This is a genomic window from Fusobacterium mortiferum ATCC 9817, assembly GCF_000158195.2.
GTDB lineage: Bacteria > Fusobacteriota > Fusobacteriia > Fusobacteriales > Fusobacteriaceae > Fusobacterium_A > Fusobacterium_A mortiferum.
On sequence record NZ_GL987994.1, the window covers coordinates 235,685 to 697,057 of the forward strand.

421 protein-coding genes, 3 tRNA genes, 1 other RNA gene, 8 pseudogenes, 1 CRISPR repeat array and 7 riboswitches (2 of these 441 only partly in view) are annotated in these 461,373 nt (G+C 29.6%); of the genes and pseudogenes, 335 read left to right on the forward strand and 98 right to left on the reverse strand.

Annotated elements, in window-relative coordinates:
- From FMAG_RS10830 to FMAG_RS10850, 5 genes are all read left to right on the forward strand, one after another.
- Positions 1–127, forward strand: partial view of a pseudouridine synthase gene (locus FMAG_RS10830; protein WP_005886628.1) — the 3' end only. It extends 584 nt beyond the left edge of the window; 127 of the gene's 711 nt are visible here — the last part of the coding sequence; its start codon lies beyond the left edge, outside the window; it ends in the stop codon at positions 125–127.
- Between the two features lie 298 nt (positions 128–425).
- Positions 426–716 carry an Asp-tRNA(Asn)/Glu-tRNA(Gln) amidotransferase subunit GatC gene (gatC, locus tag FMAG_RS10835; RefSeq protein WP_005886631.1) on the forward strand — a complete coding sequence of 97 codons (291 nt, stop codon included), beginning with the start codon at positions 426–428 and terminating at the stop codon, positions 714–716.
- Positions 717–744: 28 nt separating this feature from the next.
- Entirely contained in the window at positions 745–2,202 is a 1,458-nt protein-coding gene (gene gatA / locus FMAG_RS10840; protein ID WP_005886633.1) for an Asp-tRNA(Asn)/Glu-tRNA(Gln) amidotransferase subunit GatA, read from the forward strand.
- Positions 2,203–2,220: 18 nt separating this feature from the next.
- Positions 2,221–3,663 carry an Asp-tRNA(Asn)/Glu-tRNA(Gln) amidotransferase subunit GatB gene (gatB, locus tag FMAG_RS10845; protein WP_005886634.1) on the forward strand — a complete coding sequence of 481 codons (1,443 nt, stop codon included), beginning with the start codon at positions 2,221–2,223 and terminating at the stop codon, positions 3,661–3,663.
- 101 nt (positions 3,664–3,764) lie between these two features.
- Entirely contained in the window at positions 3,765–3,968 is a 204-nt protein-coding gene (locus tag FMAG_RS10850) for a YMGG-like glycine zipper-containing protein (protein WP_005886636.1), read from the forward strand.
- A 281-nt stretch (positions 3,969–4,249) separates the two neighbouring features.
- Here FMAG_RS10850 and FMAG_RS10855 read toward each other — a convergent pair whose 3' ends face one another.
- Positions 4,250–4,627, reverse strand: coding sequence for a hypothetical protein (locus tag FMAG_RS10855; protein ID WP_005886638.1), 378 nt, complete (start codon positions 4,625–4,627; stop codon positions 4,250–4,252).
- Between the two features lie 343 nt (positions 4,628–4,970).
- On the opposite strand from FMAG_RS10855, the gene fomA reads away from it, so the two are divergent.
- Both fomA and FMAG_RS10865 read left to right on the forward strand, forming a co-directional pair.
- Positions 4,971–6,074, forward strand: a complete 1,104-nt coding sequence (fomA, locus tag FMAG_RS10860; protein ID WP_005886640.1) for a major outer membrane protein FomA — start codon at positions 4,971–4,973, stop codon at positions 6,072–6,074.
- Positions 6,075–6,296: 222 nt separating this feature from the next.
- A complete protein-coding gene (locus FMAG_RS10865) occupies positions 6,297–6,614 on the forward strand; it encodes a hypothetical protein (protein WP_005886641.1) in 318 nt (105 codons plus the stop codon).
- Between the two features lie 70 nt (positions 6,615–6,684).
- On the opposite strand, the gene FMAG_RS10870 is transcribed toward FMAG_RS10865, so the two are convergent.
- Positions 6,685–7,422 (reverse strand): potassium channel family protein, encoded by a 738-nt coding sequence (locus FMAG_RS10870; RefSeq protein WP_005886642.1) that lies wholly within the window; start codon positions 7,420–7,422, stop codon positions 6,685–6,687.
- A 195-nt stretch (positions 7,423–7,617) separates the two neighbouring features.
- Here FMAG_RS10870 and FMAG_RS10875 point away from each other — a divergent pair, with 195 nt between their 5' ends.
- From FMAG_RS10875 to FMAG_RS10920, 10 genes are all read left to right on the forward strand, one after another.
- Positions 7,618–8,274 carry a response regulator transcription factor gene (locus tag FMAG_RS10875; protein ID WP_005886643.1) on the forward strand — a complete coding sequence of 219 codons (657 nt, stop codon included), beginning with the start codon at positions 7,618–7,620 and terminating at the stop codon, positions 8,272–8,274.
- A 13-nt stretch (positions 8,275–8,287) separates the two neighbouring features.
- Positions 8,288–9,685 (forward strand): ATP-binding protein, encoded by a 1,398-nt coding sequence (locus tag FMAG_RS10880; RefSeq protein ID WP_005886644.1) that lies wholly within the window; start codon positions 8,288–8,290, stop codon positions 9,683–9,685.
- Positions 9,686–9,761: 76 nt separating this feature from the next.
- A complete protein-coding gene (locus tag FMAG_RS10885; protein ID WP_005886645.1) occupies positions 9,762–10,382 on the forward strand; it encodes a TetR/AcrR family transcriptional regulator in 621 nt (206 codons plus the stop codon).
- A 10-nt stretch (positions 10,383–10,392) separates the two neighbouring features.
- A complete protein-coding gene (locus FMAG_RS10890; RefSeq protein WP_005886647.1) occupies positions 10,393–11,694 on the forward strand; it encodes a TolC family protein in 1,302 nt (433 codons plus the stop codon).
- A gap of 30 nt (positions 11,695–11,724) precedes the next feature.
- Positions 11,725–12,798 carry an efflux RND transporter periplasmic adaptor subunit gene (locus FMAG_RS10895; RefSeq protein WP_005886649.1) on the forward strand — a complete coding sequence of 358 codons (1,074 nt, stop codon included), beginning with the start codon at positions 11,725–11,727 and terminating at the stop codon, positions 12,796–12,798.
- Positions 12,799–12,829: 31 nt separating this feature from the next.
- Entirely contained in the window at positions 12,830–15,883 is a 3,054-nt protein-coding gene (locus FMAG_RS10900; protein ID WP_005886651.1) for an efflux RND transporter permease subunit, read from the forward strand.
- Positions 15,884–15,899: 16 nt separating this feature from the next.
- Positions 15,900–16,286 (forward strand): PG0541 family transporter-associated protein, encoded by a 387-nt coding sequence (locus tag FMAG_RS10905; protein WP_005886653.1) that lies wholly within the window; start codon positions 15,900–15,902, stop codon positions 16,284–16,286.
- 255 nt (positions 16,287–16,541) lie between these two features.
- Positions 16,542–17,606, forward strand: coding sequence for an efflux RND transporter periplasmic adaptor subunit (locus FMAG_RS10910; RefSeq protein WP_005886655.1), 1,065 nt, complete (start codon positions 16,542–16,544; stop codon positions 17,604–17,606).
- A 1-nt stretch (position 17,607) separates the two neighbouring features.
- Entirely contained in the window at positions 17,608–20,646 is a 3,039-nt protein-coding gene (locus tag FMAG_RS10915; RefSeq protein WP_005886658.1) for an efflux RND transporter permease subunit, read from the forward strand.
- A 1-nt stretch (position 20,647) separates the two neighbouring features.
- The gene (locus tag FMAG_RS10920; RefSeq protein ID WP_261660867.1) at positions 20,648–21,481 is read left to right on the forward strand and encodes a MerR family transcriptional regulator; all 834 of its coding nucleotides are present in this window, start codon (positions 20,648–20,650) and stop codon (positions 21,479–21,481) included.
- Between the two features lie 402 nt (positions 21,482–21,883).
- Here FMAG_RS10920 and rpoN read toward each other — a convergent pair whose 3' ends face one another.
- Entirely contained in the window at positions 21,884–23,125 is a 1,242-nt protein-coding gene (gene rpoN, locus FMAG_RS10925; RefSeq protein ID WP_005886662.1) for an RNA polymerase factor sigma-54, read from the reverse strand.
- Positions 23,126–23,435: 310 nt separating this feature from the next.
- The gene (gene pssA / locus FMAG_RS10930) at positions 23,436–24,212 is read right to left on the reverse strand and encodes a CDP-diacylglycerol--serine O-phosphatidyltransferase (RefSeq protein WP_005886663.1); all 777 of its coding nucleotides are present in this window, start codon (positions 24,210–24,212) and stop codon (positions 23,436–23,438) included.
- Positions 24,213–24,365: 153 nt separating this feature from the next.
- Here pssA and FMAG_RS10935 point away from each other — a divergent pair, with 153 nt between their 5' ends.
- From FMAG_RS10935 to FMAG_RS11115, 38 genes are all read left to right on the forward strand, one after another.
- A complete protein-coding gene (locus tag FMAG_RS10935; RefSeq protein WP_005886664.1) occupies positions 24,366–25,139 on the forward strand; it encodes a YlmH family RNA-binding protein in 774 nt (257 codons plus the stop codon).
- Positions 25,140–25,156: 17 nt separating this feature from the next.
- Positions 25,157–26,851, forward strand: coding sequence for a hypothetical protein (locus FMAG_RS10940; RefSeq protein ID WP_005886665.1), 1,695 nt, complete (start codon positions 25,157–25,159; stop codon positions 26,849–26,851).
- A 55-nt stretch (positions 26,852–26,906) separates the two neighbouring features.
- Positions 26,907–27,005, forward strand: an RNA gene (gene ffs, locus FMAG_RS13625) — signal recognition particle sRNA small type.
- A gap of 35 nt (positions 27,006–27,040) precedes the next feature.
- Positions 27,041–28,267, forward strand: a complete 1,227-nt coding sequence (locus FMAG_RS10945; protein ID WP_005886666.1) for a GNAT family N-acetyltransferase — start codon at positions 27,041–27,043, stop codon at positions 28,265–28,267.
- Between the two features lie 104 nt (positions 28,268–28,371).
- Entirely contained in the window at positions 28,372–30,552 is a 2,181-nt protein-coding gene (locus FMAG_RS10950) for an ATP-dependent helicase (protein ID WP_005886667.1), read from the forward strand.
- A 265-nt stretch (positions 30,553–30,817) separates the two neighbouring features.
- The gene (gene lpxC / locus FMAG_RS10955; RefSeq protein WP_005886668.1) at positions 30,818–31,642 is read left to right on the forward strand and encodes a UDP-3-O-acyl-N-acetylglucosamine deacetylase; all 825 of its coding nucleotides are present in this window, start codon (positions 30,818–30,820) and stop codon (positions 31,640–31,642) included.
- A 33-nt stretch (positions 31,643–31,675) separates the two neighbouring features.
- Entirely contained in the window at positions 31,676–32,101 is a 426-nt protein-coding gene (fabZ, locus tag FMAG_RS10960; protein WP_005886669.1) for a 3-hydroxyacyl-ACP dehydratase FabZ, read from the forward strand.
- Positions 32,102–32,117: 16 nt separating this feature from the next.
- Positions 32,118–32,891 (forward strand): acyl-ACP--UDP-N-acetylglucosamine O-acyltransferase, encoded by a 774-nt coding sequence (gene lpxA, locus FMAG_RS10965; protein ID WP_005886670.1) that lies wholly within the window; start codon positions 32,118–32,120, stop codon positions 32,889–32,891.
- On the forward strand, positions 32,891–33,694 hold the full coding sequence (locus FMAG_RS10970; RefSeq protein ID WP_005886671.1) for an LpxI family protein: 804 nt from the start codon (positions 32,891–32,893) through the stop codon (positions 33,692–33,694). Before lpxA ends, FMAG_RS10970 begins: the two co-directional genes overlap by 1 nt.
- A 12-nt stretch (positions 33,695–33,706) precedes the next feature.
- Complete coding sequence (gene lpxB, locus FMAG_RS10975; RefSeq protein ID WP_005886672.1) at positions 33,707–34,780, forward strand: lipid-A-disaccharide synthase; 1,074 nt, start codon at positions 33,707–33,709, stop codon at positions 34,778–34,780.
- Positions 34,777–36,552 carry an ABC transporter ATP-binding protein gene (locus FMAG_RS10980; protein WP_005886674.1) on the forward strand — a complete coding sequence of 592 codons (1,776 nt, stop codon included), beginning with the start codon at positions 34,777–34,779 and terminating at the stop codon, positions 36,550–36,552. Before lpxB ends, FMAG_RS10980 begins: the two co-directional genes overlap by 4 nt.
- 8 nt (positions 36,553–36,560) lie before the next feature.
- Positions 36,561–37,328 (forward strand): ribonuclease PH, encoded by a 768-nt coding sequence (rph, locus tag FMAG_RS10985; RefSeq protein WP_005886675.1) that lies wholly within the window; start codon positions 36,561–36,563, stop codon positions 37,326–37,328.
- A gap of 11 nt (positions 37,329–37,339) precedes the next feature.
- A complete protein-coding gene (locus tag FMAG_RS10990; RefSeq protein WP_005886677.1) occupies positions 37,340–37,930 on the forward strand; it encodes an XTP/dITP diphosphatase in 591 nt (196 codons plus the stop codon).
- Between the two features lie 87 nt (positions 37,931–38,017).
- Positions 38,018–38,893 (forward strand): hypothetical protein, encoded by an 876-nt coding sequence (locus FMAG_RS10995; protein ID WP_005886679.1) that lies wholly within the window; start codon positions 38,018–38,020, stop codon positions 38,891–38,893.
- A 150-nt stretch (positions 38,894–39,043) separates the two neighbouring features.
- A complete protein-coding gene (locus tag FMAG_RS11000; RefSeq protein WP_005886681.1) occupies positions 39,044–40,687 on the forward strand; it encodes an AAA family ATPase in 1,644 nt (547 codons plus the stop codon).
- A 121-nt stretch (positions 40,688–40,808) separates the two neighbouring features.
- Positions 40,809–41,882: a helix-turn-helix domain-containing protein gene (locus FMAG_RS13435; RefSeq protein ID WP_005886683.1), complete on the forward strand. Its 1,074-nt coding sequence runs from the start codon at positions 40,809–40,811 to the stop codon at positions 41,880–41,882.
- Between the two features lie 19 nt (positions 41,883–41,901).
- Positions 41,902–42,708: an ATP-binding protein gene (locus FMAG_RS11010; RefSeq protein WP_005886685.1), complete on the forward strand. Its 807-nt coding sequence runs from the start codon at positions 41,902–41,904 to the stop codon at positions 42,706–42,708.
- Between the two features lie 127 nt (positions 42,709–42,835).
- On the forward strand, positions 42,836–43,135 hold the full coding sequence (locus tag FMAG_RS11015; protein ID WP_005885833.1) for a hypothetical protein: 300 nt from the start codon (positions 42,836–42,838) through the stop codon (positions 43,133–43,135).
- 258 nt (positions 43,136–43,393) lie between these two features.
- The gene (locus FMAG_RS11020) at positions 43,394–43,768 is read left to right on the forward strand and encodes a M15 family metallopeptidase domain-containing protein (RefSeq protein ID WP_005886358.1); all 375 of its coding nucleotides are present in this window, start codon (positions 43,394–43,396) and stop codon (positions 43,766–43,768) included.
- A 353-nt stretch (positions 43,769–44,121) separates the two neighbouring features.
- Entirely contained in the window at positions 44,122–44,304 is a 183-nt protein-coding gene (locus tag FMAG_RS11025; protein ID WP_005886687.1) for a hypothetical protein, read from the forward strand.
- Positions 44,305–44,411: 107 nt separating this feature from the next.
- On the forward strand, positions 44,412–44,630 hold the full coding sequence (locus tag FMAG_RS11030; protein ID WP_005886689.1) for a hypothetical protein: 219 nt from the start codon (positions 44,412–44,414) through the stop codon (positions 44,628–44,630).
- A gap of 77 nt (positions 44,631–44,707) precedes the next feature.
- Positions 44,708–44,989 (forward strand): hypothetical protein, encoded by a 282-nt coding sequence (locus FMAG_RS11035; protein ID WP_005886691.1) that lies wholly within the window; start codon positions 44,708–44,710, stop codon positions 44,987–44,989.
- A 280-nt stretch (positions 44,990–45,269) separates the two neighbouring features.
- The gene (locus FMAG_RS11040) at positions 45,270–46,370 is read left to right on the forward strand and encodes a hypothetical protein (protein WP_005886693.1); all 1,101 of its coding nucleotides are present in this window, start codon (positions 45,270–45,272) and stop codon (positions 46,368–46,370) included.
- Between the two features lie 182 nt (positions 46,371–46,552).
- Positions 46,553–47,917, forward strand: a complete 1,365-nt coding sequence (locus FMAG_RS11045; RefSeq protein ID WP_005886695.1) for a sugar transferase — start codon at positions 46,553–46,555, stop codon at positions 47,915–47,917.
- Positions 47,917–48,729 carry a glycosyltransferase gene (locus FMAG_RS11050; RefSeq protein WP_005886697.1) on the forward strand — a complete coding sequence of 271 codons (813 nt, stop codon included), beginning with the start codon at positions 47,917–47,919 and terminating at the stop codon, positions 48,727–48,729. Before FMAG_RS11045 ends, FMAG_RS11050 begins: the two co-directional genes overlap by 1 nt.
- 5 nt (positions 48,730–48,734) lie before the next feature.
- Positions 48,735–49,841, forward strand: a complete 1,107-nt coding sequence (locus tag FMAG_RS11055; protein WP_005886700.1) for a CDP-glycerol glycerophosphotransferase family protein — start codon at positions 48,735–48,737, stop codon at positions 49,839–49,841.
- On the forward strand, positions 49,838–50,560 hold the full coding sequence (locus tag FMAG_RS11060; RefSeq protein WP_005886702.1) for an IspD/TarI family cytidylyltransferase: 723 nt from the start codon (positions 49,838–49,840) through the stop codon (positions 50,558–50,560). Before FMAG_RS11055 ends, FMAG_RS11060 begins: the two co-directional genes overlap by 4 nt.
- On the forward strand, positions 50,553–51,566 hold the full coding sequence (locus FMAG_RS11065; protein WP_005886704.1) for an alcohol dehydrogenase catalytic domain-containing protein: 1,014 nt from the start codon (positions 50,553–50,555) through the stop codon (positions 51,564–51,566). Before FMAG_RS11060 ends, FMAG_RS11065 begins: the two co-directional genes overlap by 8 nt.
- 2 nt (positions 51,567–51,568) lie before the next feature.
- Positions 51,569–52,564: a glycosyltransferase gene (locus FMAG_RS11070; RefSeq protein ID WP_005886706.1), complete on the forward strand. Its 996-nt coding sequence runs from the start codon at positions 51,569–51,571 to the stop codon at positions 52,562–52,564.
- Positions 52,551–53,627 carry a hypothetical protein gene (locus FMAG_RS11075; protein WP_005886707.1) on the forward strand — a complete coding sequence of 359 codons (1,077 nt, stop codon included), beginning with the start codon at positions 52,551–52,553 and terminating at the stop codon, positions 53,625–53,627. Before FMAG_RS11070 ends, FMAG_RS11075 begins: the two co-directional genes overlap by 14 nt.
- The gene (locus FMAG_RS11080) at positions 53,593–54,612 is read left to right on the forward strand and encodes a glycosyltransferase family 2 protein (RefSeq protein ID WP_005886709.1); all 1,020 of its coding nucleotides are present in this window, start codon (positions 53,593–53,595) and stop codon (positions 54,610–54,612) included. Before FMAG_RS11075 ends, FMAG_RS11080 begins: the two co-directional genes overlap by 35 nt.
- 6 nt (positions 54,613–54,618) lie before the next feature.
- Positions 54,619–55,656, forward strand: coding sequence for a polysaccharide pyruvyl transferase family protein (locus FMAG_RS11085; protein WP_005886712.1), 1,038 nt, complete (start codon positions 54,619–54,621; stop codon positions 55,654–55,656).
- A 16-nt stretch (positions 55,657–55,672) separates the two neighbouring features.
- Complete coding sequence (locus FMAG_RS11090; protein WP_005886714.1) at positions 55,673–57,082, forward strand: lipopolysaccharide biosynthesis protein; 1,410 nt, start codon at positions 55,673–55,675, stop codon at positions 57,080–57,082.
- 3 nt (positions 57,083–57,085) lie between these two features.
- The gene (gene galU / locus FMAG_RS11095; protein WP_005886716.1) at positions 57,086–57,949 is read left to right on the forward strand and encodes a UTP--glucose-1-phosphate uridylyltransferase GalU; all 864 of its coding nucleotides are present in this window, start codon (positions 57,086–57,088) and stop codon (positions 57,947–57,949) included.
- A 9-nt stretch (positions 57,950–57,958) separates the two neighbouring features.
- Positions 57,959–59,197 (forward strand): O-antigen ligase family protein, encoded by a 1,239-nt coding sequence (locus FMAG_RS11100; protein WP_005886718.1) that lies wholly within the window; start codon positions 57,959–57,961, stop codon positions 59,195–59,197.
- Between the two features lie 78 nt (positions 59,198–59,275).
- Entirely contained in the window at positions 59,276–60,961 is a 1,686-nt protein-coding gene (locus FMAG_RS11105) for an AAA family ATPase (protein WP_005886720.1), read from the forward strand.
- Between the two features lie 78 nt (positions 60,962–61,039).
- Positions 61,040–62,719 carry an AAA family ATPase gene (locus FMAG_RS11110; RefSeq protein ID WP_005886722.1) on the forward strand — a complete coding sequence of 560 codons (1,680 nt, stop codon included), beginning with the start codon at positions 61,040–61,042 and terminating at the stop codon, positions 62,717–62,719.
- A 78-nt stretch (positions 62,720–62,797) separates the two neighbouring features.
- Entirely contained in the window at positions 62,798–64,456 is a 1,659-nt protein-coding gene (locus FMAG_RS11115) for an AAA family ATPase (RefSeq protein WP_005886724.1), read from the forward strand.
- Positions 64,457–64,795: 339 nt separating this feature from the next.
- Here the strand turns inward: FMAG_RS11115 and FMAG_RS11120 are convergent, their stop codons facing one another.
- On the reverse strand, positions 64,796–65,632 hold the full coding sequence (locus tag FMAG_RS11120; protein ID WP_455583686.1) for a DMT family transporter: 837 nt from the start codon (positions 65,630–65,632) through the stop codon (positions 64,796–64,798).
- Between the two features lie 248 nt (positions 65,633–65,880).
- Here FMAG_RS11120 and dusB point away from each other — a divergent pair, with 248 nt between their 5' ends.
- From dusB to FMAG_RS11235, 23 genes and pseudogenes are all read left to right on the forward strand, one after another.
- Positions 65,881–66,837 carry a tRNA dihydrouridine synthase DusB gene (dusB, locus tag FMAG_RS11125; protein WP_005886727.1) on the forward strand — a complete coding sequence of 319 codons (957 nt, stop codon included), beginning with the start codon at positions 65,881–65,883 and terminating at the stop codon, positions 66,835–66,837.
- A pseudogene (mutS, locus tag FMAG_RS11130) lies at positions 66,837–69,448 on the forward strand (DNA mismatch repair protein MutS). Before dusB ends, mutS begins: the two are co-directional and overlap by 1 nt.
- A gap of 3 nt (positions 69,449–69,451) precedes the next feature.
- The gene (locus tag FMAG_RS11135) at positions 69,452–72,136 is read left to right on the forward strand and encodes an LPS-assembly protein LptD (RefSeq protein WP_005886729.1); all 2,685 of its coding nucleotides are present in this window, start codon (positions 69,452–69,454) and stop codon (positions 72,134–72,136) included.
- An 11-nt stretch (positions 72,137–72,147) separates the two neighbouring features.
- Entirely contained in the window at positions 72,148–72,873 is a 726-nt protein-coding gene (gene lptB / locus FMAG_RS11140) for an LPS export ABC transporter ATP-binding protein (RefSeq protein WP_005886731.1), read from the forward strand.
- Positions 72,874–73,101: 228 nt separating this feature from the next.
- Positions 73,102–75,702, forward strand: a complete 2,601-nt coding sequence (gene alaS, locus FMAG_RS11145; RefSeq protein WP_005886733.1) for an alanine--tRNA ligase — start codon at positions 73,102–73,104, stop codon at positions 75,700–75,702.
- Between the two features lie 9 nt (positions 75,703–75,711).
- Complete coding sequence (gene ruvX, locus FMAG_RS11150; protein ID WP_005886734.1) at positions 75,712–76,131, forward strand: Holliday junction resolvase RuvX; 420 nt, start codon at positions 75,712–75,714, stop codon at positions 76,129–76,131.
- A 14-nt stretch (positions 76,132–76,145) separates the two neighbouring features.
- A complete protein-coding gene (gene secD / locus FMAG_RS11155) occupies positions 76,146–77,378 on the forward strand; it encodes a protein translocase subunit SecD (RefSeq protein ID WP_005886737.1) in 1,233 nt (410 codons plus the stop codon).
- Positions 77,369–78,319, forward strand: a complete 951-nt coding sequence (gene secF, locus FMAG_RS11160; RefSeq protein ID WP_005886739.1) for a protein translocase subunit SecF — start codon at positions 77,369–77,371, stop codon at positions 78,317–78,319. The genes secD and secF overlap by 10 nt, the downstream gene beginning before the upstream one ends.
- A gap of 278 nt (positions 78,320–78,597) precedes the next feature.
- Positions 78,598–79,695 carry an alanine racemase gene (gene alr / locus FMAG_RS11165; RefSeq protein WP_005886740.1) on the forward strand — a complete coding sequence of 366 codons (1,098 nt, stop codon included), beginning with the start codon at positions 78,598–78,600 and terminating at the stop codon, positions 79,693–79,695.
- Positions 79,696–79,704: 9 nt separating this feature from the next.
- Complete coding sequence (locus tag FMAG_RS11170; protein ID WP_005886742.1) at positions 79,705–80,886, forward strand: class I SAM-dependent rRNA methyltransferase; 1,182 nt, start codon at positions 79,705–79,707, stop codon at positions 80,884–80,886.
- Between the two features lie 12 nt (positions 80,887–80,898).
- Positions 80,899–81,432 carry a CvpA family protein gene (locus tag FMAG_RS11175; protein ID WP_005886744.1) on the forward strand — a complete coding sequence of 178 codons (534 nt, stop codon included), beginning with the start codon at positions 80,899–80,901 and terminating at the stop codon, positions 81,430–81,432.
- Between the two features lie 9 nt (positions 81,433–81,441).
- Positions 81,442–82,518: an LptF/LptG family permease gene (locus FMAG_RS11180; protein ID WP_005886746.1), complete on the forward strand. Its 1,077-nt coding sequence runs from the start codon at positions 81,442–81,444 to the stop codon at positions 82,516–82,518.
- A complete protein-coding gene (locus FMAG_RS11185; protein WP_005886748.1) occupies positions 82,518–83,600 on the forward strand; it encodes an LptF/LptG family permease in 1,083 nt (360 codons plus the stop codon). The genes FMAG_RS11180 and FMAG_RS11185 overlap by 1 nt, the downstream gene beginning before the upstream one ends.
- Positions 83,601–83,623: 23 nt before the next feature.
- Positions 83,624–84,847: a M16 family metallopeptidase gene (locus FMAG_RS11190; RefSeq protein ID WP_005886750.1), complete on the forward strand. Its 1,224-nt coding sequence runs from the start codon at positions 83,624–83,626 to the stop codon at positions 84,845–84,847.
- Between the two features lie 12 nt (positions 84,848–84,859).
- The gene (gene dut, locus FMAG_RS11195) at positions 84,860–85,300 is read left to right on the forward strand and encodes a dUTP diphosphatase (protein WP_005886754.1); all 441 of its coding nucleotides are present in this window, start codon (positions 84,860–84,862) and stop codon (positions 85,298–85,300) included.
- Positions 85,301–85,310: 10 nt separating this feature from the next.
- Positions 85,311–86,417, forward strand: a complete 1,107-nt coding sequence (gene rodA, locus FMAG_RS11200; protein ID WP_005886756.1) for a rod shape-determining protein RodA — start codon at positions 85,311–85,313, stop codon at positions 86,415–86,417.
- 11 nt (positions 86,418–86,428) lie between these two features.
- Positions 86,429–87,307: an RluA family pseudouridine synthase gene (locus FMAG_RS11205; RefSeq protein WP_005886757.1), complete on the forward strand. Its 879-nt coding sequence runs from the start codon at positions 86,429–86,431 to the stop codon at positions 87,305–87,307.
- A gap of 20 nt (positions 87,308–87,327) precedes the next feature.
- The gene (locus tag FMAG_RS11210) at positions 87,328–88,629 is read left to right on the forward strand and encodes an NCS2 family permease (RefSeq protein ID WP_005886759.1); all 1,302 of its coding nucleotides are present in this window, start codon (positions 87,328–87,330) and stop codon (positions 88,627–88,629) included.
- A gap of 366 nt (positions 88,630–88,995) precedes the next feature.
- A complete protein-coding gene (locus tag FMAG_RS11215) occupies positions 88,996–90,531 on the forward strand; it encodes a glutathione ABC transporter substrate-binding protein (RefSeq protein ID WP_005886761.1) in 1,536 nt (511 codons plus the stop codon).
- A gap of 109 nt (positions 90,532–90,640) precedes the next feature.
- Positions 90,641–91,567, forward strand: coding sequence for a nickel ABC transporter permease (gene nikB, locus FMAG_RS11220; protein ID WP_040494217.1), 927 nt, complete (start codon positions 90,641–90,643; stop codon positions 91,565–91,567).
- Between the two features lie 15 nt (positions 91,568–91,582).
- Entirely contained in the window at positions 91,583–92,458 is an 876-nt protein-coding gene (gene nikC / locus FMAG_RS11225) for a nickel transporter permease (RefSeq protein ID WP_005886766.1), read from the forward strand.
- 15 nt (positions 92,459–92,473) lie between these two features.
- The gene (locus tag FMAG_RS11230) at positions 92,474–93,469 is read left to right on the forward strand and encodes an ABC transporter ATP-binding protein (RefSeq protein WP_106991865.1); all 996 of its coding nucleotides are present in this window, start codon (positions 92,474–92,476) and stop codon (positions 93,467–93,469) included.
- Positions 93,470–93,471: 2 nt separating this feature from the next.
- Positions 93,472–94,446: an ABC transporter ATP-binding protein gene (locus FMAG_RS11235; RefSeq protein WP_005886770.1), complete on the forward strand. Its 975-nt coding sequence runs from the start codon at positions 93,472–93,474 to the stop codon at positions 94,444–94,446.
- A 111-nt stretch (positions 94,447–94,557) separates the two neighbouring features.
- Here FMAG_RS11235 and FMAG_RS11240 read toward each other — a convergent pair whose 3' ends face one another.
- Complete coding sequence (locus FMAG_RS11240; RefSeq protein WP_005886771.1) at positions 94,558–95,982, reverse strand: cation:dicarboxylate symporter family transporter; 1,425 nt, start codon at positions 95,980–95,982, stop codon at positions 94,558–94,560.
- Positions 95,983–96,018: 36 nt separating this feature from the next.
- A complete protein-coding gene (locus FMAG_RS11245; protein ID WP_005886773.1) occupies positions 96,019–97,362 on the reverse strand; it encodes a CoA-disulfide reductase in 1,344 nt (447 codons plus the stop codon).
- 177 nt (positions 97,363–97,539) lie between these two features.
- Between FMAG_RS11245 and FMAG_RS11250 the strand changes: the two genes are divergently transcribed.
- Positions 97,540–99,003: a uridine kinase family protein gene (locus FMAG_RS11250; protein ID WP_005886775.1), complete on the forward strand. Its 1,464-nt coding sequence runs from the start codon at positions 97,540–97,542 to the stop codon at positions 99,001–99,003.
- A gap of 100 nt (positions 99,004–99,103) precedes the next feature.
- On the opposite strand, the gene FMAG_RS11255 is transcribed toward FMAG_RS11250, so the two are convergent.
- The 5 genes from FMAG_RS11255 to FMAG_RS11275 form a co-directional block, all read right to left on the reverse strand.
- Positions 99,104–100,039 carry a TAXI family TRAP transporter solute-binding subunit gene (locus FMAG_RS11255; RefSeq protein ID WP_005886777.1) on the reverse strand — a complete coding sequence of 312 codons (936 nt, stop codon included), beginning with the start codon at positions 100,037–100,039 and terminating at the stop codon, positions 99,104–99,106.
- A gap of 12 nt (positions 100,040–100,051) precedes the next feature.
- A complete protein-coding gene (locus FMAG_RS11260) occupies positions 100,052–102,001 on the reverse strand; it encodes a TRAP transporter permease (RefSeq protein ID WP_005886779.1) in 1,950 nt (649 codons plus the stop codon).
- A 28-nt stretch (positions 102,002–102,029) separates the two neighbouring features.
- Positions 102,030–102,497 (reverse strand): DUF1850 domain-containing protein, encoded by a 468-nt coding sequence (locus FMAG_RS13440; RefSeq protein WP_005886781.1) that lies wholly within the window; start codon positions 102,495–102,497, stop codon positions 102,030–102,032.
- A 355-nt stretch (positions 102,498–102,852) separates the two neighbouring features.
- Positions 102,853–105,414 (reverse strand): single-stranded-DNA-specific exonuclease RecJ, encoded by a 2,562-nt coding sequence (gene recJ / locus FMAG_RS11270; protein WP_005886783.1) that lies wholly within the window; start codon positions 105,412–105,414, stop codon positions 102,853–102,855.
- Positions 105,415–105,425: 11 nt separating this feature from the next.
- Complete coding sequence (locus tag FMAG_RS11275; RefSeq protein WP_005886785.1) at positions 105,426–107,273, reverse strand: transglycosylase SLT domain-containing protein; 1,848 nt, start codon at positions 107,271–107,273, stop codon at positions 105,426–105,428.
- A 151-nt stretch (positions 107,274–107,424) separates the two neighbouring features.
- Between FMAG_RS11275 and mutL the strand changes: the two genes are divergently transcribed.
- The 8 genes from mutL (at position 107,425) to FMAG_RS11315 (ending at position 114,793) form a co-directional block, all read left to right on the forward strand.
- Positions 107,425–109,335, forward strand: a complete 1,911-nt coding sequence (gene mutL / locus FMAG_RS11280; RefSeq protein ID WP_005886787.1) for a DNA mismatch repair endonuclease MutL — start codon at positions 107,425–107,427, stop codon at positions 109,333–109,335.
- Between the two features lie 10 nt (positions 109,336–109,345).
- Positions 109,346–109,813, forward strand: a complete 468-nt coding sequence (gene rlmH, locus FMAG_RS11285; RefSeq protein ID WP_005886789.1) for a 23S rRNA (pseudouridine(1915)-N(3))-methyltransferase RlmH — start codon at positions 109,346–109,348, stop codon at positions 109,811–109,813.
- Between the two features lie 33 nt (positions 109,814–109,846).
- Positions 109,847–110,188: a hypothetical protein gene (locus FMAG_RS11290; RefSeq protein ID WP_005886791.1), complete on the forward strand. Its 342-nt coding sequence runs from the start codon at positions 109,847–109,849 to the stop codon at positions 110,186–110,188.
- Positions 110,188–110,559 (forward strand): DUF1934 family protein, encoded by a 372-nt coding sequence (locus FMAG_RS11295; RefSeq protein ID WP_005886793.1) that lies wholly within the window; start codon positions 110,188–110,190, stop codon positions 110,557–110,559. Before FMAG_RS11290 ends, FMAG_RS11295 begins: the two co-directional genes overlap by 1 nt.
- Before the next feature lie 10 nt (positions 110,560–110,569).
- A complete protein-coding gene (locus FMAG_RS11300; protein ID WP_005886795.1) occupies positions 110,570–112,048 on the forward strand; it encodes a tetratricopeptide repeat protein in 1,479 nt (492 codons plus the stop codon).
- 38 nt (positions 112,049–112,086) lie between these two features.
- Positions 112,087–113,568, forward strand: coding sequence for a lysine--tRNA ligase (gene lysS / locus FMAG_RS11305; protein ID WP_005886798.1), 1,482 nt, complete (start codon positions 112,087–112,089; stop codon positions 113,566–113,568).
- Between the two features lie 188 nt (positions 113,569–113,756).
- Positions 113,757–114,104 (forward strand): CidA/LrgA family protein, encoded by a 348-nt coding sequence (locus FMAG_RS11310; RefSeq protein ID WP_005886800.1) that lies wholly within the window; start codon positions 113,757–113,759, stop codon positions 114,102–114,104.
- Positions 114,101–114,793, forward strand: coding sequence for an LrgB family protein (locus FMAG_RS11315; RefSeq protein ID WP_040494106.1), 693 nt, complete (start codon positions 114,101–114,103; stop codon positions 114,791–114,793). Before FMAG_RS11310 ends, FMAG_RS11315 begins: the two co-directional genes overlap by 4 nt.
- A 41-nt stretch (positions 114,794–114,834) precedes the next feature.
- Here FMAG_RS11315 and FMAG_RS11320 read toward each other — a convergent pair whose 3' ends face one another.
- The 3 genes from FMAG_RS11320 to FMAG_RS11330 form a co-directional block, all read right to left on the reverse strand.
- Positions 114,835–115,524, reverse strand: a complete 690-nt coding sequence (locus FMAG_RS11320; RefSeq protein ID WP_005886805.1) for a Crp/Fnr family transcriptional regulator — start codon at positions 115,522–115,524, stop codon at positions 114,835–114,837.
- A 153-nt stretch (positions 115,525–115,677) separates the two neighbouring features.
- On the reverse strand, positions 115,678–116,715 hold the full coding sequence (locus FMAG_RS11325) for a sugar kinase (protein ID WP_005886807.1): 1,038 nt from the start codon (positions 116,713–116,715) through the stop codon (positions 115,678–115,680).
- Between the two features lie 17 nt (positions 116,716–116,732).
- Positions 116,733–117,368, reverse strand: coding sequence for a bifunctional 2-keto-4-hydroxyglutarate aldolase/2-keto-3-deoxy-6-phosphogluconate aldolase (locus FMAG_RS11330; protein WP_005886809.1), 636 nt, complete (start codon positions 117,366–117,368; stop codon positions 116,733–116,735).
- A 270-nt stretch (positions 117,369–117,638) separates the two neighbouring features.
- On the opposite strand from FMAG_RS11330, the gene FMAG_RS11335 reads away from it, so the two are divergent.
- The gene (locus FMAG_RS11335; protein ID WP_005886811.1) at positions 117,639–118,532 is read left to right on the forward strand and encodes an AEC family transporter; all 894 of its coding nucleotides are present in this window, start codon (positions 117,639–117,641) and stop codon (positions 118,530–118,532) included.
- A 209-nt stretch (positions 118,533–118,741) separates the two neighbouring features.
- Here the strand turns inward: FMAG_RS11335 and FMAG_RS11340 are convergent, their stop codons facing one another.
- The 7 genes from FMAG_RS11340 to FMAG_RS11370 form a co-directional block, all read right to left on the reverse strand.
- Positions 118,742–119,704, reverse strand: a complete 963-nt coding sequence (locus tag FMAG_RS11340) for a hypothetical protein (protein WP_005886814.1) — start codon at positions 119,702–119,704, stop codon at positions 118,742–118,744.
- A gap of 21 nt (positions 119,705–119,725) precedes the next feature.
- Entirely contained in the window at positions 119,726–120,865 is a 1,140-nt protein-coding gene (locus tag FMAG_RS11345) for a dienelactone hydrolase family protein (protein WP_005886816.1), read from the reverse strand.
- Positions 120,866–120,975: 110 nt separating this feature from the next.
- Positions 120,976–122,097: an ABC transporter ATP-binding protein gene (locus tag FMAG_RS11350; RefSeq protein WP_005886818.1), complete on the reverse strand. Its 1,122-nt coding sequence runs from the start codon at positions 122,095–122,097 to the stop codon at positions 120,976–120,978.
- A gap of 37 nt (positions 122,098–122,134) precedes the next feature.
- Positions 122,135–122,974, reverse strand: a complete 840-nt coding sequence (locus tag FMAG_RS11355) for a sugar phosphate isomerase/epimerase family protein (protein WP_005886820.1) — start codon at positions 122,972–122,974, stop codon at positions 122,135–122,137.
- Positions 122,971–124,698 (reverse strand): exopolygalacturonate lyase, encoded by a 1,728-nt coding sequence (locus FMAG_RS11360; protein WP_005886822.1) that lies wholly within the window; start codon positions 124,696–124,698, stop codon positions 122,971–122,973. Before FMAG_RS11360 ends, FMAG_RS11355 begins: the two co-directional genes overlap by 4 nt.
- 11 nt (positions 124,699–124,709) lie before the next feature.
- Positions 124,710–126,002 carry an ABC transporter substrate-binding protein gene (locus FMAG_RS11365; protein WP_005886824.1) on the reverse strand — a complete coding sequence of 431 codons (1,293 nt, stop codon included), beginning with the start codon at positions 126,000–126,002 and terminating at the stop codon, positions 124,710–124,712.
- 34 nt (positions 126,003–126,036) lie between these two features.
- Positions 126,037–127,314 carry an ABC transporter substrate-binding protein gene (locus FMAG_RS11370; RefSeq protein WP_005886826.1) on the reverse strand — a complete coding sequence of 426 codons (1,278 nt, stop codon included), beginning with the start codon at positions 127,312–127,314 and terminating at the stop codon, positions 126,037–126,039.
- 245 nt (positions 127,315–127,559) lie between these two features.
- Here FMAG_RS11370 and FMAG_RS11375 point away from each other — a divergent pair, with 245 nt between their 5' ends.
- On the forward strand, positions 127,560–128,888 hold the full coding sequence (locus FMAG_RS11375; RefSeq protein ID WP_005886828.1) for an MATE family efflux transporter: 1,329 nt from the start codon (positions 127,560–127,562) through the stop codon (positions 128,886–128,888).
- Between the two features lie 36 nt (positions 128,889–128,924).
- Here FMAG_RS11375 and FMAG_RS11380 read toward each other — a convergent pair whose 3' ends face one another.
- Positions 128,925–129,614 (reverse strand): GntR family transcriptional regulator, encoded by a 690-nt coding sequence (locus tag FMAG_RS11380; protein WP_005886830.1) that lies wholly within the window; start codon positions 129,612–129,614, stop codon positions 128,925–128,927.
- A 183-nt stretch (positions 129,615–129,797) separates the two neighbouring features.
- Here FMAG_RS11380 and FMAG_RS11385 point away from each other — a divergent pair, with 183 nt between their 5' ends.
- The 17 genes from FMAG_RS11385 (at position 129,798) to FMAG_RS11465 (ending at position 149,414) form a co-directional block, all read left to right on the forward strand.
- A complete protein-coding gene (locus tag FMAG_RS11385) occupies positions 129,798–130,937 on the forward strand; it encodes a glycoside hydrolase family 88/105 protein (protein ID WP_005886831.1) in 1,140 nt (379 codons plus the stop codon).
- Positions 130,927–131,805: a carbohydrate ABC transporter permease gene (locus tag FMAG_RS11390; RefSeq protein WP_005886833.1), complete on the forward strand. Its 879-nt coding sequence runs from the start codon at positions 130,927–130,929 to the stop codon at positions 131,803–131,805. Before FMAG_RS11385 ends, FMAG_RS11390 begins: the two co-directional genes overlap by 11 nt.
- 4 nt (positions 131,806–131,809) lie before the next feature.
- Entirely contained in the window at positions 131,810–132,739 is a 930-nt protein-coding gene (locus FMAG_RS11395) for a carbohydrate ABC transporter permease (protein WP_005886836.1), read from the forward strand.
- Between the two features lie 24 nt (positions 132,740–132,763).
- Complete coding sequence (locus FMAG_RS11400; RefSeq protein ID WP_005886838.1) at positions 132,764–134,302, forward strand: glycoside hydrolase family 28 protein; 1,539 nt, start codon at positions 132,764–132,766, stop codon at positions 134,300–134,302.
- 1 nt (position 134,303) lies between these two features.
- The gene (kduI, locus tag FMAG_RS11405) at positions 134,304–135,140 is read left to right on the forward strand and encodes a 5-dehydro-4-deoxy-D-glucuronate isomerase (protein WP_005886840.1); all 837 of its coding nucleotides are present in this window, start codon (positions 134,304–134,306) and stop codon (positions 135,138–135,140) included.
- Positions 135,141–135,174: 34 nt separating this feature from the next.
- Positions 135,175–135,948 carry a 2-dehydro-3-deoxy-D-gluconate 5-dehydrogenase KduD gene (gene kduD / locus FMAG_RS11410; RefSeq protein WP_005886842.1) on the forward strand — a complete coding sequence of 258 codons (774 nt, stop codon included), beginning with the start codon at positions 135,175–135,177 and terminating at the stop codon, positions 135,946–135,948.
- A gap of 19 nt (positions 135,949–135,967) precedes the next feature.
- Positions 135,968–136,933: a pectinesterase family protein gene (locus FMAG_RS11415; protein WP_005886844.1), complete on the forward strand. Its 966-nt coding sequence runs from the start codon at positions 135,968–135,970 to the stop codon at positions 136,931–136,933.
- Positions 136,934–136,945: 12 nt separating this feature from the next.
- Positions 136,946–137,890, forward strand: a complete 945-nt coding sequence (locus FMAG_RS11420; protein ID WP_005886846.1) for an alpha/beta hydrolase — start codon at positions 136,946–136,948, stop codon at positions 137,888–137,890.
- Between the two features lie 27 nt (positions 137,891–137,917).
- On the forward strand, positions 137,918–139,354 hold the full coding sequence (locus FMAG_RS11425; protein ID WP_005886848.1) for a tagaturonate reductase: 1,437 nt from the start codon (positions 137,918–137,920) through the stop codon (positions 139,352–139,354).
- The gene (locus tag FMAG_RS11430; protein WP_005886850.1) at positions 139,354–140,844 is read left to right on the forward strand and encodes a UxaA family hydrolase; all 1,491 of its coding nucleotides are present in this window, start codon (positions 139,354–139,356) and stop codon (positions 140,842–140,844) included. The genes FMAG_RS11425 and FMAG_RS11430 overlap by 1 nt, the downstream gene beginning before the upstream one ends.
- A 16-nt stretch (positions 140,845–140,860) precedes the next feature.
- A complete protein-coding gene (uxaC, locus tag FMAG_RS11435; protein ID WP_005886852.1) occupies positions 140,861–142,261 on the forward strand; it encodes a glucuronate isomerase in 1,401 nt (466 codons plus the stop codon).
- Positions 142,262–142,475: 214 nt separating this feature from the next.
- Entirely contained in the window at positions 142,476–143,882 is a 1,407-nt protein-coding gene (uxaC, locus tag FMAG_RS11440; protein WP_005886854.1) for a glucuronate isomerase, read from the forward strand.
- 34 nt (positions 143,883–143,916) lie between these two features.
- Complete coding sequence (gene uxuA, locus FMAG_RS11445; protein WP_005886856.1) at positions 143,917–144,966, forward strand: mannonate dehydratase; 1,050 nt, start codon at positions 143,917–143,919, stop codon at positions 144,964–144,966.
- A gap of 30 nt (positions 144,967–144,996) precedes the next feature.
- Positions 144,997–146,601, forward strand: a complete 1,605-nt coding sequence (locus FMAG_RS11450) for a mannitol dehydrogenase family protein (protein ID WP_005886859.1) — start codon at positions 144,997–144,999, stop codon at positions 146,599–146,601.
- 10 nt (positions 146,602–146,611) lie between these two features.
- Positions 146,612–147,628 carry a TRAP transporter substrate-binding protein gene (locus tag FMAG_RS11455; RefSeq protein ID WP_005886861.1) on the forward strand — a complete coding sequence of 339 codons (1,017 nt, stop codon included), beginning with the start codon at positions 146,612–146,614 and terminating at the stop codon, positions 147,626–147,628.
- Positions 147,628–148,107 (forward strand): TRAP transporter small permease, encoded by a 480-nt coding sequence (locus FMAG_RS11460; protein WP_005886863.1) that lies wholly within the window; start codon positions 147,628–147,630, stop codon positions 148,105–148,107. Before FMAG_RS11455 ends, FMAG_RS11460 begins: the two co-directional genes overlap by 1 nt.
- Positions 148,108–148,109: 2 nt before the next feature.
- Positions 148,110–149,414: a TRAP transporter large permease gene (locus FMAG_RS11465; RefSeq protein ID WP_005886865.1), complete on the forward strand. Its 1,305-nt coding sequence runs from the start codon at positions 148,110–148,112 to the stop codon at positions 149,412–149,414.
- Between the two features lie 48 nt (positions 149,415–149,462).
- Here the strand turns inward: FMAG_RS11465 and FMAG_RS11470 are convergent.
- The 3 genes and pseudogenes from FMAG_RS11470 to FMAG_RS11480 all read right to left on the reverse strand — a co-directional run bounded on the left by FMAG_RS11470 (position 149,463) and on the right by FMAG_RS11480 (position 152,358).
- Positions 149,463–150,765 (reverse strand): annotated as a pseudogene (locus FMAG_RS11470) (IS3 family transposase).
- Between the two features lie 127 nt (positions 150,766–150,892).
- Positions 150,893–151,582: a GntR family transcriptional regulator gene (locus FMAG_RS11475; RefSeq protein ID WP_005886869.1), complete on the reverse strand. Its 690-nt coding sequence runs from the start codon at positions 151,580–151,582 to the stop codon at positions 150,893–150,895.
- A 17-nt stretch (positions 151,583–151,599) separates the two neighbouring features.
- Positions 151,600–152,358, reverse strand: coding sequence for an IclR family transcriptional regulator (locus FMAG_RS11480; RefSeq protein ID WP_005886871.1), 759 nt, complete (start codon positions 152,356–152,358; stop codon positions 151,600–151,602).
- A 359-nt stretch (positions 152,359–152,717) separates the two neighbouring features.
- Between FMAG_RS11480 and FMAG_RS11485 the strand changes: the two genes are divergently transcribed.
- From FMAG_RS11485 to FMAG_RS11495, 3 genes are all read left to right on the forward strand, one after another.
- Entirely contained in the window at positions 152,718–153,911 is a 1,194-nt protein-coding gene (locus tag FMAG_RS11485) for a M20 family metallopeptidase (protein ID WP_005886873.1), read from the forward strand.
- A gap of 67 nt (positions 153,912–153,978) precedes the next feature.
- Positions 153,979–154,155: riboswitch (Lysine riboswitch) on the forward strand.
- A gap of 114 nt (positions 154,156–154,269) precedes the next feature.
- Entirely contained in the window at positions 154,270–155,667 is a 1,398-nt protein-coding gene (locus FMAG_RS11490; RefSeq protein WP_005886875.1) for a YfcC family protein, read from the forward strand.
- Between the two features lie 252 nt (positions 155,668–155,919).
- Positions 155,920–156,759, forward strand: coding sequence for a 5'-nucleotidase, lipoprotein e(P4) family (locus tag FMAG_RS11495; RefSeq protein WP_005886877.1), 840 nt, complete (start codon positions 155,920–155,922; stop codon positions 156,757–156,759).
- Between the two features lie 323 nt (positions 156,760–157,082).
- Here FMAG_RS11495 and FMAG_RS11500 read toward each other — a convergent pair whose 3' ends face one another.
- Positions 157,083–157,916 carry a hypothetical protein gene (locus FMAG_RS11500; RefSeq protein WP_005886880.1) on the reverse strand — a complete coding sequence of 278 codons (834 nt, stop codon included), beginning with the start codon at positions 157,914–157,916 and terminating at the stop codon, positions 157,083–157,085.
- A 140-nt stretch (positions 157,917–158,056) separates the two neighbouring features.
- Here FMAG_RS11500 and cas1 point away from each other — a divergent pair, with 140 nt between their 5' ends.
- From cas1 to FMAG_RS11570, 14 genes are all read left to right on the forward strand, one after another.
- Positions 158,057–159,040, forward strand: a complete 984-nt coding sequence (gene cas1, locus FMAG_RS11505) for a CRISPR-associated endonuclease Cas1 (protein ID WP_005886883.1) — start codon at positions 158,057–158,059, stop codon at positions 159,038–159,040.
- The gene (gene cas2, locus FMAG_RS11510; RefSeq protein WP_005886886.1) at positions 159,018–159,308 is read left to right on the forward strand and encodes a CRISPR-associated endonuclease Cas2; all 291 of its coding nucleotides are present in this window, start codon (positions 159,018–159,020) and stop codon (positions 159,306–159,308) included. The genes cas1 and cas2 (FMAG_RS11510) overlap by 23 nt, the downstream gene beginning before the upstream one ends.
- A gap of 6 nt (positions 159,309–159,314) precedes the next feature.
- Positions 159,315–159,599: a CRISPR-associated endonuclease Cas2 gene (gene cas2 / locus FMAG_RS11515; RefSeq protein WP_005886888.1), complete on the forward strand. Its 285-nt coding sequence runs from the start codon at positions 159,315–159,317 to the stop codon at positions 159,597–159,599.
- A 232-nt stretch (positions 159,600–159,831) separates the two neighbouring features.
- Positions 159,832–160,345: a CRISPR direct-repeat array (repeat unit 37 nt; unit sequence GTTAAAAGATAGGACCAGTAACAATAAGGATTGAAAC).
- A 120-nt stretch (positions 160,346–160,465) separates the two neighbouring features.
- The gene (locus FMAG_RS11520) at positions 160,466–162,181 is read left to right on the forward strand and encodes a hypothetical protein (RefSeq protein ID WP_005886890.1); all 1,716 of its coding nucleotides are present in this window, start codon (positions 160,466–160,468) and stop codon (positions 162,179–162,181) included.
- Positions 162,182–162,189: 8 nt separating this feature from the next.
- Positions 162,190–162,834 carry a CRISPR-associated endonuclease Cas6 gene (locus tag FMAG_RS11525; RefSeq protein WP_005886892.1) on the forward strand — a complete coding sequence of 215 codons (645 nt, stop codon included), beginning with the start codon at positions 162,190–162,192 and terminating at the stop codon, positions 162,832–162,834.
- Positions 162,835–165,228, forward strand: a complete 2,394-nt coding sequence (cas10, locus tag FMAG_RS11530) for a type III-A CRISPR-associated protein Cas10/Csm1 (RefSeq protein ID WP_005886894.1) — start codon at positions 162,835–162,837, stop codon at positions 165,226–165,228.
- Positions 165,221–165,688 carry a type III-A CRISPR-associated protein Csm2 gene (csm2, locus tag FMAG_RS11535; protein WP_005886896.1) on the forward strand — a complete coding sequence of 156 codons (468 nt, stop codon included), beginning with the start codon at positions 165,221–165,223 and terminating at the stop codon, positions 165,686–165,688. The genes cas10 and csm2 overlap by 8 nt, the downstream gene beginning before the upstream one ends.
- Positions 165,689–165,701: 13 nt before the next feature.
- Positions 165,702–166,397 carry a type III-A CRISPR-associated RAMP protein Csm3 gene (gene csm3, locus FMAG_RS11540; RefSeq protein ID WP_005886898.1) on the forward strand — a complete coding sequence of 232 codons (696 nt, stop codon included), beginning with the start codon at positions 165,702–165,704 and terminating at the stop codon, positions 166,395–166,397.
- An 8-nt stretch (positions 166,398–166,405) separates the two neighbouring features.
- Positions 166,406–167,350, forward strand: coding sequence for a type III-A CRISPR-associated RAMP protein Csm4 (gene csm4 / locus FMAG_RS11545; protein ID WP_005886900.1), 945 nt, complete (start codon positions 166,406–166,408; stop codon positions 167,348–167,350).
- Entirely contained in the window at positions 167,347–168,498 is a 1,152-nt protein-coding gene (gene csm5 / locus FMAG_RS11550; protein ID WP_005886902.1) for a type III-A CRISPR-associated RAMP protein Csm5, read from the forward strand. The genes csm4 and csm5 overlap by 4 nt, the downstream gene beginning before the upstream one ends.
- A 2-nt stretch (positions 168,499–168,500) precedes the next feature.
- A complete protein-coding gene (gene cas6 / locus FMAG_RS11555; RefSeq protein WP_005886904.1) occupies positions 168,501–169,229 on the forward strand; it encodes a CRISPR system precrRNA processing endoribonuclease RAMP protein Cas6 in 729 nt (242 codons plus the stop codon).
- A gap of 605 nt (positions 169,230–169,834) precedes the next feature.
- Positions 169,835–170,650, forward strand: a complete 816-nt coding sequence (locus tag FMAG_RS11560; RefSeq protein WP_005886906.1) for an EFR1 family ferrodoxin — start codon at positions 169,835–169,837, stop codon at positions 170,648–170,650.
- 144 nt (positions 170,651–170,794) lie between these two features.
- Positions 170,795–171,142: a rhodanese-like domain-containing protein gene (locus FMAG_RS11565; RefSeq protein WP_005886908.1), complete on the forward strand. Its 348-nt coding sequence runs from the start codon at positions 170,795–170,797 to the stop codon at positions 171,140–171,142.
- Positions 171,143–171,236: 94 nt separating this feature from the next.
- Entirely contained in the window at positions 171,237–171,569 is a 333-nt protein-coding gene (locus FMAG_RS11570) for a lipoprotein (RefSeq protein WP_005886910.1), read from the forward strand.
- Positions 171,570–171,586: 17 nt separating this feature from the next.
- Here the strand turns inward: FMAG_RS11570 and FMAG_RS11575 are convergent, their stop codons facing one another.
- The 3 genes from FMAG_RS11575 to htpX are packed head-to-tail and all read right to left on the reverse strand — an operon-like array spanning position 171,587 to position 174,153.
- Entirely contained in the window at positions 171,587–172,831 is a 1,245-nt protein-coding gene (locus FMAG_RS11575; RefSeq protein ID WP_005886912.1) for a YihY/virulence factor BrkB family protein, read from the reverse strand.
- A gap of 15 nt (positions 172,832–172,846) precedes the next feature.
- Complete coding sequence (locus tag FMAG_RS11580; protein ID WP_005886914.1) at positions 172,847–173,302, reverse strand: hypothetical protein; 456 nt, start codon at positions 173,300–173,302, stop codon at positions 172,847–172,849.
- Positions 173,303–173,310: 8 nt separating this feature from the next.
- Positions 173,311–174,153, reverse strand: coding sequence for a zinc metalloprotease HtpX (gene htpX / locus FMAG_RS11585; RefSeq protein WP_005886916.1), 843 nt, complete (start codon positions 174,151–174,153; stop codon positions 173,311–173,313).
- A 255-nt stretch (positions 174,154–174,408) separates the two neighbouring features.
- Between htpX and aroB the strand changes: the two genes are divergently transcribed.
- The 14 genes and pseudogenes from aroB to FMAG_RS11650 all read left to right on the forward strand — a co-directional run bounded on the left by aroB (position 174,409) and on the right by FMAG_RS11650 (position 189,985).
- Positions 174,409–176,388 (forward strand): 3-dehydroquinate synthase, encoded by a 1,980-nt coding sequence (aroB, locus tag FMAG_RS11590; RefSeq protein WP_005886918.1) that lies wholly within the window; start codon positions 174,409–174,411, stop codon positions 176,386–176,388.
- 80 nt (positions 176,389–176,468) lie between these two features.
- On the forward strand, positions 176,469–176,729 hold the full coding sequence (locus FMAG_RS11595; protein WP_005886920.1) for a hypothetical protein: 261 nt from the start codon (positions 176,469–176,471) through the stop codon (positions 176,727–176,729).
- 75 nt (positions 176,730–176,804) lie between these two features.
- Positions 176,805–177,782 carry a selenide, water dikinase SelD gene (gene selD, locus FMAG_RS11600; RefSeq protein ID WP_050795456.1) on the forward strand — a complete coding sequence of 326 codons (978 nt, stop codon included), beginning with the start codon at positions 176,805–176,807 and terminating at the stop codon, positions 177,780–177,782.
- 45 nt (positions 177,783–177,827) lie between these two features.
- Positions 177,828–179,146 (forward strand): annotated as a pseudogene (gene selA / locus FMAG_RS11605) (L-seryl-tRNA(Sec) selenium transferase).
- Positions 179,147–179,179: 33 nt separating this feature from the next.
- Complete coding sequence (gene selB / locus FMAG_RS11610) at positions 179,180–181,039, forward strand: selenocysteine-specific translation elongation factor (RefSeq protein WP_005886921.1); 1,860 nt, start codon at positions 179,180–179,182, stop codon at positions 181,037–181,039.
- Positions 181,040–181,048: 9 nt separating this feature from the next.
- On the forward strand, positions 181,049–181,624 hold the full coding sequence (yedF, locus tag FMAG_RS11615) for a sulfurtransferase-like selenium metabolism protein YedF (RefSeq protein WP_005886923.1): 576 nt from the start codon (positions 181,049–181,051) through the stop codon (positions 181,622–181,624).
- A complete protein-coding gene (locus FMAG_RS11620; protein WP_005886925.1) occupies positions 181,624–181,884 on the forward strand; it encodes a DUF3343 domain-containing protein in 261 nt (86 codons plus the stop codon). The genes yedF and FMAG_RS11620 overlap by 1 nt, the downstream gene beginning before the upstream one ends.
- A gap of 1 nt (position 181,885) precedes the next feature.
- Positions 181,886–181,977, forward strand: a tRNA-Sec gene (locus FMAG_RS11625).
- 156 nt (positions 181,978–182,133) lie between these two features.
- The gene (locus FMAG_RS11630; RefSeq protein ID WP_005886927.1) at positions 182,134–182,928 is read left to right on the forward strand and encodes a tRNA lysidine(34) synthetase; all 795 of its coding nucleotides are present in this window, start codon (positions 182,134–182,136) and stop codon (positions 182,926–182,928) included.
- Complete coding sequence (locus FMAG_RS11635) at positions 182,928–183,683, forward strand: tRNA lysidine(34) synthetase (protein ID WP_005886929.1); 756 nt, start codon at positions 182,928–182,930, stop codon at positions 183,681–183,683. Before FMAG_RS11630 ends, FMAG_RS11635 begins: the two co-directional genes overlap by 1 nt.
- A gap of 123 nt (positions 183,684–183,806) precedes the next feature.
- The gene (locus tag FMAG_RS11640) at positions 183,807–184,481 is read left to right on the forward strand and encodes a response regulator transcription factor (protein WP_005886931.1); all 675 of its coding nucleotides are present in this window, start codon (positions 183,807–183,809) and stop codon (positions 184,479–184,481) included.
- 48 nt (positions 184,482–184,529) lie between these two features.
- Positions 184,530–184,676 (forward strand): hypothetical protein, encoded by a 147-nt coding sequence (locus FMAG_RS13880; protein ID WP_005886933.1) that lies wholly within the window; start codon positions 184,530–184,532, stop codon positions 184,674–184,676.
- 12 nt (positions 184,677–184,688) lie between these two features.
- A complete protein-coding gene (locus tag FMAG_RS11645) occupies positions 184,689–187,178 on the forward strand; it encodes an AMP-binding protein (RefSeq protein ID WP_005886935.1) in 2,490 nt (829 codons plus the stop codon).
- A gap of 338 nt (positions 187,179–187,516) precedes the next feature.
- Entirely contained in the window at positions 187,517–189,985 is a 2,469-nt protein-coding gene (locus FMAG_RS11650; protein ID WP_005886937.1) for an AMP-binding protein, read from the forward strand.
- Positions 189,986–190,111: 126 nt separating this feature from the next.
- Here the strand turns inward: FMAG_RS11650 and FMAG_RS11655 are convergent, their stop codons facing one another.
- The gene (locus FMAG_RS11655) at positions 190,112–192,298 is read right to left on the reverse strand and encodes a TonB-dependent receptor (RefSeq protein WP_005886939.1); all 2,187 of its coding nucleotides are present in this window, start codon (positions 192,296–192,298) and stop codon (positions 190,112–190,114) included.
- Positions 192,299–192,431: 133 nt separating this feature from the next.
- Between FMAG_RS11655 and FMAG_RS11660 the strand changes: the two genes are divergently transcribed.
- The gene (locus tag FMAG_RS11660) at positions 192,432–192,872 is read left to right on the forward strand and encodes a globin domain-containing protein (protein ID WP_005886941.1); all 441 of its coding nucleotides are present in this window, start codon (positions 192,432–192,434) and stop codon (positions 192,870–192,872) included.
- Positions 192,873–192,905: 33 nt separating this feature from the next.
- Here the strand turns inward: FMAG_RS11660 and FMAG_RS11665 are convergent, their stop codons facing one another.
- From FMAG_RS11665 to FMAG_RS11700, 8 genes are all read right to left on the reverse strand, one after another.
- The gene (locus tag FMAG_RS11665) at positions 192,906–194,543 is read right to left on the reverse strand and encodes a DEAD/DEAH box helicase (protein ID WP_005886944.1); all 1,638 of its coding nucleotides are present in this window, start codon (positions 194,541–194,543) and stop codon (positions 192,906–192,908) included.
- A 285-nt stretch (positions 194,544–194,828) separates the two neighbouring features.
- Complete coding sequence (yfcE, locus tag FMAG_RS11670; RefSeq protein ID WP_005886946.1) at positions 194,829–195,371, reverse strand: phosphodiesterase; 543 nt, start codon at positions 195,369–195,371, stop codon at positions 194,829–194,831.
- 186 nt (positions 195,372–195,557) lie between these two features.
- Positions 195,558–196,124, reverse strand: coding sequence for a nicotinate-nucleotide adenylyltransferase (gene nadD / locus FMAG_RS11675; RefSeq protein WP_005886948.1), 567 nt, complete (start codon positions 196,122–196,124; stop codon positions 195,558–195,560).
- Positions 196,121–196,570, reverse strand: a complete 450-nt coding sequence (locus FMAG_RS11680; RefSeq protein ID WP_005886950.1) for a PTS sugar transporter subunit IIA — start codon at positions 196,568–196,570, stop codon at positions 196,121–196,123. Before FMAG_RS11680 ends, nadD begins: the two co-directional genes overlap by 4 nt.
- A 9-nt stretch (positions 196,571–196,579) precedes the next feature.
- On the reverse strand, positions 196,580–197,374 hold the full coding sequence (locus tag FMAG_RS11685; RefSeq protein ID WP_005886953.1) for a hypothetical protein: 795 nt from the start codon (positions 197,372–197,374) through the stop codon (positions 196,580–196,582).
- Positions 197,364–198,386 (reverse strand): tetraacyldisaccharide 4'-kinase, encoded by a 1,023-nt coding sequence (gene lpxK / locus FMAG_RS11690; protein WP_005886955.1) that lies wholly within the window; start codon positions 198,384–198,386, stop codon positions 197,364–197,366. Before lpxK ends, FMAG_RS11685 begins: the two co-directional genes overlap by 11 nt.
- Positions 198,387–198,487: 101 nt before the next feature.
- The gene (gene smc / locus FMAG_RS11695) at positions 198,488–202,006 is read right to left on the reverse strand and encodes a chromosome segregation protein SMC (protein ID WP_005886957.1); all 3,519 of its coding nucleotides are present in this window, start codon (positions 202,004–202,006) and stop codon (positions 198,488–198,490) included.
- 44 nt (positions 202,007–202,050) lie between these two features.
- Positions 202,051–202,374 (reverse strand): hypothetical protein, encoded by a 324-nt coding sequence (locus FMAG_RS11700; protein ID WP_005886959.1) that lies wholly within the window; start codon positions 202,372–202,374, stop codon positions 202,051–202,053.
- Positions 202,375–202,544: 170 nt separating this feature from the next.
- Between FMAG_RS11700 and cobU the strand changes: the two genes are divergently transcribed.
- The 8 genes from cobU to FMAG_RS11740 all read left to right on the forward strand — a co-directional run bounded on the left by cobU (position 202,545) and on the right by FMAG_RS11740 (position 208,444).
- A complete protein-coding gene (gene cobU, locus FMAG_RS11705) occupies positions 202,545–203,108 on the forward strand; it encodes a bifunctional adenosylcobinamide kinase/adenosylcobinamide-phosphate guanylyltransferase (RefSeq protein WP_005886961.1) in 564 nt (187 codons plus the stop codon).
- 16 nt (positions 203,109–203,124) lie between these two features.
- Positions 203,125–203,898, forward strand: a complete 774-nt coding sequence (cobS, locus tag FMAG_RS11710; RefSeq protein ID WP_005886963.1) for an adenosylcobinamide-GDP ribazoletransferase — start codon at positions 203,125–203,127, stop codon at positions 203,896–203,898.
- 8 nt (positions 203,899–203,906) lie between these two features.
- The gene (locus FMAG_RS11715) at positions 203,907–204,488 is read left to right on the forward strand and encodes a histidine phosphatase family protein (RefSeq protein ID WP_005886965.1); all 582 of its coding nucleotides are present in this window, start codon (positions 203,907–203,909) and stop codon (positions 204,486–204,488) included.
- A 14-nt stretch (positions 204,489–204,502) separates the two neighbouring features.
- On the forward strand, positions 204,503–205,546 hold the full coding sequence (gene cobT / locus FMAG_RS11720; RefSeq protein ID WP_370514152.1) for a nicotinate-nucleotide--dimethylbenzimidazole phosphoribosyltransferase: 1,044 nt from the start codon (positions 204,503–204,505) through the stop codon (positions 205,544–205,546).
- Positions 205,547–205,570: 24 nt separating this feature from the next.
- Positions 205,571–206,248, forward strand: a complete 678-nt coding sequence (gene radC / locus FMAG_RS11725; protein WP_005886972.1) for a RadC family protein — start codon at positions 205,571–205,573, stop codon at positions 206,246–206,248.
- A gap of 77 nt (positions 206,249–206,325) precedes the next feature.
- Positions 206,326–207,258 carry a PSP1 domain-containing protein gene (locus FMAG_RS11730; RefSeq protein ID WP_370514147.1) on the forward strand — a complete coding sequence of 311 codons (933 nt, stop codon included), beginning with the start codon at positions 206,326–206,328 and terminating at the stop codon, positions 207,256–207,258.
- Positions 207,259–207,260: 2 nt separating this feature from the next.
- Entirely contained in the window at positions 207,261–207,941 is a 681-nt protein-coding gene (locus tag FMAG_RS11735; RefSeq protein ID WP_005886976.1) for a tRNA1(Val) (adenine(37)-N6)-methyltransferase, read from the forward strand.
- Positions 207,942–208,015: 74 nt separating this feature from the next.
- Positions 208,016–208,444: an ankyrin repeat domain-containing protein gene (locus tag FMAG_RS11740; RefSeq protein ID WP_005886978.1), complete on the forward strand. Its 429-nt coding sequence runs from the start codon at positions 208,016–208,018 to the stop codon at positions 208,442–208,444.
- A 22-nt stretch (positions 208,445–208,466) separates the two neighbouring features.
- Here FMAG_RS11740 and FMAG_RS11745 read toward each other — a convergent pair whose 3' ends face one another.
- Positions 208,467–208,982: a GNAT family N-acetyltransferase gene (locus FMAG_RS11745; protein WP_005886981.1), complete on the reverse strand. Its 516-nt coding sequence runs from the start codon at positions 208,980–208,982 to the stop codon at positions 208,467–208,469.
- Between the two features lie 155 nt (positions 208,983–209,137).
- On the opposite strand from FMAG_RS11745, the gene FMAG_RS11750 reads away from it, so the two are divergent.
- The 25 genes and pseudogenes from FMAG_RS11750 to nifJ all read left to right on the forward strand — a co-directional run bounded on the left by FMAG_RS11750 (position 209,138) and on the right by nifJ (position 241,102).
- Positions 209,138–210,124, forward strand: a complete 987-nt coding sequence (locus FMAG_RS11750; RefSeq protein WP_005886982.1) for a Ppx/GppA phosphatase family protein — start codon at positions 209,138–209,140, stop codon at positions 210,122–210,124.
- Positions 210,105–212,177, forward strand: a complete 2,073-nt coding sequence (ppk1, locus tag FMAG_RS11755; protein ID WP_187073673.1) for a polyphosphate kinase 1 — start codon at positions 210,105–210,107, stop codon at positions 212,175–212,177. Before FMAG_RS11750 ends, ppk1 begins: the two co-directional genes overlap by 20 nt.
- A gap of 132 nt (positions 212,178–212,309) precedes the next feature.
- A complete protein-coding gene (locus FMAG_RS11760) occupies positions 212,310–213,125 on the forward strand; it encodes a histidinol-phosphatase HisJ family protein (protein ID WP_005886986.1) in 816 nt (271 codons plus the stop codon).
- A 9-nt stretch (positions 213,126–213,134) separates the two neighbouring features.
- A complete protein-coding gene (locus FMAG_RS11765) occupies positions 213,135–214,223 on the forward strand; it encodes an ABC transporter substrate-binding protein (RefSeq protein ID WP_005886987.1) in 1,089 nt (362 codons plus the stop codon).
- An 11-nt stretch (positions 214,224–214,234) separates the two neighbouring features.
- Entirely contained in the window at positions 214,235–215,008 is a 774-nt protein-coding gene (locus FMAG_RS11770) for an alkaline phosphatase family protein (protein ID WP_005886988.1), read from the forward strand.
- A gap of 14 nt (positions 215,009–215,022) precedes the next feature.
- Positions 215,023–215,859: an ABC transporter permease gene (locus FMAG_RS11775; protein WP_005886989.1), complete on the forward strand. Its 837-nt coding sequence runs from the start codon at positions 215,023–215,025 to the stop codon at positions 215,857–215,859.
- 13 nt (positions 215,860–215,872) lie between these two features.
- Positions 215,873–216,664 (forward strand): ABC transporter permease, encoded by a 792-nt coding sequence (locus FMAG_RS11780; RefSeq protein WP_005886990.1) that lies wholly within the window; start codon positions 215,873–215,875, stop codon positions 216,662–216,664.
- Between the two features lie 3 nt (positions 216,665–216,667).
- The gene (locus FMAG_RS11785; protein WP_005886991.1) at positions 216,668–217,672 is read left to right on the forward strand and encodes an ABC transporter ATP-binding protein; all 1,005 of its coding nucleotides are present in this window, start codon (positions 216,668–216,670) and stop codon (positions 217,670–217,672) included.
- Between the two features lie 94 nt (positions 217,673–217,766).
- The gene (locus FMAG_RS11790) at positions 217,767–219,146 is read left to right on the forward strand and encodes an alkaline phosphatase (protein ID WP_005886992.1); all 1,380 of its coding nucleotides are present in this window, start codon (positions 217,767–217,769) and stop codon (positions 219,144–219,146) included.
- A 19-nt stretch (positions 219,147–219,165) separates the two neighbouring features.
- A complete protein-coding gene (locus FMAG_RS11795; protein ID WP_005886993.1) occupies positions 219,166–220,317 on the forward strand; it encodes a YibE/F family protein in 1,152 nt (383 codons plus the stop codon).
- A gap of 168 nt (positions 220,318–220,485) precedes the next feature.
- Complete coding sequence (gene uvrB, locus FMAG_RS11800) at positions 220,486–222,468, forward strand: excinuclease ABC subunit UvrB (RefSeq protein WP_040494238.1); 1,983 nt, start codon at positions 220,486–220,488, stop codon at positions 222,466–222,468.
- Between the two features lie 12 nt (positions 222,469–222,480).
- Positions 222,481–223,683: an exodeoxyribonuclease VII large subunit gene (gene xseA, locus FMAG_RS11805; RefSeq protein ID WP_005886995.1), complete on the forward strand. Its 1,203-nt coding sequence runs from the start codon at positions 222,481–222,483 to the stop codon at positions 223,681–223,683.
- Between the two features lie 48 nt (positions 223,684–223,731).
- A complete protein-coding gene (locus FMAG_RS11810; protein WP_005886996.1) occupies positions 223,732–224,430 on the forward strand; it encodes a tetratricopeptide repeat protein in 699 nt (232 codons plus the stop codon).
- Between the two features lie 22 nt (positions 224,431–224,452).
- Positions 224,453–225,514 carry a DNA-processing protein DprA gene (dprA, locus tag FMAG_RS11815; protein ID WP_005886997.1) on the forward strand — a complete coding sequence of 354 codons (1,062 nt, stop codon included), beginning with the start codon at positions 224,453–224,455 and terminating at the stop codon, positions 225,512–225,514.
- A gap of 61 nt (positions 225,515–225,575) precedes the next feature.
- Positions 225,576–227,856, forward strand: a pseudogene (topA, locus tag FMAG_RS11820) (type I DNA topoisomerase).
- 10 nt (positions 227,857–227,866) lie between these two features.
- Positions 227,867–229,180, forward strand: a complete 1,314-nt coding sequence (trmFO, locus tag FMAG_RS11825) for a methylenetetrahydrofolate--tRNA-(uracil(54)-C(5))-methyltransferase (FADH(2)-oxidizing) TrmFO (protein ID WP_005886998.1) — start codon at positions 227,867–227,869, stop codon at positions 229,178–229,180.
- 61 nt (positions 229,181–229,241) lie between these two features.
- Positions 229,242–230,120 (forward strand): tyrosine-type recombinase/integrase, encoded by an 879-nt coding sequence (locus FMAG_RS11830; RefSeq protein WP_005887000.1) that lies wholly within the window; start codon positions 229,242–229,244, stop codon positions 230,118–230,120.
- 19 nt (positions 230,121–230,139) lie between these two features.
- Positions 230,140–230,673, forward strand: a complete 534-nt coding sequence (hslV, locus tag FMAG_RS11835) for an ATP-dependent protease subunit HslV (protein ID WP_005887001.1) — start codon at positions 230,140–230,142, stop codon at positions 230,671–230,673.
- Positions 230,674–230,688: 15 nt separating this feature from the next.
- On the forward strand, positions 230,689–231,804 hold the full coding sequence (gene yqeH / locus FMAG_RS11840) for a ribosome biogenesis GTPase YqeH (protein WP_005887002.1): 1,116 nt from the start codon (positions 230,689–230,691) through the stop codon (positions 231,802–231,804).
- Between the two features lie 9 nt (positions 231,805–231,813).
- A complete protein-coding gene (locus FMAG_RS11845) occupies positions 231,814–232,299 on the forward strand; it encodes a hypothetical protein (protein WP_050795474.1) in 486 nt (161 codons plus the stop codon).
- 30 nt (positions 232,300–232,329) lie between these two features.
- Positions 232,330–233,718, forward strand: a complete 1,389-nt coding sequence (locus FMAG_RS11850) for an NAD(P)/FAD-dependent oxidoreductase (protein WP_005887004.1) — start codon at positions 232,330–232,332, stop codon at positions 233,716–233,718.
- A 123-nt stretch (positions 233,719–233,841) separates the two neighbouring features.
- Complete coding sequence (gene ftsY, locus FMAG_RS11855) at positions 233,842–235,029, forward strand: signal recognition particle-docking protein FtsY (RefSeq protein ID WP_005887005.1); 1,188 nt, start codon at positions 233,842–233,844, stop codon at positions 235,027–235,029.
- 148 nt (positions 235,030–235,177) lie between these two features.
- On the forward strand, positions 235,178–236,176 hold the full coding sequence (gene pta / locus FMAG_RS11860; protein WP_005887006.1) for a phosphate acetyltransferase: 999 nt from the start codon (positions 235,178–235,180) through the stop codon (positions 236,174–236,176).
- Positions 236,177–236,203: 27 nt separating this feature from the next.
- Positions 236,204–237,406, forward strand: a complete 1,203-nt coding sequence (locus FMAG_RS11865) for an acetate/propionate family kinase (protein WP_005887008.1) — start codon at positions 236,204–236,206, stop codon at positions 237,404–237,406.
- A gap of 120 nt (positions 237,407–237,526) precedes the next feature.
- Complete coding sequence (gene nifJ, locus FMAG_RS11870) at positions 237,527–241,102, forward strand: pyruvate:ferredoxin (flavodoxin) oxidoreductase (RefSeq protein ID WP_005887010.1); 3,576 nt, start codon at positions 237,527–237,529, stop codon at positions 241,100–241,102.
- 198 nt (positions 241,103–241,300) lie between these two features.
- Here the strand turns inward: nifJ and FMAG_RS11875 are convergent, their stop codons facing one another.
- Complete coding sequence (locus FMAG_RS11875) at positions 241,301–242,191, reverse strand: radical SAM protein (RefSeq protein WP_005887011.1); 891 nt, start codon at positions 242,189–242,191, stop codon at positions 241,301–241,303.
- Between the two features lie 147 nt (positions 242,192–242,338).
- Between FMAG_RS11875 and FMAG_RS11880 the strand changes: the two genes are divergently transcribed.
- Positions 242,339–243,223, forward strand: a complete 885-nt coding sequence (locus tag FMAG_RS11880) for a pyridoxamine kinase (RefSeq protein WP_005887012.1) — start codon at positions 242,339–242,341, stop codon at positions 243,221–243,223.
- A 10-nt stretch (positions 243,224–243,233) separates the two neighbouring features.
- On the forward strand, positions 243,234–244,007 hold the full coding sequence (zupT, locus tag FMAG_RS11885; RefSeq protein WP_005887013.1) for a zinc transporter ZupT: 774 nt from the start codon (positions 243,234–243,236) through the stop codon (positions 244,005–244,007).
- Between the two features lie 56 nt (positions 244,008–244,063).
- On the opposite strand, the gene FMAG_RS11890 is transcribed toward zupT, so the two are convergent.
- Positions 244,064–244,276 carry a DUF6485 family protein gene (locus FMAG_RS11890; RefSeq protein WP_005887014.1) on the reverse strand — a complete coding sequence of 71 codons (213 nt, stop codon included), beginning with the start codon at positions 244,274–244,276 and terminating at the stop codon, positions 244,064–244,066.
- Between the two features lie 199 nt (positions 244,277–244,475).
- Here FMAG_RS11890 and rapZ point away from each other — a divergent pair, with 199 nt between their 5' ends.
- The 7 genes from rapZ (at position 244,476) to sfsA (ending at position 251,821) form a co-directional block, all read left to right on the forward strand.
- On the forward strand, positions 244,476–245,333 hold the full coding sequence (rapZ, locus tag FMAG_RS11895; protein WP_005887015.1) for an RNase adapter RapZ: 858 nt from the start codon (positions 244,476–244,478) through the stop codon (positions 245,331–245,333).
- Positions 245,327–247,123: an excinuclease ABC subunit UvrC gene (uvrC, locus tag FMAG_RS11900; RefSeq protein ID WP_005887016.1), complete on the forward strand. Its 1,797-nt coding sequence runs from the start codon at positions 245,327–245,329 to the stop codon at positions 247,121–247,123. Before rapZ ends, uvrC begins: the two co-directional genes overlap by 7 nt.
- 16 nt (positions 247,124–247,139) lie before the next feature.
- Complete coding sequence (locus FMAG_RS11905) at positions 247,140–248,138, forward strand: hypothetical protein (RefSeq protein ID WP_005887018.1); 999 nt, start codon at positions 247,140–247,142, stop codon at positions 248,136–248,138.
- Positions 248,138–249,649: a SpoIIE family protein phosphatase gene (locus tag FMAG_RS11910; protein WP_005887020.1), complete on the forward strand. Its 1,512-nt coding sequence runs from the start codon at positions 248,138–248,140 to the stop codon at positions 249,647–249,649. Before FMAG_RS11905 ends, FMAG_RS11910 begins: the two co-directional genes overlap by 1 nt.
- Before the next feature lie 14 nt (positions 249,650–249,663).
- Positions 249,664–250,572 (forward strand): DUF1385 domain-containing protein, encoded by a 909-nt coding sequence (locus FMAG_RS11915; protein WP_005887022.1) that lies wholly within the window; start codon positions 249,664–249,666, stop codon positions 250,570–250,572.
- A 64-nt stretch (positions 250,573–250,636) separates the two neighbouring features.
- Positions 250,637–251,068, forward strand: a complete 432-nt coding sequence (locus FMAG_RS11920) for an RrF2 family transcriptional regulator (RefSeq protein WP_005887023.1) — start codon at positions 250,637–250,639, stop codon at positions 251,066–251,068.
- 48 nt (positions 251,069–251,116) lie between these two features.
- Positions 251,117–251,821, forward strand: a complete 705-nt coding sequence (gene sfsA, locus FMAG_RS11925; RefSeq protein ID WP_005887027.1) for a DNA/RNA nuclease SfsA — start codon at positions 251,117–251,119, stop codon at positions 251,819–251,821.
- A 371-nt stretch (positions 251,822–252,192) separates the two neighbouring features.
- Here sfsA and FMAG_RS11930 read toward each other — a convergent pair whose 3' ends face one another.
- The 8 genes from FMAG_RS11930 to FMAG_RS11960 form a co-directional block, all read right to left on the reverse strand.
- The gene (locus FMAG_RS11930; RefSeq protein WP_005887029.1) at positions 252,193–253,533 is read right to left on the reverse strand and encodes a hemolysin family protein; all 1,341 of its coding nucleotides are present in this window, start codon (positions 253,531–253,533) and stop codon (positions 252,193–252,195) included.
- Positions 253,534–253,559: 26 nt separating this feature from the next.
- A complete protein-coding gene (locus tag FMAG_RS11935; RefSeq protein ID WP_005887030.1) occupies positions 253,560–254,681 on the reverse strand; it encodes a betaine/proline/choline family ABC transporter ATP-binding protein in 1,122 nt (373 codons plus the stop codon).
- 26 nt (positions 254,682–254,707) lie between these two features.
- Positions 254,708–255,481: a glycine betaine ABC transporter substrate-binding protein gene (locus FMAG_RS14160; RefSeq protein ID WP_261660870.1), complete on the reverse strand. Its 774-nt coding sequence runs from the start codon at positions 255,479–255,481 to the stop codon at positions 254,708–254,710.
- A 131-nt stretch (positions 255,482–255,612) separates the two neighbouring features.
- Positions 255,613–256,287 carry an ABC transporter permease gene (locus tag FMAG_RS14165; RefSeq protein WP_261660871.1) on the reverse strand — a complete coding sequence of 225 codons (675 nt, stop codon included), beginning with the start codon at positions 256,285–256,287 and terminating at the stop codon, positions 255,613–255,615.
- 91 nt (positions 256,288–256,378) lie between these two features.
- A riboswitch (cyclic di-AMP (ydaO/yuaA leader) is annotated at positions 256,379–256,519 on the reverse strand.
- Between the two features lie 52 nt (positions 256,520–256,571).
- Positions 256,572–257,348: a type III pantothenate kinase gene (locus FMAG_RS11945; RefSeq protein ID WP_005887032.1), complete on the reverse strand. Its 777-nt coding sequence runs from the start codon at positions 257,346–257,348 to the stop codon at positions 256,572–256,574.
- A gap of 16 nt (positions 257,349–257,364) precedes the next feature.
- Positions 257,365–258,480, reverse strand: a complete 1,116-nt coding sequence (locus FMAG_RS11950; protein ID WP_005887035.1) for an aminopeptidase — start codon at positions 258,478–258,480, stop codon at positions 257,365–257,367.
- Between the two features lie 197 nt (positions 258,481–258,677).
- Positions 258,678–258,752 (reverse strand) — tRNA-Gln (locus FMAG_RS11955).
- Between the two features lie 8 nt (positions 258,753–258,760).
- Positions 258,761–258,837 (reverse strand) — tRNA-Pro (locus FMAG_RS11960).
- Positions 258,838–258,963: 126 nt separating this feature from the next.
- Between FMAG_RS11960 and FMAG_RS11965 the strand changes: the two genes are divergently transcribed.
- Positions 258,964–259,761 carry a Cof-type HAD-IIB family hydrolase gene (locus FMAG_RS11965; RefSeq protein ID WP_005887037.1) on the forward strand — a complete coding sequence of 266 codons (798 nt, stop codon included), beginning with the start codon at positions 258,964–258,966 and terminating at the stop codon, positions 259,759–259,761.
- Between the two features lie 24 nt (positions 259,762–259,785).
- Positions 259,786–261,012 carry an FtsW/RodA/SpoVE family cell cycle protein gene (locus FMAG_RS11970; RefSeq protein ID WP_005887038.1) on the forward strand — a complete coding sequence of 409 codons (1,227 nt, stop codon included), beginning with the start codon at positions 259,786–259,788 and terminating at the stop codon, positions 261,010–261,012.
- Between the two features lie 21 nt (positions 261,013–261,033).
- On the opposite strand, the gene FMAG_RS11975 is transcribed toward FMAG_RS11970, so the two are convergent.
- Positions 261,034–261,612 carry an LA_2272 family surface repeat-containing protein gene (locus FMAG_RS11975; protein ID WP_005887039.1) on the reverse strand — a complete coding sequence of 193 codons (579 nt, stop codon included), beginning with the start codon at positions 261,610–261,612 and terminating at the stop codon, positions 261,034–261,036.
- A gap of 160 nt (positions 261,613–261,772) precedes the next feature.
- Between FMAG_RS11975 and aroC the strand changes: the two genes are divergently transcribed.
- From aroC to FMAG_RS12235, 53 genes are all read left to right on the forward strand, one after another.
- A complete protein-coding gene (aroC, locus tag FMAG_RS11980; RefSeq protein WP_005887040.1) occupies positions 261,773–262,867 on the forward strand; it encodes a chorismate synthase in 1,095 nt (364 codons plus the stop codon).
- Positions 262,860–263,681 carry a shikimate dehydrogenase gene (gene aroE, locus FMAG_RS11985; protein ID WP_005887041.1) on the forward strand — a complete coding sequence of 274 codons (822 nt, stop codon included), beginning with the start codon at positions 262,860–262,862 and terminating at the stop codon, positions 263,679–263,681. Before aroC ends, aroE begins: the two co-directional genes overlap by 8 nt.
- Entirely contained in the window at positions 263,681–264,118 is a 438-nt protein-coding gene (gene aroQ / locus FMAG_RS11990; protein WP_005887042.1) for a type II 3-dehydroquinate dehydratase, read from the forward strand. The genes aroE and aroQ overlap by 1 nt, the downstream gene beginning before the upstream one ends.
- Before the next feature lie 102 nt (positions 264,119–264,220).
- A riboswitch (purine riboswitch) is annotated at positions 264,221–264,320 on the forward strand.
- A gap of 221 nt (positions 264,321–264,541) precedes the next feature.
- Positions 264,542–266,206 (forward strand): formate--tetrahydrofolate ligase, encoded by a 1,665-nt coding sequence (locus FMAG_RS11995; RefSeq protein WP_005887043.1) that lies wholly within the window; start codon positions 264,542–264,544, stop codon positions 266,204–266,206.
- Between the two features lie 36 nt (positions 266,207–266,242).
- Positions 266,243–269,971, forward strand: a complete 3,729-nt coding sequence (locus tag FMAG_RS12000; protein WP_005887044.1) for a phosphoribosylformylglycinamidine synthase — start codon at positions 266,243–266,245, stop codon at positions 269,969–269,971.
- 13 nt (positions 269,972–269,984) lie between these two features.
- Positions 269,985–270,464: a 5-(carboxyamino)imidazole ribonucleotide mutase gene (gene purE, locus FMAG_RS12005; protein ID WP_005887045.1), complete on the forward strand. Its 480-nt coding sequence runs from the start codon at positions 269,985–269,987 to the stop codon at positions 270,462–270,464.
- 330 nt (positions 270,465–270,794) lie between these two features.
- Positions 270,795–271,508 carry a phosphoribosylaminoimidazolesuccinocarboxamide synthase gene (gene purC, locus FMAG_RS12010; RefSeq protein WP_005887046.1) on the forward strand — a complete coding sequence of 238 codons (714 nt, stop codon included), beginning with the start codon at positions 270,795–270,797 and terminating at the stop codon, positions 271,506–271,508.
- Between the two features lie 2 nt (positions 271,509–271,510).
- A complete protein-coding gene (gene purF / locus FMAG_RS12015; RefSeq protein ID WP_005887048.1) occupies positions 271,511–272,908 on the forward strand; it encodes an amidophosphoribosyltransferase in 1,398 nt (465 codons plus the stop codon).
- A 27-nt stretch (positions 272,909–272,935) separates the two neighbouring features.
- Entirely contained in the window at positions 272,936–273,937 is a 1,002-nt protein-coding gene (gene purM / locus FMAG_RS12020) for a phosphoribosylformylglycinamidine cyclo-ligase (RefSeq protein WP_005887049.1), read from the forward strand.
- Entirely contained in the window at positions 273,925–274,503 is a 579-nt protein-coding gene (purN, locus tag FMAG_RS12025) for a phosphoribosylglycinamide formyltransferase (RefSeq protein ID WP_005887050.1), read from the forward strand. Before purM ends, purN begins: the two co-directional genes overlap by 13 nt.
- A gap of 11 nt (positions 274,504–274,514) precedes the next feature.
- On the forward strand, positions 274,515–276,020 hold the full coding sequence (gene purH / locus FMAG_RS12030; protein ID WP_040494135.1) for a bifunctional phosphoribosylaminoimidazolecarboxamide formyltransferase/IMP cyclohydrolase: 1,506 nt from the start codon (positions 274,515–274,517) through the stop codon (positions 276,018–276,020).
- 252 nt (positions 276,021–276,272) lie between these two features.
- On the forward strand, positions 276,273–277,526 hold the full coding sequence (purD, locus tag FMAG_RS12035; RefSeq protein ID WP_005887052.1) for a phosphoribosylamine--glycine ligase: 1,254 nt from the start codon (positions 276,273–276,275) through the stop codon (positions 277,524–277,526).
- A gap of 267 nt (positions 277,527–277,793) precedes the next feature.
- Entirely contained in the window at positions 277,794–278,537 is a 744-nt protein-coding gene (locus FMAG_RS12040) for a LytTR family transcriptional regulator (protein WP_261660874.1), read from the forward strand.
- A gap of 168 nt (positions 278,538–278,705) precedes the next feature.
- Complete coding sequence (locus FMAG_RS12045; protein ID WP_005887054.1) at positions 278,706–279,419, forward strand: hypothetical protein; 714 nt, start codon at positions 278,706–278,708, stop codon at positions 279,417–279,419.
- A 43-nt stretch (positions 279,420–279,462) separates the two neighbouring features.
- Complete coding sequence (locus FMAG_RS12050; RefSeq protein WP_005887055.1) at positions 279,463–280,047, forward strand: hypothetical protein; 585 nt, start codon at positions 279,463–279,465, stop codon at positions 280,045–280,047.
- Between the two features lie 67 nt (positions 280,048–280,114).
- Positions 280,115–280,783 carry a COG1470 family protein gene (locus tag FMAG_RS12055; RefSeq protein ID WP_005887056.1) on the forward strand — a complete coding sequence of 223 codons (669 nt, stop codon included), beginning with the start codon at positions 280,115–280,117 and terminating at the stop codon, positions 280,781–280,783.
- On the forward strand, positions 280,780–283,428 hold the full coding sequence (locus FMAG_RS12060; protein ID WP_005887057.1) for a hypothetical protein: 2,649 nt from the start codon (positions 280,780–280,782) through the stop codon (positions 283,426–283,428). Before FMAG_RS12055 ends, FMAG_RS12060 begins: the two co-directional genes overlap by 4 nt.
- On the forward strand, positions 283,421–283,957 hold the full coding sequence (locus FMAG_RS12065) for a hypothetical protein (RefSeq protein ID WP_005887059.1): 537 nt from the start codon (positions 283,421–283,423) through the stop codon (positions 283,955–283,957). The genes FMAG_RS12060 and FMAG_RS12065 overlap by 8 nt, the downstream gene beginning before the upstream one ends.
- A gap of 2 nt (positions 283,958–283,959) precedes the next feature.
- Positions 283,960–284,154: a hypothetical protein gene (locus tag FMAG_RS12070; RefSeq protein WP_040494140.1), complete on the forward strand. Its 195-nt coding sequence runs from the start codon at positions 283,960–283,962 to the stop codon at positions 284,152–284,154.
- Between the two features lie 22 nt (positions 284,155–284,176).
- Positions 284,177–284,395, forward strand: coding sequence for a hypothetical protein (locus FMAG_RS12075; protein ID WP_040494142.1), 219 nt, complete (start codon positions 284,177–284,179; stop codon positions 284,393–284,395).
- A gap of 9 nt (positions 284,396–284,404) precedes the next feature.
- Complete coding sequence (locus FMAG_RS12080; RefSeq protein ID WP_005887061.1) at positions 284,405–284,875, forward strand: LysM peptidoglycan-binding domain-containing protein; 471 nt, start codon at positions 284,405–284,407, stop codon at positions 284,873–284,875.
- A 15-nt stretch (positions 284,876–284,890) separates the two neighbouring features.
- Positions 284,891–288,985 (forward strand): hypothetical protein, encoded by a 4,095-nt coding sequence (locus FMAG_RS12085; protein WP_005887063.1) that lies wholly within the window; start codon positions 284,891–284,893, stop codon positions 288,983–288,985.
- A 2-nt stretch (positions 288,986–288,987) separates the two neighbouring features.
- Complete coding sequence (locus FMAG_RS12090; protein WP_005887065.1) at positions 288,988–290,214, forward strand: WG repeat-containing protein; 1,227 nt, start codon at positions 288,988–288,990, stop codon at positions 290,212–290,214.
- A gap of 22 nt (positions 290,215–290,236) precedes the next feature.
- Positions 290,237–291,040, forward strand: coding sequence for a helix-turn-helix domain-containing protein (locus tag FMAG_RS12095; protein WP_005887066.1), 804 nt, complete (start codon positions 290,237–290,239; stop codon positions 291,038–291,040).
- The gene (locus FMAG_RS12100) at positions 291,028–291,867 is read left to right on the forward strand and encodes a hypothetical protein (protein ID WP_005887067.1); all 840 of its coding nucleotides are present in this window, start codon (positions 291,028–291,030) and stop codon (positions 291,865–291,867) included. The genes FMAG_RS12095 and FMAG_RS12100 overlap by 13 nt, the downstream gene beginning before the upstream one ends.
- A gap of 3 nt (positions 291,868–291,870) precedes the next feature.
- The gene (locus FMAG_RS14170; protein WP_005887068.1) at positions 291,871–291,996 is read left to right on the forward strand and encodes a hypothetical protein; all 126 of its coding nucleotides are present in this window, start codon (positions 291,871–291,873) and stop codon (positions 291,994–291,996) included.
- Positions 291,997–292,413: 417 nt separating this feature from the next.
- Positions 292,414–293,037: a PHP domain-containing protein gene (locus FMAG_RS12105; RefSeq protein WP_005887070.1), complete on the forward strand. Its 624-nt coding sequence runs from the start codon at positions 292,414–292,416 to the stop codon at positions 293,035–293,037.
- 29 nt (positions 293,038–293,066) lie between these two features.
- Positions 293,067–294,053, forward strand: coding sequence for an ABC transporter substrate-binding protein (locus FMAG_RS12110; protein ID WP_005887071.1), 987 nt, complete (start codon positions 293,067–293,069; stop codon positions 294,051–294,053).
- Positions 294,016–295,659, forward strand: a complete 1,644-nt coding sequence (locus tag FMAG_RS12115) for an ABC transporter permease (RefSeq protein WP_005887073.1) — start codon at positions 294,016–294,018, stop codon at positions 295,657–295,659. Before FMAG_RS12110 ends, FMAG_RS12115 begins: the two co-directional genes overlap by 38 nt.
- Positions 295,659–296,576: an ABC transporter ATP-binding protein gene (locus tag FMAG_RS12120; RefSeq protein WP_005887075.1), complete on the forward strand. Its 918-nt coding sequence runs from the start codon at positions 295,659–295,661 to the stop codon at positions 296,574–296,576. Before FMAG_RS12115 ends, FMAG_RS12120 begins: the two co-directional genes overlap by 1 nt.
- Positions 296,577–296,853: 277 nt before the next feature.
- Complete coding sequence (locus FMAG_RS12125; protein WP_005887077.1) at positions 296,854–297,594, forward strand: transporter substrate-binding domain-containing protein; 741 nt, start codon at positions 296,854–296,856, stop codon at positions 297,592–297,594.
- Positions 297,595–297,619: 25 nt separating this feature from the next.
- On the forward strand, positions 297,620–298,390 hold the full coding sequence (locus FMAG_RS12130) for a dimethylarginine dimethylaminohydrolase family protein (protein ID WP_005887078.1): 771 nt from the start codon (positions 297,620–297,622) through the stop codon (positions 298,388–298,390).
- A 417-nt stretch (positions 298,391–298,807) separates the two neighbouring features.
- Positions 298,808–299,104, forward strand: a complete 297-nt coding sequence (locus FMAG_RS12135) for a hypothetical protein (RefSeq protein ID WP_005887080.1) — start codon at positions 298,808–298,810, stop codon at positions 299,102–299,104.
- A gap of 219 nt (positions 299,105–299,323) precedes the next feature.
- Entirely contained in the window at positions 299,324–299,464 is a 141-nt protein-coding gene (locus FMAG_RS13950; RefSeq protein ID WP_005887081.1) for a hypothetical protein, read from the forward strand.
- Positions 299,461–301,260: a hypothetical protein gene (locus FMAG_RS12145; RefSeq protein ID WP_005887083.1), complete on the forward strand. Its 1,800-nt coding sequence runs from the start codon at positions 299,461–299,463 to the stop codon at positions 301,258–301,260. Before FMAG_RS13950 ends, FMAG_RS12145 begins: the two co-directional genes overlap by 4 nt.
- A gap of 3 nt (positions 301,261–301,263) precedes the next feature.
- A complete protein-coding gene (locus tag FMAG_RS13445) occupies positions 301,264–301,989 on the forward strand; it encodes a hypothetical protein (RefSeq protein ID WP_005887085.1) in 726 nt (241 codons plus the stop codon).
- Between the two features lie 275 nt (positions 301,990–302,264).
- Positions 302,265–303,245 carry a Gfo/Idh/MocA family protein gene (locus tag FMAG_RS12155; RefSeq protein ID WP_005887087.1) on the forward strand — a complete coding sequence of 327 codons (981 nt, stop codon included), beginning with the start codon at positions 302,265–302,267 and terminating at the stop codon, positions 303,243–303,245.
- A 197-nt stretch (positions 303,246–303,442) separates the two neighbouring features.
- Positions 303,443–304,666: a metallophosphoesterase family protein gene (locus FMAG_RS12160; RefSeq protein WP_005887088.1), complete on the forward strand. Its 1,224-nt coding sequence runs from the start codon at positions 303,443–303,445 to the stop codon at positions 304,664–304,666.
- Entirely contained in the window at positions 304,663–307,713 is a 3,051-nt protein-coding gene (locus FMAG_RS12165; protein WP_005887090.1) for an AAA family ATPase, read from the forward strand. Before FMAG_RS12160 ends, FMAG_RS12165 begins: the two co-directional genes overlap by 4 nt.
- A 201-nt stretch (positions 307,714–307,914) precedes the next feature.
- Positions 307,915–309,936, forward strand: coding sequence for a BglG family transcription antiterminator (locus tag FMAG_RS12170; protein ID WP_005887092.1), 2,022 nt, complete (start codon positions 307,915–307,917; stop codon positions 309,934–309,936).
- A gap of 104 nt (positions 309,937–310,040) precedes the next feature.
- A complete protein-coding gene (locus FMAG_RS12175) occupies positions 310,041–310,466 on the forward strand; it encodes a PTS sugar transporter subunit IIA (RefSeq protein ID WP_005887093.1) in 426 nt (141 codons plus the stop codon).
- A gap of 20 nt (positions 310,467–310,486) precedes the next feature.
- A complete protein-coding gene (locus FMAG_RS12180) occupies positions 310,487–310,762 on the forward strand; it encodes a PTS sugar transporter subunit IIB (protein WP_005887095.1) in 276 nt (91 codons plus the stop codon).
- Positions 310,763–310,797: 35 nt separating this feature from the next.
- Complete coding sequence (locus FMAG_RS12185; protein ID WP_005887096.1) at positions 310,798–312,168, forward strand: PTS ascorbate transporter subunit IIC; 1,371 nt, start codon at positions 310,798–310,800, stop codon at positions 312,166–312,168.
- A gap of 24 nt (positions 312,169–312,192) precedes the next feature.
- Positions 312,193–313,089 carry a carbohydrate kinase family protein gene (locus tag FMAG_RS12190; protein WP_005887098.1) on the forward strand — a complete coding sequence of 299 codons (897 nt, stop codon included), beginning with the start codon at positions 312,193–312,195 and terminating at the stop codon, positions 313,087–313,089.
- A gap of 3 nt (positions 313,090–313,092) precedes the next feature.
- On the forward strand, positions 313,093–314,052 hold the full coding sequence (locus tag FMAG_RS12195; RefSeq protein ID WP_005887101.1) for a ketose-bisphosphate aldolase: 960 nt from the start codon (positions 313,093–313,095) through the stop codon (positions 314,050–314,052).
- 53 nt (positions 314,053–314,105) lie between these two features.
- A complete protein-coding gene (locus FMAG_RS12200; RefSeq protein WP_005887102.1) occupies positions 314,106–314,909 on the forward strand; it encodes a Cof-type HAD-IIB family hydrolase in 804 nt (267 codons plus the stop codon).
- A gap of 95 nt (positions 314,910–315,004) precedes the next feature.
- Positions 315,005–315,091, forward strand: a riboswitch (SAM riboswitch).
- Between the two features lie 76 nt (positions 315,092–315,167).
- Entirely contained in the window at positions 315,168–316,448 is a 1,281-nt protein-coding gene (locus FMAG_RS12205) for an O-acetylhomoserine aminocarboxypropyltransferase/cysteine synthase family protein (protein WP_005887104.1), read from the forward strand.
- 173 nt (positions 316,449–316,621) lie between these two features.
- Positions 316,622–317,638, forward strand: a complete 1,017-nt coding sequence (locus tag FMAG_RS12210; RefSeq protein ID WP_005887107.1) for an ABC transporter substrate-binding protein — start codon at positions 316,622–316,624, stop codon at positions 317,636–317,638.
- An 82-nt stretch (positions 317,639–317,720) separates the two neighbouring features.
- Positions 317,721–318,851: an ABC transporter ATP-binding protein gene (locus FMAG_RS12215; protein ID WP_005887109.1), complete on the forward strand. Its 1,131-nt coding sequence runs from the start codon at positions 317,721–317,723 to the stop codon at positions 318,849–318,851.
- The gene (locus FMAG_RS12220; RefSeq protein WP_005887111.1) at positions 318,841–320,496 is read left to right on the forward strand and encodes an ABC transporter permease; all 1,656 of its coding nucleotides are present in this window, start codon (positions 318,841–318,843) and stop codon (positions 320,494–320,496) included. Before FMAG_RS12215 ends, FMAG_RS12220 begins: the two co-directional genes overlap by 11 nt.
- Positions 320,497–320,552: 56 nt before the next feature.
- Complete coding sequence (locus FMAG_RS12225; RefSeq protein WP_005887113.1) at positions 320,553–322,283, forward strand: sensor histidine kinase; 1,731 nt, start codon at positions 320,553–320,555, stop codon at positions 322,281–322,283.
- A complete protein-coding gene (locus tag FMAG_RS12230; RefSeq protein WP_005887115.1) occupies positions 322,255–323,064 on the forward strand; it encodes a response regulator transcription factor in 810 nt (269 codons plus the stop codon). Before FMAG_RS12225 ends, FMAG_RS12230 begins: the two co-directional genes overlap by 29 nt.
- Positions 323,065–323,072: 8 nt before the next feature.
- The gene (locus FMAG_RS12235) at positions 323,073–323,669 is read left to right on the forward strand and encodes an HAD family hydrolase (protein WP_005887116.1); all 597 of its coding nucleotides are present in this window, start codon (positions 323,073–323,075) and stop codon (positions 323,667–323,669) included.
- Positions 323,670–323,971: 302 nt separating this feature from the next.
- Here FMAG_RS12235 and FMAG_RS12240 read toward each other — a convergent pair whose 3' ends face one another.
- A complete protein-coding gene (locus FMAG_RS12240; protein ID WP_005887118.1) occupies positions 323,972–324,604 on the reverse strand; it encodes a LysE family translocator in 633 nt (210 codons plus the stop codon).
- A 550-nt stretch (positions 324,605–325,154) separates the two neighbouring features.
- On the opposite strand from FMAG_RS12240, the gene ilvD reads away from it, so the two are divergent.
- Genes ilvD through ilvC form a run of 4 tightly spaced genes read left to right on the forward strand, consistent with a single transcriptional unit; the run spans position 325,155 to position 329,834 of the window.
- Positions 325,155–326,819, forward strand: coding sequence for a dihydroxy-acid dehydratase (gene ilvD, locus FMAG_RS12245; RefSeq protein WP_005887122.1), 1,665 nt, complete (start codon positions 325,155–325,157; stop codon positions 326,817–326,819).
- A 10-nt stretch (positions 326,820–326,829) separates the two neighbouring features.
- Positions 326,830–328,545: a biosynthetic-type acetolactate synthase large subunit gene (gene ilvB / locus FMAG_RS12250; RefSeq protein WP_005887125.1), complete on the forward strand. Its 1,716-nt coding sequence runs from the start codon at positions 326,830–326,832 to the stop codon at positions 328,543–328,545.
- Entirely contained in the window at positions 328,538–328,774 is a 237-nt protein-coding gene (locus FMAG_RS12255) for an ACT domain-containing protein (protein WP_005887128.1), read from the forward strand. Before ilvB ends, FMAG_RS12255 begins: the two co-directional genes overlap by 8 nt.
- 52 nt (positions 328,775–328,826) lie before the next feature.
- Positions 328,827–329,834, forward strand: a complete 1,008-nt coding sequence (gene ilvC, locus FMAG_RS12260; RefSeq protein ID WP_005887131.1) for a ketol-acid reductoisomerase — start codon at positions 328,827–328,829, stop codon at positions 329,832–329,834.
- Between the two features lie 490 nt (positions 329,835–330,324).
- Here the strand turns inward: ilvC and FMAG_RS12265 are convergent, their stop codons facing one another.
- The 8 genes from FMAG_RS12265 to FMAG_RS12300 all read right to left on the reverse strand — a co-directional run bounded on the left by FMAG_RS12265 (position 330,325) and on the right by FMAG_RS12300 (position 337,637).
- Positions 330,325–330,594 (reverse strand): hypothetical protein, encoded by a 270-nt coding sequence (locus FMAG_RS12265; protein WP_005887133.1) that lies wholly within the window; start codon positions 330,592–330,594, stop codon positions 330,325–330,327.
- A 60-nt stretch (positions 330,595–330,654) separates the two neighbouring features.
- Positions 330,655–331,161, reverse strand: coding sequence for a tetratricopeptide repeat protein (locus FMAG_RS12270; RefSeq protein ID WP_005887135.1), 507 nt, complete (start codon positions 331,159–331,161; stop codon positions 330,655–330,657).
- Positions 331,162–331,298: 137 nt separating this feature from the next.
- Entirely contained in the window at positions 331,299–332,450 is a 1,152-nt protein-coding gene (locus FMAG_RS12275) for a 2-methylaconitate cis-trans isomerase PrpF family protein (protein WP_005887137.1), read from the reverse strand.
- A 16-nt stretch (positions 332,451–332,466) separates the two neighbouring features.
- On the reverse strand, positions 332,467–332,958 hold the full coding sequence (locus FMAG_RS12280; RefSeq protein WP_005887140.1) for a LeuD/DmdB family oxidoreductase small subunit: 492 nt from the start codon (positions 332,956–332,958) through the stop codon (positions 332,467–332,469).
- A 1-nt stretch (position 332,959) separates the two neighbouring features.
- Entirely contained in the window at positions 332,960–334,234 is a 1,275-nt protein-coding gene (locus FMAG_RS12285) for a 3-isopropylmalate dehydratase large subunit (protein WP_005887141.1), read from the reverse strand.
- A 10-nt stretch (positions 334,235–334,244) separates the two neighbouring features.
- On the reverse strand, positions 334,245–335,513 hold the full coding sequence (locus FMAG_RS12290) for an SLC13 family permease (protein ID WP_005887142.1): 1,269 nt from the start codon (positions 335,511–335,513) through the stop codon (positions 334,245–334,247).
- A gap of 18 nt (positions 335,514–335,531) precedes the next feature.
- The gene (locus tag FMAG_RS12295; RefSeq protein ID WP_005887144.1) at positions 335,532–336,440 is read right to left on the reverse strand and encodes a hydroxymethylglutaryl-CoA lyase; all 909 of its coding nucleotides are present in this window, start codon (positions 336,438–336,440) and stop codon (positions 335,532–335,534) included.
- 12 nt (positions 336,441–336,452) lie between these two features.
- A complete protein-coding gene (locus tag FMAG_RS12300; RefSeq protein ID WP_005887146.1) occupies positions 336,453–337,637 on the reverse strand; it encodes a CaiB/BaiF CoA transferase family protein in 1,185 nt (394 codons plus the stop codon).
- Between the two features lie 217 nt (positions 337,638–337,854).
- On the opposite strand from FMAG_RS12300, the gene FMAG_RS12305 reads away from it, so the two are divergent.
- Positions 337,855–338,589 carry a GntR family transcriptional regulator gene (locus tag FMAG_RS12305; protein WP_005887148.1) on the forward strand — a complete coding sequence of 245 codons (735 nt, stop codon included), beginning with the start codon at positions 337,855–337,857 and terminating at the stop codon, positions 338,587–338,589.
- Positions 338,590–338,624: 35 nt separating this feature from the next.
- On the opposite strand, the gene FMAG_RS12310 is transcribed toward FMAG_RS12305, so the two are convergent.
- The 4 genes from FMAG_RS12310 to FMAG_RS12325 form a co-directional block, all read right to left on the reverse strand.
- Positions 338,625–340,343: a carbon starvation CstA family protein gene (locus tag FMAG_RS12310; protein ID WP_005887150.1), complete on the reverse strand. Its 1,719-nt coding sequence runs from the start codon at positions 340,341–340,343 to the stop codon at positions 338,625–338,627.
- Between the two features lie 249 nt (positions 340,344–340,592).
- The gene (locus FMAG_RS12315; RefSeq protein ID WP_005887152.1) at positions 340,593–341,114 is read right to left on the reverse strand and encodes a hypothetical protein; all 522 of its coding nucleotides are present in this window, start codon (positions 341,112–341,114) and stop codon (positions 340,593–340,595) included.
- Between the two features lie 18 nt (positions 341,115–341,132).
- Entirely contained in the window at positions 341,133–342,194 is a 1,062-nt protein-coding gene (locus FMAG_RS12320; RefSeq protein ID WP_005887154.1) for a branched-chain amino acid aminotransferase, read from the reverse strand.
- A gap of 385 nt (positions 342,195–342,579) precedes the next feature.
- Positions 342,580–344,217, reverse strand: coding sequence for an AAA family ATPase (locus tag FMAG_RS12325; RefSeq protein ID WP_005887156.1), 1,638 nt, complete (start codon positions 344,215–344,217; stop codon positions 342,580–342,582).
- Positions 344,218–344,426: 209 nt separating this feature from the next.
- Between FMAG_RS12325 and FMAG_RS13450 the strand changes: the two genes are divergently transcribed.
- The 5 genes and pseudogenes from FMAG_RS13450 to FMAG_RS12335 all read left to right on the forward strand — a co-directional run bounded on the left by FMAG_RS13450 (position 344,427) and on the right by FMAG_RS12335 (position 348,080).
- Entirely contained in the window at positions 344,427–344,795 is a 369-nt protein-coding gene (locus FMAG_RS13450) for a phospholipase D-like domain-containing protein (RefSeq protein ID WP_050795457.1), read from the forward strand.
- Between the two features lie 4 nt (positions 344,796–344,799).
- Positions 344,800–345,261 (forward strand): DEAD/DEAH box helicase family protein, encoded by a 462-nt coding sequence (locus tag FMAG_RS13455; RefSeq protein ID WP_050795458.1) that lies wholly within the window; start codon positions 344,800–344,802, stop codon positions 345,259–345,261.
- A 23-nt stretch (positions 345,262–345,284) separates the two neighbouring features.
- Positions 345,285–345,389 (forward strand): annotated as a pseudogene (locus tag FMAG_RS14175) (DEAD/DEAH box helicase family protein); the annotation flags it as partial.
- A complete protein-coding gene (locus tag FMAG_RS13460) occupies positions 345,372–346,364 on the forward strand; it encodes a DEAD/DEAH box helicase (protein WP_050795459.1) in 993 nt (330 codons plus the stop codon). The pseudogene FMAG_RS14175 and the gene FMAG_RS13460, both read left to right, overlap by 18 nt.
- A gap of 93 nt (positions 346,365–346,457) precedes the next feature.
- On the forward strand, positions 346,458–348,080 hold the full coding sequence (locus FMAG_RS12335) for an AAA family ATPase (protein ID WP_005887158.1): 1,623 nt from the start codon (positions 346,458–346,460) through the stop codon (positions 348,078–348,080).
- Between the two features lie 55 nt (positions 348,081–348,135).
- On the opposite strand, the gene FMAG_RS12340 is transcribed toward FMAG_RS12335, so the two are convergent.
- Together FMAG_RS12340 and FMAG_RS12345 are read right to left on the reverse strand one after the other, a co-directional pair.
- Positions 348,136–348,417 (reverse strand): putative HNHc nuclease, encoded by a 282-nt coding sequence (locus FMAG_RS12340; protein ID WP_005887160.1) that lies wholly within the window; start codon positions 348,415–348,417, stop codon positions 348,136–348,138.
- A gap of 9 nt (positions 348,418–348,426) precedes the next feature.
- Entirely contained in the window at positions 348,427–348,729 is a 303-nt protein-coding gene (locus tag FMAG_RS12345; RefSeq protein WP_005887162.1) for a hypothetical protein, read from the reverse strand.
- A 196-nt stretch (positions 348,730–348,925) separates the two neighbouring features.
- Between FMAG_RS12345 and FMAG_RS12350 the strand changes: the two genes are divergently transcribed.
- The 11 genes from FMAG_RS12350 to FMAG_RS12400 all read left to right on the forward strand — a co-directional run bounded on the left by FMAG_RS12350 (position 348,926) and on the right by FMAG_RS12400 (position 356,013).
- Complete coding sequence (locus FMAG_RS12350) at positions 348,926–349,375, forward strand: helix-turn-helix domain-containing protein (RefSeq protein WP_005887165.1); 450 nt, start codon at positions 348,926–348,928, stop codon at positions 349,373–349,375.
- A 255-nt stretch (positions 349,376–349,630) separates the two neighbouring features.
- Complete coding sequence (locus FMAG_RS12355) at positions 349,631–349,843, forward strand: hypothetical protein (protein ID WP_005887167.1); 213 nt, start codon at positions 349,631–349,633, stop codon at positions 349,841–349,843.
- A 246-nt stretch (positions 349,844–350,089) separates the two neighbouring features.
- On the forward strand, positions 350,090–351,070 hold the full coding sequence (locus FMAG_RS13465) for a hypothetical protein (protein WP_005887171.1): 981 nt from the start codon (positions 350,090–350,092) through the stop codon (positions 351,068–351,070).
- Between the two features lie 11 nt (positions 351,071–351,081).
- Positions 351,082–351,789 carry an antA/AntB antirepressor family protein gene (locus FMAG_RS12365; protein WP_005887172.1) on the forward strand — a complete coding sequence of 236 codons (708 nt, stop codon included), beginning with the start codon at positions 351,082–351,084 and terminating at the stop codon, positions 351,787–351,789.
- 12 nt (positions 351,790–351,801) lie between these two features.
- The gene (locus FMAG_RS12370; RefSeq protein ID WP_005887174.1) at positions 351,802–352,044 is read left to right on the forward strand and encodes a helix-turn-helix domain-containing protein; all 243 of its coding nucleotides are present in this window, start codon (positions 351,802–351,804) and stop codon (positions 352,042–352,044) included.
- 352 nt (positions 352,045–352,396) lie between these two features.
- Entirely contained in the window at positions 352,397–352,693 is a 297-nt protein-coding gene (locus FMAG_RS12375) for a hypothetical protein (RefSeq protein WP_005887176.1), read from the forward strand.
- 23 nt (positions 352,694–352,716) lie between these two features.
- Positions 352,717–353,010, forward strand: coding sequence for a hypothetical protein (locus FMAG_RS12380; protein WP_005887178.1), 294 nt, complete (start codon positions 352,717–352,719; stop codon positions 353,008–353,010).
- 189 nt (positions 353,011–353,199) lie between these two features.
- Entirely contained in the window at positions 353,200–353,574 is a 375-nt protein-coding gene (locus tag FMAG_RS12385; RefSeq protein ID WP_005887180.1) for a M15 family metallopeptidase domain-containing protein, read from the forward strand.
- Positions 353,575–354,006: 432 nt separating this feature from the next.
- The gene (locus FMAG_RS12390; RefSeq protein ID WP_005887182.1) at positions 354,007–354,195 is read left to right on the forward strand and encodes a hypothetical protein; all 189 of its coding nucleotides are present in this window, start codon (positions 354,007–354,009) and stop codon (positions 354,193–354,195) included.
- A gap of 306 nt (positions 354,196–354,501) precedes the next feature.
- Entirely contained in the window at positions 354,502–354,759 is a 258-nt protein-coding gene (locus tag FMAG_RS12395) for a hypothetical protein (RefSeq protein ID WP_005887184.1), read from the forward strand.
- A gap of 153 nt (positions 354,760–354,912) precedes the next feature.
- The gene (locus FMAG_RS12400; protein ID WP_005887186.1) at positions 354,913–356,013 is read left to right on the forward strand and encodes a DNA adenine methylase; all 1,101 of its coding nucleotides are present in this window, start codon (positions 354,913–354,915) and stop codon (positions 356,011–356,013) included.
- Between the two features lie 492 nt (positions 356,014–356,505).
- On the opposite strand, the gene FMAG_RS12405 is transcribed toward FMAG_RS12400, so the two are convergent.
- On the reverse strand, positions 356,506–358,425 hold the full coding sequence (locus FMAG_RS12405) for an alpha/beta hydrolase-fold protein (protein ID WP_005887189.1): 1,920 nt from the start codon (positions 358,423–358,425) through the stop codon (positions 356,506–356,508).
- A 201-nt stretch (positions 358,426–358,626) separates the two neighbouring features.
- On the opposite strand from FMAG_RS12405, the gene FMAG_RS12410 reads away from it, so the two are divergent.
- The 6 genes from FMAG_RS12410 to FMAG_RS12435 all read left to right on the forward strand — a co-directional run bounded on the left by FMAG_RS12410 (position 358,627) and on the right by FMAG_RS12435 (position 365,075).
- Positions 358,627–360,651, forward strand: coding sequence for a TonB-dependent receptor (locus FMAG_RS12410; RefSeq protein ID WP_005887192.1), 2,025 nt, complete (start codon positions 358,627–358,629; stop codon positions 360,649–360,651).
- A 28-nt stretch (positions 360,652–360,679) separates the two neighbouring features.
- On the forward strand, positions 360,680–361,633 hold the full coding sequence (locus FMAG_RS12415) for an ABC transporter permease (protein ID WP_005887194.1): 954 nt from the start codon (positions 360,680–360,682) through the stop codon (positions 361,631–361,633).
- Positions 361,623–362,591, forward strand: a complete 969-nt coding sequence (locus FMAG_RS12420; RefSeq protein ID WP_005887196.1) for an iron chelate uptake ABC transporter family permease subunit — start codon at positions 361,623–361,625, stop codon at positions 362,589–362,591. Before FMAG_RS12415 ends, FMAG_RS12420 begins: the two co-directional genes overlap by 11 nt.
- A complete protein-coding gene (locus tag FMAG_RS12425; protein ID WP_005887197.1) occupies positions 362,588–363,343 on the forward strand; it encodes an iron ABC transporter ATP-binding protein in 756 nt (251 codons plus the stop codon). The genes FMAG_RS12420 and FMAG_RS12425 overlap by 4 nt, the downstream gene beginning before the upstream one ends.
- 9 nt (positions 363,344–363,352) lie before the next feature.
- Positions 363,353–364,282, forward strand: a complete 930-nt coding sequence (locus FMAG_RS12430) for a siderophore ABC transporter substrate-binding protein (RefSeq protein WP_005887200.1) — start codon at positions 363,353–363,355, stop codon at positions 364,280–364,282.
- Positions 364,283–364,661: 379 nt separating this feature from the next.
- A complete protein-coding gene (locus FMAG_RS12435; RefSeq protein ID WP_005887202.1) occupies positions 364,662–365,075 on the forward strand; it encodes an EamA family transporter in 414 nt (137 codons plus the stop codon).
- Between the two features lie 692 nt (positions 365,076–365,767).
- On the opposite strand, the gene FMAG_RS12440 is transcribed toward FMAG_RS12435, so the two are convergent.
- Complete coding sequence (locus tag FMAG_RS12440; RefSeq protein ID WP_040494150.1) at positions 365,768–366,121, reverse strand: winged helix-turn-helix transcriptional regulator; 354 nt, start codon at positions 366,119–366,121, stop codon at positions 365,768–365,770.
- 134 nt (positions 366,122–366,255) lie between these two features.
- Between FMAG_RS12440 and FMAG_RS12445 the strand changes: the two are divergent.
- From FMAG_RS12445 to FMAG_RS12455, 3 genes and pseudogenes are all read left to right on the forward strand, one after another.
- A pseudogene (locus FMAG_RS12445) lies at positions 366,256–368,687 on the forward strand (FAD-dependent oxidoreductase).
- 18 nt (positions 368,688–368,705) lie between these two features.
- The gene (locus FMAG_RS12450; protein ID WP_005887204.1) at positions 368,706–368,996 is read left to right on the forward strand and encodes a hypothetical protein; all 291 of its coding nucleotides are present in this window, start codon (positions 368,706–368,708) and stop codon (positions 368,994–368,996) included.
- Positions 368,993–369,532, forward strand: coding sequence for a permease (locus FMAG_RS12455; RefSeq protein ID WP_005887206.1), 540 nt, complete (start codon positions 368,993–368,995; stop codon positions 369,530–369,532). The genes FMAG_RS12450 and FMAG_RS12455 overlap by 4 nt, the downstream gene beginning before the upstream one ends.
- Before the next feature lie 280 nt (positions 369,533–369,812).
- Here the strand turns inward: FMAG_RS12455 and FMAG_RS12460 are convergent, their stop codons facing one another.
- The 18 genes from FMAG_RS12460 to FMAG_RS12545 all read right to left on the reverse strand — a co-directional run bounded on the left by FMAG_RS12460 (position 369,813) and on the right by FMAG_RS12545 (position 386,079).
- Complete coding sequence (locus FMAG_RS12460; protein WP_005887207.1) at positions 369,813–370,286, reverse strand: HD domain-containing protein; 474 nt, start codon at positions 370,284–370,286, stop codon at positions 369,813–369,815.
- Positions 370,279–370,545, reverse strand: coding sequence for a TIGR04076 family protein (locus FMAG_RS12465; protein ID WP_005887209.1), 267 nt, complete (start codon positions 370,543–370,545; stop codon positions 370,279–370,281). Before FMAG_RS12465 ends, FMAG_RS12460 begins: the two co-directional genes overlap by 8 nt.
- Before the next feature lie 14 nt (positions 370,546–370,559).
- Entirely contained in the window at positions 370,560–371,042 is a 483-nt protein-coding gene (gene mobB / locus FMAG_RS12470; protein WP_005887211.1) for a molybdopterin-guanine dinucleotide biosynthesis protein B, read from the reverse strand.
- Complete coding sequence (locus FMAG_RS12475; RefSeq protein WP_005887213.1) at positions 371,030–372,220, reverse strand: molybdopterin molybdotransferase MoeA; 1,191 nt, start codon at positions 372,218–372,220, stop codon at positions 371,030–371,032. The genes mobB and FMAG_RS12475 overlap by 13 nt, the downstream gene beginning before the upstream one ends.
- A 7-nt stretch (positions 372,221–372,227) precedes the next feature.
- Positions 372,228–372,791, reverse strand: coding sequence for a molybdenum cofactor guanylyltransferase (gene mobA / locus FMAG_RS12480; RefSeq protein ID WP_040494152.1), 564 nt, complete (start codon positions 372,789–372,791; stop codon positions 372,228–372,230).
- 2 nt (positions 372,792–372,793) lie between these two features.
- Positions 372,794–373,717 carry a TDT family transporter gene (locus FMAG_RS12485; RefSeq protein WP_005887217.1) on the reverse strand — a complete coding sequence of 308 codons (924 nt, stop codon included), beginning with the start codon at positions 373,715–373,717 and terminating at the stop codon, positions 372,794–372,796.
- A gap of 3 nt (positions 373,718–373,720) precedes the next feature.
- Positions 373,721–374,956, reverse strand: coding sequence for an NAD(P)/FAD-dependent oxidoreductase (locus FMAG_RS12490; protein WP_005887219.1), 1,236 nt, complete (start codon positions 374,954–374,956; stop codon positions 373,721–373,723).
- Positions 374,956–375,372 (reverse strand): 4Fe-4S dicluster domain-containing protein, encoded by a 417-nt coding sequence (locus tag FMAG_RS12495; protein ID WP_005887220.1) that lies wholly within the window; start codon positions 375,370–375,372, stop codon positions 374,956–374,958. Before FMAG_RS12495 ends, FMAG_RS12490 begins: the two co-directional genes overlap by 1 nt.
- A 6-nt stretch (positions 375,373–375,378) precedes the next feature.
- Positions 375,379–377,457: a molybdopterin oxidoreductase family protein gene (locus FMAG_RS12500; protein ID WP_005887222.1), complete on the reverse strand. Its 2,079-nt coding sequence runs from the start codon at positions 377,455–377,457 to the stop codon at positions 375,379–375,381.
- Between the two features lie 214 nt (positions 377,458–377,671).
- Positions 377,672–378,640 carry a sulfite reductase subunit C gene (gene asrC / locus FMAG_RS12505; RefSeq protein WP_217702352.1) on the reverse strand — a complete coding sequence of 323 codons (969 nt, stop codon included), beginning with the start codon at positions 378,638–378,640 and terminating at the stop codon, positions 377,672–377,674.
- Positions 378,641–378,648: 8 nt separating this feature from the next.
- On the reverse strand, positions 378,649–379,443 hold the full coding sequence (asrB, locus tag FMAG_RS12510; RefSeq protein WP_005887226.1) for an anaerobic sulfite reductase subunit AsrB: 795 nt from the start codon (positions 379,441–379,443) through the stop codon (positions 378,649–378,651).
- Positions 379,436–380,455 (reverse strand): anaerobic sulfite reductase subunit AsrA, encoded by a 1,020-nt coding sequence (gene asrA / locus FMAG_RS12515; RefSeq protein ID WP_005887228.1) that lies wholly within the window; start codon positions 380,453–380,455, stop codon positions 379,436–379,438. The genes asrB and asrA overlap by 8 nt, the downstream gene beginning before the upstream one ends.
- A 77-nt stretch (positions 380,456–380,532) precedes the next feature.
- A complete protein-coding gene (locus tag FMAG_RS12520) occupies positions 380,533–381,210 on the reverse strand; it encodes a Crp/Fnr family transcriptional regulator (protein ID WP_005887230.1) in 678 nt (225 codons plus the stop codon).
- Between the two features lie 300 nt (positions 381,211–381,510).
- Complete coding sequence (locus tag FMAG_RS12525) at positions 381,511–383,133, reverse strand: Rqc2 family fibronectin-binding protein (protein ID WP_005887231.1); 1,623 nt, start codon at positions 383,131–383,133, stop codon at positions 381,511–381,513.
- A 12-nt stretch (positions 383,134–383,145) separates the two neighbouring features.
- Entirely contained in the window at positions 383,146–383,820 is a 675-nt protein-coding gene (locus FMAG_RS12530) for a MarR family winged helix-turn-helix transcriptional regulator (RefSeq protein WP_040494265.1), read from the reverse strand.
- Positions 383,821–383,833: 13 nt separating this feature from the next.
- Entirely contained in the window at positions 383,834–384,472 is a 639-nt protein-coding gene (gene rpe / locus FMAG_RS12535; RefSeq protein ID WP_005887235.1) for a ribulose-phosphate 3-epimerase, read from the reverse strand.
- A complete protein-coding gene (gene rsgA / locus FMAG_RS12540; RefSeq protein WP_081462377.1) occupies positions 384,465–385,331 on the reverse strand; it encodes a ribosome small subunit-dependent GTPase A in 867 nt (288 codons plus the stop codon). Before rsgA ends, rpe begins: the two co-directional genes overlap by 8 nt.
- A 37-nt stretch (positions 385,332–385,368) precedes the next feature.
- Positions 385,369–386,079, reverse strand: coding sequence for a PASTA domain-containing protein (locus FMAG_RS12545; protein ID WP_005887238.1), 711 nt, complete (start codon positions 386,077–386,079; stop codon positions 385,369–385,371).
- Positions 386,080–386,243: 164 nt separating this feature from the next.
- Between FMAG_RS12545 and hpt the strand changes: the two genes are divergently transcribed.
- From hpt to FMAG_RS12615, 14 genes are all read left to right on the forward strand, one after another.
- The gene (gene hpt / locus FMAG_RS12550; protein WP_005887240.1) at positions 386,244–386,765 is read left to right on the forward strand and encodes a hypoxanthine phosphoribosyltransferase; all 522 of its coding nucleotides are present in this window, start codon (positions 386,244–386,246) and stop codon (positions 386,763–386,765) included.
- A 12-nt stretch (positions 386,766–386,777) separates the two neighbouring features.
- Entirely contained in the window at positions 386,778–387,572 is a 795-nt protein-coding gene (gene rsmA, locus FMAG_RS12555) for a 16S rRNA (adenine(1518)-N(6)/adenine(1519)-N(6))-dimethyltransferase RsmA (protein ID WP_005887242.1), read from the forward strand.
- A 65-nt stretch (positions 387,573–387,637) separates the two neighbouring features.
- The gene (locus FMAG_RS12560) at positions 387,638–387,898 is read left to right on the forward strand and encodes a DUF4911 domain-containing protein (protein ID WP_005887244.1); all 261 of its coding nucleotides are present in this window, start codon (positions 387,638–387,640) and stop codon (positions 387,896–387,898) included.
- A gap of 12 nt (positions 387,899–387,910) precedes the next feature.
- Positions 387,911–388,150 (forward strand): KH domain-containing protein, encoded by a 240-nt coding sequence (locus FMAG_RS12565; protein ID WP_005887246.1) that lies wholly within the window; start codon positions 387,911–387,913, stop codon positions 388,148–388,150.
- An 8-nt stretch (positions 388,151–388,158) separates the two neighbouring features.
- Positions 388,159–388,710: a ribosome maturation factor RimM gene (gene rimM / locus FMAG_RS12570; protein ID WP_005887248.1), complete on the forward strand. Its 552-nt coding sequence runs from the start codon at positions 388,159–388,161 to the stop codon at positions 388,708–388,710.
- Position 388,711: 1 nt separating this feature from the next.
- A complete protein-coding gene (gene trmD, locus FMAG_RS12575; RefSeq protein WP_005887250.1) occupies positions 388,712–389,446 on the forward strand; it encodes a tRNA (guanosine(37)-N1)-methyltransferase TrmD in 735 nt (244 codons plus the stop codon).
- Positions 389,436–389,954 (forward strand): gamma carbonic anhydrase family protein, encoded by a 519-nt coding sequence (locus FMAG_RS12580; protein WP_005887251.1) that lies wholly within the window; start codon positions 389,436–389,438, stop codon positions 389,952–389,954. Before trmD ends, FMAG_RS12580 begins: the two co-directional genes overlap by 11 nt.
- 24 nt (positions 389,955–389,978) lie before the next feature.
- Positions 389,979–390,542 carry an RNA methyltransferase gene (locus FMAG_RS12585; protein ID WP_005887253.1) on the forward strand — a complete coding sequence of 188 codons (564 nt, stop codon included), beginning with the start codon at positions 389,979–389,981 and terminating at the stop codon, positions 390,540–390,542.
- A gap of 18 nt (positions 390,543–390,560) precedes the next feature.
- Entirely contained in the window at positions 390,561–394,913 is a 4,353-nt protein-coding gene (locus FMAG_RS12590) for a PolC-type DNA polymerase III (RefSeq protein ID WP_005887256.1), read from the forward strand.
- A gap of 100 nt (positions 394,914–395,013) precedes the next feature.
- The gene (locus FMAG_RS12595) at positions 395,014–395,292 is read left to right on the forward strand and encodes an HU family DNA-binding protein (protein ID WP_005887258.1); all 279 of its coding nucleotides are present in this window, start codon (positions 395,014–395,016) and stop codon (positions 395,290–395,292) included.
- Positions 395,293–395,412: 120 nt separating this feature from the next.
- Complete coding sequence (locus tag FMAG_RS12600) at positions 395,413–396,693, forward strand: alpha/beta fold hydrolase family protein (RefSeq protein WP_005887260.1); 1,281 nt, start codon at positions 395,413–395,415, stop codon at positions 396,691–396,693.
- Positions 396,680–397,405 (forward strand): MlaA family lipoprotein, encoded by a 726-nt coding sequence (locus tag FMAG_RS12605; RefSeq protein WP_005887262.1) that lies wholly within the window; start codon positions 396,680–396,682, stop codon positions 397,403–397,405. Before FMAG_RS12600 ends, FMAG_RS12605 begins: the two co-directional genes overlap by 14 nt.
- 28 nt (positions 397,406–397,433) lie before the next feature.
- Positions 397,434–398,816, forward strand: coding sequence for a dipeptidase PepV (gene pepV, locus FMAG_RS12610; RefSeq protein WP_005887263.1), 1,383 nt, complete (start codon positions 397,434–397,436; stop codon positions 398,814–398,816).
- Positions 398,817–399,137: 321 nt separating this feature from the next.
- Positions 399,138–400,778 (forward strand): AAA family ATPase, encoded by a 1,641-nt coding sequence (locus FMAG_RS12615; protein ID WP_005887266.1) that lies wholly within the window; start codon positions 399,138–399,140, stop codon positions 400,776–400,778.
- Between the two features lie 351 nt (positions 400,779–401,129).
- Here FMAG_RS12615 and FMAG_RS12620 read toward each other — a convergent pair whose 3' ends face one another.
- Positions 401,130–401,414 carry a cysteine-rich small domain-containing protein gene (locus tag FMAG_RS12620; RefSeq protein WP_005887269.1) on the reverse strand — a complete coding sequence of 95 codons (285 nt, stop codon included), beginning with the start codon at positions 401,412–401,414 and terminating at the stop codon, positions 401,130–401,132.
- 152 nt (positions 401,415–401,566) lie between these two features.
- Between FMAG_RS12620 and hflX the strand changes: the two genes are divergently transcribed.
- Positions 401,567–403,357, forward strand: a complete 1,791-nt coding sequence (gene hflX, locus FMAG_RS12625) for a GTPase HflX (protein ID WP_005887272.1) — start codon at positions 401,567–401,569, stop codon at positions 403,355–403,357.
- Between the two features lie 4 nt (positions 403,358–403,361).
- A complete protein-coding gene (locus FMAG_RS12630; protein WP_005887275.1) occupies positions 403,362–404,708 on the forward strand; it encodes an MATE family efflux transporter in 1,347 nt (448 codons plus the stop codon).
- Here FMAG_RS12630 and FMAG_RS12635 read toward each other — a convergent pair.
- A complete protein-coding gene (locus tag FMAG_RS12635) occupies positions 404,705–405,340 on the reverse strand; it encodes a hypothetical protein (RefSeq protein ID WP_005887278.1) in 636 nt (211 codons plus the stop codon). The two genes, FMAG_RS12630 and FMAG_RS12635, sit on opposite strands and share 4 nt — an antisense overlap.
- A 14-nt stretch (positions 405,341–405,354) precedes the next feature.
- Positions 405,355–405,756, reverse strand: coding sequence for a GrdX family protein (locus FMAG_RS12640; RefSeq protein ID WP_005887281.1), 402 nt, complete (start codon positions 405,754–405,756; stop codon positions 405,355–405,357).
- Between the two features lie 233 nt (positions 405,757–405,989).
- Between FMAG_RS12640 and FMAG_RS14185 the strand changes: the two genes are divergently transcribed.
- Genes FMAG_RS14185 through carB form a run of 3 tightly spaced genes read left to right on the forward strand, consistent with a single transcriptional unit; the run spans position 405,990 to position 410,494 of the window.
- Positions 405,990–406,124, forward strand: coding sequence for a hypothetical protein (locus FMAG_RS14185; RefSeq protein ID WP_005887284.1), 135 nt, complete (start codon positions 405,990–405,992; stop codon positions 406,122–406,124).
- A 55-nt stretch (positions 406,125–406,179) separates the two neighbouring features.
- Positions 406,180–407,235, forward strand: coding sequence for a carbamoyl phosphate synthase small subunit (locus FMAG_RS12645; protein ID WP_005887286.1), 1,056 nt, complete (start codon positions 406,180–406,182; stop codon positions 407,233–407,235).
- 52 nt (positions 407,236–407,287) lie between these two features.
- On the forward strand, positions 407,288–410,494 hold the full coding sequence (gene carB, locus FMAG_RS12650; protein ID WP_005887288.1) for a carbamoyl-phosphate synthase large subunit: 3,207 nt from the start codon (positions 407,288–407,290) through the stop codon (positions 410,492–410,494).
- A 352-nt stretch (positions 410,495–410,846) separates the two neighbouring features.
- Here carB and FMAG_RS12655 read toward each other — a convergent pair whose 3' ends face one another.
- The 8 genes from FMAG_RS12655 to FMAG_RS12690 all read right to left on the reverse strand — a co-directional run bounded on the left by FMAG_RS12655 (position 410,847) and on the right by FMAG_RS12690 (position 421,421).
- Positions 410,847–411,770 (reverse strand): carbon-nitrogen hydrolase family protein, encoded by a 924-nt coding sequence (locus FMAG_RS12655; RefSeq protein WP_005887290.1) that lies wholly within the window; start codon positions 411,768–411,770, stop codon positions 410,847–410,849.
- A gap of 26 nt (positions 411,771–411,796) precedes the next feature.
- Positions 411,797–412,633, reverse strand: a complete 837-nt coding sequence (locus FMAG_RS12660) for a WYL domain-containing protein (protein WP_005887292.1) — start codon at positions 412,631–412,633, stop codon at positions 411,797–411,799.
- A gap of 84 nt (positions 412,634–412,717) precedes the next feature.
- Positions 412,718–413,896: a M20 family metallopeptidase gene (locus FMAG_RS12665; RefSeq protein WP_005887294.1), complete on the reverse strand. Its 1,179-nt coding sequence runs from the start codon at positions 413,894–413,896 to the stop codon at positions 412,718–412,720.
- Between the two features lie 34 nt (positions 413,897–413,930).
- Positions 413,931–414,743 (reverse strand): MetQ/NlpA family ABC transporter substrate-binding protein, encoded by an 813-nt coding sequence (locus tag FMAG_RS12670; RefSeq protein ID WP_005887296.1) that lies wholly within the window; start codon positions 414,741–414,743, stop codon positions 413,931–413,933.
- Positions 414,744–414,763: 20 nt separating this feature from the next.
- Positions 414,764–415,444: a methionine ABC transporter permease gene (locus FMAG_RS12675; RefSeq protein WP_005887298.1), complete on the reverse strand. Its 681-nt coding sequence runs from the start codon at positions 415,442–415,444 to the stop codon at positions 414,764–414,766.
- A complete protein-coding gene (locus tag FMAG_RS12680; protein WP_005887300.1) occupies positions 415,425–416,459 on the reverse strand; it encodes a methionine ABC transporter ATP-binding protein in 1,035 nt (344 codons plus the stop codon). Before FMAG_RS12680 ends, FMAG_RS12675 begins: the two co-directional genes overlap by 20 nt.
- Positions 416,460–416,535: 76 nt before the next feature.
- Positions 416,536–416,623: riboswitch (SAM riboswitch) on the reverse strand.
- Positions 416,624–416,679: 56 nt separating this feature from the next.
- Positions 416,680–419,421, reverse strand: coding sequence for a magnesium-translocating P-type ATPase (mgtA, locus tag FMAG_RS12685; RefSeq protein WP_005887303.1), 2,742 nt, complete (start codon positions 419,419–419,421; stop codon positions 416,680–416,682).
- A 252-nt stretch (positions 419,422–419,673) separates the two neighbouring features.
- Positions 419,674–419,835, reverse strand: a riboswitch (M-box (ykoK) riboswitch).
- 47 nt (positions 419,836–419,882) lie between these two features.
- The gene (locus FMAG_RS12690) at positions 419,883–421,421 is read right to left on the reverse strand and encodes an FGGY-family carbohydrate kinase (RefSeq protein WP_005887305.1); all 1,539 of its coding nucleotides are present in this window, start codon (positions 421,419–421,421) and stop codon (positions 419,883–419,885) included.
- Positions 421,422–421,524: 103 nt separating this feature from the next.
- Positions 421,525–421,649, reverse strand: a riboswitch (FMN riboswitch).
- Between the two features lie 185 nt (positions 421,650–421,834).
- On the opposite strand from FMAG_RS12690, the gene FMAG_RS13470 reads away from it, so the two are divergent.
- The 51 genes and pseudogenes from FMAG_RS13470 (at position 421,835) to FMAG_RS12940 (ending at position 460,879) form a co-directional block, all read left to right on the forward strand.
- Positions 421,835–422,326 carry a helix-turn-helix domain-containing protein gene (locus FMAG_RS13470; RefSeq protein ID WP_005887307.1) on the forward strand — a complete coding sequence of 164 codons (492 nt, stop codon included), beginning with the start codon at positions 421,835–421,837 and terminating at the stop codon, positions 422,324–422,326.
- 12 nt (positions 422,327–422,338) lie between these two features.
- A complete protein-coding gene (locus tag FMAG_RS12700; RefSeq protein ID WP_005887309.1) occupies positions 422,339–422,812 on the forward strand; it encodes a hypothetical protein in 474 nt (157 codons plus the stop codon).
- 28 nt (positions 422,813–422,840) lie between these two features.
- Entirely contained in the window at positions 422,841–423,818 is a 978-nt protein-coding gene (locus FMAG_RS12705) for a toxin-antitoxin system YwqK family antitoxin (protein WP_005887311.1), read from the forward strand.
- 54 nt (positions 423,819–423,872) lie between these two features.
- On the forward strand, positions 423,873–424,562 hold the full coding sequence (locus FMAG_RS12710) for a hypothetical protein (protein WP_005887313.1): 690 nt from the start codon (positions 423,873–423,875) through the stop codon (positions 424,560–424,562).
- Positions 424,563–424,677: 115 nt separating this feature from the next.
- Positions 424,678–425,976, forward strand: coding sequence for a cell envelope integrity protein CreD (gene creD, locus FMAG_RS12715; RefSeq protein WP_005887315.1), 1,299 nt, complete (start codon positions 424,678–424,680; stop codon positions 425,974–425,976).
- 9 nt (positions 425,977–425,985) lie between these two features.
- A complete protein-coding gene (locus tag FMAG_RS12720; protein ID WP_005887317.1) occupies positions 425,986–426,258 on the forward strand; it encodes an immunity 17 family protein in 273 nt (90 codons plus the stop codon).
- Between the two features lie 102 nt (positions 426,259–426,360).
- Positions 426,361–427,110 (forward strand): GNAT family N-acetyltransferase, encoded by a 750-nt coding sequence (locus tag FMAG_RS12725; protein WP_040494271.1) that lies wholly within the window; start codon positions 426,361–426,363, stop codon positions 427,108–427,110.
- A gap of 59 nt (positions 427,111–427,169) precedes the next feature.
- Positions 427,170–428,273: a hypothetical protein gene (locus FMAG_RS12730; protein ID WP_005887322.1), complete on the forward strand. Its 1,104-nt coding sequence runs from the start codon at positions 427,170–427,172 to the stop codon at positions 428,271–428,273.
- 19 nt (positions 428,274–428,292) lie between these two features.
- On the forward strand, positions 428,293–428,475 hold the full coding sequence (locus FMAG_RS12735) for a hypothetical protein (protein ID WP_040494166.1): 183 nt from the start codon (positions 428,293–428,295) through the stop codon (positions 428,473–428,475).
- A gap of 17 nt (positions 428,476–428,492) precedes the next feature.
- A complete protein-coding gene (locus FMAG_RS12740) occupies positions 428,493–429,047 on the forward strand; it encodes a hypothetical protein (RefSeq protein WP_005887324.1) in 555 nt (184 codons plus the stop codon).
- Positions 429,048–429,299 (forward strand): hypothetical protein, encoded by a 252-nt coding sequence (locus FMAG_RS12745; protein WP_005887327.1) that lies wholly within the window; start codon positions 429,048–429,050, stop codon positions 429,297–429,299. It begins immediately after the preceding gene.
- Between the two features lie 117 nt (positions 429,300–429,416).
- A complete protein-coding gene (locus FMAG_RS12750; protein WP_040494168.1) occupies positions 429,417–430,307 on the forward strand; it encodes a YwqG family protein in 891 nt (296 codons plus the stop codon).
- Between the two features lie 30 nt (positions 430,308–430,337).
- Positions 430,338–431,258 carry a DUF4299 family protein gene (locus FMAG_RS12755; protein WP_005887332.1) on the forward strand — a complete coding sequence of 307 codons (921 nt, stop codon included), beginning with the start codon at positions 430,338–430,340 and terminating at the stop codon, positions 431,256–431,258.
- Between the two features lie 77 nt (positions 431,259–431,335).
- Positions 431,336–431,914, forward strand: a complete 579-nt coding sequence (locus tag FMAG_RS12760) for a DUF4274 domain-containing protein (RefSeq protein WP_005887334.1) — start codon at positions 431,336–431,338, stop codon at positions 431,912–431,914.
- Position 431,915: 1 nt separating this feature from the next.
- Positions 431,916–432,509 (forward strand): hypothetical protein, encoded by a 594-nt coding sequence (locus tag FMAG_RS13475; protein WP_005887335.1) that lies wholly within the window; start codon positions 431,916–431,918, stop codon positions 432,507–432,509.
- A 12-nt stretch (positions 432,510–432,521) separates the two neighbouring features.
- Positions 432,522–432,854 carry a DUF5713 family protein gene (locus tag FMAG_RS12770; RefSeq protein WP_005887337.1) on the forward strand — a complete coding sequence of 111 codons (333 nt, stop codon included), beginning with the start codon at positions 432,522–432,524 and terminating at the stop codon, positions 432,852–432,854.
- 102 nt (positions 432,855–432,956) lie between these two features.
- Positions 432,957–433,655 carry a hypothetical protein gene (locus FMAG_RS12775; protein WP_005887339.1) on the forward strand — a complete coding sequence of 233 codons (699 nt, stop codon included), beginning with the start codon at positions 432,957–432,959 and terminating at the stop codon, positions 433,653–433,655.
- 15 nt (positions 433,656–433,670) lie between these two features.
- Positions 433,671–435,734, forward strand: coding sequence for a DUF4241 domain-containing protein (locus tag FMAG_RS14190; RefSeq protein WP_005887341.1), 2,064 nt, complete (start codon positions 433,671–433,673; stop codon positions 435,732–435,734).
- Position 435,735: 1 nt separating this feature from the next.
- On the forward strand, positions 435,736–436,164 hold the full coding sequence (locus FMAG_RS12785) for a macro domain-containing protein (RefSeq protein ID WP_005887344.1): 429 nt from the start codon (positions 435,736–435,738) through the stop codon (positions 436,162–436,164).
- 14 nt (positions 436,165–436,178) lie between these two features.
- Positions 436,179–436,526 (forward strand): immunity 51 family protein, encoded by a 348-nt coding sequence (locus FMAG_RS12790; RefSeq protein WP_040494169.1) that lies wholly within the window; start codon positions 436,179–436,181, stop codon positions 436,524–436,526.
- A gap of 14 nt (positions 436,527–436,540) precedes the next feature.
- Positions 436,541–437,089: a hypothetical protein gene (locus FMAG_RS13480; RefSeq protein WP_005887348.1), complete on the forward strand. Its 549-nt coding sequence runs from the start codon at positions 436,541–436,543 to the stop codon at positions 437,087–437,089.
- A gap of 15 nt (positions 437,090–437,104) precedes the next feature.
- A complete protein-coding gene (locus FMAG_RS12795) occupies positions 437,105–437,869 on the forward strand; it encodes a DUF4253 domain-containing protein (RefSeq protein WP_005887349.1) in 765 nt (254 codons plus the stop codon).
- A 10-nt stretch (positions 437,870–437,879) separates the two neighbouring features.
- Positions 437,880–438,734: pseudogene (locus tag FMAG_RS14195) on the forward strand (YwqG family protein).
- A gap of 15 nt (positions 438,735–438,749) precedes the next feature.
- A complete protein-coding gene (locus tag FMAG_RS12805) occupies positions 438,750–439,316 on the forward strand; it encodes a hypothetical protein (protein ID WP_005887351.1) in 567 nt (188 codons plus the stop codon).
- Positions 439,317–439,331: 15 nt separating this feature from the next.
- Positions 439,332–439,544 (forward strand): hypothetical protein, encoded by a 213-nt coding sequence (locus tag FMAG_RS12810; RefSeq protein WP_005887352.1) that lies wholly within the window; start codon positions 439,332–439,334, stop codon positions 439,542–439,544.
- Positions 439,545–439,554: 10 nt separating this feature from the next.
- A complete protein-coding gene (locus FMAG_RS12815) occupies positions 439,555–440,079 on the forward strand; it encodes a hypothetical protein (RefSeq protein ID WP_005887353.1) in 525 nt (174 codons plus the stop codon).
- 9 nt (positions 440,080–440,088) lie between these two features.
- Positions 440,089–440,628, forward strand: a complete 540-nt coding sequence (locus FMAG_RS12820) for a DUF2262 domain-containing protein (protein WP_005887354.1) — start codon at positions 440,089–440,091, stop codon at positions 440,626–440,628.
- A 10-nt stretch (positions 440,629–440,638) separates the two neighbouring features.
- Complete coding sequence (locus FMAG_RS12825) at positions 440,639–441,124, forward strand: DUF4259 domain-containing protein (RefSeq protein ID WP_005887355.1); 486 nt, start codon at positions 440,639–440,641, stop codon at positions 441,122–441,124.
- A 114-nt stretch (positions 441,125–441,238) separates the two neighbouring features.
- Complete coding sequence (locus tag FMAG_RS12830) at positions 441,239–442,015, forward strand: hypothetical protein (protein ID WP_005887356.1); 777 nt, start codon at positions 441,239–441,241, stop codon at positions 442,013–442,015.
- Positions 442,016–442,055: 40 nt separating this feature from the next.
- Positions 442,056–442,595 carry an SUKH-3 domain-containing protein gene (locus FMAG_RS12835; protein ID WP_005887357.1) on the forward strand — a complete coding sequence of 180 codons (540 nt, stop codon included), beginning with the start codon at positions 442,056–442,058 and terminating at the stop codon, positions 442,593–442,595.
- 26 nt (positions 442,596–442,621) lie between these two features.
- Positions 442,622–443,161 (forward strand): CbrC family protein, encoded by a 540-nt coding sequence (locus tag FMAG_RS12840; protein WP_005887358.1) that lies wholly within the window; start codon positions 442,622–442,624, stop codon positions 443,159–443,161.
- A 12-nt stretch (positions 443,162–443,173) separates the two neighbouring features.
- The gene (locus FMAG_RS14320) at positions 443,174–444,361 is read left to right on the forward strand and encodes a GNAT family N-acetyltransferase (protein WP_005887359.1); all 1,188 of its coding nucleotides are present in this window, start codon (positions 443,174–443,176) and stop codon (positions 444,359–444,361) included.
- A gap of 39 nt (positions 444,362–444,400) precedes the next feature.
- Complete coding sequence (locus FMAG_RS12850) at positions 444,401–444,895, forward strand: toxin-antitoxin system YwqK family antitoxin (RefSeq protein ID WP_005887360.1); 495 nt, start codon at positions 444,401–444,403, stop codon at positions 444,893–444,895.
- A 9-nt stretch (positions 444,896–444,904) separates the two neighbouring features.
- The gene (locus tag FMAG_RS12855) at positions 444,905–445,987 is read left to right on the forward strand and encodes an ankyrin repeat domain-containing protein (RefSeq protein WP_005887361.1); all 1,083 of its coding nucleotides are present in this window, start codon (positions 444,905–444,907) and stop codon (positions 445,985–445,987) included.
- Positions 445,988–446,001: 14 nt separating this feature from the next.
- The gene (locus tag FMAG_RS12860) at positions 446,002–447,321 is read left to right on the forward strand and encodes a hypothetical protein (protein ID WP_005887362.1); all 1,320 of its coding nucleotides are present in this window, start codon (positions 446,002–446,004) and stop codon (positions 447,319–447,321) included.
- Complete coding sequence (locus tag FMAG_RS12865; RefSeq protein WP_005887363.1) at positions 447,293–447,751, forward strand: DIP1984 family protein; 459 nt, start codon at positions 447,293–447,295, stop codon at positions 447,749–447,751. The genes FMAG_RS12860 and FMAG_RS12865 overlap by 29 nt, the downstream gene beginning before the upstream one ends.
- A 226-nt stretch (positions 447,752–447,977) precedes the next feature.
- On the forward strand, positions 447,978–448,316 hold the full coding sequence (locus tag FMAG_RS12870) for a hypothetical protein (RefSeq protein ID WP_005887364.1): 339 nt from the start codon (positions 447,978–447,980) through the stop codon (positions 448,314–448,316).
- Positions 448,317–448,707: 391 nt separating this feature from the next.
- Positions 448,708–449,832, forward strand: a complete 1,125-nt coding sequence (locus FMAG_RS12880; RefSeq protein WP_005887366.1) for a suppressor of fused domain protein — start codon at positions 448,708–448,710, stop codon at positions 449,830–449,832.
- 9 nt (positions 449,833–449,841) lie between these two features.
- Positions 449,842–450,321, forward strand: a complete 480-nt coding sequence (locus FMAG_RS12885) for a hypothetical protein (protein WP_005887367.1) — start codon at positions 449,842–449,844, stop codon at positions 450,319–450,321.
- A 15-nt stretch (positions 450,322–450,336) separates the two neighbouring features.
- Positions 450,337–450,798, forward strand: a complete 462-nt coding sequence (locus FMAG_RS12890) for a GNAT family N-acetyltransferase (protein ID WP_005887368.1) — start codon at positions 450,337–450,339, stop codon at positions 450,796–450,798.
- Positions 450,795–451,352, forward strand: coding sequence for an RNA 2'-phosphotransferase (locus FMAG_RS12895; RefSeq protein WP_005887369.1), 558 nt, complete (start codon positions 450,795–450,797; stop codon positions 451,350–451,352). The genes FMAG_RS12890 and FMAG_RS12895 overlap by 4 nt, the downstream gene beginning before the upstream one ends.
- 25 nt (positions 451,353–451,377) lie before the next feature.
- The gene (locus FMAG_RS12900) at positions 451,378–452,559 is read left to right on the forward strand and encodes an RNA-splicing ligase RtcB (RefSeq protein WP_005887370.1); all 1,182 of its coding nucleotides are present in this window, start codon (positions 451,378–451,380) and stop codon (positions 452,557–452,559) included.
- Between the two features lie 22 nt (positions 452,560–452,581).
- Positions 452,582–453,193, forward strand: a pseudogene (locus FMAG_RS14200) (tetratricopeptide repeat protein); the annotation flags it as partial.
- 138 nt (positions 453,194–453,331) lie between these two features.
- Complete coding sequence (locus FMAG_RS12905; RefSeq protein WP_261660876.1) at positions 453,332–455,224, forward strand: tetratricopeptide repeat protein; 1,893 nt, start codon at positions 453,332–453,334, stop codon at positions 455,222–455,224.
- A gap of 417 nt (positions 455,225–455,641) precedes the next feature.
- Positions 455,642–456,118, forward strand: a complete 477-nt coding sequence (locus FMAG_RS12910; protein WP_005887373.1) for a DUF2004 domain-containing protein — start codon at positions 455,642–455,644, stop codon at positions 456,116–456,118.
- A 9-nt stretch (positions 456,119–456,127) separates the two neighbouring features.
- Positions 456,128–456,877, forward strand: coding sequence for a DUF4261 domain-containing protein (locus FMAG_RS12915; protein WP_005887374.1), 750 nt, complete (start codon positions 456,128–456,130; stop codon positions 456,875–456,877).
- A gap of 16 nt (positions 456,878–456,893) precedes the next feature.
- Positions 456,894–457,325, forward strand: a complete 432-nt coding sequence (locus tag FMAG_RS12920) for a DMP19 family protein (RefSeq protein WP_005887375.1) — start codon at positions 456,894–456,896, stop codon at positions 457,323–457,325.
- A 124-nt stretch (positions 457,326–457,449) separates the two neighbouring features.
- Positions 457,450–458,787, forward strand: coding sequence for an MATE family efflux transporter (locus FMAG_RS12925; protein ID WP_005887376.1), 1,338 nt, complete (start codon positions 457,450–457,452; stop codon positions 458,785–458,787).
- Positions 458,788–458,790: 3 nt separating this feature from the next.
- Entirely contained in the window at positions 458,791–459,405 is a 615-nt protein-coding gene (locus FMAG_RS12930; protein ID WP_005887377.1) for an NUDIX hydrolase N-terminal domain-containing protein, read from the forward strand.
- 93 nt (positions 459,406–459,498) lie between these two features.
- Complete coding sequence (locus FMAG_RS12935; RefSeq protein WP_005887379.1) at positions 459,499–459,909, forward strand: NfeD family protein; 411 nt, start codon at positions 459,499–459,501, stop codon at positions 459,907–459,909.
- Between the two features lie 79 nt (positions 459,910–459,988).
- Positions 459,989–460,879 carry an SPFH domain-containing protein gene (locus tag FMAG_RS12940; protein ID WP_005887381.1) on the forward strand — a complete coding sequence of 297 codons (891 nt, stop codon included), beginning with the start codon at positions 459,989–459,991 and terminating at the stop codon, positions 460,877–460,879.
- 241 nt (positions 460,880–461,120) lie between these two features.
- Here FMAG_RS12940 and FMAG_RS12945 read toward each other — a convergent pair whose 3' ends face one another.
- A protein-coding gene (locus FMAG_RS12945; protein WP_005887382.1) for a sirohydrochlorin cobaltochelatase crosses the window boundary here: on the reverse strand, positions 461,121–461,373 show its 3' end. It continues 686 nt past the right edge of the window; 253 of the gene's 939 nt are visible here — the last part of the coding sequence; its start codon lies off the right edge, out of view — the gene reads right to left on this strand; the stop codon is at positions 461,121–461,123.

Consider the following 461,373-nt stretch of genomic DNA (forward strand, 5'->3'; position numbering starts at 1 on the left):
AGCTGTAAATACTCCTGTACTTGTATTAAGACGTGAGAGAATAGGAAAATTATCTTTAGGAAAATTAAAGGTAGGAGAGTATAGAGAGCTTACAGAGAGTGAAGTAAAATATTTATACTCATTATAAAATTATTAGCAAATTTATAAAAGTATGGTATAATTAAATGAAATATTTAAGGATAATTCAGAATAACGAAGATTCACTTTTTAACTAAGAAAATTCTAAGAATTGTGAAATTTATGGAGAGGAGTTAGATTAACTCAGCGAAATCGAACGCTAAAAAATGCAATAAGTCAAAGACTTAACCCTTGCATTTTTAGTGAGATAAGCCATAGTTAATCAACTTCTTGGAATATGGAGCAATTCTTAATTTTCTTTTATAAAGAAAGTTATTCTTGAATAGAGAATTAAAGGGAGGAAAAAGATGGCACTAACAAGAGAAGAGGTTTTAAAAATAGCAAAGCTTGCTAGATTAAAATTTCAACCTGAAGAGATTGAAAAATTCCAAGTGGAATTAAATGATATTCTTGGGTATATTGATATGTTAAATGAAGTAGAAACTGAAGAGGTATCAGCACTATCACAGGTAAACTCTCACGTAAATAACTTAAGAGATGACAGTGTAAGAGAATCACTTACTGTGGAAGAGGCACTAAAAAATGCTCCAGATGGAGAAGATGGTGCTATTATAGTTCCAAAAGTTGTAGGAGAGTAGAGAAAATATTAAGGAGGAATTTTTCTATATGAAAAACTTATATAAATTAACTGCCTCTGAGATAAGAGAAAAAATCTTAAATAAAGAGGTTAAAGTAGAAGAGTTAGTAAAAGAAACTTTTGAAAGAATAGAAAAAGTAGAGGGAAAAGTAGGAAGTTTTGTACATTTAAGAAAAGAAAAAGCTCTTGAAGAAGCTAGAATATTAGATGAGAAAATAGCTAGAGGAGAAAAAGTAGGAGCATTGGCTGGAGTACCTGTGGCTATAAAAGATAATATGGTATCAAAGGGAGATATCACTACTGCTTGTTCAAAAATATTGGGAAACTATGAAGGAATCTATGATGCAACTGCTGTAAAAAAACTAAAAGAGGCAGATGCTATAATAATTGGAATTACTAATATGGATGAGTTTGCTATGGGAAGTACAACAAAGACATCTTTCCACCATTTAACTAAAAATCCTTGGGATGCTACAAGAGTTCCTGGAGGAAGTAGTGGAGGAGCAGCAGCTTCAATAGCCGCTCAAGAGGTATACATATCTTTAGGTTCAGATACAGGAGGAAGTATTAGACAACCAGCTTCATTCTGTGGAGTAGTAGGAATGAAACCTACATATGGAAGAGTATCAAGATATGGACTTATTGCCTTTGCTTCATCTCTTGATCAAATAGGACCTATGGCTAAATCAGTAGAAGATATTGCTCTAACTATGAATGTAATAGCTGGGGCAGATGACTATGATGCTACTGTTGTAAATTGTGAAGTACCTGATTATACAAAATTTTTAAATCAAGATATAAGAGGAATGAAAATAGGAGTACCTAAGGAGTACTTTATAGATGGAATAAATCCAGAAGTAAGACAAATAATGGAAGATGCAATAGAGAAATTTATCACTTTGGGAGCTGAGATAGTAGAGATATCTCTACCACATACAAAATATGCTGTACCTACTTACTATGTAATAGCTCCAGCAGAAGCAAGTTCTAACCTTGCTAGATTTGATGGTGTAAGATATGGATATAGAAGTAAAAATATCCAAAACATCAATGACCTATACGTAAACTCAAGAAGCGAAGGATTTGGAGATGAAGTAAAAAGAAGAATAATGATAGGAACTTATGTTTTAAGTGCTGGTTTCTATGATGCATACTTTAAGAAAGCTCAAAAGGTAAGAGCTAAAATAAAAGAGGATTTTGATAGAGCATTTGAAAATGTAGATGTAATATTTACTCCAGTATCTCCAAGTACAGCTTTTAGATTAGATGATAAAAAGACTCCAATAGAGTTATATTTAGAAGATATTTTTACAATCTCTGCTAACCTTGCTGGTATACCTGGAATCTCTATTCCAGCTGGAAAAGCACAAGGATTACCAGTAGGTATTCAACTACTAGGAAAACCTTTTGGAGAGGGAGATTTAATTAAAGCTGGTTCAGCTTTTGAAAAAGTAAGAGGAGAATGGGAGCTTCCTGAATTAGACTAGGAGAAAAGGAGAAAAGATATGAGAGAATGGGAATCAGTAATCGGGCTTGAGGTCCACCTACAATTAAAAACTGGAACAAAGGTTTGGTGTGGTTGTAGTGCTGACTATGACAATGCTGAAGCAAATACACATACTTGTCCTATCTGTTTAGGACACCCAGGGGCATTGCCAAAACTAAATAAAAAAGTAGTAGAGTATGCAGTAAAAGCTGGACTTGCTCTTAATTGTAAAATAAATAATGAGAGTAGTTTTGATAGAAAAAACTATTTCTATCCAGATACTCCAAAGAACTATCAAATTACTCAATTTGATAACTCTTATGCTGGAAAAGGATATCTAGAGTTTAAATTAAATTCTGGAAGAATGGTAAAAGTAGGAATTACAAAATTACAAATAGAGGAAGATGCTGCAAAATCTATACATGCTGAGCATGAGTCACTAATAAATTTCAATAGAGCATCTATACCATTAATAGAGATAATATCAGAGCCAGATATGAGAAGTTCTGAAGAGGCTTATGAGTATCTTAATACTTTAAAGAGTGTAATAAAATATACTGGTATCAGTGATGTATCAATGGAATTAGGTTCACTTAGATGTGATGCTAATATATCTGTAATGGAAAAAGGATCAAAAGTTTTTGGAACAAGAGTAGAGGTAAAAAATCTAAACTCATTTAAAGCTGTTGCTAGAGCTATTGATTATGAAATAAGTAGACAGATAGAAACTATTGAGAATGGTGGAAAAATAGACCAAGAAACAAGACTTTGGGACGAAGAAACTCAAACTACAAAGGTAATGAGAAGTAAAGAGGAGGCTATGGACTACAGATATTTCCCAGAGCCAGACTTATTAAAACTTGTTATCACAGATGAAGAGATAGAAGCTATTAGACAAACTATGCCAGAATCTAAAGTTGAAAAGTTAGCTAGATTTATAAATGACTATGGATTACCTGAATATGATGCTAATATTCTATGTGAAGATATAGAGTTAGCTGATTATTTTGAGAAAGTTGCTAAAACTTCTGGAAATGGAAAACTAAGTGCTAACTGGATAATGACAGATGTTATGAGAATATTAAAAGAGAAAAATATAGATATAGAAAAATTCTCTATATCTGCTGAGCATCTAGGAGAGATAATAGCTCTTATAGAGAAAGGAACTATCTCTACTAAGATAGCTAAGGAGTTATTTGAGATAAAACTTACTGATGAGAGAGCTCCTGAAGTAATTGTAAAAGAAAAAGGAATGGTGCAAGTAGCAGATACTGGTGCTATTGAAGCTATGGTAGATGAGGTAATAGCTAATAATCCTAAGATGGTAGAGGATTATAAAAACTCTGACGAAGGAAGAAAGCCAAGAGTAATTAAAGGGCTAATAGGGCAAGTAATGAAACTTTCTAAAGGAAAGGCAAATCCTACTTTAGTTACAGAGATAATGACTAAAAAATTATCTTAAGAATATTAATAGTTTTGAGTTATTAAGTGGAGACTATTTACTTTCTAGGAATATATTGTATAATATATTAAGAAATAAAACTAGAGAAGGAGGTAGTTTCTATGAAGAAGACATTAATAGTTTTGGGAATTTTAGTAGCATTGTTAGGAATAACTGCATGTACACGTACTGAGAAAAATGTAGCAACAGGAGCAGCTGTTGGAGCTGTTGCTGGACATGTTATTGGTGGCAGTGGTACAAGTACTGTAATTGGAGCTGGTTTAGGAGCTGGAGTTGGGGCTATAATGTCTGAAAAAGATAAATAGCTACCCTATATAATATAACAAATAAAAAGAACTACACTTTTTATCTAGATTAAGATAAAAGGTGTAGTTTTTATATTGTTTTAAAAAAATCTTGGGAAATGATGAAAATGTAATCTGTGTAAAAATGGTAGTGGAATATGGAAAAAATGTTCTACTAAATAAAGTATTATTATGATAATTAGTATAATCCAAAGGATGTTACTATTTGAGGTGGAATTTTCACATGAACATTTTTTTCTAAAAAGAATAAAGAATAATAATATGATAATAAGTAAAAGCATTTATTTTTCCTCCTTTTCTGAATAAGAGCTAATAAGTTCATTTATATTTTTATTTAATTCTAAAGCTTTTTCTGTATAACGTTTTGGATATTTAATTATATTTATATTAAGGTTTTTCACTAATTTTTCTTTTTCTCTTATTGCTTCATTCAATTTAGTTTCTAAATTTTGTTTTTCTTTTTCATTTTTAGAATCATTAATTTTCTGCTCTAAACTAGTGATAGTAAAATCCAAATCCTTCATAAGATTATTAAAAATATCTTGTTGTTCCTCTTTTAAAAATGTTTTTAAATATTTATAATTTGGAGTATCTAAGTAATCTCCAAATGATAAAATAGAATTAATAGATAAAATAGTAATTAAAAATAATTTTTTCATGTTTTTTCCCTTCTGTATTTATTATAAGAAAAGGATACTATTTTATTGTGTCCTAAGTATGTCAGAAAAAATATAGAAATTTTATTATGAAAAAGATGATGAAATTATGAAATTAAAAAGTTGGAAAAAACAAAAAAATACAAGTTAATTACATAAAAATATCAATACTAGGGTATATACTACAATCATAGAAAAAGGTTATAAGTGTGCTAATCCTTATAATAATTATCTTAACCAAAATCCACAAGATGATAATCTATATTCTCCCAAAATTAAGGTTATCATCTTCAATGTCAATAACTGTTTAGCAGTTTATTATAAATAAATACTAGGGGGTATTTTTATGAAAAAATCAATGTTATTAGTAGGTGCATTTTTAGCAGTTGCAGCTATGGCACAAGCAAAAGAAGTTGTACCAGCTCCAGTAGTAGTAGAAGAAGCTCCAGTACAAATTGTAGAAAAAGAAGTTATTGTCTATAGAGACAAAGAAGAAGGATTCAGACCTAATGGTTATGTAGATTTACAATACAGATACTATGGAGATACTGAAGGAAACGAAAGAACAGCTCCAACTACAGATGCTTGGAATAAAAATAATAAATATTCAAGAATTCAATTCCAAGGTAATATCAATATGACTGAAAAACAAAATTTAGAATGGAGAATTAGAGGATATAATACGCTAGATGAAAATAAGGAAGAAGGAGATACTAAATATCAAAATAATACTGAAACAAGATTAAGATATTTCTATGATCATGGATATTTAGGAGATTCTAAAGTTGATTTAACATCAAGAGTACACTATCAAAATAATGCTGATGATACTAATCAAAATGTAGAGTATCAAGCAAGATTTGATTTTGCTGATTATATGTTTAACAATGATATGTTCAAAACTGATTACTTTGTAGTAGCTCCAAAAGTAGGATATACTTGGTCTGATGATAACAGTTCTGACTATTCAAATCAAGTAGGATTTGATGTATATACTTGGCATACATTACCATGGGGATTCTCAACAGAGTTTAACTTATACTTTACTCAAAACTTCTATGGACAAGATCAAGCTTTTAATAATGGAAATGATATGGAGGATAAAAACTTTACAATAGATATGGAATTCTATATCTATAATACAACTAATCTTTATACAAATGGAAACTTCTCTCTAGACTTTGGATTTGAAGGAGGTTATGATCCTTATACTTGGTCTCAAGAGAAAAAATTTGGATCAGCTGATGGAGATAATTTAGGAACAGATGATAGTAAATATTCTCTATATGCATTACCATATCTTCAAGCTAACTATGCTGTAACAGAAAATATGACTGTATATGCAGCAGCTGGAGCAGAGTATAGAGACTGGACAGTTGATAATGGACACTCAGCATCTAACTGGAGATGGCAACCAACTGCTTGGGCAGGATTCAAAACAACATTTTAATAATTGGTAGTAAGAATGATTAATTTATAAAACTTATCTTTAAAAAGAGTCCTAACAATTTTGTTAGGGCTCTTTTTCTATATATTTTCAATTTAAAAATATGTTATTTATGTGGTGGATAATATTAAATAATTAGAATAAAAAGACAGAATTACTTCATAAAAATAATAATATTTTGGGATAGAATTAAAACATATAGAATAGATATAGGAGGTAATTTTTATGAAAAAGAGTATATTATTAGTAGGAGTACTATTATCAGCTATGGCATATGCAAGCAGTGATACAATAGTTCCAATAGAGGTAGAAAGAAATATAAATAAATTCTATCAAGATTCTGATTTTTCACAAAGAAATCAATATGCAAATATGCAAAGAAAGGCTTATATAGAGATGGTGGATTATATAAATAACTCTGATATTCCAACAGAGGAGAAAGAGGGAATATTAAGAAATGTAGAAAGTATGTATCCAAATAACTATGTAATGCAAAAGGTAGAGGCTAAAAGTAGAGTAGATCATGTTAAAAGTTTAATGTAAGAGTAAAAAAATTAAACTAAAAGAGCACTTATCTTTATGAGAAGTGCTCTTTTTATATGTATATAAAAAATTATCTATTTTTAAAGTAAAAAATACCAGAGCCTATGACTAATCCAAGGATAACATTAGTTAAAATCATTCCAGTAATAACTTCTATCATAACAAGAAATTGTCCAATGGTAGTAAGAGGATATATATCTCCATAGCCAATAGTTGTAATAGTAATAAAGCTAAAGTATATGTGTCTAAAGTAAAATTCAAACTCTTCTAATGTTTTAGGAATATTATTAAAAGCTATATCATCACTGAAAAAACTTATAATGGTGTAAACTAAACCAAAACTTATAGCAAGAGTAATATACGTAGTGATAATGATAGTAATATCATTGGGAACAATCTGCCTTTTTCTTTTAAAAAAGTCAGTAAAAACATATTTTAGTAACATTATATGTGAAGTTATTAAAAGTAATACGTTTATAAAAGATAGAAAGTAAAAAAAATATTTTAACTCTTTGTCTATTTCAGAAAGTTCTAAAAAAATATCTACAATAGGTACAATAAGGAGATAATATAGGATAAGGCAACTAGATTTTAAAGGACCATCTTTAAACAGAAAGTTTTTTTGCTTTAAAAATATAATAGGTAAAATTCCTAAAAATACCTTTATACTACTTGAAAATAGTATAGAGATAGTTATTTTTATATCATTGAACCAAAGTGCTAATATGGAAAAAAGAATAGATAATAAAAAAGCATGTGTAGATATTTTAAAAAAATAGTTTAATTGAACTTGTTTGTATAGCTTCATAATAAATTCCCCTTTTATTTTTTATATAATTTATTATAACATATGAAGGGAAAAAAGAATAAAAAATGTTGAAAGACTGGACAAGTTAAGTGTAATAAAATATAATATTCATATCAATAGTTATTCATATTTTGTTCACATTCATCATATATACTAAGTCGTGAATAAAGAAATTAAGGTTTGGAGGGGTTTTATATGAAGAGAATACTAATTGTTGATGATGAAGAGCAGATAAGAAACATTTTGAGAATGTATCTAGTAAAAGAGGGATATGAAGTAAGTGAAGCAGAGGATGGAGAAAAGGGATTAAAACTTTTTTATGAAAAACCTTTTGACTTGGTAATACTAGATGTAATGTTACCTAAAAAAGATGGATGGAGTATTTTAAGAGAGATAAAAAAATATACAGAGACACCAGTTATTATGTTGACAGCTAGAGATGATAGTGAAGATGAAGTATTTGGGTTTGAAATGGGAGCTGATGACTACATTACTAAGCCATTTAATAATAAGGTATTATTAGCTAGAGTAAAGTCTTTATTAAGAAAGACTAATAATATGGTGGAATCTATAATAGAGATAGGAGATTTAGTAATAAATGATACTTCACATAGTGTTAGTAATTCAAAAGGTGAAATAGAACTAGCACCAAAAGAGTATGATTTATTAGTATATCTTATAAAAAATAATAAGATAGCATTGAGTAGAGAAAAACTTTTAAATGAAGTGTGGGGATATGATTTCCTTGGAGATGATAGGACAATAGATACTCATATAAAAAATCTTAGAAAAAAAATTGGAAAAAATGCTATAAAAACAATTAGAGGAATAGGATATAAATTAGATTTATAGTGAGGTTATATTGATGAGAAAAATATTTTATAAGATATTTCTTTACTTTTGTTTAGCAGCTTACTTACCTTTAGCCTTAATATATGCTTTTAATTTTTTTTATGTAGATAAATATATTGTTGAAGAAAAAAGAAGTGCCTTGATCCAAGTTGCTGAAAATATAGATATTACAGAATTAAAAAAAATTGGTAAGCAGGATATAAAATATGGTGAAAGTAAGTTAGATGTACACTTAAGATATATAAATTTAAATGAAAAAAGTGGAAGTTCAGACTTTTTTAAGTTTTTTAGTAGAACAGAGATGAAAATTGATATTAGAAAAATGGAGTTAAATGAATATAGTATAAAAACTGTAAAATTATCCTCTTTAACAAACCATTTCTTTTTAATTAAGAAAATTTCAGACCATGAAATAGTAGCAGTCATTGGAGAGAGTATAGTCCCAAAAGTAGTTACTGGAATAATGATAGGAATTTATAAACAGTATACTCTTTTTATTATTCCACTTCTCTTAATAGGCTCATATATTATTTCTAAAAATTTTTCTAAACCAATAGAAATATTAGAAAAAGTTTCTGCCCAAATATCTAATTCTGATTTTACAGAGGTAGTAGATATAAAATCTAAAAATGAGTTGGAAAGTTTAGGAAATAATATCAACAAGATGGCATCTAAATTAAAACAAAATATTGAAGAGTTAAATGGCTTAAATGATAAACTAAAAATCGAGTTGAAGGAAAAAGAAAAGCTCTTAGAAACAGAGAAGACTTTTATGAGAGCAATAGGGCATGAATTAAAGACACCAGTAGCAATAATAAATGGATATATAGAAGCTCTACAAGATGGAATTATAGAAGAAACTGAAAAAGAAAAAATATATGAAATTATTTATAACGAGGCTATGTCTATTGATAAACTTGTAAAAGATATAAATAGTTATTTAAAATCTGAATTTAAAGATTTAAAACCTACATTTGAAAAAATAAATATGAAAAAAGTTATAGAATTTGGATTAAAAAAATACTCTTTAGATATAGAGCAGAAAAAAGTAGATTTAAAATTGGAGCTAGAAGATTTGGAAATAAAAACAGATGTAAAGATATTTAATATAATTTTAAATAACTTACTAACCAATGCTTTAACTTATATGAATGATGAGAAAAAGCTAGGAATATATCTAAGAGATAATAGTTTGGTAATAGAAAATAGTGCTGATACTATATCAGATGAGGTTATAGAAAAAATATTTAATCCTTTCTATAAAATAGATAGCTCTCGGAATAGAAAGTATGGTGGAACAGGATTGGGATTATCAATTGTAAAAAATTTATTGGAAGCTTTAAACTTAAAATATAGTTTTACATATGACAAAGACAGAAAATTTGCGAAATTTACAATAATTTTTTTATAAAAAATATTGACTCTCAAGTCACTTTATGGTTTATAATATTTAAGTTAAGATAGATTGTAATATGGAGATGAGAGAGGTGGGAAAAAAGGAATTAATAGTATCCTCAGCTAAAAAAGTTATTTTAGAAAAGGGATATAAGAATATATCTGTAGAAGATATTACTAATGAAGCTGGGATAGCTAAGGGAAGTTTTTATACATATTTTAAAAGTAAAAATTTAGTAATTGATTATATTCTTGAAGAGGTAATAGCAAAAAGAAAAAATGAGTTTAAATTAGATAAGAGAAAGTCTTTAGAAAATACTATAAAAAGTTTAGTAAGAACTAGAATAAAATTAGATGATGAAAAGTTGAAAGAGAATTTAGTGTTAGTTAATCTTTTTAGAAATGTAGCTTCTTTAGATGAAAAGACTTTGATGTTACTAAAGGAATTGGAAAAAGTTATAATAGAAAGGATGGAGAGTATAATATTAGCCTATCCAAAAGAGATAAAAATAGAGAGAAAGGATATAAAGTTTTACTCTAAAATGTTAAATAATATTATCTCTAATTATAAAACTTTTACTCTTTTTTTCTCAGAAAAAAGTAATCAATTTATTACTGATATAGAAGAGGTAAAGAAAAAATATCAAACAGAAGATTTTGAAAGAAATATAGAAATAATTTCAAAAAGTATTTTAAAAATTTTAACATATTAGGAGGTAAGTTATGAAAAAAACTTTAGGATTACTTTTACTTTTAAGTAGTTCAGTTTTTGCAAGAGAGCTAACTCTTGACCAAGCCATTCAAATGGCATTAGATAACAGTAAAGAGATGCAAATATCTCAAAGAGATGTAGAAACAGCTAAATTAAATGTGGGGATAGCATTTAAAAATGCACTACCAAGTGTTGTGTATACTGGTTCATATACTAGAAGTGAGTATGATAGAAAAATAACTGCAGAAGAGAGACCAAATCACAGATTAGAAAAAAATGGTTCTAGAGAAGTGGAAGCTAAAGGTGGATATACTCAAAAGATAACTATTTCTCAGCCAATCTTTCAAGGGGGAGCTATTTTAGGTGGTATTCAATATGCAAAAGCATATAAAAGCGTTGCTAACCTTATGTATTTAAGTTCTCAGAGAGATGTAAGACTTGAAACTATTCAAATATACTCTGATATAGTGAAGAGTGAAAAAGATTTAGAAGCTCTTATGTCATCTAAAGAGGAGTTAAAAGCTACTTATGATAAACAAAAAGCTCAATTAGATTTAAGACTTATTACTAAAGCTGATCTATTAAAAACTGAGTACTCTATGTTAGAGGTAGACTCTCAAATTATAGGAACTCAAAATCAAATTACAGTTCAAAAGGAAAATTTAAAATTAAAATTGGGATTACCTAAGACTGAAGATTTAACAGTAGTAGAGTTTGATGTTCCTATGTACTTAAGTAGAAATATTGATTTCCAAGCTGATTTGAATCAAGCTCTTACAGAGAGTATAGATGCTATGGTAGCTAATAAGTATGTAGATATGGCTGATGCTCAAAGAAAAGTTGCTAGAGCAGATATGTTACCTCAAGTTAGCGCTTTTGCTAGTTATGGTGTAGATTCTGATAGAAGAAAATATAATGCTACAATGGATGATGCTGAGTGGAGAGGTGGAGTTCAAGTAACGTGGAATGTATTTGAATTTGGAAAAAACTACGATACATATAAAACTGCAGCAATAGCTAAAGAACAAGAAGAGTTAAGAGAAAAAATATCAAAAGATACTATTGATATAAATGTAACTGATGCGTATTTAGAGCTAGTTAGAATGGAAAAAGATAGAGATTCTAAGGGAAGAGCTTTAGAAGCTGCTATGGAAAACTATAAGATAGATAAGGAAAAATATACTGCTGGTTTAATCTCTACTATAGATTTCTTAGCTTCAGAAACACAATTAAGAGAAGCTAAAGTAGCATACAATCAAGTAGTTATTGATTATCTATATGCTTTTGAAAAATATAGAAGTATGTTAATTTAAAAAATGAAATAGACTATCAGGAGGAAAAAGATGAAAAAAGCTAAATATTTAGTATTTGTATTGATGCTAATACTAGTAGGTTGTGGAAAAGAGGAAGAAACAAAAGTAATAGAAAAACCTGCTAAATATGTTGTAACTGAGGGAGTAAAAACAAGAACAATGAATCAAATCTTTAGAAGTGATGCTGTTCTTGAACCTAAAGATAAGATTAACCATCAAACTGAAAAAGGTGGAACAATAGTAAAAATATTAAAGAAAAATGGGGATAAAGTAAAAAAAGGTGAATTAGTAATGGTACTATCTGATAGTGCTACTGAGTCAGCTTATTTCACATCAAAGGCTGATTATGCAGCTTCTAAAGCTTCTATGGAAATAGCTAAAAATAACTATGAAAAATTTAAAAAACTATATGATGAACAATTAGTTTCATACCTTGAGTATGTAAATTATGAAAATAACTACATCAGCGCAAGAGGAGCTTATGAGTCAGCAAAAGCTAACTATGAATCAGCTAAATCTGATTATGATAAACTATATAGAAAAGCTGAGATAAGTGGAACAATAGGAAACTTATTTGATAAAGTTGGTAAAAAAGTTGCCGCTACAGATACAGTATTTACAGTGATAGATGATACTTCAATGGAAGCTTATGTAGGATTCCCAGCAGAGTGGTTAGATGAAATTAATTTAGGATTAGAAGTTCAAGTACAAGTACCAGCTATAGATAAAACTTTAACAGGAAAAATTGTGGAGATTAACCCAATAGCTGAAAATGATACTAAGAAATTTAAAATAAAAGTAGCTGTTGATAATAAAGATAAAGTAGTAAAAGATGGAATGTATTCATTTGTAACTGTACCAGCAGGAAAAACAGAGGCATTATCAGTAAATGATGAAGCTATATTTGTAAGAAACTTACTTTCATATGTATACAAAGTAGAAGATGGAAAAGCTACTAGAATAGAGGTAAAAACAGGAGCTACTAACTTACCTTATACACAAATATCTTCTAACGAGATAAAAGAGGGAGATAGAATAGTAGTAAAAGGAGTATTTGGTCTTGAAGAGGGAGATAAAGTAGAAGAAAATACTCAAGCAAAATAAAATTAACGAGAATTAACGAGGTGAAATATAGATGACACTAGCAGGTTTGTCAATACGTAGACCAGTAGCAACAACAATGGTAATGATTTCCATTATGTTTATTGGGCTTATGGCAATGTTTACAATGAAATCTGAGCTACTTCCAAATATGGATATTCCAGTTGTTACAGTAACTACAACTTGGAATGGAGCAGTAGCTGAAGATGTAGAAACACAGATTACTAAAAAAATAGAGGAGATACTTCCTAACGTTGAGGGAATAGATAAAATTTCATCAACATCTTCTTTTGAGCAATCACAAATAGTTATAGAATTTAACTTTGGAATAGATGCTGATGATAAAACAACAGAGATTCAAAGAGAGTTATCAAAAATAACTAATGATTTACCAGATGATGCTGATACTCCAGTAGCTAGAAAGGTAGAGGCTGGAGCAGGAAACTTAACAATGGTAATGATGTTCTCAGCACCAAATAGAGGAGAATTAAGTACATTTATAGATGAGTATTTAAAACCTAAATTTGAAAGCTTAACAGGGATAGGACAAGTAAATGTATTTGGTAACCCAGATAAACAGTTACAAATACAATTTGATAGTGATAAGTTAGCAGCATATAACTTATCTCCAGTAGAGCTATATAATCTGATCTCGATGTCTAGTAAAAATTTACCATTAGGAACTGTAAAAACAGGTAATAAAAATATAATTGCTAGATTTATGGGAGAGTTAAACTATATAGATGAATATGAAAATATGATTATTCAAAGTAATGGTAATACATTAAAATTAAAGGATGTAGCTGATATAGTTTTAACAACAGAGGATTTTACAGATAAAGGGTTCTTATCAGGAAAGGAATCAATAGTTGTTGCTGTTGAGAAATCTGCAGATGGAAGTACTATAGAGTTAAATAAAGCAGCAATAAAAGCTCTAGATAGTTTAAAATCAGTAATGCCTCCTGGAACAGAGTATAAGACACTACTAGATACATCAGAAGATATAGAGCAATCTATTTCAAGTGTTTCTAGTAATGCTGTGCAAGGACTTGTGTTAGCTACAATAGTATTACTAGTATTCTTAAAAAATATCAGAGCAACATTTTTAGTTTCTGCAGCTCTACCAGTTGCAATAATATTTACATTTGCTTTCTTGGCATTAGCAGGAACATCTCTTAACCTAATCTCACTTATGGGGTTATCAATAGGGGTAGGAATGCTTACAGACAACTCCGTTGTTGTTGTGGATAATATATATCGTCATATGACAGAGTTACACTCTCCAGTAATGGAAGCATCAGAAAATGGAGCTACAGAAGTAACACTATCAGTTATAGCATCAGCATTAACAACAATGGTAGTATTTATACCTATACTATTTATACCAGGTATTGCAAGAGAGATATTTAGAGATCTATCATACTCTATTATATTCTCAAACGTAGCTGCATTACTAGTTTCTTTAACATTAATTCCAATGTTAGCAAGTAGATTTTTAACTAGTAAAATAGATATTACAGCTGAAGGAAAAATATTTACAAAGGTAAAAAGTACATATTTAAAAATTATAAATTGGGCTTTAGTAAATAGATTAAAAACTTTAGGTATTACAATTATTGTATTTATTTTAACTGTTATTGTAGGTGGAGGAATGCTTAAAGTAGAATTTATGCCTAAGCAAGACCAAGGAAGATACTCCATTGTTGCTGAACTTGGAAAAGGATTGGATTTAGATAAATCTGAATATATAGCTAGACAGATTGAAGAAATTGTAAAAAATGAACCTAATACAAAATTCTATTTTACAGTAGTAACTAATGATTTACTTTCAGTAAACGTAGACATTGGAAAGAAAGATATAAGAGATATTTCAGCATTTGAAATTATTGATAAAATTAGACCAATTGTTGAAAAAATTCCAGATACAAGAATAAGTGTATCAGAAGATTTTGCTATGAGAAGTCCATCAAGAGATGTGGAGTTTGATATAGTTGGAGCTAACTTAGAAGAATTAAAAACAGTTGGAAAAGCTGTATTAGATAAGATGAAATCATATCCAGGAGCAGTTGACGTAAAATCAACTCTTGATCCAGGTAACGTAGAGGCTAGAATTATTTTAGATAGAGATAAGATTAGAAGTTATGGAATAGACCCTGTAACAGTTGGACAAATAATGAGTTACTCTATACTTGGAGGAAATAGAGGAGATACTGTAACAGTAAAAACTGGTTCTGAAGAGATAGATGTTATGGTAAGACTTCCTAAAGATAAGAGAAAAGATATTAATGATATCCAAAATATTAATATCAAAATAGGAGATGGAAAATTTGTTAAGGTTTCTGATATATCTAATGTAATTTATGCTGAAGGTTCTTCTGAGATCAATAAGACAGATAGAATTTATAGTGTAACTGTTTCTGCTAATGATGGTGGAGTTGGTATTAGAGGATTACAAGAGCAAATGGTAAAAGCATTTAACGAAGCTAATCCACCTGCTTCAGTTTCATATAGATGGGGAGGAGATTCAGAAAACTTACAAGATTCTACTCAACAACTAGGAATGGCACTAGGAATTTCTATTTTCTTAATTTATGCACTACTAGCTGCACAGTTTGAAAACTTCCTATTACCATTTATTATATTAGGTTCTGTACCATTATCACTTATTGGAATAATAATAGGATTAGTTGTATTTGGACAACCAGTGGATGTAATGGTAATGGTTGGACTTATCCTACTAGCTGGAGTCGTTGTTAATAACGCTATTGTACTTATTGACTTTATTCAGTTGACTATTGAAAGAGGTAGTGGTAGAATAGAAGCAGTAGTAGAGTCTTGTAGAACAAGACTTAGACCAATACTAATGACAACAATGACAACAGTATTAGGAATGTTACCACTATCTTTAGGAATTGGAGAAGGTTCTGAGATTTATAGAGGAATGGCTATAACAGTAATGTTTGGATTAAGTTTCTCAACTATACTAACTCTAGTAATTATCCCAATACTATTTACATTAGTAGAGGACTTTATAGAGAAGTTAGGAAAAGTATTGAAAAAGCTTTTTAATAGAAAATCTGCTGAATAGTAAGGGGGATTAGCATATGAATAAATTTGACAACTATAAATTGATAATGATTTACATCAATGAATCTCATAAAACTATGCTTGAAGATTTCTTTGATGATATACATTTTCATATGTATACAGTGCAAAGGAAGGCTGAAAGTGTATGGAGTGAGAAGTTAAAACATAAGAATAATCAAATATGGCCAGGAACAGATTGTATATTTTTATTATCATTGCCAGGAGATAAAGTAGACAATATGTTAAAGATGTTAAAGACTTTTAGAGCTTCATTACCATATGAGATAGTGATGGCAATAGGAGTAATTCCTATGGAGAGAACTATTCCAGATATATCTAGAGAAGATAGTGTAGGAATAGATGAGGCACTACTTGAAAGGTTAAAAAACAAAAAGAAAAAATAATATTTTCTAATTGAATCTCTTGGATGAAAATTAATTAGATAAAAGAAAAAGGAGAGAGTTTTGCTGTAATAAGTAAAATATATCTCCTTTTTTATTATTCAAAAGATATTGTGATATTTAATGAAAATTATAAATTTTATAATCAATATATTATGGATAATAAAATAGATTAATAATATATTACACTTGAAATCTTTCATTTACATTGTGAATAAATTGTGTTAAGATTATAACAGAAAATACTTGGAGGGGATTATGGTGAAAAAGGTAGTAATATTATTAATTTTAGCTACTATTATTGGGTGTAGTGGAGAGAAAAAACAAAATACTACAACTCAAAAAGAGAATATAAAAATAGTAAAAAGTATAAAGTTGGAAGAAAAAACTATAGCTAATATAAAAAATTATAATGGGGAGTTAAAACCTCAACAGGAGATGAAAATAGTAACTACTACTGGTGGGGATATTGAAGAGATATATTTTAAAAATGGAGATAGAGTAAAAAAAGGGGAAGTAATAGCAAAAATATCTAATGCAGATGTAGAAGCAAGTTTTTTTGAGGCACAGGGGCAACTTTTAAAGGCAAAATCTACATACTCAACTGAGAAGATTAGTTTTGAGAAATATAAAAAGCTCTATGAAAAAGAGATAATATCTGAAAATGATTATTTAGCTATAAAAAATAGATATGAAACTGCTCAAGGAGATTTAAAAATAGCAGAAGGGAAATTTTTAAAAGCTAAAGATGACTATGATAGATTGAGAGTTATATCTAAAATAGATGGAGTAATTACAGATCTATTTGTAAAAAAATATGAGAGAGTAGAGAATGGAAAAGAGATAGTAACTATTGTAGATAGTTCTAAGATGGAAGTGGATATAGCAGTATCTGGAAATGATATAAAATATAGTAAGCTAGGAAATAAAGCTAAAATATATATAGAGGAACTTGGAATAAGTAGAGATGGAGTAATAAGTGAGATAAATCTAAGCTCTGATAGTAATAGTAAAAAATACTCTTTAAGATTATTAGTGGATAATGGAGATAATAAAATTTTAAAGGGAATGTATGCAAAAGTAAATCTAGAACAGGGAGAGGTAAGTGGTATCTTTGTTCCTACTAAAGCTGTTATGATAAAGGATTTATACTCATATATAGCTATAGTGAGAGATGAAAAAGCTACAATATATAGAGTAACACCTAAAGAAACTATTGGAGATATGCAACTAATAGAGTTTGAAGATTACAAAGCTGGAGATAGAGTAGTAGTAGAGGGACAATATCTATTAAATAATAATGACAAGGTAAAGGAGAATTAGTATGAAGTCGATACCAGAATTTTCAATAAGAAAGCCAGCTACTACAATAATGTTTCTAATCTCTATGATATTTTTTGGTTATCTAGGACTAAAAAAGATGCCAGTGGAGATGATGCCAAATATAAATAGACCTACTGTAAGAATAAGGGTAAAGTGGGATGGAGCAACTCCGTCTGATATGGATAAGATGATAACTAGAAAAATAGAAGAGATACTACCTAATGTTGAGGGAATAACAGAGTACAGCTCTGAATCAACAGCTGAAACCTCAATGATATATGTAAAATTTAAATATGGTACTGATGTAGAAACAAAAATAACTTTGATACAAAATGAGATAAATCAAATAAGAAAAAAATTCCCAGAGGATATGGATGAGCCAATAATAAGAAAAAGTTCATCTTCTGATGTTCCAGCTCTTACTTTTTCTATGGCTGGTGGGGATTTAGTAGAGATGAGAAGTTATGTGGAAAGCACTCTTAAACCTATGCTAGAGAGAATAGAGGGAGTATCAGAGATAGAGGTATTTGGAGGAAGAGAGCAAGAGGTAGCAGTAGTAGTAGACCCAGATAAATTAGAAAACTACAATCTAGGTATTATGGATGTATATAACAAGATGGCTAGTGCCAGTGTAAATATTCCAGGAGGGATACTTAGAGAGGGAGAGAAAGAGTACTTAATCAAAGTAGAAGCTGAGATAGAGAGAGCTGATGAGATTAAAGAGATAGTACTTTTAAATAGAGATGGTCATATTTTAAAATTAAAGGATATAGCAGATATAAAAATCTCCCCTAAAGATAGAAGCTCTGTAAGTAGAAAAAATGGAAAGGAGAATATAGTTGTAATAGTTTCTAAAACAGATGAAGGAAATGCAGTTGGAATAGTAAAAAATGTAAAAAAAGTAATGGAGCAAGCTAAGGGCTCATTTCCTATCAATACAGTTATGAATTATGAGTTTGATTCATCTATAACTATAATGAACTCTATAAAAAATGTTCAGTCTAGTGGAATAATGGGACTTTTACTAGCTTCTGGAATACTTTTTGTATTTTTAAAAAGTATATCAGCTACACTTATTATAGCTACTGCAATTCCAATATCTGTAATATTTACATTTTTCCTATTAAATGCTCAAGGGATAACTTTAAATCTGATGTCTTTAATGGGATTATCTCTAGGAATAGGAATGCTAGTAGATAACTCGGTTGTTGTTGTAGATAATATATTTAGACATATATCAGAGTTAGGGAAAAATAGAGTAGCAGCAGCTAGAGATGGAGCAGAGGAGATGGCTTTACCTGTACTTGCTTCTACACTGACTACTGTTGCAGCTTTTCTACCTTTGGTATTCCAAGAGGGGCTTGCTAAAGAGCAGTTCAATAATCTGTGTTATGCTATCTCATACTCATTGTTAGCTTCTCTAGTAATATCACTTACCTTTGTACCTATGATATCTAGTAAGATAATGAATGAGAATAAAAATCTTAATTCGGAAGGTAAATTCTTAAAATCTTTAAGAAAATGGTATGTGGTACTGCTTAAGTGGGCAGTGAGAAGAAGAGGAATAGTTGTGGTAATAATGATAGTACTTTTCTTAGGTTCGTTATATGTAGGAAGCAAATTAGGAGGAAGATTTATACCTACTGTGGATGAGGGAAGATTTGCTGTAGTGGCAAAGTTACCATCTGGAGCTGATGTAAATAAGGGAGATAGAATAGCTAAGATTTTAGAGGAGAGAGTTACAAGTTTTGATTTTGTAAAAGATTTTACTGTTTCTGGAAGTGGAGCTAGAGCTATTTTAAATATCAATGGAGGATTGAAAACTACTAGAGATAAATCTATGAGTGATATACTAAGAGAGCTGAGAAAAGTCTATGTAGATATACCAGATGTGGAGATAACTGTAACTCCAGGATATAAATTTGGAGTGAGGGGAATATATGATTTGGAGTTTGAGCTATATTCAGATAATGAGATACAACTTCAAGCTATAATTTCAGAATTAAAAGATAGAGTATCTAAAATAGATGGAATAAAAGATGTAACTACCTCTTTTGAAGGCGGAAAACCAGAGGGGAAATTCTATATAGATAGAGAGAAAGCTGAATACTATGGATTGAAAATCAGTGATATAGCTCGTATGATACAGGTACAGATACAAGGTGGAGTTCCAATAAAAATAAACAGTGATAATGATGAGATAGATGTAACATTAAAACTTCAACAAATATATAGAGAGTCTACTCAATATATTTTAGATTCTAGAATAACTTTACCTAATGGAAAAAATATAAAGATTTCAGATATAGCTACTTTTAAAGTAGAAGAGGGACCATCTAAGTTAGAGAAAAAAGATAAGAGAAAGAAAATAGTATTATATGCTAACCTTGATGATAACCTAGATTTAAAAACAGCACAAAATATGATAGTGGAAACTTTAGAAGAGATGGGAAAACCAGATAGTGTAACCTATGGATATGGTGGTAAGAGTGCTGATATGGCAGAGATGAGTGAGCAATTAATCTATACTTTTGGAATAGCAATATTCCTGATCTATTTTATCTTAGTATGGCAATTTGAGTCATTTATTATGCCATTTATAATAATACTCTCTATTCCACTTTCTACTACAGGAGCTTTCTATGCTCTCTATGGAGCTGGGCTAAGTATAGATGCTATGGTGTCAGTAGGATTTGTAATGCTAGCTGGTATAGTTGTAAATAATGCTATTGTGTTGATAGATTTTATCAATCTTAGAAGAGAGGCAGGAGATAGTAAAAATAAAGCTATAATAACTTCTGGAAGAACAAGACTTCGTCCAATACTTATGACAACACTTACTACTGTACTTGGAATGCTACCACTTATGTTTAGTAATGGGGAGGGTTCAGAGATGTATAAGGGAATGTCATTTGTAGTGGTATTTGGACTCTCTACTGCAACACTGTTAACATTAATAGTTATTCCTGTATTTTATTATTTAATTGATGACTTTACAGGAGCTATAAAAAGAGTTAAAATATTGAGTAGAAAAAAATAGAATGAAAGGGGCAGAGATGAAAGATTATTTAACAATAGGAGAGGTATCAAAAATTACTAGCTTACCAATTTCAACTTTGAGATACTATGATAGTGAGGGAATAATATCTCCAAATTATAAAGATGAAAAAACCAATTATAGATATTATAGATTTTTTCAGATTCCTATTATTAAGATGATAGTTCATCTAAAAAAGTTAGGTTTTAGTAATGCTAAAATAAAAAGTCACTTAGAAAATGTAAGTTACTCTCATACTTTAGAGCTGATGAATAAGATGATAGAGCAAACTCAATCGGAGATAGCAAGACTCCAAAATTTAGAAAAAGAGTTGAAAGAGAATGCTATTCAGATGAAATATCTCATAACTTTAGAAAATAATATAGATAAATTTTTTATTGAAGAAGAGGAGATAAAGGGAGTGTATGCAGAGATTGATGATAGTGAAGGGTATGACGGAATATCTAAAGCATTTAAAGAGATAGATAATTTTTTAATTGCTACTAATCAAACTTTGGTTCCTGTCGGTATGTTTGCATTTACAATAAAAAAAGATGAGATAGAGAAAAAAACTTACAATTATAATAGATTGATACTTTTAAAAAATTATGAAGATTATGAAAAGAGATGCCACTATCCAAAACAAAAGTATGCTTGTATGATATGTCAGAGTAAATTTGATGATATTGGACAGAGTGTAGAAAAAGTTGTGGAGTGGATGAAAAAAGAGGGAAGAGAGATAGGAGAGGATACTATTGTCCATATTCTTTCTGGTCCAGCTTTTGAAAAGGATCCCTCTGATGTAATGTATATTTTAAGAGTACCTATAAAAAGATAAGAATGTTGCCATCTCTTAAATTGAAATCAAAAAAATAAAATAATTTAATAATACAAAAGGAAAAAAGTTTACTTCCAATCGCTGGTGCTGACGCAATGCTCATTACAGTAAATTTTTTTCCTTTTCCTTTACTCTTTCTCTATCCTGATTTCAATTTAAGAAATATACTAGAGATATAAAAATCAAGAGTGACAAAGAGTGATTAATTATATATCTTTACTAAAGAAAACTCAAAGAATTGTGTAATTTATGAAGAGAAGTTAGATTAACTTAGCGAAGAGGGACGCTAAAAAACACAATTGTTTGAGTGAAACGAGTTTTGTGTTTTTAGTCCAACAAGCTCTAGTTAATCAACTTCTTGGAATATGGAACAATTCTTAGTTTTCTTAAATTGTAGCAATTTTATTTTTTTCTTTCTCTAGTAGAACCAAAACCTAGTTCCTCTCTATATTTAGCCACAGTTCTTCTAGCTACAGAGTACCCTTTTTCCTTTAAAAGTAGTGATAATTTCTCATCAGAAAATGGATTTTTTTTATTTTCTTCAGTGATAAACTCCTCAATTAACTTTTTAATTATAATAGTGCTACTGTCAATTACAAATAGAGATTTCATAGATATAATCCCCTGAGGAGTGTCTAGGTATTTATCTTTGATAGCCCTTGAGATAGTGGATTCGTGTAGATTAAGTTCATTGGCTATATCTTTTAGAATAAGCGAGTGTAGAAAATTTTCTCCCTTAAAGAAAAAGTCCTTTTGTTTAATAATAAGTAACTCCAATATACCATTAAGAGTTTGATATCTTTTTTCTAGACATTTCATTATATTGATAGCATTGGCAATGGAGTTTTTATTAGCTGAGGGATTATCAGAATAGGAGCTATTTATATTTATCTTTGGAATAAGCTCCTCATTTATTTTAAAGGTTAGTTTATTGTCTTTTATCTCTATTTTAGCTTCTGGAACTATGTAGTTATTACTAGTGCTGACTACATATCCTCTAGCTGGAATAGGGGAAAGAGTTCTGATTAAATCTAAATAATCTAAGATATCCTCTTTAGTAATATTTAACTCTTCCTCTATTAGAGAGAAATTTTGACTGGCTATCTCCTCAAGATAGTTATCAATAAGAGAGAAGAGAGTCTCATCAATAATATTTTTACTTCTAAGTTGTATTTTTAGACAATCTTTTAAATTTTCTGCACCTACTCCTATTGGGTCTAAGGTATAGATAATTTCAAAAGCTTCTTTTAACTGTTGGTTATTTATATTTAAAAGTTTTTTTATCTCTAATTTTGGTGTAGCAAGATAACCTCTAGCATCAAGGTTGTTGACAATAAATAGGCAGATATTTTTTATTTTGGATGAAATTTTTAGATAGCCAAGCTGTTCTTCTAAATAGTCAAAAAGAGTTTCCTCCTCACTTACAAGGTCTAGTGGAGAAAAATTATCCTCTGATGATGAAGGATTATAACTTTTATATGTATAGTTATTGTATGTTATCTCAATGGCTGGATTAGTAACAGCCTCTTTTTCTAGGTACTCTTTTAGTTGAGATGAGGACATCTGTAAAATATTCATAGATGTTTTCATCTCTTGAGTCAATATTAATTTTGTTTCCTGTTTAAGCTTTAAAGAAAAATCCAAATAAACTCCCCCTTATATTTAACTTTATACTTCAAGAATGATTTAAAAAGAAAACTAAGAATTGTTTTATATTTCAAGAAGTTGATTAACTACGAGCTTATCTCATTAAAAATGCAAGGGTTAAGTCTTCGACTTATTGTATTTTTTAGCATTCGATTTCGCTGAGTTAATCTAACTTCTCTTCATAAATTACACAATTCTTTAAGTTTTTTAAATTAATTTACTAATTGAATAGTTACTTTTTATTTTAGTTAAAAATAGGCTATTACAAATTCTGTAATAGCCTAAGTACAATTATTTCTGTATATTTTTATTTCTTTTCTTTTTCTTCCTCTTCACTTTCCTCTTCAATAACATCAACTAACTCTTTATCATTATCATCATTAGAGCTATCAAAGATTTTTGTAGCAAAGTTCATAAGGTTTATAATTACATAGAAGAATGAAACCACAAATAAACTATATTTTAATGTTACGATAACCACTAAAATAAATAAACCAGCAAACTTTTTAGGAATAAATGAGAAAGCTTTATCAGGAGTTTTAAATTTTATTGTACTAACCATTAATATAGCAGCTATAATTGTTATAGCCATAAAGATATCTAAGTTAAAAAGATTAATATCAAAATTCTTTTGTAGGTAGTAACATACTAAATAGTAAGAACAAACCATAGCAGCAGCGTTAGGGATAGGCATACCACTGAAGTCTCCCTTCTCATTAGAAGCCACTGTAATAATATTAAATTTTACAAGTCTCATTACTCCACAAAGAGCATATATAAATGAAACTGGAACTATGAAAGCACTAGCAGAAGCATATTGCATAAGGATAGAATATACTAAGATACTTGGTGCCAATCCAAATGATATAGCATCACAAAATGAGTCGAACTCTTTTCCAAACTCACTGAAAGCATCTAGTTTTCTAGCTGTTTTTCCATCTAGTCCATCACAAACCATAGCCAGTATAATAAACCAAATAGCTTGAATAAAATTTCCTTTAATAGAAGCTGTAATACTAAGGTATCCTAGGAACATATTAGCAGCTGTAATTGCATTAGGTGCAATATATTTTCTTTTAACCATTTTAATTCATCTCCCTTAATAACCATTATCTTTAGATTTTAGCACAAAAATATGTTTTTTTCAATATCTCAAAAATAATAACTAAAAAATAGTTTGCTATTTTGATGAAAATTGTATAAAATCAGAGTATAATATATATGAGAGGAGAGTAAGTTGGACAGAAAAAAATTTCAGAATATGTTTGTAGAGATAGATGAATTTTTAATAGGGGCTATCTGTGATGATATAGAGCTATGTGAAGAGATAGAGTACCCTGTATATAGTAAATACTTTTATCCACCACAGGTGTGTAAAAAACTTTCTCAGATGAATATAGGAAGTATAGATTTTTCTCTATGTGGAATCAGTGAAGGTTGTGAAAAAAATATGATAGCTGTAAAACCTAAGAATTTTCCACAAGAGGAGCTATACTTTCCAGTGAAATATTTTAAGGTAACTAACAGATCAAAATTTAAGGAGCTAGAGCATAAACACTACCTTGGTACAATAATGTCCCTTGGAATAAAAAGGGAGTTGATGGGAGATTTGATAGTAGAAGATGACTCTTGCTATGGAATAGTTAGTGAGGAGATTTTTGATTTCTTAGTGGACAATCTAAAAGAGGTAGGAAGAAATCCTGTAACAGTAGAAGAGGTAAATAGAAGTCAAGTTCCCAGTCTGAAATTTGAAGAGTTAATAGACAGTGTAAGCTCTGTAAGATTAGACAATATTGTTTCTGTGATGATTAATAACTCAAGGAGCAAAGGGCTAGAGTTGATAGAAACTGGAGAGGTATCTGTAAACTATGTGGTAGATAAGGAGAAAAATAGTCCCTTAAAAGAGGGGGATATAGTTACCATAAGAAAAAAAGGGAAGTTCATATTTGAAAAGATATTGGGGGAGAATAAAAAAGGAAAAATAAGAGTACTGATAAAGAGATTTATCTAGAAGATGAGGTGATGTTTATGAAGAAAAAGATAGGAATAGCAGTTGGGATACTTGTAGTTCTATTGGGAGGAGTATATTTTTCTAAAGACTATATAATAAAGAAGGTATTAGAAAATAAATTAACAGAGATAAATAAAGGTAAGGTAGATATAGGAAGTGTAGACTTCTCTCCATTTAGTAAAAAGATAGTGATAGAGGATATAGATATTACAAGTAGAAAAGATGGAATGAAAAACTTTATATCAATAGGAAAATTTGAAACAGATTATGATATCTATTTTAAAGATAAAAAGGTTTTAGTAAGTAGAGCTGACTTCAGTGATGTAAAATTTATGACTCCTAGAGATAGTGATGGTAGTACAGGATATGTAGTAGAGGAAAAAAATGATGTAGTCATAGACAAAACAGGAGTAGAAGAGAAGAAAAATGATGGGGTACAAGATTTAGAAGAGCTTATAAGAGCTAGAGCTATGGTAAACAAGATGACTCTTCAAAATATGTTACAACTTCAATATGAGGAGATAGAGGGAAAACTAAAAGAGAAGAGAGAGTATTGGAATGGTAAAATAGAGGAATTAGAAAAAACTCCTGAGTATATGATACTTAAACAAAACTATGAAAAGATATCTCAAGAGAAAAATCCATTGAAGATAATCAGAATGGAGAAAGAGATAAAAAATATGGTGGCAGCTTTTAAAACTTTGAGCAAAGAGTTTTTAAGTGATAGAAAAGCTATGAAAGAGGATTTTAAAAGTGTTCTAAGTGTCAATGATATGGATAAAAAACTTGAAACTACTGTAAATGAGTTAGTAGGAAGAGGGGAGTTTGTAATCAATGACTTAGACTCTATTATCAATTATTACCTAAATGAAATCTATGGAGAAAAGATAAAGGATATGGTAGTAAAATATAGAAATGTTATGAGAGAGGTGGAGCTAAGAAAAGATGAAGATGCAAAACTTCAAGATAAGTGGGAAGTATTTGCTGAGGAGATTACAGTAAACTCTAAAATCTATGGAATAGAGTTAAAGGGTGGAATAAAAAATATCTCAAGTAGACTCTCAAGAAACAAGACAAATATAGGAATCTATTTGACAGCTGACTCAGATATAAGCCACGGAGAAGCCTATGGATATATTGATTTAAATAAGATTCAAGGAAAGATAAATGTAAAAATTCCTAATTTTAACTTTAAAGATTTAGAAGATATGGAGGCTTTACATAAATATGTAGAGGAAGGAGAAGCGTCTTTAGATAAAGAGGTACTTCTTAGCAGAGATAATATAGATATCATTGGAGATGTGGAGATACAGGATATGTCTTTAAATAGTGATGAGATAACAGGAAAATTAAATATAGATAGTCCTCTTTTAAAGGCTATGATAAATCCTCTATTAAAAGATTTGAGAAGTGGAAATGTAAAATATAGCTATAATTCATTAGATGAGAAATTAGTAGTAGAGAGTGATTTATCTCAAGAGATAATGAATATATTAAATGATAAGGATGGAAGTGTAAAGAAAAAAATAGTAGAGGATATGATAAAAGAGGGTAAAGAGGAGATAAAAAACTATAGAGATACTTTGGATAAGGATAATCAAAATAGTTTAGAAGAGCTAGAAGAGAAATTAAATGAAAAATCAAAGTACTTGGATAAGGTGCAAGAAATTTTAGATAAATTCAATATTGGAGGAATATTGGATAATATTTAGAAAAAATTATTGACGTAATCTAAATTTATTGATATAATGAATTGTCATGGAAATCAGAGAGGAATCTTATGGCGTAATAGTATCGAACCGTGTCAGGTCTGGAAGGAAGCAGCACTAAGGTATTTATTATGGGTATAGGATCTACTTTTTTGGTTTTCATGGCTTTTTTTATAAATAGGGGGATTTTCTATGTATAAAATATACACTTTAGAAGAATTAGAAGAGAATTTTGGTAAAATGAAGGATATAGATGAGGACTTTATAGAGGATAAAGATGGAGAGTACTTTGTTATAAAAGTTCAAGATAGCTTGGTAGGATATATCTTAGTAGATGAGGATGAGAGATGCTATCTTATTAGAAGGATTTTTGTAAGAGCTGGAATGAGATATAAGTCTTATGGAATGAAGCTTATAAAATTTTTGGTAAATCATGGGATAGAACAGAAAAAAGAGAAGATAATATGTATAGATTTTTCTAAGCAGGATTTTTTTAAGAAAAATGGATTTAAAGAAAATGATGGAGTTTTGGAGATAGATAATATTCAAAGGGAAACTTTGAGAATGAAAGAGGGAAAAAAAGTTGTAATCTCTTCAATACTTCAAAATATCTTTCTTGCAGTTATAAAAATTCTAGGGGGAATATATGGAAATTCTAGAGCTTTAGTATCAGATGGAATAAACTCTCTATCAGATGTGGGAAGCTCTTTTGGAATTTTATTAGGAATATATTTTAGTAACAAGCCAGCAGATGAGGAACATCCATATGGACATGAAAAAATTGAGAGTATAATAGGAAACATGTTAGGGGTATTTTTACTTCTTACAGCTTTTGAATTGGGAAAGGGAAGTGTGGAACTACTTATCAGTGGAGAGTACACTAACACTCCAGCTTATACTACAATTATCTGGGCTGGAATCTCTATGGTAGTGAAATTTTTTATGTATAGATATAAGCTAAAAGTGGGAATGGCAACAGATAACAGTGCACTGATAGCTGATGCTAAGGATAGTAAAAGTGATGTCTACTCATCTGGAGGAGTAATATTTGGAATACTTCTATCTATATGGGTATCTCCAATATTTGACATCATACTAAGTTTGATAGTGGCTCTTTTAATATTTAAAGAGGGTATCTCTATAATATTTGAAACTTCTGACTTGATACTAGATAAACAAGATGAGGAGTTTATAGGAGAGATAGAGAGATATCTAAATGAAAACGAAAATATAAAAAATGTACATGATATCTTTATGAGAAAATCTGGAGATAAGGTATTTCTATCTATGCATATAAGAGTACCTAAGGAGATGACTGTCTATGAGGCTCACAATATGATAGATAGTATCAGAGAGGGAATAGTTTTAGATTTTGAAAATGTAAAAGATGTAATGATACATGTGGATTATTTACACTAAAATTGTAAAGATAATTACTTTAAAATTTTTTCAAAACTTATTAAAAATAGACATAATAACAGTTGTTATGGTATAATTATTAATTAGAAGGAGTTGAAAAATTAATGAGTATATTAGATAAATTAAATGATAAGCAGAGGGAGGCTGCTGCTAAGATAGAGGGAGCTCTTCTTATATTAGCAGGGGCAGGTTCTGGAAAGACTAGAACTATTACCTATAGGATAGCTCATATGATAGATGAGATAGGGATATCTCCTTATAAAATCCTAGCTGTAACATTTACTAATAAGGCAGCTAAGGAGATGAAGGAGAGAGTGGAATCTCTAGTGGGAGAGGACGCTAAAAGAGTTATGATATCTACATTCCACTCATTTGGACTTAGACTGCTAAGAGTGTATGGAGATAGATTAGGATACAATGCTAACTTTACTATCTATGATACAGATGACCAAAAGAGAGTAGCTAAAAATATAATGAAAGATTTGGTAGTAAAGGATAAAAGTTTAAAAGAGGGATTGGTAGCCTCTATTATCTCAAAATTAAAAGAGGACGGAATATCTCCTGATGAGTATGAGACAACTGAAAAGTATAATGACAATGGAAAGATAGTAGCAGAGGTATATAGAAGATATAACTCTGTACTTAAAAATAATAATGCAATGGACTTTTCAGATATCCTAGTAAATACAGATAGGTTATTAGATATTCCAGATGTACTAGATAAGGTACAGGAGAAATTTAGATATATAATGGTAGATGAGTACCAAGATACAAATAATATTCAGTATAAGATAGTGAATAAGATAGCTAAAAAATATGGGAATATCTGTGTAGTAGGAGATGAAAACCAAAGTATCTATGGATTTAGAGGGGCAAATATCCAAAATATCCTAGATTTTGAAAAGGATTATCCAAATGCAACAGTGGTAAAGCTAGAAGAGAACTATCGCTCTACCTCTGTAATACTAGATGCTGCTAACTCTGTAATCAGAAACAACTCAAGTGCTAGAGATAAAAAGCTATGGACTAAGAAGACAGTGGGAGAAAAAATCACTGTGGAAGGTTGTTATGATGGAAGAGAGGAAGCTGGATTTGTAGTTGGAGAGATAATCAAAGGAAAGGCTAAGGGAGCTAAGTACAAAGATTTTACAATCCTATATAGAACCAATGCTCAATCGAGAATGTTTGAGGAAAAACTACTTCGTGAAAATATCCCTTATAAGATTTTTGGTGGAATGCAATTCTATCAAAGAGCAGAGATAAAAGATATTGTAGCTTATCTAGCTGTAATCAATAATACTACTGATAATCTAAACCTAGCAAGAATCTTAAATGTACCAAAAAGAAAGATAGGAGATAAGACAGTAGAGAAGATAGAGGATTTTGCTAAAGAACAAAATCTTTCACTATTCAGTGCACTGGGAAGAGCTAATGAGATAGCTGGACTAAGTGCTAATCTTAAGATAACTCTTTTAGATTTTTACAATATGATGAGGGAGTTTATTGAGCTAAGTGAAGGGATAAATGTTTCTGAGCTATTTGATACAATAGTTAGAGAGATAAAATACAGTGATTATCTAATAGCTAACTATGAGGACTATGAAGCTAGAAAAGAGAATATAGAGGAGTTGAAAAACTCAATAGTGGAGTTGGAAAAGGTAGTAGAAAATCTTACTTTGAGAGAGTATCTTGAGAATATCTCACTAGTCAGTGCAACAGATAACCTTGAAGATGAAAAAGATTATGTAAAACTTATGACTATACATAACTCTAAGGGATTGGAGTTTCCTACTGTATTTGTAGTTGGAGTAGAGGAAGGACTGTTCCCTGGAAGTAGAGCAGACTTTGATAGCAATGAGCTAGAGGAAGAGAGAAGACTTTGTTATGTAGCTATCACTAGAGCAGAGGATAAACTCTATATGACATATGCTAAGAGTAGAATGATGTATGGAAATGAAGATTGGGGCAGAGAGCCATCAAGATTTTTAGATGAGATACCTAAGGAGCTAATAGAGAGAGCAACTCCAGCAGTTACTGAGTATGTACCTAAAACTGAGAAGGGAAGCTTTATTACAGAGAGAGCTTTCAAAAAGATGATAACTATTGAAGATTTAAACAAAACAGCTAAAAACTTCCCATACTCTGTGGGAGAGAAGGTTATGCATAAAAAATTTGGTCTAGGAGTAGTTAAAGCTGTAAATGATAAAAAAGTTGAGATAAACTTTGTAGATGGAAAAAGAGAGATTGCTATGGCAGTAGCTGAAAAATTCTTAACTAAGTGTTAAGGTAAATTGGAGAAAACTAAAAGAATTGTGTTATTTAAGAGAGTTAAAATCGTAGAATAACGAAGATTGAAAAGAATAATTAGAGTAGCTTAGCGAGAACGAACGCTAAAAAACGCAACTGTTTGAACGAAGTGAGTTTTGCGTTTTTAGTGAGTACAGCTCTAGCTAATCTTTATTCTTTGAACGAGAGTTATTCACGATTTTAAATCAAAACAGTTTAACAATTCTTAGTTTTCTCAGAGATTAGGTAAGTGAGGAGGGAGCAATGAAAAGAAAAACAATAGCTAAAGAGATAGAATATATTGGTATTGGACTCCACAAAGGAGAGAATATAAAGATGAGATTACTTCCAAGTGAAAATGGAATAATCTTTAAAAGAGTGGATTTAGAAGAGGGAAAAAATGAGATAACTTTAGATATAGCTAATACCTTTGATTTAACTCGTGGAACAAATCTACAAAATGAATATGGAGCAAAAGTACATACAATAGAGCATTTTCTATCAGCTCTTTATGCATTAGATATTACAGACTTAGTGGTGGAATTAGATGGAAATGAGCTACCTATCTGTGATGGAAGTGCAAGAGTATTTATAGAGATATTTGAAGAGGCAGGACTAAAGGAGTTAGACTCAGAAGTAGAACCATTAGTAGTAAAAGAGCCTATCTATTTGACAGTTGGGGATAAAAATGTAATAGCTCTACCATATGATGGGTATAAGCTAACTTATGCTATTAGATTTGAGCACACATTTTTAAAATCTCAATTGGCAGAGTTTGAAGTAAACTTAGAAAACTATAAAAAAGAGATAGCTCCAGCTAGAACTTTTGGTTTTGATTATGAGATAGAGTATCTAAAGAAAAATAATCTAGCACTAGGTGGAACATTGGATAATGCCATTGTTATAAAAAAAGATGGGGTATTAAATCCAAGTGGACTTAGATTTGAAGATGAGTTTGTAAGACATAAGATGTTGGATATTATTGGAGATTTAAAAATATTGAATAGACCAATAAGAGCACATATCATAGCTATAAAAGCTGGACACGCTTTAGATATAGAGTTTGCAAAATTACTAAAAAACATGTAAAATATAAATAAGACAATTTGAGGAGGAAAAAATATGTTAAATACTTTAGAAATAATGGAAAGAATCCCACACAGATATCCATTCCTATTAGTGGATAGAATCATTGATGTAAACAAAGAGGAGCAAAAAATAAGAGGACTTAAAAATGTAACTATCAATGAGGAGTTCTTCAATGGACACTTTCCAGGACATCCTATTATGCCAGGAGTACTAATAGTAGAGGGAATGGCTCAATGTTTAGGAGTACTTGTAATGGAAGGAGTAGAGGGAAAAGTTCCTTACTTCGTAGGTGTAGAGAGTGCAAAATTCAAAAATCCAATCAGACCTGGAGACCAAATTATATATGAAGTAGAAGTAGAAAAAATCAAAAGAAACTTCGTAAAAGCTCACGGAAAAGCTTTAGTAGATGGAAATGTTGCTTGTGAAGCAAGCTTTACTTTCTGTATAGCAGATAAATAATAGACGGGAGGCAATTATGATAGATATTCATAATACTGCTATAATTGAAGAGGGTGCTATAATAGAAGATGGAGTAAAGATAGGACCATATTGTATAATCGGTAAAGATGTAAAAATTGGTAAAAATACTACAATCCAATCTCATGTTGTAATAGAAGGGATAACAGAGATAGGAGAAAATAATACTATCTACTCTTTTGTTTCTATAGGAAAAGCATCTCAAGACTTAAAATATAAAGGGGAACCTACTAAAACTATAATTGGAAACAATAATACTATCAGAGAGTTTGTAACTATTCATAGAGGAACAGATGACAGATGGGAAACTAGAATAGGAAATGGAAATCTTATTATGGCATATGTCCATGTGGCACATGATGTTATTATAGGAGATGGTTGTATATTCTCTAACAATGCTACACTAGCAGGGCATGTGGTAGTAGATAGCTATGCAATAGTAGGAGGACTTACACCAATACACCAATTTTGTAGAATAGGTTCTTACTCTATGACAGGGGGAGCTAGTGCTGTAAACCAAGATATATGTCCATTTATATTAGCCGAGGGTAACAAAGCTATACCTAGAGGGCTAAATAGTGTAGGACTTAGAAGAAGAGGATTTACAGATGAGGAGATAAGCAGACTTAAAAAAGCTTATAAGATAGTGTTCAGAAGTGGACTTCCTCTAAAAGATGCTCTTGCTCAAATAGAGGCAGAGATAGAACAAGATAAAAATATAACATACTTTGTGGATTTTATAAAAAATAGTAATAGAGGTATAGCTAGATAATGAAAAAAGTAGGAATAATAGTAGGTAATGGGAAATTACCCCTCTATTTTCTTGAAGAGGCTGAAAAACAGAATATTGATGTTTTTCCCCTAGGGCTATTTGATACCATAGATGATAGGATAAAGGCTCATAAAAATTTTGTGTCTTTTAATATTGGAGAGGTGGGAAGTATTGTAAAGTACTTCCTGCTAAATGGTATTGATGAGATAGTTATGTTGGGAAAAGTTGAAAAAGATATAATATTTAAAGATATGAAATTAGATAGATTTGGAGAGGAACTTCTGAAGAGATTGCCAGATAGAAAAGATGAAACTCTCCTTTTTGCAGTTATAGGATTTTTTAGATTAAATGGAATAAAGGTGTTACCTCAAAATCATCTTTTGAAAGACTTTATGTTTAGAGATGAGTGTTATACTAAGATAGTACCTAGTGATGAGGATAGAAAAACTATAAAGATAGGAATAGAGGCAGCTAAGGCTCTAAGTGAGGTAGATGCTGGACAGACTGTGGTGTGTAAAGATTCATCAGTAGTGGCACTAGAGGGGATAGAGGGAACAGATAAAACAATAAAAAGAGCTGGAGAGCTAGCTGGTAGTGGGTGTATTGTTGTGAAGATGTCAAGACCTCAACAGGATATGAGGGTAGATATACCAGCTGTAGGAATAGAGACAATAAAAAGGGCTGTAGAGATAGGAGCTAGAGGAATTGTTGGAGAAGCAGGGAGAATGCTTTTTTTAAATAGAGATGAGGCTATAAGATTAGCAGAGGAAAACTCTCTATTTATCCTCGGAATAAAAGTTTGATAGGAGATAGTTATGAAATTTTTTGTATCAACTGGGGAAGTTTCTGGGGACTTACATCTTTCATATTTAGTGGAAGCTATCAAGAAAAAATATAGAGATGTAGAGTTTTATGGAGTTGCAGGTAGACATAGTAGAAATGTTGGAGTAGAGGTTATCCAAGATATAGATGAGCTTGCAATAATGGGATTTACTGAGGTGTTGAAAAAATATAGCTTTTTGAAGAGAAAAGCTAATGAGTATATAGATTTTATAAAAAAAGAGAATATAAAAAAGGTTATCCTAGTAGATTACGGAGGATTTAACCTAAAATTTTTGGAGCTATTAAAGCAGGAGATAGAGGATATAGAGGTGTACTACTATATTCCACCAAAGCTTTGGATATGGGGAGAGAAGAGAATAAAAAAACTTATAAAAGCTGACCATATTATGGTAATCTTTCCTTGGGAGGTAGATTTCTATAAAAAGCACGGGGTAGATGCTATATATTATGGAAATCCTTTTGTAGATAAATACATAGTGGAAAAAAGAAGTGAGGAGTATATCCTTCTTTTACCAGGAAGTAGAAAGCAGGAGATAAAGACTCTTTTACCTACTATGTTGGAGATAGTAAAAAGAGATGAAAATAGAAAATTTTTACTAAAGCTTTCAAGTAGAGAGCATCTAAAATGGATAGATGAGGATTTGACAAAATATCCTAATCTTACTCTTGAGTTTGAGAAAAAACTTCCAGAGTGTGTAAAAAAATCTAAGGTAGCTATAGCTGCTTCTGGAACTGTAACTTTAGAACTTGCTCTTATGGGATTACCTACAATAGTGGTGTATAAGACAGGATTTATCAATGCATTTATAGCTAGACATATTTTAAAAATTGGTTTTGTTTCTCTACCAAATCTCACTTTGGATAGAGAGGTATTTCCAGAACTTCTACAAGAGAGATGCAGTGTGGAAGAGATAGAAAAATATCTAAAAAAGATAGAAGATAATAGAGAGAAAATCCAAAAGGATATAGAAGAGGTAAGGGAAAGACTTTCAGGAAAAAATGTAGTGGAAAGTTATGGAGACTTTCTAGTGAAAGGAGAGAAATGAAACTAAATTTATTTCAAAATAAATCATTAAACACATTCTTAAGATACAGTTTTAAATATAAGTGGGCTATGGTAGCTGTAATACTTATGTCTGTACTCACTTCATCAATGGGAGCTGTGCCAGCGTGGCTTAGTAAATATTTGATAGATGATGTACTAGTAAAAAAAGACCCTAAGATGATGGTACTTGTAATATCAGCAATTTTTATATCTACAGTTATAAAGGTAGTATCTGCTTACTATGCTAGTATCTCATCTAACTATGTAACTGAAACTATTAAAAGGGATATAAAAATAGATGTTTTTAATCATTTGCAAAAACTTCCTATCTCTTACTTTAGAAAAAATAAGTTAGGAGATATAATGGCAAGACTTTCTGGAGATTCATCTACTTTAGGAAGAATTGGATTTATGCTTTTTGATATGTTAAAGGAGTTTATAACAGTTGTAGCCTTAGTATTTAGAATGTTTCAAGTGGATTGGATATTGGCTTTGGTATCACTTACAGTTATGCCATTTATTATTTCTACTGTAAAAAAATATACTAAGAAGATTAGAAAATCTGGAAGAATTAGACAGGATACCTCAGGAGCTGTTGCAGCTTTTATTCAAGAGAGCTTATCTGGAATATTTGTAATCAAAGCTTTTAATAATAGTGATATGATTATTGATAGATTTAAAGAGATAAGTATGGACGAGTTCCAAAAATCATATAAGAGTACTAAGATAAAGGCAAAAGTATCTCCAATAAATGAGGTAATAACTACTCTTATGGTTGTATTAGTAGCTGCCTATGGAGGATATCAGATAGTTGTTACTAAAACTATGTCCCCAGGGGATTTAATATCTTTCGTTACAGCTATGGGACTTATGAGCCAACCTCTAAAGAGATTAATCTCTAAAAATAATGATGTACAAGAAGCTATTCCATCAGCTGACAGGGTAATAGAGATATTGGATATACCTATTGAAACAGATTACTATGGAGAAGAGGCAGAGTTAAAAGGAAAGATAGAGGAGATAAAATTTGAAAATGTATCTTTTGCTTATGATGATGCTAAGAGTAATGCTCTAAAAAATATAGATCTGGAGATAAAAGCTGGAGATGTTGTAGCCTTTGTAGGTAAGAGTGGAAGTGGAAAGACTACAATAGTAAATCTTATCCCTAGATTTTTTGAAACTACTGAAGGAAGACTTCTTATCAATGGACATGATATAAAAAATATCTCTTTGAAAAAATATAGAGATTTAATAGGTATAGTTCCTCAAGAGAGTTTTCTATTCTCTGGAACAATATCTGAAAATATCTCCTTTGGTAAGGAAAATGTATCTCAAGAGGAGATAGTAAAAGCAGCTAAGATGGCAAATGCTTATGAATTTATAAAAGAGTTGCCTGAAGGGCTTGAGACTGAAGTAGGAGAGAGGGGAGTAATGCTATCTGGAGGACAAAAACAGAGAATAGCAATAGCTAGAGCCCTAATTCAAAATCCAGAGATACTTATACTAGATGAGGCAACATCTGCCCTAGATACTGAGTCTGAAAGACTTGTACAAGATGCCCTAGATAGACTTATGGTAAATAGAACAACATTTGTAATAGCTCATAGACTTTCTACTATTATCAATGCTGATAAGATAGTGGTAATGGAAAATGGTAGAATAAAAGAGGTTGGAAGACACCAAGATTTATTAGATAAAAATGGACTTTATAAACATTTTTATGATATACAGTTTGGAAAAGAAGTAAAACAAAGAGATGAGATGAAGATATAGGAGATAGAATGAATATGATAAAAGAGATGATAATTGAAGCTGATATGAGAACAAAAAAACTTAGAGAAGATGGAAGAGATGTAGATGAGCTAAGAGTATTAAAGGCTACTAAGGATTTTAACCTATATGCTGAAGGGTCTGTACTTATGGAGTGTGGAAATACAAAGGTAATATGTACAGCTACTGTAAGTGATAAGGTACCACCATTTTTAAAAAATCAAGGGAAAGGTTGGCTTACAGCTGAGTACTCTATGATACCTAGAGCTACTGGAGAGAGAAACCAAAGAGAATCAGCTAAGGGAAAATTAACAGGTAGAACTATGGAGATACAAAGACTTATAGGTAGAGCTCTTAGAACTGCTGTGGATTTAGAAAAGTTAGGAGAGAGAACTATAACTATCGACTGTGATGTAATACAAGCTGATGGGGGAACAAGAACTACTTCTATAACTGGTGGATATATAGCTCTAGCCCTTGCTATGAAAAAACTTGTAGCTGAGGGAGTGTTAGCAGAAAATCCAATCATCTCTAATGTGGCAGCTATCAGTGTGGGTATTGTAAATGGAACACCTGTACTAGACCTTAAATATACTGAAGATTCAGCAGCAGAGGTAGATATGAATGTTGTTATGAATGGAGAGGGAAAATTTGTAGAGGTACAAGGTACTGGAGAAGAGGCTACTTATACAAGAAAAGAGCTAAATGAGATGTTAGATTTAGCTGAAAAGGGATTAAAGGAGATAATGGAGCTACAAAATAGAATAATTGGAGAATAGGAGAGGAAAATATGAAAATATTTTTAGCTACTGGAAATAAACATAAAATAGATGAGATAAAAGCAATATTTGCCAATGTAAAAGATGTAGAGATACTATCTATAAAAGATGGTATAGAGATACCTGAAGTAGTAGAAGATGGGGATACTTTTGAAGCAAATTCTGCAAAAAAAGCTTTGGAGATAGCAAAGTTTACAGGAATGATAACTATTGCTGATGATTCTGGACTTTGTGTAGATGCACTAGGGGGAGCACCTGGAGTGTACTCAGCTAGATATTCTGGCGAGAATGCTACTGATGAATCAAATAATGCTAAGCTTATGGAAGTAATGAAAGATGAAAAAAATAGAAAGTGCCACTTTGTAAGTGTAATAACTCTTGGAAAACCTGATGGAAGAGCTTACTCTTTTAGAGGGGAGATAGAGGGAGAGTTACTATGTGAACCAAAGGGAAAAGATGGATTTGGATATGACCCTTACTTCTATGTAGCTGAGTATGGAAAATCTTTAGCTGAGATGCCAGAGATAAAAAACAGGATTAGTCATAGAGCCAATGCTTTGAAAAAATTGGAAAAAGAGTTAGATAGAGTATTAGCTGATTAATTATCAACAAAATTTGTAAGTAACTTTACTTATTTTGAAAAATATATTATAATATACTATGTATTATATTTTGTAAGGAGAGATTAAATGAAAAAGATATTGTTACTTTCATTATTAGTAGCAGCTACTGTTTTTGCAGAAACACCTAAAAAGCCAGAGTTAGAGTATAGTGCTCAACCAAAACTTGGAATTATAAAAGGAGATTACTACAAAAATGAAAAAAGATTCCGTCAAGGACATCTAGGAACATTAGAAGTAGTAAAAGATAATGGGAAAATTGTACTAGTAGAGTTTAATGAATTGACTAGACCTAACTACTACAATCGTTATTTCCAAAATGTATCTAAACGTTACTCTTCATATAACTTCAAAATGTTTGAAGGAAAGGGAGCAGCTTGGATTCAAGGAGTTTTAAAGGCTGAAAAACAAATGTTAGATGAGCAGAGATTAACAGGGGAGTTTGACCTTGTAGCTGGAGCGTCAAATAGTATAGAACAGTCAATGTTACCATTAGCAGCAGAGTTAGAACCTGCAACTCACAACTCATCTTCTCAAAAATACTACAGCATAGCTGAGGTATTAGGAAATGGTGTAACAGGAAGATTAAAAGTGATAGTAGAAGATGGAAAGATAATCTCATGTAGATATGATGAGATATTTGCAGATTCTCCTAAGGATATCAAACCAGGAAAATTTAAAAAATATTTTAAACAATCTAAATATGAGAGTGTAGATTATGATGAACCATCACGTATAGGATTTAATATACAGATGGATGCTTTAAATGAGAAAGTTGTAAAAACTCAGGATATGTTTGATTTAACAGGACTTCCTGCTACTGAAGATAGTGGAGATTATAAAAAATCTGGATATACAACTAGAAATACTGCTTGGGATAATTATTTAAAATTAGCAGAAAAACTACATGCTGAGATGTTAAAAGATAAAGTTATAGCAAAATAGAGTTTATAAAATAGTGAGGATAAGTTCTTCACTATTTTTTATTTGGGGTATTTTTAATGATAGTTAAGATTAGAATGAAATAAAATAGAGATTTAACAGGGAATATGTTATAATATTAATAATTAGATTATTGAATAGAGAGGTGAGAGCATGTTAAAAGGAATACCAATAGGAAGAGAAGATTTTAGAGATATAAGAGAAAATAATTTATACTACATAGATAAAACTAAATTTATAGAAGATATTCTATTAGATGGAACACAAGTAAAATTATTTTGCCGTCCAAGAAGATTTGGAAAAACTCTTAACATGTCTACTCTTAAATACTTCTTTGATATAAAAGATAAGGAGAAAAATAGAAAATTATTTGATGGATTGTATATAGAAAACTCTCCTTTAATAAAGGAACAAGGGAAATATCCTGTTATATTTATTAGTATGAAAGGAATAACAGGACTAAGCTGGAAAGAGAGTTTCAGTGAAATTAAACTTAAAGTAAAAGAATTATTTAGAGATTATAGTAGTTTGGTAGATAAATTTGATAAATATGATAAAGGAGATTTTGAAAAGTATATATTAGACATAGAGAATATTGGAGAAGCTGAGTTAAAAAAATCCTTACATATGCTAACAAAATTATTATATAAATACTATGATCAAAAGGTAGTAGTATTAATAGATGAATATGATTCTCCAATAATGACAGCTTATGAAAAAGGTTACTATACAGAGATGATAAATTTTTTTAAAGCATTTTATGGAGATGTACTTAAAACTAATGAGTATCTACATATAGGGGTACTTACAGGAATAGTTAGAGTGGCACAAGCAGGGATATTTTCTGATTTAAATAACTTTATAAGCTATACAGTTTTGGATGATAATTATAACCAAGCATTTGGATTAGTAGAGAAAGAGGTTAAAGATATTTTAGAATATTATCAAATTGGATATGAGATGCCAGAAGTAAAAGAGTGGTACGATGGTTATAACTTTGGAAATGTAGATATCTATAATCCTTGGAGTATATTAAATTTTGTAAAAAATAAAAAGGTAAAATCATACTGGGTAAATTCCTCAGGAAATGCAGTGATACTAAATATGTTATTATTATCAGATGGAGCAGTATTTAGTAGTTTAGAAGATTTGATAAAAGATAGAGATGTAATAATATATATTAATGAAAGTATAAGGATGGGGGATAATCTCTCTCCTAATAATATATGGGAATTGATGCTGTTTTCAGGATATTTAACAGTAAAAGAGGAACTAGATAGTACTACATATATAGTGAAGATACCTAATATGGAAGTTAGAAAACTGTTTAAAGCACTATTTGTAGATTCAGTATTTAGAGGACAAAATAATATAGGAAATATGATACAAGCTCTTCTAAGTAAAGATGCAAATCAGGTGGTTAATATTTTTGAAGAGGTAGTTATAAATGCAATGAGTTACTATGATGCAAGTAAAAAGTATGAAAATCCTTATCAAACATTGCTAGGAGGATTTTTGTATGGACTTGATAATTACTATATTATGTATCCCAATATAGAAAGTGGGTATGGAAGAGCAGATATAGTGTTGAATCCAAGAAATAAAAATTGGGTAGGATATATATTGGAATTAAAAAGAGGAATTAGTAGTGATGATAAAAAAGAAGCTGACAGAGCTCTAAATCAAATAGCTGAAAATAAATATGAAACTATATTAAAACGAGATGGAGTAAAAGAAATAATTAAAATAGGATTAGTATTTGATGGAAAAAAGATAATAAGTAGTTATATAAAATAGTGAGGATAAGTTCTTCACTATTTTTTATTTTTTGTATTAGAACAGATAGGAACCTGTTACATTTATTTCCTCTAAATAAGATGCTACAATATAATTAAATCTAAAAAGAGGAGGAGATAGTATGGAAAAATTAAATTATTTTGCAATAATGCCAGCGAAGGTGAGATATGATGAAAATTTAAAACCTATGGAGAAGCTTATCTATTCTGAGATAACTGTTTTAACAAATTTTAAAGGTTATTGTTATGCTACTAACTCTTACTTTGCAAAATTATATGGGGTACATAAAAACTCTATCTGTGCTTGGATAAGTAATCTTGTCAAATATGGATATCTAAAAGTGGAATATGTGTTGAAGGAGATAGATGGAGAGAAAAAACAGGAGAGAAGAATATATATTGTAGATATAAAGGAGATAAATCAAGCTAAGAAAGAAGTAGTGGAAAAAATCTTAGAGAGAAAAGTAAAAGAGAGTAAAAAGGAAGAAGAGAGAGAAGTAATAGAAAAAGATGTAGAGGTAGAAGAGAAAGTAGGGACAAAAAAAGAGATAGAGGATACAAATTTTTGTGAGGGGGTATCACAAAAAACTGTGATGGTCACAGAAAATACTGAGGGACCCTCACAAAAAAATGTGAGGGGGTATCAATCAAATTTGGGAGACCCTCTTAATGAAAAGACGGAGGAGAATAATACAAGTAGAATAATAAAAGAGAATAATTATTATATATATACATATAGGGGAGAGGAAAATCTTCCTGTTGTAAGAGAGATTTTGAAAAAGTATAGTGAGCTAGGATTACCACCATATGAATATCCACCAGAGAAGAATCTAGTGATGAAAGCCTATGGAGAATTAGGAGCAAAGGGAGTATTCAAAGCTTTAGAGATAATGTCAAAATCTAATTTTGTTATGGAGAAGATGTGTGTAGATACAATTTTAAAAGTGGAGAATCTAAAGAAAGCTCTCAATGGGAACTTTAAAGCTGATGTAGAGGAAAAAAGTGTTGAGCTAGTAGGTAAAAAGAGAGAAAGCATTAAGAAATCAGGAGATGAGAAAAAATTTGAAGAGAGTGAAGAGGGTAAGCAGTGGAAAGAGGAGCAGAAGAGAAAGATATCTGAACTTTTAGAAAAAGATGTGGAAGAGGAAGATACACCAGAGTTGTTTAGTGTAGAGGAGTTATTTGGAAAGAGATAGAGAGTGGGAGGAGTAACATATGAAGTGTCAATATTGTGGGAAGGAGTATGTAAAAAATGAAGCTGAAGGATTAGAATACTTACCAGAATTTATTAGACAACATATAGAGTATATTCCAGCTTGTGATTGTTTGGAAAAGAAAAGACTAGAGGAGATGGAAGAGGAAAAGAGAAGACAGGAAGCAGAGTCCATACGAAATAGGGTAAAAAGATATAGGGATATATCTGTAATGGATAGTAGATTTTTAAAGAGCAATTTTGAGGGAGCAGATATGAGTGGAGAGTATATGAAATTAGCTCTTCGTTATGCTAAAAGTTTTATGAAAAAGAGGATGGATATAGGGATAATATTTTATGGGGGAGTAGGTACAGAGAAGACATTTGCTAGTGGCTGTATAGCTAATTACCTAATGAGTAGAGGAAAGAGTGTACTTGTGATAAATCTAGGATTATATCTACTAAAAATCACTAAGGAGTGGGGAGAAGCAGAGAGTGAGGTTTTAAAGGTTGTAGAAAGTTGTGATTTACTCATAATAGATGACTTTGGAATGGAAAAATCCCTTGAGGATAAAAATAGTGCTTGGAGAGGAGAGAAGATATATAATCTCATAGATAGTAGGTATAGATGTGAAAAACCTCTGATTATTACTACAAATTTGGAGTTTAGCAAAGATGAGAGTAGATGTGAGATAGCTAAGAAATTCTCTATGGGAGGAAAAAATAGGATAAGGGATAGGATAGTGGAGATGTGTTATCCTGTGGAAGTAAAGGGAAAGAGTAGAAGAGAGATAGATGAGAAGAGATTTTTTAAGCTACTGGAGATATAAAAAAAATAGAGAAAATTATAGCCAACCTATGCTAACACTAGTGTTATTTTATAATAAAAAATGGTACTCTATATACATAGGGAATCGCGATTATCTAACAAATCTAAAAATAAAGGGAGGAATAGAAATGTCAGTAGTAACAACAGTTCAAAAGGAGATTGAGAGTTTAAAAAATTCTATAAAAAGAGAGAAAGCAATAGAGTCAAATATATTTGATATGACAGCAGTGATAGAACATATAGCAGAGTTGAAAGAAGCCTCAGAACCTATGGCAGAGGAAAGTCCATACGAATCATATGAGGAGTGGCAAGCAGCAGCAGAAAAAGAACTAAAAGGATATCAAAGCTCATTGGCAACAATAGCAGAGAACAAGGAGATATTAGTAGCATTGGAGACTTATATATCTGAGCATCCAGAAGGGGTGTAGAAGTTATAAGAGTTATTTCATATGTAAAGAACTTGATTAACTATGGCTTACTTCACTAAAAATGCAAAACTCGTTTCACTCAAACAGTTGCATTTTTGGTCGTTCAGTTTCGCTGAGTTAATCTAAATTCTTTTCATAATTTTCATAACTCTTAATAAATTTCTGTATTAATTTTAGGTAAGGAAGGGAGAAATTACTTGAAGTGTAGAGCAAAACTCACTTAGGAAATTTCTCCCTTTTGTTATGTAGGAGGGGTATATGAATAAGGCAAGTGTAAGGAGTAAGAAAAAATTAGAGGGAGTAGATAGTAGGTTAGTACTGTTGGTAGGATATGCTTTGGCAATATCTCCAGTGGATTTTTTTGTAAATGAGGGGGTAAGAAGTGAGAAAAAACAAAAGGAGTACTATAAGCAGGGAAAAAGTAAATGTGATGGGGTAGTAAATAGAAGTAAACATCAAGATGGAAAGGCAATAGATGTGTATTATGTGGGATGGGAGAGTGATGATAGTTTAACAGATGACAGATGGTATATTTTAATAGAGAGTTTTAAAAAGGCTGGTAAGATGTTGGGATTGAAGTTAGAGTTTGGATATGATTGGGGCTGGGATAATCCCCATATAGAGTTAAGGTAGCACAAAAAATAAAAAGACCCCGAAGGGTTCGAGGAACACTATCTGTTCTTATACCACCACCAAACAATGATAAGTAGAACAATGAAAGTTCCACCTTCAATAGAATTGATGTTGATTGTGATGTACATATAGTGTACCTCCTTTGAAATATGCTCGACTATTTATAAGGCTCGTTACACCTTATAAATATGAAATAAGCCTCCACCGAAGTGAAAGCTTAATTCATAACGAATTTTTGCATATTTCAAAGTCCCCAACAGAGTGTCAATCAAAGATTGACTTATGTAGCTCTATTAAGTAACTAGATTATAGCATAAAAATGACAAAAAGTCAAAAAGGAGAGGAGGGAGAGAATGGGAAAAGTATTGGGTATGGTAATCAAATTTGTAAAGTATTTTATCTGTAAATGGTTTGCAACAAGAGTGATAGAAAAGATAGTGATACTATTACTAGAGGAGCTAGTAAAAAGAACAGATAGTAAATTAGATGATAAAATCTATCAAGCAGTATTTGAAGAAGTAGAAAATAGAGCATAGGGTAAGAAGATGACAAAGGGAATAGAAAAGGGGGGCTAAATGAAAAAGCATAGCTATATAAAGTATATGATGTGGATAGGGAGAAGGGCAAATGAGTGGGGGTAAGCATGGAGTATATAAAAATAATTAGTGGAGTTTTAGCAATATTTATAGGGTATCACAAATTTATACTCTCTCTACTAGATAGAAAGATAGACAAAGAGATCTGGGAAAGAGAGAAAAAACTTTTAGAGAGATTAGAGGAGGAGAATAGAAGGAATATGGTAGATGGAATAAAGAGAATAGAGGAGAGGATGGTGAGGATAGAGGAAAAATTAATGAGATAAAATTTGAAAAAGTACAAAAAATATAGTATATATTGATTAAGGCATATTTTATTATAAAATTAAAAGGGGGCTATTCTATGGTAAATATACAAAATCCAACTGAACTTTATATTTTAAAAAGATTAAAGGAACTTTCTGAAGAAGACCAATTATTGGCAGAAGAGATGGTAAGAAGTTTAGGTGAGTGGTGTAGAGTAGAGGAAGTAGCTAGCTATCTAAAGAAAAGTACTAGGTCCATATACCAAAGGATAGCTAATGATGAGATAATAAGTAGGCATTATGGAAATAGTGTAATTATTTTTACTAGAAGTTTAATCTTTATTTTGGAAAAAAGAGAAAATTGGAAGCGATCTAAATAAAAAAATTAAATCACTTCCGTAGATAAAGGATAGATTATGTAAAATTTGAAAGGTGCATAATCTATCTTTTTTTATTTTTTGTAAAAGTACATATTTTACTGAAAAAGCGTACTTTAAGTATATGTAATCAATTTATTTTACCCTTTTTTCTATTTTATGTCAATAGCCTTAACCTAAATAAGTAGAACTTTTTTTAAAAAATTATAATTTTTAAAACAAATTTTTAATACGTAAATTCGCTTTTTCAGTATAAAAAGAACTCAAAAAAGGAGGAGTTTTTTTGGCTAACTATATAGTTCAATTTCCTTTGAAAGTAGAGAAGTATCAAGAGGATGTCCTTGAAAAAAGATTTAGGATAGGTAGGGATATATACAACTCTCTTTTGAGAAAGATGATGAAAAAATATGATGAGATGAGAAAGCAAAGAGTATATAGGGAGCTACTCCATGAGATAGCTAATACTGAGAAGAAAAAACCACTGTATAAAAAGCTAGAAACAATTAGAAAAGAGAGTGGATTTACAGAGTATGCTTTTCATAAAGAGGTAAAGGATATGCAGAAATTTTTTAAGCAGAATATAGATTCCTTTACAGCTCAAAAGATAGCTTCACAGGTGTGGAGAGCTTTTGAAAAGATGATGTATGGAAGCGGTCAGAGGGTACATTTTAAACAGGAAGATGATTTCAAATCTCTTGAGGGAAAATCCAATGGAACAGGGATTAGATATATAGATGGATATATAGATTGGAAAGGACTTAGATTAAAAGTTCTAATTGATGAGGAAAACCACTATGAGAAAGAGGCTCTTAAAAGTGAGATAGCCTATTGTAGACTTATTAGAAAAAATATTCGTGGAAAACTCAAGTACTATACACAGATAGTTTTTAAAGGTATGCCACCTAGAGAGATAGATAAGAAAACTGGAGAGTATAGAAAAAGAGTAGGTAGTGGAGAGGTAAAGGTAAAGATAGGTAAGGAGTACCTTGTCTATGAAAAAGATGGGGAGTCTAAAGAGATAGAGCTAGCTGATAAAATTTACTCACTAGAGGTAAGAAGAAGAGAGCTCATCGAGAAGATAAATAGAAGAAAAAGAGAGGGGCTATCAACACTCAGTGTAAGACATAGAAAACTAGTAGAGGAGTTAAAAGAGGTATATAGAAAACAAAGTGATGTGAGAAAGTACCAACATGAGTGCTTGAGTAATGAGATACTAAGCCTTGGAGATAGGGTAGAGATAGAGGAACTAGAGAGTGTACAAGAGGAGATTTACTCTAAGGGAAAAGAGAGAAGAGTGAAGATAACTAGAAGTGGTAAGAGAGGAAATAGGGCTCCTAGAATGCTTGTGGAGATAATTGAAAGAAAACTAGATTATAAAGAGTAAATTATTAGGTTTTGACATGAACCTAACTAGTAATAGTGAAAACTTCAAATGAAAAAGATTGGGCTATCACTCTTTAGAGAGGGATAGAAAGTCTTGAGTAGTGAGGAGTAAGAAGTGTCAGTACTTTTCATTTGTTTAAAAAAATATTTAACAGATAAATTGGGAATTGGAGAGAATTTTTTATGAAAAGACAGGTAGCAAAAGTTGTAATGATAATAATGCAGTTTATTTTCTATTTTGTAGTGAATGAACTGTTTGATGTGCCAGATAGGATAATGTATAATACATTTTTTATTTATCTGGCTTTAAATTTAACCAAAAATATGTATTCTTTTAAAACTATTCTAATATGGGAAGAATTGAGAAAACTCCTATTAGTTCATGCTGAGTATCTAATAATTATGCTTATTAATGACTTGGCTTTCTGGGGTATGAAATTTATTCCTGTACACCTTTTTGTAGGACTTACTTTTACATTCTTTAATATTTTCATAATTAGGTTTATAAGAACAGTATTTAGAAAAAATCTTGAGAAGAGCTTATTGATAATAGGGATAGGAAATACTGCTAATCAGATAACAAGGATAATAAGAGATAATAATACCTTTACTATGTATAAACTACTTGGATATATCTCAGCTAATAGTATAGAGGGGGTAAATCAAGAGGTACATGTAGAAAAAGATAGAGTGATAGGTACTTATGAGGATTTGGATAAAATCCTAGATGAAAATAAGGTGAATGAGGTACTGATAGCTTTACCACTAGCAGATAATGAACAGATGGAAGAGATAATTAATAAGTTAGATGGTAGAGTGGATAAAATTAAGTTTATTCCAAGATTAAATGGCACATATACACTTAACTCAACAGTAGAGGACTATGATGGAATGATGGTGTTATCTACTTACAATGGAATGAATAAGAAAAGATATAAGATACTGAAAAGATGCTTTGATATCTTTGCTGGTAGTGTAGGTTGTGTAGTATTAGGACTACTTTATTTAATCTTTGCTCCTAAGATAAAAAAAGATGGTGGAAAAGCAATATTTACTCAAAATAGAATTGGTAAAGATGTAAAACCATTTAAGATGTATAAGTTTAGAAGTATGTATGTAGATGCAGAAGAAAGATTACAAGAGTTATTAGAAAAAGATGAGAAGAAAAGAGAGGAATTCTATAGAACTTTCAAACTGAAAGATGACCCAAGAATAACTAAGGTAGGGGAGTTTTTAAGAAAAACTTCATTAGATGAGTTTCCACAGTTCTTGAATGTGATAAAGGGAGAGATGTCCTTTGTAGGACCTAGACCAGTGGTACAAAAAGAAGTAGATATGTACTATGGAAAAGAGAACGCAAGAAAGATATTTATGGTAAAACCAGGAATAACTGGAATGTGGCAAGCTAATGGAAGGTCAGATGTAGAGGATTATGATTCAAGAATAGCTTTAGACTTATACTACATACGTAACTGGTCATTGTGGCTAGATGTGATAATAACAGTTAAGACAATAAAGAATGTTATATATAGGAAGGGTGCATATTGATGAAAGAAAAAGTTTCAGTCTTGATGTCAATATATTTTAAGGAAAAGCCAGAATATTTTAGGGAGAGTTTAGAAAGTATAAAAAATCAAACATATGAAATAGATGAATTGGTTTTAGTAAAAGATGGTGCTTTAACAGATGGACTAGAAGAAGTAATAAAAAAGTATAAGGATGTATTAAATATAAAAGAAGTCCCTCTAGAAAAAAATGTAGGATTAGGATTAGCTTTAAGAGAAGGAATATTACATTGTTCTAATGAAATAGTAATTAGAATGGATAGCGATGATATTATGGATAATTCTAAAATAGAAGAGCAGATAAAAATATTTAAAGAAAATCCAGATTATATTTTAGTTGGAACAAATGCATATGATTTTAATAAAAATATAAAGGATATTTTATCAGAAAGAATTCTCCCAGAAAAAAATGATGAAATACTAAAATTTTCTAAAAGAAGATGTCCTTTTATACATGCAGGAATAGGATTTAAAAAAAGTTATGTATTAAAAGCTGGAAATTATGAAGATTGTTATTGGTTTGAAGATTATGATTTATTCCTAAGAATGTTAAAGTTGGGTAAAAGTTACAATATTCAAAAAAATCTTTTATATATTAGAAGTAATTTAGATGTTTATAAAAGACGAGGCGGTTTAATTTATATAAAAAGAGAAATTAAAGCACTAACTAAATTTTATAAACGAGGGGATATTAATTTTTATTATTATATAACAAATATGATAATAAGAATTGGAATTAGAGTTTGTGGAAATAAATTGAGAAGTTTGATATATAAGAAATTATTAAGGAGATAAATATAATGAAAATAATAGGAAAGATACTTTTAATCTTAATATTTAAAATATTTAATCTGTTTCCTATTAATAGGAAAAAAGTTATATTAGGGGAGTGTCCTGGAATAGGATTTGATGGAAATGTAAAGAGGGTATATGAAGAATTAAAAAAAAATAAAGATTTACAATTTATTTGTATTTCTTTAAAGAAACAAAAATTTGAATTTTGTGTAAAAGAAAAATTGAAACAATACTCTGTATTGGAAATAAAAGGAATTTGGCATTTAGCAACCTCTGGATTTTGGTTTTCAGACTCTGTATTTTTTTCTTTTTTCCCACTAAAAAAAGAACAAAACAACATACAACTTTGGCATGGAGCAGGTGCTTTTAAAAAATTTGGAAGAGATGTTAGTAGTGGGCTTAAGTATTACATTACTTTTTTGAGCGTTAGTTCAAATGAAGTAATTGATATTTATGCAAATGCTTTTAGAATTTCAAAAGAAAAAGTGAGAAATTTAGGTATACCAAGAGCAGACATCTTTTTTAGAGAAGAAGAAAAACAAAGGATAAGGGAAGAATTTTATAAGAATTATCCAGAATTAAAAAACAAAAAGATAATTCTATATGCACCAACTTTTAGAGATAATGAAAAAAATAAATTTAATTTAAAATTGGATATAGAATTAATGAAAGAAAATTTAGAAGGATTAAATTATATATTGTTATTAAAACTACATCCAGGAATAAAAAGTAAAGATATTCAAGTTGATAATAAATTTTCATATAATTTTTCTGATTATTCTAATACAGCAAATTTGTTAATCATTTCAGATATTTTGATAAGTGATTATTCATCGATAATATTTGAATTTTCAATAATGAAGAAACCAATATTATTCTATGCGTATGATGTAGAAGAATATATAAGTGATAGAGGATTTTATTATAATTATTATGATTTTATTCCTAATAAAATAAGTTATACAACAGAAGAAATAATAAAAGCAATTATAAATCAAGAGTGGGATTTAGAAAGAATAGAAAAATTTGCAAGATATTTCTTTAATCCTTTTGATGGGAACTCAACTGAGAGAGTTCTTAAAGAAGTTGGTTTATGGGAGGAAAATAAATGATATTTGGAGCAATTTTAGCAGGTGGAACTGGAAGTAGAATGGGTTTAACTAATATGCCTAAGCAATTTTTAGAATTAGGAGATAAGCCTATTATTATTCATACATTACAAAAATTTTTATTAAATCTAAAGTTTGATGTTATATATTTAGGAGTTCATGAAAATTGGACTGGGTATATGGAGGATTTAATAGAAAAATATATAGTAGATGAAGAAAATAAAAATAGAATAAAAATTATAAGTGGTGGAGCTGATAGAAACTCTACAATTATGAATATAGTAGAAGATATAGAAAAAAATTATATTTTGACTAATGAAGACATAATAGTAACACATGATGCAGTAAGACCATTTATCACATCAAGAATACTAGAAGAAAATATAGAAATATCGTTGAAATATGGAGCATGTGATACAGTAATTCCAGCAATAGATACAATAGTAGTTTCAGAAAATAATGAGATAATAAAAGAAATACCTAACAGACAATATATGTACCAAGGACAAACACCACAAAGTTTCAAGATATTAGAATTAAAAAATTTATATAATGAACTTTCTAAAGAGGAAAAAGAAATTTTAACAGATGCATGTAAAATTTTTGTGATAAAAGGTAAGGAGGTTCATTTAGTAAGAGGAGAAATTTCTAATTTGAAGATCACTACTCAAGAAGATTATAAAATAGCTCAAGCAATGATAGGAGTGAAATTAAATGATTAATTATGTATATCAATTAATATCTCCTAGGGTAATTTCTATAAAATATGAGAATTTAAATTTAGATGATAAAGTAATAGTAAAACCTTTATATATGGCTATATGTCATGCTGACCAAAGATATTATACAGGTAATAGAGATAAAAAAGTATTAAGTAAAAAATTACCAATGGCTCTTATACATGAATGTTGTGGAGAGGTAGTAATTGATAGAAGTGGGAAATTTAAAAAAGGACAGAAAGTAGTCTTAATTCCAAATGTACCAGGACAATATAATAATGAAATATATGAAAATTATGGAGAGGGAGCTAAATTTTTATCGAGTGGTTATGATGGATTTATGAGAGAATATATAGATTTATCTAGTGATAGAATAGTTCCTTTTGATAATATTCCATTAGAAATAGCAACTATAACAGAGTTTGTAAGTGTAAGTGTTCATGCAACAGAAAGGTTTAAAAATATTTCTCACTCTAACAAAGAAGGGATAGGAATTTGGGGAGATGGAAGTTTAGCTTTTGTAACAGCGAATGTATTAAAAAAAGAATTTCCTAATTCTAAGATAATAGTATTTGGAAAAAATAGGGATAAGCTTTCTTTATTTTCTTTTGTAGATAAGACAATATTAATTGATGAAATTCCAGTTGATTTAAAAATAAATCATGCTTTTGAATGTGTTGGAGGAGAAGGAAGTTTTTATGCTATTGATGATATCATAAAATATATAAAACCTCAAGGAACAGTTATGTTAATGGGGGTAAGTGAGAATAAGGTTGGAATAAATACAAGAGATATTTTAGAAAAAGGTTTAACTTTTGTAGGAAGTAGTCGTTCTGGATATCAAGATTTTGTAAGAGCTATAGAGATATTACAAGATGAAAAAGTTCAAAAAAGATTAAAACTTATAATAGAAAATTATGGAGTAATAAAAAAGATTGAAGATATACACAAAGTATTTAATTTTGATTTAAATACTCCATTCAAAACTGTATTTAGATGGGAGATATAGAAGTGCAAGAGATAAAAGTAAGTGTAATAGTGCCAATATATAATACAGAAAAATTTTTAAAAAAATGTATAGATAGTATAGTAAATCAAACTTTAGAAGAAATAGAAATAATACTAATAAATGATGGCTCAACAGATAATAGTCATAATATTTGTGAAGAGTATAGCAAAAAATATCCTCAAAAAATAAGATATATAAATAATAAAAATATAGGATGTAGTGCTAGTAGAAATTTAGGAATGAGTTTAGCTCAAGGAGAATATATAGCTTTTGTAGATAGTGATGATTATATTGATAAAGAAATGTATCAAGAAATGTATGAAAAAGCTAAGAAAGAAAATTTAGATATAGTTGTTTGTGGAATAACTTATGTAAATCAAGAAACTAAAAAAAGAATATCATCTATTCCAAGTAATATAAGTAAAAAAAGTGACTATTTAATTTATAAAAATAGGATGGCTAATCCTGTAAATAAATTATATAGAAAAAACATAATAAAAAATATATTATTTCCAATAGATACTCATTCAGGAGAAGATATAGTATTTTGTTATAAAAGTATATTGAAAGCTAAAAAGATAAATCATATAGAGAAATCATATTATTATTATATTTATCATGGAAATAATTCAATCTTTAATTTAGAAAAAAGATTAGGTATTTTTATTGCTTTCAAGGAGCTTTATATTTATCTAAAAGATAATGATTATCTAAAAAATAAGGAGATAATAAAAAAGTTTTATGAGAATTTTAATTTTTATGCAATAAGAGGAGCATTTTTTATGTTATTAAATCCTAAATTAGTATCGAATGAAGAATATGAAAAGTATGACAAGTTATTTTATAAAGAATTAAAAAAGATAAAGTTTCTTCCATTTAAATCAAAAGTATTAGTATATTATTATAGAAATATTATTTGGGGAATTAGAAAATTTAATTTATATGATATTTTAAAAAAAATTAAAAATAAAGTTGGAGAATTTTATGAAAGAAACTAAATTTTTATTTATAGGTATCCTATTTTTTATTTTTTTAGGATATTATAGTTCAAATAGATATAATGTAACATATATAAAAGAAGGAAGTATACTTTTTATATTAGGTTTAACATTAATTTATGGGCTGATAAATTATAAAAAATTATCTAAAAAAGATTTTAAGTTAATTATTGGTATATTTTTTAATTTAATTTTTATTTTAAAATATTATTTAAGTTTTTATTTAATTATAATTTCGAAAGGTATAAAACGAAAAAAAAGAATTTTTTATTTTTTATTAATAAGTATATTTTTTTATTTATTAACATTTTTATTAGATAGAATGAATTTAATTTCTAATAAAGAATTTTATAGAAAAACATTAGAAGGAATTATAAATAGAAATGATTTAGGATTTGGGCATCCAAATACAGCTATGATGTCATTATTACCAATTTTCTTTTCAATATATTATTTATGGTATGAAAAAAATAAAATAAAAGTAATAGGAGTAATCCTAATTTTATCTCAACTAACATATAAAGTAACTAATTCTAGGACTGGATATATTTTGATATTTATTTTCTTAATTTTAATTCTAATAAAAGATAAATTTTTATATAAATTGAGATATTTTATATATGGAGAATTTTTTTTCTTACTATATTTTAGTATAGTATTACCTTCAAAATTAAAAGCAACTGTTTATAATAAATTATTAAGTGGAAGATTTTGGTTATTTGATTATTATTTAAATAATCAAGAAATAACATTATTAGGAAAAAGAGAGATAGAAAAACTATATAAAATTTTACCTTTAGATAATACTTATATTAGAGTTTTATTTGAACACGGAATAATAGGTCTGATTATTTCTATATGTTTAATTTTATATGTATTTAAATTATTATATAGATATAAAGATTATAAAGCTATAAGAATTTTTATAGTTGTTTTAATTTTTGGAATAATGGAGGGACAAGCACTTTATTATCACTTTAATATTATTTATTTAATAATTTATGAATATTTAATAAAAAAGGAGAAAAATGAAAAAAATAAGCATATTAATTCCAGTATATAATACAAGTAAATATTTAGAAAGATGTTTGAATAGTATTATTAATCAAAATTTAAAAGAAATAGAAATAATTTGTATAAATGATGGTTCAACAGATAATAGTTTAGAGATTTTAAATAGTTTTGTTCAAAAGGATAGTAGGATAAAAATTATAAATAAAAATAATGGTGGATTAACTACAGCAAGAAATGTAGGAATAAAAAATGCTACTGGAGAGTATTGTTTAAATATAGATAGTGATGATTGGATAGAGCAGGGATACTTAGAGGAAATATATAAAAAGGCTAAAAAAGAAAATTTGGATATGGTTATTTCAGATATTATTTTTGATTATGAGTATAAGAAAGAGGAAATTATAAAAAAAGATTTAAATATAGAAGAAAATAAAATTTTAACTGGTAAGGAGTATTTAAAAATTTTTTTAAGTAAAAATTTTTATGGTTATACTTGGAATAAACTAATAAAAAAAGAAATTTATGAGAAATTTGGAATAGAATATGATGAAGAAATTTTTTTATATGAAGATGTTGAAGTTATAGCTAAATTAGCACTTCATATGAAAAGAATAGGGAAGATAAATAAAGCATACTATCATTATATTCAAGGAGAAAATAATGGAAGTAGAGTTATTAAATTTAAAAATTATTTAGATATGGAAAGATGTTTTAATGAAATAAAAAAATATTATTTAAAAAGTAATATTGAGAAAGAAGTAATGAACTTTTTAGAATTTCGTGAAGAGTATAGCTTGTTTAAAAATTTACTATTTTCATCTTATAAAAAAAATAATGATTATTATGAAAGGGTAAATAAAGTTTTATTCAAAATAGAAATAATGAAAAAGTATAATGATTTGTTGGAAGAGAAAAGTGTTATATTATTTTTTAAATTAGAAAAAAAAGTGAGAACATTAAAAAATAAAGTAATAATTTTTGAAATTATTAAAAAACTAATTTGGGTTAAACAAAAATTAAAGAGGAGTAAGTAAAATTTTATGAGTATAAAATCAATAGTTGGATTAAATTTAAGAAAAATATTAGAAAAAAATGAAATAAGTAAGTTAATAAAAAATTATCAAAATATAGAAAAAATTATATATTTTTCAACACCAGAGCACAATAATTTAGGAGACCAAGCAATAGCGATAGCAATAGAAAAAATACTAAAAGATAAATATAAAGATAAATTAATTTTAGAATTTTCATACAATAAATATAATAGAAATAAAAAAATGATAAGAAAGTTATTAAATGAAAATGATATTATAGTAACAATTGGTGGAGGAAATTTTGGAAATTTATATTTATATGAGGAAGAACAAAGAAGGGATATAGTAGAAAGATTTCCAAATAATAAAATTATAGTTATGCCCCAAAGTATATCTTTCACAAATGACGAAATTGGAAAAAAAGAAATAGAAAAAAGTAATAGTATTTATTCAAAGCATAAAAATTTTAATATAATAACAAGAGATAGAAAAAGTTATAAATATGGAAAAGAGTATTTTCCAAATAATAATGTGTATTTAACTCCAGATAGTGTGTTATATTTAGAAGATTGGTATAGAAATGATGCTGATAGGAAAGATGTTATTTTGACGTTAAGAAGTGATAAAGAAAAAGCATTAGATAATGAAAAAGTAGATAGAATAATAAAGCATTTGGAGTCAAAAAAAATAAATTTTAGAAGAGATGATACTATTCAAAAATATTCTGTGAATAAAGAAACTAGAGAGTATGAAGTAAAAAATATGTTAAGAAAAATTTCATCAGCTAAATTAAATATAACTGATAGATTTCATGGGGTAATTTTTTCTGTAATTACAAATACACCAGTAATTGTTTTTAAATCATTAGATCATAAAATAGAAGAGGGAGTAAAATGGTTTAAACATTTAGATTGGGTTCACTATGTTACAACAGTAGAAGAGGCAGAAAAGTTGATAGATAAATACATGAATTCTGAATATAAAGTAGAAAAAGAAAAATATGAGTTAAAAGAGAAATTAAAAGAAGTATTTTTTAATATTTAAGATTTTTGGAGAATAAATGAATAAATATAAAAAATTAGGATATAATACATTATTTATATTAATAGGAAATATTGGTTCAAAGTTAGTAAGTTTTTTATTATTACCATTTTATACAGCTTATTTATCTCCAGAGCTTTATGGAGAGTTAAATATGATAACAATGGCAATAACTTTTTTAACTCCATTATTAACTTTACAATTTGCTACTACTGTTTTTAGATTTGCTAATCATCAACCAGAAGAAAAGCAAAATATGATAACTTTTATAGCGTTATCAAGCGTAATTCCTATAATATTAATAGTAAGTATATTTTCAAAAAATATTATAGAATATTTTAGGATAGATTATATAACTAGATATTATAAATATATTTTAATAATTTTTATATTTTCATATTTAAATAGTGTATTGAAAGAAAAAATTAGAACAAATTCAAGAGTAAAATTATATTCTGTTATTGGAATAATAGAAACATTTATAACAGTTAGTCTAAATGTTTATTTAGTTCCAAAATATCTGGTATTAGGAATGATAATGTCTATGACCTATTCAGCAATTATAATTTCTATAATTTTAGCTTATTTTTCAAGATTAGATAAAATTATAAGAATAAAATATTGGAATAAAGATGTTTTTAAAGAAATGTTAAGGTATTCGATTCCTTTGATTCCTAATGCTATTATATGGAGTATATTAGCCTTAGCTGATAGAATATTTTTAAAATATTATTATGGATTGGAAGAAGTAGGTTTATATTCAGTAGCAAGTAAAATTCCTATGATATTAACAGTAATTTTTAATATTTTTTATAATTCTTTGCAAATTTCTATGTTAGATGAGTATAAAAAAGAGGGATTTGATAAATTTTTTCATAATATTTTTTATAATATTAGTTTAATCCAAATGTTTGGTGCAATAGGAATAACAATTTTAATAAAACCAATGATTAGATTTATTGTAGCAGATACTTATATTGAAATTTGGAAATATATTCCATTATTTTTATTAACTATTCTATTCAATAATTATTCAGCAATATTAGGAATAAAGTATTTGTTAAAAAAAGATACAAAAAATTTATTAAAAAGTTCATTTATAGCAAGTATAGCTAATATAGGTTTTAATTATTTATTAGTTCCGAGATATGGAATTTTTGGAGCTATAATAGCTACAGTGATATCATATATAGTATTATTTTATATGAGAAAAAAAGATACAGAAGATATGATAAATATTGAAAAGTCTTTCTATCTAGGAAATATAATTATTTTATTACTAAGTTTATTACCTATATTTGAGAGCCTAGAAAATTATAGATTATATATAAGTTTCGTTTTAATTTTTTTATTTATAATAATACAAAAAAATTATTTATTATCTCTATATGATTTTGTTTTAAAAAGATTTAATAGAAGGAGAGTATAATTTATGAAAGTAACAAAAGCAGTCATACCAGCAGCAGGACTTGGTACTAGGGTATTGCCTGCAACTAAGGCACAGCCTAAAGAGATGTTAGTAATAGTAGATAAACCGTCATTACAATATATCATAGAAGAACTTGTAGAGTCTGGAATAAAAGATATAATCATAATTACTGGTAGAAATAAGAATAGTATTGAAGACCATTTTGATTACTCTTATGAATTAGAAGATACTCTTAAAAAAGATGGAAAAGATAAGTTACTAGGAAAAGTAGAGAGTATATCATCTATGGCTAATATCTGTTATGTTAGACAAAATCATCCAAAGGGATTAGGACATGCTATATTAAAAGCTAAATCTTTTGTAGGAGATGAGCCATTTGTAATAGCTCTAGGAGATGATATAGTGTACAATGATAAACCAGTAGCTAAGCAGCTAATAGAAAACTATTCTAAATATCAATCTAGTATAGTAGGTTGTCAAGAGGTAAAGGAATCTGATGTTTCTAAGTATGGAATAGTAAAACCATCTAAATCATTAGATGAAAAAACTGTAGAGATGGTAGATTTTATAGAAAAACCTAGTATAGAGGAAGTTCCATCAAGACTTGCCTGTCTTGGAAGATATCTACTTACTCCAAAAATATTTGAATACTTAGAAAAAACAGAACCAGGAAAAGGTGGAGAGATACAGCTTACAGATGCCATAGTAGCTATGATGAAAGATGGAGAAAAGGTATTAGCTTATAACTTTGATGGAAAAAGATATGATATAGGTAATAAGTTTGGATTACTTAAAGCAAATATAGAGTTTGGACTAAGAAATGAGGAGACAAGAGAGGAATTATTAGAATATCTTAAAAATATCTAGGAGCAACTTATGTTTAAAATCAACCAAAGCATATACAACCAAATAGGAGAGTTAGGTGTATATATCTACACCCTCTCTCTTTTTATATCCAAGTCAGGTGTAAATATAGGGTTAGGATTTTTAGCTCTAGCCTTTTTACTCTATCTTTGGGATAGGAGAAAAATTAAATTGACAACAGAGGAAAAATATATATTGGTTATCCTTATTCTACTACCAATATTTAGCTTTTTCTCAGCAGGTGGAATACACTCTTTTCAAAGAGCTTTAGAAAAATCATACAGATATATTGGACTCTTTTTTATGCCTTACTTTCTTTATAAGGATAGAGTTGTAAAAATAGTACTATCACTTTTTTCCCTTAGTATAATAATATCTTTTATCAATGGTATTCTATACTACAAAAAACTTAAATGGAATTTTAATGTAAGATTTCTCAGTTTCTCAAGTAATACCTTAGATGAGGCACACATATTAGCTATGGGGAGTATGCTGATTTTAGTAGCCATTATCTACTATATCAAAGGAGGAAAATATATAACCTTACTATATACATTTACCCTTATCTTAGCAGTAGCAGCCTTAGTGATGACACAGGGAAGGGGAGCATGGTTAGGTTTTGGAGCTAGTCTATTTGTAGTTTCTTTCTTTCTCTTTAGAAGTAAAAAAATCTTTATAGCTATAACTATTCTTACTCTGCTTTTAGGTTATGGGGGTATCAATAGTAAGGCTTTAGAAAATAATAAATATATCAAGAGAATAGAGAGTATAACTAATACAGAAGCAACGTCTCCAAAGGTAAGGCTTCTTCTATGGGAAAGCTCAATAGATATGTTTAAAAATAACCTTCCCTTTGGAGTGGGAAGAGATAATGCTAGTAAGTATGCTTTAGAGTATATGGAGAAGAACCATAAATATGATGAGATGAAGTATAAATGGGCAAAGGCTCATCTTAAAGAGATAGCTGGCTCTGGTAATCTTCACAGTATGTACTTCACAAGTCTTGCTGAGGAAGGGATACTAGCTTTTCCTTTTATAGGGATGTTTCTATTTATCCTATACAGACAATTTAGATACTGTATAGCTAGAGAAAGAGATTTGAATTTCTATCTAGTAGTAGGTACAATGGGTATGCTTGTAGCCTTTTTAGTAGGTGGGCTTACTGAGAATGTATGGAGAGAGATATGGAAATCCAATATGTTGGTATTCTCTTTAGGGCTATATCTATCCAGAGTAAAGAGTGAGAATTAGAGAGTTTAGGCTCTCTATTTTTTTTACACATATTATGGTATAATATATGAGAGATAAGGGAAAAAGAGAGGTGTGGATATGTTAAAGGGATTACCAATAGGAGTAGAAGATTTTAAGAAAATAAGGGAAACAGACTGTTACTATATAGATAAAACTAAATTAATAGAAGATTTACTAATAGATAAGACAGAGGTAAAGCTTTTTTGTCGTCCAAGAAGATTTGGAAAGACTTTGAGTATGTCAACACTAAGATATTTCTTTGATATAAAGAATGGAGAGGAGAATAGGAAACTCTTTGATGGGCTATATATATCTAACTCTCCACTGATGTCAGAACAGGGAAAATACCCAGTAATATTTATCAGTATGAAAGGAATTACAGGTCATACTTGGAAATCAAGTTTTAGTGATATTAAATTAAAAATTAAAGAGTTATTTAAAGATTATAGCTACTTAGTAGATAGTTTTGATAAATATGATAAGCTAGATTTTGAAAAATATATTTTAGATATTGAAAGTTTGGAAGAGGCAGATTTAAAAAAATCATTACATATACTGACAAAGTTATTATGTAAATACTACAACCAAAAAGTAATTCTTTTAATAGATGAATATGATTCTCCAATTCTTTCAGCTGTAGAAAAAGGTTACTATACAGAGATGAAGGATTTCTTGAGAGCTTTCTATGGAGATGCACTAAAAACTAATGAGTACTTACAGATGGGGGTACTAACTGGAATAATTAGAGTAACACAGGCAGGAATATTTTCAGACTTAAATAATATAGAGAACTACACAATATTAAAAAAATCTTACTCTCAATATTTTGGACTATTAGAAGCTGAGGTAGAGGAAGCCTTAAGATATTATGGAATAGAGTATAAGCTAGATGAGGTAAGAGCTTGGTATGATGGGTATAATTTTGCAGGAACAGAGGTATATAATCCATTGAGTATCTTAAAGTATATTAAGGAAAAAGAGTTAGAATCATACTGGATAAATACTTCAGGAAATGCACTAATTATGGAGATAATAGCCAATAGTGATGATAGAGTAATCAAGGATTTAGAGAAGCTATTTGAAGAGAAAGAGTTAGAAACAACAGTAGATCTAGAGCTAGATATGGGAAAAAGTTTGTTAGAGAGTGATATATGGAGCTTGATGCTGTCATCTGGATATCTGACAATAAAAGAGAAGATAGATAGAAAAAATTATATAATCAAAATACCTAATAAGGAGATAAGAACATTCTTTAAGGATGCTTTTATCAAAATGGTATTTAAAGGAACAAGATATGTAGAGGATGTAAAAAGAGCACTACTAACTAAAGATTTAGAATCCTTTGAGATAGCTTTTCAAAATATGGTGTTAGAAAGTATAAGTTTCCACAACACTACTCTGAATATGAAAAAAGAGGAAGGAAAAGAGATAGATGAACTTGCCTACTCAGAGGTACCATACCAAATGTTTATGTTGGGCTTTTTAACATCAATGCAGGATAAATTTTTTGTAACACCAGAACAGGAGAGTGGCTTAGGCAGGGCAGATATCTTGCTAGAACCAAAGAATAAAAATGGAGTAGGATATATATTAGAGATAAAGGCAACTAGAAAGAATAATAGAATAAGTAACTTAGCTAAGAGAGCTCATAAGCAGATAGATAGCAAGATATATGAGACAGAGCTAAGAAAAAGAGGAGTAGTAGACATAGTAAAAATAGGGATAGCCTTTAGAGGAAAAGAGGTAGAGTTTCATTATGAATAGAGAGTTTAGGCTCTCTATTTTTTTTACATATATTATGGTATAATATATGAAAGATAAGAGAAGAAGAGAGGTGTAGATATGTTAAAGGGATTACCAATAGGAAGAGAAGATTTTAAAGAGATAAGAGAAAATAGTTTTTATTATGTAGATAAGACAAAATATATAGAGGAGTTATTACTAGATGGAACACAGGTAAAATTATTTTGTCGTCCAAGAAGATTTGGAAAGACTTTGAGTATGTCTACCTTAAGATATTTCTTTGATATAAAGAATGGAGAGGAGAATAGGAAACTCTTTGATGGGCTATATATATCTAACTCTCCAATGATGTCAGAACAGGGAAAATACCCAGTAATATTTATAACTATGAAGGGGATTATTGGAAGAGATTTAGAAGAAGTAATAAAAGATATAGAAGTAAAAATCTATGAACTATACAATAGATATTTTTTTATAGAAGAGAGATTAAATCCAAATGCTAGAGAGGTTTTTAATAGATTAGCAAGAAAAGAGGGAAGTATTGCTGAGATAAAAAGCTCTTTGAGATTTTTAACACAGTTCCTATATGAGTACTATAACCAAAAAGTAGTTCTTTTAATAGATGAGTATGATTCTCCCCTACTTAATGCCGTTGAAAAAGGTTACTATACAGAGATGAAGGATTTCTTGAGAGCTTTTTATGGAGATGCCCTAAAGACAAATGAGTACTTACAGATGGGAGTACTTACAGGAATAATTAGAGTAACACAGGCAGGAATATTTTCAGACTTAAATAATATAGAGAACTATACAATATTAAAAAAATCTTACTCTCAATATTTTGGACTATTAGAAGCTGAGGTAGAGGAAGCCTTAAGATACTATGGAATAGAGTATAAGCTAGATGAGGTAAGAGCTTGGTATGATGGGTATAACTTTGCAGGAACTGAAGTCTACAATCCACTAAGTATCTTAAAATATATCAAAGAAAAAGAGTTAGAGTCATACTGGATAAATACCTCAGGAAATGCACTAATTATGGAGATAATAGCCAATAGTGATGATAGAGTAATCAAAGATTTAGAAAAGCTATTTGAAGAGAAAGAGTTAGAGACAGCAGTGGACTTAGAGCTAGATATGGGAAAAAGTTTGTTAGAGAGTGATATATGGAGTTTGATGCTGTCATCTGGATATCTGACAATAAAAGAGAAGATAGATAGAAAAAATTACATAATCAAAATACCTAATAAGGAGATAAGAACATTCTTTAAGGATGCTTTTATCAAAATGGTATTCAAAGGAACAAGATATGTAGAGGATGTAAAGAGAGCACTACTGACTAAAGATTTAGAATCCTTTGAGATAGCTTTTCAAAATATGGTGCTAGAGAGCATAAGTTTCCACAATACTACTCTGAATATGAAAAAAGAGGAAGGAAAAGAGATAGATGAACTTGCCTACTCAGAGGTACCATACCAAATGTTTATGTTGGGCTTTTTAACATCAATGCAGGATAAATTTTTTGTAACACCAGAACAGGAGAGTGGCTTAGGAAGGGCAGATATCTTACTAGAGCCAAAGAACAAAAATGGAGTGGGATATATATTAGAGATAAAGGCAACTAGAAAGAATAATAGAATAAGTAACTTAGCTAAGAGAGCTCATAAGCAGATAGATAGTAAGATATATGAGACAGAGCTAAGAAAAAGAGGAGTAGTAGACATAGTAAAAATAGGGATAGCCTTTAGAGGAAAAGAGGTAGAATTTCATTATGAATAGAGAGTTTAGGCTCTCTATTTTTTTTACACATATTATGGTATAATATATGAAAGATAAGAGAAGAAGAGAGGTGTGGATATGAGACCAATAGCAATAGGAGTATCAGATTTTAGAAATATTATAGCAAACAATTGTTTTTATGTGGACAAAACAAAATTTATAGAAGAGCTAGTAAATGATATGACAGCTGTTCATCTGATAACAAGACCAAGAAGATTTGGAAAGACACTAAACCTATCTATGCTCAAATATTTCTATGATATAGAAGGAAATACTGAAAATAGAAAACTCTTTGATGGACTATATATATCTAACTCTCTAGCAATGTCAGAACAGGGGAAGTATCCAGTAATATTTTTATCATTTAAAGATGTAAAGGCTGATAGCAGTCTGGAGATGATGGAAAATATAGCAATACTTATGAAAAACCTATATGATAAATTTGAATATATTAGAGAGAAGTTAAATCAGAGCAACTTAATGGAGTTTGATGAGATTTGGTTAAAGAAAGACAATGCAAATTTAAGAGGTGCTCTTTTAAATCTATGTAGTTACTTAAAAGAGTATTACAATCAAGATGTAATCTTACTAATAGATGAGTATGACACACCAATGGTATCAGCTTATGAGCATGGATATTATGATGAGATAAAGATGTTTTTTACTACCCTATATGGAAGTGCCTTAAAGGAAAACCCAGCTTTGAAAAAAGCAGTACTTACAGGGATAATGAGGATATCTAAGGAAAATATCTTCTCTGGGCTAAATAATGTAAAGGTAAACTCAATATTAGAAGATGATTTTGCTGAGTATTTTGGAATAACAGAGAAAGAGGTGGAGAAATCTCTAATAGAGTATGGATTAGAAGAGAGATTACCAGAGGTACAGAAGTGGTATAATGGATATATCTTTGGTGGGGTGAGAGTCTATAATCCATTTAGTATAACAAATTTCTTAGATAGAAAAAAAATCATGCCATACTGGGTAAATACTTCAAGCAATACACTAATTAATAAGGTGTTAAAGGAAGCAAGTAGCTCAATATTTGAAGAGCTATCTAAATTATTTCAAAGAGAAACAATAAATAAAACAATAGATGTATATTCAAATTTTAATGAGCTAAAAAATACAGAGCAAATTTGGTATCTACTAACAAATGCTGGATATCTAACACCAGTAGAGGAGATAGATTTTGGAAAGTACAGTATAAGGATACCAAATGAAGAGGTGCACTATTTCTTTGAAAGAGATTTTATTCGTAATTTTTTAGGAAGCGTAGATAATTTCGATAGAACATTGAGCTATCTATTAGAGGGAGATTTTGATAACTTTACCTATGAATTAGAAAACATTATGTTAAATAGTGTAAGTTGTTTTGATTTTAATTCTAACTCAAAGGAGAGCCACTACCATGTATTTATCTTAGGAATGCTGTTAGGACTTAGAAGAAGATACTACATACACTCTAATAGAGAGGGTGGAAGAGGAAGGTATGACTTAGTAGTAGAGCCAATGGATAAGAGCAAAAATGGACTGGTGATAGAGTTTAAGGTGGCAAAAGAAAAAGAGGAGCTAGAGAAAGCAAGTGAGGAAGCCTTAGCTCAGATAGAGGAGAAGAGATACTATGAGGGGCTAAGAGATAGAGGAGTAGAGAGGATAATCTTAGTGGGAATATCTTTTTACCAGAGGGATTTTAAGTTACAAGGAAAGATTATAAAGGGAGTTGTTGCAATTTAAGAAATTAAAGTTATTATAAATAATTCAAGAATGACTTTCGTTCGAAGAATAAAGAGCAAGTAGGCTTATCTCACTAAAAACACAAAACTCGTTTCACTCAAACAGTTGTGTTTTTTAGTGTTCGATTTCGCTGACTTGCTCTACTTATTCTCCTCAATCTTCGTCATTCTTGAATTTTATTCTCTCTCCTAGTAAATTTCTTAAATTGAAATCAGGGGAAAAGAAGAGTAAAGGAAAAGGGAAAAAATTTACTGTAATGAGCATTGCGTAAGCACTAGCGATTGGAAGTAAACTTTTTTCCTTTTATATTGTTAAATATTTTTATTTTTTGATTTCAATTTAAGAATTTGCAACAGCCTCTTTCAAACTAAGTATAGCTAAAGCAATTAAAGTAATAACTAATCCAACTAAAGATAAAATAGTGGGAATCTCATTATAGAATATAAGGCCAAATACAGTAGCAGCTATAGGTTCACAAGAGCAAAGTATAGATGCCTTACCAGTGTCCATATATTTCAAAGAGATAGTGTAAAGAGCATATGGAAATATACAGGTACAAAGGGAGTGTGCCAACATAAAAATTGACATCTCCAAAGGGCTACTACTGATTATCTCCCCTACAAATCTCCAATCATTCATAGGAAAAAGAACTATGGTAATAGCCACAGTACTATATAGTGTTATAGTAAGAGCATCATATTTTTTCTCCATAGCAATTTTAGAAAAAATACTATATAAAGAGTAGAAAATAGCAGCAAAAAGTCCTACCACTATCCCTTTAAATGACCAATGCATAGTAGAGGCACTTTCAAAAACACCACTAGCCAAGGCACAACCTAAGATAGCTAAAAGCATACAAAATACTTTTGTACCTGTAATCTTCTCTTTAAATAGAAAAAATGAGAATATTACAACAAATATAGGTGCTAGGCTTAAAAGTACAGCTGATAGTGAAAGAGATAGCTCTGTGATAGAGTAGTTATAGCTGAGATTTAATCCCAAAGTACCAAGGACACCAGCTCCAAAAAATACCCAAATATCTTTAAGCTTTATGTAGAAAAGTTTTTTATCAGCTACAAAGAGCCAAAAGATAAGTATAGGTAGAGCTAGAAAGACTCTTAAAAATACAACAGAGTAGCTATCTATTCCCAATTCAATCAATCTTCTTATAAATATTCACCCTGAACCAAAAAATATTCCAGATAAGATAGGAAAGATAGAGATAAAATTATTAGTTTTTTTAATCATAATGATGTTTCTCCCCTTGTTATTAAAATATATACCTTTGATATTATAGTATTACTTTTTACAAATATCAAGTTTTTCTCTTCTAATCTCCAATGCTATATTGAAAAAATGTCATAAATATGGTAAAATTTTTAGATTGAGATATCTTTTCAATAAGAGATGGAGGAATAAAATTTATGACGAAAATATATATAGCTCCAATAGCTGGAGTTACAGATTATACGTATAGAGGAATATTGAAAGAGTTTAATCCAGATATGCTATTTACAGAGATGGTAAGTATCAATGCTATGGAGTGTGCTTCTGAAAAAACTCTAAAGGTTATTCTAAGACTTAGAGAGGGAGATTCTGTACAGCTGTTTGGTAAGGATATTCCAAAGATGGTAGAGAGTGCAAAGTTTGTAGAGAGATTAGGAGTTAAGCATATAGATATCAACTCTGGATGTCCTATGAAAAAAATTACAAGTAATGGGTATGGTTCAGCACTTATGGCAAATCCAGAGCATATAAAGGCTATGTTATCAGAGTTAAGAAGTGCTTTAAATGATGATACAGGATTATCTATAAAGATAAGAGCTGGATATAAGGAGTTTAAAAACCCTGTGGAGATAGCAAAAATTGCTGAAGAGGTAGGATGTAAACATATCACTGTCCACGGAAGAACTAGAGAGCAGATGTATACTGGTAAAGCTGACTGGAGTATAATCAAAGCTGTAAAGGAGAGTGTAGGTATTCCTGTAATAGGAAATGGAGATATATTTACAGCAGAGGATGCCAAAGAGAGAATAGATTATTCTGGAGTAGATGGAATAATGTTAGCTAGAGGAATATTTGGAAATCCTTGGTTAATAAGAGATATTAGAGAGTATTTAGAGTATGGGAAAATTTTAAATCCTGTAACTCCATTAGATAGAATAAATATGGCAATAGAGCATACTAGAAGAACTCAGATAGAGCATCCAGAGAGAGATTTTATATTTGAGCTTAGAAAACATATTTGTTGGTATTTAAAAGGTATAAGAAACTCAAATCCAATCAAGGATAAGATAAATCATACAGATAAGTATGAAGAGGTATTGGAGTTACTGAATATATTAAAAGTGGGAATTGAGCAAGAGGGAGTTGAAGAGTAATGGCAGAAACGCCACTTATGAGTCAGTACAGAGAGATAAAATCTCAATACACTGACAGTATACTATTTTTTAGGCTTGGGGATTTTTATGAGATGTTTTTTGAGGATGCAGTTACAGCATCAAAGGAGCTAGGACTTACTCTTACTAGTAGAAATAGAGAAAAGGGAATAGATGTGCCACTAGCAGGGATACCCTATCACTCTGTGGCTTCATATATAGCAAAGTTAGTAAATAAAGGATACAAGGTAGCTATATGTGACCAAGTAGAAGACCCAAAGGCAGCTAAAGGAATAGTAAAAAGAGAGGTAACAAGGGTAATAACTCCAGGAACTATAATTGATACAGATTTTCTTGACGAGAAGAGTAATAACTACCTAATGGGAATAAAGATAACAGATGAGGTAGGAGCCATAGCTTATATAGATATTACTACTGGAGAGTTTAAGGCTAGTGAGATAGTTGGAGAGGATATTTTGTTTAGACTTCTAGGGGAGATAAACAAGATAGCTCCTAAGGAGATACTACTAGATGAAAAAACTTATGACAGCTATATAGATGAGTTTAAAAAACACAACTCTCTCAGTGATATAAAATTTACTAAAACTGTAGAGAGAAGAAAGGCTGAAGATTATCTAAAGGATTATTTTAAGGTAATATCTTTAGAGAGCTTTGGAATGAAGGATAAAAAATCAGCTATTACAGTATCTACAATGGTATTAGAGTATGTTGTAGACTTACAAAAGGGAAAAGAACTACCTATTACCAATATAAGCTATGTAAATAGTGAAAATGTAATGGAGCTAAATATAACTACTCAAAGAAATCTGGATATAATAGATAATCAGAGAGAGAAAAATAGTGCAGGAACTCTACTTTGGGTAATGGATAACTGTATGACCTCTATGGGAAGTAGACTGCTTAAGAAATTTATAAAAAATCCTCTTTTAGATGTAGAGAAGATAAAAGAGAGACAAAAAGATGTGGGATTTTTTATAGAAAATGTACTTCTTAGAGAGGAGATAAGAGAAAAATTAAAGGATATCTATGATATAGAGAGAATAATAGGAAAGCTTATCTTAGAGACAGAAAATGGAAGGGATTTAATAGCACTTAAGACTTCGATAAAAAACTCTTTGGAGATTTATAAGCTTTTAAAAGGAAATCCTCTTTTTGAGATAGAGGTAAAAACTCTTATAGAGATTTATAATATGATAGAGAAGGCTATTGTAGATGAGCCACCATTTTCTATAAGAGAGGGAGGAGTAATAAAATCTGGGTATAACTCTGATTTAGATGAGTTACACAATATCTCTAAAGATGGAAAAGATTATATCTTAGAGATAGAGAAAGAACAGGAATAAAGGGGCTAAAGATAAAATATAACAAGGTATTTGGATATTTTATTGAGGTAACTAAGGCAAATACATCTCTAGTACCAGAGGACTATATCAGAAAACAGACTCTAGCCAATGCAGAGAGATACATAGTTGCAGATCTAAAAGAGTATGAGGAAAAAGTACTGAATGCCAAGGAGAGAATAGAGTCTTTAGAGTACTATCTATTTAAAAAGTTGACAACAGAGATAAAAAAATATAGAGAGGAATTACAAAATCTAGCCTATAAGGTAGCTTATCTAGATGTAATTACAGATTTTGCTCATATAGCTGTAAAAAACTCCTATGTACAACCAGAGGTAAATGATGGGGAGGATATAGAGATAATAGCAGGAAGACATCCAGTAGTAGAAAAGCTTATACCAGCTGGGGAGTTTGTAAAAAATAATATAGTCTTTGATGATAAGAGAGAGATAATAATCCTCACTGGTCCAAATATGTCTGGTAAATCTACCTATATGAAGCAGACAGCTCTTATAATAATAATGGCACATATAGGTTCATATGTTCCAGCTAACTATGCAAAAATTGGACTTGTGGATAAAATATTTACAAGGGTAGGAGCTAGTGACGATCTGCTTACTGGACAATCTACATTTATGTTGGAGATGAGTGAGGTAGCTAATATAGTAAATAGTGCTACAAAAAAATCTTTTATTATCTTAGATGAGATAGGAAGAGGGACATCTACCTTTGATGGTATCTCAATAGCCACTGCTATCACTGAGTATATCCACGAAAAAATTGGAGCTAAGACAATATTTGCTACACACTACCACGAACTTACTCAACTAGAAGAGAAGCTTGAAAAAGCTGAAAACTTTAGGATAGAGGTAAAGGAAGATGAGAATGAGATAATTTTCCTAAGAGAGATAGTAAAAGGTGGAGCAGATAAGTCTTATGGAATAGAGGTAGCAAGACTTGCAGGACTACCTAAGGAGATACTAGATAGGTCAAAGGCTATTTTAAAAAGATTAGAGGAGAGAAAGGAGATAGTTGAAAAAAATCTAGGTGGAGAACAGCTACTTCTTTTTGGAAATATGGCTCCTAAAGAGGGAGAGTGTCAATGTAAAAAGGAATCTCTAAAAGGGAAGGAGCTAACAAAAGAGCAAAAAATAGTGATGAGGGTACTAGATGAGATAGAACCAGAGAGATTAACACCATTAGAAGCATTGTTAAAACTGAATGAGTTGAAAAAAATATTGAATGGGAGTTAAAATATGAATAAGAAAAAGATAGTTTATGGAATTATTTTTATTGTAGTAATTGTGTTGGGATATCTTAACTATTTTGGAGATGAGGGAGAGCTAGGAAAGACAGAGCAAGTAATAGAGACTAGCAATGTAACCTATAAAAATGAAGACTATGTGGTGGAAGCTCAGCTACAAAAGGATTATATAAAAGAGAATGAAACAGGATTTGAAAAAGCAAAAGCTAAGGTAAATGATATGCTTATCAGTGGAGATAATGTCTTTATTGATAAGGTAAGAAACTTAGCTTTAAAAAACAATATCCTTGGAATAAGTCCTAATGGGTGGAGCTTTAAGGCAGAGAGTGTAGATTATAATAAGTTAAAAGATGAGATAAAATCTACTACTGGAGTAACTGCTATCAATGAGGAGCAGGGAATAAAAATCTCTGGGCAAAACTTTACTACTGACTCAAAGATGAGCTATATAGAGTTGACTCAAGATGTAGTACTAGAAAATGAAAGTATAGCTCTAAAGGGGGATAAGGGTGAGTATGATGATTTGACTAAGATAGTAGTACTTTCTAATAATATCACTCTTGAGGGTAGAGGAGAAAATGTAGGTTTAGTAGATGGACACTTTAAAACTTTAAGATATAATTCAGATAGTAGAATATTAGAAGCTTGGGAACCTTTTGATACAACTTACAAAGAGGTAAAGTTATCAGCAGAATCTCTATATTTCAAAGAGGATACAGAGGCATTAAAAGTTTCTAAAAATGTTGTAATAGAGGCAAATGGATTTAAAATCTATGTGGATAGAGTGGACAAAGCTGGAAATAGTAATATATTAAAAATTGCTGGTAAGATAAAAGGTAGTGATGGAACTTATTCCTTTGAGGGAGATAAGGGAGAGTACAATACTGAGAGTAAAGTCTTGACTATCTTAGGAAATATAAAGGGAAGCTCTACTAAGGGAGAGAAAATAGCAGGAGATAGATTGGTATATGATACTAACAGCAAGCTTATGACTCTCTCTGGAGATAAAAATGTAAAATACTCGTCAGCAGATGGAGAGCTAATTACAAAAGTTTTCAACTATAATAGTGAAACAAAAGAGATGAGTACAAGTGGAGCTTACACTTTCTCTGGAACTAAGTATGAAAGTAAGGGAAAAAATCTTTATTACAACGGAGAGAGTAAAGATGTAAAGATAACTGAGGGTTATCTGTTAGATAAAGAGAAAAAGCAAAGACTTAGTGGAGATAAGATAGCCTATAATACAGATACACAGGATAGCTCTGTAATAGGAAAAGCCTTTATGGAAGATGAAAAATATTCTCTTTCAAGTGAGAGTATCATCTATACAGGAGCAGATAAAAATGCTAAAATAAATGGTAACTATATAGTAAAAGCTCAAGATAGTGGAATGAAATTTCAAGGAAAAGATGCTACTTATAACCAAGAGAGTGGAGAGTTTTTAAGTGCTGGTAGTGTAAAATTACAAAATGAAAACTATATAGCTAATGGAACTGATCTTACTTATAATACAAAAACTGGATTGGGAAAATTGGGAAGTAGTATAGAGATAGTAAATCCTAAAGACAATATAAGAATAACTGGGGATACTTTCTCTTTCAAAAATGGGGAGTATTTAGAGATAGCTGGAAATCTTCATATGGAAGGGGAAGATGTCATTGTAGATTCTGAGAGAGCTAGATATAGTTTAAAAGATAAAAATATCTATATTCCAGAAAAAATAGATTTTAAGTCAAAAGATGGCAAAACTTATGGTATAATGAGTAAAGGAGTTTATTATACAGAGAGTTCAAAATTTGTTGGAGATAATTTCAATGGTAAGAGTAATACAGCTACTCTTACAAGTAGAAAGATGACATATTTCTCTCAAGGAGAAAAAGCTCTATTCCAAGGTAAAGTGGTCATGAAGGACACTGACTCTACATTTAGAGGAGAGAGTGTGGAATATTATCCTAAAACAGAAACAGTAAAATCTTTAGAGAAGTATACTATTAATTATAAAGATTTTACATTTAAAGGGGATAATGGAGTTTTCAATAATAAAAGTGGAATATTAGATGGAAATAGATCTGATATTACAACTGCAAATGGAGATAGATTTATCTCTGATAAAGTTCATGGAAACTTAAATGAGATGATAATGGATTTTACTGGTAATGTAAATGGACATGTAAATGACAATGGAGTTATCACTACATTTAGTGGAGAATTTTCAAGAGTATACTTCAAAAATAGTGGAAAATATGAGATACTAAGAAGTGAAGTAAGAGAGAATGCTGTCTTTATTCAAGGGGATAAAAAGCTTAAATCTGACTATATAGAGATAGATTCTAATAGAAGATTAGTTTTCTCTAAAGAGAATACAGAGCTTACATTAGTTGATGCAGTCAATGGAGAGACAGTTATAAAATCGGCAGTTGCTGAGGTAGACATAGATAAGGATATGGCTACACTTATAGGAAATGTACAGATTAAAAATAATAACTCTGAATATGGACTAACTAATGTAACTGCAGATAGAGGAATAATTAGACAAAAAGCTGGAACTGTGGAGTTAATAGGTCATGTGGAGATTGAAAATAATGAGTCAATAGTTCAAGCAGACAGAGGAATATATGATATGAACAGTAAGAAGATAAAAGCCTCTGGAAATGTCTATGTAGACTACAAAAAATAAGGAGATAAAGTATGATAAATTTATCAGCTCAAAACCTATGTAAAAGTTATAAGAAGAGAAAAGTTGTAGATAATGTAAGTCTAGAAGTAAAAAAAGGAGAGATAGTGGGACTACTAGGACCAAATGGTGCTGGAAAGACAACTACTTTCTATATGATTACAGGAATAGTAAAACCTGAAAGTGGAAAAGTATTTTGTGACAATATGGAAGTTACAGACTATCCAATGTATAAAAGAGCTAATATGGGTATAGGATATCTTGCCCAAGAGCCATCAATTTTTAGAAATTTGACAGTTGAAGAAAATATCGCTGCTGTACTTGAGATGAAGGGAATAAGTAAAATTGAGCAAAAAGAGACAATAGATAAACTTCTTGAGGAGTTTAAGCTAACTCATGTTCAAAAATCTTTAGGATTCTCTCTTTCTGGTGGAGAGAGAAGAAGGGTAGAGATAGCTAGAACAATAGCTAATAATCCTAGCTTTATCTTACTAGATGAGCCTTTTGCTGGAGTTGACCCAATAGCAGTAGAGGATATACAACAGATAATAAGATATTTAAAAAATAGAGGGTTGGGAATACTGATTACTGACCACAGCGTAAGAGAGACACTTAGAATTACTGAAAAAGCTTATATAATGGCTCAAGGAAAAGTACTTATAAGTGGAACTCCTGAAGAGATAGCAGAGAATGAAACTGCTAGAAAAATCTATCTAGGAGAGAAATTTAAATTAGATTAGATCATTAAATTTTAAAAATTGTTCCAAGTTCAAGAAAGTTGATTAATTAGGCTTATCTCACTAAAAACACAAAACTCGTTTCACTCAAACAGTTGTGTTTTTTAGCATTCGATTTCGCTGTATTAATCTAACTTTCTCTCACTACTTCCACAATTTTTGAAAATTAATTATATTTAAGATAACAGAGGAAAAAATTTAATTTGAAAATAGAAACAAACTGGAGGAACTATGTTAACAGGAAATCAAATCAGAAAAGAGTTCATAGAATTCTTTAAAAAGAAAAATCACAAACATTTTGAAAGTGCATCTCTAATTCCAGATGACCCAACACTTTTATTAACAGTTGCAGGAATGGTACCTTTTAAACCATATTTCTTAGGGCAAAAGGAAGCTCCATATCCAAGAGTAACTACTTATCAAAAATCAATTAGAACTAACGATTTAGAAAATGTTGGAAGAACAGCTAGACACCATACTTTCTTTGAAATGTTAGGAAACTTCTCATTTGGAGATTATTTCAAAGAGGAAGCAATAGTTTGGTCTTGGGAATTCGTAACAGAAGTATTAGGATTAGATAAGGACAAATTATGGGTATCTGTATTTACAACAGATGATGAAGCTGAAAAAATTTGGATAGAGAAGTGTAACTTTCCTAAAGAGAGAATAGTAAGACTTGGAGAAGATGAGAACTGGTGGGCAGCTGGACCAACAGGTTCTTGTGGACCTTGTTCAGAAATCCACGTGGACTTAGGACCAGCTTATGGTGGTGATGAGAACTCTAAGCTTGGAGATGAGGGAACAGATAACCGTTTCATAGAGATTTGGAACCTAGTATTTACAGAGTGGAATAGAATGGAAGATGGATCATTAGAGCCACTACCTAAGAAAAATATAGATACTGGAGCTGGACTAGAGAGAGTTACAGCTATGGTACAAGGTAAGTCTAACAACTTTGAAACAGACTTATTATTCCCATTAGTAGAAGAGGCTGGAAGATTAACTAATACTAAATATGGAGAGGACAAAGAAAAAGACTTTTCTTTAAAAGTTATAACTGACCACTCAAGAGCAGTTACTTTCTTAATAAATGATGGAGTAATCCCATCTAATGAAGGAAGAGGATATGTATTAAGAAGAATCTTAAGAAGAGCTGTAAGACACGGAAGATTATTAGGACAATCAGAACTATTCCTATATAAGATGGTAGATAAAGTTGTAGAGATGATGAATGAAGCTTATCCAGATTTAAATGACAACTTAGAGCACATCAAAAAAGTAGTTAAGATAGAGGAAGAGAAATTCTCTCGTACTCTTGACCAAGGAATACAACTTGTAAACCAAGAGATAGAAAAAGTAAAATCAGAAGGTGGAAAGAAACTTTCTGGAGATATAACTTTTAGATTATATGACACTTATGGATTCCCATATGAATTAACTGAAGAGATATGTGAAGAGAAAGGTGTAGAGGTTTCAAGAGAAGAGTTTGAAGCTAAGATGGAAGAGCAAAAAGAGAAAGCAAGAGCAGCTAGAGAAGTTGTAATGGAAAAAGGACAAGATAGCTTTATTGAAGAGTTCTATGATAAATATGGAGCTACTAACTTTGTAGGATATGAAACTTTAAAAGAGACAGCTAAATTATTAAGTATCAGAGAGGGAAAAGATGGAAAAACTCTTATGATATTTGATACAACTCCTTTCTATGGAGAGTCTGGAGGACAAACTGCTGATATAGGAGTTATCTCTGGAAATGGATTTGAAGGAAAAGTAGTAGATGTTCAAAAACAAAAAGGAATATTTACTCATACAGTTGAAATAGTAAAAGGAGAAGCTAAAGAGGGAGAGGAGTATCTATTAGAAGTAGATGAGATGAATAGACTTGCTACTGCTAAAAACCATACAGCTACTCACTTACTACACAAGGCTTTAAGAGAGGTACTTGGAACTCATGTACAACAAGCTGGTTCATTAGTAAATGGACAAAGATTAAGATTTGACTTCAACCACTATGAAGCTATGACTTCTGAAGAGATTGAAAAAGTAGAGAATTTAGTAAATGAAAAAATAGCTGAATCTCTATGTGTAACAGTAAGAAATATGAGTATGGACGAAGCTAAAAAAGAGGGAGCTATGGCTCTATTTGGAGATAAATATGGAGATGTAGTAAGAGTTGTAAAAGTAGACGACTTCTCTATTGAGCTTTGTGGAGGAACTCATATAGATAATATAGCTAAGATAGGATTATTCAAAATAGAGTCTGAAAGTGGAATAGCTGCTGGAGTAAGAAGAATAGAGGCAGTTACAGGACTTGGAGCTTATGAATTAGTTAAGAAAATGGAGAGAACTCTTAAAGAGATAGCTAAGACAGTAAAATCTGATGAGGCTAATGTAGTTGAAAGAGTTGAGAAGATGACTGAAACTTTAAGAGAGAACTCTAAAGAGATAGAGACATTAAAAGCTAAGATAACTAACTATGAAGCTGGCTCATTAAATGCTGCTGCTGAAGAGATAAATGGAGTAAAAGTTGTAATAAAAACTTTCAAAGATAAAACAGCTGAAGAGTTAAGACAAATGGTTGACTCTTTAAAAGATAAACTAGGAAGTTGTGTAGTTGTACTTGCTTCTGGAGAGGATAAAGCTGTATTTGCTGTAGGAGTAACTAAGGACTTAATAGGAAAGGTTAAAGCTGGAAACTTAGTAAAAGAAGCTGCTCAAATAGCTGGAGGAAATGGTGGAGGAAGACCTGACTTTGCTCAAGCTGGAGGAAAAGATGCTTCTAAGATAGAGGAAGCTGTAGCTAAAGTTAGAGAAACTCTAAAAACTTTATTATAAGGGGTAAAAATGTTTAAAAAATATGTTGCCTTAGATGTTGGTGATGTGAGAATAGGTGTGGCTAAATCTGATATAATGGGGATATTAGCCACTCCCCTTGAAGTTATTGACAGAAGAAAAGTAAAGGCAGTAAAAAGAATAGAGGAGATACTTATTCAGGAGAATACAAAATCTCTTGTAATAGGGATACCAAAAAGCTTAGATGGAACAGAAAAAAGACAAGCTGAGAAGGTAAGAGAATTCATAGAAAAGCTCAATAAGAGTATTGAGGGATTGGAAATCTTTGAAGTAGATGAAAGACTTACTACTGTTTCTGCTGACAGACTTCTAAATGAAACTAATAAAAAGGGAGCATTAGAAAAGAGAAAAGTAGTAGATAAAGTAGCAGCTGCTATAATACTTCAAACTTTCTTAGACAGAAAAAAATAGCACTGGAGGAAAAAATGAGTTCAAAATTAATGATGAGATTACTCCTTGTGATAATGGTAGTCTGTGGAGCTGTATGGTTGAGTTTTGCAAAACCTACTAAACTTGGGCTAGATTTAAAGGGTGGAGTATATGTGGTATTAGAAGCAGTACCAGAAGAGGGAGTTACCATAGATTCTGAAGCTATGGATAGACTTATTGAGGTACTAGATAGAAGAATAAATGGATTGGGAGTAGCTGAATCAGTAGTACAAAAAGCTGGAGATAACAGAGTAATTATAGAGTTACCAGGGGTAAGTAATACAGAGGACGCTATAAAAATGATAGGGAAAACAGCACTTTTAGAGTTTAGAATTATGAATGAAGATGGAACTTTAGGAGAGACTCTACTTACAGGAGGAGCTCTTAAAAAAGCAGATGTTTCATATGACAACTTAGGTAGACCTCAAATCCAATTTGAGATGAACCAAGAGGGAGCTATAAAGTTTGCTGAAATAACTAGAAATAATATAGGTAGACAATTAGCTATAACTCTTGATGGAACTGTGCAAACAGCACCTATGATAAACTCTGAAATTCCAAGTGGAAATGGAGTAATTACAGGAAACTATACAGTAGAAGAAGCGAAAGCTACTGCCACACTATTAAATGCTGGAGCATTACCAGTGAAAGCTGAAATAGTAGAAACAAGAACAGTAGGAGCTTCTCTAGGAGACGAATCAATAGCACAAAGTAAAAATGCAGCAATATTTGCTATGGCTTTAATTGGTATTTTTATGATAGTATTCTATAGATTACCAGGAATAGTAGCAGATATAGCATTAGTTATATTTGGACTTATTACTTTTGGAGCTTTAAATTTTATAGATGCTACTCTTACTTTACCAGGAATAGCAGGACTTATTCTTTCAGCAGGGATGGCTGTTGACGCCAATGTAATTATCTTTGAAAGAATAAAAGAGGAGTTAAGATTAGGAAATAGTATCATCAATAGTATAGGGGTAGGATTTAACAAAGGATTTGTGGCAATATTTGACTCAAACATCACTACTCTTATAATTACAACAATCTTATTTACATTTGGAACAGGACCAGTAAAAGGATTTGCTGTAACTTTAACAATAGGTACATTAGCTTCTATGTTTACAGCTATTACAATAACAAAGATACTACTACTAGTATTTGTAAAAACATTTAAATTCGAAAGACCAGAGTTATTTGGAGTAAAGGAGGTAAACATATGCAAATAGGAATAGTAAAAAATACTAAGAAATTTCTAGGGCTATCTGTTGTATTAGTTGTACTTTCCCTTGCAGTAATTTTAACTAGAGGATTAAATTATGGAATAGATTTCTCTGGAGGAAGTTTAACACAGATAAAATTTGAAAAAGTTGTTTCGCTAGCAGAGATAAACAGTGTTTTAGATAATGTAGCAAAAAACATTCCTCAACTTAGTGGAAATAGTAGAAAAGTACAGGTATCAGAAGGAAATACTGTAATTATAAGAACTCAAGAGTTAACAGAGGCCCAAAAAGATGCACTACTAGAGAGCTTAAATACAGTAGGGAAATATGATATAGATAAAGTAGAAAAAGTTGGAGCAAGTATAGGTAAGGAGTTAAAAACTTCAGCTGTATATTCTCTATTAATAGGTGCCGTATTAATAGTAGCCTATATAACAGTTAGATTTGAATTTATATTCTCATTGGGAGCTATAATAGCTTTAATACATGACTTAATTATAGCTATTGGAGTAATATCACTTTTAGGTTATGAAGTAGATACTCCATTTATAGCTGCTGTACTAACAATATTGGGATACTCTATCAACGATACAATAGTTGTATTCGATAGAATTAGAGAGAATATAAAGCGTAAAACAAAACAAAAACTTACTTTTGAAGAGCTTTTAGATAAGAGTATAAATCAAGTTATGATAAGATCAATAAATACATCAGTTACTACACTTTTTGCTATAATAGCAATATTAATCTTTGGTGGAGATTCACTTAGAACTTTTATAGTGACACTTTTAGTGGGAATATTAGCTGGAACATATAGTTCTGTGTTTATAGCAACTCCAATCGTTTATCTATTAGATAAGAAGAAAAGAGATGGAGGAAACTCTGGTATAGAGAAAAAGCTTCAAAAGAAAGAAACTCAAGAAACAAAAGAAAAAATACTAGTTTAAAGAATATTTTTAGCTACTCAGCTATTTTTAAAAGAAAATTAAGAATTGTTCCATATTCCAAGAAGTTGATTAACTACGAGTTCATCTCGCTAAAAATGCAAGGGTTAAGTCTTCGATTTATTGCATTTTTTAGCGTTCGATTTCGCTGTGTTAATCTAACTTCTCTTCATAAATTACACAATTCTTTGAGTTTTCTTTGAGTTATTAGCTGAGTAGTTACAATATCTTTCAAATAAATTTATAGCTAAAGTAAGATTATTGCAGAGAGAGGGAAAAAAATGAGAGCATGGTTAGAAATAGAGATGGACAATTTAATTTTTAACATAAATAAAATAAGAGAAAAAGTTAATAATAGGGAGATAATGGCAGTAGTCAAAGCTAATAGCTATGGATTTGGAGCAAAAGAAACGGTGAGGTATCTATCAGAGCATGGAGTAAAATCTTTTGCTGTAGCTTGTCTTGATGAAGGGTTAGAATTAAGAGAGGCTGGAATAAAAGATGAAATATTAGTGTTGGGAATAGTATTTCCTGAAGAGATGGATATAGCTGATAAAAACAGTATTCAAATAACAGTTGGAAATTGGGAACAAATAGAGTATATTAAAAAAAATAATTTAAAAGTAGGTATACATATAAAGATAGATACAGGTATGGGAAGGTTAGGATTTTTACCAGAAGAGGGAGAGAGAGTAGTAGATTACTGTCTTGAAAATGGTATAAATATTATGGGTATCTATTCACATCTTTCTGATGCAGATGGATTTAATAGAGAATCAGATGATTATACAGAAACTCAAATTAAAAAATTTCAAATTTTTGAAAAATATAAAGATAAGGTAAAATATCTTCATATTTTAAATAGTGGAGGTATTTTGAGATTTAATGAAGAGATTAGTGGAAATATTGTAAGAGCTGGAATATGCATGTATGGTATGATAGCTAATTATAGAGTAGAAGATTTAAAGAGAGTATTTTGTGTAAAAACAAAGATTTTATCAATAAGAACAGTAGAAGATGATTCTTTTATCTCATATGGAAGAAAATATGTACTTCATAAAGGGGAAACATTTGCTACTATTGGAATGGGATATGCAGATGGAATAAAGAAAGAGTTTTCAAATAAAAGCTATGTTATTATTGAAGGGGAAAAATGTCCAATAATTGGAGAGATATGTATGGATATGTGTATGGTAAAAATACCAGAGTCCATAAAGGATAAAATATCTCTTGGTACAGAGGTAATTGTAGTGAGAGATGATATCATAGAGGAGATAAATATAGAACATAAGTGTTCTTGGGATATACTTACAGGGATAGGTAGAAGAGTATATAGGGTATATAAAGAGAATGGAAAACCATATTTAATAGCGAGATAAGGAGTGAAGATGGCTAAGATAATTTTACAAAAGGGAAAAGAGAAAAAGATTCAAAACTTTTATCCCAATGTATTTAAAGATGAAGTAAAAAGTATAATAGGAAAGATAGAAAATGGAGATGTAGTAGATGTTTGCACTGAGGATATGACATTTGTAGGAAGAGGATATGTAACTGACTCTACATCTGCTTATGTGAGAGTACTTACTACAAAAGATGAAAAGATAGATAAAGATTTTATCTTAAATAAAATAAGAAGTGCTTATAAAAAGAGAGAGCACCTATATAATGAAACAAACTGTATAAGAGCATTTTTCTCAGAGGGAGATGGGATTCCAGGACTTATAATAGATAAGTTTGATAAATATGTAGCAGTACAATTTAGAAATTCTGGAGTAGAAAGATTTAGACAAGAGATAATAAATGCTATTAAAAAAGTTATGAAACCAAAGGGAATCTATGAAAGAAGTGACGTAGAAAATAGAACTCATGAGGGAGTAGAGCAAAAGACAGGAATTATCTTTGGAGAGATTCCAGAAAGAGTTATTATGGAGGATAATGGACTTAAGTATGGAATAGATATTATAGATGGACAAAAGACAGGATTTTTCTTAGATCAAAGAGATTCTAGAAAATTTATTAGAAAGTATTTAAATAAAGACACTAGATTCTTAGATGTATTTTCTAGTAGTGGTGGATTTTCTATGGCTGCTTTAAAAGAGAATTGTAAAAAGGTCGTAGCCATAGACAAAGAGCCTCATGCTCTTGAGCTATGTAGAGAAAATTATGAGTTAAATGGGTTTGAAGGAAATTATACAACTATGGAAGGAGATGCTTTTTTACTTCTTAAAACTCTTGTAGGAAGAGGAGAAAAGTATGATGTAATTACATTAGACCCACCATCTTTAATTAAGAGAAAGGCTGATATTCATAAGGGAAGAGATTTTTTCTTTGACCTATGTGATGATAGCTTTAAGCTTTTAGAAGATGGAGGAATATTAGGGGTAATTACTTGTGCTTATCATATATCTCTTCAAGATTTAATAGAGGTAACAAGAATGGCAGCTTCTAAAAATGGAAAACTTTTACAAGTGATAGGAATAAACTATCAGCCAGAAGACCACCCATGGATATTACATGTTCCAGAAACTTTATACTTAAAGGCATTATGGGTGAAAATAATTAATAATTAAAAAGGGGTAACTATGTATTTAGATATTATTATATTAGTGGTATTGATTTTAGCAATTTTAGATGGATTAAAAAATGGTTTATTTGTAGAGTTTTTATCAGTATTTGGTTTAGTAATCAATTTTATAGCAGCTAGATATTTTACTCCAATACTAATACAATTTTTAAATCTTAAATCAAATGATACTAATTATTTTATAGTTTATATAGTTATGTTTTGGGCTGTATATATTGTGATAGGATTAATATTACATTTCCTAAAAAATATTATGGAAGGATTGACAAAGGGGTTTGTATTGAGAATCTTAGGTGGGATAATAGGAGCAGCAAAAGGAGCTGTCCTAGCTCTAGTAGTAATTTTTATATTTAACTTTACAAGTGATTTACTTCCAGAGATAAAAAAATATGGAAATAATAGTAGAGCAGCAGAGACAATGTTAAAAGTGGCACCACTTATAGAGGAGTATATTCCAAAGGTATTTAAAGAGAAATTAGATGCTGTAAAAAATGAAAAATTAATAGATAAGTATATGAATAAGATTTTTTAGGAGAGATATATGAAACTTATAGATAAATATATTTTAAATGAGATAAAAATACCTGTTATCTTTGGAGTTTCTCTATTTACTTTTATATTTTTAATAGATATCATAGTAGCTATGATGGAAAATATAATAGTAAAGGGAATATCTATCATAGATGTAATGAGAATTTTATCTTTCTATCTACCTCCTATACTTTCACAAACTATACCAATGGGAATGTTTCTAGGGATAATGTTAACTTTTTCAAAATTTACTAGAACAAGTGAGGCTACTGCTATGAGTGCTGTTGGTATGTCATTAAGAGATATAGTGAAACCTATATTTGTAGCAGCTTGCTGTGTTACTCTTTTTATATTTTTCTTACAAGAGAGTATTATTCCAAGATCTGTAGCAAAATTACAATTCTTAACAGCTAAGATAGCCTATGAAAATCCTGTATTCCAACTTAAAGAGAAAACGTTTATAGATGAGGTTGATGAGTACAATCTATATATAGATAGAATGGAAGGAAAGGAGAAAAAGGCAAAAGGAATTTTAATATTCCAAAAAGCTGAAGATAAACCATTTCCTACTGTGATAGTTGGAGAGGAAGCATATTGGAAAGACTCAGCTATGGTACTTATAAATTCAAAGTTTTATAACTTCAATGATAAGGGAAAAGAGGTTTTAAGAGGAGAATTTGATGAAAAAAGAATACCGCTAGCTGCATATTTTAGTGAGATAGAGGTAAAAGTAAAAGATATAGAGGCTATGGGAATAGGAACTCTTCTAAAAGAGATGAAAGATAAAACTCCTGCAGAGAAGATTCCTTATAAGGTAGAGATAAATAAAAAATTAGCAGTTCCATTTTCTACTATGATGTTGTCATTGCTAGGAGTATTCTTATCAATAGGGCATCACAGAAGTGGAAAGGGAGCTAATTTTGCTTTGAGTTTAATAGTAATATTTTCTTATATCACTTGTTTAAATGTTGGAATGGTAATGGCAACAAAAGGTATTATTCCTGCTTTTATAGGAGTATGGATACCAAATGTGATACTTTTCTTATTGACACTATTTATGTATAAGAAAAAGGCAGAGGTGATATAGTGAAGATTATTGATAAATATATTAGTAAAAATTTTATAAAATCCTTTATGTTGAGTTTGATGGCTTTTATGGGAATATTTATAGTAAGTCAGTTATTTAGAGTGGTAAAATATCTAAGTGATGGTAGATTTACTCCAGGAGATGCTGTTTACTACATAATTACACTTCTTCCTAGAACTTTTATAGATGTAGCACCATTAGCGGTACTATTAGGAAGTATGATGACTATAAGTAGTATGGCTTCAAATTTAGAGATTATCTCTCTAAAAACTTCTGGAATAAAATTTAGAAGGATAGTATTATTCCCTATTATAATATCAGCTATAATATCTGGAGTAGTGTTTTTTGTAAATGATACTCTCTACCCAATCTCTTTGAAAATAAATAGAGATTTGAGAAGTGGTGAGGTACAAAAAAGAGTAGCTCCATTAGAAAAAAGAAATGCCTTTTTAAGAGGAGAGGATTCTAACTATATATATCTTATGCAAAAGGTAAATAGAGAGACAGGATTTGCTGAAAATATAGAGATAGTAGATTTAAATAAAAGTTTTGATAAAATAGAGAGAATAATAACAGCCCCAGAGGGAAGATATAATTTTGGCAAAAAAGTATGGATGTTAAAAGATGTAAATATCTACTATGGAGATGATAATAAAAAGCCAGAAACAAAGGAATTTTTCTCAGATAGCAAATATGGAGATAATCCAGAGCATTTTATAACTCTTACTGTTGAGCCAAGAACTCTTACTATAAAAGATTTAAAAAAGACTATTAGAGAGATGAAGAGTATTGGTGGAGATACTAGAGAGCTTTTAGTGGAGTTAGGAAATAGATACTCTTTCCCATTTGCAAGTTTTGTAATATCATTTTTAGGGCTTGCACTAGGAGGAAGATATGTAAGAGGAACTTCAGCAGTGAGTTTAGGAATATGTGTACTGCTAGGATACGGATATTATGTTGTACAAGCTTCTTTTGAAGCTCTTAGTGCCAATGGATTTTTAAATCCATTTGTAGGAGGATGGATTCCTAATATAATGTTTTTGGTAGTAGGAATATATCTGTTAAATAAAGCAGAGTATTAAATAATATAGAATGGAGTGAATTGATGAGTATAGAGGTAAGAAAACTTAGTAATGGAATACCTGTACTTATGGATAATATAGATAGTATAAATACTATAAGTCTAGGAATATTTGTAAAGACAGGTTCAAGAGATGAATATCCAGAGGAGAGTGGAGTATCTCACTATATAGAGCATATGATGTTTAAAGGAACAACTAACAGAACTGCTAAAGATATTTCTGAAGAGGTAGATAATGAGGGGGGAATGATAAATGCCTACACAAGTAGAGATACAACTTGTTATTATATTCAAATGTTATCTAACAAGATAGAAAAGGGAGTAGAGATACTTTCAGATATGTTTGCCAACTCTACTTTTACAGAGGAAAATCTTGAAAAAGAGAGAAATGTAATAATAGAAGAGATAAGAATGTATGAGGATATTCCAGAGGAAATTATCCACGATGAGAATATAAAATTTGCTGTAACAGGAACTCAATCAAATAGTGTATTAGGAACAATAGAGAGTTTAAATGGAATAGATAGAGATAGATTTGTAAAATATTTTAAAGATCAATATAGAGCTTCTAATTTAGTTATCTCAGTAGCTGGGAAGATGGATTGTGATAAGTTATTTGAGATGCTAGAAAAAGGATTTGGAAAGTTAGAAGATTATCCTGTAGAGAGAAATATAGATAATAATTACACTATTAACAGTGGAGAAAATAAAATAGTTAGAGATACTAACCAAGTTCATCTATGTTTTAATACTAAAGGTGTAAGCCTTGTAGATGAGATGAAATATCCAGCAGCTATTATCTCTAGTGTATTAGGTGGAAATATGAGTTCAAGACTTTTCCAAAAGATTAGAGAGGAGAGAGGGCTAGCTTACTCTGTTTATACATATTCAAGTGCTTTCTTAGAGGGTGGAGTTTTTACTGTGTATGCAGGAACTACTCATGAAAGTTATCGTGATGTAATAGATATAATAAGAGATGAGTTTGAAGATATAAGAGAGAATGGAATAACAGCTTACGAGCTTCAAAAATCTAAAAATCAATTCTTAAGTATGCTTACATTTAGCTTAGAGGGAAGTAAAGGAAGAATGAATAGAATGGCAAACTCTTATCTATTATATGGAGAGGTAATAGATATAGATAAGATAATCAATTCCATAGAGAAAATAACTTTAGATGATATTAAAGAAACAGCTAAGGTTATTTTTGATGAAAAATATTATTCATGGACAATTTTAGGGAATGTATAAGGAGAAATAGAGATGGAAAAAGTTAAAGTACAAGTTTTAATATCTGAGGGAGTTACTCTTCCAAAATATGAAACATCTGGTTCAGCTGGAATGGATGTTAGAGCAAATATTTCTGAGCCAATAGTTTTAGGATCATTAGAGAGAGTATTAGTTCCAACAGGGATAAAAATGGCAATACCAGAGGGATATGAAGTACAAGTAAGACCAAGAAGTGGACTTGCATTAAAGCACGGTATCAGTATGGCTAATACACCTGGAACAATAGATAGTGATTATAGAGGAGAGATTGGAGTTATTCTTATTAATCTTAGTAAAGAGGAATATATAATTCAACCTCAAGAGAGAATAGGACAGCTTGTATTAAATAAAGTGGCACAGATGGATTTTGAAGTTGTAGAAAGCTTAGATGAAACTGAAAGAGGTGCTGGAGGATTTGGGCACACTGGAAAATAAGAGGTAGCAGATGAAAAATAGTAGAGATATAAAACTTCTTTTTAAAAGATTGAAAAAGATGAATAACTTTCTTGTTTTAAATGCACTTTTGATAGTTTGTATAAGTATCTCTACAATATATAGTGCAACTATTTCAAGAACATCATCATTTTATATAAAAGAGAGCATTTGGACAGTAATAGGTCTAATAGCATATTTAGTAGTAACAATGATAGATTATAAAAAATATTTAAAATACTATAAAGTGTTATATTTATTAAATATTTTAATGTTACTTTCAGTTTTTGCCCTGGGGGTAAGTAGGCTAGGAGCTCAAAGATGGATAGATTTAGGACCAGTGAGTATACAGCCCTCAGAGGTTGGAAAAGTTTTAGTAGTTATAACTCTATCTGCTTTCCTATCTATACATTTTAAAGATAGATTAGTAGGAATAAAAAGTGTAATAATAGCAGTAGCACATATAGCACCAGTTTTATTACTTATTTTAAAACAGCCAGATTTAGGAACAACCCTTATAATACTTATGACTTTTAGTGTTATAATTTTTATGTATGAATTGGATTGGAAAACTATTATAATATTAGGGCTTAGTGGAGTGGCTTTTGTTCCTTTTGCTTATTTTTTTCTTTTAAAAGATTATCAGAGACAGAGAGTACTTACCTTTTTAAATCCAGAGGCAGATTTGCTAGGAAGTGGTTGGAATGTAACTCAATCTATGATAGCTATTGGTTCTGGAGAGCTTTATGGAAAAGGATTTTTGAATAGTAGTCAGAGTAAGTTGAGATTTCTTCCAGAAGCTCATACTGACTTTATAGTTTCAGTATTCTTAGAAGAGAGAGGTTTTTTAGGAGGGGTTTTGCTTTTTGGACTTTATTTTCTTCTAATTATGCAGATAGTGTATATAGCAGAAACTACTAGTGATAGATTTGGAAGGCTTGTTTGTTATGGAATAGCAGGGATTTTCTTTTTTCACTTTGTAATCAATGTGGGAATGACGATGGGAATAATGCCAGTAACAGGAAAACCGTTATTGCTTATGAGTTATGGGGGGACTTCATTACTTATTAGTTTTATAATGCTTGGAATAGTTCAGAGTGTGAGGATATATAGAGATTAAATAGGAGAGATATGGAATATCTAATAGATAAAGAGTATGAAGATGTAAGGTTAGACAAATTTTTAAGAAAAAAGTTACCAGATATGGCATTAACTGAGATTTTTAAATGTATTAGAGTAGGAAAAATAAAAGTTAATGGAAAAAAATCTAAAGAAAACTATAGACTTCAGTTAAATGATGTGGTAAAATTATTCTTTGTGGTAGAAAGTAAGGAATGTGACAAAAATAACAATATAAATAAAATAAATAGTGAAAAGTTTGAAAAAATAAAAAAATATATTGTTTATGAAGATGATAGAGTTTTGATACTAAATAAAAAAGCTAATATGGTTATGCATAAAGGGAGCGGACATGAATATGGAGTTTCTGAAATATTAAAAGAGTATCTAAATAATCCTAACTTTAACTTTGTAAATAGAATTGATAAAGCTACTTCAGGTCTTGTTGTAGGAGCTAAAAGTTTAGTTGTAACAAGAGAATTATCAGAGGAGATTAGAGAGAGAAAAGTAGATAAAAAATACTATATCTTAGTTGAAGGAAAAGTTAAGAGAAGAGAGTTTCAAATAAAGAGTTATTTGAAAAAACTAGAAGATAAAGTTGTAGAGTTAGAACAATACGAAGAGGGAGCTAAAGAGAGTTTAAGCTTTTTTAAAGTTGTAGAGTATGGAAAAAATTGTACATTACTAGAAGGGACATTAGGAAGTGGAAGAACTCATCAGCTAAGAGTTCAATTAGCTTCTATGGGAAATCCTATAATAGGGGATAGTAAATATGGAAAAGGTAAAGAAAAGATGATGTATCTATTCTCTCATTATTTAAAAATAGAGAAATATGGTATAGAGATAGATTTACCTATTCCTAAAGAGTATATTCAAAGGTTATCTAAATAAAATTTATATAGGAGGAAAAAATGGAAAACACAGGAATGTTAGAAAGGCTGTATAAGATTTCTGAAAGAGGAAGTACAGTAAAACAAGAGGTAATAGGAGGACTTACTACGTTTTTAGCTATGTCTTACATCATCTTTGTTAACCCTTCAATTTTAGGAATGACAGGAATGGACAAGGGAGCTTTAATTACAGTTACTTGTTTAACATCAGCACTAGCAACTATTATTTCTGGAGTTTGGGCAAATGCACCATTTGCTTTAGCACCAGGTATGGGACTAAATGCTTTCTTTACATTTACACTTGTATTAGGAAGAGGTCTATCTTGGGAAACTTCATTAGGTATTGTATTTATGTCAGGAGTATTTTTCTTTATACTATCTTTAGGTGGAATTAGAGAGAAGATAGCTTATGCTATTCCTATGCCATTGAAGATAGCAGTAGGTGGAGGAATAGGACTGTTTATTACATTTATAGGATTAATTAATATGGGATTAGTTGCAGCTAATCCAGCTACAATAGTAGGACTTGGAGAGATGAAAATTACTACAATTTTAGGAATAATAGGTCTTGTTGTAGCAATTGTTTTAGAGATAAAGCAAGTTAAAGGTGGTATGTTAATAGGAATAGTTATCACTACAATATTAGGATTTATAACAGGAAATATAGCACTTCCAGAAAAAGTGGTATCTCTTCCACCAAGTATAGCACCAATAGCAGGAAAATTAGATATAGTTGGTGCTTTTAAACTATCACTAATAGGACCTATATTTTCGTTCATGTTTGTTGATCTATTTGATACATTAGGAACATTAATCTCTTGTTCAAGACAGGCAGGAATTATTGATAAGGATGGAAAAATTCAAGGCTTTGGAAGAATGCTTTACACAGATGTTTTCTCTACAATTATTGGTTCAGTTTTAGGTACAAGTACAGTAACAACTTATGTTGAATCTGCGGCAGGAGTAGCAGTAGGGGCTAAGACAGGATTAGCTTCAGTTGTAACAGGGTTACTATTTTTATTTGCACTATTATTTTCTCCATTAGTAGCTGTAGTACCAGGATATGCTACTGCATCTGCTCTTGTAATAGTAGGAGTGTATATGTTTAAGCAAGTAAAAGACTTAGATTTTGGAGATTTAAAAACTCTATTCCCTTGTTTTATAATAATTGTAATGATGCCACTTACTTACAGTATTAGTACAGGATTAAGCTTAGGATTTTTAAGTTATATTCTAATACACTTAATTACAGGAGATTTTAAAAAATTAAATATTACTTTAATTTTTATAGGAGCACTTTGCTTAGTAAATCTTTTAGTATAATATAATTATGATAATTGAGTTCAAAAACTTTTTGAACTCAATTTTTTTATAAAAAAATAATCTTAAAAAAATAGTATAATATTATAGAAACATCAACTAAAATAAGTATTTATTCATTGTATTAATTTTTTTTATACAAACAATAAATATCATTAATTTGACAAATTGTGGATATTGTAGTAAATTTTTATGTATGAGAGAGAAATATTTCATATTTTGAAAGAAATAGTACAGAATAATGAAAAGAGTATTATAAAAGTACAAATCTTTGTTAATACTCTAAAAAAATATGTATATTGAAAAAATTTTTTCAAAAAAATGGAATTTAAAAAGGTAGAGAAAGTAGAAAGTAGGAGGAAGTTTAGTATGAGAAGGAAATTTTATTTACTTGTAGCAGCACTGCTGTCAATTTTCTTATTTGTTTCTTGTGGTGGAAGTAAGGAAGAAACAGCTAAAAAAGGTGGAGTAAAAGATACATTAGTAGTAGCAAATGGAGCTGATGCGAAATCATTAGACCCACATGCAACTAATGACGCACCAAGTTCAAGAGTAACAGTACAAATCTATGATAGACTTGTAGAGCAGGATGATAATATGAATATAGTACCAAGCCTTGCTGAGTCTTGGGAGCAACCAGATGGAATGACTACTATATTTCATTTAAAAAAGGGAATTAAATTTCATAATGGAGATGAGTTAAAAGCTTCAGATGTAAAATTTTCTTTAGATAGAATGAAGGCATCACCTCAAGTATCTCATATCATAGGAACTGTGGATAAAATAGAAGTAATAGATGATTATACAGTAAAAATAATAACAAGTGAGCCTTTTGGAGCTCTATTAAACCACTTAACTCACCCAACAGCAGCTATAATGAGTGAGAAAGCTGTAAAAGCAGCAGGAGATTCTTATGGACAACATCCAGTAGGAACAGGACCTTATAAGTTTGTATCTTGGCAATCAGGAGATAAAATTACTCTAGAAGCTAATCCTGATTACTTCTTAGGAGTAACTCCTATAAAAAATGTAGTATTCAGACCAGTTACCGAAGCATCTAATAGAACTATTGGAATAGAAACTGGAGAATTAGATTTAGCTTATGATATAGAAGGGTTAGATAGAGAAAAATTAAGAAATGATGATTCAATCGTATTCTTAGAAGAACCATCTTTTGGAATTGACTACATTGGATTCAATACAAGAAAAGCACCATTTGATAATGTAAAAGTAAGACAAGCAATAGCTACTGCTATCAATGCGGATGATTTTATAACAGCTGTATACAAAGGTTCAGGAGAGAAAGCAAACTCACTAATTGGACCAAAAGTATTTGGGTATACTACTGAGGCTAAGGCTTGGGAGTATAATGTAGAAAAGGCTAAACAACTATTAGCAGAAGCTGGATATCCAAATGGATTTAAAGCAAAAATCTGGATAAATGAAAATGTTGAAAGAAGAGATATAGCTATAATACTTCAAGCTCAATTAAAAGAGATTGGAATAGACCTAGCTGTTGAAACTCTTGAGTGGGGAGCATATTTAGACGGTACAGCTAGAGGAGACCATGAGTTATTTATGTTAGGTTGGGTAACTGTAACTGGAGATGCTGACTATGGATTATATCCATTACTTCACTCATCAAGCTTTGGTGGAGCTGGAAATAGAGCATTTTATCACAATCCAAAAGTGGATGAACTATTATCAAAAGCTAGAGTATCTATAAACCAAGAGGAAAGAAAAGAGTTATATAAAGAGGTTCAAATTATAGCTCAAGAAGAGGTTCCATACTATGTAACTGCATATAAATCACAAAACGCAGCACTGCAAAAAAATATAGAAAACTTCAAACTTAAACCAGCGGGACATCACAGACTTTATGGAGTAAAATTTAAAACAAATTAATCTAAAAAGTTATTAATAGGCTGTGTCTTAATTGATACAGCCTTTTTATGTAAATTAAAATTTAAAAGGAAAGGAGAGGACACCTAAAATGTAGAGTGTCAAAATGAATATGCACAAGTATGTATTAAAAAGAATTTTACTACTTATTCCTGTATTATTAGGAGTATCATTATTAGTTTTCGCTATAATGTCGTTAACACCTGGAGATCCAGCACAGTTAATATTAGGGGAAAATGCACCAAAAGAAGCTGTATTAAAATTAAGAGAAGAGATGGGATTAAATGATCCATTCTTTATGCAGTATTTTAGATTTGTTAAAAATGCAATTATGGGAGATTTTGGAAGATCATATACTACTGGAAGAGAAGTATTTGGAGAGATATTTGTTAGATTCCCAAATACTCTTATATTAGCAGTAATTGGTATCATAATATCTGTATGTATTGGTATACCAATAGGTATAATTTCAGCTACTAGACAATACTCTTTCTTAGATAGCTTTAGTATGGTAATAGCTCTTTTAGGAGTTTCTATGCCAGTATTCTGGTTAGGACTTATGTTAATCTTAACTTTCTCTGTAAAATTAGGATGGCTACCATCTGGAGGATTTGATGGCTTGAAGAGTATTATTCTACCAGCAGTAACCTTAGGAGTTGGTTCAGCAGCTATTATTACAAGAATGACTCGTTCATCTATGCTAGAGGTAATAAGACAAGACTATATCAGAACAGCTAGAGCTAAAGGGGTAGCAGAAAAAGTTGTTATCAATAAACATGCTCTTAAAAATGCTCTTATTCCTATCATTACAGTTGTAGGATTACAATTTGGACATCTATTAGGAGGAGCTGTACTTACTGAGTCAGTATACTCTTGGCCAGGTGTAGGAAGATTGATGGTAGATGCAATTAGACAAAAAGATACACCTACTGTATTAGCAGCTGTTGTTTTCTTAGCTGCAGCATTCAGTGTTGTAAACTTATTGGTAGATATATTATATGCTTATGTTGACCCTAGAATTAAATCTCAATATAAGTAATAAGGGGGAAAAATAATGTCGAATACAAATACTTCAAATAAAAAGAGAAGTCAGTGGGTAGAGGTATGGAGAAGATTAAAAAGAAATAAGATGGCTGTTTTAGGACTAATTATTTTAATTATTCTTGTCTTACTTGCTGTATTTGCTGATGTTATAGCCAATTATGATAATGTAGTTATAAAACAAAATCTAGCTCATAGATTACAAGGACCAAGTGCAGCACACTGGCTTGGAACAGATGAGTTTGGTAGAGATATATTTGCAAGACTTGTACATGGAACAAGAGTATCATTACAAGTAGGTATTGTGGCTGTTGGAATATCAATAGTTATTGGAGGAATTTTAGGAGCAGTAGCTGGATATTATGGTGGAAAATTAGATAATACTATAATGAGAATTATGGATATTTTCCTAGCAGTACCAAGTATCTTACTTGCAATAGCAATAGTTTCAGCTTTAGGACCAAGTATTATCAACCTTATGTTAGCTATTAGTATTTCAAGTGTACCTAGTTATGCTAGAATAGTTAGAGCTTCAGTACTTTCTATTAGAGACCAAGAGTTTATAGAAGCAGCTAAAGCTATTGGAGCAAGTAATACAAGAATAATTTTTAGACATATAATTCCTAACTCTTTAGCTCCTGTTATTGTACAAGCTACATTAGGAGTAGCAAGTGCAATCTTATCAACAGCGGGACTAAGCTTTATCGGACTAGGAATTCAACCACCAGCACCTGAGTGGGGTTCTATGCTATCTGGAGGTAGACAATACCTAAGATATGCTTGGTGGGTAACAACATTCCCAGGAGTAGCTATAATGATAACAATTCTTTCTCTTAACCTATTAGGAGATGGATTGAGAGATGCCTTAGACCCAAGATTGAAACAGTAGTTAATTTAGGAGGAAGTGTCAATGAGTAATTTATTAGAGATAAAAGATTTAACTATACAGTATGTTACTGAAGATGAAGTAGTATCTGCTGTAAATGGATTAGAAATAGAGTTAGCAGAAGGAGAAACAATAGGACTAGTTGGAGAGACTGGAGCAGGAAAAACTACAACTGCTCTAGGGATAATGGGGTTAGTTCCTAACCCACCTGGAAAAATATTAAGTGGGAAAATAACTTTTGAAGGTAAAGATTTACTTTCATTACATGAAGAAGAGATGAGAAAAATCAGAGGAAATAAAATCTCTATGATTTTCCAAGACCCTATGACATCGTTAAACCCAGTTATGACAGTAGGAGAGCAAATTGCTGAGGTTATAGAGATACATGAGCAATTAGGAAAAGAAAAATCTTTTGAAAAAGCAAAAGAGATGTTAGAGTTAGTTGGAATACCTGGTGCAAGAGCTAATGACTTTCCACATCAATTCTCTGGAGGAATGAAACAAAGGGTTGTTATAGCTATTGCCTTGGCTTGTAACCCAAAACTTTTAATAGCTGACGAGCCGACAACTGCTCTAGATGTTACTATTCAAGCTCAAGTACTAGATCTTATGAATGATTTAAAAGAGAAATTTAAAACTGCTATGATACTTATAACACATGACCTTGGAGTAGTTGCTCAAGTATGTGATAAGGTAGCTATTATGTATGCTGGAGAGATTGTAGAAGCAGGTAGCTTAGTAGATGTATTTGAAAATCCTAAACACCCATATACTCATGGATTATTTGGTTCTATTCCTAGCCTTGATGAAGAGTGCGATAGATTAAAACCAATACAAGGACTTATGCCAGACCCTACTAACTTACCATCAGGATGTAAATTCCACCCTAGATGTCCACATGCTACAGAACTTTGCTCAAAAGAGCAACCAAAAGTTACTGAAATAGAGAAAGGACATAAAGTAAGATGCCTTATTTGTGAAGGAAAAGTAAAAGAGATAGGGGAGGAAAAATAATAATGGAAAACAAAGTATTATTAGAAGTAAAAAATCTAAAGAAATATTTTAATACTCCTAAAGGACTTTTACATGCAGTAGATGATATCAACTTTACTATTTGTGAAGGAAAAACTCTAGGAGTAGTTGGAGAGTCTGGTTGTGGAAAATCTACAACAGGAAGAGTTATCTTAAGACTTCTTGAGGCAACAGATGGAGAGATACTATTTGAAGGAGAAAACATCAGAAACTACTCAAAAGAGCAAATGAGAGAGATGAGAAAAAAGATGCAAATTATTTTCCAAGACCCATTTGCTTCTCTTAACCCAAGAATGACAGTAAGTGAGATAATTGCTGAGCCATTAATTATACATAAAATGTGTAAATCAAAAGAAGAATTAGAAGCTAGAGTAAAAGAGCTTATGGATACAGTTGGGCTTAGTGAAAGACTTATGAATACTTATCCGCATGAGCTAGATGGAGGAAGAAGACAAAGAATAGGTATAGCTAGAGCATTAGCATTAAAACCTAAATTTATAGTTTGTGATGAGCCAGTATCAGCTCTTGACGTATCAATTCAAGCTCAAGTTCTAAACCTAATGAAAGATCTACAAGAAGAGTTTGGACTTACATATATGTTCATAACACATGACTTATCAGTTGTAAAACACTTCTCTGATGATATAGCTGTAATGTATCTTGGACAATTAGTTGAAAAAGCACCATCTAAGATGCTTTTCAAAAACCCAATTCACCCATATACAAAAGCACTTTTATCGGCTATACCAGTACCAAGTGTAAAGAAAAAAATGGAGAGAATAAAACTTCAAGGGGAGATTACTTCTCCAATTAATCCAGATAAAGGATGTAGATTTGCAAAAAGATGTGTTTATGCAAAAGATATTTGTAGACAGCAAGAGCCTGCTTTAAGAGAGGTAGGAGAAGGTCACTTCTATGCTTGCCATCTAGCTGAAGAGTTAGGATTTGTAGAGAAATAAAATCTTATAAGGGGTTTAAATTTAAGATATAAAATAGTGTAATTAAAAAACCTCAAGAATAACAGAGATTAATAAGTTATTCTTGAGGTTTTTTATATTATAATAAAATTATTATTCCATCTCAGAAGATGTAGATTCATTTCCTGCTAAAGGATTTGAATAAGTATTTAAATCTATTTGTCCTAAGCTCTTATCAACTATTAAAGCATTAGTAACAGAACCGATAACATTTAACATAGTTCTAGGCATATCTATAATAGGGTCGATAGCTAGTATAGGATTAATCATAGGGAATAGAGCAGCAAGTCCTGTTCCAGATAATCCAACTGAAGCAGCCATTGTAGCAGTACCAGGAATTCCTGCAATACCTAGAGAACTAATAGCTACAACAATTACAGCCATTGCAAATAGAGTCATATCAACACTGTTTCCACTCATATGAGTAACGAAAACTATAGTTAAAGCTGGGAAAACACCAGCACAACCTTGCATTCCAGCAGTTGTACCAAAACTTCCTACAAAACTTGCAGTTGATTCAGTAACTCCAAGTTTATTAGTTAATGTAGATATAGTAACAGGTAGACAACCAACACTTGATCTTGATGTAAAAGCAAGAATTAATAATGAAGTTGATTTTTTTACATAAGTAAATGGATTTAATCCAAATAGAGAAACAGCTATCATTTGGATAATAAACATAATAGCTACAGCTAAGTATAATACAACTATGAATTTTCCAACTTCAGCTATTGCATGAACTCCTTTTTGAGCTATTGTATTAGCAAGTAGAGGAACAACTGCAGCTGGCATCCATTTGATGATACTCATAGCCATAGATACGATGATTTTTTGTAAAGCATTTATTAAATCGAAGAAAGGCTTTACTATATCCATATATTTTTTAGACATTCTCTTAGCAGCTACTCCAACTATTGAAGAGAAAATTACTAATCCAACGATATTTAAGTTAACCATTGCTTCTACTGGGTTAGAAGGAATTAGAGCCTTTAATGTATCTACGATATTTTTTACCTCTCTAATTTGTTTTCCACCTTGAGCTACTACAGTATTTACAGTATCAACTTTTCCAACTTTGAAGATAATTCCAAGAGCTAGTCCAACAGCAACAGCAACAGCAACCATAACTAAAGAGACAACAAGAGTTCTCTTAACTAAAGAACCAAGATTTGCATCTTCTTTCATATTGATGATAACGTGGATAATAGATACCATAACTAATGGAATAACAAGCATTCTAACTAAAGATATAAATCCACTACCTAATAAACTATACCAAAGAGTTGTTTCTCTTACAAATGTAAGTTCCATAGGATCATTAGGGAATCCAGCAACAAATTGTATAACTAGTCCTAAAATTAAACCTATAACAGTAGCAGTCATTACTTTAGCAGAAAAGTTAAATTTTTGTTTAGGTAATCTATTGATAACCATAATAATAGCAATTAAAGCTATTAAGAAAATAATAGTTTTTACATCACTAATCATTAAAAATTGTTGAAAAAATACATTGTTCATGTTAAAGATATCTCTCCTTTATTTTATATATTAAATTTATTTAGCAACATTTCCAGCAACGTTCATAACGTCCCAAGTTCTAGCAAATGGTGGAGCATAACAGAAATCCATCATTCCAATTTCATCAACGGTAAGCTCTGAATAGATAGCAGTAGCTAAAGAGTCAACTCTTAAAACTGCTCCTTTTTTACCAGCTATTTGCGCTCCTAATAAAACTCTTGTATCAGCATTATATATTAATTTAACAAAAATATCCTCTCTTCCTGGATAGTAATTTGTTTGGTTTTTATCTTTTACAAATACAGTTTTGTAATTGATTCCCATTTTGATAGCTTCATTTTCAGTAATTCCTGTTCTACCAGCTTCTACATCTAAAACTTTTATAGCAGCAGAACCAAGAGTTCCAGCAAATGGAGTATTTTTACCAGCAAGGTTTTCTCCTACAATTCTACCGATTTTATTAGCAGTAGTAGCAAGAGGAATATATACATTTTCCTTTCTTACTCTATGGTAAACAGTTGCACAATCTCCAGCTGAATAGATAGAGTCTATACTTGTTTTTCCAAATTCATCTATAACAAGAGCACCATTTGGTAACATCTCAATGCCAGTTTCTTTTAAGAAAGCTGTATTAGGTCTAACTCCAGTAGAGATAACAACTAAATCAGCTTTGTATTCTCCTTTGTTAGTTTTGATACCAACAACTTTTCCATCTTTTTCTATTATCTCTTGAACTGCCTCTTCAAGATGTAACTCTACACCTTCATGAGCTCTGATTTCTTCTTCCATAACATCAGTAATCTCTTTATCAAAACTTTCAAGAAGAACTCTTTCTCCTAATTGTATAAGTCTAACGCTTCTTTTTCCTAAGTGTTTAGCTGCTTCTACAACTTCAATACCAATATACCCAGCTCCAACAACTATAATATCTTGGATTTCCTCTTTCATCATCTCTTCTTTTAAAATTATACCATCAGTATAATCCTTTAGAGTATAAACTCCCTTTGCAGAAAGATTTTTTATTGGAGGCATAATAGCATGAGCTCCTGTTGCCACCATAAGTTTGTCATAGTTATCTTTAAAAATTTCCCCAGTTACTAAGTTTTTAATAGTAATCTCTTTTTTCTCAATATCAATACCAATAACTTCATGCTTGATTTTGATATTCATTCCTGCTTCAATAAATTTTTCAACAGGTCTAGCAATCATGTTGTTTGGATCTTCATAGAAGTTTCCAACATAATAAGGAAGTCCACAAGCTCCCCATGAAACGATTTCAGTTTTTTCATAGATAACAATTTCAGCATTCTTATCTATTCTACTAGCTTTAGCTGCAGCTGACATTCCAGCAGCAACACCACCAATAATAATGATTTTCATAATACCCTCCTATATTTCATATAGTCTTCAAAAAGACATTACGATAGATAGTATAGCATAAAATCTAAAATAAGACTAGTGGTGTCTATTAATTTTTTTTGAAATGTAGTATAATATTGATAGAATAATTAGGATTAAAAATAAAAATTAGACTAAAAGTAGATTGAGGTGGAAAAGATGGTAAAGATTAAAACAAAAAAATATTCAACAACATTAAAATTAATACTTTTAAAAGCAGTAAATGATCTATTTCCAAATAGAAAGGTAATCATAGATAACTCCTTAAATAATGGTGTATATGGTTATATAGAAAAGTTTTCTCTAACTGAAGAAGATGTAGAAAAAATTTCTAATAAGATGAAAGAGATAATAGAAAAAAATTATCCAATAGAATTAATTAGTAATAATAATGAAGAATTAAAAGCTAGAAGCAGCGAGATAGAAAGAGAAGATGTAAGAAAACTTTTGGATAATAGTGGTTGGACAAGTATAATGGAATATGCAATAGATGGATATCATGACTATGTTTATGAAAGACCATATAAATTTACTGGAGATGTAGATTTATTTGAACTAACAAAATATAATAATGGATTTATTTTAAAATATCCACTTACAGAGGAAAAAGTATTACCACCTAAAATAGATACTCCTAAGTTAGCAAAAGTATTTGATGATGCAGGAAGATGGAATCAAATACTGGGAGTAGATACTTTAGGAAGTCTAAATGAAAAAGTTTTACATAAGGAGATAGGGGAATTAATAAGAGTAAACGAAGCTCTACATCATAAAGAAATAGCTAAAATAGCAGAGCAAATATCTAAAAATGATAAGATAAAATTGGTTACGATAGCAGGACCATCGTCATCTGGTAAAACAACATTCAGTAAAAGGCTATATATTCATTTAAGGGCTAATGGGATAAATCCAATAGTAATATCACTGGATAACTATTATATAGGAAGAGCTAACGTTCCTTTAGATGAAAATGGACAAAAGGATTTTGAAACAATAGAAGCTCTTGATTTAAAACTTTTAAACCAAAATTTAAAAGAGTTGATAGATGGAAAAGAGGTAGAGATACCTGAATATAACTTTATTACAGGTGAAAGAGAAAAAGTAGGAAATATGATGAAAGTTCCAGAGAAAAATGGAATAATTATAATAGAGGGAATACATGGGTTAAATGAAAGGCTTACTTCTGAAATTCCTAGAGAAAACAAATTTAAAATATACATTAGTTGTCTAACTCAATTGAATATAGATAAGCATAATAGAATATCTACAAGTGATGTGAGAGAGATAAGAAGATTAGTTAGAGATAGCCTTTCAAGAGAGGAGAAAGGAGAGGGAACTCTAGCAATGTGGGCTTCTGTAAGAAGAGGAGAAGAAAAACATATTTTCCCTTATCAAGAGGAAGCAGATGCACTGTTTAATAGTAATCTTGTATATGAATTGGGAATATTAAAAAGTTATGCTTTGAGAGAGCTTATTAAAATAAGTCCAAATAGTCCATATTATGATGAAGCAAAGAGAATAATGAGATTTTTATATTGTTTTGTAGATATAAAAGCTGATTTAGTTCCAGATGACTCTATCTTGAAAGAGTTTATAGGTGGAAGTATTTTTTATAAATACTAATAAATTTTTTGATAATAAATAAAAAATAAAGAGCAAGTTTAATTTAATTCACTAACTTGCTCTTTTTATTTTCTTAGTATTTTCTCTGGATTTTTATATATTATTTAATACCTTTTTCTGAGAAATATTTTTCAGCACCTGGGTGTAATTTAATACTCATACCTTCTAATCCTGTATCATCTTTTATAAATTCTCCTACTTTATGAGCAGCTTTTATTCTATCACTATTAGCATACATAGATTTTAACATATTATAAACCATATCTTCAGATAATTTAGAGCTTACTACAAGCATAGATTGAACTGTTAGTGTTTGTGCATCTTCTTTTTGAGTACTATAAGTTCCACCTTTGATTTTATAATCAGTGTAGTAAGAGTATTTTTCTTTTAATTTATTTGCTAAGTCTTCATCTATATTAACAACTTTAACATCTCTTTGAGTAGCTAAGTCAACAATTGCTGATGTAGGAACTCCTGCAACTAAGAAAGCAGCATCAATTTGCTTATCTCTTAAGCCAGTAGCAGCTTCAGCAAAAGATAGGTATTGAGGTTTATAATCTTTCTCTCCTATTCCAGCTGCCTCTAATATTTGTACAGCATTACAATAAACTCCACTTCCAATAGCTCCAATAGCAACTTTTTTACCTCTTAAATCTTCTATTGAATTGATACTATCATCAGTTGTGATACATTGGATAGGCTCACTATATAAAGTAGCCATTCCTCTTATATTTTCTATTTTCTTTTCAAATAATTCTACTCCATTTTCAGCATAAGATGCAACGTCATTTTGAATAATAGCAACATCTATATCTCCCTTTTCCAACATATTTACGTTGGCAACAGAAGCTCCAGTAGATTCAGCAGTAGCATTTACTCCTTTTATATTAGAGTTCCAAATTTCAGCAAAAGCTCCTCCTAAAGGATAATAAGTTCCAGCTGTTCCCCCAGTACCTATGTTGATATAAGTAGTTTGTTCTCCACCACAAGCTCCTAATCCTACAACCATTGCTAATAAAGCTAATACTTTTTTCATAACAAATCCCTCCTAATTTAATTTTGATTTTTTACTTTGATAAATATAAACTACTACAATAATTACAATTCCTATGATGTCAGTTAAGAAACCTGGCTCTAATGTTAAAACTCCAGCAATTATTAGGAAAATTCTTTCAAGCATATTCATATTAGTTTTAAAATATCCTGTCAATCCTACAGATACACAAGTTATACCAATAATAGCTGTAATAATTTTTGGAATAACAGTTATTCCTGGATTAATCATAATTAACTCTGGACTTAAAACAAACATATATGGTATTAAGAAAGCTCCAATAGCTAATCTAGTTGCTTGTAATCCTGTCTTCATAGGTTCTGACTTAGCAACTCCAGCAGCAGCAACAGCAGCAAGACATACAGGTGGAGTGACATCAGCTATGATACCAAAATAGAAAACAAATAGATGAGCAGCTAACACTGGAACTATTGGTATCCCAGTAGCATCATGAATAAGTAATATAGCTGGGGCAGCAATAGTAGAAGTTATGACATAGTTAGCTGTAGTAGGAACTCCTATACCTAAAATTAATGAAGTAATCATAGTAAATAATAGAGTCAACATCAAATTTCCATTAGCTACTCCAACTAAGATAGAACCAACTTTTAATCCTAACCCTGTTTTAGTAACAACACCTGTAATAATTCCAGCACAAGCACAAGCAGCAATAACAGTTAGAGCACTTTTAGCTCCTTGTACCATTCCCTCTAATATATCTCTAAATGATAATCTAGTCTCTTTTTTAATAGCTGCACAAAGTATAGTAGAAGCAACAGCTCCAAGAGCAGCATAGATAGGAGACCAACCACTACTTAATAATCCGATTACTGCAAAGATTGGTATGATTAATTGACCTCTGGCTTTCATAACTTTAGAAAATTTTGGAATATCTTCTTTAGGTAATCCTTTTAATCCTAATTTTTTAGCTTCAAAATGAACTCCAATAAATACTCCTAAATAGTATAAAACAGCTGGAATAGCAGCAGCTAATATAACTTTAGAATAAGGTGTTCCTGTAATTTCAGCAAGTAGGAAAGCAGCGGCTCCCATTATAGGTGGCATAAGTTGTCCACCAGTAGATGCAGTAGCTTCAACAGCTCCAGCAAACTCTCCTTCATAACCTAATCTTTTCATCATAGGAATTGTAAAGCTTCCTGTTCCAACAACATTGGCAACAGAACTTCCAGAAAGAGTACCCATACAAGCACTTGAGATAACTGCTACCTTAGCTGGTCCACCTGGAGAACTTCCAGATATAGAGTTAGCTAAATCTATAAAAAATTCTCCCATTCCAGTTTTTTCAAGATAAGCTCCAAACAGTAAAAACATAAATATAAATGTAGAAGAAACTTGAATAGGTAATCCCATTATTCCCTCTGTAGTATAGAAAAGGTGTTGAACTAGCCCAGAAAGATTTACACCTCTATGTCCTAAAGCCCCAGGAATACTTCTTCCAACTAAAGCGTATATGATGAAAGCAATAGATATAATAACCATAGGTAAACCTATAACTCTTCTAGCAGCTTCTAAAACTAAAAGAATTGCAATTCCACCGACTACCATATCAACTCCATTTATAAGACCTTGTCTCATTACAATATCTTTAAAGAAAATGACCACATATAAGCAACAAGCTCCAGCTAGTAATCCAAGTATACAATCTAATGGATGAAGACTATATTTATCCATCTTTGAGCTAGTAGGATAGAGAAAAAATACTGCTGTCAATCCAAAAGCTAAGTGAATAGAACGAGCAATTTGAGCATCAATCCCCCCTCTTATAGAGTAATATAGTTGGAATACAGTAAAGCAAAATAGTAATATCCAGATTACTTTTCCTTGAAATCCAGACAGCACTCTAAATCTAGAACCTTTGTCATATTTTGCTAGTAATTCATCAACATTGTTGATGTTGTCCTTTGTAGTATCAGTTTTGTTCATAACTCTCCCCCTTTTGAATTTTATATATTTATTTAATAGTTATTGATATTTTTGTAGGTTTATTTCCAAGTATATCATCAGATAAACTATATTTTTTACCATTTACTCTTAAGTAATGTTTTGCAATAGGAGATATAACCATATTGATATTTTTAAAACTTCTATCTGTTTTTAATATCATCTTTCCATCTTTTATCTCTAAGCTTCCCTCTTCAGGAAGAAAAGGTAATCCAACTCCATAAGAGCTGTACTCTGTTTTTATTAATCTCATCTTATCATCATCTACCACAAAAAATTCTTCAGCCTCTGTTTTCATTACAGAATGAGTATAACCTAAGGAAAAAGTGTTGTCTTCTAACTTATAGGTATATACTTTTTTATTAGTTAAATCATTTATTTCAAGGAGATATGCAGTTTTAAGATGAGAGAGTAGAAATAGTATGATAATTAGAAAGAAAAAAGAGATAAAAATAAGTTTTTTTCTTTTTATTAACAAAATAAATCACTCCATTAAATTTAATATATTTTGTATATCTTCTTTCGATGTTTGAATAATACCACTTTTATACTAACATGTCAATAGATTTTTAAAAAAAATTTTTATAAATTTTTAAAATGTATTTTTTTATCAAAATAGTAAGTTTAGAATTTTTATATCAGTTTTATAACAAATTATTTCGAAAGTGAGAATTTGAAAAGAGGTTAAAAATGTGATAGAATATCTAAAAAATAAAGAGATAATTATTTAATTAATAGTTTGATATATTAATAAAAGATAAAAAATAGCTATAGCTGAATAGGAGATAAATAAAGAAAGAGTAGATGAGGATAACCTTATCTACTCTTTTATTTTACAAATATAATAATATATCTCTACTACAATAAAGTACAGAGTATTTATTCAAAGAAGTGAGAATATTTTTTCTAGTAGTTATAGGAAGTATATTAGAGAAAATATTTTTCTTAGAAATTAACTCTTCTTCCATAAAAATAATATTCTCAGGAATAGTATAACTATCTACTACCTTGTTAAATCCCTCTAGTTCAATATTTTCAGAGGAGAAAATAAGAGATTTTTTATTTTTTAATATTGAAAAGTCAATTTTTTTATCAACTATATAGAAAGAGTATCCCTCTTGAAAATCATCAGCTATATCCACACAGCTTAAAGTTTTTTTATAAGGAACTTCATCAGTTATAAGGAGAATCTTTTCTCCTAAACTCTTATAATACAAACCAATAGTTTGTATAACTGTATTGACTCCTCTACCTTTTTCTACAACAGCTAGAGTATTTTTTTTCTCTTTGAATACAGAGGCAAGAATATTTTTTTGTATAGAGTTATAGTTAAAATCTCCAAGCAGGAAATTTTTTATATCTCTAAAGAGTTCTCCCTGTTTTAGAGAGTAGGATACAAATTCATAATCTCTATCTATTATAAGATGTACATTGTAATTTTCCTCTTTAAGAATGATATCTTTAATACTAACTTTAAAATTATATCCATAGTTTTTTCTCATCTCCAGTAGAAGATAAGCAGTTTGATTATCGAGTGTAGTCAGATAGTTTCTATTGAGAGTAACATCTACTTCATAGTCATGATAGACTAATTTTAAATCAGAGTTTTCTAATTTTTTTCTAGTATATATTACTGTTTCAATAGGAAAAACTGTATTGTATAGAGAGTTATATCTTTCATAGATATTTTCCTCTTTTCTAGGAAGTTGCATATCTTCCACATACATTTTATACATATATTTATCTTTGAAGGTTTCTAGTTTTAATTTAAAAGCTATATCAGCATGGGAGATTGAAGCCATCTCATTAAAAACATCATCACTACTAAACCAAACACAATTTCTTATCTCAAGATTATCCTTTCTCACATTAAACATAGTATGGTTTTTCTCTTTACCAATAGGACGGACTCCAGATATTTCACAATTATTTAGAGCAAAAAGTGGAGAGGGGTTACCAAATCCAAAAGGTTCTAAAAGAGAAATTTTATCTATAAAGTCATAGGAGATTTTATAGGCTGGTATAGTTATATCTAATTTTACAGGTTTTATTAAGGATGACTCTGGAATATTTTCTTTAGCATACTCATTTATTCTTTTAGAAAATTCATTTATATTTTCTATTTTGATTGAAAATCCAGCTGCTCCAGCATGTCCACCATATTTCACAAAAAGTTCTTTCATAGTATTGAGAGCTTCTATCATATTAAATCCCTCTATACTTCTACATGAGGCAGTGGCTATTCTCTCATCTGGTTTTATTTCCATAATGATAGTAGGCTTATAGTATCTATCTAAAATTTTAGAGGCAACTATTCCAATTACTCCATGGTGAAATCCTTCCTCTGCTACTACTAAAACACTATCTTCAAAAAGTTTTTCATTTTCGATTTTAAAAAGAGCTCTTTCTAAAATCATCTCCTGTATCTCTTTTCTTTCAGTATTATTATTTAGAAGCTCATTGATTATCTCACTACATACTCTATGGTCTTTTTCTATAAATAGTTCTACAGCTCTTTTAGCATCTTCTAATCTTCCAGCAGCATTAAATATTGGAGCTATAATAAACCCAATATCATAGGTATTAAATTTTTTTGTCTTATAATCTTCAAATATTTTTTTTATAAGCATGCTTATTCCAAGCCAATGACTTTTATTAAGTTGCTCCATTCCAAATTTTGTAAATATTCTATTCTCTTCTAAAAGAGGTACTATATCAGCTACTGTACCTATTGCAACAATATCTAAATATTTATATAGCTCCTCTTTTTTTTCTAGTTTATCAAAGAGAGCATAGATAAGCATAAAAGCTGTTCCTACTCCAGCCATATATTTAAAAGGAAACTGATTGTCCTCTCTTTTGGGATTGATTACAGCATAAGCTGGGGGATTACCATTATTAATCTCGTGGTGATCAGTAACTATGATCTCCAGTCCTAAAGAGTTGGCATACTCTATCTCAGGATGAGCAGAGATACCACAGTCTACAGTGATAATTACCTTTCCCCCTTGAGATTTTATATAGTCCATAGCTTCTTTATTGAGTCCATACCCTTCATCTCTTAGAGGAATATAGTATCTAGGGGTAATTCCTATCTCTGATAGAGCAAGATAACACAAAGAGGTAGAGGTAATTCCATCTACGTCGTAATCTCCATATATCCATACCTCTTCTTTATTTTCTTTAGCTTGTAATATCCTTTCTACTGCTCTATCCACATCTTTTAATAGAAGTGGGGAGTGTATATTATCTAAAGAGGTATTTATAAATTTATATATTTTCTCTTCATCTCTAATATCTCTATTGTATAGCAGATTTAAAATATCTCTATCAATGTTGAGATTAGTATTTTGAGAGAAACTATTTTCTTTATATATCCATCTAGTATTTCTCATTGTTTCTCCTTTTAAAAATCATAAAGTCTTGAATAAAAGATATATGTCATAAACATATTTTGTAAGAAAAATCTCTCTTCAGGAATAGTAATTGAAGTAAAATTAATATCATTAGTATGACCAAAATATATTAAATCTAAGTACTCTTCTCCATAAACATATGCTAAAAGAGTTTTTATCTTATTTCCTTTGTATTTATCTAAAAGAGTTTTTAAAATCTTAGTTCCCTCTTCAATATTTGTATTTACATCAAAAAGCTCAAAGAAACGAAGAGAGCTATCATCTTTATATGGAATATTCATAATACCAAATTTTGAATCATCAGATATATAGTAGGGATTGAATCCTGTAATAGTATGAATAATTGTATAGATTAACTCTTGAGGTACATCATATTTTTTAGAATACTCACTTATGATATCTCCATAATATAGAGGAAATTCATATTTAAAAAGCTCCTTATAGTCAGCAAAATCTCTTAGTGCAAGGAGAGAGTTCTTAAAAGCTAAATCATAGAACTTTCCACTCTCTAGAATCAAAGTAGTTCCTAATACAGCCTCTACACTTTTTTTCTTATTAAAACTACTCTTTTGGAAAGCTATTTTTAAAATCTCTCTATTTTCCAATTCAGCTATCTGCGAAAGTTGATCTATCTCAAGAATATCAGCCTTTGGAATAAAATCTTGAGAAAGAGAGATTTGAGAACTAAGTATTAAATTAGAAAAAACTATTAAATCCTCTAAAGAATCCATCAAAGTAACTGAAAGGTTTTTATCCTTTAGAAGCTGTTTAAAATACAATCCAGCATAAGTATTTGGATATTTTTCTGATAGACTTTGTACAGCCTTTAAAGAGTTTACCTCATCTTTTAAATAAAGATATGAAAAAGCAGCCATAGAGTCAGTTATGATATTTTTTTCCTCAACATTTTTTAGATTTTCTATTGCATTACTATACTCTCCAAGAGTAAAATAGATACCTGCTGAGTAATAGTTAGCTTTTGAGAAAAACTCTCCCTCTTTAATGGAGTTGAAAAGATAAAGAGCTCTTGAGAAATCTCTTTTCTTATAGAAAGCAATTCCTCTATAATATTTAAATAAATTATTGAGGTCTTTATCAATTTTTTTAGTTAAATCTAAAATTTTATTATAATCTTTTTTTGCTAAAAGTGCTTCAAAGTAATCTCTATATATATCTTCTTTTTCCTCTATAAACAAATTATCCTTTTTTAAAAGAAGAGTATAAAGTTCAGTAGCATGTTGAAAATCTTTTTTAGATGTATAAAATTTTCCAATCTCCAATAGATCAGAGGTATAGAAATCATCAATTACATCAAAATTATATTCAAATTTTAACTGTAATTTTTTCTCATATTGTGGAGAAAAATCTTTTAAAATCTCTAGAGCTTTTTTTTCATAGTAAGCTACAAATGGATAAAAAGTATTAGACTCTACTCTATTAAGATAGGTAATAGCTTTTTCTTTTTGTCCAATTTTTAACAGAGAAACTCCAAGAGCAAAATCTCTTTCAGCAAAGAGATGTAATTTTTCTGTTTGAGCATTATCGTTTAAAAATTTATTAGAAACATATACAGCCTTTTCAAGATAGTAAGCAGCATTTTCATAATCTTCTAAATAGTAATAGTTCATTCCAATAAAGAAATAAGCATAATTATTGGAAATGATAGTTGAAGATGGAAAGGTCTTCAAGAGTGTTTCAAAATTTAATTTAGCCAATGAATAATTTCTATTGTAATAAGCTTTTTTTCCATCTAAAAATAGATTATAATCTTTGTTTGTATATGTAAAACTATTATTAAAATAGATTAGAAATAAAAATATAGAAAGTATTTTTTTCATTTTTTAGCACCTCATATCATAGTATCTATATATAATTATCTCAAAATAATAAGAAAATGGCAATGAATTTTCTAAAAAATATCTTGAAATTATTTGTAAATTATTAGATAATGAAGGGGAACAATAGAGTTTTTTTATGGGAGGTGAGAGTTTGGGAAAAATTAAGATATTAGATGAATCTGTATCAAATATAATTGCTGCAGGGGAAGTAGTAGAAAATCCAGCTAGTATGATAAAAGAACTTTTAGAGAATTCCTTAGATGCTGAAAGTAAAAGTATAAGAATAGAGGTAAAAAATGGTGGAAGAGATGTAGCTATAATAGATGATGGTGTAGGTATGTCTCAAGATGATTTATTGCTCTCTATTGAAAGGCATGCTACCAGTAAAATTTCTAAAAAAGATGATTTATATAATCTGTATACTTATGGATTTAGAGGAGAGGCTCTTTCATCTATAAGTGCTGTTTCAAAAATGAGTATCTCTTCAAGAGTAGAGGAGAGTGAGGTAGGTTCTCAAATTACAGTTTTAGGAGGAAAAGTTACAAGCCTAAAAGATGTACAGAGAAATAGAGGAACTACCATAGAGATAAAGGAGTTATTTTTTAACACTCCAGCTAGATTAAAATTTTTAAGAAAACCAAGTACTGAATATATTAATATAAAGGACATCATAATACAGGAGGCACTGTCTAATCCAGATGTAGCTATAATGCTTATATTAGATGGAAAAGTAAGTATAAAAACTAGTGGAAATGGATTAGATAATGCAATAGTAGAGATATTTGGAAAAAATGTTTTAAAGAATATGAAAAAATTTAAGTTAGGATATCTAGGAAATGGAGCAATATATAGAAGCACTAAGGACTCTATCTTTACCTTTGTAAATAATAGAATGGTAAAATCTAAAATAGTAGAGAGTGCTGTAATAGATGGATATTACACTAAGCTTATGAAAGGAAAATATCCATTTGCTATAATATTTCTAGATATAAATCCAAAAGATGTAGATGTAAATGTACATCCTTCTAAAAAAATTGTAAAATTTGCTGATGAAGAAGAGGTTTATAACTATGTTTTAAAAGAGATAGAGAAAACTTTTGCTAGAGATGATGACTTTGTATCTCCTACACTTCAAGAGAAGATAGAAAAAGAGGAGAGTAAGTTTTTAGATTTTTCAGAGTTTGAAAAATTTACTCCAATGAAATCAGAGCCTCAACAGTTTCAAGAATTATTAGAAGAAGAGAAAGATATAGAAGAGGAAATTTTTGGGGAGAAAAGAGAAAAATTACAAGAAAAAGATATACTAAGAGAAGAATTTGAAGAGAAAAAAGAATATGAAGTTATAGAAGATAAAAGAATAGAAAAAGAGATTGTAAGAGAAGAAAATATTGAGTTTAATACAGAATCTTCTTCAAAAAATAAAATTCCTTTAGATATATATGAAGAGAAAGTAAAAACTTCAGAAATAACTGTGAAAAAAGTAGAAGAAAAAAGTAAGAAGATAGAGTTTAGAGTTATAGGACAAGTTTTTGGAACTTTTATCTTAGTAGAGAGAGATGGAGTATTTGAAATCTATGATCAACATATAGTACACGAGAGAATACTTTATGAAAAATTAAAAGCTCAATATTATGGAACAAAGGTAAGTATGCAACAGCTTCTTGTACCTATTAGAATATTAGTTGACCCAAGAGAGAGGGAACTAATATTTGAAGAGGAAGAGAATTTTACTAAAGCTGGTTTTGAAATAGATAGATTTTCAGACAATGAGATACTTATAAGAGCTGTTCCAATGTTAGATTTGAGAGATAGTATAGAGAATATTTTTAGAGAGATATTGAAAAATATAAAAGAGAATAGAAATATAGATATAAGAGAGAGTATATTGATATCTATGTCTTGTAAGGGAGCTATTAAAGCGAATGAGAAATTAAATCATGAGGAGATGGAAAGAATAGTAAGAGAATTGCATGAGATAGGAGAGTATACTTGTCCACATGGAAGACCTATTATTACTAAAATTACAAGAGATGATTTAGAAAAACTTTTTAAGAGAAAATAAGGAGAGAGTTTTGAATATAAATATTGTATGTATAGGAAAGGTAAAAGATAAATATATTATTGAAGGGATAAATGAGTTCTTGAAAAGAATGCAATCTTTTGCTAAAATGAAAGTAGTAGAACTGAAGGAAGATGGGAATGATAGTAATAGAAATCTTTCTATTGAAAAGGAATCTGAAGATATAGTAAAAACTCTTGAGAAATTGGGAGGTTATAATATTCTTTTGGATATACAGGGAAAAAATTACTCCTCTGAAGAGATGGCTAGTGAGATAGAAAAAATTGCTGTAAAGGGAGCTAGTACAATAAATTTTATAATAGGTGGCTCTTATGGTGTTTCTCAAAAGGTAAGAGATGTTAGTCAAATGAGATTAAGTTTTTCTAAGATGACATTTCCACATCAATTGATGAGATTAATTTTAACAGAACAAATTTATAGATGGTTTAGTATAATAAATAATGGTAAGTATCATAAGTAATTAAAATAAAGATAATATAAGGAGGAAATTTATATGTATTCACAAGGAGAAACTTTTTATTATGATATAGATGATGAGGAGTTTGAACTAAGTGTAGTAGAAAATATTACAATGAAGGATAAGGAGTATATTATAGCTGAGGATTATGATGGAGAGCTACATGTTTTTGTCTATGATGAAGATGAAGAGGAGATATACTTATTAGAGGATTCTGATGCTATGGAGATAATAGAGTACTGGCAAGATGAGTATATGGGTGGAGAAGATATAGGAGACTATGAAGATGATGAATACTATGATAGAGAAGATGAAGAGTATTCAGATAAATATGATAATGAAGATTATTATGAAGATGATGAAGAGGAATATTATTAATGAAAAAATTTATAATTAAAAATACAGATAGTTATGGTGAAAAAAGTTTTGAAATAGTTAGAGGGAGTGTAAGAGAAGAGGCTGAGCAAACTATTTATGAATATGATAGTAAGCTTGGAAAGTGTCAACTAACTATTTCAGATAGAAGAGTTATTATCTCTAGAGAGGGAGAGATATCTGCAATAATAGATGTAGATTTAGATAAAAAAACAGAGTTTGTCTATGTAACAAAGGAGATGAGGAAACTTTTCCATATAAAAGGAGAGAGTATCAATAGAGATACTGCAAAAGGAATAATAGAGTTTTCTTATAAAATTTATGAAGGGTTAGATGAATTAAATAGAATAACTATAGCTATAAAAGATTACTAATGGAGGAGATATGAAAAAATTTACATACTTGTGTTTAGTTTTATTATTGAGTAGTTGTGCAAGTTTAAATACTCTAAGAGATAATACTAACGAAAAAAAAGAGAGTAATATTGGAGTTAGTTGGAATAATTCGACTGGAGATTTGAAAACACAACAGATTATTTTAAATAGCTCAGCTCCAGAGGGGATACTTTCAGATATTTCCAATAGTTTAAAAAGAGGATATGTAAGAGAGTATAATACTACATATAGAGATAATTATGAGGTATATGTAGGGGATTATGTTTCTATTCCATTAGGAATAGGAGAGGATAGTTACAATGTATTATTTTCTCCTTTAGGTGCATCTTATGAATTGGAATTAAGAGAGGGAAAATTATTTTTTAGAGGAATATATCAAGGTAGTTATGAGATAATGCTTTATTCTGCTGGTTCATTTAGTAGAAAAATAACTATTCAAAATAAATTAAAATATGAATTTACAGAACAAAATAACTATGAGGTAATATCTCAAAGTTATAAAGCAGGTAATATGAAAGTATTATCTGATAGTGTAGCTGTACATAGAATAGCTTTTCCAAATAGCTTTAGAGATAAAGAGATATCTTTTATGCTTATAGATTTGGCTGGAAGAGATGGAAACTCTAAAGTTATAAAAGAGGAGATAGATTTTTTACAAAAATATACAAAGTTAGATGAATATGATAAATTAAATATAATCAATTCTTTAAAGCTAATTCAAGATAAAAATTTTGAATTAAATTCAGCACTTCTTGAGTTTGATAGCTCATCTCAAAATTTAAATCAAGAGATAGTAAAACTAATAACTGCTAAAGAAAATCCAACTCAAGATGAGATAATCTTTTTAGAGAAGGTATATACAAGTAGTTCAACTCCCGATGTAGCATTAGGAACATTTATAGGAAATTGGTATATAAAAAATGGAAATCCTGTAAAAGGAGCTTCTTATTTAAATGGAAATGGGAATTTAGGAAATATAGGAGAGTTATTACCAACTATTCCAACAACTCCAGTAGAAACAACAGAGAGTAGTAATACAGTGGTTACTCCAGAAAATTTAGAGGCACAAAATTATACTCAGTATTTAACTTTCTTTGAAGAGGGAAAGAAAAATTTTGAAAAAGAAAACTATGTAGAAGCAGCATTATATTTTGAAAAAGCTTTAGAGATAGATAAAAATTATATAGAGAAGAAAGATATCTATTTTTATTTAGGACAGAGTTATTTTAGAACAGAAAATTATTCAGAAGCTGTAAATGACTATAAAAATTCTTTAAATTTAGAAAAAAATGATGAAAAAAAAGCAGAAATATATTATAATATAGGAATGGCATATAATAAACTTGGAGATAATGAGCAAGCTGTAAATTATCTGACTTATGTAAGACAAAATTATAAAAATTCACCTTGGAGTGTAAAGAGCAGTTTATATTTATTACAGCAAATGCAACAATATCCACAAAATTAACATTTAAACAAAAAATTTAAATAAAAGGAGAGAAACCGATGGAGAGATATTTTGATAGGATAGCTAATGATGCTCTTGTTATGGAAAAATGGAAAAGAGTAGAAGAGCTAAAAGAGATGGGAATAAAACCATTTGGAGAAAGATTTGATAAGAAAAATATGATAGGAGATATATTGTCTCATACTCCAGAAGAGGAATTAACATTTAAAACTGCTGGAAGAATAATGGCATATAGAGGAAAAGGAAAAACTGCTTTTGTTCATATTGAGGATATAAGCGGAAAAATTCAAGTTTACTTAAGACAAGATGAGCTTGGAGAAGAGAACTATGCTTTAGTTAAAAAGATAGGTGTAGGAGATATAATAGGAGTAGAGGGAACACTTTTCCTTACTTCAACAGGGGAATTAACTATAAGAGCTTCAGTAGTTACTTTACTTTGTAAAAACATCAGATCGTTACCTGAAAAATTCCACGGACTTACTGATGTAGAAACTAGATATAGAAAAAGATATGTAGATCTTATAATGAATAAAGATGTAAGAGATACATTTGTAAAAAGAACTAAAATTATATCAGCAATTAGAAGAATATTAGATGGAAAAGGATTCTTAGAGGTTGAAACTCCATTAATGCACCCAATTTTAGGAGGAGCAGCAGCAAGACCATTTATTACTCACCACAATACTCTTGATATAGATTTATATCTAAGAATAGCTCCAGAGTTATACTTAAAGAGATTAATTATAGGTGGAATGGAAAAAGTATATGAACTAGGAAGAAACTTCAGAAACGAAGGAATGAGTACTAGACATAACCCAGAGTTTACTATGATAGAGATGTACCAAGCATATGCTGATTATACAGATATGATGGACTTAGCTGAAGAGATAATCAGTACTCTAGCTAAAGATGTATTAGGAACATCAACTATTACTTATAATGGAAAAGAGATAGTATTAGAGAACTTCAAGAGAATACATATGGTAGACTTAATAAAAGAAGTTACTGGTGTTGACTTCTGGAATAAAGATATCACTTTTGAAGAGGCAAAAGCTTTAGCAAAAGAGCACCATGTAGAAGTACCTGAGCATATGAATACTGTTGGACATATCATCAACCAATTCTTTGAAGAAAAATGTGAAGAGACAATAGTTCAACCAACATTTGTATATGGACATCCAGTAGAAATTTCTCCATTATCTAAAAGAAATGAAGAAGATTCAAGATTTACAGATAGATTTGAGCTATTTATAGATGCTAGAGAGTATGCTAACGCTTTCTCTGAGTTACAAGACCCAGCTGACCAAAGAGGAAGATTTGAAGCTCAAGTTGAAGAAGCTGAAAGAGGAAATGATGAGGCTACTCCTGTAATAGATGATGATTTCGTAGAGGCATTAGAGTATGGACTTCCACCTACAGGAGGAATGGGAATAGGAATAGACAGACTTATTATGTTATTAACTAACTCTGAATCTATTAGAGATGTATTATACTTCCCACAAATGAAACCAAGAGATTAATTAACTAACTATAAAAATCAAGAATGGTGAAGATTGAAAAGAATAAATAGAGCAAATCAGCAAAAACGAATGCTAAAAAACACAACTGTTTGAGTGAAACGAGTTTTGTGTTTTTAGTGAGTTGAGCCATACTTGCTCTTTATTCTTCGAACGAGAACCATTCTTGAATTGTTATTCAAGGAGCAAAAATGATTAGAGAATTCTTACTAATATTTGTTATAAACTATATAGGGGTAGTATTAACAGAGGTTTTTCACTTACCAATTCCTGGAACAATCAGTGGAATGTTATTACTATTTGCTTTATTATATTTTAAAATTTTAAAACTTTCTCATATAGAAAATGCAGGGAATTTTTTACTTTTGAATATGACAATATTCTTTCTTCCTCCTTCAGTAAGCTTGCTAGAGAGTATGTATCTATTGAAAACAGGTTTATTTAAAATACTGTTCTTAGTAATTTTTTCGACATTGATAACAATGGTAATTACAGCTTTAACTGTGCAATATTTAATTGAAAGAGGAGAGAGAAAATAATGGAAGGAATAACAAATAATCCACTTTTTGGTGTAATAATAAGTTTAATAGCTTTTGAAATAGGGAAATTTATTTTTAATAAGACAAAATTAGCAATATTTAATCCATTACTTATTGCTACAATAATTGTTATGGGATTTTTAAACATTTTTCATATTACTGTAGTAGATTATATGTTGGGAGGAAATTTGATAGTTTTCTTTTTAGCACCAGCTACTGTGGTTTTAGCTATTCCACTATTTCAGCAGATAGACTTATTAAAGAAACATTTCATTCCTATTATAGGAGGAGGAATTGTAGGAGCAGTAGTGGCTATACTCTCTGTGATAATATTGGGGAAGTTATTGGGAATAGACCATCAACTATTAGTATCTTTTATGCCTAAATCTATAACCACTCCAATAGGAATAGAGCTTTCAAAAATGTTAGGAGGAATTCCTTCAATAACTGTTTTTGCAATAATTATAACAGGGATTACAGGAAATGTAACAGCTCCTTTTATATATTCTATTTTTAGAATAAAAAACCCTATTGCAAAAGGATTAGGACTTGGAATATCAAGTCACGCAGTAGGAACAAGTAGAGCTATTGAGATGGGAAAAGTAGAGGGAGCTATGAGTGCACTATCAATAGTAATAGCAGGGATACTTACAATTATCTTAGCTCCAATTTTAAATATGTTTTTATAAAAAATAGAGGATTATTTCAATTAAAATAATCCTCTATTTTATTAATTTTGATAAGTTCCATGAAAATAATCTAAAAGAGTATTTTGATTAGGTATAGTAAACCTTTTTCTTACGACTTTAATAAGTCCTAATTCAGAAAGAACTTTTACCTGTCTAGAAACAGTTTCTCTTTTAGCACCTAAAATTTCACTTAAATATGTAATAGATAAATCAAAGTTTATTTCAGTACCTAAATCAGTTTCTATTCCAAAATCGCGAGCTAATTTATATAACTTAAGAGCAATTTGTCTATCAACAGTTATAGAGTTAGAAGTATTTTTTATTTGATGTGACATAACTCTATTTTTATAAATCAATGACTCAATAACTCCCTTTGCAAGAAGATAACTTTTTTCTAATACCTTCACAAAATCTTCTCTATCTATTTCTAGAAGTTTTGTAGGAGCAAGGAATTCACAACTAAGTAGAGTTGTATTTTCATATATAATAACTTCATTTAATACATCTCCAGCTCCAAATAAAAATACTACTTTTTTTGTATTATCGGGATTAGGTTTATAAAGAGAAGCTACCCCTTCAATTACAAAATATATAGTATGAATTTTTTCTCTATCAGAATATAATAAATCTCCTTTTTTATATTCTTTTATTTTAGCTATATTAGCTAACTCATTTAAAGCCTCTTTATCAAGATTTTGAAATAACTTTATTTTAGCAAGTTCTTTTTTCAAAAAATTCACCTCCACAAATACGTTATTTATATTATATAAGAAATAATTGTATTTTACAACTAAAAAAATATATTTTGTTCTATAATAAAAAAACTGCCATCGTAAAATGATGGCGGTTCTTTTGTCATATATGATAATTTAAGTTTAGGTGGCTTATCTATTCATCTCAGATGTACTTCCGTTATCATGGTCAGCCATAATACTCTCTACTAGAGAGGCGTCAGCACAAGAGATATCTCCAACAATAGTATTTTTTAATACAGAGTTTGCATTACCATATTTCATAGCTTTTTCAGCTTCATTGAAGTGTAGTAATCCATAAAGTACCCCTGCTACATAAGCATCTCCACTTCCTATTCTATCTACAATCTCTATATTTTCATAAGCTCTTTCAGAATAGAAAGTATCAGCTTTTCTATCGTATACTAATGATGAGAAGTTATGAGATTTTGGAGAATTTACAACTCTTTGAGTAGAAGCTATGAAAGCCAAATCGTATTCTTTCGCAAAAGCTCTGATTATATCCTTTAAATCTCCAGTTTTTTCAAACATTTTTCTAAATGTTTCTTCAGAAGCAAATAAAATATCTACATCTGGAAGAATTTTTTCTATTTCAACTTTAGCTTCTGGCTCAGACCATAAATTTCTTCTGAAGTTTACATCAAAAGAAACTAATGCTCCTCCTTTTTTAAAGTTAGCTATTAAATCCTTTGTAAGTTGCATTGAAGTTTCACAAAGTCCTAAAGATATTCCACTTGTATGGAAAATTTTAGTCTTTCCAAATACTTCTGGATTAACATCATTTATAGTCATTCTTTGGAATGATGAGTTCAATCTATCATAAGTTACATTTGGTTTTCTAGGAGATGAACCATACTCATAGAAGTATATAGGCATACGCTTATATTTACTATCATCAAATATTAAGAAATCATCTGCTACTCCATTTAAAGTCATAGATTTTCTAGCAAATTTTCCTAATTCATTGTTTGGTAGAGTAGTTAACATAGCTGTTTTTTCTCCAAGAGTTGATACAGAACCAGCAACGTTGAACTCTGCTCCTCCCATTTGTTTTGTCAGTAAATTTCCTTGGATAAGCATCTCATTATTAAGTGGAGATAATCTCATTATCATCTCTCCACAACAGATTAATCCAAACTCTCTATCTGCATAATCAAATATTTTACTCATTGATTCTTCCTCCCAAATTATTTACTTCTGATTTCTAATAATTTTTTTCTGAAAGCTTGAGCAGTTGCTATTATCTCCTCATCAGTTCCAGAAGCTAATTTTCCTCCAGCACCAACAGCAATTACTCCATTTTTAAACCATTCTTCCATATTTTCTAAGCTTACTCCACCAGTAGGCATGATATTTGCTTGTGGCAATGGAGCTTTTACAGCTTTTACAAATGATGGTCCAAAAGCACTTCCAGGGAATAATTTTATGATGTCAGCTCCATATAGCATAGCTGTTGTCATCTCAGTAATAGTCATACATCCAGGCATGTATGGGATTTGGTAAAGATTACATAATTTAGCTGTTTCTTTATCAAAAGCAGGTGAAACTATAAATTCTGCTCCAGCTAAAATAGCTATTCTAGCAGTAGCTGCATCTAATACTGTTCCAGCTCCTATTATCATTTCATTATTTACATCTTGCTCTTTAAGAGCTTTTATTACCTCAGTTGCTCCAGGTACTGTGTAAGTAACTTCTATAGCTGGAATTCCACCTTTTGCACAAGCTTTAGATATTCTTACTCCTTCAGCAACGCTTTCTCCTCTTACAACTGCAACTATTCCTATATCAGCAAGTCTTTCTAAAATTTTTCCTTTTCTTAACATGTTATTTCCTCCTAAACTTAACTTGTTTTTACACTATAACTATATAATAAAAATAAGAGAAAATCAACAGAACTATTGTTTATAAAATTTCAAATATGAAATTTTAATAGTTGAGAAAATATAAAAAGTTTATGAAATATAAGGTAATTAGGATTTTAGAAAAAATGAATTTTTCATATATGAAATTATAAAGAGATAGATTGTTTTGAAAAGTTAAAAAATTTTTAGTATAATTTTATCAATAAATAAATTTATTTAAGGGGGAGTAAAATGTTAGAAGTTTTAACTACAAAACTTATGCCAATAATTCTATATTTTTTAATAGGGTACGTTTTAAAAGTCTTAAAAATTTTAAAGAAAGAGGAAGCTAGTATACTTATAAAGCTAGTATTTTATCTGATGACACCAGCTGTAATAATCTCTTCTATGAGTACAATGAAATTTACTGGGAGTTTAATCTATTACCCAATATCTGCTATATGTATTCATATATTTATGTATTTTTTTACTTTGTTTATTGCTAATAGATTAAATATCAATGAAAAAGAGAAGGTAATTTTTAGAGGTTCAACTCTAATTATGAATATGACATTTGTACTTCCCTTTTTTATAGTTTTCTTTGGAGAAAAAAATGTATATCTTCTATCTCTCTTTGATGCTGGAAATCTTTTAATGGTAACTACTGTTGTATATTCAATATTTATTACTAATAGCAATGGAGTTTTAGATAAATTAAAATCAGTTTTAAAATCTCCACTTATAATAGCTTTGATTATTGGTGGGATTTTAAATCTTAGTGGAAGTAGATTACCGAAAGGGATAGAGATAACAATTCAAAATATTGCTAGTATTACAGGAACTCTTATAATGATTGCTCTTGGAGCTTATTTTACACCTAAGTTTTCAAAATTAAAATTGAGTATTATTGTTATTCTTGTAAAAATGATAGGAGTTTTATTTATAGGATTTGTAATAGGAAAGATATTACCACTTGATGAGATGGAAAAAATGTTGATATTATTGGGAGCTATGTCTCCAGTTGGAAATAATGTCCTTAGTTATGCTATGGTAACAGATGGGGATATGGAGATGGCTACTAATGTAATTTCTCTATCTAATGTGGTAAGTTTTATAACTATATCCATTTTATTATTAATTTTGTAAGTAGGAAAATAAAAAAGCCAACTATTAAATTAAACTTAGATTAATAGTTGGTTTCTTAATTTATATTTTAATTTTATTTAGCTATAATAAATATTTAGAATCTCTTTACCATCAAAATAGAAATTATAGAAGAAATTTAAAATAAAAAAGGAAATTTTATCTATGGTATAAAATAAAATTTCCCTAAAATTTGATACTATAATTAAGAATTAAAACGCTTTAGAGATAGAAAGTTTATAGAACATTCTATGTTTATATTGGCTTCTAGATTTATTATAATTATCTGAAGTAGCTTGTTGCCAATATATTTCTCCACCTAAAGATAGAGTTGGATTAATTTTGTATTTAAAAGTAGAACCAATTCTGATTTCATTTCCATCTTTTTCAGCCTTATATGTTTTAGATGTTTCTTTTTCATCTGTTATATTATAAGATAAATCGTACCTCATAAAAGGATTAATGGAAAGTTTTTCAGTAGCATTCCAATTATATCCAACTCTTAATTGCCAACGAGTAAATTCATCCTTATGTTCTCTCTTTTTATATTCATTAAAAAGAGATGTCCAAATAGTATCGTTATTATCTAATTTATACTTAACCCCTAGTACTTCCATTTCTTGATACCAATCATCCCAATAAGTAGCAGAAGTACCATCATCTTTCAATCTTGTTCCTTGTTGAACTCTATTTATCATAGGACCAGTATGTCCACTTAGGTATAATTGAGTATTCTCAGAGATATTATATGTCCAGTTAGGATAAAATCTTAAGTTAAACATTTTTTCATCTTGAGCCTTATTACTTGCTTCATTTATGTCCATAACTTCATATCTGAATCCAACTTTTGGAGAAAAAGTAAAGTTTCCATTTTTATATTTATATCCACTTACAAAAAATTCATATCTATTTTTACGATTTTTAAATCTGTTATTATGTCCTTCATTTCTTGTTTTACCATATTGATGAAAATACATATATTTAAATTCTAGTTGGAGAGGAGAATTTTCAATAGGATTAAGATTTAATTTTGTATATGGAGCAATCATATCTGAATCATTATAAGTACTATCATATTGCTCATTTTCAAATCCAAATTCAATTGAGTTTGCTCCTATAGCTTGGAAGCTTAAAAGTCCTGATAATAGGATTAAACTAAGTTTTTTCAATTTCATAATTATTACCACCTTTATATTTTATTTATTTTTAAATTGTTTGTCTAACCATTCAAAAGCTTCAACTTGTTGTTCTTTTTCAAAAACATGTCCTTTGTTCCAAAATTTATACTGAAAATTCTCTTTAAAACCACTGGCTTTCCAAACTTTATTCATTTGTTCAAATGCTTCCATAACAGAAGGTTTTGGAAATAATGAATCTTGTTCTCCACTAAAAAAAAGCATAGGTTTTGGAGCTGCTAAGCTAGCAATATCTGGATAATCCATATATTTAACTAAATATGGATGTAACATTGCATAAGCTGATTGTCCTTTGAGTTGATTATTTCCTTCAGTCATGAGTCCTTTAAGTGTAGCCATCCAACAAACTGAAATACCAGCTTTTATATTCTCTGAAAGAGCAGCAACTTGCCAAGCTCTAAAAGCTCCCATAGAAAATCCAATAGCAGCGACTTTATTTTTATCAACTTGAGGTAAAGAAGTTAAAAATTCAGCAGATTTTATATCTTCTTGAGCAATAATACTAGCATAAGAGGTTCCAAGATTAAAAAGGTTAGAAGCTAAAGCTTGTTGAGCTTCATAACCATTTCCTTGACGTTCTCCCCAACCAAGAGTGTCAATAGCTAAAACTACATAACCCTTTTTAGTTAATTCATCTCCTGGAAAAACTCCACTAAAGTATTTTTTACTCCAATTTTGAGCTGAAATTAATTTTTTTTCATCACCCCAAGGCATTATCAACTTTTCTTTACCAATGTCAAATTTTGCTCCATGATCATGTAACATAAGAGCTGCTGGGAATGGACCAATTCCTTTTGGAGTTAAAAGAAGAGCAGAGATTTTTAAATTAGGAGTGATATTAAATAATATTTTTTGTCCAATATAGCTTCCTCTATCAACTTCACTAACAATCTCCATATTAAAATTAAATTTTTTTAGATTAGGAACAATAAACTCTTTAGTTTTTTCTAAACCTAATTGTTTCCAAGTATTAAAGTTTGAATTTTCCTTCCAACCGAGAGGGAAAGTAATATCATCTTTTAAATCATGATAAAAAATTGGTAGATTATCTTTAGTAACAGATAATTGAGTAGTAGAAAAAACATTGTAAGTACAAGATAGAAAACATAAAATAAGAAATAATTTTTTATTAAGAAACATATACCCCACCTTTTTCATTTTTTCTTCATCTTTTCATCATAAAATTGGTATAAAAAAGGAGTGGAAAGGTAAAGGTGCCACTCCTATAAGATTGTTAATTTAAAATAACTTTATAATGTCAAATTTTCTTCAGTCTCTAAATCAAAAATATGACATTTTTCCATATTGAAATAGAATTGTTCAGTTTGGTTAAAGTTAGCTTTTGTAGATTTTTCAACAGGAATTCTACAACTATATTGAGTATCTCCTAGAGAGAAATAGATAAACTCTTCATTTCCCATTTGCTCAACTATATTTATTTTACCACTAACTAGATGAGAGTCAGGATTAGTTAATCTATTACCAATATTTTCAGGTCTAATTCCAAACCAAATCTCTTGATTAATTTTATTTTTTACTTTTTCTGCTTTATCCTTAGGAAGTTCTAATAAATCTCCACTAGATAATCTAACAAATAAAGTATTGTTCTTTTCAATAATAGAAGCTTTAACAAGATTCATAGCTGGAGAACCTATAAATCCTGCAACAAATTTATTTGCTGGTTTATGATATAAATTTAATGGAGTATCCACTTGCATTATTTTTCCAAAATTTAATACACAGATTCTATCTCCCATTGTCATTGCTTCTACTTGGTCATGTGTTACATATATCATAGTAGCATTTTGTCCCTCTGCTTTTAATTGCTTATGTAGTTGAGTTATTTTTACCCTCATTGATACTCTTAATTTTGCATCTAGGTTAGATAGAGGTTCATCAAATAGGAATACATCTGGTTTTCTTACAATAGCTCTTCCTACTGCTACCCTTTGTCTTTGTCCTCCAGACATCTCCTTTGGTTTTCTATCTAGTAATTGAGTTATCTCTAATTTTTCTGCAGCTTCTCTAACTCTTTTATCAATCTCATCTTTTGGTACCTTTGCCATCTTAAGTCCAAAAGCCATGTTATCATAAACTGTCATATGTGGGTATAGTGCATAGTTTTGGAAAACCATTGCTATTCCTCTGTCTTTAGGAGGTAAGTCATTAACAAGCTTATCACCTATATAAACTTCTCCTCCAGTAATATCTTCTAATCCAGCTATCATTCTAAGAGTAGTCGACTTTGCACAACCAGATGGCCCTACAAAAACCATAAACTCTCCATCTTTAATATGTAGGTCAATTCCATGAACTGCCTTAAATCCATTTGGATATTGTTTTTCTACTTTTTTTAATATAACTTCTGCCATATTAATGCTTCCTCCTTGTGACTTACTACATTTAAATTTATATATATTTTTTTATAGAATTGATACACTCTTTTGCTATTTCAACAGTAGAATTTTCCAAAAGAATATCAATATCTATTGTATATTTTTTTAATTCGTTTATAAAAAACTCTAATTCAAAATTCCCCTTTCCTATTGGTACAACTTTTATTTCATCATTTTCAATAATGAAGTCCTTTAGGTGTATTCTAACAATTTTATGTCCAAATAATTCAAAGGATTTTTTAATAATCTCTTTTTGATTAATATAATTGTTAATTGTTAGAAAATTAACAGGGTCAAATATTACTTTTAATCTATCTGAATCTAAAATATCTAAAGCTTTTTTCATTTTTTCTGGAGTGGCAATTATATGCTTAGCCACTCCTTCAATTGCTAAATCAGTATCATATAGTTCAGCATAAGATATAAGTTTTTTCATAGAATCTAAGAAAAGATTAAAAGCTTCCTCAGTATCATTTAATGGAGTATATATATACTCTGAATTGTAACATCCAGTTTCTGTTCCCACTAAACTAGTTTTAAATTTTTTAGAGAATTTCAAATGAGCTTTAAATTTTTCTAAATCTTTCAATCTAGAATTTTCATCAGTATTAGTAAGATTAATATAACAACCAAGAACAGAAAGTCTTATATTTTCTTTTTCGAGTACTTGATTAAGTTCTTGGAAAAGTTTATCATCTAATAAAGTTTTACCAAATTGAAAATCAGTAAAAGATTTAGCAAGAGCTAATTGTAAACATTCTCCATCTAAACTTTTTATAAGTTTAATAAGAGATGAGAAATCAGAAATAGTATATTTTCCCATATCATGTCCTCTAATTCCAAATCTTATCATTTTACATCCTCATTTATAGTTTTATTGTATATAACATTTCTGTCATATACACTATCTCCTTCAATATGTTCTCCATGGATATAACCACCATGACTTATATATTGAGGAATATTTTTTTCCTTACCTTTTAATATAGCATCAAGTGAAACTAGAGAAAAAGCTTCAATTGAATCAATTTTAGCATTTAATAAGTTTGGTTCAGCAACGAAATAACCATTTTTGAATTTTGTAGTTACTAAATTATTACCAACTATTCTAGCTAATTCTATATATTTATCATTGTTAGTTGCCTTGTATAAATCTATCATCAAGAAGATAGAGTAAGGAGAAGAGTTAGTTGTATTCATATTTAAAGAAATATCTTTTCCATCAAAGGTACCAATATCTCCTAAATTAAAGTTTTTATTTAAAATAGTTCTAGCCGTATCCCATAAATTTTTATCCTTAGTAACAGCATACCATCTAATTAATGGGATAGCATATTCTTCACTTTTAATAGGCTCACTTTTTAGCACTGTTCCTTTTTTCCCATAGTATCCATCTCTAATTAAAGTATAATTACTTAAATCAGTTCCATCATTCCAAACAGGTTTTAAGTTACCATTTTCTGTATCAAGGGCAATCTTGTAATAATTTTTAAGATTAGCAATAGCAGAAGTTAGGATATCTTTATCTTTAGTTTTTGTATAGATATCATGTAAAACAAGAGAGTTATCTACAACAATGGTTCTAGGATTTCCCTTAAAAAGAGCATTAGCTTCCTTTGCAATATCACCAAATTCAGCTCCAAATTGTCTAAATGCTCTATCACCATATTTTGAGTTGGTATCCTTATCACTTTTAGGTGGCCATTCTCTTTTTTTAGGAGATGTAAATTGGTATACAGGAGCACCAGTTTCAGGATTTCTAGCTAGCTGATATTGAGTAAATACAGTTTTTCCCCAATCTTTCATCTCTTTATTTGGAGATAATGAATTTAAAACATAAGCTGAATAAATTAAATCTGAACCAGCATTGATGAAAGTAAGTCCTTTGGTTTCAGGTAATGCTGGAAGTTTATTAGGGTCAACAATATCTTTAGGGTGATGTTCCTTAAAAACATTTGGGTTAAACTTTTTATCATAGTTACCATGTCTTCCCATATCAAGAGTATCCCAATCTTCAACATGTGCATTCCAAAAGGCTATAACATAATTTTTAGTAACTTCTGGATTAATTTCATATAAAAATTCATAGTAAGGAAAAAGATTTTTTAACTCATGTACTTGATTTTTATTTTGTGGACCAACAGTAGTTAAAGTATCTAAATTTAAAAATCTATGTCCTCCCCAATAAAATAATTTATTTTCACTAACAAAGTTATCCATAAAATATTTGGAAGTATCAACAGCAGTATTAATATATTTTGTATCTCCAGTAACTTCACTAAGAGAAACAAGAGTTCTAAGAAAATTTTGTTGGTTAGCAAAATTTGAAATTTTAACCTTTTCACCATTTGGAAAAATCCATTCAACAGGCTCTTTTGTTAAAATATTGATTCCATCTGCTAAAAGAGGTGTTGGATTACTTTTACTTTTTCCATCTTTTAGAACATTAGTATAAAACTCTTTAACTGCATTTAATCTTTTTTCATCTTCATTATCGTATTTAGGAATAGCAAAACCTAAATTATATAAAGCTAAAAAAATTAATATTTTTGATAATTTTTTTAATTTGAAGTTCATATGTAGTCTCCTTATTTGTTAGCTTCTAAAAAATTATTAGTAGTTTCTATAATTTTTTTAGCAAACTCTTCAGATGAAATTTGGTTATATCCTAAATTGTCAACTAAATCTTTTAATTCAGTATGTAGTTGTTTATGTTCGAATAAAGGATGAATTCCTTTTCCTGCAAAAGAAATAACTTTATTGTTAGCCTCTAACATAAATGGGTCTAGTAAATTAGCTTTTTCAAGAGTGGCTACAGCTTTTTTATTAGCTGGAATTCCTCTAGAAACATCTAATATTTTCACTGCTTCCTCATCTGAAACTAAGAAATTAAGAAGTTGAGCAGTTTCTTTAGGATATTTTGTATTTTTGTTTATAGCTAGAGCCATAGAAACTTTTGTAAATCCAGAATTATAAGGACCTAAATCAGTTGGATAATCTCCAACTACTAATTCCTCACCATCTTGTAAAGAATCTCTCCACTTTAATGAAGCACTATCCCACTCATAAGTTCCACCAAATTTTCCAATAATCCAACTAGGATGTTGATCTAGTTGTACATTTCCTGCAGCAGCTCTATCAGCTAAAGATGGAATAGTTTTAGTGTTAACCAAATCCAAATAGAAATCAGCTGCATCTTTAATTTGAGCTTCAGTATATGCTACTTTATTGTCAACAATAAAAGGTTTTCCAGTTTCTTGCTCTAATTTATAAAGCATAAGTAAAAGGGCACCATAGTAATCAGCTTCAAATGGGAAATAATCAGCTCCTAACTTTTCTTTCATAACTTTCCCTGCTTCTTTTATCTCCTCGAAGCTTGAAGGAACTTTTAAACCTGCTTTATCATAAGTAGTTTTATTATATAGGAATACTCTACCAGCAACTCCATAAGGAATAGCATTTAATTTTCCATCAACAATACATTGGTCTAAAAGTATTTGTTCATATTGAGATAAATCAATATCTGATGATAGAGAATTTAAATCATAGAGTCCGTTTCCATCCTTTGAAAATATGTTTATCCAGTTCCAGTTAATTTGCATTAGGTCAGCAGCCATTCCTCCTGCCATTTGAGTAGTAATTTTTTCTTGCCAACCTTGCCATCCACCATACTCAGCTTTAACAGTTATATTTGGATATTTTTGTTCGAATAGTTTTAGAGCCTCAACAGTTTTTTTATGTCTATCTTCACCACCCCACCAAGAAACTCTTAAAACTATTTTGTCATCAGAACTAGTAGTAGCTTTTTCCTCTGTTTTTCCACAAGCTCCAAATAAAGCAATAGTTGAAAGTGATAAAATAAATAATTTTTTTAAATTCATATTAAGTCCCTCCTTATTTTATATATTTTATAGATTAGTTGTATTCTTCTAAGAAGTTATTTGTAATTTCTATTATATCTTTAGCAGTTTCTTCGACAGATTTTTGTCCATATCCTAAATTTTCAATAACAGTTCTTAAATCTGTATTAAGTTTTTTATGTTCAAATAGAGGATGAATACCTTTTCCAGAAAAACTGATAACAGCATTATTAGCATCAAAACCTAAACCAGTTAATTGATTATTTTCTTTTAAAACATTTATAGCAGTAGCATTAGAAGGAACTCCTCTTGAAGTACCAAGGATTTTTATTGCTTCAGGGTCTGAAGTTAAGAAATGGACAAGTGTAGCTGCTTCTTCAGGATGTTTAGTATTCTTTTTGATAGCATATCCCATTGAAACTTTATTAAAAGCAGAAGGATAAGTACCAAAATCTTTTGGATATGGAGCTACTACTAACTCTTGTCCAGCTTCTAAAGCATCTTGCCATTTTTGAGCAGAACTATCCCATTCATAAGTTCCAGCATATTTTCCTTGAATCCAACTAGGATGTTGATCAAGTGGAATAAATCCAGCAGCAGCTCTTACTTTTAAAGAAGGCATAACATTTTCTTTTACTAAATTATCATAAAATCTTACTGCTTCAGTAACTTCTGCTTCAGTATAGGCAACTTTATTATCAATGATAAAAGGTTTTCCAGTTTCTTGTTCTAATTTATAAATCATTAGCAATAAAGCACCATAGGCATCTGTATCAAAGGCATAATAATCATTACCTAATTTTTCTCTAATTATTTTGCTAGAAGAAATCATCTCTTCAAAAGAACTAGGAACAGGAAGTCCAGCTTTCTCATATGTAGTTTTATTGATATAGAAAACTTTACCAGTTACACCAATAGGAACAGCATTTAATTTTCCATTAGCTACACATTGGTTTAACATCTCTTGAGGATAATTCTTCTCTAGTTCTAAGATATGAGAAACTTTATTTAAATCATAAAATCCACTACCATCTCTAGAGAAAAGGTCAATCCAATTCCAGTTAATTTGCATTACATCTGGAGATGTGTTTCCTACTATCTGTGTAGTAACTTTTTCTTGCCAACCTTGCCATCCACCATATTCAGGTTTTACTTTAATGTTAGGATACTTTTCTTCAAATAACTTTAAAGCTTCTAAAGTTTTTTGGTGTCTATCATCACCACCCCACCAAGACATTTTTAAATTTACAACTTTTTCCTTTGCTTCAGCTATTGAAGGATAAACCATACTTAAGCAAAGAGTACTCATTAATAAAATCTTTTTGAAATTCATAAAAACCTCCATGATAATTATTTTATATAACTTGGTATCCTAGGATACAAGTTGTTTTTCACTAATATATTACACCAAAAAAATATAGTTGTCAAATAAAATGTATTAATATTTTACAAAAATGTTTAAAAATATTGAAAAAATATGATTTAAGAAAAATAAAAAATTATTTAACTTGAAAAAATAAGAGTTTTGTGCTAGTATCGATAATTGTAAAAATTATTGTAAGTATAGGGGGATATTCTATGAATGATAAAGTGAAAACAAGTAGAAAAAAGTTATATTTAAGTATGATTAAGTTGGCAATCCCATTAATAATTTCTAACTTCTTACAAAATCTATATAATTTAGCAGATACTTATTATATGGGAAAATTAGGTGGGATAGAATTGGCAACTGCGTCATTTACAAGTCCAATAACTCAAATGATAATAGGGGCAGGAACAGGATTCTCATTGGGAGGAGGAGTAATACTAAGTCAAACTTTTGGAAGTAAGAATATAAAAAAATTGGTAGAGGTAAACACTCAGTTGATAGTAGTAAATATGGTTATTGCCATAATAATAACTGTACTTTCTTTTGGTTTTTGTGAAAAAATATTAGTTTTTTCTGGAGCAACAGGAGTGTTGTTAGAAAAAAGTAGTTTATATATCAAGTTTATATTTTTAACAATACCAATGACTTTTATTGTAACAGCTTATACTGTAATAAAAAATTCTAAAGGTAAGACAAGTGCTCCTCTGCATTTAATAACAGTATCAGTAATTTTAAATATAATTTTAAACTCATTTTTTATTTACAAAATGAATTTAGGTTTAAAAGGGATTGGAATAGCAACTGTTATAGCAAATCTATTACTATGTATCTATTGTTTAATTGATTTAAGTATAAAAAGGGAGATAGCTAGGGAATATTTAAAATTTAATAAAGATATTTTTAAAAAAATTCTAAGATTAGGTTTTCCAAGTTCATTAACAACAACAACTAACTCTTTAAGTTTTATTTTAATTAATATTTTTGTTGTGAAATATGGAAATGATGTATTAGCAGCTTATGGAGTAGGAAATAGAATAAATAATATTATATATGTGTTAGTTAATGGAATAGGAAGTTCAGTAGCTATTCTTGTAGGACATAGTATAGGAGCTGGAAAAATAAAGGAGATAAGAGAAATATTGCTTGCTGGTATAAAAATAGGTCTTATAGTAGGAATTGTATCAGTGATTTTTCTTTATTGGAATTTAGATATAGCAGTTGGTATTTTAACAAGTGATGAAATGATAAAATACCATTCAATAAACTATTTGAAAATTATGTTAATAAGTGTAATTCCGTGGGTTATATTTCAAGTTTTAGCTGGAGTTTTTCAAGGAACAGGGCATACTACTTTCAATATGTATTGTCATGTAGGAAGAATTTGGATTTTTAGGGTTCCTTTTATATATTTTTTAGAGAGAATTTTGGAGTTGAAAGAGTATTCTATTTGGTATTCTATGCTCCTTAGTAATTTATGTGCATTATTATTTTCAATTTTTTTGTATAGAAAGATAGATTGGAAAAGAAGAGAGGATTAGAAGAGAAAGGGGAAAAATTAATTCCCCTTAAATTTTTTAAATTTTAAAATAATCTGGATGTTTTTCAATTAGGTAATCAATTTTATTTTTAAAATTTGAAAGATGCAAGTCAATCATTTCATCAACCTTATCAATTTCCTTATTTTTTATGATATCAATAATAGTTTTATGTTGTTCTAGTGTAGGGATAAGATTTGTTTTTTCAATAGCATCCAAAAATCTAACTCTATCATAATGAGTACTCAATGGTTGGATAGACTCCCAAACTTTTTCCTTTTGAACCTCTTTGTATATTATTTTATGAAACTCATTATCTAAGAAAAATAACTCCGAATGATCCTCTTCAATTTGAGAAATTATATTTTGAAATTTTAAATTTTTTTCTAATTCTTTTATAGCTGCTTCAGAAAAATTTTTAGTAGCTAGTTTTAAAACTTCCTTTTCTAAAATTTTTCTCATAAAGTATGCTTCCTCAACAATTTTTAAATCTATCAAAGAAACAAAGGAACCTTTTTGAGGATAAACATCCATAAGACGCTCCTCAGATAATCTAACAATAGATTCACGAATAGGAGTTCTACTAACTTTTAAAAATTCACGAATATCAGCTTCACTAATACCAGTTCCAGGTTTTATATTTAAAGTCATGATATTCATTTTAAGAACCCGATAGATATAATGTTTTGTATTTTCACCAAATTGACGATTTATTTTTATCAATTCCATTTTAATCACCTCATAAAAATAATTATAGCAAACTTTTTTAAATAAGTAAAATCTAAAAATAAAATACATGAATTCCTATAAAAATACAAAAAAAACTAAAAATAAATAAAAAATACTTGACTTATTCAAAAAAATAGACTAGGATACTAGTGTAATAAGCTGAAAAATATCAGGAGGGTTTTTATGAGTTTTTTAAAAGAAAAATGTGAAAAGTATGTGGCAGAATATTTGAATAACTATGAGCCATATAAAGGAAAATGGTGCTATGAAGATGGATGTTTACTTCAAGGAGCAATGTTGTTATACAAAGCAACTAATGAGGAAAGATATTTAAAATTTATTCTAGCTTATTTAAATGAATTTATAGGAGAGAATGGAGAAATAAAAGGTTATTCAAAAGAGGAATATAATATTGATAATATAAATGCTGGAAAGGTTTTGTTTGATATTTATAAAATTACCAAAGAAGAAAAATATAAAAAAGCAATAGAAATATTGTATAATCAAATCTTAACACATCCAAGAGTAGAGCAAGGAAATTTTTGGCATAAAAAAAGATATGAAAATCAAGTTTGGCTTGATGGAATGTATATGGTAGAACCATTTTATATGAGATATGAAACAGAATTTAATGGTAAGAAAAATTATTATGATATCTACAAGCACTTTACAAATGTGAGAGAAAATATGTTTAATGAGGATAAACAACTTCATTACCATGGATGGGATACAGCTAAAAAACTTGAATGGGCAGATAAGCAAACAGGACTTTCAAAAAACTTTTGGTTAAGAGCAATAGGTTGGCATTTGATGGCAATGGTAGATACTCTTGAATATATGTCAGAAGAGATATTTGATGAATATAGAGGATTACAAATTTTATTTAAAGAAGCTATTAATGGAGTTGTAAAATACCAAGATGAGCAAAGTAAAATGTGGTATCAAGTTGTAGATAAAATGGAAGAGAAAGGAAACTATTTAGAAACTTCAGGAACTTTAATGATAGTTTATGCAATGATGAAAGGTGCAAGATTAGGATATTTAAATGAAAAATATTCTACAATAGGTTATGAAGCTTTTAAAGGAGTTTGTGAAAAATATTTACATGAAGATGAGGAAGAAGGAAAATTAGCATTAGGTGGAATTTGTTTAGTTGCAGGACTAGGAAATTTCAATGGACAGGTTAGAGATGGAAGTTATGAATATTATTTATCAGAACCAGTTGTTAATGATGATGTAAAAGGTTCTGGAATATTCTTAATGGCTTATAGTGAAGTAAAGTTTTTAGAAAAAGAGAAGGAGGAAAATTGTAATGAAAAATAGAAAAATTACTGGTTATTTATTTATAGCACCATGGATAATTGGATTTTTAGTATTTACAGCATATCCATTTATATCATCACTATGGTTGAGTTTTACAAATTATAATTTATTAAGTGCACCTAAGTTTGTAGGAATAGATAACTATATAAAGTTATTTAATGATCCATTGTTTATAAAAACTTTAATGAATACATTGAAGTATGTTTTTATAACAGTGCCAGTTAAGTTAGCATTTGCTCTATTTATAGCTAATATTTTAAATTATAAGTTAAAAGGAATAAATTTCTTTAGAACAGCTTACTATATTCCTTCTATCTTAGGGGGAAGTGTTGCAATAGCTGTGTTATGGAGATTTTTATTTTCTGACCAAGGATTGATTAACATTATAATAGGTTATTTAGGAATAGAACCAATATCTTGGTTAGGAGATCCTAAATATGCTCTATTTACAGTAAGTTTATTAAGAGCGTGGCAATTTGGTTCAGCAATGGTTATATTCTTAGCAGCTTTAAAAAATATTCCAGAAGATTTATATGAGTCAGCAAGAATTGAAGGTGCATCTAAGACAATGCAATTTTTACATATAACAATTCCAATGATTTCACCAGTAATATTTTTTAACTTTATTATGCAGTTAATTCAAGCTTTCCAAGAGTTCAATGGGCCATATATTATCACTGGTGGAGGACCATTAAATTCTACAAAATTATTACCTTTACTTATTTATGATAATGCGTTTAACTATTATCAAATGGGGTATGCATCAGCAATTTCATGGGTACTATTTGTAATAATTATGGTATTTACTGTATTTTCTTTTAGAAGTCAAAAATATTGGGTACACTATTCAGATAACGGAGAGGAGTAAAAAGATGGCAAATACAAAAGTTGAATTTTTAGATGAAAAAGCTATTGAAGAGTTAAAAAGAAAGAATTTAGAGAGAAATAGAAAGAGAAAAATTATAAATGGAATAAAAGCTGGAATAAGATATGGAATCTTAGTTATAGTAGGAGTAGCTATGTTATATCCATTAATTTGGTTATTGGGAGCTTCATTTAAAACAAATGCAGATATATTTACAAGTATAGGATTTATTCCAAAAGGATTTAAATTTGATTTTACTGGATATGTAAATGGATGGAAAACATCAACTGAATATACTTTTGCAACTTATTTTATGAATACTTTTAAAATAGTAGTTCCTAAGGTTATTTTAACAATAATCTCTGCTGTATTAACAGCATATGGATTTTCAAGATTTAAATTTCCTGGGAAAAAAGTTTTGTTTAGTATTTTAATTTCAACATTACTATTACCAAATGTAGTGCTTAGAATACCACAATTTTTAATGTATAAAAACTTTGGTTGGTTAGATTCATACCTACCTCTATTTGTACCAGCAGCATTTGCAACAGATACTTTCTTTGTATTCATGCTAATACAATTTATAAGAGGATTACCAAAAGAAATAGAAGAAGCAGCGTGTGTAGATGGATGTAATTCATTGCAAACATTGATTTATATAATGGTTCCAATGTTAAAACCAGCGATAATTTCAGTTGCACTTTTCCAATTTATGTGGACAATGAATGATTTTATGGGACCATTGATTTATCTGTCAAGTGTTGAAAAATATCCAGTTGCATTAGCATTAAAAATGTCTATGGACGTAAGTAGTAATGTTAACTGGAATCAAATATTAGCAATGTCAATTATTGGATTAACACCATCATTAATTATATTCTTTGGAGCACAAAAACACTTTGTGGATGGTATTTCAGCTGGTGGAGTAAAAGGATAGAAAAAATAATTAAGGAGAAAAATTATGGAAATTAATATTTTGTTAGTTACTTCAAGAAGTGTATCTTTCCAATTGGAGACTCATGAAAATTTTTTCTTAGATGAAAAAGTTATTTTAAAATATAATGCTAAAAAGATTGAATTAACAAAAGTTGTAAATACAATCTATGATTTAGAACCAGACACAGAATATTTTTTGATATTTGAAAAGAATGAGGAAAAAATATCAGAGATAAAAGTTAAGACTGAAATTGAGAGTTTTACATTGAATGTAAAAAGATTTGGAGCAAAAGGAGATGGAGTATCAAATGATACTCTAGCTCTTCAGACTGCAATAATGTCTTGTCCAGAAAATGGAAGAGTATATATACCAAAGGGAAAATATTTGATAACTTCACTATTTTTAAAAGATAATCTAACAATAGAGTTAGGAGAAGGAGCTGAACTTTTAGGAGATACTAAAAGAGAAAATTTTGGAATTTTACCAGGATTAATAGATAATGATAAAAATGAGGAGTATTATTTAGGTAGTTGGGAAGGAAATCCCTTGGATAGTTTTACATCTCTAATAACAGGTATCAATGTAAAAAATGTAAGAATCATAGGTAGAGGGTGTTTAAATGGACAAGCTAGTAAAGAGAATTGGTGGAAAAATCCTAAAGTAAAGAATATAGCTTGGAGACCAAGAAGTATATTCTTAAATAGTTGTGAAAATGTAGTAATAGAGGGAATAAAAATTATGAATTCTCCTTCATGGACTATACATCCATTTTTAACAAATAATTTAAGATTTATTAATCTAAAAATAGAAAATCCAGCAGATTCTCCTAATACTGATGGAATAGACCCAGAATCATGTGAAAATGTGGAGTATATAGGAATAGACTTCTCAGTTGGAGATGACTGTATAGCTATAAAATCTGGTAAATTATACTTAGGAAAAGTGTTAAATAAGCCTTCAAAGAATTTTATAATAAAAAATTGTTCAATGAAGTATGGACATGGAGGAGTAGTTATTGGAAGTGAAATGTCTGGAGGAGTAGAGAATATAAATATAGAAAAATGTGATTTTTATAAAACGGATAAAGGAATAAGAATAAAGACTAGACGTGGAAGAGGAGAAAATGGAGTAATAGATGGAATCTATGTAAAAAATATAAGTATGAAAGAAGTTAAAGTTCCATTTGTATTTAATAGTTTTTATTTTTGTGATCCAGATGGAAAAACTGAGTATGTGTATACCAAAGAAAAACTTCCAGTGGATGAAAGAACTCCAAGTATAAAAAATATAAGTTTTGAAAATATTAAAGCTGAAGACACATTAGTATGTGCTGGATTTTTATATGGATTACCAGAAAAACCTATTGAAAATGTAAAATTTAAAAATGTAGAAGTTGATTTTAAAGATGGTGAAGTAACACCAGAATATCCAGCTATGATGTCATTTATAGATGAAGAAGCTAAAACGGGATTTTTTATTGAAAATGTAGAAAATATCAGTTTTGATAATTTAATAGTAAAGAATAATATTGGTGAAAAAATAAGAATGAAAGGAAGAAAATAAAATGAGATTAGATGTAAGATATGCAAATCATCCAGAGGATTCAAAACACTATACAACAGAAGAGTTAAGAAAGCATTACTTAATAGAAAAGGTATTTATAGAAGATGAGGTAAACTTAGTTTATTCTCATGTAGATAGAGTAATAGCTGGAGGAATAACTCCAGTAAAAGAGAGTTTAAAATTAGAAGGGTGCAAAGAACTTGGTTCAGAATATTTCTTAGAGAGAAGAGAGCTAGGAGTAATAAATATTGGTGGAAATGGTAAGATTACTATTGATGGAAAAGTTTATGAAGTAAAATCAAGAGAGGGATTATATGTAGGAATGGGATCAAAAGAGTTGATCTTTACTTCTGATGATGAAAAAAATCCAGCTAAGTTCTATATAAATTCATCTCCAGCACATAAAACTTATCCAACAGTAATGATAGATTTAGAAAAAGCTAATAAGGTACACTTAGGAGATTTAGAAAACTCAAATAAGAGAACGATATATCAATATGTACATCCAGCAGTATGCCAATCATGTCAATTAGTGATGGGAATGACAATGTTAGAACCAAATAATATGTGGAATACAATGCCTTGTCATACACATGAGAGAAGAATGGAAGTTTATCTATATTTTGATATGACAGAGGATAGCAAAGTATTTCATCTGATGGGAGAGCCAAATGAAACAAGACACATAGTGATGGGAAATGAGCAAGCAGTGATATCTCCATCATGGTCTATTCATTCTGGAGTGGGAACTAGAAACTATACATTTATCTGGGGAATGGCTGGAGAAAATCAAACATTTACAGATATGGACCATGTGGCAATGAATGATTTAAGATAAGAGATTAAAAATAGAGAGAGTTGAAGGAGGAAAAATGTTAAATAATTTTAGTATGGATTTCTTTTCTTTAAAAGGGAAAGTGGCAATAGTAACAGGAGGAAATACAGGATTAGGACAAGCTTATGTTGTAGCACTAGCAAAAGCAGGAGCAGATCTATTTGTAGTAACTTATGATAGAGCTTGGGATGAAACAAGAGCTATGGTAGAAGCTGAAGGAAGAAAGATAGAGTTTTTCCAAGCAGACTTAACAGACAGAGCTCAAATAGATAAAGTAATAGAAGCTTGTGTAGAGAAATTTGGAAAGATAGATATATTAGTAAATAACGCAGGAACAATAAGAAGAGCACCATTATTAGAGTACAAAGATGAAGATTGGAAAGCGGTAATGGATATCAACTTAAATTCAGTATACTTCTTAAGTCAAGCGGCAGCCAAAGTAATGGTAGGACAAGGTTCAGGAAAGATAATCAACATAGCATCAATGTTATCATTCCAAGGGGGAAAATTTGTACCACCATATACAGCAAGTAAGCATGGAGTAGCAGGAATAACAAAAGCCTTTGCAAATGAGTTAGCAGCACACAATATTCAAATCAATGCGATAGCACCTGGATATATCAAGACAGCAAATACAGCACCGATAAGAGCAGATGAGAAGAGAAATGCTGAGATACTAAGTAGAATACCAGCAAATAGATGGGCAGATCCATTTGATTTAATGGGAGCAGTAGTATTTTTAGCAAGTAAAGCATCAGACTATGTAAACGGACACATCTTAGCAGTAGATGGAGGATGGTTAGTAAGATAATTTGTTTAGAGGTGGGATTATGTATAAAAAAGTTATATTGGGATTATTTTTTATTGTAAATTTTATAATGTGGGGTAGAGAAAATATGTTTCAATTAGATGATACAATGTCAATTCAAAAAATAATTAATTCGATAGATTCAAAGGAAAGAACAGTAATTTATTTGAAAAATGGAATATATAAAGAGAAGTTGTATATCAACAAACCCAATATAAAACTTTTAGGAGAAAGTAAAAATGGTGTAATAATTGAGTGGGATGATGCATCAGATACAATAAAAAGAGATGGGTCTCAAGAAACTTATGGAACAGCAGGAAGTGCTAGTGTAACTATTTTTCCAGAAGCGGTAGGATTTCAAGCAGAAAATATAACATTTTTAAATAGTTTTGACTATAATAGAAGTAATTTCAAGAATAAACAAGCGGTAGCATTAAAAAATGATGCAGATATGTCTGAATTTAGAAATTGTAATTTTTTAGGGAATCAAGATACATTGTATGCTAATACAGGTAGGCAGTATTATTTTGAGTGTTATATAGAAGGGCATGTTGATTTTATATTTGGAGCAGCACAAGCTTATTTTGAAAAGTGTGAAATATTCTCAAAAGATAAAAAAGATGAGAAAGTTAATGGTTATGTAACTGCTGCTTCAACTAAGGAAACAGAAGAGTTAGGATTTATTTTTAATGCTTGTAATTTTGTAAGTGATGCTAAAGCAAATACTGTATATTTAGGAAGACCTTGGCATCCAGGAAAAAGACCAGGACATAATCCTAGTGTAATAATAATGAATTCAGATTTAGGAAAACATATTAATAATGAAGGATGGACAGTTATGTCTGGCTTTTTACCAGAAGATGCAAGATTTTATGAGTATTCTAATACTGGGATAGGAGCTAAAGAAAATATAAAAAGAAGAGTTTTATCAAAAGAGGAAGCTCAAAAAATAACTAAAGAAAAATTATTTAAAGATTGGAAGGTTTAAAGGAGAAAAGTTATGAGAAAAAAACTTTTATTTCTTAACTTAATTATCAGTATGCTAGTACAAGCTAAATTACATACAGGAGATACTTTTCAAATATGGGAAGGTGTGGCTCCAGGAAGTGAAAAAGTTGAAATCAAAGAAGAAATTTTAGAGAGAAGTAAGGATCCTAAAATAAAAGATAGAGCGGCTATAAATATAAAAATTCCTACAATTACAGCATATGTTCCTAAAAATCCAAATGGAGTTGGTATTTTAGTAATTCCAGGTGGAGGATATGAAAGAGTTGTGCTAGATAAAGAAGCAGAAGAGCTATCTCCTTGGCTGAATGGAGAGGGAGTAACATATTTTGTATTAAGGTATAGACTTCCTAAAAATGATCATGAGAATAAAGAGGTAGTTCCACTTCAGGATGCTCAAAGAGCTATGAGAGTAATAAGAAATTATAGTGAAGAGTGGGGGCTAAATCAAGAAAAAATAGGAGTTATGGGATTTTCAGCAGGAGGACATGTAGCTAGTTCATTAGCTAATAAGTATGATGAAAAAGTTTATAAAAATACAGACAAGATAGATGAGATAAGTGCTAGACCTGATTTTCAAATTTTAGGTTATCCTGTTATAACTATGACAGAGCCTTATGCACATAAGGGTTCAAGAAAATATCTTCTAGGGAAAAATCCAAGTATAGAGTTGGTAGAAAAATTTTCAGTGGAGAAGAATGTTCATGAAAAGACACCTATAGCTTTTATTATGCATGCGACAGATGATAAATCAGTTCCAGTAGAAAATTCTTTAAAATATTATCAAAGTTTGAGAGAGAAAAAAGTACCAGTAGAACTTCACTTATATCAAGATGGTGGGCATGGATACTCTATTAGAGGAACGACTGGAAAATCAGTAGCTAATTGGACTGATGTAGTGATGAATTGGTTAAAAGCTAATAAAATAATAGAAAGATAAATAAGAGATTAAGTGAGGGGAAATAAAATGTTAAGTAGAAAAGAGTTAAATTTACCAAAATACCCAGAAAAAATAATTCAATTTGGAGAGGGAAATTTTTTAAGAAGTTTTGTAGATTGGCAATTAGATATTATAAATAAAAATACAGATTTAAATGCTGGTATAGCAGTGGTGAGACCGATAGATTATGATACAGTACCATTACTAAATATTCAAGATGGACTATATACTTCAATAATTAGAGGTATCAATGAAAAGGGAGAGGTAGTAAAAGATTATAGAATTATCTCTTCAATAAATAGGGAGATTCCAGTGTATAAAGAGTTTGATGAATATTTAAAATTAGCTCATAATCCAGAGATGAGATTTATAATTTCAAATACAACAGAAGCTGGAATAGTTTATAGTGATGAGGATAAATATGATGATAGACCACAAAATACATTCCCAGCTAAATTAACAAGACTTTTACATGAAAGATTTAAAGTTTTTAATGGAGAGGTAAATAAAGGATTTATCTTAATGCCTTGTGAACTTATAGATTATAATGGAGAAGAATTAAAGAAAATTGTTTTAAAATATGCTGATCTATGGAATCTAGAGGAAGAGTTCAAAAATTGGTTGGTAACTGGAAATATCTGGTGTTCTACATTGGTAGATAGAATAGTAACAGGATATCCAAGAGCAGAAAAAGATGAGTTAGTAAAAGAATTAGGATATGAAGATAAATTTATGACAACAGGAGAGTATTTTTACCTATTTGTTATTCAAGGACCAAAGGATATTTTAACAAAAGAGTTAAGATTGGATAAAGTAAATCTAAATATCTTAATTGTAAATGATTTAAAACCATATAAGATGAGAAAAGTTGGAATTTTAAATGGAGCTCATACAGCTATGGTTCCAGTAGCTTATCTTTATGGAATAGATACAGTAAGAGAAGCGATGGAAAATAGTGATGTAAGAACATTTATAGAGAAAGCTATTGATGAAGAGATTATTCCAGCATTGGATATGGATAAAAAAGAATTGGTAGAATTTAAGGAAGCTGTAATAAAAAGATTTCAAAATCCATATGTAAAACATATGTTGATGGATATCTCTTTAAACTCAATGTCAAAGTATAAATCAAGAATTTTACCACAAGTACTAGAGACATATAGAAGAACTGGAAAACTACCAAAAAGATTACTTTTTTCACTAGCTGCTTTAATAAGATTTTATAAGGGAGTTAGAGAAAATGGGAATGTAATAAATTTAAGAGATGATAAACATCATTTGGAAATGTATCAAGAGTTATGGAAAACAAATAACTACAGAAAAATAGTTGAGCATGTGTTAGGATTGGAAAAACATTGGGATATCAATCTAAATACAATAGAGGGAATGACAGATTTAGTAACTCACTATGTAGAAAAAATAGATAAATATGGAGTAAAAAAAGCTCTGGAAGAGGTAAAATAATGAAAGAGTTTATAAAGATAAATTCTAAGGATAATGTAATAATTGTCCTTAGAGATTATAGGAAAGATGAAATTATAAAAATAGATGGGAAAGAGATAAAAATTCTTCAAGATACAATGAAGGGACATAAGATAGCTCTTGAAAATATATCTAAGGGAGAAAATATTTTAAAATATGGAATGCCAATAGGATATGCTCTTGAAGATATAAAAGTTGGAGAGTGGGTACATACTCATAATATAAGAACCAACTTAAAAGATTTAAGTACCTATGAATACACTCCAGAATTTGAAAAGGAATTATCTTCATCAAATAAAAGAAAAGTAAAGGTATACAGAAGAAAAAATGGAGATGTTGGAATAAGAAATGAACTATGGATAGTTCCAACAGTAGGATGTGTAAATGGAATAGCTAATTTGATAAAAGAAGCATTCTTAAAAGAAATAGGAGATTTAAAAGTTGATGGTATAAATGTATTGACACATAACTATGGATGTTCACAATTAGGAGAGGACCATATCAATACTAGAACTATTCTTCAAAATACAGTAAAACATCCTAATGCAGGTGGAGTTTTAGTGTTAGGACTAGGTTGTGAAAATAATCAAGTTTCTGAATTTATAAAAACTTTTGGAGAGTATGATGAGGAGAGAGTAAAATTTTTAATCTCTCAAGATGTAGAGGATGAAATAGAGAGTGGAAAAGGAATTTTAAAATCTCTATATGAAAAAATGCTAGAGGATAAGAGAGAAGAGGGAGAGTTAGGAGAGATAAATTTTGGACTTGAATGTGGTGGTTCAGATGGACTTTCTGGAATAACTGCTAATCCTATGCTTGGACATTTCTCAGACTATGTAATATTTCAAGGAGGAACAAGTGTTTTAACAGAGGTTCCAGAAATGTTTGGGGCAGAAACATTACTTATGAAGAGATGTAAAAATAAGGAAGTTTTTGAAAAATGTGTAGATTTAATAAATGACTTTAAAGAATATTTTATAAAACATGATCAAGAAATATATGAAAATCCATCTCCTGGAAATAAAAAAGGTGGAATTACAACTCTTGAAGATAAATCTTTAGGTTGTACACAAAAATCTGGAACATCAAAAGTAATAGATGTTTTAAAATATGGAGAGGTTTTAAGAGAGAAAGGATTAAATCTTTTATCAGCACCTGGGAATGATTTAGTAGCTACTACAGCTTTAGCAGCAGCTAAATGTCATATTGTACTGTTTACAACAGGGAGAGGAAATCCTTATGGTGGATATGTACCAACAGTAAAGATTTCAACTAATAGTGAATTATATAATAGAAAGAGAAAATGGATAGACTTTGATGCTGGAAGATTGGTATCAGAAGATATCAGCATGGAAGACTTAACAGAGGAATTTATTGAGTATATTATTGAAGTTATAAATGGAGAAAAAACTAATAATGAAAAAAATAAATTTCAAGAGATAGCTATATTTAAATCTGGGGTAACATTATAAATGGAGATGAGAAGTAATGAAACAATTTATGTGTGAGGATTTTTTATTAAACACAGAAACAGCTAAAAAATTATATCATGATTATGCAAAAAATATGCCTATATATGACTTTCACTGTCATTTAAATCCAAAAGAGATATTTGAAAATAAAAAATATAAAAATATCTCAGAGATATGGTTAGGAGGAGATCATTACAAATGGAGAGCTATGAGAAGTAATGGTGTATCTGAAGATTATATAACTGGAGATAAAAGTGATAAAGAAAAATTTGTAAAATGGGCAGAAACTATGGATGAGTGTTACGGAAACCCATTATTCCATTGGACTCATTTAGAGTTAAAAAGATTCTTTGGAATAGATACTATACTTTCAAAGGAAACAGCAGAAGAGATTTGGGAAAAGACAAATGAAAAATTATCAACAGACGAGTTTACAGCTAGAGAATTAATAAAAAGAGCTAATGTAAAAACTTTATGTACAACAGATGACCCAATAGATTCTTTAGAATATCATATAGGAATAAAAAATGACAAAACTTTTGATGTGGAAGTAAGACCAACTTTTAGACCTGATAAAGGTGTGAGAATAGATAAAGAAGATTATATGCCATGGTTAAATAAATTAGAAGAGTTACATGGAAAGAAGATAGAGTCATTATCTGAATTTAAAAAAGCTTTACTTGAAAGAATAGAGTTTTTCCATGAAGTAGGATGTAGAATATCTGACCATGCTCTTGACCCAGTAGTTTTTGAAATGGGAACAGAGGAAGAGGCAGATAGAATATTTAAAAAGAAAATTTCTGGAGAAGAGTTAACGGAAAGAGAAGTAAAAATTTATAAAACGAATATATTACTTTTCTTAGGAAGAGAATACAATAAAAAAGGTTGGGTAATGCAATATCATATAGGATGTATAAGAAATAATTCAACTAGAATGTATAAAAAATTAGGACCAGATACAGGGTTTGATGCTATTGCAGATGAAACTTTTGTACTTGCTCTTTCAAGAATATTAGATACATTAGATGATACTGATGAGTTGCCAAAAACTATTTTATATAATTTAAATCCTAGAGAAAACGAAACTTTAGGAACCTTAATTGGATGTTTCCAAGGTGGAGGAATATCAGGAAAAATTCAATTAGGTTCTGGTTGGTGGTTCTTAGATCAAAAAGATGGAATGATAAAACAGATGACAGCATTAGCAAATTTAGGATTGCTTTCGAGATTTGTAGGAATGTTAACTGACTCAAGAAGTTTCTTGTCATATACAAGACATGAATATTTTAGAAGAATTTTATGTAACTTACTAGGAGATTGGGTAGAAAACGGAGAATTACCTAATGATATAAATAAATTAGGGAAAATGGTAGAAAATATTTGTTACAATAATGTTAATAACTATATTATAAAATAATTGAAATATGAACTTACCTTAAAATGAGATGGAGTAAAATCTATCTCATTTTTTATTAGAAAAATAATGATACTAATTTCTAACTTAGAACACTGTTTTATATAAATACATTTAATTATTTTTTAGAAAAAATAGCAAAAAAACTATTGACTTTTTTTAAATTTCAAGTTATTATTCTAGTATACAAGTATAAAATTAAAAGAGGAGGTTAAAAATGATAAGTTTTATGAACGAAGATTTTTTACTAAAAAATGAAGTGAGTAAAAAATTATATCATGAATATGCAAAAGATATGCCTATCTTTGATTACCATTGTCATTTGAACCCAAAAGAGATAGCAGAAAATAAAGGATATGATAACTTAACACAAATATGGCTATATGGAGATCACTATAAGTGGAGAGCCATGAGAAGTAATGGAATAGATGAAAAATATATTACAGGAGATGCCAGTGATTATGAGAAATTTCTAGCTTTTGTTGAGACAATAGAGTATTGTTTTGGAAATCCACTATATCATTGGTCACATTTAGAGTTAAAAAGATTCTTTGGAATAGATGAAGTAATAAATAGAAAAAATGCAGAAGTTATTTGGAATAAAGCAAATGAGCTTTTAAGAACACCAGAGTTTACAACTAAAAATTTAATAAAGAGAGCTAATGTAACAGCACTTTGTACAACAGATGATCCAATTGATTCTCTAGAGTACCATTTAGAGATAGCTCAAGATAAAGAGTTTGGAGTAAAAGTATTACCTACATATAGACCAGATAAGGCTATGGGAATAGAAAAAACTGGATATGTAGAGTATGTAGGAAAATTAGCTGAAGTAAGTGGAATAGCCATAAACTCTTTTAGAACTTTTGTAGAAGCATTAAAAGAAAGAGTTAAATTTTTCGTGGAGAGAGGTTGCTTAGTTACAGATTTAAGTTTAGAGGAACCATTTTTCAAAATAGTAAATGAAGAGGAAATAGAAAGAATTTTCCAAAAAGCTTTAACTGGAGCAGAGTTAACAGCAGAAGAGAGAGAAGCTTATAAAACAATGCTATTTGTAGAGTTAGGAAGAGAATATAAAAAATATGATTTAGGAATGCAAATTCATATGGGAGCTCTAAGAAATAATAATAGTAGAATGTTTGATAAATTAGGAGCAGATATAGGAATGGACTCAATAGCAGATAATAATTATGCTAAGTCATTATCATCTCTATTAAATGAGTTAGAAAAAACAGGAGAGCTACCTAAGACAATTCTTTACTGTTTAAATCCTAAGGATAATGAAGTGCTAGGAACTATGATAGGAAACTTCCAATGTGGAGAGATGCCAGGTAAGATGCAATTTGGTTCTGGTTGGTGGTTCTTAGATCAAAAAGATGGAATGATAAAACAGATGATAGCACTAGCAAACTTAGGATTACTTAGAAGATTTGTAGGAATGTTAACTGACTCAAGAAGTTTTATCTCTTACACAAGACATGAGTACTTTAGAAGAATTATGTGTAATCTAATTGGTACTTGGGTAGAAGAGGGAGAAGTTCCATTTGATGAAGAGATTTTAAAAGCTATGGTACAAGAGATTTGTTACTTAAATGCTAAAAATTATTTTAAATTAAAAATATAGAAATTAAAAATATATAGATTTTAAGGAGGAGTAAATGAAATTATCATTTAGATGGTATGGAGACTCAGACCCAGTAAGTCTTCAATACATAAAACAAATACCTACTATGCATAGTATAGTTACAGCTATCTATGATGTACCAGTAGGACAAGTATGGGAAATGGACAAGATATTAGCTCTTAAAGAGAAGGTTGAAAAAGCTGGATTAAAATTTGAGGTAATAGAGAGTGTTCCTGTACATGAAGATATAAAATTAGGATTACCTACAAGAGAGGTATATATTGAGAACTATAAGAAAAATATAGAAAACTTAGCAAAAGCTGGAGTAAAAGTAATATGTTATAACTTCATGCCTGTATTTGACTGGACAAGATCTCAATTAGATAAAGAGTTAGAAGATGGTTCGACAGCACTAGTTTACTACAAAGACCAAGTGGATAAGTTAGATCCATTAAATAGTGAATTATCTCTACCAGGATGGGATTCAAGCTATACAAAAGAGGAGATGGCAGATTTATTTGCTAAATATAAAGCATTAGGAGAAGAGGGATTATGGGAAAATTTAAAATATTTCCTTGAGCAAATAATTCCAGTAGCAGAGCTTAATGATATTAAAATGGCTATACACCCAGATGATCCACCTTGGCCAATATTTGGATTACCGAGAATTATCACTAAAGAGGAAAATTTAGATAGATTTTTAAAATTAGTTGATAGCAAATACAATGGACTTACACTATGTACAGGTTCATTAGGATGTGCAAACTTCAATGACATGCCAAAATTAGTAGATAAATATAGTGCTATGGGAAGAATCCATTTCATGCATGTAAGAAATGTTAAGTTATTAAATGATGGAGTAAGCTTTGAAGAGTCAGCTCATTACTCTGGTTGTGGTTCATTAGATATAGTTGAGATAATGAGAGTGTTACATAAAAATGGATTTGATGGATACTTAAGACCAGACCACGGAAGAATGATTTGGGGAGAGACTGGAAAACCAGGATATGGATTATATGATAGAGCTTTAGGAGCAAGTTATATAACTGGAATTTGGGAAACTTTAACTAAATTAGGAAAATAGTAAAATGTATAGGATATTCAGGAGGATAAAATGAAATTAAACTTAAATGAGATGAAAAATATAAAAAATATAAGTGAAGTAGTGACTCCTGCATATGATATAGAAACTGTAAAAGAAAATACAATGAAGGCACCAAAGTGGTTACACTTTGGTGCTGGAAATATTTTCAGAGCTTATGTTGGGAAGATGCAACAAAATCTTTTAAATAAAGGGCTTGAAAATACAGGGATTATCGTTGCAGAAAGTTTTGATACAGAGATTATAGATAAAGTGTATAAGCCACATGATAATTTAACTTTATCAGTAATTCTATCAAAGGATGGAAATTTTTCAACTGAGGTTATAGCTAGTATAGTTGAATCTTTAAAAGCTGACACAGATAAAGATACTTTAAAAGAGATAGTAAAAGCTCCAACTCTTCAAATGATCAGTTTTACAATTACTGAAAAAGGATATAACTTAAAAACTCCAAATGGAGAATATATGAAAGTTATAGAAGAGGATTTCCAAAACTCTCCAGAAGAAGCAAAACATATAATGAGTATAGTAACTAACTTACTATATGTTAGATTTAAAGCTGGAGCAACTCCAATTGCTTTAGTAAGCATGGATAACTGTGCTGGAAATGGAGATAGAGTAAGAGCAGCTGTTCTTGATATAGCAGAGCATTGGGTAGAAAAAGGATATGTAGAAAAAGAGTTCTTGGCTTATGTATCAGATGAAAAAAAAGTAGCTTATCCTATTTCAATGATAGATAAAATTACTCCAAGACCTGCAGAAGTAGTAAAAGAGCACCTAGAAAAATTAGGTTTTGAAGATATGAATATAGTAGTTACTTCTAAAAATACTTATACAGGAGCTTTTGTAAATGCTGAAGCACCAGAGTATTTTGTAGTAGAAGATAAATTCCCTAATGGAAGACCAGAATTAGAAAAATCAGAAGCTGGAGTATATGTAACAGATAGAGAGACAGTAGAAAAAACAGAGAGAATGAAAGTTACAACTTGTTTAAACCCATTACATACTACACTAGCTGTATACGGTTGTCTATTAAATGAAAAAACAATATTTGATGCAGTATCTAATCCATATTTAAATAAATTAATAAAAAATATAGGATATGGAGAGGCATTAAAAGTTGTAGATGACCCAAAAATATTAAGTCCAAAAGCATTTATAGATGAAGTTATCAATGAGAGATTTGCTAATAAATTTATACCAGACCAACCTGAGAGGATAGCAACAGATACATCTCAAAAAGTAGGAATAAGATTTGGAGAGACTATAAAAGCATATTTAGCAAGTGATGAATTAAATGTAGAAGATATTAGATATATACCACTTGTATATGCTGGATGGTTTAGATATTTATTAGGAATTGATGATAATGGAAATGAAAGAAGTATTAGTCCAGATCCTATGTTAGATATGTTAAAAGAAAAAATGGCAGGAATAGAGTTTGGAAAACCTGAAACTTATAAGGGGCAACTAAGAGAAATCTTAAAAAATAGGATGATATTTGGAGTGGATTTAGAAGAAGTAGGAATGGCTGACAGAGTAGAAAAATATTTTGTAGAGATGTTGGCTGGAAAAGATGCAGTAGTAAATACATTAAAAAAATATTTAGGAGAATAGAGGAGGAAAGATGAAAAAGTTTTTAAATCTATTACTAATAGTAACTTGTTTATTTATTCTTGGAGCTTGTGGAAAAGGAGATAATAGAAGAATTATTAGGATATCTCATAACCAAGCACAGGACCATCCTACAAATATAGGATTATTAGCATTTGAAGAGTTTATAGAAAGTAAACTTGGAGATAAGTATGATGTACAAGTATTCCCTAATGAATTACTAGGTTCACAAGTAAATACAGTTGAGTTAACACAAACAGGAGCAATAGATTTTGCTGTAGCAAGTAATGCTATATTAGAAAGTTTTGATAATATCTATCAAATATTTAACTTACCATATCTGTTTGATAGCCCAGAACATTACCATGCTGTAATGGATAATGCAGAATTGATAGAGCCTATTTTTACATCTACTGAAAAATCAGGATTTGAAGCAGTTACTTGGTTAGATGCAGGAACTAGAAACTTTTATACAGTAAAAAAACCTATTAATACACCTGATGATTTAAAAGGATTAAAAATTAGAGTACAACAAAGTGCTTCAAATATAAGAATGATGGAATTATTTGGAGGAGCAGCAACTCCTATGGGATTTGGAGAAGTTTATACAGCTTTACAACAAAGCGTAATAGATGGAGCAGAAAATAATGAGTTAGCTATAACAAGTAATAAACATGGAGAGGTAGCTAAGTATTATTCATATAATATGCACCAAATGGTTCCAGATATTTTAATAGGAAACTTAAAATTCTTAAATGGACTTTCTCCAGAAGAGAGAGAAATATTTAATGAAGGATTTAGATTGATATCAAAAGTTCAAAGAGAAGCTTGGACAGAATCAGTTGAGAAAGCTAAAGCACAAGCTCAAAATGATATGAATGTGCAATTTATCTATCCAGATGTAGCTCTATTTAAAGAGAGAGTTTTACCATTACATGGAGAGGTATTAGAAGCAACTCCTAAATTAAAACCTATTTATGATAAAATTCAAGAGATAGGAAAACAAATAAAAGAGGGAGGGAATAACTAATGAATAATTTAAGAAATGCCCTTGATAAAATAATTATTGGAATATGTGTAATCTTATTTATGTTTATGACAGTGGTAGGAACTTATCAAATAACTTCAAGATATGTATTAAAAGATCCAAGTACAATATCTGAAGAATTAATATCTTATTCTTTTGCTTGGATGTCAATGTTTGCAGCTTCTTATGTATTTGGAAAAAGAGATCATATGCGTATGGTATTTTTCGTAGAAAGATATTCTAAAAAAATTCAATTGAATATTGCTATTTTATCAGAGATAGTAGTTTTATTATTCGCTTTTGGAGTATTAGTATGTGGAGGAAAAGCTATAACTACATTAACTATGACTCAAATTTCTCCAGCTCTTAGAGTATCAATGGGATATGTATATTCTGTACTTCCAACTTGTGGAGTAATTACTTCAATATACTCTATTTTAAATATAGTAGATTTATTAAAAAAAGTTAAAGAGGAGGCATAGGAATGGTACTTACAACAGCTTTAATAATGTTTATAGTTTTAGTAATAACTTTATTATTAGGATTTCCTATTGCTATTAGTATAGGATTATCTTCAATATTAGCAATATTACCATCATTAGCTTTTGATAATACATTAGTAACAGGAGCTCAAAGAATATTTTCAGGAATTTCAAACTTTACTTTGATAGCTATACCATTTTTCATCCTTGCTGGAAATATAATGAACCAAGGGGGAATAGCTAAGAAGCTTGTATCATTTGCTCAATCATTAACAGGAAGAATACCTGGTTCTCTTATGCAAACAAATATTTTAGCTAATATGATGTTTGGAGCAATATCAGGTTCAGCAACTGCTGCTTGTGCTGCTATGGGAGGAATTTTACTTCCTATGGAAGAGGAACAAGGATATGATAAAAAATTAGGAGCAACAGCAAATATAGCATCAGCTCCAACAGGATTATTAATTCCACCATCAAACTCATTGATAGTATATTCATTAGTAAGTGGAGGAACTTCAGTAGCTGCTCTATTTATGGCAGGATACCTACCTGGAATTTTATGGGGAATAGGATGTATGGCTCTTACTTTATATTTATGTAAAGCTAAAGGAATGAAGGGTACAAATAATTTTAAATTAAAAGTTGTACTAGTAACTTTTATAGATGCTTTACCATCACTTGCACTGATTATTATAGTAATTGGAGGAATTATTAAAGGAATATTTACTCCAACAGAGGGTTCTGTAGTAGCAGTAGTTTATACATTAATTCTTTCAATGTTATTTTATAGAACAATAACTATAAAAGGATTAATTGAAATATTTGCTGAGAGTGCTAAAATGACAGGAATTATAGTATTCCTAATAGGAGTATCTACAATAATGTCTTGGGTAATGGCATTTACAGGTGTACCTCAAGCAATATCAAGTTTAATTTTAGGATTAACAAATAATAAATTCTTAATTCTTTTATTAATGAACTTATTATTACTATTTATAGGAACATTTATGGATGTAACACCAGCAATACTTATATTTACTCCAATATTCTTACCAATAGTTCAATCTTTTGGAATGAGTGCTGTACAATTTGGAATAATAATAGTATTTAACCTATGTATAGGAAATATTACTCCACCAGTTGGAAATACTCTATTTGTTGGAGTAAAAGTTGGAAATTTAAAAATAGAAGATGTAATGGGACAGCTTATAAAATATTATGTAGTAATAATAATAGTACTTATGTTAGTAACTTATATTCCAGCTATTTCAATGTATCTACCAACTATTGGAGGATTTGTAAAATAATAAAAAAAAGGGCTTTTGTAGTGAACCCCTTTTCTTAGACACTATTATTTAATTATTGATTAATAAGGATTGATTCCTGTATTCTGCAGGACTTAATCCTTTTAATTTTACCTTTATCCTTTTATTATTATAATAATCTATATATTCTTCTATTGCTAACTTTAAGTCTTCAATATTTTTGTAATTATTTTCTTCTCCATAAAACATTTCTGATTTCATTATTCCAAAGAAACTTTCCATTAGTCCATTATCTAAACTATTCCCTTTTCTTGACATACTTTGAATTATATTTTTTTCTTCTAATATTTTAGTATAAAAACTATGCTGATATTGCCAACCTTGGTCACTATGAAATATTAATTTTTCTATCTCTTTATTGCTACTAAATGCTTTATCTAACATATCTATTATTTGATTTGAATTAGGAGTTGACGATATACTGTATGAAACTATATATCTTCCGTAAGCATCTAATATTGGAGATAAGTATATTTTATTTCCTCTTAAATTAAATTCTGTTACATCAGTAAACCATTTTTCATTTGGTTTATTTGCTTCAAAATTTCTTTTAATGTGATTATCAGCAATTTTTCCAATAGTTCCTTGATAAGAAGAATATTTCCTTTTTTTACGCGTAATACTATGTAAATTTAATTTATTCATTAGTCTTAAAACTTTCTTATGGTTGATATTTATTCCTTGATTTTTAAGTTCTAATGTAATTCTACGATATCCATATCTCTTTTTATTTTCATAAAATATCTCTTTGATTTTATCAATAATATCTTGATTTTTTAAGTCTTTATCTTCTTTATTTACATAGAAATAGTATGTAGCTCTTGACACTCCAGATATTTCAAGTAATATTTTTAAAGGATATTTGGCTCTAAATTCAGTTATTACTATGGTTTTATCTTCTCTTGTTGTTCCTTTTCCTGAACTAGAGCATTTAACTTTTTTAGGTATTCATTTTCAGTCTTTAAATACAAAATTTCTTTTTCTAAATCTTTAATTTTTTCTTTATTAGTTCTTGTTTTATTATATTTCTTTACCTAGTCATAGTTTTTGGTTTTCTCCCTTTTTTCTTCTCTATGACATTATAGCAGTTTTCTTTGTATTTTTTAATCCAATTTGTTAAAATTCCTGTTGAACTTAATCCAATATCAATTGCGACAGATAAGAGGGATTCATTATTTGTTAATATTCTATTAATAGTTAGCTCTTTAAACTCTTTAGAATAATAACGATTTTTATCATCTCTAAGAATAGAATACCCATGTCTATCTATGAGTCTAATTAAATACTCAATATTGTGAATATTAATATTGAAGTTTAAAGCTAAAGATTTTATAGTTTCCCCATTTCATCTTCTCTCATAAATTTCAATTTTTTGTTCTTTTGTTAATTTAGCCATAAAAAAACTACACCCTCCATCTTAGATGTCTAAGATTTTGGGTGCAGTACATTTTGCCCTTTTTTTATTTGAAATATTCAGGATATTTATCTAAATAATTATTAATTACATGCTTAAATTTTGAAAGATGTTCCGAGATTAAATTGTCAATATTTTCAGTTGTTTTATTTTTTATAATATCAATAATATCATGATGTTGTTCATAAGTTTTAGTGGCACTAAACTTTTCTAGTGCATCAATAAGTCTAAGTCTATCATAATGTGTAGCTAATCTTTTTACACTTTTCCAAACATTTTTTTTATTATAATAATAAAAAATTAAAGCATGCAACTCATTATCTAAGTCAAAAAATTTATGTAAGTCTTCTTCAAAATCAATTATAATTTTTTGATAAGCTAGATTTTTTTCTAACTCTCTAATTAACTCTTTAGAATTTTTATCAGAGCAAGCCAATTTTAAAATCTCTTTTTCACAAAGCGCTCTTAAAAAAACAGCCTCATCAACTAAATTTAAATCTATCTTAGAAACAAAGGATCCTTTTTGTGGAAAAACATCTATAAGTTTTTCTTCAGATAATCTAACAATAGCTTCTCTTACAGGGGTACGACTTACATTAAGTTGATTTCCTAACTCTACTTCACTAATACATTCTCCAGGTTTTAGATTGAGAGTCATAATATTTTCTTTAATAACTCTATAGATAAACTCTCGATTATTTTCATTTTTCTTTTTAGTGGTATTTTCTAATAACATATTTTCTTTTCACCTTTTTAATTTATAAAATATTCTAATCTTTTTGAGATTTCTTCACAAGTTTTCTGCATCTCTTTAACTAAGAATTTCGATTTTTCATCTGTTAAATCATCAGGAAAACAAGGACAACTAATAGCAGCTATAATTCTATTTTTTTTATCTAATATTGGAACTGCGACAGCTTTAATATTTTTTGAGTGTTCCATATTATCATAAGAAACTTTTTGTATATTAATTTTAAGTAATTCTTCTTTTAACTTTTCTCTGTCTGTTATGGTATTATCAGTATATTTTGGGAGAGTTTTAGTAAGGAGTTTATTTAATTTGCTTTCACTAAGTTGACAAATAAGAAGCTTACTAGCTGCTCCAGCATGAAGTGGAAAAATAGCATTTTCTGCTACAGATACTTTTATTAAATCACTACTTTCAACAGTAGCAATACTTCTAATTTTATCATTATCAAGAACACTTAATTTAAATGTTTCTTTAAATTTTAAAGATAATTCTTCAAGATATGGATGAGTTATATTCTTAATAAGAGTATATTTTTCATATCTATTAGAGAAAAAGTAAAATTTTTCTCCTAAAGTGTACTCTTTATCTTGATAATTGAGATACTTTAAGTTAGTAAGTACTTCTAAAAGTCTATTGACAGTTGCCTTAGGAAGATTTAAATCTTTAGAAATAGAACTTTGAGTAGCTGAATATTTATAGTAAAGATAGTTAAAAATTTTATCTGCTTTATCAATAGCAGGAACTTTTGATTTTTCTTCCAAGATGACTCCCTCCCTGTATCTTTTTTACCCTTCCATTTTTATTTTTTATGTGGTATAATATAGAAAAGATATAAGGGAAACAATAACCCACAAGGGTTGAGGGTAACTCTTAAAGAGCTATTTTGATAGTAAACTCAAAACGTCTAACTTTAACTACTATCTTAAAATAATTCTTCATAAGTTAAACCCCCTTTCTTGCAAGAATTAAGGTTTCCCTTATATATTTATTATATCATAGTAGAATTGTTATATCAAGAATTAGAGAGGATTTTCTAGTTCTTTTTTATTTTTTGAACTTGTTGACAGTAAAAAATCTTTATGCTAGTATAGTAGAAAATATTAAAAAGTTGGAGGAAAAGATGGAGTTAAAAAAAGAATTATACAAGATAGAGGATGAGTTAAAAAAGGAGATAGAAGGAGTATCTGATTATATTTTTAAAAATCCAGAATTAGGAAATGAGGAGTATAAGGCAGTAGAATTTTTAATAAAAGAGTTAGAAAAAAATAATTTTAGAGTAGAAAAAAATTATTGTGGAATGGAAACAGCTTTTAGAGCTGAGATAGGAGAAGGATCTCCTAAGATAGCTTTTCTAGCTGAGTATGATGCTCTACCTGGATATGGAGTAGAGAAGAAACCAGGACATGCTTGTGGGCACAACTGGATAGCAGCTAGTACATATGGAACAGCTCTTGTATTATCAAAAATGTTGGATAAATTTAATGGAACAATAGTATTTATAGGAACACCAGCAGAGGAAACAGTAGGAGGAAAAGTTCCTATGGTAGAGAGTGGAACTTTTAATGATGTAGATGTAGTATTTCAGATGCATTTAGAATCTCAGAATAATATAGCTTGTAAAACTTTGGCAATAGATTGTATAAAATTTCAATTTAAAGGAAGGGCAAGTCATGCAGCTGCTCATCCAGAAGATGGAATTAACGCACTTGATGCTATAAATCTAATGTATGCAGGAATAGGTTGTTTAAGACAACACATTACTTCTGATGCCAGAATACATGGAATAATAACTCATGGTGGAGATGCTCCGAATACTGTCCCAGATTTGACAGAGGCAAGATTTCACATTAGAGCAAATAATAGGGAGTACCTAAATAATTTAACAGAGAAAGTAATAAATATAGCTAAAGGTGCTAGTATGATGACAGGAACAGAGATGAGTTGGGAGAAATTTGAAAATTCTTTTGATAATTTAGTAAACTTAAAATCCCTTCAAGAGTTAATGAAAAAAAATCTATTAGAAGTAGGAATAAAAAATATTCAAGATGAGGGAAAAGGAGCTACTGGTTCATCAGATATTGGGAATGTAAGTCAGGTATGTCCAACAATGTATACAGAAGTGGCATTAGAGATAGAAGAAGTTTGTCATGTACATGATGAAGCTTATTTAAAATATGTAAATTCAAAAGAAGCTTATGATAAATTACATAGAGGAGTAAAAGCTATGGGAGGTTCTGCTCTTGAAATTTTAACTAATAAGGAATTGTTAGAGAAAATAAAAAAAGAGTGGAGAGAATTAAAAAATATAAAATAATAATAAAATTATATATAATATATATTTTACAAAAGAAGAAAAGGGGAGTAAAATAAACACAATAAAAAAAGCCGATAGAGGAGCAAATGACAAGAGTAGGATTGTGGAGTTTTGCAAACGACGAAACAATTTGAAAGGGGATTTTGCCGAAATGGAAAAGAAGCTAAACTTTTCTGTTGGCAATATGAATAATATTCATATTGCTGTCATTGATAAAAAAGGTCAGTGGAGAGCTATCTGTGTGTCATTTTACATATGTTTTTTCTTACATTGTAAATTTATGCCGCAGTTTATATCCGAGACTGTGGCTTTTTTTATTATCAATCACTATATAAAAACACTTTGGGAGGAATTTACAATGGAACAAAGAAAAAGATTTTCAATGCCACACACTTATGTACTAATAGGAATGATATTAGTAATTTTAACAGGACTTACTTATTTAGTCCCATCTGGGAGTTATCAAAGAGCAGTTGACCCAGTTTTAAATAGAACTATGGTAGTAGCTAACTCATTTGAATATGTAGCACAAACTCCAGTTTCTATATTTAGAATGTTTAAAGCTATAATAGATGGGTTAGTATCAACATCTGATATAATATTTTTTATCTTCTTTGCTTATGGATATATTAATATGTTGATAAGTACAGGAGCTTTTTATGGGGGACTAGGAACTGTAATAAAAAGATTTAATGGAAGAGAAACATTGATATTTCCAATATTTATGGTAATATTTGGAATTTGTGGTTCTACATTTGGATTATATGAAGAAACTTATGGATTACTTCCTGCTTTTATGGGAATATCTGTGGCTTTAGGATATGATGCTCTAGTTGGAGGAGCTGCTGTAATAGTAGGAACAGCTACTGGATTTGCTGCTGCTACTCTTAATCCTTTTACTATAGGAATAGCTCAAGGAATAGCAGAAGTACCTATTGGTTCAGGAATTGGACTTAGAACAATAGCTTTTATAGTTTTCCAAGCAACTGCTATAATATATGTTATGATGTATGCTAGAAAAGTGAAATTAAATCCTGAGAAATCAATAGTAAAAGATGTTAAATTTAATTTTTCTAACGGAATGACTAGAGATGAATTAGAAGGATTACCTTTTACAAATAAGCATAAATTAATAATGGGATTATTTTTAATCACTATTGGAATTTTAGTATATGGAACTACCCATTATGGTTGGTATTTAAATGAATTATCTACTTTATTCTTTATAATGATGTTAATAACAGGATTAATTGGTGGATATAATTTTAGTCAGATATCTCAACATTTTATTACTTCAACTTCTGATGTGTTATTTGGAGCTTTTGCTGTAGGAGTAGCTAGAGCCTTAACAATAGTAATGGAAGATGGACAAATAATAGATACAATTATAAATAGTATGGCTGCTACTTTATCTACTCTACCAAAATCAATAGCAGCAGTAGGAATGGTAGTAGTTCAAAATATGATAAATTTCTTTATTCCATCTGGTTCAGGGCAAGCAGCTACATCTATGCCTATTATGGCACCATTAGCTGATGCTATTGGACTTACTAGACAGACAGCTGTATTGGCTTTCCAATTTGGAGATGGATTCTCAAATCTATTTTGGCCAACATCAGCAGCTACTATGTGTGGACTTATGAGTTTACCAATCAATAAATGGTATAAATTTATAACTCCATTATTCTTAATTATGTTTGGATTACAAGTTATATTTATAATAATAGCAGTGGCTATTAATTATGGACCATTTTAATAGAAAAGCATAATAAAACTTAAAAATAAAAAAGCAAATAGAATAAATAGAGCAAGTTAGTAAAAGTAAAATATAAAAAACAAAATAAATTAAAGATTTAATATTTATGTTTTTTATTGAGTTAAGCTATACTTGCTCTTTTATTTTTAATAAAATTATTTTGAATTATTTTGTGTGTTTTCAATAAAATATTTGCTTTTTTTAGATAACTAATGTATAATTTAGACAAGTCAAAAGCATAGGAGGAATATGATGAAAAACAAAAAACTTTTATCATTGTTAGCAATATCTATAACAATTTTAACTATGACAGGATGTAGCAATTTATATGAGAAAAAAGATGAAAAAGTAGTTCTTACTTATGATGAATTAGCTGCTAGAGAAAATATGATGGGAACAAATTGGTATCAAACTTCTGGAGAAGCTAAAGCACTATATTTACAAGGATATAATGTAGCTACTCAGAGATTAAAAGAGTACTTAAAAGTTCCCCACAGTAAACCATATTCAATAGTTTTAGATTTAGATGAAACTGTAGTAGATAATAGTCCATACCAAGCTGAAAATATTTTAAGAGGAAGAGGATATGATACAGAGTCTTGGGATGAATGGGTACAGATGAAAAAAGCTAAGGCTGTTCCAGGAGCAAAGGAATTTTTACAATTTGCAGATAAAAATGGTGTAAAAATATACTATATTTCTGATAGAGCAGAAAGTCAATTAGAAGCTACTATTGAAAATTTAAAAGCTGAGGGTATACCAGTGCAAGGTGAAGATAGTGTACTATTAAAAAATAAAGAGGATAAGAGTGGAAAGGTTAATCGTCGTGAATATGTAAAAAAACATACTCAATTAATTATGCTTTTTGGAGATAACTTATCAGATTTTGATGTATTCTCTTCTAAGTCAATAGATGAAAGAGATAATAAAGTAGAAGAATTAGCAAAGGAGTTTGGAGATAGATTTATAATCTTCCCTAACCCTATGTATGGAGCATTTGAAAGTGCTATATATGGAGGAAAATTCCCACAAGCTAAAGAGAAAGTAGAAATAAGAGAGAGTACTTTAAAAAGTTATAAATCTCTTAATTAAAATTATAAAATAGAATTAATAAAAAGAGAAGAAGGAGTGATATAATTTAGGAGATTATAACACTCTTCTTCTTTTTTTTATGTTTAATGGTTATAGAGTAAAAACAGCTTGAAAAAGTAGAAAAATACTAATTTTTACCTAAAAAGTTAACTAATATAGTTAATTAAAAAATGATTTATAAATTTATATGACTACAAGTACCATAAATACTGAGTTTGAATCAAGGTTTAAAACCAGTCTTAAAAAACTGAAAAATATTAGTCATATAATTAATAAAAAGAATAAAATTACAGGTGTATAAAACGATTTTATGAGGTCATTTTTTAAAGTGGAATTATTAAATATAGAGATTTTATTAGATTCTTTTCATTTTCATCAAGAAGTGAGTTATTTATGACCTTTAAAGCAATATTTTTATAAAGATTTTTATCTTTATGAAGATATAGTACCTCAGATAGTTTATTTTGTAGTTTGCCATCTATTCCATTAGGAAGAAGAAAAATTTCAATTAAAGAGTAATAAAGATAAGAAGATTGATTTATACTGATATCTCTATGTAAAATTTTACAAATAAAATTTATATAGTCTTTTAAAAAAGTTCTTTTGATAACTGGATATCTTTGATAACTTGTAATTTTCCCAATGGATAAAAAACAGTATTCTCTTTGAGTAAAATCTTTTTTTATAATAGAGAAAAGAATAGAAAGAGAACTCTTTCCACCAATATTTCCCATTAAGATAATAAATTCTTTTAAATAAGTATCAAAGATAGGTTTATTTTTAAAAGTTAAAATTTTTTCTTCAATCTTATTTGTAAAAAACTTTGCAAGAATTTTTATAAGATAATGAATGTGAGGATAATAGGTAGAAGAATAGATAAAATTATCAAAAAATTTAAAAATAAACTGCAAAATATTTTCTTGAATATTTTTTATAGAGTTTATTTGAGAAAGAAGATAAATATATCTATAATTAGAAAAAGAAACAGTAAAATTTAGTTGTTTAAAAATAATTTCATCTAAATTTAAAATATTTTTAGAAAGTAGAAGAGAGTTTTCCAATGATTTAAATTTTTTTACTATTTCCATTTTATTTTTTACCAAGCTTATATGAGGATATTTATTGTAGTAATAATTTAATTCCAAAAAAATTTCCATGATAATCACCTTTTATTTTTATTTTAACAAGTATAAATTACTAAAATTTTTTAAAATCTAAAAAGGTAATTTTTAGAAAAAAGGTATTTTAAAAAGAGTATAATTAAGGTAAATAAATTTTTTAATAGGAGATGGTATTAATGGATTTATTTGTACAAAAAAATGGAAGTAAGATATATAGAGAAAAAGAGTATTTTGTTGTAGAAAGAAAAGAAGAGGGAAAGGAGTATTTTTCATATAATCTTATTGATAATATTATAATACAAGAGGGGAATCAATTAACAAGTGATTTTCTTTTAGAGATTATAGAAAAAGATATTCCATTGTATCTTGGGGATAAGTATGGAAATATTAGAGGAAAATTTACTCCAATAACCTATAATACCAATAGCAATATAAGAGAAAGACAATATCAACTTTGGATAAGAGAGTATGGAAAAGAATTAGGAAAATCTTGGATAATGGAAAAAATAGAGAATCAAAAGAAACATATACAGAAAATTTATTCGAGACGAGGAGTGTTGGATAAATTTTTAGAGATAGAGAGAAAATTTGATGAGAATATTACAAAAATAAAAAATATTACTTGGAATGATAAGGATTTTGAAAATAGAGTGATGGGATATGAAGGTAGGAGTAGTATTTTGTACTATGAAGAGATAAAAAAATTTTTACCAGAAAATTGGAGTTTTACAAAAAGAGAGACACAGGGAGCGAAAGAACCTTATAACATTGTATTAAATTATGCTTTTGGTATATTGTATTTTAAATTAGAAAGATATTTAACTTTAGCTGGCTTAGATATACAATTAGGAATTATCCATTCCAATAATAATAAAAGTAATTCTTTAATTTTTGATTTTATTGAACCTTTTAGAATATTAGCTTGGGAATGTGCTTTTTCACTTTTTAGTAAAAAAGAATTAAATAAAAATTATTTTAATCTTAATGAAGGTAAGATTGAATTAGAAGGGAAAAGAGTGATAGCTAAAGATTTATATAATAGATTGAAAAATATAGTAGAGTATAATGGAAAAAAGATGAGCTATGAAGAGAAGATTGAAAAAAGAGCTAAAGAACTTGTAAAGGAATTGATGAAAAATGAAATATATAGTAAGTTATGATATTTCAGTTGGAAAAATTAGAAAAGAGTTTAGTGATTTTTTAAAAAGCGAGGGATTTATTAGGATACAAAAGTCTGTATTTTTAGGAAAAATAAATAAGAAATATATGTATAAAAGATTTAGAGATTGGATAGAAAAAATAGATAAGATAGAAGATTCGATTATAGTTTTTCCTCTATGTGATTTAGATTTTGAAGAATCTTATTTTTTAGGAATAACTTTTGATATAAAAGATATTGAAAAGTTTGAAAATATGTTTATAATGTGAGGAAGTATGAAAGTTATAATAGCTTATGATATAATAGAAAATGGAGTGAGAAATAGAATAATAGAAGTTTTATTAGAAGAAGGAATGATGAGAATACAAAAATCTGTATTTTTTGGAGAAATCAATGAGAAAAAAATAAAAAAATTAGTTAAAAGAGTAGAAGGAATAATTGATAAGGAGATAGATTCATTATATTTTTTTAAATTATGTGAGAAGGATTTCTCTAAGGTAAATTATTTTGGAAAAAATATAGAGTTTCATTTTTTTAATAAAGATTTTTTTATAATATGATATTGATTTTATTTTTGAAATAGAGTAGAATATAGAAAACGGAATGAGAGGAAAAAAGATAAAATACCTTTCAACTCCTTTTAAATAGAGAGCTAGGAAAGACGAAATGGATATAAAAAATAGAAGTTTTTAGATGGAAAAGTGGTAAAAACTAGTAAAAAAGAGTAAAAATTAACGAAAGAAAAAAGAGTTAGAAGTAAGGAAAAAAGATAGATTGAGTTAAAAATATAGGGTTAAAAGATAGGACCAGTAACAATAAGGATTGAAACAAACTAATATTTCAGTTCTCATTATACCCCCTTATCGTTTTAAGTTAAAAGATAGGACCAGTAACAATAAGGATTGAAACTTTGATTTTCTAGCTTTTTTACACTCATAGCACTTACCACAGTTAAAAGATAGGACCAGTAACAATAAGGATTGAAACTTTTTTACCTCTTAATTCAATTTTTAATATTTTTAAGTTAAAAGATAGGACCAGTAACAATAAGGATTGAAACCTAAATTATTTGTTTTTCCACCTTGAATTTTAGTTGTTTTTTGTTAAAAGATAGGACCAGTAACAATAAGGATTGAAACTTTATTAATTTAAAGGGTTACGGCTCTCTGGCTCGAGTTTCCTTATAAGTTAAAAGATAGGACCAGTAACAATAAGGATTGAAACTCCTAAATGCAATTCTATTCCTAATTGCATAATAAAGCTATTTAAGTTAAAAGATAGGACCAGTAACAATAAGGATAGTCAAAACTGATTAGTATAAGTAAACTAGTCAGTTTTTTATTTTTTGTAAAAAAAGTAATTTTCTCTATGAAAAAGTAATTGTAATATGATATGATAATAATATAAAATAAATAGAGGGAAACCAATGAAAAAATATGAAGTGGCAAATAGTTTAAAAAGTTTTTTAGGAAAAGAGAATAATAAAATACTTCTAAAGTATTCCTTAGAGGAAAAACTTTCTGATGAGGAAAAAACTGAGTTAGAAAAGATTTATTTAGAAAATTTACAAAAGCAGAGGAAAAGAATAGCAAATAAGATAAAATTAGAAAATATAGAGATACTAATTTCTTATGTAAGTTATTCCTATTCTGAAAATGAAAAAATATATTTTGAAAATATTCTGGAGAAAAATTTAAGAATATTTCCAAATATAAAATGCTTTCTTTTAATTTATTCTAAAGAAACAGAGGAGATATTTAAAAAAACAAAAGTAAAGTTTAAAAATGTAGATGTTAATGGAATATTATTAGAAGAGGTAACAAGCGCTCATATTCAAAGTAATATACAAAAGTATATTAGCAAGTTTAAACCAAATAAAAATAACTCAATTATAGATATAACCTTAGGAATGAAAATAATTACAGTATATCTATATAAACTAGCAGTAGAAAGAGGGATTTTTTCTATCAATTGGCAGGAGAGTCAAATTCCTAAATATATTTATTGTGAGAAGCAAGATGAATATATAAAAGATATAGGAATGAGAAGATATCCTTTTAATACCAAACTTGAATTAATGATAGAGCCAGAAAAAGAGAATATAAAAATATATGAGTATATAAATAAATCTTTAAAGAAATTTGAGTTTTCTGCTACAGAATCTTATTATAATCAGATAGGTAATAGTGGAATGGAAAACTTTTATAGAGAGTTATCTAAGATTTTTTCTTTTCAGAATATGTTGAGTTTAGATGGAGAAAATTTTTATTCTCAAATGGAAAATTTTTTTATAAAATTAAGTGAAAATAGAGAGTTATCAAGAGAAAATATATTAAAGTTAAAACCATTTTTAAGTAATTTGTTATCCCTTATTTTATTTGAAAGCAGTGAGGAAAACATAGAGACTAGAAGTTTTTTCTGGTTAGATAGATTCCTTACAAAATTTCAGATAAAGAGTGATGAGTTACTTGAGAATGGTTTTTTGTCTGAATATAGAGAGAAGATATATTATTTTTTTATTTTGAAGTACTTTGAGAGTAAAAAAGAAGAGGAAAATAGTTACTACTATGAAAAATTCATAAAGGATTTAAGAAAAAATATTCTTAAAGAGTTGAGAGTTGATGAGAAAGAGGGAAAAGATTTCTTAAGAGATGGAAATATATTTGAACTTTTAGATATTGATATAGAAGATATAGTAGAAAATTTAAATCCTAGTATTTCTTTAACTGAGAGTATAAAAGGGGATTTCTATTTTGAGAATAAAGTCCTCTATATTGAGAAATATAATCTTAAAATAGATTGTGAAAAAGATGAAAGAATAAATTTTATAAATAATAAAGGAGCAGATATTTTAAGAGAGTTAATGAAAAACTATACTGTTACTTTTGGAGGAAGAGAACTTTTTGAAAGATTAGCTAAATATAAAAATGATGAGAGTGAATTGGCAAGAAGTAATAGATTTAGAAAAAATTTAACAGTATTGAAAAATAAAGCTAAAGATTTTAATAATCATTTGAAAGAGATAGGAAGAGAGGAAGGAATAGAGTTAGGAGAGTTGATACTTTATCAAAAAATTGAGGAAAAGGAGAGTAACTATTCACATCAATTTCAAATAAATCCTAAATTCTATACACTAGTCTAGGGGGAGTAATGAAATTAGTAAAGATAATACTAAAAAGTAATGAAAAATTTGAAAATAGAGATGCAGAGAAATTAAGAGGGTATTTTGGAAGATTATTTCAAGAAAATATACTTTTCCATAATCATAAAGATGATTATAATTTCAATTATGATTTTTCATTTATACAGTATAAAGTAAAGAATGGGGAATTTTTAATAGTTGGAATAGATAAGGGAGGAGATATTCTTTTAGAGAAGATAGAAGATATAAGAGAGATAGTTATAGAAGATAGAAAAATAGAGATAACTCCAGAAATAAATATCTCTTTTCCTCAGTTGAAAGTAGATGATGAGAAAAAATATAGATATAGATTTGAGACAATATGGTTAGCTCTCAATGATAAAAACTTTTTGAGATATAAAGTTGGAGAGTTTGATTTAAATAAGCAGTTGGCAAATAATATCTTAGAATTTTTTAAAATGTGTGGAATTAGAGTAGAAAAAAGAGTAGAGGTAGTAGGAGAGTTTCAAGAGCTTAAACTTAGACAAAAAGATACTACTATCTTGGGATTTGTAGGAGAGTTTGTAACAAATGCCTATCTTCCAGATAATATATCTCTAGGGAAAAGAAAGAGTATAGGTATGGGTAGAATAAAAAGGAAAGGGGAGGTTTAGATGGTAAGGTTACAAGATGATAAAGAGAGAGTTATCTTAGGTGGATTACTACATGATATAGGGAAATTTATAGGTAGAAGTGAAAAATATATGTCTCAATGTCATATAGGAAAGAAACATCCACATCTTTCTTGGTGGTTTATAAAATTTTTAGAAGAGAAAAAAGTAATAGAAGAGGATAGAGTTTTAGAAGAGTTGGTTTTAAAACACCACGAGGGGAACTTTTTTTCAGAAGATATAAATGTAGCAGGATTGGAAGATAAGTATCTAAGAAGATTAGCATATATAGTAGCAAGAGCTGACAACTATTCTTCAGCAGAGAGAAATGAAGATGAGATGAAAATGAGACCTTTTACAAAGGTACCTCTAGATTCTATTTTTGGAAATATAGATATAGGAAGAGGGAAGGATAGAGAGAGTAAAAAAAGATATAAGTTAAAAGAGTTTTTATTTGGAAATATTTTTCCTATGGAGTTTGAAGAAAACTCTCAAGAGGAACTAAATCTTTTAATAGAAAAATTTTTAAAAGAGGTAGAGAAGATAGAGACAGAGAGTTTTAAAGTGTTGTACACCACTCTATTAGAATTGATAAGAAAATACTGTTGGAGTATACCGTCAGATACTCAAAAAGAGATTTGTGATTTATCACTATATGACCACTTAAAAACTACTTCGGCTATATCTTTGGCAACTTATAATTATGTTAAAGATCTAAGGGGAAGTATAGAAAAGGCAACAGATGCTGATATAAAAAATGCTAAATTAAAAGATTATTTTCTTTTAATAGCTGGAGATATATCTGGTATTCAGAACTATATTTTTAATCTAGAGAGTACAGAAGGAGCAGGAAAAAGAATAAGATTTCGTTCTTTCTTTATAAAAATTTTTACTAATATGATAGCTTACAAAATAATAGAAGAATTAGACTTAGAAGTTGGAAATATAATAATCTCATCAAGTGGAAAATTCTATATCTTAGCTCAAAATACCCAAGTAACTAGAGAAAAAATTTCTAAATTAAAAAATGAGATTAATAGAGAGTTGTATCAAAAATATTATGGAGAAATTTTCTTCAATATAGAGTATCTAGCTCTTACTGGAGATGATTTAGGATTAAAATTTAGTAAAAAATATGCTGAAATAAATGATTTATTAGCAGAGGGAAAAAGATTAAAATTTTTAAAAGAGGTAGTAGAGTTACCAGTATTAGATGAAGAAATTAATGAGATGAAGAGTGTACAACAGTGTAAAATCTGTGGAAAAAGATTGGTAGAGAAAGGTAATATATGTGAGTATTGTTTGAAAGATTTTCAACTGGGAGAGTTATTACCAAAACTAAGAAAAGTAGCCTTTTATAAAGGGGATAGTGATGTAGTTGGAGATATAGAGATATTAGGAGTAAAGTGTAAATTATATAAAGATGAGGAAATAGAGGGAAAACCATTTTTAGTACAAGAGTATGAAGAGGATATAAGAGGAGATTATCCTTGGGTAAGAGAGTATTACGGTGGATATACTCCTATTGATTCAAAAGGGAACTCTATATCTTTTGAAGAGATAGCTCAATTGTCATCTTCTAAAAATTTAGGAATACTTAAGGGAGATGTAGATAATTTAGGGCTTATAATGGCTTATGGATTAAAGATAGATGATGTAGATGGAGAGGAGAAAAAAGTAAAAGATATAACTTCTATATCAAGAGTAGCCACAGTGAGTAGAATGTTTGATAGTTTTTTCTCATATTGGTTGAAAGAGAAAATAAAATATGAAAATGAAAGCTATATAGTTTATTCTGGGGGAGATGATTTTATGATAGTAGGAGCTTGGGATAAATTAATTGATACAGCTAAAGAGATAAGAGAGAGTTTTAGAAAGTTTGTAAGAGATAATGAAAACATTACTCTTACTTGTGGAGTAGTTCTTACTAAAGCAAAAGCTCCTTTGTTTTATGGGGTAAAAACTGTACAGGAAGCAGAAGAATTTGGAAAAAATTCTGGAAAGAATGGAATAGTTCTATTTGATACCTATATACCTTGGGATAGATTTTATGAGGTAGATAGAGTAATCAATTTTATAGATGAGAATATGAAGAGTGGCTTGTTTAGTCAGAGCTTTGTATATAGACTTTTAAGATATACAGAGATGGCTAGAAAATATAGTGAAAGTAAAAATGGAAAATATTTAAAATATATTTCAGATTTTACTTATGATATAGGTAGAAATATTAGCAAGAAATTAAAAAATCCTAGTAGTGATGAAAGAATTATCTTTTTAAGTAGATATTTTGGAATGGAATCTATACAATCTAGAGAGAAACAAAGGTTTTTATCTGAGTATATGAAAGTAGTATTAAACTATGTAGTAAGAAAAAATAGGGGAGGTTCAGATGTTTAATAATAAGGGATTTGATAATAGAAGTAGAGGAAATAGTAGAGGTTATGATAATCCAGAGCCAGTAGTTTTTGAATTTTCAAAATTAGGGTTTCTTGACAATAAGGGAAATTTAAGAGAAGAGTTAATGACAACAGAAGCTGAAAATATAGCAAAAAGTTTTGAGAGAGTGAGTACAGCTCAGCTTAGAGCTTTCTTTAATGAGATAAAAGCTCTAAAAAATAGATTAGAAAATAATGATAATAATGAGCATTTTGAAAGAATTTATCCATTTATTTTAATGATAAAGTCAAAAGTTCAATATAGAATAGCTAAAGATAAAAAATTAGAACCATTAAAAAATTTCCTTTATGCTGGAATAGAGGAGATACAGAAACAGAATAAAGTTGGAAAAGGAAAGGAAGCTTTTGAAAATTTTGCAATATTTTTTGAAACAATAGTAGGATATGCATATAAAGGATAGGGGGTAAAGAGTTATGAGATTAAAGAGTATAAAAAAGATAGATGGAATAATAGAGTTACTTACTGGAACAAGAGTGGGAGGAAGTTCTGATACGATAGAGATAGGTGGAAATGACTCTCCAATAGTTAGAAATCCATTGAATAATGAGTCATATATTCCTGGTTCTTCTCTAAAAGGAAAGATGAGAATGTTTATGGAATGGGTAGAGGGAAAAATAGATGAAAATGGAAATGTACATAGTTGTACAACACCAGAATGTCCAATATGTAGAGTCTTTGGAAGAGGAGCAGGAGATAGTGAGATAGCAAAATCAGGACCTACTAGAATTTCAGTAAAAGATGCATATTTAACTGAAGAGAGTAGAGAGATATTAGAAAAGTTAAGAGAAAAAGTCGGATTTGATACAGAGTGGAAATATGAGAATAATATCAACAGACTTACTTCAAAGGCAACTCCTAGAAATTCAGAAAGAATACCAGCAGGAATAAAGTTTGAATTTTCAATTTCATATAAAGTATTTGATATGAATGACAATGGAAAATTAGATGAAGAACTTTTTGAAAAAGTTGTACTAAAAGGATTGAAAACTTTATTAATTGAGGGAATTGGTGGAGGAGTATCTCGTGGAAATGGACAGATAAGATTTGTAAAGCTAGATGTAGATGGAGAGTCTTATATAGATAAGATAGAAAATATTTCTATTAGATAGGAGGAGTTATGTATCAAACATATTTGTGGAATATAAAACCTCTCTCTTCATATATGACACCTTGGCAAAGTGATACTATCTATGGACATTTTTTTTGGGGAGTAGCACTTCTTGAGGGAGAAGATGAGCTAAAAAAAATCTTAGCTGAGTTTGAAAAAAATAATCCACCATTTATTGTATCTGATGGATTTGTAGATAATAGGCTTCCTATGATAAGTAAGAGAGTAATAAAAAATAGTGAAGTAGAGAGAATGGCAGTAGAAAAAAATGAAAGTATAATAGATATAGCTACAAAAATAAAGAGATTAAAAAAGGTTTCAACTATATCTTTGGAGTTATTTAATAAACTTAGAAAAAAAGAGAACGATATTGTAGAGTTAGTAGATGAAATATTAGACGACAACAGTAAAAATAGAGGGATTATCTCTATTGAAAATACTCATAATAGGATTGATAGACTCTCTGGAAGTACAGGAGAGAATGCTATATTCTCTTTGAAAGAAAATTTTGTGGCTGAAAATATATTTATCTATATAAAAGTAAGAGGGGATTATCCAATAAATAAATTGGAAAAGATATTAAGGTTTGTAGAAGAGAATGGCTTTGGAAAAAAAGTAAGTATAGGAAAAGGAGCTTTTAAAACAGAAAGTTTTGAGAGATTTGATGGGTTTGAAAAAATAAGTGGAAATGGTTTCATCTCTCTATCAAATTATATTCCTAAAGAGGAAGATTATGAGTATGTAGAAAATTCTCTTGTTTTAATAAAGAGAGGAAAGGTAGCTAATCTCTATGGAGATGAGGGAAATCCTTTTAAAAAACCATTCTCTTGTTTTAGAGCAGGAGCTATATTTAGAGGAAAGAGTAGTGGAATAAAAGGTAGAGTTTTAACTAATCTACATAGAAAAAAGATTATTCAAGTAGGAATACCTTTTATTGTTGAGGTGGAATTATGATAAGAAAAGATATAGAAAAAATAGAGTGTACAATAATGCCACTGACAGATATTCATATAGGAAGTGGAATAGATTTAGCTTCATATGAGTATGTAATAAAAGATGGAGTATTTTATAGAATAGATTTAGGAGAGATATTTTATAATTTTCCTGAGGATATGAGATTAAAACTTACAGAATTGATGGAAGAAAATAACATTATTAAAATAAGAAAATATATTAAGGATAATTACAAGGTAGAATATGGATATTCATATAGTTGTGAAGTAGCTGATGATGTAAATGAGTTATATGAAGAGAAAATTGGTGGAGCTAGGAATTCTAATGATGAAAACTCTTTAACTATATCTGAATTTATAGGAAATTATAGAGGAAAGTATATTCCAGGGAGTAGTATAAAGGGGAGTATAAGAAATGCATATATTGGAGATAACTTTCAAGGTAGTTATGAGATAATGAGAAATAAAAAGATAAATACAGCTCCTTTTATAATTGCAAAGGAAAAAGAGTATTTAGCTAGAAAAATAGAAGCAGAAGCTTTAGGGTTGAAAGAGCTAGAACCTAAATTTGACCCTTTTAAAAATTTGCAAGTTACAGATAGTGAAATTTCAAAAGATATGTTGAAAATTGTAAAAGTTGAGAGGGTAAATTTAAAAAAAGATAAAATAAATGTACCTATGGGAAATCATGAAATGATGAGAGGGTATCTATTAAGTAGAGATAAAAAAAGTTTAAAGTTTAAGATTAATATATCAGAACTTTCTTTTGATAGGGAGAGTGAAATAAAATATAGAAATCTTTCCCAAAATAAAAAAGGAGAGACTATAATAGAAGAACTTAACAAAGAGTTATATGTGGATTCAGTACTTTTTCCAGCTTTGAGGGAAAAATCTAACAAAGTACTTGAAGAGGATTTGAAATTTTTTAAGGAAGCAAAAAATCTTATAGGAATAAAAGCTTGTGAAGAGATAAAAAATTATTCTGCTACTTTAAAAGAGAATGAAGTATTAATAAAGTTTGGAAAGGGAGCAGGATTTAATTCTACTACTTTAAATTTATTTAATAGAAATAAAAAAGATGTTTTTACAAGAGTTATGGCTGAAGGATATCCAGTAGGTTGGGCAGTATTATCTTATAACGAGGAGTAGATATGATTTGTAGTTTTACTATATATTTGAAACCACTATCTTTTGGAGAAAAAATAAAAAAATATAAAAATTATGATTATTTTATTAAAGAATTAAAAATTGAATTTACAGATAAAGAACTTAAAAAGGTAGTGATAACTAATTTTTTAACTAAGGATAATTATATAGAGGATAAAAAATATTCTATAAAAATAAGTGCACTAGATAGTGGAATTTTAATAAAACTATTTCAATTCTTTTTTCTAAAAAAAATAGGAGAAGAGAGAATAAAAATAGGAGAGACGGAGTTTGCTATCTTAAATATTTATAATAGTAATAAATATGCTAGACAACTAAATGAAGAGAGTGATATTGAGATTAGCGAAGATAGATTGAGAGTAAAAATAATAACTCCAATATTTTTTAAGATAGGAAATAGATTTATAGCTACAAATGATATCAATTTAATTTTAAAAAATATAGAAAAAAAGTTAAAAAACAGTAATATTTTAGATATAGAAGATTATTTAGGAATATCAAAATATAGTAGTAAGATAGAGATGTTAGAAGATTATAGTAGAGAAGTAAAAATAGAAAAGGAAGTAGTAGGAAAAGTTGGAGAGATAATATATGATATTTCTTCACTGGATGATAAGGAGAAAAGAGAAGTAATATTTTTATTAAAGTTTGCTTTTTTCTCTGGAATAGGATATATGACAGAAAAAGGTTATGGACAGATAGAAATGATATAAAAATGTTGCTTTTAAAAGAAAAATAAAGTAGAATATAGAAAACGGAATGAGGGGAAAAAGGATAAAATTCCTCTCAATCCCTTTCTAATAGATGATTAGAAAAGACGAAGTAGATATAAAAATAAAGTTTTATAGAATGAAAAAGAGTCGAAAATTAATAAAAATTAAGGGAAATTAACGAAAGAAAAAATAGTTGGAAGTAAGGGAAAAAGATAGATTGAGTTAAAAATATAGGGTTAAAAGATAAGACCAGTAACAATAAGGATTGAAACATTATTCATATTATCACCTTATTTTATATATAGTTCAATGTTAAAAGATAAGACCAGTAACAATAAGGATTGAAACTTCTCTAATTGAGAACTTCCTTTAAGAGCTGTCATATCTGTACGTTAAAAGATAAGACCAGTAACAATAAGGATTGAAACTAAATATGTTTTACTATCTAGATACAAACCTATGCTTATTTCTTGTTAAAAGATAAGACCAGTAACAATAAGGATTGAAACCATCAGTCTTGATATGGAAATACTTAAGTAAGAAATATCTCTCTGTTAAAAGATAAGACCAGTAACAATAAGGATTGAAAATAGGGGGGATAAGAGATGAAAAAAGTGTGGGGGATGTATTTCAGTGGAACTGGAACTACTGAAAAAGTAGTAAAGAGGATAGCTAATACTCTAGGAGAAAAATTGGGAGTAGAGAGAGAAAATATTGATTTTACATCAAAGAGTGCAAGGGAGAAAGAGTATATCTTTTCAAAAGAGGATATAGTAGTTTTTGGTGTGCCAGTTATAGCAGGGAGAGTTCCAAATCTTTTACTAAAATTTTTAGATACAATAAGAGGAGAGGGAGCTTTAGCGGTACCAATAGTACTATTTGGAAATAGAAATTATGATGATGCTCTAATAGAGTTGAGAGATATATTGTTAAAAGATGGATTTTTTGTAGTAGGAGCTGGAGCCTTTGTAGGAGAACATTCATTTTCTAGAGAGTTAGGAAAGGGTAGACCAGATAGAGAAGATTTAGAAATAGCAGATATTTTAGCTGAAAAAGTAATTGAGAATATGGAGAATAAAAAATACCTTTCAGAAAAACTGTATGTAAAAGGGGAGAGTCCATATAGATGGTATTATCAACCGAGAGATTCTAAAGGAAATCCAATAGATATTAGAAAGGTAAAACCAAAAACAAATATGGAGTTATGTAATAATTGTGGATTATGTGTAGAACTTTGTCCACTGGGTTCTATTGAAAAAGAAAGAGTTGATGTAGTCAGTGGTATATGTGTGAAGTGTTGTGCCTGTATAAAAAAATGTCCTCAAGGGGCTAAGTATTTTGATGATAAGAATTTTATATATCATAAAGAGGAGCTAGAACTTGAGTATAGCAGAAGGGCAAAAGTAGAGATATTTTATTAAAAAAGGAACAAGAGTAAATTGTTTAAGAGAGTTTACTCTTGTTTTTTTATTGTAAAACTCAACAAAACATGATATAATACTTGAGTAAAAAAATCAAGAATAAAAAGGAAAATAATGAAAAGAGTTATAATAGGAGTGTTGATAATGATAAATACAATTACAAATAGTTATGGTAAAGAGTTAGCTTATCAAATAATTTCACAAGAAAAAGCAAAAGAGATGATGGAAGAGAATAATAATTATATTATTCTGGATGTGAGAACAGATTGGGAGTATAAAATGGGGCATATAGCTGGAGCTATTAATATTCCCAACGAAGAGATAGGACATCAAGAGATAGAGGAACTCCCAGATAAAAATCAACCTATCTTGGTATATTGTAGAAGTGGACATAGAAGTAAACAAGCTTCAAGTAAATTAGCAGTGTTAGGATATAAAAATATCTATGAGTTTGGTGGAGTAATAACTTGGGAATATGGTTTGGTAGAGTGAAAAAATATTTTCTTAAATAAATAGAATAAAAAATAATTGACCAATTGTATATTATATTGTATAATTAAAAGAAATAATATACAAGGAGTGGGTTATGAAAAAAATAGTAAAATTATTTGTAATAATAATGGTTATAGTATTAGCTGGATGTAGTAATACTGAAACTCAAGAACCACCAAGACAGAGAACAACTGGAGAGAAAGTTGCTTTGGTGACAGAGTTTATTATAGATAACGCTATATACAATGGCTATGATTTAGGATTTGGAAGAGAAATCATAAAAAGTAAATCTGTTAGCCAAAGTGATAGTGTTACTACTACAGGAATAGATGCTTCTGGAAACTTAAATACACATACAACAACAAAAACTACTACTAAAACTAAGAGCAAGGGAGCAGGTTTTGGTATAGGAATAGGAGATTATTAAAAAAACTGAGAAAATTCTCAGTTTTTTTCAATATATTCTTTAAAAGAAAATTTAAAATTTTTCTCTCTAACACAATCTAAAAGAGATTCTAATTCATCACTATTTTTAAAGTTTATTTTCTCTCCGTAATTTTCAAGAGATTTAAAAACTGTTTTAAAAGAGATAGTATCAATATTTTTTATAATCACATAGTTTTTCTCATCTTTATCTCCAATTTCTCCAACTAATTCATCAGAGATAAATATTTCCAAAATATGCTTTACTACTTCATAAGGAATATCATATTTTTTTACAATCTCATTGATACTAAGAGGAGAGAGGTTACTATAATATCTTTCTATTAACTCTTTCATTACAATTACAGCAGTATACTCTTTTATTTTAAAGTTTACATCCTCTGCTCCCTTAGTAAATAGATGTAGCTCTCTGTTTTGTAAAAAATAACAAAGATGAGAACCTAGTATAATAAAAAACCACATTATTTTTAACCAAAAAAGAAAGATAAATATTACAGAGAAACTACCATAAATTTTATTGTAAGCATTTACCATATCTTGTAACAGAAGGAATAGAGATTGAAATCCAGAGAAAAACATAGCTATAAACATAGCAGATATAAGTGCTGGAATAAATCTCACCTTAGTATTTGGGATGAGCATATACATAATTGTAAAAAAGAAAAGTAGAGTTAAGAAAGGAACAAATTTAATAAAGATAGTAAGGATTAAATTTTCCATTCCAATTCTATTTCCAATTATTTTAACAATCCCACTAGAGATAACCATTAAGGTAGGAAATAATATAAAAAATGAGATATAGTCAGTAATTTTTCTTAAAAGCATTCTAGATTTTTCTACTCTCCAAATATCGTTAAAGGCTTTTTCAATAATTGCAAACATAGATATCAGAGTCCAACCTAAAAATAGAAATCCTATCCCTGCTAAAATTCCTGTTCTCGTATTTTCTAAAAAATTTTGAGCAAAGGTAATTAGAAGATTTATAGATTCTTCATTTAGTGGAGAGTACTCTCTTAACTTTACAAGTAGATAGTCAGCAACTCCAAACCAAGTTCCTAAGCTAAAAAGGATAGCAAAAATAGGAACAAGAGATAGTATTGTATAGAAACAAAGAGAGGTAACCCAAAGACCTGAGTTAGCTCTCTTATAACTTTCTAATGCTTTTTTACTGACACTGATTATATTATTTAATTTACCTTGGGATATTATCTCTTTGTATGAATCTATAAGTGAAGTTAATTTCATAATATCCTCCTAAGACTAATTACTATTTTCATCAGCAGGAACACCAGTTCCTTCATCAATATCAGAGATATCTATTTTATCTTGTGTTTTTTCAATAGTTGTTTCTAATTTTTCTTCAGGTAATGATTTATCTCTAAAATTTGATTCAAAATTCTCCTTATCTAAAGTGTAGATACTAGATAAAGTTGTAGGAGAATAAAAATAATCTCCCATTCTTACAATTTTCTTTTCATTATTTGAGTCATAAATATAGAAAGGATTTTCACTATTTCCTAAAATATTCATTACCTCTTTATCAACTTGCATAGCTTTTAGCTCTTGTTTCCCATCATTTGATATATATGTAGGAGCTACATCCATAAGCATAATAAGTCTTTCCATTAAAAAGTATTCTGGGATAATCTCTGCCCCTTGAACTTTTACAGTCAGTAGAGCTATCATTGTAAAAATTCCAATAAAAAATTTTTTCATTAATCCTCCTATTCATATCTCATTTCTTCTAATTTTCTTATTCTATCTTCAGTAGATGGATGTGTACTAAAAAGATTAGCCATTTTACTTCCAGCTAGTGGACTTACAATAAACATATTTTCAGTTGCTGGAGCAGCATTAGGCATAGGAATTCTTCTGCTGTACATATCCAATTTTCTCAAAGCATTAGCTAGATATAGTGGGTTTCCACTGACTTTAGCTCCAAATCTATCTGCTTTATACTCTCTTGTTCTAGAGATAGCCATCTGTACTAACATAGCTGCTAATGGAGCAAAAATTGCTATACCAATTAGAGCTATTGGATTGCTACCACCATCTTCATCATCTCTATGGTTTCCAAAGATAGCTGCCCATTTAGCCATATTTGCTAAAAAGGCAATAGCTCCAGCCATAGTAGCAGCAACTGTACTAATTAGAATATCTTTATTATGTACGTGTCCTAGCTCATGTCCAATTACTCCAGCTAATTCATAGTCATCAACTAAATCCATAAGTCCTCTAGTTACAGCTACTGCTGCGTTTTTAGGATTTCTACCAGTAGCAAAAGCATTTGGTTGAGCTTCATTTATAATATATACTTTTGGCATAGGAAGGTCAGCACTCTTAGCTAATTTCTCTACCAATTGATAAAGATGAGTATTTTTATCCACAGGTTGAGCACCATACATAGATAAAACAATTTTATCACTATACCAGTAAGAGAAAAAGTTCATAAAACCTGCCATTATTAGAGCTATAAATATTCCATTTTGCCCACCAATAGCATTACCAAGTAATAAAAGTATAAATGTCAGTACTCCCATGAGTACAAATGTTTTTAATGTATTCATTATTAATTCACTCCTTAAAAATCTTTCTTAATATTTTTTACAGTTTATAAATTGATATATAGTTATACTGGATAGTAATCGTCCTCCTCAAAGATACTCCTACATATATTATACATTATTTTTAAATTTCTTCAATATATTTATATTGCCATATTATTGTGTCGAGAATATGATAAATTTTATATATTGAAGGAAACAGTTTTTTTAGGTATAATTTATTTTAAAAGAGAGCTAGAAATAAGATAGAGGTGTATTATGAATATAATAGATGTAAAAACTTCAAGTGGAGAGTATCCTATAATTTTAGGATGTAATATAATATCAGAATTAAAAAAATATACAATACCCTATGACAAGATATTGATTTTATCAAATGAAGATATTGGAGATATATATTTTGAAAAACTACTGTGGGAATTGAATGATGAGAGAATAAAAACTTTTACAATACCAGAGGGTGAAAAATTTAAAAATTTAGAAACAGTTTCAACTATTTATGATTTTATGGCAAAAGAAAATTTTTCAAGAAAATCTTTGATTATCTCTCTAGGTGGAGGAGTAGTCTGTGATATGGGAGGATTTGTAGGGGCTACCTATATGAGAGGGATAGATTTTATACAGGTACCAACTTCGCTTCTTGCTCAAGTTGATGCAAGTATAGGAGGGAAGACAGCAGTAGATCATACCAGAGGAAAAAATCTTATAGGGGTATTTAAACAACCTAAAGCTGTATTAATAGATGTAGAATTTTTAAAAACTCTTCCTAAAGAGCAGTTTTCTTCTGGAATGGCTGAGGTAATTAAACACTCTCTTCTATTGGAGAATAGAGATTACTTTAGATTTTTAATGGAGAGAAGAGAGGAAATTTTATCTTTGGAAAGTAGCTCATTAATAGAGATGATAAAAAAATCTTGTGAGATAAAGAGAGAAATTGTAGAAAAAGATGAGTTTGAGTTAGGAGAGAGAGCCTCATTAAATTTAGGACATACTTATGGGCACTCTTTAGAAAAACTTTTTAATTTTGAAAATATAACTCATGGGGAGGCAGTAGCTAAGGGAATAGTTTTTGAGTTGGAGCTATCTAATATTTTAAATGGAATAGAAGATGAATTTATCAATGAGATAAAAGATATTTTTAGAAGTTATGGTTTAAATTCAAATCCGATCTATTATCCTGAGAAAATATTGTTAGACGTTATGAAAAAAGATAAGAAAAACTCTTTTGATAAGATAAACTTTATTCTTTTTGACAAAAATAAAAAAGTGTATAAAGATAGCGTTGAGGTAAAAAATATTTTAGAAGTAAATAATCTATTTTCTTCTAGATATATAAAGGGAATTATTGATATTGGAACTAATTCTTGTAGATTATTTTTAGCACAGGTATATGAAGATAGAGAGATAAAGATAGAAAAAGAGATTTCTAAAGATGTAGAGATAGTAAAATTAGGAGAAGATGTAAATAAAAACGGATATCTAAAAAAAGAAGCTATTAAAAGAACCATAGATTGTTTGAAAAAATATAAGGAGAAGGCTGATAAGTTTGGAGCTAGTAAAGTAATAGCTTTTGCTACTTCTGCTACTAGAGATTCTCAAAATAGAGAGGAGTTTTTATCTCAAGTGAGAGATATAGGAATAGATATAAGATGTATAGCTGGAGAAAGAGAGGCTCAACTTAATTTTTTAGGAAACTCAATAGTCTTCAAAGATAGAATTTTGGTTTTAGATATTGGTGGTGGAAGTACAGAGTTTACTCTAGGAGAAAATGGAAATATAGAGTTTACTAAAAGTATAAATATTGGAGCTGTAAGAGGAACAGAGAGATTTTTTCCAGAGCAAAACTATACAGAAGAGAATATAGAAGAGTGTAGAAATTGGATAAAAGAGATGGTATCTGGGGTAAAATTTTTAAAAGATGATAATTTTACTTTAGTGGGGGTAGCAGGAACAGCTACTACTCAAATCTCTGTACAGAAGCAGATGGAGATTTATGATAGTTCAGAGGTACATCTTTCAAAAATAAATTTAGATGAACTTAGACAAAACCTACAATTATTTTTATCTTGTGATGGTAAAAAAAGAAAGGAGATTGTAGGTTTAGAAGCTAAAAGAGCTGATGTGATAATAGCTGGCACTATAATCTTGATAGCTATTATGGAGGAATTAGGGGTAGATAGTATGGTTGTATCAGAGTCAGATAATCTAAATGGAGCGATGATAAGTAAAGAGATATAAAATATTCTTATAGAATTGTTTGGAAAAATATAGTAAAATATATTAGTTGATAAATAAAGTTTAAAAATATTGGAGGAAATATGACACCTAGATTAGCAAAAATATTAGATGCTTATGATAGTTTTAATAGTACAACAAGAAAGAGATTAGTAGCTGGAAATCTTTATGATTACTTTATGCAAGAGTTCAGAGGAGAGATAGAGATGATATATAACTCTGCTACAAAGGAAGATATAAAAGAGGATGTCAAAGGTATGGCAGAGATAATCTACAAAGAGGAAGAGAAAGAAAAAAGAGATTTTTTAGTGGGTGTACTTGTAGATATAGTAAAAATGATGTAAAGTTATACAGATGAGGTGAGTGAGTTGGATAAATTGCATTTAGATAGATGTTCAATTGGTGGTTGAGCAAGTAAAATAGGACCAGAGGTTCTTTCAGAAATATTACATGATCTTCCGAGTGTGGAGGATAAAAATTTAATAGTAGGATTTGAAAAATCAGATGATGCTGCTGTATATAAATTAACTGAAGATTTAGCAATTATACAGACATTGGATTTTTTTACTCCTATGACAGATGACCCATATATTTTTGGACAGATAGCTGCGGCAAATTCACTAAGTGATGTGTATGCTATGGGGGGACAACCTAAGACAGCTATGAATATAGTATGTTTTCCACAAAAGATGGATATAAAAATATTGGGGGAGATATTGAGAGGTGGAGCTGAAAAGGTAATGGAAGCTGGAGCTGTTCTAAGTGGTGGACACTCTATACATGATCCAGAGGTAAAGTATGGGCTTTCAGTAACAGGAATAGCACACCCAGATAAGATTTTAAAAAATCATGGTTGTGAAAATGGAGATATCTTAATATGTACTAAAAAGCTTGGAACAGGGATAGTTACAACTGCATCAAAGGTAAATCTTGCAAGTAAAGAGGCAATAGATGAGTCTGTAAAACAGATGACAACTTTGAATAAATACGCTGCTGAGATAATTGTAAATTATCCTATTACAGCTTGTACAGATATAACTGGATTTGGTTTTTTAGGACATGCATATGAGATGGCAAAAGGTTCTGATAAAACATTGGTATTTGAGGGAGATTTTATTCCATATATAGCAGATGCTAAAGAGTACGCTAAAGAGTTTTTAATAACTACTGGTGGACAACAAAATAGAAATTTTATAGGTAGAGATATAGATTTTGGAAAAAATCCTCTTTGGTTACAAGAGATAATGTTTGACCCACAAACTTCAGGTGGACTTTTATTCTCTGTAAAAAAAGAGCAAGTGGGAGCTCTTATGAAAGAGTTTCAAGAAAAGAATATAGATGCCTATATAATAGGTTCTGTTGAAGAGAAAAAAGAGAAATATTTAATTGTGAGGTAGAAGATGAATAATCTTTTTCGTAAACTTCCTAAACTAGATATACTTATGAAAAATGAAAAATTAGATGAGTGTAGAGAGAAGTTAAATTATAACACTTTATACACTCTAGTAAAAAATGAGATAGATAGTTTTAGAGAAAAAATAAAAAACAGAGAGATAGAGGATTTTCAAGTAGAAGACATAATAAAAAATATCCTAGATAGAGCAAAATTTGCTGGGAATAATAAGCTAAAAAAAGTAATTAATGGAAGTGGAGTAATTATCCATACAAACCTTGGCCGTTCTGTACTTAATAAAAAAGTAGTAGAGAAGATGGGAGAGGTAGTAAGTAATTATAATAACCTTGAGTATGATTTGGAAACAGGAAAAAGAGGACATAGAAACTCACATGTTGAGGAATTGATATGTAAGATAACAGGAGCAGAGGGAGCTCTAGTAGTTAATAATAATGCTGCTGCTGTAATCATCTGTTTGAATGAATTTGCTAGAGGAAAAAACTCTATTGTATCAAGAGGAGAGTTAGTAGAGATTGGTGGTTCTTTTAGAATACCAGATATAATGGAACTATCTGGTTCAAAATTAAAAGAGGTAGGGACTACAAATAAGACTAATATTTCAGATTATGAAAGAGCTATTGATGAGGAAACTGCACTTATTTTAAAGGTTCATAGGTCAAATTTTAAAATAACAGGATTTACTGACGAGGTAGGAAATAGAGATATATCAAACCTTGGAAAAGAAAATGGAATACTTACTATGGAAGATTTAGGAAGTGGAGTTCTTGTAGATTTTTCAAAATATGGAGTAGTGAAAGAGCCTACTGTACAGGAGAGCATTTCTTCTGGAATAGATATAATTACAATAAGTGGAGATAAACTCTTAGGTGGACCACAGTGTGGTATTATTTTAGCTAAACAAGAGTATATAGCAAGACTTAAGAAAAATCAGTATCTGAGAGCTTTTAGAGTGGATAAACTAGTTTTATCTGCTTTGGAAGGAACACTAAGATACTACCTTGATGAGAGAGAAGCTGTAAGAGAGATACCTACTCTTAGAATGATAACCGAGGATAAAAAGAGGTATTAAAAAGAGCAGAGAAACTTCAAAAAATGCTGATAGAAAAAAATATATCTACAAGTATAATAGAAACTAGAGCAAAAATAGGTGGAGGCTCTATGCCAGAAGAAACTGTACCTAGTTATGCTTTAGTATTTACAGGAGATGCTGTAAAATTAGAAAAGTATTTCCGTACTGGAGATATAAATATAATTGGAAGAGTAGCTGATGACTCATTTATCTTGGATATAAAAACTATAAGAGATGAGGATATGGAAATAATAGTAGAAAAAGCTATTAATATGTAAAAAAATTGAGATAATGAGAAGGGGGTGAGAAGAGTGAGAGATATAGTAGTGGGAATGGCAGGACATATAGATCACGGAAAAACAACAGTAGTAAAATATCTTACAGGAGTGGATACCGATACATTACCAGAGGAAAAATCTAGAGGAATGACAATAAATTTAGGATTTACTCAGATAAAGTTTGACGATGGAAGTAGAGTTGGACTTATAGATGTACCTGGGCATGAAAAATTTATAAAAAATATGAGTGCAGGGGTTTCAGGTGTGGATTATCTGCTTATGGTGATAGCTTGTGATGATGGAATTATGCCACAGACAGAAGAACATTTCCAGATATTAAAACTCTTTGGTGTAAAAAAAGGAATGATACTTCTTACAAAGAGAGATTTAGTAGATGAGAAGAGATATGAAGAGGTAAAAAAACAGTGTAGAGAGTATTTTAAGGGTAGTTTTTTAGAAAACTCTCCTCTTCTCCCTCTTTCAATAACCGATATTGAAAGTTATAACACTCTTAAAAATTTATTGAAAGATGAGTTAAAAAAAATAGATTTAGAAGAGAAAGAGAGATACTTTCGAATGGATATAGATAGGGTATTTTCTGTAAAAGGTTTTGGTTGTGTAGTAACAGGAACAGTAAAAAGTGGAAAGATAAGCGTAGGAGATACTCTTACAATCTATCCTCAAAATAAAATGGTAAAGGTAAAAGGTTTAGAGTCTCACGGAGAAAAAAAGGATAGTATAGGAACAGGAAATAGATGTGCTATAAATCTAGCTGGAATAGAAAGTAGTGAGATAAAAAGAGGGGATATTATAGGAAAATCTCTTTTAACAGGAGATAAAATAGAGTGTAAATTAACTCTTTTAGAGAACTCTCCTAAGATAAAAAATAATCATAGGATAAGATTAAATATTGGAACTGATGAGATAATAGGAAGAGTAAAAATTTATGAAAAAAATTATATTTTAGCTGGAGAAATAGCTTTTGTACAAATAGATTTAGAAGAGATACTAGGGGGAGTATTAAAAGAGAGAGGAGTAGTTAGAAATTACTCTCCAATATCTACAATTGGTGGAATAGAGCTTCTGGATTTTTCTAAAAAAGAGTTTAATAGAAAAGATACAAAGCAGATAGAATTACTTAAGGTGTTATCTCAAGAGGACAATGAAAAAAAAGTAGAAGAGTTAATAAAAATTGATAGAGAGTTAGAGAATATTTTTTCTCTTTTTGGGGAGGAAATTTCCTTAGAAAATCTCATTGAAACTAAGAAGGTTTTTCTTTTGGATAAAAAATATATTCATAGAGATACACTCTTAGAAAAAATTTCTATAATAGTAGATGAGTTAGAAAAATTTTATAGTGAGAATAGATTAGTGAGAGGAATTTTAAAATCTCAAATAAAAGAGAGATATTTTAAAAATTACTCATTAAAATATTATAATAAATTTTTTGATTTAGATTTAGTAAAAGAGAAGATAACAGTAGTAGATGAGCTAGTAGCTTTAAAAGAGTTTAAAATAAGATTAAATAAAGAGGAAAAAAATATGAAAGAGGAGATTTTCTCCTATTATAAAGAGCAAAAATTTAATTTGAAACCTTATTCCTACTACTTGGAAGTTACTAAAGATAAAAATTTATTTGAACAAGTGCATAGATATATGGTTGAAGAGGGATTTATTCAATATTTAGAAGAGGAGTACTATATATTAAATGGATATTTAAAAGAGAGTACAAAGCTTATTACAAATTTTCTTGAAAAAAATAGGAAAATACAAGTGAAAGAGGCAAAAGAGGTATTGAATAATAGTAGAGATAGTAGTATACTTATCTTAAGGAAATTAGATACTCTAAAGGTAACTAAAAATATAGATGGAGTCAGAGTATTGATAAAATAGGAGGGAGCTATGGTAAAAGTAGATGCTATTGGGCAAGTGTGTCCAGTACCAATTATAATGACAAAAAATGCTTTAAAGGATATAGAGGAAGGACAGGTAGAGGTATCTGTTGATAATAGAATCTCATTAGAAAATCTACAGAAGATGTCAAAAGAGATGGGGTATGACTATACAGTAGAAGAGAGTGGAGATATTTTTAAAATTGTAATCAATAAGATGAGAGAGAGCGTAGAGCTAAGAGAGAGTGAAGAAAATACAGTTGTAGTTATAGATTCTTTACATATGGGTAAAGGAGATGTAGAGTTAGGAAGAATACTTATGAAAGGATTTATTTATACACTCTCTGAGATAGAGGAACTACCTAAAACAATTCTTTTCTATAATGAAGGAGTTAAACTTGCAATAGAGGGAGCAGAGAGTTTACAAGATTTAAAATCTTTAGAAGAGAGAGGAGTAGAGATTCTATCTTGTGGAACTTGCTTGAATTTCTATGGAATAACTGAAAAATTAAGAGTAGGAAGTGTTACTAATATGTATACTATCCTTGAAAGACAGATGAAGGCAACAAGGGTGATTAAACCATAATGAAAGTTGAAAAGTTTCTATTATTAGTTTCAGACTCTACTCATTATGTGATGAAATTAGAAAAACTCTTGCAAAATTCTCAAATATGTTGTAGAATAATACCGTTGCCTAGAGAGGTAAGTGCTGGGTGTGGTCTTTCTATTAGGGCAGAGCTTTCTGACAAAGAGATAATTGAAAAAATCTTAAAAGATAATGAGATTGAAGTAACTAAGTATCTTATAGAAAAAGAGGGGCTTAAGAAGAGAGTAGAGAAAATTTAATGGAAGCGGGAGAAAGCTGGTGCTTTCAGCAGTCTTCAAAACTGTAGGGTGGCTTAGGTCATTGGTAGGTTCGATTCCTACACGCTTCCGCCAAAAATAAAAATAATTTTAAATTTATATAGAAGAAAAACTTGCTTTATATTTTAAGTAGGTTTTTCTTTTTTTATTTCTGAAGGTAAAATTATTTTGTAGACATAAATGGTAAAACATATTATAATATATTGTATTTACTTATTTTTAGGAGGAGAAATGAGCAAAGGAGAATTAGCTTTAGAGAGCATTAGAACTACATATAGAAAGAAAATTTGGAGTAAATTTATAAAGGCAGTAAAGGATTTTGAACTGATAGAAGATGGAGATAGAATAGCAGTAGGAGTATCTGGAGGAAAGGACAGTCTACTTCTATGTAAGCTTTTTCAAGAGTTAAAAAAGGATAGAAGTAAAAATTTTGAGGTAGCTTTTATATCAATGAATCCAGGATTTGGAGCTATGGATATGGAGCAATTTAAAAAGAATCTTGAGGAGCTAGATATCCCTTGTGAGATATTTGATGCTAATGTATGGGAAGTAGCTTTTAGAGAGGACCCAGAGGGACCTTGCTTTTTGTGTGCTAAGATGAGAAGAGGAGTACTGTACAATAAAGTGGAGGAGCTAGGATATAATAAGCTTGCTTTGGGACATCATTTTGATGATGTGGTAGAAACTACTATGATAAATATGTTTTATGCAGGAACTGTAAAAACAATGATACCAAAGGTTAGTTCTACAAGTGGAAAGATGGCTGTAATAAGACCTCTTGTCTATATCAAGGAAAAAGATATAATAGCCTATACACAAAGAAATGAGATAAAGGCTATGAGCTGTGGTTGTCCTATTGAATCTGGAAAAGTAGATTCTAAAAGAAAAGAGATAAAAAATCTTTTAGCTGAGATAGAAAAAGCTAATCCCAATGTAAAACAAAGTATATTTAACTCTATGAAAAATATAAATATAGATTATGTAATGGGATATACTAGAGGAAATAAAAATAAAGGAGATATGTAATGGAGAAAGAGAAAAATAACTCTATCTTAAAAAATATCGAGGGAAAAGGATTTGGAAAAACTATCTGGAGTCCAATTGGAAGAGCTATGCACAAATACAATATGGTAGAAGCTGGAGATAGAATAGCAGTGGGAGTGTCTGGTGGAAAGGATAGTATGACTACTTTAAATGCTCTAGTTAGAGTAAAAAAAATAGCTCAGATAGATTTTGAGATTATACCTATTCATATACACCCTAATACTGATAAAGCTTCTTATGAAAAGATTGAAAAATATTGTGAAGAGTTAGATTTAAAATTACAGGTAGAGTCTACTAATCTAAGTGATATGTTATTTGGAGAAAAAGAGGTAAAAAATCCTTGCTTTCTATGTGGAAGAATAAGAAGAGGGATTCTCTATAGAATGATGAAGGAGCAAAATATAAATAAGCTTGCTTTAGGACATCATAAAGATGATATTATAGAAACTTTTCTTATGAATGTATTTTATCAAGGAAATATGAAGATGATGAAACCTAGCTATGTATCTGAAGAGTATGGAGTAAGAGTGATAAGACCTCTTGCCTATGTAGAAGAGGCAGATATCATAAGATATGTAAAGAAACAAGAACTTCCAGTAGTAGCTTCAGATTGTCCATATGAAACAAGTGAGAACTCAAAAAGATTGAGAGTAAAAAATCTTATAAAAGAATTAGCACAGGAAAATAAAGATGTTAGAAGTGTTGTTTTCAACAGTATAAAAGAGATGTTAGATTAATTATTAGATAAAAAGTAAAAAAAATGATATAATTGTATTAGAAAAATTATTTTAATAAAAATATATAAAATAGAATTAAAAAATATAAAGTTGGGGGAAAATAAGATTATATAGGGAGAAAAAATGAATATTCTCGTGGTACAAAGGGAGAAAAAGCAGGCTGAATATGTAGCTAAGGGACTTAAGGAATCTGGATATATAGTGGAATATACTGATAATTTAGAGGAGGCTTATCATCTGTGTGAACTGATCTCCTATGATTTAGCAATAGTTGATACACTCATCTCTAATAAATCAGGATTGGATTTTTGTAAAAATTTAAGAGAGATAAATAAAGATATGGGAGTTATATTTTTATCATCTGATACAGATATTAATATAAAAGTAAAAGCTTTTGAATGTGGAGGAGATGATTATATTACTAAACCTTTTATCTTTATAGAGCTTTTAGCTAGAATTCAAGCTATTGTAAGGAGATTACAAAAAAAAGAGAGCAGCTTAAGTAATATTCTTAAAGTTAGAGATTTAAAATTAGATTATCTTACAAGAGAGGTGTATAGAGGAGAGAAAAAAATAGACTTAACCTCTAAAGAGTTTGCTCTATTGGAATATTTTATGAGAAATAGAAATATTGTACTTACTCGTACAGTTTTAAAAGAGCAGATATGGGGTATAGATTTTATCTCTGATACAAATATTGTGGATGTCTATGTTACATATCTTAGAAATAAAATAGATAGAGGGTATGATAGCAAGTTTTTTTATACAGTAAGAGGTGCAGGTTATATTTTAAAATAATAGATTTAAAAGAAAATTTTATTGTATAAAGAGAGTAAAGGAGAAAAAATGAATTTTTACGAAAAGATGTTAATAAAGGTATTAGAAAAAAGTATGTCAGCACAAGATAGTGAGATACTAAAAAAATTAAAATCTGGTATAGACTTATCAGCAAAAGATAAAAAGGAACTAGAAGAGTTAATAGATAGTCTATAGTTAGGAGGAAAAATGAAATTTATATATGATAGAAATAAAACCGCAGTAATTTTTGGGGATAGAGAGTATAGTTACAAGGAGATAATAAAAGGGGTAAAATATTACTCTACACTTTTAAAAGAGAGTGGAAAAGTAGTAGTAACTATGGAAAATAGACCTGAAATGATATGTTCAATATTTTCTATTTGGGATAAAAAAGAGACAGCAATAGTTTTAGATTCTGGATATACAGGGGAGCAATTTGCTTATGCTTTTTCAGACTCAGAGCCAAGATATATTTTTACCTCTAAAAAGGTGTATGAGAGAGTAAAAGAGGGAGTGGAGTTATCTAAACAGAATATAGATATAATTATAGTAGATGATATTGAGATATCAGAGAATTTTGTTCCAGAAAATTATGAGGTAGAGATAGATGATATGGAGAGGGTAGCACTATTACTTTATACATCAGGAACAACAGGAAATCCTAAGGGAGTTGTATTGACTTTTAATAACTTAGAGTCAAATATCAGAGCTGTAAGAGAGATAGAGTTAGTAAATGACCAAGATAGAGTTTTAGCTATACTACCTTATCATCATATCTTACCATTGAATCTAACTTTACTTATGCCAATGTATTTTGGAACATTTTTAGTAATCTTAGAGGAGCTATCATCAGAAGCACTGAAATTAGCTCTAAAAAAACACCAAATAAGTGTAATAATTGGAGTGCCAAGAGTATGGGAGATGCTACATAAGGCTATAATGGGAAAAATCAATAGTAATTTTGTAGCTAAAAAACTTTTTAATCTTTGTAAAAAAGTAAATAGTTTAGCTCTTAGCAAGAAGGTGTTTAAAAAAGTAGCTGATGAACTAGGTGGAAATATGAGAGTTCTTGTTTCTGGAGGAGCAAAGCTTGACCCAGAGGTTTCTGCTAATTTTAAAGTATTAGGACTTCCTATCATAGAGGGATATGGTCTTACTGAGACATCTCCTATTATAGCTTTTAATCGTCCAAATAATAATGTTATAGGTTCTGCTGGACAACTTATTCCAAATATTGAAGTAAAGATAGCTGAAGATGAGGAGATACTAGTAAGAGGAGCCAATGTAATGAAAGGATATTATAAAAATCCTCAAGCTACCTCTGAAGCTATTGATAGTGATGGTTGGTTTCATACTGGAGATTTAGGAAAATTTGAAGGGGATTCTCTATTTATAATTGGAAGAAAAAAAGAGATGATAGTTTTATCCAATGGTAAAAATATAAATCCAGGGGATATTGAATCAGCTATTTTAAAAGAAACTGATTTAGTAAAAGAGATAGCAGTTATGGAGTACAACAATCATTTGATGGCTGTAGTTTACCCAGATTTTGATTTGATAAAGAGAAGAAAGATAGCTAATATCAAAGAGACTTTAAAATGGGAGATTATAGATAAATACAATGTAACTGCTCCTAAATATAGAAAGATATTAGAAGTAAAAATTGTAAAAGATGAGTTACCAAAAACTAAACTTGGAAAAATCAGAAGATTTATGCTTAAAGATTTCTTAAAGAAATCTGATGAAGAGGAAAAAGAAAATACTCAAGAGAAAAAAGAGACAGTAACTGTTCCTCAAGAGTTAAAATTTGAATATGAAACATTAAAAAAATATTTAGTATCTACTTTTAATTGTGAAGTTGAACCAAATTTTCATTTAGAATTAGACTTAGGATTAGATTCTTTAGATATTGTAGAGATTTTATCATTTATAGAGACAAATTTTGGAGTAAAAATAAGTGAAGAGCAATTTAGTAATCTAAAGAGTATATTGGATATAGCTAAATTTATAAAAGAGAATGGTGGAGAGTATCACGAAGAGGAGATGGATTGGAAAAGTATCCTAAATCAAGATATAGATGTACCTCTTCCAAAATCTAGCTTTGTATTAAGAGCTATAAATATAATTGTAAAACCAATATTTTCTCTATACTTCCGTTTACGTAAAATAGATACAGATAAGCTTGTAGAAAATCCAGCTCTATATATAGGAAACCATCAAAGTTTCTTAGATGCATTGATATTTAGCCAAGCTATACCTCTAAAAAAATTAAAAGATACTTACTTTATAGCAGTGGTTACACATTTTGATACACCACTTAGAAGATATTTAGCTGAGAGAGGAAATATCATCATAATAGATATAAATAAAAATCTAAAAGAAACTCTACAAATTTCAGCTAAAGTTTTAAGAGAGGGGAAAAATCTTGTTATATTCCCAGAGGGAGCAAGAACAAGAGATGGAGAGTTACAGGAGTTCAAAAAAACATTTGCTATTCTTTCTAAGGAGTTAAATATTCCAGTAGTACCATTTGGAATAAGAGGAGCTTATGAATCTATGCCTTATGGAAGTAGCTTCCCTAAATCTTCTCCTATTGATATTAAATTTTTTGATGAGATAGAGCCAGAGGAATTAACTATTGATGAGATAGTACAAGAAGCTAGAAAAGAGATAAATGATTGGTTAAAAGAGGATTAGTATGGAGATATTCATAGATAAAAAAGTCCAAAACTATTATTTACAACATAATTATAAAGGCATTGTATTAAAAAAAGAGATACAATCTTTTGGGTGAGCTGGATGTAGAGATATAATTCAAGGTGAATTTGTAAAAAATAGTGATTTATTAAAAGAAAATAAGATAAAATATGAAGAGAAGGATATAGAAGGGATAAAAGTGTTTATCCCTAAATATCTTAATTTAAATAATATTAAAGAGATTAGAATAACAAGATTATTCAGTGTTTTTAGTAAGGTTATGCTACTGAATATTGAATTGAGTCAAATATAATATTTTAATATTGAGGGGGATTTTGGTGAATTTTGTAAAAGATTATAATAAGACTGCTATTATTTATGATGGAAAGAGAATAAGCTACAGTGAGGTTATCAAAAAAAGTAAATATTTCTCTACTCTTTTTGATATCAAACCTCAGGATAAGGTTATCATCTTTATGGAAAATAGACCAGAATTATTATATAGTTTTTTAGGGACTTGGGATAAGAGAGGAACTTGTGTATGCTTAGATGCTAGTTTTAGTGGGGAAGAGCTAGTATATTATTTAAATGATTCAGATGCTAAGTTTATTTATACATCTAATGGAAGTCAAAAAGCTGTGGTAGAGGGATTGGCTCTATCAGGAAAAACTTCTGAAGTAAAAGTAATAAATGTAGATGAGATAGAAGTAAAAGATATTGAGATAAAAGAGTATATTTTAAAAGCTCCAGAGAGAGATGATATAGCTCTTATGCTATATACCTCAGGAACAACAGGAAATCCTAAAGGGGTAATGCTAAAATTTGATAATATTTTAGTCAATATAGAGGGATTAGATAAATATAAGATGTTTATTTCGGAAGATATAGTTTTAGCTCTACTTCCTATGCATCATATTTTTCCACTTTTAGGAGCAGGAGTAGTTCCTTTAGCTAAGGGAGCAACTATTGTCTTTTTAAAAGAGTTATCATCTCAAGCAATGGTAGAAGCTTTTAAGGAACATAGGGTAACTATGATGATAGGGGTTCCTAGACTCTGGGAGATGTTACATAAAAAGATAATGGAAAAAATTAATTCTAGCAAAGTAACTAAAGCAGTATTTAAATTAGCTGAAAAGATAGAGAGTATAAGTATAAGAAAGAAAATTTTTAAAAAGGTTCACGAAGGTTTTGGTGGGAATGTAAGATTTTTTGTTTCTGGAGGTTCTAAACTAGATCCACAAATATCAAAAGATTTCCTAACTTTAGGAATACAAGTGTGTGAAGGTTATGGAATGACTGAGACATCTCCAATGATATCTTTTACTCCTATCAATGAGATTGTTCCAGGTTCTGCTGGAAAAATTTTGCCAGGGGTAGAGGTAAAAATCTCTGAAGATGGAGAGATTTTAGCTAGAGGTAGAAATGTAATGGCTGGTTACTACAAACGTCCTGAAGCAACAGCAGAGACAATAGATAATGAAGGTTGGATACATACAGGGGATTTAGGAGAATTAAAGAATGAGTATTTATATGTAACAGGGCGTAAAAAAGAGATGATAGTTCTATCTAATGGAAAAAATATAAATCCAGTGGAGATAGAGCAATGGATAATGGCTAATACAAATCTAATTCAAGAAATGGCAGTAGCTGAAGTGGACTCTGTACTTACAGCAGTTGTATATCCTAATTTCCAAAAAATAGTTGAAGAAAAAATAACAAATATAAAGGAAACTCTAAAATGGGGAGTAATAGATAAATATAATGGAAAAGCTCCTAATTATAGAAAAATATTAGATATTAGAATAGTCCAAGAGGAACTACCTAAAACTAAACTTGGAAAAGTAAGAAGATTTATGTTGCACTCTCTTTTAAATAAAAAGGAAGAGGAGAATATAAAGATAGAGGAGCCTAAATTTCAAGAGTATTCAGAATTAAAATCATATTTAGAGAAAGTGAAGAATAAGAAGATTACTCCTATGGCTCATCTTGAATTAGATTTAGGATTAGATTCTTTAGATATGGTTGAACTTCTTACTCATCTAGAAACAAGCTATGGTATTAAGGGAGAAGAGAGTATAATAGTTAATAATCCTACTGTTGAAAAATTAGCTAATTATATAAAAGAGAATAGAGGAGAGAGAAAATTTGAAGAGATAAATTGGAAAGAGTATCTTAATCAAGAGAAAAATATTACTCTTCCAAATTCAAATATAGCTATACATCTAATAAAAGCTCTACTTTGGTTACCTTTAACTCTATATATTAGAGTAAAAAAATCAGGAATAGAAAATATTCCAAACGATAGACCTGTAATTTTTGCTGGAAATCATCAAAGCTTTTTAGATGCTTTTATATTTGGATATGCAACTCCATTTAAATATTTAGTAAACTCCTATTCACTTGCTAAAATAAAACATTTTAATAAAGGATATCTGAAATTTTTAGCAAACCATTCCAATGTTGTATTAGTAGATATAAATAAAAATCTAGGAGAAGTTCTGCAAACTATGGCTAAGGTATTAAAAGAGGGAAAAAATATAGTTATATTCCCAGAGGGAGCAAGAACAAGAGATGGAGAGATGTTGGAATTTAAAAAAGCTTTTGCTATTTTAGCAAAAGAGATGGAGGTAGATATTGTTCCTTTTGGAATAAGAGGAGCTTATGAAGCTTTTCCAGCTAATTCTAAATTACCTAAGCCAGCTCAAGTAGAAATAAAGTATTTTGAACCAATATCTTCAAAGGATAAAAGTTATGAAGAGATTGTTCAAGAAACAAGAGATACTTTGATTAAGTGGGTAGGAAAATAGTTTGAAAATTTAAAAAGTTTGATTAACTAGATTCAAAACTAGATTAATCAAACTTTTTTTATAGAATATATAATATTGTAATTACTTTTCTTAAATTGATTTACTGGCTGAGTAATTACATAATATTTAAAATTTTAGTGATAGTCCTAAGTAATAATTTCTTTCTGGAGCAGGAATAGCTGTTGTTGCAGTTTCAAAATAATTATAGTGTTCATTAAATATGTTATTAACTCCAATTTTAACAGTTAGATAATCTTTTATATTGTATTTTCCATATAAGTCTGTTACTCCAAATCCAGAAATTTTATATTTATTGTAAGATTCTAGTTCTCTTTTTTCATAGCTACTATTATAGACATAAGTTGCTCCTAGAGAAAATTTATCATTAAATTTATAATCAGCTCCTAAAGTGATTTTCCATTTTGAAACAATTGGAACTTTATCTCCTTCCTTTAACCATTCGTTACTATTGACTTTTTTTATTTTAGCATAAGTTATAGACTCACTTAAAGTTAACTTATCAAAATAGTGTTGAGCAAAAATTTCGCTGCCATATCTTCTTGTTTGACCGATATTTTCAAATTTCCATTCCTTTAAAGCTGGATTATTAGCATTTCTGTCTAATGTTGCTATTTCATTATTAGTTTGTGAAAAGAAAATAGATACTGTAATAAAACTATTATCTATAACATCTTTTATTCCGAATTCAATACTATCAATAGTTTCAGATTTTAGATTGCTATTAGTATATTTTTGATTTTCTTTATTAGTTAATTGACTTGGAAGAGGAGAGATAAAACCTCTTTCATATCTAGTATAGATGCTTCCTACTTCACTAAATTTGTAATTAAGTCCAATTTCTCCAGCAAAATTATCTGTACTTTTATCTATAGCGGTATAATCATTTATTAAAATTTTATTTGAATTATTATTAGGGAATAATATTCCGCCTAATATTCCACCATTTTCTAAATTGTAACCTTTTATATTACCAAATGAATTTCTATAACCATTGTATTTTGAATATTCATATCTTAGTCCAGTAGTAAGAGCAAGTTTTTCAGTAAGATTATAATTATTAAGTAAATATAGTGCATGGGTATCTTTACTGATATCAAAACTATTTTTTATAGTAACTATACCTTCAAGAGTTCCAAGAAGGTTAGGTGGAATAGGAAAGTTATCAATACTTACATCTGAAAATTTAAATCTATCCGTTGTAACTAAACTATCTCTTTTAACATTAGTAGTAGTATAATCATATCCCATTACTAAAGTTCCACTATCATAGTCAAATTTAGATTTTAATTTAATCCCTTGAGATTCTTCAATAAATTTTCCATCTAAAGTAGATTTTAAATTTTTTATTAAAGGTGAAAATGGCATATTTGAAGTAAATTTAGGAATAGAAAAATCTCTAGTATCATTTTGTAAAAAGTTTCTTTCATATTTAGTTTTGAAAATATTTGAGTATAAAGTTAGAGAGTTGCTAGCTCTGTATTCATAATCTAGAGAGAAAGAACCTCTTTTACTATCAAAATCAATATTTTCTCCTTTAGCTCGTCTATTTTGTGAAAGTAAGGATTTTTTTATCTCAGTAGATGTTTTACCTTCATCATTAAAATATAATCCTTGAAATTTTATTCTATGTTTTTCATTTATAATATAGTCTAATGTTCCATTAAAACTTTTATTTTCAGAATTTTCATTTTCTCTATATCCATCTTTATTAGAATATTGTGTAGCAAGACTTAGATAAAGATTATCATTTATATTTTGTCCTATTGAAAAATCTAAGTTTTTATTATAATACGAGCCACCTTTGAGATCTGCAGAGATAAAATCTTTTCTACTATCTGCTAAGGTTATAATATTAATTACTCCACCTGTTGTTCCACTTCCATATAAAGCAGCACTACCACCAGGTATTATTTCAATTTTTTCAATAGAACTTACAGGAATAGAATTAAGAGGTAGACTTCCCATAGATTCTTCAAGTGGGGTTAAGTTGATTCCATCTATCATAACTTTTACTCTACTCATTGAACGTTCTCCACTTCCACGAAGATTTATAGTTGGACCAAATTGAGTATTAGTAATGATTATGTTAGGAGTATCTCTTAGAATTGCTTCTACATTATTATATTGTTTTTTTGAGATATCTTCTTTTGTAATTAAAGTAATATTTTTATTAGTTTCAACTAATGGAGTATTTAAACCAGAAGTTGTTGTAATAGTTGTTGAGGATAAATGAATTTCATTTCCTAAAAGAATTGTATTTATAGATAAAATCATAAAAATTATTTTTTTCATTAAAAGTAAACTCCTTTATTTTTTAATTAAAGTTTACTAAAAAAATAAAGATTAGTCGGTAACATATGTTACCGATTTTTAAAGAAAAATATATTATACTAATATTATCTAGTTTTAAGGAGGAAAATAAGATATGTTATCACAAAAAACAATTGATATAGTAAAAGCAACAGTACCAGCTTTAAAAGAAAGAGGAGTAGAGATTACTCAAGTATTTTATAAAAATATGTTAGGAGAAAATCCAGATATAAGAGCTATGTTTGATCCAGAAAAACAAAAAGATGGTTCTCAACCAAAAGCTTTAGCGATGACAGTATTAGCAGCAGCTCAAAATATAGAGAATTTAGCTATTTTAGCTCCTGCTGTACAAAAAATTGCTAAAACACATGTAAATGTAAATGTTAAACCAGAGCATTATCCTATTGTAGGAAAATATCTTTTAGGTGCAATTAAAGAAGTATTAGGAGAAACAGCAACTGAAGAAGTTCTTAATGCTTGGGCAGAAGCTTATGGAGTAATAGCAGATATTTTTATCAAAGTAGAAGCAGATATATACGCTGAACAAAATAGATAATTGAAAAAGGAGCTGAAAACAGCTCCTTAAAATCTATTTATTTTCTTTTTTCTTTCTTTTTGAATTTTCCTTTTTTTCCTTACTTTTATCTTCGTTAGATTTATCCTTAGCTTTTTCAACAAGAGGCTTTTTACCATTTTTATCTTTTTGGAAAGCTTCTAATATAATTTCAGCTTCAGTAAAAGGAACAGACATAAATGAGAAGTTTTCAAAAACCTCAACATTTTTAATTTTTCTATCATCAACTTTAGATTTTTTTATAACATAGTCTACAAGTTTTTTAGGAGTCATAGCATTTTTTCTACCTAGTGCAATAAATAATCTTACTTTACCAGATTTTTCTAACTTAACCTCACTGATTTCATTGTAGTTATTCTCATCTAAGATATCATCATAAGCATGTTTTAATAAAGCAGCAACTAAATCCAAAGCTTGTTCTCCATTTAGAAGTTCCTTTGCAAAATCTTTAAAATTATCATAATTTCCTTCTGCTAAAATATTATTTAGTTCTTCCATAAGTCTGAATTTTTTAGCTTGTATTACATCTTTTATTTCAGGAACTCTCTCTTTTCTTATCTCAGTTTTTACAATTCTTTGAATTTGAAGTAATCTTCTATACTCTTGTGGAGTGATAAAAGTGATAGCAGTTCCTTCTTTTCCAGCTCTTCCTGTTCTTCCTATTCTATGTACATAGCTTTCAGCTTCTTGTGGTATAGAGTAGTTAATAACATGAGATAAATCATTTACATCAATTCCTCTAGCAGCTACGTCAGTTGCTACAAGTACATTTATCTTTTTAGCTTTAAATCTTTTTAAAGTAACCTCTCTATAATTTTGGCTGATATCTCCATGTAGACCTTCAGCATCATATCCTCTATCATTTAATTTTCCTACTAAGTCATTGGCATCATTTTTTGTACGACAGAAAACAATTCCATAGAAATCTCTAGTTAAATCAATAATTCTACAAAGAGCTTCAAACTTATCTTTTTCATGTACTTCAAAATATATTTGATCAGTTAAATCAGTAGTTAATTCTCTAGCTTTTACAGCTAAAACTTCATAATCTTTCATATGATTTTTAGCAATTTTCATAATTTCATTTGGCATAGTTGCTGAAAAGAATAACATTCTCTTATCTTCATTAGTAGCTTCTAATATTTTTTCAATATCCTCTACAAATCCCATATTTAACATTTCATCTGCTTCATCTAAGATAAAATATTTTAAATCTTGTAACTTGATAAGTTTTCTTTCCATTAAGTCAATTACTCTTCCAGGAGTACCAACAATAATATCAGTTCCTTTTTTTAATTGTCTAATTTGAAACTCTATTGATTGCCCACCATATACAGGAGTAATTCTTATTTTTTTACCGTGAGCTAAACTATTCATCTCTTCAGCTACTTGTAGAGCTAATTCTCTAGTAGGAGCTAGAACTATTGCTTGTATAACTTTACTTGGCTCAAAATTTTCTAATATAGGAAGAGAGAAAGCAGCAGTTTTTCCTGTTCCTGTTTGAGCTTGCCCAATTATATCCTTATCTCCATTTAATAGAGCTGGAATTGTTAACGCCTGGATAGGAGTAGGCTGTTCATACCCTTTCTTTGCCAAAGCTTTTAATGTTTTCTCACTCAATCCTAATTCTCTAAATTGTTCTAATTTTTCCATTATTCACATCCTTATAATCTAAAATTCATCATTGTCCACCGTAGTGTCCTATAATATTTATATATCTGTTTTATTATAGGAAACTCTCTGTTCAAATTTTATATAAGCATTTAGCGGTTAAAAAAGAGTAATAAATTTTTTATTAATTTATAATTCAGAGAATAATCCTATATTTTTCTAATACAGTATGATATATTGTACCATACTTTTCAAAGAATTGTAAGCTTTTTTATTTTTTTTACAATTTTTTTACAAAAAAAGTGTTTAAAAATCGTGTGTTTATATTTAGAAATTTATCTCCATTAAAATATTCTCATCTAAATCTTTAATTTGAAATTTAGTTTCATCTAAGATAGCAAAGCTATGATTACTATTATTTTTAGGAAGAGATATGGAACCAGGATTAAAGAAATATCTCTCATCTTTTTTTTCAATCATTGGAATATGGAAATGTCCATATAGTAGTATATCTCCTTCTGACATAGGAAGAGGATTATCAATATTATAAATATGTCCATGAGTTAAAAAAACTCTTTTATTTCCTAAATATATCATAGAATAATCGCTCATAATAGGATAACTCAACACCATTTGGTCTACTTCGCTGTCACAATTTCCTCTTACTGCTATGATTTTATCTTTATATTTATTTAAAATTTCAATTACCTCTTTTGGAGAATAATCCTTAGGAAGAGGATTTCTAGGACCATGATATAATTCATCTCCAAGTATTACAAGTTTATCATAGTTTTCTTTTTCAAAAATTTCCATCACTTTTTTTAAATAGTATAAAGAACCATGAATATCTGATATAATAAATAGTTTCATAAATTTCCTCCTAAATAATATAAAAATAAAATTCAAGAATGATGAAGATTGAAGAGAATAAATAGAGCAAGTCAGCGAAAGCGAATGCTAAAAAACACAACTGTTTGAGTGAAACGAGTTTTGTGTTTTTAGTGAGCTAAGCCATACTTGCTCTTTATTCTTTGAACGAAAGTCATTCTTGAATTATTATCTATACAATTTATTTTTTTGAATAAAATCAGCTACTTTTTGAGGAAGCAGGTCATCAACTTTTTCATTTTTTTTCAACCTCTCTCTCACTAAAGTAGAGGAAATATTGTAGAGTGGAGTATCTAAATAGATTATATTATTATGAGAAACACCACCATTATAACCCTCTCTACGAAAAACAATAACTTTACTTAACTCTAATATTTTTTTATAATCTTTCCATTTAGAAAAGTTATAAGCAGAATCTTCTCCAACTATTTCATAAAATTCATGGTGTCCACCATAAAAAGATATTATTTTTTTTAAGGTATCAATAGTATAAGAGGTTTTTTTACTTTTTATTTCAATATCAGAGATAATTATTTTTTCATTTCCTTCAAAGGCTAATTCACACATTTTTTTTCTAAGTTCTCCACTTAGCATAATATCATCTCTATGAGAAGCTTTTCCAACAGGAATAATAATTATTCTATCTAATTCTAGTTTTTTAAGAATAAATTTTACTATTTCAACATGAGCTTTATGTATGGGATTAAAGCTTCCACCATAAATTCCTATTCTCATTTTAACTCCGCAATAGCTTCTAAAAGCTCTTGATAGTTAGAAGCACAAGTTACAGCTTCTCTTAATTTTTTATTTCTAAAAGTTCTCATAAGTTCAGAAACAAGAGATAGATATTCTCTATTTTTTCCTTTAGGAGCACCTACTAATAAAATAAGATTTACTCCTTCTCCATCTGGAGAATTAAAATCTATTTTATTTTCAACTAATCCAACTGCTACTACTATCTCTTCTATTTTTTCACTTCTAGCATGAGGAATAGCAATTCCTTGACCTATACCAGTACTTCCTAATTCCTCTCTAGCCATTATATTTTCATAGAAATGCTGTTCATCTTTTAAGACATCAGTGTTTTCTCTAATTAAATCTACTAATATTTTTAAAACTTCCTCTTTTGTATGTTTTCCATTAATATAGGTAATCAGTTTGCTATTAAAATACTCTAACATCACTACCTCCTATAAAAAACTCTCCAAAAGTTTTTTTTCTACTTCTCTAAGTGGAGTATAATCTTTTATATTTTCTATCATATATTTTAATTTTCCTAAGACTTTTTTCTTATTAGATATATCTATATTCTCTACTAATTTTAGGGAAGATAAAATTTCCAATCCTTCAAGGCTTTCTAAAAGATTTTTATTAGATTTTAAAATCTCTTTTATCTCCTTAGCTTCTCCTTCATATTCACTAACTTTTTCATATATCTCTGTATTATCTCTAAATTTTACCATATATTGTATGAAAATATAGAAAATATTTTCATTGTATTCAGACATAAGTTTATTTAAAGCTAATACCATAAGAGGTTTTATATTGTTAGTTCCTATTAGAGCAAAATTAGAAGAGATTTTAAAAAATTCTTTCCTATCTCTTAAGAATAGCTCTTTTCCATATCTTTTTGCAAACTCAAGATTTCCATTAAAAAGAGTTTTAATATAGTTAGTCTTTACTTTTTCTATATCCAAACTAGAATATCTTTCAATTTTGTCTAAATTTTGCCTCTCTTTTATATCACAAGAGTATAGTAACTCTTCTACAAAAAGGTTATTATCATTTAAAAAAGCTATTACTGGAAGAGCTATACTTCCTTTTTTTCTTTTTAGATTTCCATTTGTATCAATAGTGATATATGCTCTTTTATCTAAAAATTGAGCACATTCACTCAAAACTTCTATCTTACCTTGACTTTCTAAAAGATTGAAAAGTTCACTGGCTTTCTTTTCTTTTATTATATTTAGCATATCACATTGCATTATTTATATTTCCTCCAATTCCTTTTAAACAATTATCCTCTAAAACTGTAAACTCTATTTTTAAGACAAAGAAATTTTCCATAGGTATATCAGTAGGAAGTTTTACTAAGTCTTTTTCAGTCATTATTATAAATGAAGCTTTCATACTATCAGCACGTCTTTGTATAAGTTCGATATCTTTTCTTTTAAAATTATGATGATCCATAAAATCTACTCTTTCAATATATGAAGGCTCTAATGAGATCACTGTTTTTTCAAAATTTAAAGGGTTAGCTAATCCAGAAAATAGTAAAACTCTTTTTCCTTTTACCCAGAAAAGAGGTTTTTGGTTTCCTTTTAAATCACAAAGAGATGTAACACCATGCTTTGCTATAGAAACCTCTTTTCCTAATTTCTTTTTAAGATATTTTTTTATTCTCTCAACTTCTCTTTCACTTACTAAATCAGATTTTGTTATAATAAATTCAGAAGCTCTTCTTGCTCCTTTTTTAAAATCTTCACGGAGCATTCCTTTAGGAAGAACCTCTCCCCAACCAAATGGATTAGTAGCATCTATTAAAACAATATCTCTATCTCTATAAAGCTTTCTATGTTGAAATCCATCATCTAAAACAATGGTATCTACACCAAAATGTTTTTTAGCAAACATACAACCTTTATATCTATTTGAACTGACAACAATGGGAACTTTTAAATTAAGAGCATGTATAAATGGTTCATCTCCACTCTCTCTAGCAGTAGCAAAAATTTCATATCCATCACTTACTAAAAGAGGCTCTCTTTTTCTCTTTCCTCTATATCCTCTTGAAACAACAGCTACTTTTCTTCCCATTTTTTGTAATCTTTTTACAAAATATTGTACAGCGGGAGTTTTACCAGTTCCTCCTACTGTGATGTTACCTATACAGATAATCTCTACTCCCTCTACCCTCCTTATAGGAAGAATTCTCTTATCATAGAGAAAGTTCCTTAAAGATGTGATGAGGTAATATATATATGCTAATATCCTCATTATTACTCCTCAAATAAAAATGTTCTACTCTATATTTTACCCTTAGTAAAAGTAAAAAGTCAAGGAATTTTCCATTTTTTAATTCTCTTCACACTCTATATTTAAAATTTTACAGGAACAATTTTAGATATTCCAATCTCTTTATTCATAGTTACTCCAAATATACTTTCAGATTCTCTCATAGTATCCTTATTGTGAGTAATCAATATAAATTGAGATTTATCTGTAAATTCTTTTAGTTTACCTATTAATTTTCTAGTATTTTTTTCATCAAGTGCTGCTTCTATCTCATCTAAGAATGTAAATGGACTAGGTTTGAACATAAATATTCCCATAATAAAGGCAATAGCAACCATAGATTTTTCTCCACCAGATAATAAAGATAGAGATTGTCTTTTCTTATTTCTAAATTTAACAAATATCTCTACTCCACACTCATCAAAGTTATCTGGGTTATTTAAAATTAATTTTCCTTCAGCATTATTTATAGTTTCCATACACATCTTATTGAAATTTTCATCAATAGCTTTATAGGCAGTAAAAAATCTACTGTGTATAGTTTCGTCTATCTCTTTTATTAAATCTAAAAGTACATTTTTTCCCTTAACTAAATCCTCTTTTTGTGAAGAAAGGAAAGTATACTTCTCATTTAATTCTTTAAACTCCTCAATAGCTAGAAGGTTTACAGCTTGGAAATTTTTTAATCTGTTATCTAAAGATTTAAATCTCTCTTTACACTCTTTGATATTTTCTATACTAATTTCAACACTCTCTATTTCTTCTAAAGACTCAAGATTTTCTTTTAATCTTTCCAAATCACTTTTTAATCTTTCAATTAAATCATTTAATTTGTTCAGAGCATCTCTTTTATGAAGTAGAAAACTATCTATCTCTTTTCTTTTTTTAATTAATTCTCTTTCCTCTTCACTTAACTTTTCATTTATTTGTTTTTTCTCTGTTATCTCAATATTTTCACTTTCATATTTTTGAAGTCTTTCATCAATCTCTTGAGTAAGAGCACTTTCACTCTTTTCTAATACTTCTACCTCTTTTCTCAATAGGGAGATTTTTTGTTTTATATCCTCTTTTTCACTTAAAAGAATTTTATACTCTTTCTCTTCTCTAGCTTTTTCTCTTTCAATTTGACTTATTCTATCTTGAGCATTTAAGAAAATTATTTTTTTATCAGAGAACTCCTCTCTTTTTTGAGTGATTATACTATTTATTTTTTGAGCTTTTAAAATATCTTCCTCTTCCTCTTTTTTAAGTTCATTAACAATAATTTGTATCTTATCCATCTCGTTGTTAGAGTTTGTAATTTTTTTCTCAAACTCCTCACTGTATTTTATCTCTTCATCTAGCTCTATTTTAATAGTTCTAATCTCTTTACTTACTCTTTCTACTTTAGAGTTACACTCTTCAAAATACTCTGAAGCTAATCTTACTTGTTTTCTAAGCTCCTCTTCAGTACTGTCTATTCTATCTATTTCATTTTCAAAATTTTCCAACTCTTTATTAATTTTATTTTGTTCTTCAACACTCTCTTCAATTCTCTTTTTCAAAATTTCTACTTGCTCTTTAAGTTGTTTTATCTCTCTTTTTCTCTCAAAAAGTTGACTAGCAGTAGAGTTACCAGAATCTCCACCTGTAATTCTACCTCTTGAGCTAAGAAGTTCTCCACTTAAAGTAACTACGTTTCCAGCAAAAAGAGAGTTTTTTATTATCTTAAGAGCTGTATCCATATTTTCAACTACAAGAAGATTTCCTAATATAAATTCTGCTACTATTTTATATCTATCTTGGGTTTCTACTAGGTTAGAAGCTAGTCCAATAACTCCATCTAATTTAATATTTGGCTCTTTTTTAGGAGTTACCTTGATAGTATCCAATGCTAAGAAAGATGCTCTTCCTACTTTTTTCTCTTTTAAAATATTGATAGCTTTTTTTGCTACATCACTTGTTGAAACTATGATATCTTGTATATTTCCAGGGACTCCAGCCTCAATAGCCTTCATATATTTTTCAGGGACATTGACAAGAGAGATAAAAACTCCCTCTACTCCAGGTATCTTACTATTTAATACCTCTTTTACTCCCTTAAAAAATCCCTCATTATTTTCTTCCATTCTAAGTAGAGCTTGTAATTTTGACGAATATCTTTTTTCATCATAATCAGAACTTCTAATTATTTCAGAAAGCTTGTTCATTCTTTGGCTACATCTACTAATCTCTTTTTCTAAAAACTCTCCTCTTCCCTTTATATTTTCGAGACTTAAAGTTTTTTCCTCTTTAGATTTTTTAGCACTAACTAACTCTTTTTCCGCTTCAAAAATCTTTTTATTTGCTGCTTCTAGTTCCTCTTTTAAAGAGTTTATCTTATTAGTGCTTCCCTTTACCCTTCTGTTAGAATTTTCAATCTCATTAATGAGTTTCATTTTTTCTAACTCAAGTTCCATCACTTTTTTCTTTTTTATCTCTCTAGCTGTTTCAAAATCCTCTTTAGATTTCTCTAAATCCTTTATCTCTTTTTCAAAGATTTGATTTTCTTCAGATAGTAACTCTATTTTTTGTGCAACAAGAAGAGATTCTTTATCTAATTCAGCTAAACTTTTTCTTTTCTCCTCAATTTTACTTTCTCCAGCTGTAACTCTACTTTCTCTTTCCTCTATCTCCCTTTTATAGCTAGCACATCTTTCACTTATTCTTACTTTTTCTTTTTCCTTACTTTCAATCTCTCTTTTTAATTCTTGATTTTTATTTCCGTTTTCCTCTATATATTTTTTTAACTCTATTTTTTTTTTATCAATTATTTCTAATCTATTTTCAATTTCTTCAAACTCTGTTTGTAATTTATTATTTTCACTATCTAGGTTTTCTTTACTTTGATTACTTTTATCTAGCTCACTGTTTTTATTATTGTACTCACATTGATATATTCCCTTAGCAAGTGAATCCCTTTCTTTTTTTAACTCTAAATATTCTTGAGCTTTTCCAGCTTGTTTTTCTACTTTATCTCTATTTTCTCCCACTTCATTGAGAATTAAATCTATTTTTTCAAGCTCTGTATCTACATTTTCAAGATTTTTTACAGCTTCATTTTTTTGCCCTTGGAATTTTTTTATTCCAGCAGCTTCCTCTATAATACTTTTAATCTCTTTAGAAGAGGAACTGATTATTCTTTCTACTTTTCCCTGTCCTATTACAGAATAAGCACTTTTTCCAACTCCTGTATCTAAAAATAGATTAGCTATATCTTTTAATCTTGATTTAGAATCATTGATAAAATACTCATTTTCACCAGTAGAGTGCAACTTTCTAGTTATTTTTATCTCATCATTTTCCACTGCTAAAAAACTATCACTGTTATCTATATAGAGGGAAACCTCAGCAAAATTCATAGCTTTTTTATCTTTTCCACCAGAGAAAATCACATCAGAACTCTCTTTAGCTCTAATGTTTTTATAGGATTGCTCCCCTAAAACCCATAATACAGCATCAAGAATATTGGATTTTCCACTTCCATTGGGACCAACTATTGAAGTAAGTCCTCTATTAAACTCTATATATACCCTTTCACCAAAGGATTTAAAACCGAATATTTCAACTGCTTTTAAAAACATTTATGCCCCCTATTATCTGTAAATTAATATTATTAAATAGTTTATTACTCTTGAAATTCATCAATAGCTTTCCAAGTTATAACTTTCACATTTGAATAATCTTGGGATTTAGAACAACAACTTCCACAACTACTATTAGACTTAGAACAAGTATTACAGTTAGAGTGTGAAGAACACTCTTCTTTCTCTCTTTTTTGATACTCTTCATAAGTTTCTAAATAACCCTCTTTTAAAAGATTCTCGTAGGATTTTTCTAACTCTTCATAGGTTATTCCAAGATTTTTTGTAATTGCTAAATCACTATATACTCCAGCTGATAAAAGAAACTTTATAACTTTTTTATCTATCTCATTAATATTTTTATTCATAAAATACTCCTTATCTCTAAATAATAAAAATTTCTATTAAAAAATTATACCATACTTTTTTAAGAAATTGTTAGAAAAAACTGGATATTTAAGTTACTTTCTTTTTTCTTTACCTAAGAGCTATATTTATGTTATAATCAGAGTAATAGAAGTTTTTAGGAAGTGAAAATATGGGAAGAATAATATATTTTACAGGGGGAGCAAGGAGTGGAAAAAGTGCTCAAGCAGAGCAATATATATTTGATAGAGAATATACTAAAAGAATATATATAGCTACCTCGATTCCCTTTGATGATGAGATGAAGCTGAGAGTGAAAAAACATAGGGAGCAGAGAGGAGAGGATTGGATAACAATAGAAGGGTACAGAGATTTAATAAAAAAAATATCTCCTTATGTGGCAAAAGATGGAGTAATACTACTTGATTGTCTAACTAATATGGTAACTAATCTTATGATAATGGATAAGGATATAGATTGGGATAATCTTCCTATGGAAAGTTTAGAACAAATAGAAAAGGAGATATCTCAAGAAGTAAATAAACTTTTTGATTATTTTAGAGAGATACCAATGGATACAGTAATTGTATCTAATGAGTTAGGAATGGGAGTGATACCACCTTATCCTTTGGGAAGATATTTTAGAGATATTTGTGGAAAAGTAAATCAAATGGCAGGAAAATATTCTGATGAAGCTTATATGGCAGTATCAGGTTTACAATTAAAATTGAAATAATAATGGAGGAAAATATATGAACGGAATAGCACTACTTTTTAAATTTATGACAAGATTACCAATTGGATTTGAACCAAAATTTGATTCTGATTCATTGGGAAAGAGTATGAAATTTTTTCCAATAGTTGGAATGGTAATGGGATTAATATTGCTAGCTTTTTTCTGGGCTCTTAGCTATGTAATATACTCTCCAATGGTAATGGTTGTTACACTTGTAATTATAGAGGTAATACTTACAGGGGGATTACACCTAGATGGACTAGCTGATACCTTTGATGGAATCTTTAGTTATAGAAGTAAGCAAAAAATGTTAGATATAATGAAGGACTCGAGATTAGGGACTAATGGTGGATTAGTATTGATACTTTACTTCATATTAAAAGTGGCTTTAATATATGAGTTGGATATGATAGCAGGAATACCATCAGGTATAGTATTGTTATTGACACCAGCTATAGCGAGATTAAATAGTGTAATAAACTGTGCTTCTGCTCCTTATGCTAGAGCAACAGGAATGGGAAAAACTTTTGTAGATAATACTGATGGTTTTGGAGTAGTAGTAGCTACAATACTTACATTAATATTTAGTGGTATAGTATGTTATGTATTCTTTATACCTCTTACTATACTTATAATTATTCCTGTTGTGATGTTATTAGGATTTATTTTTGCAAAACTTATGACTAGAAAAATAGGGGGAGTAACTGGAGATACACTAGGAGCTGTGGTAGAGCTTTCAGAAGTTTTAGTTCTTTTCTTACTATATATAGGAGCTATGTTGTTAGTATAGGTGTAAATATGGGAAAGCTTATTTTAGTACGTCACGGACAAACAGATATGAATGTAGAAGGAATATACTTTGGTTGGTTAGACCCAGCTCTAAATGAAAAGGGAAGAGAACAGGGAGAGAGAGCCAAAGAGGTTCTAAGAAAAATATCATATGATAATATATATTCTAGTGATTTAAAAAGAGCCAGTGAAACAGCAAGATTAGTTAATTATTTAAAAAAAGAGTTAGTTTTAGATAAAAGGCTAAGAGAATTAAATTTTGGAATTTTTGAAGGACTTAGTTATGAAGAGATAAAATCAAAATATCCAGAAGAGTGTAAAGAGAGTGAAAAAGATTGGCAGAATTTTAATTTTATCACTGGAGAAAATCCAAAAGATTTGCAAAAAAGAGCTGTTGAGTTTGTAGAGAGTTTAGATTTAGAAAAAAACAATTTAGTAGTTACTCATTGGGGAGTAATAAACTGTATATTAAGTTGGTACTTTTCTAATGGAATAGAAAGTTACTGGAAATATTCAGTAGAAAATGGTGGAATATGTATAATAGAGTTTGTAGATAGATTTCCAATATTAAAAGGATTAAATATAGGGTGATTAGTGTGGAAGATATAAAAAATATTTTGGGAGAGCTAAGAGGTTTAGATATAGAGAGTATGCAACTTGCTCAAGAGGAATTGGATAGAAAAATGAAACCTCAAGGAAGTCTTGGAGTATTAGAAAAAATAGTGGTAAAGATGGCAGGAATATATGGTTACCCTATAAAACAGGTAGATAAGAAATGCCATATAGTAGCTTCAGCAGACAATGGAGTTTTAGAAGAGGGGATTTCATCTTGTCCAGTAGAATATACAAGAATAGTTTCAGAGGCTATGCTAAATAAAATTGCTTGTATTGGTTTATTTAGTAAAAGATTGGGAGTGGAGTTTAATCTTGTGGATATAGGGATAAAAGAACCTATACCAAGAGATTATCCAAATTTATATAATAAAAATATAAAAAAAGGAACAAATAACTTTTATAAAGAGCCAGCTATGAGTAGAGAAGAGTGTTTAAAAGCTATTCAAGTAGGAATGGATATGATAAAAGAAAAATCTCAAGGGGTTACAGTTTTTTCTAATGGAGAGATGGGAATAGCTAATACTACTACAAGTTCAGCAATATTATACTCTTTTACGAGAGGTAATATAGATGAAATAGTAGGAAGAGGAGGAGGACTTTCTGATTCTGGATTAATTAAGAAAAAGAGAGTGATAAAAGAATCTTGTGAGAGATACAATACTTTTGAAATGGAACCAGTGGATATATTAGCTCACGTTGGAGGACTTGATATAGCTTGTATGGTAGGAATGTACTTAGGAGCAGTAAAATATAGAAAACTGATGTTAGTAGATGGGTTTATTTCAGCAGTCGCTCTTCTTACAGCATATAAGATAGAACCTAAAGTTAAAGATTTTATATTATTGACTCATATGAGTGAAGAGCCAGGAATGAAAGTAGTATTAAATGAATTAGGAGAGAAGGCTTTTCTCAATATGGAGATGAGATTAGGAGAGGGAACAGGAGCTGTTTTGACTTATCCTATGATAGATTGTGCTTTGGATATGATAAATGGAATGAAAACTCCATCTGAAGTATATGATTTATTTAAATAGTCAATAACTATTAGGGGGATAGGTATGGATAAAAAATATAAGGGACATAGAGAGAGAATAAGACAAAAATATTTACAAGGAGGTTATTCAGCCTTTTTAGAGTATGAGATATTAGAGTTACTTCTTACTTATGCAATACCTATAAAAGATACCAAACCGATAGCTAAAGAGTTGATAGAAAAATTTGGAAATTTAGATGGAGTTGTAATGGCTTCTATAGATGAGTTGATGAGTGTTAAAGGGATAAAGCAAAATAGTGCTATATTTCTTAAGCTTTTAGGAGATACATCTAAATATCTTTATAGAGGAGATATGAAAAGAGATGGGATACAGCTTAGAGATAAAGAGTCTCTTTTAAAATATTTAAGAAGTGATATAGGATTTTCTAGTCGAGAAGAGTTTAAAGTTATTTTTCTTAATAATTTTAATATATTAGTGGGAAGCGAAACTTTATTTGTAGGAACTATTGATAAAAGTGCTGTTTATCCTAGAGAGATTTTAGAAAAGGTAATACAGTACAAAGCTAAAGGAGTTATATTTGCTCATAATCATCCTTCTGGAAATTTACGTCCATCTAAGCAGGATATTCAAATAACTGAACATATGCAAGAGGTATTAGAGATGATAGATGTAAAACTTCTTGAGCATATAATTATCACAAAAGATGGATATTTTAGTTTTTTACAAGAGGGATTAATCTAAATCTTGTTTTGAAAGAAAAATTATGATAAGATGATATAAATATTGTTTTCTTTTAAATAATATTTATTAGAGAGTAATTGGAGGATTTGATGGAAGATATAAATAAAGAAGAACTTGAAATAACTCAAGAGCCAAAGTTATATAAGGTATTAGGAGTTATGTTTGAAGTTACTAAAAAAAGATATTACTTTGAAGTGATAGATGGTGTAGAGTATAAAAAAGGTGATAAGGTAATAGTAGATACAGTTAGAGGTAAGGAGATAGGTTTAGTTTATGGAGAGGCTAGAATGATACCAGAAACAGAACTAGTTCTTCCACTAAAACCTGTTATAAAAAGAGCTAGTAAAGAGGAAGAGGAAAGATATATACAATTGAAAGCTGACTCTTTAGAAGCAAAAAATATCTGTAAGGAGAGAATAGCTCATCATAAATTACCAATGAAGTTGGTAGAAACTGAATATACCTTTGATAAAACAAAATTGATATTTTATTTTACAGCTGAGGGAAGAATAGACTTTAGAGATTTAGTTAAAGATTTAGCTAATATTTTTAGAGTGAGAATAGAGCTAAGACAGATAGGTGTTAGAGATGAAGCTAGAATTTTAGGAACAGTGGGTGTATGTGGAAAAGAGCTATGCTGTAGGACATTCATTAATAAGTTTGATTCTGTATCTATAAAGATGGCAAGAGACCAAGGACTAGTTATAAATCCTGCTAAAATTTCTGGGGTATGTGGTAGACTTTTATGTTGTATCAACTATGAGTATCAACAATATGAAGAAGCTCTTAGAAATTATCCTGCTGTAAATCAACAGGTAAGAACTCCAAAGGGAGATGGAAAAGTTTCAAGTATAAGTCCACTTAATGGATATTTATTTGTTGATGTAGAAAATAAAGGCTTAATGAAATTTGATGTTGAAGAAGTCAGATTTAATAGAAAAGAAGCAAATAAATTAAAAAATGAAAAAACTGCTGAAGAATTAGCTCATAAGGAGCTTGAAAAGGAATAATTATGTTGTATGAAAATGAGGATATGACAATACTCAGAGATAATTTTAAACTTATTCAAAAGGTAAATGGATTTAGATTTTCAGTAGATGCTGTAATACTTTCAGATTTTTTCAATCCTCATAAAGATGGGAAAGTTTTAGATATAGGAACAGGTAATGGGATAATTCCTATTTTACTCTATGCTAAAAATAAATCTAGGGATATAGTAGGCATAGATATACAAGAGGAAAATAGCTCACTGGCTATTAGAAATATAGAGTTGAATAAGTTAGAAGAATATATAGAAATAGTAAATTATGATGTCAAAGAATATCCTTTTGGAAACTCTTTTGATTATATAGTTTCAAATCCACCTTATATGAAAGTAGATGGAAAGAAACAAAATGATTTAAGCAGTAAAGCTATAGCAAGACACGAGATAAAATTGGATTTGTATGATTTAGTAAAAAATGCAAAAAGACTTTTAAAACCAATGGGAAGTTTTACCCTAGTTCATAGAAGCTATAGATTTATTAAGATTTCAAGAGTATTAGAAGAGAGTGGTTTTTCTATAAAAAGAGTAAGATTTGTTTATTTTTCTAAGGATAAAAATTCAAATCTTGTTCTTATTGAGGCATGGAAAGGGAAAAAATGTCAACTAGAGATTGAACCACCACTTTTTCTTGAGGAGAGTGGTTATTAAAAGGTAAGATATTAGTTTTAGATAACAACAAAAACAATTATAAAAATAGAAGGAGAAAATTTACACGAGCAAAAATGGAACTTTTAAAATTTGTTGAACAAAATAACTTAGAAGAATTTAAAAATAATTTGGATATGGATTCTATTGAAGAAGTAGATAATAATAAAAATACTATACTTCATCACTGTGTGGAGATGGATAAATACGACTTTGTAGATGCTTTACTTTATAATGGAGCTGACCCTAATGTAAAAAATAGAGAGGGAAATACACCATTACATATAGCAGGACAAAAAAATTATGGAAAAATAATGGAGTTATTATTAGAGTTTGGTGGAGATTTAGAGATAAAAAATAATCATCAAAGAACAGCTGTAAATTTAGCAATAGCTTCAAAAGCTACTAGTGTACTAAAGGTTATTGAAAATAGTGGAGCAGACTATGATGGTTTAGGAGCTGGATTTGAAAAAATTAATCACCACAGAAGATTAGAGGATTTTTAGGAGGGAATTATCCCTCCTCTTTTTATTTGTATTCTAAGTTAGAAGTAAGTAATTTTTCATAAGCAATCTTTTCTCCATCAATAAAAACAATACCACAGTACTCATAACCATTTTTATTAAAAAGATGTTTCATTGTTTCATTTTCTGGAGCAGTATCTACTCTAACACTTCTAATATTTTTACTAAGAGCTAACTTTTCAGCAAATTTAAAAAGCTCACTTCCATAACCTTGACCTCTTAACTCTTTATGTATAGCACATCTATGAATAGAAGCGTAATTACCAAAAGTTTTCCATTTTCCTTTTATATTTTTATATACTTCATCATCAGAAAAGTCCACTACTATATAACCTCTAATCAAATTTTTAACAATAAGAACATAGCCTATATTATTTTCTATATCATTAATGATAGTTTCTTTATTGGGATAATTTTCATTCCATTGAGTGGAATTATTTCTTTTCATATACTCTTTTGCATGAGAAATGACTTCTAAGATACTCTCTATATCTTCTTTTTTAGCCTCTCTAAAATTCATTTTTCCTCCTAATTTATAGAAAATTTAATAAATTATATAATTATAAAAATTTTATGTCAATAAAAAATTTACACATCTTTTACATTAATTAAATTTTTTTTTAACAAAGGAGTATTATTATTAAATAAATTAATTAAAAAATTTAGGAGGTTCATATGATTTACGGAATAATAGATTTAGGTTCAAATACAATAAGATTATCAATTTTTAAATATAATGATGGGAAGATAAAATTACTATCTAATAAAAAAGAGATAGTAGGATTAGCTCTTTGTGTTGAAAATGGAAGATTAACAGAGAAAGGGATAGAAAAAACTTGTGAAATTTTAAACAAATACAGAGAAAGTTTAGAAAATGCTCAAGTAAAAGTATATTCAGTTTTTGCTACAGCATCTTTAAGAAATATAAAAAATAAAGATGAAGCATTACAAGAGATAAAAGCTAAAACTGGAATGGAACCAGAAATATTATTTGGAGAAGAGGAAGCTAGATTAGGGTTTTTAGCAGTAAAAAGTGAGTATGATGTAGAGAATGGAATAGTTATAGATATAGGTGGTGGAAGTACAGAGATAGTTGTATTTGAAGAGGGAGAGATAAGAGAGCTTACAAGCATTCCTATTGGGGCACTTAATTTACAAGATGGAAATATACCAGGATTAGTAGCAAAAGAAAAAGATATAAAAAGAATGAGAAGAATAGTAAGTAAAGCTTTAGATAAATTGGATTGGGAAAATAAAGAGTATTCTCAAATGTATGCTGTTGGAGGAACAGCTAGAGCAACTTTGAAAGTAGCTAAAGAATTATTTGGAGTTCCAGTAGAAAGTAAAAGTTTTAGTAGAGTAGAATTAAAAGGAATTATTAGAAAAATGAAAAGTGAGGTACATGAGGAATATAAGTCAGTATATAAAATTATTCCAGAACGTATTTTCTCTTTTGCTGGAGGAATTTCTATCTTAAGTGAGATAGTAAAGAAATTTAACTGTACTCAAATAAATATAAGTAAAGCTGGAATAAGAGAAGGGTATTTTATAGATAGAATAGTTAACTATTTAAAAGAAAACCAAAAGATTAAAGAAGCTGAAGAAAAAGTAAAAGAGGAAATTCTTGAAAAAGATGAAGCAGGTGAAAAAATTGGAGAATAAGGATAAAAATTTATGTTTTGATAATAGGGAGTTTTCATGGTTAAAATTCAATGAAAGAGTTTTAGAAGAAGCACAGAAAGAGAGTGGAAATCCGATATTAGAGAGATTAAAATTTATCTCAATTTTTACAAGCAACCTAGATGAATTTTTTATGGTAAGAGTAGGAACTCTAACTGATTATCAAAAATATTTTAAAGAGTATGTAGATAGTAGAACTAATTTAACTCTTCAAGAGCAATTAAGTGAAATATATAGAAGAAGTACAGAGTTATATATAAAATGTGATGAAGTATATGGAGAAGTTTTAGAAGATTTAAAAGAAAAAGGAATAAAAATAATTAAAACTGATGAGTTAGATGAGGAGAAAAAGAAAAAAATACTAAAATATTATAAGAAAAATATTTTACCAATATTATCTCCCCAAATAATAGATGTTTGGCATCCATTTCCTTTTTTACAAAATAAAAAACTATATGTAACTGTTGAATTAGAGAAGAAAAAAGAGAAAAAGCTAGTTGGAATAATTCCAGTACCTGTAAAAATAAGTAGATTGTTAGAAGTAGAGGGAATGGAGAATACCTTTTTATTGTTAGAAGATATAATAGAGTATTTCTGTAAGGATATATTTTCAATGTATAAGGTTTTGGATTCTACAGTTATCTCTATAACTAGAAATGCTGACATAGATACAGATTATGATATGAGTTTTGATGAAAATGCTGATTATAGACAATTTATGAAAAAGCTTATAAAAAATCGTTCTAAATTAGCCCCAGTTCGTTTAGAGTTTCAAAAAGAGATGAGCAAGTTTTTTACTAGATATTTTTTAAAAAGTTTTAATTTAGAAGATGAGCAACTTTTTATTTCTAAAGCACCTTTGGACTTAAGCTTTACTTTTACTTTAGAAAATATAATAAAAGTAGAAAATAAAGAAGAATTACTATTTTCTATATTTAAGCCAAAAGAAAATTTAGAAATAAATAAAAATTTGAATATAGCTAACCTTCTTTTTGAAAAAGATTTACTTCTTTTTTATCCTTTTGAAAGTATGAAGCCATTTTTAAACCTTTTGAAACAAGCTTCTGAAGATGAGAGAGTAGAGAGTATAAAAATAACATTATATAGAATATCTAAAGACTCAAAATTAGCTAACTATCTAATATCAGCAGCAGAAAATGGAAAAGATGTAACAATACTTATGGAGTTAAGAGCAAGATTTGATGAGGAAAATAATATAGAGTGGGCTAAAAAATTCCAAGAGGCAGGGTGTAGAGTGATATATGGAGCAGATAAATACAAGGTACACTCTAAAATTTGTCAAATAACTTATAAGACAGAGGAAGGATTTAAATATATAACACAGGTTGGAACAGGAAATTATAATGAAAAAACAACTAAGATATATACAGACTTTTCAATTATTACTTCTGATAAAGAGATTGGTGTAGATGCAGATAAATTTTTTAAAAATATGGCTGTAAATAATTTAGATGGGAAATATGAAAAGTTATGGGTAGCTCCTACAAGTTTTAAGCAAAATGTTTTAAAAGGAATAGAGGAAGAGATAGAGAAGTCAAAAAGAGGAGAAAAGGGAATAGTTACAATTAAATGTAACTCTTTTACAGATAAAGAGGTTATGAAAGCTTTGATAGTAGCTTCTAAAAATAATGTAGATATCAATTTAATAGTGAGAGGAATTTGCTGTATAATCCCAAAAGTGGAAGGACTTACTGAGAATATAAAGGTTGTGAGTATAGTAGGAAGATTTTTAGAACATTCTAGAATATATTCTTTTGGACAAGGTGATGAACAAAAATTATACATATCCTCTGGAGATATGATGACTAGAAATACAGAAAATAGAGTTGAAATATGCTGCCCAATTGAAGATAGAATAATTAAGCAAAAAATAAACAGCATAATAGATATAATATTAAAAGATAATGTAAAGAGTAGAGAATTAGAAAAAGATGGAGTATATAGATATAGACATATAGGAGAGATACCTATAAATTCTCAAGAAATTTTTATGGAAGAGAGTGAAACCTTTTAATTTGAGAATTTTTAATATTTAACATATATTTAACTAAAGCTTTACATTATTTTTACAGAAAATAAATTTTAAATTAACATGTGACTGATACAATTACTTTGTAAATAAGAAATAGATATTGGAGGGAAAAGGATGTATAGATCAGATTCACATGTACATAGTGAATTTTCTGGAGACTCTAAAGAAAAATTAGAAAAAATTATTGAAAAAGCAAAAGAGTTAAAAATGGATGAAATAACAATAACAGATCATTTAGACTTAGATTTTCCAATGAAACCAAATATTTTTACTTTAGATCTAGAAAAGTATATTGAAAGATTAAAAGAATTAAGAAAAAGAGAAAAAGAGTTACAAATAAAGATAGGAATAGAAATAGGATTACAACCTACACTTGTAAATAGATACAATTCTATTTTTGAAAATAAAGATATAGATTTTATAATAGGTTCATCTCATGCTATATCAGGAAAAGATGTTGCAACTAAAGATTTCTTTTTAGGAAAAGAAAAAAATGAAGCACATAGAGAGTATTTTTTAGAAGTTTTGAAAAATATAGATTTGTTTCCTGAAATATCAGTTTATGGACACTTAGATTTTATAAATAGATATGGAATTGGAGTTTATAAAGATTATAAAGATTTAGATTATATTTTACATCAAGATATTATTGATGAAATTTTAAAAAAATTAATTTCTAAAAATATAGGAATTGAAGTAAATACTTCTGGATTGAGATATGGATTAAAAAATTTTCATCCCCATATAAATATTTTAAAAAGATATAAAAAGTTTGGAGGAGAGATAATTACAATTGGTTCAGATTCACATAGATCAGAAGATATTATGAAAGATTTTGATATAGTAAAAAAATTATTAAAAGAATTAGGGTTCAATTCTTATTGTACATTTAAAAATAAAAAGATTGAATATAGAGATTTAGATATTTAAGGAGGAAAAATGAATTTTAAGAAAGTAATGTTAGGAGTATTTGCAATAGGATTATTAGCAGGATGTGGAAATGAGAAAAAAGAGGAAGTAAAAGTAGCAACAGAAACTCCAATGACTTTAGAACAAATAATAGAAGCTGCTAAAAAAGAAGGAGAGGTAAACAGTGTTGGAATGCCAGATGCTTGGGCTAACTGGAAAGGAACTTGGGCAGATTTAAAAGAGAAATATGGATTAAATCATGTAGATACAGATATGTCTAGTGCTGAGGAGATTGCTAAATTTAAAGCTGAAGGAGAGAATGCAACAGCAGATATAGGTGATATTGGTTATGAGTTTGGAACAGTAGCAAAAGCACAAAATGTAACTTTACCTTATAAACCAACTACTTGGGATGAGATTCCTCAATGGGCAAAAGATCCAGAAGGACATTGGGTATTAGGATATACAGGAACAATAGCTTTTATTGTAAATAAAGATCTAGTTACAAAGATACCTACTTCTTGGAAAGAGTTAGGAGAGAGTGATGCCAAGGTAACAATAGGACCAGTTGGAATCGCTTCACAAGCAACAAACTCAGTTCTAGCAGCAGCATTTGCTCTAGGTGGAGATGAAGGAAATATTCAACCAGCTATAGATTTCTTTGGAAAAATAGCAGAAGAGGGAAGATTATTATCAAATGATCCATCTATTGCTGCTCTAGAAAAAGGAGAAGTAGAGGTTGCTTTAGTATGGGATTTTAATGGATTAAACTATAGAGATCAAATAGATAGATCAAGATTTGAAGTATTGATTCCTTCAGATGGTTCATTAATCAGTGGATATGCTACAATTATCAATAAATATGCTAAACATCCAAATGCAGCTAAATTAACAAGAGAGTTTATCTTAAGTGATGAAGGACAAATCAACTTAGCTATTGGATATGCAAAACCTATAAGAACAAGTGTTCAATTACCAGAGGAAGTAAAAGCAAAACTATTACCAAATGAGCAATATAAAAATGCAAGACCAGTTAAAGATTTCGATAAATGGAAGAAGACTTCTGAAAATATAGCACAAATGTGGCAAGAAGAAGTAGTATTTAAAATGAATAAGTAATAGGATATAAGGTGAAAAGATTGAAAAAATTAATATTTGTACTTTTAGATGGATTAAATAATAAACAAAGTAACTTAATGGGGTATATGAATGCTCTTGTAAAATCAGGATTAGCAATAAGAGGAAGGGTATCGTCAGAGATGCCCTCTCTTTCTAGACCATTATATGAAACTCTTTTAACAGGTAAGACTCCTGTTGAGCATGGAGTTGTAAATAACTCTATATCAAGACTATCAAGGGAAGAAAGTATATTTTCATTATGTAGAAAAGCAAATTTAAAAACAGGAGCAGCTGCTTATTATTGGGTAAGTGAACTTTATAATAGTACTCCATTTAATAGAATAGAGGATACATATACAGAAGATTCAGATAAAAATATTCAACATGGAATATTTTATACTTTAGATCATTATCCAGATGAGAATGTATTTTTAGATGGAGAATATATTAGAAGGAAAAGCAATCCAGATTTTTTAATGATTCATTCTATGAATATAGATGATAAAGGACATAAAAATGGTTCGGAAAGTTCTCAATACAGAAATGCGGTAAGAAATGTTGATGGAATACTTTCAAATTTTGTTCCTAGATGGATAGAAGAGGGATATACAATAATAGTAACTTCTGATCATGGAATGAGTTATGATGGAAATCATAGTGGAAGTGCAGAAGAGGAAGCAGAGGTTCCTTTTTGGTTAATAAATAGTAGTGAAATGGTAGAGGCAATTGATCCAATACCACAAGTTAAGATAACAGAGATAATGAGAAAAATTTTAAATATATAAAATTAGGAGAAAAAATGAAACAACATGATAAAGAAAGATTAAAATATGGATTACTTTTATCTCCTTTGGCTATTATAGCTTTTTTAGTTTTAATAGTTCCAATAATTTCAATAGTATTAGGAAGTTTAAAAGAAGATGGGAGTTCAACATATTCATTATATAACTATATGTATATATTAGGAAGTAAGTTTTATAAACAAAGTTTTACAAATAGTATAAAGATATCTTTAATATCTTCAATTTTAGGGATAGTTATATCTTTTCAATTAGCTTATTCAATAAGTAAACTAAATAATAGAATAAAAGATGTTGTTCTTTTATATTCAAATATGATGTCAAACTTTTCAGGATTACCATTGGCTTTTGCTCTGATAGTTATTTTAGGAACAAATGGAGCAATAACTCTTATATTACAAAAAATAGGTATATCAGAGTTTAATATATATGCTCAAGCTGGATTGATACTAGCTTATACATATTTTCAAATTCCACTAGGAACATTATTACTTTATCCAGCTTTAGATGCTTTAAATGAAAGTTGGAAAGAAGCTTGCAGTTTATTAGGGGGAACAAAAAAAGATTTCTGGTTGAGGATAGGATTACCAATATTAAAGTCTTCTATAATAGGGACAACAATAATTCTTTTTACTAATGCAATAGGAGCTTATGCTACTGTTTTTGGGATAATGACATCTAATTATAATGTTATTCCAATTAGAATTGGAGCTTTGATTTCAGGGGATGTTATATTAAAGCCAAACATGGCTTCTGCATTAGCGATAATGTTAATCATAATTATTTCCGTAGTTTTCTTTGTAAATGAGAAATTTATTCAAAGAAGGAAATATTAGTTAGGAGAGAAAAATGACAAATAAGAAACACTATTTTATAGTAGGGATAATATTATTGTTTTTATCAATTCCAGTTTTAGGGACAATATTATATTCATTTAGCTCTAGTTGGGGAGCTACTGTATTACCAGATGGATTGAGTTTAAAATGGTATAACCAACTTTTTTCTGATACAAGATTCATACTTTCGTTACAAAGAAGCTTACTTTTAGCAGTGGTTTCTTTAGTAATAAGCCTTATAGTAATAATTCCATCAATAGTTATATCAGCTTATTATTTTCCAAAAGTTTTAAAAGTAATAGAGCTTTTATCATTACTTCCATTTATGGTTCCAGCAGTTGTTTTAGCAGTAGGGCTTTTAAAAGTTTATTCAGGACTTAATATCACAATATTTGGAATTCCAATTATAATATTGGGAGCATATTTTTCAGTTGCGTTTCCCTTTATATATAGAGGGGTAAAAAATGGATTAGATTCCTTGCATTTACAAAGTTTAGTTGAAACAGTAAATATTTTAGGAGGAACAAATTTAGATGCCTTTAGATTTGTAATTCTACCTAATTTAAAGAAAGGAATAACAAGTTCAGGAATTTTAAGTTTAGCTATACTTTTAGGAGAGTTTATGTATGCGAACCTCTTAATTGGAGGAAGATATGAAACTCTTCAAATTTATTTAAATAGTATGAAAGGAAAAAGTGGACACTTTACAAGTGCAATGGTTAGTTTATTTTTCATTTTCATATTTGTAGTTACATATATTGCGATTAACATGGAAAAAGTTGTAAAAAAAAGAGAGAGGAAATAGATTATGGGATTTGTAGAAATAAAAGATTTGGTAAAGAATTTTGGAGATACCCAAGTTTTAAAAAATATAAATATAAGTATTGAAGAGGGAGAGTTTGTAACATTATTAGGACCTTCAGGTTGTGGAAAAAGTACACTATTAAGATGTTTAGCTGGTCTAAACTCAATAGATGGAGGTAAAATATTTGTAAATGGAAAAGATATCACAGATATGGAGCCAAGAAATAGAGATATAGGAATGGTTTTCCAAAACTATGCACTTTTTCCAAATATGACAGTATGGGAAAATATAGAGTTTGGATTAAAAATAAAAAAAGAGAAAGATTATGAACAAAGAATAAAAGATATGATTGAAATGGTAGGACTTACAGGAAAGGAGAAACATTATCCTTCAGAGTTATCAGGAGGGCAACAGCAAAGAGTAGCCTTTGCAAGATCTTTGATAACTAGACCTACTATACTTCTTTTAGATGAATCACTATCAGCTCTAGATGCTAAAATAAGAAAAAGCTTAAGAGATAGATTAAGACAGATACAAAAAAAATTAGGAATAACAACTATTTTTGTAACTCATGACCAGGAGGAAGCTCTTGCAATCTCAGATAGAATTTTTGTTTTAAATAAAGGGGAAGTATCACAATCAGGAAATCCAGAAGAGATTTACACTAATCCAGCTAATGAATTTATGGTTGACTTTATAGGTAGCTACAATATTTTTAAAGGAGAAGAAGTTGAAAAAGTACTAGGAATAAAGGGAAATAAAGTAGCAGTGAGACCAGAATCTATCTATGTAAGAGAAGAGGGAAGAAATTATAACGAAGAAAATTTCTATACAACTTCAAGTGTAATAAAAGATAGAATTATAATAGGAAGTGTAATAAGATACACAGTTGAAAAAAATGGAGTAGAATTTTTAGTTGATTTATTAAATAGAGGAGAAAATAAAGTCTTTAACATAGGTAGTGAAGTTGAACTGATGTTTATGAAAAAAGAGATAAAAGTATATTAAAATTTACATATTTTTTACATTAAATAAAGGTTAATTTAACATACAAGAGTTAGAATAATTTTGTAAGGAAAATTAAAATACTTGGAGGGATAAAATGTTAAGTAGAAAAAAATTAATGTTAGCAGGAATGACTTTAATGGCAGCAACAAGTTTTGCACAAGCAAAATATGTATTCTATTTTATAGGAGATGGAATGGGAGCTGGGCAAAGACAAATTACTGAAGAGTTTAAAAAGGGAGTATTAAAAAAAGATGGAAAATTATTATTAAACTCTTTACCATTTGCTGGAATAACAACAACATATTCAGCAGATACATTGATAACAGACTCAGCAGCAGCAGGAACAGCTTTAGCTACAGGACATAAAACAAATAATGGATATATAGCTAAAGATGTAAATGGAAATAATCTTCAAACTTTATTAGAAATGGCTCAAGATAAAGGAATGGCAACAGGACTTGTTTCTACAACTAGAATAACTCATGCTACTCCAGCTGTATTTGCAGCTCATAATTTAGATAGAGATGATGAAAATGGAATAGCTGAGGACTATGTAAATAGTAATGTAGATTATTTTGCAGGTGGAGGATACAGACACTTTGTAGGAAAAGATAGTGGCCTTACAAGTAAAAGAAAAGATAACAGAGATTTAGTAAAAGAGTTTGAAGCTAAAGGGTATAAAACATTTATAGGAGAAGATTCTACAAAAGCATTTGAAAAATGGACTCCAAAAGATGGAGAAAAAGTATTTGCAGCCTTTAGAGCTTCACATATGCCATATACAGTAGATGATATAAATGAAAAACTTCCTACTTTAAGTGAAATGACAGAAAAAGGAATTGAGCTATTATCAAAAGATGAAGAAGGATTCTTTATGATGGTAGAGGGAGGAAGAATTGACCACGCTTCTCATGCTCAAGACGTAGTAGGAACAATATATGATACACTAGCTTTTGATGAAGCAATAAAATCAGCTTATGAATTTTACCAAAAACATCCTCAAGAAACACTTATAGTAGTAGCTGCTGACCACGAAACAGGAGGAATGGGATTAGGATTTGGAAATAATTATTTTATGAATCTTGAAGAGTTAAAAGGTGTAAAAGTTTCTATAGAAGATACTTTACAAAAAGCTTATAATGGAAATAGAGATGAGTATTTTAAATATATAGCTAAAAATATGGGATTAAATAATTTAACTGAAAAAGAAAAAGAGAGCATCCTAAAAGCTATGGATTTAGAAGATAGTGAAGCTGACACAACTAACCTTTATGCAGAGTATAGTCCAACAGCTATTACAGTAGCTCATATACTTTCAGAAAGAGCTGGAATGCAATGGACTACATTTGCTCATACAGGAACTCAAGTTCCATTAGCAGCTGTAGGAGCAGATTCAGATAAATTTATAGGATTTAAAGATAATACTGATGTTGCTAAACTAATAGCAGAAAGTATAGGTAAAAAAATAAAATAACCTTAGGGGGATAATTAAGTTGAAAAAAATAGGGATTATTATAGTGATAATCTTCCTAGCCCTTCTAGCTTTTTCTCAGAAGCTAGAAGGGTATATTTTTAAAAGGGAGAGTATTGGAAGAGTATTAGTAGTAGATAATAGTAATGCAATAGTTCAAGGAGTATCTAAAGTAGGTAGTCAAGCTTTAACTGTTGAAGTTCTTACTGGGAAAAATAAAGGGAAAGTTTTAGAGATAAATAATCTATTAAATGGAAGTATGGAATATGATGAATTTTATGAAAAAGATGATAAAGTTCTTATGTATGTAATGGAGAATGATGGAAAATTAGCTGGAAAGGTTTTATCTCTTCTAAGAATTGATAAAATTATAGGATTAGGACTTATATTTATAACTTTATTATTAGTTTATGCTAGGAAAGTAGGATTTCAATCTCTTTTATCTTTTGTAGGAAGTGTAGTTATTATTTGGGAATTTTTGATACCAGCTTTAAAAGAGGGAGAAAATATCTTTTTAATAACAATTATAACTTTAATCCTTTTATCAGCTTTGATTATCTTTTTAGTGGCTGGTTTTACAAGAAAAGGTTTTACAGCTTTTTTAGGAACTATGTCAGGACTTTTTACAACTGCTAGCTTGACATTTTTATTTGGAGATATATTTAGAATAGATGGAATGAGCCAACCTTTTGCTCAAAGTGTTATATTTGCAAGTGCAATGAAGATAGATATTTTAAAAATATTTTATGCTGCTATTGTGATAGGAGCTAGTGGAGCAGCAATGGATATTGCTATGGATATGTCAGCTACAATAGAAGAACTAAAATATCATAATCCAAATCTTAACAGAAGAGAATTAGTAAAATCTGGATTTAATGTAGGAAGGTCAGTTATAGGAACTATGACAACTACACTTTTATTAGCTTATTCAGGTGGATTTTTAACTCTTATGATACTATTTTTAGAAAGAGATATGACACTTTTACAAATCTTAAATATGAAGATGATAACTTCAGAGATTATCAAGATAATCATAGGAAGTATTGGATTAGTTGTAGTAGCACCAATGACAACATATATAGGGGCTTTTATCTATTCATTAGAAGAGAAAAAAATTCTAAGAATAAAAGAGAAGATTTCTTTGAAAAGAGTTGTTAGTACAATAATCAAATAAATTTTTGTTAAAATATAAACAGAATATTTAAAGAGGGACTTTTACTTTACCTTAAAAGTAAGAGTTTCTCTTTTTATTTTTATTGCCATATTTTTAATAAAAGAAAATATAATATATCAAAAAAGTATGTTATAATGAAAGAGGATAATGAAAGATACAGGTGATAAAATGTTTAAACTACACTCGAAATATACTCCTATGGGAGACCAGCCAGAAGCTATAAAAAAAATTGTTGAAAATATAAATGATGGTATAGCTGACCAAGTATTATTAGGGGTAACAGGTTCTGGAAAAACTTTTACTATTGCTAATATTATAAAAGAGACAAATAGACCAGCACTAATATTAGCTCCTAATAAAACCTTAGCAGCTCAATTATATAGTGAATATAAGAGTTTTTTCCCTGAAAATGCTGTAGAGTATTTCGTATCTTATTATGATTATTATCAACCAGAGGCTTATATAGCAGTAACAGATACATATATAGAAAAGGATTCCTCTATAAATGATGAGATAGAGAAATTAAGACAAGCAGCAACGGCAGCTCTTATAAATAGAAGAGATGTAATAATAGTGGCTTCTGTTTCAGCTATCTATGGGTTAGGGTCAGCAGAGACTTATAAAAAGATGACTATTCCAATAGATAGACAAACAGGAATAGGGAGAAAAGAGTTAATTCAAAGACTTATAAGTATAAGATATGAAAGAAATGACTTAGCTTTTGAAAGAGGAAAATTTAGAATAAAAGGTGATGTAATAGATATCTATCCTTCGTATATGGAAACTGGATATAGACTTGAGTTTTGGGATGAGGATTTAGAAGAAATTTCTGAAATAAATACTCTTACTGGACAAAAAATTAGAAAAAATCTAGAGAGAATAATGATATATCCAGCAACTCAATATCTTACTGAAGATGGAGATATAGAGAGAATTATAGCTGAGATACAAAAAGATAAATTAGAAGAAGTAAAAGCTTTTGAAGATAAAGGAAAACTTTTGGAAGCTCAAAGATTGAAACAGAGAACAGAATATGATATAGAGATGATAAGAGAGATAGGATATTGTAAGGGAATAGAAAATTATTCTAGATATCTTTCAGGAAAGAAACCTGGAGAAACTCCAGATACTTTGTTAGAGTATTTTCCAAAAGATTTTGTAACATATATAGATGAATCTCATATATCTATTCCACAAATAAGAGGAATGTATAATGGAGATAGAGCTAGAAAAGAATCTCTTGTAGATAATGGATTTAGACTTAAGGCAGCATTGGACAATAGACCACTTAAGTTTGAGGAATTTAGAAAAATAACTGGACAAACAGTTTTTGTATCAGCTACACCTGGAGATTTTGAGATACAAGAGTCAAATGGAAATATAGCAGAACAACTTATTCGTCCTACAGGAATACTAGACCCAGAAATAGAGGTAAGACCTACTAAAAATCAGGTTGATGATTTAATGGAAGAGATAAGGATAAGAGTAGGAAAAAATCAAAGAGTACTTGTTACAACTCTCACTAAAAAAATGGCAGAAGAGTTAACAGAGTATTATTTAGGTTTTGGACTTAGAGTAAAATATATGCATTCAGATATAGACACTCTTGAAAGAATAGATATAATCAAAGGACTTCGTAAAGGAGAGTTTGATGTACTAGTGGGAATTAACCTTCTTAGAGAGGGATTAGATATACCTGAAGTATCATTAGTAGCAATTCTTGAAGCTGATAAGGAGGGATTTTTAAGAAGTAGACGTTCTCTTGTACAAACAATAGGAAGAGCAGCAAGAAATGTAGAGGGAAGAGTTATACTCTATGGAGATATTATTACTGATTCTATGAAAGAGGCTATTGATGAAACTAATAGAAGAAGAAAGATACAAAATCAATATAATATTGAAAATGGAATAGACCCTAAAACTGTAATTAGAGAGATAAGTGAAGATATAATAAATCTTGATTATGGATTACCAGATGAAGTTGTAAAAGAAAAAGATAAAAAGGTATTCTCATCTAAGGCAGATATAGAGAAAGAGATAGCTAAACTTCAAAAAGAGATTACTAAATTATCTAAGGAATTGGATTTTGAAAAGGCTATTGTAAAAAGAGATGAGATGATAAAATTAAAAAAATTACTGCTAGAGTTTTAGATAAGGAGATTTATGTTTGAAGAGAGAACTTACACAGTAAGTGAATTTAATAGGATGGTAAAAGGATATATAGAGGAAAATCCTAGCTTGAGAGAGTTTTTTTTAGAAGGAGAACTTTCAGGGGTAACTTATTATAAAAGCGGGCATCTATATTTTAATTTAAAAGATAAAGATGCTCAGATAAAGTGTGTAGCTTTTAAATATAAGTTTAAAAGAATAGCTGAAGATTTAAAAGATGGAGATTCAGTAAAACTTTTTGGAGATGTGGGATTTTATGAAAATAGAGGAGATTTTCAAATTTTAGTGAGACATATTGAAAAGAAAAATATGTTGGGGGATATGTTTGCTAAGTTAGAAGAACTAAAAAAAACAATGGAGAGAAAGGGATATTTTTCTTCAATTTATAAAAAGCCTTTACCTAGATACCCAAGAACCATAGGAGTAGTTACAGCTATAACAGGGGCAGCTGTACAAGATATAATAAAAACTGTAAAAAAGAGAGATAATACTATAGATATATATATCTATCCTGCTAAAGTACAGGGAGTAGGAGCTAGTGATGAGATAGTAAGAGGGATAGAGGTATTGAATAAAATTCCAGAGATAGATATGATAATTGCTGGAAGAGGTGGAGGAAGTATAGAAGATTTATGGTCATTTAATGAAGAAAAAACTGCTATGGCTTTCTTCAATTCTAAAAAACCTATTATCTCAGCAGTAGGACATGAGATAGATAATCTTCTTACAGACTTAGTAGCAGATGTGAGGGCAGCTACACCTACTCAAGCTGTAGAGCTTTCAGTGCCAGAGAGAAGAAAAAGTATAGAAAGCTTAGAGGATAGAGAGAGGTATCTGAAAACCCTTATGAAAAATATTTTAGTATCTAAAAGAAAAGAGTTAGAAAGTAGAAAGGAAAACTATTATCTGAAAAACTTTTCTAAAGTAATAGAGGAGAAAAATAATTTATTAATAGAGAGAGAAAATAGGTTACAAAGAGTAATTGAATATTATATGGAGAGTAAAAAAAATCAACTTGAAAATAGGGTACATAGACTTATAACTCTCAATCCGTTAAAGACTTTAGAGAGAGGTTATAGTGTAGTAACTAAAAATGGAGTTGGGGTAAAGAGCGTTTCTCAGTTAACAGCAGGAGATGAGATAAATATTAAAGTAAATGATGGAAATATTATAAGTGAAGTAAAAAAAATAGTTTAATAACTTTTTTAATTTAAAAAATTATAAAAATTAATATAGGAGTGTTTGATGAAAAAAATAATAGGAGTATTTATATTACTTACAAGTTTAGCTTATGGAGAAGGTTTTTTATTTTTTGGAAATAATTCAGAAGAGAGGGAAAAATTAGAAACTCAAAAACAAGAGATGGCATTAAGATGGGAGAAAATAAAAGAGCTAGATAAAAAGATATCTTTTGATAAAGATAAAGAAAATTTAGAGAAAAACTACAAAGAGTATAAAAAAGAGTTTGATATATATATGGAATACCTAAAACAAGATAGTGAAGAGTTATTCAAAGTTGGAGATTACTATTTTAGAGATGGAAGATACGAAAAGGCTTATGAAGTTTTTTTACAAGATAGTACAAACTTAAAAAATGTTTTTGGAGCAGCTACTACAGCAAGATTTTTAAATGAATATGACAGCTCTTTAAAATTGTATACCCAAGCAATAGATATGGCACCAAATTTTTATGAGTCATATTTAGGAAGGGGAATAGTAAATAGAAATATAGGTAATTATTCAGAAGCAATAAATGATTTTAAAAAATATATGGAATATAAAAAAGATGAATCAGTGTATACAGGTCTTGGAGATGTATATATGGTAACTGGAAACTATGAGGAGGCTAAAAAAATATTAGAGGTAGCTAGAAATAGATATCCTAATTCTAAAGTAATAAAAGATATGTTGATTAGAACATATGCAGAATTAAAAAATAACTAATTTACCAGAAGAGGTGGGGGCTTTGGAGTGGTATAGATTAGCAGTAAAAAAATTAAAAGATAGTAGTTTTAGAAGAGTTTTAGAAAAATTTGAAAAGTATGAAGATATTTTTAAATTAGATAAAATTTATCTTAAAAAATATTGTAATTTAGATGAAGAAGATTTAGAAAAAATATATTCTTCAAAAGATGTCAATATTTTAGATGAGTTAAAAAAATTGGAGAAAAATAAGATATCTCTTCTTTTTATAAAGGATAAAGAGTATCCAGAAGAGTTGAAAAATATAACTAAACCACCTATTTTCTTGTACTATCGTGGAGATATTTCACTTTTATCAGGAAAGAGAATAGGAGTAGTTGGAACAAGAAGAGCAACCTCTTATGGAAAAATAGCTTGTGAAAAATTAGTAAGAGAACTAGTAGAAAATGGAGTTACAACAGTTAGTGGTTTAGCAAATGGAATTGATGGAATTTGCCATAAAAAAACTTTAGAATTTCAAGGAAAAACAATTGCTGTAGTAGGAAGTGGATTAGATATAATATATCCCTATGAAAATAGAAAAATATGGGAAGAGATTGGAGAGAAGGGATTGTTATTAAGTGAATATCCAATGGGAACTGAACCTTTTGCTTATAATTTTCCTATGAGAAATAGGATAATAGTTGGGATTTCTCAAGGGATAGTTGTGATAGAAAGTAAAGCCAAGGGCGGAAGTTTAATTACGGCAGAGTTAGCTTTAGAAGAGGGAAGAGAAGTATTTGCTGTTCCAGGAGAGATATTTTCTCCAGCTTCTGAGGGGTGCAATACTCTGATAAAAAATTCAGGAGCAAAATTAGTAACAGATGTTGATGATATATTAGTGGAATTTGGTTGGAATAGGGAGAAAAAATTAAAAGAGGAAAAATTAGATTTGACAGATTATGAAAAAAAAATATACAATACTCTTGTAAAAGAGAAAAATTTAGATGAGATTATAGAGGAAACTTCTATGAAAGCTAGTGAAGTATTATCAATTTTAATGGATTTAGAGGTAAAAAAGATAATAGTTAGTATAGCTGGTGGAAAATATAGAAGAAAATATTAAATATTGATTTTTTTAATATAATCTAGTAGAATAAAACGGGAAAGAAGAAAGAGCAACAGGGGTGAGAAAATTGGCAAAGGCAGTAGAGAAAAAAAACTTAGTAATAGTTGAATCGCCTGCAAAGGCTAAAACCATTGAAAAAATCTTGGGGAAGACATTTCAAGTAGTAGCATCTTTTGGACATGTAAGAGATTTACCAAAAAGTAAATTAGGAGTTGATATAGAAAATAACTTTACACCTTCATACTCTACGATTAAAGGTAAAGGAGAGGTAATTAAAAATTTAAAAGCTTTAGCTAAAAAATCAGATAAAGTATATCTAGCTTCCGACCCTGATAGAGAAGGAGAAGCAATAGCTTGGCATATAGCTCATGCACTGAAATTAGATGAGAATGATGCTAATAGAATAGAGTTTAACGAAATAACTGAGCATGCAATAAAAGATTCTATTACTCATCCTAGAAAAATAGATATGGATAAAGTAAATGCTCAGCAAGCTAGACGTATTTTAGATAGATTAGTGGGATATGGTATAAGTTCATTACTATGGAAAAGCGTTGCTTCTAATACTAGTGCTGGAAGAGTTCAATCAGTTGCACTAAAACTTGTTTGTGATTTAGAGCAGGAGATAAAGAAATTTATTCCAGTAAAATTTTGGGAAGTAAAAGGAGATTTTAGTGATAATTTAAAACTTTCACTCTATAAAGTGGAAAATAAAAAAATAGATAAACTCACAGATGAAGGTATTGTAAAAGAGAATAAAAAAAATAGAAAAGAAAGAGTTTGATATTACAGAAGCGAAGGTCACTAAAAGAACTAAGAACTCTCCTCTTCCATTAAAAACTAGTACATTACAGCAATTAGCTTCATCATATTTAGGTTTTTCAGCTTCAAAAACAATGAGAATAGCTCAGGGATTATATGAAGGAATAGATGTAAATGGAATTCATAAAGGGCTTATTACTTATATGAGAACTGACTCAACAAGAATTTCTGAAGATGCACAAGAAATGGCAAAAAACTATATACTTGAAAACTTTGGAAAAGAGTATTTAGGTGTAAAGAAAGAAAGTAAGAGTAAACAAAAAATTCAGGATGCCCATGAGGCAATTCGTCCAACAGATATTAATCTTGCTCCAGATAGTTTAAGTAATTCATTAGATAAAGATCAACTAAAGCTATATAAATTAATATGGGATAGATTTTTAATCTCTCAATTAGCACCGATGAAATATGAACAATTTGAACTAGTAGCTACTTATGATAAGTTTGATTTTAGAGGAACAATCAATAAAATAATTTTTGATGGATATTATAAAATTTTTAAAGAGGAAGAGGATTTACCACTTGGAGATTTTCCAGATATAAAAGTAGGAGATAAAACTAAATTGGAAAAACTTCATATAAAAGAGGATTTTACAAAACCACCTTCAAGGTTTACAGAATCATCTCTTGTAAAAAAATTAGAAGCTGAAGGGATAGGAAGACCATCTACTTATGCTACTATAATAGAAACATTGAAAAAAAGAGAGTATGTAAAGATAGAGGGAAAAAGTTTTATACCAACAGAATTAGGATTTGAAATCGAAGAATCTTTAGATAAAAACTTTCCTAATATAATGAATGTAAAATTTACAGCTGAAATGGAAAATGAATTAGATGAGATAGCTGATGGAGAAAAGGACTGGGTAAAACTTCTTTCAGATTTTTATAAAGAGTTGAAAGAGTATATAGATAAATTTGCCAAAAAAGTAGAAGAGGAATCTAATCGTATTGTTGAATCAGATGTCCCTTGCTCTTGTGGAAAAGGTAATATGATTTTAAAAACAGGAAGATTTGGAAGATACTTAGCTTGTCCACATGTAGATGAAGAAACAGGATGTCAAGAGAAAATATCTTTAAAAGGAATAGAGATACCTGCTGAAGATATAAAAAATGGAAAAATTTTTGTGAAAAATAAAGTAGAAGAATTGGTAAAAGCTAAGCAAGGAAAACCAACAGATGTAAAAACAGAAAATGGTGATAGATATCTTCTAAAAACAGGAAGGTTTGGAAGTTATTTAGAGAGTGAAAAATACTCTGAAGATAATCTAAGAATGCCATTACCACCGGAGATAAGAAAAGCTCTAGCTAATAATCAAGTTACAGAAAAAGATGGGGTAGTATTAATTAATGCTGATCTATCTAAATTGCTAGCTGAAGATGAAAAAATACTGAAAGAAGCTGGAGTTTGTGAAAAGTGTGGAAGACCATTTAAAATTGGTAGAGGTAGATGGGGAAAATTCTTAGCTTGTACAGGATATCCAGAGTGTAAGAATATTAGAAAAATAGAGAAAAAATAAGGAGTAATTAATGACATATAATAAAGAGGTAGTAGTAGTTGGAGCTGGACTAGCTGGAAGTGAAGCGGCTTATCAATTAGCAAAGAGAGGTATAAAAGTAAAGCTTTATGAGATGAAAAAAATAAAAAAAACAGAAGCTCATAAAAGTGATGATTTTGCAGAGTTAGTTTGTAGTAACTCTCTAGGAGCTGATAATTTAGCTAATGCTTCTGGACTTATGAAAGAGGAGCTTAGAAGATTAGGTTCTTTAGTAATAAAGAGTGCTGATAACAATAGAGTTCCAGCTGGGCAAGCACTTGCTGTAGATAGAGATGGTTTTTCTCAAGAGATAACATCTACACTAAGAAAAATGGAGAATATAGAGATAATAGAAGAAGAGTTGATAGAGATACCAGAGGATAAAATAGTACTTATAGCTTCTGGACCTCTTACATCTGAGGCTCTTTCTAAAAAAATAGGGGAGCTTACTCACAGTGATTATCTATATTTTTATGATGCAGCAGCACCAATAGTTACATTAGAATCTATTAATATGGATATAGCTTATCGTCAATCTCGTTATGGAAAAGGAGAAGGAGAGTATATCAACTGCCCTATGGATAAGGAGCAATACTATGCTTTTTATAATGCTCTTATTACAGCAGAGAGAGCTCCACTTAAAGCCTTTGAAGAGGAGAAAATTTTTGATGCCTGTATGCCAGTTGAAAGAATAGCTATGACAGGAGAAAAAACTTTAGTTTTTGGTCCATTAAAACCTAAAGGACTTATAAATCCTAAAACTGATAAGATGGACTATGCTGTAGTTCAACTTAGGCAAGATGACAAAGAGGGAAAACTATATAATATAGTAGGATTTCAAACAAACTTAAAATGGGGAGAGCAAAAAAGAGTATTTTCTATGATACCAGGACTTGAAAATGCTGAGTTTATAAGATATGGTGTTATGCATAGAAATACTTTTATAAATTCTACTCAGCTATTAGATGAAACATTAAAATTAAAGACAAAAGATAATATTTATTTTGCTGGACAGATTACAGGTAGTGAAGGGTATGTTTCTTCAGTGGCAACAGGAATGATGGCAGCTATAAATATAGCTCATAGATTGGAAGAAAAATCTTCATTTATATTAGATGATAGAAGTGCAATAGGAGCAATGGTAAAATATATTACTGAAGAGAAGAAAAATTTTCAACCTATGGGACCAAATTTTGGAATAATTAGAAGTTTGGATGAAAGAATAAGAGATAAAAAAGAAAGATATAATAAAATTTCTAACATAGCTTTAGAGTATTTAGATACAAAATTAGATGAGATAAAATAGTTTATCTATTAAAGTAGAAAATTGAAAAAATAATAAAAATAAGGTATAATTATGGAGTGATATGGTAGAGATGGCAAACTGGAATATAGAAAAAGATATAAAAGATTTTTTATATTTTGAAGAGTTTGGTAATAATAAAAGTCCAAATACTATAAAATCTATGAAAAAAGATTTATTCCAATTAGCAGAATATTTAAATGAAATTGAAAAAGTGGATAATTGTATGGCTATTGATTCAGTAATGATAAGAGGATTTATAATAAATCTTCAAGAGAATGGTATTACTAAAAGAACTATAAATAGAAAGTTATCATCGCTTCGCTCATTTTTTAAGTATTTAGTAAGAGAAAAACGGATAAATCAAAGTCCAGTAGAAGTTATAGCATCTCCAAGTTTTTATACTCAAAAACCAGATATACTAACTCTTGAAGAGATAAATAAATTGAGAGAAGTAATATCGTTAAAAAATGCCAATGGTTTAAGAGATAGGTTGATATTAGAATTACTATATTCAAGTGGAATTACATCTGTAGAGATGCTTGGAGTAGGAGAAGGAGTTTTTGATTTAGATAAAAGAGAGTTATATGTATCTAATGGAAAAAGTAGAAGAGTAGTATTTTTTAGCGAAAGAACAAGAGAATTTTTCAAAAGGTATATTAAAGCAAAAAAAGAAAAATATAAGGAGAAATATAATCCTGATATATTGTTTGTAAATGGTTCTGCTACGAGATTAAGTGATAGATCTTTACGTAGAATAATAGATAGGTATGCTGTTAAAGCAGGAATAGAAAGAGAGATTAGTCCATATAGTTTTAGGCATACATTTGCTGTCCATATGCTTTCTCATGGGATGGATATTCTCTATTTGAAAGAGTTAATGGGACATGTAACTTTGGAAAGCACAAAAGTCTATCAAGAATTAATAAAATTAAAGATATAGAGCAATGAGGAGAGAGATTATGATAAAAGCTACTACTATAATTGCAGTAAAAAAAGATGGAAAGGTTGCTATGGCTGGTGATGGGCAGGTAACTTTTGGTGAAGTAGTATTTAAAAGTAATGCTAAAAAAATTAGAAAAATAGAAAAATATAATATAATGGCTGGATTTGCAGGTGCAGCGGCGGATGCTTTTGCTCTAATGGATAAATTTGAAAGTAAATTAGAGGAGTTTGGAGGAAATCTAAAAAAATCTGCTGTAGAATTGGCTAAAGATTGGAGAAATGATAAAGCATTAAGAGTTTTAGATGCTATGCTTATAGTAGCTGATAAAGATACTATATTAGTACTTTCAGGAAATGGAGATGTAATAGAACCTGATGGAGATATAGCAGCTATAGGAAGTGGTGGAAGTTATGCTTATGCAGCAGCTAGAGCCCTTCTACTACATGGTAAGGATATGCCAGTAGAACAAATAGCTATTGAAGCAATGGCAATAGCAGGAGAGATGTGTATATATACTAATTCAAATATTACCTATGATGTAATAAAATAGTGAGGAGAAGATATTATGAGTAAGAAAATTTGTATAGGTTGTGGAATTGAACTACAAAGTGATTACCCAGAAAAAAATGGATACCTTCCAGCAGCAAAATTAGAAGAACCTGGAGAACACTATTGTCAAAGATGCTTTAAAATAAAAAATTATGGGAAATATATGCCTGTAAGACTTACAAGAGATGACTATAGAAAAGTTGTTCAAGAAGAAATGGTAAATTCTCAAGTGGCGATAGCTGTTTTTGATATAATAGACTTTGAAGGTTCTTTTGATGATGAGATATTAGATGTATTAAGAGAGATGGATTCAATAGTTGTAATTAATAAACTAGATCTTATTCCAGATGAAAAACACCCTTCAGAAGTTGCTAACTGGGTAAAAGTTAGACTTGCTGAGGAGGGAATAGCTCCTTTAGATATAGCTATTGTAAGCAGTAAAAATGGGTATGGAATTAATGGAATCTTTAAGAAAATAAAGCATTTTTATCCAGATGGAGTAGAGGCATTAGTTTTAGGAGTTACAAATGTTGGTAAATCAAGTATAGTAAATAGACTTCTTGGACTTAAAAAAGTAACTGTTTCAAAATATCCAGGAACAACTTTAAAAAGTGTAAGAAATCAAATTCCACATACTAAAATTACTTTAGTAGATACTCCAGGACTTATTCCAGAGGGAAGAATATCTGATTTAGTATGTGAAAATTGTAATTTAAAAATGGTTCCAGCTAATGAAATTTCAAGGAAAACTTTTAAAATGTCTAAAGGAAGAGCTTTAATAATAGGAGAATTATTATGGTTTAGAATTTTAAATGAAGATGAAATGAAACCAATATTTTCATTATATGCAGCCAAAGATGTAACTTTCCATGAAACTAATGAAGATAAATTAAAGGAATTACTAAAAACAGACAGAGGAGATTTATTAACTCCACCTTGTGAAAATTGTATAGATGAATATAGAAAGTTAGAAAAAATAAAACATAGAGTTACAGTTAAAACAGGAGAGGAGCTTGTATTTAAAGGATTAGGATGGATATCTGTAAAAAGAGGTCCTTTAGAAATAGAGATAACTGCTCCTAAAGAAGCAGGAATTGTTATTAGAGATGCTTTTATCAAACCAAAGAGATAAGATGTGAATATGAAAATAGATAAAAAAAATATTAAAGGAAATCTCATTACAGCAGTCTTATATGTGATAGTTTTAATAGGAGTAGTTATTTTAGGTGGATATAATGTTAAGGATTTGAAAGAGGTTAAAAAAGCAGAAAAAACATTAAATAATTTAATGGAATTAAGAGTGGCATTAGAAACTTATTATCAGTTAACAAATAGCTATCCTGAATTGACAAGAGATGGGGTAAAAGATAACTTAAAACTTTTAGACTATATAAATGAAAAAGGAGAGTTAATATCTTTTGCTCAAATTTATGGGCATGATTCTATTCCAAAAACTTCTGGGACAGAAGAAGTGTTAGAAAATAATAATGTTTATGATGTTTCAGATTTTACTAAGGGAAATAATAACGGAGGATGGAACTTTGATTTTTCTGGGCATACTGGAGAAATTCATGCTAATCTTCCAAATAATATATATTTCCAAGGTATCAATTGGTGTGAATATTAATTAAAATAAGTTAAAGAGAGGAACAAAATTATGAAGTATGATATCATTTTTTTAGGTGGAGGGCAAGCTGGAATTTTTGGAGCTTATGAAGCAATAGAAAAAAAGCCAGACTTAAAAATTTTAGTACTAGATAAAGGTAAAATGTTAAAACAAAGAGTTTGTCCTAAAGAAAAACTAGGAAAATGTGTAAATTGTCCAACTTGTGCGATAATATATGGAGTAAGTGGAGCAGGAGCTTTTTCTGATTCAAAATTTAATATGGATTATAGAGTTGGTGGAGATGTACATGTTGTAACAGGTAAAAAAATAGTAAACGATACTATTAAAGATGTAGTGGAGGTATATAGAAAATTTGGATTTAATGAGGAGCCTACTGGATTAAAATATAATCCAACTATGGAGAAAATAAAAAAAGGTTGTATTGAAAATAGAATACAATTAGTAGATACTCCAACTATGCATTTAGGAACTGATGGTTCGAGAAGACTTTATACTCAACTTATAGATTATCTGTTAGAAAAAGGTGTAGAGTTTATAACTGAAAGAGAGATTGAGAGTCTAATAGTAGAGGATAATCATGTAAAGGGGATTATAGTTACACATAAGGGAAAAGAGGAAAGATACTATTCTGATAATGTAGTAGCAGGAATGGGTAGAAGTGGAGCTAAAAAGATGAAAGAGCTCTGTCAAAAGCATGATATTAAATATGAAAATGGAGCTATTGATATAGGAGTAAGAGCTGAAATTCCAGATATAATAATGAAAGAGATAAATGAAAACTTTTATGAAGCTAAAATGATTTATTACTCAAGAAACTATAGAGATAAGATGAGAACATTTTGTAGTAATCCAAGTGGATTTATTGCAGCAGAAAAGTATGATGATTTTATATTAGCTAATGGTCATGCATATAAGGACAGAAAATCAACTAATACAAATCTAGCTCTACTTTGTACAAAAAAATTTACAGAGCCATTTAATCAACCATTTGAATATGCTACAGCGATAGCTAAGATGTCATCTATGCTTACTGGAGGGAAATTATTAGTTCAATCATATGCTGATTTAAAAGAAGGAAGAAGATCAACTGATGAAAGATTAGAGAGATTAAACATTGTTCCAACAACTGAAGATTATGTTGCTGGTGATATTGCTCTAGCTTGTCCTCAGAGACTTTTAGATAATATAATGGAATTTATTGAAGTATTAGATAAAATAACTCCTGGTTTTGCTTCTGGAGATTTATTGTTATATTTCCCAGAAATAAAATTTAGAAGTACAAGATTAGAGATAAATGAGCATATGGAAACATCGATGAAAGGACTATATGCAGTAGGAGATAGTTCAGGTTATGGTAGTGGATTAAATATTGCTGCTGTAATGGGTATACTTGCTGTAAGAGACATAATTAATAAGTAAAAATAGAAATGGTGTTTTGTTTTTCATTTTTTGGAGAAAAAAGCACCATTTTTTATAGCTTTGAATTGAAAAAAATAAGAAATTATGGTAAAATTGAGTAAGAAGAGTTAGTGGAGGAAAAAAATGGGTTTTTTAAGTAAACTGTTCGGTAGAAAAAAAGATGAAGAAAAAAAAGAACCTCTAAAAATTGCAGAGGTAGAAATAGATGAGATATTAGAAAAAAATGAAGAGATTTCAGAAGAGGTTAAAGAAAAGAAAGAGACTGTTCAAGAAAGTATAGAAAAGAAAGTTGAAAAAGTTGAAGCCAAAAAAGAGATAGAAGATGATATAAAAAGTGAAGCTATTGTTGAAAAAAATAGTGAAGAAGCTCAAGTAATAAAAGAAGTAAAAGAAGAAAAAAAAGGATTTTTTGCTTCATTAAAGGATAAACTTTTTAAATCTAGAGAGGGACTTTTTGGTACATTAAAGTCATTTATTTTAGGTAGAAGTGTTATAGATGATGAGATGTATGAAGAATTAGAAGATATATTAATACAATCAGATATTGGAATGGATATGACAGTTAAGATTGTAAAAGAGCTTGAGAAAGAAGTTAAAAGAAGAGGAGTAAAAGACCCTAAAGAAGTTTATCCAGTACTTAGAGAAGTAATGGAAGGATTTTTAATAAAAGAAAATAATGAAATTCACATAGAAGATGGGAAATTAAATGTTATTTTAGTTGTTGGAGTAAATGGAGTTGGAAAAACAACAACTATTGGGAAATTAGCTTCTAAATATGTAAAAGAAGGGAAAAAAGTTATTTTAGGAGCAGGAGATACCTTTAGAGCAGCAGCCATAGAGCAACTAGAAGAGTGGGCAAATAGAGCAGGAGCGGAGATAGTTAAAAGTACTCAAGGCTCTGATCCTGGGGCAGTTGTTTTTGATACTTTAGTAGCAGCTCAATCAAGAGGAGCAGATATAGCTATAATAGATACTGCTGGAAGACTTCATAACAAAAATAATTTAATGAAAGAGTTAGAGAAGATCCATAATATAATTAAGAAAAAATTAGGAGAACAAAAATACGAATCTATTTTAGTTATAGATGGAACTACTGGTCAAAATGCTCTTAATCAAGCTAAAGTTTTTAATGAAGTTACTGAGTTAACAGGATTTATAATAACTAAATTAGATGGAACCGCTAAAGGTGGAATAGTGTTTAGTATATCTGAAGAGATAAAAAAACCTATTAAATTTATAGGGGTAGGAGAAAAAATAGAAGACTTAAGAGAGTTTAATGCAAATGAATATATACAAGCTATATTCGATTAACAAAAATTATATATTTTATAAATTTTTAAAAAAAATAATTGTAATTACAATTAAAATTTGTTAGTATATACTTAACGACTGTAAAGTTGTTGTTAAATTAGTATATAAAAAATTAAGATAAAATATAATTATTAAGGAAGTGAGTGTTTTGAGTTTTTTAGTAAAAATTAGAGAAAAGGCAAGAGAAGTACAAAAATCTGTTGTATTACCAGAAGGAACAGATGAAAGAGTAATTACAGCTGCAGCTAAAATAGTTGAGTTAGGAGTTGCAAGACCAATTGTTTTAGGACACAGAGAAGACATGGAAAGAATAGCTAATGACTTAGGAATTAGCTTAAGAGGAGTAGAAGTTATAGAAGCTAAAAATCCTCCAAAACTAGAAACTTATGCAGCAAAATTAGCAGAGTTAAGAGCTAAAAAAGGAATGACAATAGAGCAAGCTAGAGAAATTTTATTAAATGACCCTAACTTCTATGGTGCAATGATGGTTAAGATGAAAGATGCAGATGCAATGGTATCTGGTTCTGATTCTCCAACAGCTGATGTATTAAGAGCAGGATTACAAATAATAGGAACTAGACCAGGAATAAAAACTGTATCATCAGTATTTGTAATGGAATTAACAGAAAGACAAGATACTTATGGAGATGTATTATTATTTGGAGACTGTTCAGTAATTCCTGTACCTACAGCAGAACAATTAGCTGATATAGCTGAAGCTTCAGTAGTAACTGCTCACAATGTAGTTGGAATGGAAGGTAAAGTAGCGTTAATGACTTTCTCTACAAAAGGTTCAGCACATCACCCAGATATCGATGTAGTAATTGAAGCTGGAAAAATATTAGAAGAAAGAAATGTAAAATTCCACTATATAGCAGAAGTTCAAGCAGACGCTGCTATAGTTAAGTCAGTAGCTATGAAAAAATGTCCAGAGTCTAAAGTTGCAGGAAATGCTAATATTTTAATATTCCCTAACTTAGCAGCTGGAAATATTGGATATAAATTAGTACAAAGATTAGCAGGAGCTAATGCATATGGTCCATTAATTCAAGGTTTAGCAGCTCCTATTAATGACTTATCAAGAGGATGTTCAGTGGATGACATTGTAAACCTAGTAGCAATAACAGCAGTTCAAGCAGCAGAATAATAAAAAATTTATTTTAAGGAGATAATAATGAAAGTTTTAGTAATTAACTGTGGAAGTTCATCATTAAAATATCAATTAATGAATCCAGAAACAAGAGAAGTTTTTGCAAAAGGACTTTGTGAAAGAATAGGAATAGATGGTTCTAGAATGGAATATGAAGTACCAGCTAAAGATTACGAAGTAAAAATAGAAAAACCAATGCCTACTCATAAAGAGGCTTTAGAGTTAGTTATAAATGCGATAACTGATAAAGAGCATGGAGTAATAGCTTCAGTAGATGAAGTAGAAGCTATAGGACATAGAATGGTTCATGGAGGAGAAACTTTTGCTAGTTCAGTATTATTAACTGAAGAAGCAATGGCTGCTGTAGAGGCTAATAATGAATTAGCACCTTTACACAATCCAGCTAACTTAATGGGAGTTAGAACTTGTATGGCATTAATGCCAGGAAAGCCTAATGTAGGAGTATTTGATACTGCTTTCCATCAAACTATGCCTGCAAAAGCATTTATGTATGCATTACCATATGAGGATTATAGTGAATTAAAAGTTAGAAAATATGGATTCCACGGAACATCTCACTTATATGTTTCAGAAACTATGAGAGAAATTATGGGAAATCCTGAGCACTCAAAAATTATTGTATGTCATTTAGGAAATGGAGCTTCTGTATCAGCAGTATTAGATGGAAAATCAATAGATACTTCAATGGGATTAACTCCATTACAAGGATTAATGATGGGAACTAGATGTGGAGATATTGATCCAGCAGCTGTTTTATTTATCAAAAATAAAAGAGGATTATCTGATAAAGAAATGGATAATAGATTAAATAAACAATCTGGAATTCTTGGAATTTTCGGAAAATCTTCTGACTGTAGAGATATGGAAAATGGAGTAGCTGAAGGAGATGAAAGAGCTAAGTTAGCAGAAGAAATGTTTATCTACAGAATAAAATCTTATGTAGGGGCTTATGCAGCAGCTATGGGTGGAGTAGACGCTATCTGTTTTGCTGGAGGAATCGGAGAAAATGCAGCAGGAATTAGAGCAGGTGTAATCGAAGGATTAGAGTTCTTAGGGGCTAAATTAGACAAAGCTGTAAATTCAGTAAGACAAAAAGGAAATGTAAAATTATCTACTGAGGATTCTAAAGTATTAATTTATAAAATCCCTACAAATGAAGAGTTAGTAATCGCAAGAGATACTTATAGAATAGTTACAGGAAAATAAATTCAAAAATTTAAAAAAAATATTAAATAATTATTGACAAATTTTAAATATCAATTAAAATAATATAGTAGAAGTAAATTTAAAAAATACTTTCATAAAAGATTTATAGGAGGAATTGTAATGGTTAAAAAAATGCAGACAATGGATGGAAACCAAGCTGCAGCATACGCTTCATATGCGTTTACTGAAGTAGCTGGAATTTATCCTATCACTCCATCATCACCAATGGCTGAGTATACTGATGAATGGGCTTCAAAAGGAATGAAAAACATATTTGGAGTACCAGTTAAAGTTGTAGAAATGCAATCAGAGGCTGGAGCAGCAGGAACTGTACACGGTTCTTTACAAGCTGGAGCATTAACAACAACTTATACAGCATCACAAGGGTTATTATTAAAAATACCTAACATGTACAAAATAGCTGGAGAGTTATTACCAGGAGTAATACACGTATCAGCAAGAGCACTATCTGCTCAAGCTCTATCTATCTTCGGAGACCACCAAGATATTTATGCAGCTAGACAAACTGGATTTGCTATGTTAGCAACTAACTCAGTTCAAGAAGTTATGGACCTTGCAGGAGTAGCTCACTTAGCAGCTATCAAAACAAGAGTACCTTTCTTACACTTCTTTGATGGATTCAGAACTTCTCATGAAATTCAAAAAGTAGAAGTAATGGATTATGAAGTATTCAAAAACTTAATTGATATGGACGCTGTACAAGCTTTCAGAGAAAGAGCTCTTAACCCAGAGCACCCAGTAACAAGAGGAACTGCAGAAAACGATGACGTTTATTTCCAAACAAGAGAAGCTCAAAACAAATTCTATGATGCAGTACCAGATGTAGTAGCTCACTACATGGCAGAAATCTCTAAAGTAACTGGAAGAGATTACAAACCTTTCAATTACTATGGAGCACCAGATGCTGATAGAATAATCGTAGCTATGGGATCAATTTGTCCTATATCAGAAGAAACAATAGATTACTTAAATGCTAAAGGGGAAAAAGTAGGAATCTTATCTGTACACTTATACAGACCATTCTCTGCTAAATACTTCTTTGATGTATTCCCATCAACAGTTAAGAAAATCGCAGTTCTTGATAGAACAAAAGAGCCTGGATCACAAGGAGAGCCATTATTACTTGATATTCAATCTCTATTCTATGGAAGAGAAAATGCTCCAGTAATAGTTGGAGGAAGATATGGACTATCTTCAAAAGATACAACTCCAGCTCATGTAATAGCTGTATTTGATAATTTAAAATTAGACCAACCAAAAGACAGATTCACAGTAGGAATAGTAGATGACGTTACATTTACTTCACTAGAAGTAGGAGCACCTGTAACTGTAACTGGTGACGATGTAAAAGAGTGTCTATTCTTCGGATTAGGAGCTGACGGAACAGTTGGAGCTAACAAAAACTCAATAAAAATCATCGGAGATAAAACAGATTTATATGCACAAGGATATTTCGCATATGACTCTAAAAAATCAGGAGGAGTTACTAGATCTCACTTAAGATTTGGAAAATCTCCTATTAAAGCAAGCTACTTAATTTCTAACCCACATTTCGTAGCATGTTCAGTACCAGCTTACTTACACCAATATGATATGACTTCAGGAATCAGAAAAGGTGGTTCTTTACTAGTTAACTGTATTTGGGATGCTGAAGAAGCTGTAAAACAAATACCTAACAAAGTTAAGAGAGACTTAGCTAAAAACGGAGCTAGATTATTCATAATCAACGCTACTAAATTAGCTGAAGAAATTGGATTAGGACAAAGAACAAATACAATAATGCAAGCTGCTTTCTTTAAACTAGCTGACATTATTCCATTTGAAGAAGCTCAACAATACATGAAAGACTATGCTAAAAAGTCTTATGCTAAAAAAGGTGACGATATAGTTCAAATGAACTACAACGCTATTGATAAAGGAGCAGAAGGATTAATCGAAGTACCAGTAGATCCAGCTTGGGCTGACTTACCAGTTGAAGAATTAAAACCAGCTGAAGAGTGTTGTTCATGTGGATGTGGACACGAAAAATCAAAAACTGAGTTATTCGTAGAAAGAATTGCTAAACCTATCAACGCAATTAAAGGATACGATTTACCAGTTTCTGCTTTCAACGGATATGAAGATGGAACTTTCGAAAACGGAACTTCTGCTTTCGAAAAGAGAGGAATTGCAGTTCACGTTCCTGAGTGGAAAGCTGAAAACTGTATCCAATGTAACCAATGTTCATATGTATGTCCACATGCAGTAATCAGACCATTCTTAATGACTGAAGAAGAAAAAGCTGCATCTCCAGTTGAGTTAACAACTATTAAACCAGTTGGAAAAGGATTAGAAGGATTACAATATAGAATGCAAGTTTCTACTTTAGACTGTACAGGATGTGGATCTTGTGCTAACGTATGTCCAGCTAAAGAGAAAGCATTAGTAATGGTAACAATCGGAGAATCATTAGAGAAACAAGAAGACAAGAAAGCTGATTACTTATTCAACCATGTTGAGTATAGAAGCGACTTAATGTCTAAAGATACTGTAAAAGGATCTCAATTCTCTCAACCATTATTCGAGTTCCACGGAGCATGTCCAGGATGTGGAGAAACTCCATACTTAAAAACTATAACTCAATTATTTGGAGAAAGAATGATGATAGCTAACGCTACTGGATGTTCTTCAATATACAGTGGATCTGCACCAGCTACTCCATATACAACTAACAAAGATGGACATGGACCATCATGGGGATCATCTCTATTCGAAGACAACGCTGAGTACGGAATGGGAATGCACGTTGCTGTAGAAACTATGAGAGATAGACTTCAAAATATAATGGAAGAAAATATGGATAAAGTTCCAGCAGAAGTTGCTGAGTTGTTCAAAGAATGGATTGAAAACAGATCATTTGCTGCTAAATCAAGAGAAGTATCTGATAAGATAGTTGCTGCTTTAGAAGGAAAAGACTGTGCAGTATGTAAAGAAATCTTAAGCTTAAAACAATACTTAGCTAAGAAATCTCAATGGATATTCGGAGGAGACGGATGGGCTTACGACATCGGTTATGGTGGAGTTGACCACGTTCTAGCTTCTAAAGAGGATATCAACGTTGTAGTTCTAGATACAGAGGTTTACTCAAATACTGGAGGACAAGCTTCTAAATCAACTCCTACAGGAGCAATTGCAAAATTCGCAGCTGCAGGAAAATCAGTTAAGAAGAAAGACCTTGCTGCAATAGCTATGTCTTATGGACATATCTATGTAGCTCAAGTATGTATGGGTGCAAACCAACAACAATACTTAAAAGCATTAAAAGAAGCTGAAGCTTATAATGGACCATCTTTAATCATCGCATACGCTCCATGTATCAACCACGGATTAAAGAAAGGAATGGCTAAAGTTCAAAACGAAATGAAGATGGCTACTGAGTGTGGATACTGGCCAATATTCAGATATAACCCTGCATTAGAAGCAGAAGGTAAAAACCCACTTCAAATCGATTGTAAAGAGCCTAACTGGGATAAATATGAAGAGTACTTATTAGGAGAAGTAAGATATGCTACTCTTTCTAAAGCTAACCCAGCTGAAGCTAAAGATCTTTATGAGAGAAATAAAGCAGAAGCTCAAAGAAGATGGAGACAATACAACAGACTTGCTGCTATGGACTTCTCTGCTGAGAAAAAATAATAGTAAACTGTTATACTGTTAAAAAATAAAATCATTACATAGAAGACCGACACTAAGTGTCGGTCTTTTTTCTTTTTTATTTTCTATGCTAGTAATTTAAATTAATTATAGAGTTTTTTAAAATAAAAATACATCTTTTATCTTAATATTTAAGGTGAAAGATGTATGTAGATATGTAGAGAAGTATAAAAATTAAATTTATAGTGAATTACGTTGAACTTTCTCTATCACATTATTATTTTTTAAAACATAATTAATATTAGATAAAATTTTTTCTTTATCTTCAGGAAGTGTACCTTGAAGGTTTAAATAATTTGATATATGGTTAGCTCTTAATGTAAGAGGAGAATTTTTAGAAATGTTTAAATTTTCAATCATTATTTTTATTTCATTAATTATTTCATAACTAGAAGCTTCTATAAATTTTCCTTTTTCAGCTTGTTTAGCCAATATAGTATTTGGAAGAATATTTAAACAAAGTATTCCCAAATATTTTGGAGAAACCTCTTGAATAGCATAAGCTGTTTTAAGAGCGTGTTTTTTACTAGCATCTTTGTTTTTTCCAGCTAAGCCAGCTATAACTGTTATTGAAGTTTGAAATCCAACTTCTTTAGCTTTTTTAACTCCAACTATAAAATTTTCAACTGTACTTCCTTTATTTACATTAGTAAGAACCTCATTATCACCACTTTCAAGACCAATATATACTAATTCTATTCCAGTTTCTTTAAGTGTCCTTAACTCTTCAGGTGTTTTTAGCATAAGAGATTTGGGGCTAGCATATATAGAAACTCTTTCTTTTTCTGGAAATTTTTCATTTAAATAATTTAAAATTTCTAAAAGAGTAGAGGTTTTGATTATAAGAGCATCCCCATCAGCGAGGAAAATTCTACGGACATACTTTATTTGAGCTCTAAAAAAATCTATTTCTTCTTTTATCTCATCAAGAGTTTTAATTCTAAATTTTTTATCTTTATACATATTACAAAATGTACATTTATTATGAGAACAACCTAAAGTGATTTGCAAAATAAGGCTATGAGCTTCACTGGGTGGTCTATATAGTGGATAGTCGTAGATATCATACATTGTTTTACCTCCAAATATATTTATTATATATGATACCAGAAAAATATATAGAAAACAACCATAAATAGAGATTATGATAAATAAGTTGCTTAAAGTACAGAAATATGGTAAAGTATGATTAAATAGAAAGAGTTTTTTGGAGGAAAAATGGAAAGTTTAGTAAAAAAAGTTGCAGCAATACATGATTTATCAGGATATGGAAGAGCATCATTAACGACAATTATACCAATTTTATCAAATATGAAAGTACAGGTTTGTCCAGTACCTACTGCTATTTTATCTACACATACTGGAGGATTTGAAGGATATAGTTTTATAGATTTAACTGATTATATGCAAGAACATATTGCCCATTGGAAGAGATTAGATTTAGAGTTTGATTGTATTTACTCTGGATTTTTAGGATCTCCTAAACAAATAGAAATAGTAGCAGATTTTATAGATTATTTTGGGAAAAAGTCTAAGTTTATAGTTGTTGATCCAGTAATGGGAGATAATGGGAAATTATATAGTACTATGGATAATGAAATGGTAGTAGGAATGAGAAATCTTATAAAAAAAGCTGATATAATAACACCTAATTTTACTGAAGTAATGTATTTATTAGGAAAAGAGTATGATAAAAATATAGATATAGAAAAAGTAAAAGAGTATTTAAAAGAATTATCAAATATGGGACCTAAGATTGTAATAGCAACAAGTGTTCCAGAAATTGAAGAAAATAAGATGGATAAAAAAACAAGTGTGGTAGCATATGATAGAGAGAATGATGTTTTTTGGAGAGTAAGTTGTAGATATATCCCAGCTTCATATCCTGGAACTGGAGATGCATATACAAGTGTAGTAATAGGAAGTTTACTTCAAGGTGATAGTTTACCAATGGCAATAGAAAGAGGAGTTCAATTTATAACACAATGTATAATGGCTAGTTATGGATTCAAATATCCTAAAAAAGAAGGGGTACTTTTGGAAAAAATGTTAGATGTTTTAAAAATGCCGATGATAGCCACAAATTATGAGATGTTAGAATAGGAGGAAATCTATGTTTGATGATAATAGTGTAAGGGCTTTGATTCTATCTTTTATAGCAGGAATGTCAACTTTAATAGGGACATTAGTTGTTTTTATTGTGAAACAGAGAAGTGAAAAATTAGTTAGTGCATCATTAGGGTTTGCTGGTGGAGTGATGATAAGTGTATCTTTTACTGATTTATTGCCCAACGCTAATGAGCTTTTGCAAAGTTATTCTGGAGAAAAAATAGGGATAATTTTAAGTACAATATTTTTGTTACTTGGAATAGTTATAGCTGGAGGACTTGATAGATTTGTACCTCATATTGAGGAGCAGCAAGGGGAAGATTATAAGCATCAAAATCTATTTAGAGTAGGATTTGTGTCAACTTTAGCTATAGGGTTACATAATTTTCCAGAAGGGATAGCTACATTTATGGCTGGTTATGATAACTTAGCATTGGGATTATCTATTACTTTAGCTATAGCTATGCACAATATACCTGAAGGAATTTCTGTGGCTATGCCAATCTATTTTTCTACTGGAAGTATAGGAAAAGCTTTTAAATATACTTTTTTATCTGGAATAGCTGAACCTATAGGAGCTCTTTTAGCTTTTTTAATTTTAAAACCTTATATAAATGATTTTTCACTTGGGGCAATTTTTTCAGTTATTTCAGGAATAATGTTATATATTGCAATAGAAGAGCTTATTCCAAGTTCAAGACAGTATGGATATATTAGGACAGCTCTTATTTCTACTTTTATTGGAATAATTTTAATGCCACTTACTCATATATTATAAAATGATTAAAGGAGAAAGTTATCTTAATTAAAGTATAATTTCTCCTTTATTTTTTATTATTTAGAATATTTATTTACAAAATCTGCAAAGCTTTGGAAAGTATAGATATTATTTTCTGGTTTTTCCAAAGATATTTTTTTGAAAAAGCACGAAGGTATTTCATTAAGCTGTAAACATTTTTTTACACATAGCTCACATCCTCTATCGTGATTAATAGGATTAAGTGGGCATTTGTGGTCAGTACAAGTACAAAATTCTTTTGCTGTCATAAAAAATCACTCCTTAAAAGATATTAAAAAAGCTCAATTTTTCTATTTATAAGAAAATTTGAACTGGTAATAGTAAGTTAAAAATTGTTGTTTTACAGCTAGATTTTAGAATAAAGATATAAAAAAGTCAATAGCAAAAAATATTATAAGTATGATATAATATAAAAGAGGAAAGATTATATAGAAGTCAGGTGAAGAGATGAGTAAGAAAAAAATAGTAATTGTAACAGGGTTAAGTGGTAGTGGAAAAACAACAGCTTTAAATGTACTTGAAGATATGGGGTATTATACAGTAGATAATTTACCTTGTGAGATAGGTATTCCATTTATAAGTTCATCAATTGAAAAGATAGCTCTTGGTATGGATATACGTTCTTTTAAAAAAATAGAAGAGTTTACAAATTTTTTAAAAGACTTGAGAGGTAACCCAGATGTAATATGTTCAATTATATTTTTACAAGCATCTAAAGAAGTAATTTTAAATAGATATAATCTTACTAGGAGAAGACACCCAGTAGAAGAGAAAACTTTACTTCAAAGTATTAGAAAAGAAAGAGAAATAATGGCAGATGTAAAGGAGTTGTCTACTGGAATAATTGATACAAGTTTTGATAAACCAAAAGAATTGACAGAAAAATTAAAAACAGTTTTAGGTTTAGATGTAGATATAAAAGATATAAATATTCATGTTCAATCTTTTGGATTTAAATATGGTATTCCTATTGATGTAGATTTAGTTTTTGATGTAAGATTTTTACCAAATCCTTATTATATAGATGAATTAAAACCTAAAAGTGGGCTGGATAAAGAGGTATCTGATTATGTAATGAGTTTTGATATATCACAAGAATTTTTTAAAAAATTAATGGATATGTTTGATTTCTTAATACCTCATTATATAAAAGAGGGAAAGAAACATCTTACAATAGGAATAGGTTGCAGTGGAGGAAAGCATCGTTCTGTAACTTTTGCTGAGTTAATATATAAAGAGTTATCAGAGATTGAGAATCTTAATGTCTATGTAAATCATAGAGAGAAAGAGAGAGGAAATTGGTAGAAATTTTTGATATAAAAAAATTAGATATTCCAGAAAATCCTGGGGTATATTTAATGAAAAAAAATAGTAAAGTTATCTATGTAGGAAAGGCTAAAAACTTAAAAAATAGAGTTTCTTCTTATTTTAACAGGGAACATGAAAGTGAAAAAACAAGGGAATTAGTAAAAAATATTGAGGATATAGAGTTTATAATTTGTAATAGTGAGCTGGATGCTTTAGTATTAGAAAATAATTTAATAAAAAAATATACACCTAAATATAATATTCTTTTGAAAGATGAAAAGACTTACCCATACATAAGGATAAGTAAAGAGAATTTTCCCAATATAAAGATAATAAGAACAACAAAAGCTTTAGATACAAAATCAGGTCTTTATTTTGGACCTTATCCCTTTGGAGCTTGGAATTTAAAAAAGGCTCTAGTTAAAATTTTTAAAATACGAGATTGTGAAAGAGATATGAATAAGATATATCCTCGTCCATGTTTAAAATATTTTATGAAAATGTGTCCAGGTCCTTGTACATATAAGGATATTTTTTTAGAGTATAATGGACAGGTAGAGCGAGTAAAAAATCTTTTAAAAGGAAAAGAGAAAGAGGTAATAGCCTCCCTTAAAAAAGATATGGAAAAAGCTGCTGAAGATATGAGATTTGAAGAAGCTATCAATTTGAGAGAGCAGATAAAAGAAGTAGAGAGTGCTGTTGTAAATCAAGTAACAGAGTATGGGAAAGAGTTAGATGAAGATATTTTTCTTATGCAAAAAGAGGGGGAAAAGGTTTTTATCTGTGTTTTAAATGTTAGAGATGGAAAAATTCTTGGAAAGATATCTACACATATTGATTTGAAAGATAAGATAGAGGGAAATTTAGAAGAAAATATAGTGACTGCTTTTTATTCTAAGCATCCAATACCTAAGAGTATAGTTTTTCAAGAAAAGATGGAAGATGAATTAAATCTTGTAAGAGAGATTTTAGAGTTACAAAGAGGAAAAAAAGTGGAATTTCACTTTCCTAAGATAAAAAGTAGAAGAAAAGAGCTTTTAGAAATGGGAGAGTTGAATATTTCTAGAGATATAGAGAGTTATTTTAAAAAGAAATCTGTAGTGGAAGAGGGGCTATATAAAATATATACAGAGTTATCTTTAAAAAAATATCCAAGAAAGATAGAGTGTTTTGATATTTCAAATATTCAAGGAAAGGATGCTGTTGCTTCTATGAGTGTATCAGTAGAGGGAAGAGCATCTAAAAAGGATTATAGAAAATTTAAAATAACTTGCAAAGATACTCCAGATGATTTTGCTATGATGAGAGAGGTAATTACAAGAAGGTATAGTAAACTACCAGAGCATGAGTTTCCTGATATAGTTTTAATAGATGGAGGACTTGGACAGATAAATGCAGCTGGAGAGGTTTTTAAAGAGATAGGAAAAGATGGAATAGCTGAATTACTAAGTCTAGCCAAAAGAGATGAGGAGATATATAAATATGGAGAAGCTATCCCCTATTCATTTCCAAAGGAGTGGGAGGCTCTAAAAATTTTCCAAAGAGTTAGAGATGAAGCTCATAGATTTGGTATAACTTATCATAGAAAGCTTAGAAGTAAAAGAGTAATCTCTTCAGAGTTAGATAAGGTAGAAGGAGTAGGAGCAAAGAGAAGAGAGGTACTATTAAAAGAATTTGGCTCAGTAAAAAAAATACTGGAAGAAGATGTGGACTCTTTAGCTAGATTTGTACCTAGAAAAGTAGCAGAGAATATTTTAGATACCTTAAAAAATAATAAAGATACATAATTTTACAGGAGGAAGTATGAAGAAAAAAGCACTATTTCTATTAGCTTTAGTACTGCTTACTACAAGTTGTGGAAGTATTGTGGCAAGAAAAGATAAAAGCCAGATAGTGAAATTTGAAAATAGCAGAATAGTAGCTGATAGTTATGATATAACTTTTTATAACATATTATATCCAGAGAAACCGTATGATAAAGATAAATTTTATGAGCAATTTGATGTGTTGACTTCAAAGATGGTAGCTTATAATAAAGATATAAATTTAATTATCCCTTTAGAGTTATATAAGGATTTATTAAATTTACAAAAAAGAGAGGTAAGAGAGGGAGAAAAAATCTATTATAAACAAGCTTACTCACTAACTGAAGAGGAAAAAGAATTTATTGATAGTAAAGTTGATGTAGAAACTCCTGATAATACAGGAAGTGTACAAAAATATTTAAATAAGCAAGTAGCATATTGGTATGATTACTTGAAAAAACCTCAAGAGTATGATTCTAAAAAATATTACACTGAGTTAGATAAGGATAGAATAGTAGATGAGGTATTTGAAAATAGAAAATTTTTCTCAAATACAGTTTTTGCAGTAGCTAATGATTTAGTAGTAGGAGTAACTGAAGATGAATTAGAAGAGATAAAAGATTTACCTTACCCTCTTTATCTAAAAACTGATAGCATTCCAGTAGATAAACTTAAAGAGGTAAAATCTAAAATAATTCTAGTTGAAGGTAAAGTTGAAGACACTGTTATTCCAGAAAAAATTGTATTAATAGATAATTTAACAGTAGAAAATGTAAAAGATTATGAGATAACTACTAAGATATTAGATATAGATAATCCTTTAAATTTAATACCAAACGTTGATGAGTATCAAGATTTAAAATTGAAAAATATTCAAAAATTCGATATAAAATATGTTCCAAATAGTGTTTTAAAAAAAGCTAGTGTAAGAAAGGAAGAGAGAAAGAGAGAGACTATTAACTTTGATAAAACACAAACTAATTGGAGGATAGAGTAATGATATACTTTATTTTTATACTTGCTATAGGGTTGATGCTGTATTATTCTAAGAAAAAAGAGGAAGAGATGACAGAAGCAATGATGACTATCCTTACAAGTATCAGGAATAAAAAACAGCTAGAAGATGTTCCAGAAATCTTAAAAGAAGAGTATGAAGATACAATAAAAAATGTTATAAAGCAAGATTTAGAATTGGAAAATTCTATTGGAGAGTTGAGAGAGTACAGAAAAGAATTAGAGGAAACTTACAACTCTTTGGTACAAAAATCTACTCAGTTAGAATATAGTAACCAAATACTAGAGAGAAGGGTAGAAAATCTATCTAATTTAAACTCTTTATCAAGAGCTGTACTTTCAGTGTTGGATTTAGATAATATTATAAATATTATATTAGATGCTTATTTTGTGCTTACAGGAGCAAAAAGGATATCTCTATACCTTTGGGAAGCTGAAGGGCTTATCAATAAAAAAACAAAGGGAGAGTGTAATTTTAAAGAGAATCTACTTTTTTCTGAAGAGGAGATAAAGGAGTTCACTAAAAAAGATTACCAAGAGATGTATGAGAAACTATCTAAAAAATTTATATTGGCGGATAATGAAGTGATAGTAATATCCCCTCTAGTAGTAAAAGAGAAACAACTAGGAGTTATCTATGTAATAGAGGATAAGAATAAATTGATTGATTTAGATGAGGAGACTATATCAGCTCTAGTTATTCAAGTCTCTATTGCTATCAATAATGCTCAAATATATTCTGAACTTATTGTAAAAGAGAGAATGTCTAACGAACTTGATGTTGCCTCAAGAATTCAAAAGAAAATTCTACCAGCAGATGTAGATGAGATATTTGGTCTTGAGATAGCTCAATATTTTGAACCTGCTAAGGAGATAGGTGGAGATTACTATGACTACACAATCTTAGATGACAATGTTTTCTCTATTACGATAGCAGATGTAAGTGGTAAAGGAGTACCAGCAGCTTTCTTGATGGCATTAGGTAGGTCAGTACTGAAAACTCTTACTTTAACTGGAGATTTTGCTCCTAATGAAAACTTAAATGAATTAAATAAAATAATCTACTCAGATATAACTGAGGATATGTTTATAACTATGATGCATAGTAAATATAATAAGGAAAATAAAACTCTTTATTACTCTAATGCTGGACACAATCCACTTGTAGTATATAGAGCAAGTACTGATAGTATAGAGTTACACACTGTAAAAGGTGTAGCAATAGGATTCTTAGAAGAATATAAATATAGACAAGGGGAGATTCAACTGAATAAAGGAGATATAGTTATATTCTATACCGATGGAATTACTGAAGCAGAAAATAGTAATAAAGAGATGTTTGGGTTAGAAAGATTAAAAGAGGTAATCTATAATAATAAAAATAAATCTCCAAAAGAGTTAAGAAAAGTTATTCTTGAATCAATAAATAGATTTAGAAAAGATTATGAACAGACAGACGATTTGACATTTGTAATATTGAAAAGCAATGTCTAATAGAAAGGACAGATATGAACGAGAGAATAAGTATAGGAGGACAAGCTGTAATAGAGGGAGTGATGATGAGAAGTCCAACTTGTATAGCTACAGCGGTTAGAAAGCCTTCTGGTGAAATTGTATATAAAAAGACGCCTATTTCAAAAAAGAAAGGGAAATTAGCAGAAATTCCTTTTATAAGAGGAGCTGTTATGCTTTTTGATGCTCTTGTTATGGGAATAAAAGAGCTTACATTTTCAGCAAATGAAGCTGAAGAAAAAGAAGAGGAACAAATCAGTCAAAAGGAAGCTATTTTGACTACAGTAGTTTCATTGGGATTAGGGATAGGACTATTTATAGTTTTACCTTCATTGATAGGAAGCTTTTTATTTTTAGATAATAAACTATATTCAAATCTTTTAGAAGCTGTATTGAGATTACTGTTTTTTATTCTATATATTTGGCTTATATCTTTTTCAAAAGATGTGAGAAGAGTATATGAGTATCATGGAGCAGAGCATAAATCAATATATGCTTATGAAAATAATATGGAGTTAACTCCTGAAAATGCTAAAAAGTTTACAACATTACACCCAAGATGTGGAACTAGTTTTTTACTTATAGTTATGTTGATAGCAATTATTGTATTTTCAACAATAGATTTTCTATTTCCAACACCAGCTACTGTGATAGGAAGAATAGCAATGAAAGTAGTTTTAAGAGTAATATTGATGCCTCTTATAGCTGGAATATCTTATGAGATTCAAAGATATAGTTCAAAGCACTTAGATAACTTTTGTATAAAGACTCTAGCTTTACCAGGGCTTTCATTACAAAAGATAACAACTAAAGAACCAGACTTGAAACAACTGGAAGTTGCTATTGTGGCTATAAAAGCAGCACTAGGAGAGAACGTGGAAAACGCAAGAGAGGTAAGTAAATAAAAGTTGCAAATTTTGGTATACTATGATATAATAACTCATATATTAAAAAATCAGGGAGATTGTTATGAGGATTAAAAATGAAATTGAGTATGTAATCAGAATTCTACTTTATTTAACAAAATATGGAGAGAATAGAATAGTATCTTCAAATGAGATATCTGATGCTGAGGATATTCCACATCTATTTAGTTTAAGAATTTTAAAGAAATTAGAAAAAGCTAGTCTTGTAAAAATTTTTAAAGGAGCTAGAGGAGGATATCAATTAACTAAACCTAGCGAAGAAATAACATTAAGAGATGCAGTAGAGACAATAGAACCAGTTATATGTATAAAAGATTGTGTAAATGACCCTGAGTCATGTTCTTTAAGAAAAGGAGAATGTGCTGTGCATAGAGCATTTAATGGAATTCAAAGAGAATTTATTAAAGCTTTAGAATCTCGTAACTTTAAAGAGCTAGCAGAAGAAACTTATCAAGAGTGTAAATATAATAAATAGTATTTTAAAAGACAACTTTTTTAGGTTGTCTTTATTTTTAGGAGAAATATGAAAAAAATATATGATATAGGAAAAATAGAGATAGGAAAATTTGTAGATAGACCTAATAGGTTTATAGCTGAAATAGAGATAAATAATAAGGTAGAAAAATGTCACGTACATGATTCTGGTAGAATAAGAGAGCTACTTTTTCAAGGAAATGAGGTAGGAGTAAAGAGAGCTACTAATCTAGAAAAAAGAAAGACAGCTTTTGATGTTATTTCTGCTTTGACTCAAGAAAAAGATGAAAGAGTATTAATAAACTCTTCTTTTCATAGATATATTTCAGAAAATATCTTAAAAGATTTTGATATTTCTCCTTTCGGAGAGGTAGATAGTATAAAAGCTGAGGTGAAAATAGGGGATAGTAGATTGGATTATCTTTTAGCTAGTGGAGATAAAAAGATATGGATAGAGGTAAAGGGAGTATCTCTTTCAGAAGATAAGGTAGCAAAATTTCCAGATGCTCCAAGCACAAGAGCTTGTAAGCATTTAAAAGAGTTGATAAAATTAAAAGAGAGTGGAGATAGAGCTGCTGTTATGTTATTGGTATTTAGAGATTCTGATAAATTTAGACCTAAATATGAAACTGATGAGGAGTTTTCAAAGCTATTTTATGAAGCAAAATCTAAGGGAGTGGAAATATATCCTATACAGTTGAGATTAGAAGATGGAGCTATATATTATATAGAAAAGAAGATAGAGATTATATAAAATTTAAGTAACTATCCAGCTATTTATGATTTAAAAAGAAAACTAAGAATTGCTTCATATTCTAAGAAGTTGATTAACTATGAGCTTCCAAAATTCTAAGAGCTTTAGCTCTCTAAGAATTTTGAGACACAGAAAGCAAAGCTTTAAGTGTTTCCTTAATGTAACACAGAAAATAAATTTCTGTGTTACAATAGTAGTAGTCGTTAAAACTCCGCTACTATTGGAAGGGTTGAGTCTTCGACTTATTGCATTTTTTAGCGTTCGATTTCACTAAGTTAATCTAGCTTCTCTTTATAAATTACACAATTCTTTGAGTTTTCTTAAATTAATTTACTAGCTGAATAGTTATATAATTTCTTAGATTATAACTACTACTCTTCAGTTGTTTCAGTATTGAGTTCTTTATGAGCTAAAGTCAATTTTACTTTAGCAATTCTTTTATCTTTCACAGATAAAACTTCTAGAATAACATTATTATACTCCAATACAATTTTTTCCTTTTCATTTGGAACTCTTTCTAGCTCTCCCATAATAAATCCAGAAAGGGTATCGTAGTTATCAGAATAAAGATTTAAACCTAATTCATAGTTAAGAGTATCAAGGGAGAAAAGTCCATCTACAAGATAAATATTTTCTCCAATAGGAGTTAGTTTTGGTTCTTTATTCTCATACTCCTCTTCAATAGAACCAACAATCTCTTCAATTAAATCTTCCATAGTAACTATTCCAGAAAAACCACCATACTCATCTATGATAATAGACATAAATATCTTTGAAGCTTGCATCTCTTTGAATAAAATATCTATTTTCTTAGTTTCAGGGATAAAATATGGTTTTCTCATTATAGAACGAACATCGACATTTTCAAAGCCTTTTTTTCTAGCTTCTAAAATAAAATCTTTGATAAAAAGAACACCGACAATATTATCTATCTCCCCATCATATATAGGAATTCTTGAATGTTTTTTAGTTAAAAACTCATCAAGATACTCATCTAATGGAGTATTGATATCAATCATATAGGTATCTGTTCTTGGAGTCATAACCTCTTTTGCATATTTATTATCAAAAGATAGTACAGATGTAATCATATCCTTTTCTGTCTTATTAAAAACTCCGTGTATTTGTCCAACTTCTAATAGAGATTTTATCTCTTCTTCAGATACCTGTTCTTCAACATTATCAATTTTAAATCCAAGTATACGTAAAATTATATTTGTAGAAACTGATAATAATTTGATAAAAGGGAAAGTAAGCTTTGCTATGATATATATTGGTCTTATAGCAAACATACTTATTGCTTCTGCCTTGTGTAAGGCTATCCTTTTAGGAACTAACTCTCCAAATACAAGAGTAAAATAAGATAGTGTTATGGTAACGATTATAATAGAAATCTCCTTAGTGTAAGGAAGATTAAAAGCAACTAATCTCTTACTCAATATCTCAGCAAAACCTGTTGCTGCAGAAGCACTGGCAAAGAATCCAGATAGAGTTATAGCAACTTGAATAGTTGATAAAAAATTAGTTGGCTCAGCTAAGACTTTCTGTATGAGTTTAGCTGTCTTGTTACCATTTTCTGCAAGTAGATTGATTTTGTTCTTGTTAATAGAAACCATAGCTATTTCTGTACAAGCAAAAAAAGCATTTGTCATAGTCAAAAAGACTAAAAATAAAAGATTTAAAAAAAGATTAAATTGGGGTCCCGTATCCATAAATAAATCTCCTCCTTATAAATATTTTAATTGACTGTGATATCAAATTGTTGACTTAATGTAGTTACTAGACTAGTTTTAGTAATAATTCCTCTTAAAATTCCATTTTCATCTACTACTGGTAAACTAGATAATTTATTTTCATTTACTTCTTTTAAAACATCTATTATAGAGTTTTCTGGTCCAGTAGTAAACTCTGGAGTTTCTAATATCTCTCTTACAGTTTTATAATGATCTTTCTCTTTTTGTATAAGCTTACCAGTTATTATTCCTTCAAATTTTCCTTTTCTGTCAATTACAAGAAGCGAGTCAACTCTTTCATGTCTCATTTTTCTTACACACTTAAATAGACTCATCTCAGCAGAACAAGTGATAGGGTTGTCAAGCATAATATCTTTTACTTTTATATACTCTGGAGATGACCAAATTCTATTTTTTCCAACAAAATTACTTACGAAATCATTTGCTGGATTTTTTAAAATAGTTTCAGGATCATCATGTTGAATGACTTTACCAGTACCCATTATACATATTTTATCAGCAATCTTAACCGCCTCATCCATATCATGACTAACAAATATTATAGTCTTTTTATACTGAGTTTGGATATTGATTAGCTCATCTTGGAGCTGAGAACGAGTAATAGGGTCAAGAGCTGAAAATGGCTCGTCCATAAGAATTATATCAGGATTTGTCATAAAAGCTCTGGCTATACCAACTCTTTGTTGCTGTCCACCACTTAGCTGTTTAGGGTATCTATCAGCAAATTTTTCATAGGGTAATCCCACCATATCCATAAGCTCTTTTACTCTTTCTTCTCTTTCTAACTCTGGAACTTTTTCTAACTTAGCTACTAATTCGATATTTTCTTTTATTGTCATATGAGGGAAAAGACCTGTCTGTTGGATAACATATCCTATTCCTCTTCTTAAATCAATAATATTTTTTTTAGAAATATCCTCTCCATCTATAAGGATTTTTCCAGATGTAGGTTTGATAAGTCCATTTATCATTTTTAGTGTAGTAGTTTTTCCACAACCAGATGGACCTACAAAAACTGTAATACTTTTATCTTCTATTTTTAAATTTATATCGTGTAAAACTATATTATTTTTAAATATTTTATTTACTCCTATAAATTCTATCATTTCATACCTCCTTTTAATATCTAAAATTATTTAGATATTAGACCTCTTTCGATTAAAAACTCATGAGCTACTTCTTGAGGTTCTCTTTTGTATGTATCTACTTGATTATTTAATTCTCTCATTACTTCATCTGTTAAAACATCAACAAGTGAATCAGCTATATTTTTTAACTCAGGATATTTATTAGCAATATCTTCTCTTATTAATGGTACAGCATGGTAAGGTAAGAAAAACTCTTTATCATCATCTAAAACTACTAAATTATATGTAGATATTAATCCATCAGTAGCAAAGGCATCTATTACATCACTCTCTTTATTAGCAATAGCCTGATAACGAAGAGCTCCATCTATAGATAGAGAGTTTTTAAATTTCAGTCCTGGATAAGCTTCTAAAAGTCCAGGTAACCCATCATGTTTATTTGTAAATTCAAATGTAGATGAGATAGTTAATTGTGGAGCAACTTTAATTAAATCACTGATATTTTCTAAGTTATATTTATCAGCAGTTTCTTTTCTAACAGCTAATCTGTATGTATTATTAGCTGAAATCTCCTTTCCAACTAATACATCATACTTCTCTTCTATCTCTTTTTTTGATATAGAATAAACATCAGAAGATTTAACATTTTCAGCTATAGGGTTATGCTTTAACATATCAGCAAACATAGTTCCAGTATATTCCATATACATATCTACTTCTCCTTTATTTAAAGCACCAAAAATAACTTGAGTTCCTCCTAAGGCTAACTTTCTATTAACTTTGATATCTGTTTTATCTTCAATTAAATCTGCTAACATATTACCAAGAAGAATTTGTTCTGTATAATCTTTACTTGCAATAGTAACTACTTTTTCTTGTGGAGCTATAAAGTTTTTAACAATATTCTTTCCACTAGAAAATAAGATTAAAAAAACAGCAAGAGTTAAAATTAGTTTATGTAAGAAAGGGATTTTTTATTTTCCTCCTCTCCACTAACTATTCCTTTAGGAACAACTATTTTTTCTATAATAGCTGCTGTCCAGTCAATAAATAGAGCCAATATACAAGCTGGAATAGCTCCAGCTAAAATTTGATATGTATTGGCTGTTCTTATTCCAGAGAATACTAAAAATCCTAATCCACCAGCTCCTACAAAGGCAGCAATAGTCATAAGTCCAACAGCTGTAACAGCAGAGATACGTACACCTGCCATTATAACAGGAAGAGCCATTGGGATTTGAATTTTAAAAAGTATTTGTAATTTTGTAAGTCCAATTCCTTCAGCTGCTTCTATCATCTGTGGGTTTATTCCTTCAATACTTGTATAAGTATTTTTTATAATAGGTAGTAAAGAGTAAAGTACTACCATAAAGATAGATGGCATAACTCCAATACCTAAAAAAGGAATAAGAAAACCTAAGAGTGCCATACTTGGAATAGCTTGAATAGTATTAGCAATTCCCATAACTGTTTTATTTATTTTTTTAAAATGACTTATTAAAATCCCCATGGGAACTCCAATAAGAATAGCTACAAGTACAGATATCAGTGTAAGATTTATATGTTCTACTAAAAGAGATATAATCTGAGCTCGTTCTTGTATAATATAAGTAAAAAAATCCATAAGTAAACCTCCTAAAAAATTGTACAAAAAAACACCAGGCTAGAGTCATGGTGTTTTAATTTGTAAAATTAAAAATATAACAAAATAAAGCCTCAACTCTTTTCAATGCTGACGAGGTTAGCTGCCGGACTCGGATTGAAAAGTATCCTATTCCATAAAGGAAATTCGCCCCAAAAAAGTGGGTCCCCCGCTTTATATCATAATAAAGATATAAATTAAGCAATTTGCACATGTACATTATACAAGATTTTTTATAAAGAGTCAAATTTAAAGAAAAAATAATTTTATTTTGTTTTATTATTTTGATATAGAGTATATAGACCTTTTATACTTAAATCTGCTTTGTATACATCTATCTCATCAATTTCAGCAGATAAGATTTTTCCAAGTCCACCAGTAGCAACTACAAAGCACTCTTCTCCTACTTCCTCTTTCATTTTTCTGATAATATGTTTTATCTGTCCAGCATATCCATAGAATATACCAGATTGGATTTGAGAAATAGTATCAGAACCTAATGCACATTCAGGTGTTGTAAATTTTACCTTAGGAAGTTTTGCTGTGTTACCACAAAGAGCATTGATGCTCATCTCAATTCCAGGAAGTATTGCTCCTCCAACATAGACATTTTTCTTTAATACATCAAAAGTTGTAGCAGTACCTAAGTCTATGATGATAAGATTTTTATCAGGATACTCTTCAAGAGCTTGGACAATATCAATTATTCTATCAGCACCAAATCCAGTAGGATTCATATTACTAGCAAATGTAAAAGGTAGATTTTTTTCTAAGTCTACTATCATAGGCTCAATATTAAAATATTTTCTTCCAAAGAATTGGAAAATAGTTATAAGATTGGGAACAACTGAAGAAACAACTATTCCACTAACTTTTCTTATTTCAATTCCATTAAATTTTGAAATATTTCTAAAATAAGAGAAATATTCATCTTCTGTCAATTTATCATTTGTAGAAACTCTAAATGTAAGAAGAGTATTTCCTTTTTCATCAAAGATTCCTGTTACAATATGAGTATTTCCAATATCTATAGTTATAAGCATAAAACACCACCTTAATTTATTTTAAATTTTCTGGATTTAAAGCTTTTAATTCATCTAAAACAAAGATACCATCTTTTCTAATTAATATATCATCTATCCAAATCTCTCCACCACCAAACTCTGGTCTTTGGATAAGAACTAAATCCCAGTGAATACTAGATTTATTTCCATTGTCAGCTTGTTTATAAGCTTGTCCAGGAGTAAAGTGAATACTTCCAGATATTTTTTCGTCAAATAGAGTATCTTTCATAGGTTTTAGAATATATGGGTTTACTCCAAAAGCAAACTCTCCAATATATCTAGCTCCCTCATCAGAGTTTAAAATTTCATTTAATTTTTCTGTATTATTAGCAGTAGCTTTTACAATTTTACCATCTTTAAACTCAAATACTATATTTTCAAAAGTAAATCCTTCATAAACAGATGGAGTGTTGTATGAGATTACACCATTGACACTTTCTCTTACTGGAGCAGTATAAAGTTCTCCATCTGGAATATTTCTAAGTCCGTAACATTTAACATTAGGCATTCCTTTAATAGAAAAACTGATATCTGTTCCAGGACCTACTATTCTAACTCTATCTGATCTATTTAAAAGAGAACTCAAGCTGTCCATAGCTTTTTCCATTTTAGAATAATCAAGACAACATACATCAAAGTAAAAATCTTCAAAATTTTCTAATGATGTATTTGCAAGCTGTGCCATTGAGTTATTAGGATATCTTAGTACTACCCATTTAGTATTATTAACTCTTTCTTTTAAATGTACAGGTAGCATAAAGATATCTGAATACATTCTCATTTTTTCATCTTCTACATCAGATAGTTCTGCTGTATTGTCACTACCTCTGATCCCTATATAGCAGTCCATATCTTTCATTCTTTCTAGCTCATATTTTGCCATTAGTTCTAGTTGCTCTTTAGTAGAAGATTTTAAAAGCTCTCTAGTAATAGATTGGTCTTTTAAAGTGACGAAAGGTAATCCTCTAACTAAATGAATCTCTTTAACTAATGCTTTTGCTAGATTTTTAGGAGTATCTCCAAAAATTTCTATTAAAACTTTTTCTCCTTTTTGTACTCTACAAGAGTGAGAAACAAGATTTTTTGCTAATTTTAATATTCTACTATCCACAGTATTCACCTCATAATATTTTTTTCAATTATAGCATAGAATATTGAAAAATAGAATAGAAGAGAAAAATAAAATTGAAGATTACATAATTAAAAAATTTAAAATAACTTAAGTTGAATTAAAAATAAGAAGATAGGAAAATTATTTTGATTAGGATAAAAAAAAGCCACTCAATAATTTGAGTGGTTGATTGCAAATGGCTGGGGTGGCTGGATTCGAACCAACGCATGACGGAGTCAAAGTCCGTTGCCTTACCGCTTGGCGACACCCCAATTTAAGATGGTCGGAATAGCAAGATTCGAACTTGCGGCCCCCTGCTCCCAAGGCAGATGCGCTACCGGACTGCGCTATATTCCGTCTCATCAACAAAAGTAATAATATCATATTTTAAAAAAAATGTCAATAAAAAAAATTACTTTTCAAAAAAAAAAATAATGGTATTATATTAAGGTATAAAAATAAAAAAGATGAGGAGTTAAGTTTATGAAATATGAAGCAATAGTTTGTGATTTAGATGGAACACTTTTAAATGAAAAACATCAATTATCAGATGAAACAAAGGAAGTTATAAAAAAGGTTAAAGATACAGGTAAAAAGATATTTATAGCTACTGGAAGACATCACTTAGATGCTTTAGCAATAAAAAAACAATTGGGATTAGACTCATATCTTATCAGTTCAAATGGAGCTAGAATACATGATGAGCATAATAATGAAGTATATGAGAGAAATATTGATGAAGAGACAGCTAATTTTATTTTAAATGTTAAGTGTAACAAAGAGATTGAAAGACATATATATACAGATACAAAATGGTATGTTGAAGAGCATAAAGAGGAGTATATAGAGTTTCATAAAGAGAGTGGATTTTTATATGAGGTAAAGGATTTCTCTAAAATAGTTGGAGAAAAATTTATAAAAATATTTTTTATCAGCAAAAATCAAGAGGAACTATTTAAGCTAGAAAAGTATTTTGAAGAGGTAATAGGAGATAAGGTTTCAATAACACTATCTGGACCAGAGTGTTTGGAACTTATGACAAAAAATGTAACAAAGGGAGAAGCTGTAAAAAATATTATGGAAAAACTTAATATTCCATTAGAAAATACTATGGCTTTTGGTGATGGATTAAATGACTATGAGATGTTAAGTGAAGTAGGTAAGGGACTTCTTATGGGAAATTGTGCTCAAAGACTTAGAGAAAAGCTTCCTAATAATGAGATGATAGGTAAAAATATAGATAATGGAGTAGCTAAGTATTTAAGAAAAACATTTTTATAGAATTTCTTTGGAGGGATATAAAGAATGGACAAAGTCAAATTAGAAACAGAAAATCCTTATTATAAAAGAAATCAAATAAATAGAACTTTGAAAAAAATAGATAAAGAAAAGAGAAAAAGAGCAAGAAATAGAGGAATAGTTCTTCTTCTTTTCTTTTTGGTTATATTGAGCAACTTAAATATGGCTAGTGCAAGTTTTTATAGTATCTACTTTGAAGGAATAAAGGTTATTAGAAACCATTTTATCTATATAATTTTAGGGATAATCTGTTTTATAATTACTTCAAAGATAAATTACAAATTATATAATAAAAATAAAATAAGTGGAATTTTATTTTTATTATCTACAATTATATTTATTATAATTATAATAGGAAGTAAAATACCATCATTATCAAGGGTAATACCTCATGTAAATGGAGCAATAGGTTGGATAAGATTTGGTTCTTTTAGTGTGCAGCCATCAGAGATGATGAAATTGCCATTTATTATAATAATAGCCCATATTATGGAAAAATGTGAAGAGGAAAGATACAACGATAAAAAAATACTATTTTCTTTGTTACCAGTTATGGGAATATTTATGCTATTAATAAATCTACAAAAAGATTTGGGAACATCAATACACTATTTGGGGATATTTGCTTTTATGTTGTTTATGAGTAGATTAAATATGAAATTGATAGTAGGAAGTGTAGGAGCTGTTTTAGTATCAATAGGAGGTCTATTTTACTATGTAAGTAATCTAACTGACTTATCAAATGAGAGTTATAAAATAAAGAGAGTTGGAAGTTTTTTAAATGGTCTTTTGAAAAATGAATATGACTATGGAATAGGATATCAAGTGGGGCAATCTCTTATAGCTTTTGGAAGTGGTGGATTAGTAGGTAAGGGATATGGAAATGGAGTACAGAAGTATAGCTATTTGCCAGAGATAAAAACTGACTTTATCCTTGCTTCCTATGGTGAGGAGTTTGGATTTATAGGAATGTTACTTCTTTTGACAATATTTCTATTGCTTTTTAATATTATTCAAAAAACAGCTGTGGAAACAAAGGATTATTTTGGAAAATATTTAGCAATAGGAATTGGAGGATATATAATAATTCAAATGGTTATAAATCTTTCTGTTGCTTTAGGAATACTTCCTGTATTTGGAATACCTATGCCATTTTTTAGTTCAGGAGGAAGTTCTCTTATAACAGTATTTTCAGCCTTGGGAATAATAATAAACATAAATAAACAAAGATAGAGTGGGAAAACCACTCTATTTTTAAAATAATATTTTTCTAAAGTTTACAATAGGTAAAACAGGGAATACTCCATTTTCAGCATAGTTGATAAGTCCTACTTGTAATCCTTCTAGTTTTTTAGTAGCATTGACAAATCCGAATTGAAGCCCTCCCACTTGTTGAGCATAGTTAACAAAACCAATTTGAACCATAGCTTCTTGATTAACCATATTAAGTCCACCTAATTGGAAAGTAGCATTTCCTCCAACTGTATTTACAAGTCCAAGATTTCCACCATTTACATCTCCTTTAACATCATTCCAAAGAGCTAAAGAGATTCCTCTCATATTTCCATCTACTCTAAAAGCTTCAAAGAAAAGTGAAAGGTGTAATCCATTAAAATTACCATTGACTTTTCTATAACCAATAAGAGATAAATCTACCCCTGAAACATTTTGGTTTTCAGCACCAAGAACATTAAAACTGAATCCATCTATTGAGTCGTATTTAGTAGCTCCAAATTGAACTCCTGGTAATACTGAAAATTGAGCTCCTTGTGTAGCAGCAAAAGAAACAGAAGACAGTAGTGCTACTCCTGCTATTAAAGATTTTAATTTCATAAAAATTTTCCCTCCACAAATTAATTTTAGACCTTATTATATCATATTTTTGAAAAAAATACTATAAGAAACTTATCATATAAGATGATTTTAAATTTACGTCATTAAATTGATAAAATGTGGTATAATTATGTTAGAAGAATAGAGAGAGGAGAAGAGTATGGGAGCTAATTGGGGACATAGTTTGAGATTATCAATTTTTGGGGAATCTCACGGAAAAGCAATAGGGATAAATATAGATGGATTAGCTAGTGGTATAGATATAGATTTTGAAAGCATAGAGAGAGATATGGGAAGGAGAGCACCAGGGAAAAATAGTTTTTCTACTCAAAGAAAAGAGAGTGATAGCTTTGAGATTTTAAGTGGAATCTGTGACGGTAAGACTACAGGAGCTCCTCTTTGTGCAATTATTAGAAATGAAGATAAAAAATCTAAAGATTATTCAAAATTAAAAGAGGTAATGAGACCTAGTCATAGTGATTATTCAGCATATATAAAATATAGAGGATATAATGATGTAAGAGGTGGAGGTCATTTTTCTGGAAGAATAACAGCCCCACTTGTTTTTGCTGGAAGCTTGGCTAAGAGTATCTTAGCTAAAAAGGGAATATATGTAGGAGCTATGATAAAGAGTATAAAAAATATAGAATTAGAAACACCAAATGAAGATAGATTATCTAAAGAGCTTTTTGATGAGCTGGCTAAAAAAGAGCTGGCTATTTTAGATGAAAAGAAAATAGTAGAGATAAAAGAGGAGATAGAGAGAGCTAGAATGAATCAAGACTCTGTTGGTGGAACTATAGAATGTTTTGCCATAGGAGTACCAGCAGGATTGGGAGAGCCATTTTTTGATTCATTAGAGAGTAGTATAGCTCATTTAGCTTTTTCTGTACCAGCTGTAAAAGGAATAGAGTTTGGAAAAGGATTTGATATAGCAAAATATTATGGTAGTGAAGTAAATGATGAATACTACTATAAAAATAGTATAGTGAAAACTAAATCCAATAATAACGGAGGAATATTAGGGGGGATATCCAATGGAATGCCTATAAATTTTAAAGTTGCTATAAAACCTACTCCATCTATTTCTAAGCTTCAACATACAATAAATATAAAAGATAAAAAAGATTGTGAATTAGAAATAGAGGGAAGACATGACCCTTGTATAGTACCGAGAGCAGTAGTGGTAATAGAATCAATAATGGCAATAGCATTGTTAGATAAGATATATGAAGCAGGAGGCAGATATGAATAAATATGGTCTTGTGGGAAAAAAATTGGGGCACTCACTATCTCCAGAGATACATAACTATATTTTTGATAAGCTTGGAGTAGAAGCAGAGTACTCACTGTATGAGATTGAAGATGGAAAAGATATTTTAAAATTAATGGAAGAAAAAGGGATAAAAGGATTTAATATAACTATTCCTTATAAAGAGATTGTGATGAGCCAACTTGATTTTATCTCTGAGGAGGCAGAAAAAATTGGAGCTGTAAATCTAGTGAAAATAAAAAATGGTGAAAGCTACGGATATAATAGTGATTACTATGGGGTCGTAGAGATGCTAGAAAAACATGATGTCAAAGTAAAAGGAAAAATATGCTATGTTCTAGGAAGTGGTGGGGCTTCAAAATCTGTGATAGTAGCTCTACATGACTTAGGAGCTAAAGAGATAGTTGTAGTAACAAGAGATGTGGAATCAAAGAGAAGAGAGTTGAAAAATAGATTTAGAAATATAGAGGTAGTATCTTATGAAAATATAATAGGTGGAGATATTGTTGTAAATACTACTCCTTTAGGGATGTATCCTAATATAGATAGCTCTCCACTAGATGAGGAAATTTTAAAGCGTTTTGATATAGCTGTTGATATTGTATATAATCCTAAGACTACAAAGTTTTTACAATTAGCAAAAAATTGTAGTTTAAAATGTGTAGATGGAGTATCTATGCTTGTAGGTCAAGCTATAAAAAGTGATGAACTTTGGGAGGGGATAGATATAGATAGAGATACAAGAGAAGAAGTAGAGAAAAGAGTTATAGAGAGATTAGAGGAGATGAAAAAATAGTGAAAGTAATGGTAATAAATGGACCCAATATAAATTTTCTGGGAATAAGAGAGAAAAATATTTATGGTGTACAAACCTATGAAGAGATGTGTGCATATATTAAGGAGAATTTAGCTAAAGATATTGATGTAACAATATATCAAAGTAATATTGAGGGAGAGATTATAAACTTTATACAAAGAGCATATTTAGAAAAGTATGATGGGATAGTAATTAATCCAGGAGCATATACTCATACTTCCATAGCTCTGTATGATGCTATAAAAAGTGTAGATATTCCAACAATAGAAGTTCATCTTTCAAATATTCATAAAAGAGAAGAATTTAGACACAAATCTTTCACAGCACCAGCTTGTATAGGACAAATTTGTGGATTAGGAAGTGATGGATATCTCTTAGCTATAGATTTTTTATATAAAAAAATAAAAAACAAATAGTTTTATTTTTGATTAAAAAGTACAGATTATAAAATAAAAAATAGATAAAATAAGAAAAAAAGTTTTTATTTTGACAAAGTTTCACTTTTGTGATATTCTTAACATATAGAAAGAAATATATCTCATATATACCTCTAATATGGAGAGGAGTTTCTACGGTTTACCATTGTAATAAACTGCTATGAGTTGAAGGATTTTTTTGTTGGCTCCTTTAGTATATATGGGGAAAAATATTAGGAGGAGAAAATGCTATTTGTTAATAAAAAGAAGAAAAGACTGAAAAGTAGGCTTAAAACATTTACTAACAAAGGCATAATTGTAAACTTAAGAATATATATAAATAGTGGTCTAAGTGTGTACTTATGTAAAGCATGAGTGTGTACTTAGACCTTTTGTTTTAATAGAAACTTCAAGGAGGGAAATGTGAAAACTGATATTCAAATAGCTCAAGAGGCAAAAATAGTAAATATTTTAGAAATAGCAAAGAAGGTAGGACTTACCGAAGATGATATTGAACAATATGGAAAATATAAAGCAAAAGTCAACCTAGATGTGCTAAAAAGATTAGAAGATAAAAAAGATGGTAAACTAGTATTGGTAACGGCTATCACACCAACTCCAGCTGGAGAGGGAAAATCAACAGTTACAGTAGGACTTACTCAAGCTTTAAATAAATTAGGAAAATCTTCAGTAGCTGCTTTAAGAGAACCATCTCTTGGACCTGTATTTGGAATGAAAGGTGGAGCTACTGGTGGAGGATATGCACAAGTAATTCCTATGGAAGATATAAATTTACATTTTACTGGAGATTTACATGCAATAGGAGTAGCTCACAACTTAATAGCTGCTTGTATTGATAATCATATTAATTCAGGAAATTTACTAAATATAGATGTTACAAAAATCTCTTGGAAAAGAGTAGTAGATATGAATGATAGAGCATTAAGAGAGGTAGTTATTGGACTTGGTGGAAAAGCTAATGGAATACCTAGAGAGTCATCTTTCCAAATAACAGTAGCTTCTGAGATAATGGCAGCTCTATGTTTAGCAAATTCACTTATGGATTTAAAAGATAAGATTAGAAGTATGGTATTTGGATATTCAAGAGATGGAAAAGCTCTTACAGTAGGAGATTTAAAAATAGAGGGAGCTGTAACTGCATTATTAAAAGAGGCTTTAAAACCAAACCTTGTTCAAACTTTAGAAAATACTCCAGTATTTATCCATGGAGGACCATTTGCTAATATAGCTCATGGATGTAACTCAATCTTAGCTACAAAATTAGCATTAAAACTTTCTGATTATGCTATAACAGAGGCTGGATTTGCTGCTGACTTAGGGGCAGAAAAATTCTTAGATATAAAATGTAGAAAAGGAAATCTAAGACCTAACTGTGTAGTAATAGTAGCAACAGTAAGAGCTCTAAAACATCATGGTGGAGCTAAGGAATTATCAGAAGAGAGCTTAGAAGCATTAGAAAAAGGAATAGCTAACTTAGATAAACATATAGAGAATATGAAAAAATATAACTTACCAGTTGTGGTAGCAATCAATAGATTTGTAAGCGACACTGAAAGAGAACTTGAATTTATTGAAAAGCACTGTAAAGAGTTAGATGTACCAGTTGCTCTATGTGAGGTATGGGCAAAAGGTGGAGAGGGAGGAATAGCTCTTGCTAAAGAGGTAATGGCTCAATTAGAAAAAGAGACTGATAACTATACACCACTTTACTCATTATATTTAAGTATAAAAGAGAAAATAGAAACAATAGCAAAAGAGATATATGGAGCTGATGGAGTAGAGTTTAGCTCTGGAGCTAAGAAGATGTTAAAGACAATAGATGAGCTAGGATATGGGAACTTACCAGTTTGTATGTCTAAAACTCAAAAATCTTTATCAGATAATGCGTCATTAATAGGTAGACCAACAGGATTTACTGTAACAATAAATGAACTAAGAATATCAGCAGGAGCAGGATTTATAGTAGCTATGGCTGGGGATATAATAGATATGCCAGGACTACCTAAAAAACCAGCAGCTGAGTTGATAGATATAGATGAGAATGGAAAGATAGAAGGATTATTCTAATAAAAAAATCTATGTTAAAATTTTTCAGGAGGAGAAATGAATTACCGTATTTTTGTAGAAAAGAAATCAGGATTTGATTTAGATGCTAAAAGACTTGAGAATGAATTAAGAGAGAGTCTTCAATTAAAGGGGCTAGAAAAAGTAAGGTTACTAAACTGCTATGATGTCTTTGGAATAGATAGTGAAGAGTTAGCAAAGGCTAAAAAGCTTATATTCTCAGAGATAGTAACAGATAGAGTAACTGAAGAGTTAGACAGTAAAGGGGCAAAATACTTTGCTGTAGAATTTTTACCAGGGCAGTTTGACCAAAGAGCTGACTCAGCTATGCAATGTTTAAATCTAATCTCTGATAAAAACCAAAATGTAGTAGTAACAAGTGGAAAAGTTATAATCTTAGAGGGAGATATATCGGAAGAGGAGCTAAACAAAGTAAAAAATTATTATATCAACCCTGTGGAGATGAGAGAGAAAACTCTTGAAAAATTAGAGATAGAAGAGGGAGAGTTAGCTCAAGAAGTTCCTGTATTTGAAGGATTTATTACATATGGAGCTGAGGAGTTAGAAAAATTTAGAAAAGAGCTTGGACTAGCTATGACATTTGCTGATATAGCCTTTGTACAAGAGTATTTTAGAGATACGGAAAAAAGAAATCCAACTGAAACAGAGATAAAAGTATTAGACACTTATTGGTCTGACCATTGTAGACATACAACATTTGAAACTAGAATAAAAAATATTGTTTTCCCAAAATCAGCTTTTGGAGAAACATTACAAAAAGCTTTTGAAAACTATTTGGGAGCAAGAAAATTTGTACATCAAGAAAGACTTGAGAAAAAATATATATCTCTAATGGATATGGCAACAATCTGTGGAAAAGAGATGAGAAAAACTGGTAAGCTAGATGACTTAGAGGTATCTGATGAGATAAATGCTTGCTCAGTATATATAGATGTAGATGTAGATGGGAAAATAGAAAAGTGGCTATTGATGTTTAAAAACGAAACTCACAACCACCCTACTGAGATAGAGCCATTTGGAGGAGCTTCTACTTGTTTAGGAGGGGCAATAAGAGACCCATTATCAGGAAGGTCTTATGTATATCAAGCTATTAGGGTAACAGGTTCTGGTAACCCACTAGAAAAATTAGAGGATACTTTACAAGGAAAATTACCTCAAAAGAAAATAACAACAGGAGCAGCAGCAGGATACTCATCTTATGGAAACCAAATCGGACTTACTACTGGGCATGTAGCTGAAATCTATCACGATGGATATAAGGCTAAGAGAATGGAAGTAGGAGCAGTAGTTGGAGCTGTACCAGCTGATTGGGTAAGAAGAGAGAATGCTTCTAAAGGAGATATAGTTGTACTACTTGGAGGAAAAACAGGAAGAGATGGTTGTGGAGGAGCAACTGGTTCTTCTAAAGAGCATACAGATGATTCCTTAAGACTTTGTGGAGCAGAGGTACAAAAAGGAAATGCTCCAGAGGAGAGAAAAATCCAAAGATTATTTAGAAATCCAGAGGTTACAAGACTTGTTAAAAAATGTAATGACTTTGGAGCTGGAGGGGTATCAGTAGCAATAGGAGAGTTAGCTCCTGGACTAGATATCAACTTAGATGTAGTTCCTACTAAATATTTAGGACTTAGTGGAACAGAGCTAGCTATCTCTGAATCACAAGAGAGAATGGCAGTAGTAATAGAGGCTAAAGATAGAGATAAATTTATAGAATTAGCAAATAGAGAGAACTTATTAGCAACAGTTGTAGCAGTGGTTACTGACACAAATAGACTTGTGCTAAGTTGGAAAGGGAAGAAGATAGTAGATATCTCAAGAGAGTTTTTAGATACTAACGGAGTGACTCAAGAGACAGAGGTAGAAGTAGAGAATATCTCTTATGAAGAGAGCCCTCTTACAAAAGTAGCTTACGAAGGAGAGAATTTGGAAGCTAAGTGGTACAATATGTTATCATCTTTAAATGTAGCTTCTCAAAAGGGACTTATGGAGATATTTGACTCTACAATAGGAGCTACTACAGTACTTATGCCATTTGGTGGAAAATATCAAATGACTCCAACAGATGTAAGTATACAAAAATTACCATTACTTAAAGGGGAAACAGATACAGCTTCTGCTATCACTTGGGGATATAACCCAGTATTATCATCTTGGTCACAATTCCATGGTGGAGCTTATGCAGTAGTTGAATCATTAGCAAAATTAGTAAGTGTGGGAGTAGATTATAAGAGAGTAAGACTTTCATTCCAAGAATACTTCCAAAAACTTGGACAAAATCCTAAAAATTGGGGTAAACCTTTCTCAGCTTTATTAGGAACAATAGAGATGCAAAGAGCTTTTGAAATACCAGCTATTGGAGGAAAGGACTCTATGAGTGGAACATTTAATGATATTCACGTTCCACCTACACTAATATCTTTTGCTGTATCTCCAGTAAAAGCTAGTGTAGTAATATCTCCAGAGTTTAAAAAGGCTGGAAATAAAATCTACTTAGTAAAACACCATATGTTAGAAAACTATATGCCTAATGTGGAAGAGTTAAAAGAAAACTTTGAATATGTACATGAAAATATAGTTAATGGAAATATAGTATCAGCTATGACATTAAAAACTGGTGGTATAGCTGAAGCAGTAAGTAAGATGACATTTGGAAACAGAGTAGGAGCTAAGATATCTAATCTTGGAGATGAGTTATTCAAGTTAGGATATGGAACATTTATAGTGGAGTCAAATGTAGAACTTACTGGTAAAAATGTAGAATTATTAGGAGAAACAATCTCTGAATACAAAGTAATAGTAGGAGATATTGAGATAGATATGACTGTTGGAGAGAAGGTATGGTTAGATAAACTATTCCCAGTTTTCCCTCATAAAACAGTAGAAAAAGTTGAAAAATATATCTGGACTCCTTATACTACTAAAAATATAGTAGTATGCAAAAATAAGATAGCTAAACCAAGAGTATTAGTACCAGCTTTCCCAGGAACAAACTGTGAATATGATTCAGCTAGAGTATTTGAAAAAGCTGGAGCAGAATCAAATATATTAGTATTTAGAAACCTAACTCAAGAGTATATCAATGACTCAATAGAAAAGATGGTAAAAGAGATAAATAGCTCTCAAATCCTAATGTTCCCAGGAGGATTCAGTGCTGGAGATGAGCCAGATGGTTCTGGTAAATTTATAGCAACAGTACTTACTAACCCTAAAGTAGCAGAAGCTATCCATAAGTTCTTAGAGAGAGATGGACTTATATTAGGAATTTGTAATGGATTCCAAGCTCTTATCAAATCTGGGTTACTTCCTTATGGAGAGATAGGAAAGATTACTGAAGATTCACCAACTCTTACATTCAATAAAATTGGTAGACATATATCTCAAATGGTAAAAACTAAAGTAACTTCTAATAAGTCACCTTGGCTTGCTGGAATAGAAATAGGTTCAGAGTTTGAAATAGCAGTGTCACATGGAGAGGGAAGATTCTTTGCTAGTGATGAGGTAATTAAAAAGCTATTTGAAAATGGACAAGTGGCAACTCAATATGTCAACTTAGAGGGAGAACCAACTAATGAGTTTAGATTCAACCCTAATGGTTCAAGCTTTGCTATTGAAGGAATTACTTCGCCAGATGGAAGAGTATTTGGTAAGATGGGACATACAGAAAGATATGGAAACAATGTATTTAAAAATATAATTGGAAATAAAGAGCAAAAAATATTTGAAAATGGAGTAAAATATTTCAAATAATTTAGGAGGACAAATGAAAGTAGCTATTATTTTCGGAAGTAAATCAGATACAGAGAAGATGAGAGGAGCAGCTAACTGCTTAAAAGAGTTTGGAATAGAGTATTCAGCTCATGTACTTTCAGCTCATAGAGTACCTGAAAAATTAGAAGAAACATTAGAAAAATTAGAGGTAGAAGGTTATGATGTAATTATAGCTGGAGCTGGGCTTGCAGCTCATTTACCTGGAGTTATAGCTTCAAAAACTACACTACCAGTAATAGGAGTACCTATTGAGGCAGCTTTCAACGGAATGGACGCATTATTATCAATAGTACAGATGCCTAAATCAATTCCAGTTGCAACTGTTGGAGTAAATAACTCATACAACGCAGGAATGTTAGCTGTACAAATGCTTTCATTAAAATCTCCAGAACTAAAAGAGAAATTAAGAAACTTCAGAAAAGATATGAAAGCTAAGTTTATAGCTGATAATGAATCAGGAGTAGAACTATAAGATAAATTATAATATTGAAAACTTAAAGAGTTGCGTAAATTACGTAAAGAAGTTAGAGGTATAAAATTCAAGAATAACTTTCGTTCAAAGAATAAAGAGCAAGTATGGCTCAGCTCATTAAAAACACAAGGGTTAAGCCTTTGGCTTATTGTGTTTTTGGGCATTCGCTTTCACTGACTTGCTCTAATATTCTCCTCAATCTTCGTTATTCTTGATTTTAATCAAGAGATTTTCTATGAAGTTACAGATAATAGAAGTTTTCAAATTTAAATTTCAATAAAAAATAAAAATAAGGTATAAAATATTAAAAGTATCTCAGGAGGAATTAAAATGTCAGTAGAAAAAAAAGATTTTATTTATGAAGGAAAAGCTAAACAAGTATATTCAACAACAGATGAGAACTTAGTAATAATTCACTATAAAGATGATGCAACAGCAGGAAATGGAGCTAAAAAAGGAACAATAGTAAATAAAGGTGTAATGAACAACAAAATAACAGCTATGTTATTCAGAATGTTAGAGAAAAATGGAATAAAAACTCACTTAGTAGATGTATTAAATGATAGAGATCAACTTTGTCAAAAAGTAAAAATATTCCCATTAGAAGTAATAGTAAGAAACGTAATAGCTGGTTCAATGGCAGCAAGAGTTGGAATTCCAGAAGGAACTAAACCAACTAACACAATATTTGAAATCTGCTATAAAAATGATGCTTATGGAGACCCATTAATCAATGACCACCATGCAGTTGCTTTAGGACTTTGTACTTATGAGGAGTTAGCAGAGATATATAGAATTACTGGTCAAATCAACAACCTATTAAAAGATGCTTTTGATAAAATTGGAATTACTTTAGTAGACTTCAAAATAGAATTTGGTAAAAATGCTGCAGGAGAAATCTTACTAGCTGATGAGATAACTCCAGATACTTGTAGATTATGGGATAAAGAAACAGGTAAAAAATTAGATAAGGATAGATTTAGAAGAGACCTTGGAGGAATAGAAGAGGCTTATATAGAAGTATTAAAGAGATTGGGGGCTTAATGATGAACTGCACAGAAATTCTAATGGCTAAAGATAAAATGGAAGAGGAGTGTGGAGTATTCGGAATATATTCAAAAGAGGTAAATGAAGTAGCACAAATAACTTACTACGGATTATATGCTCTTCAACATAGAGGTCAAGAGAGTGCGGGAATATCTGTTTCTAATTTTGGAGAGATAGTAACTTATAAAGGAATGGGACTTACTGCAGATGTATTTACACCAGAAACTTTAAATAATCTTGTTGGAAATGCTGCAATAGGACATGTGAGATACTCTACAACAGGGGCGAGCAAATTAGAAAATGCTCAGCCTCTTGAGAGTAGATATAAATTAGGACAAATAGCAGTAGCTCACAATGGAAATTTAACTAATGCAAAGATAATAAGAGAGTTATTAGAAGATGCTGGTTCTACTTTTAATACTTCAATAGACTCAGAAGTTATCATCAAAATGATAGCAAGAAAAGCTAATGGAAATGTTGAAGATGCTATAAGAAGTACAGTAGGAGCTATAAAAGGAGCTTATGCATTAGTAATCTTAGCTGGAAACAAATTGGTAGGAGTAAGAGACCCATATGGAATAAGACCACTTTGCTTAGGTATAAATGAAAATGGAGATTATATTTTAGCTTCTGAATCTTGTGCCATTGATGCTGTGGGAGGAACTCTAATTAGAGATGTATTACCAGGAGAGATGGTAATAATAGATGAGAATGGAGTAAAATCTGTAAAATATTCAGAAAATAATAAAAAAGCACCTTGCTCATTTGAACACATATACTTTGCTAGACCTGATAGTGTAATAGATGGATTAAATGTATATGAGTCTAGGGTAGAGGCTGGAAGATTACTTGCTAAACAGATGAAAGTAGAGGCAGATGTAGTAATAGGTGTACCAGATTCTGGAATACCAGCAGCTATCGGTTTTGCTGAAGCTAGTGGAATACCTTATGCAATAGGGCTAGTAAAAAATAAATATATAGGAAGAACATTTATAAAACCTACTCAAGCTTTGAGAGAGCAAGCTGTAATGGTAAAATTAAATCCATTAAAAGTAAATCTTGAAGGAAAAAGAGTAGTAATAATTGATGACTCACTAGTAAGAGGAACAACAAGTAAGATTTTAATAGAGATAATCAGAAGGGCAGGAGCTAAGGAAGTGCATTTCCGTTCAGCTTCTCCAGCTGTAAAACACTCTTGTTACTTTGGAATAGATACAGCTCATAGAGAGGAGTTAATAGCAGCTAGATTATCAGTAGAAGAGATAAGAAAAGAGATAAATGCAGATACATTAGATTATCTATCAATGGAAAATATGTTAAAATCCCTAAAGGGTTGTGATTACTGTGTAGGTTGTTTCAATGGAGAGTATCCAGTAGATACACCAACAGAAGAGTAAAAAATAATTTAAATTTTGGAGGAAAAAATGGCAATTTCATATAAAGAAGCTGGAGTAGATAAAGAGGAAGGATACAGAGCAGTAGAGCTTATGAAGAAAGCTGTTGCTAAGACAATGAATAGCAACGTATTAAATGGACTTGGAAGTTTTGGAGCTATGTATGAGTTAGGAAAATATGAAAATCCTGTATTAGTTTCTGGAACTGATGGAGTAGGAACAAAATTAGAGATAGCTCTTACTACAAAAAAATATGACACGGTAGGAATAGATGCTGTTGCTATGTGTGTAAATGATGTACTTTGCCACGGAGCAAAACCAATATTCTTTTTAGATTATCTAGCTTGTGGAAAATTAGATGCTGAAGTAGCAGCTGAATTAGTTTCTGGAGTAGCTGAAGGTTGTTATCAAGCTGGAGCTGCCCTTATAGGTGGAGAAACAGCAGAAATGCCAGGATTCTACAAAGTAGGAGATTATGATATAGCTGGTTTCTGTGTAGGAGCAGTAGAAAAATCTAAAATAGTAAATGGAAGTACAACTTCTGAAGGAGATATCTTAATAGCTATACCATCTTCTGGAGTACATAGTAATGGATTCTCATTAGTAAGAAAAGTAATAACTGACTATAATAAAGAGTACAATGGAAAACCAATTAGTGAAACTCTTCTTACACCTACAAAAATATATGTAAAACCAGTTCTTGCTGTATTAGAAAAATATAATGTAAAAGGTATGGCTCATATAACTGGAGGAGGATTACCTGAGAACTTACCTAGAACAATAAGTGAAGGACATCAACCAGTTGTATTAAAAGAAAAATTAAGAGTATTAGATATATTTAAATATATTCAAAAAGAGGGGGATATCCCAGAAGATGAGATGTATGGAACATTCAATATGGGAGTAGGTTTTGTACTAGTAGTAGACCCTAAAGATAAAGATGGAGTAATAGAAGAGCTTGCTAAATATGGAGAAGAAGCTTTTGAAATAGGATATGTTCAAAAGGGAGAAAAGGGACTATGTTTAAAATAGGAGTTTTAGTTTCTGGTGGAGGAAGCAATCTTCAATCTATAATAGATAAATCTCAAAGTAGAGAGTTACAATGTAAAGTTGAAGTTGTAATTGGAGATAGAGAGTGCTATGGAGTAGAGAGAGCTAAGGAAGCTGGAATAGATGGATATACCTTAGATAGAAAAGTTTTAAAAAAAGAGCTATGTAGAGAGATAGATAAAATTGTTTCAGAAAGAGGAATTGATTTGATAGTTCTAGCTGGATTTTTATCTATCATTGATGAAGAGTTTGTAAATAAATGGAAGGGGAGAATAATCAATATTCACCCCTCTCTTCTTCCAAAATTTGGTGGTCCAGGAATGTATGGTATAAGGGTACATGAAGCTGTACTAAAAGCTGGAGAGCAAGAGAGTGGTTGTACAGTACACTATGTAGATACAGGAGTGGACAGTGGAGAGATAATAGCTCAAAAGAGAGTAAAGGTCTTAGAAGGAGATACTCCAGAGATTTTACAAAAGAGAGTATTAGTAGAAGAACATAAGCTTTTACCTGAATCTATTGCAAAAATTATATCAGAAAGAAGATAAAGGAGTCTATTATAATGAAAAGAGCATTAATATCAGTTTTTGATAAAAATGGAATATTAGAGTTTGCACAATTTTTAGTAAAACACAATGTAGAGATAATCTCAACAGGTGGAACATATAGATATTTAAAAGAGAATGGAGTACCAGTAATAGAGGTAGCTGAAGTAACAAAAGCTCCAGAGATGTTAGATGGAAGAGTAAAAACTCTACACCCTGTAATCCATGGAGGAATTTTAGCTATAAGAGATAATGAGGAGCATATGGCCACTATAAAAGCTAGAGGAATAGAAACTATTGATATGGTAGTTGTAAATCTATATCCATTCTTTAAGAAAGTAAATGAGGATTTGACTTTTGAAGAGAAAGTTGAATTTATAGATATTGGTGGACCTACAATGCTAAGATCAGCAGCAAAATCTTTCAAAGATGTTGTAGTAATTAGTGATACAACTGATTATGAAACTGTTATGAGAGAGATGGAAGCTGGAGAGGTAACATTTGAAACAAGAAAAAGACTTGCTGGAAAAGTTTTCAACTTAACATCTGCTTATGATGCAGCTATATCTAGCTTCTTACTTGGAGATGAGATGCCTCACTATTTAAATGCTTCATATGAAAAAGTTATGGATTTAAGATATGGAGAGAATCCTCATCAAAAAGCTGCTTACTATGTATCAACTACTGATAGTGGAGCTATGAAAGATTTTGAACAATTAAATGGTAAAGAGCTTTCATTTAATAATATAAGAGATATGGACGTAGCTTGGAAAGTAGCTTGTGAATTTGAAGAGCCAGCTTGTTGTGGGGTAAAACACTCTACTCCATGTGGAGCAGCTATTGGAAAAGATATACATGAGGCTTATGTAAAAGCTTATGAGTGTGACCCTGTATCTATATTTGGAGGAATAGTAGCTCTTAATAAAGAGGTAGATAAGGCAACTGCTGAGGAATTAGTAAAAATATTCCTAGAGATAGTAATAGCTCCAAGTTTTACAGAGGAAGCTTTAGAAGTATTAAGAACTAAGAAAAATCTAAGAGTAATAAAATGCTATCATAAACCTATGGACAAAGTAAACCTTGTAAAAGTAGATGGAGGAATCCTAGTACAAGATGAAGATTTAAGTTTTTCTACTCACTATGAAACTGTTACAGAAAAAGCTCCTACTGAAAAAGAGATGAGTGACTTAGATTTTGGAATGAAGATAGTAAAACATGTAAAATCTAATGCTATTGTAGTAGCTAAAGATAAGATGGCTATTGGAATAGGAAATGGAGAAACAAATAGAATTTGGCCTACTGAACAAGCAATAGAAAGAGCTGGAGAGAGAATAGAGGGAGCTGTCCTTGCTTCTGACGCTTTCTTCCCATTTAGAGATGTAGTAGACACTTGTGCAAAACATGGAATCAAAGCTATAATTCAACCTGGAGGTTCTATTAGAGATAAGGAATCTATCGAAGCTTGTAATGAGCATGGAATAGCTATGATATTCAATGGAATGAGACATTTCAAACACTAATCGTATCTACTTAAGTTATTAAAAAATTAAAAGAAAACTAAGAATTGCTTCAGACTACAAAAAGTAGATTAACTATGGCTTATCTTACTAAAAACACAAAACTCGTTTCACTCAAACAGTTGTGTTTTTTAGCGTTCGATTTCGCTGAGTTAATCTAACTTTTCTCCGTAATTTACGCAATTCTTTGAGTTTTCTTGATTAAAGTTTGTAGTTGAAAGTAGCTACTATTAATTTTTTAAAGGAGAAGAGAGAATGAAAATATTAGTAGTTGGAAGCGGTGGAAGAGAGCATACTATCTGCTGGAAAGTAAGCCAAAATGAAAAAGTAGAAAAAGTATATTGTGCTCCAGGAAATGGTGGAACAGAGTTACTTGAAAAAGGAGAGAATGTAAATCTAAAAGGAGTAGATGAAATTCTTGCCTTTGCTAAAGAGAATAAAATAGATTTAACTATCGTTGGAAGTGAGGAGCTTCTAGTAGATGGTATTGTAGATAAATTCCAAGCTGAAGGATTAAAAATCTTTGGACCAGATAAGAAAGCTGCTCTACTTGAAGGGTCAAAAGCTTTTGCTAAAGATTTTATGAAAAAGTATGGAGTAAAAACAGCTGCTTATGAAGTATTTAATGAAGCTGACAAGGCTAAGGAATATATAAAAACTTGTGAGTTTCCTCTAGTGGTAAAAGCTAGTGGACTTGCTGCTGGTAAAGGGGTACTTATCTGCCAAAATCTTGAAGAGGCTCTAAAAGCTGTAGATGAGATAATGATAGATAAAGTATTCAGCAGTGCTGGAGAGCAAATTGTAGTAGAGGAGTTCTTAGATGGAGTAGAGGCTTCAATCTTGTCAGTAACTGACTCAAAGATTATCCTGCCTTTTATCTCTGCTAAAGACCATAAGAAAATTGGAGAGAAAGAAACAGGATTAAATACAGGAGGAATGGGAACAATAGCTCCTAACCCTTATGTAACTAAAGAGGTATATGATAAATTTATAACTGAGATAATGAATCCTACTCTTGAGGGAATAAAAGCAGAGGGAATGGATTTTGCTGGATTTATATTCTTTGGGCTAATGATAACTGCTAAGGGAGTTTATCTTCTTGAGTACAATATGAGATTGGGAGACCCAGAAACTCAAGTTGTATTACCACTACTTGAATCAGATTTTATAAACCTATTAGAGAGTGGAATAGATAGAAAACTTTCTGAGATAGATGTAAAATGGAGTAATAAATCAGCTTGTTGTGTAGTTCTTGCTTCTGGTGGATATCCAGAAAAATATAACAAAGGTTATGAGATAACAGGTATGGATAGTGTAGATAATATGGTATTCGTAGCTGGTGCTAAACTAGAAAATGGAAAACTTCTTACTAATGGTGGAAGGGTAATCAATGTAGTAGCTATTGGGGATAACCTTGAAGAAGCTAGAGCAAAAGCTTACTCTGATGCTGAGAAAGTAAACTTCGAAAAGAAATACTTTAGAAAAGATATTGGAGTATTATATAGATAGATTATAAAGGGGTTATTACAATTAAAAAATTTGTAAAGCCCCTTTATTTTTTTACTATCTGCAAAAATATTCATCTTTAAAAATTTAAAAAAAATATAATTTTTCTGAAAAAAAGTTATTTTAATTGACATTAATAAAAGAAAGTGCATATAATGTTAATAATATTAATTTTATAGTTATAAAAATATAGAATAAAATATTTTTTAGGAGAGAATAAAAGATGAATATTGGAGAAAAAATACTAAAAAAGTTTTTTTTAATTATTTAATAGAAAATAATTTAGATGAAGTTGAAAAATTATTTTCTGAAAGTTTTAAAAGTGTAGGAACTAGTCAATTTGAAATAGCTAAGAATAAAAGTGAATTTCTATTAAGTATAAGGAATCAAATAGAAAATTTAAAAGGAAAGATGAGTTTTTATATAAATGATTATGTCGAAGATTATTTTGGAGATTTAATTTCTTCTTATTGTGAAGTAACAATTATTTATTTTGAAGAGGAAGAGAAAAAAATAACAACTAGATTAACAACTGTTTTTTTTAAAGAGAATGATGAGTGGAGAATAATAAATATGCATAATTCAATTGCAAAAATAACTCAGGAAAAAAATGAAATGTTTCCAATAAGCTATATGTCAAAACTAGAACAAAATAATGAAACTAATATATTTTTACTTGAAAAATTTAGGCGAGGTTTCTTTTCTTTAAAGGAGATTGCATATATTGTTTATTCAAGTATAACAAGAAAAACAATTTTCTATTTGAATAATTTAGAAAGTTTTGAGTTAAAGAAAAAATTTTCTGAGGTTGAAGAAAAATTAAAAAAATTTTCTTTTTTTTGTAAAGTAGATAGAGGAACTTTGGTAAATTTAGAATCTATAAAAATATTAGATTTTAAAGAAGAGTGTATTGTATTTAAAAATCAACAAATATTATATCTAAGTAAAGTAAAATTAAAAAAAATAGAAAATAGATGGAAAAAAATAAAAAAAGAAAATAATATAGAGTTATAAAATAAATGTATTTTTTTTATAAAATTGATGTCTAAATAGTGGAAAAGATATGTTGTATTTTTATCTAACTAGTGTAGCAATAGACTTTTAAGATAATATTAATGTTATAATTGGAGTGTTTAAGAGCAAAAATGTTCTAAAACACTTTTTTTTATGGGAGGAGTTAAGTTGAAAATTTTATTATTTATATTGTTGAGTTTCTATTCTTTTGCTTTTGAATTTACTCCTATGGGATTTGATAAAAGACTAGATACAGGAGAAGGATACGGAGAGTTTCAATATACAAATTCAACTTTAGATGTCCAAAGATATAAAATATCAATTTTGGATAATGGAAAAGAGAATAACATTTCACAGTATGTCAGTGTTTATCCTAAAATTTTAACAGTGAAGCCTAAAAGTGTTGGGGTTATAAAGGTTTATGTACAAACTCCTCCTACTTTAAAAAAGGGATTATATGGTTTTATCCTTAGAAGTGAGGGAGTACCTGTTCCATTTTTACAAAAAAGAGAGAGTGGGAAACTTACTCCAGCAGTTTCTATGAAAACAGCAGTTAATTTAGAAATGCAAGCATATGTAGGAGAAGTAGGAAATGAGTTTGAGATTAGTAATGAAAAAATAGTTACCAAAGAGACAAAAGATGGAAAAAACAAAAAATACTATACAGCTAAGCTAAAAAATAAAAACGGTAGAGGCTATGAATTAGGAGTATGTTTTTTAGATTCTGTAGGAAGTATAATCTCTGTAATTCCAAAGGGAAGATTAGGAAATAATGGAGAACTTACTCTTGAAGAGGAGATTCCTAAATTAGCTGAGTATATATCTTTTTATGATTATAACAACCAAGTATTCGTTTGTCAGAAAATAAGGATTATAATGTAAAGTTATAATAAATAAATTAAAAATCAAGGAGGAAGTAAAAAAAATGAAAAAAATGTTATTGGGGGTAAGTATCCTATCAACACTAGCTTTTGGAGTAAGTAATCCAGGAGATAATGGAGCATCAGCTAGTGGTCAAGGAGCAGCAAGAGTAGGAGTACCTATGGAGGTAAGAGTAGAGATATTACCTAAATCTGGAAAATTGGTATTAGTGGATGAGAATAATAAGTTAATAGATAAGCTTATATTTGACCATGGAAAATTAGTGAAAGGTGGAGCTGTAACTGATTCTATAGTAGAAAAAACAGTAAAATTAAAAAGAGATGATGGGGAAGCTTTTGGAGGAAGCAGTGCATATAAGGTAACTTTTGAAGCTAAAGATTCTTCCGGAGCAGTAGTTAAGATAGCTAATGACTTAGTATTAGTAGGACATGGAATGACTACTGATGAAAAATTAAAATCTAAATTAAAATATAGAGAGGGAGAAATAACTTTAGTAGGAACAGAAACTGAAGTAGAAACAAAGGTTCAATCTATAATAGAGGCTACAGCTTTAAATGGTTCTTCTATAAAAGAGGGGTTATATGTAGGAACTGGAACATTTGAAGCAAAAGTAGAAAATGTAGATTAAAAATAATATTTTTAAAATAAGGAGGAAGAGATTCCTCCCTATTTTAAATAAAAGGGAAGGTATGGAGATGTTTAGAATTTTAATTTTTTTATTTTTATCAATAAAAATATGGGCATATGTTAATATTACTCCATTAACTTTTGATAAAAGAATAGATGGAGAGGGGGGATATAAGGAATACACACTTTCAAACTCAAGTAAAAATATTACTAAATATAGAATATACATTGAAAAAAATAATAAAGAATATGATATGAGTGATTGGGTGGAATTTTTTCCTAAAACACTTACATTAAAGCCAGGGGAGAGTAAAAAAATTAAAGTCTTAATAACAGCTCCAAATGATAGTAGAGAAGGGGAATATACAACTAATCTATGTATCAAAGAAGTTGAAGTTCCTTTGAAAAATAAGGAGTTAAATATTTTAACTAATTTAAAAATAGAGTTAGCTGGTTATGTGGGAGATTTAAAACCAAAGATTGAGATAACAAATATTTATAGGGAAGATAAGAGTTTAAAAATATCTTTTAAAAATACTGGAGAGATAAGGCAATACTTTGAAATGTATTGTTTAGATTCCAAAGAAAAAGAGTTAGTTTATTTAGATAGAGTTAGACTTTTTTCTAAAGAGGAGAAAGAAGTTAAGCTTTTAGTTGAAAAAATAAAAGGAAAGCTTATCATATTAGACCAAGAGGGGAATAATGTTTTAGAAAAGAAAATAAGGAGATTTAAATGAAAAAAATAGATAAGTTTTTATTTATTTTTCTTTTTTGTTTAAACTATATATTTTGTTATTCAAGTAATATTAACTATGAGGATTTAGAAGAGTTATTGAGAAATAATATTATCTCACAAGAAGACTATAATATTTTAATGGGAGAAAATAATCAAGAAACAACCGAAGGAATTTATGGACTTAAAATAAATGGAGAGAGTAAAGCAAAGATTTATAAAGTTTTTGTAAAAAATGGGAAATTATATTTTCCATTAAAGAGTTTTTTTGAAAATATAAATTTTCAAAATTATAGTTTTTCAGATGAGAATGAATTAAAAATATACTTGGGAGAAAATTTAAAGGAGATTATATTAACAAAAGAGGAATTAAAAGTTGATAAAGAGAGAACTAAAAAAATAGAAAAAGATGATATTATCTCTAAAGATGGGGAGTTATATTTAGCTGAAGATTTATTTAAAGAGATATTTTTAAGTAATTTAAGAATTGATAATAATAATTATATTGTAGGTATGTATTTAAATTTTCCAACTCCTGAAGAGATAAAAATAAGAACAGACAGAACTAAGGAAAAATTAGAGGAAGATAAAAATAAGAAAACTTTACAATATACAAATACACCTGAATTATTTGAGTTGGGATATTTGAGAACACAATTTTTGCAAACTTATGAAGTTTCTAAAGATGATGATACTAAAAAGAAAGATTGGGAAGGAAATTTAGAATATCAAGGAGCTTTTTTATATGGACAATTGACAGCAAATTATGATTTAAAAGAAAAGAAGTTTCAAGATATAACTTTAAAATATAATGAGATTTGGGAAAAACATACTTTAGAAGTAGGAAATTATAGTGTAGGTAGTGAAGCAGCAAGAGAGTGGGGAGTAAATTTTAAAAAAGATAAAGGGTATATTATTACATCAGATAAAACATATATTATAAGAGAAAATGTTCCAATAGGAAGTAGGGTAGAATTACTATATTTAGGATTTGCTATTGATGTACAAGATGAAAAAAATGGAAGTGTAGAATTTAAAAATTCAGAAATAAAGAGTAATAGAGAATACACATTAAAAATTTACGAACCTTCAGGGAATATTATTCTAAAGAAGATAAGTACAACTAGTGATTACAATCAACAAAATAAGGGGCAGTTTGAATACAATATAAATTTAAGAGAAGATGATGAGAGTAAAAAGGTTAGAGCAAATTCAAAAATTTATTATGGATTGACTGACAATTTAACTTTTGGATTAGGATATGATAAAGAGATAGAAAATTTAAATACTAGATATGAATATATTGAGAATGGTAGTTTAGAAGCTATTTATAATGATACTTTTTTTAGCTATCCATATGTTTTAAGCTATGAGGATAAAAGGGTATTTACAAAAATATATGATAAGGATAGAAAGAAAAATACTAAAGACAAAAACAGTAAACACTTTAAAGGACAGATAGATATAAATAAATTAAGATTAAAATTTGAAAATGACTTTAAAGAAAAATATTATGAAGAAAAGAGAGATGAAAATTATACAGTAGAGTATAGACCTTTTAAATCATTAGAATTAGGATATGAATATGATAAAACATATTATTATGATGGTTCTGAAAAAAATAATTCTAAATATAAAGTAGGTTACTCGAAAAGTTTTAAATCTCTGTTGTGGACTGCTGAATATGAAAAATATATAAATGATAAATCTGAATATAATCTAAATGTTTATTACAATGGATTTAGAAATCACTCTGTAAGATTGGAAAATAGCTGGACAAATGATGGAAAAGATTATGAAGTAGGACTAACTTTATTTTCAAATACTAATAAGACATTTGATTATACTTTTGAGGCTAGGTACTCTGAAAAAACAAAAGAGGCTTTTACTTTTAGGTTTAATATGAAACTTAATGATTGGTTTACTTATGAAGGAAATTTTGATAAATTAGGAAATCAAAAACATAAAGTAGGGGTAGATAAAATATTTGATTTAAAACATCCTTTAGAAAAGGTAGAGACACTAGATAGTTGTAGAGTAAAAATTATTACATTTATAGATTTGAATGATAATAATATCTGTGATGAAGATGAGCCAAGAATAGATAATGTTAAAGTAAAAGTTGGGGGTAAAGAAGTTTTAACAGATAAAAGAGGAGAAGGTATGTTATATGGGATACCAAATCATATTGTGTATGACTTAAATCCTACTATAAGGAAACCATCATTTGTTTTAGGAAATAATAAAATAAAAATAAGAGGAACAACTTCATCTACACTAGTAGCCTATATTCCAGTAAAGCCTTTATTAACTCTAACAGGAATAGTCAATGTTGATAGTAGTTTAAATAAAACTTTAAATGAAAAAATAGCTATGTTTGAAGAAATTTTAATAAAGGTAAAGGATATTTCAGGAAAAGTTTTAGATATGGCTATTCCTGATGAAACAGGAATTTTTGAAATAAGTGGATTACTTCCAAAAAAATATTATTTAGAAATTATTTATACTGGAATAGATAAAAACTTTGAAAAATATGAAGAGATAATACAGTTGAGTTATTTTGATAAGACAGATGGAAATATGTTTGTTGTTAATTTATTAGAAAATGCAATAAGCTTAAATAAAAAAGGAGAATATGAAGTTGAGTAGGAGAGTTATTTTAATTATCATTATTTTTTTTAATTTTATTTTCAGTTTTTCTGAAGATAAAATAGAAGTATATCCACCATATTTAGAATTAGAAGACGGAATGAAAATTCCTCAACTTCCAACTGATGATTTAACAGAAGTTGACTTACAAGGAAATATTATAGGAAAGAGAGAATTAGAGAAAAATACCACAGTATATTTAGAGAGTAGAGTAAATGTTTTTGTTCCATTAGAGATTATATCTGATATTGATATAGAAGCAATTATCTTAGATAATCAAAAATTAAAGATACCTTTTGAAGTGGAGTTTAATAAGGTTCCAGAGAAGAAAGATTATTATAAATTATGCTATAGTGAGACTGAAATAGATATAGATCAAGATGGAAAAACAGATACGTTTATCTACTCCTCTCCATTTATCAATACAAAGATAAAAACAGATAATATTTTATATATAGATGGAGAAAATATTTCAAAGGAAGGTACTTTTAAGAAAAAAGTATATATGACAATAGAGATAAAGGAGTAAAGATGAGGAAAATAGGGATTACTTTATTATTTATGTTAAACTCTCTAATAGCTCTTTCAGAAATTGGAATAAAAATTTTTGAACCAATTAGATTTAAAGAGGTAATAACAAATACTATAAGTAGTGAAGAAGTTATAGGAGAAGGAGTATTAGAGATAGCTACAGATAATTTAAAAGAGGATAAAGGGAAAAATTAAAATTTTATTTTCCTAAAAAGGATTGATAACTAATAGAAAAAAGTGGTTAAAAATAAAAGAGTATAGATTAGAAACAAAAAATAATGATTTTATAGTAACAAAAGAAGTTGAGTATGTGAGGATATATGCAGTTTTAAATAAAAGAGATATTGATAATGGAGAAGAAGCAGAAATAATAGAGGGAGAGTATATAGGGTATGTTCCTATTATTGTTTCACAGTATGGAAGGCTTATAAATTAAAGGGGAAAAATGAAGAAGTTAATTTTAATATTTTATGTAATTATTAGTTTTAAAACTTTAAGTGTAGAAAATTTAAGATTTGAAGTAGAAAAGATAGATGAAAATTTAGTTTTGGTTAATATTGTTGGTGTGGAGAAAAAAGAGATAAAAAATGATTTTGAAGAGTACCCTTATCATAAAGTAAGAAAAGGAGAATACTTAAATAAAATAGCTAAAGATTATCAAAAAAGACCAGCAAAATTAGTACAGATAAATGAGTTAAAAAATCCTAATTTAATTTATCCAAAACAAAAAATCTATTTAGAAAAAAAGAAGAGTATAGATATTGAAAAAATTCCAAAATATCATATAGTTCAAAGAGGAGAAAATATTATTTCAATAGCTTTAGAATATGAACTAGATTGGAAACAAATATTGAGATTAAATAGTTTAGAAAGTGTAACCGATATATATCCTGGTCAAAAGATAGTATTAAAGTAAGTTTTGGAGAGAATAATGATTAAATATTTAAAAAGAAGAATAAAGCTTTTATTATATTTTATGATTTTTTTTATAAATATATTGGCGGTAGAAAGAGAGATACCACATAGTATTATTACTGAAAATCCTAAAAAAGATGTTACTACCATAGAGACTCTAAAAAAATATAAAGATAAAGCTGAACTTAATATAACAGTAACAAAATTAAAAACAGAAGAGATTCCAGTTGAAGTAGATAAAAACAGAAAGAAACTACTTTTAACTTTAAAGGGAATAGAGGGAAAGAATGTTTATCCAGTTGAAAATATAGAGGATATTCCCAATCCTAATACTAGCTTAGGCAGAAGAAATATAAATAGAATGAGAGTTAATAATAATCTAAGAACTACAAGATATGATATAACAACTGGAGAAAAGAGAACAAAATTAGAGATAGACTATAAAGAGTTACCTAAAAATACATATTTGGCAGTTACAGATAAAAATTTTAATTTAGAGAAAATATATAGAGCGAATTATAGAGATTACTCCGCACCTAGAGGGAATAGTGTTTCAGTTAAGCTGTGGTTGTTTGGAGAAGAGATGGGAAGCTTAACAAATTTAATTATAAATCCAAATAACAACAGTAGTGGAAATATTGAAATAAGAAAAAATGGAGAGTTTATTTTTCCTGAATCTGCTACTGAACAAAATGGACTTAATACAGTTTTTGATATACAGGGAAGTCCATTAGTTTATGACTATGAAGATAGTGATTATATAGAACTCCAAAATATTGGCGGAGCAGGAAGTACTTCAATTTCAAATATTCAAAACAGTAAAGGAAGTTTTTATAGATATAGAAATGAATATGCTGAATGTAGTATACCAGGATATAATCTAAAAACTAGAATCTGGAGTGATAGTTCAAAGTTGGAATTTACATTGAGAAAGAATGGAACAACTGATGGATATGTAAAATTTAAGATAGTACATAAAGCTTCTGATGGAACTATACGTCAAGAAATAACAGTAGAGATGTTTATAAATAACAAAAAATTTGATAGTTATTTTTCTGTTTTAACAGCATATAGTAGAGTATATAATTTTAGAGAGATAAGTCCAAGTTATGATTATAGTGTGGGAGATTATTATTACCATATTCCTATAAATGAAGGAGTTGTAGTTTCAAATTTAATATGTGATAGATTGGATTATAATATCAAAACTCCTACATCTTCTAATTCAATAACAGTAGTTAAGACTTGGGGAGAGAGGGCAGGACAATATTTATTACAAGATTATTGGAATGAGATTGAATCATATTTTCAGGGATTTAATGAGGAAACTTATTATAAGAAGATAAATGCTAAAGTAAGTAGTAGTTATGTAAAAGTATATGAGAGTTGGATAAATCCAAAATCTGGTAGTGGAACAACACAATATTTTGAATTCCAAGGAAGTTATTTAACTTATGCTAATAACAAGAGAAAAATAGAATTAAAAACTACAGGTTGTTTAACAGATGGACGATTTAGTAGTTTTGGTGTAGATATGAGTGGTGAAATAGTTGGACTTCCAATAAAAAATAGAGACCTAAGCATAAATTTAAAAAATGGTGTTAATAAAGTAATTGATTTTAAAAATGGAGAGAGTTTTTATGTGACAAAAAAAGAAAGTAACTCTAGATTTTATTGGATTTTTAATGGAAATTATACCAATGATTTATATGAAGATGGAGTTAGATTTGGTGAAGTATATTCAGCAAATAGAGATGGGTTTGATTATTATACTTTACAATTTAAAGATATTGAATTAAAAAAATATAAAAGAACATATAACATAGTTGGGAAAGATGGGGTTTATTATAGTGGGAATGAAATCGTAGTACCTGAATTTAATCCTGTGATACTTATAGATAATTCTCATTCTTCTCTAGAAAAGGAAATTGTAAGATATGTTGATATTAGTGATAAATTTGAAATAAATTCTAGTTTAACTATCAATTTAGGGGAAATATATTTTAATGCTTATGATGATATAGTTGTATTAAGAGATAATGCTTCAAAGCCCCCATATATAGTATTACCATGGGATGTCTATCTACAAGATAAAGAAAATGGAACAGAAATTCAGGTTGAGTTAACTTTTAGCAGAGATAATGATAGTAGTAAAAAAATGGTAATGAAAAACTATAACACTTCTTCAGCTTTTGGTGGAGGAAATGGCGGAACTGTTTATTTAAAAATAGATTTTTCAGAATATCAAAAATTAGTAGCTAATGGTGGAAATAGAACCTATACTCTTATGGGAGAAAAAATAAAAGTAGGAATAGATATAGATAAAGCTCCTTTAAATGGGACTCCAGCGAGAGAAATTGAAAAAGAGATTGTTTCTAGTATAACTATACGTACAAATAAGGTAGAGCCTTCAATCTCAAAAATTATCTTTAAGAAAAATACACCATTATTAAAAAGTGAATTTTTTAGTATTTTAAATCAAAATATAACTTATTTAAATCCCAATAAAGATGGATATAATTATAATCAAACTATTGATTTATCTGGAGAAATTGCACAATATAATTATACTACAAGAAAACATAACTATGAAATTTTAGATAATGATGGAAGGATAATAAAAGGATTTATTACTTCTAATGGAAGTGGAGGATATTGGGAAAATTTAGATATAGGTGATGGAAATAAAGTAACTATTTCTCAAGGAAAAGATACAAAAACTTATATGGCTTTAAATAAATGGAATTATAGGGCAAGTTCTGGAGAAATATCAATAAAACACTATATAGAAAGTTATCCAGAAACAAACCAATATTTTAAATTTAATTTTGAATTGCCAGATTTTGATCCATATACTTATTATGACGAAAATACAGATACAATAGGGAAACTAGCAAGTGTAAGTATTAATTTATCCAATGGAAATTCTGTCAATGGAAAAAAACAGGTAAAATTAGGCAAAGTAAGAACTAAAAACTATGATATTGAGATAACTAAAGATGAAAATGATTCACAAGGATTAAGAATAGAAAATCAATCTTTAGAGGTAGATATTTTAGAGGAGGGAACACTTACTCCAACAAGTTATAAAGCAAAAATTATTATGAAAACTAGTAGTGGAGAGATATCAAGTATTGTAGGAAAAGCTCAAGAAGCTGATATATATGTAGAGGTTCCTGATAATTTACCAAGTAATAAGAATTATATTATTCAATCTTCTCATAAAGAAGGAAATATATTTGATGATAATAATTATCTGCTTAGAATTGGAAGAACAGGATTTTTCAAAGAGTTGATAAAAGAGATAAAAATAGGAAGTCAACGAATAGAAGGACAAGCAACTATCAATGTAACCTCTGATTATACATTGGGTGAGAAGATAATTTTTAAAACTGCAAGTAATCCTTTTAATGAAGGATTGAGTTTAGAAAATAGTGTAACTGGTATTAGTTTAGAAGAGATTACTGGGCATGGAATGTTAAAAATTCAATCTGGAGATAAAGCACAAGTTCAAATTGCTTCATCTAGAACTAATAGAGAAACAGCTTTTTATTCTAATGATAATAGTTTTGTAGAGGTTGCTTTTCCAAATGGAAATAAGATGAAAATAGGATTTGATAAGAATGAGAATAATAAATTAAAACTTTCATTTACTAAAATTATGTTGGGAAATTCAAAAGAATCTAGATTTAGATTAGTTATTAAAGGAGCAGATGATACAATAAAAGCTGTGTATAAATTTAAAGTAAAATTTCCAGAGAGTTTTCTTAGGATAGATAAAATTGAAAATATGGATTTTGGACAAGGAATAGTGGGGTTAAATGGTTATAAGGCAAAGGGAACAGTATTTATAAGTACAGCAAAGTCAATTTCAAGTACCAATTTGAACATAGTGCTTGATACTAAAGAAGTTTCTTTAATAAAGGAGAATAGTGCTAGCTTACCTGAGTTAAAGGCAAAAATAGAAGAGGAAAAATTAGAGGAAATAACTGAGAGCACACTAGAAAATAATTATAAATATATACTAGGTGGGGAATTAGATATCCCTAAAGATACAAATCTAGGTATATACAAAGGTACAGTACAAGTAACAGTATCTATAAGGGAGTAAAAATGAAAAAAAAATATATTATTTTTATTATAATAATAGCGATATTTTATTTAAAGACTTATCATGCAAAGCAATTTATAGAGTGTGATTATGATAGTCAATATAATATCGTAGCATTATCAAATGATTTTTTTAAAATTGAATATAATGGGAAGTTTGGAGTAATGTCAAATAGAGGAAAAATTCTAATAGCTCCTCTTTTTGACAATCTTATCCTCGAAAATAATTCTGATAATGTAATTGTTGAAAAAAATAGAAAATTTGGTCTAATTAATAGTAGAAATGAAATAATATTAGAATTTGAATATGATGTTTTAACTAAATTAAATAACAATTATTATAAAGGGATAAAAGATAAAGAAATATTTTTAATTAATATAGGTAATAAAAAAATAGCATCGTATGGAAAAAATAAAGATATAAAATTTTACAATAATAAATTTTTTATTATTGAAAATGAAAAGATAGATGTTTATAATGAGGAATTAAATTTATTAACAACATATGAAGGAAAGAATATTTTTAAAATAAATGATAAAGTTCTCTTATTACAGAAGGATAAAGAGTGTTTTTTAATCTATGATAAACTTATTTTATACCATGAAGATATAGAACAAATTTTTGAGGAATATATGGTAGTAAATTATGGAAATACTAAACAATTAAAAAAAATAGGGGAAAGTAATCCTTTATTACAAGGATATTCATCAATTTTTATAAATACTATTAATAGTATTATTGTAGAAAAAAATAATAATTTTGGTGTTATTAATTTAGATGGAGAAATAGTTATTCCTTTGAATTATACAAGAATTACACCTTTTTATCAAGGATATTATGGTGTAGAGGAAAAAAGTTCTTTTTATAAAAAGGATAATAATGGGAACTTAATTTTAGAAGATGGATATAAATGTGGATTAATAGATAAAAAAGGTAAAGAAGTTATTGAAGCAAATTATGAAGCAATAATAAATTTTAATAAGTATTTTGCTATTTTATTGGATAAGAATAGTATTAAGGTAATAGAATTAGAAGATAAAAAAGAGATATTATCAACTAATATTGGAGAGATTGATATTTTTGATAATGATAAAATAATTTTTAAAGAAAATGATAAAATTCTTTTATATGATAAAAAAGGAGAAATTATATTAACTATTAAAAATGAAAAAATTAAATTTATACAAAATAACTATATTGTTACAAATAAAAAGATATATTTATTATAACTATTAAAAAGGAGATAGGAAAATGGAGAGAAAAAATATAGATAATAAAATAATATTATATAATAAAGGTGGAATAAAAGTATTTAAAGTAACTCTAATTTTCTTTCAAGAAATAAAAAAATATTTTACAAAAGATGATATAGTATTTTATATAAATATAAATGGAATAGTTTCAATAAATAATATTATTTTGTTTAATGAAGAAGGAATTTTTCTAAAAAATAGTTTAGAACTAGAAAAGATAAAAAATATAACTGAAAATTATTTTGGAACAATATATCTTATAAAGAAAAATTTTTTTAAAGAACTAGGAATAGATATATTTCAACAAGATAGTAAAAAATTTAGAGTACAAACAAAAGAAATTTTTGGATTTTTTAAGTGGAGAAAATTTGAAGAAAAGTTATGTGATATTCAAGTATTTTTTTCAATATTTAGTATTTTAAAATTAATAATAGATAAAGAAATAGAAATAGAGGAACTTCCATATCTAAAATATAAAAATAGAATAATTGACATGATAGATAATAATATTGATAAAAAAATAAAAGATATAGTAGAAAGAATATGCAGCGATTTGAAAATATCAATTCCCACTTATTATAAAATATTTAAAATAATTTTTAATGAAACTCCTAAAAAATATATTATAGAGAAAAAATTGAGTAAAAGTTGTTATGAGTTGAGTAGAAATGACAAAAGTATAGATGAAATAGCAAAAAATATAGGATTTTCTAAAGTATTGTATTTAAAAAAATTTTTAGATTATTATGGATATAAGGTAGATGAATTTAGAAAGATAGAGGAAAGTATATGCAGGAAATAACTAAAATTATATATTCAAATAATTTTTTTAATGTAATTAAAGTAGAGAATAATCTTCAATTAGATAATATTTTAGATGAACGAGAAGCTGTAATAATGATATTGTTAGAAGGAAAAATTTATTTTTATAATGAGAGAATATTGAAAGAAAAACAATATATAATAAGCAAGGTAGAAAATGTTTTAAAAGGGATAAAAATATTATCTAATAACTATAAAATGATTATAATCACATTAAAAGAGAGTTTTTTAAAAGAAATGGGAATTTTTAAAATAGAAAAAACTATACATACTAACCTTGATAATTACTGTGCTGAATTAATTCGTAATTTGAAAGAAGAGTACTTATTGGAAAATCCTTGTTATCCAATAGAAGTTATAGTTAAATTTTTTAAAATTCATAATTTTTTGAGTGAAGAAACTCTCAAATATTTTAATATTTTAGAAAAAAATAAATATCAAAAAGTTTTTAAAATTATAGAAACTAATATAAAATTATTACCTGAAGATATAGAGAAAAAAATTTTTGAAAGTTTAAAAATAGAAAAGAAGAAACTAGAGGAGCTGATTTATATTTCTCAAAAATTGACTTTAGAGAAATATATTTTTAAACTGAAGTTGGAAAAAATAATAGAAATTTATTTAAGTAAAAATATAGCTTTAAAAGATATAATTAGAGAATATAATTTAAAAGATACTAAAAGAATAAATATTTATTTAAAAAAAATATATAGAACAAATATTAAAGAGTTGAAGAAAGAAAATAACCTTAGAAATATTAATACTAGTGAAGGAGATAAAAAATTAAAAATAAAATCTAAGGAATAACATATGAAGAAAATTTTAAAAAAATATTGTGGTAAGAAATTAGATGGAAGATATTTAATTTATTCATATGATAAATTAATAGAAAGAGGTAAATATGAAGAAGGAAAAAGAGAGAGAGATTATGGGTAAAATATTATAAGAATGGAAAAATAAAAAATATAGAAATTTATTAATTAAAATTTTATTTTTTTATAATAAAAATAATATGTGGGAATGAAGCTGAATAAAGTATTGGTTGAATACTATTCAGCTTTTTTATATATTAAAAAATATAGGAAAATTATTCTATAATTTTTTAGATAAAAGAGATAAAATTTAAAAAATATGGTATAATATTCAATAGTGTTAAGGAAGCTTAACTGTTATATAATAAAAATTTGGGAGGTATTTATTATGAGAATGTTTCGGCAGCGTGTAGAAAAAATTATGGATAAGAGAGAAAAGTTATTAAATAAGTTAAGCATATATATTATTAAAAATTATAATACTACAAATATTAAGAATTTAAGTATAGAAGCGAAAACTTATTAGTTATCGGGAGGAGAATTGAAGGTAGATTTACATTTACATGATAGTAAATATTCAAGTGATAGTCATGTTTCAATAGCTGAGATAATTGAAGAGGCGAGAAGAAAGGGATTAGATGGGATAGCTCTAACTAATCATGAGAGTGTTGAAGTAAAAGAAGAGATAGAGGAGTTAGTAAAAAAATATAACTTTCCAATATTTCCAGGTGTTGAGTATTTAACTAAAGATGGAGATATAGTGGCATTTGGAATAGATAAGTTACCTGAAGAGCAGATGACAGCTCAAGAGTTTATAGATTATGTGAATAAACAGGGAGGAACTTGTACAGCAGCACATCCATTTAGAACTAACAACAGAGGATTAAAAGAGAAATTAAATATTGTTAAGGGACTTACAGCGATAGAAGGGTACAATGGAAGTACACAAGATATACACAATGATATGGCAGCTCAAATTGGAAAGAAATTAGGGATACAGGTAATAGGTTCTAGTGATGCTCATATTCAAAGTAAGGTTGGAGTATTTGCAACACTGTTACCATATCCAGTAAAAAATGTAAAAGAGTTGATAGAAGCTCTGAAAACTAATAGATGTAAACCATTGGTTTATAAAGATGGAAAATATGAGGTAATTGAATATTAATATTTTGGTATAAATTTAGGAGGAGCAAGATGAAAAAAATTTTATTAGCAATGCTTTTTGGAGCAATGACTTTAACTTCATTTGCAGAAGGGAAATTAAAAGTAGTAGCAGCTTATGGTGGAAAAGAAAAGATATTCCAACAATTTAGTAAAGATACAGGAATAGAGGTAGACTTCATAGATATGTCATCAGGAGAGGTACTATCTAAGTTACAAGCTGAAAAAGGAAAACCATCAGCAGATGTTTGGTTTGGTGGAGGGCTAGATAGTTTTATAAGTGCAAAAAATAAAGGACTTTTAGAGAAATATATATCTCCAGAGATGGAAGAAGTACCTCTAAAATATAGAGATAAAGATGGATATTGGTCAGGAGTTTCTTTAGTTCTAGTAGGATTTATGGTAAATAATGAAATATTAGAAGATAGAGGATTAGAAGCACCAAAAACTTGGGCAGACTTAGCAAAAGAGGAGTATAGAGATGAGGTTATTATGGCTAACCCAGCTATCTCTGGAACTAACTATGCAATGGTAAGTAACCTTATTCAAGAGATGGGAGATGAAAAAGCTTGGGCATATTTTGAAGAGTTAAATAAAAATGTTCCTTTCTTGGCTAAAAGAGGAGGAGAGCCACCTATGAAAGTGGTAACAGGAGAGTTTGGTGTAGCTGTAATCCCAATGTCTGGAGAGTTTATCCTATTAGAAGAAAAATATCCAGTAACTACTTATTATCCAGAGGATATGATTCCTTGGGTTCCAGCTGGAATGGCAATATTTAAAAATGCTGAAAACTTAGACTCAGCTAAGAAATTTGTTGACTGGGCTCTATCTGAAAAAGGTCAAACAGTTATAAGAGATGAAGATCCAAGAGCAATGGTAAGAGATGGAATAGCCACTCCAGATGTAGTTAAAAAAATAGATATGGACAAACTTATTAATATAGATATAGATGTATTGGGAAATGACAGGGAAAAGGTTTTAAATGAATGGAATAAGAGATTTGGAAATAAAGCGAAATAATCTTATTTATTATGGAATCTTACTTTGTGTAGTAGTTGGGGTAGTAGTTTTTTCTTTCTACCCCATTTATAAAATACTAGAGGTAAGTTTCTATGATGAAAGTGGATTGACATTGAAACATTATGAAGGGATTTTTAGAGATAACTATCCTTTGTTAAAAAATACTCTAATAACCTCTATAATTTCGGCACTACTCTCTACCATATTTGGTGGAATGATAGCTTTCTATATGGTATTTTCCAAAGAGAGAGTGAGAAAGTTTTTTCACTATATTTTAATGTTGACAATGATATCTCCACCATTTATTTTTGGTATCTCTTATATAACTCTTTTTGGGAGAAGAGGGCTTATAACTTATAGATTTTTAGGATTACATATAAATCCCTATGGACTAAAGGGAATAATATTATTACAACTGATAGGAGAACTTTCCTTTGCTACTTTTATGCTATATGAACTATTTAAAGGTTTAGATTATAATCTCATAGCTGTGTCAAGGTCATTGGGAGCAAATATGTTGGAGAGTATAAAAAGAGTACTACTTCCTATTTCAGTTCCAGCATTTTTAGGGACATTTTTTATTCTATTTACAAAAAATTTAGCTGACTTTGGAAGTGCTGTAATCATAGGTGGAAGGTATAGTACATTAGCTACAGAAGCATATCTTACAGTGATAGGAGAGGGAAATATGCCAAAGGGTTCTGCTATGACTTTGCTTCTTATTTTTCCAGCTCTTCTATCCTATGTGTTATACAGATTATTTTTATCTAAGAAAAAAAATGAGTATAATCAAAATAAAGGAAATGTTTTAAGAAGAGTGGAGTTTTCTCTTCCCATATATTTAAAATTGATTTTAGGAGTTGTGGCTTGGAGCTTCTTTGGAATTATGTTATTGCAGTATGGAGCTATTTTCTTTTCAGGTTTCTATAACTATACAACAAAGGGGATAGTTTTTACATTGGAATATCTTGAAAGATTTAAACTTTCTACTTTAGATGTCTTTGTAAGAACTCTTATCTATGCTCTAATTGCTGGATTTTTTTCTGCAATAATAGGGGTGTTGATATCATATTTTAATAAAGAGAGAGATGGCATATTAATAAAAGTGATTGAATTTTTTTCAAGCTTGCCATATATAATACCAGGGACATTTTTTGGATTGGGATATATACTAGCTTTTAATGATGGGGTTTTAACTTTGACAGGAACAGCTGCCATAGTAGTACTAAACTGTATATTTAGACAGATTAGTATAGGTATAAAGGCGGGAGATTCTATCTTGGCGAGATTTGATTTGAATTTGCTAAAGGCTGGAAGAGATTTGGGAGCTACTAAGCTCAATCTTCTTTTGGATATAGTTTTACCAAATTTGAAGTCAGCTTTTTTAATAGCTTTTGTCAACTGTTTTATAGCTACAATGACAACTATAGGAGCAATTATATTTTTGATATCTCCAGGGGCAAATGTGGCTACAGTTGTATTATTTAACTATGTTTCACAAGGGGAGTATGGACTAGCTTCTATTACAGCTTTAGCAATAACTTTAATCACTTTTTCTTTGAATATATTAGTAGTAAAATTTTTAAATAATGGAGAGAAAGAATAATGTATCTAAAAATTGAGAATATTAGTAAGATATTTGAAAAGGAAAGAGGGGTAAAAAATATCTCTTTTCAACTGGAAAAGGGAGAGTTGGTATCTTTTTTAGGTCCTAGTGGTTGTGGAAAAACAACGTTACTAAATATAATAGGTGGATTTGTAAAAAATGATAGTGGGAGTATCTATCTAGAAGATAAAGATATAACTGAGTACCCTCCAGAGAAGAGAGAGATTGTAACAGTATTTCAAAACTATGCACTTTTTCCTCATATGAATGTAGTAGAGAATGTAAAATATGGATTAAAATATAGAGGATATAATAAAGAGGAACAGATAAAATTAGCTAAGGAGTATCTAAAAATAGTAGGACTTGAGGGGTATGAAAAAAACTCTGTGGGAGAACTAAGTGGAGGACAGCAACAAAGAGTTGCCTTAGCTAGAGCTTTGGTATTACAACCTAAAATTTTACTTTTAGATGAGCCTTTTAGTAATCTTGATGCAAAATTAAAAATAGCTATGAGAGAGGAGATAAAGGAGTTACAAAAGAGATTGGGAATAAGTATGATATTTGTAACTCACGACCAAGAGGAAGCTTTGAGTATCTCTGATAGAATAGTTGTTATGTCAAATGGAGAGATAGTTCAAATAGGAAAACCTGAAGAGATATACTATTCTCCTAAAAATAGATATGTAGCTGAATTTATAGGGAAGATAAACTTTTTAGAAATAGGAAATAAAAGACCAGAAGAGATAAAAATGAGAAGGGATGACAGTGGAGATGCTGTTATTTTAAATAGAGAGTTTATGGGAGCTACAACTCTATTTGTAGTGGAGAGATTGGAGAAAAAAATATATGTAACTATTCCTGGAGAAGAAGCTTTAAAATATAGAGTGGGAGATAGGGTGGTACTAGAGTTGAAATAAAAAATTATTGACAAAAGAAAACAGTTGTGATATTATTATTTCAACAATATTAGAGGAGGTAGTAGAATGCTAAGGACAATGAAGTTAAGGAAATATTTAACAAAAAAATATTTATTAACTTTTAGTGTGTCTGAAAATTTTACTATTTCACAATTAGGAGAGAGGTGTAATTAGTATACCTATTTTCTAGTTATTTTGTGTATATAATTTTTGTATTTAACAGACTTACATTAAAAGTAGGTCTGTTTTTTTTATTACATCAAAGGGGGAATATTTTATGAAAGGAAGTGTAAAATTTCTATTGATAGGAGCTATGGCTCTTATGCTTGGAGCTTGTGGAGGAGGTGAGAAGCAAACTGTATTAGACACAAATCGTGTATATAAAGTTGGAACTACTGCTGAGTATCCACCATTTGAAACTTTGGAAAATGGAAAAATAGTAGGTTATGATGTAGATGTAATTGATGCTGTGGCAAAGAAGATAGGAATTAAGTATGAGTGGAAAGATATGAATTTTGATGGATTAATCTCTGCTTTACAGTTTAAAAAGATAGATATTGTAATAGCAGGAATAAGTTCAAGTCCAGAGAGAGAAAAAGTAGTTAATTTTTCTATACCTTATCACGAATCAAAGACGGCCTATATTATGAATAAAAATAATCCTATGACTATGGAAGAGCTAAAGGGAAAAACTTTTGGAGTAGATTTAGGAACTAGCTATGAAACAACAGCTAGAAGTATAGAGGGAGCAAAGGTAATAGCTTTTTCATCAACGGGCGGAACACTATTAGCATTAAAAAGTCAGAAAGTAGATTGTATTATGGTAGGAGAGGTAGTGGCTAATGAGTATATAGAAAAAAATCCAGAGTTAGTTATCTTTGGTTATGGTGATGGAGAAGCTTGTTCTATAGCTTTCAATAAAGATGATATAGCTTTACAACAAAGTTTTAATAAGGCTTTAGCTGAGTTAAAAGAAGATGGAACTTTAAAAAAATTACAAGATAAATATGGAATTTAATATATAAAACAACGGAGGGAAAAATATGTTTAAAAATGTAATTGTGAGAACACCAAGTAAATCAATATGTGATGGAATAACTTCAGCACCAGAGTTAGGGAAACCTATCTATGAGAAAGCTTTGGAGCAACATAAGGGGTATATAGAGACATTGAAAAAATGTGGAGTAGAGGTAGAGGTATTAGAGCCACTAGATGAATTTCCAGATTCTTGCTTTGTAGAAGATGTAGCTGTGCTAACTAAAAATTGTGCTATTATAACAAATCCAGGGGCAAGTAGTAGAAATAAGGAGAAGGAGTATATCATTGAACCTATAAAGAAATACTATCCAGAGGAGAAGATAGAGTATATAAAAGAGCCTGAAACTTTAGATGGTGGAGATGTGATGATGGTAGGAAATCACTTCTATGTGGGAAAATCTGCTAGAACTAATGCAGAGGGAATAAAACAGTTTATAGAGATTTTAGAAAAGTATGGACATACTGGAAGTGAAGTAACATTAGAAGAGGTATTACACTTAAAAACAGGAGTAAACTATATAGAAAATAATACTCTTTTAGTATCTGGAGAGTTTATAACAAAGGAAGAGTTCAAAGATTATAAGAAGATAGTGATACCAGAAGATGAGGCTTATGCTTCTAACTGTATCTGGGTAAATGGAACTGTGATTGTACCAAGTGGATATCCTAAGGTGAAAAAAGCAATAGAGGAAGCTGGATACAAGGTAATATGCACAGATACATCTGAGTTTAGAAAGATTGATGGGGGACTTAGCTGTCTATCTTTGAGATTTTAGTAGTTTTGGTGTTGATGAGAAATCATTGACACCTTTTTTTATTTAAAGAGCTGATACTTATTTATATTAGTTGGTATCGGTGAGAAAATAGTAGTAAAATTATAGAAGGTATGGAAAGTAAAGATAATAAAAAATCTATCTTACTAAAATTTTAGTAGAATGGGATATAGAATTAAAAAGATAAAAAGCACTATACTAAAATTTAAGTATAGTGAGAAAAGTAAGTAAAATCTATTTAGAAATTATAGGAAAATATGGTAAAATAGAGTAGAAAAGCTGGATAAAATTAATAGAAGAAAATATTTATTTCAGAAGTAAGTTTATTTTTAAAAAGATTATTTTGAATTAAATAATAAACTTTATACTTTATTATGAAATGAGTTATTAGAAAGTTTAGTTAAATATGAGGGGGAGAAGTTGGAAAATATAATAGTATGGGGAGGAATAATTACAATGAATTTACTATTTGTATTTATTTCTCCAATATTGGATAGCTTATCAGATAATGAGAATAGAGAAAAATTAGAAAAAAAGTGGTTAAAAGCTTTTATAATAATTTTGATAGTAAGTAAAATAATAACTTATTATATAAATGAATATGAGATTGATAGTCAATTAATATTTGATTTTATTAATGGAAATTTAAAATTTTTATTTAATAAGGGAGAAAATCCAATAATAAATTTACTAGAAATTATAGTAAATATTTCTTAGTCTTTAGAAATATATTTAGGAGTAATTTCAGTTTTAGTTGCTATATATATTTATTTAATAGGATTAAATGATGATTTTAAAAAATATGTATTATTAACTTTATTAGGAGAAGGAAGACCACTTTATTTAACAGTATTTTTGTTAATTTTATATTTCTTTAATGTTTCTCCTATTCTTTTTATTGGGTTAAATATAGTTGTTTTTTATGAGTTATATAATATGATAAAAGAAACTTTTAAAATAACAAATAATGGATATTTTAAAACTAACTGGGATAAAGAAATTATTAACCAGTTACTAAAAATAAGAAATATAAAAGCTTTAGAGAATATGTATTATGAAATAAGAAAAAAATTATGAAAGCTATTTTAGAAAAAGATTTCATTCTTTTAGAAGAAACAATATTTTATTACCAAGAGCTTTTGATGGCAGACAGTTTAAAAGAAATTCCAGAAGATTATATTTTACCTTTTGAAAAAATTGATAATAAAAAACAGGAAGATTTTCAAGAGAATATTAATTTACCAAAAGAATTTAAGAATAGTGTTACGAATAGTGAGCAAGAGAGAATAGAAAGAAAAGAGAATTACGAAAGAAATACTTTAGTTATTAGAGAAATGAAAAAAGCAGTGAGATTTTTATATAAAATATATAAACTGTTAATTAAAGAACCTGATAATAATTTATTTGAAGAAATTTCAGATGTAAATTTAGTATTAGGAAAATATTATTTAGAAAAACAAGAATATTCAACAGCAAGAGCATATTTTGATTTTTTAAAATTAAAATATAAATACTTAAAAAATAATGAAGTGTATTCTAAAGAAATAAAAGAGCTGTATTTATTTAGTGGACTAAGATATTATGAAACGTATTATGAAAAATTATCAGAGGAACAAGAGATAATTATACTAAAATCTATACTAAATCTATTTAATGAGATGGTAGAAAATGATGATATTGAAGATATTTTAAGGTACCAAGAAATTTTTACAAGAAAAAGAGAAGAAGTTGATATGATTTTATTAAAAGAATACACAAGGTTACTTTTGATATTTTTATTAGAAAAAAAGGGGACTAAGAGTAAAAAAGAAACTGAAATAAAAAATATCATAAATTCAATAGAAAATAAATATTTATATGATTCTAACAAATTATTAGAAAAAATATATATTCAAAGTGCTGAGAAAGAATGGGATAGAAAATTTGATATAATTGATTATATTTATAATAAGCCAGATATTTTTGGATTATCAACAGGGAGTATTCCAGTTAATTGTACAAGAGATATAATTTTAAGATTAATGGATAAAGTATATTACAGTATTAGTGATGACTTTATAATAGATAACTATGAAGAGCTAGAAATAAAAATTTCTGAATTAAAATTAGAAAATTTAAATTCTAGGCTTAATGAGTTATCTGATAGTATAAGAATGAAAAAGGCTGAAAAAATAAGTAAAATTCAATTAACAGAGGAAGAATTAACTAAAATTTATAGTTTTGTTAGTGAAGAAAATAGTAGTTTTTATAAATTTTTAAATTTTAATTTAAAATATAGTTTTTCTTTAATTTTTCTATCAAAGAAAAGTGAATGGGAGAAAGATTTTAAAGGGTATAAAACAATTTATGAAAATAGATTTATTAAAAATTTAATAAATACTAAAAGTTACTTAATAAATTCCTATATCAATTTACTAAATGAATTTTGGTTTATTGAATGTATAAAAACTCAAATTAAAAAAATTGAGAATATTGAAGAAATATTCAAGCTAGAAAAAGATAAGTATTTTATACTTTCTAATAACTCAAATAGGAGATTTTTAAATAAGATTGGAATTTTAACTCATTACTTTTCAAATTGGAATATGGAAAAAACTTATATTATAAATAAAAAGTCAATAAAAGAGATTATCTTCTATCTTCCAGAAGGGTATGACAGATTAAAATATACTTATGTAGAAATTGAATCTTTAAAAGATAATAAAGATGAAAAAATCTTAGAGATAATTGAGGGAGAAACTAAAGAAGAAAAAGAGTTAATAAGACAAGGAAGTAGTATTTTAAAAGTTGCTAAGAAAATGGAGATAGTATTTAATGATGAAATTGAAATTTATGAGGTTTCAAATGAAAAACTAAAAGATGAGGAAAGATAGACTATGACAAATACATTTAAAGGAAGTAAGTTTGAAGAGGTTACTAAATTATTATTAGAAGAGTATTTACAAGAAAAATTAGAGGAACAAAAGAAAGTTGAGATAGGATTTGAGGAGAAGAGAGAACATAGATTTGATTTGGGAAACTCAAATTATTTGATAGAGTGTAAGGCTTATGAGTGGACAAAGGAGAATAATAATCCAAGTGCTAAATTATCTACTTTAAGAGAAACACTGTACTATTTCTTTTTGGCTCCAAAAAATTATAAAAAGATTTTAGTTTTAAAGAAAAGTAGAGTAAAAAATGGAGAAACTGTTTTAGATTATTTTATAAGACTAAACTATCACTTGATACCTAAAAATGTAGAGATATTTGAAATAGATATGGATAAAAAACTTCTTGTTAAAAAAGAGATAAATAAAACAGAGATTTTAAAGAATACAGAGGAAAAAGTCATAATAGTTACAAGAAAAAATAAAAAGACAGATAATCCAAGTGTAGATGAAGTAAGAGCTTATATTAAGAAACAGCTAGATGATTTAAAGGCTAAGGGAGTAAAAGAGTATGAGATTGTAGCTGGAAATATAGAAAAAGAAATGAAAATAGTTAGAGCTCCTAAAACTGTATGTTCAGCTATGAGGAGTTGTGGATATGACTATGAAGAGATATACTCTCCACCTAAAAAGAATGGAAGTAGCTTAAGATTGAAGTATATCTTATCACTTTGAAAGTCATTTTTCTAAATAGTAAGTAAGAAGTTACTGAAAAGTTCAGTAAGATAATTCTTTCTTACTAAAATTTTAGTAGAATGGAATATGGAGTAAAAGAGATAATCAAGTTAGAGTATGTTTTTGATGGGGAAAAGGTAATTAGTTCTGTTGAAAAATAGAAGCTTGTATTAGAAAATAGAGTTATTACACAATCTAGGTAGTAGCTCTATTTTTATTTGTAAAAAAATATGATAAAATATATAGGAGAAAATTTGATAAAATGGAGGGATAAGATGAAGGTAGCAATATTAGGAGCTGGATACATAGGTGGTATCATGGCAGAAACAATAAAAGGAATGGCTCATAAGGATATAGAACTATATGCAGTGGGAGCAAGAGATATAAAGAAAGCTGAGGAATTTGCACAGAAGTATGGTATAAAAAAAGCTTATGGAAGCTATGAAGAGTTGGTAAAAGATGAGAAGATAGACTTAGTATATATAGCAACTCCACATTCTCATCACTATCAACATGGAAAACTATGTATAGAGAATGGGAAAAATATTCTATGTGAAAAAGCTTTTACAGTGAATGAAGAGCAAGCTAGAGAGTTATTTAGATTAGCTAAGGAGAAAAATATATTTATAACAGAGGCAATTTGGACAAGATATATGCCATCAAGAGAGATAATAAATGGAATTGTAAAGTCTGGGGAGTTAGGAGAGGTGCATACTATTCAAGCTAACTTAGGTTACCCTATAAAAAATGTAGAGAGAATGAGAAAGCCAGAGCTAGCTGGTGGGGCATTATTAGATTTAGGAGTTTATCCAATTAACTTTTCTATGATGGTATTTGGAGATGAGGTAAAGGATATTCAAGCTCATGCTACATTTTCTCCAGAGGGAATAGATTTTACAGATAGTATTACTCTTTTCTGGGAAGGGGGAAAGATGGCAACACTACATGCTACAATGCTTACAGCCACAGATAGAATGGGATATATCTATGGAGAAGAGGGGTATTTAGCTATTACAAATATAAATAATCCTGAGAAAATAGAGCAATTTGATAAGGAGCATAGATTAGTAAAAACTTATGAGATACCAAAACAGGTAAGTGGATATGAGTATGAGGTAATAGCATCTTATAAAGCTATAAAAAATAGTAAGTTAGAGTGTGAAGAGATGCCACATGAGATAACTTTAAAAGTGATGAATGTGATGGACACTATTCGTAAACAATGGGGAATGAAATTTCCTTGTGAAAATCTATAATAAAAAAGAATACTTAAATTAAACTAACTCAAGGATAACTTTTATTTTAGTTGTTCTTGAGTTTTTTTATTTCTAAATTGAAATATAAATAGATAAAACTAGAAAATTAAAAGTTCTATAAGCTACACTGGAAAATTTGAATTTTGTAGTTAGATATGCTAATATAGAAACAGGATAAAAGTAGGAGGGGTATGAAAATGAAGATTTTACATACATCAGATTGGCATTTAGGGAAAAAATTAGAGGGTGCAAAGAGAATAGAGGAGCAAAAACTCTTTATAGATACATTGGAAAAGATAGTTACAGATGAAAATCCAAAACTTATCTTAATAGCTGGAGATATATTTGACACACCATCTCCAAGCTCAGAGGCTGAAAAGCTATTTTTTGATGCTATGAAAAAGATTTCTAACTTTGGGAAGAGAGCCATTGTTATAATTCCTGGAAACCACGACAGTGCAGAGAGATTGGTAGCTTCTAAAAATTTAGCTAAGGATTTTGGAATTATCATCTATGAAAATCCTTTAGAGGTAAAGGAGATAGGAGAGTATGGACAATTTCAAGTGGAAAGGGCAACTGAGGGGGGACTAATCCTGAATATTGAGGGGGAGAGAGTATTTCTTTACTCCTTACCATATGTAAGTGAAGCATATTTAGATGAGATGTATAAAAATGTCTTAGTTGAAAAAGAGGAGGAGTTAGGAGAGAGCATAGATGGAGATTTAACTTACTCTGAAAAGATAGGAGCTTTATTAAAGAGAGGGGTAGTGGAGGTAGAAAGTGAAAATATTCCTAAAATCATAATGGCACATCTTTTCATAATGGGAAGTGTAGGAGATGGAGATGAGAGAGAGGCAGAGCTAGGTGGAAGTAAGGGAGTGGACTTAGATGACTTACCAGAGGTGGACTATATAGCTTTGGGGCATATACACAAACCTATGAAGTACAGTAGAAAAAGAGCCTGTTACTCTGGTTCTCCAATAGAGTATAGGGTTACAGAGAATAGATACAAGAAAAAAATATTCCTAGCTGATGTAAAGGGAGATTTAGATACAGAGATAAAAGAGATAGAGCTAGAGAACTACAAGCCTATAAAAAAGTATGAGGTAAAAGGGATAGACAAGGCTCTTGAATTATCTCAATCTCTTGTAGGGGTACAGGAGTGGATATATCTAAAAATCGTTACTGATAGGTATCTAGCTAGTAGTGAGATAAGAGAGCTTCGTAAGAATAAGAATATTGTAGAGATAGATGTGAAATATGTAGATGAAAATGAGGGAGAGAATATCACTTACTATGAAAATGGAGAGCTAGATATCAAGGAGAGTTTTAAGGAGTACTATAAAAAGTTTGATGGAATAGAGCCAAGTGAAGAGATGGTAGAGCTATTTATGAGACTAGTAGAGGGGGAGGAGCAATGAGACCACTGTTATTAGAGATAGAGGGATTACAAAGCTATAAGGAAAAGCAAGTAATAAATTTTGAAAAGTTATGTGAAAATGGATTGTTTGGAATTTTTGGAGAGACAGGAAGTGGAAAATCTACAATACTAGATGCTATGATATTCTCACTATATGGAAAAATTCCAAGAACTGCTGAGTTAGACCAAGATAGTAAAAGCTTGAAAAACTTTTTGAATACCTCTTCTAAGAAGATGGAGGTATATTTTAAATTTGCTTTAGATGAGGATATCTATGAGGTAAGTAGAAAGTATGCCCTAGGAAAAAGTAAGGGAGAGGAAGTATTAAAAGAGAAGGAGACTATCCTTAGAAAAAATGGGGAGATAGTAGCTGATTCAATAAAGAAATTGGAAAAAATAATAGCTGAGGATTTTGGATTGTCTGATGATGACTTTACAAGAACAGTGGTACTACCTCAAGGAAAATTTAGTGAGTTTGTAAAGCTAAAGGGTGCAGATAAAAGAGAGATGCTAGAGAAAATATTTACTATGGAGAAATATGGAAAAGCTCTTCAAGATAAGATGAAAAAAGAGATGGATTTTTGGAAGAAAAAAGATGAGGAGCTAGAGGAAGAGTTAGCAGAGCTAGTAGATATAACTGCTGAGAAAATAGAGGAGCTAGAAAAAGAGAAGAGTAACATAGTAGAAGAGATAGAGAGAAAAACTAAAGAGCATAAAGAGATTGAGAAAAGATACTATGAATTGAAAAATCTTAAGGAAGAGATAGAAAAATATAATGAGCAACTAGAGAGAAAGAGCAGACTAGAGCTAGAAAAAGAGAGTATAGAGTATATCAGAGCTCAACTGACTAAGGGAAGAAATGCCAATGAGATAAGAGAGTATATTGAAAAATTGGAGATATCTCAAGGGGAGAAAAGAAAGGTAGAGAATCAGTTAAGGGAGCTAGAAACTCAAGAGGTACAATATCAAGAGGGTATTAAAAAGTTAGAAGAGGATACGAAAGTACAAAAAGAGGAGATTTACAAAAAGGAGTTAGAAAAATCTCAAATATATTTTGATAAGTCAGAGGAGGATACTCTTAACGAAGTCATTGGCTATAAAGGAAACCTTGAATATGTGGAAAAAGGGCTAGAGAGAGCTAAGAGAAATCTGGAAGAAATTCAAAAAGAGATAGGGGTGCATACTCAAGATTTAGCTAATAATACCAATGAATTAGAGGAAAAGGAGAGGGAGTTAGCTAATCTTCCAGAGGTATCAAGGGAGAATCTGAGTAACTATAGAGATGAGATAGAGGAGTATCAAAGAGTTATTAGAGATTATAGAGAGAAAAAATCTCAAAAAGAGGAGTACCTACTTAGACTAGAGGAGCTAGAGAGAAAGCTAGAGCAACTAAAGGAAGAGGAGAGGGAAATAGATTCTCAATTGGAAATATTAGAGGAGGAGAGAAGGGAGAACCTTGCTTATGAGTTGGCTAAGGAGCTAAAAGAGGGAGAGCCTTGTCCTGTGTGTGGGTCTATTCATCACAATAAGATAGAGCATAATAGCAGTGAGGATATAGAAAAAATTCAAAGGGATTTGAAAAAAGCTAGTGAGAAAAAATCTTCAAATATAGCTGATATAGGAAAGGTAAGTGGAAGTATTCTGTCTCTTAAGGAGAGTATTGAAAGATTAGAGGTTATCTACAAGGAAAGAGTTGTAGATGAATCCTATTATCAAGAGATAATCTCAGATAAAGATAGAGTAATAGAGGAATATAGAGAGGAAGAGAGAAAGCTTGACACTCTTGCAAAGGAAAGGGAAAGAGTAAATAGCATAGTTATTCAACTGAAAGAGAAGTGTAAAAATACTCAGAAAAATATAGAGAAATCAGAGAGTAGACTACAAGAGTATCTAGCTGAGATAGATGAGCACAGTATCAGAAAAGCTAGTCTTGAGAAGAGTATAGCTAGATTGGGAGAGAGTTTTGTAGATAAGAGAAAAGAGGAGCTAGAAAAAAGAAGAGATGAGCTAAAAGCAAACTATCAAAAGATAAGAAAGTATGAGGAAGAGATAGCAAGTATAAATAGGATAATAGCTAAAAATGACTCTCAAATAGTTGAGATAAAAGATAGATTAGAGAAGATAAGATTGGGAATAAATAGCTATCAAGTGAAGAGAGATAGTGTAAACTCTCAAATAGAGGAGCTAAATAAAACTATTGAGGAGCTTATCTCTAAATATCACTTTATGACAGTAGAAGAGGTAAGAGATAGCTATATATCTGGTCTAGAAGAGAGAGAGTACTCTCAAAAGATAGAGAGTTATGAGGAGAGCTGGAAAGAGGTAAATGTTCTTTTAAGAGATTTGGAGAGCAGAGTGCAGGGAAAAGATTTTTCTATTGAGCTTTGGGAAGAGATTTCACAATTAAAAGAGAGATTAAACCAAGAGATTTTAGATACTTATCAGAGAATAGAGCAAATTTCTAGTGATATTGCTCTACAAAAAACTCAACTTGCTGACTCTAAGGAGAAGAGAAAAGAGCAGAAAGAGATTAGAAGAAAAAGAGCAATGGCTGAGGACTTGTATAAGAAGTTTAGTAAAGGTGGCTTTGTCAACTTCTTAACTACTAAGAAATTGAAAGGTGTCATTGAAAATGCATCTCACTATATCACTAGAATTACCAATGGAAGGTACAAGCTATATACAGATGATGAGTGTAACTTCTATGTGATAGATATGTTTAATGATGGTATCAAAAGAAAGGTAGGAACTCTTTCTGGTGGAGAGATATTTGTTGTTTCACTATGTCTTGCCCTTGCCCTTTCTAAACAACTACAACTAAAAGGTAAGATTCCACTAGAGTTTTTCTTCTTAGATGAGGGATTTGGTAGCTTGGACAGTAAGCTTTTAGATAAGGTTATGGAAGCTATTGAAAATATTAGAAGAGAGGAAAATATTAAGATAGGAATAATTACACACCTTGAGGATTTAAAGGTAAGAATTGATAGGAAACTGCAGGTGGAGAAGGCTATCTCTGGAGAGAGGGGAACTAGAGTTAAGATAATATAAAAATTTAAAAAAGTTTTAATATTTAAATATTAATTTTGTTGAAAATAAGACTGAAAAGAAATTAATTTTTTCAGTCTTTATTTTATATTGAATAAAATTTAGATGACATAATTTGAAAGAAAAAATTGCCAAAAAATATACGTTTAAAATAATAAGATAATAGAGTATACTTTAATTAAAAAGATTATTTGGGAGATGGAGATGTTAACAAGTCGTTCAACTAAAATTTTAAAGTTTTTATTAAGTCAAGATAAAAAAATCTTCTTAAAAGATATAGCTGAGTATTTTAAGGTAAGTGAAAGAACAATTCGTTATGAGTTGGATAAAATAAATGAAGAGTTAAATAAAGAAAATCAGATTTTATTAAATAAAGGGGAGTGTTTTATAGAGAATATAGAAGAGATAGAAAAAATTTTAAATGAAAATACTCCATATATTCCTTCTTCAAAGGAGAGAGAACTATTTATTTTGTTAAATATATGTTTGATAAGAAAAATCAAACAATCAACTTTATCAGATTTTTTAGATATTAGTATAAGTACAGTAAAAGCTCATTTGAGAGATATAAGAAAAGTTTTAGATGTATATGGTTTAAAATTAGAAATCCTACCTAAAAAAGGATTAGTAATCGAGGGAAGTGAAGAACAGATTAGACAATGTACTCTAAAAGCGATTACATTATGTAAAAGAGAAAAAAGTAAATTTTTAGATAATATTATTTATGAATATCTAGGAGATATAAATCAAGAGGGAATAAAATTATTTATAAATTATTGTCAAAAGTTAATGGAAAAAATAATCTCTGATGAAGCTTATGATATTATTTTAAAATATATAACTTTAGTTATTTATTTTAATAAAAATGATAATAAGATAAAAAATATAAAAAATAGTAATTTTTTGGAAAATACGAAGGAATATGAAGCTATAATTCAATCTAAAGCTCTATTAGAAGGATTTTATGAAATGGAATTTTCAAAAGAAGAGTATTTAAAGATAACTGACTATTTTTTAGGAAGTCATACTTATAATATTACATACTCTTATTATGAAAACTGGGTAGAGATAGAGATAATGGTAAAAAGCTTTATAGAACAAGTAAATAAAGAGTTAGAAGTAGATATAGCAAATGATGAAACTCTGATATTAGGATTGATAAATCACATAAAACCAACTATATATAGGATAAAAAATGGAATAGAATTAGAAAATAGTATTTATGGAGAAGTTGTAGAAAGCTATCCTAATTTATTTTCAATAATTAAAAAAGCTGTTGAAAAATTAGAGAATTTTATAGGGATAACATTTACAAATGATGAGATAGCCTTTTTAACAATTCATTTTAAAGCAGCTATTGATAGAAATATTAAAATAAAAAAAGAAAAATTAAAGGTTTTGATAGTTTGTGGTTCAGGATATGGAAGTTCAAAATTACTAGCTCAACAGATTAAAGATATTTATAGAGTTGAGATAGTAGATGCTATTCCAAGATATTTATTAGAAAAGGTTGAAAGAAGAAAAGATATAGATTTAATTTTAACAACAGTTCCATTAGATAATTTTAATACGAATAGAGATGTAATAAGAGTAAATCCAATTTTATCTAAAGAGGATATTCAAAGTTTAGATAACTATCCAGTTCCTAGAGATAATAAGAAGATACTTTTTTCTCAATTAATAAAGGTTTTAGAAGATAACTCTAATATTGTAGTAACAGAAAAATTATTAAAAAGTTTAAAAAATTTTTTAGATACAAAATTAATAGACGATATTTGTCAGAAAAAAAATACAATATTTGACCTATTACCTGAAAGTAGAATAATTATAAAAGGAAAAGCTAAAAATTGGGAAGAAGCAATAATTGAAACAGGAAATTTATTATTAAGAGATGGGTGCATTAAAGAAGATTATATTGATGAGATGGTAAAAATAGTTAAAGAGTTTGGAAACTATATTCTTTTTGTACCTGGAGTAATATTTCCTCATGCAAAAGCTAAATCAAAAGTTAGTAAGACAGGATTCTCATTGGCAATTTATGAAGAAGGAATAGATTTTATAGATGGTAATAAAATAAATGTAGTAATAAGTTTTTGTTCACAAGATGGTAGAGAACATCTAGATAGTTTGGTAGAAATAATTGAAAATTTTGAAGAAAATGAACTATTAAAAAAATTAAAGAGATGTAAAAATTCAAAAGATGTATTAAAATGTATAAATATATAAAAAAAGGGGAGAGTTTTTTCTCTCTTTTTTTGAAAAAAATCAAATCTTTAATTTTGTTTAAGAATATTTTATAATAAATTAGAACAAAGATGGAGGTAATATAAATGTTGAAAGATATTTTGGCGGATAATATAACTGTATTAACAAAAGTAGAAAGTTGGCAGAAAGCTATTGAGATTGCTGCTACCCCTTTATTGGAAAAAAATAAAATAAAAGAAAGTTATATTCAAGCAATGATAGGAAATATAAAAAAATTTGGTGAATATATTATAATAGCTCCAAATGTGGCTATGCCTCATTCTAGACCAGAAGATGGAGTTAATGAAAGTTGCTTAGCATTATTAAAATTACATGAACCTGTAAAATTTGATAATGGAGAGGAAGTACAATTATTTTTTGTCCTAGGAGCAAAAGATAATAGTTCTCATATCAACACATTAACTGAACTTATGGAAATAGTAGATAATGAGGAAAAAATAGAGAAATTACTAAAAACTAATACTATAGAAGAAATAAAACAAATAATATAAAAAATTCAGGAGGAAGAAAAATGATAAAAATTTTAACTGTATGTGGAAATGGAATTGGAAGTAGCTTAATGTGTGCTATGAAAATTGATGAAATTTGTAAAGAGGAGGGAATAGAAGCAGAAGTAGCTTCATCAGATTTTAACTCTGTAGCTGGAAAACAAGCAGATTTAATAGTAACAGTAAAACAACTTGCTGAACAATTACAAGGGTATAATGTAGCTGAAATAAGAAGCTATACAAACAAGAAAAAAATAAAAGAAGATGTTTTAGAAAGAATAAAAGAATTAGTTAAATAAAAAATAATAATATATAAAGTTTAGGAGGAAGAAAAATGGAGTTTTTAAAAATAATAGGAAATGATATTTTAACAAGCCCAGCATTTTTATTAGGAATTATATCTTTAGTAGGATTATTAGCATTAAAGAAACCTTTTAATAAATTAATTACTGGAACTTTAAAACCAATATTAGGATATATAATGTTGGGAGCAGGAGCAGATTTCATTGTAAAAAATCTAGACCCATTAGGAAAAATGATACAAGAAGGATTTGGAATAACAGGAGTTGTTCCAAATAACGAAGCTATAACTTCAATAGCTCAAAATTTATTAGGTAAAGAAACAATGTTTATTCTTGTAACTGGATTAGTAATAAATATAATCATTGCAAGAGTTACAAAATATAAATATATTTTCTTAACAGGACACCATAGTTTCTTTATGGCATGTATGTTCTCAGCTGTTTTGTCAACATCAGGAATGAAAGGAACAACTTTAATTTTAATTGGTGGTATATTATTAGGAGCTTGGTCAGCTATATCTCCAAGTATAGGACAAAAATATACAGATTTAGTAACTGATGATGATGGAATTGCTATGGGACATTTTGGTTCTTTAGGTTACTATTTATCAGCATTTATAGGAGAGAAAATAGGAAATAAAGAAGACAGTACAGAAAATATCGTAATTCCAGAAAAAGTTAACTTCTTAAGAGATAGTACAATATCTACAGCAATAACAATGTTAGTATTTTATCTAGTAGCTGCTATAGCTGCAGGGCCTGAATATGTTATGACTAATCTTTCAGGAGGAAAAAACTATATAGTATTTGCAATAACTTCAGCTTTAAGCTTTGCTGTTGGAGTAACAATTGTGTATAATGGAGTAAGAATGATACTATCAGAATTAATTCCAGCTTTCCAAGGGGTATCACAAAAATTAATACCAAATGCAATACCAGCAGTAGACTGTGCAGTATTTTTTACATATGCACCTAACGCTGTGTTAATTGGATTTATCTCTTCGTTCATAGGTGGAGTTATAGGAATGATCGTTCTAGGAGCAATGGGAGCAGTATTAATTATTCCTGGATTAGTACCTCACTTCTTCTGTGGAGCTACAGCAGGAATATACGGAAATGCTACTGGAGGTAAAAAAGGTGCAATAGTAGGGTCATTTGTAAATGGGTTATTACTAGCATTTTTACCAGCAGCATTATTACCAGTATTAGGAAGCATAGGATTCCAAAATACTACATTTGGAGATCTTGATTTTGGAGTTTTAGGAATCCTTATAGGAAAAGCAGTAGAAGGTGTTGGAGAGATTGGAGTATATGCAATAGTTGTAATATTATTAGTAATATTAATTGTACCAAACTTTATTAAAACAAAAACACACGTTATAAATGCAAAAGATGAGTATTAATATATAAAAAAGGAAGGTAAAGGTATGAAGAAAATATTATGTGTAGGGCATTCAGCTTATGATATAACATATCTTTTACCAAATTTCCCAGTAGAAAATAGAAAATATAAGGCACAAGAGAGAATAATGGTAAGTGGCGGACCTGCAGGGAACGCCTCTTATCTTTTAGGGAAATATGGAGAAGAAGTTTCATATATTACTACATTAGGAAATGATGTTTATGGAAATGAGATTTTAAATGATTTAAAAAGTGTAGGAGTAGATACAAAAAATATCTTAATAAAAGACGAATATGTTACACCTTGTAGTTTAATTATAGCAAATGGAAGTAATGGTTCTAGAACTATAATAAACTATCGTGAAGAGGAAAAAATAGATAAAATAGAATTTAAATATGAAAATGAACCTAAGATTCTACATTTTGATGGACATGAATTGGATTTAGCTTTAGAAGCAATAAGATTATTTCCAAATACAATAAAAGTATTAGATGCTGGGACATTTAAAAAAGGGACAGTAGTATTAGGAGCTTTAGTTGACTATCTTGTATGTTCTGAAGATTTTGCAAAGGATTATTGTGGTATAAATAAAATAGATGAGGATAATTTCTTGGAAGTTCTTCTAAAATTGAAAGAACTAAACAAAAACACTATAATAGTTACTTTAGGAGAAAGAGGAGCTATTATGGAAGAGAATGGAAAAGTAAGAAAGTTTAAGGCTTTTAAAACGAAAGCAATTGATACAACAGGAGCTGGAGATATTTTCCATGGAGCTTTTGTATATGGATTGAGCAATGGTTTTTCAATTGAAAAAAATATAGAATTTGCTTCTGCATGTGCTTCATTGTCGGTAGAAAAATTAGGTGGAAGAAACTCTATTCCTGAAATAGAAGAGGTATTAGAGAGAATAAAAAGGGGTTAATAAATGAAAAAATATAGCTATAAAGAATTAGGATTAGAAAATACTAGAGAAATGTTTAAAAGAGCAAATGAAGGTGGATACTCAATACCTGCTTTCAACTTTTGTAATATGGAACAATTACAAGCTATTTTAGAAGCTTGTGTAGAAACAGATAGTGATGTAATACTTCAAATATCTGCAAGTGCAAGGAAATATATAGGAAAAGAACTTTTACCACTAATGATAAAAGGAGCGATAGAGGAGATTAGAGCAAAAGGTTCAAAAATATCAGTTGCACTTAATTTAGACCATGGAAAAGAAGTAGATATGATAAAAGAGTGTTTAGATTATGGTTTTTCATCAGTAATGATAGATGCTTCAAAATATGAGTTTGAAAAAAATGTGGAGATAACAAAATCTGTTGTGAAATTGGCAAAAGAGTATGATGCTTCTGTTGAAGGAGAGATAGGAATTATTTCGGGAGTAGAAGATGAACATAGTTCAGATGATTCTCATTTTACTAGACCTAAAGAAGCTATTGAATTTATAGAAAAAACAGGAGTAGATTCTTTAGCAATAGCAATAGGAACTGCTCATGGAGCACATAAATTTAAACCAGGAGAAGACCCTAAACTAAGATTGGATATTTTAGAAGAGATTAAAGAAAAAATAGGTTCTTACCCAATAGTATTACATGGTTCTTCATCTGTACCTCAAGAATATATAAAAAAATTTAAAGAATTTGGTGGAGAAGTAAAAGATGCTATTGGAATTCCAGATGAAGAATTGAAAAAAGCTTCAAAATCAATTGTTACAAAAATAAATGTAGATACTGATGGAAGATTAGTATTTACTAGTTGCTTAAGAGAAAATCTTAAAAATAATCCAAAAGAGATGGATTTAAAGAAAATTTTAGAATATCCAAGAGAAGAAATGAAAAAATTCTATAGTGAGAAAATAAGAAATATATTTAAAACAAATTAAAGTTTAAAAGGTAGCCAAAAGGTTACCTTTTTTAATAAAGGGAGGGGAAATGATTGAGATATAAGATAGTTGTATCTGACTTAGATGGGACATTATTAAACTCACAGCATAGAATAAGTGACTATACAGTAAGTACAATAAGAAAACTTGAAAAAAAAGGAATAAAGTTTGTAATAGCTACAGGTAGACACTATGAAGATGCCAAATATTTCTTTAACCAAATTGGAGTGGCAAAATATTTAATTTCAGGAAATGGTTCATTTATTCATAGTGAAAATTGGAATGAGATAGGGAGAGAAAGCATAGATAGAAAATTAATAAAAACACTATTAGAATTAGAGGTTGAAGAGGGAACTTCGAGAAGTATTTATAAGGGAAAAGATTGGTATACTGATAGAATAGTGCAAGATTATATTGATTTTCATAAAGAATCAAAATATTCTCCTCAAATATCCAATTTAGATAAATTTAAAAATGTGGAAGCTGAAAAGATATTTTTTATAAATCCTAATAGAAAAGTTATAGAAAAATTAGAGAAAAAAATGAAAAATTTAGAATTAGATAAGTATTTAAATATTGCTACTTCTCAACCTACTTGTTTAGAAATAATGAGTAAAAAAGCAAATAAAGGGGAAGCATTAAAAACATTATTAAAATACGAAAATATAGATTTTAAAGAAATAATCTCTTTTGGAGCTGCTTTAAATGATAAAGAAATGTTAGAAAATTCTGGAATGGGAATAATAATGGGAAATGGGGATAAAAGATTAAAAGAGATTTTAAAAGAGTGTAAAGTTATTGGAAGTTCAGATGAAGATGCTGCAGCTAAATTTTTAGAAAATCTTTTTGACTTATAGAAGAGTTAAAAAGTATAAAATTTTTATAGAAAAAATTATTGACAAAAGAAAAGTAAAGGTATATAATCATTTTCAACAAAGAAATAAAAAATAAAAAACCATCAAGAGAAACCGAGAGACTGGCTCTATGACGTTTCAGCAACCTATCAAAAGATGTGGTGCTAATTCCAGACAGATGGCTGATATTAAAGTATATCAATCTCTATTACTTGATGGTAATAGAGATTTTTTTTATATAAACAAAACAGGAGGGATTTTATGAGCAGAGAGGAATTTAAAATTGAAACACAACTTGTACAAGGGAGTGGAGAGTTTACTGAGGGGCAACCAAGAGTATATCCAATATATCAGACTACAACTTATGACTACAACTCTCCAGAGGTTTTAGCAGAGCTATTTGACTTAAAAAGAGATGGGTATATGTATTCAAGAATAGGAAATCCAACAGTTACAGCCTTTGAAGAAAAGATAGCACAGCTAGAAAAAGGTGTGGGAGCTTTGGCACTAGCTTCAGGACAAGCAGCCAATGTAACAGCTATTTTGAATATATGTGGTTGCGGTGACCATATAGTATCTCTAGCAACTATATATGGGGGAACAGCTAATCTATTTAAATCTACCTTGAAAAAGTATGGAATAACTGCTACTTTTGTTTCTCCAGAGGCTTCAGAAGAGGAGATAAAGACAGCTTTTCAAGAGAATACAAAGGTGCTTTTTGGAGAAACTTTGGGAAATCCAGAGATGAATGTAATAGATTTTGAAAAGCTTGTGAGAGTAGGGAAAGAGAAGGGAGTTCCTGTTATAGTAGATAACACTCTAGCTTCTCCATATCTATGTAATCCTATTGAATATGGAGTAAATATAGTAACTCATTCAGCTACAAAATATATAGATGGGCAAGGGGCAGCATTGGGTGGAGTTATTGTAGATGGTGGAAATTTTAATTGGGACAATGGAAAGTTTCCAGACCTTGTAGAGCCAGATTCAGCTTACCATAACTTAAGTTATTGGAAAGATTTTGGAAAAGCTGCATATATAACAAGGGCTAGGGTAACTTTATTGAGAGATTTTGGAGCTTGTCTAAATCCTTTTAATGCTTTTCTTTTCTTGAGAGGATTGGAAACACTACATCTAAGAATGGAAAGACATAGTGAAAATGCTTTAAAAGTTGCAAAATTTTTAGAAAATCATGAGAAGATAGAGTGGGTAAATTATCCTAAGTTAGAGAGCAGTTATTCATATGAAAATGCTAAAAAGTATCTACCTAAAGGGGGAAGTGGAGTTATATTACTAGGTGTCAAAGGTGGAAGAGAGGGAGCAGAGAGATTTATAAAGGAGCTTACTTGGATAAGAAGTGTAATTCACGTGGGAGATTCTCGTACTTGTGTATTACATCCAGCTAGTACAACACATAGACAACTATCAGAAGAGGACCAAATAAAAGCTGGTGTTTTACCTGAAGCAGTTAGATTGAATGTGGGAATAGAAAATGTAGAGGATATATTGAAAGATATAGCTAGAGCCTTAGAAAATATATAATAAAATAGAAGAGGGAACTATTGTAACTTAAGGGTTTACATTAGTTCCTTTTTATTTTGTTTTTAAAAAGATAAAAAGGTAAGTTTTAAGTATAAAATAGCATAAAATAGTATTGATAAAAAAGAAGGTATAAGGTATTCTCTTATTAAGAAAAAAAATAAGGAGGGAGTAAAATGAAAAAATTATTTTTAGGATTAATTGGAATTATGATGTCTATATTTTTAATAGGTTGTGGAGGAGAAAAGGAAGTAGAAACTACTGAAAATACAAAAAAATTGACAGTATATTGTCCACATCCATTAGAATTTATAGATCCATTGGTAAAAGAGTTTGAAGTAAAATATGGAGTATCAGTAGAGGTAATAGCAGCAGGAACTGGAGAATTAATGAAGAGAATCGAATCAGAAAAGGATAATCCATTAGCTGATGTACTATGGGGAGGAACTATAACAACAGTAGAGCCAATAAAAGATTATTTCTTACCATATACTTCTAAAAATGAAGAAGCTTTCTATGATAGTTATAAAAATGTAGAAGGAAATATGACAAGATTTACAGCAGTACCAAGTGTAATTATGGTAAATAAAAATCTTATAGGAGATATCAAAATAGAAGGATATCAAGATTTATTAAATCCAGCTTTAAAAGGAAAAATAGCTTTTTCTGATCCAGCTAAATCTTCATCATCTTTTGAACATTTAGTAAATATGCTATATGCAATGGGAAATGGAAATCCAGATAATGGTTGGTCTTATGTAGAAAAATTAATGGATAATTTAAACTATACTTTACTTTCTGGTTCTTCAGCTGTATATAAAGGAGTTGCAGATGGAGAGTATACAGTGGGATTGACATTTGAAGAGGGAGCAGTAAAATATGTAAACTCTGATGCTCCAGTAGAAGTAGTTTATATGGAAGAGGGAGTAATAGTAAAACCTGATGGTGTATATATAGTAAAAAATTGTAAAAACTTAGAAAATGCAAAATTATTTGTAGATTTCTTAACTGGTAAAGAGGCACAAAGTATGATTACAGCTCAATTAAATAGAAGAAGTATAAGAAAAGATGTTGAGCCAGGAAAAGGATTGAAGAAATTAGAGGATATAAATGTAATAGAAGATGACCTTGAAGTTGTAAAATCTCAAAAAGCAGTATGGTTAGATAAATTTAAAGATATCTATACAAAATAAGTATTGAGCTAGTGTCCATTTATAAACTTGAAAAATAGCAATAAATGGACACTTTTTATTTAAGATAGAGAGAGGTGTAAAGATGAGTGTAGCAATAAATGTGGATAATGTTATAAAAAAATTTGGAGATAATACAATTATACCAGGAATGACAGTAAATATAAAAAATGGAGAGTTTTTTACACTGTTAGGACCATCTGGTTGTGGTAAAACTACCCTACTAAGAATGATAGCAGGATTTAATAGTATAGAGGGAGGAAAAATATATTTTGATGATAAGTGTATAAATGATGTCCCTGCACATAAAAGAAATATAGGAATGGTATTCCAAAGCTATGCTATCTTCCCACATATGACTGTTAGAGAAAATGTGGAATATGGACTAAAATTAAGAAAAATTAATAAAGATGAGATTAAAGAAAAAGTGGATAAAATATTAGATGTTGTAAAAATTTCAGAGTATCAAGAGAGATTGCCAGAGAGATTATCAGGAGGACAACAACAAAGGGTTGCTCTAGCAAGAGCTATTGTAATTCATCCAAGTGTTTTACTTATGGATGAGCCTCTTTCAAACTTAGATGCTAAGTTGAGATTGGAGATGCGTTCTGCTATAAGAGATGTACAAAAGAAAGTTGGAATAACAACTGTATATGTAACACATGACCAAGAGGAAGCTTTGGCTATTTCTGATAGGATAGCTGTTATCAATAGAGGAGTAATTCAACAACTAGGAACTCCACATGATATATATACAAGACCATACAATCAGTTTGTAGCTACATTTATAGGATATTCTAATCTTTTTAGAGGGTATTTAAAAATAAGAGAGGGTAAAAAATTTGTTGTATTTAAAAGTGGTTATGAAATTGAGATGGAAAATTTAGTTGATGAAGTGAAAGATAATCAAGAAGTTATAGTAGCAATTCGTCCAGAGGAGTTTTCAATAGTGCATGAAAGTGGAGAAGGGCTAGAAATGAAGATAAAGACAAGTACTTTTTTAGGAAAGTATAATACATATGAGATAGAAGCTTTAAAAGATGATATAGTAGAAAATATGCCAGCATTGGAATTTTCTCAAGATATAGGACAGGCTACAAAAATATATGGTGTAGGAGATAAATTATATTTAAAACCAAACTCTAAAAAAATAAATATCTTTACTTCTGATGGAGAAAAGAGTTTAATAAAAGGAGTTGAGGTGTATGTTAAATAGAAAGTTTAAATGGGATTTTTGGACAAGTGTAACTTTAATAATAGCCCTTATTTTTACACTATTTTTAATATATCCATTATTCTCTTTATTCATTAGTGGTTTTAAAGACCCTATAACAAATGAGTGGAGCTTAACAAACTTTGTAAGATTTTTTTCGAGAAAGTATTATTATCAAGGACTTTTAAATAGTTTTAAGGTAACTTCTTGTGTAACAGTACTGGCTATTGTTATTGGAGTTCCTATGGCTTATTTTATGTCTGCTTATAAAGTGAAATTAAAAGGTTTAGTAGAAGTATTGATTATTATCTCTATGTTATCTCCTCCATTTATAGGAGCTTACTCTTGGGTTTTACTATGTGGAAGAAGTGGAGTTGTTACAGAGTTTTTTAGAGATATTTTGGGGATAAATCTTCCTACAATATATGGATTTACAGGAATACTATTAGTTTTTACATTAAAACTATATCCATTTATCTATCTATATGTTTCAGGAGCTCTAAAAAAAATAGATGTTTCATTAAGTGAAGCAGCAGAAAGCTTAGGTTGTACAACAATTAAGAAAGTTTGCACTATTATAATGCCTCTAATTTTACCTACTCTTATGTCAGGAGGACTTTTGGTATTTATGAATGCTATGGCAGACTTTGGTACTCCTATGTTAATAGGAGAAGGGTATAATGTTATGCCAGTTTTGATATATTCTGAGTTTGTAGGAGAAATGGGTGGAAATGCTAACTTTGCTGCAGCAATGGCAACAGTTTTAGTATTTATAACTATCTTGTTATTTTTAGGACAAAAATATATAGTAAATAAGAAATCTTTTGTTATGAGCTCTTTAAGACCTATGCAAGCAAAGGAGTTAAAAGGAGTAAAGGGAGTATTGATGCATATATTTATATATTTAGTAGTATTCTTATCAATAATTCCACAAATTACAGTAGTATATACTTCTTTCTTAAAAACAAAAGGTTCGATGTTTGTTCCAGAGTTTTCGTTGGAAAGCTATGAGAAAGTCTTTTCTAGAATGGGAAATGCTATATTTAATACTTATCTATATGGAATAATAGCAATAGTAATTATAATTTTCTTGGGAATGTTTATAGCCTATATTTCTACAAGAAAAAGAAATGTTTTAACAGGAATAATAGATACAATGACAATGTTTCCATATATTATTCCAGGGTCTGTAATTGGTATCACTCTTCTTTTAGCTTTTAATAGTAAGCCACTATTACTAAGTGGTACAGCAGCTATAATAGTAATCTCATTTGTAATAAGAAGATTACCTTACACATTGAGGTCAGCAGCAGCAATACTATATCAAATAAGTCCAAGCTTGGAAGAGGCTTCAATTAGTTTAGGTTGTTCTCCAGTGAAAACATTTTTTAAAGTAACTTCAATAATGATGTTACCAGGGGTATTATCAGGAGCTATACTAAGTTGGATAACAGTAATAAATGAATTGAGTTCTTCAGTTATTTTATATACAGGATTTACTAGGACAATGTCAGTATCTATATATACTGAGGTAATTAGAGCAAGTTATGGTACAGCAGCAGCACTATCTACAATTTTGACTTTAACAACAGTTGTATCTCTTCTAATTTTCTTTAAAGTAACTGGTGGAAAAAATGTAAATATTTAATTGCTAGAAATTTAAATAAAATAGTGATAAAATAAAAATAAAAAGGAATGATTGTAATGGGAAATAAGAAATTTGTCAGTTTTAAAGAGCAGATGAAAAAGATTTTAATTTTCTATTCACTCATTCCTATTATTTTTACTGCTCTTATAGGTTATGGAATGATATATTACCTAAGTTATAGAGCAATGGTAAATAATAATAATAACAATTTAAAAAATTTATCTCAGCAAACAGATGAAATAATTTCAAAGGTATATAATGAAATTGATAGATTGAGCAAGGATGAGATTTTAAAAAAGGTAATACTTGATGATGAGATCAATGAAAAAGCTTACGAGCTTCTATACAAAAGTCCTCTAAATCTTGAAATTGATGGTAAATTTGTACTATATGATAAAAATATAAATATCTTAATGACCAATGCAGAGTTTCTAGGGAGTAGTAACGGATATATTTGGGGACTCTTTTACAGAATGTTATCTAATAATGAAAAGACTATAAATTATGTAGGAAAGCTATATTTTAGAGAGGGAAATGTAAGTAATTTTTCTGTTGGGAAACCTATAAAAAATAATAATGAGATTATAGGTTATTTGGTTTATCATATGTTAGATAAAAATTTTGAAAAGATAATGGGAGATTCTGAAAATTTTGGTGTAGTTTTAACAGATAAGTATAATAATGTTATCTCAACTAATAATGCCAATTTTAAAGATTCCTTAGATAAATTAAAGAAAGAGTTTAGAGAGAAAAAAAATTATCTGAAATATAGGGGAAGAAAATACTATATTTCTAAGCAAGAGGTTTTTTATTCAAATATAGATGTATATTGTATATCTTCTACTGAATATATTATAGATAATTTTATAGAGAGTTTTATTTATATAACTATTGTTTTCATTTTTCTTGTAATTTTTATGTCGAAGGTTGCTAAAAATATTGCTTTAAAAAAGACTAAAACAATTGAAGAGATAATAAAGGCAATAAAAAATATAGAAACAGGAGATTTAGATACTCAGATAAATATAAAATCTAATGATGAGTTTGAGATAATAGGTGATACTTATAATCAGATGCTTTTAGATATAAAAAGATTGATAGAAAAAAATAAAGAGGAAGCAACACATAGTATAGTTACAGAGATAAAACAGCTAGAGAGTCAATTTAATCCCCACTTTCTTTTTAATACATTGGAGATGTTGAGGTATACTATTCATTTAGATAAAAAAATGGCTAATAAGATAATTATTAATATGGCATCAATCTTGAGATTTAGTATAGAAAATAAAAGTTCAGAAGTAAAAATAGAGAGGGAGATTTTCTATATAAAAAACTATTTAGAAATTCAGAAGATAAGATTTGGAGATAAGTTTTCATATTCTATAGATGTAGAGGAGAGATTTTTAGAATATTTAACACCTAAACTAATTATTCAACCAATAGTTGAAAACTCTATTAAACACGGATATATTCAAGAGAAAGAGTTTAAAATATTAATTAAGATTAAGCAGAAGAGAGAGAGAATTCAGATAGGAATTTTTGATAATGGTAAGGGAATAGAAAAGCAAGAGCTAAAACTTTTAAAGGAGAAACTTTTAAAAAGAAATTTAAGCTTAAAAGAGCATATTGGAATGTATAATGTTCAAAGAAGAATAGAGTTGTTATATGGGAAAGAGTATGGCTTAAATATAAGGAGCTCCTCTAATAGGGGAACTTATATAGGAATAGAGATTCCATTTAAATTGGAATGGAGGCAAGATGATAAGAGTATTGATAGTAGAAGATGAGGAGATTATTAGAAAGGGACTAATAAATACTATAGATTGGATAGAAAAAGATTGTAATATAGTGGGGGAAGCTATAAATGGATTAGATGGATTGGAAAAAATAAGAGAGCTTAAACCAGATTTGGTTATTACAGATATAAAGATGCCTAATTTAAATGGATTGGAAATGATAAAAAGGTGTCAAAGTGAAAATATAGTTTTTGAATCAATTTTATTAACTAGTTATGGAGAGTTTGAATATGCTAAAGAGGGGATAAATATTGGTGTAGTGGAGTATCTTTTAAAGCCACTAGATGAGGAGTTACTCTATAAAGCATTAGACAAGGTAAAGCAAAAGTTGGAAAATAAGAAAAATCTTGAGGTTTTGGAGAAAGTTAGTAAAACTAAAGAGGAATTGGAATTTTTTAATATAAATATCTGTTTTGAGAAAGCTCAGACTAAAAATAAATATGTGTATAAAGCTTTACAAAAAATTCAAAATAGATATAATGAGAAGATAAGTATTATTGAGATTGCAGATGAATTGGGAGTGAGTTCAGGTTATCTCAGCAGAAAGTTTAAAGAGGAACTAGAGGAAACTTTTTTAGAGATATTGAATAAATATAGGGTGCAGAAAGCTATGAAACTCCTTGTAAAAGAGGATTTAAAAATGTATGAAATCTCTGAAAAAGTTGGATTTAGTGATTACAAACATTTTTGTACTGTGTTTAAAAAATATCTTGGTATGGCTCCAGGGGAGTTTATAAAAAAAGATGTTTTAATATTTGATAAGGATAAATAGGAGGGAAAATGATAAAAAATATTATTTTTGATTTGGGAAATGTGTTGATAGAGTATAGTCCAGAGAGATTTATCTCTGAATTTGTAGCTGAGAAAAATCAAGATAGATTCTATAAAAGAGTATTTAAAGAGCAAGAGTGGCAAGATTTAGATAGAGGAACATTAGAGTATGATGAGGCTATAAAGATTTTTACAAAGGATTTACCAGAGGAGAAAGAGAACATAGAAAAACTTTTTAAAGAGAATATACAAGGGGTACTGTTTCCTATTGAAGAGAATTTAAAATTATTACCAAAATTAAAAGAAAAGGGGTATAAATTATATATTCTTTCTAATTTTCACAGAGAGGCTTTTTTAGAGATAGAGAGAAAGTGTGAATTTAAAAAGTATTTTGATGGAAAAGTTGTATCCTATGATGTAAAACTGTTAAAGCCTGAAAAGGAAATCTATGAGGAGCTATTGAAAAAATATAATTTAAATCCTGAGGAAACTCTATTTATAGATGATACTTTAGCAAATACTGAAGGAGCAGAAAAATTAGGAATTTCAACTATACATTTGATAAATAAAGAGAAATTAAAAGAGGAGTTAGAAAAATTTTTATAAAATAACTTAAGAATTATTCTATAATCTAAGAAGTTAAAAAATTCAAGAATTACTTTTGTTCAAAGAATAAAGAGCAAGTAGGCTTAGTTCACTAAAAACACAAGGGTTAAACCTTTGGTTTATTGTGTTTTTTAGCGTTCACTTTCGCTGACTTGCTCTATTTATTCTTCTCAATCTTCGTAATTCTCAGAATTTTTTATAAAATATAATATTGTCCTTTTATATTGTTAAACTGTTTTATTTTTTGATTTCAATTTAAGAGTTTACAATAGTCCTTTCATATTATTAAGATATTTTTAAGTTTAACTATTTTTTACTCTAAGAAGATTTATTCCTAAGATAATAAAAATTGTTCCAGAAAGTTTGTTTACTATTTTTCCAAAGTTTTTATTTCTCTTTAGGAAAGTTGCTATAAAAGAAGCAAAAATAGATAGAGATATATACCAAATTCCAGAGATAATAGTTGAAGTTAGACCTAATAAAACAAAAGGTACCATTCCATAAGTGTTATTTGTGTCTATAAATTGTGGTAAAAAAGCTAAGAAAAATAGAATTATCTTAGGATTCAAAAGATTAGTAACCAATCCTTGAAAGAAAGCCTTTTTTAAATCTTCTCTTTTCTTTTTCCCCTGATTAACAGCAAGCATATCTTTAGATTTTATACTTTTAATCCCCATATATACAAGATACATAGCTCCTAAAAACTTTATAAGATTAAAAGCTGTTACAGAATTTTTTAGTAACAAAGAAAGTCCAAAGGCTGCTAAAAAAGTATGAACTATAAGCCCAGAACAAATTCCAAAAGCAGAATACTTACCAGACTTGATACTATTGGATATAGCTTGTCCCAGTATAAACATAGTATCACTTCCTGGTATCAAAGCTAAAATAATACTAGAAGTCAAAAACATTTCATAATTAATAACTCCAAACATAAACCCTCCACTTAAAAAATTAATATTGTCTCATTAGATATTTTATCACTTTTTTTAATATTGTCTAGGGGTAAAATATTAAATTTTAAGTATTTTTTGATGAAAAATAATTTTTAATTGTGTATTATTAAAAACATAAATAGTGGAAATAAATTTTTAAAAAACTCAGAAGCTAAAGCAAGATTGATAAAATATTATTTTAAAATATTGATTATATAAAATATATATTTTACAAAAAAAGAAAATTTTGATAATATTATTGAAAATAAGATTGAAAAAAAGGAGGAAAACTGATGTTAATTTTAACTAACATAATAATAAGCATAATATGTATAATAATAATTATTAGTTCTATTAATCATCTATTGAATGAGTTAAAAGTTTCTAATAATATTTTTGTGCTACCTGAAATGCTTATTAAGATGTTAAAAGTAAAATTGCGTTAGGTTTTCAAAATTATTATAAATAAAAGACTTTTATGAGAGATTCAATGGATGATACCGTTGAGTCTCTTTTTTTTATAAAACTTTAAAACACAGGGGGATAAATAATGAGAAGTGAGAATTTGACAAAGGGAGTAACAAGAACACCACACCGTTCACTATTAAAAGCTTTGGGGCTGACAGATGAGGAGTTAAAAAAGCCATTGATTGGTATAGCTAATTCATATAACGAGGTTATTCCAGGGCATATGCATCTAAAACAACTAGTTCAAGCAGTGAAAGATGGGATAAGAAATGCTGGGGGAATACCAATGGAGTTTAATACAATAGGTGTATGTGATGGATTGGCAATGAACCACGAGGGAATGAAATACTCCTTAGTTTCAAGAAATCTAATAGCTGATTCAGTGGAGATTATGGGAATGTCAACTCCCTTTGATGCTATGGTATTTATCCCAAATTGTGATAAGGTAGTGCCAGGAATGTTAATAGCAGCAGCTAGATTAAATATTCCAAGTATATTTGTAAGTGGTGGACCTATGTTAGCTGGGACACATAGAGGAAGAAAGATAAGCTTGAGCAGTACATTTGAAGCAGTGGGAAGCTTTACCTCTCAAAAGATAGATGAGGAGGAGCTAAAGGAGATAGAGAATAGAAGCTGTCCAACTTGTGGTTCATGTTCAGGAATGTTTACAGCAAATACTATGAACTGTTTAACAGAATGTTTGGGAATGGCTCTTCCTGGAAATGGAACAGTACCAGCTGTATATTCAGAGAGAATAAGGTTGGCAAAAAGTAGTGGAGAGCAGATAATGAAACTTTTAGAAAAGGACTTAAAACCACTGGATATACTGACTAGAGAGAGTTTTGAAAATGCAGTGGCTCTGGATATGGCACTAGGAGGTTCATCTAATACAGCTCTTCATCTTACAGCAATAGCACATGAGGCTGGTGTGGGATTGACTTTAGAGGATTTTGATAGAATTTCTAATAAAACAAAACAGGTGTGTAAATTAGCACCAGCAAGTGATTATCATATAGAGGATTTATACAATGCTGGGGGAGTAAGTGGAGTATTAAAAAGATTAGCTGAAAATAATCTATTGCATCTAGATACTCCAACTGTGGCTCTAAAAACTCAAGGGGAGATAGTGGATAGAGCAGTAATCTATGATGAAAATGTAATAAAACCTTGGGATAGACCAGCGTACAATACAGGGGGAATAGCTGTATTAAAAGGAAATCTAGCTCCAAATGGTTGTATAGTGAAAGCTGGAGCAGTAGCAGAGAATATGTTAAAACATGAGGGGAAAGCAAAGGTATTTGATAGTGAAGAGGAGTGCGTAAAATCAATCTTAAATAAAGAGATAGAAAAGGGAGATGTCTTAGTAATTCGTTATGAGGGACCAAAGGGTGGACCAGGAATGAGAGAGATGTTGACACCTACTTCACTATTAGGAGGAATGGGACTGGATAAAGATGTAGCTCTAATAACAGATGGAAGATTTTCAGGAGCTACAAGGGGAGCATCTATAGGGCATATCTCTCCAGAAGCAGCTAGTGGAGGAAATATTGCTCTAGTAGAAAATGGAGATAGAATACTTATAGATATTCCAAATAGAAAAATAGAACTTTTAGTAGATGATAAAGAGTTAGAATTAAGAAGAGAGAAACTTCCAAAATTTCAATCTAAGGCTAAAGGATATTTAAAGAAATATGCTTTAAATGTTTCATCAGCAGATAGGGGAGCAGTAGAAATTTTTGGGGAATGAGAGGAAAACTATGAAAGAGAGAGAGATTACAGGGGCTAGGGTATTATTGGAGTGTTTAAAAAGATTGGGAGTAAAGGATGTCTTTGGATATCCAGGAGGAAGTGTAATCCCTATATATGATGAGATATACTCATTTGAAGGAATAAAACACTATCTATCAAGACATGAGCAGGGAGCAGTACATGAGGCTGATGGCTATGCTAGAGCTAGTGGAGAAGTGGGAGTGTGTATTGCCACTTCTGGTCCAGGAGCTACTAATTTAGTAACAGGGATAATGACAGCCTTTATGGATTCTATTCCAATACTGGCTATCACTGGACAGGTAAATAGAGCAATGCTAGGAAGAGATTCATTTCAAGAGACAGATATAGTAAATATAACACTTCCAATAACTAAGAGTAACTACCAAATACTCTCTATTGAGGAGATACCACAAATTGTAAAAGAGGCTTATCACATAGCCAAAAGTGGAAGACCTGGACCTGTATTAATAGATTTTCCTAGAGATATACAATTAGAAAAGATAGAGGTAGAAAGATTTGAGGAGCTATATTCAGAAGAGATGGATTTATCTGGATATGAGAGAGGGTATCAAGAGGATTTGTCCAAGTTAGATGAGGGAATAAAGTTGATAGAGAACTCTAAAAAACCACTGATTATAAGTGGGGCTGGGGTAATTCATTCAAAGGGAGCAGAGGAGTTTAGAGAGTTTGTAGAGAGATTACAGATACCAGTAACTTCCACTCTTTTGGGACTGGGAGCTTATCCAGGAGATAAAAATCTTTTTTTAGGAATGTTGGGAATGCATGGGACAGCAGCAGCTAATATAGCTACATTAGAGGCTGATTTGATAATTGGAATGGGATTTAGGTTTGATGATAGAATTACAGGAAATATTGAAAAATTTTGTCCCAATGCTAAAATTATTCACATAGACATTGACCCATCAGAGATAGAGAAAAATAAAAAGGTTGATATAGCTTTGGTGGGAGATTTGAAAAAGGTATTAACTCTTTTGAATGAAAAAAGAATAGAGTTAGAAGATATTCGTGAATGGAGAGATAGAGTGGAGTATCTCAAGAGAAGATACTCTCTAATAGTTCCAGATTGTAAAGAGGGATTGACTATTCAAAGAGTACTCAGAGAGATAGATAGAGTATTAAAAGGAGAGGGAGTAATTGCAACAGATGTGGGACAGCATCAGATGTGGAGTGCCTTACACCTCACTTATAGAAATCCCAATAGTATAATCTCATCTGGTGGAGGAGGGACTATGGGATTTGGACTACCTAGTGCAATAGGAGCTCAGGTAGCTTGTCCTGATAAAAAGATTATAAGCATAGTGGGAGATGGAGGGTTTCAGATGAATATTCAAGAGTTGATACTTTTGAAAGCCTACAAACTTCCAGTAAAAGTATTTATAATGAATAACTCTTATTTGGGAATGGTAAGGCAGTGGCAGGAACTATTCCATGAGAGAAGATACTCAGAGGTAAATTTAGAGATTAATCCAGATTTTGTAAAGGTAGCAGAGGCTTATGGAGTAAAAAGTGTTACCTTAGAAAGTGAAGAGGATTTAGAAAAGATAGATGAGATATTAAAAAGTGATGAACCTATTTTAGTAAATTGTATTGTGAAAAAAGAGGAGAATGTATATCCTATGATTCCAGCTGGGAAATCAGCAGAGGATATGATTGGACTGAGAGGAGTGAAGGATTATGAATAGAAAATTTAACTTAGCAATTGTAAGTAAAAATAATAAAGTTTTTTTACAAAGAGTGATGACACTTTTTTATAAGAGAGATTATCTAATTCATAATATGAGTGTAGACTTTAGTAATCAATCTGGTTATGCAAAAATTTTGCTTACTTTAGAGGGAAATGATGAGATTTTTGACCAAGTTCAAAGACAGGTATATAAAATTGTAGATGTTGTAAATGTAGAGCAAATTTAAGAGAGTAAAAAAACAATAATTAAAATATAAAACAACTTAGGAGGATTTAAACATGGCAGGAAATATTTTAGGAACAACAGTATATTATAACGAGGATTGTAATTTAGAGAAATTAAGAGGAAAGAAAATAACAGTTTTAGGATATGGTTCACAGGGACATGCCCATTCATTAAATTTAAAAGATTCTGGAATGGATGTAACTGTGGGATTGAGAAAGGGGTCGCCATCTTGGGAGAAAGCTGAAAAGGCTGGATTTGTAGTAAAAGAAACAAGTGAGGCTGTAAAAGATGCTGATGTAGTAATGATTTTAACTCCTGATGAAACTCAAGGAGAGATGTATAAAAATGAGGTAGCACCATATTTAAAAAAGGGAGTATATCTAGGATTTGGACATGGATTTAATATCCATTTTAAGAAAATTGTACCAGCTGAAGATGTAAATGTATTTATGGTAGCACCTAAGGGACCTGGACATCTAGTGAGAAGAACATTTACTGAGGGAGTTGGAGTTCCTTGCTTAGTTGCTGTGGAGCAAGATTACAGTGGAGATACAAAAGAAGTAGCTCTAGCTTGGGCAGCTGGAATTGGTGGAGGAAGGTCTGGAATCTTAGAGACAACATTCAAACAGGAGACTGAAACAGACTTATTTGGAGAGCAAGTGGTACTTTGTGGAGGAATTACTGAGCTGATTAAAAGTGGATTTGAGGTACTGAGAGAGGCTGGATATGACCCTGTAAATGCTTATTTTGAATGTTTACATGAGATGAAACTAATAGTTGATTTGATGTATGAGGGAGGAATGGCTAAGATGAGACACTCTATCTCTAATACAGCTGAGTATGGAGATTTCTTAACAGGTCCAAAGATTATTACTGCTGAAACAAAAGAGAAGATGAGAGAGGTTTTAAGAGATATTCAATCTGGAAAATTTGCTGATGAATTTTTAGAGGATTCAAGAGCTGGGCAACCATTTTTAAAGAAGAAAAGAGAGGAAGCAAAGGCTCATGAATTAGAGAGAGTGGGAACAGAGTTGAGAGCTTTGATGTCTTGGTTAAAATAGGGAATATAAAAAAGGGAATGTAATTTAAAAAATTAAAGTTATTATAAATACTTCAAGAATGACTTTCGTTCAAAGAATAAAGAGCAAGTAGGTTTCCAAAATTCTAAGAGCTTTAACTCTCTAAGAATTTTGAGACACAGGAAGCAAAGCTTTCAGTGTTTCCTTAATGTAACACAGAAAATAAATTTCTATGTCTCAATAGTAGTAGTCGTTAAAACTCCCCTACTATTGGAAAACTCGTTTCACTCAAACAGTTGTGTTTTTTAGCGTTCGATTTCACTGACTTGCTCTATTTATTCTTCTCAATCTTCGTCCTTCTTGAATGTTATTCTCTTTTCTAGTAAATTTCTTAAATTAAAACCATAATGTAGTAGGAGTAAAATAAAAAACTATATAAAAATTATAAAAATAATTATTAATTAACAAAATAAATAATTTATAGATAAAACATTCTAAAATTATAGGTAATTATATAAATTAACTCTAATTTTTAACTTTCTAACTCTTTCTCTATATCAGCTATATTTTTTAAAATCTTCTCCTTATATTCTCTAAAAGCCACTAGGAGTTCAGCCTTACTTCTTCTAAAGATACAGATATTTCCATTGTAGTAGGAATACTCATCTGTTAAAAATTTTTTTGGAATTTTATTTAATGAGCAACCTAAAGCTGTTATTAAAGCATCTTCTGTTTCCATTCCTATTTCAACTTCTTGTAAAATAATTATATGGGAAAATTCTATATAATATAATCTGTCCATAATCTCTCCTTTATAAAACAAAAGGGCATAAATAAAGCCCTTTTTTATTTTAAATATTTTTTAATTTGTTCCCTTTAATAAAGCTGCAGCCTTTGCAACCTCTCCAGCACTAGTATAGATATTAGCTAAGGATTTTTCTACTTCACTATTATTTCCATATAATTTTAAATAGTTTTCTAAAACATTAGTAGCAGTATTTGTATCATTAAATTTTGAAGTAAGTATCTTAGCATAATTTAAAACATAATCTTTAGAGTTACCAAAATACTCATTTCCAGATTTTAAAGCTGTCAATAACTCTTGATTTTTATTTAAATTTTGAAGAACATTTAAATATGTAGAGTAAGTTTCTAAATTTGTTGAAGCAGGAGAAAGATTTTTTAAAGCATTATAAGCTCCTATCATATCTCCTTGTTTATAAGCTGCTATTCCTTGTAAAATATTTGAAGTAGAATTTAATGTATTTACAACTGTAGTTGTAGAAACAGTTTGTTGATTATTATTTTCTAAATTATTACATGCAGCAAGAGTTGCAAGTAAAGCAGAAAGAATAATTAATTTTTTCATGTAATCCTCCTTGATATAAGTAAATGTATATATTTTATATCATAAAAACTTTTATATGTAAATATTTTTTAAAAATAGATATGTTTTTGTTTATTAAGGAGTAATTTATACAATGAAGAAATTATAAGCTGATTATTTTAAATATTTACAAAGACTCTTCCTTCTAAAATAAGTCTAGCAGTTCTACATACTACTAATTCCTCAATTTTACATCTATCATTTGGATAACTAGCTCTTACTTTTATAGGAATTATTCCTCCAGGATGACCAATTTTTACTTCAACTCCAGTTTTAACCTCATCTTTTAAAAGATTATATACCACACTATCTTTGATTCTAGCTACAGCTCCAGTAGCTACAGTTCCTGTAACTGGGTAAGTTTTATGCATCTTTTGCATAAATAATAGTCTTGATACGATATCTAAATTATCCTTTGAAACTTTCTCTCCGTTTAGTGCTGTATAGTCAGCTGCTTTACTTACAATAGCAAAGAATGGTTGGTAAGGAGTCTTTATTTGAGCTTCTTCCCACGAGTCTACAAGCTTTAGCTTACAACATACCTCTCCTCTTATTCTCTCTATTTTCTTTAGTAACTCTTTGTCACTATCAATTTCATTACTACTTTCTGTTCCCTTTAGCCCTAACTTATCAGCTTCAATAAAGATAACAATATTTCCAGCATCAACAATAGAAAGTTCAAACTCTTCATCTTCAACTTTGATTATATCTCTAGGATTTCCTGTAGGTAATAGATCTCCAGTAATTCCTCCTACTACATCAGACCAATCCAATGTTATCTTAGCTCCAGTTCCAGGGACACCATCTATTTTATAATCTCCTCTAAATTCAGCTTTTCCATCTTTTACAGGAACTTCTAAAGTTAAAACTCTGTTTGTATTAGTCATATGTACTCTAACTTTTGTAATAGGTTCAGTAACCTTTACTAAATTGTTATTAACAGCAAAAACTCCAACTCCTGAAGAGATATTTCCACAATTTCCACCATAGTCAATAAAGCTCTCTGTAATACTAACTTGTCCAAAGGTATAATCTACATCTGCATCCTCTCTAGAAGATGGACCTACAATAGCTAATTTACTAGTCAAACTATCTGCCCCACCTAATCCATCTATCTGTCTTACATCAGGACTTCCAAATATAGCTAGAAGAATTCTATCCCTTAGTTCCTGCTCCTTTGGTAATTCATTTTCCATTATATATATTCCTTTACTAGTTCCCCCTCTAATGATAGAGCATTTTATTTCAAAATCTTTATTGTAGTTACTCATAGTTTAAGCCTCCTAATTATTTCTTAGATATCTTTTCCTTTAAATAGTTAATTAGTCCATCTTGTTTGATAAATTCCATAATATGCTCTGGAATCTTTTCACAGACATATTTTTCATCTTTACTTTTATTATATATTATTCCCTCTTTATAATCTATTTCTAGTTCATCATACATAGATATTTTCTCTGTTAAGTCACATTGAATTGCAAGTATTCCTAGATTTATACAGTTTCTATAAAAAATTCTAGCATATGATTTAGCAATAATTGTTTTTATTCCTAACTCTTTTAGCATTAGAGGTGCTGTTTCTCTACTTGAACCAGAACCTAAATTTTTCTCTGCCACAAAGATATCTCCTGGCTTAGAGTTTTTAGCAAATTCTGTGTCTATTGGACTCATAGTAAATTTTGCTGCCTCTTTTATACTTAGTTCCATATATGCTGGGGGAGAGATTATATCTGTATTAATATTATCTCCATATTTTAATGCTCTTCCACTAATATTCATATTATTCCTCCTCAATAAACTTTCTTGGGTCTACTATATAACCTGTAAGTGCAGCAGCAGCTACTGATAATGGAGAGGCTAGATATACTTCTCCTTTTTTACTTCCCATTCTACCTATAAAGTTTCTATTTGTTGATGAGATACAAACTTCTCCCTCTCCTATTGCTCCAGAGTGTATCCCTAAGCAAGCTCCACAGCTAGATGCTAATACTGTGGCTCCAGCTTCAGAGAGTGTCTGTAAAATTCCATCCTTTGCACATCTTTCCCATACCTCTTTAGATGCTGGAGAGATTAGCAATCTTACTCCTTCAGCTATCTTTCTTCCTTTTAATATATCAGCTGCCAATTTTAAGTCATTGTATCTTCCACCAGTACAAGAACCAATATAGGCTTGATCTATCTTTACTCCCTCAATTTTAGCAATCTCCTCTACATTATCTACTTCATGTGGACATGAACAAAGAGGATAAATTTCTGAAACATCTATAGTTATCTCTTGAGCTACTCCATCAGAACTATTAGTTGATAAAAGTTCTATAACTTCTGGAGTTAGTTCTAAATCTAGATTTTTTAAATACTCCTTTGTTTTCTCATCAACTCTCATTATTCCATTTTTAGCTCCAGCTTCCACTGCCATATTAGCAATACATAATCTTTCATCCATAATTAAATTATCTATTACTTCTCCTGAGAATTCAAGTGCCTTATAAGTAGCTCCAGCATGACCTATTTTTCCAATAGCTGCTAATATCAAGTCCTTAGCCATAACTCCCTTATTCATCTTTCCAACAAAGTTTATCTTTATAGTCTCAGGAACTTTCAACCAAATTTTTCCAGTTGCTAAAACTCCTAGCATCTCTGTTGAACCAATTCCAGTTGAAAAGGCTCCTAAAGCTCCATATGTACAGGTGTGACTATCTGTTCCTAAGATTATCTCTCCAGGTAAAACTCTACTTTTTTCAATCATTACTTGATGACAAGGTCCAGCAAACTCATAGTAATGTTTAACCTCATTCTCCTTAGCCCAATCTCTAGTAAATTTTACAATAGAAGCTTGATGGGCATTAGCAGGTGGAGTATAGTGGTCTGAAATTATTGTAACATTATCTGGATTCCAGATTTTTAAATTTAACTCCTTCATCTTCTCAGCAATTTCAATTCTAGGACCTAAAATATCATCCATCATTGCTTTGTCTACATCTACCCAAACAATATCTCCAGCTTTTACTTTATCTAATTTTGCTGCTCTTGCTAAAATTTTCTCTGTTAGTGTCATAACTCCTCCATTACATATATTTAGTAAAACTAAATCCACCTATTAATATAAAGATTGCTACAATAAACATATTTAACATAGTTATATAAAATAGTCTTTTAAATTTACTTGAGAACTCCTCGTTAGTGAGCTCATAGTTTTCAGAAAGTGTTGCCATAACAAAGGCTCCTCCAGTTGAAAGAGGACTCATTCCAGAAGGAGATGAACCATTTATAACTGCTGATAGAAGTAATGCACTAGGAACCACTCCTGCTATTCCCAATGTTTCAATAATTCTAGGAATAGTTGGAATCATTGTAGGCATAACAACACCAGAAGTAGAGCTAAATAAACTTAAAATTCCTGATGAAAGAGCTAAAATTGCTGCAACTGTTTTTTCGTTCATAAATAGACTTAGAATATCAGCTAGTAATTTTATTCCATCTAATTTAACTATTAAGTCCATCAATATTCCCATTCCAGAGATAAGTAGGATTGTATTCCAAGGAACTGATCCTAAAGCCTCTTTCTCTGTTCCCACTTTTAGTAGTATCAAGATGATGCTTATTAGTATTGAAAGTAGTCCTATATTTAAATTGAAGAAAGCTACTCCTATAACCATACATAGAATACCTACTAAAGTTATCTTTTGTTTTTTATTAAATTTTAAAACTTCACTACTAAGCTCTTTAGCTTTTAGTTTATATCCCTTTAAGAAAATATATGAAATAATCGCTCCAAAGGCTGTAGCTAAAAATGTATTTAATACCATTGTGTTAGCTAAATTTCCAGTTATATTAGCATTTTTAGCTAACTCTAAACCTATTATTCCAGTCGGTGCCCAAGGAACAATACCACCACCTATTGAACCTAGTTGCCCCATAGTAGTTAATAGAAAAGGATCAGCATCTAACTCTTTTGCCATAGGAATTCCAAATAATGCAGCTAAAGCAAATCCTGTTATTGTTCCAGCTCCTAAGAAAGCTATAAAATATATGACAAAATACATAAGTATTGGAATTAACCAAGCTTTTTTTCCAGATAATTTAATCAATTTTTTTACAATCAAATTTAAGGTACCATTGTGTTGAGCTATTCCAAATAATATACTCACTCCTACTAACATTAAAAATAAGCTTGAATTAAATCCTTTTATTATATTACTTGCTGATACCTTTCCCAAATAACCTAAGATCAATGAAAAACCTAAGGCTAAAACCCCCATATTTATCTTTTTTACAAAACCAATAACAATTGTTATCAGTAATATTACTAATGATATTATCGAAACTATTTGCATGCTATCCCCCTTTAAAGATTAAGAATTACAACTAATCTTATCACTTATATTTATCTGATGCCCACTATATACTCCGTTAATATTATCTCTACACTCTTTAGCTATATTTACTAATTTTTTAAAATTTATTCCTGTTTCAATATTTATTTTGTCTAGCATATAAACAAAATCCTCAGTTGATAAGTTTCCAGATGCTCCTGGTGCAAAAGGGCAACCTCCCATACCACCTAATGAAGCTTGGACATGTTTAATTCCTTTTTTAATTGCTATATATGAATTTAACATTCCCATATTTCTAGTATCATGAATATGAACTTGAAACTCAATATCTTTGTATTTTTCTAGTAATATAGTTAACAACTCATCTATTTGTTTTGGATTTGATATACCTATTGTATCACATAAGTTAATAGTTCTGATACCTAAATCATATGCTCTTTTAACATAACTATCTACCTTATCATATGAAACTTCTCCATCAAAAGGGCAACCAAATGTAGTTGCTGCATCTAATGTAATATTTATATCTGGAAAATCAGCTAAGATTTTTTCTAGTTCTACAAAAGATTCATCTACACTACGATTTACATTTGCCTTATTGTGTCCTTCAGATACAGAGATAACATATGCTATATTTCTAAGTCCCATCTCATATGCTCTTTTAACTCCTCTATAATTAGGAACTAAAGCTGAAAATTCTAACTCTGGATATTTATTTAAAAAATATTTGGCTATTTCTTCAGCATCTTGCATCTGTGGTATATGTTTTGGAGAGACAAAAGATGTAAGCTGTATCTTTTTTACTCCTGATTCTATAATTCCCTCTATTATTTTTTTCTTTTCTTCAGTTGAGATAAACTCCTTTATACTTTGAAATCCATCTCTTGGACCGACTTCTATTATTTCAATTCTGTTATTTATTTCCATATTTTCTCCCTTCTAGAACAGATTTTCATCTGCTAATCTTTCAATCTCTTCTTGAGTGTAACCTAATATATTTCCAAGTACTTCATTTAGATGTTCTCCTAAAAGTGGAGCTGGTGTTTTTATCTTAGTAGGAGTCTCACTAAATTTTAGATGATTTCCAGTCAACTTCATTTTTCCTGCTTTTGGATGTTCAACCTCAACAAACATCTCTCTTGATAGAATGTGAGAGTCATTTACAACCTTATCAATAGTATTTATAGGAGCAGCTGGTATTCCCTTAGCTAATAATCTCTCAACAGTTTCATCTACTTTTTTATCCTTCAACCACTCTTCGATTATAGGTTTTAAATGCATATTATTTTCAACTCTTTTAGCATTTGATATAAATCTCTCATCTTCTAATAGTTCAGGAGCTTCCATAACTCCAACTAGTAAAGAGAAAAGTTTGTCATTTCCACAACCTATTACTAAGCTACCATCTAAAGCTTTGAATGAGTCATAAGGATATACAGATTCATATCTATTTCCTATTCTTTCTGGAATTTTTCCACTAGTTAGGTAGATTTGAGTGATGATTTCCATTGATGATACAACAGAGTCTACTAAGGCAACATCTACCTTTTGTCCTATTCCAGTTTTAAACTTATAATTTAAAGCCCCTAAAACACCAATAGTTACACTTAGTCCAGCTAAGATATCTGCCATTGCTGTTCCTGTTCTTGTAGCTTCTCCCCCAGGCCAACCAGTAGTACTCATCAATCCACCAACAGCCTGACCAATAATATCATATCCAGCTCTATTTTTATATGGTCCTGTATGTCCAAATCCTGAAACACAACCATATATTATTCCAGGATTTACTGCTTTTAATTCCTCATATCCCAATCCTAATTTTTCCATAGTTCCAGGTCTAAAATTTTCTAAAATAATATCAGCTTTTTTTACTAATTCTAAAAATATTTCTTTTCCCTTTTCAGATTTTAAATTAAGTGTTATTCCCTTTTTATTTCTATTTAAATTCATATAATAAGCACTTTCTCCGTTGACAAAAGGACCAAAACTTCTACTGTCATCTCCCTTTTTTGGTACTTCTACCTTTATCACTTCAGCTCCCATATCTGCTAACAACATTCCACAATAAGGTCCTGCCAAAACTCTTGTTAAATCTAAAACTCTTACTCCTGTTAATGCTCCCATTTTTTATTCCTCCTAATTAGTCGACTAGTCGTTTATATTTAAATATATAACATATTGTTTCCAAAAAGTCAATTTTTTATTTTTTAAGTTTGATGTTTTATAAAAAATAATTAATTTTGAAAATTATAGAATAAAGGAATTGTCTAATTGGAGTATTGTTTTTTAAAAAATAAAATGTTATAATTGAAAAGATGTCTATGTAAATTTAGGAGGAGTTATGAAATTATTAGCTCAAAGGGAATATGAAAATATAAAGGAGTTTATATATAGGACTTTAAAATATAATATTATGACTCTTTTTCTCAAACCTGGAGAAAAAATTAGTGAAAGTGAGTTACAAAATTTTTTTAATACAAGTAAGTCTCCAATAAGAGAAGCATTAGTAAAATTAAAAGAGGAGAAATTAATAGAGGCTATTCCACAAAAAGGAACTTTTATATCTAAAATTAATCTGAAACTTGTTGAAAATACTCTTTTTATTAGAAAAATTTTAGAAAAAGAGGTATTGAGATTGGTAATACTTTCACCTTTAGATAAGAAAGTTTTAATTGAAAAATTAAATGAAAATCTGTTGCTTATTGAGAAAATTATTAAAGAGTGTACTTGTAATGAAAAGTTAGTTGAATTATTCAATCTAGATAAGAAGTTCCATGAAATTATCTTTAAATTTGTAGATAAAGGGGAGATTTGGAATATAATATCTTCATCTAGTACTCATTATGAAAGATTTAGAGTTTTAGAAACTCCTGAACAAAAAACACTTCTATTTATTTTAGAACAACATAGAAGAATTATAGAGATAATAAAGAATGGAGATGTTTCATTAATTGAAGAGACAATCACTCTTCATGGAGAAAACTTTTTAAATTCATGTAATACTCTTTTGACTAAGTATAATAGTTACTTTTTAACTGAAGAAAAAAAGAATGAAGAGGTTGTTGCAAATATTTAATTGCAATACCTCTTCATTTTTATCTATCTATTAATTTAATTGCTTACAGAGTTAGCCACTCCCATTTTTTTCTTTCTATGCTCCCATAAAACTTTCATTCCCTCTACTACTAGGATAAGAGCTAGGACAAAGATAGGTAATGAAACTACCACTTGAAGTCCTTGAACTGCTAAGCTACCCTTTCCATTTAAAAGAAGAGCTAAGTTAGTTTTAAATGAGATAAGTAATGAACTCATAGTAGCTGCAAGCATAAAGAACATTGGAATTAAAAGCATAAAGTTTTTCTTTCCTTTTTTAGCTAGCCATACAGATACACCTAAGAAACAAGGCACAGCAACTAATTGGTTACAAGCTCCAAATAGAGGCCAGATATTTTGATATCCACCTAAGCAAAGAACTGCTCCAAGTCCCACTGTGATGAAAGTTCCCACATACATATTTCCTAAGTAACCTTGTACCTTACTATTCTCTTTAGCTTTATTGCTAGTAAATAACTCTTGGAATAGGAATCTTCCTAATCTTGTAGCTGTGTCTAAAGATGTCAAAGCAAAGGCTGAGATAGCTAGAGAGATAACTGTAAATGTAGTGTTTACTGCTACCTGTCCCATTCCTAATTTGTTGAAAAATCCAGAGATAGCAGAGGCAAAAACCACAGCTGGAGTTCCTTGAGGCATCTTTCCATTAGAGAAAAGAGCTCCTACTGCTATAAGGGCGATTACAGCTAATACACACTCAATAAGCATAGAACCATATCCAATTAACTTAGCATCTCCCTCATTGTTTAACTGCTTTGATGTAGTTCCAGAGGCGATTAAGCTATGGAATCCAGAGATAGCTCCACAAGCTACTGTGATAAATAGATATGGGAACATCACTTGTCCGTTGAAACTATTTGTCCAACCTGTAAAAGCTGGTAGGTTGATAGCAGGGTTAGTTCCTAAAATTCCCACTACTGCTGCAATAATCATAAAGTATAGTAAGAAACTATTTAAGTAATCTCTAGGTTGTAATAAAATCCAAACTGGAGTAACAGAAGCGATAAAGATATATACAAAAACCACTCCTAACCAGAAAGTTTTACTTAGATAGATAGGATATTTTAATCCCACTGCAATACAAAGAGCTAATAGTAAAACTCCAACCACCGAAGATACAGCTAGAGGTGCATTTTTTCTATAAACTAAAAATCCAAAGGCAATGGATAGTGGAATAAATAGCATAGAAGCTGTGGCAACAGAACCATTAGCTGAGTAGAAAACCTTTGTTCCATCTGGATTGATAGAGTATCCTTGGAATGTAGAAGCTACAATGTCAGAGAAAGCAGCTACTACTAAAAGTAGAACTAGCCAAGAGAAAATTGTAAATAACATCTTACATCTGTGTCCGATATTCTCCTCAATAACCTCTCCTAAAGATTTTCCTTTGTGTCTGATAGAAACAACGATAGCTGAGAAATCTTGTACAGCTCCAAAGAAAATACCTCCAAGAATAATCCATAAAAGCACAGGAACCCAACCAAATACAGCAGCTTGAATAGGTCCGTTGATAGGTCCAGCCCCAGCTATTGAAGCAAAGTGGTGTCCTAAAAGTACAGGTGCCTTAGCTGGAATATAGTCTACTCCATCTTCAAAATCGTGAGCTGGTGTCTTTCTCTTAGGGTCGATATCCCACTGTTTTGCAAGCCAAGAACCATAAGTGACATAAGCCACTAAAAAGCATAAAATTGTGATAACTAAAAGTGTAATTCCTTTCATAAAAAAATCCTCCCTGATGTTTTATTAAAATTTTTATAACTATCCTTTTAAAAAGAAAACTAAGAATTGCTCCATATTCCAAGAAGTTGATTAACTATGGCTTATCTCACTAAAAACACAAAACTCACTCCGTTCAAACAGTTGTGTTTTTTAGCGTTCGATTTCGCTGAGTTAATCTAACTTCTCTCCATAAATTACACAATTCTTTGAGTTTTCTTTAGTCAGTTGAAATCAAAATAGTTATAATTATTATTTGATAAGATGTTTATATAATTTTTCTAAAGTCTTTCCAGATTTGTTACTATATATATTTTTATTTTTTGTATCTACTAAGATTACTCTAGCTTGGGAATAGCCTCTAAAAGAGAAGAGATAGTTTTTCTCAAACTTGTATTTTTTTACCCTCTTGATAGTTTCCAAATCAGATATATTCTCTGCTAGAATAACTAGAGTAATAAAGCTATACATATGATTTTTCTCAGGATATTTATTCCCCTTTCTTACAAGATTAGGCTCTATATAGCTAGGAATAAGAGAGAGCAAATCTTCAAGTGTAGAGCTATCTACATTCTCTTTTTCAATAAAAAATATATGTTCAAAGGCTTTTGTTTCCCAGAGTTGTACCTCTTTAACTAGCAGGTACTTCTCACTGTATGAGTTAAAATATCCATAGGCATCAATCTTTTTATCCCCAATCTCATACTCCCTATGAATATCAAAACTCCTCTCATATTCAGCTAAAATCCTATCTAAATATCCTAAGTTCTCCATAAAATCTCCCCTTAATCTCTACACTTCCTGTGTCCAACCAAAGCTATCTTCCACTTTTCCATATTGGATACCTGTAAGAGTATCATAAAGTTTTTGTGTTATAGCTCCAGTTTTAAAATCATTTATAATCTGTTTGTCCCCTTTGTAGAAAAGTTCTCCAATAGGAGAGATAACAGCTGCTGTTCCTGTTCCAAAAGCCTCTTGAACTCTTCCCTCTCTAGCTGCTTTCATCAAGAAATCAATAGAGAAATGCTCTTCGTGTACCTTGTATCCCCAAGATTTTAGAAGAGTAAGACAAGAATCTCTAGTAATTCCTGGAAGTACAGTTCCATCAATAGGAGCTGTATAAACCTCATTGTCTACGATAAACATAGCATTCATAGTTCCTACTTCCTCTACATATTTTCTCTCTACTCCATCTAGCCAAAGTACCTGTGTATATCCTAGCTTTCTAGCCTTTTCTTGAGCTATAATACTAGCTGCATAGTTTCCACCACATTTTGTAAATCCTGTTCCCCCTTTAGTAGCTCTCACATATTCATCTTCTACATAGATTTTTACAGGATTTACTCCCTCTGGATAGTAGTTTCCGACAGGGGATAGAATTACAACAAACTTGTATGAGCTTGCTGGGTGTACCCCTACTGCTACCTCTGTGGCAAACATAAATGGACGGATATATAGAGATGTTCCCTCTAAGTGAGGTACCCACTCTTTTTCGTGGTTGACTAGAGTTTTGATAGCATCTACAAATAAATCCTCTGGAATAGTTGCCATACATAGTCTTTCATTTGATTTTATCATTCTTCTAGCATTCATCTCTGGTCTGAATAGAAGGATTTTTCCCTCTTTTGTCCTGTATGCTTTAAGCCCCTCAAATGTCTCTTGAGCATAGTGTAGTACCATAGTTGCTGGATTTAGAGCTATTGGAGCAAAGGGAGTAATTTTAAAATTGTGCCACCCTTTCTCATCAGTGTAATCCATTACAAACATATAGTCAGTAAAGTATTTTCCAAATCCTAACTCATTGTCACTTGGTTTCTCCTTTAAGGTTTTTGTTTCCTCAAATGTTACTTGCATAAAATCTCCTCCTAAAATGTCTTTCTTACTAAAATTTTAGTAATAAAAAAACAGCCCAGTTAGGCTGTTAAATTTTTCTAAAATCTTAATTATATTATTTTCCCCATTAAAAATATAAACCAAAACTAATTAAATAAATTTATATTCTTTAAAAAATAGGTACGAAAAGATACTAGAAATATTACCTAACATAAAAATTTGTCTATTCAGTTTTTTCATCTTGAGTATTATGTATATGACAAATATTATGCTAAGTATTATAAATAACATCTTTGTGACCTCCTTTGATTTATATGATTGAAGTAAGTATATACTTATTTTTTAAAAAAATCAAGTTTTTTTTGAAAAATTTTAAATCAAAAGTAGTTGAAAGATTACGAACTCTCTATTTTTTCCAAACCAATTTAAAATCTCTTTTATAGAAAGCCATTCCCACATAGTAGATATTCTCTATTCCTCTCTCCCTTAGCTCTACATCATATCTATTTTTTATTATCTGACTAAGAGCCTCTTCACTCTCTTTCTCTAAAGATTTTTCACTATTTGGAGCTTTGAATTCTATCACAAATCCATTTTTTCTCTTATCCTTTGGTTCAAGAACCAAGTCAAATCTTCCTCTTCCAGCTTCTTTATTAGAACGAACATAATACTCTCTTCTCAGTGCCAACATCATTCCTAAGATAAACACATGATAATATCCCTCATCAGCATTAGCAGAAAAATCAAAACAACTTACATTTGTCAGTAAGATTTTTTCTAACTCATAGGAAAAATTTTCAAAGTCTCCATCTAAGAAATATCTTAGGACACTGTCAAAGTCATCTCTACCACCTAAGAAAGACTTTATAAAATCTCTCTCAAAGAAATAGTGTACCTCTTCATTTGGGATTTTTAAGCTATACTTATCATAATCTATCTCTTTCACAGGTGTGAGATATCCAGCATTAGTCAGTAGATACCATATCTGTTCTGTATTTCTCAATTCATTGAAATTTGAATATATATCGATGGTTTTTTCTATTACTCCACCTTGAAAAAGTTTAGAAAGCTCCTTAAAAATTGAATTATTTGCTTCTTTTAAAATCTTATTGATAAGGGTATTACTTGAGGTATTTACCCAATATGGCATTATCTTTTTACTATCCAAGTAACTTGTGATACTAAATGGATTGTAAACTCTTGTTCCGCCAAAGTTATATCCATTGTACCAAGTCTGTATCTCCTCTAACTTATACTCTATTCCATAATCTCTTAGGGATTGCTCTACCTCTTCCTCTGTAAGTCCAAAATATTGTGAGAAGCTACTCTCTAGGATAGAGTTTACCTTAATATTATTTAGTCCAGAGAAAATATTTTCTTTAGAGATTCTCATTATCCCTGTTACTACTGCTTTTTTTAATGAGAGATTGCCTTTTAAAGCACTACCATACATAGTTGTAAAAAAAGTTTTTATCTTATCATAGTAACCATACTCATAGGCAGAGATTATTGGAGTATCATACTCATCTATCAGTAGAATTACTTCTTGATTGTAGTATTCATATAGACATTTACATAAAAATTTTAAAGAATTACTATAATTAGCTCCAATTTTCTCTTTCCAAATACTATCAAAAATTTCTATTGCTCTCTCATCTAAGTTTTTTCTTAAAAATTTATAGTTATCAAATAATTCTGAAAAATTTCTTCTAAGTTCAGAATACATACTATCTAAATTTTCGGCTTTAATATCTTTAAAAGAAAGAAAAATTACAGGATACTTACCTTGCTCTAAGAATATTTGCGAATTTTCTATATATAGATTACTAAATAATTTTCTATTCTCTTCCCTGTTCTCTATGTTATAGAAATATTTTAGCATCGACATATTTAGAGTTTTCCCAAATCTTCTAGGTCTAGTAATAAGTTGTACTTGTGTTTTATTCTCTTCAACTTCTTCAATAAATTTTGTCTTATCAATATAAAAACAATTTTCTTTTATTATAGTTCCAAAATCATCTATTCCAATTCCAATAGGTTTCATATCCAGTCCCTCCTTTTCTCTCTCTATTAAATTATAACATAAATATATAAGTATTTCTACCTCTTCAAAGATAGACTCATTTCTAATTAAGAAGGGCTTTAAGTAGTTTTATTTTTAAACTCCATATGTTATAATTAGGATAGTATAAATTCAGTAAAAAATATAAATTAGGTGGAAATTATGGGTTAATATCAAATAATAAGAGAAATATGTATGAATCGTTAAAAAAATCTATACAGGAATCTGATGAGATAATAATGAATGTGTCCTTTATAAGAGATTCTGGAATGAAGCTTTTGATTAGGGATTTGAAAGAGGCAAAGGAGAGGGGAAAGAGGATAAAGATTCTCACAAGCGACTATATGAAAGTTACTGAGCCCAATGCCCTTTATAGACTATTAGAGATTGGGGGAGTGAAAATCTTTGACAACCCTCTCAATAAATCTTTCCACCCTAAGACATATATTTTCAGAAGAAAAGATGATTTTGAGATATATGTAGGCTCTTCAAATATCTCGTACTCTGCCCTAATCAGTGGAGTAGAGTGGAACTATAAACTTTGTAAGTGGACAAAGTGATGAAGTGAAGGAGATACTAGATGAGTTTACAGAGCTATATGAGAGAAACAGCTTTGAGCTAACTCTTCAGTGGTTAAGGGAGTATGAGAAGAGGTATAAAAAGAGCGAGTATGGGGAGATTTTTGACAATCAGGAGAAGAGAAGTGATGAGGTAATAGAGCCTATAAAGTTTCAAATTCCAGCCCTCTATGAGCTTTCAAAGACTAGGGAAGAGGGATATAAAAAGGCTATGATTGTAGTGGGAACAGGATTAGGGAAAACCTATCTAGCTGTTTTTGACTCTATGAATTTTAAAAGAGTTCTATTTATAGCCCATAGAGATGAGATTTTAAGAGGTGCTAGAAACTCCTTTGAGTCTGTATATAGAGATAGTAGGAGCTATGGTTATTTCAATGCTTTAGAAAAAGAGGGTAAAAAGGATATTGTCTTTGCTAATATCTCCACCCTCTCTAAAAGGAATACCTAAGAGATGAGTGGTTTGCAAAGGATAGCTTTGACTATATCATAGTAGATGAGTTTCATCACAGTAGCTCAAAAAGTTATCTAAAGGTTTTAAACTATTTTCAGCCACAGTTTTTGTTAGGACTTACAGCTACCCCAGATAGAGCAGACAATGGAGATATATATAAACTATGTGATTACAACATAGCTTATGAGTGTGATTTTAGAGTTGAGATAAACAATGGTTGGTTAGTCCCCTTTGAGTATTATGGAATATATGATGATACAGATTACTCTCTCATTCCTTGGAGAAGTGGAAAATATGATTTGGAAGCTTTGGAAAATGCCCTTGTAATAGAGAAAAGAGTGGATTTAGTCTTTAAAAAATATATGGAGCATAGGAAAAAATCCACTGTTGGTTTTTGTGCAAGTGTAAAACATTGTGAAGTGATGAATCAATACTTTAGAAAACAGGGAGTAAAAAGTGAGATAATCATAGGAGAAACTCCAATTTCTAAAAGACAGGAGATTATAGGAAAATTCAAAGAGAGGGAAGTAGAGGTAATCTTCACTGTGGATATATTCAATGAGGGGGTAGATATCCCTTGTATAGATACCTTACTCTTTTTACGTCCTACCCTATCCTACACAATATTTATCCAACAGCTAGGGAGAGGTCTTAGAACATTTGAGGGAAAAGATAGTGTGAGAGTTCTTGACTTTGTGGGAAACTATAAGGGGGCAGAGCTAAGACCACTATTTCTCACAGGAAACTATAAAAAGGGTAAGGGGGTAATAAATACCACTGATAAGGAGTTTTTACTTCCAGAGGGGTGCAGTGTCGAGTTTAATTTCAAGCTGATAGAGTACTTTGAAAAGTTTAAGAGAAAGAGTATAAGACAGGAGGAGCTTGTAAAATTAGACTATAAGAATTTGATGGAAACTTTAGAAAGAGTTCCTACTCTTATGGATACCTACACCTTTGGAGAGATACCTGTACATATGTATATAAAAACTTTTAAGTGCTTTCCACAGTATAGAGATAGAGTTGTAGAGATTTTCCAGACTTCTGATGTGAGAGCTGGGAGAGAAGATGAGAAGTGGTTTAATATTTTTTTTGAAAAATAGAGTTCTTTAATAAATGAACTACCAACAAAGAAATAGAGATTTACAAGTAAATATGGTATAATATAATAAAAATATAAGAAAAGAGGTGTAGCTATGTTGAAAGGAATTCCAATAGGAAGAGAGGATTTTAAAGATATAATAGAGAATAATTACTATTACATAGATAAGACAAAATTTATAGAGGATTTACTTTTAGATGGAACACATGTAAAACTTTTTTGTCGTCCTAGAAGATTTGGAAAAACTCTCAATATGAATACCCTCAAATATTTCTTTGATATAAAAAATGGAGAGGAAAATAGGAAGCTATTTAATGGGCTATATATAGAAAACTCTCCAATGATAAAGGAGCAGGGAAAATATCCTGTAATATTTTTAACTTTAAAAGAGCTTAAGGGGAGTAATTTAGAAACCATCTATCTTCAAATTAGGACTTTAATTTCTGATTTATTCAATGAGTTCAAGTATATAAGAGAGAGCTTAGATGAGAGAGATCTTGAGATATTTGATAATATTTGGAAGAGAAAAGATGAAGATTATAGCAACTCTTTAAAATTTTTAATAAGATGTCTGTCTGAGTATTACAATCAAAAGGTTATTTTACTAATAGATGAGTATGATGCTCCCTTTATTACAGCATATGAATTTGGATATTATGAGGAGATTTTACAATTTTTTAAAGTTTTTTATGGTGGAGCTTTAAAATCTAATACCAACTTGCAAATGGGAGTACTCACAGGGATAATAAGAGTAGCTCAAGCTGGGATTTTCTCTGATTTAAATAATTTTATAAGTTATACAATATTAGATAGTGATTATAGTCAAAGCTTTGGAATGGTAGAGCAAGAGGTAGAAGAGATACTAAATTATTATCAAGTAGGATATGAGATGCCAGAAGTAAAGAGATGGTATGATGGATATACCTTTGGAAAAAGTGAGATATATAATCCTTGGAGTATATTAAATTTTGTAAAAAATAAAGAGTTAAAATCATATTGGATAAATACAAGCTCAAATTTTATGATAAAAGAGTTGTTACAACATACAGGAGCAGAGGGATTAGAAACTCTTGAAAAAATATTTAACCAAGAGAATGTAGCAGTAAGAATAACAGATAATGTAAGATTTGGAAATAATCTATCAGCAAGTGAAGTATGGGAGCTTATGGTATACTCTGGATACTTGACAATAAAAGGAAAACAGGAAGATGGAAGATATCTAGTTAGAATACCTAATATGGAGATTACTAACTTTTTTAAAGATGAGTTTTTAAGCATAATCTTTGGAGAGTATAGAGTAGTAGATGAGTTAAGAGATGCATTATATGATAAGAATCTAAGACAACTAGATAAATCAATAGAAAAGTTGATTATCTATGTTATGAGTTCATATGATACAAGCAGGAAGTATGAGAACTCTTATCATATGCTACTAGCAGGATTTTTCTATGCACTAGATGGATACTATACTATAAAGTCAAATATGGAAACAGGGTATGGAAGAGCAGATATAATCTTATTTCCAGAGGATAAATCAAAGGCAGGATATATCTTGGAGCTAAAAAGAGCTAAGAGTAACCCAGAAAAAGAGGCAAAAGAAGCTTTAGAGCAGATAGAGGATAAAAAATACCATATAGAATTAGAGAGATATGGAGTAAAAGAGATAATAAAAATAGCTTATATTTTTGATGGAAAAGAGGTAGTAAGTAGCAACTAATTTCCTTTTAATATTTTGCCTAGTCAAGAGGAGGAGTATATTTTGTAACCTCCTCTTATCTTTTCCACTCCTCTGTATATCTCAATAAAAACTCTATAAAATCAGAAGCTCTCTCTTGGGAGCAATCAGAGAGGGAAAAGGGCAAGAGATGGTTTTCACAGCAATATATGGCAGTGAGTATATCTCTAGCCTCTTCAGGAGTATATTTAGTCAAATCTGCATAGTTTCTAACAAGTACAAATATATATCTCCTCTGTTTTTCAGTGATTTTTTCCTCTTTCTCAGTACCTATTGGAGTTAGCTCTGTCTTATCCAATTTTAAAAAAGTTTTTTCCATATTCCACCTCTAAAAGCATTTTACAAACCTTCTCTTTGCCCCTTGTACTTCCCAATAATCTCTCTCCCTCTGCTCCATTTCCTCTTTTGCTTCTCTTTCTTCCTCATCTTTTTCTTGGATAGCCTCTTCCAAATCTTTGATAACCTCATCAAGAGTGGAATCTAAGCTCTCTCCATAATATTCCCAATCAAAAGGCTTAAGATTTACCACCATTTCACAGCCATAGACAGATACCACCACTTTGAAATAGTCCTGTAAAGGCTCATACTCTTTCATCAATCTTAATATCTCTCTTATTTTTTTCTCTATCATATAATCTCTCCTCTATATCGTATACAAACAGGATACACAAAAGGTAAAAAAATTTAAATTAATTCTTATTAGGTATATCGTATCACAAAAGTGATAAAGTTGTCAAGCAAAAGAGATACTTTTTTCTTTGAATTTTTTTTAAAATATTGTATAATTAGACTATAAAAATGTTACACATTGGAGAAAGGAGAGAAAAATGTCTTTCAATGAGATGATGAAAAAAGTAAGACTCGAAGCTGGGGACAGTTTAAGAGGGTTGTCAGATAAAACAGGGATAAATTTTTCCTATATTGATAAGATAGAGAGAGGGACACGTCCAGCAAATTTTGATGTATTAGAAAAATTGATTAAAACCTATCCAAATAAAAAAGATATTTTGTTGAGAGAGTATATAAATGAGTATATACCTAATTTTTTACTAGAGGGATTGAAAGAAAATAGTGATATTGTCACTTCAGCTATAAAAAATTTAGATACTCAATCGGTGTTTGAAATGTTTTTCCAAAGGCTAAGTGTGGAGGATAGAAAGGAGCTTTTGAAAAATATTGTAGATAAATTGGAATTCCAAAGCTATAAAAAGGGAACTATTGAAGAGGATAGAGAGGAATTAGAGGTTATTAGAAAAGAGATTGAAAAATTAAAGTAAGTGAAAATTAGATAGACAGCTATATAAAAGCTCAAGAATGTTTTGTTTTAAAGGACACTCTTGAGTTTTTTTTATTGAATAACTATTTATGATAGGGAATAAAGAGAATTCAAGAAAAATGTAATTTAGGGAATATAGAAAAAATTTTAGATTTTTTAAAAAGTAACAGTTAAGAAAAAAGGAAATCCTCTTGACTATGTTTCTCTATTGTGATACAATTAAAATGTATAACAAAAGGATACAAGGAGGGAAGAGATGAAATTGGAAAATATCTATATTTTTGTAGAAGCTGAGATAAAAAATCAGTTTGGAACTAAAGCTAAAATGGGGAAAGCTTGTGGAAAAACAAGACAAGAAGTCAATAAAGTATTAACTAAATTAAAAACTAATAGTGGAATTACTTATAAAAAAGTTGAAGAGTTTTTAAATCTTCTTGGTTATGAATTGGTAATAAAAAAAAGAGGCTAATCATCTTTCCTTTCATCAGTAAATTTTTTTATAAGCTCAAGAATAGATTTAGTTTGTTCTTCACTATTTTTTTCTAGTGTATTTGTAGCTGTATCATAGTTATTCATCAAATCAGCCCCCATTTATATATAATCAGTTATTCTTATCTATATATTTTTATTAATAATATTATAATAGATGGTTATAAAAAAATCAAGACAAAATAGTAAAAAATTATAAAAAAATGGGAGTTGTAAAGGAGGAGATATGGAAAAAAATTCGATTAAGCAATTACTGATGGCAAGTAACTTCTATATTTTAAACAAACACTTGGTAAAGACTCTTGGAATTGAAACAGCTTTCTTTTTGACAGCTCTAGTGGAAGCAGATGAGATTTTAGCTGACAAAAATGGTTGGTTTTATCAGACAATACCACAGATAGAGAAGATGACAGGGTTAACTAAGCATAAGCAGACTAATTGTATCAATGAGCTTTTGATTTTGGGTATTCTCTTACAGGAAAATAAGGGTATGCCAATGAAGAGATATTTCAAGCTAGATTATGAAAAGATAGCAAAACTTCTATCTTCTCATAAGAAGGATAACTCCCAAGAGGATAGAGAGGGAGATTCTAAGGAAGAGAAAAATCAGTCAGCAAGGGAGGAAAAAAATTGCCACCTTGGTAGAGAAAAAATAGATACAAATAAAGAACTATATATAAATAACTTAGATAAAAAACTAAAAACTACTAAGCTAGATAATCTAGTTGGGATAGAGTCTAAGAGTAGTTCTAGTAGTTCTTTTGAAAATAGTTTTAGTGAAGAAAAAGAGAGGTTTTATCAGATTAAGTCAGCTTTAGAAAACTATGGACTGGGAGTAGAAACTTGTAGAAATATTATGGAGTTAGTGAAAAATGGAAGGGTAAACTTTGAGAGAATAAACTCTGTACTTGGTGTAGCTAAGGAGAAAGCTTGGGGAGAGGGAGCTATATATAAGGCACTTAGGGATAATTGGGAGATAAGGGAGAGAGATAAAAAGGTATTTAGTGAAAAGGAGCTGAGAAAAAAGCTTAGCTCAAAGGTCAATATACTTTTAGATGACTACGAGAAGGGAAGAACTAACTATGAGGATATGATAGAGGAGTATTTAGAGTTCTCTTTAAATTCTATTTTTTCTGAAAATCTGAAGGTAGAGTACTATGAAAAGATGAGAAAAGCCAGTGAGGAGATTACAAGTAAAATAGCATAGAGGGGGTAACTATGGAAGATGTAAAAAGTAGTAGAGATGGACAGGTAAAAGAGTTGATAGCAATAAGAGAGAATGAGCGTGGGGAACAGCTTGTAAGTGCTAGGGAGTTACATAGATTTTTAGGGATTGCCACAAGATTTAATGATTGGATTGAAAATAGGATTAAAAAGTATGAATTTATAGAGGACTATGATTATACTAAAATTTTAGTAAGAAACTCTAGAGGGCGAAAATACGACTATGCAGTAAAATTAGATGTAGCTAAGGAGCTATCTATGGTGGAAAATAATAGCAGAGGTAGAGAGGCTAGAGTCTACTTTATTCAGTGTGAGAAAAAATTAAAAGTAGCTCAAGGAAAACTCCCTAAAACCTATCTAGAAGCTCTCAAGGAGTTAGTAAAACTAGAGGAAACAAAGTTATCCCTAGAAAATAGAGTGAATAACTTGGTACACTCAAGAAAACTCTACACTACCACTGAGATAGCAAAGGAGTTGGGACTAAAAAGTGCCAATGCTCTAAATCAACTTTTGGAAGAGGATAAGATACAGTATAAGGTCAATGGAACTTGGGTATTGTGCAGTAAGTATTCTGATAAAGAGTATGTGAGTATAAAACAGACAGAATTGGAAAATGGAAAGATAATCTATGATAGAAAATGGACAGGGCTTGGAAGAAATTTTTTAATTGAGAGATATAGTGGAACTGTAAAAAGAGATTGAAAGGAGGAAACTATGAGTAATGAAGAGTATATATTAAAGAAATTGGAAAATCTCTCTCCTGTGAATAGGGCTATCAGTGAGAGAATAGTAAAATCTCTAGGGAAAGAGTGGGCAACTCCTAAAGAGGTAGCTGATTATCTAGGTAGACATATCAATACTATCTATGAAAAAATCAATAATGGGGAGATTTTATCTAGGAAGATAGGAGTGAGGAGAGTGATATATACCCCTAGTATTATCTTGATTATGGAGTAGGTATTCCAAATAAAAAACCCCCCTAGAAGGGTGGGGGGAAATATTAAAAGGGGACGACTAAGACATACAGAAACTCTAATAGAATTGGGAATAGTGCGTAGGAATTCTAATAGAGGAGGAGTATGGTAGTAATCCTAATAATATATAGCTCATAAAATTCAGTTTGTCAAGGGGGGAAAAATAAAAAATACTACTAAAATTTTAGTAAGAAAAAAGAGTTAATAATTATCTTGATTATAGAGTAAGCTATACCACTCCACACCACTTGGGTTTACTGTAAATTCTCACTTCAAAAAGATATAATATATCTATAAAGAAACAGATAAGTATTAAATAATGAGGAGGTAGGAATATGGCAGTATTAGATACAGTAAAAGCAGAGATTGAGGATTTAACAGGACTAGTTTCAAGAGAAGCATCTTATGATATTAAAGTTTTAAACTGTACAACTTTAATTGAAAAAATTGCTGAGATGAAAGAAGCCTCTACACCATTACCAGAAGAGTGTAGATTTGAAAGCTATGATGAGTGGGTTGCAGATGTAGAAAAGGATTTAAAATCTGCTCAAAATTCACTAGGAAATGTAGCAGAAGCAAAAGAGCTATTAGTGGCACTTAATAAGTATGTAGAGCAAAATCCAGGAGTATAATATAAAGTAGGAGGTAGAGAGATATGGCAGTACAAACAACAGTAAAAAAAGAGTTAGAAAGCTTAAGAAACTCTGTAAAAAGAGAAGCTTCTATTAAATCAAATATATTTGACTGTAAAGCAGTAGTTACACATATTCAATGTATGCAAGATGATTCGACACCACTTCCAGAGGGTTGTCCTCACAAATCTTATGAAGCTTGGAAAGAAGCAGTAGAAAAGGAGAAAAAAGGGTATGAATCTCAACTTTTAACTATTGCTAAGAATAAAGATTTAATTACAGCTTATGAGAAATACTTAGAAGATAATCCAGTATAGGAGAATATAATTTAAGAAATTGAAAAGGGAATAGAAGAGAAACAAAGGAAAAAATTTACTGTAATGAGCATTGCATAAGCACTAGCGATTGAAAGTAAACTTTTTCCTTTTTGTATAATTAAGGAGTTTTATTTTTAGATTTCAATTTAAAAATTGACAACAACTCTTTTTTATAAGTGAGGTGGAGAAATGTATAAGGCAAGTAAGAGGAGTAAAGAGAATTTAAAAGGAGTGGATGAAAGATTAGTCCTTTTAGTTGGATATGCTCTAGCTATTTCAAAAGTAGATTTTGTTGTAGTAGAAGGATTGAGAAGTACAGAAAGACAGAAACAATTATACAGAGAAAAGAAAAGTAAGTGTGATGGGGTAACTAATATAAGTAAGCACCAAGAGGGAAAAGCAATAGATGTATATTATGTAGGTTGGAAAAATACTGATAGTTCAAAAGATGATAGATGGAAAAAGTTAATAGAAACTTTTAAATTAGCTGGGAAAAAATTAGGTTTGAAACTGACATTCGGATATGATTGGGGTTGGGACAATCCACATATAGAATTAAGGTAGCACAGAAGATAAACTTCTGTGTCTCAATAATCATAGTCGTTCTATAAGAACTCCTTGATTATTGGAATTGGGTTGGGACAATCCTCATATAGAGTTGAAATAATAAAAAAGACCCCATAGGGTGTGAGGTCAGAACTTATCTGTACTTTCTAAGTAACCAAATCACAATGATAAGAAGTAATCCACCTAGAAGAATTACATCATTACCAAAGTTGATATTTAGTTGCTCAATTGTTACAGTCATTTCTGTACCTCCTTATAAAAATAATTGGTCTGCCTTGTTCAAGGGCAGAATAAAAGCCCCAATAAAAATTAGGGCTGATATTCTGAACTTGATAACCAATTATCTTTATAAGTACCCATACGGGTTCTAGGTAATTAAATTATAGCAAAATTTAGATAAAAAGTCAAATAAGAGGAGAGTGATGGACAATGAGTAAAATAGCTGGAATGATTATTAATTTTTTAAAAAACTTTCTTATAAAATATTTAGGAACTCTGGTATTGGAAAAAATATTAATCCTATTACTTGAGGAGCTAGTAAAGAGAACTGATAGTGATATTGATGATAAGATTTATAAAATAGTGTTTGAAAAGACAGAAATAAAAAAGACCCCGTAGGGTGTGAGGTCAGAACTTATCTGTACTTTCTAAGTAACCAAATCACAATGATGAGAAGTAATCCACCTAGAAGAACTACTCCACCATCAAAGATGATAGTTAGTTGCTCAATTGTTACAGTCATTTCTGTACCTCCTTATAAGTTTGATGTCTACCTTGTTCAAGGGCAGAATAAAAGCCCCAATAAAAATTAGGGCTAATATTCTGAACTCAAATCATCAAACTTATAAGTACCCATACGGGTTCTAGGTAATTAAATTATAGCAAATTTTAAACAAAAAGTCAAAGATAAAGGAGTTGATAGTGATGGAGCTAGATATTATAAAAACTACTCTCTCAATCTTAGCCTTTGGAGTGGGATATCACAAGTATATGCTCTCTCTTCTGGAAAATAAAAGTAGAAGCCTAGAGGAGAAGATAGAGAAAAAGATAGATAAGGAGGTCTGGGAGAGAGAAAAAAATCTTTTTTTGAAGTTACAAACAGAGAGTAATAAAAATTTGGCTGATAGCTTGAAAAGGATAGATGAGAGGATAGGAAGAATAGAGGAAAGATTGATGAATTAAATACTAGATAAAAAACTCTTCCTAATAGCTATTTTACCTGAAAATTTATCAAATTTCTAGAGATAGCAAGTTACAATTTTGCTTAAATATTTACAGGTAATTTTTAATATGATATAATTTTATGATTAAGTTAGCTAAAAAATAGGAGGAAAAATGAATTATATTGGTTCTAAGCTTCAATTGTGTGATTTTATAAAAGAAACTATTGAAAAAACATTATTAGCAAACAATGATAAAAGAAGATGGGAAGAGTTAATTTTTGCTGATTTGTTTGCTGGAACAGGAATAGTAGGGAGTAGTTTTAAAAGATTAGGTTGCCAAGTTATCTCTAATGATTTACACTACTATAGTTACTGCCTTATAAAAGCTTTGATTGAAAATAATAAAGAGTTAGAGTTTAAAGGATTAGTTAGAGAGTACCCAGAATTAAAAAATATAGAAAATAAGTTAAGCTTTATAATAAATATTTTAGAAAGTTTAGAGGGAGAAAAGGGATTTATCTATAATAATTATTGTTTAGGGGGAACTCAAGGAAAAGAGTTTGAAAGAGTTTATTTTTCTGATGAGAATGGAATGAAGTGTGATGCTATAAGAAGCAAGATTGAAGAGTGGAAAGAGAAGCATCTAATAGAGGAAAATGAATATTTTTACTTAATAAGTATCTTATTAGAAGGGATTGACCAAGTAGCTAATACAGCTTCTGTCTATGGAGCCTTTTTAAAAAAAATTAAAAAATCAGCAGCTAAACCATTACAACTAAAAGAACTTACTGTAAATTTTAACAATAAGGAAAATAAAGTATACAATGATGATATTAATGATTTGATTTTGAGAATAGAAGGGGATGTTTTGTATTTAGATCCACCATATAATCATAGACAATACTCTTCAAACTATCATATATTAGAAACAATTGCCAAATATGATGAGCCTATAATTATGGGAAAAACTGGTTTAAGAGATTATAGCTATCAAAAATCTAAATATTGTTCAAAAGTACAATCTGTATTAACATTTGAGCATTTAGTAAAAAATGCTAAATTTAAGTATATATTCTTAAGCTATAACTGCGAGGGGATTATACCAATAGAAAAAATAAAAGAGATAATGTCTCGTTATGGAAAATATTCAGTATATGAAAAGGAACATAAAAGATTTAAAGCTGATAAAACAGAAGCTAGAAATCATAAAGCTCAAGATAAAACAACAGAATATATTCATTGTTTAATAAAAGAGGCTGTTGCAAATTCTTAAATTAAAATCAAAAAATAAAATAATTCAATAATATAAAAGGAAAAAAGTTTACTTTCAATTGCTAGTGCTTACACAATACTCATTGCAGTAAATTTTTTTCCTTTTCCTTTACTTCTCCTATACCACGATAGCTCCTTTTTTATAGCTACTCAGATAGAAAAATAATTTACAGAGAACTCAAACCATTTTTAGTTATCTTTTTAAAATTTTACTCTATTATAAAAATAACCTCTGACAAAATATTTCTTTCTTTTGAAAAAGTTATTAAATACTGATAATTTTTTAATACAAGGGAATAGTTCAAATAATTCATAGATCTTCTCCTTAGATATTTAGATAATATTTTGCTCTAAGTGTAATTTTAACTTTCTTAAAGTGATTTTTAAATGGGTAAAAATTTATTCTTACTTTTATATTCTAATCCAATTATAACATAAAAAAAGAAAGTACCTCAAGAATTTTATAAGATACTTTCTAATTTTTCTAAGCTTCCTATCTCATAACCTCTAAAATCTCCTTAACAGGAATATACACCTTCCCATCAATTAAAGTAGGAGCTTGAGAAAAAGTAGGAGCACTCTCAAGAAGCTCAATATCCTTATCTCTTTTACCAATATCCTCTTTATAACGCTCTATATTTTTTCTATATTTTCTATCTCCCACTTTAAAATTTAGAGTTTGATTTTTAGAGACAATAGTGTAGTATTCTACAGCATTCTCTATCTTCTTATCATAGGAGTAGACTTTATACACCTTAAATCTATCTCCAAAAGTTTTTTCAAAATCCCCTAGCTCAATCATAGTTGTCCCATTTATCTCTTTTCCATTGAGGGTAACAGAGGAGATTTTAGAAGTAGGATTACTTTTATTTTCAAGATTGCTTTCAAAGAAATCAAAGATAATATCTAAGATACTTCCCCAATTATATGTGTGGTTTCCCTCTTCAACAGTTATATATGTGGCATTTTTTAGATATGGCTCAATATCCCTAGTAATCCAACCTTTATCCACCTTATTTCCAACTTCCACTCTAAAGGAAAAAGTAGAATCAGCAGTACCCACACCAATTAGGGTAGGGACACTCTCTATATCTTTTACTGAGTACCTATTTTGTACCCATTGACTGTGAGTTTTTACCCCCCAAGCTGGAGCAGTAGACACAATAGCTTGAAACATATCAGGTTTTCTCATAGCCACATCAAAAGTTCCTCTTCCCCCTAGAGAGTTCCCCATCAAAAAGACTCTATCCTCACTTACAGGGAAATTTTCCATAACCAAGTCATAGGATTTCTCAAAGGATACCAGAGCTTGTCTATGCATCCACAGTGGATTTTGTGTCCAACTATTAGGGAAGGCAAGTATATAGTTATATTTTTCAGCATATTTTTCCAAGTAGATATTTCTTTGAGCCAACCTATATGCAGAGGCATTCTCATTTCCTGTCCCTCCGTGTAAGATAAAAGCCAATCTACTATCTTTAGGAGAGTAATTACTAGGTATATAGATAGCTAGAGGAACTATCCTATTGATATCTAAGTCAATACTTTTTCCATCATTGTCCCTAAAGCTGTCCTTTTCACTGATATATATTCCCTTCCAAAACCAACCAGATTTTCTTCTCCCTTCAATAATATCATTCATATAGTCAGCCCAAGTATAGTTTCTATCTGTCCTCTCTACTCCCCCAGAAAGCCAAATATTTTTAGCAGATGGAGGGTTAGAGGTTTGGGTAGTAATTCTAGGAATATTATCAAACTGTAAAGCTAGATACCCCTCTTGAATAATAGTTTTTATATCAAAGTATTTCATAATTTTAGAGGCTGATATATAGAGTTTATCTCCAGATTTTTCAAAATCCTTATTAGAGAGAGTGATAGTAGATCTCTTTCTTACTAAAATTTTAGTAGGTTCAATAAACTTCTTATTTCTTCCTCCAATAAACTTTTCATATTGAGAATACTCTATCTCTCCTACACTCTTTTTGATATCCAATGATAGATTCCAAACTCTTTTAGTGTATTCTAATTTAGTATTTCTCTTTCCTAAGTTACCAATTATCTCCTTGTCATATCTCACAAACTCTATATTCAATCTATCTTTTTCTAATGAGTATGAGAAGTAGGGAGCGTATATTTTCTTTAAATCCTCCAGTTCAACCATAAGATTATTTTGATTATTAAAATAATAATTTGAATCTAAGTTGTACTCCATAATAGGAGAGAAATTTTCAACTTTTACACTGGGGTCAAAGGGTGGGTAGAAATCAGAAAAGATAGTATTCTTCCCCTCTTTGTCAATTTTGAAAAACCAAGTTGAACGCTCACTGGAAAAATCTTGGTATTCAGTCATTTTAGAAAATGTAATAAGGTTAAGTGTAAAAAATAAAACTGTAATAATTAACTTTGTTAACATATTTCTCCTTAAAATTTCATAAAGTATTTTAAAACTTTTATATTATATTATAATTAATATTTAAAGTCAATATTATTAGATATTTGATATTTTTAATTTTGAAAATAATAATTTTTACGTTCAAAATATATTGACATGAAGATTTTTTTTGTATATAATGAAACCTGTGTGAAAAGTATATGAAAAAGGGAGAAAATATTGATGAAAAAATTAGCAATACTGTCATTTTTAATTTGTGCTGGTGTAGTTGCCAGAGGAGAGGAAAGTATACACTTAGGGGAAACAGTTGTCACATCTATGGGATTTGAAACTACTCTATTAGATGAACCAACTAATATCAGTGTTATAACAAAGGAGAAGATTGAGGAGAAAAATTATAAAAATGTGATAGAAGCCCTTGATGACAATCCTATGATAAATATAGTTAATTCAAGGAATGGAGCTGTAATCGATATGAGAGGTAGTGGAGATTCAGCTATGAACAATGTCAAGATTCTAGTAGATGGTGTGGCAATAAATCCATTTAATCCTACTAGAAAGGGGCTAGGGCTAGAAACTATCCCTATGAGTAATGTAGAGAGAATAGAGATATCTCCAGGTGGTGGAGCAGTTCTATATGGAAATGGAGTTTCTGGAGGAGTAGTTAATATCATAACAAAATCTGGAGGATATACAGGTGGTTATGTAGAGAGTGATATTGACTCTTTCAATAACAAAAAGTTTTCAACAGGGGGGAACTATCAATTAAATGATAAAATCTCTTTTGGAATGAACTATGCTGGACAAAATAATGGAGAGTTCAGAGAGGGAGAGAAGGGGGCAAGTGACTATATTGATGGAAATATTCAATACAAGCTTTCTGAAAAACATAAGTTTGGAATATCTGCCTCAAGATATGTAGAGAATGAAACTACATCTGGAAATGCTCTACAAAGAGATTTAAAGATGGCAGATGGAAGTAGCCTTGCTGAACACTATGGATTAGAAACTTTAGAGCAAAATAGAAAGGCTAAGGGACTTACTTCTACAGATAGAAATATCACAAAGGAAAATGTAACAGGAAAGTATGAGTACACTCCAAATAAAGATTTTACTTTAGGAGTTACAGCTTACAACACTAATATGTACAATAGAAGTAATACTTCTGGTTACTCTCTAAGTGAAGATAAGGATTCAAATAAAAAACCTTTAGGAACTTACACTTTAAAATCTACATCAAGTAGTGAAGATTTTAGAGAGGAAACAACAGGGGTACTATTAAAAGCCACTCAAAAATATGAGAGAGGAACTGTAATAGTAGGATTAGATGCTATATCTAGTAAATTTACAGGAAAGGGAGTATCAGATAAAGGGGTTACATCTATCTACAACTATCAAAAAGATATAGTGTCGCCATATATTTTAAATAAATATAATCTAACTGAAAACCTAGAGTTTATAGCTGGATATAGATATGAGTGGGCAGAGTTTGATATCAATAGAGATGATACTAGCAAAGAGGGAAAAACAACTCTTACTAGAAATGATTATGACCTAACTAACAACTCATATGAGACAACTTTAAACTACAAATACAGAGACACAGGAAGTGTATTTGTAAGATTTGAAAAGGGGTATATGACTCCTACTCCTGGACAAAAAACAGAGAATAACTCTGTATTAAAACCAGAAACTTCTACTACTTATGAGTTAGGAATGAAGGACTATGTATTGGATAATACTTTTATCTCAGCATCAATATTTAGATTGGAAAAGGAAGATGAGATAACTGGGTATAAGATAGATGGAGATAACTCTAAATACTTTAGAAATGAAGCTGAAACTACTAGAAATGGTTTAGAGTTTACAATGGAAAACTACATTGGAGACTTAACTCTATCTTCTGGATTTGTATATATGGAAGCTGAAAACAAAGATGGAGAGAGATTAGAGGAGATACCAAGATTTAAGGCAAATGTAAGTGCAAACTATAGACTTACTTCTAAGCTAGATACTACTGTATCTTATACTTATATGGGAAGTAAAGAGGGGCAAGGGATAATGAACTCATCTCGTAGTCTAACAGATGTAGGAGTGAGATATAGAGTAACTGAATCACTTACAGTAAAAGCTGGAATAAACAATCTATTTAATAAAGAGTACTATGAATCTCAAAACAATAGAGGACTTACAGCTAACCCAGGGGAAGAGAGAAGTTACTATATGGGATTTAAGATGACATTTTAATTAATATGAAAGATTTAAGGAGAGTTTTATGTACAATATAGTTGTAACTGTGGCTCTTCTACTCCTAGCAATGATTTCTACATTGTTAGGGGTAGCTTCCACAGAGATAAATGAAATCTTTGTTCAAGGAAGTCATAGCTATAATATATTTATATTTAGTAGAATTCCAAGGACAATCAGTATAATAGTAGCAGGATTTGGAATGAGTATTTGTGGACTTATTATGCAACAGCTCACTATGAATAAGTTTGTATCCCCTACTACTGCAGGAACATCAGAGGCTTCAAAGCTAGGAATATTAGTGGCGATGATATTCTTTCCTTATGAGAGCCTTATTTTAAAGATGATAGTAGCTTCTATTTTTGCTATGGGAGGGACTTTTCTATTTTTAGGAATTATCAGAAAGATAAAATCTAAAGATAATGTATTAGTACCACTGATAGGAATTATGATAAGTGGGATAGTAAGCTCACTGACTATGTTTTTTGCTTATAAGGGAGATATGATACAAAATCTTAGTGCTTGGTTATTTGGAGATTTTTCAGGGGTAATAAAGGGAAATTATGAGTTACTTTATCTCACTATCCCATTGGTAATAGTTGCCTTCCTATACTCTAAAAAATTTACAATCTCAGGGTTAGGAGAGGAGTTTGCTACAAACTTGGGACTGAACTATAAGCAAGTTGTAAATATTGGGCTTGGGCTTGTTTGTATTATCTCATCTCTAATAATCATAACAATAGGAGCTATCCCATTTTTAGGATTAATCATTCCAAATATTGTTTCTATGTTCAATGGAGATAATCTTTCTAAAAATATCTATCTAAGTGGAATCTCTGGAAGTGCCTTTTTACTTCTTTGTGATATTTTAGGAAGAGTTATAATCTATCCATATGAGATACAAATAGGTTTAGTATCTGGTGTCATAGGAAGTGGAATTTTCTTAATACTTATTTTAAGGAGGTTAAAACTTGAATACTAAACATAAACATATTGAGCATAAACTTTCAATACTCTTTTTAGTGATGCTTGTTTTTATTGGAGTATTTCTAATGTTGGGAGTAAATTTCAGTAATTTTAGATTTCTTATAGGGCTACGTATTCCAAAACTTTTTGGGATAATTCTAAGTGGAATCTGTATCTCTGTATCTACACTGATATTTCAGACTATTACCAACAGTAGAATTTTGACTCCTAGTGTGATGGGATTAGATGCTATGTATGTATTTTTACAGACAGCTATATTTTTTATCTTCCATAAATTTATACCAATTTTATCAGATGATATAGTTAAATTTTTTCTAACTATTGTAGCTATGGTTTTTATTACTAGTAGTCTGCAAAAGCTTTTCAGTGGAAATTCCAAGGGAAAGATACTCTATATGGTTTTGATAGGTATGGTAACAGGGACTTTTTTAGATAGTCTTTCTAACTCTATGCAGGTTATTATGGATCCTAATGAGTTTTTGATACTGCAATCTAGTCTTTTTGCTAGCTACAATACAATTAATATATATCTTTTAATAATTGCCTATATAATTTTAGGAGTAGTGATATATTTTATAATAGGAGAACACAACCAACTAGATGTATTGAGCCTTGGACACGACCAAGCTATAAACTTGGGATTAGATTACAATAGAATTTTGAAAAAGTATCTTGTGGTAATCTCTATCCTAGTTTCAATATCCACTGCCCTAGTAGGACCTATCACTTTTTTAGGACTACTTACTGTAAATATAGCCAAGGAGCTTTTTTCTACTTACAAACATATCTATCTGTCAATAGCAGGTATAGTCCTCAATATTATATTTTTAATATTTGGACAACTGCTGGTGGAAAAGGTTTTCAATAACTCTATCTCTATTGGTACAATAATCAATTTTGTAGGTGGAATATATCTTTTAAATATACTATTGAAGGAGAGAAAAATAGCATGATTGAGATAAAAGGTTTAAGTAAAAAGTATCGTTCAAAATATGTGGTAAAAGATGTTACAACAGAGTTTCCAGATGGAAAGATAACTTGTATAATAGGACCTAATGGAGCTGGAAAGAGTACTCTTCTATCTATGATGAGTAGACTATCTGTCCCAGATGAGGGAGAGGTATTTATAGATGGAAAATCTATAAAGGAGTGGGATAAGCAGGAGTTGTCTAAGACTTTGGCAATACTAAAGCAGGAGAACAACACAAATATCAGGCTTACAGTATATGAGTTAGTTTCCTTTGGAAGATTTCCCCACTCACAAGGGAAGCTTACTGTAGAGGATATAAGATATATTGATGAAGCTATTGAGTATATGAACTTAGAGGAGTTTAAGGATAAGTACCTAGATGAGCTAAGTGGTGGGCAAAGACAGAGAGCTTACATAGCTATGGTTATTGCTCAAAATACTAAGTATATCTTACTAGATGAGCCACTAAACAATCTGGATATGAAAAATGCTGTTCAGATGATGAGAACATTTGAAAAGATGGTAAGGGATTTAAATAAGACAATAATAATAGTTATGCACGATATAAACTTTACATCAGTTTATTCAGACTATATTCTAGCTATGAAAAATGGTAGGCTAGAGCATATGGATAGCTGTGAAAATATCGTAGTAAAAGATAAGCTAGAAAATCTCTATGAGATGGAATTTGATATTACAAAAATAAATAATAAGAGTATCTGTGTATATTTTTAAGGAGGAACAGTGAAAAAGATAATTGTAGGAATAATAGTTGTATTTATAGCTTTTATTGGATTTATGTATATAAAGAGCTCTGAAAATCAGGGAGCAGAGGTAGAAAAAGTGGTTATAGAACACTCTTTAGGAAGTGTAGAAGTTCCAAAAAATCCTAAAAGAGTAGTGGTTTTTGACTATGGAATCTTGGATATACTAGATACTTTGGGAGCTAATGTGATAGGATTGCCAAGAGATATGGTACCTGAGCATCTATCAAAATATAGTAGTGATAAATATGCAAATCTAGGAAGTTTAAAGGAGCCTAATTTAGAGAAAATCTACGAGGCTAAGCCAGACTTGATAATTATAGCAGGAAGACAGAGAGATTTCTACTCATCTCTATCAAAGATAGCCCCAACAATTTTTGTGGAAACTTCATCTGCTGACTATATGAAGGGATTAAAAACTAATATAGATATTTTAACAAAGGTATTTGATAACTCTCAAATGTTAAATGAAAAATATGCAGAGATAGAGAGCAGAGTTAAATCTATAAAAACTAAGGTAGAGGAGAAGGGATACAATGCTATGGTATTACTATCTAATAATGGTAGAATAGCAGCATATGGAGAGAAGTCAAGATTTTCAATATTCTATGACTATCTAGGGTTTAAGACAACTGGAGAAGTAGTGGCTAGTACCCACGGAAACAAGGTAACTTTTGAATATCTATTGGAGAAAAATCCAAATTATATCTATATAGTAGATAAGGCAGCAGTTGTAGGAGATAATCTTTTAGCTAATAAGGCTTTTGATAATCCAATAGTAAAATCTACAAAGGCAGCTCAAAATGGAAATATTGTATTTTTAAATTCGGTGGTATGGTATACAGCTAGTGGAGGATTAAAATCTACTGAGATAATGCTAGATGAGGTAGAAAAATCTGTAAATAAATAAGTAAAATATATCAGTGAATTTGTTGTAATTCAAGAATGATGAAGATTGAGAAGAATAAATAGAGCAAGTCAGCGAAAGTGAATGCTAAAAAACACAATAAACCAAAGGTTTAACCCTTGTGTTTTTAATGAACTGAGCCTACTTGCTCTTTATTCTTTGAACGAAAGTTATTCTTGAATATAACTTTGATTGAAGAATTTGTAATAACTTTCAATCTTTGTAATTCTTAAAGCTATTCCTATTCAACTTCTTAGAATATGGAACAATTCTTAGTTATTATTTTAAATCATAAATAGCTGAGGAGTAACTTATAATTTAGAGAGAAATTTGTTATAATAAATATGTAGAAATTAAAATTTTTTAAAGGAGAAAAAGGATTATGTGGTTTTTTTATGCAATTTTGTCAGCTGTGTTTGCTGCTCTAACTTCTATCTTAGCTAAGATGGGTATGGGGGAGATAAGTTCCAATCTAGCCACAGCTATAAGAACTACTGTGGTACTTTTTATGGCTTGGGGAATGGTATTTGTAACTAGAACAGGAAATCAGATAGGGAGCATCTCTGGAAGAGAGTGGATATTTTTAGTTCTCTCTGGAGTGGCTACTGGGGCTTCGTGGCTGTGTTATTATAAGGCTTTGCAGATAGGAGAGGTTTCTAAGGTAGTTCCAGTAGATAAATTTAGTATAGTCTTGACTATTTTCTTTGCTTTTATATTTTTAAAAGAGGTAGCTACTATGAAGGTTATATTAGGGGCTATCTTTATTACTATAGGAACTTTTATAATGATATTGTAGTTATTAACTTACACAATTTTTTGAGTTTTCTTTAAATTTTTTCACTATCTGAGTAGTTAATATAAAAAATACCCTGTAGGGTGTGAGGTCAGAATTACCTGTACTTTCTAAGTAACCAAATCACAATGATGAGAAGTAATCCACCTAGAAGAATTACATCATTACCAAAGTTATAGTCAGCTGCTCAATTGTTACAGTCATTTCTGTACCTCCTTAAAGTTGTGTTCTACTATCTACAAGAGTCGTTACTCCTTATAGATATGAAATAAGCCTCCACCGAAGTGAAAGCTTATCTCATAACGACTTTTACACACAACTTTAAGTTACCCATACAGGTTCTAGGTAATTAAATTATAACAAAAACTTTATAAAAAGTCAATTCTACTAAAATTTTAGTAAGAAGAAAAGCTACTAACTTATAGATATGAAGTAACTACTCAACCAGTAAATTAATTTAAGAAAACTCAAAGGATTGTGTAATTTATGAAGAGAAATTAGATTAACTCAGCGAAATCGAACGCTAAAAAATGCAATAAGTCAAAGACTTAACCCTTGCATTTTTAGTGAGATAAGCTCATAGTTAATCAACTTCTTGGAATATGGAACAATTCTTAGTTATCATTTTAAATCATAAATAGCTGAGTAGTAACGATATAAAATAAGCTTCCACCCAAGTGAAAGCCTATAAATAATTATTCTATATTTATCCTAAAATTATTAAATCCTATTGACTCAGCATACTTAGCTCCCCATTTTACAAGAGATTCTAAGATAGGAATAAGCTCCTGCCCCTTCTCAGTAAGAGAGTACTCCACCTTAGGAGGTACAACAGGGTACACCTTTCTATTGATAAGCTCATCTTCCTCTAACTCCCTCAACTGTCTAGTCACCATTCTTTCATTGATACTGGGAATAAATCTTTTCAAATCACTGTGTCTAGCCACCTTATTTGTATTTATATAGTAAAGGATAATAGGTTTCCATTTTCCTCCTATAATATCTAAAGTCAATTCAAAATAGCAATTATACTGTTTTTCTCTATTCATTTTATCACCCTCTTTGGTATATTTTACCTTTTATACTCAAAAAAGTAAAGTACAGACAAAAATGTCTGTACTTTACAAAAGGTGTAGTAAAGACTTATAATAAAAATATACAAAAGAAGTTTAGGAGGGGAACTATGAAAAAAGTATTAATAGTTGGAGGAGTAGCTGGAGGAGCTTCAGCAGCTGCTAGATTGAGAAGATTAGATGAAAGTTTAGAGATAGTTATATTTGAAAAAGGGGAATATGTTTCTTTTGCTAACTGTGGACTACCTTATCATATAGGAGGAGTTATTGAAAATAGAGAGAGCTTACTTGTACAAACTCCTGAAAAATTAAAAGCTAGATTCAACCTTGATGTAAGAGTAAATAGTGAGGTTACAGAGGTTAATACAGGGGAAAAATCTGTAAAGGTAAGAACAAAATCTGGAGAGGAGTACAGTGAAAGCTATGATTACCTAGTTCTTGCTCCAGGGGCTAAGCCACTATTACCACCTATCAAAGGGATAGACAGTAAGAAGATTTTTACTCTTAGAAATATGAATGATATGGACAAGATAAAAAAAGAGTTGGAATTAGATAGAGTAAAAAGAGCAGTAGTAGTAGGTGGAGGCTATGTAGGAGTAGAAACAGCAGAGAACCTAACTCACTTAGGAGTAGAAACTACTCTTATAGAGGCAGCTCCAAATATCTTAGCTCCCTTTGATGGAGAGATGACTAATATCTTAGAATATGAGATGACTACTAATGGAATAAACTTGATGACTAATGAAAAAGTAGTGGAGTTTAAAGAGAGAGAAGAGGGAGTAGAAGTAGTACTAGAGAGTGGAAAATCAGTGGTAGCTGATATGATAGTTCTATCTATTGGAGTTACTCCAGATACTAAATTTTTAGTAAATTCAGGAATAGAATTAGGAGCAAGAGGACATATCTTAGTAAACGATAGATTGGAAACTAATGCTTCAGGAGTTTATGCCCTAGGAGATGCCATCTTAGTAGAGAACTTTATTACTAGAGAGGAAAGCTCTATTGCTCTAGCTGGACCAGCTAATAGACAGGGAAGAATAGTAGCAGGAAATATAGTCGGTAGAGATGAGAAATACAATGGAAGTTTAGGTACAGCAATAATAAAGGTATTTGGACTAACAGGGGCTTCAACAGGATTAAATGAGAGAACAGTGAAAAATTTAGGTGCTTCTTATGAAAAAATCTATCTACACCCTAATGACCACGCTAATTACTATCCAGGGGCTACTCCTATCAGTATCAAGGTTATATATGAGAAGGAGAATAGAGAGATTTTAGGAGCTCAAGCTATTGGAGTAAAGGGAGTAGATAAATTCATAGATGTAATAGCTACAACTATAAAGTTTGGTGGAAAGATAGAGGATTTAGCAGAGTTAGACTTAGCTTATGCTCCACCATTCTCTTCGGCAAAATCTCCAGCTAATATGGCAGGATTTATTGGATTAAATATAGAAGAGGGATTAGTAGAGCAGATATTTATGGAGGATTTAGCTAATTACAATAAGGATACACAGATTATCTTAGATACTAGAGAGGAGATAGAGCTAGTTACAGGAGTAATAGAAGGTAGTATAAATATTCCTCTTAGCCAGCTTAGAAAGAGAGTAGGAGAGTTACCTAAGGATAAGGAGATTTTAGCTTACTGTGCTGTTGGACTTAGAGGATATATTGCAGCTAGATTTTTATCACAAAATGGATACAAGGTAAAGAATATAGCTGGTGGAATCAAATCTAAAATAAAAGAGTTACACTTTGTAGAGAAAAAAGTAGAGGTAGAAACTCCAAAAGTTAATGTAGAGATTGATAAGAGTGAGTATTTAGATTTATCTGGACTATCTTGCCCTGGACCATTAGTAAAAATTAAAGAGAATATGGACAGCTTAAAAGATGGAGAAGTATTGAAGGTAAAGGTATCAGACCCTGGTTTTTACAATGATATTCAAAGCTGGAGCAAGGTAACAAAAAATACACTGCTATCTCTTGAGAAAAAAGATGGAAACATATTTGCTACATTACAAAAGGGAGATAGTACCAATCTTGATATCGAAAAAAAAAAGACAATAGAGTAATAGAAACTAATGAGGGAGTTACTATTGTAGTTTTCAGTGGAGATTTAGACAAGGCAATAGCAGCATTTATAATAGCTAATGGGGCTTTGGCTATGGGTAAAAAAGTAACAATGTTCTTTACATTCTGGGGACTATCTATCTTGAAAAAAGAGAATCTAGGTAAAAAATCATTTATAGAGAAGATGTTTGCTATGATGTTACCTAAGAATAGTGAAAAACTTCCAGTGTCAAAGATGAATTTCTTAGGAATAGGGGCAAAACTTATAAGATGGACAATGAAGAGGAAAAATATAATGTCTTTAGAGGAGCTTATGAGAAAGAGTATAGAGTCTGGAGCTAATATTACAGCTTGTACTATGTCTATGGAAGTTATGGGAATAACACAGGAAGAGTTGATAGATGGAATAGGTTATGGAGGAGTGGGACAATATTTAGGAGCTACTGAAAACTCAAATACTAATCTATTTATCTAAAGATAAGTGGGGAGGAAAATGACAAAAGTATTTTATATAATTGCTATCCTATCTTTGATTATTTCTTTTATTAAAAGTAGAGAGAAAACAAAGATGGTACTAAAAAAAGCTTGGAAATCCTTTGAAAATATTATGCCACAGTTTCTATCAATTATATTGTTGATAGGAGTGATGTTAGCTGTATTGACTCCAGAGCAAATCTCTATGTTTTTAGGGAAGGAGTCAGGGATAATGGTAACTATAATAAGAAATCTATCTGCCTTTGTGTTCTCACTAGTTGTGGCAATGGTTATGGGGGGAGTACTATGATTAAAAATTTTGTAAAAAGATACAGATTTTTTCTAATACTTTTGGTTATAAATATATCCCTACTCTTTATCTCTCCAGAGATTGGGGAAAAATCCTTTAGTATTACCTATGATAATCTTTTAGAGATGTTAGGAGTTATACCACCTATATTTATACTTTTAGGAGTTTTAGATGTATGGCTAAAGAAAGAGACAATGATTAAATATATGGGAAAAGGTTCTGGAGTAGTGGGAGTTTTACTTTCCTTTATAATTGGAGCTACTGCTGCTGGACCACTTTATGCAGCCTTTCCAGTGGCAGGTGTACTTTTAAGAAAGGGAACAAGTATATTTAATGTGCTAATTTTTATAGGAGCTTGGTCTACTATGAAGGTACCACTTCTCATATTTGAATCCACAGCCTTAGGTTACAGTTTTTCTATGTTACGTCTAGGACTTAATATAGTTGGAATCCCTGTGATTGCCTTTATCATAAGTGTATTTTTAAAAGAGAAGGACAAAGAGGAGATATACTCTCTTGCTCAAGAGAGGGAGTAATTTCTTTCTTACTAAAATTTTAGTAGTATGGAATTTTTAAATTAAAATCCTAAAATAAAAATATTTAATATAAAAGAAAAAAGGTAACTACTCAGCCAGCAAATTAATTTAAGAAAATTCAAAGAATTGTATAATTCTTATTCAACTTCTTGAAATATAGAGCAATTCTTAGTTTTCTTTTTAAATAAAAAATAGCTGAGTAGTTATCCCCTTACTTTGTCCTAACTTAAATTTAATAAACTAGGCACTTTTTGAGTTTCTTAGCAAGTTATTTGAATAGTTATAGAGTATCTAATATCTCTCTACCAATATCAGTTCTAAAATACTCTCTATACCCCTCTATTCCCTCTTTATTTTTTTCAAATATATTTATTATCAAATCAGCTTCTATCAATATTTGATGAGAGAGATTATTCAAATCTAAATAATTATGATGATTTTCTATTAAAAAATATATCTCTTTTTCCTCTTTAGGAGATATCTCATATTTTTTAGAGAAATTTGATAAAATCATTTTTACTTCAATAAGTTGATTTTCTAAAGAGGGATTTACCCCCTTATCCTTACAAGATTTAATTCCTATATCATGGAGAATAGCTGCTATCTCCAACAGCTCTAAGGCTTTTTTATCTAAGCCCAATTTTTCAGCAAAGAGCTTAGCTAAAGAGTGAACTTTTAAAATATGTTGAGTTCTTCTAATATGACCATTTTCAAATTTCAAAGCTTCTATTAAAATCTCATTAACTCTACTCATTATTTACTACCTCAATTTTGAATATAAGTATTGTATCAGCATCTGGACAAGCAAATCTGTAATCTTCACTTTTACTTTTTGGTATATCTCCCCCATAACGCAATATATCTATATATGGAAATCCAGAGTGAAAAGCCATAGGACAGAGTCTACCTCTATCCTCGTCAAAATCAAAGGTGTCTCCTATTTTATGCCCTCTATGACATCCACATTTTCCTACTCTATCTACAATTGTCAATTTAATTTTTGGTTTTTTCATACAAGTCCCCCCATCTATTTTAATAAGTTTAATAAATAGTTAAATACCTCATCACTATCTTTTTTAAAACATTTTTCTCCTAAATAATCAAAATCACTGTATACCCCTATCCGATTTAGCGGGTTGGATACAGGAGTTTCTGACACTCCCTTTCTCAGTAATTCTATTTTAGGAAGAGTGCTATTTTTACAACCTTCAATAATTACTATATCCATATCTGACATAATTTCAATCATATCTTCAAGAGATTTGTTATCCTTTTCTACTAAAAGCCATTTATTTTTAGAAAAGACAATACTTTTTTTTGCTCCACTATTAAAATGTTGGAAATTATCTTCCAAATAATTTGTAGTCTCAAAATCATGTCCATCATGTTTAATAGTTCCAACTTTAAAGTTATGTGCTGTAAAAAACTTTACAAGCTTATTTAAAAAAGTAGTTTTACCAGTGTTTTTATATCCACAAATCTGCAAAATAAAAGGTTTTATAGCTCCCATATTACTACCTCATCTCCACTTTTTACTCCATTACTTCCGCTAGGAATCTCAACTAACACATTACAACCTTTCATACTTCCAAGAGCATAGGAGCTATGAAGACCATCAGGTATCTCTATTTTGCCATTACAAAACTTTCCTCTTACAAATCTTCTTTTATCTCCACCTTTAGAAAAATCAGATAGAAGAGCTCCACTATTTCTCTTTAAAGGGAGTAAAGAGTCTTTTTGTAAAAATCCCAATAGAGTTCTTCCTAAAATTTCAAAAGTTACACAAGCAGCAAATGGATTTCCAGAAAGAGATAGAACAGGACAACTATCTATTAGAGAAAATAAAGCAGGAGTACCAGGCTTTAAATTCACTCTCCAAAATATCTTTTCTCCACCAGCTAAATCAATAGCTTCATGGAATATATCCTTTTCTCCAACAGAGACTCCACCAGTAGTAATTATTACATCTACCTTAGAGGCTAGCTCTTTTAATCTTTGAGCTAGTTTTAGAGTACTATCTTCAAGATATTCAAATATATCCACCTCATATCCTAACTCTTTTAATCTTTGTGTAAGAAGCATACCATTGCTATCAAAGATTTTTCCCTCTTTTAAAGATTCCCAAGGATTAGAAATCTCATCTCCAGTGATAATGAGAGCTATTTTGATTTTTTTATAGACTTGAATTTCAGTAACACCAATGCTAGAGAGGAGAGCAAGACTTATATAGTCAAGTTTTTCTCCCTTTTTTAGTAGTAATTCTCCCCTTTGAAAATCCTCTCCTAAAAAACAGATATTATCTCCCTTTTTTCCATATTTTTGTATAACAACTTCCCTTCCTTGAAAAGAACAGTACTCTTGTGGAATTACAATATCACAGTCAGGTGGAAGTTTAGCCCCTGTCATTATTCTATGTATTTCATTTGAGCCTAGTGAGATAGAGCAGTTATCTCCAGCATAAATAGTAGATTTTATTGTAAACTTAAAATTTTCTTTTAAATTTTTAGAGTTTAAAGTTACTCCGTCCATAGCACTTTTTGAAAAGGGAGGTTGATTTATAGGAGAGAATATATCTTCTGCCAATATATATCCCAGACCCTTAGATATACTAATTTTTTCTATTCCTATATCTTTTACAGAACTCTCAAAAATTTTAAAAGCCTCTTCTATCTCAATGTTTTTTTTCATTTTTTCCTCACTTTATATATTTCTCATAATCTTCAAAGGTATTTATATTGATAAAATAGTTCTTAGATATTTCCAAATCCTTCATTGAAAGTTTTAAACAGTTTTTATTTTCAAAGATATCTTTAAGTTTATAATTTTTTTTCTCTCTCATTTTTTCCAAAATAGGAAGTAATTTTTTTGTGTATATAGCACTAAGTGGATATGTTAGATTGTTTTCATCATAGAGGATAACCCCTGAATAATTTTTTAAATACTCTAAAAGTTTAAGAAAAATCTCTCTAGTAATAAAGGGCATATCACATCCAATTATAAAAAGAGTTTCCTCACTGCATCTATCTAAAGCATTAAAAATAGCTTCAAAAGGTGTATATTCCACATTTGTATCATATATGTATTGGACTTCTCTATCTGTGCAGTACTCTTTTTTAGTTGAGATATAGATTTTTTCATCTCTAAAATTTTCTATTATGATATCTAAAAAGGTAGAGTTATTATACAATAACTCCCCCTTTTGACAATATCCCATTCTACTTCCTTTTCCCCCAGCTAAGATTAAAACTCCTCTACTCATAATCAATCTTTTCTTATCCAAATGAACATATTTAATAGAATGTAGAAGATAATTCCAGAAGTTAGATAAATCTGTATTCCAGATAGCTGAGTTAAGAATATAGCTAAATCTAAATAACCAATAGTTTTTAAATATCCACTCATCTTAGTTGTCGCTACTATTCCTATTGCCATAGGGAATGTAAGTCCAGCAAATGCTGGAGAAAATCCAAATGAGAAAAATTTAGGTAACTTATAAATTATAAAAATAAGTGCTAAGAGTACACAGATATATAGGTACCCTAGTAGATAGATATTAGGATTTTGTACACTGTTTAGATAGCTCACTGTACATAGAGAACTAGGGGCTAGTACAATGGCTTGAGTGTGATAGAAAGCATCTTTTAAATCATGTTTAACCAGACGATAAATCATAAAAGGAATGATTAAAGTGAATACCCCTATTCCATAGTAAGTTACAATCTTTAGAATAGTTGGCTCTTTCATCACTCCACCTATAACCACTGATACCATTATACCATTGTAAGTAACAAAATAACTAGGAACAAATGTGTCCATCTTGAAATCCTTTACTATATTTCTATAAGTGAAGATAAGAATATGTAAAGTATGTAATCCTAAACCTAATGACCAGAATAACTTCCCCATTTCAGGACTAAAGTCAAATATATAGCTACCAAGTATCATCATAAGCATAGTAAATCCAGCATATAAGCTACTAGGAACAGTTGTTTTGTACTCTGATTTACAAGTTTCAAATACTAGAAAAATTCTAACTAAATATATCAACCAAATTACAAGAGCAGAAATCATAGTAATATGACGTACTATTGGAAACCCTTGAGCTAGATATACATTAGAAAGTGTACAAGCTCCTACCATTGTAGGAAGTAAAGGAACAGGCATTTTTTTCAGTCTGTCTATCATTAATTATTTCACCTCATCATAAGTAAATTCAAAATTCTCTGTTGTATGGAAAAAATCAGAGTAATCTATATCAAACAATCTCTTTTTGACCTTAGACACATCTATTTTTAGACGTATAAGTTGTGTCAATATCCCAGCATAAGAGAGGTCTCCTTGTAGTATAGCTCCATGGATAACTCCATCTTTGTGGATAATTTTTTTATAGTTACCAAGATTATCTAAATCTATCTCTTCAATATAGCTTTCATCATAGCCAGAAGTTATACCTAAAGACATAGTAGGAATACCTAAAAAATTCATAGTAGCCTTACTAGCAAAAAAGTCGTCCATAGATTTTTCTATTCCACTCATATTGTAAGCAGCTATGATACCTTCCTTTACAGCCACTGGCCAGATAGGAGCTCTTCCACTGACATCTCCAGCTCCATAGATATTAGGGATATTAGTTTCTCCCTTTTCATCAAATAGAAGTCCATTATTGTCACAGCTTACATCACTCTCTTTTAAGAACTCTATATTACTTCTAATACCAGCAGCACTTATAAGTAAATCACAAGGAAGAATCTTACCATTTTTTAATACCACTCTTTTTACTACTCCATTTTCACTTCCTACTAGTGCTATACCATTGCTGTAATACTGTTTTAGTCCCTCTTTTTCAAAAGCTTTCTCATATACTGTAGCACTATGTTTGTCTAGCTGGATAGGTAACATTCTATCTCCCATTTCAACTAAATAAAGATTTTTATTTTTATGAAGTAGTCCAGCAGCAACATCTATTCCTACAAGTCCCCCTCCCATAATTACAATATCTTTTACATGGGGAAGTAATTTTTCAATCTCTTCAACATCTTCAAAGTTTCTAAATCCTACAATATTTTTTACTCCCTCTATTCCCATTATTTTAGGGATAAAAGAGTGAGCACCAGAAGCTATTAGAAGTTTATCATAGTCAACCTCTTCTCCATTATCTAATTTTACCTTTTGTGAAACAGTGTCTAAACCTATTACCTCTTTTCCTTTTATCCACTCTACTCTATTTTTTTCAATAAAATTTACCTCAACAAAGGATAATTTTTTTAAGTCTCTAATACCCTTTAGATGATGGTATAGTATACAACGAGAGTAAATATCCTTATCTTTAGATATCAGAGTTATTTCAGAGTTAGGATTTAATTCACGAAGTTTTCTAATGGCATTAATACCAGCAGCACTAGCTCCAATTACAACAAATCTCATTATTTTTTCACCTCTTCAAATGTTATAGCTCCCATAGGACAACGTTTTACACACTCAGGGTCTGCCTCTTTTCCTTCAAAAGAGCACATATCACACTTCATAATCTCTTTATGAGTTAAGGTATCACTTTTTAATACTCCATATGGGCAAGCCATTATACACATATAGCAGCTTGCACACTGCTCTTTATTATATTCTACATACCCAGTATCACTATTTTTACTCATAGCCCCAGTCATACATGTAAATACACATTCTGGTAAATCGCAGTGTCTACAAAATATTGGAGCAGGTTTCTTTTGAGAGTCTATAGTTATTCTATTTCTAGAATCACTAGAATTATGAGCTACACAACAGGCAGTAACACAAGTAAGACATCCTACACATTTTTTTCTATCTATTTTTATACGTTTCATAATTATTTACTCTCCCTTTAAAAAGATATTAACAACTGCACTTTTATATGATGGCTCTTTTGAATAAGCATCATATACTGATGGAGTAAGTTTATTACACTCTATATAGTGGATAGGAGCAAAGAGCTCATTATATTTTACGTCCTCAGTTAACATAGCTATAAATTCAGCACTCTCTCCATTTTTAGATTTAACAATCACTTTAGAGTTTTCAGTTATACCCTTTTCCTCTGCTAGTTTACTATTTATATAGAGATAAGCTTCTTTAGATACAGCATCTATTACAAATGGAATCTCTCTAGTTCTACTTTGAGTATGCCACTGTCCAACTGTACCCCTTCCTGTATTAAAAATATAAGGGAACTCTTCACTTGTAGGAAGCGGATTTTCAGCTACTTTTTCAAATAGGAATTTAGCCTTTTTATTTGGAGTAAAATATTTTCCATCTTCATATAATCTTCTCTCATCAGTTACCAATTTATCTCCAGATTTAAATGGCCATTGAATACCATGGCTTTCAGCTAAATCCTCATATTCAACCCCAGTAATATCACAAGGCATTCCTTCAGAACAAGCTCTCATAAAGTTAAAAGCATCTTTAGGAGTTTTCCAATTTTGAGTTATATCTTCTAGTCCAAGAGCTTTAGCCACTCCATAGAAGATTTCATAATCCATCAATTCATTTTCAGCCTTTTCAAGACATGGTCTTACTGCTGATAATCTTCTTTCAAGATTGATAACAGTTCCCTCTTTTTTTACTCCAGGAACAGCAGGAAGATAGATATCACACATTTCAGAAGTTTCAGTATCATCATATATATCTTGTACAATTAGAAGTTCAAGTTTTTCCATTGCCTCTCTAAAAGTTTCATTGTTAGTCCAAGAGTGACGTGGGTTAGTACATACTACCCAAAGAGCTTTTATCTCTCCAGTATTTATTTTTTCTATGATTCTATTATATGGAAGAGTAGGTTTATCAATGAGTAATGATTCATCTATCCCAAGAGCTTTAGCTACCTTTGCACGGCGATTAGGATTGTCAAAATCTCCACCACCAAAAAGTCCAGTGGTATTACTAAATACCCTTGAACCCATAGCATTACTCTGTCCAGTTATAGAGTTTGCCCCTGTTCCCTCTCTACCGATATTTCCAGTCATAAGAGCTAGATTGATAATAGCTTGTACACTTCTTACTGCCTCATGTCCTTGATTTATTCCCATAGTCCACCAGAAAGAAACTCTTTTACCAGAGTGGATTAGCTCTACTAACTCCTCAATCTCTCCCTGAGTAAGTCCACATATCTCTGAGGCTTTCTCTACTGTGTACTTTTTTACAAAATTTTTAAATCCCTCAAAGTTTTCAGTGTTTTCCTCTATATATTTTTTATCAGTATAATCCTTTTCAATAATTAGATTAGCTAAGGTATAGAATAGAGTTAAGTCTGTTTTTGAGTTTATTCCATACCAATAGTCAGAGTTTTTAGCTGTCTCTGAATAACGAGGGTCAATAGTTATAATCTTTTTATTAGGATTGTTTCTTACTCTTCCCCAAAGTATAGGATGAGCAACAATAGGATTTGCTCCTATAAAAATTATTGTATCAGAAAGTTCTAAATCTTTAAGTGTATACCCAGGTGCATCAAACCCAAAACTTTGTTTGTGAGCTACAGCTGCTGTAGCCATACATAGACGAGTGTTCCCATCAACATTAGCTTTTAAATGATTTCTCATCATATGTCCAAATAGAGCAAACTCCTCCACTGTCATCTGTCCAGTACTAAGAGCAGCTACACTTTCATTCCCATATTTTTCCCTTATTTTAGTTAATCTTTCAGCTACCTCTTTAAATCCATTTTCCCAAGTTAAATATTCAAAACTTCCGTCAGCTTTTTTAATACGAGGTAGTGGATTTGGTTTAAATTTTGTTTGTTGCTTATCTAGGGATATTCCTTTTACACAGCTAAAACCATTATTAACAGGATATTCTTTTGTAGGAACAATTTTTATAATCTTGTTATCTTCTACATAGAAATCAAGATTACAATCAATTGCACAGTAGTTACAGGTTGATTGAATTTTTTTCATTTGTTTCTCCCTCTCTTTAAATTTTAATTTACTTTCTAAACAATAATTTCATATGATATTTATCTGTGATAAATATCATATTGACCATTTTAATTATATAAAATTTTATTTTTTTCTACTGTGATATTAATCACTCAGAGAATAAAAAAGAGGATTTTTTATACAAAATTTTGGCAACTTCGATAGTAAAATCCTCTTTAAAATATATTTAATTTTAGTATTTTATTCCCTTCCAATAGATAGGAGTATATACCTCTGTTTCTGGAGATATTTCTACCTCTTTAAGAGCCCATTTCTTAAACTCTTCAAATCCTGTTCTATCCACTATATAACCTATATGTTCCTTTCCACCTGGAGCATCTTTAGCAATATATTCAGTAACATAGTCATAGGTATTTAAAATAATCTTAGTTATAGTCTCTTCATCAGTCCATTTTAAGAAATCCTCTCCAAGACGTGGATTTTTCTTTCCAGTACGTCCCATAATAGTTAGTCTGTAATATTTTTTCTTACTTCTAGTCCAAGCCATATTAGGACAATTAATTACACACTCTCCACAACCTATACATTTTTGATGGTCTCTTTGAGGTCTGTAGTTTACACTTGTTAGAGCTCCAGTAGATTTTTTCTTACACGCTCTTACACAAGCTCCACAACTGATACATCTATCAGGTTCAAATTGAGGAAGGGTCATTCCCATTATTCCAAAGTCATGCATTCTAACTTTAGCACAGTCGTTAGGGCAACCAGTTAAAGCTATTTTAAAATGTAAGTCATGTGGAAATACAGCTTTTTCAATTCTTTTAGCAAAGGCAGAAGTGTCATAACAAGCAAAAGGACATACACGATTACCTATACAAGCTGTAATATTTCTTGTTCCAGCAGCAGAGTATCCCTTATTTTTTTCAGGCTGATTGATTCCTAGAGTTTCGATAATAGGTTGTAGTTTGGCATTTACTTCAGGTATTTTATCAAAAGGGATTCCCGGAATTTCAAAACCTTGACGACTTGTTAAATGTACAGTTCCATTTCCATAAGTTTGTGCTATCTCTTGAATCATAGAAAGAAGCTGAGCATTTAAATGCCCTCCAGGAACACGTACCCTAGAAGCTGTTTTCCCACGCTCCTTAGTAACTCTAAAAGCATTTTTCTTAATTTTTTTTGTATTTATATCCATCATAATCCTAACTCCTAATCTAATAAAGTACGTCCCTTAACATAGTTAAAGACAGGTCCATCAACACAGATATAGACATCTCCTATTTTACAATGTCCACACTTACCAATTCCACAACACATCTTTCTCTCTTGAGATATCCAGATATTTTCCTCTTTAAATCCAGCTTCTAAAAGAGCAAGAGCAGAAAATTTCATCATAGCTGGAGGTCCTACAACTATTGCTACAGCTTTAGATATATCTTCAAATTTAAGTTGTGGTATATATTTAGTTACTAAACCAACTTTATAATCTGGAGTTTCTTCCCCACTATCTACAGTGAGGATATATTCCATTTTTTCTTTCCATTTAGGGATATCATCTTTAAAAAGAATAAATTCTGGAGATTTAAAACCAGTAATAAGTTTCATATTTTTAACTTCATTATTGTGTTCTGCAAAATACTCGATAACTCCTCTTACAGGAGAAACCCCAGTACCACCAGCTACTATTACTAGCTCCTTATCTCTATAAAGGTTTATATCAAATCCATTTCCATATGGTCCTCTGATGAAAAGCTTTTCTCCAACATATTTTTCAAAAATCTCATTAGTTACTTTTCCCACTTTTCTGATGGTAAAATCAATTGTCCCATTTCCTATTCCACTTACAGATATGGGAGCTTCTCCATATTTAGGAATAGAGATTTCAAAGAATTGTCCAGGTTTTACATCATCTTTTTCATATCTCATTCTAAAAGTATACTCAATATCAGTATGTTTTATAACCTCTACAATTTCAGATAAAAAAGGTAAATATTGGTTAGTCATTTTTCTTAGTTACCTCCTTCATAGCAGCTTCTAATTTATTAATAGAGTTAGAGAATGATATGTATTCAGGGCATATATCATCACATCTTCCACAACCTACACACATATGGTAACCACTACGTTGTTTAAAGTCTAAAACTTTGTGTAAAACTTTAAATCTCATACGTTGACCATATATTTTACGATAGCTTTCTCCACCAGCTACATCTGTATATCCATCTACCATACAAGAAGCCCACACTCTTCTTCTCTCTCCAACTTTTCCATTATCAGTATAGAAGATATCTTGCATAGTAAAACATGTACAAGTAGGACATACAAAATTACATCTTCCACAAGCTATACAACGAGAATCATACTCATTCCACATACTGCTTTTTGCTACTTCAGAAGTTAAATTTTCAGGTATATTCACTCTGACATCATTTTCAGTTACAAAATTAGGAGTAACTTCTAACTCTCTTTCAGAATTATTTTTTAAGATTTCAGACCATTTTTCCTCTTTACAATCGACATAGAAATCCTCATCTCCATAGTTGATAGCTAAAGAGTACTCATCACATTTGTTACTTTCCATATCTACACAGAAACAATTTTCAAAAGAGTGGTTACAACCGATTAAGATAAATTTTACTCTATCTCTTAATCTTTTATAGTAATAATCCTCTCCACCATTGATTAGATACATCTCATCTAAACGTTTTACAGCATTTAACTCACAAGCTCTCAAAAAAACTATGCTACCCTTCTTTTTATCATCAGCTTCCTTAACACTCTCTTCTGTAAAATAAAACAGTCTTTGAGTAACAGGTAAAATACTCTCTTTAAAAGAGTAATTTGATTTTTTTTCAAACTCTATTTCATCAATAGAGTTAATCTTTGCATATCTGATACAATCTGTGTCTGAGAAAGTTCCACCACCTTCAAAAACTACTGGAGCATAGATATCGTAATCATTTTTTAATGAATCTAAAAAGAGATTCAATCCTTTTTTACCAATTTGAAAACCCATATATATCTTCCTTTCATAATTTTAATTTACTTTGTTTTAATTATATCAGGAAGAATAAAATAAAGTTGTGAGAGAACTCACGAGTTTCTAAAATATTTTAAAAGTTTTTCTCTATCTACTACTATAAATCTATTCCTTTTTACAATAATCAACTCTTTTTCAGAGAGAATTTTTAGCTGTCTAGATACTGTTTCCCTTTTAGAGCCTAACATATCAGCTAGATATGAGATAGAAAGATTAAAATCAATCTCTATTCCTTCATCAGTTTCTTTTCCAAAGTCCCTAGATAGTTTCCAGAGTTTAGAGGCTATCTGCTTATCTAATCTTATAGAGTTAGAAGTATTTTTTAGTTGATGATACAATCTTCTAATTTTATAAGCCATAGAATCAATTACATTTCTTGAAAGTTGGAAGTCACAACTCATTACTTCTAAGAATTTAGTACTAGGGATTTCTAAAATTTCAGTATCACAAAGAAATTCACAGTTTAATGAACTCATATTCTTTTGAAGAATAACCTCATTTAAAATTTCCCCCTTTCCATAGATGAAAATAACTTTTTTATCATGAGCTGAGTTCAATTTATACAGAGAAGCAATTCCAGCTAAAACAAAATAGATACAATTAACTCTATCTCTATCTAAGAAGAGATGCTCTCCCTTTTTATATTTTTTTATTTTACTATATTTTATTAAATTTTTTTTGCTTGAGCTATTGATATTAGAAAAAATCTTAATAGAGTTAAATTTATCCATTTTATTCCTTCTCCTTTTTTTATTAGTTAAAAATAATATATACTATGGGAATATTTCTTGTCAAATAAAAAGTATAATAAAAAAAGAGCTGTTGCAATTTAAGAAATTATAACTAAATTCAAGAATGACTTTCGCTCAAAGAATAAAGAGCAAGTAGGCTTAGCTCACTAAAAACACAAAACTCGTTTCACTCAAACAGTTGTGTTTTTTAGTACTCGCTTTCGCTGACTTGCTCTATTTATTCTCCTCAATCTTCGTCATTCTTGTGTTTAAATTTTTTATTCAAAATTGAATAATAGATTATACTCTCTCTGGTTTTATAACTAAGATATTTTTCTCATTTACATATGTAACAAATCCTGGCTTAGCTCCCTTAGGTTTGTTGATATATCTCTTTTGAGTATAATCTATACTTATCTTATCTCCAGTAAATCCCTTACTATAATAAGCAGCTATCTCTGCTCCTTTCATAAGTAGTTCCTCACTTAGTTCATCACATTTGATAATCACATGAGAACCAGGAATATTTTTAGCATGTAGCCAGATATCATTTTTATCAGCTACTTTAAAAGTTAGATTATCATTTTCAATGTTATTTCTACCAAAGAGGATTCTGTAATTTTCCCCTTCAATAACTCCATAACCTATCTCTTTATTTTGCTTTTTAGGTTTTCCCTTTTTATTTTGGACTCTCATATATCCTTGAGAGATAAGCTCTTCATGTATGATTTTCAAGTTATTTATATCATTACTATTTTCAATAAAAAGTTTGATGCTGTTTAGATAATCTAAATCTTCACTAATCTCTGTTACCCTTCTAGCATTGGCTTCAAGTCCTCTTTTTAATTTATTGTACTTTTTATATATCTTCTCAAGATTTTCTTGAGGAGTATTTTGAGGTTCAAGAGGAATCTTTATCATAGTATCGTTATAAAAGTCATAAGTTTCTACAAAAGTCATACCTTTTTTTACATTGTAGATACAAGAAGCTAATATATCCCCTTGCTCCTTATATTTTTCATAGTCAGATTTCTCCTCTTTTTCCTTAGCAAGTACAGTTAAGATTTTCTCATCTTTTTTTATTCTTTTTAAAATATTATCCATCAGTTGACTTTTTAGAGAGTCAAAACTACTAGATAGATTTTCAGAAGAGATATAGTAATTTACAGCCTCTCTAAATGAGTCAAACTCAATAACCTCATCATATTTAGATTTAGGGGCTATATCTAACACAGTTCCTAAAACTATTCTCTTGTTATTTAGATATATTTTGGGAGATATTTTTTCCTCTAATATAGTTTTAAATTTTTCAAAGGAATCAATATTTTGTAAAAATAGTTTTCCAACTCCCTCTATATTTTTAAGTAGAGTTCCCTCTTCTAAGAATGAGTTAAAACTACTACTATCTACCTCAAGTGGAGATATTTTTTTCTCAATTATTGGTTGTTCATAGGTAATTCCTGGGAACATAGCTCTCAGTCTATTCTCCTCCAAAGAGAATCTCTTTAACAAGTCAATAATTTTATTCTCTCCATCAGTAAATACAAAGTTAGAGTATTTACCCATTATCTCAAAATAGATATTGTAGTTTTTAACTTCTCCTAGCTCATTTATCCTAGAAAACTTAAATTGTAACACTCTATCAAAACCAAGTTGAACCACATCTACTAACATAGCATTTAGTAGATGTTTTTTCATATTGGCAGCCAATCCAGCACTGCTCTCCAACACTCCCTCTTTAGAGTTTGTAATATAGCAGATAGGAAAAGACGGGTTACAAGAGAAAACTAACTCTGTTTTTCCAAAATATATTGATAGAGAAGTTTCAGTATTTTTAGTAATTTTATTTATCTTTTTCCCATAGAGGTTAGATTTTAACTCCTCTTTTATTTTATTTAAAGATATTCCATCAATATAGAACATTTTTGCTCCTTTTTAGTCTGCTTTTATTCCTATTAAGTTTTTAGCATCAAGAATGTCTAATTCGATAATTTCACCAGTAGGAGATTTTATTACAAAATTTTCCTTTGAAGTAGGTTTCATTATCTCAACTATACTAAAGTTTTCTATTCCGTGTCCAGCAAAATAGTTTTGAACAATAGGAGTACCTTTTATCTCTACAATAGAAACTCTCTCTCCTTCGTTGAAGTCCACAATAGTAAGAGGTCTGAAGTAATCAGTTTTCTCTTGTAAAGCTCCAAGTATTAGTTCAAAAATCTCAATAAAATGGCTTAAATCTTTATCAGCTATATTTTCAGTGATACTAGACATTATCATTTTATGATAGTTGTTGTGGTAAGTTAGAGCCTTGCTTCCCTTATCAGTAAGAGAAACATATACCTTTCTTCTATCAGAATTAGAACGAACTCTAGCTATAAACCCTTTTTCAGTAAGCTTAGATACTGCTACAGTAGCAGTTCCCATAGTTATCCCAACTCTGTCAGCAAGCTCATTCATAGTAAGTGATTCTTCCCCAATAGCTTCTATTAGGTGTAACTCTGTATGAGTTAAACATTTGATACCTCTTTTTAGAGCCATATCTTCAGTTTTATAAAATAGTTTGTAAAACTCCTCTAATATTTCATTTACTTTATTAATATTTCCAGTCATAGCAGTCATATTTTTAACCTCTCTTTAAACTCTCAATTCTCTCTTTATAATCTCCAGAAAATACATAAGAACCAGCTACAAATACATTAGCTCCAGCCTCTATACATCTTCCTATTGTTTTATCAGTTATTCCACCATCTACCTGTATATCCACAGTTTTGCTTAAAGCTCTTACATCTTTTATCTTTTGTACAGCACTCTCTATAAATTTTTGTCCTCCAAATCCTGGGTTTACACTCATAACTAGTACCATATCTAAGTCATCAATTATATATTTTAATACATCTACTGGAGTAGCTGGATTTAATGAAACACCTGCTTTTTTTCCAGTGGCTTTAATTTGTTGGATTACTCTATGTAAGTGTATAGTAGATTCAGCGTGAACTACAATGATGTCAGCACCAGCATTGGCAAAGTCCTCTATATATCTCTCTGGTCTATCTATCATTAAGTGTACGTCAAAAACTAAGTCAGTTTTATTTCTAATAGCTTTTATAACAGGAGCTCCAAAAGTAAGGTTAGGAACAAAAATTCCGTCCATTACATCTATATGCACATAGTCAGCACCAGCTTTATCTATTGCTATTACTTCCTCCCCTAATTTACTAAAATCTGCTGATAATATTGATGGAGCAATTTTTATATTACTCATATCTATTCCACCTCTCCTCTTTCAATTTTTCATATACTTTTTTATAGAAATTATATCTGCTTCTCTCTATTTCTCCCTCTCCAACACTGTTTTTTATAGCACAACTTGGCTCGTTGAGATGTAAACAGTTATTAAATTTACAGTTTCCTCTATTAGTAAACTCTGGAAAAAGAGCTATCAACTCTTGAGCATCTTTTATATCTGGTAACTCCACTGATGAAAATCCAGGAGTGTCTATTATATAACCTCCTCCTATCAATTCAAGTAGGTTGGTATCTTTAGTAGTATGTTTTCCTCTTCTAAGTCTTTTACTAGTTTCTCCAGTTTCTAATTTTTTTTCATTTTGTAAAAGATTTATTATACTAGATTTTCCCACACCACTAGGACCACCAAAGGCAGTGATTTTATCCTTTAAAAATACCTTTAATTCCTCAATACCAATATTCTCTTTTTGTGAAATTAAAAAGTATTTTATATCAAGTTTATTTAAAAACTCTAAGTTTTTCTTTACCTCTTCTAACTCCTCAGCTGAAAGTAAATCAATCTTATTGATGATAATTACAGGTTTGATTTTGTAATAAAAACTTCTAAGCAAAAGGATATTAAGTCTTTCATAATCTATATCTGGGTCTTTTCCAGCAAATTGTATTACTAGATAATCTATATTGGCAACTAGAGGTCTCTCTACAAGATTTTTTCTCTCCTCTACATTAATAATATAGTTATCTTCTGAAATCTCTACTATATCCCCAACAACACAGTTATCTTTGCTCTCTTTTCTTTTTAAAATCCCTCTCAATTTACATTCATAGACTTTATCTTCAGATTTTACATAATAAAATCCTTGAATCTTATTAATAACTCTTCCTTTAATATTTAATCCCTCCTAGAGTATTTTAGTTGTTAATAGTCAAATCCACAGCTGAACCAGCTGGAATTTTTTCTCCAGATTTAACACTACTCTTTATTATAACATTTTTTTGTACTTCTGGTATAGATGTAAACTCAACATTTCCTACTATTAAGGAGTTTTTAGTAAGAATTTCAAGAGCACTATCAAAAGAGATACCTATTATATCAGGCATTTTTACCTCTACTACTTGTTCAGCACCATTTACAAGGAAAGATATCTTCTCTCCTCTAGTCATAAGAGTATTAGTATTAGGGTCAGTAGCCAATACTTCGTTATACTCCCCTTGAGCTTTTACTGTAATAACTTTATCTATAATAAGACCTTTTTGTTCAGCTATAACCTTGGCATCTAAGTAATTCATTCCTACAAGATTAGGTACTTGTACAAGGGCTTTTCCCTTACTTACCCACACCTTTATAGTTCTGCCTTTTTTTACAACAGAGTTTGCTTCTGGCTCTTGTAAGAAAATCTCTCCAATAGGTAAATCTGAAAACTCTTCCCCAGCCTCTTTTATACTTAGTTCACTATTTTTTAATGCCTCTGTTACCTCTTTCACTGTATATGATTTTAAATTTGGAACTTTGTAATATTTCTCATTAAAGTATACTATTTGAAATATTTTAAGAGAAAAAAACATTATAAAAATTATTCCTAAAAGTCCAGCTAAGGAGATAAAAACTGTTTTTTTATTCATTACTCCTCCATTATTTCTAAATCTTTATAATAATGATAATATCATAAGATACATAAAATATCAATAATTACTTGATAATTTCTAGATTAAATGATAAAATATATCGTAATTGATTTTATTAAAATGTAACTTGCCAAAGTTATGTTTTAAAAGGAGGAAATAGAGTGGATTATACTATTAAGACTCTTTTAACAAGAGAAGAGGTTGAAAAAAGAATCAAGGAATTAGCAAAAGAGATTGAAAAGGACTATTGTGGTAAAGACCTTTTAGTTATTGGACTATTAAAAGGTTCAATAATGTTTATGAGTGACTTAATCAAAGAGATGGATTTACCAGTTATGATAGACTTTATGAGTGTTTCTAGTTACTCAGGAACAACAAGTACTGGAGTAATAAATGTTTTAAAAGATACTGACATCAGTGTAAAGGACAAAGATGTTTTAATAGTTGAGGACATCATAGATACAGGATTAACACTAAGTCACGTGAAAAAACTTTTAGAAGATAGAGGAGCTAAATCTCTTAAAATATGTACTCTATTAGATAAACCAAGCAGAAGAACTGTTGAGATGAAAGGGGATTATGTAGGTTTTGAAATCCCTGATGAGTTCGTTGTTGGATATGGATTAGACTATGACCAACACCATAGAAACTTACCATATGTTGGAATTGTAGTAAAAAAATAATCGGAGGAGAATATGTCCTTTAAACATAAGAAAAAATTTGGACAAAACTTTTTGACTGACCAGAGGGAAGTCCTAAGAAAAATTATGGAAGTGTCTAATGTACAAGCTGAAGATACTGTACTAGAGATAGGACCAGGGGAGGGAGCTTTGACTGCTCTACTTCTTGATACAGCCAAAAAAGTTGTAACTGTGGAGATAGATAGAGATTTAGAAAAAATCTTAAGAAAAAAATTTGATGGAAATCCTAAATATACTCTTGTAATGAATGATGTATTAGAAACTGACTTGAGAGCCTATGTAGGAGCTGGAACAAAGGTAGTTGCTAATATTCCATACTATATCACTTCACCTATAATCAATAAGCTTATAGAGAATAGAGATGTAATAGATGAGATATATATTATGGTTCAAAAAGAGGTAGCTGAAAGAGTTTGTGCTAAAAAAGGTAAAGAGAGAAGTGTCTTAACTCTTGCTGTGGAATATTATGGAGAGGCTGAATATCTATTCACTATCCCTAAGGAGTTCTTTACTCCTATTCCTAAGGTGGACTCTGCTTTTATGTCTATTAAACTTTACAAGGACAATAGATATATAAATCAAGTTGATGAGGATACTTTCTTTAAGTATGTAAAAGCTGGTTTCTCAAATAAGAGAAAAAATCTATTAAACAACTTCTCTACTTTAGGATATTCTAAAGATGAGTTGAGAGTTATCTTAGCTAAGGCAGAGATACCAGAAACAGAGAGAGCAGAAAATCTTTCAATAGAGGATTTTATAAGATTGATATCAATATTTGAAAATAAGTAATTAAAAAATCAAGAATAACCTTTTTCGTTATTCTTGAATTTTTATATAGAAGGTTTGGAGGAACTATGTTATCAAGCTATGAGTTTTTAATACAGAGTAGAAAAGAGGACATAGATTTTATCAATAAGGTAATAGAAGCTTATGAGGGAATAGGAGTAGTGAGAACAGTAGATGCCAATGCTGGTATTGTAAATGTAATCTCTACTGATGACTTTAAAGATTTCGTAAGAACTATTATAGAAGACTTAGATAAAAACTATGGAGTAGAGGCAAAAATAACAGAAGAGGGACCTTGGAAGGGTTCTCTATACATAAATAAAAAGTAGCTAGGAGGAAAAATGGAAAAATTAGAAAAATTAATGCAATATATAATAGGAGAATTAGTAGATAATAACTCTGAAACAAGAATCACTTATGATGTAGTAGATGATACTGTTATATTCAAAGTGAGTGTAGCTCAAGGAGAGATGGGAAAAATAATAGGAAAGAATGGACTTACAGCTAATGCAATAAGAGGAGTTATGCAAGCAGCTGGAGTAAAAGATAAACTAAATGTAAATGTAGAGTTTTTAGACTAGGGGGTAGTATGGAGCTTTTAACAGTAGGAAAAATATCTGGAACTCACCACCTAAAAGGAGCAGTAAAGGTTGTATCTAATATTGAAAATATTGAGATACTATTAAATAACAGAATAGTAGTGGAAGTAGGAGAGAATAATCAAAGAATCCTTACAGTAAAATCTGCTTCTCATCTAGTGGGAAATAAGTGTGTATTAGAGTTTGAGGAGATAACTAACAAGACAGAAGCTGGAAATTTAAAAAATGGATTTATAAAAGTAAGAAGAGAGATATTAGGTGTTGGAGAAGATGAATACTTATTAAATGACTTACTAAATATGAAGGCGATAGATATAGATACTGAAGAAGAGTTAGGAACAGTAGTTGATATTTTTGAAACAGCTGCTCACGATATCTTAGTGATAGAGTCAGCTAAGTGTGAGGTTATGGTTCCAGATATAGATGAGTTTGTAAAGAAGATAGATTTTGATAAAAGAGTAATATATATCCATCTAATTGAAGGAATGAAAGAGGAAAAGGGAAAAAAATATCAACAAGATGATGGAATGGACGAGGAGTAATATGAAAATTAATATTCTTACTCTTTTTCCTGAGATGTTTTCAGGATTTAAAAGTGAAAGTATAATAGGAAAAGCTCTTGAAAAAAATCTTTTAGAGATAAATATTGTAAATATCAGAGAATTTTGTTATGATAAACATAAACAAGCTGATGATATGCCTTTTGGTGGAGGAGCTGGAATGGTTATGAAACCAGAGCCACTTTTTAGAGCTCTAGAAACTGTAAAGGGAAAGGTAATCTATACCACTCCTCAAGGTGTGAGATTTAATCAAAAACTTGCTATTGAGTTGGCTCAGGAAGAGGAGATAACTATCATAGCTGGACACTATGAGGGAATAGACGAGAGAGTAGTAGAGAGTAAAGTTGATTTGGAAGTTTCCATTGGGGATTTTGTTTTGACAGGGGGAGAGTTACCAGCTATGATGATGGCAGATTGTATAGCTAGACTTGTTCCTGGTGTAATCAAAAAAGAATCCTATGAGAATGACTCCTTTTTCAATGGACTTTTAGATTACCCTCACTATACAAGACCAGCTGAATATGAGGGAATGAAAGTTCCTGAAGTGTTACTTTCTGGACACCACAAGAATATAGAAACTTGGAGATTAAAGGAGAGTTTAAAAAGAACTTATCTGAGAAGAAGAGATTTGCTTGTGGGAAGAGAGCTAAGTAAAGAGGAGAAAAAGCTTTTAGCTGAGATTAAAAGAGAGCTTGGAAAGGAAAAAAATGATATATAAGTTGGGAGAAAAAACTCCAAAAATAGGAGAGAATAACTATATAGCAGAGAATGCCACTGTAATAGGAGAGGTAGTTACAAATGAAAATGTATCTATCTGGTTTGGAGCTGTTGTGAGAGCTGATATGAGCAAGGTTACTGTGGGAAGAGATTCTAATATTCAAGATAATTGTACAGTTCATGGAGATACTCCATATCCAGTAACTATAGGAGAGAGAGTAACTATTGGACACAACTGCATTATACATGGTTGTACTATTGGAGATAACTGTGTAATTGGTATGGGAAGTATACTTTTAAATGGGAGTGTAATTCCTAAAAATTGTCTAGTAGCTGCTGGTGCTGTTGTAACTCCAAAACTCCAAGCAGAAGAGGGAAGCCTTATAGCAGGTTCCCCAGCTAGAGTAATTAGAGCTTTAACTGATGAAAATAGAGAGTATCTTCAATATGCTCATAAGGTTTATATTGAGGATATTGAAAAATATAAAAACCTAGAAGAGATAAAATAGTTTTTAAATTTTTAAGGAGAGAAAATGAGAGAAAAAATTTATTTAGGATTAGTTCACTATCCTGTATATAATAAAAATAATAGCATAGTATGTACATCAGTTACAAACTTTGATATACATGATATTTCAAGAAGTTGTAGAACATACAATGTAGCTGGATATAGACTTATAGTTCCAGTAGATGCTCAAAAGATGTTAACAGAGAGAATAATCGGTTATTGGCAAGAGGGAACTGGAGGTCAGTTCAATAAAGACAGAGAGGATGCTTTTTCTATTACTAGAGTGATGAATAGCATTGAAGACACTATTGCTGAGATAGAGGAAAGAGAGGGACAAAGACCTGTTATCATAACTACTTCAGCTAGAATTTTCCCTAATACAGTGGGATATAAAGAGTTATCAGATAAGATATTTGAAGATGATAGACCTTACCTATTACTATTTGGAACAGGTTGGGGGCTTACAGATGAGGTAATGGATATGTCAGATTACATATTAGAGCCAATTAGAGGCAATACACAATACAACCATCTTTCTGTAAGAGCAGCAGTAGCTATCATATTAGATAGATTATTAGGAGAAAAATAATTTCTCTTTGGAGGAACAATGAATAGAAATGAGATAAGAATAAAACCACAAGATGGTATCTTTAGAAAAATGGGTATAAAAAATGTAGATGTTACAGAGATTATATTTTCAGAAAGAAATAAAAAGATGAGATTTATATGTAATGTTCCTTCAGTTGATGAGTTAAATGAATTAGATGTCATCTATGAAAATATTAAGAAAAACTTTGGTAAAGAGTTAGAGGTAGATTTTACAGTAAGTTTTTCTGAAAATGATATAAGAAAAGAGCAATTAATAGAGATAGTAGAGAGAGCACTCATAAGATTGAAAGCTAGAAACGCTATCTCTAAATCTTTTTTATACCTATATAGAATAAGTATTGAAAATGAGAGCATCAATATTACTCTTGCTGAGCAGAGTGCTATTGATATTTTGAGAAGTTCTCAAATAGATGAGAAGCTAGAAACAATTCTAGAAAATTTTGGAATATACAATTTCAAGGTAAAGTTTGTATTGGGAGATTTCTCACAAGAGGTATCTAAAATAGAAGAGGAAAAACAAAAAGAGATTATCACTCTTTCAGCAAAGATTGATATGGAGAATAAAAAAATTGCTGAACAAAATTCCAACAAGCCAAAGGCTCAAGAGGTAGTTATAAAAAGTGCTAACTTCTCTAAAGGAGGAGGTTTTTCAGCTAATAAAACTAAGGAGATTAAAGGAAGCTCTATTCCACTAGAGGAGTTTTTCGAACTCTATGATGATGATACTTGTGTAGTAGAGGGAGAGATCTTTGGAATGGAGTCTAGAGATATAAAAAATGATAGAGTAATTCAGACTATTAGAATAACTGATAACCACACCTCTCTTACTACAAAAATCTTCTTAGAAAAAGATAAACCTCTAGATATAAAAATTGGGGATTTTGTAAAGATAAATGGTAAAAAACAAACTGATAGATTCTCTGACAATGAAGAGATAATGATGATAAATTCTATCAACAAGCTTGATAAGGTAAAAGAGGAAAAGGAAGATAAAGCTGAAGTAAAAATGGTAGAGCTACACACTCATAGTAAGATGAGTGAGATGGTAGGGGTAACTGATATAGCTGATATTATAAAACAGGCTATAAAATTTGGACACTCTGCTGTGGCTATTACAGATTATGCTGTTGTACACTCTTTCCCATTTGCTTATAAAGCAGCCAAGGGAAAGGATATAAAACCTATACTTGGTTGTGAGATGTATATGGTAGATGATGAAGCTCTTATGGTAAGAAATCCTAAAGATGTACCTCTATTAGAAGAGAACTTTATTGTATTCGACTTAGAAACTATGGGACTTAACTCTCATGAACATGAGATAATAGAGATAGGTGCTGTAAAATTAAGAGGGAATAGAATAGTAGATAGATTTTCACAACTTGTAAATCCTCAAAAACCTATACCTAAGAAGATTCAAGAGTTGACAAATATAACTCAAGAAATGGTAGATAATATGCCAACAATTGAAGAGGTATTACCAAAGTTTATGGAGTTCGTGGGAGATGCTACAATGGTAGCCCACAATGCAGCTTTCGATATGGGATTTATAAGAAGAGATGTAAAAAGGCTTTTAGGATATGATTACACTCCAGCAATAATAGATACATTACAGATGGCAAGGGACTTATATCCAGATTTAAAAGGGTATGGATTGAAAAACTTAAATAAGGTATTGGGACTTTCATTGGAGAGCCACCACAGAGCTGTTGATGACTCACAAGCTACTGCTAATATGTTTATCATATTTATGGAGAGATATTTAGAGAAGGGAATCACTAATCTAAATCAGATAACAGGAGCTTTTCCAATAAATCTTAAAAAACAGGACACTCATAATGTAATGGTACTAGTACAAAATCTTGCAGGATTAAAAAATATGTACAAGCTAGTTTCAGAAGCTCATATAGACTACTATGGAAATAAAAAACCTAGAATTTTAAAATCTCATCTGGAAAAATATAGAGAGGGATTGATAGTAGGAAGCTCTATGACTGTACACTTTTCCAATGATGGAGAGCTTACAGATTACTATATGAGATATGACTATGAGAGTATCGAAAAAAATATTGGTTTTTATGACTATATAGAGTTACTTCCTAAGGGGGCTTACTCTGAAATTTATGAAGATGATGGAACAGGAAGTATCTCATCTTTTAAAGCTATTGAAGATATGAATAGGTATTTTTATAACTTAGCTAAGGAGAAAGGCATCTTAGTTACAGCTAGCTCTAATGTACACTATCTAGATGAGGAGGACTATAAGATAAGAAGTATCCTACTATATGGAAGTGGAAATGTATTTAGAGCAAATCAATATAAGATAGATAATAAATTTTATTTTAGAACCACAGATGAGATGTTAGAAGAGTTTAGCTACTTAGGAGAGGATATAGCTCGTGAAATAGTTGTAACTAATACCAACCTAATAGCTGACAAGATAGAGAAGATAAAACCTGTACCAGATGGGTTTTATCCACCAAAGATAGATAATGCTGAGAATATAGTTAAAGAGATGACCTATGAAAAAGCTTATAGAATATATGGAAATCCTCTTCCAGAGATAGTTAATGCCAGAATAGAAAGAGAGCTAAATGCTATCATTGGAAATGGATTCTCTGTACTTTATCTATCTGCACAAAAACTTGTTAAAAAATCCTTAGATAGTGGATACCTAGTTGGTTCTAGAGGTTCAGTAGGTTCTTCATTAGTAGCTTTTATGATGGGAATAACTGAGGTTAATGCCCTATATCCTCACTATATCTGTACTAATCCTGAGTGTAAAAACTCTGAATTTATTGAGAGAGAGGGAGTAGGTATTGACTTACCAGAAAAGAATTGTCCTAAGTGTGGAAAACCATATAAAAGAGATGGATACTCTATACCATTTGAAGTATTTATGGGATTTAATGGAGATAAGGTACCAGATATAGACCTTAACTTCTCTGGAGAGTATCAATCAGAAATACATAGATATTGTGAGCAACTTTTCGGTAAAGAAAATGTATTTAAAGCAGGAACAATCTCTACTCTTGCTGAGAAAAACGCCGAAGGTTATGTAAAAAAATATTTTGAAGAGCATGATATGAAAAATAATAAGGCTGAGATACTGAGGCTTGCTAAAAAGTGTGAGGGAGCAAAGAAAACAACAGGGCAACACCCTGGAGGAATGGTTGTAGTGCCACATGACCACACTATATATGAGTTTTGTCCAGTGCAAAAACCAGCTAATGATGAGAAAAACGATTCTATCACTACACACTATGACTATCACGTAATGGATGAACAGTTAGTAAAACTGGATATACTTGGACATGACGATCCTACTACTATAAAACTTTTACAGGAGTATACAGGAGTGGATATATACTCTATTCCACTATCAGATCCAGATACCTTGAAGATATTTTCTAGCACTGAATCTTTAGGAGTTACTCCAGAACAGATAAACTCTGTTGTAGGAACTTTTGGAGTACCAGAGTTTGGAACTCCATTTGTGCGTCAGATGTTAATAGACACTATGCCTAAAACTTTTGCTGAGCTTGTAAGAATATCAGGACTTTCTCATGGTACAGACGTATGGCTTAACAATGCTCAAGAGTTTATTAGACAGAAACAAGCTACTCTTTCACAGGTAATTACAGTACGTGATGACATAATGAACTATCTTATTGACCAAGGACTAGAGAAAGGAACAGCCTTTAAAATAATGGAGTTTGTAAGAAAGGGACAACCTACTAAAAATCCAGAAGGTTGGAAAGCTTATTCCGACTTGATGAAAGAGCATAATGTTGCTGAATGGTATATAGAGTCTTGTAGAAGAATAAAGTACATGTTCCCTAAAGGGCATGCTGTGGCTTATGTTATGATGGCTATGAGAATAGCTTACTTCAAAGTACACTACCCACTAGCCTTCTATGCTGCATATCTATCGAGAAAGGCTGAGGATTTTGACTATGAGATAATGGGAAAACCTGAATCAGCAAAATCTCATTTAGAGATACTTTCTAAAGAGCCTAAGCTAGATGTAAAGAAAAAAGCTGAGATGGCTATATGTGAGATTGTAGTGGAGATGTATGCTAGAGGATTGGAATTTTTACCAATAGATATATACAAATCAGGTGGAGTAAAATTTACTATTGAAGATGGTAAGATAAGAGTGCCACTTATAGCTTTAGCTGGACTTGGAGGAGCTGTTATAGATAATATTATCAAGGAGAGAGAGGAGAGTAAGTTCTTATCTTTTGAAGATTTAAAGAGAAGAACAAAGGTTTCTCAAACTATAATTGATAAGTTAAAGATGATAAAAGCTATCGATTCTTTAAGTGAGACTAATCAAATCTCATTATTTTAGAAAAAAATTATAAAAACAGTTGTAAAATAAGGAATGTTGTGGTATAAAAGATAGTATACTACTTATAGTAATTGCTATAAAAATCAAGGAGGATTATCAAATGACTAAAAAAGAGTTTGTAGATTTATATTTTCAAAAAGGAGAGTTTACAACTAAAGTAGATGCAGAGAAAAAAGCTATGGCTTTCTTAGCAACTATTGAAGAGGTTTTAGAAAAGGGAGATGAAATTTCTTTCTTAGGATTTGGAAAATTTGAAGTTACTGAAAGAGCAGCTAGAACTTGTAGAAACCCTCAAACTGGAGAAGAAATGAAAGTTGAGGCTAAAAAAGCTGTTAAATTTAAAGCAGGAAAAGCTTTATCTGAAAAAGTTAACAAATAGTTTTTAATTTATAGAGTGAGGGTGTAAACCCTCATTTTTATTTTGCTTGAAAAATATCAAAAATTAAAGTAAAATAAAGCTATAAAGTAAAAGGTATAGAAATTAAAGATTGGAGGATACATGAAAAAATATTTAATAGGGATGTTCATTTTGATGAGTTCAATTTTAACATTAGCAGAATATAAATATCCTTTTCAAAATCCAAATGTAGCTACTATAATTGGAAGCTCAACTCTTATGACTGAAGGTGTAACTACAAAAGTACCTGTGAAGGAGTATAAGATAACTCTACCTTGGTCAGAGCCAGTACCAGAAAATTTTTGGTATAATGAAGGATTTAAGTTTTCATTAGTTTCTCAAAATAAAAAAGCTCCTTTAGTATTCTTACTAGCAGGGACAGGGTCAGCTCACAATTCTATAAGAATGGAGTATTTTCAGAGAATTTTTTATGATGCTGGTTATCACGTAGTGTCTATCTCTTCTCCTATGAATAGCAACTTTGTCATCAATGCTTCTACAAGTAAGATGCCAGGAATGATAGTAGAAGATTCAGAGGACATCTATAAAGTAATGAAGGAGATTAATAAAAAAATTTCTGATGAGGTGGAGATTAGTGATTACTATCTAGTAGGATATAGTCTTGGAGGAACAGAGGCTGGAATACTATCTTGGATAGATGAAAGGGAAAAAGATTTTAATTTTAAAAGAGTATTTATGATAAATCCAGCTGTGGATCTATACAAGTCTGCACAAAAATTGGATAAATATATGGATTTTCCTGAAGAAGATAGGGCAGAAAAGATTTCTCAAATGATAGAGAATATAATAGATACAGTTGTAAGTAATACATTACCAGAGTATTCTTCTGTTGATGTAGAAACAATCTACAAGATATTTTCACAAAAACAATTGAGTGATAAGGAGATGGAGCAACTTATAGGTGGAGCTTTTAGATTGACTTCTATTGATTTAAACTATATAGTAGATGTGTTAAATAACAGAGCAGTCTATGTAAAAGAGCCAGTGGGAAAATTTACTCCTATGTTTGAGATTTTTAAAAAGATTAATTTTGCTACTTTTGAAGAGTATATTGAAAGACTAGCTCTGCCATATTATCAAGAAAAGTTAGGAAAAGAGTTAGGGTTAGAGGATTTATTAGTAAAGGCTAGATTAAACTATATAGAGGATTATTTAAAAAATACTCCTAAAATAATGGCTGTTACCAATGCTGATGAATTGATATTAGATAGTGAAGATATAGAGTTTTTAAAGGCAACTTTTGATGATAGATTGATAGTTTATCCATATGGAGGGCACTGTGGAAATATGTTTTTTACTCCTAATATAAAAGTTATGCTAGATTTTTTAGAGAAAGGAGAGGTAGAGCATGAAAATAAATAGATTAATTGTTATACTTATGCTGATTTTATCTATCACAACTTTTTCTAAAGAGAGTGAGGAAGTAAAAAATATAGATAACTCTTTTGAATACTTTGAAGTATATGACCCATTAGAGCCTATCAATAGAAGAATTTATTACTTTAACTATCACTTTGAAAAATATATATCTCTACCAGCAGTAAGAGTGTATAGAAGTGTTACTCCAAGTCCAGTAAGACAAGGGATAACTAATTTTTTCAAAAATACTGACAATATATCTACTACTGCTAACTCATTGTTACAATTAAAAATAAAAAAGGCTATGAGAGCAATTGGAAGATTTACCATGAATAGTGCTGTGGGAGTTGGAGGCTTTGTAGATGTAGCTTCAGATATGGGGATGCCTAAACCGTATGAAGATTTTGGGCTTACATTGGCTCATTATGGAGTGAGAAAGGGACCTTATTTAGTGTTACCAATATTGGGACCTAGCTCTTTAAGAGATGCCTTTGGAACAGGAGTAGATGTTTTAGGGAGAGGTACTCTATACCATACAGTTGATTTAGATGAGATGAATAATATGTTAGTAACAGGATTATATGGGATAGATAAGAGAAATAATATACCATTTAAATACTATGATACTGGCTCTCCTTTTGAATATGAGTACATGAGATTTCTGTATTTTAAATATAGAAAGTTACAAGCAGATTTAGGAAGCGAAGTATTCTAATCATATAAAATAGAAGTTGGAGGTTTTTATGAATTTACAAGAGAAAGTTTTAGGCTACAAAGATGAAGTAGTAAAACACATTCAAGGTTCTGTACAGTTAAAAAGTGTTATGGAGCCAGCTAAAGAGGGAATGCCTTTTGGAGAGGGACCAGCTAAAGCGTTAAATTATTTTGTAGAATTAGGAAAAGAGTTAGGATTTCAAGTAGTCAACTATGATAACTATGCTACAACAATAGAGTTTGGAGAGGGAGAAGAGGTATTAGGAATATTAGGACACGTAGACGTTGTACCAGAAGGAGAAGGTTGGGACTACCCACCATATAGTGGTGCTATTGTAGATGGTAAAATCTATGGAAGAGGAACACTAGACGACAAGGGACCATCTGTAATCTGCCTATACGCTATGAAAACTATAATGGATTCTGGAATAAAATTAAATAGAAAAGTTAGAATGATATTGGGAGCAAATGAAGAGAGTGGAAGTAAGTGTATGGATTACTATTTCAATACTTTAAAGATGCCACAACCTACATTAGCTTTTACACCAGATTCAACTTTCCCTGTTACTTTTGCTGAAAAGGGAATAGTACGTATCAAATTAAACAATAACTATCCTACTCTAAAAGAGGTATCACTTGTAGGAGGAAATGCTTTTAACTCTGTTCCAGAGAGATGTGAATTAAATATTCCTAAATCATTTGTAGCTGGAGTAGAGGAAGCAATAGAAAAATATAACTCAGATAAAGAGTATAAAGTAACTTGTGAATTAGTAGGGGAAAATTACCTAATCAACTCTTATGGTAAATCTGCTCATGCTTCTAAACCAACATTAGGATATAACTCTGTATCAGCACTATTTGAGTTTTTAAAACTTGTAGATGTAAAAAATGAGGAGTTAAAATCTCTAGTAGAATTCTTTAACACTTATATTAAAATGGAGTTAGATGGAGAATCTTTAGGAGTTAATTTTGAAGATAATGAAAGTGGAAAGCTTACTTTAAATATAGGAAAAACTACTTTAAAAGATGGAGTTTTAGAAGTTTGTATAGATATAAGATGTCCAGTTCATGTAGCTAATACAAAGGTTATAGATACAATCAAAGAAAAAGTTGGAGATAAGATGGAAGTAGAGGTAGCTGGAAATACTGCTCCACTTTATGTTTCAAAAGATAGTTTCTTAGTATCTACTCTTATGGGAATCTATAAAGATATAACTGGAGATGCTGTAAGTGAGCCTATCGCTATCGGTGGAGGAACTTATGCTAGAACTGTAACTAATGGAGTTGCTTTTGGAGCTTTACTTTCATCTCAAGTAGATAATATGCACCAAAAAAATGAGTATCTAGAGATAGATAAGATAGATACACTATTAAAGATTTATGTAGAGGCTATCTATCAATTAGCTAAATAAAAATTTATAGAGAGATTTTATCTTACTAAAATTTTAGTAGAATCGAATAAAAAATTAATAAAGATAAAAATTCTACTATATTAAGATTTAAGTATAGAAGAAAAATATAATAAATCAAGAATGACTTTATTTTTATAAAAGATAATATTGTCATTCTTGTTTTTTTATATCCCTAATAAATTTATTAAATTGAAATAGTATAAGGGTAGAAAACTTTATCTTACTAAAATTTTAGTAGAATCAAATAACGAATTAGAAAGAAAAATTATTCTATTTTTTCTGATTATGAAATATGATATAATATAATTAGGGGGTGTTAGTATGTTAAAAAGAATTCCAATAGCAGTAGAAAATTTTAAAGAAATAATAGAAGAAAATTATTATTATATAGATAAAACAAAATTTATAGAGGAGATATTAAATGATGGAACAAAGGTAAAACTTTTTTGTCGTCCAAGAAGATTTGGAAAAACTTTAAATATGTCTATGCTTAGATATTTTTTTGATGTAAAAAATAGAGAAGAGAATAGAAAACTTTTTAATGGACTATATATAGAAAAATCCCCAATGATATCAGAGCAAGGAAAATATCCAGTGATATTTTTAAGTATGAAGGGAATAAGTAGTTCAAATTTTGAAGATGCTCTTGATAAGATAATGGATAAAATAATAAGTGTTTATGAAGACTATTCATATATTTTAGATAAATTAGATGAGAGAAGCAGAAAAAGATATGATGCTATACTTGATGGTAATATAAATAGAGCCCAATTAGAAAGCTCCCTACTCTTTCTAACAAAATTGTTGTACAAATACTACAACCAAAAAGTAGTTGTATTAATAGATGAATATGATTATCCAATAATGTCATCATATGAAAAAGGATACTATGAGGAGATGAGAGATTTCCTAAAGGCTTTCTATGGAGATGTACTTAAGACCAATGAATACTTACAAATGGGAGTGTTAACTGGAATAATCAGAGTAGCACAGGCAGGAATATTCTCTGATTTAAATAATTTTAAGTCTTTTACTGTTCTAGAGGAGAAGTATAGCACCTCTTTTGGACTTGTAGAAGAGGAAGTAAAAGCTATGCTAGCTTACTATGAGATAGGTTATGAGATGCCAGAGGTAAAGAAGTGGTATGATGGATATAGTTTTGGAAAAGATGAGTTATACAATCCTTGGAGTATATTAAATTATACCTCAGATAAAATACTAAAACCCTATTGGATAAATACAAGCTCTAACTTTATGATAAGAGAACTTTTAGAACAGACAGGGAAAGAAGGATTAGAAACCCTTGAGAAAATTTTTAACCAAGAGGATATAGCAGTAAGAATAACAGATAATGTAAGGTTTGGTAATAATTTATCAGCAAGTGAAGTGTGGGAACTAATGGTATACTCTGGTTATCTAACTGTAAATGGTAGGATAGAAGATGGAAGATATTTAGTGAGAATACCTAATATGGAGATAATGAATTTCTTTAAAGATGAATTTTTAAATATTATATTTGGAAATTATGATACAGTAGATAGATTAAGAGATGCTTTGAGGGATAAAAACTTAAGGCAGTTAGATAGAGTAATAGAAAAAATCGTTTTAGATGTAATGAGTTTCCACGACACAGGAACAAATAATGAATACTCATATCATATGCTATTAGCAGGATTTTTTTATGCCTTAGATAGTTACTATATTACCAAGTCAAATGTAGAAGCTGGCTATGGAAGAGCAGATATAATACTATTTCCAAGAGATAAGTCAAAGGCAGGATATATTTTGGAGTTGAAAAGAGCATACACTAAAACTCCAGAAAAAGAAGTAGAAAAAGCACTACAACAAATAGATGATAATAAATACTATGTAGAGTTAGAGAGATATGGAGTAAAAGAGATAATTAAGTTAGGTTATATTTTTGATGGGAAAAAAGTAGCAAGTAGTAATTTATCTTATTAGAGTTTAAATAGCTTAAGAATTACTCTCGTTCAAAGAATAAAGAGTAAGTAAGGTTTCCAAAATTCTAAGAGCTTTAGCTCTCTAAAAATTTTGAGACACGGAAAGTAAAACTTTCAGTGCTTCCTTAATGTAACACAGAAAATAAATTTCTGTGTCTCAATAGTAGTAGTCGTTTACACTCCTCTACTATTGGAAAACTCGGCTACGCCTCAAACAGTTATGTTTTTTAGCACTCGTTTTTACCGACTTACTCTAATATTCTTTTCAATCTCCATAATTCTTAAAGCTATTTCTTTTTCAACTTCTTGAAATAAGGAACAACTCTTAGTTTTTTCACTATTTAGATAATTTCTATTTCTCCTCTTTTTTAGCAAGATGCTCCTGTTGAACTATCTCAATCACTTCTAACATCTTCTTTTGAATATGAGCATATCCTACCTCTTTTATATGTGGTAAAATACAATTTGAACAATCTTTTATTCCATGAGGAGTATATTTAAAATTTCCACCACACTTATCCCCTAGCATATATAGAGGACAATAGCAAAACATACAGTTAAAATCCTCTAATTTTTCCATTTGATGACAAGGGAAAAATTCACACTCTTTATGATGTATAAATTTATAATTATTCATAGTCTTCCTCCTTAAATTATTTCTATATAATTAAGTATACTTTTTTTCTATCTACTTAGCAAGTTTATATTATATATCCATTTGAAAATATATATATATTTTTAAAATTTATGGTATAATATGGAAAGAGATTAGAAAATGGAGTTGATATTATGATAAGAGGGAATACAGAGGGAATAAAGGATTATATACTTAAAGAATTGGACTCTCTCTATGAGATAAATGTAGAAAAAAATAAACTTATTGAGCCAGAGATGTTGATGCTCATAGCTCAAATAAGTAACAAAATAAATAGAGAGATAAATATAGCAATAGATAGAAGAGGAAATGTTACAGAGATTTCAATAGGAGATAGTAGCAGTGTACAGCTTCCTATTATGGATATACAGGAGAGAAGACTTTCTGGAGTGAGAGTTATACATACACACCCTAGTGGAAGTTCAAATCTATCTAACATAGATATATCTGCACTTATAAAATTAAAACTAGATTGTATAGCAGCAATAGGAATAACTGAAGACAAAATTACAGGAGTAACTTTAGGATTTTGTAATGTAGAGAATAATGAGTTAACACATGAGGTAGTAGGGCCACTTAGTATAGAAGAAGCAGTAAACTATCCTATGATAAATAAATTTGATGAGATAGAATCTCTTTTGAGAAAGAGAGATATAGTGGAGAATGATACTGAGTATGCTGTTCTTGTGGGAATAGATACACAGGAGAGCTTAGATGAGCTAGCAGAGTTAGCTAGAGCTTGTAATGTTCAAGTAGTAGGGACATTTATGCAAAAGAAAAATAGAGTGGATTCATGTTTTTTTATAGGTACAGGAAAGGCTCAAGAGTTGGCAGTATACAAGCAATTAAAAAGAGCAAATCTGATAATTTTTGATGAAGAGTTAACAGGTATGCAGGTAAAAAATCTTGAGATGATAACAAGTTGTAAAGTCATTGATAGAACTACTCTTATATTGGAGATATTTGCTAGAAGAGCTAGAACTAGAGAGGCAAAAATTCAAGTAGAGTTAGCACAATTAAAATATAGAAGTACTAGACTCCTTGGACTTGGAAGCACAATGTCAAGAACAGGGGGAGGAGTAGGAACCAAAGGACCTGGAGAGAAAAAACTTGAGATAGATAAAAGAAGAATAAGAGAAACTATCTATGACTTGAAGCAAGAGTTAGAAAAGATAAGAAAAACTAGAGTTACTCAAAGGGAGAAGAGAGAGGAATCTGGTATTCCTAAAATATCTTTAGTAGGGTATACAAACGTAGGAAAATCAACTTTGAGAAACCTTTTAGTAGATATGTTCCCAGCAGATAATACTTCTAAAAAAGAGGCTGTTTTTGCTGAAAATATGCTATTTGCCACTTTAGATATTACAACTAGAGCTATAACTTTACCAGATAAGAGAGTTGCTTCTCTTACAGATACAGTAGGATTTGTAAGAAAACTTCCACATGATTTAGTAGAAGCTTTTAAGTCTACTTTAGAGGAGGTAAGCTTTTCAGATTTGATTATCCATGTAGTAGATGCCTCTAGTGATACTGCTATCGAACAGATAATAGCTGTTGAAAAGGTATTAACAGAGTTAGATGCTATGGATAAGCCAATGTTTTTAGCTCTAAATAAGTGTGACAAAGCTACTGAAGAGCAACTTAATACTATAAAAGAGAAGTTCCCAGCTTATAAAACTATTGAGATAAGTGCAAAATCTCAAATGAATATAGATGGATTCTTAGAGATGATGGTGGAATCTCTACCTCAAACAACAAGAATATGTACATATCTAATCCCTTACAGTGACTCATCTATGGGAGCTTACCTACATAGAAATGCTATAATCCAAAGTGAAGAGTATGAGGGAGAGGGATTAAAAATATCTGCTGTGGTAAATAATGAGGTATACAACAAATGTAAAAAATATTTAATAGGGGAATGATAGTATGAAAAAAACTATTGGAGAGATTTTAAAATTAGCTCTACCTGCTGTGGGAGAGATGATACTCTATATGATGATATGGGTATTTGACACTATAATGGTGGGAAGACACAGTGGGCAACTTGGAGTTTCTGCAGTAGGACTTAGTTCAGAGGTAATATATACTTTTTTTAATATATTGGTGGCTATGGGGATTTCTATCTCCGTTACCTCTATTGTATCTCGTTCTTTAGGAGCAAAAAATATAGATAAGGCTAGCGAGGTATCAAATATTGCTATAAAGATAGGGATTTTTCTAGGTGTAGTTTTAAGTGCCATATATTTTATATTTGCTGAAAATATCTTAAAAATAGCAGGGGCTAGTGATGACGTTATCAGCTTAGGAAAGGTGTATCTAAAGATTTGTTCCTTTGGAATAATCTTTAATATGCTCACTAATATTTTCAATGGAATATATAGAGGATGTAAAAATACTAGAACTCCACTCTATGGAGCTGCTATTATGAATATTGTTAATGTGTCATTAGATTATATTCTTATCTTTGGTAAATTTGGAGCTCCAGAACTAGGAGTAAAGGGAGCTGCTATTGCAACAGTAGCAGGTATAATTTGTGCCTTTATCTTCTCTTTTTCACAATTGAAGAGATTACCTTTTAAGATACAGCTAAATAGAAAAATCGTGATGAAAGATTTTAAAGAGTTAGTTTATTTGGCTATCCCATCAGCTTGTCAAGAGGGGGCTTTCAGTATCAATAGACTTATCAATGTATCTATAATAATGGGGCTAGGAAGTCTTGCCTTTGCAGCAAACCAGATTACGATAACTATTGAGAGTATAAGTTTTATGCCAGGTTGGGGATTTGCTGTGGCTCTTACTACACTAGCTGGACACTCAGTGGGAGAGAGAAATTTTGAAAAAGCAAAGAAATATATCTATTACACAGTAACTCTCTCTATAATAACAATGGGATTTACAGCTATTATATTTTTTCTATTTCCTAATGAGCTAATCTCACTATTTATAAAAGAGAGTGAAAAAGAGGTAATAACATTGGGGGCTATGTGTCTGACATTAGCAGCAATAGAGCAAGTACCTATGGCAATAGCTATGGTTATTGAAGGGGCTATGAAAGGAATGGGAGATACTAAGACACCATTTAAAGTAGTATTATTTACTAACTGGATAATAAGGTTACCACTTATATACTATTTCCTTTACCTTCAAAGATATCCAGTGACTACATTTTGGAAAGTGACAGCTCTTCAATGGAGTATAGAGGCAATAATTATAGTTTTTGTATTTGAAAGAAAATGGAAAAAATATTATAGAACAAAAAAAACTACAACTTAGTAGTTGTAGTAGTAGTCAATGCCAAGAGCTTTTATTTGAGAAAGTAAAAGCTCTTTTTCTTTTTTTAGATTAAAGATAAAAGGAGCATTAATAGAAGCAGATGCTTTGATAAATACTAATGTATCAATGCTTCTTGGCTCAATAAATAGAGCTTGAGAATTAATGATACTATTGATATTTAATTTTGTCGTTCTGCTCTCTCTTAAAATTATATTGTAACTGAAAATATTGGAGTATTTATTATGAAACTCACTCCAATTATCAATTCCTTTAATATCAAAAACAATCTTCTCTTTATCCAAATTCAATTCATCAACTATTTTATCAATAGAGTGAAAAAATGATTTTATATCTTTTATATAATTTAGTCTAAGGGTATAAAATAAATAATTATTAGAAAAATTTTTCTCAATGCTATGAGTATAGGCTTTTTTTAGAAGTTGAAGAGTAAAATTTTCAAAAATACCCATATCATATGCCAATTGATACATATACTCTTTGTCGTTAAATCCTAATTTAGAAAAATCTTTTATAATTCTATAACCTAGAATAGAATTATCTCTGAAAGAAAAAATAGGGACAAAATTAAATTCAAGGTTATTAACAATCCTCTCAAAATATTTTAAACTCATATCTCACCCCAAGATTAAAAGTTATCAAGTCTTTTTATAAATTCAGTAAGAATATTTAAATCAATAAATCTATATTTTTCTAGCTCTGCCTCTTCAGTATCTGATATAATTTTTCTAAAAGGTAATTTTTTAGCTATTTTAATAGCTGAATCTATCATTTTCTTTTGAGAATCATCTCTTATTAAAATCTCTCCTAAAAAGTCAGCCTTAGATATAGCAACAGATTTATAAGGGTTATCTAAATTATCAAGTGTGCTAAGAATAGGGTCAGATAGTAAAATGTGACCAGCATAAATTTTCTCCCTGATAATTTCTAATAAATCTATTAAATCTTTTTTTTGATAAAAAAGTACCTCATTAGTTTCTTTGTAAAAATTGTAAACCTTGCTATTATTTGTAATTATAATGTATTCCATAAAACAACCTCCTGTTATTTTATTAGCACATAAACTATATTTCGTCAAGTAGTTAATAAAAAAAATATAAATATAGTCATAGTACAAAAAATATGGTATACTGTATAAAATGTTCTATTCTATATATTAAAAAAAATTTAAAAATTTAAATGTAAAAAAATGTTGACAGAATTTAAAAAAATAGTTATAATTACTTTTAGTAAAAAAAAAGGTAAAAGATGGAGGGAGTAGAGATGAGAAATATATTATTTAATAAAAAGCTAAGATTTAATATTTTTCTTGTTGATATTTCATCTTATTTTTCTTTTAAAGATATATTTATTTTAAAATTTATTAATTTTTATTTTAGAAATGATATGACTTTTTAGTTATATCATTTTTTTTGGGAAAAAATTTTAGTATTAGAATTTATAGGAGGTTAAAGTGAGAGGAAAACTTATTCTTGAAAATGGTATGAGTTTTGAAGGAAAAATTTTTGGTGAGTTAGGAGAGTGTACTGGAGAATTAGTATTCAATACAGGAATGACTGGTTATCAAGAACTTTTAACTGACCCATCATACTGTGGGCAAATTGTAGTAATGACATACCCAATGATAGGAAACTATGGAATCAACTTAGAGGATATGGAGTCTAGTAAAATTCATTTAAAAGGGTTTGTAATTAAAGAAGATGCTAAACTTCCTAATAACTTCAGATGTGAAATGACATTAGATGGATTTTTAAGACAAAACAGTGTAGTAGCATTTAAAGGTGTAGATACAAGACAACTTACAAAAATAATCAGAGAAGAGGGAGCAATGAGAGCTATAATCACTGCTGAAGACTTAACTGAGAAAGAGATTTGGGAGCGTTTCAATGCATATAGTAATAAAGATGCTGTAAGCCAAGTAAGTACAAAAGAGATATATGAGATTCCTGGAGAGGGAAAAAGAATAGGAGTAATGGACTTTGGAATAAAAAGAAATATCCTAAGAAGCTTCTCAAAAAGAGGTTGCCATTTAGTAGTTTTCCCTTGGAATACAACAGCTGAAGAGATAATGAAATATGATTTAGATGGATTATTCCTATCTAATGGACCTGGAGACCCAGCTGATTTAACTGGTGTAATAGAAGAGATTAAGAAAATGGTAGGAAAACTTCCAATAGTTGCTATCTGCTTAGGACATCAATTATTATCTTGGGCATTAGGTGGAACTACTACTAAATTAAAATATGGACATAGAGGATGTAACCACCCAGTTAAAGATTTAATAAAAAATAAAATTTTTATAACTTCTCAAAACCACGGATATGTAGTGGATAGAGTACCTGAGGCTATGGAAGTAACTCATATTAACTTAAACGATAACTCTATCGAAGGAATGAGAAGTAAAGATTTAAGAATTATGTGTGTACAATATCACCCAGAGGCTTGGCCAGGACCATCAGACTCTGACTATCTATTTGATGATTTCTTAGATGTTATAGAAGGAAAATAATTCTTAAGATTTAATTAGTGTATTTTAAAGGAAAATTTTTGGGAGGATATAAATGTTAGATAAATCTATAAAGAAAACACTTGTTATAGGTTCAGGACCAATAATCATAGGACAAGCAGCAGAGTTTGACTATTCTGGAACACAAGCTTGTGAAACATTAAAAAAAGAGGGAATAGAAGTTGTATTAATCAACTCTAACCCAGCAACAATAATGACAGATAAAGCAGTAGCTGACAGAATATATATCGAGCCAATCACAGTTGAGTTCGTAGAAAAAGTAATAGCTAAAGAGAGACCTGACTCAATACTTGCTGGAATGGGAGGACAAACAGCTCTTAATATGGCAGTTGAGTTAGCAGAGAAAGGTATCTTAGATAAATATGGTGTAAAAGTAATCGGAACTCCTATTGAATCTATTAAAAGAGGAGAGGATAGAGAGTTATTTAGAGAGGCTATGGAAAAAATCGGAGAGCCTATCATCAAAAGTAAAATTGTTGAAAGCTTAGAAGAGGGATTCAAAGTAGCTAACGAAATAGGATACCCAGTAGTTGTAAGACCAGCTTATACACTTGGAGGAACAGGTGGAGGATTTGCTAACAATGACGCTGAATTAGAAGATATTCTTTCAAAAGGTTTAGCACTATCAAGAGTTGGACAAGTTCTAATTGAAAAATCAATCCTTGGATGGAAAGAGATAGAGTATGAAGTAATAAGAGATGCTAATGGAAATGCTATAACAGTATGTAATATGGAAAATATTGACCCAGTTGGAATACATACAGGAGACTCAATAGTAGTTGCTCCATCACAAACTCTATCAGATAGAGAGTATCAAATGTTAAGAACTTCAGCTCTTAAAATAGTAAATGAGATAGGAGTAGTAGGAGGATGTAACGTTCAATTCGCTCTACACCCAAAATCATTTGAGTATGCTATTATAGAGATTAACCCAAGAGTATCAAGATCATCTGCACTAGCTTCTAAAGCAACAGGATATCCAATAGCTAGAGTTGCTACTAGATTATCATTAGGATACCTATTAGATGAAGTTAAAAACGAAGTAACTGGAAAAACATTTGCTTGTTTTGAACCAGCTCTTGACTATATAGTTGTAAAAATCCCTAAATGGCCATTTGATAAATTCAAAAAAGCAAACAAAAGACTTGGAACTAAGATGATGGCTACTGGAGAGGTAATGGCTATTGGAAATAACTTTGAAGCTGCTTTCCAAAAAGGATTACGTTCTCTAGAAATAGGAAGATTTAGCTTTGAGCACCCAGTTGTTAAGAAGATGACAATAGAAGAATTAAAAGCTGCTGTTGTAAAACCAGATGATGAAAGAATTTTCGTAGTTGCTGAGATGTTAAGAAGAGGATACATCAAAGAAAGACTTCAAAAATTAACTGGTATAGATAAATTCTTTATGGAAAAAATCGAATGGATAGTTAAACAAGAAGAGTTATTAAAGAAAATGAAATTTAAAGATTTAGATGAGCACTATCTAAGAAATCTTAAGAAAAAAGGATTCTCTGATAAAGGAATTGCTAGCTTAATGGGAATTTCTGAAAGAGATATCGAAAGAAAGAGAAAAGCTTACAATATAATCCCAACTTATAAAATGGTTGATACTTGTGCTGGAGAGTTTGCTGCAGACTCATCTTACTTCTACTCTACTTATGACCAATTTGATGAAGTAGTAGTAAGCAATAACAGAAAAGTAGTAGTTATAGGTTCAGGACCAATCAGAATAGGACAAGGAATAGAGTTTGACTACTGTACAGTACATGCTGTAAAAACTTTAAAGAAATTAGGAATTGAAAGTATAATTATCAATAACAATCCAGAAACAGTTTCAACTGACTTCTCAACTGCTGATAAACTATACTTTGAGCCATTAGTAACAGAGGATATTATGGCTATCCTAGAAAAAGAGAAGCCAGAGGGAGTAATTCTTCAATTCGGAGGACAAACAGCTATAAAACTTGCTAATGATTTAAGTGATAGAGGAATAAAAATCATAGGAACAAGTGCTGATAAGATAGACGAAGCTGAAGATAGAGAGAGATTTGAAGAGATGATGGAAGAGCTTAACATCAACAGACCAAAAGGAAGAGGAGTTTGGGATGTAGCTCATGGAATAGAGATAGCTAATGAGATAGGATATCCTGTACTTGTAAGACCTTCATATGTACTTGGAGGACAAGGAATGGAAATCTGTCACGATGAGTATAACTTAGTAAAATACTTAGAAGCTTCATTTGAAAGAGATTCTGCTAACCCAGTATTAATAGATAAATACTTAAACGGAATAGAATTAGAAGTAGATGCTATCTGTGATGGAGAAGATGTATTAATTCCTGGAGTAATGGAACATTTAGAGAGAGCTGGAGTTCACTCTGGAGACTCTATAACTATCTACCCTCAACAAAATCTATATGAAGGAACAGAAGAAGAGTTATTAGAAATAACTAAGAAAATGGCTAAAGCTCTTGAAGTAAAAGGTATGATGAATATTCAATTTATCGCTTACCAAAATAAATTATATGTAATTGAAGTAAACCCAAGATCTTCAAGAACAGTTCCATATATCTCTAAAGTATCTGGAGTACCAGCTATTGAAATAGCTACAAGAGTTGCTCTAGGAGAGAAATTAAAAGACTTAGGATATGGAACAGGAATCTATAAAAAACCAAATGTAGTTGCTGTAAAAGTACCAGTATTCTCTACTGAAAAATTATCAAGTGTTGAAGTATCATTAGGACCAGAAATGAGATCAACAGGAGAGGTTTTAGGAGTAGGAAATAATGTAGATGAGGCAATCTTCAAAGGATTATTAGGAGCTAAGAGAGTTCACCTAATCCAAGATAGAAAAATCCTAGTAACTATCAGAGATAAAGATAAAGAGGAATTCTTACCAATAGCTAAGAGCTTAGTAAAACATGGTTCTACTCTATTTGCAACTAAAGGAACTCAAAAATTCCTAGCAGAAAATGGTGTTGAGTCTACTCTAGTAAATAGAATAGGAGAAGAGTCACCTAATATCAACGACGTATTAAAAAATAGAGAGGTTGACTTATTAATCAATACTCCTACTAAAGCTAACGACGCTCAAAGAGATGGATTCAAAATGAGAAGAACAGCTATTGAGTATGGTGTAGATGTACTTACTTCATTAGATACTATCAACGCAATCTTAAGAATGCAAGATAGCCATATTGATGAGAGCAAGTTAGATGTATTTGATGTAAGTAAAATCTAATTTTTCATTAATAATATAGAATAAAAATTTTCGAGGGGCTAAAACCCCTCGAATTTTATTTTCTAGTTACTACTCAGCTATTTATGATTTAAAAAGAAAACTAAGAATTGTTTCATATTCCAAGAAGTTGATTAACTATGAGCTTATCTCACTAAAAATGCAAGGGTTAAGTCTTCGACTTATTGCATTTTTTAGTGTTCGATTTCACTGAGTTAATCTAACTTCTCTTCATAAATTATACAATTCTTTGAGTTTTCTTAAATTAATTTACTGGCTGAGTAGTTACATTTTCTAATATTAGTAATTGAGCAATTCTAGAAATTCATACTACTAAAATTTTAGTAGTATGGATTTACTTATCATCAACCTTTAATTGTAAAACATCAGGTCTAGAGTAGTGACCACAAACATCAAACTCCATTCTACTCATAGGAACTTTATTCATATCTAACTCTGCATAGATAATCTCTTCTCTATCCCAGACAGGTTCAGTTTCATAGTGTCCATAAGGGTCAACTATACAGCTTCCACCTCTACAAACTATATTATCCAATCTATCTATCTCCTCTTTAGAAAGTAAATCTTTAGGATAATCATCTTTAGTAAAATACATATCACAGTTGATAAAGTAGCAGTGTCCTTCGATAGCAATATGTTTTATTGTATCTTGCCACTCTTTATTATCATTTGTATTAGGAGAGATATAGATAGTGATACCTTTTTCATAAAGAGCAACTCTAGCAAGAGGCATATAGCTTTCCCAACAGATTAAACTTCCAATGTTACCCCAAGGTGTATCACATACAGGGAAATAGTACTTGTTGGCATCTCCCCATACCACTCTTTCACTTCCAGTAGGTTTTAATTTTCTATGAACTGACACAATCTCCCCTTCTGGAGAAAATATAATATTACTATTATATAAAGTAGCAGTTTCTAAATCTCTTTCTGACACTCCAATACTCACATAGACTTTATATTTTTTTACAACCTCAGCAATAGCATCTGTTTCTTTTCCAGGAATAACTATTGAGTTATCATAGTATCTTTTCCAATCCACTCTTCCCAACTCTTTTCTACTTCCAACAGTAAAACCAAATGTCATTCCATAGGGATATCCAGGGATAAAAAGTTCAGGAAAAACTATAAGTTCACTTCCTTTACTAGCACTTTCCTCTATATAATCTATAACTTTTTTCACACACTCATCTTTGTTGAAAAGTATAGGTGCTGCCTGTACAACTGCAATTTTACATTTTTCTTTTAACTCTTTCATATTAAACCTCCACTTTAATATATTATCTAATCCCCATATTTTTCTAGTGCTAACTTATATTTTTGTATAAACCACTCCTTTAGAGAGAGAGGCTCTAGTATTTTTACATCATCTAAAAAATATGCAAAATATCTTTTAGCTTGCTCTTCAGAACACCTAAATTCATAGATATCTCCATTTTGAGAGATAGTCTCTGGACGGTTGAGTGCAAGGGTAGAGAGAAGTTTTTGTCCCTCCTCTGTCAAAGAAACTTTTATTTTCTTTCCTTGAGATAAAAAAGGGTCAAAGTTTTTTATTACATTTTCAATAAAATCTTTATTTTCCCACTCTTTTTCCTCTTGAGTTATAAAAATAGTTTTGATATTACTAAGCTTATAGTTTTTATATCTCATCTCAAGAAAGTCATAACAAAAGATATAGTTTCCCAATTCTAGCTTAGAGCTGCCAATATAAAAAGGGAGAATAGAAGTTTTTCTCTCATCATCAAAGGTAAGCTTTAGAACTCTTTTATTTTTAATTCCATATTTTATACGATTTACAATATCCTCATAGAGAAACAACTCTCTAGAACTTTTAGATTGATGAGTATATCTATATATCATTTTTCTTATAAAGTCAGCCTCTATCTGAATTTTTTGCTCAGCTAAAATATCATAATAAATATTTCTATTGTTTTTATTAAGATTGAATTGAATAATCCCTTTATTATCCTCTTCACTATAAATGTTTTCAATTCTTTCTTCTTTCAATTTGTCAAAGATATAATTTATAAGAAAGTTTTTAGTAACTTTAAAACTCTGACAATCAGCCTCAATAATATCAATAGCACATTTATTAAGTGTTACACGAATTTTTTTTTCCATTATATAATCCTTTCAAAAAATATAGAGGAGTTTCCTCCTCTATATTGTAACATATTTAAATAGTTTTCAGCTATCTTTTTCTATCTACTGATTTCTTATATTTTTAAATTGAGATTTTATTAAATTTAATTTTTCAGGAGAAGTAAGTAGTTCATATCCTAAAATGGCTAAGGCTTTTCCTCCTAAGATTACAGCTTCATTCCCACAAGATGATTTAGCAGCTTCAGCAAATTCCAAACTATGCCCTGCAACATCAGAGTTACAAATTTTTATACTAGGTTGAATAGTTGGAATAACTTGGCTAACATTTCCAACATCAGTAGAACCAATTCCTTTTTTATGTTCTTTACTAACTTCTACTCCTAATCTTTTCATAACATCAACATAAAAATCATCAAATATAGGAGTAGGTATTACATTATCAACTTTGTTTTGAAAACTTGAAACTTTCTCTTTACAACCTGTCATAGTAGCTGCACCTTTAGCTATTGCAACTACTTTTTCAGTCACTTCATCACAACCTTCTTTAGTAGCTGCTCTTATATAAAAACGAGCTTTTGTATAGCTTGGAATAATATTAGGAGCATCTCCACCATGAGTTATGATACCATGTATTTTTATATCAGGAGTAAGATGTTGTCTTAAAGTAGCTATTCCATTGAAAAAGTGTAAAAGAGCATCTAAAGCATTCTTTCCTTTTTCAGGACAACCTGAAGCATGAGCTGGAGTTCCAAAGAACTCAAAGTCTAAAGGATTTACAGCTAAACTTTTTCCAGTTGTTAAGTTCTCTGTACCTGGATGTATAATCATAGCTACATCAATATCTTTAAAAAGGTTTTCCCTAACAAAAGAACCTTTAGCACTTCCATTTTCTCCTCCCTCTTCAGCAGGGCAACCAAAAACAATAATTTCTCCGGGAGTGTTTTTTAAAGTTTCTCCTAGAGCAATAGCTCCAGCTATACTAATACTTCCTATTATATTGTGCCCACAAGCATGCCCTAAGTTTGGAAGAGCATCATATTCAGCTAAAAAACTTATCTTAGGATAAGCTCCAAGAGAAGATTTTTTTCTAGCTATAAATCCTGTTGGATGACCAGCTATATTTTTTTCTATTTCAAAACCATACTCTTTTAAAGTGTTTGTAAGTAATTCACAAGCAAAATACTCTTTATTTCCAACTTCTGGATTTTTATGAATCTGTTGGCTCACTTCTATAAATTTTTCTCTATTTAAATCAATAAAATCTATAATTTTTCTTTCCATAAATATCACTCCTATTAGTTAACTATTATATTTTTTAGAATACAGGAACAGATGAACCTTTGTAATATTCGATTATTAAATCTTTTATTTTTTGTGATTGATAAACTTCTACTACTCTTTTTACAAGAGGATTATCTTTGTTGTCTTCTCTACTAGCAATAATATTAAAGTAAGGTTTTAACTTTTCATTTTTAGCATCTTCCAAAAATAATGAGTCTTCTAATGGAGAATAATTAGCTTCTACAGCAACTCCATTATTTATAACAGCTATATCCACATCATCAATAGATCTAGGGATTTGAGTTGCTACAAGTTCAACAATTTTTAAATTCTTAGGATTAGATATTATATCTTTAATTCTAGGAAACAATCCTGACCCTTCTGCTAATTTTATAAGTCCTGCTTCTTGAAGTAGGATTAAGGCTCTTCCAGAGTTAGAGCTATCATTGGGTATAGCAACAGTTGAATTATCCTTTAGTTGTGATAAATCTGTAATTTTTTTAGAGTATATTCCCATAGGGGCTATCACAGTATAAGCTATATTTTCAATAGTTAAATTATGTTCTTTCTTAAAAGTATCAAAGTATATCTCTGTTTGAAAAGCATTTAAATCTATCTCTTTTTCTTGAAGAGCTAAGTTTGGTCTAATATAATCTCCAAAACTAACAAATTTCAAAGTTATGTTTTCCTTTTTTAATTCATCTCTCACTGTTTCCCAAACAATACTTTCATCTCCATTGATTCCTAGTTTAATTATATTTTCTTGAGAAGTTTTTTCACCACCACAGTTAACAAAAAGTAGTGTTAGAATTGATGTAATAATGATATATTTTAATTTTTTTAACATAGTATCTCTCCTTTTATATTTTAGTGTTTAATTTTTTGAATAAGTTTTTCCCCTACCCATTGTATAGTAGTAATCATAAGAATTAAGATTATAATAGTTACTACCATAATATCTGTTTTAAAATGTTGATATCCATATCTGATGGCAAAATCTCCAAGTCCTCCACCACCAACTGTACCAGCTACTGCAGAAAAACTAATAAGACTAACTGTTGTAATAATTAGAGCATATATGATTTCTGGTAGAGCTTCTCTTAGAAGAACCCTATAGATTATTTCAAATGGAGAGGAACCCATAGCATAAGCTGCTTCAATTACTCCAGAATCTACACTAGATAGAGCTGATTCAATCTGTCTAGCTATAAATGGAGCTGACCCAAAGATTAAAGGAACAATCGCTCCCTTTAGTCCTATTGTAGTTCCTACTATAAATCTAGTTACTGGGATTAAAGCTGCTAATAGAATAACAAAGGGAATAGACCTTAATATATTTATTATTCTAGCTAAAGTTGTATTTATAAAGGTATTTTCTAAAATACCATTTTTTTTAGTAACAGCTAGGGCTATTCCTAAAATTATACCAATGAGAGTGGAAATTATACCAGCTATAAATACCATTATAATTGTTTCTCCAAGTGCTGTATAAAGTTCTTCACGATAGTATATTACATTTTCTAAATATTTATATGCAAATTCCAACATTTTTTAAAACCTCCGTATCTATATTGTTTTGGTTTAAGTAGTTTATAGCATTTGAAACCTTTTCTTCACTTCCTTCAAATTTAACAATGAGATTTCCAATAGATGTTCCTTTAATAATTTCAATATTACCAAAAAGAATACTAGCATCTATATCCAATTCCCTAGAAATTTTTGAAATATAAGCTTCCTCAGCATTTTCACCTATATATGATAGCTTTATAAAATGCTCATCAGGTTTTGAGGGTAGATTTTCAAGATATTCAGATATTTTTTTACTATTAAATATTGTAGAAAGAAATTTTTTTGTAATGTCAGCTTTTGGTCTTGAAAATACTTCTACAATATCTCCTTGTTCCTTAATTTCTCCATCTTCCATAACTATAACTCTATCACATATTTCTTTTATTACCTCCATTTGATGTGTTATTAGGATAATTGTAACTCCTAATTCTTGATTAACTTTTTTTAGAAGCTTCAGAATAGAAATTGTAGTTTCAGGGTCTAGAGCAGAAGTAGCTTCATCACACAGAATTATATCTGGTTTATTAGCAAGAGCTCTTGCTATACCTACTCTCTGTTTTTGTCCTCCAGATAGTTGAGATGGATAATTCTCCTTTTTCTCTTTTAAGTTAACTAGTTCAAGTAACTCCTCTACTCTTAAATCTATCTCCTTTTTAGATAAGTTACTTCCCTTTAATGGATAGGAGATATTTTTAGAGATGGTTCTACTTTTCATTAGATTAAAGTGTTGAAATATCATTCCTATTTTTTTTCTAATTTCTCGAAGTTCTTTATCATTTAGAGTATTTAGTGTGACTCCATTAATGATAACTTCTCCAGTAGTGGGTGGTTCTAAGAGATTTATACATCTGAGTAGTGTACTTTTACCTGCTCCAGAGTATCCTATAATCCCTACGATTTCCCCAGGATTAAAAGAGAGATTGATATTTTTCAATGCCTCTACTTTTTTTCCATTGTCATAGTAAGTCTTGCTGATGTTCTTTAGTTCAATCATAAAATCCTCCCTAGAAAAAAATTATAAAAAAAACTCTATTACCATCAAGTAATAGAGTTGGATACAAAATTAGTATCTTCCATCTGTCTGGAATTAGCACCACATCTATAAGATAGGTTGCTGAAACGTCATAGAGCCAGTCTCTCGGTTTCTCTTGATGGTTTGTTTTTTGTTGTTGGGGTAATTATATACCTGAGAATACTATTTTGTCAATATTTTTTTATAATAATTCTCTATATTTTTTGATATACTGTTTTTTAACTAGTGTAACTAGTAGCATATATCCTACTATTGTTAGGATTAAGAAGAACCAATAGATAAGTGGTAATTGAGTTAATCCTAATAGATTTCCTAAAGGAGTATATGGAATTATTGAAACAATTAAAATTCCTAACATTGTAAGTACAGTTACAGGTAAAGAAGTTATACTTTGAATAAAAGGAATTTTTGGAGTTCTTATCATATGGATAACTAGAGTTTGCGACCACATAGATTCAATAAACCAACCTGTTTGGAACATAGCTTCATAAGCTGCTCTCAATGTTTCTTGCTCAACTGGGATAGAGTTGTATAGCACTCCATTCGATACAAACATAGGACAGATTACAAAATACATCAATAAGTATGTAGTTATATCAAATATAGAACTAGTAGGTCCTATCCATAACATAAATTTTCCAATAGAGCTTGCTTCCCATTTTCTAGGAATTTTTAAAAACTCTTTATCTACATTATCCCAAGGGATAGCAGTACAAGATAGGTCATAGATTAGATTTAATAGAATTAAGTGTATGCTCATCATTGGTAAAAATGGTAAGAAAGCACTAGCAGCTAATACTGAAAACATATTACCAAAGTTAGATGAAGCAGTCATCTTAATATACTTAATCATATTAGCATAAGTTTTACGTCCCTCTATAATTCCCTCTTCTAATACCATTAAATCTTTTTCAAGTAAGATTATATCAGCAGATTCCTTAGCTATATCCACAGCTGTATCAACAGATATTCCTATATCTGCCTCTTTCATAGCAGCAGCATCATTTATTCCATCTCCCATAAATCCAACTGTATGTCCATTCTCTTTTAAGATTTGAACAATTCTAGTTTTTTGCATAGGAGATAGTTTTGCAAAGATATCTACCTTTTCAATAACAGTTGAAAGTTCTTCATCACTCATATTATCTATATCTGAGCCAAGTAAAATATTTTTACTATTAAGTCCAACTTTTCCACAAATACTTTTAGTAACTTTATCATTATCTCCAGTTAGAACCTTAGTTCTTACACCATACTCTTTTAGAGCAGCAATAGCCTTAGCAGTTGTAGGTTTAGGTGGGTCTAAGAAAGCAAGATATCCCATAAGTACCATATCTACTTCATCTTTTACTCCAAAACTATCCACAGGAGATGGATTAGTTTTTTGAGCAAGAGCAATAACACGAAGTCCGTCTTCATTGAATTTTTCAACAGTTTTTAAAACTTCCTCTTTTATCTCATCAGTAAGTAAAACTATCTCACCTTTAAACTCTGTATATTTACAAATAGATAACATCTCTTCAACAGCACCTTTAGTTATCATCTGTCTTTTTCCTGATTTATCTTCTACCACTACAGTCATACGACGACGAGAAAAGTCAAAAGGAATCTCATCAACTTTTGTATATATCTTTTCTAATTCTAAAAGAGAACTATCCTTTTCTCCTTCTTCATGAGTTTTTTCAATGATAGATAAATCTAATAGATTTTTTAATCCTGTTTGAAACCAGCTATTTAAAAAAGCATGACGCAATACTCTATTATTTTCATTTCCATGTACGTCCATATGATACTCTAGAACTACCTTGTCTAAAGTGATAGTTCCTGTCTTATCTGTACAAAGGATATCCATTGAACCAAAGTTTTGAATAGAATTAAGATTTTTAACAATAGTTTTCTTTTTAGCCATAGATACAGCACCTTTAGCTAGACAAGTTGTAACTATCATAGGTAACATCTCTGGAGTAAGTCCTACAGCTATTGAGATGGCAAATAGTAGAGCTTGTACCCAGCTTCCTTTTGTAAATCCATTTACAAAGAATACAATAGGAACCATTACCATCATAAAACGGATAAGCAACCATGAAACAGAATTGACACCTTTTTCGAAACTAGATTCAATTTTTTCATCTGATACTAAAGTTTTAGATATAGAACCAAGAAGTGTATTATCTCCAGTAGAGATAACAACTCCAATAGCTGAGCCACTGATAACATTGCTTCCCATAAAAGCTATGTTATTTAACTCTGTTACAGCAAGTTTATCATCTAGTATAATTTGAGCTTTTTTCTCTACTGGCTCACTCTCACCTGTTAGAGAAGATTGGCTGATAAAGAAGTCTTTACACTCAATTATTCTTAAATCAGCAGGGATAATATCCCCAGCAGCAAGATAAACTATATCTCCGATTACTACATCTTCTAAAGGAATCTCCTTTTTATTTTCTCCAAATCTTTTAACTGAAGTAGTAGTAGTTATCATAGCAGATAAGCTTTCAGCAGCATTATTACTTTTTTCCTCTTGAATAAAACGTAATAATCCAGAGATAGTAACCATAGTAGTGATAATGATTACTGTAATAGGAGAAAAATCTTCTGGAGTGTTGCTGTACCAAGGAATAATCATATCAGTAACAGTAGATACAAGAGCTAGACAGAAAAGTACAGCTGTAAAAGGATTTACAAAAGCCTCTACTATTTTTTTGAAGAAAGATTTTTTCTTTCCATGAGTTATTATATTCTTTCCAAATATATCTAAGCTTTTTTCAGCTTGTTCCTTAGTAACTCCCTCTAAAGATGTATCTAATTTTTTTAGTAACTCCTCTGTTCCTAGAGAAGAGTACACTCTTATTTTTTTGTTTTCTTCATCTTTTAGATTTCTTGAGTTGATTTCGGTTTTATTAATGTTTTTAAATTTTTTCATTGCTATCCTCCTTAATTTTAAAATATCTTTAAATCTTAAACAGGGTAGCATATATTTAAAAGAACAAGGGCGAACTTAAAAACAGACATAGAAAAAGATGTCTGATAAATATTGAACTTTTAAATACATACTACTGCCACTATTTTCTACGTCCATTTTGCACCTCCTAAAAAATCAAGAAAATAAAAAACTCCATACCAATTCAAACAGTGGTATGGAGTAATATCCAAATAAATATAAAAAATAAAAAACTATTTTTTACCACCGTTTGAGCTTTAACTCTGTAGGGCGGTGAAGTTACATTAGATAACACCTTGGTTTCGATGTTGCCTGTTCAAACCAGCGCATAGTGTCTCCACTATTTTGCGGCAGTAACCCATATCCCTATAGTAGCCTTACTTACCGGAACTATTAAGTTGTCTAAAGTATAGTATAATTTTTTTTATTTGTCAAGCAAAAATTTATTTTACTTTTTCTAAAATTTTAAAAACTTCCTTCATTTCAGAGTTTAAGAGCATCTTTCTAGTTTCAAAAATTTTTCTATAATAATCAGTTTTTTCTTTTTGAGGAAGATAATTTTTATTAATCTCTAAATTATTTTTTATTATCTCTTTTAAATCTTTTATATCTCCAAGAGCATAAGCCACAGTTAATACATTCATCATCACAGCTCCACCAGATTTCTTAAAAGTTTTAGTTTTAGTATTTAACATATCAGCTTTTATCTGATTCCAAAGGTTACTTTTGCTTCCACCCTCAGTTATAGTTATCTCCTCTAGAGATACTCCACCTTTTTTATAGATATCTGTGATTCCAATATAGTCATATCCAATAGCTTCAAGTACAGCTCTCCACAGTGTAGCTTGATCTGTATCCATTCCCATATTCAGAAAACAACCAGAGGCATTTGCTAATTCTCCAACTCCCTTAGTGAGATATGGTAAGAATAAAACTCCATTAGCTCCAGTTGGAATTTTTTCTGCTGCTTCAGAGAGCTTATCAAAATATGAATCTTCCCCAACTTTATCACAGATATTATCTCTAAACCATCTAAGGGCAAGTCCACCTGTTCTTATAAATCCCCAATAAAAATATGAATTTTCTAAAGTTCCACTATTAAAAATCAATCCATTTTCTGGTTTGCTCAATTCCTCTTTTATTCCATCAGTTGATACACAGAACATAGCACAAGTACCAGCTACATCAGCAGCCATATTTTTCTCTAAAAGTCCACACCCTAACATAGATTGCATAGTATCTCCAGCACCAGCACAGATAGGAATACCTGCTGGTAAACCTGTAAACTCTGCCATCTCTTGAGAGAGATTTCCAATTATATCCCAAGGTTTTACTATTTTAGGAAGATATTTTTTATCTATATTTAAGATTTTAAGTTGCTCATCTGACCACTCTTTTTTATAGACATTGTATCCTAATCCCCAACCAGACATAGTTCCCCAATCTATAAAAGCATCTTTAGGAGATAATCCAGCTAGATTCATCAAAATATATGGAGCATTGTGAACAAATTTACAACCATTTTCAAGAAATCTAGTATTTTTTAAAAACCATCTAGCTATTATAGCTGGAAACATACAGTTAGGAGTAGGATTTCCAGTTTCTTTAGCCCAGATTTCAAAATTTTTACTTGAAAGCTCCTCTACATCTTTTTGGCAACGAGAATCTAAGTAGTTTACATACGGTGTTATAGGCTTACCATTTTCATCTATTCCAGCAATACCACAGATTATTCCATCACCAAAAATTCCTCTCACTTCATTTGGATTTAAGCCTTTTTCCTTCATCTGTGTAACACAATCTCTTATCCCTTTTTTACAAGCTTCTAAATATTCATTTACATCCATCTCTACCCAACCAGATTGAGGATAATTGAGAGTAGTAGGATAAGATTTCTCAGCTACACACTCCATTTCTAATGAATAGATAGCAACCTTAACACTTTGAGTTCCAGCATCAAATCCAATATAATATTTGTTCATAACAACCTCCATAAAAAATTTAAATATTTTTAATGGAAAATTTAAAGATAACTATTAAAAAAGCCCAGAAAAAATCTGGGCAGGATAGACGAAAAATAGTATATCTTTTCTTCTTCCATCCAGACTATACTGTCGGTTTTGGAATTTCACCAAATCAGAATTAAAAAATTCTCGTGGACTATAACCACCGGTCGGGAATTGTTACCTCACCCTGCCCTGAAGATAAAATATTCTTACTAATTTGAATATATCACTTTTAAATCTAATTGTCAATATAATATTCAAAAGTTCTGAAAATGACATATTAGTGTGATAAAATTAAAATGTAAACTTGTAGTTGCAAAAAAGTATGTATATAGTTGGTTGCTTTTTTTAAAAAAAGAAAGTATAAATTATTAAAAGGAGGGGTGAATATGAACTTTGGTGATAAAATTCAGCTTCAGAGAAAAAAGAAAGGAATGACACAAGAGGAGCTAGGAGAGGAATTAAATGTTTCTAGGCAGACTATAACTAAATGGGAATCTAATCAATCTTTTCCAGAGATAAAAAAGATTATAAAACTTAGTTATTTCTTTGATGTAACTATTGATTATTTATTAAAAGATGAAATAGAAGATGAAGAAAGAAATGTTATAAAAATAGAGAAAGAGGAGAAAAATATTTTTTCCACAAAAATAAAGTTGCTAATAATTCCATTGATTGTTTCATTGGTAGGTATGCTTATATTATATGTAGATTCGTATATTCATCCTATAACTACTACTGATTGGGATGGGACTTATTATGATGGATTTTGGGGATATCTTTATATAAATGAAAGAAAAGAGTTGTTTTTTATTTTATTACTGGTTTTTTTAATAAATTGTACATTTATTTTGTATTTTAACAAAAAAGGTAAAAATTAGGTTGGTGATACTATGTTTAAAATAATAGGATTGATACTTATATTTATAGGAGTATTTAACCTTTTTCAATATAATAAAGCTCAAAAGGGAAATTTTTATGTAAAAGGAACTTTTATTGATTATCGTTATTCTTCAGCATTAAATAAATATTTTCCTGTCTTTAGATATACCATAGATGGAATAACTTATGAAGAAGAGTATAGGGGAGTTTATAAAAGTAAAGAAAAAATAGAAAAATTGAAAAATATAGATATTGATGAGATACCAGAAGTTACTAGAAAATTTATGAAAAAAATAAAAGATGTTAATTATATAGAATTTGAAATTGGAAAAGAATATAAATTATTAGTAAATAAAAATAATCCTAAAGAATTTTGGATAGCTGAAGATGGAACTAATAGGGGAAGGGAATATATTTGGATAGGAGTAGGAGTTGTGTTTTTAATAATATCATATCTTTTTGAAGTTATAAAAGGAGTATTTTAAAAGTTAGAAAGAATTGAGGAGGAAATCTATGAAAGTAAAGATAGTATTAGGGATAGTAGCATTATTAGGAATAGGAGTTGGAACTTATATTTATCAAAATAGATATTCTTTTTATAGATATTTACCTGCTGAGAATGAAAATAAACTTCAAAGTATTAACTTTAAATTATGTGATGAAAATGGGAATTTATTTAGTGGAAGAGTTAAAAGTAGAAGTGATTTATATTTAAATATTTATTCCTATAAAGATGGGGAGTTAAATGGATTAAATGTAATCTATTATAAAGATAGTATAAAAGAGTTGGGACATTGGAAAGAGGGAAAACAAAATGGACTTTTTCAATTGTACACAGAAGATGGAATCTTAATTGAAAGTGCTAATTTTAAAAATGGAGAAAGAGATGGACTAACAGAACAATATTTTAGTTCCACAGGAAAATTAAGAGTATCAGCAAATTATAAAGAGGGAATACTTGAAGGAGAATATAAGGTATATTATCCTGATGGAACTCTTCAAGGAGAGGTAATTTATAAAAATGGAGAAATGAATGGAGAGTTTAAAGAGTATTATGAAAATGGAAATATAAGATTTACTGGAAGTTATAAAGAGAGTTTACAAGATGGAGAGTGGAAATTTTATTTAAAAAATGGAAACTTACAAACAATAGCGAACTATAAATCTGGAGAACTTAATGGATTAAAAGAGGATTACTATGAAAATGGAAAGCTGTGGACAAGGCAGGAGTTTAAAGATAATATTCCAGAGGATATTTATGAAATCTATTATGAAGATGGGACACCTCAATTAAAAGCTAAAATAAAAGAGGGAATTGTTATAGAGGAGAAAAGGTTTAATAGAGATGGGACACTTTATGATGAAGATGATGATAGAGTAATTATAAGTGAATCTGTTGATAATAATTTTGATGATATTTCCTTTAGTGAAAATAAAGAAGAGATAACTATAACCGAAATTGATGAAGCTGAAATTATAAGAACAAACTAAGAGAAGCTTTATCTAGTTTTATACTTAAGATATGATATGTGGAGTGGATAGGATATGAGAAAGAGATTTTTAATAGTTGTAATTTATTTTATATTGTTTATTCCTATAATTGTGGTGGGAGCTAATAATTCAAGAGTAATTTCAGAAGATATGGAGGAAAAAAATAAAATGAAATTAGAAGTTGAAATCAATGATATATACTTTTCTGTTCCTAGCACCTTGAAAGAGGTTATAGCTAAAGGATGGAAGATAAGTGATAGAGAGCCGTACTTTTTAAAACCATTGATTGGAGAAGATTACTATGAAATGAGAACAAACTGGTCATTGTCTAAAGATAAAAAAAGTATTGCTAAGGGGGGAAGAATTATTCGACTTTTAGAAAAAGATGGAGTACTTTTAGAAGTAACAATAGCAAATCAAAACATTGATGAAGATGATGAACCGTTCCAAAAAATTGAAGAGGGGATAGTAGATTCTGTGGTTGTTTTCTATGATAAGATTCATTCTAGTATAAAATTAAACGGGATAGAGTTAAAAGAACTAACACCTGATATTATACTTAAAAACTATCCTGTAAATGAAGGTTGGGAACATATTCCAACAAACTATAGGAATCATCCAGAATTTGAAACTTCATTGGAATATACAGTTATGAAGATTGTAGGTAATAGTGAGGAGAGTATCACTATATATTTTGATTTAGATAATAGAGCTTATAAGGTAGAGATATTAAATCAAATATAATGATATATACTTCATAAGGATACTTCTTTTATTCCTTGTACTTTGGGATTTAATATTACAGATTTAGAGAATGCTATTAAAAAGTTAAAAGTTAAAAAATTATAAGGAGGAGTTTATGATTAGTTTAAAAGATAATAATTCGTTAATTAGAAAAGTTGGTTTTCTTTTTATGCTAGTTATTTTATTACAGATACCAATGTTTTTTATAAATAGAATAATAGATGAGAGAGAGTATTCTTATAGAAATATGGTAAGGGAAATAGGTAATGAATGGGGTGAAAAACAAACTATTGCTGGAGCATTTTTAATAATACCATATAGTGATGTAAAGGTAGAATATGATGAGTATGGTAAAAAAATAGAGAGAAATGTTGTAAAAGATTGGATATTACTTCCAGATAAATTAAATGTAAAAGTTGATTTAAAAGATGAGGTCAGAAAAAGAGGGATATATAAGACAACTGTTTATAGTGGAGATATTATATTAGAGGGAGAGTTTCCTAAATTACGTGATATACTTCCAGCTAATCTTAATCCATATAATATAGGAATCGGCTTAGGGATAACAGATACAAAATCTTTGATGAAGGTAGAGGAGTTTAAAGTAGAAGGAAAAGATATTTATTTAGAATCGGGAACAGGAGTTACTCAACATCTATTAAATACAGGAATATCTGGAACTATCAGTGAAAATATCTTACAAAAAGATAAGATAAAATTTTCTATTAAGCTCAGTCTGAGAGGAAATGGTGGGATAGAGATATTACCTTTTGGAAAGGAAAATCACTTTGAAATAAGTTCTACTTGGAAATCACCAAGCTTTTATGGAATTTTACCAAGTACTAAGATTATAGATGAAAATGGATTTAAAGCTCAATGGGATGTGTCATTTTTTGTAAGAAACTATAAACAAGATTTTGCTGAAGGATATTATTCTGATATTAGTGAAGGAAAAATAGGAATAGACTTATATGAAGGTGTAACTCATTATAGACAGGTTATGAGAGCAGTAAAATATAGTATGCTATTTGTGATGTTAAGTCTTTTTGTAGTATATATCTTTGAAGTGACTAGTAAAAGATTTACTCACTATATTCAATATGGAGTAGTAGGTTTTTCATTGACACTATTCTATTTAGTTTTACTTTCAATGTCAGAGTATTTTAACTTTAATCTAGCATATATTATAGCCACTTTGATGGTTGTTATTCCAAATTCACTATATATAAAAGCAGTAACTAAAAATAAAAATTATGGTTTGGGAATGTTGGTATTTTTATCAGGAGTCTATGCAGTATTATATTCTATATTGAAGATGGAACAGTATGCTTTAATGACAGGAACTCTTCTATTGATGTTAGTTCTTTATGTAATGATGTATATTACAAGAAACATAGAAATTTCTCAAGAATAGGAGGTATTTATGAATAATCCTATCAGTGATTTATATGTAAAATTTATGGAAACAATAGAACCCTATATAAAGAAATATCCCTATCTTTTTGGAATAATTATAGGAGGAATATTTTTCTTTGGAGCTATTTTTAAATGGAGATGGATATGTGATAATAGAGGTTCGACTAGGTTTATGAGAAATGTATATGAGTTTTTTGGAGAAGATGGAATAAGATTTTTTACAGGACTATTTGGTGTAATAATAATGATTATTTGTATATTTGAATGGATAAAAAAATAATTTGTAGAGAGGTAAATATATAAAAATAAGATTTAGAGAATACTAAGTAAATATGAATATAAAAAATCTTGGAGGAAAAGTATGGATAATTGGAGGAAAAGTATGGATAAAAAGTTTATAAATTTAACAATTGAGAATATAGAGAGTGAGCACTTATGTTGTGCAATTTCAGATAAAAAACATCAGATGGGAGTAGTTGCAAAAAAGAATTGGTTAAAAGAAAGAATTATTGAAGGACATGTATTTCGTAAACTTGATGAAAAAGGAAAAGCTTTTATTGAATATGCTCCTTTAGAAACTGCATGGGTACCTATTTATGGAAATAATTATTTATATATTTATTGTCTTTGGGTATCAGGTTCTTTCAAAGGTAAGGGGTATGCAAAATCTTTGATTGAATACTGTATTAATGATGCAAAAGAAAAGGGAAAATCTGGTGTTTGTATTCTTAGTTCAAAAAAGAAGAGACCATATTTAATGGATAAAAAATTTTTACTTAAATATGGGTTTAAAACTGTAGATGTAATAAAAGATGAATATGAATTATTAGCATTATCTTTTAATGGGGAAAAACCTTATCTTTCTGAAAAAGTAAAGGAGATGAAGATAGATAACAAGGAATTAACAATATACTATACTTTACAATGTCCATATGTTCTTAACTGTATTAAAGAAGTAACAGAGTATTGTAGTAGAAATAATATATTATTAAGCTTAAAAATTGTAGATACTTTAGAGAAAGCTAAAAATCTTCCATGTATTTTTAATAATTGGGCAGTTTTCTATAATGGTAAATATGAAACGAATCATCTTCTAAATGAAACTTTTTTAAAAAAGAAATTTCAACTATAAGAAAAATTATAAATTTTTTAAAAATCAATTAAGAGATTTTTAGTCTATAGGAGGTAGTTATGAGTTTAAAATATAAATGCCCAGAATGTGGAACACCTTTAGGATTTGAAGGACTTTGTTGGAGATGTAGAGCTAAGCATCATAGAGAGGAAGTAAATAATTGGACAGAAGATGAGATACAGAAAAAAATAAACCAAGTAATAGAAAGATTAAAAACTTCAACAGAAGATGAGTTCTATCAAACTGATGAGTGTGATATATTTCAAGATTTAATGACTAGAGGGATAGATATAGAAGAAATTTCGAAAGTAGCCTGTGAAAGGGAGATTTATTATCCAAGTGAACTATATTATAAAGCTAGTGAAGAGGTTAGAGATAAAATAATAGAAAAAATTATGAGTACAAAATCTGCTGATGATGGTGGAAGATTTTTACAATGTCTTGCTATGATAGGAGATAAAAAATCAAAAGATATATTATATGAACTTAAAATAAATCCTAGACCTTGGAGAAAGAAACTCTATGTAGATTCAGATATATATGCTGAAGAGGGTGGTTGGACTTTTGATAGTAAAAATAATTATATAAAGCTTAATTATGATAAATGTTTCTCTTTTGAAATAGGAGAGAATAAAGATGAGAATAGAACTTTTATAGCTAGAAGAAGAGGGGAAAAATGTCTTCGTTGTGGTGGTGAGATGCTAGATATTCTAGTGATAGATGGTAGAGATGAGAGATTTTCATTTTTAGGATTAGATGGAATAATCACAGTAAGTTGTTGTCCTAACTGTGTAACTTTATGTGAGGGAATATCTACTAAATTCAATCTTGATGGAACAAGTGAAGTGCTAGATTATGAGGGAGAAGAAGAGAACTATTTTAGTGAAGATATAATAGATGAAATGGTAAATAATAAATTTGTTGTTTCAATGAAAGAAAAACCTCTATTTTATGGTGCTTTTGGAGATGATGTAAGCACAATAGGTGGATTTGCTAGTTGGGTACAAGATTGGGAGTATAGAGAGTGTCCAGAGTGTGGAAAGAAAATGAAATATCTTGCTCAAATTCATTGGGATACTATAATGGATTCAGCAGAGGGAACTCTATATATAGAGATTTGTCCAAATTGTAAAATTGTAACAGCTTTTCATCAACAAACTTAATTAAAAGTAAGTGATAAAAATGAGAGATTTTGATATAGTAGCTTTTATCTGTTCAATAATTGTAATTTTTATGATTGTTGGTTGTACTTTGTTTGTTATAAGAGAGTTGAGATATAACTTAAAATTTACAATTATAATATTTATCTCTGTAATAATAGGATTAGGACTAATTTGCATATATAATTATTTTAAAAATTTTTAATAAGTTAGAGGGATAATATGGAAAAATATAATTTATCAGCAGAAAAAACTGTTAAATTTTTATACAGAGGAAAGATAAATAGATTTAAAGACAACAAAGGAGTTTTTACTGATAACAGTTCTAAAGAGAAATTTGGTAGTAATTTTTTACAAAAATATTTTAGTCTAAGTAAAAATAAATATGTAATAAGTTGGGAAGAGATAAATAGAACAGAGATAAAAAAGAGAATAACATTACCTAGAGTTTTAAAAGATTATTACCATGAATGTGGAGATTTAGATATAAATACAGCTTGTAGTGAACTTTTTAAATTGGAAGATACATATTTTTCCCATGATGGTTTGAGAGAATTTTTAGAAGATGATGAGTATTCAGAAGAGCAAATAGAGAAAATTTTACAAAAAACAGAAAATATCCTTATATTTTGGTGTGAAAATCAAGGAATATGGAATGTTGGAATAAAAAAGGAAGATTTATCTTTGAAAAATCCACCAATATATATGAGTACTAATGATGATTTATACTCTTGGGAAAAAGTCACTGAGGATATAGATACTTTTATTATCTCTTAAGTGATAGATAATATTGAATCAACTGAAATTTATACAGAAATTGTAGAGGGAGAGGAGATAGAAAATATTTTATCAGAGAAAAAAATCTCCTATGACGAACTCAAAAAAAGTAGATATATCAGTAGTAATGGGAAAATAAAATTTTCTAATTATGCTGATTATGATAGTGATACAATTTATCTTTTTATTTTAAATAGTGATGAGATAAAAAGAGTTTATATTGTAAAACCTAAAGAGAAGAAATATGAGTAAATATATTCAATTAAGAGTTGACTTTGCTAAAAAAATATAGTATTTTCTATTATAAGATAAAAAATATTAAGCTATATGATAAATATAACTGAAAAATTTGGTAAAGGAGGAAATCTTATGACAAAGAAAAAATTTACTGAAGAAGAATTAAGATTTAATGAAGATATTAAAAAAATTGTTTTAGACATTTTAGAAAAGAATAAAAAACCAACGATAAAAATAGAAGTATCAGATGATAAACCTAATTTATTTCAAAGTAAATTTGGAGGATTACCATATTTGCCAAAAGATAAGGAAGTGCCAAGAGATAAAGAGAATAGACAATTTACACTACTTACTCAAATAAATATAGAAGAGTTACCAGAAAATAATATCTACCCTATGAAAGAGGGAATATTACAATTTTGGATATTAAATGATGATGTTTATGGACTTGATTTTGATAACCTTTTAGGAAATGGATATAAGGTAGTATATTATAAAGAGATAGATAAAAGTGTAACAGAGGAAGAGATATTAGAGAAATATAAACCATATGAAGAGGATGAGAATTATTTTCCAATAGAGGGAGAATTTTCTTTAAAATTTGAATTAAGAGATGGATATTTTTCAGATAGTAATGATGATTTTAGAGAGATAGTAGATGAAGAAATGAAAAAGTTTTATCTTGAAAATAGAGAAAAATATCCAGAGATATTAAAAGTATATAAAGATGGAGAATATTTAAATTATTGGGATATATGGGATATACTAGAAGAAGATAAAGAAATAGGGGAAAAATTATTTGAGGCAGGACATAAAATAGGAGGTTATCCTAATTTTACCCAAAGTGATGTAAGAGATTTAAAAGCTGGATATAATATTTTGCTTCTACAAATAGATAGTGAAGGAACAGATGAACATGAGATTATGTGGGGAGATTGTGGAATAGCTAATTTCTTTATAAGAGAGAAAGATTTAAAAGAGCTTAACTTTGATGAGGTAATATATAATTGGGATTGTTGTTAGAATTTTGCATAAAAGATAGGAGGGGATGATATGAGTATAAGTTTTTTTATAAAAAATTTAAACAATAAAGAAAGTATAACTCCAGCAAAAGTATTAGAAATAGGGGAAGCTATTTCCCAATATAATTTAGATGAATCTGATGAAAATATAGAAGAGTTTTTAAATGAAAAATTAGAAAATTTTGAATGTATTCTTCTTGGAGAAGAGGGAAGAAGTGCTAGAGGTTTTGAACTTTCATATAGTGATGAAAATAGATATTATGGAATAAGAGTTTTTACTCCTTGTAGTATAGGAGATTGGGAAGTAGTATTTGAGTTTATTGAAAAGTTGGGAAAATTTTTAGAAAATAATAATTTAGTAAATGAGCATGGAGAGGAATATACTTTAGCAACTATTAGAAATTATCCATATATTGAAGATATAGAGTATGGTATAAAAAGTATAGAAGAGAATTTGAAGGAAAAAGGAAGTGAGATTTCCAAATTATATGGAATATATAGACCTATTTCTTTTAATAATGAGTTATTAGAGAGTATAAAAAATTCTGAAAATCCAGTAGAAACTTTTAGTAACTTTATAACAAAAACTCAATATATAGATGCGTATTCAGCAAGACAAAGGTTTTATAAAAATAATAATAATGAGATATTTGGAATGTACACTCTAACTGAAACTGTAAGGACAATACTACCTTTTAAACCAAGTGTTGAGTATGAAAACTTTGGTATAGTAAAAAATGAAGATGTAAAATTTTGGAGATTAGTTTTTGTAATTATAGATGGAAATCCAGATGATGAAAATTCTTATAAAATGTTAGGAGATATAGATTATTTTAAATTTATAGAAAATTTACCTAAAGATAAATACTCTTTTATAGATGGAGAATATATGGTAGTAGAATCTTTAGAGAAAGAAGAGATAGAGAGATTATATAATTTATTAGTAGAATAAGTTAGAAAGTCTAACTAAAGATAGTTTAGAAAAAAGAGAAATTTAAGAGATTTTAAAACTTATAGGAGGTTGAAATTATGTTAAAAGTAGAAGATATTTTAAGAGAAGATTTCGATTGGGAAGATATAGAGATAGATGAAGATGAGTTTGACGAGTTAGAAACAGCTTTGATTATAGATTATCTAAAGAAAAATACTCCAAAAGAAAGACAACTTTTAGCAATAGATTGGAATTTTGACAACTCTAAGGAAGTTATTAAATGGATAGCAGAACAGCCTGATACTGATAAGGGAACAGCACTATTTTTATATTGGTATATGAATCCTCAAGATTTAAAAAAATATAAGGATAGAGAAGAGTGTGAAAAAGATGGTGGTTGGATTTTAGAGGATTTTGATATTGTGGAAACTCTTGAAAAAAATTATATTTCAGGATTTTATAAAAATCAAAAATATGCTTTTGACCCTAAAAATGATGTATATTCTGGCTATGATTGGACAAAGGAAGTTGACGAAGATGAGATGAAAGCTAAGATACCTGAAGAGATGTATGTTGCTTTAGAGGGAGAAGTTTTAGAGAGTCCAGGTTGGGAAGAGGGAATCCCAGATGATATTATTCCTATTTTTGATAAACTTTGTGAAGCTTTAGGAGAATAAGATGAAAAATATAGAAAAAAATCTCAAATATATAAAAGAGGTAAAGGCTGAAGATATAGAGTGGACTAAACTTTTTGGAGCTTATAGTTGTGGAAGAAAAATAGGAGAAGATATAAAAAATAATAATCTTCTTAATTTAGAGATTTTAAAAAATATTAGAGGAGAGATAGAACATCAATCAACATTATGGACTTTGACCCCTTTTACAATGATTTTTCTCATAAGACAGTTAGAAAAAGAGTATGGAGAGAAAAAAGAGGAGTATTGTTACATATTAAAAATTTATAAATTGATAGTGGAAACTATAAAAGATATAAAAAATGAGTATTTTGTAGAGGAATCTATTGAAGATTTAGAAGTTTATCCAGAGATGAGATGTCTTTTCAATATAGAGATAAATTTAGAAGATTTTGATGATGAAGAGGAGTATATAGAAGCACATTTTGAGGAAGAGGACTTAGAAAGAGAGTATAATAGTAGTTTTTATTATACAAATTTTGTAATAGAAAATAGTAAAGATATTATAAAAAAGCTTTTGAATAGTGAAGATAAAGATATAAAAAATCTTGCAAAGGAAATATTAGAAAATTTTTAGGAGGTATTTATTATGGCTAAAAAATTAAATAAAGATTTTGTTTATTTAAAAGATATGTATAATGATGATTACTATCCAAAATTTTTAGTAGATAAAGTAAAAGATTGCATAGTTGAAGTAGTTGAATTTTTAGAGAAAGAAGAGTATGAGGATTTAGAAGAAGTTCAAGAGAAACTTGATGAGATGACAGAGAAAATTAATGATTTACAAGATGAATTTGATGAAAATGATAGTGAGATAGAAACAGTAGCAAGAGATAGTATAGGAGTAACAGTAGAGAAAATACTTGAATATTTTGGAATTGATATAGATATAGAAGAAGCTATAAGAGAAAGAGATTGGTAAAACAAAAAGATAATTAAAGTGAGGTGGTGCTTATGACATTAGTTGTTCTTTAATTTAAAGTAAGGAACAGCTTTGTCATGGGCATTTTTTATAGGAGGGATTATGGAAAATGTAAAATTTTTCCCTGATTATAAAGAGGTTTTTATAGATGAAAGACTAAAATATTACTTTAAACCTATTTGCACAATAGGAAAATATCATTTCTTAACTATTGATGGAATATTTTGTATAAGAAATTATAAATTTGCAGAAAATGATTATTTTGGATTTAAGCTAAAAGATGGGAAATATGAATTTTTAGGAAATTTAGATTGTTTTGGAAAAGATGATGTAGAAAGACTTTATGATATTTTAGAAAGAGATTTTGAAGAAAATAAAAAATTTTATCTTGATAAAAAAATAAAAATAGCTAACTATGTAGAAAATATTTTATCTAAGATAGGGGAAATAACTTTTGAAGAGGAACAAGATTTAGAATATTATATTGAAAGTTTTTATTGTTATAATATGGCAAAATACTATTATGAACTCAATAAAAAAGTGGTTTCTGTAAAAGCTCTTACAGAAAATTATGGAATAACTCCTGAAGATGAATTACTTATAGATAAAGAAGAGTTAAAAAATTGTTTGGGAGATTTCTTTATTAATATTGAATATGAATTAGAATTGACACCAGCACCTACTGAAGATATGTGTATAATGGGAGTGGATGTTGTAGAGTTTACAATGTGGGGAGAGATAGTAGGTCTTTTATATAATGAGAAAGATAATATCATTTATTTAAAAGAACAACACTCTTAAATAGTAGGGGGAATTATGGAAAGATATAATTTATCAGCAGAACATATAGTCAAATTGTTATATAGAAAAGAGAATAATAGAGTAAATATTACGAATACAGATACTTTTTTTAATAATCCAATTGTAGAAAAAGTTTTTATAAATAAGGGTAGTTATAAAATAAGTTGGGAACAGATATACAAAAATGAGATTAGATTAAAAACTGACTTACCCAGAGTTTTAAAAAGATATTATCACGAATGTGGAGATTTTGATATAAATAGTTGTTTTAGTGAAATTTTAAATTTAGAAGATGTTGAGTTTTCTCATAATTGGTTGAAAGAACAATTAAAAGATGATGATTATTCTCAAGAGGAGATAGAAAAAATTTTAAAAGAAACAGATAATTTTCTGATATTTTGGACTGAAAATCAAGGGGTATGGAATGTAGGAATAAAAAAAGAAGATTTATCTTTAGAAAATCCACCTGTCTATATGACAACTAATGATGATTTATACACTTGGAAAAAAGTTACAGATGATATTGATACTTTTATTTTATTGCAAATTATTGATAATTTATCAGATAGTAAATTCTATTTTTTAACTTTTGATAGTGAGCAGATAAATTCTATTTTATCAGATAAGAAAATTTTAAAAGAGAGCTTGATAAAAAATGCCTTTGAGATAAAAGATAGAAAGATAAAACTATCTACCTATACAGAGTATGATTATACTCAAGATAGAGTCTATATTTTTAAAGTAAATAATGATGAGTTTGAAAAATGTTGGCTTATAAAATCAAAGGTAAAGAGAGATAAAACTTCCTATGTTGATGAGGTTTTATTAAAAATAGCAGAGCTTATCTCTTTTAATGATAGAAAGATTGTAAAAGAGTTAGAAGTAATTTTAGAGGATTTTCATAATTATTTAAGAAAAAATAGTAACTTTAATTATAGCTTTGATGAGATAAATTATCTCTCAACTAAAGAGAAGATTGAACTGAAAGTTGTGGCTATGGTTTTACTTTTAAATAAAAGTGGCTATATTTGTTACTTAGATTGGAAATGTGAGCTAGAAGATTTTAAAATATTTTTTGATGTAATTAAAAAACTTGGTATAGATGAAAATATCTATAATTTTAATAGATTAAAACTTAATGAAGATGATGATATAGAAGTTTGGAGTAGAGAGTTTAATAAAGTCTTTAGTAAAAAAGGAATTTTCATTGGAAATATAAATACAAATTCTGACAGTTATTCAATTTTTCCTACAACTAAGAAAAGTTTAGAAGAGCTAAGAGAATTGGGAGATAAAATTGATATAAAAATAGATTTTTTAGCTTACGTAGAGGAGGATAGTATGGATAAAAATTGGCAAGAGATGTATGAAAGAAACAGAGAGAAATTTAGATGTAAAATAGATTTAGATAGTTACTTTACTGAAAAGAAAATTGGAAAGATGGAAGTAGATATCCTAGATATTGGAGAGGTAAACTTACCTACTGGAGAAATTTTAGCTTGTGACCCATTGGTAGAATTAGAGGACGCAAAAACATTTATCCAAAGAGTTCCCACTGGGAAATATCCTGTAAAGATAGCAGTAGTTCCAAGTAAAGAGCATGGAGATAGATATGCCTGTGTAAAAGTAGAGCTCAATAAAAATAAACCAGTAGTTTATGAATTAGCTATAACAGGAGTAGAAGAAAATATGGACGAAGCTAATGAAGATGAATTTTATGGATTTGGTGTAGATGCAGGAATGGGTTGTGTAGTAGATAAAAAAACTCAAGAGGAGTATATAAAATATTGGGAAAAATTAGTGGAAGAGGAAGAGGCTGACAATCCATTTGATGATATATTTGATGATTTATTAGCAGAGAGTGCTAAAAAATATCCTAAATATCAAAGAGAATATGGAGATTGGGCTAATTGGACAATTCCGAATACAGATGTAAATATTCCAATTTTTACATCAGGGTGGGGAGATGGATATTATCCATGTTACTTTGGATACGACAAAGATGGAGAGCTTTGTGGATTTTATATCCATTTTATAGATATTGAAAGAGAGTATTCTGATGAGGAAGAAGAGGAGTAAAATGGAATATAGATTAATTCAAGATGATGTATTCAATCATAAAGATTGTTATTATGCTCACTGTATAAGCAGAGATTATGCTCTTGGAGCTGGAATTGCTGTGGAATTTGATAAAAGATACGATATGAGAAATAGATTATTAAAACTAGCTGAGGAAAAACCAGAAACTTTAGATGAAAAATGTATAGAAGTAGAGAATGTATTTAACTTGATAACTAAGGAAAAATATTGGCAAAAACCAAGTTATAAATCTTTAGAAGAATCCTTATTAGAGATGAAGGAGAAACTATCTAAAAATAAAAATATAAAAAAATTAGTTATGCCAAAGATAGGTTGTGGACTTGATAGATTATCTTGGTGTAAGGTTGAACCTATGGTACAAGAGCTATTTAAGGATTTGGATATAGAGATAGTAGTATGCTATTTATGATAGGAGGAATGAAAATGACTAAGGATTTACAAGAGAAGATTAAACCATTTTTCTGGGTAGAACATGATAATTCATACTCAGTTTGTTTGACAGTAGGAGAATATTTACAGGAAGTATTTGATACTCGTGTAGAAGAGGGATTTGAAGGAAATGGATATGATTGGGCTAGTTTAGCACAGGTATTTTTAGATGAAAAATGTCCAGAGTTACAAGAGAAGGTAGATTTTGACCCAGAGGGTAGTATGTTTGTAGCATATTCAGAGAATAAAGAGGCTTTAATAGATTTTATTTCTAAGTTTAAAGAGGCTTGTGAGAATAGAGAGGAGATTTTAGATTTATTTAGTAGGGCTGAATTAGATTAATAGGAGGGAGTTATATGTCCAAGAAAGTATGTGAAAGAAAGGCTGGTTATTTAGCTTTTTGGGCAGGAAACTTTAAAGATGTAGAAGATTTCTATAAATATATTCAATCATTTTACTGTATCTTTGAGGGAGAAGAGGACGAATATAATCCTGAATATAACTTTTTAGAAAAAGATTTTAATAAAGAGTTAGAAAAAATCTTTTCTGTAGAAAGAGAGTGGAAAGAAAAATTTGAAGAGATGTTTGAAGAAGCATTTAATAGATTTGAATATGATTTTGGAGTAACTTTTGATGAAGATTTCCAAGTATGTGGAAGTAGTGAAGAGCCAACAGATGAATTAGAAGTTTTATTTAAAGATTGGGAGGAGTTAATTGAGCCTGTAAAAAAATTCTTAGGAAAAGATAAATTTGATAAAAAATATAATTGTTTCTTTGGAATACCATCTTGTAAATATAGTGGAATTATCCCAAAAATTTCTAATGAATGGGGAGAACTTGAATTTTTAGGAAATGTAGAAGAAAATACTTTTTCAACTGATATGGCAGAAGAGTATAATTGTTAAAAGGAAAGTGATATTATGGTAGAAATGAGTGAATTAGCAAAGGAGTTTGTAGAATTTTTTGACTGTGAGTATGAATATTTTCCTAAAAATACCTATGAAGAGATAATGGAAAAGTTTGAAAAATATGTGGAAGATGGAAAAGAGAAAGGATATTTTCCTGTTATTGTAACAGTAGATGAAACACTTTTAGAATGTTTAGCTTTTAATGTATCAGATGATGAAGAGTTTAATATAGAAGATATAAGAAAATATAGAGAAAAATATATCTCCTCTATCTATTCAGAAGGTGGAGAAAATATATTGAAAGATTTAGTGAATAGAAGAAAAGAGGAAGCTGAAGATGATGAAATAGCTTGGGAAGAGGAAATAATAGGAGAGTTTGAAGATAGTGGAGAGGATAGACTTAACTCTCCAATAGGATTTTTAGATTATAGAACAGAAAAACCTGTTGAACTATTTATAGTAAAAGTTCCTGTTAAAAATCCTTGGGAGATATTTGCTTGGTTACCAATGGGAAATTGGAATGAGTGTCCTACTACTTCAGAACATATGGCAATATCAAGGTATTGGTTTGAGAAATATGGAGCTGTACCAATTAGTATGACACATGATGTAGTGGAATATAGAGTTGAGAAGGTTATAAAAACAGAAGATGAAGCTATGGAAGTAGCAGTAGAGATGTATGGATATTGCCCTGATGTAGACCAAAGTTATGATACTCTTGGATTATTAGCTGGTAGTTTAGTAGATTCTAGTGTTTGGTATTTCTGGTGGGATTAGAGGTGGTAATATGATAGATAAAAAAGAATTAGAACCTTTAAAAAGAAATGCAATAGTAATAAATTATAGTGAAGAGAATAGAGAAAAAATTCCTAAAGGTAGTTCAAAAATTGGAGGAAAACCTGATTTACCAAAGGATTTTCAATGGTATTACTACAATGGAGAAGATTATAAAAGAAAAGTTGCAAATAGACCCCTTTCATTCTTAATGCAAATTAATTGTGAAGAGGTACATAAATACGATAAAGAGAGTCTTTTACCAGAGAAGGGAATACTATATTTTTTCTATGAGTTGATGACTATGACTTGAGGATTTTCTCCTGATGATAGAGGAAGTGCAAGAGTTTTCTATTATGATGGAGATATAGAAGATTTGGTGTCTACTGATTTTCCAGAGGATATGGAAAAGGATTGTATAATTCCTGAAGCTAAAATAGATTTTGAAAGTATGAATGACTATCCTATTGACTTTTTTGATTACTATGATGATGAGGATAGTGATGAGGAAATTGAAAGAAAAGAGAAAGAGTTTGAAAAAGATTTAGAGGAATTAGGATATAAAACTGATACCACAAAACTTTTAGGACACCCAGAACTTATTCAAGGAGAGTATTTTGAAGAGTGTGAGGGAGTTGCTAGGAAAAATCTTTATTATGGTTCTGCACCTATAAAATATGGAGATTTAAAAGGTGAGATAAGGGAAAATGCTAAGGATTGGATACTGCTTATGCAAATGAGTGAGTTTGAGTTTGAAGATTATGGACTATATTTTGGAGATTGTGGAAAGATATATTTTAATATTAGGAAAGAGGATTTAAAAAATAGAAACTTTGATAATGTATGGTTAATTCTTCAATGTTACTAGGGAGAGGAGGTAATTATGATATATAAATTTACAGAAGTATTGAATGATTTAGTTAATTATTTTTTTCTTAGTGATATTTTATTATTAGAAAAATGGAAAGAACAGAATAATCTTTCTGATAATTTAGGAGCAGAATTTATTTCAAATGAAAGTGGGGATAGAGTTTTTTATGAAAATATTGCTATTCCTATGATGGATATTGAAAATTATCCTTATATAGTTCTATTTAATCTTTCTAATGATATACCAGAATTATGTAAACAAGAAAATAAATTACAGTTTAGAAAAAGTGGTTATTATCTTAAAATAGAGAATAATATACTTATGCTTTTTACGTGGAGAATATTAGAAAAATTTACTCATAATAATATAGAGAATTTAATTACTTGCTATAAACAATATAACAAACCTCTTATTGAACTTCCAAATGGTTGGTATCATATTGAAATTTTAGGTGGAGAAATTTTAGAAAATGGTTATTATGAACCAACATTAGAATTTATAATTCAAGTAGTAGAAGAAATAAATGTAGTAAAAGAAGATATGAATTTGAGCTTTAAAATAATAAGTTCTACTTATTAAATAAAAGATAAAGGATTGAGTAGAGAAGCTATTATCAATGAAAGTGATGAGGTAGCTATAGCTACAGCCTTTGCACAAATAAAAATAACAGGTAAGATAGATAAAGAGCTAAAAGAAAAGGCTTTGTTATCTTTAAAAAGAATGGAATTGATAGCTAAAATCTGTGGTTATGGAGAATCTGAAATTAATAAACAACTTTATAGTGATTTAGAGAGTTTTAAAAGTTAAGGAGATTACTATGGAATATATAAAAGATTTTCTAAAAAATGAAGATAGAGAAAGTTTTGACAAATTATGGGAAAATTGTACAAAGCTTGTTTGGATAGATTGGAGAGAATACGACGAGGATATAATTAATTATATAGAGAATGTAATTCAATCTGGAAAACTTATTGGAAAAAATGAAGATACTGATAACAAAATGGGATTTAATATAATTATCGAATGGAATGGAAAGAAGTATAAAATATCTTATCCTAATGAGGAAGGGTCTGATAGAGATACTACAATAAAAACTTTAAATAAGGTAATACAGCCAGAGTACGAAATAAGATTGTTTATGGAAAGCTTAGGAAGTGATACCCTAGCTTTTGTTCCACTTTCTAAAGAGGAGTGGGAGGAATTAGAAAAAGAGTTTGGAGAAGAAAAAGTAAACTATTATTTCTCTAAGATAAAGGATAATAGTAAGATGTTTGATTTGGATATGGATGAACTTTTTAAAATTTTGGATAAGAGAAAAGAGATAAAAAATTTCTTTGATTAGAGGTGGAATATGGAAAAATTAAGAGTAGATGATTTTGAAATAGAAGAAAATGAATGGGGATATGTTTTTTCAACCTATTTTGACTTTTGGGAAGATGAAGTAGGAGTAACATTAGATTTAGATTACAATATAAAAGATGAAAAAGAGCTTTCAGAAGAGGAAATCAGAGAAGTTATAGAAAAAGCTTTAAAAAATCTGAATCCTCTATTGAAAAAAGCTGAAAGTAATAGAAATCAACTCATAGAACTTTTAAAAGAAAAAAACTATATAGAATTAGCAAATGAATGGATAGCAGGAGCTGAAGAAGTAGAGGGAAAAGAGGGATATTATTTAATAGATGATGAAGAAGTTCATATTCCTATTACAGAGGAAGAATTTGAAAAAAGTATTAGTTGTAGAGGAGGAATAGGAGCTACTATTGGTTTAGATGGAGAACTAGACTTTATATCTATTTACTTAGTATTTGAACCAGATTATTTTGCTGGACATTGTATAGAAGGGTATATTAATGAAGATGGTAGTTTTTCAGTTAATGGATTAGCTGGATAGGGAGGTAACTATGGGAGCTTGGGGTATAAAAGCATTAGAGAGTGATGAAGGATTAGATGTTGTTGATGTTTTAAGAGAATATCTTGAAGGATTTAAAAATAAGAGAGTGATTACTTTAAAAGAAATAATAAATTTAATGATTGAACAAGGAATGTTAGGAGAAACTCTTGAAGAGATAGAATTTCTTTATGATAATACAGCAATAGCCATATCAGAACTTTATTTTGATTTTAAAGAGAATGGAAAATTAGATTATGATGATGAAGAGGAAGATGAAACTACTTTTTCTAAATTAGAAAAATTTTCTAGTGATAAAAAATCTTTAAAATACCTTATTGACTATTTAACTAATATTTATAATAAAGTTCCTGATGAAGATGGCGAAAGAGAAATAGTAGATTTGTGGTATGATAATGGACAAAATCCAAGTTATGAAGAATGGTATAATCATTTAAAATCTTTGATAGAAAAATTAAAAGGTGAATATGGAAACTAGGAGATGTTTAGCTTATCAAATTTTAGAATATACTAGTTGTCATATATGAATAATAAAGAAAAAACAGTAAATATATAAGTGAACTAAAGACCTAAAGTGAGGGAAAAATATTTAATGGATAAAAAAAGTAAAAAAATTCTGATGAATTATATGAATGATACAAAAAGAAATCTATTATCATATGAAGAAATTGCATATGCAAAGGAACAGGGAGCTATTTTAGAGGATTTGCCTATTTCATCTGAAGAAGCTATATCTATTTTAACACAAAGTCTTAAGTGTATTTCTCTTAATGATGTTGCTAATGCTTTTTTATATAGTTTATCTACTCGTGATATGGAATATAGATATATTTTAGCGTCATATGTGTATGCTGTAAGCTGGTTGAAGTTTGACAGGGGAAGAACAGACAAAGTTCCATCTCAACTGGATAGAACATTTTATAATTGGGTTAAGTACCAAGGTGGTGGGATTTGGGGTGGAATAGGAAAACCAATTTTTTATCTTAATGAATTTACTCATATGGATAAAAAAATCCCTACAAATATTGACAATGATATTTTAGAGAAAATAATATCAATATCATCTACAATGAACGACGGAGCTACAGGCATTATGTTATGTAAAAAAATTCAGGAAAGAAAACTGTTACCTTGTAATAAAAGTGAGATTATTGGAATCCTTGAAACACTTGCTATTTGTGGAATTTTAGAAACACCAGAGCATAAAGGATATATAGATTCTTTTACTCCACCATTAATGAGAGATACTGGTAATTTAAAACAAAGTTTATCCTATCCACTCAACTGGTGGCATGGAGAAAATAAAGTAAATTATGATAACTGCTACAAAATTTTTAATATTGATTTTTCTTATTTATCAGAAAAGTAATAAAATTAGAAGTTGGATATGGAAGCTAGGAGATGATTGTATGGGAAAAGTCTATAAACTTAATAGTGAAAAATCTTTAGCCCATCAAGTTTTAGAATATGCTGGTTGGTATGAGGGAAGAAAAGTAGATGTAGAAAAAATAATAGAGTATTACCAAAAGAACAATTATATTCTAAATGATTTTGCCAAAAAATTTTTACAAGAATTTTCAGGTATAAAAGAGAATTGGTTTTTCAAATATATTGGTAAAAATGGAGAAGTACGAATAGATGGAAATGATTTTAGCTTTTCTATTCCTTATGATTTACCTTTTGAGGAAGAAGATAAAGAGTATGAATTAAAACAAATTCCAGAAGAGGTAAGAGATAAAGTAATTCCAATAGTTGAAACAGGCTGGCATATTGGTGGCACTTTATGGATAGATGATAAAGGAAAATTTTATCATACTCTTTATTATAGAAATGATTGTATGGAACAGTATGATTCTATCTTTGATTATTTAGAATATAACTTTAGGTACTATTTAGGAAATGAAATTTATGTAACTTTTGAAAATCAAAGAGATTTAGAGAAAAATTAATATGAAAAAGTATAGGAGGAGTTTTTATGAAAAAAGAATTACCATTTTTTAAATATTATCCAGACCCTTTAAAAACAGGAGAGTTTGAAACTGACGAAACAGTAACATGCGAATGTTGTGGAAAAGAAACTGATGTTTATTATACAGGACCTTTTTATTCAGTTGAAGATATTGAATATTTATGTCCAGAATGTATAGCTAATGGAAAAGCAAGTAAAAAATTTGATGGTGATTTTGTATCACTTTATTTTGGAAAAGTTAGTGATGAGGAAAAAATTGATGAGCTAATACATAGAACTCCTAGTTATTGTGGTTGGCAACAAGAGTGTTGGATAACTCATTGTGATGATTTTTGTGCTTTTATTGATTATGTAGGAGCTAAAGAATTAGAAAAAATGGGAGTTTTAGAAGAAGTTATTAAAAATGGAAATCCTGATGATGGAAATGAATGGAGTAAAGAGCAGATAGAAATAATAAAAAATATGGTTAATGGTGGACATGTACAGGGATATTTATTCAGATGTTTACATTGTGGAAAACATTTTTTATATTTTGATGTTGATTGAGGAGAAAGAATTATGAGTTTATTAAAACAAGATTTTTTTACAATAAATAATATCCCTGTAATTTTATGGGGAGAAAAGAGTAATAAAATTATAATAGCAATTCATGGAATGATGTCAAATAAAGCTGATATTCCAATAGAGATACTAGCTAAAATTTCAATAAAATATGGCTATCAAGTTTTAAGTTTTGATTTACCAAAGCATGGAGAGAGAAAAAATGAGATGATACCCTTAACTCCTCAAGTTTGTGTAAAGGAATTAAATAATATATATGAAAAATTACAAAAAAATTGGGAAGAAATTTCTTTATTTGCTAATAGTTTAGGAGCATATTTTAGTCTTTTATCTTATAAAGATAAAAAAATAGAGAAAGCTTTCTTTTTATCTCCACTTGTGGATATGAGAGAACTTATTGAAAATATGATGAAAGCATTTGGAGTAACAGAGAAAAAGTTAAAAAAAGAGAGAGAAATAGCTATACCAATAGGAGAAACTCTGTCTTGGGATTATTATTTATATGTTAAGGAAAATCCAATAACAATATGGACTCCTTTTACACATATTTTATGTGGAGATAAAGATGAAATTTGTAATATAGAAACAACTAAAAAATTTTCAAAACAATTTAATTGTGAGTTAGAAATTTTAAAAGATTCAGAACACTATTTTTACAAAGAGGAACAATTAAAAAAATTAGCTGAAGACTTAGAAAAGTTTTTAGAAAATAAATTGGAGATAAGAGAGATAAAGAGAAGTGAATACCACTTATTAGATGATTTTTTATATGGAGCAATTTTTATTTCTGAAAATGAAATTACTCCACCAAGAGAGATTACTAAACTTCCAGAATTACAAATATATATTAAAGATTTTGGAAATAAGAAAGATGATATAGCTTTAGTTGCTGAAGTAAATAAAAGAGAGATTGTTGGAATGATTTGGACTAGAATAATGAATGATTATGGGCATATAGATGATGAAACTCCATCATTAGCAATATCAGTAACTAAAAAGTACCAAAATAAAGGAATAGGAATGGCTCTTTTAAAAGAGATGATAAAAATTATGAGAAAGAAAAATTATAAGAAAGTATCTTTATCAGTTCAAAAAGAGAATTATGCAGTAAAATTATATCAAAAAGTAGGGTTCAAAATTTATAAAGAAAGTGAAGAAGAGTTTATAATGTTGCTAGAATTATAATAGAAATTTATAAGTACTATTAAAATAAAGAGGTAAATTATGAAAAGACTAATAATGTTGATATTTTTTAGCTTAATAACTTATTCTTTTAGTTATCAGATAGAAGAAAATTTTACAGGACAGATAGTAAAAAAATATGAAAATGGACAAGTACAATCAATAGAAAATTTTAAAAATGGGAAATTAGATGGAGAGTTTAAAGAATTTTATAAAGATGGAACTCTAGCTCAAATAGGAAGTTTTAAGAATGGAGATTTAGAAAGTATAAAAGCTTTTTATGAAAATGGAAGTTTAAAGTTTGAAGAGATTTTAAAAGATAGAAAAGGAAAATATAGAGAATATTATCCTAATGGACAGTTAGAAGAAGAGGGAGAAGTTTTTCAAGGGGAAGAAGCAGGACTTTGGAAATATTATAATGAAGAGGGAAAATTACTTTCAGAAGGAAGATATAAAGAGGGAAAAAAGATAGGAAAATGGAAGTTATATAATCTTGATGGAAGTTTATTAAAAATAGAAAATTATAAAGAAAAATAGGGAGGGACTATGTATAAGATTGGTTACATTGGAAATTTTGAAACAGTACCTCAAGTAGTGGAATATATTATAAATAGTGATATTGAAAAATTGGAAGAAGAATATAAAAAAGGTTGGGATATAAATAAAAAAATATTTATACATGAATTTGTAATAGAAACTCCTTTAGAGATAGCAATACAATGCATAAAAGAAGAAGTTATAATGTGGCTTTTAGAAAAGGGAGTAAATGTAAAAGCTGAAATAGATGACTGGGGAAGTCCTATTTCAAGTGCAGGACGTTTTTTATCTTCAGATATGTGTGAATTATTAATAAAACATGGAGCATTGGAAAATTTAACTAAAAGGCAATATGAAAGAATTTTTGCTGATATTTACTATGGAAAAAAATTTGAAAATATAGATATTTTTGAAAAGTATGGAGTAACAGTTAAAAAATACGGAAATAACTGTCTAAGAGAGGCAGTTTATGATAGAAATATAGAGTTAGCTCAAATGTTTTTAGATTATGGAGCTGATATAAATTATCATGAATATGAAATGGTTTTTACTGACAATTCAACTCCTGTGATGGTAGCTGTTCAAAGAAACTCTTTTAAATTAGTAAAATGGCTTGTAGAAAAGGGAGCAGATATTACAATTAAAAATAAATTTGGAGAAAGACCATATACAATAGCAGTTTTAAATAAAAATCAAGAGATAATGGATTATATTAAAAGCTTAGAACCAGTAGATTTTCACAATGAAGAAGCTAGAAAAGGTATAATAAAAAAATATAAATTGCCAAAAGATATGGTAGAGTTTTTTGATAAAGGAAATTTAAAGATAGAGTTTTCAGGTAATATTGATAGTAAATATATTGAGTTTTTTAAATTGGAAGATACAGTTGAAATGACTTGGAAAAGAAAAAAATATCTCTCTTTAGTAAAAGATTTAGAAAATTATTGGTTACATCTTTTATGGTATTCTAAAGAAAAAATATTGTATATTTTTGATGGAGAACATGAGGAGATTTATAAGATAGGAGATTGGAACTATTTTATAAATAATTGTGAAGAGATTGTTGGAAAATTCATAAATGGAGAGCTTTAAAAGGGGCTGATATTATGCTGGAGATATTTGAAATTAGTGTATCAGAACTTTATAGAAAGTCATTTAGAATAGCTTTAATATTTTTACTAAATCTAGCTATTATCTTTGGAATAAATAAATTTGATATAAAAGTTGAAACCTTTACTATATTTATTCCAGCTATGTTGGGAACAGTTTTTATAGAGGAATGGAAAGGAAAAAGGGGAAAAGATATAGCAATAAATAGTTTAATCTATATAGTTATTTTCTCTTTAAATGCTTTTTTACTCTATAAACAGATAGAAATTTTAGATAGAAATGAGTTTTTAAGTAATAGTCAAATACTTTTCTTTAATCTAAAAACAGTATCTACTGATATTATAGTATCTATCTTTGTTATGGGATTTTTATATTCTTTAGTAAAAGATTTAGAGTGTAGAGTAGCTGTAATAGATATGTTTAGGTACTTTAAAGAAAAAGCTTCAAGAATTTTAGTCTTATTTTATGGAGTAATTTTTACTTTGTATATCTCTGTTTTAATATATTATGGATTAAATACTGATGTTTGCCATGATTTATTAAACTTATTTTTTCTTTTCTTTGTAATAATTTTTATCTGTTTTCTGATGTTAGTTTTTAAAAACTTTTTAATTTCAGATAAAAAAGATGAGGTTACTTATAGATTAAGAGAGAAGCCTTTAGATTTTTATGCAAAATATTTGTTAATAATAATAGCTATAATAATAGGAGCTGGAATAATAATTTCTACATACATTATGTCTGTTAGCCTTATGATAGGAAAAAATATAACATTTCTAATAATAATAGGTGGAATTATAACCTTATTATTAGTAGTGATAGTAGAGATTTTAATTTTGAATATGTTAATTAAAATTAATGGAAGAGTTCAACCAAAATCAATGAATGTAAAGAAATTTTTCAATGTCTTAATTATCAATATTTTAGGACTAATACTTCTAGGAATTGTCATATTCATAGATTATACTATTGATATGAATATTCTCATTATTAATTCTATGCTTCAATATATTTTACTTGCTATAATGATAAGTTTTATAGGATTAATTATAAATTTTCAAGTACTAGGAGTTTTAGTTGATATTCCACTTACATTAGCTTTAAAAAGTGGAGTTAATTTAACTTTAAAGTTTTTAAATCCCAAAGTTTTACTAATTTTAATAGGAAAAAATATTTTCCTAATAATTAGTATTCTAAATGGAAGTTTTACAGGGCTTATATACTTTATAAATTTAATTATATCATTTTATTTAATAGAATTTTATTTAGATGAGAAGGAGGTTTTAAATGAAACTTGCAGAAGCATTAAATATTAGAGCTGACTTAAATAAAAAAATACTTCAACTAAAAGAAAGACTTTTAAGAAATGCTAAGGTTCAAGATGGAGAAGAACCTTCTGAAAATCCTGAAACTTTACTTTTAGAATTAAATTCTAATCTTTTAGAACTTGAAACTTTTATAAAAAAAATTAATAAAACAAATAGCAGAACTTTTTATAAAGATAAAACTATTACAGATTTAATTGCTGAAAGAGATATTCTAGCATTAAATATTTCTATAAAAAGAGATTTTTTAAAAGAAGCAAGTGAAAAAGTAAATAGGTATTCAAGTTTAGAGGTAAAAATTTTTAGTACTGTGAATATTCCAGAAAAACAAAAAGAAATAGATAAACTTTCAAAGAGTTTGAGAGAAACTGATATGAAAATTCAAGAATTAAATTGGACAACAGAATTATTGGAAGATTAATAAAAAAGGTATTTATCAGAGTGAATGTTATCTCTAGTCAGTCGAGAATGGAACTGATAAAAATCCAAAAAGAGGTTAATGGAGTGAAATCAAAAATTTAAAGATATACTCAGTATTGTTACAAATGTACAATTTATATTTTATAGTTTTATTACCAGACATTAGCTGATAAATGGGTGGGACAGGGGATTTATAAAAGCAATAGTATTATAATTAGGAGGAGATTATGATTGGAACTCTTGACAATGAAGCTATACTTCATGTAGAGGTAGTTTTTTGGAGTGAAAAAAGAAAAAATCCACCTAATTTAATTAGTGGAAAATATTGCCCTCATTTTGTAGTAAAAGGAAAAACTGAATATTTAAAAGTTTGTTTTCTTGATGGAACTGAATGTTTCTTTAATAAAATTGCATTAGGAAATGTTCAACCTCTTTATCCTGATACAATAGATTATAGTTCTTTAGCAGATGATACAGAGTTTTTAATATATGAGGAAGAAAAACTTGTTGGAAAAGGGAAAATATTAGGGAGAACTATTCCTTATAAAATAAAACAAAGGAAATGATAAAATGGGAATACAAATAATTTTAATTATACTCTTAATTATAGCTATTTTTTATACTTTTATATACTTTCTATTTATAAGAAAATATGAAGATTTAAGAAAACTTTTTATATTGAATAAACTCTATGATATTTTCATTATAATTCCAGAACTTTTTATAGGGGTTCATAGTTTAATATTTTTTAGAATTTTAACCTTTATAAATCTTTTAAGTATTATCTATATAGTTATTAAAGTTATTAAAAATAAAGAACCTAAAAGGAAGATTATATATGCAATAGTTAGTCATTCAGAATGGTTAATCTTTTTTTAAAAGATTTTATATTTTAAAGGTGGCCTGATAAAAAAATCAGACCACTCATTAAGATATAAAACAGAGGAGGAGATTTTTATGAGATATACTGAAAATGAAAGAATAGAGATTATAAAATTTATAGAGGAAAATTTTGGTAAAGTTGAGGAGATATATGAAATTGGATATGATAATTATTATTTAGATGTAGCTCAAATTAATCCAACAGAGGAAAAACCATACTATACCATTATAACTCTTGGAATGGGAGAATATGAGATGTATAACCAAAATAATGAAAATTTTTCAAGTTTTGCAGAGCTTATGATTTCTTTCCCTCCTGACTGGAATTTTGATGACAAAAATTATACTTGGGCAATAGATGAATTAATACAATTAACATATATTCCATTTACTTACTTTTTCGCATATGAATGGGGACATTTAGAAAATAATTTTGAGTCTTTTAGTTCTAAAACTAATTTAAGTGCAGTAGCTATATTATATCCAGAAATGAAAGAAGAAAACTCTGGACTTTTAAAACTTGAAAATAGAGATTTACAATTTTATCAAATAGTTCCTTTATATGATGAGGAATATACTTTTGCTTTAAAAAATGGAATGAAAAATTTATTATTACTAGATGTAGAGAGAAAAATAAACTATGTTGTGGATATGCAAAGAGAAAAAGTTCTTGAATATTCAGAGGAAGAAAAAGAGTTACAAAATGATATTATGGATTCATCAGAGTGGCATTTAGGAGATTATTACTCAAAAGGAATAGAGGTAGATGAGATAAATGTATATAATCACTTGGCTATTTTTCTTCGTTGGTGTATGGAAAATAGTTTTTTAGCTGATAATTTCTTAAAAGCTTATGGTAAAGAGCTTGAAAAATATAAATCTCAAGATTTTATAGATTTAAGAGAGTTTGTAAAATATAGATTGAAAGGAGATTTAAGAAAATCATTCTTTAATGATGTGGGAAAAGAGTTTATTAGATATTACTACGACTATGATTTTGATGATGGAGATTTTTTTCCAGGAGATATAGATAATTATGCTAAAAGAATTTTTGGAGAGGAGAGATATTATTCTCCAGAGTTAAAAAGAGAAGCTTATTTGTATCTAAATTTTGATGAAAAATACTATCAAGATATGAAAGAAATTATAGATAAAGTCTATAATAAATGGTTAAAAGAGTTAGAAAATTATAGTAATTAGGTGAATCTTATGGGAAATTATAGGATTGAAAGCAAAATAAATATTTTATCAAAAATAATAGATAGTATTTTTATAATTTTCACTTACTTTATAGTTTATTTTGGATTAAAAACAAAGGTTACTTTTTCTAAAAATAGTTATATTATTTTTACAATTTTATTGGCAATTTTTTATAGTTGGATATTTATAAGAGATTTTCTTTTATATAAGACTATGAAGATTACTCATTATGAACTGATATTTTTTTATCCACTTTTAAGAAAAGAAGTTAGAATTAAGAAAAAAGATATAGAAAAAATAAAATTTATAGAAAGTGAATTTATACCTAGACTTTATATTCACTATTATAGAATTAAAATAATTACAGAAAATAAAAACTATATTATATCTTCAAAGGATTATAAAAATTTTTGGAGTATATTAAATAATATAGGGACAAAATTACCAAAAAGAAAAATCGAGAGTTACAGAAGAAATATTAGGATATAGAAAGGAAGAGTTTATTTGAAAATTTTAAAAGTGGAAAATGATAAAAAAAGATATATTAATTTATTATTATTAGCTGATGAAGAAGAAAAGATGATTGATAAATATCTTGAGAGAGGAGATATGTATGTTCTTGATGATAATGGAATAAAGGCAGAGTGTGTAGTAACTAATGAAGGTAATGGAGTATTGGAGATAAAAAATATTGCTGTATTTCCTCAATATCAAGGACAAAATTATGGAAAAAAGTTAATAGAGTTTATAATAGAAAAATATTCAAAAGATTATTCAGTTATACAAGTTGGGACAGGAGATAGTCCAACTACTATCCCTTTTTATGAAAAGTGTGGATTTAAAAAATCTCATATTATAAAGGATTTTTTTATTAAAAATTATGATAAGCCTATAATTGAAAATGGAGTTCAATTAGTAGATATGGTATATTTGAAAAAAAGTTTGAAAAAAGAGGAATTAAAATGAGAAAATTAGATGATATAAAACTTGGAAAATTTTTAAGTCTTATCCTTAGACATAAACCAGAAACAGTAGGAATAACTTTAGATAAAAATGGTTGGGTAGATGTAAATGAGTTAATAGAAAAAATAAAACTTTCTGGTAGATATATTGATATGGAAATACTAGAAAGAATAGTTAGAGAAAATAATAAGAAGAGATATTCTTTTGATGAAAATAAAAAGAAAATAAGAGCTAATCAAGGACACTCTATTGAAGTGGAGTTAAATTTAAAAGAGATGACACCTCCAACTATTCTATATCATGGAACAGCAACTAGATTTTTAGAAAGTATTAGAGAAAAAGGAATAATTAAAGGAAAAAGACAATATGTTCATCTGTCTAAGGATATAGAAACTGCCAGAAATGTTGGGAAAAGACATGGAGAAGTAGTTATTTTACCAATAGATATAGAGGGCTTGAAGAAAATTGGACATAAATTTTATCTATCAGAGAACAAGGTTTGGTTAAGTGATGATATTCCAAGTAAATATATTTTATGGGATAAAATTATTTATTAAGATATATAAAAAGAAAGGAATAATTATGTATAAAATAATGTCGAATAATTTGACTGATTATGAAGCTATAAATCAGATAGAAGAGATTAATAAGATATTTAATGATAATAACATAGTAATTATGCCAGACTATCATGCTGGAAAAGGTTGTGTAGTAGGAACTACTATGCTGATAACTGATAAAGTTTGTCCTAACCATGTAGGTGTAGATATTGGTTGTGGAATAGCTGGTTATAAAATAGATAAGAGATATTTTAAATTTGATATAGAGAAATTAAAAGAGTTAGATGATATAATAAGAAAAAATATTCCAAGTGGTTTATCAATAAACAAAAGAAAATCAAAGTTTATACCTAAAGGTTACGAGATAAAATTAAGAGCTAAAGTAGATAGACAAGCTATGGATAGAGCTTATTTAAGTTTAGGAACTCTTGGTGGAGGAAATCATTTTATAGAAGTAGGAGAAAATGAAGAGTGTTATATTTTATTTGTTCACTCTGGAAGTAGAAATTTAGGAGTTCAAGTAGCAAATTATCATCAAAATATAGCAATAGATACTTGTAACAAAGAGAGAGTAGAGTATATTTATAATATAACTAAAAATGTAGCTCCAGAAGAGAGAGAAAAGATGATAGAGGAATATAAGAAAGAAAATCCTCATATTCTGAATCCAAGCTGTTATTTAGAAGGAGTTTATTTAGAAGATTATCTCTTTGATATGAGAGTAATGGAAGAGTTTGCATGCCTAAATAGGGAGATAATGATAAAAACTATTTTAGAAAAATTAGATATTCCTTTTGTTAAAGGAAATTATATAGAGAGTACTCATAACTATATAGAGGAGTATAAAGGGCTTCATATTTTGAGAAAAGGTGCTACATCAGCTAAAAAAGATGAAAGAGTTATAATTCCTTTAAATATGAGAGATGGAATTATCATAGGAATAGGAAAGGGTAATCCAGAGTGGAATTATTCAGCTCCACATGGTGCTGGAAGGATTCTTAGTAGAAAAAAGGCTAAGGAAAATCTGTCTTTAGATGAGTTTAAAGAAACTATGGAAGGAATATTTACTACTTGTGTATCTAATAGTACTTTAGATGAATCTCCTATGGCTTACAAACCTATGGAAGAGATTTTAGAGGTTATTGGAGATACTATTGAAATAGAAGAGATAGTAAAACCAATTTATAATTTTAAAGCTAATTAATATAATTCAAGGAGGGATACTTATGTCAATAGTAACTAAAGAATGGGCTAAAAAATTTGCAGAGGCAGAATATCTTGATGAAATAATAGAAGGATTAGAGGAATTACAAAAAGAAAATAACTATACTGATGAAGAGATGGAGAATGATTTAGATGTAGCTCTCTGGAGAGCTTATGTGTATAATAATATGGATTCTTATGAATACTATGAGCTATCAGAAAAAACTCTTGTTAAGGTAAAAGACAAGGGAGTAAAGAGTGGAGTTTGGTGTTATAGATACTCTTGTGCCTTAGTTTATCTTAGAAGATTTGAAGAAGCTCTAGAGTATAGTAGATTAGGAACAGAAGTTGAGTCAGATTATCCTTGGGGTTGGTTACAACTAGGTAGACTTTGTTACAAGTTTAACTTATTAGACGAAGCTTTTAATGCTATTGAAGAGGGACTAAAGCTAGTACCTAATGATTATGAGTTTTTAACATTGAAAGATGATATAGAAAATGATAGAGGATATGCTTATGCTAACTCTCACTATATAAATGAGGAGTATGATAAAAGTTCAGAGAAAAGACTTATAGATATTGATGATGATAAGTTATACAATGAGTTTTTAAATAAGAGTGATTTAGAGAAAAAATTGGACATTTTACACAAGGAGAATAAAAATCAAGAGATTATAGATATAATTAACTCTCTACCTAAAGAGGAACTAACTTATAATATTCTGGGAAAACTTGCAAGAGCTTATAATAATAATGATGAGTATGACAAAGGAATGGAGATTTTACTCTCTGTAAAAGATGAGGGAGAGAAAGACTCACTATGGAATTTCCGTATTGGATACTCTTGTTATTATTCTGGAAGATTAGAAGAAGCTCAAAAATATTTTGAAAGAAGTTTGGAGATAAATCCAGAAGAGCCAGATGCAGATGTACTTTTAAGATTTACTTATTCAGATTTAGGAACTAAAAAGATAGATGAGGGAAAACCAGAGGAAGCTTTAGAGTATTATAAAAAATCAAGAGAGTTAGCAAGAGATACAGACGGAATTATCTTTTCAGAATCAGATTTAGCTTGGGCATATGACCATCTTGGTAAGTATGAAAAAGCCTATGAATATTTAAAAAATATAATTTCATTGGGAAGAGATGATATCTGGTTACATTCAGAAGTAGGGTTCTGTTTAGGTGGACTTGGAAAATATGAAGAAGCAGCAGAGGAATTTAAAAAAGCTATTGAAATGGGAAGAGATGATTCTTGGATTTTTGCTAGACTTGGACAGGCATATAGAGAGTTAGAAAAATATGATGAGGCATTGGAAACATATTTTAAAGGATTGGAAATAGATAAAAATGATATTTGGTTAAATTCAGAGGTAGCTTGGATTTATGATACAATAAAAGATGACTGTAATACAGGATTGAAATATCTAGAGAAGGTAAAAGAGTTAGGAAGAGATGATATCTGGATAAATTCTGAATTTGGTTGGGTATATAATCATTTAGAGAGATATGAAGAGGGACTACTTTATTTAGAAAAAGCTAAAGAGTTGGGAAGAGATGATATTTGGATAAACTTTGAGATAGGATACTCTCTTGTGAGATTAAATAGAGGAGAAGAGGCATTAAATCATTATAAAAAAGCCAAAGAATTAGGAAGAGATGATATAGGTTTAAATAGTGAAATGGGTTATTGTTTAGATAGCTTAGAAAGATGGGAAGAAGCATTGCCATATTTAGAAAAGGCAAGAGAGCTAGGAAGAGATGACAGATGGATAAACTCTGAAATAGGTTTTTGTTTAAATAGATTGGATAGATTTGAAGAGGGATTACTATATTTTGAAAAAGCTAAGGAACAAGGAAAAGATGATATTTGGTTATATTCAGAGATAGGATATTGTCTAAAAAGATTGGCTAGATGGGAAGAAGCTCTTTCATATTATCAAAAAGCTAATGAAATGGGAAGAGATGATGAGTGGCTAAATGTTGAGATAGGTGAGTGTCTAGGAGAGATGGGAAGAATAGAAGAGGGAATAGCTAGACTTCAAAAAACTCTTACATTAAAAGATTGTGATGAAGTTTTAGTAAACTCTCAAATAGGATATCTGTATGGAAAATTAAATAACTCAAAAGAAGCATTGAAATATCTGTATAAAGCTGAGGAATTAGGAAGAAAAGATGTGTGGCTATATTCTGAAATAGGTTGGAACTTGGCTGATGATAGTGAAACTTATGAGAAAGCACTTGACTATTTTAATAAAGCAGTAGAATTAGGAAGAGATGATACTTGGATAGATGGACAGATAGGATTTGTTCAAAGCAAACTTGGAAACTATAAAGAGGCTATCTCTCGTTTTGAAAGAGTTTATTTTGCTACTCCAGAAGATAATTGGATAGCTTTTCAATTGGGGGCAGTATATAGAAAAGCTGGAGAGATAACAAAAGCTATTGAGATTTTAGAAAAATCAGTAGAAAATACACCATTTAGAGGTTGGGTAGAATTAGAATTAGCTATCTGTTATGCTCTTATAGAAGAAAAAGAAAAAGCACAAGAGTATTTAGATAAGGCAGAATTATATATAGGAGGAGAAAGAGAAAACTATCCAGATGTGAAAAAAGATTTTGAGATGGTAAACCAACTTCTTAAAGCTACTAGTTATTTATCCTAATAAACACTATCCCTTTTTATTATAGATATGATATAATAGTACCGAAGGGAGGATAAACAAATATATGTTCGATTTAATAGGGAAAATAGTAACACTCGTAGAATTTATCAAGTTAGTAATAGCTTTGATAAAGTTTATAAAGAGAATTATTAGGAGGTACACAGGGAAATAACTTCCCTCCTCCCTTCCCCTATTAAAAAACAGGAGTGATAAGGTTGAGTGATAGATTTTGGCATATTTTACTTATAATAGTAGTTGTTGGAAAAATTATCGAATGGGGCTATAAATTATATAATTGGTATAAAAATAAAAAAGGTAAGAACTAAATAGCTCATTACCTTTTTTATGTTCAATTTAATAGGTACTTAAATTATAACAGTTATTAAAAGAAAAGTCAAGGAGAAAGGAAGTAAGAAGATGAAGATAAGATTCTTTGGAGAGATTGATATCAATAAAGATTATTATGAGACTACTATTCATTTAAAGGATAGAGATATCCAATTAGATTTGAATTTAGAAGAGGTAATAGGAAAAAAAGATTGGATATTAGAGTATGATGAATATATTTCAAAATTATCTATCTATAAGGAAAAGATAGAAGAGAAACTAAATGAGGATTTTGATGACTGGGGTCTTACTAAAGAGTGGATAGATTGGCATATAGAGGGATTTGATAAAAAAGATATAGAAAAACTTACAGAGGGAGTAGATAAAAATCTTCCAATAGATGAAAAACTTTTTAGTGTAATAAACTTAGAAAGAGTAGGGATATACCCAGAATATGAAGATTATGCTATATGGGATTTTATGCTAGATAATGAATTTAGTGATCAAATTCTTGTAGTTGTTACTGACAATAAGGGAGAGATAGTAGATATTACTTGGGAAAGTTAAGGAGGAGCTATGGAAAAAAATAATGTAATGAATGGATTTATACTTTTTAAAGACACAGTTTGTAATTTTGATGAGATTAAGAAAAATTTAAAATCTGATTGGAATATTGAGATGAATGGAGAGATAAAAGAAGAAGCAACTGTTTTTAATATTGGAAATACTATGGTAGCTCTATCTTTTATACCAGCTCCTGTACCGAATGGAGAGGCAGAAGCTAATGCTAAAAATAATATCTTCTGGGAAGATGGAGTTAAGAAAACTTCTGAACATCAAGCACAGATGATAGTAGCTGTAACAGGTGGAAAAGATGCAGTAAAAAGTTCTAAACTTTTTGTAAAAGTAGCTTCGAGTATTTTGAAGTTAGAAAATACAATAGGAATTTATAAGTATCCAACTGTAATTCCAAGTGATATGTATATTGAAGTTGCTGAAGAGTTAAAAGAGGATTCTTTCCCAGTGCTAGATGTGGTATATATTGGAATGTATAGAAGTGATAATGGAATCTGTGGATATACAGAGGGATTAAAATATTTTGGTAAAAAAGAGATAGAGGTAATAGACACTGATGTAGAAGTGTTTGAGTTGTATGAGTTTTTAATAGATATAGCTAACTATGTAATAACTTGTGATGTAAAATTAAATGATGGAGAAACAATAGGATTTTCAGCTGAACAAAAACTTCCTATAACTGTAACTAAGGGAGTAGTATTTGAAGAGGATACTATTAAGATAGAGTTTAATAATAGTAATAAAAATTAAAAATAAGGAGAGAGTAATGATAAATATAAGTGAAGATTTATGGTGGGATACTTTTGAAGAGTATTCTATAAAATTTGGAGAGGTAAGACCAGATTATAAAAAGTTAAAACCAGAGGAAGCAGAGATAGGAGCACTGTTTAATATGGAATTGGATATGCACAATGGAGGTTTTTTACAATTTTTCTGCAACTGGGGATATGAGGCATATATCTATGCACTAAGAGGGCTAGAGAGTATAGGAGCAATAGAAACTAAAAAACTTCTTGAAAAACAATATGGAGTAATAGCTAGATTAAAAGATGATAAAAGAGTAGATGAGCTATGGGCTATTCCAGAGTTCTTAAAGGAGAGCGAGCTAGATAAGTTAGATAAATTAGATGAAGAGTATTGGGAAGATAAAGAGAAGATAATGGATAAGATGTATACTCACTATATTGAGAAAAAATAATATAAAAAGTTGTAGATAAAAAATAAAAATCTGTGTATAATTAGAAAGTTAGTATTAAAGAGTTGTTCAATATAAGACTTTACTAAGTAAATATTGAAGCAAAAAATAAGGAGAGATTTTAATTATGACAGATTTAACAACAGGTAGTCCTACAAAACAGATGCTAAAATTTGCTATGCCAGTGTGCCTAGGAAATTTATTTCAACTTTTTTATAGCTTAACAGATACTAGAATAGTGGGAAGTACTTTAGGAGAAAATGCTCTAGCAGCTGTTGGGGCAAGTACAGCAATAAGTACTCTACTTATTGGTTTTCTAACAGGGCTTACAAATGGATTTTCTATTATTATTGCTCAAAATTTTGGAGCAAAAAATGAAGAGAAAATAAGAAAAAGTATAGCGGGAACAATTTTATTAGGTTTTTTAACAGCACTATTTATAAGTTTTTTTAGTGTTACATTTTTAAAATCAATACTTAATATATTAAATGTTTCTGATGAAATTTTTCCACAATCTTATGGATATATTAGAGCTATTCTTTTAGGAATAATAGCTACTATGTTTTATAATGCTTTTGCTGGAATATTGAGGGCTATTGGAGATACAGTAGCTCCTCTTATATTTTTGGTTATAGCCTGTGGATTTAATATATTTTTAGATTTATATTTTATTCTTGGACTTGGAAAAGGGGTAGCAGGAGCAGCTTGGGCAACAGTTATTTCTCAAGGGATATCAGTGCTATTTTGTGTAATATATATGTGGAAAAAATATCCAAATCTTAGATTAAAGAAAGAGGACTTCAAAATAGATATACAGCTTGTAAAAAAACTTTATGGTTCAGGGTTATCTATGGGTATGATGATGTCCCTTGTATATTTTGGAACTTTAGCTTTACAAATAGCTATCAATACTCTTGGAACAAATACAATAGTAGCTCATACAGCAGCTAGAAAGATAACAGAATTTTTTATGCTGCCATTTGGAGTGATGAGTATTACAATGGCAACATATTGTGGACAAAATAAAGGGGCTAGAGAGTATAAGAGAATAAAAATAGGAATTTGGCAAGCTCTCTATATAACTTGGGCTTGGTGTGCTTTTATTTTAGTATTGAGTTATACAATTTCTCCACAGTTAGTATATTTAGTTACAGGTACTGAAATCTCTGAGATAATTGATACAGCAGAAAAATATTTGAAAATAAATACAATATTTTATTTTGTACCAGCTATGATATGTATATTGAGAAATGCTATGCAGGGAATAGGAGATTTAATAACACCAATATTTTCTAGTTTTATTGAGTTAATTGGAAAAGTAGCCATAGCCTTTTTCCTTACACCTAGTATAGGATATATGGGAATAATAGTTTCTGAACCAATTGTATGGGTATTAATGGTAATTCCTTTAATAGTAAAAATTATAAGAAATCCGATATTTAAAAATTTAGATAAGGGTGAATAAAAAATGGAAGATAAAATCTTAAAATGGGCAATAGAATTACAAAGTCTAGCACAAGCAGGATTATATTATGGAAAAGATATCTATGATATAGAAAGATTTCAGAGAATAAGAGAGATTGCTAGTGAAATGGTAGCTGAAAAAAGTGGACTCTCTTTAGAGAAGGTAAATGATTTATTCTGTTGTGAAACTGGGTATCAAACTCCTAAGTTAGATACAAGAGCAGCTATATTTCAAGAGGATAAGATTTTACTTGTTCAAGAGCGTAATGGAAAATGGTCATTACCTGGTGGTTGGGTAGATGTAGCTTGTTCAATAAAAGAAAATACAATAAAAGAGGTTTGGGAAGAAGCAGGTTTAGAAGTAAGTGCAGATAGAATAATAGCAATAGAGGATAGAGATAAACACAATAAGCCTGAATATATTTATAAGGTTTGTAAAGTTTTTGTGCTTTGTACTGTAAAAGGTGGAGAGTTTAAAAAGAATATTGAAACTTTACAAAGTGGATATTTTTCTTTAGATGAATTACCTGAATTATCAGAGGATAAAAATAGTAGAGAGCAGATAGAGATGTGTTTTGAGGCATATAAAAATCCAGATTGGAAAGTATTTTTTGATTAAAAATATTTGGAGAATGTATGGATAATTATATTATTAGAGAGATGAAAAAAGCAAAATGATATTTTGATTTTATTTTTGAAAAGAGAGGAAAATATGTGGACTTGGTTTTTATTAGGAATAGTTTTTTTAGGAATTGAAGCTATAAGTTTTGGCTTAATATCTATTTGGTTTGCTATTGGAGCTTTTGTAGCTATGTTTTTTACTCATCTTCCCATAGATTATCAATTTTTTATCTTTATAGGAGTATCAGGTATCTCACTTTTACTTATTAGAAAAACAGCCTTGGTATTTTTAAAAGGAAGAGGAGAAGAGCTAGATAGAATTACAAAGTCTAAAATAAAAGTAGAAAATATAGAGCAAAGAGGAAATGTTGAGATATATTTAGTAAGACTAGATGGAAAAATTTGGGAAGCTATCTGTGATGAAAAATTAATAATTGGAGAGATAGCTCAAGTAGAAAAGATACAAGGAAATAAACTGATTTTAAATAAATTAAATAATTAAAAAATACAGAGAAGATTGACATATTGTAGTCAAAAACTATTGTTAAAGTTATTATATAAAACAAACTAAGGAGGAAATTATGTTTTTTATATTTTTATTAATTTTAGTTGTAATTATATTATTAGCTACACATGTAAGAATTGTTTCACAATCACAAGCTTTTGTAATTGAAAGATTAGGAGCTTATCTAACTACTTGGGACGTTGGACTAAATGTTTTAATTCCATTTATAGATAGAATTGTTAGAAAAGTTTCTCTAAAAGAGCAAGTTTTAGATTTTCCACCACAGCCAGTTATTACAAAAGATAACGTTACTATGCAGATTGATTCTGTAATATATTTTCAAATTACAGACCCTAAGCTATATACTTATGGAGTAGAAAAACCTCTTAGTGCCATAGAAAATCTAACAGCTACAACTCTTAGAAATATAATTGGAGAGATGGAGTTAGACCATACTCTTACTTCTAGAGATACTATTAATACAAAAATGAGGGCTATATTAGATGAAGCAACAGATCCATGGGGAATAAAAATTAATAGAGTGGAGTTAAAAAATATTATTCCACCAGCTGAGATACAAGATGCTATGGAAAAACAAATGAAAGCTGAAAGAGAGAGAAGAGAATCAATCTTAAGAGCTGAAGGACAAAAGAAATCTTCTATTCTAGTGGCAGAGGGAGAGAAGGAAGCAGCTATTTTAAGAGCTGAAGCTAAAAAAGAAGCTGAGATTAGGGAAGCAGAAGGTAAAGCGGAGGCAATACTTAAAATACAAAATGCTGAGGCAGAAGCAATTAGATTATTAAAAGAAGCTGGAGCAGATAAAGCTGTACTTGCTCTAAAAGGTATGGAAGCTTTTGCTAAGGTAGCTGATGGAAAAGCAACTAAGATAATTATTCCTAGTGAATTGCAAAATGTAGTTACTCTAAGCGAACTTTTCCATGAGAGTAGCAAAAAAGAAGTTAAATAATTAGTAAAAAGAATGAGCTTATAAAACTATGTATAAGCCATTCTTTTTTCTTTTTAAGGGAAATATATCTCTATTTTTATATCAATTTTAACGGCTTTAAATAGTGTTTTTAGAGGCGGTTTAAGACTTGAAATAAAGAGGGTTAGAGGAGGTAAAAATTTCAAAAAATAAAACAAAAAACCCAAAAAGTTTACTTTTCAGGTTTTTTAGAAGAAAAACATGTGTTTTTTAAATAAAATTATTAATCTTTTTCTTTAGAGTATTGTACTTTTTTAGAAGCTATATCTTCTGGTTTGTGATGAGTTATAAATTTAATATGGTCCACATAGATATTTTGAATATCTTCATTTTGACCTAGTCCCATTAAAATAACTTTTGATACTGTAAATCCAGCTTTTTGTAGATTTTCATTCCAATCTCCAGCTATATCATTTTGAGCATGATCTCCAGCTACAAACATAAATGGCATAAGAATTACATCTTTTACCCCTCTA

Coding starts and splice junctions, on each gene's coding strand:
- cas10 (WP_005886894.1), top strand. CDS start 162,835: ATGGTAAGGTTACAAGATGATAAAGAGAGAGTTATCTTAGGTGGATTA.
- FMAG_RS12585 (WP_005887253.1), top strand. CDS start 389,979: ATGAGAGAAAAAATTTATTTAGGATTAGTTCACTATCCTGTATATAAT.
- FMAG_RS11945 (WP_005887032.1), bottom strand. CDS start 257,348: ATGCTTATAACTATAGATATTGGAAATACTCATATTGTAACAGGAATC.
- FMAG_RS12750 (WP_040494168.1), top strand. CDS start 429,417: ATGACAAAGAAAAAATTTACTGAAGAAGAATTAAGATTTAATGAAGAT.
- FMAG_RS12690 (WP_005887305.1), bottom strand. CDS start 421,421: ATGAACAAATATTATATTGGATTTGATGCTGGAACTCAAAGTGTTAAG.
- FMAG_RS12620 (WP_005887269.1), bottom strand. CDS start 401,414: ATGAATAATTATAAATTTATACATCATAAAGAGTGTGAATTTTTCCCT.
- FMAG_RS12520 (WP_005887230.1), bottom strand. CDS start 381,210: ATGGATAAATTTAACTCTATTAAGATTTTTTCTAATATCAATAGCTCA.
- FMAG_RS12755 (WP_005887332.1), top strand. CDS start 430,338: ATGAGTATAAGTTTTTTTATAAAAAATTTAAACAATAAAGAAAGTATA.
- FMAG_RS12865 (WP_005887363.1), top strand. CDS start 447,293: ATGAAACTTGCAGAAGCATTAAATATTAGAGCTGACTTAAATAAAAAA.
- FMAG_RS12915 (WP_005887374.1), top strand. CDS start 456,128: ATGGAAAAAAATAATGTAATGAATGGATTTATACTTTTTAAAGACACA.
- FMAG_RS11115 (WP_005886724.1), top strand. CDS start 62,798: ATGAGACCAATAGCAATAGGAGTATCAGATTTTAGAAATATTATAGCA.
- uvrB (WP_040494238.1), top strand. CDS start 220,486: ATGTTTAAACTACACTCGAAATATACTCCTATGGGAGACCAGCCAGAA.
- FMAG_RS12395 (WP_005887184.1), top strand. CDS start 354,502: ATGGAGCTAGATATTATAAAAACTACTCTCTCAATCTTAGCCTTTGGA.
- FMAG_RS11050 (WP_005886697.1), top strand. CDS start 47,917: ATGAAAGAAAAAGTTTCAGTCTTGATGTCAATATATTTTAAGGAAAAG.
- FMAG_RS11055 (WP_005886700.1), top strand. CDS start 48,735: ATGAAAATAATAGGAAAGATACTTTTAATCTTAATATTTAAAATATTT.
- FMAG_RS10945 (WP_005886666.1), top strand. CDS start 27,041: ATGTATAAAATATACACTTTAGAAGAATTAGAAGAGAATTTTGGTAAA.
- FMAG_RS11330 (WP_005886809.1), bottom strand. CDS start 117,368: ATGTTAAGAAAAGGAAAAATTTTAGAAAGACTTGCTGATATAGGAATA.
- FMAG_RS11245 (WP_005886773.1), bottom strand. CDS start 97,362: ATGAAAATCATTATTATTGGTGGTGTTGCTGCTGGAATGTCAGCTGCA.
- FMAG_RS10875 (WP_005886643.1), top strand. CDS start 7,618: ATGAAGAGAATACTAATTGTTGATGATGAAGAGCAGATAAGAAACATT.
- lptB (WP_005886731.1), top strand. CDS start 72,148: ATGATAAATTTATCAGCTCAAAACCTATGTAAAAGTTATAAGAAGAGA.
- FMAG_RS13445 (WP_005887085.1), top strand. CDS start 301,264: ATGACAAATACATTTAAAGGAAGTAAGTTTGAAGAGGTTACTAAATTA.
- yqeH (WP_005887002.1), top strand. CDS start 230,689: ATGAGTAAGAAAATTTGTATAGGTTGTGGAATTGAACTACAAAGTGAT.
- FMAG_RS12375 (WP_005887176.1), top strand. CDS start 352,397: ATGGCAGTATTAGATACAGTAAAAGCAGAGATTGAGGATTTAACAGGA.
- FMAG_RS11340 (WP_005886814.1), bottom strand. CDS start 119,704: ATGAAATTGAAAAAACTTAGTTTAATCCTATTATCAGGACTTTTAAGC.
- secF (WP_005886739.1), top strand. CDS start 77,369: ATGCAAATAGGAATAGTAAAAAATACTAAGAAATTTCTAGGGCTATCT.
- FMAG_RS11325 (WP_005886807.1), bottom strand. CDS start 116,715: ATGAGTAAAATATTTGATTATGCAGATAGAGAGTTTGGATTAATCTGT.
- FMAG_RS12440 (WP_040494150.1), bottom strand. CDS start 366,121: ATGAATAGAGAAAAACAGTATAATTGCTATTTTGAATTGACTTTAGAT.
- FMAG_RS12775 (WP_005887339.1), top strand. CDS start 432,957: ATGGAAAATGTAAAATTTTTCCCTGATTATAAAGAGGTTTTTATAGAT.
- FMAG_RS12320 (WP_005887154.1), bottom strand. CDS start 342,194: ATGCAAGTAACATTTGAGGAAACAAAAACCTTAAAGGAGAAACCAAGT.
- FMAG_RS11485 (WP_005886873.1), top strand. CDS start 152,718: ATGGAGTTAAAAAAAGAATTATACAAGATAGAGGATGAGTTAAAAAAG.
- FMAG_RS13475 (WP_005887335.1), top strand. CDS start 431,916: ATGAAAAATATAGAAAAAAATCTCAAATATATAAAAGAGGTAAAGGCT.
- FMAG_RS11415 (WP_005886844.1), top strand. CDS start 135,968: ATGTATAAAAAAGTTATATTGGGATTATTTTTTATTGTAAATTTTATA.
- uxaC (WP_005886854.1), top strand. CDS start 142,476: ATGATAAGTTTTATGAACGAAGATTTTTTACTAAAAAATGAAGTGAGT.
- FMAG_RS12195 (WP_005887101.1), top strand. CDS start 313,093: ATGAAAAAATATAGCTATAAAGAATTAGGATTAGAAAATACTAGAGAA.
- asrB (WP_005887226.1), bottom strand. CDS start 379,443: ATGACTAACCAATATTTACCTTTTTTATCTGAAATTGTAGAGGTTATA.
- FMAG_RS12145 (WP_005887083.1), top strand. CDS start 299,461: ATGAAAGCTATTTTAGAAAAAGATTTCATTCTTTTAGAAGAAACAATA.
- FMAG_RS10865 (WP_005886641.1), top strand. CDS start 6,297: ATGAAAAAGAGTATATTATTAGTAGGAGTACTATTATCAGCTATGGCA.
- ruvX (WP_005886734.1), top strand. CDS start 75,712: ATGTTTAAAAAATATGTTGCCTTAGATGTTGGTGATGTGAGAATAGGT.
- rapZ (WP_005887015.1), top strand. CDS start 244,476: ATGAGTAAGAAAAAAATAGTAATTGTAACAGGGTTAAGTGGTAGTGGA.
- FMAG_RS12850 (WP_005887360.1), top strand. CDS start 444,401: ATGAAAAGACTAATAATGTTGATATTTTTTAGCTTAATAACTTATTCT.
- FMAG_RS12410 (WP_005887192.1), top strand. CDS start 358,627: ATGAAAAAATTAGCAATACTGTCATTTTTAATTTGTGCTGGTGTAGTT.
- galU (WP_005886716.1), top strand. CDS start 57,086: ATGAAAGTAACAAAAGCAGTCATACCAGCAGCAGGACTTGGTACTAGG.
- FMAG_RS11630 (WP_005886927.1), top strand. CDS start 182,134: ATGAGCAAAGGAGAATTAGCTTTAGAGAGCATTAGAACTACATATAGA.
- FMAG_RS12465 (WP_005887209.1), bottom strand. CDS start 370,545: ATGAAAAAACCAAAAATTAAATTGACAATTGTAGATAGAGTAGGAAAA.
- FMAG_RS12235 (WP_005887116.1), top strand. CDS start 323,073: ATGATAAAAAATATTATTTTTGATTTGGGAAATGTGTTGATAGAGTAT.
- FMAG_RS11970 (WP_005887038.1), top strand. CDS start 259,786: ATGGACAAAGTCAAATTAGAAACAGAAAATCCTTATTATAAAAGAAAT.
- FMAG_RS12590 (WP_005887256.1), top strand. CDS start 390,561: ATGAATAGAAATGAGATAAGAATAAAACCACAAGATGGTATCTTTAGA.
- FMAG_RS12735 (WP_040494166.1), top strand. CDS start 428,293: ATGAGAGATTTTGATATAGTAGCTTTTATCTGTTCAATAATTGTAATT.
- FMAG_RS11100 (WP_005886718.1), top strand. CDS start 57,959: ATGTTTAAAATCAACCAAAGCATATACAACCAAATAGGAGAGTTAGGT.
- FMAG_RS10980 (WP_005886674.1), top strand. CDS start 34,777: ATGAAACTAAATTTATTTCAAAATAAATCATTAAACACATTCTTAAGA.
- gatA (WP_005886633.1), top strand. CDS start 745: ATGAAAAACTTATATAAATTAACTGCCTCTGAGATAAGAGAAAAAATC.
- FMAG_RS11455 (WP_005886861.1), top strand. CDS start 146,612: ATGAAAAAGTTTTTAAATCTATTACTAATAGTAACTTGTTTATTTATT.
- creD (WP_005887315.1), top strand. CDS start 424,678: ATGATTAGTTTAAAAGATAATAATTCGTTAATTAGAAAAGTTGGTTTT.
- FMAG_RS11420 (WP_005886846.1), top strand. CDS start 136,946: ATGAGAAAAAAACTTTTATTTCTTAACTTAATTATCAGTATGCTAGTA.
- FMAG_RS12720 (WP_005887317.1), top strand. CDS start 425,986: ATGAATAATCCTATCAGTGATTTATATGTAAAATTTATGGAAACAATA.
- FMAG_RS12500 (WP_005887222.1), bottom strand. CDS start 377,457: ATGAAAAAAATTCAATCAACCTGTAACTACTGTGCAATTGATTGTAAT.
- FMAG_RS12840 (WP_005887358.1), top strand. CDS start 442,622: ATGAAAAAAGAATTACCATTTTTTAAATATTATCCAGACCCTTTAAAA.
- FMAG_RS11965 (WP_005887037.1), top strand. CDS start 258,964: ATGAAATATGAAGCAATAGTTTGTGATTTAGATGGAACACTTTTAAAT.
- FMAG_RS12305 (WP_005887148.1), top strand. CDS start 337,855: ATGAAATTATTAGCTCAAAGGGAATATGAAAATATAAAGGAGTTTATA.
- FMAG_RS12460 (WP_005887207.1), bottom strand. CDS start 370,286: ATGAGTAGAGTTAATGAGATTTTAATAGAAGCTTTGAAATTTGAAAAT.
- FMAG_RS13435 (WP_005886683.1), top strand. CDS start 40,809: ATGGAAAAATTAAATTATTTTGCAATAATGCCAGCGAAGGTGAGATAT.
- htpX (WP_005886916.1), bottom strand. CDS start 174,153: ATGAATACATTAAAAACATTTGTACTCATGGGAGTACTGACATTTATA.
- FMAG_RS12070 (WP_040494140.1), top strand. CDS start 283,960: ATGAGGAAAATAGGGATTACTTTATTATTTATGTTAAACTCTCTAATA.
- FMAG_RS11450 (WP_005886859.1), top strand. CDS start 144,997: ATGAAATTAAACTTAAATGAGATGAAAAATATAAAAAATATAAGTGAA.
- purF (WP_005887048.1), top strand. CDS start 271,511: ATGAACTGCACAGAAATTCTAATGGCTAAAGATAAAATGGAAGAGGAG.
- FMAG_RS11075 (WP_005886707.1), top strand. CDS start 52,551: ATGAAAGAAACTAAATTTTTATTTATAGGTATCCTATTTTTTATTTTT.
- FMAG_RS12830 (WP_005887356.1), top strand. CDS start 441,239: ATGGATAAAAAAAGTAAAAAAATTCTGATGAATTATATGAATGATACA.
- FMAG_RS12825 (WP_005887355.1), top strand. CDS start 440,639: ATGGGAGCTTGGGGTATAAAAGCATTAGAGAGTGATGAAGGATTAGAT.
- kduD (WP_005886842.1), top strand. CDS start 135,175: ATGTTAAATAATTTTAGTATGGATTTCTTTTCTTTAAAAGGGAAAGTG.
- FMAG_RS12345 (WP_005887162.1), bottom strand. CDS start 348,729: ATGATAGAGAAAAAAATAAGAGAGATATTAAGATTGATGAAAGAGTAT.
- FMAG_RS12885 (WP_005887367.1), top strand. CDS start 449,842: ATGGGAAATTATAGGATTGAAAGCAAAATAAATATTTTATCAAAAATA.
- FMAG_RS12475 (WP_005887213.1), bottom strand. CDS start 372,220: ATGAAAAAAAACATTGAGATAGAAGAGGCTTTTAAAATTTTTGAGAGT.
- zupT (WP_005887013.1), top strand. CDS start 243,234: ATGTTTGATGATAATAGTGTAAGGGCTTTGATTCTATCTTTTATAGCA.
- FMAG_RS10990 (WP_005886677.1), top strand. CDS start 37,340: ATGAAAATATTTTTAGCTACTGGAAATAAACATAAAATAGATGAGATA.
- FMAG_RS11865 (WP_005887008.1), top strand. CDS start 236,204: ATGAAAGTTTTAGTAATTAACTGTGGAAGTTCATCATTAAAATATCAA.
- FMAG_RS11370 (WP_005886826.1), bottom strand. CDS start 127,314: ATGAATTTCAAAAAGATTTTATTAATGAGTACTCTTTGCTTAAGTATG.
- FMAG_RS12455 (WP_005887206.1), top strand. CDS start 368,993: ATGATTAAAAATTTTGTAAAAAGATACAGATTTTTTCTAATACTTTTG.
- purE (WP_005887045.1), top strand. CDS start 269,985: ATGAAAGTAGCTATTATTTTCGGAAGTAAATCAGATACAGAGAAGATG.
- dut (WP_005886754.1), top strand. CDS start 84,860: ATGGAAAAAGTTAAAGTACAAGTTTTAATATCTGAGGGAGTTACTCTT.
- FMAG_RS11030 (WP_005886689.1), top strand. CDS start 44,412: ATGGAGTATATAAAAATAATTAGTGGAGTTTTAGCAATATTTATAGGG.
- mobB (WP_005887211.1), bottom strand. CDS start 371,042: ATGGGAGCTATAAAACCTTTTATTTTGCAGATTTGTGGATATAAAAAC.
- FMAG_RS14170 (WP_005887068.1), top strand. CDS start 291,871: ATGAAGAAAATTTTAAAAAAATATTGTGGTAAGAAATTAGATGGAAGA.
- FMAG_RS12665 (WP_005887294.1), bottom strand. CDS start 413,896: ATGGAAAGAAAAATTATAGATTTTATTGATTTAAATAGAGAAAAATTT.
- cobU (WP_005886961.1), top strand. CDS start 202,545: ATGGGAAGAATAATATATTTTACAGGGGGAGCAAGGAGTGGAAAAAGT.
- cas6 (WP_005886904.1), top strand. CDS start 168,501: ATGATTTGTAGTTTTACTATATATTTGAAACCACTATCTTTTGGAGAA.
- FMAG_RS11390 (WP_005886833.1), top strand. CDS start 130,927: ATGAAAAATAGAAAAATTACTGGTTATTTATTTATAGCACCATGGATA.
- alaS (WP_005886733.1), top strand. CDS start 73,102: ATGTTAACAGGAAATCAAATCAGAAAAGAGTTCATAGAATTCTTTAAA.
- FMAG_RS10880 (WP_005886644.1), top strand. CDS start 8,288: ATGAGAAAAATATTTTATAAGATATTTCTTTACTTTTGTTTAGCAGCT.
- FMAG_RS12490 (WP_005887219.1), bottom strand. CDS start 374,956: ATGAGATTTGTTGTAATTGGAGCTAGTGCTGCTGGTATTAATGCCATT.
- FMAG_RS10940 (WP_005886665.1), top strand. CDS start 25,157: ATGAAGAAAAAGATAGGAATAGCAGTTGGGATACTTGTAGTTCTATTG.
- sfsA (WP_005887027.1), top strand. CDS start 251,117: ATGAAAAAAATATATGATATAGGAAAAATAGAGATAGGAAAATTTGTA.
- FMAG_RS12675 (WP_005887298.1), bottom strand. CDS start 415,444: ATGTTGGAATTTGCATATAAATATTTAGAAAATGTAATATACTATCGT.
- FMAG_RS12530 (WP_040494265.1), bottom strand. CDS start 383,820: ATGACTGGAAATATTAATAAAGTAAATGAAATATTAGAGGAGTTTTAC.
- aroC (WP_005887040.1), top strand. CDS start 261,773: ATGGGAGCTAATTGGGGACATAGTTTGAGATTATCAATTTTTGGGGAA.
- FMAG_RS13950 (WP_005887081.1), top strand. CDS start 299,324: ATGATAAAAGAAACTTTTAAAATAACAAATAATGGATATTTTAAAACT.
- FMAG_RS12600 (WP_005887260.1), top strand. CDS start 395,413: ATGAAAAAATATTTAATAGGGATGTTCATTTTGATGAGTTCAATTTTA.
- FMAG_RS11740 (WP_005886978.1), top strand. CDS start 208,016: ATGGAACTTTTAAAATTTGTTGAACAAAATAACTTAGAAGAATTTAAA.
- FMAG_RS12110 (WP_005887071.1), top strand. CDS start 293,067: ATGAAAAAAATTTTATTAGCAATGCTTTTTGGAGCAATGACTTTAACT.
- nikB (WP_040494217.1), top strand. CDS start 90,641: ATGCACAAGTATGTATTAAAAAGAATTTTACTACTTATTCCTGTATTA.
- FMAG_RS11655 (WP_005886939.1), bottom strand. CDS start 192,298: ATGAAAAAAATAATTTTTATGATTTTATCTATAAATACAATTCTTTTA.
- FMAG_RS12495 (WP_005887220.1), bottom strand. CDS start 375,372: ATGAAACGTATAAAAATAGATAGAAAAAAATGTGTAGGATGTCTTACT.
- FMAG_RS11830 (WP_005887000.1), top strand. CDS start 229,242: ATGGTAGAGATGGCAAACTGGAATATAGAAAAAGATATAAAAGATTTT.
- FMAG_RS11215 (WP_005886761.1), top strand. CDS start 88,996: ATGAGAAGGAAATTTTATTTACTTGTAGCAGCACTGCTGTCAATTTTC.
- FMAG_RS11210 (WP_005886759.1), top strand. CDS start 87,328: ATGGAAAACACAGGAATGTTAGAAAGGCTGTATAAGATTTCTGAAAGA.
- FMAG_RS12380 (WP_005887178.1), top strand. CDS start 352,717: ATGGCAGTACAAACAACAGTAAAAAAAGAGTTAGAAAGCTTAAGAAAC.
- FMAG_RS11385 (WP_005886831.1), top strand. CDS start 129,798: ATGAGTTTTTTAAAAGAAAAATGTGAAAAGTATGTGGCAGAATATTTG.
- FMAG_RS11235 (WP_005886770.1), top strand. CDS start 93,472: ATGGAAAACAAAGTATTATTAGAAGTAAAAAATCTAAAGAAATATTTT.
- FMAG_RS12730 (WP_005887322.1), top strand. CDS start 427,170: ATGAGTTTAAAATATAAATGCCCAGAATGTGGAACACCTTTAGGATTT.
- FMAG_RS12710 (WP_005887313.1), top strand. CDS start 423,873: ATGAGAAAGAGATTTTTAATAGTTGTAATTTATTTTATATTGTTTATT.
- FMAG_RS11475 (WP_005886869.1), bottom strand. CDS start 151,582: ATGTTATTAGAAAATACCACTAAAAAGAAAAATGAAAATAATCGAGAG.
- FMAG_RS11260 (WP_005886779.1), bottom strand. CDS start 102,001: ATGAACAAAACTGATACTACAAAGGACAACATCAACAATGTTGATGAA.
- purN (WP_005887050.1), top strand. CDS start 273,925: ATGTTTAAAATAGGAGTTTTAGTTTCTGGTGGAGGAAGCAATCTTCAA.
- FMAG_RS12340 (WP_005887160.1), bottom strand. CDS start 348,417: ATGGAAAAAACTTTTTTAAAATTGGATAAGACAGAGCTAACTCCAATA.
- FMAG_RS12120 (WP_005887075.1), top strand. CDS start 295,659: ATGTATCTAAAAATTGAGAATATTAGTAAGATATTTGAAAAGGAAAGA.
- FMAG_RS12175 (WP_005887093.1), top strand. CDS start 310,041: ATGTTGAAAGATATTTTGGCGGATAATATAACTGTATTAACAAAAGTA.
- FMAG_RS11765 (WP_005886987.1), top strand. CDS start 213,135: ATGAATTTTAAGAAAGTAATGTTAGGAGTATTTGCAATAGGATTATTA.
- FMAG_RS11580 (WP_005886914.1), bottom strand. CDS start 173,302: ATGAAAAAATTTTTTATTGGAATTTTTACAATGATAGCTCTACTGACT.
- FMAG_RS12435 (WP_005887202.1), top strand. CDS start 364,662: ATGTGGTTTTTTTATGCAATTTTGTCAGCTGTGTTTGCTGCTCTAACT.
- mobA (WP_040494152.1), bottom strand. CDS start 372,791: ATGAGTAGAGGAGTTTTAATCTTAGCTGGGGGAAAAGGAAGTAGAATG.
- FMAG_RS12860 (WP_005887362.1), top strand. CDS start 446,002: ATGCTGGAGATATTTGAAATTAGTGTATCAGAACTTTATAGAAAGTCA.
- aroE (WP_005887041.1), top strand. CDS start 262,860: ATGAATAAATATGGTCTTGTGGGAAAAAAATTGGGGCACTCACTATCT.
- FMAG_RS12760 (WP_005887334.1), top strand. CDS start 431,336: ATGTTAAAAGTAGAAGATATTTTAAGAGAAGATTTCGATTGGGAAGAT.
- FMAG_RS12310 (WP_005887150.1), bottom strand. CDS start 340,343: ATGAAAGGAATTACACTTTTAGTTATCACAATTTTATGCTTTTTAGTG.
- FMAG_RS11290 (WP_005886791.1), top strand. CDS start 109,847: ATGTATTCACAAGGAGAAACTTTTTATTATGATATAGATGATGAGGAG.
- FMAG_RS11745 (WP_005886981.1), bottom strand. CDS start 208,982: ATGAATTTTAGAGAGGCTAAAAAAGAAGATATAGAGAGTATCTTAGAA.
- FMAG_RS11430 (WP_005886850.1), top strand. CDS start 139,354: ATGAAAGAGTTTATAAAGATAAATTCTAAGGATAATGTAATAATTGTC.
- lpxA (WP_005886670.1), top strand. CDS start 32,118: ATGATAGATATTCATAATACTGCTATAATTGAAGAGGGTGCTATAATA.
- FMAG_RS11080 (WP_005886709.1), top strand. CDS start 53,593: ATGAAAAAAATAAGCATATTAATTCCAGTATATAATACAAGTAAATAT.
- FMAG_RS13465 (WP_005887171.1), top strand. CDS start 350,090: ATGGAAAAAAATTCGATTAAGCAATTACTGATGGCAAGTAACTTCTAT.
- FMAG_RS12115 (WP_005887073.1), top strand. CDS start 294,016: ATGAATGGAATAAGAGATTTGGAAATAAAGCGAAATAATCTTATTTAT.
- smc (WP_005886957.1), bottom strand. CDS start 202,006: ATGTTTTTAAAAGCAGTTGAAATATTCGGTTTTAAATCCTTTGGTGAA.
- FMAG_RS12425 (WP_005887197.1), top strand. CDS start 362,588: ATGATTGAGATAAAAGGTTTAAGTAAAAAGTATCGTTCAAAATATGTG.
- lpxC (WP_005886668.1), top strand. CDS start 30,818: ATGAAAAGAAAAACAATAGCTAAAGAGATAGAATATATTGGTATTGGA.
- FMAG_RS11300 (WP_005886795.1), top strand. CDS start 110,570: ATGAAAAAATTTACATACTTGTGTTTAGTTTTATTATTGAGTAGTTGT.
- FMAG_RS12225 (WP_005887113.1), top strand. CDS start 320,553: ATGGGAAATAAGAAATTTGTCAGTTTTAAAGAGCAGATGAAAAAGATT.
- FMAG_RS11090 (WP_005886714.1), top strand. CDS start 55,673: ATGAATAAATATAAAAAATTAGGATATAATACATTATTTATATTAATA.
- rsmA (WP_005887242.1), top strand. CDS start 386,778: ATGTCCTTTAAACATAAGAAAAAATTTGGACAAAACTTTTTGACTGAC.
- FMAG_RS11680 (WP_005886950.1), bottom strand. CDS start 196,570: ATGTTAGAGTATTTTAATAGCAAACTGATTACCTATATTAATGGAAAA.
- FMAG_RS12390 (WP_005887182.1), top strand. CDS start 354,007: ATGAGTAAAATAGCTGGAATGATTATTAATTTTTTAAAAAACTTTCTT.
- FMAG_RS10870 (WP_005886642.1), bottom strand. CDS start 7,422: ATGAAGCTATACAAACAAGTTCAATTAAACTATTTTTTTAAAATATCT.
- rodA (WP_005886756.1), top strand. CDS start 85,311: ATGAAAAATAGTAGAGATATAAAACTTCTTTTTAAAAGATTGAAAAAG.
- FMAG_RS12125 (WP_005887077.1), top strand. CDS start 296,854: ATGAAAGGAAGTGTAAAATTTCTATTGATAGGAGCTATGGCTCTTATG.
- FMAG_RS12660 (WP_005887292.1), bottom strand. CDS start 412,633: ATGGAAAAAAAAATTCGTGTAACACTTAATAAATGTGCTATTGATATT.
- rph (WP_005886675.1), top strand. CDS start 36,561: ATGAATATGATAAAAGAGATGATAATTGAAGCTGATATGAGAACAAAA.
- FMAG_RS14190 (WP_005887341.1), top strand. CDS start 433,671: ATGGAAAGATATAATTTATCAGCAGAACATATAGTCAAATTGTTATAT.
- FMAG_RS11025 (WP_005886687.1), top strand. CDS start 44,122: ATGGGAAAAGTATTGGGTATGGTAATCAAATTTGTAAAGTATTTTATC.
- FMAG_RS11845 (WP_050795474.1), top strand. CDS start 231,814: ATGAAAATAGATAAAAAAAATATTAAAGGAAATCTCATTACAGCAGTC.
- FMAG_RS12640 (WP_005887281.1), bottom strand. CDS start 405,756: ATGGAATACATTATAATTACAAATAATAGCAAGGTTTACAATTTTTAC.
- FMAG_RS12000 (WP_005887044.1), top strand. CDS start 266,243: ATGAATTACCGTATTTTTGTAGAAAAGAAATCAGGATTTGATTTAGAT.
- FMAG_RS12180 (WP_005887095.1), top strand. CDS start 310,487: ATGATAAAAATTTTAACTGTATGTGGAAATGGAATTGGAAGTAGCTTA.
- FMAG_RS14160 (WP_261660870.1), bottom strand. CDS start 255,481: ATGTTAGCAGATTTAATTGAAGATAAAACAGATATCAAAGTTAATAGA.
- FMAG_RS12905 (WP_261660876.1), top strand. CDS start 453,332: ATGGAGATTTTACTCTCTGTAAAAGATGAGGGAGAGAAAGACTCACTA.
- FMAG_RS12210 (WP_005887107.1), top strand. CDS start 316,622: ATGAAAAAATTATTTTTAGGATTAATTGGAATTATGATGTCTATATTT.
- hflX (WP_005887272.1), top strand. CDS start 401,567: ATGATAAGAGGGAATACAGAGGGAATAAAGGATTATATACTTAAAGAA.
- FMAG_RS12220 (WP_005887111.1), top strand. CDS start 318,841: ATGTTAAATAGAAAGTTTAAATGGGATTTTTGGACAAGTGTAACTTTA.
- FMAG_RS14320 (WP_005887359.1), top strand. CDS start 443,174: ATGAGTTTATTAAAACAAGATTTTTTTACAATAAATAATATCCCTGTA.
- FMAG_RS11880 (WP_005887012.1), top strand. CDS start 242,339: ATGGAAAGTTTAGTAAAAAAAGTTGCAGCAATACATGATTTATCAGGA.
- FMAG_RS12595 (WP_005887258.1), top strand. CDS start 395,014: ATGACTAAAAAAGAGTTTGTAGATTTATATTTTCAAAAAGGAGAGTTT.
- FMAG_RS12930 (WP_005887377.1), top strand. CDS start 458,791: ATGGAAGATAAAATCTTAAAATGGGCAATAGAATTACAAAGTCTAGCA.
- trmFO (WP_005886998.1), top strand. CDS start 227,867: ATGACATATAATAAAGAGGTAGTAGTAGTTGGAGCTGGACTAGCTGGA.
- FMAG_RS13880 (WP_005886933.1), top strand. CDS start 184,530: ATGAATTTTTACGAAAAGATGTTAATAAAGGTATTAGAAAAAAGTATG.
- FMAG_RS12185 (WP_005887096.1), top strand. CDS start 310,798: ATGGAGTTTTTAAAAATAATAGGAAATGATATTTTAACAAGCCCAGCA.
- FMAG_RS11175 (WP_005886744.1), top strand. CDS start 80,899: ATGTATTTAGATATTATTATATTAGTGGTATTGATTTTAGCAATTTTA.
- FMAG_RS11240 (WP_005886771.1), bottom strand. CDS start 95,982: ATGAACAATGTATTTTTTCAACAATTTTTAATGATTAGTGATGTAAAA.
- FMAG_RS12080 (WP_005887061.1), top strand. CDS start 284,405: ATGAAGAAGTTAATTTTAATATTTTATGTAATTATTAGTTTTAAAACT.
- FMAG_RS11875 (WP_005887011.1), bottom strand. CDS start 242,191: ATGTATGATATCTACGACTATCCACTATATAGACCACCCAGTGAAGCT.
- FMAG_RS12100 (WP_005887067.1), top strand. CDS start 291,028: ATGCAGGAAATAACTAAAATTATATATTCAAATAATTTTTTTAATGTA.
- FMAG_RS11395 (WP_005886836.1), top strand. CDS start 131,810: ATGGCAAATACAAAAGTTGAATTTTTAGATGAAAAAGCTATTGAAGAG.
- FMAG_RS12700 (WP_005887309.1), top strand. CDS start 422,339: ATGTTTAAAATAATAGGATTGATACTTATATTTATAGGAGTATTTAAC.
- FMAG_RS11715 (WP_005886965.1), top strand. CDS start 203,907: ATGGGAAAGCTTATTTTAGTACGTCACGGACAAACAGATATGAATGTA.
- FMAG_RS12415 (WP_005887194.1), top strand. CDS start 360,680: ATGTACAATATAGTTGTAACTGTGGCTCTTCTACTCCTAGCAATGATT.
- uxaC (WP_005886852.1), top strand. CDS start 140,861: ATGAAACAATTTATGTGTGAGGATTTTTTATTAAACACAGAAACAGCT.
- FMAG_RS12240 (WP_005887118.1), bottom strand. CDS start 324,604: ATGTTTGGAGTTATTAATTATGAAATGTTTTTGACTTCTAGTATTATT.
- FMAG_RS12855 (WP_005887361.1), top strand. CDS start 444,905: ATGTATAAGATTGGTTACATTGGAAATTTTGAAACAGTACCTCAAGTA.
- xseA (WP_005886995.1), top strand. CDS start 222,481: ATGTTTGAAGAGAGAACTTACACAGTAAGTGAATTTAATAGGATGGTA.
- gatB (WP_005886634.1), top strand. CDS start 2,221: ATGAGAGAATGGGAATCAGTAATCGGGCTTGAGGTCCACCTACAATTA.
- FMAG_RS12285 (WP_005887141.1), bottom strand. CDS start 334,234: ATGACACTAACAGAGAAAATTTTAGCAAGAGCAGCAAAATTAGATAAA.
- FMAG_RS12790 (WP_040494169.1), top strand. CDS start 436,179: ATGACTAAGGATTTACAAGAGAAGATTAAACCATTTTTCTGGGTAGAA.
- purD (WP_005887052.1), top strand. CDS start 276,273: ATGAAAATATTAGTAGTTGGAAGCGGTGGAAGAGAGCATACTATCTGC.
- FMAG_RS12275 (WP_005887137.1), bottom strand. CDS start 332,450: ATGAGTAACTACAATAAAGATTTTGAAATAAAATGCTCTATCATTAGA.
- FMAG_RS11700 (WP_005886959.1), bottom strand. CDS start 202,374: ATGAATAAAAATATTAATGAGATAGATAAAAAAGTTATAAAGTTTCTT.
- FMAG_RS11335 (WP_005886811.1), top strand. CDS start 117,639: ATGTTAGAAGTTTTAACTACAAAACTTATGCCAATAATTCTATATTTT.
- FMAG_RS11060 (WP_005886702.1), top strand. CDS start 49,838: ATGATATTTGGAGCAATTTTAGCAGGTGGAACTGGAAGTAGAATGGGT.
- ftsY (WP_005887005.1), top strand. CDS start 233,842: ATGGGTTTTTTAAGTAAACTGTTCGGTAGAAAAAAAGATGAAGAAAAA.
- FMAG_RS12820 (WP_005887354.1), top strand. CDS start 440,089: ATGGAAAAATTAAGAGTAGATGATTTTGAAATAGAAGAAAATGAATGG.
- FMAG_RS12485 (WP_005887217.1), bottom strand. CDS start 373,717: ATGATAGACAGACTGAAAAAAATGCCTGTTCCTTTACTTCCTACAATG.
- FMAG_RS12805 (WP_005887351.1), top strand. CDS start 438,750: ATGATATATAAATTTACAGAAGTATTGAATGATTTAGTTAATTATTTT.
- FMAG_RS12335 (WP_005887158.1), top strand. CDS start 346,458: ATGTTGAAAGGAATTCCAATAGGAAGAGAGGATTTTAAAGATATAATA.
- FMAG_RS12190 (WP_005887098.1), top strand. CDS start 312,193: ATGAAGAAAATATTATGTGTAGGGCATTCAGCTTATGATATAACATAT.
- FMAG_RS12565 (WP_005887246.1), top strand. CDS start 387,911: ATGGAAAAATTAGAAAAATTAATGCAATATATAATAGGAGAATTAGTA.
- FMAG_RS11085 (WP_005886712.1), top strand. CDS start 54,619: ATGAGTATAAAATCAATAGTTGGATTAAATTTAAGAAAAATATTAGAA.
- FMAG_RS14185 (WP_005887284.1), top strand. CDS start 405,990: ATGAGAAATATATTATTTAATAAAAAGCTAAGATTTAATATTTTTCTT.
- FMAG_RS11345 (WP_005886816.1), bottom strand. CDS start 120,865: ATGTTTCTTAATAAAAAATTATTTCTTATTTTATGTTTTCTATCTTGT.
- kduI (WP_005886840.1), top strand. CDS start 134,304: ATGAGATTAGATGTAAGATATGCAAATCATCCAGAGGATTCAAAACAC.
- FMAG_RS11465 (WP_005886865.1), top strand. CDS start 148,110: ATGGTACTTACAACAGCTTTAATAATGTTTATAGTTTTAGTAATAACT.
- FMAG_RS12940 (WP_005887381.1), top strand. CDS start 459,989: ATGTTTTTTATATTTTTATTAATTTTAGTTGTAATTATATTATTAGCT.
- lpxK (WP_005886955.1), bottom strand. CDS start 198,386: ATGAGGATATTAGCATATATATATTACCTCATCACATCTTTAAGGAAC.
- FMAG_RS12130 (WP_005887078.1), top strand. CDS start 297,620: ATGTTTAAAAATGTAATTGTGAGAACACCAAGTAAATCAATATGTGAT.
- FMAG_RS11135 (WP_005886729.1), top strand. CDS start 69,452: ATGAATAAGAAAAAGATAGTTTATGGAATTATTTTTATTGTAGTAATT.
- FMAG_RS11360 (WP_005886822.1), bottom strand. CDS start 124,698: ATGAACTTCAAATTAAAAAAATTATCAAAAATATTAATTTTTTTAGCT.
- FMAG_RS12900 (WP_005887370.1), top strand. CDS start 451,378: ATGTATAAAATAATGTCGAATAATTTGACTGATTATGAAGCTATAAAT.
- nadD (WP_005886948.1), bottom strand. CDS start 196,124: ATGAGAATAGGAATTTATGGTGGAAGCTTTAATCCCATACATAAAGCT.
- FMAG_RS11380 (WP_005886830.1), bottom strand. CDS start 129,614: ATGGAATTGATAAAAATAAATCGTCAATTTGGTGAAAATACAAAACAT.
- FMAG_RS12545 (WP_005887238.1), bottom strand. CDS start 386,079: ATGAATAAAAAAACAGTTTTTATCTCCTTAGCTGGACTTTTAGGAATA.
- FMAG_RS13470 (WP_005887307.1), top strand. CDS start 421,835: ATGAACTTTGGTGATAAAATTCAGCTTCAGAGAAAAAAGAAAGGAATG.
- FMAG_RS11750 (WP_005886982.1), top strand. CDS start 209,138: ATGATTTACGGAATAATAGATTTAGGTTCAAATACAATAAGATTATCA.
- FMAG_RS11275 (WP_005886785.1), bottom strand. CDS start 107,273: ATGAAAAAAATACTTTCTATATTTTTATTTCTAATCTATTTTAATAAT.
- FMAG_RS12925 (WP_005887376.1), top strand. CDS start 457,450: ATGACAGATTTAACAACAGGTAGTCCTACAAAACAGATGCTAAAATTT.
- rpe (WP_005887235.1), bottom strand. CDS start 384,472: ATGAGTAATATAAAAATTGCTCCATCAATATTATCAGCAGATTTTAGT.
- FMAG_RS14165 (WP_261660871.1), bottom strand. CDS start 256,287: ATGGATTTTTTTACTTATATTATACAAGAACGAGCTCAGATTATATCT.
- FMAG_RS11640 (WP_005886931.1), top strand. CDS start 183,807: ATGAATATTCTCGTGGTACAAAGGGAGAAAAAGCAGGCTGAATATGTA.
- FMAG_RS11565 (WP_005886908.1), top strand. CDS start 170,795: ATGATAAATACAATTACAAATAGTTATGGTAAAGAGTTAGCTTATCAA.
- FMAG_RS11975 (WP_005887039.1), bottom strand. CDS start 261,612: ATGAAATTAAAATCTTTAATAGCAGGAGTAGCACTACTGTCTTCTGTT.
- uxuA (WP_005886856.1), top strand. CDS start 143,917: ATGAAATTATCATTTAGATGGTATGGAGACTCAGACCCAGTAAGTCTT.
- FMAG_RS11490 (WP_005886875.1), top strand. CDS start 154,270: ATGGAACAAAGAAAAAGATTTTCAATGCCACACACTTATGTACTAATA.
- FMAG_RS12270 (WP_005887135.1), bottom strand. CDS start 331,161: ATGAAAAAATTAATTATTCTTTCTGCTTTACTTGCAACTCTTGCTGCA.
- FMAG_RS11735 (WP_005886976.1), top strand. CDS start 207,261: ATGTTGTATGAAAATGAGGATATGACAATACTCAGAGATAATTTTAAA.
- FMAG_RS12355 (WP_005887167.1), top strand. CDS start 349,631: ATGAAATTGGAAAATATCTATATTTTTGTAGAAGCTGAGATAAAAAAT.
- pepV (WP_005887263.1), top strand. CDS start 397,434: ATGAATTTACAAGAGAAAGTTTTAGGCTACAAAGATGAAGTAGTAAAA.
- FMAG_RS11355 (WP_005886820.1), bottom strand. CDS start 122,974: ATGATAAGATTTGGAATTAGAGGACATGATATGGGAAAATATACTATT.
- FMAG_RS13480 (WP_005887348.1), top strand. CDS start 436,541: ATGTCCAAGAAAGTATGTGAAAGAAAGGCTGGTTATTTAGCTTTTTGG.
- FMAG_RS10895 (WP_005886649.1), top strand. CDS start 11,725: ATGAAAAAAGCTAAATATTTAGTATTTGTATTGATGCTAATACTAGTA.
- FMAG_RS12300 (WP_005887146.1), bottom strand. CDS start 337,637: ATGGGAGCATTAACAGGAGTAAGAGTTTTAGATTTAACAAGAGTTTTG.
- FMAG_RS12160 (WP_005887088.1), top strand. CDS start 303,443: ATGAAGATTTTACATACATCAGATTGGCATTTAGGGAAAAAATTAGAG.
- csm3 (WP_005886898.1), top strand. CDS start 165,702: ATGAGATTAAAGAGTATAAAAAAGATAGATGGAATAATAGAGTTACTT.
- FMAG_RS12205 (WP_005887104.1), top strand. CDS start 315,168: ATGAGCAGAGAGGAATTTAAAATTGAAACACAACTTGTACAAGGGAGT.
- ilvC (WP_005887131.1), top strand. CDS start 328,827: ATGGCAGGAAATATTTTAGGAACAACAGTATATTATAACGAGGATTGT.
- ilvB (WP_005887125.1), top strand. CDS start 326,830: ATGAAAGAGAGAGAGATTACAGGGGCTAGGGTATTATTGGAGTGTTTA.
- FMAG_RS12055 (WP_005887056.1), top strand. CDS start 280,115: ATGTTTAGAATTTTAATTTTTTTATTTTTATCAATAAAAATATGGGCA.
- FMAG_RS10890 (WP_005886647.1), top strand. CDS start 10,393: ATGAAAAAAACTTTAGGATTACTTTTACTTTTAAGTAGTTCAGTTTTT.
- csm4 (WP_005886900.1), top strand. CDS start 166,406: ATGTATCAAACATATTTGTGGAATATAAAACCTCTCTCTTCATATATG.
- FMAG_RS11310 (WP_005886800.1), top strand. CDS start 113,757: ATGATTAGAGAATTCTTACTAATATTTGTTATAAACTATATAGGGGTA.
- FMAG_RS12230 (WP_005887115.1), top strand. CDS start 322,255: ATGATAAGAGTATTGATAGTAGAAGATGAGGAGATTATTAGAAAGGGA.
- FMAG_RS12280 (WP_005887140.1), bottom strand. CDS start 332,958: ATGAATATTAGTGGAAGAGCATTAAAATATGGAGATAATATTAATACA.
- FMAG_RS11890 (WP_005887014.1), bottom strand. CDS start 244,276: ATGACAGCAAAAGAATTTTGTACTTGTACTGACCACAAATGCCCACTT.
- FMAG_RS10910 (WP_005886655.1), top strand. CDS start 16,542: ATGGTGAAAAAGGTAGTAATATTATTAATTTTAGCTACTATTATTGGG.
- FMAG_RS12870 (WP_005887364.1), top strand. CDS start 447,978: ATGATTGGAACTCTTGACAATGAAGCTATACTTCATGTAGAGGTAGTT.
- FMAG_RS11920 (WP_005887023.1), top strand. CDS start 250,637: ATGAGGATTAAAAATGAAATTGAGTATGTAATCAGAATTCTACTTTAT.
- FMAG_RS10905 (WP_005886653.1), top strand. CDS start 15,900: ATGAATAAATTTGACAACTATAAATTGATAATGATTTACATCAATGAA.
- FMAG_RS11570 (WP_005886910.1), top strand. CDS start 171,237: ATGAAAAAAATAGTAAAATTATTTGTAATAATAATGGTTATAGTATTA.
- FMAG_RS10900 (WP_005886651.1), top strand. CDS start 12,830: ATGACACTAGCAGGTTTGTCAATACGTAGACCAGTAGCAACAACAATG.
- alr (WP_005886740.1), top strand. CDS start 78,598: ATGAGAGCATGGTTAGAAATAGAGATGGACAATTTAATTTTTAACATA.
- pssA (WP_005886663.1), bottom strand. CDS start 24,212: ATGGTTAAAAGAAAATATATTGCACCTAATGCAATTACAGCTGCTAAT.
- FMAG_RS10855 (WP_005886638.1), bottom strand. CDS start 4,627: ATGAAAAAATTATTTTTAATTACTATTTTATCTATTAATTCTATTTTA.
- radC (WP_005886972.1), top strand. CDS start 205,571: ATGGATAAAAAATATAAGGGACATAGAGAGAGAATAAGACAAAAATAT.
- FMAG_RS11010 (WP_005886685.1), top strand. CDS start 41,902: ATGAAGTGTCAATATTGTGGGAAGGAGTATGTAAAAAATGAAGCTGAA.
- FMAG_RS12090 (WP_005887065.1), top strand. CDS start 288,988: ATGAAAAAAAAATATATTATTTTTATTATAATAATAGCGATATTTTAT.
- gatC (WP_005886631.1), top strand. CDS start 426: ATGGCACTAACAAGAGAAGAGGTTTTAAAAATAGCAAAGCTTGCTAGA.
- rimM (WP_005887248.1), top strand. CDS start 388,159: ATGGAGCTTTTAACAGTAGGAAAAATATCTGGAACTCACCACCTAAAA.
- secD (WP_005886737.1), top strand. CDS start 76,146: ATGAGTTCAAAATTAATGATGAGATTACTCCTTGTGATAATGGTAGTC.
- FMAG_RS11665 (WP_005886944.1), bottom strand. CDS start 194,543: ATGGAAAAATTAGAACAATTTAGAGAATTAGGATTGAGTGAGAAAACA.
- FMAG_RS11035 (WP_005886691.1), top strand. CDS start 44,708: ATGGTAAATATACAAAATCCAACTGAACTTTATATTTTAAAAAGATTA.
- FMAG_RS11595 (WP_005886920.1), top strand. CDS start 176,469: ATGACACCTAGATTAGCAAAAATATTAGATGCTTATGATAGTTTTAAT.
- FMAG_RS11780 (WP_005886990.1), top strand. CDS start 215,873: ATGACAAATAAGAAACACTATTTTATAGTAGGGATAATATTATTGTTT.
- FMAG_RS10920 (WP_261660867.1), top strand. CDS start 20,648: ATGAAAGGGGCAGAGATGAAAGATTATTTAACAATAGGAGAGGTATCA.
- FMAG_RS11350 (WP_005886818.1), bottom strand. CDS start 122,097: ATGGCAGAAGTTATATTAAAAAAAGTAGAAAAACAATATCCAAATGGA.
- FMAG_RS12450 (WP_005887204.1), top strand. CDS start 368,706: ATGACAAAAGTATTTTATATAATTGCTATCCTATCTTTGATTATTTCT.
- FMAG_RS11935 (WP_005887030.1), bottom strand. CDS start 254,681: ATGATAGAATTTATAGGAGTAAATAAAATATTTAAAAATAATATAGTT.
- FMAG_RS11500 (WP_005886880.1), bottom strand. CDS start 157,916: ATGGAAATTTTTTTGGAATTAAATTATTACTACAATAAATATCCTCAT.
- FMAG_RS11000 (WP_005886681.1), top strand. CDS start 39,044: ATGTTAAAAGGAATACCAATAGGAAGAGAAGATTTTAGAGATATAAGA.
- FMAG_RS11525 (WP_005886892.1), top strand. CDS start 162,190: ATGAAATTAGTAAAGATAATACTAAAAAGTAATGAAAAATTTGAAAAT.
- yfcE (WP_005886946.1), bottom strand. CDS start 195,371: ATGAAACTATTTATTATATCAGATATTCATGGTTCTTTATACTATTTA.
- FMAG_RS11760 (WP_005886986.1), top strand. CDS start 212,310: ATGTATAGATCAGATTCACATGTACATAGTGAATTTTCTGGAGACTCT.
- cas2 (WP_005886886.1), top strand. CDS start 159,018: ATGAAATATATAGTAAGTTATGATATTTCAGTTGGAAAAATTAGAAAA.
- FMAG_RS12910 (WP_005887373.1), top strand. CDS start 455,642: ATGAAGATAAGATTCTTTGGAGAGATTGATATCAATAAAGATTATTAT.
- FMAG_RS12785 (WP_005887344.1), top strand. CDS start 435,736: ATGGAATATAGATTAATTCAAGATGATGTATTCAATCATAAAGATTGT.
- FMAG_RS10950 (WP_005886667.1), top strand. CDS start 28,372: ATGAGTATATTAGATAAATTAAATGATAAGCAGAGGGAGGCTGCTGCT.
- cas1 (WP_005886883.1), top strand. CDS start 158,057: ATGGATTTATTTGTACAAAAAAATGGAAGTAAGATATATAGAGAAAAA.
- carB (WP_005887288.1), top strand. CDS start 407,288: ATGTTAGATAAATCTATAAAGAAAACACTTGTTATAGGTTCAGGACCA.
- aroB (WP_005886918.1), top strand. CDS start 174,409: ATGAATATAATAGATGTAAAAACTTCAAGTGGAGAGTATCCTATAATT.
- FMAG_RS12725 (WP_040494271.1), top strand. CDS start 426,361: ATGGATAAAAAGTTTATAAATTTAACAATTGAGAATATAGAGAGTGAG.
- cas2 (WP_005886888.1), top strand. CDS start 159,315: ATGAAAGTTATAATAGCTTATGATATAATAGAAAATGGAGTGAGAAAT.
- FMAG_RS12525 (WP_005887231.1), bottom strand. CDS start 383,133: ATGTTCTATATTGATGGAATATCTTTAAATAAAATAAAAGAGGAGTTA.
- yedF (WP_005886923.1), top strand. CDS start 181,049: ATGGTAAAAGTAGATGCTATTGGGCAAGTGTGTCCAGTACCAATTATA.
- FMAG_RS11190 (WP_005886750.1), top strand. CDS start 83,624: ATGAGTATAGAGGTAAGAAAACTTAGTAATGGAATACCTGTACTTATG.
- nifJ (WP_005887010.1), top strand. CDS start 237,527: ATGGTTAAAAAAATGCAGACAATGGATGGAAACCAAGCTGCAGCATAC.
- FMAG_RS11110 (WP_005886722.1), top strand. CDS start 61,040: ATGTTAAAGGGATTACCAATAGGAAGAGAAGATTTTAAAGAGATAAGA.
- purC (WP_005887046.1), top strand. CDS start 270,795: ATGTCAGTAGAAAAAAAAGATTTTATTTATGAAGGAAAAGCTAAACAA.
- FMAG_RS12170 (WP_005887092.1), top strand. CDS start 307,915: ATGTTAACAAGTCGTTCAACTAAAATTTTAAAGTTTTTATTAAGTCAA.
- csm2 (WP_005886896.1), top strand. CDS start 165,221: ATGTTTAATAATAAGGGATTTGATAATAGAAGTAGAGGAAATAGTAGA.
- lpxB (WP_005886672.1), top strand. CDS start 33,707: ATGAAATTTTTTGTATCAACTGGGGAAGTTTCTGGGGACTTACATCTT.
- FMAG_RS11790 (WP_005886992.1), top strand. CDS start 217,767: ATGTTAAGTAGAAAAAAATTAATGTTAGCAGGAATGACTTTAATGGCA.
- FMAG_RS11560 (WP_005886906.1), top strand. CDS start 169,835: ATGAAAAAAGTGTGGGGGATGTATTTCAGTGGAACTGGAACTACTGAA.
- FMAG_RS11810 (WP_005886996.1), top strand. CDS start 223,732: ATGAAAAAAATAATAGGAGTATTTATATTACTTACAAGTTTAGCTTAT.
- FMAG_RS11775 (WP_005886989.1), top strand. CDS start 215,023: ATGAAACAACATGATAAAGAAAGATTAAAATATGGATTACTTTTATCT.
- FMAG_RS12290 (WP_005887142.1), bottom strand. CDS start 335,513: ATGCAAATAGTTTCGATAATATCATTAGTAATATTACTGATAACAATT.
- FMAG_RS10970 (WP_005886671.1), top strand. CDS start 32,891: ATGAAAAAAGTAGGAATAATAGTAGGTAATGGGAAATTACCCCTCTAT.
- FMAG_RS11295 (WP_005886793.1), top strand. CDS start 110,188: ATGAAAAAATTTATAATTAAAAATACAGATAGTTATGGTGAAAAAAGT.
- FMAG_RS12165 (WP_005887090.1), top strand. CDS start 304,663: ATGAGACCACTGTTATTAGAGATAGAGGGATTACAAAGCTATAAGGAA.
- FMAG_RS12740 (WP_005887324.1), top strand. CDS start 428,493: ATGGAAAAATATAATTTATCAGCAGAAAAAACTGTTAAATTTTTATAC.
- FMAG_RS11495 (WP_005886877.1), top strand. CDS start 155,920: ATGAAAAACAAAAAACTTTTATCATTGTTAGCAATATCTATAACAATT.
- FMAG_RS11375 (WP_005886828.1), top strand. CDS start 127,560: ATGAATGATAAAGTGAAAACAAGTAGAAAAAAGTTATATTTAAGTATG.
- FMAG_RS12325 (WP_005887156.1), bottom strand. CDS start 344,217: ATGAAACCTATTGGAATTGGAATAGATGATTTTGGAACTATAATAAAA.
- FMAG_RS11785 (WP_005886991.1), top strand. CDS start 216,668: ATGGGATTTGTAGAAATAAAAGATTTGGTAAAGAATTTTGGAGATACC.
- FMAG_RS11015 (WP_005885833.1), top strand. CDS start 42,836: ATGTCAGTAGTAACAACAGTTCAAAAGGAGATTGAGAGTTTAAAAAAT.
- FMAG_RS12895 (WP_005887369.1), top strand. CDS start 450,795: ATGAGAAAATTAGATGATATAAAACTTGGAAAATTTTTAAGTCTTATC.
- FMAG_RS12630 (WP_005887275.1), top strand. CDS start 403,362: ATGAAAAAAACTATTGGAGAGATTTTAAAATTAGCTCTACCTGCTGTG.
- fomA (WP_005886640.1), top strand. CDS start 4,971: ATGAAAAAATCAATGTTATTAGTAGGTGCATTTTTAGCAGTTGCAGCT.
- csm5 (WP_005886902.1), top strand. CDS start 167,347: ATGATAAGAAAAGATATAGAAAAAATAGAGTGTACAATAATGCCACTG.
- FMAG_RS11575 (WP_005886912.1), bottom strand. CDS start 172,831: ATGAAATTAACTTCACTTATAGATTCATACAAAGAGATAATATCCCAA.
- FMAG_RS11400 (WP_005886838.1), top strand. CDS start 132,764: ATGGAAATTAATATTTTGTTAGTTACTTCAAGAAGTGTATCTTTCCAA.
- FMAG_RS12085 (WP_005887063.1), top strand. CDS start 284,891: ATGATTAAATATTTAAAAAGAAGAATAAAGCTTTTATTATATTTTATG.
- FMAG_RS12880 (WP_005887366.1), top strand. CDS start 448,708: ATGAGATATACTGAAAATGAAAGAATAGAGATTATAAAATTTATAGAG.
- FMAG_RS12050 (WP_005887055.1), top strand. CDS start 279,463: ATGAAAAAAATGTTATTGGGGGTAAGTATCCTATCAACACTAGCTTTT.
- FMAG_RS13450 (WP_050795457.1), top strand. CDS start 344,427: ATGTATGAATCGTTAAAAAAATCTATACAGGAATCTGATGAGATAATA.
- FMAG_RS12265 (WP_005887133.1), bottom strand. CDS start 330,594: ATGGACAGATTATATTATATAGAATTTTCCCATATAATTATTTTACAA.
- FMAG_RS12295 (WP_005887144.1), bottom strand. CDS start 336,440: ATGGAAATAAATAACAGAATTGAAATAATAGAAGTCGGTCCAAGAGAT.
- FMAG_RS11170 (WP_005886742.1), top strand. CDS start 79,705: ATGGCTAAGATAATTTTACAAAAGGGAAAAGAGAAAAAGATTCAAAAC.
- FMAG_RS12815 (WP_005887353.1), top strand. CDS start 439,555: ATGGAATATATAAAAGATTTTCTAAAAAATGAAGATAGAGAAAGTTTT.
- FMAG_RS12795 (WP_005887349.1), top strand. CDS start 437,105: ATGGTAGAAATGAGTGAATTAGCAAAGGAGTTTGTAGAATTTTTTGAC.
- FMAG_RS11620 (WP_005886925.1), top strand. CDS start 181,624: ATGAAAGTTGAAAAGTTTCTATTATTAGTTTCAGACTCTACTCATTAT.
- FMAG_RS12770 (WP_005887337.1), top strand. CDS start 432,522: ATGGCTAAAAAATTAAATAAAGATTTTGTTTATTTAAAAGATATGTAT.
- FMAG_RS12935 (WP_005887379.1), top strand. CDS start 459,499: ATGTGGACTTGGTTTTTATTAGGAATAGTTTTTTTAGGAATTGAAGCT.
- FMAG_RS11930 (WP_005887029.1), bottom strand. CDS start 253,533: ATGGATACGGGACCCCAATTTAATCTTTTTTTAAATCTTTTATTTTTA.
- asrA (WP_005887228.1), bottom strand. CDS start 380,455: ATGGGTTTTCAAATTGGTAAAAAAGGATTGAATCTCTTTTTAGATTCA.
- FMAG_RS12350 (WP_005887165.1), top strand. CDS start 348,926: ATGTCTTTCAATGAGATGATGAAAAAAGTAAGACTCGAAGCTGGGGAC.
- FMAG_RS12400 (WP_005887186.1), top strand. CDS start 354,913: ATGAATTATATTGGTTCTAAGCTTCAATTGTGTGATTTTATAAAAGAA.
- FMAG_RS12560 (WP_005887244.1), top strand. CDS start 387,638: ATGTTATCAAGCTATGAGTTTTTAATACAGAGTAGAAAAGAGGACATA.
- FMAG_RS12680 (WP_005887300.1), bottom strand. CDS start 416,459: ATGATTGAACTAAAGAACATCAGCAAGACTTACTATGACAATGGAAAA.
- FMAG_RS12835 (WP_005887357.1), top strand. CDS start 442,056: ATGGGAAAAGTCTATAAACTTAATAGTGAAAAATCTTTAGCCCATCAA.
- trmD (WP_005887250.1), top strand. CDS start 388,712: ATGAAAATTAATATTCTTACTCTTTTTCCTGAGATGTTTTCAGGATTT.
- hslV (WP_005887001.1), top strand. CDS start 230,140: ATGATAAAAGCTACTACTATAATTGCAGTAAAAAAAGATGGAAAGGTT.
- FMAG_RS11180 (WP_005886746.1), top strand. CDS start 81,442: ATGAAACTTATAGATAAATATATTTTAAATGAGATAAAAATACCTGTT.
- recJ (WP_005886783.1), bottom strand. CDS start 105,414: ATGAGAAATACTAGATGGATATATAAAGAAAATAGTTTCTCTCAAAAT.
- dusB (WP_005886727.1), top strand. CDS start 65,881: ATGACGAAAATATATATAGCTCCAATAGCTGGAGTTACAGATTATACG.
- FMAG_RS12655 (WP_005887290.1), bottom strand. CDS start 411,770: ATGAAAGAGTTAAAAGAAAAATGTAAAATTGCAGTTGTACAGGCAGCA.
- FMAG_RS12215 (WP_005887109.1), top strand. CDS start 317,721: ATGAGTGTAGCAATAAATGTGGATAATGTTATAAAAAAATTTGGAGAT.
- FMAG_RS12155 (WP_005887087.1), top strand. CDS start 302,265: ATGAAGGTAGCAATATTAGGAGCTGGATACATAGGTGGTATCATGGCA.
- FMAG_RS11520 (WP_005886890.1), top strand. CDS start 160,466: ATGAAAAAATATGAAGTGGCAAATAGTTTAAAAAGTTTTTTAGGAAAA.
- lysS (WP_005886798.1), top strand. CDS start 112,087: ATGGAGAGATATTTTGATAGGATAGCTAATGATGCTCTTGTTATGGAA.
- FMAG_RS12705 (WP_005887311.1), top strand. CDS start 422,841: ATGAAAGTAAAGATAGTATTAGGGATAGTAGCATTATTAGGAATAGGA.
- cobS (WP_005886963.1), top strand. CDS start 203,125: ATGAACGGAATAGCACTACTTTTTAAATTTATGACAAGATTACCAATT.
- ilvD (WP_005887122.1), top strand. CDS start 325,155: ATGAGAAGTGAGAATTTGACAAAGGGAGTAACAAGAACACCACACCGT.
- FMAG_RS12605 (WP_005887262.1), top strand. CDS start 396,680: ATGAAAATAAATAGATTAATTGTTATACTTATGCTGATTTTATCTATC.
- FMAG_RS11635 (WP_005886929.1), top strand. CDS start 182,928: ATGGAGAAAGAGAAAAATAACTCTATCTTAAAAAATATCGAGGGAAAA.
- FMAG_RS11915 (WP_005887022.1), top strand. CDS start 249,664: ATGAACGAGAGAATAAGTATAGGAGGACAAGCTGTAATAGAGGGAGTG.
- FMAG_RS11660 (WP_005886941.1), top strand. CDS start 192,432: ATGTTATCACAAAAAACAATTGATATAGTAAAAGCAACAGTACCAGCT.
- FMAG_RS11250 (WP_005886775.1), top strand. CDS start 97,540: ATGGTAAAGATTAAAACAAAAAAATATTCAACAACATTAAAATTAATA.
- FMAG_RS11065 (WP_005886704.1), top strand. CDS start 50,553: ATGATTAATTATGTATATCAATTAATATCTCCTAGGGTAATTTCTATA.
- FMAG_RS12405 (WP_005887189.1), bottom strand. CDS start 358,425: ATGTTAACAAAGTTAATTATTACAGTTTTATTTTTTACACTTAACCTT.
- FMAG_RS11685 (WP_005886953.1), bottom strand. CDS start 197,374: ATGCAATGTGATATGCTAAATATAATAAAAGAAAAGAAAGCCAGTGAA.
- FMAG_RS12370 (WP_005887174.1), top strand. CDS start 351,802: ATGAGTAATGAAGAGTATATATTAAAGAAATTGGAAAATCTCTCTCCT.
- FMAG_RS11365 (WP_005886824.1), bottom strand. CDS start 126,002: ATGAATTTAAAAAAATTATTTATTTTATCACTTTCAACTATTGCTTTA.
- FMAG_RS12365 (WP_005887172.1), top strand. CDS start 351,082: ATGGAAGATGTAAAAAGTAGTAGAGATGGACAGGTAAAAGAGTTGATA.
- mgtA (WP_005887303.1), bottom strand. CDS start 419,421: ATGAAAAAATTTAAAAACATTAATAAAACCGAAATCAACTCAAGAAAT.
- FMAG_RS11850 (WP_005887004.1), top strand. CDS start 232,330: ATGAAGTATGATATCATTTTTTTAGGTGGAGGGCAAGCTGGAATTTTT.
- FMAG_RS12670 (WP_005887296.1), bottom strand. CDS start 414,743: ATGTTAAAAAAATTAAAATATATCATTATTACATCAATTCTAACACTA.
- FMAG_RS11460 (WP_005886863.1), top strand. CDS start 147,628: ATGAATAATTTAAGAAATGCCCTTGATAAAATAATTATTGGAATATGT.
- FMAG_RS11910 (WP_005887020.1), top strand. CDS start 248,138: ATGATATACTTTATTTTTATACTTGCTATAGGGTTGATGCTGTATTAT.
- FMAG_RS12920 (WP_005887375.1), top strand. CDS start 456,894: ATGATAAATATAAGTGAAGATTTATGGTGGGATACTTTTGAAGAGTAT.
- FMAG_RS11255 (WP_005886777.1), bottom strand. CDS start 100,039: ATGAAAAAAGTATTAGCTTTATTAGCAATGGTTGTAGGATTAGGAGCT.
- FMAG_RS10850 (WP_005886636.1), top strand. CDS start 3,765: ATGAAGAAGACATTAATAGTTTTGGGAATTTTAGTAGCATTGTTAGGA.
- purM (WP_005887049.1), top strand. CDS start 272,936: ATGGCAATTTCATATAAAGAAGCTGGAGTAGATAAAGAGGAAGGATAC.
- FMAG_RS11045 (WP_005886695.1), top strand. CDS start 46,553: ATGAAAAGACAGGTAGCAAAAGTTGTAATGATAATAATGCAGTTTATT.
- FMAG_RS10915 (WP_005886658.1), top strand. CDS start 17,608: ATGAAGTCGATACCAGAATTTTCAATAAGAAAGCCAGCTACTACAATA.
- FMAG_RS12385 (WP_005887180.1), top strand. CDS start 353,200: ATGTATAAGGCAAGTAAGAGGAGTAAAGAGAATTTAAAAGGAGTGGAT.
- FMAG_RS11205 (WP_005886757.1), top strand. CDS start 86,429: ATGGAATATCTAATAGATAAAGAGTATGAAGATGTAAGGTTAGACAAA.
- FMAG_RS12635 (WP_005887278.1), bottom strand. CDS start 405,340: ATGAGTTTAAAATATTTTGAGAGGATTGTTAATAACCTTGAATTTAAT.
- FMAG_RS11425 (WP_005886848.1), top strand. CDS start 137,918: ATGTTAAGTAGAAAAGAGTTAAATTTACCAAAATACCCAGAAAAAATA.
- FMAG_RS11105 (WP_005886720.1), top strand. CDS start 59,276: ATGTTAAAGGGATTACCAATAGGAGTAGAAGATTTTAAGAAAATAAGG.
- FMAG_RS12315 (WP_005887152.1), bottom strand. CDS start 341,114: ATGGAGAACTTAGGATATTTAGATAGGATTTTAGCTGAATATGAGAGG.
- nikC (WP_005886766.1), top strand. CDS start 91,583: ATGTCGAATACAAATACTTCAAATAAAAAGAGAAGTCAGTGGGTAGAG.
- FMAG_RS12580 (WP_005887251.1), top strand. CDS start 389,436: ATGATATATAAGTTGGGAGAAAAAACTCCAAAAATAGGAGAGAATAAC.
- FMAG_RS11020 (WP_005886358.1), top strand. CDS start 43,394: ATGAATAAGGCAAGTGTAAGGAGTAAGAAAAAATTAGAGGGAGTAGAT.
- FMAG_RS10995 (WP_005886679.1), top strand. CDS start 38,018: ATGAAAAAGATATTGTTACTTTCATTATTAGTAGCAGCTACTGTTTTT.
- FMAG_RS12255 (WP_005887128.1), top strand. CDS start 328,538: ATGAATAGAAAATTTAACTTAGCAATTGTAAGTAAAAATAATAAAGTT.
- FMAG_RS11645 (WP_005886935.1), top strand. CDS start 184,689: ATGAAATTTATATATGATAGAAATAAAACCGCAGTAATTTTTGGGGAT.
- FMAG_RS12615 (WP_005887266.1), top strand. CDS start 399,138: ATGTTAAAAAGAATTCCAATAGCAGTAGAAAATTTTAAAGAAATAATA.
- FMAG_RS12095 (WP_005887066.1), top strand. CDS start 290,237: ATGGAGAGAAAAAATATAGATAATAAAATAATATTATATAATAAAGGT.
- fabZ (WP_005886669.1), top strand. CDS start 31,676: ATGTTAAATACTTTAGAAATAATGGAAAGAATCCCACACAGATATCCA.
- FMAG_RS12060 (WP_005887057.1), top strand. CDS start 280,780: ATGAAAAAAATAGATAAGTTTTTATTTATTTTTCTTTTTTGTTTAAAC.
- FMAG_RS11905 (WP_005887018.1), top strand. CDS start 247,140: ATGAAGAAAAAAGCACTATTTCTATTAGCTTTAGTACTGCTTACTACA.